This is a genomic window from Micromonospora antibiotica (assembly GCF_017599305.1).
Classification (GTDB): Bacteria; Actinomycetota; Actinomycetes; order Mycobacteriales; family Micromonosporaceae; genus Micromonospora; species Micromonospora antibiotica.
In genome coordinates this window covers 228,996-690,368 of the sequence record NZ_JAGFWR010000002.1, presented here as the reverse complement: position 1 = coordinate 690,368, position 461,373 = coordinate 228,996, and the positions used below count along the sequence as shown (strand labels likewise).

The window sequence follows — 461,373 nt, the reverse complement described above, 5'->3', positions numbered from 1 at the left end:
CACCGGGTTGGCCAGTGTCCTGGTCGCGGCGATCGGGCTGGGCGGCTTCGCCCTCTACGGCCTGTTCGCCGGTGGCGGGTCGGCCTGGCGCGACACCGGGGCGGTGGTCGTGGAAAAGGAGTCCGGGGCCCGGTTCGTCTACCGCGACGGCAGGTTGCACCCGGTGCTCAACTACGCGTCGGCGTTGCTGATCGTCGGGGCGGACCGGTCCCGCACGGTGCTGGTGTCACGTCGGTCCATCGAGGGGGTGCCGCGCGGCCTGCCACTGGGCATCGCCGATGCGCCGGATTCACTGCCCGCCCCCGGTCGGCTCTCCACCGCCCCGTGGACGGTGTGTTCGCTGGCGCAGACGGAGGCGGGTCGGGCGACCTCCCGGTCGGCCCTGCTGATCGGCCGGGAGGCGACCGGCGGGCGGCGGCTCACCGAGGAGGCGGTCCTGGTCCGGCACCCGGACGGCGGCCTGCACCTGATCTGGCACCACCGCCGGTACCTGCTGCGCGACACCGCCCGGGTGCTCGCGGCGCTGGCCGCGACCCGGGAGCGCGCGGTTCCGGCCGCCCCGGCGTTGCTCAACGCCCTGCCGGCGGGTGTCGACCTGGCCCCGCCCCCGGTGGCCGGTCTCGGCGAGCCCTCCGCCGAGGTCGCCGGAGCGACGATCGGGGACGTCTACCTGGTCCGCAACTCCGGCGGTGGCCGACAGTACGCGGTCGCCGAGCGGGCCGGCCTGGCCGGCATCACCGAACTCCAGGCCGCCCTGCTGATGGCCCGCACCGGCCAGGACGAACCGGCCCCGGTCAGCCTGGGTCGGTTCGCCGCGCTGCCCAAGCTGCCGGATCTGGTGCCCGCCGGCCCGACCGCGCCGCCTCCCGCCCCGCCGCGCCTGGCCGGCGTGGACGACGGCGCGCTCTGTGTCCGGGTCGGCGTCGACGGCGTGGTCCGCGACATCAGGGTCGGCGCGACCGTGCCGGACCTCTCGGCCGCCCCCCGCACCGCCGACGGCTCGGGCGGGGTGCGCGTGGACCAGGTGCTGGTCGAGCCGGGCCGGGGCGCGGTGGTCGAGTCGGTGGCCGCGCCGGGTGCGGACGGCGGTGCGGTCTCCGTGGTCACCGACCTGGGCCGCCGCTACGTGCTCGCCGACGGTGAGGTGCTCGGGATGCTCGGCTACCAGGGGGTCACCCCGGTCCGGCTCCCCGCCGGCCTGGTCAGCCTGGTCCCCGCCGGCAGCCCCCTCGACCCGGCCGCCGCCCGGGCGGTCGCCGCCCCGTCCTGACCGATTCCGCCCACCCCGGGCGATTCAGTCGGTCGGGCGGCGCAGCAGGCTGACCGCGAAGTCGGCGTCGTCCCGCCAGGGGCGCAGGTCCCAGGTGGCGAAGCGCTGGTCGAGGCGGAGGCCGGCGGCGGCCACGTCGGCGTCGAAGTGGTCGAGCCGGTAACCCCGGTCGAGACCGAAACCGACGAGCACCACCCCGTCGGGGCGCAGGTGGGCGGCGATCCGGGTCAGCACCGTCGGTTCGGTGCCGGCGGCGACGAAGGCCATCACGTTGCCGGCGACCACGGCGGCGTCGAAGGGTTCCCCCTCGCCGGAGCCGGCGAGATCCAACTCGGTGAGGTCGGCGACCAGCCAGCGGGGCCCGGGGTGGTCGGCGCGGGCCGCCTCGATCAGGGCAGGATCGGCGTCGACCCCGACCACCCGGTGCCCCCGCGCGGCGAGGGCGGCACCGACCCGGCCGGTGCCGCAGCCGGCGTCGAGGATCCGCGAACGGGGGGCCACCACCGCGTCGACCAGGCGGGCCTCACCGGCCAGGTCGGCACCCTCGGCGGCGAGCCGCCGGAACCGGTCGATGTACCACTGCGAGTGTTCGGGGCCGGTCTCGGTCGCCCACCGGGTCGGGTTGGTCATGTCGCCACGGTAACCGGCCGGCCGGGTGCCGCGCGGCGGGCACGGACAGCTCGGGTCCCGGCCCCCGACACCGGCGGCCCCGGTCGGAGGCCCGCGGGAGCCGCGCGGCGTCCGCCTGCCGCTGGTCCGTCACCCGCGGGTGACGCGGCTCAGGGCAGCTGGGCCACCGTGACGAACTCGTTGTAGGTGAAGACCTTGCCCATCGACCGGGGGAACGGGAAGGAGTACTGCTTGACCACCGTCATGCCGAGATCGCGGGCCGCCTGCGCCGCCTCGTCGAAGCCGACGAACCGGACATGGGTCGCGTCGCTGGCGTACCCCCGCTCCTGGGGGGTGATGAAGACGGCGGTGCCGCCGGACCGCAGGAACGGCAGGTAGCCGGAGATGACCTCCAGGGCCGCCTCGGCGGGCAGGTGCTCCAGCAGGTGGGCGGCGAGCAGCGCGTCGAACGCGCCGGGCCGGGCGTGCGGGGACTGGTGGAACTCCTCGATCGTGTACGCCTCCAGGCCGGCGGCCCGGGCGTGCGCCACCGACGTCGGGTTGTGGTCCACCCCGACCGCGCCCTCACCGAGGTTGGCCAGGTTGCGACCGAGGCCGCAGCCGACGTCGAGGGTGCGCCCCAGCTCGAGCCGCTGGAGGTTCCACCGGTAGGGCGCCTGCACGTCGAGCACCTGCTTCCAGCGCGCGCCACCGAGACGCTGCAGCCGTTGGGTGTAGTCCTCGCCCTCGGTGCCCGCCGCGGTGTCCTGCTCTGCTCGACTCATCGCCGGCCTCTCTGCCCGTCGCGCAACGTCGCCACCCGGCGCGCGTGCGGAGGCACCCGGCCGGCCGTCGGATGCCCACCCCGACGCGGGCACCCCGACAGATGCTACGGACCTGGGCGGCCATCGTCAGCCCCCGTGAGCGGCGGTTTGGCACCGGGTCTTACCAGGTGACGCTCGGTGTCGTGGGGCCTCACCCTGGGTGTGCGCCGCCCCTGCTCCGGCCGGCGGGTCGGGCGGCGGACGGCGCGAACGGCGTCGGTCGGGCGGGACGTCCGGCCCCTCGACCCTAGGATGGCGTGGGCCGGGCGGTCGTGGAAACCCACCTGACCTGCCGTTAAGGTGTCGTCCACGGTGGAAAATCGCCGGTTTGCAGGGGCTTTTGCCGCAAATTTACTTGCCGGTAGGCGCTTAGGCTGAAACTCCTTTTCGCGCTAGGGGGATGATCGGCCGAATTTCGCCGTCCGATCTTCAGGTGCCGATGGGCCCTTCGGTCCGACTCCGATCGATGATCTTTTCTCGGCCGCATCGAGCCCTATTCTGCTTCCATTGTGAAGTCCTGGGGGGGATCATGATCACAATCGACTGTTCCTGCGCGCCTGCCCACAGTGGAGCCGAGCTGGCCCGCTGACATGCCGCAACCGACGATCATCCAACAGTTCGCCGAGGTCGCGGCCACCCGTCCCGATCAGCCGGCGATCCTCGGCGAGACCCACGAGGTCAGCTACGCCGCCCTGGCCGCCACCGTCGGCGGGCACGCCACCGCGCTCACCACGGCCGGTGTCCGGCCCGGCGACCTGGTCGCCCTGCTCACCGGGCACGGCGTGGCCGCCGTCGCCGCGACCCTCGGCACCCTCGCCGCCGGTGGGGCGTACGTGCCGTTGGACCCCGGGTTCCCGGTCGACCGCCTCCGACGCCTGCTCGACGTCGCCGCCGACGTGCGGGTCGTCGCCTGCACCGCCGAGCACCGCGCGCTGGCCGACACGCTGTGCGCCGCACGCCCCGGCACCGGCGTGCTCGTCCTCGACGACAGCGCGACCGCGCCGCTGCGGCCCACCCCCGTCGACCCCGACAGCCCGGCGTACGTGCTGTTCACCTCGGGCTCCACCGGCACGCCCAAGGCCGTCGCCCAGACCCACCGCAACCTGCGGCACGTCGTCGACAACCAGATCGACACCCTGGCGATCGGCCCGACCGACCGGCTCAGCCTGCTCGCCTCGTTCAGCGTCGACGCGGCCATCCCCGACCTCTACCCGGCGTTGCTCACCGGGGCCGCCCTCGTCCCGGTCGACCTGCGCCGACACGGCCTGGCGTACGCCGTCGAGCGGCTCGCCCGGCACCGGGTGACCGTCTACCACTCCACCCCGACCGTCTACCGGTTCCTGCTCGACACCCTCGGCGACCGGCGGCTGGACACCGTGCGGGTGGTGCTGCTCGGCGGTGAACAGGCCACCCACGCCGACGCCACCCGGGGCCGCGACCGGTTCGCCCCGGACTGTGTCCTGGTCAACGGGTACGGCGCCACCGAGATGACCTTCGCCGCCCGGTACGCACTGCCGCTGGCCACCGCCGCCCCCGCCGCCACCGGCCCGCTGCCGATCGGCACGGCGCTGCCCGGCTACACACTGCGGCTGGCCGACTCCGGCGAGATCGTGGTGCGCAGCCGGCACCTCGCCCCCGGATACCTGGGCCAGTCGAGCGACCGGTTCGGTGTCGACCCCGACGGGATGCCCACGTACGCCACCGGTGACCTGGGGGCCCGGCTGCCCGACGGTGAGCTGGTCTGCCTCGGCCGGCTCGACCGCCAGGTCAAGGTACGCGGGTTCCGGGTCGAGCTGACCGAGGTCGAGGCGGTCCTCGCCGACCAGCCCGGCGTCGCCGCCGTCCGCGCCATCGCCCGGGGCGGCGAACTGCTCGCGTACGCCGTGCCGGCCGAGGGTGGTCTCGACCCGGTGGCCCTGCGCGCCGCCCTCGCCCGGCGGCTGCCGGAACACGCGCTGCCCCGCGCCGTGCTGGTGCTCGACGCGTTCCCACTCACCGTCACCGGCAAGATCGACGAGCGGGCGTTGCCCGACCCGACCCCCGAGGTCCCCGCCGGGCAGGAGCCCACCACCGCCACCGAGCGCACCGTGCACGACATCTGGTGCGCGGTGCTGGGCCGCAGCGCCATCGGGCGGCAGGAGAACTTCTTCGACGCCGGCGGGCAGTCGCTGCTGCTCGGCCAGGTCCAGCAGCGCATCGCCGAGCGGTTCGGGGTGACGCCGCCCATGGTGCGGCTGTTCGCCCACCCGACGATCGCCACGCAGGCCCGCCTCCTCGACGGGGACCACCCGGCCGTCGGTCCGCACCCGCCCGAGGCGGCGGTCCGCACCGCGGCGGCCCCCGCGCCGACCCTGCCCACCCCGGCCACCCCGCCGGTCGCCGCCCGCGAGTACACCGGCGACGAGATCGTGGTGGTGGGGCTCGCCGGCCGGTTCCCCGGCGCACCCGACGCGGCGACCTTCTGGTGGAACGTCTGCGCCGGCGTGGACTCGATGCACGACCACACCGACGCCGAACTGGACGCCCTCGGCATCGGGCCGAGACTGCGCGCCGACCCCCGGCACGTGCGGGCCGGCGGCCGGCTCGACGGGGTCACCGACTTCGACGCCGAGTTCTTCGCCATGGGCGACGAGGAGGCCGCCCGCACCGACCCCCAGCACCGGCTCTTCCTGGAGGCCGCGTGGGAGGCGCTGGAGGACGCCGGGCACGACCCGACCCGCTTCCCCGGCCTGGTGGGCGTCTATGCGGCGACCTCCGCCAACCGCTACTTCCTGTTCCACCTGATGGACAACCCGGCCGTGGTCGGCGACGTCGACCCGGACGACTGGGAGGCCCGGCTGATCGGCCGGCAGGCCACCGACCACCTGCCCGGCCAGGTCGCGTACCGGCTGGGGCTGACCGGGCCGGCGGTGGCGGTGCAGAGCGCCTGCTCCAGTTCGCTGGTCGCGGTCTGCCTCGCCGCCCAGAGCCTCGCCGACTACCAGTGCGACATCGCCCTCGCCGGTGGGGTCAGCGTCACCTGGCCCCGCTACCGGGCCACCCCCGGCGGGCTGGCCTCCCCGGACGGCCGCTGCCGCGCCTTCGACGAGGCCGCCGAGGGGTCCGGCTTCGGCTCCGGCGTCGGGGTGGTCGCGCTGCGCCGGCTCGCCGACGCCCAAGCCGACGGGGACCGCATCTACGCCGTCCTGCCCGGCTGGGCGGTCACCAACGACGGCCCCGACCGGGCCGGCTTCGCGGTGCCCGGCCCCGCCGGGCAGGCCGCCGCCGTCGCCAACGCCCTGGCCGCCGCCGAGGTCGCCCCCGGCGAGGTCCGCTTCATCGAAGCCCACGGCAGCGGTACGCCGCTGGGCGACGCCATCGAGGTCGCCGCCCTGCACGAGGTGTACGGCGGGGCGGCCCCCGCCGAGTCCTGCGCGCTCGGCTCGGTGAAGACCAACATCGGTCACCTCGACGCCGGGGCCGGCATCGCCGGTCTGATCAAGACGGTGCTCGCCGTCCAGCACGCGGTGATCCCGCCGAACCTGCACTTCACCCGACCCCACCCGGAGATCGACCTGGCCGGGGGCCCGTTCTACGTACCGACCAAGGCCCGGGACTGGCCGGATGCGCCGCGCCGGGTGGCCGGGGTCAGCTCGTTCGGCCTCGGCGGCACCAACGCGCACGTGGTGGTGGAACAGCCGCCCCCGGTCGTACCGGCCGAGCCGGCGGCACCCCGGTCCTGGCTGCTGCCGGTGTCGGCGCGTACCCCGCAGGCGCTGCGCGCGGCGTTGACCCGGCTGCGTACCCACCTGGCCGGCACCGGGCCGGAACTGTCCGAGGTGGCCGCCACCCTGGCGCTGGGCCGGCGTTCCTTCGGCCGGCGGGCCGCCGTCGTCGCCGCCGACCTGACCGAGGCGATCGCCGGGCTGGACGAACTGCTCACCACCGGCGTCACCGTGGCCGGTGCGCCCGGCGCACTGCGGGACCTGGCCGCCGGGTGGGTGGCCGGCCGGGACGTCGACTGGGCCGCGCTGCACCCGGAGGGCGTCGTGCGGCGCACCGGGCTGCCCGGCTACCCCTTCCAGCGCCGGCGGCACTGGATCGATCCACCGCAGAGAGGCGCACGGTGAACTGGTTCGTCTCGCCCGGAAGCCGACCCCTGGCACCGGTGCAGTTGTTCTGCCTGCCGTACGCCGGGGGCGGGGCCAGCGCCTTCCGCCGCTGGCCGGCGGAGATCGGCCCCGACGTCGAGGTGCTGGCCGTGCAGCTGCCCGGCCGGGAGAACCGGATCAGCGAGGACGCCGCCTTCACCGTCGCGGAGGTGGCCACCGCCGTCGCCGACCGGGCCGACCGCCCGTACGCGATCTACGGGCACTCGATGGGCGGCCGGCTCGGCTTCGAGGTGGTCCGGGAACTGCGCCGCACCGGCCGTGAGCTGCCGCTGCGCCTCTACGTCGGTGGTGCCCGCGCTCCGCACGTCACCGCCGCGAGTCTCTTCGACGGGCTGTCCCAGGTGGCCGACGACGAACTGCTGCGCCGGCTCGCCGACGGCGGCGGCCTGCCCGCCGGCCTGCTCGACCACCCGGAACTGGTGGAGCTGCTGCTGCCGTTGCTGCGCGCCGACTTCGGTCGGGTCGACAGTTACCGGTACGTCCCCGAGGCGCCGCTGCCGGTGCCGGTGGTGGCGTTCGGCGGCCGGGCCGACCGGGCGGTCAGCCGGGAGCACAGCGCCGGCTGGGCCGGGCACACCGCAGCCGGCTTCACCCTGCACGAACTCGACGGCGGGCACTTCTTCCTGCACGACCGGTTGCCCGACCTGCTCGGTCTGATCCGCGCCGACCTAACCGCCGCCCTCGGCTCCCCGCCGCCCACCACCCCCGGTGCCCCGCGCACCGAGACCGGCACCGACCGGGCCGCCTCGGTCGGTGCCGGCCGCGCCCCGGGGCCCGTCGCGTCGGTACCGGCACCCGGTACGGGTGGGACGGTCGACCACCGGGTGCCGCTGGGCGACACCGGCTGGTCGGTGTGGCGCGACGCGATCCTGCGCAGCACCGGCTTCCCGGCCGACGGCCTCGCCCTGTTCGCCGCCCCGGCCGCCGCCGCGCTCGCCGACGAGCTGCTGGCCACCGGCGGCGGCGTCGAACGCTTCGACAAGGAGTTCGACGAGGCCGTCCGCGCCGCCGGGCAGCGGTTCACCGAACTCGCCGCCGACCCGCTGGTGCGCGAGGCGGTGACCTGGCAGAACCGGGGCGCGCTGGTGGCCTTCGACGGTCTGGTCCGGGGCGGTCCCGACGCGCCGCGCAACGTGCGCCGCCGTGACCGGGAACGGGCCCTGCTCAAGTACTGGCAGCGGTACTGCGGCAAGAACGAGACGGTCGGCTTCTTCGGCCCCAGCTGCTGGGTGACCGTCGACCCGGCGCAGCCGGAGACCGCCCGGCTGCGGGTCGGCCCGGAACTGACCCGGCGACGGTGGGTCCGGTTCGAGTCGTGGGCGCTCGACGAGTACGCCGAGTGCATCGGCACCGAACTCGCCGTCCGGCGCTGGTGGCCGCCGGTGCTGGCCCCGCAGGTCGCGGTGCGCGACCGCACCGTGCTGCGCCCCGGACAACCACCGGTGGCGCTGTCCCCGGTGGAGGCCGCGCTGCTGGCCGCCGTTGACGGCCGCCGCCCCGCCCACGAGCTGGTCGCCGACCCGGCCATCGGGCTGCGCCGGCCCGAGGACGGCTACACCCTGCTCGACCGGCTCGTCGAACGGGAGCTGCTCACCTGGGACGCGGCCCTGCCGGTCAGCCCGGCCGCGGAGGAGGTGCTGCGCGCCCGGATCGACGCCGTCGGCGATCCGGCGGCCCGGTTGGCCGCCCGGTCAGGGCTGGACCGGCTGACCGCCGCCCGCGACGCCGTCGCCGCAGCCGCCGGTGACCCGCACCGCCTGGGCGACGCCCTCGACGCCCTCGACACCACCTTCACCGAGCTGACCGGGCGGTCGCCCCGGCGTCGGGAGGGCCGGATGTACGCCGGCCGCACCCTCTGCCACGAGGACACCGCCCGGGATCTCGACGTCACCCTCGGTGCCCCGTTCCTGGCCGACCTGGCCGCGCCGCTCGACGTGCTGCTGCGGGCCGCCCGCTGGATGGTGGCCGCCCTGGCGCAGGCGTACGACCGGGTGTTCCGTGAGCTGTACGACGAACTGCGCGGCGAGACCGGGGACGCCACCGTCTCCCTGGCCGACCTGTGGTACCTCGCCCAGGGACTGTTCTGGGGCACCGGCGACCGCCCGGTCGACGCGGTCGCCGCCGACTTCGCCGCCCGCTGGGCGGGACTGTTCGGCTTCGCCGGGCTGCCACCGGGTACCCGGGAGGTGCGCCTCGCCGCCGCCGATCTCGCCGACCGCGTCGACGAGGTCTTCCCGGCCGCCCCGGCGCACTGGTCCAAGGCCGTCCTACACAGCCCCGACCTGCAACTCTGCGCGTCCGACGCGGAGGCGTTGGCGCGCGGGGAGTACACCGTCGTGCTCGGCGAACTACACGCCGCGTGGGCGTCCTTCGACTGCGAGGTGTTCATCCCGGCCCACCCCGACCCACAACGGCTGCGGGACGCCCTCACCACGGACCTGGGCGGGCGTCGGCTGCGGCTGCTGTACCCCACCGACTGGCCACGGCGGACCAGCCGGACCGCCGAAGCCCTCGCCGGGCCCAGCGACCGGCAGTTGGCCTTCGCGGCGGCGCCCGGGGCCGACCCGGCCCGGGTGCTGCCCACGGTGGCGCTCACCGTGTCCGAACGGGACGGCCGGCTGGTCGCCACCGCCGCCGACGGCGAGAGCTGGCCGCTGACCGAGGTCTTCGGTGAACTGCTCAGCGCCCACGCGGTGGACGGGTTCAAGCTGGTCGCCGCCGCCCCGTACACCCCCCGGGTCACCATCGACCGGCTGGTGGTGGCCCGGCGGACCTGGCGTACCACGGTGGGGGAGAGCGGTCTGGCCGACGCCGCCGGGGAACGTGACCGGTTCCTCGCGGTGCGGGCCTGGCGACACCGCCTCGACCTGCCCGAGCAGGTCTACGTCAAGCTCGGCAGCGAGACCAAACCCTGCTACGCCGACCTGAGCAGCCCGGCCTTCGCGAACATGTTCTGCGCCATGGTGCGGGCCGCCCGGATGGGCGACGGCCCCGGGGTCTCCCTGACGGTCAGCGAGATGCTGCCCGGCCCGGACGACGCCTGGGTGCCCGACGCGGCCGGCCGCCGGTACCTCAGCGAACTGCGCCTGCACGTGGTCGACGACACCGCCCGGGACGACCGGTGAACCGGCACACCGTCCGCCCGGTGGGGCGTACCGCACCAGCAACCGTACGGGGAGCGACGTGACCGACATCCTGTCCATCAGTGCCGTCACCGGGGAAACACTGCCCTGGCCGGACGGGACGCTGGCCGAGCTGATCGCCGAACGGGCGGCCCGCTGCCCGGACGCGGTGGCGGTGCGCCAGTGGGACGACCGGCTCACCTACCGGGAGCTGGTCGGTCGGGCGGCGGGCCTGGCCGCCGCGCTGCGGGCCCGGGGGGTGGGCCGGCAGACCCGGGTGGGGATCTGCGCCCACCGCCGGCCCGACCTGGTGGTCGACGTGCTGGGCGTGCTGCTCGCCGGGGGCTGCTACGTGCCGTTGGAGCCCGGTGGCCCCCGGCAGCGGCTGCGGGAGATCGCCGCCGACGCCGGGGTGACGCTGGTGGTGGGGGACGCGGCGGCGGTCGAGTTCGCCGGCACCCCCGGCGTCGAGGTGGTCACCGCCACCGGCCCGGCCCCGTCGGCACCCTGCCCGGCGCGGGCCGGCGACCCGGCGTACGTGCTGTTCACCTCGGGTTCCACCGGCCGGCCCAAGGGGGTGCTGACCACCCACCGCAACGTGGTGGAGTTCGTCACCGGCTGCGCCGCGCTCAGCGCCGCCGACGCCGGGGTGCGCAGCCTCGGCATCGCCTCGCTCGGCTTCGACGCGGCCAGCATCGACCTGTTCGTCCCGCTGCTGCTCGGCGGCAGCGTGCAGCTGCTCGGCGTGGACGACCGCTCCGACCCGGACCGGCTGGCCCGGTTCATCGTCGCCCACGACGTGAACTGGGGTTTCATCACCCCGACCGTGCTGTCCATGCTGGACCCGGCCCGGGTGCCCGGCTGGCGGACGGTGCTGTGCGGCGGCGAGGCCGTCCCCGCCGAGCTGGCTGCCCGCTGGGCGCCGGGCCGACTGCTGCTCAACGGCTACGGCCCCACCGAGACCACCGTGCTGGCGGTCAGCGGTGAGCTGACCGCCGCCGACACCGACCCGGTGCCGATCGGGCTGCCCCTGCCCAACCACCGGGCGTACGTGGTGGACGACGCGCTGCGGGCGGTGCCGCCGGGGCAGACCGGTGAGCTGCTGATCGGCGGGCCGGGGCTGGCCGACGGCTACCTCAACCGGCCCGGCCTGACCGCCGACCGGTTCGTCCCCGACCCGTTCTCCGGGCTGCCCGGCGAGCGGCTCTACCGCACCGGCGACCTGGTCCGGCAGGCCGGGGACGGGCGGATCGTCTACCTCGGCCGGGCCGACCGGCAGGTCAAGATCCGGGGCCAGCGCATCGAGTTGGGCGAGGTGGAGGCCGTGCTCGCCGGGGTGCCCGGCGTCGACCGGGTGGCCGTGGAGGCGGTGCCCGGCCCGGCCGGGACCGAACTCGTCGCGTTCCTCACCCCGGCCACCGCGCCCGACGACGACACCGTCCGGGCGTACGCCGGGGGGCGGTTGACCGCCGCGATGCTGCCGGCGCGGCTGCTGCGCCGCGACGACCTGCCGGTCAGCGCCATCACCGGCAAGCTGGACCGGCCGGCGCTGCGGGCGCTGGCCGACGCCGCCCTGACCGTCGTCCCCGCCGACGGGCCGACCGACGAGCCGACCGACCCGGTCGAGCGGGTCGTGCGGCGGGTCTGGACCCGGCTGCTCGGCGCGGCACCCGCCCCGGACACCGACTTCCTCGCCGCCGGTGGCAACTCCGTCGCCGCGATGCGGCTGGTCGCGGCGTTGCGCGCCGAGCTGGGCCGGCACGTCGACACCCGGGACGTGCTGGCCGGGCGCACCCCGGCCGCGTTGGCCGCCCGGCTGAGGGCCGCCGCGCCCGCCGACGCCGACGGGCTGACCACCGGCAACCCGCCGACGTTGTCCCCGCCGCAGCGCCGACTGTGGTTCGTCGACCAGCTCGCCCCCTCCAGCGCCCCCTACAACATCGCGGTCGCGCACCGGTTGCGTGGTCCGCTGGACACGGTGGCGCTCGGGGCGGCGCTGCGGGCCGTGGCCACCCGGCACGACGTGCTGCGCTGGCGCATCCCGCAGAACGCCGGGGTGCCCTACGCGGTGTGCGAGGAACCGACCGACGTGGCGGTGCCGGTGGTCGACCTGACCGGTCGCGCCGACGCCGGGACCGAGCTGGCCGGGATGCTCGCCGCCGGCGCCGCGCACGCCTTCGACCTGGCCACCGGGCCGCCCTGGCAGGTGACCGTCTACCGGCTCGGCCCCGACGAGCACGTGCTGGCGATGACCATGCACCACGCGGTCTTCGACGGCTGGTCCGAGGCGGTCCTCTACGCCGACCTGGCCACCGGGTACGCGCAGGCCGTCGCCGGTGCGTCGCCGGCCCTGCCGCCGCTGTCCGCCTCGTACGCCGACTACGCGGTGTGGCGCGACGCGCGGGACCGCCGGCAGGGCCCCGCCGACCTCACCTGGTGGACGGAGCACCTGCGGGGCGTGCCGACCGTGCTGGACCTGCCCCGCGACCGCCCCCGCCCGGCGGTGCAGACGTACGCCGGGGCGGAGGCGGCGGTGACCCTGACCGCCACCGCCGACCGGGCGGTGCGGGATCTGGCCGAGCGGCGCGGCAGCACCGTCGCGGCGGTGCTGCTGGCCGGCTTCGCCGAGCTGCTGCGCCGGCTCACCGGCGGCGACGACCACGTGGTCGGGGCGATCGTCGCCGACCGCCGGCTGGCCGCCTTCGACGACGTGGTCGGCTTCTTCATCGACACCGTCCCGGTGCGGCTGCGCACCGGCCGGGCCGACGGCCCGGGCGCGACCGGCGGGGTGGGTTTCGGTGAACTGGTCGACCGGTGCGCCGCCGAGCTGCACGAGGCGACCGCCCACCCGGGCGCACCGCTGGAGAAGCTCGTCGAGACCCTCGGGGTGGGGCGGGACACCTCCCGGGCCCCGCTGGTGCAGGTGCTGTTCAACGTGCTCAACTTCGCCCCGCCCTGGCTGGCGCTGACCGGCCTGACCGGCGAGGTGGTCCCGGTGCCCAAGCCCGGCTCCCCGTTCGACGTCACCGTCTACGTGGTGCAGCGCGACGGCCGGTGCGGGGTGGACGTCGTCTACAACCCGGACCTGTTCGACGCCGACCGGATCGACGCGCTCCTGGCCGACCTGGTCGACCTGGTCGGCGCGCTCGCCACCGACCCGCACAGCCCGGCCGACACGGTCGCCGTGGCACTGCCCCGGCCCACCGTACGGGTGGCGGCGCTCGGCGCGATGACGGTGGCCGCCACCGCACCGGCCCCGGTCGCGCCGGTGCCGACCGGTCCGGACGAGCTGACCGAGACCGAGGAGCTGATCGCCGGCATCTGGCGGGAGGTGCTGGACCGCGACCGGGTCGGGGTCGCCGACAACTTCTTCGACATCGGCGGACACTCCCTGGCCCTGGCCGCGGTGCACGCCCGGCTGACCGCCGCGACCGGCCGGTCGATCACCATGCTCGACCTGTTCCGGCACCCCACCGTCCGGGCGCTCGCCGCCAGCCTCGACGGGGCCGCCGACCGACCCGAGCTGGCCCGCGCCGCGCTGCGCGCCGCCGCCCGGCGTGGCCGGACCCGTCGTACCCCACCGCCTCGCCGACCGCACCAGCCGTGACGCCGCATTCCTCCCCACCGCCTGCGGGCGGCACCTTGCGACAAAGGACTACCCCGATGCAGAACGAGATCGACACCGCGCCGCCCTCCGATGACGGCATCGAACCCATCGCCATCGTCGGGCTCGCCGCCCGGCTGCCGGGTGCCGCCGACGTCGGCGAGTTCTGGCGCAACCTGGTCGACGGCGTCGAGTCGGTCACCGAGCTGAGCCGCGACGAGCAGCTCGCCCGGGGCGCGAGCACCGACGAGGTCGACGACCCGGGCTGGGTGAACCGGGCCCCGCTGATCGACGGGTACGACACCTTCGACGCCGGGCTGTTCGGGATGACCAGCCGCGAGGCGGAGGTGACCGACCCGCAGCACCGGCTGTTCCTGGAGAGCTGCTACACCGCGTTGCAGGACGCCGGCTACGACCCGGCCCGCTACCCCGGGGCGGTCGGCGTGTACGCCGGCACCGGCGGCAACACCTACCTGCACCGGTACGTGCTGCGCAACAAGCGGGTCGGCGGCAACCCGCACGGGGCGGTCTCGCTGGCCACCGGCAACTCGCCCAACTACGTGGCGACCAACGTGTCGTACCGGTTGGACCTGCGGGGGCCGAGCCTGACCGTGCACACCGCCTGCTCCACCTCGCTGGTCGCCTTCCACCTGGCCTGCGAGGCGCTGCGCAACCACGAGTGCGACATGGCGTTGGCCGGTGGCGTCAACGTGGAGCTGCCGCACGTCGGCTACCTGGGTATGGACGGTTTCACCTCGCCCGACGGCCGGTGCCGCCCGTTCGACGCCGGGGCCAACGGCACGGTCTGGGGCAGCGGTGTCGGGGTGACCCTGCTCAAGCGGCTCTCCGACGCGATCGCCGACGGCGACGCGATCCGCGCGGTGGTGCTGGGCAACGCCATCAACAACGACGGCGCCGGGAAGGTCGGCTTCACCGCCCCCAGCGTCGACGGGCAGGTCGAGGCGATCGCCCAGGCGGTCGGGATGGCCGGGATCGACCCGCGCACCATCAGCTACGTCGAGGCGCACGGCACCGGCACCGCGCTGGGGGACCCGATCGAGGTGGCCGCGCTGTCGGCGGTGTTCACCCGGGACACCGACGAGCGGGGCTGGTGCGGCATCGGCTCGGTCAAGTCCAACATCGGGCACCTCAGCCAGCCGTCCGGCATCGTCAGCGTGATCAAGACGGTGTTGGCGATGGAACACGGGCTGATCCCGCCGACGATCAACTACGAGACGCCCAACCCGGGCATCGACTTCGCCGACACCCCGTTCTACGTGGCGAACACCCTGACCAAGTGGGACACCGACGGCGGGCCACGGCGGGCCGGGGTCAGCTCGTTCGGCATCGGTGGCACCAACGCGCACGTGGTGCTCGAGGAGGCGCCGGCGGCGTACCGGACGGACCGGCGGGTCCGGCCGGCGCAGCTGCTGCACGTGTCGGCGAAGACGGCGTCGGCCCTGGACACCGCCGTGGCGCGGCTCGCCGACCACCTGGCGGCGACCACCGACGGCGGGCCGGAGCTGCTGGCCGACGTGGCGCACACGCTGCGGGTGGGCCGGCAGGAGTACCCGCACCGGGTGGCCGTGGTCGCCACCGACCTGCCCGAGGCGGTGACCGCGCTGCGTACCCCGCGCCGCCGCCAGTCCGGGGTGGTCGACGGTGCCGCGCCCCGCACCGCGTTCCTCTTCTCCGGGCAGGGTGCCCAGTACGCCGGGATGGGCGCGCAGCTCTACGCCGAGGAGCCGGCCTTCGCCGCCACCGTCGACGAGTGTGCCGCCCTGCTCCACCCGGAGCTGGGCCTGGACGTGCGGGAGCTGATCCTGGGCCGCGACCCGCAGGCGGCGGAGAAGCTCACCGAGACCCGTTACACCCAGCCGGCCCTGTTCGTCGTCGAGTACGCCTTGGCGCTGCTCTGGCAGCGGGCCGGGGTCCGCCCGGCGGCGATGATCGGCCACTCGATCGGCGAGTACGTCGCCGCCACCGTCGCCGGGGTGCTGAGCCTGCCCGACGCGCTGCGGGTGGTCGCCGCCCGGGGTCGGCTGATGCAGTCGATGCCGGCCGGGGCGATGCTGGCCGTCTCGCTCGACGAGGCGCAGGTCGCCGCCCGGCTGCCCGAGGGGCTGGCCATCGCCACCGTCAACGGCCCCGGCACCTGTGTGGTGGCCGGCGAGAGCACCGCCGTCGCCGCGTTCGCCGACAGCCTCGGCGGCAAGAACAAGAGCAAGCAGCTGCGCACCTCGCACGCGTTCCACTCGCCGATGATGGACCCCATCCTGGCGGAGTTCACCGCGTTGATGGCGACGGTGCCGCTGCGCGCGCCGGCCATCCCGTTCCTGTCCAATGTGACGGGCACCTGGATCACCGCCGAGCAGGCCACCGACCCGGCGTACTGGGCGGCGCACCTGCGTCAGCCGGTGCGCTTCGGCGACTGCGTGGCGACCCTGCTCGGGGCGGGCACCTGGGCGCTGCTGGAGTGCGGGCCGGGCCGGCAACTGGCCAACCTGGCCCGGATGCAGGTCGCCAAGGGTTCCCCGCAGCAGCGGGCGTTGACCCCGCTGGGCAGCCTGCCCGGCCCCGGTGAGCCGGCCGGTGACCTGGCCGCCCTGCTCACCAGCGCCGCCGCGCTGTGGTGCGCCGGGGTCGGGGTGCGCCTCGACGCCGACCCGGCCGCCCGGCGGGTGCCGCTGCCGACGTACCCGTTCGAGCGCCGGCGTTACTGGGTCGACCCGGACCCGGTGGTGGCGGTGGCCGACGTGCCGGCGGAGACCGGTCCGCGTGCGCTGCCGCAGTGGTTCGCGGTGCCGGTGTGGCGGCAGGCCGCCGCCGACCCGGCGACCGTGCCGGCGGGCCGCTGCCTGGTGTTCGCCGCCGGTCCGCGCGCCGACGCCCTGGTCGCCGCGTTGCGGACCGCCGGTGACGACCCGGTCGTGGTACGCCCCGGCGCGGCGTTCGCGGCGTCCGACGACGGGTACCGGCTGCGCCCCGGCCACCGCGAGGACCACGACGCGCTGGTCGCGGCGTTGACCGCAGGCGGGGTGCCGGACCGGTTGGTGCACGCCTTCGCCCTGGACGGCCCGCCGGCCGGGCTCGACGCGACGGCCGCCTGGGACGCCCAGCAGCGTGGCTTCTTCGACGCCCTGCACCTGGTGCAGGCGCTCGCCGGGGCGGGGGCGACCGCCGGGGAGCAGCCGCTCACCCTCGACCTGGTCACCGCGGGCGTCGGCGACGTCACCGGTGCCGACCTGGTCCGGCCCGAGCACGCCACCCTCGCCGGTCTGGCCCGGGTGCTGCCGGCCGAACTGCCCGGCCTGGCCGTACGCCTGGTCGACGCCGACCCGGCCGACGCCGGGGTCGAGACGCTCGCCGCCGAACTGCGCCGCCCGGTGGACCCGCAGCGGGCGGAGCTGACGTTGCGCGGCACCCGCCGCTGGGTGACCGGATACGAGCAGGTCACCGTGGCCGCCGAGGGCGAGCCGGGGGCGCTGCGCGACGGCGGCCGGTACCTGGTCACCGGTGGCCTGGGTGGCATCGGCGTCACCCTCGCCGGGGACTTCGCCCGGCGGGCCGGGGTGAAGCTGGTGCTGCTGGCCCGGTCCGGGCTGCCGCCGCGTGAGCGGTGGGACGACCACCTGGCGGTGCACGGCGGCGCGGACCGGGCCGGCCGGGCCATCGCGGCGATCCGCCGGATGGAGGCGGCCGGCGCGACGGTACGGGTGCTCGCCGCCGACGTCACCGACCCGGCCGACCTGCGTCGGGTCCGGGCCACCGTGGAGGCCGAGTTCGGTGGGCTGGACGGCATCGTGCACGCCGCCGGCCTGCCCGGCGGCGGCATGGCCGAGGTGAAGGAGCGGGCCGAGGCGGAGCGGGTGCTCGCCCCTAAGCTCACCGGCACCCTCGCCCTGGCCGAGGTCTTCGGTGACCTGCCGCTGGACTTCGTGGCGCTGTGCTCCTCGATCACCTCGGTGATCGGCGGCTTCGGCCAGGTCGACTACTGCGCGGCGAACGCCTTCCTCGACGCGTTCGCCCGCTCCGGCGTCGGTTTCCGGGCCCCCGTGCTGTCGCAGAACTGGGGTGGCTGGGCGGAGGTCGGCATGGCGGTGGAGACCGCCGCGCCGGCCGCGTTCCGGGCCGCCGGCCGGGACACCGTCACCACGCCGGTGGACCACCCGGTGCTCACCACGAAGGTGGCCGGCCCGGAGTCGACGGTGCTGCACGGGCTGGTCTCCGCCGGCACCCACTGGCTGCTCGACGAGCACCGCATCGGCGGGGTGCCGGTGGTGCCCGGCACCGCCCACCTGGAGTCGGTGCGGGCGGCGGTGGCCGCCGGGGTGCCCACCCCCGCGCCGCAGGCCGTGGTGGAGCTGCGCGACGTGGTGTTCCTGGAGCCGTTCGCGGTGCCCGAGGGCACCGTCGCGCAGTACCGGGTCGAGCTGACCCCGGCCGAGGAGGGCGTCGACTTCGCCGTCCGCAGCCTCGCCGCCGGCCAGCTCCGCACCCATGTGCGCGGGTCGGCGGGCTGGGTCGTCGAGGCCGCCCCGGCGGCCCGGGTGCCGGTGGTCGACGGCCGACGGGTCGACGACGACGCCTCGTTCGGTCGGGGCCGTACCAGCATGCTGACCTTCGGCCCGCGCTGGGCGTCGCTTGCCGAGCACCGCCTCGGCGACGGCGAGGAACTGGCCCGGATCGAGGCCCCGGAGCCGGTCCGGGCCGACCTGCCGGCGTGGGGGCTGCACCCGGCGCTGCTGGACGTGGCCACCGCGTTCGGCCGGGGCCAGGGCGACGGCACCTACCTGCCGCTGTCGTACGGGCGGATCGTGGTGCGCGGGCCGCTGCCGGCGGTGTTCCACAGCCACCTGCGGCACCGGGCCAGCGCCACCGACGAGGTGGTCGCCGCCGACCTGTCGCTGACCGACACCGAGGGCCGGGAACTCGTCGCGATCGGCGACTTCGTGCTGCGCCGCGTCGACCAGGGCGCGGTCACCGGCGGGTTGACCGGCACCGCCGACGCGGGCCCGGTCGAGCCGGCGGCCGGGGCGCTCACCGAGGACATCCGCCCGGTCGACGGCGCGGAGGCGTTCCGGCGCAGCCTCACCGCCGGTCTCGGCGCGCAGGTGGTGATCGCCACCCGCCCGGTCGAGGAGATCCGGCGGCGGGCCTCCCGGGTCACCACGGACAGCCTGGAGCAGGACCCGGAGCCGTCGGCCACCGCTCCGGCGGCGACCGGGGGCGGCTCGGCGGCCCCGCGTACCGAACTGGAGATCACCATCGCCGGGGTGTGGCGGGACGGGCTGGGGGTGGCCGAGGTCGGGGTGGACGACGACTTCTTCGCCCTCGGCGGCAACTCGCTGGTCGCGGTGCAGCTGATCGCCGCGATGCGCAAGGCGACCGGGGTCCGGCTGCCGATGCGCAGCCTCTTCGAGACCCCCACCGTGGCCGGCCTGGCCGAGCGCATCGCCCAGCTGCGGGCCGCCGCCGCCGACGAACCGGCCGCGCCGGCCACCATCCCCGCCATCCCGCGGCTACCCCGCGCCTGACGTCGAGAAACAGGAGACCACGCCATGAGCGACACGATCGCCACGCTGCCGGTGGTCGTCGAGAACGACGGCACACCCCTGACCGAGCTGATCGGCCGACGCCGGGCCGAGCTGCGCGCCGACCTCGTCGCGCACGGCGGGCTGCTGTTCCGCGGCTTCGACGTGGGCGGGGTGGACGGCTTCGACGCGGTGGTGCGGGCGTTCTCCGGCGAGCCGCTGACCTACACCGAGCGGTCCTCGCCCCGGCACGCCATCAAGGGGAAGGTCTACACCTCGACCGACTACCCGCCGGACGAGGAGATCTTCCTGCACAACGAGAACTCCTACCAGGCGCGTTGGCCGCTGACGCTGTTCTTCTACTGCCTGACCGCGCCGCAGACCCTCGGCGCGACCCCGCTGGCCGACGTGCGCCGGGTGTACGCCGAGATCGACCCGGCGGTACGCGAGGAGTTCGTCAGTCGGCGCTGGCTGCTGGTGCGTAACTTCCACGCCGACTTCGGTACCCGCTGGCAGGACGTCTTCGGCACCGACGACCGGGCGCAGGTGCAGGCGTACGCGGCGGCGAACCGGATCGAGCTGGAGTGGGTGGGCAAGGACGGGCTGCGGACCCGGGCGGTACGGGACGTGGTGCACCACCGGCCCGGCTCGGACACCCCGCGGTGGTTCAACCACGCCACCTTCTTCCACCTGAGCACCCTGCCGAAGGACTACCAGGAGGGGCTGCTGGCGATGTTCGGCCCCGAGGGGCTGCCGGCGAACACCTACTACGGCGACGGCGGCGAGATCCCCGCCGACGTGCTGGACCACCTGCGGGCCGCGTACCGGGCGGCCAGCGTCCGCTTCGACTACCAGCGCGACGACGTGCTGGTGGTCGACAACATGACCGCCGCGCACGGGCGGGAGCCGTTCACCGGCCCCCGCAAGATCGCCGTCGCGATGGCCGAACCGCACACCCCCGACACCGTTGGAGCGAACTGATGGCCGACACCCGATTCCTGGTCGTGCGCAACGACGAGGAGCAGTACTCGATCTGGGCGGCCGACCGCGACCTGCCCGCCGGGTGGCACGACGCGGGCTTCGCCGGCAGCCGCGAGGAATGCCTGGCCCACGTCGACGAGGTCTGGACCGACATGCGTCCGCGTTCGGTACGGGAGCAGACGGCATGACCCGCGAGTGGACCTTCCCCGCCTCGTTCGCCCAGGAGCGGGTCTGGATCGCCAACCAGCTCGACCCGGCGTCGCCGGTCTACAACGTCTCGATGCCGTGCCGGTTCCCGGCGGGGCTGGACGTCGACGCGGTGACCGGCGTGTTCGACCAGGTCGTCGCCCGGCACGAGGCGCTGCGGACCTACCTGCGGGTCGACGACGGCAACCTGGTGCAGGTGGTGCGGGAGCACCAGCCGACCCGGCTGCCCACCGACGACCTGCGGGAACTGCCCGAGGAGGAACGCGCGCAACGCTACGCGGCGCTCTGCGTCGAGCTGGCCCGCACGCCGATCCCGCTGGACGCGCCGCCGCTGTGGCGGGCCCGGTTGGTCCGTCTCGGTGAGGCGTGGACGCTGCTGCTGGTGGTGCACCACGCGGTCTTCGACAGCCACTCGGCGGTGCTGTTCGACGCCGAGATCGCCGCGTTCGCGCAGGCCGCGTCGACCGGTGCGCCGGCCGCCGTGCCGGAGCTGCCCATCCAGTACGCCGACTTCGCGGCCTGGCAGCGCGACCAGCTCACCGGCGCGGAACTGGCGCGGCAGCTCGCCTTCTGGACCGGTCACCTGGCCGGGGCACCGGCGGTCACCGGCCTGCCGCTGGACCGGCCCCGCCCGGCACAGCTCGGCTTCGCCGGGGACGAGGTGCGTTTCGACCTGCCCGACGGGCTGCTCGACCGGGTCGGCCGGCTGGCCGGCGGATCGGCGGCCACCCCGTACATGGTGCTGCTGGCGGGTTTCGCGGCGCTGCTGTCGCGGATCTCCGGCGACACCGACGTGGTGGTCGGGGTCTCCACCGCGGGCCGCGACACCGCCGAGTTGACCTCGCTGATCGGCATGTTCGTCAACCCGGTGGCGTTGCGCTGCGACGTGGGCGGTGACCCGTCCTTCGTCGACCTGCTGGGGCGGGTCCGCGACGCGATGGTCGACGCCCTCGACCACGGGCAGACCCCGTTCCAGCGGATCGTCGAGGCGGTCGCCCCGGAGCGGGACCCGTCGGTGCAGCCGGTCTTCCAGACCGCGCTGAACTTCATCCCCGGTTCCGGGCTGGACCTGGTGCAGCTGGGCACCACCAAGGACGACCTGGCCTTCGACATCACCACCGGGGAGAGCCGGCTGGTCTACCGCACCGACCTGTTCGACCGGTCCACCGCCGAGACGGTCGTGGCCCGTTACGTCCGGCTGCTCGACGCGGCGGTCACCGACCCGCAGCAGCCGGTGTCCGCGCTGCCGCTGCTCGCCGACGCGGAACGCGACCTGGTGCTCGGCGACTGGGCGGGGACCGGGGTGGCCGGTGCGTCGTCCACCGTGGTCGACGAGGTGCAGCGGCAGGTGGCGGCCACCCCGGACGCCACCGCGCTGGTCTGCGACGACGTCAGCCTCACCTACGCCCGGCTCAACGCCGCCGCGAACCGGCTGGCCCGGGTGCTGGTGGGCCGGGGCGTCGGCCCGGAGACCCGGGTGGCGCTGGCCCTGCCGCGCGGCCCGCAGTTGCTGGTGGCGATCCTCGCCGTACTCAAGGCCGGGGGCGCGTACGTGCCGGTGGACACCGGTTACCCGGCGGGCCGGATCGGTTACCTGCTCACCGACGCCGCACCCGCGCTGGTGCTGGCCGTGGCGGAGACCGCCCCCCTGGTGCCGGCGGACGCGCTGCTGCTCGACGGGGTGCTCGACGTCGACCCGACCCCCGTCGACGCCGGTGTGGCCGGTGCCGACCCGGCCCGGGGCGAGGCCGACCTCACCGACACCGACCTCACCGACACCGACCGGGTCGCGCCCTTGCGCCCGGAGCACCCCGGTTACGTGCTCTACACCTCCGGTTCGACCGGCCGGCCCAAGGGTGTGGTGGTGGAGCACCGGGCGATCACGGCCTACCTGGCCTGGGCCCGGGACACCTACCCGGGGCTGTCCGGCACCGCGCTGCTGCACTCGCCGGTCTCGTTCGACCTGACGGTGACGGGGCTGCTCGGCCCGCTCACCGCCGGGGGCACCGTCCGGCTGGCCGGGATCGACTCCCCGGCGGCCCGGACGGGTGGGCGGCCGACGTTCCTCAAGGTCACCCCGAGCCACCTGCCGCTGCTGGAGGAGGCGCTGTCGCCCACCACCGACCTGGTGATCGGCGGTGAGGCGCTCACCGGTGAGCAGCTCGCCGACTGGCGGGCCACGCACCCGGACGTGGCGGTGGTCAACGAGTACGGCCCCACCGAGGCGACCGTCGGCTGTGTCGCCGCCCGGCTCGCCCCCGGGCAGCCGGTGCCCGCCGGCCCGGTGTCGATCGGCCGGCCCACCGCCACCAGCCGGGTGTACCTGCTCGACGCCGCGGGGCAGCCGGTCCCGCCGGGGGTGGTCGGTGAGCTGTACGTCGCCGGTGACCAGCTCGCCCGGGGCTACCTGGGCCGGCCCGGCCTGACCGCCGAACGGTTCCTGCCCTGCCCGTACGGCCCGCCGGGGCAGCGGATGTACCGCACCGGTGACCTGGCCCGGTGGCGGGCCGACGGCACCCTCGACTACCTGGGCCGCCGCGACGACCAGGTGAAGGTGCGCGGGATGCGCATCGAGCTGGGCGAGATCGAGGCGGCGATGCGGGAGCACCCGGAGGTCCGGGAGGCGGCGGTGGCCGTGCGCACCGACTCGGGGGAGCCGACCCTGGTCGGTTACCACGTCGGCACCGCCGAGGAGGCGCACCTCGCCGCCGAGCTGGCCCGGGAGTTGCCGGCGCACCTGGTGCCGGCCGCGTTCGTCCGGCTCGACGCGTTGCCGTTGACCCCGAACGGCAAGCTGGACCGGGCGGCGCTGCCCGCCCCGCCGGAGTCCTTGGCCGGCGACGGCTACGTGCCGCCGCGCACCGACGCCGAGACCCTGGTCGCCGAGGTGTACGCCGACATCCTCCAGGTGGAGAAGGTCGGCGCGCTCGACGACTTCTTCGCCCTCGGCGGCAACTCGCTGCGCGGCATGCGGGCGATGGCCCGGATCCGGGCCGAGGTGGACGTCGACCTGCCGATGCGGGCGCTGTTCGGCAGCCCCGTGGTGGCCGACCTGGCCGCCCAGATCGAGGCGCAGATCGCCGCCGAACTGGACGACCTTTCCGAGACCGAGGTCGCCGCGCTGTTGGCGGCGGATAAGGACACTTCCGCATGACGGACCTGAAGGATTCCCGGGACGCCGCCCGGGCGGCACTGATCGCCCAACGGTTACGCCGACGGCAGGCCACCCCCGCCGCCCGCGTCACGCCGCGCCCCGAGGGTGTCGAGGTGCCGCTGTCGTACGCCCAGGAGCGGGTCTGGTTCATGGACCAGCTCGCTCCGGGCGAGGCGGCGTACCACATCGCGGTGCCGTTGCGGGTGCGTGGCCCGCTCGACGTCACGGCGCTGCGCGCCGCCCTCGCCGCGCTGACCGCCCGGCACGAGTCGCTGCGCAGCCGGTTCCCCGCCGACGCCGACGGCAAGCCGACCGTGGTGGTCGCCGACACCGTCGAGGTGCCGTTGACGGTGGTCGACGCCCCCGACGAGCGGGCCGCGCGGGAGCTGGTGGAGGCGGCCTCGCTCGCGCCGTTCGACCTGGCGGCCGGGCCGCTGCTGCGGGCGCTGCTGATCCGACTGGCCGCCGACGACCACGTGCTGTTCCTCAGCAAGCACCACATCGTCGGTGACGGCTGGTCGGTCGACGTGCTGCTGCGCGACCTGATCACCGCCTACCGGGGCGGTGAGCTGCCCACCCTGCCGGTGCAGTACGGCGACTTCGCCGTCTGGGAGGCGCAGGAGCTGGCCGGCCCGGCGGCCCGGTCGCACCTGGACTGGTGGAAGTCCCGGCTGGCCGGGATCACCCCGCTGGAGCTGCCGCTGGACCGGCCCCGCCCGGCCACCCAGACCTACCGGGGCGACTTCGTCGAGTTCCGGCTGACCCCGGCGGAGACCGAGCGGCTGACCACCCTCACCCGGGCGGCCGGCGGCACCCTGTTCATGACGCTGCTCGCCGCCTACCAGGTCTTCCTGGCCCGGCACGCCGGCCAGGAGGACTTCGCGGTCGGCGCGTCGGTGGCCGGCCGGTCCGCCCCGGAGCTGGAGGACCTCGTCGGCATGTTCATCAACATGCTGCCGTTGCGGGCCGAGTTGGGCGGTGACCCGACCTTCTCCGAGCTGCTGGAACGCACCCGGCGCAGCGTGCTCGACGGTTTCGAGCACGCCGAGGTGCCGTTCGCGCGGGTGGTCCACGAGCTGGGCCTGCCCCGCGACGTCAGCCGGTCACCGGTGTTCCAGGCCATGTTCGTGTTGCAGAACTACGAGATGGGCCGGTTCACCGAGGTCTCCGACGCCACCGACGTGACGTTCGACTGGACCCCGATGGAGCTGCGGGCCACCCGGTTCGACTTCGAGCTGCACGCCGTGGAGACCGTCAACGGGCTCTGGGGCAAGCTGGTCTTCAACACCGACCTGTTCGACCGGGCCACCGTGGACCGGATGGCCGACCGCTGGGGCGCCCTGTTGCGCGCGGTGGCGGCCACCCCGGACGTGCCGGTCTCGGCGTTGGACCTGCTCCCCGCCGACGAGCGGGCGTTGCTGGCGTCCTGGAACGACACCACCGCCGGCTTCCCGGCCGCCGAGACGCTGCACGGCCCGATCGAGGCGGCAGCGGCGGCGACCCCGGACGCGGTGGCCGTCACCATCGAGGGTGTCTCGACGACGTACGCGCAGCTCAACGCCGCGGCGAACCGGGTGGCGCACCGGCTGCGGGCGGCCGGCGTCGGCCCGGAGACCCTGGTCGGGGTCTGCGCGGAACGCTCCGTGGAGCTGGTCGCCGGCCTGCTCGGGGTGCTCAAGGCCGGTGGGGCGTACCTGCCGCTGGACCCGGAGTACCCGGCCGACCGGTTGGCCTTCATGCTGACCGACGCCGCCGCGCCGGTGGTGCTGGTGCAGGAGCAGCTGCGCGACGTGCTGCCCACCGTCGAAGCGACGGTGCTGGCCCTGGACGACCCGACCCTCTGGGCCGACCAGCCGCAGACCGACCCGGCCCCGCTGGCCGGCCCGGAACACCTGGCGTACGTGATCTACACGTCGGGGTCGACGGGTCGCCCGAAGGGGGTGCCGAACACCCACCGGGGCATCGTCAACCGGCTCGACTGGATGCAGAAGACCTACCGGCTCGACGCCGACGACGCGGTGTTGCAGAAGACCCCGGCCAGCTTCGACGTGTCGGTGTGGGAGTTCTTCTGGCCGCTGCGGACCGGGGCCCGGCTGGTGCTGGCCAAGCCCGGCGGTCACAAGGACGCCGGTTACCTGCGTGACGTGCTGGTGGCCGAGCGGGTCACCACCGCCCACTTCGTCCCGTCGATGCTGACGGTGTTCCTGGCCGAGGAGGGGGTGGAGGCGGCCACCGCGCTGCGGCGGGTGATCTGCTCCGGTGAGGAGCTGCCGCTGGCCTCGGCGGTCGACTTCACCGCCCGGTTGCCGCACTGCGCACTGCACAACCTGTACGGCCCGACCGAGGCGGCGATCGACGTCAGCGCCTGGCACTGCGACTCGGCGCTGCTGGCCGGGTTGACCGGTGTGCCGATCGGTGGGCCCATCGCCAACCTGCGGCTGCACGTGCTCGACCCGGCCGGTCGGGAGTGCCCGGTCGGGGTGGCCGGTGAGCTGCACATCGGCGGGGTGGGGCTGGCCCGTGGTTACCACCTGCGGCCGGCGCTGACCGCCGAACGTTTCGTGCCGGACCCGTTCTCCGGTGAGCCGGGCGCCCGGCTGTACCGCACCGGTGACCTGGCCCGCTGGGTGCCCGACCCGGCGGGGCCGACGACCGGGGCCGAACCGGCCGGGGTGATCGAGTTCCTGGGCCGCATCGACCACCAGGTCAAGCTGCGCGGTCTGCGCATCGAGCTGGGCGAGATCGAGAGCGCCCTGCGCGAGCAGGCCGGGGTGGCCGAGGCGGCGGTGATCGTCCGCGAGGACAGCCCGGGCGACAAGCGGCTCACCGCCTACCTGGTGGGCGGGGCCGAGCACGCCGCGCTGAAGTCGGCGCTGAAGGAGACGCTGCCGGAGTACATGGTGCCGGCCGCGTTCGTCACCCTGGACGCGTTGCCGCTGACCCCGAACGGCAAGCTCGACCGCAAGGCGTTGCCCGCGCCGGTGGTCACCCGCGAGGCGTCGGTGGCCCTGGTCGAGCCGCGCGACGACACCGAACGGCTGCTCGCCGGGATCTGGTCGGAGGTGCTGGGCGTGCCGACGCTCGGCATCGACGACGACTTCTTCGACCTGGGCGGGCACTCGATGCTCGCCACCCAGGTGGTGGCGAAGATCCGCCGGGCCGAGCACGGCGGCCGGGCGGTCGGCGTGATGGACCTGTTCCAGCAGCGCACCATCCGGGAACTGGCCGCGTTCATGACCGGTGACGCCGAGGCGGCCGGCCCGCGTCGGCTGCTCTACGAGCTGACCAAGCCGATCCCGGCCGGCAGGCGGGTGCTCAGCTACGTCTGCGTCCCGTACGGCGGCGGCAGCGCCATCGTCTACCAGCCGCTGGCCGACGCGTTGCCCGCCGGGCACGCCCTGTGGTCGCTGGCCATCCCCGGCCACGACGTCGGGTTGACCGAGGACGCCCTACCGTTCGACGAGCTGACCAGCCGGGTGGCCGCCGAGATCGTGGAGCGGATCGACGGTCCGTTGGCCCTCTACGGTCACTGCGGGGTGGGCAGCGCCATCGTCGCCGAGGTGGCCCGCAAGGTGGAGGCCGCCGGCCGGGAGCTGGAGGTGGTCTACATCGGGGCGATGTTCCCGTTCGCCCGCCCGAAGGGCGCCTTCGCGGCGTTGCGCAACCGGCTGGAGCAGCTCAGCAGCAACCGGCACTACGCGAGCTGGCTCAAGAGCATGGGGGTGGACACCGACGAGCTGGAGCCGGAGCAGGCCGACCGGATCATCAGCAACATGCGGGCCGACTCCCGCGCGTCGGAGGAGTACTTCACCGGGCTGCTCGACCGGGGCGCGGAGAAGCTGCGTGCGCCGATCGTCTCGGTGGTCGGCTCCGAGGACCCGGTGACCGACTACCACGCCGAGCGGTACGCGGAGTGGCAGTTCCTCAGCGACACCCTCGGTCTGGTGGTGCTCGACCAGGCCGGCCACTTCTTCCTCAAGTACCGGGCCGACGAGCTGGCCGAGATCGTCACCCAGGTGCACCCGGCGGTGCGGGCCGGGGACGTGACGGCGCTCGGCCCGGCGGCCCGGGGTGAGGACGCCGGCTGGGTGGTCGCCGACCACCAGCGTGTCGGCGACGCCGACGGGCCCGCCCCGGCGGTGGTGAAGCCCAGCATGGCCCGGTTCGTCGCGGTCACCGCCGGGCAGCTGGTCTCCACCACCGGTTCGGCGTTGACCGCGTTCGCCCTGCCGATCTGGTTGTTCACCCGGACCGGCTCGGTGGCCGACCTGGGTCTGTTGTGGGCGTTGGCGCTGATCTGCGGGGTGCTGATGCTGCCGGTGGCCGGCGCGCTCACCGACCGGATCAGCCGGCGACGGATCATGATGATCGCCAGCTGCGTCTCCGGCACCATCCAGCTGGTGCTGGCCGCCCTGCTCTGGACCGACAACCTCGCCCTGTGGCACATCTACGGGCTGGTGGCGTTGAGTCAGGTGGCCGGGTCGTTCCAACGGATCGCCTTCCAGTCGGCGGTGCCGCAGCTGGTGCCGAAGCGCTACCTGGGGCACGCGATGGGCATCACCCAGCTCTCCAGCGGTTTCGCGATGCTGCTGATGCCGGTCTTCGCGGCCGGCCTGCTCGCCGCGATCGGCCTCAAGGGCATCCTGCTGATCGACGTGGCGAGCTACCTGGTGGCGGTGCTGACGCTGGCCGTGGTCCGCTTCCCCGACCTGCTCGGCTGGCGGCCCCGGGAGCGGCTGCTGGTGGCGATCGCCAACGGTCTGCGCTACTCGTGGCGGCACAAGGGTTTCCGGCTGATGCTCGGCTACTTCGCGCTGGGCAACGTCTTCCTCGCCCCGGCGCTGGTGCTCACCACCCCGCTGGTGCTGTCGTTCGGCACCGCCACCCAGGTGGCGCAGGTGGCGCTGGCCGAGGCGATCGGCGCGGTGGCCGGCGGGGTGCTGATGTCGCTGTGGGGTGGGCCCCGGCAGCGGCGCATGATCGGGGTGCTGATCGGCAACCTGGGCACCGCCGTCGGGTGCCTGCTGATCGGCCTCGACGCCTCCGTCGTCATGATCGCCTTCGGGGCGTTCTGGCTGGCCATGGCGATGACCACCGCCCAGTCGATCTACGCCACGATCGTGCAGGTCAAGGTGCCGCAGCGGTTCCACGGCCGGGTGTTCAGCCTGAACCAGACGATCTCCTGGTCGACCCTGCCGATCGGTTTCGCGCTGCTCGCCCCGGGCGCGACGGCCCTGTTCGAGCCGATGCTCGCCGACGGCGGCACGCTCGCCGGTTCGGTGGGCGCGGTGATCGGCACCGGTCCGGGTCGGGGCATCGGCTTCGCGTACGTCTGCTTCGGGTTGGCCCTGGTGCTGATCACGCTCGGTGGGTTCGCGATCCGGATGCTGCGCCGCTTCGACATCGAGGTGCCCGACTCGCTTCCCGACGACCTGATCGGGGCGCAGGAGCGGCAGCGGCGGCTCGCCGAGCGGGCGAAGACCCGCCCGGAACCGGCGTCGGTAGCCGGCTGAACACCCGCGCGGGCACGGCGACACCCGTCGTGCCCGCGCGAGCGCGGGACCCCCGACCGCGGCGGGTCCCCGGGGACGGTGCCGCCTCGGGGACGAACGTCGCGGTCGGGCCTGGTCGCCGCCGCCGGATCTCGGCAGCGCCGACGCCGGTCAGAGCCGGTCGACGCCGGTCACCAGGACTCGACCGGGTCGACGAGGTCGGTGTCCGACGGTTCCCGGGGCTCGGCCACCCAGGCGGAGAAGACCGGCAGCCCGTGCCACGGCCCGGGTTCCCCGTCCCGGTGGTCGGTGGCCACCGCCAGCACCGCGTACGGGTGCCCGAACCGCAGCTCGGCGGTCCGCCGGACCCCCTCCGGTGGGAGGCTGGTCAGGGCGAACGCCCCGGTCACGGCGGCGGCCTCGAAGCCGTACCGGCCGTAGTGGGCAACCGTCGCCTGTCGGGCCTCGACGCCCACGTCGATGCCGAGCAGCCCACCCAGCGCCCGCCCCACCGCCGCGAACCCCAACCCGGGGGCGGTCAGGTCGTGTTCGTCGTGCGCCGACCAGCAGGGCAGCACCGCCCGGTGGCGTTCCTCCCGGCCGCCTCTGGCGGCGGTGCGCACCGATTCCTCGCGCAGCGTCCCGAGCGGTCCCACTCCCAGCGGCAGGTCGAACAGCGACCGCCGGCCCGGTTCCCCGTCCACCGCCGCGCCGGCCAGCGCGTAGCCGGCGGCGAGCACGTCGGCCGGGGGGACCGCCGGGTCGGCGAGCACCGAGAGCACCAGCAGCCCGGCCCCGTCGCGTTCCACCGCGCCGGCGGCGTGTACGGCGACGTCACCGGCCGGTCCGGTCGCCGCGATCCAGACCCGGTGCCCGTGTTCCGGGCTGCGCAGCGCCCGGGCCAGCCGCCCGGCCCACCCGCTGTCCGGGGCACCCCGGTCGGCGGACCCCGCCGGCCCGGCCGGCCGGTGCCCGGGGCCGGCGTCGCCCCCCGGCCCGGCCGGCCCGTGCGCCTGGTCGGGGCGGGGTACCGTGCCCGGTCGGCGTTCGTCGCCGGGCAGGTCCGCCGCGCCCGGGCCGAGCATCGCGCCGGGCACCAGGTCGAACGGGGTGGCCCAGGAGATCCGGGTGGCGAGGGCGCCGGCCAGCGCCAGCAGCACCCGGGGGGAGACGGTCAGCGGGAACCGGTCGATCAGCCCCAGGGTGTGCTCGCGGGCCCAGGCGTCCAGGCCCGCCTGGTCGGGCAGCGGCCCGCTGGCGGTGGCCCGGGGCAGTCCGTCGGTCCAGCCGGCGAGCTTCCCGGTGTCCGCGCCGGGGCGGTGCCAGAGCGCGGTGGCCGACGGCACCAGCGGGTGCGGGTGGTCCAACAGGGCGGCGGCCGTCGCCGCGGCGGCCTCCCCGTCGACGCCCAACACCTCGGCCAGCTCGGCCCGGACCGCGCCGGTGGCGGCCGGCGCGGCGAGCGCCAGCAGCAGCCAGGCACCGAGCGGGGAGGCGACGTGGTGCCGGTCGCCGAGTTCGGCGTGCAGCCGGGCGGCGTACCGGGCCAGTGGGGTGTACGGGATCGTCGTCATGCCCCCACTGTGCCCACCGTTCGCGCCCGCGGCACCCCGGTCAGGACCACAGTTCGAACGGTTCGTCGATCTGCTCGCCGGCGAGGAAACCGGTGAGCAGCTCGGGCAGCCGGCCCGGATAGAACCGGGCGGTGCTGGTGACGATCTCGTCGGGCGGCCACCAGCGGAACCCGAAGTAGTCCTCCACCTCGTAGTCGAGCCGGTCGGCGCCGTCGATGTCCGGGGCGGCGGCGTCGAGGCGTACCGTCAGCACCACCTCGTCCTGGACGTGGCGCAACCGGCGGTGGATGAAACTGGCCCGCCGCCGCCAGGTGGGCGGGCCGAGCTGCGCGGCGGCGACGACGAACCCGGTCTCCTCCCGCAGTTCGCGCAGGGCGGTCTCGGGGTACGTCTCGCCGGGGTCGACGCCCCCGCCGGGCAGCTCCCACCAGGTGCCCAGCCGGGGGTGTTCCGGGTCGCGGGTGTGGAACAGCAGGATCAGGCCGTCGAGGTCGCGGACCACCAGCCGGACGGCGGTGCGTTCGATGACCGGCAGGTCCCGGGGCAGTTCGGTCATGGGCCTCCCTCGACGGGGCACCGTCGGGGCGGCGGCGGTGCGACGATGGCGATCATGGCGGAGCTCTTCGGTGAGGTGGCGGGCGACTACGACGAGATCCGGCCGGGCTACCCGGCCGCCCTCGCCGCCACCATCCTCGCCTATCACGGCGGACCACCCACCCGGCTGGTCGAGGTCGGCGCGGGCACCGGCCTGGCCACCTCGCTGCTGCGCGACCTCGCTGCCGCCGCCGCCGGCCCGGCCCGGCCGGCGCCGGGCGTCGTGGGGCCGGGCGTCGTGGGGCCGGGATCGACCGGACCGTCGCGCCCCGGCCCGGTCGGCGCCGGCCGGACCGACGTGGACCGGGCCGCGCCGGGGCGGACCCGGGTGACCTGTGTCGAGCCGGACGCGCGGATGGCGGCGGTGCTGGCCGCCCGGTTCCCCGACGTCGAGGTGGTGGTGGCCCGATTCGAGCAGTGGTCGCCGCCCCCGGCCGGCGTGCCCCTGTTGTCGTGCGCGTTGGCCTGGCACTGGCTCGACCCGGCCACCCGCAACCGGCGGGCCCACGACGCGCTGACCCCCGGCGGCACCCTGGCCGTCTTCGCCCACCGCTACGACTACGTCGACCCGGCCCAGTCGGCGGCGATCCGGGCGGCGTTCGAGTCGGTCGACCCGGTGCCGCACCACGACCAGCCGGAGGACTGGTTCCACGCCGACATCACCGGCAGTGGACTGTTCACCGACGTCCGGTCGACCGCGTTCCGCCGGGCGGTGCCGCTGACCACGGCGCAGTACCAGCGTCTCGTCGGCACCTTCTCGCCGCAGCTGCGCCGCCCACCGCGGCAGCGGGAGCGGGTCCTCACGGCGATCGGTGCCGCCGTCGACGGCTTCGGCGGCACCGTCACCCTCGACCTGCGGACCACCCTGGTGCTGGCCCGGCGGCCGGCCTGACGAAAATTGACCGGACGGTCGTGTCGATCCCGCCCGGTTCCCGTTCGACCAGAGGGTGAGCGGGTCGAACGGCGACCCGACGACGAGGAGCGACGACGATGGCCAAGTACATGCTGATCATGCGGAACACCGACGAGTCCCTGGCGACGATGATGAAGATCCCCTTCGAGGAGATGCTGGAGACGATGGGACGGTTCAACGACGAGTTGATCCGCGCGGGCGTGCTGGTGGCCGCCGAGGGCCTGGAGGACCCGGCGCAGGGCGTGGTGGTCGACTACAGCGGGGAGACCCCGGTCGTCACCGACGGCCCGTACGGCGAGACGAAGGAGCTGTTCGGCGGCTTCTACCTGCTCGACGTGGCGTCGAAGGAGGAGGCCGTCGAGTGGGCCCGGCGGATGCCGGCGGTCAGCGGCAGCAGGTGCGAGGTCCGGCGGGTGCCGGGCATCGACGAGTTCCCGCAGGACAACGAGTTCGTCGTCAGGGAGCGGGCGTGGCGCGAGCGGACCGGCCAGCTCTGAGCACCGTGCCCACCGACGACCCGCCGGGTGCCGAGGCCGCCCGGCGGGCCGTCGAGACGCTCTGGCGCATCGAGTCGGCCCGGATCGTCGGCGCGCTGGCCCGCTACACCGGCGACTTCGCGCTCGCCGAGGACGTCGCCCAGGAGGCGGTGGCGCAGGCGCTGGTCGGTTGGGCGCGCGACGGGGTGCCGGCGAACCCGGTGGGCTGGCTGCTCACCGCCGCCCGGCGGCGGGCGGTCGACGCGTTCCGCCGCCGGGCGGCGCTGGACGACCGGTACGCGGTGCTCGCCGGCCAGCTCGCCGAACCGTCGTCCGGGGACGGGGACCTGCCGTGGGACCCGGACCGGGTCGACGACGACGTCCTCGCGCTGATGTTCGTGGCGTGTCATCCGGTGCTGGCCCCCGAGGCCCGGCTGGCGCTGACGCTACGGGTGGTCGGTGGCCTGTCCAGCGAGGAGATCGCCCGGGCGCTGCTGGTGCCGGTGCCCACCGTGCAGGCGCGGATCACCCGGGCGAAGAAGACGATCGCCGCCGCGCGGGTGCCGTTCGCCCTGCCCGAGCCGCCGCAGCGGCGGGAACGCCTCGGCGGGGTCCTGGGCGTGCTCTATGTGATCTTCACCGAGGGGTCGACGGCGACGGCCGGCGACGAGCTGCTCCGCCCCGACCTGGCGTACGAGGCGATCCGGTTGGCCCGGACGCTCGCCGCGTTGCTGCCCGCCGAGCCGGAGGTGCACGGACTGCTCGCCCTGTGCGAGCTGACCGCCGCCCGGTTCCCGGCCCGGGTCGACGCCGACGGTGCGGCGGTGCTGCTGGCGGACCAGGACCGGCGGCGGTGGGACCGGTCGGCGATCCGGCGGGGGACGGCGGCGCTCGGCCGGGTGGTGGCGCTGGGGCGAGGCCTCGGCCCGTACGGCCTGCAGGCGTCGATCGCCGCCTGCCACGCCGGTGCCCCCTCGGTGGAGCGCACCGACTGGGCCCGGGTGGTGCTGCTCTACGAGGCGCTCGGCCGGGTGGCGCCGTCGCCGGTCGTCGAGCTGAACCGGGCCGTGGCCGTGGCGATGGCCGACGGCCCGCAGCAGGCGTTGTCCCTGGTGGACGAGGTGGCCGCCGGGGGGCGACTGGCCGGGTCCCACCTGTTGCCCAGCGTGCGGGGCGAGCTGCTCGCCCGGCTCGGCCGCAGCGCCGAGGCCCGGGCGGAGCTGGAGTTCGCGGCCCGGTTGTGCCGCAACGTCCGGGAGCGGGCGGTGCTGCTACGCAAGGTCGACGCCCTCGGCGGGTGACCCGGGCGCGACGGCGGTAGGCTGCCCGCCGTGGCAGGTCTGTTGAGGAACGTGGCGACCCGGCTCGGCCGGGTGACCGGCGTGGTCGGCGCGCGGCGGGGCACCCCGGCTGCGATCCCGGCGCAGGTGGCGCGGCGGCGGCAGGTCAGCGCCCTGCAACGGCGGGAGCTGTCGTACGCCCCCGAGCCGGACGGGCAGGCCGACCCGGGGGAGATCGTCTGGACCTGGGTCCCCTACGAGGACGACCCGAAGCAGGGCAAGGACCGTCCGGTGCTGGTGGTCGGCCGGTCCAGCCGCACCCTGTTCGGGTTGATGCTCTCCAGCCAGAGTGAGCGCGACGGTCAGCGGCACTGGCTGGCGTTGGGCCCGGGGGAGTGGGACCGCGACGCCCGGCCCAGCTGGGTCCGCCTGGACCGGGTGCTCACCATGCGGGAGGACGGCATCCGCCGGGAGGGCGCGGTGCTGGACCGGGGCCGTTTCGACCGGGTCGGACAGGCGTTGCGGGCCGGCTACGGCTGGCGTTGAGCCCTGCCGGTGTGGCTGCGGCCGGGCCGTCCCGGCCGGTGGTGGCGTCGCCCGGCGGTGGGTTTCAGCACTCGGCGAGGCGGGCCACGTCGAGCAGTTGCCGGGGTGACTGACGGCTGGTGACACCCTTCGCCCGGTACATGGCGGCGTCGGCCCGGCACAGCGCGTCGGCGAGTTGGGTGGGGCCGGTGACCGGGGCGAGCCCGACCGAGGCGGTGACCCGGACGCTGCACGGGCCCAGCGGGATGGGGGCGGCCAGCGCCTCGCAGAGCCGACGGGTGGCGTGGTCGATCCAGCGCCGGTCGACCGACGGGCTGGCCAGCAGGCCGGCGAACTCGTCGCCGCCGAGCCGCGCGACCAGGTTGTCGCCGGCGAAGGCGGCCAGCCGTTGGGCGACGCTGATCAGCACCTGGTCGCCGGCGGCGTGCCCGTAGCGGTCGTTGACCTGTTTGAAGTCGTTGAGGTCGAGGACGACCGCGATGAGGGGCTGCCCGCCGGCATCGGTGAGCAGCGCGGCGGCCAGCCGGTAGAAGGCCCGCCGGTTGGGCAGCCCGGTGAGCGGGTCGTGACTGGCGGCGTGCCGTTCGGCGGCCAGTTCGGCCTGGAGGTGCTCCAGTTCCGCCTCGGCCGCAAGCGCCCGGCGGCGTAGCTGCCACACCGAGACCAGGGCCCCGGCTGCGGAGACGCCGGACGCGACGGTCAACGGATCCGGCACGGGTCCTCCCTCGCAGTGTCGGCGTACGACCCGGGCGGCGGCCGTCGTGCCGCGCAGGATCGCCGTTTTCCCAGGTGAACGCCCTGGGACTGGTCACTCAAAGTGAACGGATAAGTACCGCGCACGTGCGTTATCATGCTCGCTGTCTGGTGCAGATGCAATAGCAGATGCACGTGCAGCACGGCCGGATCTGATGTCGCACCACCCTCGAACCCCGCACCATCCCCTTGCGACAGTGGGTCCGAACCCCGACAGAAAGACACCCATGCAGCAGCCTCAAAACGGCGTCCCCACCACCGAGTTGCCCCCTCTGAGGTGGGAGAAGAGTCGGCGGAGCAACCCCAGCGGCAACTGTGTCGAGTTGGCCGAACTCCCCGGCGGGGCGGGCATCGCCATGCGTAACTCGCGTCACCCCGAGGGGCCGGCCCTGATCTACACGGTGGACGAGATAGCGGCATTCGTCCTCGGCGCGCGCGACGGCGACTTCGACCATCTGATCGACTGACACCTGGTGGTCCCGCCCACGGGACCGTGTCCGTCCGGAGGATGTTCATCTCACCGACGGTCCATGGCATGCTTACTCGTCGGTCGGGCGGGGGCCCGGGGACCGTGAACGGATGGGCATGCGCGGAGGGGCGGGCACGTGACGATGGTTGCCGCCGAGGGGGGACCGGCCACCGGCCCCACGGTGTTGCGGATGCTGCTCGGCGCGCAGCTGCGCCGGCTGCGGGAGGCCAGCGGTGTCACGCGGGAGGGTGCCGGTTGGGAGATCCGTTCCTCGGAGTCGAAGATCAGCCGGATGGAGCTGGGCCGGGTCGGCTTCAAGGAGCGGGACGTCGCCGACCTGCTCACCCTCTACGGGGTCACCGCCGCCGCCGACCGCGACGCGCTGCTCAAGCTGGCCCGCGACGCCAACAGCCCCGGCTGGTGGCACCGCTACGGCGACGTGCTGCCCACCTGGTTCCAGTCCTACCTGGGCCTGGAGGCCGCCGCCGCGTTGATCCGCAGCTACGAGGTGCAGTTCGTCCCCGGCCTGCTCCAGACCCCGGAGTACGCCCGCGCGGTGGTCCTGCTCGGCCACCGGGGCGCGGCGGTCGAGGAGGTCGACCGCCGGGTGGAGCTGCGTGTCCAGCGGCAGCAGGTGCTGCACCGCCCCGACCCACCGCAGCTCTGGGCGGTGATCGACGAGGCCGCCCTGCGCCGGCCGATCGGCGGCCCGCAGGTGATGCGGGGGCAGCTGACCGCGTTGATCGAGGCGACCCGGTCGCCGCACATCCGGTTGCAGGTCATTCCGTTCGACGCCGGTGGCCACGCGGCGGCCGGCGGGGCGTTCACGATCCTGCGGTTCGGTGACGACGACCTGCCCGACATCGTCTACATCGAGCAGCTGACCAGTGCGCTCTACCTCGACAAGCGGGAAGACCTGGACTACTACGCGGCGGCGATGGAACGCCTCTGCGTCGAGGCCACCCCGCCGGAGCGCACACCGGAGGTCCTCGCCCGACTGCGTGACGAGCTGTACCCGCAGTGACCACCGCACCGGCCCGTCACTGCGGTGGGGCGGCCTCTACGATGATCAGGACCGCAGACAGTGGACGGACGCCATCGACCGGTGGCGCGCAGTCATGGAGGACCCGGTGACCACCGATGCCCCGACGGGCGCCGCCCAGCATCCCAGCGACCGGATCGACACCTCGGTGGCGCATCCGGCCCGCCGCTACAACTACTGGCTCGGTGGCAAGGACAACTTCCAGGCCGACCGCGACTCCGGCGACGCCATGGCCGCGGCCTTCCCGACCATCCGCACCGCCGCCCTGGAGAACCGTCGCTTCCTGCAACGGGCCGTGGCCCACCTGGCCCGTGAGGCGGGCATCCGACAGTTCCTCGACATCGGCACCGGCATCCCGACGGCGAACAACACCCACGAGGTGGCCCAGTCCGTCGCCCCGCAGTCCCGGGTGGTCTACGTCGACAACGACCCGATCGTGCTGGCCCACGCCCGTGCCCTGCTGACCAGCTCGCCCGAGGGCGCGACCGCCTACATCGACGCCGACCTGCGTGAACCCGAGAAGATCCTGCACCACCCCGAGCTGCGGCGCACCCTCGACCTGGGGCAGCCGGTCGCCCTGATGCTGGTGGCCATCCTCCACTTCGTGGGGGAGGCCGAGGACCCGTACGCCGTGGTCCGCCGGTTGCTCGCGGAACTGCCGCCGGGCAGTTACCTGGCCGCCTCGCACGCCACCTACGACCACCTTCCTCCGGACGTCGCCGAGGCCGCCCGGGAGACGACCCGGGCGGGCAACCCGCCGGGCGGGATCAACCTGCGCAGCCGGGACGACTTCGCCAGGTTCTTCGACGGCCTGGAGGTGGTCGAGCCCGGCTTCGTCTCGGTCGCCCGCTGGCGGGCCGAGGCCGAACCACAGCCCCGCCCCACGGTGGACGAGGTGAGCATGTACTGCGCACTCGGCCGCAAGCCCTGACCCGTCCCGTCGACCGGCCGGGCCGACGCCGGAGGGCTCCCCGCACGGGCGACCCGACGCTCCGCCCGCCCCGCGTGGACTCCTCCGCGGCGGGCTGCCTGCGGTCAGGCCGGCTCGACCCGGTCCCCGGCGGTGATCCGACCGCCCCGCACCACCACCGCGTACGCCCCGACGCAGGGCTGCGCCCCCAGGTCGGGCACGGGGACCACCCGGTTGCGTCGGGCCGGCCGCCGCAGCGCCTCCGGATCCCCGGGTAGCTCGCCGTGTGCCAGGGTGGGCACCGCGCACCGGGGGGTCGGCGCGACCACCCGCAGCACCACCTCCGCACCGACGCGCAGCTCCCGACCCACCCAGGAGTTCTCCACGAAACCCGTCGCGTCGGTGCCGACGACCAGGTTGGGCCGGTAGCGCGGGGCCGCCGCCCAGGGCAGGTCGAGTGCGTCCAGGCTGGCCGTGGTGAGCAGGTGCAGCGGTGCGAAGTCGACCAGGCTGCCGGCCGGGGCGACGCCACCCAACGGGTTCCCGGTGACCGGCACGTCGGCGTCGGCTCCCTCGGCCAGCACCGCGTCCGGGTCGGCCCGGTCCAGCAGGGCGTCGGCGGGCACCGTGCCGGTCAGGGTGACCGACCGGCCGAGCAGCCGGGACAGCGCGGTGTCCAGGCCGTCGTCGGGGTGGGCGTAGCGGGTGCCGTCGGGGAGGGTGAGGCGTACCCGGTCGGGGGCGTCGCCGGTCGCGCGGACCCCGAGCAGGGCCGACCACCGGCGGGGCCGCTTCGCGCTGCCGACCCGCCCGGTGTCGCGGTCCAGCACGGCGAGCCGGCGGTCCCCGGCCAGCCCCCGACCGTCCACCATGGCGCTGTGCAGCGGTTCACCCAGCATCGACTTGACCGGATACCGCCATACCTGAGTCAGTCGTCCGCCCACCGGCCCACCGTATACGGTCAGGCGTGACCGGTCCGCGTGGTCGATTCGCCGACCGGCTCGTAACTTTGTCGGATGATCCCACGCTCCCTGGCGCTCAACCCCCGTACGGTCGTGTCCACCGCCGAGCCGTCGTCCGAGGGACCGGTGGGTTTCGTCACCGGCCTGGTGGAGCGGCTCGGCGGCCCCGGCGCGGGGTTGGCGGTGGCGTTGGAGAACCTGTTCCCGCCGATCCCCAGCGAGGTGATCCTGCCGTTGGCCGGCTTCGCCGCCGCCCAGGGGCGGATCAGCCTGGTCTCGGCGATCCTCTGGACCACCCTCGGGTCCGTGGTCGGCGCGTGGGTGCTCTACGGCATCGGCGCGGCGCTGGGGCGCGACCGGATGCGGGCCGTCGCGGCCCGACTGCCGCTGGTGAAGTTGAGCGACGTGGACCGCACCGAGGTGTGGTTCCTCAAGCACGGGGTCAAGGCGGTGTTCTTCGGGCGGATGATCCCGATCTTCCGTAGCCTCATCTCCATCCCGGCGGGGGTGGAACGGATGCCGATCCTGACGTTCCTGCTCTACACCACGCTGGGCAGCCTGATCTGGAACACCACCTTCGTGATGGCCGGCTTCCTGCTCGGTGACAACTGGCATGTCGTCGAGGAGTACGTCGGGTCGTTCCAGAAGGTCGTCATCGTGGTCTGCGTCGCCGCCGCCGGCTGGTTCGTGGTCAACCGGGTCCGCCGGGCCCGCGCCGCCCGCGCCGACGCCCCGGCGGGCGACGTCCCGCCCGGCGACGCGGCCGCCGGGCCGGCGGAGCCCGGCGGGGACACGACCTACCGGGGGACCGTCTACCGGGGTGGCGTCTGGGGACGCGACACCGACTGACCCGGCCCGACCCCGGTGGCGTGCGGTACCGGACGCCACCGGCGGTGATCCGTTGCGGCTGCGCGTCCGTACTGCTGTGCGGGGACCGGGACAGGGGAGGCACGATGGCGGAGCCGGATCAGGAGCACCGTCCGACGGCGGGGCAGCAGCAACCGGTCTTCGAGCCGGTGATCGAGGTGACGGGTGAGCCGGTCGAGGTGACCGACGACGACCGGGCGGACCGGTCGCCGTGGCCCCGGGGGGCGCGGCTGCTGGCCGCCGCGGCGGTGCTGGTGGTCGCGCTCGGCGCGCTCGCGGTGGTGGTGACCATGGCCAACCCGGACCGGCTGGGGATGGTCATCTCCGGTGGCCGCGACGGGGTGCCGCCGGTGGCGGCGACCGCCGAGCCGGGTGGTGCCGGTGCCGCCGAGGCCGCCGCCGGGCGGACCGCGACCGCACCCGTGGGTGAGCTGCGCCGGGCCACCTTCGAGCTGCTGGACGGGGTGACCTCGTTCCGGCTGCGCACCGACGATCTCGGTGCCGACCTGTACCGGATCAGCAGCCCGGCCGACGCCGGCCTGACCCCCCGGCCCGAGGTCTCCGGCGACCGGGTGCAACTGCGGGTGACCCGCCGGGACCGGCCCGGCCGGGGCGTCGTCGACGTGGTCCTCAGCACGCGGGTGACCTGGCGGTTGCGGCTGATCGGCGGGGTCAGCGACCACGTCCTCGACCTCTCCGACGCGCGGCTGTCGGGTTTGGAGCTGATCGGTGGCGCGGCCCGGGTCGACCTGCGGCTGCCCCCGACGACCGGCACCCGCACGGTACGGATGACCGGCGGTGTCAACCAGTTCGTGGTCCGGGCGCCCGACGGGCCCCCGGTGCGGGTCCGGGCGGGCTCCGGCGCCGGCAGCGTCGTCTGGTACGGCGACCGGCGGGACGGGCTGGCCCGGGGGGCGACCGTCGGCTCGCCGAACTGGGACCGGGCACCCGACCGGCTCTACCTCGACCTCGTCGCCGGGGCCAACACGGTCACCGTCGTCGAGGACTGAACCGGCCGGCCCCGCGCCGGGGCGGGCGGGCCGGCATAGAGTCGGACGGTGGACCGTACCGAATCGTTGCCGGCGCAGACCCGACCACCCGGCGTGGCCGACGAGGACCCGGGCAGCGTGCTGCTGCCCGGCCACGACGTGCCCCTGGGTCGCTACACCACGGTGCGCCGGCTGCTGCCGCAGCGGGCCCGGCGGATGGTCGGGGCGTGGTGTTTCGTGGACCACTTCGGCCCCGACGACGTCGCGCAGCGGCCCGGCATGGAGGTGCCGCCGCACCCGCACACCGGCCTGCAGACGGTGACCTGGCTGCTCGACGGTGAGATCGTGCACCGCGACAGCCTCGGCAACGTCCAGCCGATCCGGCCCGGTCAGCTCAACGTGATGACGTCCGGGCACGGCATCGCCCACTCCGAGCGGTCACCGGCCTCCCACCCGCCGTTGATGCACGGTGTGCAGCTGTGGGTGGCGCTGCCGGACCCGGCGCGGGCCGGTGCGGCCGACTTCGCCCACCACGCCGACCTGCCCCGCTGGCGCACCGGCGACTGGGACCACACCCTGCTCGTCGGTGAGCTGGGTGGCGAGCGCTCCCCGGCGGTGGTGCACACGCCGCTGGTCGGTGCGCAGCTCCAGGCACACGGGCCGGCTCCGGCCACGCTGCGCCTGCGACCCGGCTTCGAGTACGCCCTGCTGGCGATGTCCGGCCGGGCCCGGGTCGACGGCCTGTCCCTGGAGCCCGGCGCGCTGCTCCTGCTCGGCGCGGGGCGCGACCGGCTGGAGCTGACCGCCGAACCGGGGAGCCGGCTGATGCTGCTCGGCGGTGAGCCGTTCGACGAGCCGCTCGTCATGTGGTGGAACTTCGTCGGTCGTTCGCACGAGGAGGTGGCTGCCGCCCGGGACGACTGGATGGCCGGCCGGGACCGGTTCGGGCGGGTCGCCGACGACGCGGCCCCGCCGCTGCCCGCACCGGAACTGCCGACTGTCCGGTTGAAGGCCCGGGACCGGCGGGGGGACCTGCACGGTTGACCCGCCGCCCCGGCCGTGTGCTCGCCCACACTATTTCAACAATCAGCCGTACGGGTGATGGCGTGTCATATGCTGATCGTGGCAGCGATGCCCACCCGGTTCGGGTGGCCACCCGGCGGTTGGCCGGTGAACAGGCACGCGTGCGCCCCAGGTCACGGTTCGTGACCCGGGGCGCCCGCCTGTGTGGGGACCCCTCCCGCCTCCCGGCCCCGCCGTCTCGCCGGCCGGGCAGCAGACCACCTTCGCCGCCGGCGGCTCAGATGCTCCGCAGGTGTTGCGCGACCCGCAGGTGACGCCGGCGGTCGCCCCGTTCCGCGCGTCGGGCCGGGTCGCCCTCCGGCGCCGGGTCGAGCGCGGCGCAGCGGGCCACCTCGGCGGTGTCGGCGTAGTCCACCGGCGGCAGCGCGCGCAACGCCCGTACCACCTCCGGTGGTGCGCCCTCCCGCTCGGCCTGGCTCACCACGGCGTCGCGCGCCGCCGGGCAGTCCAGCCGGGCCAGGTACCGCAGGATCTCGGTTCGACTGGCCACCGGTGAGCCTCCTTGCCGCCTCGTGCCGGTCACGATCGGCGGCGGTTACCCGTCCGCCGGCCGGTCACGCGCCCCGAAGCGGAAAAGTGGCACCGTCGCCGGTGGTACGGCCCGGAGCGGGATCCGGCGTCGGAACCGGACCCGGGCGAGGGCGGGGAACCGGGTCGTTTCCGGGTCGCCGTGGCGGGTAACCGACCGGCCTCATGTCGAAGGGAGCCCCGCATGAACTACGACACCTTCGTCGACCAGGTGGCCCGTCGGGTCCGCACCGACCCGGAGCGGGCCGTGGTGTTGGTCCACGCGACCCTGGCCACCCTCGCCGAGCGGTTGACCGGTGGGGAGGTGCTCGACCTCGCCACCCAGTTGCCCGCGCCGCTGCGGCTGGCACTGCGGCCCAGTCCGAGCACCGAGGCGGCCGAGCGGTTCGGTGCGGCCGAGTTCGTCGCCCGGGTGGCGCAGCGGGCCGACCTGGACGAACCGGCCGCCCGGGACGTGGTGCGGGCGGTCTTCGTCACGGTCCGCGAGGCGGTCAGCGGTGGTGAGTTCGACGATCTGGTGACCCGGTTCCCCCGCGACTACCGGGAACTGGTGGAACCGGCGCTCACCCCCGGGGTGGCCGCCCTGCGCCGGGCCTGACCCCACCGGTCGACCCCGGTGCCACCGGGTGGTCGGGCTCCGGCGTGGGCGTGGGCCGACCGCCCCCCGGGCACACACAGCCGTTGACCAGGGCAACGACGCTGTGACGGTGGTGTGCCCTGACTTGGCGAGTCGCTCGGACCTGGCCTAACCTGGACCGCACGAGGGGAGTACTTCCCACGAACCATTCCGGTCAGTACGGCGCGCCCCGGGTGCGCCTCGGGTGGTTGCCCACGGCGAACGTGGGTGAAGGAGACCTCGAACATGGCACGGTGTTCGAGGAGGCTCCATGACCGATCTGTCGTACTTTGCTGCCGGTGGGTTGTCGTCGGTCGGCACGCCCACCCTGTGGGCGGTGACCATCGTCGGCGTGCTCGCCCTGCTGGTCCTCGACTTCCTGGTCACCCGACGCCCGCACGAGGTGTCGATCCGGGAGGCGCTGGGCTGGTCGGCCTTCTACATCGCGTTGCCGTTGGCCTTCGGCGGTTGGGTCTGGTACCGCTTCGGCTCCCAGCAGGGCGTCGAGTACCTGACCGGCTACCTGGTCGAGAAGTCCCTGTCGGTCGACAACCTCTTCGTGTTCATGCTGCTGCTGGCCGCCTTCGCGGTGCCCGCGGTGCTCGCCCAACGGGTGCTGCTCTACGGCATCGCCGGGGCGCTGGTGCTGCGCGCGGTCTTCATCGCCCTCGGCGCGGCGGCGTTGCAGACCCTCGACTTCGCGTTCCTGATCTTCGCCATCATCCTGATCGCCACCGCGGTCAAGCTGCTGCGCGACGCCCTGTCCGGGCACGAGCAGGAAGTCGACATCAACAAGATGCGGTCGGTGCGGCTGCTGCGCCGGTTCATGCCGGTCGTCGAGGAGTACCACGGCACCCGGATGACGATCCGGCAGCAGGGCCGCCGGGCCCTCACCCCGTTCGCCCTGGTGGTGGTCGCGGTGCTCGCCACCGACATCGTCTTCGCGGTCGACTCGGTGCCCGCCGTCTACGGCATCACCGAGGACCCCTACCTGGTCTTCGCCACCAACGCGTTCGCGCTGCTCGGGTTGCGGGCGCTCTACTTCGTCCTGCACGCCGCGCTGAGCCGCCTGGTGCACCTCAGCTACGGACTGGCCATCATCCTGGCCTTCATCGGCGTCAAGCTCGGCCTGCACTGGGCCCACGGGATCTGGTCGGGCGTGCCGGAGATCCCGACCCTGGCCTCGCTCGGCGTCATCATCGGCGTCCTGGCCGTGGTCACCCTCACCAGCCTGCGGGCCACCCGCGACCGGGAGCCCGGCGAGGTCGAGGTCGTCACCGACAAACACTGACGGTACGCGCCCGGCGGCGGCCCGCGACCGGGTCGCCGCCGAAGGCGTGCCGGTCGGCGGGAACCCTCCCGCGCACACCCGCCGGGTGGTACGACTGACGGGTGGGAATCGTGTCACCGGGCTTCCAGGGCCGACGCCGTACGACCGATCCGGCCCTGCCGCCGGGGCAGTACCTGACCGAGGACTTCCCGGTGCTGTCCGCCGGGCCGACCCCCCGGGTCCCGCTGGACCGTTGGGAGTTCGTCCTCGCCACCGAGACCGGCGACGAGTTCCGCTGGTCCTGGGCGGAGCTGATGGCCCTGCCGCAGGAGACCCCCACGGTGGACATCCACTGCGTCACCCGGTGGTCCAAGTTCGGCACCAGCTGGCAGGGCGTCTCGCTGGACGTGCTGCTCGACGGCGTGGACACCGCCGCCGACTACGCCCAGGCCCACTCGTACGGCGGATACACCACCAACCTGCCGCTGGACGACCTGCGTGACGGTCAGGCCTGGGTGGTGCACGGGTACGACGGCGAACCGCTGCCCGCCGAGCATGGTGGCCCGGCCCGGCTGCTGGTGCCGCACCTCTACTTCTGGAAGTCGGCCAAGTGGGTGCGGGGCCTGCGGCTGACCGTGGAGGACGAGCCCGGTTTCTGGGAGACGGCCGGCTACCACGACTACGGCGACCCGTGGCGTGAGCAGCGCTACCAGGGTGACTGAGGTGACCGCAGCCGCCCCGGGTGGCCGGGTCGCCGCCCCGCTGGGCTGGCGGGTGGCCCGGCTGGCGCAGCGCCGGATCGAGACGCCCACCGCGCAGACCCTCGTCCTGTCGGTGCCCGGCTGGCCGGGACACCTGCCGGGGCAGCACGTCGACGTCCGGCTCACCGCCCCCGACGGCTACCAGGCGGCCCGTTCCTATTCGTTGGCCGGCCCGCCCGACGGCGACCGGATCGCGTTGACCGTGCAGCGGGTGCCCGACGGCGAGGTGTCGCCGTACCTGACCGACGCCTGGGCCGAGGGGGACCCGGTGGAGGTGCGTGGCCCGGTCGGCGGCTGGTTCGTCTGGCGGTCCGAGCAGACCGCGCCGGTCCTGCTGGTCGCCGGGGGTTCCGGGGTGGTGCCCCTGATGGCGATGGTGCGGGCCCGCCGGGCCGCCGGCAGCCGGGCGCCGTTCCGGCTGATCTACTCGGTACGCACCCCGGCGGACGTCATCTACGCCGACGAACTACGTACCCGCGCCCGCGACGACTTCGGCCTGGACGTCAGCTACGTCTACACCCGCGAGGCCCCCGACGGGTGGCGGGGCGAGCCGCACCGGATCGGTCTGGCCGACGTGAACACCCACGGCTGGCCGGCGGACCTGGAACCGCTCTGTTACGTCTGCGGCCCGACCGGTTTCGTGGAGACCGTCGCGGACCTGTTGGTGGGGCTGGGCCACCCGACCCGGCGGGTCCGGACCGAACGGTTCGGGCCGACCGGCTGACCGGCGAGGAGAACCGATGACCGAGATGTCCTACCTGGACGGCAACATGCTCGACGGGCCGTTGCGCGAGCTGCTCGCGGTGGACCTGAGCGCGGCGACCGGGCGGTGCGCGTCCTGTGGCATGGTCGGCCCGATGGCCGGACTGCGCGTCTGGGCCCACGCCCCGGGGCTGGTGGGTCGTTGTCCCTCCTGCGCCGAGGTGATGCTGCGGCTGGTCCGGGCCCCCGACCGGGCCTGGCTGGACCTGCGCGGCGCGACCTACCTGCAGGTGCCGATGCCGACCGCCGAACCGTTCCCCCGGCCACTCTGACCAGCCACCTGCCTTCGTCCCCGCCGCCGTCGCGGGGTGCGGCCGGACGGCCCGGACCCGGGTGGTCCGGGCCCGCGGTCGGCACCCGCGGGTTCCGCCGGTCAGTGCGGTGCGGCGGCGACCGACGCCCGGCGGACCAGCGGGCAGGGCATGGCGACGTGCCGGGCCACCCGGCGGCGGGCCCCCTTCGGCCGGTCGAGCAGCTCCACCATCGTCTCGACCGCCCACGCGCCCATCCCGTGATGCGGCAACGCCACGGTGGTCAGCGCGGGGAACAACCCGTCCGCGATGACCTCCTGGTTGTCGGAGCCGACCACCGACAGCTCCTGCGGCACCCGCAGGCCGAGTTCGGCGGCGGCCCGGTAGACGCCCATCGCCATCCGGTCGGTGAAACAGAACAACGCGGTCGGCCGGTCGGCCGCGTCGAGCAGGACGCGGGCGGCCCGGTGCCCGCCGGCGGGGTCGCCGACGTCGGCACGTACCAGCTCCGGCCGGTACGGGACCCCGGCGGCCCACAGCGCCTCGCGGTAGCCGAGCAGCCGGCCCCGCGCGGCGGGAACGTCGTCGACGGTGGTGACGAAACCGATCCGGCGGTGCCCGTGGGCGAGCAGTTCCCGCACCGCCGCGGCGGCGCCACCGCGTTCGTCCGGCACCACCGAGGGGAGCGTGGCGTCGTCGCTGCGGGCGTTGAGCAGCACCACCGGCATCGGGCGCAGCTCGTCGGGGACCCGCACCACCCGGTGGTCCGTGGTCGCGTAGAGCACGCCGTCGACCCGGTGCCGCGACAGCGCCCGGATCTCCCGCCGTTCGGCCTCGAGGTCGCGTCCGGTGGTGAGCAGGAGCACCCACCCGCGTGCCGATGCGGTCTCCTGTGCGCCGAGGATGAGCCGCCCGGCCTGCCCGGTGGCGGCGATGACGTCGCCGAGCAGCCCCAGCGCGTACGACCGTTGCAGCCGTAGCCCCCGGGCCAGCCCGTTCGCCGCGTAACCGAGTTGCCGGGCCACCGCCTCGACCCGTTCCCGGGTCTGTGCGCTGACCCGGGTGCCGGACTTGTTGTTCAACACGTGGGACACGGTGGTCACCGAGACGCCCGCCGCGGCGGCGACGTCCCGGATGCTCGCCTTCGGTCCCATCGGCTCACCTTCGTGCTGCTCGTGGCTCGGCCGCCGGGGCGACGGTCCGACAACGCTAGCCGAACCGGCCGGGAAGCGGAGACGACGTGCGGCACCCGGTCCACGGGTTGGGCGGGGCGGCGACGGCCCCGGCACGTGCCGGCCGGGCGGGTGCTGGCGGTACGGCGGCGTCGCCCGGGTCGATGCCCGCCCGTGCCGTGCACCGGCGGGCATCGACGTCCGACTCAGATGCGGGAGGTGAAGGCGACCAGCACCTGGTACGGCGCGGGTGTGCCGGTGTTGTCGAAACAGATCACGTCCACCGGGGCGTCCACCGCGTACGACCACGGCTGGGTCAGGTTGCAGTAGTTGGGCCCGGTGCCCTGCGCGGTGACCTGGGCGTGCGTCTCCTTCTGGCCGAGCTGCTTGAAGGTGACCAGGTAGCGGCCGGCCGGTGCGAGCGGCGCGATGGTGTTGACGCCCACCCCGAGCTGGGAGTTGTCGTTGGTGGGGCCGCCCGCCGCGCTGGCCAGGTGACCGAAGAACTTCGGCGGGGCCAGCGACCCGATCACCGACCGGCCCCGGTGGTAGGAGAGGGTGAAGTCGGTGTTCACCGGCGCTCCGGCCTGGTCGAAGCAGAACACGTAGACCAGTACGTCGGTGCCGGAGGCGCCCCACCGGGCGACGGTGCACCGGCGCGGACCGGCGTTCGGCTGGATCGCGGTGGCCTGCACGTTGCCGGCCAGCACCCCGGCCAGCCCGACCCCGGGCAGCCGCACCGACCACTGCCCGACCCCCAGCGGGGCCAGCGCGGCGGGGGCCCCGGTGGACACGTACGACTGGACCAGGCCGCTGACCCCGCCCTGGACGTAGGCGTGTGCGGTGCCGGCCGGCAGCACCCCGGAGCTGGCGGTCCACAGCACGGTGAACCGGCTGTCGTCGCGGGTGCCGCCGGGGGCGAAGCACTGCACGTCGACGATCTCGTCGGTGCCCGACTGGAACCAGCGCACCACGGTGCAGTAGTGCCCGGCCCGGTCCACCGGGGTCACGTGCGGCACCCCGCGCGCACCGGCACCGATCTGCGGGAAGCGCACCTGGAACCGGCCCGGGGCGAGCTTGATGCCGGTGGCCCAGGCGGCCGGGAAGGCGGTCTTCCAGGTGCCCCACTGCCGGGTGGTGTCCAGCACGGTCCAGCTGGTGACGGTGGGGTTGTCGACGTAGGCGAAACCCCACCGGTCCGCGGTGGCCGCCGCGGCGGGTGCGGTCGGCGCGAGCCCCACGGCCGCCAGCAGGGCGGCCAGTGCGACGGCGACGACACGGCGAACTCTCATCTGTCCCTCCGATTGGTGGTGGTCGAACAGGAACTCAGCGTGAGCGGAAGGCGCGCCGAAAGCAACGGTGTCGTCTACGCGGTGTGACTACAGTCGGGACCCCGTCACTGATGTATCAGGCGGGCCGGAACGCCCTCGTGCACCGCACGCGTCCTCGCGCGGCGGCGGGAACGATGACTCCGGGTCACCGGCCGCCCCGCTCCGCCCCGCCCCGGCGCGCTCCGCTCCGCTCCGGCGCGACGGTGCCGGGGCGATCCGACACGTTTGTCGTGCTGACCGCCGGGAAGGGAGCGGGCATGACGAAACCTCGTGTGGTGATCGTGGGCGCCGGTTTCGCCGGTTACCACGCGGCGAAGACGTTGCGGCGGTTGGCCGGTGGGCGGGCCGAGGTCGTGCTGCTGAACTCGACCGACTACTTCCTCTATCTGCCGTTGCTGCCCGAGGTGGCCGCCGGGGTGGTCGAGCCGACCCGGATCTCGGTTCCGTTGACCGGCACCCTGCCCGGGGTGCGGGTCGTCGTCGGCGAGGCCGACCGGGTCGACCTGGCCAACCGCTGGGTGGGTTTCGCCAACCCGGAGGGGGAGCGGGGCCAACTGGCCTACGACCGGCTGGTGCTCTGCGTCGGCAGCGTCAACAAGCTGCTGCCCATCCCCGGGGTGACCGAGTACGCCCACGGCTTCCGGGGCCTGCCCGAGGCGGTCTACCTGCACGACCACGTGGTCCGGCAGATCGAGCTGGCCGAGCAGGCGCAGGACCCGGCCGAGCAGCAGGCCCGCGCCACCTTCGTGGTGGTGGGCGCGGGCTACACCGGCACCGAGGTCGCCGCGCACGGGCAGCTCTTCACCGACGCGTTGCACGCGCAACGCCCCCGGTTGACGGTCCGGCCCCGGTGGATGCTGCTGGACGTCGCCCCCCGGGTCCTGCCGGAGCTGGACGAGCGGATGTCGCGCACCGCCGACCGGGTGCTGCGTCGTCGGGGTGTCGACGTCCGGATGGGCACCTCGGTCGCCGAGGCCACCGCCGACGGGGTACACCTCACCGACGGCGAGTACGTCCCGACCTGCACGCTGGCCTGGTGCGTCGGGGTCCGTCCCGACCCGTTCGTGGCCGAGTTGGGGCTGCGGACCGAGAAGGGCCGGTTGGTGGTCGACGAGTACCTCAACGTCCCCGGTTTCCCCGAGGTGTACGCCTGCGGCGACGCCGCCGCCGTGCCGGACCTGACCCGCCCCGGCCAGGTCTGCACGATGACCGCCCAGCACGCGCAGCGGCAGGGCAAGCTCGTGGCGCGCAACATCGCCGCCTCCTACGGCCAGGGCCGGCGTCACCCGTACAAGCACCACGACCTGGGTTGGGTGGTCGACCTCGGTGGGAAGGACGCGGCGGCCAACCCGCTGAAACTGTCGCTGTCCGGGTTGCCCGCCAAGGCGGTCACCCGGGGCTACCATCTGCTGGCGATGCCCGGCAACCGGGCGCGGGTGAGCGCCGACTGGGTGCTCGACGCCGCGCTGACCCGCCCGGCGACGCAGCTCGGCCTGGTCCCGGCCAACGCCGTGCCGTTGGAGAGTTCCTCGCCCGAGGTGCCGGCGCGCACCCGCTGACCGAAGCTGATCGGTCCGGCCGCCGGCTCACCCCCGGCGGCCGGACCGGGCCGCGTCGGACCCGCCGACATCGTCACCCCTGCGGCGGCCGGCGGGCCCGAACTCGCGCACCAGCACCTGGACGACTCCGGCCGCCGGGATGGCCAACAGCGCCCCGACCAGCCCGGCCAACTCGGCCGCGACGAGCACGCTGACCAGCACGGTGAGCGGGTTCAGCCGGACCGCCCGGGACATGATCAGCGGTTGCAGCAGATGGTTCTCCACCTGCTGGTAGACGACGAAGAAGACCAGCACCACCAGCCCGGCGGTGGGGGAGCGCAGGAAGCCGGCCCCGGACGCGACGACCGCCCCGAGCGTCGCGCCGACCAGCGGAACCAGGTCGGCGATCCCCACCAGTAGCGCGATCACCGCCGCGAACGGCACCCCCACCAGCACCAGCACGACATACGTCCCCAGTCCGCAGATCACGCTGATCAGCAGGTTGCCGCTGAGATAGCCGGTGATGACCCGCGAGGTGCCCCGCCCGATCCGCCGCAACCGCACCCCCGTGCCGGCACCGACCGCCCCGAGCATGGTCCGGATGATCCAGGGCGCCTCCAGGACCATGAGGTAGGCCAGCACGACGACGGTGACCAGGCCGGCGAGGGTCCGCAGGACGCCCCGGAACAGTTCCACCGCCGGCTGGCGCAGCTCACCGCCGTACCGCTGGACCTGGTCGCCGTGGCGACGGGCGTAGTCCAGCAGGCCGGTCCGGTCGAGCAGGCCGCCCAGCGGTCCCTGCCCGGCGCGGGCCTGCCGCAGCAGTTCGGGGGCCCGGTCGGCGAACCGGCCCAGCTCGTCCAGCAGCGGCACCAGGATCACCGCGCCCACCGCCGCCAGCAGCCCGAACACGGCCAGGAAGACCAGCAGGGTGGCCGTGGCCCGGTGCCGCACCAGCCGGCGCTCCACCCGGTCCACCAGGGGTTTGAGGGCCGTCGCGAGGAACGCCGCGAGCAGGATCCAGATCAGCACCCGACGGGTGGACCAGAGCAGGCCGAGCCCGATGACGACCGCCAACACCAGACCGATCACGATCAGCGCCCGGCGGGCGGTACGACGATCGTCGGTGGTCCCCATCCGGCGCGGCTACCCCCGGTCGGCGCCCGGAAACCGTTCTGCCGGACTCCGGCGGGCGGTGGCTTCACTCGCCGGGGGTGAGGGGCGCTCACCCGTCCGGGGCAGACCATCGAGGCGACCGGAGGTCTTCCGAGGCACGCGGAAGGGAAGGTCGTCATGAAGAGGATCGTGGAGATTGTTCCGGCTCGTCCCGGCTGGTACTCGCGGTGGCGGATCGGCCCCGAGGCGACCCGGTGCTACCCAGTGAGCCTCTGGGCGCTGGTGGAGGAGGCCGACGGTTCCGGTCGTGAGGTCGTCGGTGTGGACTGCGCCGGGCAGTGGCCGGGAGCGGAGGAGAACGAGTCGGGTGGGGGATTCGTCCGTTACCTGTTCCAGCTGCCCGATTCCGGTCCTCCGGAGGACGTCGAACGACCCTCCCCCGTCGAGGTCCGGTCGACCGGTCCCCGCCGGCAACCCGCCGTCGTGACGCAGGAGCCCGCCGTCGCCGGATGACCGCCGCCCGTACGCCGACGGGGTCGACCGGGCCGCCCGCCGCCGGTCCCGGCACGAACAGGACCGGGGCGCAGCTGACCCGCCCGACCCCCTCCCGGCCCCCGGCCCCTGGTCCCAGGGTCGGGGGCCACCCCGGCAGCCGGGTGGCTCAGCCCACCTCGCGGACGTCGTCGGCGGCACCTGCCGTCGGTCGCTCCACGGCGAGCAGCTCGGTCAGGCCGGTGCGGTCGAGCAACTGCTGGAGCCGGTCACCCACCCCGGTCAGCCGCAGCGGCCCGACGCCGCCCCGGCTGAGCACCAGGAAGGCGCTCAGGCCCGACGAGTCGCACAGGCCGACCCCGCCGAGGTCGACCGTCAGCTCGTGGCAGCCGTCCGCGCGGACCCGGGCCGCCGCGTCGAGCAGCTCCGGAGCGGTGTCGAAGTCGAGGTCACCGGTCAGCCGCAGCCGGGCGTGGCCGGCATCGGGCCGGGTCACCTCGATGGACAACAGCTGCGGGCGCACGCCCTCATGTTCCCAGCAACCCCGGACCGGGAAACGTCGGGGGTTGCTGGGATCCACCCGGGCCGGGCGCGGTCGCCGGGGGTTCAGACGGTGGCGGCGGGTGGCTTCGGTGCGGCGACAGCGGACTGCTCCGGCGCCTGACGGGCCAGTAGCCCGGTGACCCCCGTCATGTCCAGGATGGTCCCCAGGAACCGGGGCGTGGCTCGCAGGCGGATCAGTGTCCCGGCCCGCTGGCCCTCGCGCCAGGCGTGCACGATGACCGACAACCCGGTGCTGTCGATGAAGGTCAGGCCGGCGAAGTCGATGACGATCACCGGAGGCCGGCCCGTGAGCAACCGGTCGATCTCGGCGCGCAACGGCGCGGAGGTGGTGTAGGCCAGCTCACCCCCGACCGAGATGACCGGTGACCGGGGGTCGGACCCGTCGACCGACATGGTCAGTGGGGCAGCTTCGAAAGTCCTGCCAGGGGATGCCACAGCGCGCCTTTCCGCAGGGTCGACGGTCGGGCTGGATCAGCCGGATCGTAACAATCTCCCGGCGGGTCCGCAGGAGCGCGTATCCGGGCCGCCGGGTGCCGTGCGGTGGCGGAACCGGCCGTGCGGCGTAGGCTGAGCGGAACAGATTGGCGCATACGGACGACCTCCGCGGCCCGGCGAACGGTGACAGGCGGACGGTGACAAGGGGAGTGGGGCTCAGCTGGTGGCTGCTGCCGACGTCAGGGGTTTCGACCCGGGCGACGGACGGATCTCCACGCCGAGTGCCGGACGGGCTCCGGCCCGGTCCGTCGGCGCCCCCGCCGTGCTGCCCCCGCTGGCACCGGACGGCACCAGCCCCGAGCCCGCCCGGCCCGAGCCTGCCTGGTCCGAGGTCGTCGAGCACTTCCGTGAGGGCCTGATCATCTGTGACTCCGACGGCGTGGTGAGGCACGTCAGCCCCGTCGCCGCGCGGTTGCTGCCCGAGGTGACGCCCGGTCGTCGCCTGGCCGCCGCCGGGCTCGCCGTGCTGACCGGGGTCACCGACCCCGACGGGTTCGGCCATCACGGCCGGCGGCTGCGGATCCGCCGGGTGGCGCTGTCCGGGTCCCGTAGCTGTCTGTATGTCGAGGACGTCACCGACAGCGTCTCCCGGGCGGACGCGCTGCTCGCCGAGCGGGCCCGGTCCGCCTTCCTCGCCGTCGTGGGGGAGAAGCTCGGTAACCCGCTGCACCCCGACCGGGCCGCCGCCGCCGTCATCCGGCTGACCGTACCCACCCTGGCCGAGGTGGCGGTGCTGGTGCTGGCGCCCCGGTCCGGGCGGGCCCGGTGGTGGCGGGCGACCCGGGCCGACCACGAGTCCCCCACTGTGGACAGCGGCGTGCTGCCCGCCGCCGCACTGCCCCCGGCGATCGCCGAGGGGCTGTCCGGTGTCGAGCCGCATGCCGTGGACTGGCTCGTCGAGCAGGCGGTCGAGGCCGGTTGGCTGCCGGGGCTGACCACGTCGGAGGTGACCGCCCGGGTGGTCTCGCTGCCCGGCCGGGACGCCCCGGCCGGGGTGCTGCTGGTGGCCCGCCGCACCCGCTGGTACGACGAGGCCGACCTGGATCTCGTCCGGGCCTTCGCCGCCCGGGCCGGCGCCGCGCTCACCACCGCGGTCCTCTACCGCAACCAGGCCGAGGTGGCCGACACCCTCCAGGCCAGTCTGGTGCCGGTGGAGCCGCCCGAGGTGCCCGGCGTGCAGTGGGGGACGGCCTACCGGCCGGCGCAGGCGAGCCTGCGCATCGGTGGCGACTTCTACGGCGCGCACCGGCTGGCCGACGGTGGCGCGGTGTTCTTCCTCGGCGACGTCTCGGGCAAGGGGGTGGAGGCCGCGGTCTTCACCGGCCAGTTGCGTCAGTGTCTCCAGGCGCTGCATCGTGTCGAGTCGCACCCCGGCCGGCTGGTGAAGCTGCTCAACGACGCCCTGCTGGAGACCACCCAGGCGCACGGTCAGGGCCGCTTCGCCACCCTGGTGCTCGGCACGGTACGCCCGCACCGCGACGGCGGCCTGTCGCTGACGATGGCCGGTGGCGGGCACCTGCCGCCGCTGGTGCTGCGCAACTCCGGCGAGGTCGAGACGGTGCCGCTGCGCGGCATGCTGATCGGCGTGGTCCCCGACCCCCGCGTCGGTGAGGTCACCGTACGCCTGGCCGTGGGGGAGACCTGTCTGCTCTACAGCGACGGGGTGACCGAGGCCCGGGGCGGTCGACGTGGTGACGAGCAGTTCGGCCAGGACCGGTTGGTCCATGCGGTGACCGCCTGCCACCGGATGCCCGCCCCGGCGCTCGCCGAGCGGGTCGAGCAGGTCACCTGCGACTGGCTGGGGCACGGTGACCACGACGACATCGCGGTGCTGGCCCTGCGGGCGACCGGGCCGGGCGGTCGTCCCCGACGGCACCTGCACTCCGTCCCGGCTGTCCCGGGCACGGCCGAGAGGAACCCCCGACCGTGACCGCCCCGGTCGACCCGGCGCACGCCTTCGCCGACTTCCTCGCCTGTCTGGAGGAGGCGGACGAGTACGGCGCGATCGAGGTCGCCACCGGGTTGCTCGACGCCGGTGTCGCCGCGGAGCGGGTGCTGCTCGACCTGGTCGCACCGGCCCAGGTCGAGGTGGGTGAGCGGTGGGCCCGCAACGAGTGGAGTGTGGCGCAGGAACACGCGGCGACCCACATCAGCGAGCGGGTGGTGGCGGCGATCGCCGGGTACGCCGATCCGCGTCCCACCCGGGGGCGGATCGTGGTGGCCTGCATGGATGGTGAGTGGCACGCCCTGCCGCCCCGGCTGGTCGCGGAGGTGCTGCGACTGCGCGGCTGGCAGGTGACGTTCCTGGGGGCCAGTGTGCCGGCTGCGCACCTGGTGTCCTACCTGCACCGGCACGACGCGCACGCGGTCGCGTTGGCCTGTGCCCTGCCCATGCGGCTGCCGTACGCGCACCGGATGATCGAGGCGTGCCGGCGCTCGGACGTGCCGGTGGTGGTCGGCGGGCGCGGGTTCGGTGTGGACGGCCGGTGGGCCCGGCGGCTCGGGGTCGCCTGGGCGGCGGACGCCCCGGGCGCGGCCGACCTGGTCGCCGACGAGCGGCGGTTGCGTCGGGTGCCACCCGCGGAGCTGTCCCACCTCGCCGACCACGAGTACGCGGGCCTGGTGAAACGGCGTGGTGAGCTGATCGACTCGGCGGTGGCGGACCTGCGGGTCCGGGTGCCGTCGGTCGGGGAGTACACCTCGACGCAGTGGGATGCGACGATCGGTGATCTGGGCTACATCGTGGATTCGCTGGCCGCCGCCGTCTACGTCGACGACCCGGAGCTGTTCACCGACTTCGTGTCCTGGCTGGCGACGATCCTGGCCAGTCGGGGGGTACCGACCGCGGCGGTCGCGTCGACCCTGGGCCACTACGGGCACGCCCTGCGTGACTTCCCCCGGGCGGGACGGTTCGTGGCGCTGGGTGTGGCGGCGACCGTCGCGTCCGGGGTCGTCCGGCACTGACGCGGCGTTGCGGGGCGCCCGGGGAGCGCTGCGTATACTTGCTGCACTGCAAGGGTCTTCCTGCGGTGGAAGCGAGAGGGACGACGTTGACCTTCACCGTCACGCACGACGAGCGCGATGGTGGCGGCGTGTGCCTGCGGCTCGCGGGCGAGTTGGATCTCGGTGCGGCCGGGGCGCTCAACGCCGAGATCGACCGGCTCGTGGCCGACGGCGAGCGGCACCTGCTGCTCGACCTCGGCGCGTTGACCTTCTGTGATTCCACCGGCATCGCGGCCTTCGTGCGCGGTGACAACCTGACGGCCGCCCGGGGCGGGTGGTTGCGGCTGTCCGGGGCGACCGGCCGGGTGGATCGGGTTCTCCAGATCACCGGACTGGCCGAGGTGCTGCGTTACCAGCCGGACACCGCCGACCCGCGGTCGCCGTCCGCCCGGTGATGGGCTAAATTTCCCCGCCAGCGGATGACCGACCGGTTTCCCACCTCGCGGATGACCGCGTTCGGTTCTCCCGCCGACGGGGTACCGAGACCGTCGTCCCCGATCGCCGAGACAGACAGGTTGGACCCATGGACCGAGGCGCCACGAACCCCGTCCGCATCCTGGTGGTCGACGACGACCCGGGTGACGTGCTGATGATCGAGGAAGCCCTGGCGGACTCCGAGATCGCCAAGGTCATCGACGTGGTCGGTGACGGCCAGGAGGCGATGGAGTTCCTGCGTCGGGAGGGCCGGCACGTCGACGCCCGCCGCCCCGACGTGATCCTGCTCGACCTGAACATGCCCCGGATGGACGGGCGTCAGGTGCTCGGCGAGGTCAAGCAGGACGACGACCTGCGGACGATCCCGATCGTGGTGCTGACCACCTCGAACGCGGACACCGACATCGTGGGCAGCTACAGCCTGCAGGCCAACGCCTACGTCACCAAGCCGATCGACCTGGACGACTTCAACGACGTGGTGCGCCGGATCGACGAGTTCTTCGGCCGGGTCGTGGTGCTGCCGAAGCGTTCCTGACCGCACGGTTCGCCCCGGCGCGTCCCCCGCGCCGGGGCCCGGTCGGCCGCCGGCCCCGCAATTGCTGAACATTTTTCCTGAACCGCCCCCGTGTCGGCCGGCTGCCGCCAGGATCGAGCTGGGACAGACGTATCAGCTTCCTGGGGGGCGACACGTGATGAGGTTCTCCGTCGTGCGGTCCGGCTCCGACCGGCAACAGGCCGATTCCTTCCTGGACGAGCTCGGAGTCCGGTTGACCCGACTCGCCGCGCGGGCGGAGGTGATCGGCGGCGCGGGGCGGGACTGGGATCAGATCCGCCAGGAGACCACCCTGCTCCTGGCGATGGTCGACCGGCGGCGGGCCGACGCCGGCCGGGCGGTCCGCCCGGCGGAGCCGGCGGCCGAGCTGCTGGCCCGGGCCCGCGACGAGCTGGACGCCGCCCGGGAGGAGGCCCGGCAACTGCGGGAGCGGGTGTACGCCGAGGCGGTGCAGGCCCGGCGGGAGTTCGAGGCGTCGCTGCACGAACGGCGGCACCGGGCCGCCCGGGCGGATCAGCTCCTGACCGGGGTGGCCGTCGAGACGGTGCCGGTCGACACCCCGACCGCCGCCGCCGGGGGTGTGCCGGCGACCCGGGCGGCCACCGGTGTCGACGAGGTGCCGGCCGACCAGCCGGAGCCGGGGACCTGGGTGGCCTGACCGGGCCGCACCCGCTGCCGGCGACCCGCCCGGGGCCGTCGGGCCTCAGCGGTCGATGCCGCCACCTGCGGCGGTCGTCCGGGGCCGTCGGGCCTCAGCGGTCGGTGCCGCCACCGCTGCGGTGACGGGCCGGGGTCGTCGGGCCTCAGGTCAGCGCCGCCACCACGGTGGTGGCCCGCTGCTCGTGCCGTGCGTAGGCGCGGGGGTAGGCGGAGATCTGCACGGCCTGCGCGGCGGCGGTGACGCTGAGCTCCCGCCAGCCGGGGATCTTGGCCAGTGCCGCATAGAAGGCCCGTGCCGCATAGTCGGGGCGCATCAGCTGGGCGACGGTGCCCCAGCCGCTGCTCGGGCGTTGCTGGAACAGGCCGACCGAGTCGTGGTCGGAACCGCTGCCCTGGTGCGGGTGGTCGTACGACTCGGGCAGCACGTCGCTGGCGAGGTTGTGCAGGTCGCTCTCCTGCATGGCGGTGGCGACGGCGACCACCATGCCGCGTCGGGGCACGCCCAGGTCGACACCGGCGTCGACGATCTTCTTGGCGTTGTCCATCTGGAGCGGGGTGAGGCCGGCGACCGGGCGGGGCCGGCCCGGCTTCGTCGGTGTCGGTGAGGCGCCGCGGGCGGCCGGTGGGTGCGGGCTCGCCGACGCCGGGTCGGCCGGGGGTGAGGCGGCCCGGTCCCGGGCGCGGGAGGCCCGCTGTTCGTCGGCGGCCCGGTTGGCCAGCACCTCCTGCACCGGCCGGGGCCGCTGCCGGTCGACGTGGTGCGTGCCGGCGAACGCGATGAGCCCCAGACAGCAGGTGACGCCGCCGGCGAGGGCGATCCGGGCGGGGACCGAGGCGAACGGGGTGCGTACGCCCCGCCGGGGCGGCTCCGGTGCGCGGTGCCGGCCGATCCTCCGTTCGTCCGAGGTGGCCCCGGTCGAAGGGTCAGCCGCGTGCTGTCGGGTCGGTCGCTGCTCATCGGTGTCGTCGGGGTGCACCCGCCGAGGCTAGAGAGGTTTCGGCCGCGGACCACCGCCGTGCCGGGTGGCCTGCGCCACACCGGGTCACTTTCCGCCCGGATCTTCTCCGCATATCGCCATGGGAGCCGCGTAAGCCTCAGGCCACTTCTGTCGCTTATAGCATTAATTCCTATGCGATAGCGGACAGAATGTCATCGCTGCTGATCGATCAGTGGGCATCGTTCGTCCGGGGGGCGACGGTGTCCGTACCACCGACCGCCGCCTCCACCGGACGAACGATGTGGCTCAGTGCCGGCCGTTGTCGGCCGCGCTCACCGTCAACCGGTGCCGGCTGCTGTCGTCGCTGGAGAACGGCCAGAGCCGGTCGGCGTACGCGACCAGCTCGGCCAACTGGTCGCGGCTCAACCCCACCGACGAGATGCTGGCGTGCACGTCGGCCCGGTACCGGCCGTCGTCGTCGCGTCCCAGCTTCGCCTCGGCGGTCACCTGCACCGTGTGCGCCTCGTCGGTGATCTCCCCGGCCGCCTCGACCGCCGCGTGGTGCAGGCAGGAGGCGAAGGCGGCGGCGAGCAGCTGCTCCGGGGTCAACCCCGTGCAGTGCGGCGCGAGCGGCGACGCCAGCGCGGTGGAGAGCCCACCGTCGTCGGTGCGTACGTGCCCGCCCGTGGCGGTCGCGCTGGCCTCGTGCAGCCAGGAACTCGGATCCGGCATCGCGTTCCTCCCTCACTCGTCGGCCGGATTCCCGGCCACGAACGGGTGAAACGCCGTGCCGCGCGGCCGGCGGAACCGGGATCAGACCGATCCGGTACGCGACCAGTCGTGCAACGCCACCGCCTCGGTCGCCTCCGCCGCCGCCCGCTCGGTCCAGGGCGACATCGACGCCGTCCGGGGCCGGGGCACCGGGGCCAGCATCGGCACGTAGACCCGGGCGTCGACCACCTCCGCCAGCTCCAGCGCCGCCACCAGACTGCTGGGCCGTTGCCGGGGGTCGTCGTCGAGGCAGCGCCGGCACAGGTCCACCACCTCGGGTGGCAACCCCGCGATCGGCGGCAACGGTTCCGCCGTGATCTTCCACCGGGCCCCGACCAGTTGGGTGGCGGTGGTCCCCGCCGCGTACGGCAACCGGCCGGTGAGGCTGTAGTAGAGCAGGACCCCCACGGCGTACATGTCGGCGGCGGGGGTGGCCGGCTGCCTGTCGAACTGCTCCGGGGCCAGGTACGCCGGAGTGCCCACCACCATGCCGTCCGGGCTGCGGTCGGGGGCCCCCGCCGGGGTGGCGATGCCGAAGTCGAGCACCTTCGCCCCCGACGGGGTGAGCATGACGTTGGCCGGTTTGACGTCGCGGTGCACGATGCCGTGGGCGTGCGCCGCGGCGAGCCCGGCGGCCACCTCGGCGCAGACCCGCACGGCGATGCGCCAGTCCAACGGCCCGGCCCGCAGGTGCGCGGCGAGGGTCTCCCCCTCCACCAGCTCCATCACGATGTACGGCATCTCCCGGCCCGGCAGCGTCGTGGAGGTGCCGAAGTCGTGGACGCTGGCGACGTTGGGATGCACCAGCCGGGCGGCGGAGCGGGCCTCGGTCCTGATCCGCTCGACGGAGGTCTCCTCGCCCCGGTGGGCGGGGGACATCAGCTTGACCGCGACCGGCCGGTCCAGCACGACGTCGTGCGCCCGCCAGACCTCCGACATCCCACCCATGCCGATGCGCTGTTCGAGCTGGTACCGCCCGGCGAGCGTCCTCATCGACCCGCTCCTGTCCATGCCGACCGCGTCGCCGGGATGGCGATGGCGCTGCCGAGCCGGTACCCGGCCGCTGCGCAGGGCAAACCGTCCGCCCGCCCCGGTGGACCCCGGAACCGCCAGGTGCCGGCCGATCCGTGCGGCCTGCGTCGGGTGCCCTCCGTCGTGCGGCGTCCGTCGTGTGCCCCCGGCCCGGCCGGGCGTGCGGTAGCTTGCCGGGGTGGCCGGCGTACCGTCGGCCCACCACCGGGAGGGTCGATGGGCGAGGTGACCGTACGCTTCCTCGGTGGGCCGGCACACGACCTGGTCAGGGCGTTGCCAGCCGACCCGGCGGGCGCACCGCCGGTGCGTTGGGTGCTGCGCCACCCGGACACCCCGCCGGCCCCCGGTGGAGGCGGCCCCGACCACCTCTACCAGCGGAACCCGGCGACCGCCGACGGGGTCTGGACGATGTCCTTCGTGCACACCTACCCGCTCGGCGCGGGCCAGTAGCGGCCCACAGAAGCACGATCGGCCCACCCGACCCCGTCCGGCCCGGTACGGTCGAGCGGGGCCGCCGCACGCGCACAGCCGGCACACAGGATGCGCATAGGTCAGGACCAGCAACCGGTCCCACGATGGGGGCATGGTGACCGACGGGCAGACCGTACCGAACCGGATCGAGCTTCGCCGTCCCGACGGCGAGCCCGTCCGGGTGCTGGTGGTCGACGACGAACCCACCCTGACCGACCTGCTCTCGATGGCACTGCGCTACGAGGGCTGGCAGGTGCGCAGCGCGGGCAACGGGATGGCGGCGCTCAGCGCGGCCCGGCAGTTCCAACCCGACGCGGTGGTGCTCGACGTGATGCTGCCCGACCTGGACGGCTTCCAGGTGCTGCGCCGGCTGCGCGAGCAGACCCCGACCGTGCCGGTGCTGTTCCTGACCGCCCGTGACGCGGTTGAGGAACGGATCGCCGGGCTGACCGTCGGTGGCGACGACTACGTCACCAAGCCGTTCAGCCTGGAGGAGGTCATCGCCCGGTTGCGCGCCCTGCTGCGGCGTACCGGCTTCGCGGTGACCGCCCGGGAGGAGGCCGTGCTCACCGTCGGCGACCTCACCCTCGACGAGGACAGCCACGAGGTACGCCGGGGCGACGACCTGATCACCCTGACCGCCACCGAGTTCGAGCTTCTGCGCTACCTGATGCGCAACCCGCGCCGGGTGCTGAGCAAGGCGCAGATCCTCGACCGGGTCTGGAACTACGACTTCGGCGGGCAGGCCAACGTGGTCGAGCTGTACATCTCGTACCTGCGTAAGAAGATCGACGTGGGACGCCGACCGATGATCCACACCCTGCGCGGCGCCGGTTATGTCCTCAAGCCCGCGCCGTGACCCGGTCGGCCGGCTGCATCGCCGGCTGTCCGGTGCGGTCCGGGCACGGTGGCTGGCCGGTTGGTCCCTGCGCCGCCGGCTGGTGCTCACCGTGGTCGCGCTGCTCGCGCTGGTCAGCGTTGGCATCGGCGGGCTGACCACGGTCGCGCTGCGGCACTTCCTGATCAGCCAGGTCGACAGCCAACTCGTCATGGACAACCGCCGCTTCGACAGCCGGCTGCCCTGGGAACGGCCCCAGGACCAGCCGCGTCCCCTCGACCAGATCGCCGGTCGGCAGGGGCAACCCGACCCACCGCCGACGTTCCCGATCGGCTCGGTCGGGCTGCGGGTCACCCCGCAGGGGGAGACGTCGGCCCGCATCCGTAGCAGCTCCGGGGCGACCGAGGCGCTCACCGCCGCCGAGGTCGCCCCGCTGACCCGGCTGCCCACCGACCGCGCACCGCACACCGTCGCGCTCGGCGACCGTGGCGACTACCGGGCGGTGTCCCGACGGCTCCCCGACGGCGACATCCTGATCTTCGCCTATCCGCTGCACATGGCGCAGGAGACGGTGTGGTGGATGGTCGCCGCCCAAGCGGGCGTCGCGGCCGCCGGCCTGCTGGTCGCCGGCAGCCTGGGTGCGCTGATCGTCCGGGCCACGCTGCGCCCGCTGCACCGGGTGGCGGCCACAGCCGGGCGGGTCGCCGAACTGCCCCTGGACCGGGGCGAGGTGGCCCTGTCGGTGCGGGTGCCCGCCGTCGACACCGACCCGCGTACCGAGGTGGGGCAGGTGGGCGCGGCGCTGAACCGGATGCTCGGTCACGTCGCCGCCGCGCTCGCCGCCCGGCAGGCCAGCGAGACCCGGGTACGCCAGTTCGTCGCCGACGCCTCGCACGAACTGCGCACCCCGCTGGCCGCGATCCGGGGCTACGCGGAGGTGGCCCGCCGGGGCCGGGACCAGGTTCCCCCGGACGTCGCCCACGCGCTGCGCCGGGTCGAGTCCGCCAGCACCCGGATGACCAGCCTCGTCGACGACCTGCTGCTGCTGGCCCGGCTCGACTCCGGCCGGCCGCTGGCCACCGGCCCGGTCGACCTGACCGCGCTGGTGGTGGACGCGGTCAGCGACGCCCACGTGGCCGGCCCCGAACACCGGTGGCAGCTCGACCTGCCCGACGAGGCGGTGGAGGTGCCCGGCGACGCCGTCCGGCTGCACCAGGTGGTGGCGAACCTGCTGGCCAACGCCCGGGTGCACACCCCGCCCGGCAGCACCGTCACCACCCGGCTCGCCCCGATGCCCGGCGCGGTGCAGATCAGCGTCACCGACGACGGCCCCGGGGTGCCGGCGGAGCTGCGCGAGGAGGTCTTCGAACGGTTCGCCCGGGGGGACAGCTCGCGGTCCCGGGAACACGGCAGCACCGGCCTCGGCCTGGCCATCGTCGCCGCCGTGGTCGAGGCCCACCACGGCACCGTCGCGTTGGAGAGCCGGCCGGGCCGCACCGTCTTCACCGTACGGCTGCCGGACTCCCCCGCCCCCGCGCCCCCGGCCTCGGACCCGCCGACACCGGCACGTCCCACCGCCCCCGCGCCGCAGGTTTCCGTCGCGCCCGCGCGGTCGGACGGCGACGGGCCCGCGTCCCCGGATTCCACAGCGCACGCATAGCCAGGGCACGGGATCGACCCAACCAGCCCGGCCAGGCTGACCGCATGGACAGAACCGAGAGCCTGCTGACGACGCCGGCCAGCCCGCCGGACGCCGCGACCGTACCGCCGTCGGGCCCGCCCGACGCCGCGACCGAACCGCCGGCCCGGTCGGCGACCGTCCACCCGGACGCGGGCGACGCGCCCCCACCACGGGACCCGCGCTGGGTCAGACCCGCGCTGGCCGTGCTGCTGCTCGGCACCGCCCTGCTCTACCTGTGGGGCCTGGGGGAGTCGGGCTGGGCGAACTCGTTCTACTCGGCGGCCGTGCAGGCCGGTGCGGAGAGCTGGAAGGCGTTCTTCTACGGCTCCTCCGACGCGGCCAACTCGATCACCGTCGACAAGACGCCGGCCTCGCTGTGGCTGATGGCCCTGTCGGTACGGATCTTCGGGCTGAACAGCTGGGCGATCCTGGTGCCGCAGGCGCTGCTCGGCGTCGCCTCGGTCGGCGTCCTGTTCGCCACCGTCCGCCGCTGGTACGGCCCGGCCGCCGGCCTGATCGCCGGGACGGTCCTGGCGCTCACCCCGGTCGCCACCCTGATGTTCCGGTTCAACAACCCGGACGCGCTGCTGGTGCTGCTGCTCGTGCTCGGCGCGTACGCCACGGTGCGGGCGGTGGAGACGGCCAGCACCCGGTGGATCGTGCTGGTCGGGGTGCTGGTCGGCTTCGGCTTCCTCACCAAGATGCTCCAGGCGTTCCTGGTGGTCCCGGTCTTCGCCGGGGTCTACCTGCTGGCCGCGCCGACCGGTTTCTGGCGGCGGATCCGGCAGCTGCTGCTGGCCGGCCTGGGCCTGGTCGTGGCCGCCGGGTGGTGGGTCGCGACGGTGGAGCTGGTCCCGGCCAGCGCCCGGCCCTACATCGGCGGGTCGCAGGGCAACAGCATCCTGGAGCTGACCCTGGGCTACAACGGTCTCGGGCGGATCACCGGTGACGAGGAGGGCAGCGTCGGCGGCGGCGCCCGGATGGGCGGCGGCGGTGGGCCGTTCTCCGGGCAGACCGGCTGGTTGCGGATGTTCGACACCGAGGTCGGCGGCCAGATCTCCTGGCTGTTGCCGGCCGCGTTGATCCTGCTCGTCGCCGGCCTGGTGCTGGCCGGGCGGGCGGCCCGCACCGACCGCCGGCGTGCCGGGCTGCTGCTGTGGGGCGGTTGGCTGCTGGTCACCGGGCTGATCTTCAGCTTCATGTCCGGCATCTTCCACGCGTACTACACGGTGGCCCTGGCCCCGGCGGTCGGCGCGCTGGTCGGCATCGGCACCGTCCTGCTCTGGCGGGAATGCCGGGCCGCCGCCCGATCCGCCACCCCGGTAACCGGTACGGCGACGCCCGCCGCGCCGGTCACCGCGTCGGCTGTCCACCCGGGACCGACGCCGGGGGCCGACCTCGGGCCAGCGCAGCCTGCCGCCGGCCCGGCACAGCCTGCCGCCGGTGTCGTGCCGACTGTCGCCGGTACCGCGTCCGGGGCCGGTGGTCGGCGGTCAGCCCGGTGGCGGGGGGTGTTCGCCACCGTCGTCCTGGCCGGCACCCTCGCGGTGACCGCCTGGTGGTCCTGGACCCTGCTCGGGCGCAGCCCCGACTTCCACCCCTGGCTGCGCCCGGCCGTGCTGGTGGTCGGCCTCGCCGTGGCGGTGCTGATCCTGGCGGCCCGACTGCTGCCCCGGCGGCTGGTGCCGGTGGCGCTGGCCCTCGGCGCGTCGGCCGCGCTGGCCGGCCCGGCGGCGTACGCGGCGCAGACCGCCGGCACCCCGCACACCGGGTCCATCCCGAGCGCCGGCCCGGCCGTGCAGGGCGGCTTCGGCCCGGGGCGTGGCGGACCCGGCGGCCGGATGGGCAACGGTATGGAGTTCCCCGGTGGCGGCTTCCCGGGCGGCAACCGGCCCGGCGGCACCGGCCAGAACGGTCAGCCTCCCGGCTTCCCCGGTGGTACCGCCGACGGCGGCCCGGGCCAGTTCCCCGGTTTCCCCGGCGGCACCGGCCAGAACGGCGGCACTGGGCAGTTCCCCGGCTTCCCCGGTGGCACCGGCCAGAACGGTGGCACGGGGCAGGACGGCGGCACCGGCCGTAACGGTGGCACGGGGCAGGACGGTGGGCGTACCGGGGGTGGCCAGGGGCGCACCGGCGGCGGGATGGGCGGGCTGCTCGACTCCCGCGAGCCGAGTGCCGCGCTGAAGGCGCTGCTGACGGCCGACGCCGACGACTACACCTGGGTCGCGGCGGCCGTCGGCTCCAACAACGCCTCCGGATACCAGCTGGCCACCGGTCGTCCGGTGATGGCGGTCGGCGGCTTCAACGGCAGCGACCCGTCGCCCACCCTGGCCCGGTTCCAGGAGTACGTGGCCGCCGGGAAGATCCACTACTTCGTCGGCGGGGGCGGCTTCCGGGCCAACGGGGGCAGCTCCGCCTCCCAGGAGATCGCCGCCTGGGTCGCCGAGACCTTCACCGCGCAGACCGTGGACGGGGTCACCGTCTACGACCTGACCAGTGCCGGACAGGAGGCACAGGGATGACCACGATCGGCAGCCCCCGACCCGCCGTCGAGACCCGGACCGACACCCCCACCGCCGTGCTCGACGTGGTGGTGCCGGTCTACAACGAGGAGACCGACCTCGGTCCCTGCGTACGCCGGCTGCACGAGCACCTCAGCACGCACTTCCCGTACCCGTTCCGGATCACCGTGGCGGACAACGCCAGTGTCGACGGCACCCTCGCGGTGGCCGAGGCGCTCGCCGCCGACCTCCCGCACGTCGAGGTGCGGCACCTGAGCGCCAAGGGTCGGGGCCGCGCGCTGCGGGCCGCCTGGTCGGCCTCGGACGCCCCGGTGCTGGCCTACATGGACGTGGACCTGTCGACCGACCTGGCCGCGTTGCTGCCGCTGGTCGCCCCGCTCATCTCCGGTCACTCGGACCTGGCCATCGGCACCCGACTGGCGCGGACCTCCCGGGTGGTGCGGGGCGCCAAACGGGAGGTGATCTCCCGGGCCTACAACCTGCTGCTACGGGGTGCCCTCGCGGCCCGGTTCTCCGACGCGCAGTGCGGTTTCAAGGCGATCCGCGCCGACGTGGCCCGGGAGTTGCTGCCGTTGGTGCAGGACACCGGATGGTTCTTCGACACCGAGTTGCTGGTGCTCGCCCAGCGGGCCGGGCTGCGCATCCACGAGGTGCCGGTGGACTGGGTCGACGACCCGGACAGCCGGGTGGACATCGTGGCCACCGCCCTGGCCGACCTGCGCGGCATCGGCCGGCTGGGGCGGGCCCTGCTCACCGGGGCGTTGCCGCTGGCCACCCTGCGCGCCCAGTGGGGCCGGGCACCGCTGGCCGGGCAGCCGGCGCGGGTGCCGGTCGGGCTGCCCGGCCAGTTGGCCCGCTTCGCGCTGGTCGGGGTGGTCAGCACCGTGGCGTACCTGGTGCTGTTCGTGGTGACCCGGGGGGTGCTCGGCGCGCAACCGGCGAACCTGGTGGCGTTGCTGGTGACCGCGGTGGGCAACACCGCGGCGAACCGGCGGCTCACCTTCGGCATCACCGGTCGCCGGTCGGTCGGTCGGCACCACCTCCAGGGCCTGCTCGCCTTCGCCCTCGGACTGGCGTTGACCAGTGGTGCGCTCGCCGCGCTGCACGCCGTCGGCACCCCGGCCCGGCCGGTCGAACTGGCGGTGCTGGTGGCGGCGAACCTGGCCGCCACGGCGCTGCGGTTCCTGCTGCTGCGCCTGGCGATGCACCACCGCCGGCGCTGACCGTCGGGCGGCGACGCGTCGTGGCCGCCGTACCCCGCACGACCGGACCCCGGCACCGGACCGGGCGGCGCGGGGCACGGGCGGATCCGGACCGGGCGGACCTGGTCCGGGTGGCGCGGGGCACGGGCGGATCCGGACCGGGCGGACCTGGTCCGGGTGGCGCGGGGCACGGGCGGATCCGGTCCGCGCGGCACGGCGGGTGCCGGCCGACCGGGTCCGCCGGGCGGCCGTCAGTTCAGCGGTGTGCCCACCCGGGACACCGCCGGCAGCGCGACGGTACCCGCCACCGCCCTCGTCGCGTCGGGGAGGAAGTCGGCGGTGGTCGCCCGGACGACCAGCTCCGGGGCCAGCCGCACCGACGTGGTGCTGCCCGAGTCGAGCAGGGTGAGCAGGGCGTGCAGCGCCTGCGAGCCCATGTCCCGCAGCGGGGTACGGATCGAGGTGAGCGGCACCAGGAGCTGGGCGTCCACGTCGATGTCGTTGTACCCGACCACCGCCACTTCCCGACCGACCCGCAGGCCGTGGTCGCGCAGGGTGCCCATCGCGCCGATCGCGGCGAAGTCGTTGACCGCGAAGACCCCGTCGGGACGACCGGAGCCCAGCAGCCCGGCCATCGCCGAGGCCCCACCGGCGACGTCGAAGGTGGACGGTGCGACCCACCGGGGGTCGACCGGGACGCCCTGGGCCTTCGCCGCGGCGAGGAAGCCCGCGACCCGGTCGGCGGAGGTGCTGGCGTGGCCGGGGCCGGCGATCACCGCCAGCCGCCGGCAGCCCACGTCGATCAGGTGCTCGGCGGCGAGCCGCCCACCGAGGCGGTCCCGGCCGGTCACCGACGGGAAACCCCGGGAGGCCCGGCTGACCAGCACGAACGGCACCCCGTCGGCAGCCAGCCGGGCCAGCATCGGGTCGTTGCGGCGGGCGTCACCGATGATCAGCCCGTCCACCCGTTCCCCGATCAACCGCTGGATGCGCAGTGCCCGCGCCTCGTCGTCGTCCCAGCTGCTGCTGACCACCGCCTGGTAGCCGGCGGCGGCAGCGGCGGCGTCGATGCCCTCGAAGACGGTGGCCAGCACGATGTCGGTGATCCGGGGGACCAGCACGCCGATCACCCCGGTCTTGCCGCTGCGCAGGCTGGCCGCCCAGCGGTCCCGGTGGAACCCGAGCTGCTTGGCGGCCTCCACGATCCGGGTCGCGGTCGCCGGGGCGACCCGCACGTCGTCGCCGCGCAGCACCCGGGAGACCGTGGAGACGTGCACCCCGGTGAGGCTGGCGACATCGCGCAGGGTCACCCGTTTGTTCACTGTGCCTCCCGTGCCGGACCGGTACCCGTACCCGGCAACCTAGCTGAGATGACTGCCCCCGTTCACATCGAAGGTCATGCCGGTGACCGTGGCGCAGGAATCGGAGAGCAGGAACAGCACGATGTCGGCGATCTCCTGTGCCGAGGAGACCCGGCCCAGCGGCATCCGGGCCCGCAGACCCGCCTTCTGCTCGGCGGTGAGCCGGTCGTGCATCGGGGTGGCCACCGGGCCGGGCGCGACGGCGTTGACCCGTACCCCCTGCGGTCCGAAGTCGACGGCCAGGTGCCGCATCAGGCCCAGTACCCCCGCCTTCGCCGCCGCGTACGCCGTGCCCGACAGCCGGGTGCCGCCGTCACGGGCGTTGAGGCTGCTCATCAGCACCAGCGACCCGCCGCCGGCCGCCGCCATCCGGGGCACCACGGCCTGGCTGACGACGAACGCGGCGGTGAGGTTGTTGCGCAGGGTGCGTTCCCACTCGGCGAGGCTGGTCTGCTCGATGCCACCGGAGCTGACCACCCCGGCCAGGTGGGCCACCCGGCGCGGGGTGCCGATCGCGTCGACGAACTCGCCCACCGCGACCGGGTCGGCGGCGTCCACGCCGGTGGAGACGTCCAGCACGTGCACCGTCTCGCCCCGGGCGCGGGCGGCGGCGACCACCGCCGCGCCGATGCCGCTGGCCCCGCCGGTCACCAGCAGGCTCACGACGTACCGCCGAGGATCTCGTCGCGGGCCCGCCGGTAGGCGTCGGAGAGCAGCATCTCCGGCTGGGAGTAGACGACGAAGCGGACGCCCCGGTCGATCCAGCGGCGGGCCTCCTCGGCGGAGTAGGCCAGCATGCCGGCGACCCGGCCGGCGGCGACGACCCGCTCGACGAAGTCGACCGCGTGCTTCTCCACCTCCGGGTGGGTGGGCTGGTAGCCCAGGCCCAGCTTGACCGACAGGTCGGCCCGCCCGAGCATCAGCACGTCGAGGTCGGCGGCGAGGATGTCGTCCAGGTTGGCCAGCCCGGCAGGGGTCTCGACCAGGGCGACGACCGTGGTGTTCTGCCCGGCCCAGGTCAGGTAGCGGTCGAAGTCGCCCCGGGCGGTGCCGTGCCCGGCGGCCCGCGCCGCCGAGCACAGCGTCCGGTCACCGACCGGCGGGTAGTGGGTCAGCCGGGCCGCCTCGACGGCCTGCGCGCCGGTCTCCACCAGCGGCAGCACCACCCCACCGGCACCGCTGTCCAGGGACCAGAGCAGGTCCTTCTCCTCGATCCGGCGCAGCCGGACCAGCGGGGTGGTCCCCGCCGAGCCGGCCGCCCGGACCATCGCCAGCACGCTCTGCTCGTCGGCCGCGGCGTGCTCGGTGTCGACGACCAGGAAGTCGTAGCCGAGGGCGCCGAGGATCTCGCCGATCGCCGGTTCCTGGAGCAGGGTCAGGCTGCCGAGGGCGACGCCACCGTCGCGCAGCACCTCGGCCAGCCGGCTCGGACGGGGATACATCAGGACTCCAGCTTCTGCACGCCGCCGCAGTCGCGGTTGGCCGGCACCTCGCCGACGATCTTCAGGGCGGCGTCGACGACGGAACCGTCGTGCCACTCACCGACCTCCGGCAACTTTTCGATGATCTTGTTGTCGAGCAGCCACTTGCCGTCCTCGGCGGTCACCGTGGCGGTGTCCACCCGACCGTTCGGGTCCATGTACGGCCACTGGTCGGTGCCGTACAGCTTGGTGATCGTCTCCGCCGGCACCTTGGTCCGCTCAGCCACGATCTTGATGACGTCGTCCTTGTTGGCCGGGTCCTGGTAGTAGCGCACGCCCTCCAGCCAGCCGGCCATCCACCGGGCCGCGACCTCGGGCCGCTTGCTGATGAAGTCCTGCGACATGGTGATCAGGCCCTGCTCCTGGTTGGGCGCCACCTCGTTCATCGCCAGCACCCGCTTGGCCTGCCCGTCGGTGATGAGCTGGTACGCCAGCGGCTGCACCACGAAGCCGGCGTCCACCGCACCGCTCTTGAGCGCGTTGGCCGTGTCCGGGTAGCTCAGGGTGACGATCTGCCCCAGGTCGGACTGCTTCAACCCGACCTCACCCAGCGCCCGGTCCAGCCAGTACTCGGTGGTCGAACCCTTGGCCAGGATGGCGACCTTCTTGCCCTTGAGGTCGGCCACGCTCTTCAGGCCGCCGTCGAAGGCCTGGGTACGGGCCAGCAGGAGGTTGTCCGACGCACACCGGTACTGCTGCCGGTCGGCCACCGCCCGCACCCGCAGGCCCTGGTTGACCGCGTTGAACAGCGCGCCACCGGTGCCCGGGATGTTCACGTCCAGCTTGCCCTGACCCTGCACCGCCAGCCGGGAGTAGATGTCGGCGTTGCTGAACTCCACCTCGACCTGGTGCTTGCCGAAGAAGCCCTTCGCGTCGGCCACCATCATCGGCGCCAGCGAGAGGATCTCCAGCGAGTTGACCGTCACCTTGTCGGTGCCGTCGGCGCCCTTCGACTCCGCGTCGTCACCGCAGGCCGCGGTGCCGAGCAGCAGGCTCGCCCCCAACAGCGCGGCGATGACACCTTTTTGCTTGATCGTCGTGATCCGCTTGATTGTCATGATTGGCCCTCCGTCCAGCTGAAGAAGCGCCGCTGCACGCGCAGCGTCACCGTGGTGAGGAAAAAGCCCATCGCCGCGATCACCGCGAGCGTGGCGTACATGTTGTCGATCTGATAGATCTGCCAGTACCGCCAGGTCATCGACCCGACGCCGTCACTGGCGGCGAGGAATTCACCGGCGATGGTGCCCAGCAGGGCCAGCCCCGCGGCCAGCCGGATGCCGGCGAAGATGGACGGCAGGGCGCCCGGCAGGACGATCTTCCAGAGGATCTGCTGCCGGCCGGCGCCCAGGTTGCGGGCCATCAGGATCAGCCGCTCGTCGACCTGGAGCACCCCGGACATCGCGTTCACCACGGCCGGGAAGAACGAGATGATCCCGGCGAGCACCACGATCGGCCGTCCGCCGGTGCCGAAGATGACCAGCAGCAGCGGCAGGATCGCCACCACCGGGATCGGGTACGTGATGGCGATCAGCGGGTCGATCAGCACCCGAACCCACCGCGACCGTCCCATCGCGATGCCCAGCAGCGTCGCCGGGATCACCCCGAGCAGGAAGCCGAGCAGGATGCGCTGGGCGGTGATCCCGACGTTGGGCAGCAGCTCCCCGGAGGAGAAGAGCTCGACCAGGGCCTGCACGCACTCCGACGGGGCCGGGAAGAAGGTCTTGTCGATCAGCCCGGCCATGCTGCCGCCCTGCCACAGCGCCAGCACCACGACCACCGGCACCATGCTGCCCAGCCCGCTGCTGAGCAGCTTGAAGCCGCGACCCGGCGGGCGTTCCGCGCGGGGGTCCACCGCGTAGCGGACCACGGGTTCGTCGGGCGCCCGCTCCCGGGTCGGCACGCTCTGCTCGCTCATCGGTCCCCCTTCGCTTCCGCCCACTCGGCCGCCAGGGTGGCGTCCCGCAACTGCGCCCACAGGTGGCGTTTCAACTCGGTGAACCGCGGGTCCAACTCGACGTCGCGGGTACGCGGCCGGGGGAACGGCACCCGGATCTCCTCGACCACCCGGGTCGGCCGGGGCCCGAGCACGATGATCCGGTCGGCCAGCAGCAGCGCCTCCTCGATGCTGTGCGTGATGAACAGGACCGTCTTGCGGTGCTTCGACCAGACCTGGAGCAGTTCGTCCTGCAACAGGGTCCGGGTCTGGGCGTCCACCGCCGCGAACGGCTCGTCCATCAGCAGGACCTCGGGGTCGCTGGCCAGGGCCCGGGCGATCCCGGCCCGCTGGCGCATCCCGCCGGACAACTCGTGCGGCTTGTTGTCGGCGAACGCCTCGATGCCCATCATCGTCAGGTGCTCCCGGGCCACCTCGCGCCGCCGGGCGGCGGGCACCCCGCGCAGCTCCAGCCCGAAGCCGACGTTGTCGGCGATGGAGCGCCAGGGGATCAGCGCGTAGTCCTGCCAGACGATCGAGGTGAGCGGGCCGGCGGCGGTGCGTTCGCCGACGAAGCGGATCTCCCCGTCGTCCGGCCGGCGCAGCCCGCCGAGCAGGCCGAGCAGCGTCGACTTGCCGCACCCGCTGGGCCCGATCACGCAGACGAACTCCTGCGCCTCGATGGTGGTGCTGAGGCTGCCGACCACCGACAGTCGGCTCCCGTCGGCCCGGGGATAGCCCTTGGCCACGTTGTCGATCTCGATGCGCATGGTCACTGCCCTCCGTGGGCCGGCAGGTCGGAGTAGTTGTGGTGCCACCAGTCGGCGATGTCGCGTCGCCTGGCGAACCAGACCCCGGGCAGGTCCTGCGCCCAGGCGATCAGGTCACGCAGCGCGGAGGCCCGCCCGGCCTGGCCGATCAGCCGGGCGTGCAGCCCGATCGAGATCATCTTGGGGGAGGTCTCGCCCTCCTCCCACAGGTACTCGATGCCCCGCCGGCAGTTCTCGAAGAAGTCCGTCGGGTTGCCGTAGCCGGGGCTGAAGGCGAACCGGCCGTCGTTGTAGGTGTGGGTGTACGGCACCACCAGGTGCCGCTGGTCGGCCACCTGCACCCAGTACGGCAGGTCGTCGTTGTAGGCGTTGGAGTCGTAGCGGAAGCCACCCTCCTCGACCAGCAGCCGCCGCGTGCGGTCCGACGGGGCGTACCGGGAGTACCAGCCGACCGGGCGTTCCCCGGACAGCTCGGTGATCGTCGCCACCGCCTGCCGGATCTCCGCGCGTTCCTCGTCCTCGGTCATCCCCGACGGCTCCCGCCAGCGCAGACCGTGCGAGCAGATCTCGTGCCCGGCGTCGACGAACGCCTTGGTCAGCGGCCGGTTACGGGCCAGCGCCTCGGCACAGCCGTAGACGGTCACCGGGGTCTGCGTGCGGTCGAACAGCCGCAGCAACCGCCACGCCCCGGCCCGGCTGCCGTACTCGTAGACCGACTCCTGGGACAGGTCACGGTGCTCGGCGCTGGTCGGCGTGTACGAGATCTCGCCGACCCACTCGTTGACGCTGTCGCCGTCGAGGAGGCTGTGCTCGGCGCCCTCCTCGTAGTTGAGGCACAGGCTCACCGCCACCCGGGCACCACCGGGCCACTCGACGCGGGGCAGGTCCGCGCCGTAGCCGATGAAGTCCCGCTCGGTGCCGGGTTCGACTCTGATCACCATGACGTCATGTCCTTTCTGCCGGATGGGCCGGGCCCAGCGGGAACCGGCGGCGGGCCGCCGTTCGGATTCGGTGCCCCACCCCGCACCAGCGCGGTGAGGTCTCGCAGTCGGGTCGCCCCGGGGGCCCGGGTCAGCCCGTGCAGCAGCTCGGCCGCCCCCGCCGGCACCCCCGGCGTACGCAGCAGCGCGGCGTCCACGGCGGCCAGCTCGTCGGCCGTCATCGGGTCCTCCCGGTCACCGTGGTGGAACCGGGCCCGCCCGGTCAGCCGGGCCCCGCTGCGGGTGGTCACCTCGACCACCGCCGGTCGGCCCGCCGGATATCCCTGGTCCAGCCCGGGGTCGTGGCGTACGGTCACCCGCTCGGCGAGCCGGGCCGCGCGGGCCCACCGGTCGTCCGCCGGCCCGTCCGGGGCACCCGGGTCGGTGCCGACCAGCCCGCAGGCGACCACCCACGGGATGCTGAACTGGCGGGCCAGCCGGCCGACCGGACGACGCTCGGCGAGCAGGGCCGCGCCCGCGTAGGTGTCCACGGTCACCGTCGCCACCTCGTCGGCCGTCAGGTCCCGGGCCATCGCGCGGGCCACCGTCCACCCGGTCAGGGTGTGCGCGCAGACCCCCACCGGTTTGAAGTAGGCGTCCGGCAGCAGCGGTCGGGATCCCAGCGCGACGTCCACCGGCCGGTCGGTGCCACCGTGGTGGACGGTCCGGGCGAGGTGCGGCAGCGCCGGACCGGTGGCCGGGAACCCGGCGTCGGCGAGCCGGGCGACGGTCAGCCCGTTGGCGGTGCCGAGGGCGGGCAACAGGTAGTGGGCGGCGTGTCCCCGCCGGGTGTCGGCCTCGGGCCCGGCCAGCGCCACGGTCAGCGCCAGGTTCACCGTGTCGGTGACCCCGGCGGTGTCCTGACCGGTGACGATCCCGGCGGCGGCCGCGGCCGCGCCGGTGCCCCACCCGCCGTGCGGGTGCACCCCGGGGCGGGGTGCGCCGAGGAGCAGACCGAGCCGGGCGCCCACCTCCCAGCCGACCGCCAGCGCCCGCAGGAACACCCGCAGGCTGCGGTCGTCGGCTTCGGTGGCGGCCAGCGCTGCGGCGTACGCGTGCAGCCCGGGGTGCCCCCGGGATTCGCGCAGGCCCTCGTCGCACTGGCTGACGGTGATCGCCGCCGCCGTCACCGCCGCCGCCCGTGCCGGCTCGTCCGTCCCGCCCGGGGCGGCCAGCAGCGTGCACCGGCCGTGCGGGTCGCCGGGGGTGTCGAGCCCGGCGGGCAGGTGCCCCCGGGCCGCGACGGCGTTGGCGGTCAGCCGGGCGGCCACCTGCCGGACCAGCACCTGTCCAGCGCCGGTGGCCAGCAGCGTGTCGGCGGCCTCGACCGCACCGGCGACGAGCGTGGCCAGCACGTCGCCGCGGGCATCCCCCCGCCGGTGGTCGGTCACGGTGTGATCACCTGCTTGCCGAGCACCCGCCGGTCGGCGAGCGCCTGGTGGGCCCGGCCGGCGTCGGCCAGCGGGAGGACCGCGTCGACCCGGGGGGTGAGTTGTCCCGCCGCGACCAGGCCCAGCACCCGGGCGATCTCGTCGGGGCGCTGGCTGCGCGACCCGCGCAGCTCGTACTCGTTGCGGAAGGTCTCGATGAGGTCGAGGTGCGGGTGCTCCCCGGCGTGGCCGCCGCCGACGATCAGCCGACCGGTGGGGGCGAGGGTGCCCAGCGCGGCCTCGAAGACGTCGCCCCCGATGTGTTCGACGATCACGTCGAAGCCCGCACCCCCGGTGATCTTCCGGGCCTCGGTGGCCCAGTCGGGGTCGCGGGTGCTCAGCACCGCGTCGGCGCCGAGGGAGGAGACGAAGTCGGCCTTCGCCGGGTCGCCGACCAGGCCGACCACCCGAGCGCCGCCGAGCTTGGCGAGCTGCACCACCGCGTGCCCGAGCCCACCGGCGGCACCCGGGGCGAGGACCCACTCGCCGGGCGCGAGTCGGCCGATGGAGTACAGGGTGCGCCAGGCGGTGCCGAAGGAGATCGGGGTGGAGGCGGCGACCACCGGGTCGAGGTCGCCGATGTCGAGCAGGCCGCGCGCCGGGGCCACCGCGTGCCGGGCGTAGCCGCCCCACCTGGTGATGCCGGGCATGTCGGCGTTCGGGCAGAGGTTGGCCCGGCCGCCCAGGCAACGGGGGCAGGTCCCGCAGGGCGTGTTGGGCAGCACCAGCACGCGGTCGCCCGGGGCCCGGTCGGTGACCCGGGAGCCGAGCTGCTCGACCACGCCGACGACCTCCCGGCCGAGCACGTGTGGCAGCCGCAGCGGCATCCGGGACACCCCGCTGCGCAGGTCGGCGTCGAGGTGGTTGACGGCGACCGCGAGCACCCGCAGCAGGACCTCGTCGGGGCCGGGTTCGGGCAGGTCGACCTCGGTGAGGGTGAGCGTCTCGGGGCCGCCGTACCCGTTCATGGTCACTGCTTCGGTCTTCACGCGTGACGTCCTTCCACCATGGTGCGCAGGGCTGCCGGCACGGCGCCGGGTTCTTCGACGGCCAGGGCGAGGGCCAACGCCACCCGGGCCTGGGTGCCGGTGAGGTCGCCGGCGAAGAGCGCGCCGGCGCGGGCGAGGGTCGCCCCGCCGCCGGCGTAGACCGGGCGGACCCGGCCCGCCCCGGTCCGGCTGGTGATGACCACGGGTACGCCGCGTCGGCCGGCCTCCGCGACGGCCTCGGCGACCGCGGGTGGGGCGTTGCCCGCGCCGAACGCCTCGACCACGATGCCGACGGCACCGGCGTGCAGCGACGCGTTCAGGTGGGTGCCGTCCACACCGGCGACGAGCTTGACCAGGTCCACCCGGGGAAGTGCGGTGGGGACCGGTCGGTCGGCGTAGTGGCTGCCCCGGGCGGCGGTGGAGACGCGGAGCACGCCGTCCGGGTCGACCAGGGCCAGCACCCCGGCCGTTCCGCCGGAGAACGCCGACACCGCCGAGGTGTGCACCTTGCGGCTCTCCACAGCGGCGTAGGCGACCCCGCCCATGACCGTCGCCGCGCCGACCGGCTGCGGGGCGGCGACGACCCGGATCGCGTCGGCGAGGTTGCGTCCGGCGTCGGAGTCGGGCTCGTCGGCGCTGCGTTGCGCGCCGGTCAGCACGACGCGGGCGTCGGGGCCGGTGAGCTGCCCGGTCAGGTAGGCGGCTTCCTCCAGCGTGTCGGTGCCGTGGGTGACGACGACGCCGGAGAACCCGTCGGCGAGCTTGGCCCGGACGGCCCGGACGGTGCCGAGCATGTCGTCCAGGGAGAGCGCGAAGCTCGGCCGGCAGGACAGGTCGAAGCCGTGGATCTCCACGCCGGCCGGGACGGTGACGTTCTTCAGCAGGTCCGTGACGGAGTCGGTCACGGCCAGGCCCTCGTCGGGGTCCCACCGCGACGCGATCGTCCCACCGGTTGCCAGAACCGCGATCCGCACCAGCCACACCCCCTTGCGCAAACGATTGCTCAACTGGGTGATGACAGTTGCACAAACGTTCGCCCTGCACAAGAGCTGCGGGAACGCGGAAGCGAGGAAGTTATGCGATGGCGATCTGCCAGGTGACGGCCCGGTGTCCGGCCTGTTTCGGTGTCCTCCGTCGTCCGGTTCGGGCCGGTGGCCGGTGGCATGGCGCGGTCCCCGGCCGGTGGCGTGGCGCGGTCCCCGGGCCGGTGGCGTGGCAGGCTGGGTCCGTGTACCGGGAACGGCCTGCCGAGATGATCGCCGGCGCGGTGCTCTGGGCGACCGAGAGTCGACCGGACGCCGCGCCGACGCGGGTGCTGCCCGATGGCTGCCTGGACCTGCTCTGGTCGAGCCGGGCGGGCCTGCTGGTCGCCGGGCCGGACCGCACGGCCTACCTGAGCCTGTCCCGGCAGGGGGAGCGGTGGCGTGGTGTCCGGCTACCGCCCGGGCTGGGCCCGGCCGTCTTCGGTGTCCCCGCCGACGAGTTGCGCGACCGTCGGGTGCCCCTCGACGCCCTCTGGGGGCGGACCGCCCTCCGGCTCGCCGACCAACTCGGCGCGTCGCCCACCGCCGCCGACCTGGCCACGGTGGCGGCCGACCGGCTCGCCCGGGTGGGTGGCGCGGACCCGCTGGGCCCCCGGGTGGCCGCCCTGCTCGCCGCCGGCGCCACGGTCACCGCGACCGCCGCCGAGGTCGGCCTCGGCCCGCGCGCCCTGCACCGACGCAGCCAGGCCCTCTTCGGGTACGGCCCGAAGACCCTCGCCCGCATCCTGCGGTTGCGCCGCGCACTCGCCCTGGCAGGTCGCGGGGTCGGCCTGGCCGAGGTGGCTGCCTGTGCCGGCTACGCCGACCAGGCCCACTTCACCCGCGACGCCCGGGACCTGGCCGGAGTCACGCCGACCACCCTGCTCGCCCGGTGACCCCGCCCCGTCGGCAGTGGTGCCCCTTGACCCGCGCTGCCCGTCACCCGGTAGTGCCCGTCGCCAGGGCGTTGCCTGACGCTGCCTGTTGCCCGGTAGTGCCCGTTGCCGGGGTGTGCCTGGTGTTGCCCGTTGACCGTTGCCCGGTAGTGCCCGTTGCCGTTGGTCTGCGCTGCCCGTCATCCGGTGCCTGGGCGGCCGTGGGCGGCTTCGTCGACATCGGCGCGACGATGGACGGGGCTGTCGGTCGTCAGTCACGTCGTGGTCGCCGGGCGCTGGGTGCTGGGCAAGCGTGGCCGGGCGATGGCCCGGAAGTCCGTTGCGGAAGGGCCGCCAGCGGACGCCGGGCCACGGCGGGCATCATCGGGCTGATCGAGACGATTCCGGTGCTCCGGCCGGCGCACTGAGCGCCGGACCGTCGCCCGGTCGTCGCCCGGACCGCTGCCCGGACCGGCGGACAGCCCGGCTGACCATGTGCTGTCCGGGCCCTTTCGAGCTGATGACCCAAACGACTCACCACCCTGCCTCCGCCCTGGTCGTCCGGAATCCTCGTCGGTCACCACCATGCTTTCCGCCCTGGTCGTCCGGAATCCTCGCCAGTTTCTCCAGGACCTTCCACGCCCGCCGGTCGGCGTCGGCGTCGGAGGGGAGGGCTGATGACGCCACCGACCGACGGTTTCGGCTCGGGGATGAGAGGGTGGCGGGCCGGTTCTGTCCTCGTTCTCCCCGCTCCGCCTGCCCGAACCGGCCCGGCAGCGGCGTAGTCGGTGGGCGGGAGGGTCGAGCTGACCGAACCGGCCCGGCCGCGGCGTAGTCGGTGGTCGGGCCGGTCGAGTGAATCGTTGACGTCATCAGCTCGAAAGGACCCGAACAGCACCACGCCTGGTCCCGCTCCCGGCAGGATCCTGCATCCGGGTGGCGTCCCGGGCAGTGTGGCGCGGGGGCGCGGGCTGTGGTGGTGCGGGGGAGTGGCCGTGTGGGCTGTGGTGGTGCGGGGGAGTGGCCGCTCAGGCTGTGGTGGAGCGGGAAAATGGCCGCGCGGGCTGTGGTGGTGCGCGGGAGTGGCCGTGTGGGCTGTGGTGGTGCGGGGGATGTGGCGGGGCAGGCGGTGGCCGCGCGTGGCGGTGGCCCTGTGGGGCGGTGGCCCTGTGGGGCGGTGGCGCGGGCAGTGGTGGCGCGAGCCGGGTCTTCTCGGTTTCGGTTACCACGCCGTCCGGCCGGCAGCAGGTGGGAATGCCGGCAAATCCGTGGCCGCCGTGGTCAGCTCGGGTCGAGCGGGGCGAAGAGGTCGACGCCGTTGCCGTCCGGGTCGTGCAGGACGGCGTACCGCTGGCCCCAGAAGGCGTCCCAGGGGGCGATCTCGCCGTGGAAGCCCGCGTCGGTCAGCGCGGTCCAGTACCGGTCCACCTCGGCCGGGTCGGCGCAGCGGAAGGCGAGGCTGGCGCGCGGGCTGCCGCTGGGTGGCGTCCAGTCGGGGTGGAAGCCGCGCAGCATCGTCACGGTGTCCCAGGCCAGCCGCAGCCCACCCGGCAGGGTGACCTCGACGTGGTCCTCGTGGTCGGCGTCGGCGGGGATGTCGAGCCCGAGCCGGCGGTAGAAGTCCAGGGTGCGGGCCATGTCGTTGACCGCGGTGCCGATGAGGTCGAAGCGGGGCGTCATGGGTCCAGGTTAGGTCGGTGCCCGACCCGGGGTCTTGAACGGAACGGACCGAGGAAACCACGTGCCCCTCGCGCGGGACCGGACGACGGCCGGGACGGACTACCGGCCCGGCCTGATCCATGTGCCCCTCGCGCGGGGACCGGACGACGTACGGTGTCAGGGGAGAAAACCGCCTTTCAGGTTCAAATGCCTCGTAACGGCGTGCCTGTCGGCGGTCCATGACGGCGAGGGAAGGGAGCGGCCGATGATGCACCTGGCCTACCTGGACGCGGGATCCGGCAGTCTGATCGTGCAGGCGGTGGTCGGCGGAACAGCGGGCGCAGCGGTCGCCGCCAAGCTCTACTGGCGGCGGGTGGCGGCCCGCTTCCGTCGCCAGCCCACCGAACCCGTCGAGGCCCGCCCACCCGGCCAACCCGCCGGGCAGGCCGGGGCCACCGCGACCGGGCGGCAACCGGCCGCGACCGGGCGGCACCCCTCCGTACCGGCCGAGGCCACCCGGACCGACCGGCAACCGCGACAGCCCGCCGGCAACTGACGGGCCGGCGCACGGATGACCACCGCCGACCTCGGGATCCGGGCCGAACCCGGCTCCTTCCGCGACCCCGCCAACCGGGTCTTCCACCTGGGCGAACAGGTGCTGCGCGGGCTGGGCCCGCAGGGCACCGCCGACTGGCAGGCCCTCGCGGCCAGCGGGTTCTTCGCCGCGCTGCTCGCCGAGGGCAAGGTCTGCGCCACCTCGGCGGTGGACCCGGCGACGCTGCCGGACACCGGGTGGACCACGGTGCTGCGGCACGAGCGCATCCCGTTCGTCTCGCACCCGTACGAGTGGTCGTTCGGCATGTTGCGCGACGCCGCCCTGCTGCACCTGGAGATCCTGCGTCGGGCGTTGGAGGCGGGGTTCACCGTCAAGGACGGCTCGGCCTACAACCTCCAGTGGCGGGGGGCCACCCCGGTCTTCATCGACATCGGCTCGTTCACGCCGCTGACCGAGGGCGAGCCGTGGGCCGGCTACCGGCAGTTCTGCCAGACCCTGCTCTATCCGCTGCTGCTCCAGGCCCACCTCGGGGTGGACTTCCAGCCCTGGCTGCGGGCCCGGGTCGACGGCATCACCCCCGATCAGCTCCGACCGTTGTTCCGGGGCGTGCGCCGGCTGCTGCCCGGGGTGCCCACGCACGTGCACCTGCACGGCGCGATGCAGGCCCGCAACGCCGACGCGAGCAGCAGCGCCGTCGCCGCCCAGCTGCGCGACGCGGGCTACTCCCGCCAGCTGGCCCTGGCCACCGTACGACGGTTGACGCGGCTGGTCAGTCGGCTGGACCGTCGGGTGGCCGGCAGCCACTGGGTCGACTACCCGCGCACCTGCGGCTACACCACGGCGGACCGGGCGGCCAAGGAGAGCTTCGTCGAGGCGGCGGTGGCGACGTGCGGCACCCCCCGGCTGGCGCTCGACCTGGGCGCCAACGACGGCCGGTACGCCCGGATCGCCGCCCGGCACGCCGCCCAGGTGGTCGCCGTCGAGCAGGACCCGGCCGTGGTCGACACCCTCTACCGGGCGCTGCGTGCCGAGGGTGACCGGCGGATCCTGCCACTGGTGATGGACCTGGCCGACCCGTCACCCGGCGGCGGCTGGCGGGGCGTGGAACGGGCCGGGTTCGCCGCCCGGGCCCACGCCGACGTGGTGCTCGCCCTCGCCGTCGTGCACCACCTGGCGATCGGCCACAACGTGCCGCTGCCCGAGGTGGTCGACCAGCTGGTCGGGTACGTCCGTCCCGGTGGTCGGCTGGTGGTGGAGTTCGTCGATCCGCAGGACCCGATGGCGCGGCGGCTGCTGGCGAACAAGCCGGCCGGGATCTTCCCCGACTACCGGCGCGACGAGTTCACCCGGCTGCTGACCGCCCACTGCCGGATCGAGCGTCGGTGCGAACTGCCCTCCGGCACCCGGACGCTCTACCAGGTGGTGGTGGGTGACTGAGCCGACCCTCACCCGGACCGAGCCCGTCGCGCCGCCCGCGCCGGATGAGCGGAGCGCGCCGTCCACCCGGCGGGTCGAGCTGCGCCGGGCGGCGGAGCTGGTCGCCCTGGTCGGCCTGGTGGTCACCCAGCCGTTGCTCGACGTGCTCGGGCGCAGCCCCGACTTCTTCCTGTTCCACCGGGCCGGCAGCGGGGACGTGCTCGCGCTGGTGGCGTTGGTCGCGGTGGTGCCCGGCCTCGCCGTGGTGCTGCTCGGGGCGGCGACCCGGCTGGCCGGGGCGCGGGTCCGGGCCGGTGCCCACACGGTGCTCGTCGGGCTGCTGCTGGCCGGGCTGGCCGTGCAGGTGGGCCGGCAGGTGACGGCGCTGCGGGGCGTACCGCTGGTGATGGTGGCGGTGCTGGCCGGGGCGGCCGGGGCGGTGGCACACCGGCGCTGGTCGCTGCCCGGCCGGGTGTTGCGGGTGGCCGCCGTCGGGCCGGTCGTCTTCGTCGGGTTGTTCCTGTTCGCCTCGCCCGCCTCGGCGGTGGTGCTGCCCCGCGCGCACGAGGGTGCCGCCGGGGTCGCCGGCCCGGGCTCGCACCCGCCGGTCGTCATGATCGTCCTGGACGAGTTGCCGCTGGTGTCGCTGCTCGGTCCGGACGGACGGATCGACGCGGCCCGCTACCCGAACTTCGCCGAGCTGGCCGGCGGCTCCACCTGGTACCGCAACGCCACCGGCGTCAGCGGGTGGACGCCGTACGCGTTGCCGGCGATGTTGACCGGCCGCTACCCGTCGACCCCGGCGGCCCCGCACTACTCGCAGTACCCGGACAACCTGTTCACCGCCCTCGGCGGCCTGTACGACATCCGGGCCCAGGAGAGCATCACCCGGCTCTGCCCGCCCAGCCGCTGTGACCAGCCGGTCGCCCCCGAACAGGGGCTCGGCGTGCTGGTGCGGGAGAGCGGGGCGTTGCTGGGCCGCATCGCCGCCCCGGTGGACAGCCGGGTCGACCCGCAGGAGTCCTACCGGGAGCAGACCGCCGCCGAGGTGGGACTGGACGCCGCCGAACCGGTCCCGGCCGACCCGAAGTTCCGTTGGGACAGCCTGAACGACAACCAGCCGGCCCGGTTCACCGCTTTCCTGGCCGGGCTGCGCCCGTCCGACCGGCCGACCCTGCACTTCCTGCACCTGCTGATGCCGCACGCCCCGTGGGTGTACCTGCCGTCCGGGGCGCGTTACGACGCACCGGACGACCTGCCCAACGACGGCGCGGGTTGGGCGGAACTGGCCCGGGCCCGGCACCTGGCCCAGTTGCGGTACACCGACCGGCTGGTCGGCGAGACGCTGCGCACGCTGCGCGCCTCCGGCCTGTACGACAGGTCGCTGGTCGTGCTCACCGCCGACCACGGGGTGAGTTTCGCCCCGGACTGGCAGGGCCGGGGGATGGGCGCGATCACGCACGCGCCCGGCGAGGTGGCCTGGGTGCCGCTGTTCGTCAAGGAGCCCGGTCAGCGTGCCGGTCGGGTCGACGACCGCAACTGGGAGCACGTGGACCTGCTGCCCACCATCGCCGACGAGGTGCACGTCCGGGTCCCGTGGCGGCTCGACGGCCGGTCCGCGCAGCAGCCGCCCCGGGAGCGTACCGAGAAGTTCTTCTACGACCAGCCCGGTGAGCGGGTGGTCCTTCCCGGCGGGGTGCCGGCCCGTCCCGCGCCGCCCGTCCCGCATCCGCTGGTCGGCACGACGGTGGGGGAGAAGCCGTCGGGTGGTACCGCCTCGGTGGCGCACCTGGGCGCGTTCGACCACGTCGATGCGGGGGCGGGGGAGCTGCCGGCTCTGGTGTGGGGGACCGTGCCCGGGCAGGTGCCCGACGGCACGCTGCTCGCGGTGGCCGTCAACGGCCGCATCGGCGCGGTCGTGCCGGTGGTGCCCCCGGACCGGGGGGGTCGCCGGTTCGCCGCGTTCCTCCCCGACGACCGGCTGTTCCGGGCCGGGGCGAACCGGTTGGACATCTACCGGGTGGGCAGCGGCGGCGATCTGCGCCGATTGACCCTCTCCTAAGCTTCAGTGCAATTTCCTGGTATTTCGCCGCTTTTCTGCGTCCCGTCACCGGTGTCCGGCTCCGGCCGTACCCCCGGGCCCGTCGGGGTTTCCGCGCCGCCGGGTCGGGAATCGGGTGACGCATACCTCACCGCAGAACCACGGGGGGCGGTATCCCCGCGACCGCGATTACGGTAAAAGCGAAGGCAATTCAACGAAGATTCGCCGGCGAAGCGAGGAACCACATGACGGAAGTCAAGCTCGACCACCCCGGTGGGCAGCTTTCGATGCCGGTGCAGGGCGCGGTCGAGGGCCCTGCGGGCATCGGGGTCAGTAAGTTGCTCAAGGAAACCGGGATGACAACATACGACCCCGGTTTCGTGAACACCGCGTCCTGTTCTTCCGCGATCACCTACATCGACGGTGACGCGGGCATCCTGCGGTACCGCGGCTACCCGATCGATCAGCTGGCCGAGAAGTCCTCCTTCCTGGAGGTCTCCTACCTGCTCATCTACGGTGAGCTGCCGACCCAGCAGCAGCTGGGCGAGTTCAGCGAGCGGATCCGGCGGCACTCCCTGCTGCACGAGGAGATGCGCCGGTTCTTCGACGGCTTCCCCCGGGACGCCCACCCGATGGCCGTGCTGTCCTCGGCGGTCAGCGCCATCTCCACCTTCTACCAGGACAGCCTGGACCCGTTCGACTCCGAGCACGTGGAGATGTCCACGGTCCGGCTGATGGCGAAGGTCCCCACCATCGCCTCGTACGCCTACAAGAAGTCCATCGGTCAGCCGCTGCTGTACCCGGACAACTCCCTGGGCTACGTGGAGAACTTCCTGCGGATGAACTTCGGCGTGCCCGCCGAGCCGTACGAGGTCGACCCGGTGGTGGCGCGGGTGCTGGACATGCTGTTCGTCCTGCACGCCGACCACGAGCAGAACTGCTCGACCTCCACCGTCCGGCTGGTCGGCTCCAGCAACGCCAACCTCTTCGCCTCGGTCTCGGCCGGGGTGAACGCCCTGTTCGGCCCGCTGCACGGCGGGGCGAACCAGGCCGTGCTGGAGATGCTGGAAAAGATCGAGGCCGACGGCGGTGACGTCGCGTCCTTCGTCCGCAAGGTCAAGGACAAGCAGGACGGCGTCAAGCTGATGGGCTTCGGGCACCGGGTCTACAAGAACTACGACCCCCGGGCCGCCATCGTCAAGAAGGCCGCCCAGGACGTGCTCGGCCGGATGGCCAAGCCGGACCCGCTGCTGGACATCGCGATGCAGCTGGAGGAGATCGCGCTCGCCGACGACTTCTTCGTGTCCCGCCGGCTCTACCCGAACGTGGACTTCTACACCGGGTTGATCTACAAGGCGATGGGCTTCCCGACCAAGATGTTCACGGTGCTGTTCGCGCTGGGCCGGCTGCCCGGCTGGATCGCCCAGTGGCGCGAGATGATCAGCGACCCGGAGACCAAGATCGGCCGGCCCCGGCAGATCTACACCGGTGCGCCCGAGCGGGAGTTCACCGCGATCTCGCAGCGCTGACCCCGGTCACGACGAAGGCCGCCGACCCCGCTGCGGGTCGGCGGCCTTCTCGCGTACGGGGACCGGGCATCGGGGCCCGGCAGCCGGCACCGAGCTGCGGTCAGCGCAGGCCGGCGGCGACGAGCAGGTTGCCCGCCGGGATCGGGGCGGTGACCCGGCCGGTGGCCATCCGCTGCTCGGCGCGCTGCGCGGTGAACGCGGCGTCCCCGGCGATCGCCGAGGCGTACGCCGTCGCGGTGCGGGCGGCGATCGCCGACCAGCCGTACTGCTCGTGGACCATGGCGCGGGCCCGGCGGGCGAGCACCCGGGCGCGTTCCCGGTCCGACAGCAGCGCGTGCACGGCCTCGGTGAGGTCGGCCGGGTCCTCCGGGGCGAAGGTCATCCCGGTCACCCCCGGCTCGACGATCTCGGCCAGCCCGCCGGTCTCGGCGACCGCGAGCGGTGCGCCGGCCGCCGCGCCCTCCAGGGCGACCATCCCGAACGGCTCGTAGATGCTGGGCACCGCGAAGCAGTCCGAGGCGGCCATCACGGCCGGCAGGTCGGTGCCGCCGAGGAAACCGGGCATGGCGACCGTGCCGCCCAACCCGAGCCGGCGCACCTCGGCCTCCAGCTCCGCCTTGTACGGCCCGTCGCCGACGATCACCGCGCGCAGGCCGGGGTGCCGCTCGCGCAGCCGGGGCAGGCCGGCGAGCAGGTGCTGGACGCCCTTCTCGTAGACCAGCCGGCCGGCGAAGGTGACCAGCGGCCCGTCCCCGGCGAACCGGGCGCGGGCCGCGGTGACCGCCGAGGTCGGCACCTTCCAGCGGTGCGGCTCGACCCCGTTGGGGACCACGTCGACCCGGGCGGTCGGCACGTCGAACAGCGCGCCCACCTCGTCGCGCATGTACCGGGAGCAGACGATGACCCGACCCGACTCGGCGGCCAGCCACTGCTCGACGCCGTGGATGGTCCGGTTCATCTCCCCCGGCAGCCAGCCCTGGTGCCGGCCGGCCTCGGTGGCGTGGATGGTGGTCACCAGCGGCACGTCCAGGTGGGCGCGCAACGTCATGGCGGTGTGCGCGACCAGCCAGTCGTGGGCGTGGATCACGTCGTACGCGCCGGACTCGGTGGCCCGCAGGGCGGCCCGGGTCAGGGTGTGGTTGAACGCCATCGTCCAGGCCAGCAGCGAGTCGGTGGCCAGCGGGAAGGTGACCGGGTCCTCGGTGGCCCGGACGATCCGCACGCCGTCGGCGTACTCCTCCAGCGCCGCGCCCTCGGTGTGCCGGGTGACGACGGTGACCTCGTGCCCGGCGGCGGCCAGGGCCACCGACAGGGCGTGCACGTGCCGGCCGAGCCCGCCCACCAGCACCGGCGGATACTCCCAGGAGAGCATCAGGATGCGCCGGGTGCGCGGGGGCACGCCGGAGCCGCCGCCCTGCTGGGGGACCTGGGGCCGGAAGGTGGGGGTGGGCCGGCGGGTCCGGTCCACAGCGGTCGCGAGCTGGTCGCTGACCCGCAGGGTGGTCACATCAATCTCCGTCCATGCGCACGCGATCACGCCGGCAGCGGTGACGGCGGGAGGGGGCGGTGGTGGGGGTGGCCGAGGGCCGAGTGGTGACGTGCCCGCGCGGGCGCGTCGCGTCTAGCAAAGGGCATCGGGCGGCTCGGCGCATCTCGAAAGGGCCTATCGTGACGGACGACACCTGACGGTGGGTGATCCCTCGGACGGGTGGAAATCGGGTGCCGTCCGAACGGGTGGATTGGCCGACCCGGCCACGGGGCATCAGTGGCGTGCGCATCGGCCGGTCCCCGACTCGGCAGGTGTGCTCATGATCATGGGCCGAAGGAGCGACATGCAGGTCTGGCCGGGTGAGCGTTATCCCCTGGGCGCCACCTACGACGGGATGGGCACCAACTTCGCGATCTTCTCGGAGGTCGCCGAGAAGATCGAGTTGTGCCTGTTCGACGAGTGGGACACCGGCGCGGAGCGCCGGGTCGAGCTGCGCGAGGTCGACGCGTACGTCTGGCACGCGTACATCCCCGGGATCGAGCCGGGCCAGCGGTACGGCTACCGGGTCCACGGCCCGTACGACCCCGCCAACGGCGTCCGGTGCAACCCGCACAAGCTGCTGCTCGACCCGTACGCCAAGGCGGTCGACGGGGAGGTCAGCTGGGATCCGGCGGTCTACGACTACGAGCTGGGCGGCGACCCGGACCGGATGTCGCAGACCGACTCGGCCCCGTTCATGCCCAAGTCGGTGGTGGTGAACCCGTACTTCGACTGGGGCAACGACCGGCCGCCGCGCACCCCGTACCACCACTCGGTGATCTACGAGGCGCACGTGCGCGGGCTCACCATGCGTCACCCCGGCATCCCGGAGGAGCTGCGCGGCACCTACGCGGCGATCGCCTCCCCGGTGATGATCGACTACTTCCGGCAGCTCGGGGTGACCGCGATCGAGCTGATGCCGGTGCACGAGTTCGTGCACGACCACCGGCTGGCCGACCTCGGCATGCGCAACTACTGGGGTTACAACAGCATCGGTTTCTTCGCCCCGCACCACGGCTACTCCGCGCTGGGCCGCCTCGGCCAGCAGGTGCAGGAGTTCCGGGGCATGGTCAAGGCGCTGCACGCCGCCGGCATCGAGGTCATCCTCGACGTGGTCTACAACCACACCGCCGAGGGCAACCACCTGGGGCCCACGCTGAGCTTCAAGGGCGTCGACGCCCCCAGCTACTACCGGCTGTCCGAAGAGGACCGCCGGTACTTCGTCGACTACACCGGCACCGGCAACAGCCTCAACGTGCGCAGCCCGCACTCCCTCCAGCTGATCATGGATTCGCTGCGGTACTGGGTGACCGAGATGCACGTCGACGGGTTCCGCTTCGACCTCGCCGCCACCCTGGCCCGCGAGTTCTACGAGGTGGACCGGCTGTCCACGTTCTTCGAGGTGGTGCAGCAGGACCCGGTGGTCAGCCAGGTGAAGCTGATCGCCGAGCCGTGGGACGTCGGCCCCGGCGGCTACCAGGTGGGCAACTTCCCACCCCTGTGGACGGAGTGGAACGGCAAGTACCGCGACACGGTGCGGGACTTCTGGCGCGGTGAGCCGGCCACCCTGGCCGAGTTCGCCTCCCGCATCTCCGGCTCGGCCGACCTCTACCAGGACGACGGCCGGCGCCCCTTCCACAGCATCAACTTCGTCACCTGTCACGACGGGTTCACCCTCAACGACCTGGTGTCCTACAACGACAAGCACAACGAGGCCAACGGCGAGGAGAACCGCGACGGCGAGGGCCACAACCGGTCCTGGAACTGCGGCGTCGAGGGGGAGACCGACGACGCCGGCATCACCGCCCTGCGGGCCCGGCAGCGCCGCAACTTCCTGGCCACCCTGATGCTCTCCCAGGGCGTGCCGATGCTCGGCCACGGCGACGAGCTGGGCCGCACCCAGCACGGCAACAACAACGCCTACTGCCAGGACAGCGAGCTGGCCTGGGTGGACTGGGAGCACGCCGACGACGACCTGCTGGCCTTCGTCCGGCGGCTCACCGACTTCCGCAACCGGCACCAGGTGTTCCGCCGCCGCCGGTTCTTCACCGGCCTGCCGGTGGGTGGCCGCAACGCCGAGGCGGGGCTGCCGGACCTGGCCTGGTACACCCCCGACGGCCGGGAGATGACCGGTGAGGACTGGGGCAACGACTTCGGCCGGTCGGTGGCCCTGTTCGTCAACGGCGACGGCATCCCCGAACGCGGCCAGTACGGCCAGCGGCACCGGGACTCCTCGTTCCTGCTCTGCTTCAACGCCCACGACGCGCCGCTGGACTTCACCCTGCCCGGTGCGGAGTTCGGGCAGCGCTGGGAGTTGGTGATCAGCACCGCGGAACCGGATCCGGAGAAGCCCACGGTGGTCGAGGCGGGCGGCGCGGTCTGCGTGCCGGACCGTTCCCTGGTGGTCCTGGAGAGGACGGTCTGACATGCCCGCGCAGCCCGCACCCGACTCGACGGCGACGGTCGGGTCGACGTACCGCATCCAGGTCCGACCCGGGTTCGACCTGGACACCACCGCCGGGCTGGCCGACTGGCTCGCCGACCTGGGCGTCACCCACCTCTACACCGCGCCGCTGCTCACCGCGACCCCCGGCTCCGCGCACGGCTACGACGTGGTCGACCACCGCGCGGTCAACCCGGAGCTGGGCGGGGAGGCCGGCCGGCAGCGGCTGGTCCGGGCATTGCGGGCGGCCGGGCTGGGCCTGGTCGTCGACATCGTGCCCAACCACGCCGGGGTCGCCCAGCCGGCCGCCAACCCGGCCTGGTGGGACGTGCTGCGCCGGGGCCGGGACTCGGCCTACGCCGACTGGTTCGACATCGACTGGGAGCGGGGGCGGCTGCTGCTGCCGGTGCTCGCCGACAGCCCCGACGCCCTCGACGACCTCAAGCTGGTCGACGGGGAACTGCGCTACCACGAGCACCGGTTCCCGGTCGCCGACGGCACCGCCGACGGCAGCCCCCGCGACGTGCACGACCGGCAGCACTACGAGCTGGTCTCCTGGCGGCGCGGTGACGCCGAGCTGACGTACCGCCGGTTCTTCGCCGTGTCCGACCTGGCCGGGCTGCGGGTGGAGGACCCGGCGGTCTTCGACGCCACCCACGCCGAGGTGCTGCGCTGGGTGGCCGCCGGTGAGGTCGACGGCATCCGCGTCGACCACCCCGACGGCCTGCGCGACCCGGCCGGCTACCTGACCCGGTTGCGGGCCGCCGCCCCGCACGCCTGGCTGGTGGTGGAGAAGATCCTGGAGTACGGCGAGGAGCTACCGGACTGGCCGGTCGACGGCACCACCGGCTACGACGCGCTGGCCGCGGTCTGCGGGCTGTTCGTCGACGGGCGGGCCGAGGGCGACTTCACCGCCCTCGACGCCCGGCTCACCGGTCATCACACCTCCTGGCAGGACCTCACCCACGCCACCAAGCTGGAAGCCGCCACCCGGCTGCTCGCCGCCGAGTTGGGCCGGCTCGCCTCCCTCGCCCCCGACCTCGACCGGGACGCCACCCGGGCGGCCCTGGCGGAGTTGGCCGCCTGCTTCCCGGTCTACCGGGGCTACCCGCCGCACGTGGCCCGGCACCTGGCCGCCGCCCGCGCCGAGGCGGGCCGCCGCCGGCCCGATCTCACCGCCACCCTCGACGCGGTGACCGCGCTGCTGCGCCGCCCCGAGCACGAGCTGGCCGCCCGGTTCCCGCAGCTCACCGGTGCGGTGATGGCCAAGGGGGTGGAGGACACCGCCTACTACCGGTGGAGCCGGTTCGTCGCGTTGAACGAGGTGGGTGGCTCGCCGGCCCACTTCGGGGTGCCGCCGGCGGAGTTCCACCGGTTCGCCGCCGCCCGGCAGGTCCGCTGGCCGACCAGCATGACCACGCTGTCCACCCACGACACCAAGCGCGGCGAGGACGTCCGGGCCCGGCTGGCCGTACTCGCCGAGCTGCCGGCCCGTTGGGCGGAGCAGGTGGGCGACTGGATGGCCCGTGCGCCGCTGGCCGATCCGGCCTTCGCCCACCTGCTGTGGCAGACCGCCGTGGGCGCCTGGCCGATCGACCGGGAGCGGCTGCACGCGTACGTGGAGAAGGCCGCCCGGGAGGCGTCGACGTCCACCAGCTGGGCCGACCCCGACCCGACCTTCGAACACGACCTGCACGCCCTGGTCGACCGGCTGTTCGACGACCCGCTGCTGCACGACGAGATCAGCGCGTTCGCCGCCGAGCTGACGCCGGCCGGCTGGTCCAACGCGCTGGGCCAGAAGCTGGTCCAGCTCGCCATGCCGGGGGTGCCCGACACCTACCAGGGCACCGAGTTGTGGGAGAACTCCCTGGTCGACCCGGACAACCGTCGCCCGGTCGACTTCGCCGTACGCCAGGAGATGCTGGCCCGGCTCGACGCCGGCTGGCAACCGGCGGTGGCCGCCGACGGCGCGGCCAAGCTGCTGGTGGTCTCCCGCACGCTGCGGTTGCGCCGTGACCACCCGGAGCTGTTCGCCGGCTACCGGCCGGTGGCCGCGCACGGGCCGGCCGCCGCCCACGTGGTCGCCTTCGACCGGGGTGGCGTGATCGCGGTGGCGACCCGGCTGCCGGTGGGGCTGGCCCGCGACGGCGGCTGGCGTGACACCCGCCTGTCGATGCCCGGCAACAGTGTTACCGACGTGTTCACCGGACGGGTCTACAGTGGTTCTGAGCTGCTCCTTCATGATCTGCTGAGCACCTACCCCGTCGCGCTCCTCGCGCCCACCGCCCTGCTGGCTCCCACCGACCCCGTGGAGGCTGCCGCATGACCGAGTTCACCGTCTGGGCGCCCGACGTCGCCCGGGTCCGGCTGCACCTGCCCGGCGTCGCCGACCACGACATGCGGGCCGGGCCGGACGGCTGGTGGCGGGTCGAGGTGCCCGCCGCCGGCCCCGGCACCGACTACGCGTTCCTGCTCGACGACGACGACACCCCGCTGCCCGACCCACGTTCGGCCTGGCAGCCGACCGGGGTGCACGGGCCGAGCCGACGCTACGACCACGCCGCCTTCGCCTGGACCGACCAGGGCTGGCCCGGCCGGCAACTGCCCGGCAGCATCCTCTACGAGCTGCACGTCGGTACGTTCACCCCGGAGGGCACCTTCGACGCGGCGATCGACCGCCTCGACCACCTGGTCGACCTCGGCGTCGACCTGATCGAGTTGCTGCCGGTGAACGCCTTCAACGGCGAACACAACTGGGGCTACGACGGGGTCTGCTGGTATGCCCCGCACCAGCCCTACGGCGGGCCGGACGGGCTGAAACGCCTGGTCGACGCCGCCCACGCCAGGGGGCTGGGGGTGATCCTCGACGTCGTCTACAACCATTTCGGGCCCTCCGGGGCCTACGCGCCGAGGTTCGCGCCCTACCTGACCGAGCAGGACAACTCCTGGGGCCGCACGGTCAACCTGGACGGCCCGCACTCCGACGGGGTACGCCGCTACATCGTCGACTCGGTGCTGATGTGGCTGCGCGACTACCACGTCGACGGCCTGCGGCTGGATGCCGTGCACGCGATGCCCGACACCCGCGCGGTGCACATCCTGGAGCAGGTGGCGGTCGAGGTGGAGGCGCTCGCCACCCACCTGGGCCGGCCGCTGTCGCTGATCGCCGAATCCGACCTCAACGACCCCCGGCTGATCACCGCCCGGGAGGCGGGCGGCTACGGCCTGCACGCGCAGTGGAACGACGACGCCCACCACGCCCTGCACACCCTGCTCACCGGGGAGCGGCAGGGCTACTACGGCGACTTCGGCTCGCTGGAGTGCCTGACCGACGTGCTGACCGGCGCGTTCTTCCACGCCGGCACCTGGTCCAGCTTCCGCAACCGCAGCCACGGCCGGCCGGTGGACCGGCACGCCACCCCCGGGCACCGGTTCGTGGCGTACCTGCAGAACCACGACCAGATCGGCAACCGGGCCACCGGCGACCGGATCTCCGCCGGCCTGTCGCCCGCGCTGCTGCGGGTCGGGGCGATGCTGCTGCTGACCGCGCCGTTCACCCCGATGCTGTTCATGGGGGAGGAGTGGGCGGCCAGCACGCCGTGGCAGTTCTTCACCAGCCATCCGGAGCCGGAGCTGGCGGCGGCGGTCGCGACCGGCCGGCGGCGGGAGTTCGCCGCGCACGGCTGGCCGCCGGGTGACGTGCCCGACCCGCAGGACCCGCAGACCTTCCTACGCTCCCGCCTGGACTGGGCCGAGCTGGACAAACCCGAACACCGCGAGATGTACGACTTCTACCGGCGGCTGATCGCCCTCCGCAAGAGCCGGCCCGACCTGGCCGACCCCCGCCTGCACCAGGTGGAGGTACGCCACGGCGACGAGTTCCTGGTGGTCCGCCGGGGCGGATGCCTGGTGGTGGCGAACCTCGCCGGTCGCCGCCAGCGGGTCACCCTGCCCGGGGTGGCCCGTCGGGTGCTGCTCACCACGGGGGAGGGCGTCACCGTGATGCGCGACCGGGTGGAGTTGCCGGCGGAGACGGCGGCGATCGTCGCGCTCTGAGCGCAACGCCCGTCGCCGCACGGTCTGCGGCTTTGGTTCGCGCGGTCTGCGGCTTTGGTTCGCGCGGTCCGCGATTGGGCTCGCGCCGGTCCCCGGTTCTCCGCTTGGTCCCCGGTTCTCCGCTCGGTCCGCTTGGTGCGCTCTGTTCCCGGCGCGGGTGCGCCCGGTTCTCGGGCTGACCCGCGCGGTGGGTGGTCACGCTGGGTCACGGTCGCGGCGGGAGCACCATGCGGGTGGAAGGTGTATGCCTGGCTGGCATATTTATGCCTGTGTGGCATAAGCCTGAGTGCACACATGTACTCCCCAGGTCCGACCTCCTGCCCGTCCGCGCGTCGCGATGAGCATTGCGCCTAGGCGGTGTGCTCAGGAGCCTTCGAACAACTTCCCGGTCACGTACGTGCCCTTGCCCTGTCGCCCCTGAAGCTCCCCGGTGATCTGGAGATGCTCGATCGCCCGCCGCACCGTGCCAACCTGAGCAGTCGTACTGCTGGGCAAGTGACGCCGGGGAGGCGGTCCACCGGCACGAACAGGTGATCCGTCGGGAGGGCTGGCGGCTCCTGCCGGCCGAGTACCGGGCCGCCTACCTGGTCGACGCCGCGCGGGCGTACCTCCGGGTCGGCGACCTGTTCGGGGCCGGTCGGGTGCTTGTCGACGCGGACGGCATCGCGCCGGCCGAGGTGCGGTGCCGGCCGGTGGCCCGTACGGTCATCGCCGAGCTGGCCCGGGGGCGGCCGTCGGGGGCCGGCGTCGCGCGACTGGCCACGCTGGTCGGCCTCACCACCCGGTGACCGGGGCTGCCCGCGGTGGTGGCCCGACCGGTCCGACCGGCCGGGCCACCCTCCGGAAACCGGCGGTTACAGGGTGACCTGCCGGCCGCCGAGGGTCACCACGAGCCGCCCGTCGGAGGCGAAGGCCCAACCGATGGCCCCGGTGTACGACGCGCAGCGGGAGCCGTTGCTGCCGTTCCAGAACTGGTTGGAGCTGTCGCTGTTGCCGACGATCTTGTCGTTGGACCCGCTGCCGCTGCGGCACGAGGTGTTGCTCCGGAACACCGAGCTGCCGCCGTCGAACGAGAAGTTGCGCTCGGTGTTGTCGATGCCCAGGTTGTTGGAGATCGACATCGAGCCGAGGTTGCGGTTGTAGGTGAAGCCGTGCTTGCCGTTGCGGTAGGCGATGGTCCGCCGTACGACGTGGTTGACGCCGATGTCCTCGCCGCCCAGCTTGAAGCCGTTGCGGTCACCGTTGCCGTTCTGCGTGCCGTTGCTGAGCGTGCCGTTGTTGTAGGCGAGCGAGTCCTCGATGGTGACCACGCCGATCGGGCCGGTGTCGGTCTTGGTGTAGAGGTCCCACCCGTCGTCGATGTTGTTGTGCGACACCGCGTACCGGAAAATGTTGCCGCTGCCCACGGTGAGCTTGGCGGCGAAGCCGTCGGCGTCCTCCCCGTCGGAGTCGGCGTTGTCGTGCGACTCGGCGCTGAGCACCAGGTTGTTGGCCGGCCACTGGTCGCGGGGGGTGCTGGAGGCGATCCGGGAGAGTTGCAGCCCGCTGTCGCGGTTGAAGCGGGTGACCGTGCGCTCGATGATGTTGTTGCTGCCGCCGACGAAGATCCCGTTGTCGCCGGCCCGCTCGACGACGAGGCCCTGGACGTGCCAGTACGACCCGTTCAGCGCCAGCCCCCGGTTGGCCGGGTCCTCGCTCATCGCCGAGAAGTTCAGCACCGGCTTCTCACCCGGGTAGGCGAACAGTTTCTTGCGGGCGCTGGCGGTGCCGTTGTTGCCCGGTTCGATGGTCACGGTCTGCGCCAGGTTGTACGTCCCGGCGCGGACGTAGATCGTCCCGCCGGCGGTGACCCGGGTGATGGCCGAGGCGAGCGTGGTCGGGTTCGTCTGGGTGCCGGCCGCACCGGCGCTGCCGTTCGGTGCCACGTACAGCGTGCTGCCCGACGGCGGGGGTGTCGTGGGCGGTGGGGTGGTCGGCGGCGGCGTGATCGGCGGGGGTGTCGTGGGTGGGGGTGTGGTGGGCGGGGGTGTCGTCGGGGGCGCGCTGGTGGGGGTGCCGGTGGTGGGGGTGACGCCGCCGGTGCAGGCCACCCCGTTGACCGCGAAGTTCGTCGGGACCGGGTTGCTGCCGGTCCAGGTGCCGTTGAAACCGAACGAGACCGTGCCGTTGGTGGCGACCGCCCCGTTGTAACCGGCGTTCGCGGCGCTGACCGTGCTGCCGCTCTGGCTGAACGTGGCGTTCCACCCCTGGTCGACGCGCTGCCCGGCACCGAACGTCCAGGTGGTCGTCCAGGCGCTGAGCGGGTCGCCCAGGTTGGTGAGGTTGACGCTCGCGGTGAAACCGCCGGACCACTGGGTGGACACCGTGTAGTCGATCCGGCAACCGGCGGCGGCCTGGGCGGCGTTCGCGGTGATCACGACTCCGGTCGCGGTGAGCGTCGTCGCCGCCACTGCGGACATCCACAGTGCCGTCCGACGCTGTCGGTAGATCATGGTCTTCTCCTGGGGGTTGGGGTACGAAGCCCGCCCTGCCCCGGGGCCGCCCCGGGAGGTGGTGGGTCGGCGCGTCAATCGAGGTAAGCGCTTTCCAAGGTACTGAGCATCGTCTATGCCGTCAATCCGCCCGTCCGCCCCGGCACCCCTCCACCCTGGGGAGGAGGCGGCCTCCGACCGGGGGCCGTGACCGGGGCTTCCGGTCGGGCGCGGCCGGGCCGGCGGCCGGCGAGGCTCGACACATGACTGAACTGATGTCCCGGGCGGCCGGCCGGCACCGCCCCCTGATGGTGCTCAGCGTGGCGGCGGCGGTGCTCGCCGTCGTCACCGCCGTCGGTGTGGTCGTCGACGGGCGGGTGCTCACCGGCGTGCCGATCTGGCTCAAGCCGTTCAAGTTCTCGGTGTCCTTCGCGCTCTACGCCGCCACCCTCGCCTGGATGCTGGCGCAACTGCCGCGCCGCAGCCGGCTCGCCGAGTGGTCGGCCAGCGTGGTGGTGGCGACGGCCCTGGTCGAGATGGTGGTGATCGTCGGGCAGGTGCTGCGCGGCACGACCAGCCACTACAACCAGACCACCCCGCTCAACGCCGCGCTCTGGCAGGTGATGGGAATAGCGATCATGGTGTTGTTCGCCGCGCACCTGATCGTCGCGGTGGTGCTGCTGGTACGGCGGCCCACCGACCGGGCCACCACCTGGGCGGTGGCTCTGGGGCTCGGCCTGTCCGCGCTGGGGATGCTGGCGGCGTTCCCGATGGTGGCCCAGGACCGGGCCGGGCCGGACGGGATCGCCGGGGCGCACAGCGTGGGCGTGCCGGACGGCGGGCCGGGCCTGCCGATCGTCGGGTGGAGCACCACCGGGGGCGACCTGCGGATCGGGCACTTCGTGGGGCTGCACGCCATGCAGGCGCTACCGATCCTGGCCTACCTGCTGCGCCGCTACCTGGGTCACTGGCTCGACGAGCGGAGCCGGGTCCGGCTGCTGGTCGTCGCGGGGGCCGGGTACGGCGTACTCACCGTGCTGTTGACCTGGCAGGCGCTGCGCGGGCAGCCGCTGCTGCGGCCGGACCTGGCCACCCTCACCGCGCTCGCCGCCCTGGCCGCGGCGACCACGGTCGCCGCGGTGGCGGTGGTGGCCCGGCGACGTCGCCCGGAACTGGCGCTGGCCGCGTGACCGCCACCTGGTTCACGCTGACCTTCGCGCTGGCCGCACCGTTCTGGGCGCTGATGATCCTGCTACCGGGCTGGTCGTGGACCATCCGGATCATCCGGTCGCCGCTGATCGTCCTGCCGGTCCTGGTGATCTACGCGGTGCTGGTGCTCCCGGCGCTCGGCGCGGTGCTCCCGGTGGTGACCTCACCGACCCTGACCGGGGTACGGGACCTGTTCGGCACCGACGTCGGCGCGGCGGCAGCCTGGGCGCACCTGATCGGGTTCGACCTGTTCGTCGGCCGGTGGGCGTGGCTCGACAGCCGGGACCGCGCCGTGCCGGCGCTGGTCATGGCCCCGGTGCTGGTGGCGACGATCCTGCTGGGACCCCTCGGCCTGGCCGGTTACCTGGTGCTGCGGACCCGCTGGGCCCACCCGAGCGGGGCAGCTGCCGCTCCCACCCCCCGATCCGTAGGCTGACCCCGTGGGTTGGGTCGGGCGACTGTTCGACGCACGGGACACTCTCGTGCGGATGCTGCTGCTCGATCTCAGTGGCCTCGGCTACCTCGTCTTCGGCACGCAGGCCGGTAAGCCGCCCACCGACGCCCAGTGGGCGCTGGCGGTGGTCGCGTTCGCCGTCGCGTTGCTCGCACACCGCCGGCCCCTGGTGAACCTGACAGTGCAGACCGGACTGCTGGTGGTCGCGGTCGTGGCCCTCGACGACACCACCATCAACCAGGTCGGGGCCAGCTGGGCGCTGCTCGAACTGACCATGCGGTCCCGTCGCCCACGTACCGGTTGGCTGGCCGCCGGCGGGCTGGCCGTGGTCACGGCGTTCGGCCCGTCCCCGTCGGGTCACGGGGCCCGGGGCATCGTCGGGACGGTGTTCGGGGTGCTGGTCTACGTCGGGCTGCCGCTGCTGGTCGGCACGGTGGTGCGTACCAACCGCGAACTCGCCCGGCAGGCCGAGGAACGGCTCCGGGCGGAACAGTTGCGACGCGAGTCGGACAACCGGGCGGCACGCGCCGACGAACGCAGCGCCATCGCCCGCGAGCTGCACGACGTGGTCGCGCACCATGTGGCGTCGATGGTGCTGCGTGTCGGTGTCGCCCGGCACGTCCTGACCGACCTCGGCCCCGGGGTGGGCGCGGTCTTCGACGACGTGCACGCGACCGGGACGGCGGCGTTGGCCGACCTGCGGGGGCTGGTCGCGGTGCTGCGTGATCCGGACGGGGCGCACGGGGACGCGGCACTGATCTCGATCGAGCCGGCGGCGTTGCCCACCGCGCTCGGCGCGGCGATCGACCGGGCCCGGCAGGCCGGGGTGACGGTGGAGGCGGAGGTCGATCCGGCGGTGGGCGCACTCGACGCGGTACGCGGGCTGGCGGTGCTCCGGTTGACCCAGGAGGCTCTGACGAACGTGGTGAAGCACGCCGGCACGTCCGCGCGGGCACGGCTGTCGGTGTCGGTCGTCGAGGACGCCGTCCACTGGGAGGTGTCCGACGACGGCCGGGGCTGGGCTCCGGCGGCGGTGCCGCCCGGTGGTGGACACGGTCTCACCGGCATGCGGGAACGCGTGGAGGTCCTCGGTGGGCGGTTGGACGCCGGGCCGGCCGGCACCGGCTGGCGGGTCCGGACCGTGCTGCCTGCCGGTGCGTCCCCCACCGGAGCGTCGCCCGGTGCCGGTGCGTCGCCGGCCGGTGCGGGCGCACGCCGGGCCGGGTGGGCCGGCCCGGCGTCCCCGCCGCCCGGTTCCGCCGGGCCGTACGCGGCGGGTCCGGCGTGATCCGGGTGCTGCTGGTCGACGACCAGCACCTCATCCGTGCGGGCCTGCGCATGCTCTGCGAGGCACAACCCGACATCGAGGTCGTCGGGGAGGCCGACAACGGCCGCGACGCGGTCACCCTGGCCGCCCGGCTCGTCCCCGACGTCGTGGTGATGGACCTGCGGATGCCCGGTGTCGACGGGATCACCGCGACCGGGCGCATCCTCGCCGACCGGCCCGGCACCCGGGTGCTGGTGTTGACGACGTTCGGCGACGACGACCATCTCTATCCCGCCCTGACCGCCGGTGCCTGCGGGTTCCTGCTCAAGGACGCCCCGCCTGCCGATCTGGTCGACGGGATCCGGCGGGCCGCCGCCGGAGCCAGCCCGTTCAGCGAGGAGGTGCTGCAGCGGTTGGTCGGTCGGGCGGTGCGGGCCCGCGTGCAGCCGCGCACACCGGTGACGGGCCTGACCGCCCGCGAGCGGGATGTCCTCGACCTGGTGGCCGAGGGGCTGTCCAACACCGAGATCGCCGACCGGCTGCACATCGGCGTGACCACCGTCAAGACCCACATCACCAGTCTGATGACCAAGACGGACAGCCCGAACCGGGTTCGCCTGGCGCTGTTCGCCCGGGGCGGCTGACCGCGCCCACCCGGGGGCGGCTGACGGGCCCACCCGGGACGGCTGACCGCGCCCACCGGGGGCGGCTGACCGGGCCGCCCGGCTGGGGTGGCTGTCGGTCGGCCCGGCTATCCTGCGCGACGCCGGGGGCGTCCCCGGCGAGGGCTCGGGTGGGAGGTCGGGTGACGGTCGGGGAGTCGTACTCGGTGGCGTTCCAGGTAGCCCTCCGCGCGGTGGTGCAGGAGACCGGCGCGGGCCGGATCGTCGCCCTGCGTGGCCTCGGCGAACTGGTGTCCGGCTGCCCCGGGCTGCGACCCCGGGCGGTCGCGGCTCTCGCCGACGGGCTGCGGGCACCGGTGGGGGCCGACGGGTGGGACGCCGACGCCCGGCGGGAGGCGGGCCGGGTGCTGGCCGCGCTGTTGCGCCCGGCGGCGGAGGCCCCGGCCGGGCCGGCGGACCCGACCGCCGATCCGGAACCGCCGCCCGCCGCCGACCTCGACCTGTGGGGGGCCACCCTGGTGGACCTCGACCTCTCCCGCGCGGTGCTGGGCGCGGCCCGGTTCGCCGACGCCCGGTTCCTCGGGACCACCTCGTTCGCCGACGTCCGGTTCACCGGCGACGCCGACTTCGCCCGCACCGTCTGGTCCGGCCCGGCCCGCTTCACCCGGGCCCGGTTCCTCGGCCACGCCGCATTCGGTCGGGCCCGGTTCCGCGCCGACGCCGACTTCACCGGGGCTCGGTTCGCCGCGTTCGCCTGGTTCGGCCGGGGCGAGGACGAGCTGTGGGAGGACGACCCGGCCTGGGAGACCATCGAGGAGACCTCCCCGGCACCCTGGGACGAGCCGAACGAGGACGACCCGCACTGGCCCGTCGCCGTGCTGATGGGTGACTACCAGGAGTGGAGCGAGGGCGGCGACGGTGCCCGGTTCGTCGGGCCGGTGTCGTTCCGGCAGGCCCGCTTCGCCGGTCCGGCCTGGTTCTTCAAGGCGCGGTTCGGGGCCGCCGCGACGTTCCGACGGGCCCGGTTCGGTGGGCCGGTCCACCTCGACCAACCCAGCGTGGACCTCACCGGCGCGACCTGGGCCGGTACGGCCGACGACGGGCCGGTGTGCTGGCCGCTCGGCTGGACGCCGGCACCGGCCGGGCCGGACGGGGCGCAGGTGGTGCCCGACGACGCCGTCCGCCCGTATTCGGGTCAGCTCGCCGACGCCGACCCGGACGTGCGCCGGGCGGGGCTGGCGGTCCTCGCCGACCTGGGTGACGCCCGGCCGGAGCTGCGGCAGCGGGTGGTGGACGCGGTCTGCGGCTACCTGCGTACCCCGCTGCCGTTCGACCTGGCCGGGCCCCGCACCGACGGGCAGGCCGCCGAGCTGGAGCTGCGGCGCACCGCGCAACGGATGCTCGCGGCGCGGCTGCGTCCGTCGACGCCCGCCCCGGGCGGGCCGCCGCACTGGCCGGGAACGGACCTCATGCTCTGCGGGGCCACCCTGGTCGACCTCGACCTCGGCGGTTGCCACGTCGGCCACGCCGATTTCACCGGCGCCCAGTTCCACGGCGACACCGGGTTCGCGGGGAGCGTCTTCACCGGGGCGACCTTCCGGCTCGGCGGCGGCGACGGGCAGGCGACGTTCCACGGTCCCGTCAGCTTCGCCGGGGCACGCCTCGACCGCCGACGCAGTGTGCGCGAGGTCCTCGGCGCGGTGGTGGGTCACTCCGGGATGGTGGTCGACGAGACGGCGTCTCCCCCGGGGTGAGCGTCACCGCGCGGCGTCCTTGAACCGATCCGGCCCCGGCCGGCGCTACCGCAGGACCCGTACGCCGATGGCGATCGCGCCGATGACCAGCAGGCCGCCCAGGAACTGGAGCCCGGGGGAGTCGTCGGACTCGCCGAGTACGACGCCGGCCAGCCCGACGGCCAGGACCACGACGGCGACGATGGCGGACAGGTACCTCACGGTGTCGGCTCCTCGTCGTCGACGAATTCGAGCAGGTCGCCCGGCTGGCAGTCGAGCACCCGGCAGATCGCCTCCAGCGTGCTGAACCGCACCGCCTTGGCCCGGCCGTTCTTCAGCACGGCCACGTTGGCCGGGGTCAGCCCGACCCGCTCGGCGAACTCGCCGACGCTCATCTTGCGTCTGGCCAGTTGCACGTCGATGCGGACGACGATGGGCATCAGATCACCGCCTCCAGGTCGGTGCGCAGTGCGGTGGCCTGCCGCAGCAGCGCCCGCATCACCACCATCAGCAGCCCGAGCACGGTGACGCCGACCGACAGGAGGAACAGCAGCATCGGCAGCCCGGGGTCGTCGGCGTGGAACCCGACGTAGAGGAAGACACCCACCAGCACCAGCCAGCCGGCGGCGACGGCCCAGACGATGGCGTCCACCCAGGCCAGTGCCGACTCACTGAAGATCCGGTCGTTTCTGACCAGGGTGAGCAGCCGCCAGGTGGCGACGATCACCACCTGCACGCAGAGCACCCAGAACACCGTCACGGCGGTGGCCGGCCAGCGCAGGTAGGCCTGCTCGGGTGCTTCGCGCGCCAGGTGGGCGAACTGGCCGGGCAGCGACATGGTCTGGAACAGCACCAGCACCGCGAACAGGACCACGAGGAAGCCTCTGAGGGCGGTGACCGCCCAACGCGCTGTCGTCATGTATCGACTATCGCTCGGAAGCTATCGAAAGTCAATCGACTCGGCGGGTGGGCGGTGACCCGACACCGTCAGGGGACCGGCCACTCGTGGACCGGCTGGTTGCTGTGCATCAGCTCGACGTAGTGACGGACCACCTCCCGCAGCGCCTCCGGGCGGTCGAGATGGTCGGCGGACTCCAACCGGTGCAACGTCGCCACCTGCCAGCTCGCGCCGTTGCGTCCGGTCAGGCAGCGCTGCTCGATGATGCCGAGCAGCCGGTCACGTTCGGCCGGATCCACCCCCCACCCGTCCAACCCCTGGTGCGCCAACGGCAGCAGCCGGCGCAGCACCAGCTCGGTCGCCGGCAGATAGCCCAGACCCGGCCAGTAGACCTGCGCGTCGATGCCGTGCCGGGCCCCGCTGGTGAAGTTCTCCTCCGCCGCGCTGAACGACATCTGCGACCACAGTGGCCGGTCCGACTCGGCCAGCGCCCGGACCAGCCCGAAGTAGAACGCGCCGTTGGCGATGGTGTCCACCACCGTCGGCCCCGCCGGCAGCACCCGGTTCTCCACCCGCAGGTGCGGGCGGCCCTTCCACACGTCGTACACCGGCCGGTTCCAGCGGTAGATGGTGCCGTTGTGCAACCGCAGCTCGGCCAGCCTCGGCACCCCACCGGCGGCCAGCGTCTGCGCCGGGTCCTCCGGGTCGCAGACCGGCAACAGCGCCGGGAAGTAGCGCACGTTCTCCTCGAACAGGTCGAAGACGCTGTTGATCCAGCGCTCACCGAACCAGACCCGTGGGCGTACCCCCTGGGCCTTGATCTCCTCCGAGCGGGTGTCGGTGGCCTGCTGGAACAGCGGCACCCGGGTCTCCCGCCACAGCTCCCGGCCGAAGAACAGCGGGGAGTTCGCGCCCAGCGCCACCTGGATCCCGGCGACCGCCTGGGCGGCGTTCCAGTAGGCGGCGAAGTCGACCGGGCTGACCTGCAGGTGGAACTGGGTGCTGGTGCAGGCCGCCTCCGGGGTGATGGTGTCGGCGGTGGTCGCCAACCGCTCCACCCCGCTGATCGCGATCCGCAGGTCCTCCCCACGGGCGGCGAAGATCTGCTCGTTGAGCAGCGCGTAGCGCGGATTCGCCGACAACGCCCCGGCGGTCAGGTGCCCCGGCTCCAGGGTCGGCAGGATGCCGATCATCACCATGTGGGCGTCGACCGTGCGGGCCTTCTCCTCGGCGGCGTTCAGGCTGGCCCGCACGTGAGACTCGAACTCGGCCGTGCCGGTGCCGACGAGTCGTCGGGGCGCCACGTTGATCTCCACGTTGAACTGGCCCAGCTCGGTCTGGAAACTGGGATCGGCGACGGCGGCCAGCACGTCGGCGTTGCGCATCGTCGGCCGGGAGTCGTCGTCGACCAGGTTCAGCTCGATCTCCAGGCCGGTCATCGGCCGCTCGACGTCGAACCGGGACTCCCGCAGCATCTCGGCGAAGACGTCCAGACACCGGCGGACCTTCTCCCGGTAGCGGGCCCGGTCCTCCCGGCTGAACGTGCGCGCTCCGACTTCCTCACCCATGGCCACCCGCCCTGTCACCGTTGGTCCTGTCAACCTCGCACGTCCCGGACGGACCGGGAAGACCCGAAGGACCCCCTACGTACCCATCGGGGGCCCGGGTGATCCCCGTCGCCTCCCGGTCGTCACGCGCCGGCCGCCGACGGCGGCTGGCTACCATGACCCGATGCGCGAGAAGGTGACCCGGTTGTTCGTGGCGGCGGCGGTCGCCGAGGCGTGCTCCTGGCTGGCCCTGCTGGTCGGCATGGCGGTCAAGTACGGCCCGCCGGGCAACGAGATCGGCGTCAAGGTCTTCGGGCCGATCCACGGCGCGCTCTTCGTCGCGTACGGCCTCCTGGTGCTCGCCGTCGCCCGGCTGCACCGGTGGTCCCTCGGGGTCACCGTCGTCGCCCTGGTCTGCGCGGTGCCGCCGTTGGCCACCCTGTTCTTCGAGCGCTGGGCCGCCCGCCGGGGCCTGCTGCGGACCACCGGGGAGCAGCGTCCGTTGACCCCCGTCGGCTGACCGCCCGCGTGCGCGCCCGGCGGGGACACCCCGCGACGGGCCGACGCCGGGAGTCGACCGGGCCGGAACCCACCCACGAGGGCCGGGACCCATCCATGCAGGCCGGGACCCACCCACGAGGGCCGGGACCCACCCACGACCGGGCCGCCCGGCCGGGCCCGGCCGTCGGGGCGGGTGACGATCGGACGGGTCGCCGTCAGGTGAGGACCACGGCGGCGGCGACCAGCAGCACCAGCACCGCCCCCAGCACCGCCTGGATCAGCAGCGGCGGGCCCAGGTGGCTCCACACCGTGGCGGTACGCGGGGTGAGCAGCTGACCGGTGGTCAGGTTGACGATCCGTTCGATGCGCGGCGGCAGGTCGACGTCCTGCGGCTGCAGGGTCAGCTGCACCCAGTCGGACGGGTGCACCGCGCTCTGCGGCAGGTGCCCGTGCAACTCCACCTCATAGAGCAGACCCTTGTCGTCGCGCACCCGCAGCGGTGTGACCAGGAATTCCGGACCCTTTTTCAGGTCCTTCCAGGTGCGGCGCGCGCCCCCGCCGGCCCGGGAGAGGGCGGTCCGCACCAGCAGCACCAGCAGACCCGCCACGCTCGCCGCGGTCAGCACCGCCACCAGCACCGGCTGGCCGATCCTGACCTCGCGGGGGTAGCCGTCCATGAATCGGACCACCCGCCCGGTGAGTATCCGCTGGGTGGGGCGTACCACCCGGTTTCGGAGATCGCTGTCCATGTTCACCACCGAGAGTCCCTTTCCGTTCACTGATGGTATCCAGCAAACGGGTCGAACGACGTGAATGAACCGGAGAGTCACGACACGGACGACGGTGGGTGAGGCGCTTCGGCTGGTGGTCGGGCCGAGGTGACATCCCGGGCAGCCCGGGTAAGCGGGCGGCCGAGCCGGAAAGGGGTCGAGCATGCAGCTGTCCTTCCTGCGCCCGCTCTACGACCGTCCCGGGCCGTGGTGCTCGGTCTACCTGGACGCCTCCCGGGACACCCAGGACGCGCGTCCGGCGTTGGACCTACGCTGGCGGGCCCTGGCCGAACAACTCGCCGCCGACGGCGCCGACGAGCCGACCATCGCGGCCCTGGACCGGGTGGTCCGGGGTCACGACCCGATGCCCGGCGACTACGGGCTGGCCGCGTTCGCCAGTCGGGGCCGGGTGGTGGTGTCCGAGTACCTCGCCGCGCCACCACTGCGCGACCTGGCCGCGTACACGCCGCTGCCGCACGTGATGCCCCTGCTGGCGCAACGCGGGGAACAGGTGGCCTGGGTGCGGGTCCTCGCCGACCGCACCGGCGCGGACGCGGTCGCGGTCAGCGCCGGTGGGGTGCCCCGACGGGCCCACGTCAGCGGCCGGCAGACCTATCCGCTGCGCCGGGTGCAACCCGGCGGCTGGTCCCAGTCCCGCTACCAGCGGGCCGCGTTGGAAGCCTGGCACCACAACGCCGGTGACGCCGCCGCGGCCACCGCCGAACTGGCCGACCGGGTCGGCGCGGACGTGGTGGTCGTCGCCGGGGACATCAGGGCCACCGGGATGATCACCGCGCAGCTGCCGGCCCGCTGGCAGGACGTGGTGGTGCGCACCGACGCCGGCTCCCGGGCCGGTGGCGCCGACCCGGCCGCGATGGACGACGTCACCGTGCAGACCATCGCCGAGGTCGCCGACCAGCACGTCACCGCCGCGCTGGACCGGTTCGGCACCCAGGAGGACGTCGGTGCGGGGCTGGCCGCCGTGGTGGCCGCCCTGCAACGCAACCAGGTCGACACGATGCTGCTCGTCGACGACCCGTCGGCCGTCGGTGAGCTGTGGATCGGACCCCGCCCGACCGACATCGCCACCGCCCCCGGCCAGCTCGCCGCCGTGTCCGACCCGCAACGGGTCCGCGCCGACGCGGCACTGGTCCGGGCGTTGGTCGGCACGGACGCGGACCTGACCGTTCTCGGGCCGGACGAGGCCCCCGAACTGGCCGACGGGATCGGTGCGGTGCTGCGCTACGTCGACCCGGCCACGCCGGGACGCGACCATGGCTGACCGTACGGTCGCGCAGCTGGTGGTGGACCGGTTGCGGGCCTGGCGGGTGCCCCGCGCCTTCGGCTGCCCGGGGGACGCGATCGCCCCGGTGATCGAGGCGCTGGACACCGCGGGCGGGGACCCGGAGTTCGTCCCCGCCCGGCACGAGGAGGCCGCCGCCTTCATGGCGACCGGGCACGCCAAGTTCACCGGCGGCATCGGGGTCTGCGTGGCCACCCAGGGCCCCAGCGCGGTGCACCTGCTCAACGGTCTGTACGACGCGAAACTGGACAGCCGGCCGGTGGTGGCGATCCTCGGGGAGGACGTCACCGGACCGCTCGGTGAGGTGCACGAGGAGATCGGGCTGAGCCGGCTCTTCGGCGACGTCTGCCACCAGTTCGTCCGCTACGGCCGTACCCCGGCCCAGGTGCCGGCCCTGCTCGACCAGGCGTTGCGCACGGCCGCGGCGACCCGCAGCCCGACCTGCGTGGTGCTGCCCCGCGCGTTGCAGCTCGCCGTGGTGCCGGACCTGCAACCGGACACGGTGGGGGTGCTCAACGCGACGCCGGGCGAACCGCTGGCCCGGGTGCTGCCCCACCAGGCGGACCTGGACGCCGCCGCGGCGCTGCTCAGCATCGGAGCGCGGGTGGCGATCCTGGTCGGGCAGGGCGCCCGGGGTGCCGCCGGGCAGATCGCGGCGCTGGCCGACCGGTTGGGTGCCGGCGTTGCCAGCTCACTGCCGGGCAAGCCGGTGCTCGACGAGCGGCTGCCGTTCCACACCGGGGTGCTCGGTGCGGTCGGCACCACCGCCGCCGCCCAGCTGATGGGCGGCGCGGACACCCTGCTGCTGGTGGGCACCAACGACCCGTGGACCGACTACCTCCCGATGCCCGGTCAGGCCCGCACCATCCAGATCGACATCGACGGGCGACGGATCGGCAGCCGGTACCCGGTGGACGTGCCGCTGGTCGGCGACGCCACCGAAACCCTGCGCGCGCTGCTGGCCCAGGTCGCCGACCGGCCCAACCGGCAGTGGCGGGCCACCGTCGAGGGCTCCGTCGAGCGGTGGCGCGCGGAGGCCGCCGCCCGCGCCGCCGAAACGGCCGAACCGGTCAACCCGCAGCTGGTGCTGCACGAGCTGTCCACCCGGTTGCCCCGCACCGGGTCGGTCGCCGTGGACGTCGGTTCGGTGCTCTACTGGTACGCCCGCCACCTGGAACTGCCGCCCGGGGTCGACGCGCAGCTCTGCGGCGCACTCGGCTCGCCGGGCTGCGCCGTGCCGTACGCGCTCGCCGCGAAACTGGAGCGCCCGGACGAGCCGGTGATCGCCTTGCTCGGTGACGGCGCGATGCAGCTCAACGGGCTGGCCGAGCTGATCACCGTGGCCCACCGCTGGCAGGGGTGGGCCGATCCCCGGCTGGTGGTGCTGGTGCTCAACGACCGCGACCACCGAGGTCTGGACCACCGCGGGTGGGTGCCGGGCGTGGCCGGGCGGCGGGCCGACGTGCCGTACGCCGGTTGGGCCCGGCTGCTCGGGCTGCACGGTGTCCGGGTGGACCGGCCGGAGCTGGTCGGCGCGGCCTGGGACGAGGCGCTGGCCGCCGACCGGCCGTGCGTGCTGGAGGCGGTGGTGGACCCGGGCGTGCCGTTGCGGGTGCCGGAACCGGCCCTGGCCGACCTGCGGGGCCTGTTCGCCGACGGCGACGCCGTCCGACGCGTCCGGGACCGGATGATGTCGGCCGAGCGGTCGGTCGTCGAGGCCGAGGACCTCGTCTAGCACCGTCGTCGCCGGTGCACCCCCGGGTCGGGGATTGCGCCCGACGGGGCGGGATGCCCCGTTTAGACCCCAGAGGGAGGGGAAGCCGGGCTGCGTGGTGAGTGATCGAGGCGGGGTGGAACCGGCGTCGGTGGTGCCGGCGGGACCGACGGCCCAGGGTGCGGGGCTGGCCGGCGACCGGGTCGTGGCGGTGGGCAGCCCCGCGCGGGTGCTGGTGGCCGCCGCCGCCCGGGCCCTGCGCGGGGTGGACTGCGCCGACCTGGGCCAGCCGAGCCCGCCGTCACGGTTCACCCCCGCGCCGGAGCCGGTACGCCGGGCCGCCGCCGCGCGGGCCGCCGGCCGGGTGGCGCTCACCGCCGCACAGGCCGGCGAGGTGGACGGGGAACGGGTGGCCCGGTGGATCGTCGACCAGTACCCCCGGGATCGGTATCCGGCGCTGGTGCTGGGCTCCCCGCACGCCGCCGCGGTGCACCTGGCCGTGGCGCTGGGGGTGCCCTGGCTGCCCACCGGGTTCGAGATGACCGCGCACTGGACGCGCGGCGCGGTGGACCGGCCCGGTGCCGCCCTGGACCAGGGTGCCGCGTTCGCCGCCCGGGTCCTCGCCGGCAACCCCGACCTGCACGTCCGCCAGGTGCACTGCCCGGCGAGCCGGGGCGCGCTGGCCGGCGTCGCGATCAGCCTGGTGGCCCGGTGGCGGGCGTTGCCGGTGGCGTACGCCCGGTTCCTGGCCGACCGGCTGACGCCCCGGGCGGCGCTGCTGCTGGTCGGTGACGGCCGTCGGTGGCCGGTGTCGGACTCCGGGCAGGGGCACAGCTTCCAGCTCGGCTCCCCGGCCAGCGGGCTGGAACCGGTGGACTTCCACACCGACTCACCCACCCTGCGTCAGGTGCTGCGGGCGGTCGGCGGGACCGGGCAGGGCTGGGAGCCACCGGCGGTCACCGCCGCCCGCGAGCCCGCCGAGCACGGGGTGGAACCGGGCTTCACCCGCACGCTGGACCACTGGGCCCGCAGCCGGGGGCACGAGCTGCGTCAGGTGCAGACGCCGCACCCCGGGGCGCTCAGCGCGGCGACTGCCGACCTGTACCGCCGGTGGCTGCGTCGGGCCGGCAAGACCGGCGACCGGTTGGTGGTCGAGTGCGGCCGGCTGTTCGACCCGTGGCAGGTGGTACGGGCGGGACTGGTGCCGTACTGGTGTGAGAACGCGACCCGACGCAGCGTCGAGGAGGTGGAGTGGTGGCTCGCCGGCAGCGAGCCGTTCAGCTCGGTGGACGTGCTGCCCGAGTCGCCGGGGATGCGCTCACCGGCGCTGGCCGGGCTGCCGCAGTGGCTGGCGGTGGCGGCGTTCGGCCGTCGTCGCCGGGCCCTGGACCGCACCGCCGCCCGCGGTTACCCGGTCGCCTCGGTGGCCACCCGGCGGGCCACCGAGGTGCTGCGCGGTCAGCCGTACGACCTGCCGACGCCGCCGCCGCTGAGCGTGGCCGACGCGTTGGCCGGGCTCCGGGACGCGGGTGCCCCGCTGGGGTTGGCCGTGTCCTGACCGGCCGGCCCGTCCGGCGCCGACACCGCCCGCTCCGGCGGGCGACGGGCAGCCGGTAACCCGGAAAGGGGACGCCCGGGGTGTCCGCGCCGTCGGGCCGGACCGGGCACACCGAAACATCCTCGCGAACCCGGGGCCGCGTGGTTGAGTACCTGGGGAGCGGGAAGACCGCTCGCCGCGACGGTGCGATCACGCCGGGTGGCGACCGGTCATCGCCTCCGCGCGTCCGGCGATCCCGGCGCGGCACGTGACCCCACTTCCGACCCGGTGCGTGGTGCCACCACGCGCACGACCGGCTCGATCCGGGCGGGGGACCTTCCTGAGGGAGGCGCGGATGTTCGGACAGACCACCACGACCACACCACCTCCGACCGAACGGGGTCTGGAGGATCTGGACGCCGCCGCGCTGGCGTACGCCGCGCGGATCGCCGGCCTGCCACCGGAGCGTCGGGGCGAGGCCCGCGAGGACCTGGTCCGGTTCGCCCTGCCGTTCGCCGGCCGGCTGGCCCGCCGCTACCGGGGGCGGGGCGAGCCGTTGGAGGACCTGGAGCAGGTGGCCCGGCTCGGCCTGGTCAACGCCGTCGACCGGTACGACCCCGAGCGGGGTTCGTTCACCGCGTACGCGGCGATCACCATCGTCGGTGAGATCAAGCGGCACTTCCGGGACCGCACCTGGGGGGTGCACGTGCCCCGGCGGTTGCGCGACCTGATCCTGGAGGTCGGGCAGGCCACCTCGGCGCTGACCAGCGAACTGTCCCGGGCGCCGAGCGTGGCCGAGCTGGCGGCCCGGCTGGAGACGCCGGAGGAGGAGATCCTCGCCGCCCTGGAGTCGGCGGCCGGCTACAGCCCCGCCTCGCTCAACGCGCCGGTCGGCGGGGAGAGTTCCGCCGAGTTCGGTGACCTGGTCGGCGAGTCGGACAACGCGTTGGAGTCGGTGGACGACCGGGTGACGGTCAGCGGGCTGCTGCACCGGCTGCCCTGGCGGGAGCGGCGCATCCTGGCGATGCGCTTCTACGGCAACCAGACCCAGGCCGAGATCGCCGCCCGGTTCGGCATCTCCCAGATGCACGTGTCCCGGCTGCTGTCGCGGGCGTTGACCTGGCTGCGTCAGGCGATGCTCGCCGACACCCCGCCGCCCTGGCAGAACGGCACCGCCGAGACGGAGACCGGCCGGAACCGGATCGCGGTCAGACGCACCGCGGAGCGGACGGTGGTCGAGGTCGGGGGAGAGATCGACCGCGACGGCGCGGACCAGTTGCGCCGGATGATGCTGGAGGCGGTCGCCGGGCAGCCCCGCGAGCTGGTGGTGGACCTGGACGGAGCGGGCGGGGTCGACGCCGGTGGCATCGCCGCGCTGGTGGCCGGCCGGGACGCCGCCATCCGGACCGGGGTGCCGCTGCGGCTGACCCGGGCCCAGCCGGCGGTACGACGGTCGCTGGCCGCCGCCGGCCTGCCCGCCACCGTGGACGCCTGACCCGGCTCCGGCCGGCGGGGGAACATCGGGCCGGCACCCCCGAACGGGGTGCCGGCCCGACGACCGTTGCGGGTCAGCGCCGTCCGGGGTCGTCGTCGTCCGTGCTGTGCGGGTGCCGCCACCGTTCGGGGGTGTCGGGGTTCGCACCGCCGGGGCCGTCGTCGTCCGGGGCGTCGGAGTGCGCGAAGCCGGGACGGCGGACGTCCTCCGGTTCGGGCACCTCCACCGGGCGGGCGCCGGACTGCGGGGCGGGTTGGTACTCCACCGCCTCCCGGGCCCCGTGCGCGCCCTCGGCCGCCGGTGACTCGGGTACGTGCCGCTCGTGGTGCAGCTCGTCGTGCAGGTGCTGCGGTGGCCGGGTGGTGCGTTGCGGCAGGTCCCGGCCGAGGTCGGCGACGAGGGGGCCGTACTTGGCGTCGAAGGCGGGCCGCTCGGAGCGGATCCGGGGCATCCGGTCGAAGTTGCGCAACGGGGGCGGGCAGGTGGTGGCCCATTCCAGGGAGTTGCCGAAACCCCACGGGTCGTCCACCGTCACCAGCGCGCCGTAGCGCCAGGACTTCCACACGTTGTAGAGGAAGAACAGGGTGGACGCGCCGAGCACGAACGACCCGACGGTGGAGATCATGTTGAGCGTGGTGAAGCCGTCGTCGGGCAGGTAGTCGGCGTACCGGCGGGGCATCCCCTCGTCGCCCAGCCAGTGCTGCACCAGGAAGGTGGCGTGGAAGCCGATGAACATGGTCCAGAAGTGCAGCTTGCCGAGCCGTTCGTCGAGCAGCCGGCCGGTCATCTTGGGAAACCAGAAGTAGACCCCGCCGAACGCGGCGAACACGATGGTGCCGAACAGCACGTAGTGGAAGTGCGCCACCACGAAGTACGAGTCGGTGACGTGGAAGTCCACCGGCGGGCTGGCCAGCAGCACCCCGGTCAGGCCGCCGAGCAGGAAGGTGACCAGGAACCCGACGGCGAACAGCATCGGCGTCTCGAAGGTGAGCTGCCCCTTCCACATGGTGCCGATCCAGTTGAAGAACTTCACCCCGGTGGGCACCGCGATCAGATAGCTGAGGAAGCTGAAGAACGGCAGCAGCACCTGGCCGGTGGCGAACATGTGGTGCGCCCAGACTGTCATCGACAGCACGGTGATCGCGACGGTGGCCAGCACCAGGCCGGTGTAGCCGAAGATCGGTTTGCGGCTGAAGACCGGGATGATCTCGGTGATGATGCCGAAGAACGGCAACGCCACGATGTAGACCTCGGGGTGGCCGAAGAACCAGAACAGGTGCTGCCACAGCATCGGCCCGCCGGTCGCCGGGTCGTAGACGTGGGCGTCGAGCAGCCGGTCCGCGCCCAGCGCCAGCAGCGCGGCGGCCAGCAGCGGGAAGACCAGGATCACCAGGACGGCGGTGAGCAGCATGTTCCATGTGAAGATCGGCATCCGGAACATGGTCATGCCGGGCGCGCGCAGGGTCAGCGTGGTGGTGATCAGGTTGACCGCGCCCAGGATGGTGCCCAGGCCGGAGACGACCAGGCCGACCACCCACAGGTTCCCCCCGATGCCGGGGGAGTGCGTCGCGTCGCTGAGCGGGTTGTACGCCGTCCAGCCGAAGTCGGCCGCACCACCGGGGGTGAGGTAGCCGCCGACGACCATCGTGCCGCCGAACAGGTACAGCCAGTACGCGAACGCGTTGAGCCGGGGGAAGGCCACGTCCGGTGCGCCGATCTGCAACGGGACGATGTAGTTGCCGAAGGCGAACACCAGTGGGGTGGCGAAGAGCAGCAGCATGATCGTGCCGTGCATGGTGAACGCCTGGTTGTACTGCTCGGGGGAGAGGAACTGCATCCCGGGCCGGGCCAGCTCGGCCCGGATGAGCAGGGCCAGCACGCCGCCGATCAGGAAGAACACGAACGACGTGGCCAGGTAGAGCAGGCCGATCTGCTTGGCGTCGGTGGTGCCGAGCAGCCGCAGCAGCTTGTTCCCGGGCAGCGCCGGGCGGACCGGTCCGGGGAAGCCACCGAACCGGGCCGGGGCGAGGATCGCCGGGCCGCGGTCTCGGGCGGGTTCCGTGGTTACCCGTCTGGGCATGGCTCTCTCACCCCGTCGTGACGACAGAAAGGACGGGCGCGACTACCCGTCCCTCCGCCCATGTAACCAGGCGAGAGAGGGAATTTCGGTCAATTCGCGGGCAGGAGTGCCCAAACCACTTTGCCGTCGGCCAGCGGGGAACTGCCCCAGCGCTGCGCCATGTCCCGGATCAGCAGCAAACCCCGGCCGCCCTCGGCGGTCACGTCCGGGCTGGCCGCGCGCGCCACCGCCCGGCTGCCGTCGGCGACCGCCACCCGCAGGTACGGCTGGTGCAGGGTCAACGTGATCCGCATCGGGGTGTGGGCGTGCCGCACCACGTTGCCGACCAGCTCACTGAGCACCAGCGACGCCGGTTCCACCAGGTGCGGGACGTTCCACCGGGCGCAGGCGTCACCGACCAGCTCACGGGCCCGCCGGCAGGCCCCCGCCACCGGATCCAACCGGACCCGCAACCGGGGTGCGGCCCTCGCCCCGGCCAGCCGGGTCGCCTCGGCGCAGTCCTGCCGTACCGGCACCACCCGGCAGGCGGTGGAGGTGGCCAGCCAGGCGGCGGCGTCCGGCGGGGGGGAGCAGAGCACCACCGGCACGGCCGGCCAGTCCGCGGCCTGCCGGGCGGTGGCGGCGAAGACCGACAGCGCCAACCGGTCGGCGACGGTCACCCCGCCCAGGTCGACCACCAACGCGTCCGGCAGCGTGGCCAGGCAGCGGTCCAGCACGGTGTGTACGGCGCGCATGGTGCCCAGGTCGAGTGCGCCCGCGAGGCGTACGACGGTCACGGGTGACTCGTCGTGGACCTCGCAGGTGATCCGGCTGGCCATCGGCCCCTCGATTCCGCTCGCGGTGCTGGGCAGAACCGCCAGGTACCCGCGGTCCCGGGGAACGAAACCGGGCCCGGACCGAGGACGGTCCGGACCCGGTCGGGTCGGTGGTTCAGGCGGCCTGGAGCTGCGGCTTGCGGGCCCCGGCGCGGACCGTCTCGTAGAGCGTGACGTACCGCTGCGCCATCACCGCCGGGGTGAACCGCTCGGCGGCCTCCCGCCGGCACTCGTCCGGATCGAGCCGGCGTGCCGCCAGCAACAGCTCACCCAGCTCCTCCTCGTCGTCGGTGAGCAGGCCGGTCCGCCCGTGCACGATCAGCTCGGGCAGGCAACCCCGCCCGGTCGCCACCACCGGCGTGCCCAACGCCAGCGACTCCACCACGGCGGTCCCGCCGGGTTCCTCCCAGCGCAGCGGGAACAACGACGCCCGCGCCCCGGCCAGCAGGTCGTCGCGCTCCCGGCCGGCCACCGTGCCCACCCAGCGGACCAGGTCACCGTCGACGTGCGGGGCGACCTGGTCGTAGAAGAACCGCACGTCCGGGTTCTGCCGGGCCTCCTCACCCGCCGCGGCCAGGTCCGCCGGCCGGTGGTACGGCCCGACCGGGCCGGCGAGCACCAGCGGCACCCCGGTGCGCCGGGCCAGCCGGGCGCCCACGTCCTGGCCCTTTCCCGGGTTGATCCGGCCGAGAATGATCGTGTAGTCACCCTTTGCCGGCCGGGGCGCCCGGTCGGCGTGCACGGCCAGCGGGGTGGACAGGTGCACGTGCCCGACCGAGTGCGCCCGCAGTGCCCGGGGTGCGCGGGCCAGTTGGGCGGCGGAGACCCCGTTGACCCGGACCCGCGCCCCGGCGTCGAGGTTGCCGTACAGCTCGGGGTGCTTGGCGAGGTCCCAGTGCAGGGTGTGCAGCACCGGTGGGGCGGCCGGCCCCATCGCCGCGAGGGTGGCCAGCCCGACGGCTTCCACGTGGTCGTGCACCAGGTCGATGTCGTCGCGGCCGTGTACCTGCCGGACCACCCCGGCCAGGTGCGCCTGGGACACCCCGCACACCTGGTTGTAGGGCCGTTGCAACGCCGCGAACTGCCCGTCGTCGTAGACCGAGAACCTCTCGTCCACCGGCAGGGTGCTCGACCCCACCGAGGCCAGCACCACCTTCACCCCGAGCCGACGCAGCTCCGGCACCAGGGTGGCGATGACGTTCTCGATGCCGCCGTAGCCGGGTGGGGGCACGGACAGCCAGGGGCCGGCGTTCATCAACACGGTGAGACTCATGATCGGGGAATCCTCTCGGGACGGTGGGAGTCCCGGGCGGGTGTCGACCCCGCGCGTCGGGTGGCACTGCCGGTGTCGCGTCGGAGGGCCCGCCGTGTCGTCACGCGGCCACCCGCCGCCGCGGCAGCCGGGGCCGCAGCTCGGCCAGGGGTGGACGTTCCTGCACCGAGACGTCGTTGACGACGATCTCCCGGTCGAGATTCGGCAGCGCCTCCGAGCCGCCCCGACGGAACTGGGTCAGCAGCGCTCCCGGGCTGGTGCCCGGGGCGGCCCAGCCGCGCCGCTGCAACCGCGCCCAGGCGGTGTGCATGATCTGCGCGGACATCCGGCCCAGGGCCGCGGTGTCCTGGTGCCGGTGCTTGCGCTCGCCCAGGTCGACCTGGGCCAACGCGTCCAGGCCGACCAGTTCCAGCAGATCGATCAGCATGGCCGTCTCGACCCCGTAACCGGTGACGAACGGCACCCGTTCCAGCACCTCGCGCCGGCCGGCGTACTCGCCCGCCAGGGGCTGCACGAAGCCGGCGAGCTCCGGCCAGAACAGGTTCAGCAGCGGCCGGGCCATCAGCTCCGTCACCCGTCCGCCGCCGTCGGTCTCGACGCTGGTCGTGCCGACCAGGGGCCGGTGGTAGAAGCCCTTCACGAACTCCACCGACGGATCGACCAGCAGCGGACCGATCAGGCCGGTCACGAAGTGCGGCCGGAACTCCCGCAGATCGGCGTCGATGAAGGCGACGACGTCGCCCTCGGCGGCGGCCAGGCCGGCCCAGAGCGCGTCACCCTTGCCGGTCAGCCGGGGCAGCCCCCGGGTCATCTCGTCCTGACCGACCACCTCCGCGCCGGCGGCCCGGGCCACCTGTGCGGTCCGGTCGGTCGACCGGGAGTCGACCACGATCAGCTCGTCGACCAGGGGAACCCGGTCCATCAGGTGTTCCCGGATCGTCGCGACGATCGCCCCGACGGTGGCTTCCTCGTTGCGGGCGGGCAGCACGACGCTGACCCGGTTCTCTCCCTTCGCCCGCATCAGCCGTCGCGTGGGCCAGTCCTGCGCCGACGTCGTTCGATAGGTGGCCCACGCCTCCACGACAGGAGAGACGATCGGTGTTGTATCCCGCACTGGCAAACCCCCAGATCCATGGCGGAAAACCCGGATGTGGTTTTCCCACCCCCGCACAACCGCTAACCGGATAATCCCTAACAGCTTGATCACGTCGGTTCCACCGGCCGGTTCCCGGCAGGTGAACGCTGTGTTGCGCGACGACCCCGGGGTTTCGCCCCGGCCCACCGGGGGGAGTGCTGACGGCGTTGGTCATGACCGCGTCGAGAGGGCCGAAGAATGCGTACGTGCCGGGTGGGGCTGGTCGGGGCCGGCGGGGTGGCGCAACGCCACGCCCGAGTGCTGGGGAGTTTCGCCGACGTGGAGTTGCTCGGCGTCACCGACGTGGCCCGGGACGCGGCGACGGAACTGGCCGCCGCGCACTCCGCGCACGTCTTCGCCGACGTCGACGAACTGCTGGCCGCCGGCCCGGACGCCGTCTACGTCTGCGTGCCCCCGTTCGCGCACGGGCCGGTGGAGGAAGCCGTGATCGCAGCCGGGGTGCCGATGTTCGTGGAGAAACCGGTCGCCGCCGACCTGGACACCGCCGAGCGGATCGCCGCCCTGGTCCAGGAGAAGCAGCTGCTCACCGCCGTCGGACACCACTGGCGTCACCTGCACGTGGTGCAGCAGGCCCGGCAACTGCTCGCCGACCGCCCGGTGCGGATGGTCAACGGAGCCTGGCTGGACAAGGTGCCCCCGGTGGCCTGGTGGGCGGTGCGGGACCGCTCCGGCGGCCCGGTCGTCGAGCAGGCCGCCCACGTGCTGGACCTGATCCGCGTGCTGGCCGGTGAGGCCGTCGAGGTGACCGCGTACGGCGACGGCAGCCCGCCGCCGGTCGACGACGCCGACATCGACTCGGTGACCGCCGCCACGCTGCGCTTCGCCTCCGGGGCGGTGGGCACCCTCGCCGCCGCCTGCGTGCTCGGCTGGAAACACCGCGCCGGCCTGGAGATCCTCGCCGACGGGCTGGCCCTGTCCCTGGCCGAGGACGGCCTGACGATCCGCGACGCCGACGGGGAACGCCACCTGGCGGCCGACCCGGACGATGCCCGGGTCGCCGTCGACCGGGCCTTCGTCGACGCGGTCACCGGCGTCGGCGACGACATCCGGGTGCCGTACGCGGAGGCGCTGCGCACCCAGCGACTGGCGGTCGCGGTCGCGCAGAGCGCCCGCACCGGTCGCCCCGTCACCCTGCCCACCGGCCCGGCCGCCCTGACGTCGGTGGCCGGCGGCGTGCCGGCGACACCCGCGGGGGTGACCGTCGATGCGTGACACGGTGGTGGTGGTCAGCGGACCGGGACGGGTCGAGCTGGCCGAGCAGGAGGCCGGTGAGCTGCGCGACGGCACCATCCGGGTGCGGACCCGCTACAGCGGCATCTCCGCCGGCACCGAGCTGAGCTTCGTCAAGGGCACCAACCCCTACCTCAACGTCACCTTCGACACCGGCCTCGGCCTGTTCCGGCCCGGAACGGCCAGCACCCCGTACCCGGTCACCCGGCTCGGCTACATGCAGGTCGCCGAGGTGGTGCAGAGCCGTACCCCGGCGATCGCCGTCGGCACCGTCGGTGCGATGACCTACGGCCACCGCACCGGGTACGTCGCCGACCCGCTGGCCGAACGGTTCGTGCCGCTGCCCGACGACCTCGATCCGCTGCTCGGCGTCTACGTGGCCCACATGGGCCCGATCTGCGCCAACGGGCTGCTGCACGCCGCCGCCGACCTGTACGGCACCGACGTCCGCTCGCTCGGCGACGGGGTGCGCGGCCGCCGGGTCGCGGTGGTCGGCGGTGGGGTGGTCGCCCTGCTCACCGCCCTGTTCGCCAGGCAGCACGGTGCCGCCTCGGTGGTGGTGGTCGACCCGACGCCGCAGCGCCGCCAGGTCGCCGAGGCGCTCGGCCTGCAGACCCTGGACCCGGACGCCGACGACCCCGCCGTGGTGCTCAAGACCCGGTGGCACCACAGCGCCGGGGACCGGGGCGCCGACGTGGTGTTCCAGTGCCGGGGTCAGGACTGGGCACTGCACCTGGCGCTGCGCCTGCTGCGCCCCCAGGGCACCGTGATCGACCTGGCGTTCTACCAGGGCGGCGCGGACGCCGTCCGGCTCGGTGAGGAGTTCCACCACAACGGGCTGTCGCTGCGCTGCGCACAGATCGGCCGGGTGCCCCGGGGTCTCGCCCCCACCTGGGACCGGGAACGCCTCTCCGCCGAGACGATCGACCTGCTGCGCCGGTACGGCGACCTGATCCGCACCCACCTGATCTCGGCAGTGGTCCCGTTCGCACAGGGACCCGCCCTCCTCACCGACCTGGCCGAACGCCGTCGCCAGGAACTCCAGGTGGTGCTCACCGGCTGACCGGCACCCCACCGGGGACCGGTCGCGTGCGGTGGGCCGGCCACCGCACGCGACCGGTACCGCAGGTCACCGCGCGTCGGCGGTCACCTGCGGCACGGCCCGGGCGAAGTAGTGCGCCCCGGTCTCGTGGTTGTCCAGGTGCTGGTAGAACCCGCGTGTGCTGCGGAACTCGTACGTCGTCACCGCGGCGCGCGGGGCGGTCAGGTCGCCGTCGGCCAGGGCGGCGAGGACCTCCGCGACCGGCATGGGGAAGGTGACCGGGTCACTGGCGTACTCCTCGCCGTCGACCCGCCAGCCGGCCGGCCGGGTGGCGCCCGGTGGCTGGTAGACCGGGCGGCTCCAGCGCTCGAAGCGGTACAGCTCCCGGCCGAACTCGGCCCAGTCGGCCGGGAAGCGACTGACCACGGCGTCGTTCCACCACCGTTCGATCTGCTCGTCGAGCGCCGGCTCGCTGTAGAGCATCCGGTGTCCGGCCGCCACGGCCGGCGACTCGGCGATGATCGGGAAGCTCTCCCGGAACGCCACCACCGCCGGGTGGGCCGACGCCTCGATGAAGTCCCGCAGACTGTTGATCACCTGGCTCTGGGTGAGCCCGCCGAGTAGGCGGGCCGGCCGCCAGAGCCGCCGGAAGTACTGGTTCTCGCCGAGGATGCGGGCCAGGTACATGAAGCGTTGCATGGCGAAGTTCTCGGCCAGGGTCGAGGTGCGGTTGGCCAGCACGTACTCGAAGTCGTCGTGCTGGCCCCGGACGGTCACGAACCCGTGCAGCTGGCGCTGCTCGCTGTAGCCCGTGTTGGGCAGCAGCAGCAACGGGTAGACCGCGATCCGGGGGACCTTCTCGGCGAGGCGGTCGTAGCCGTCGAAGAACGAGGCGGTGGTCTCGCCGGGCGCTCCCCAGATCAACTCGACGAACGCCTCCATCTTCTCCTGGGCCAGCCAGTCGGCGAGCGCCTCCCACTGGTTGAGCTTCATGTTGCGCCGCTGCATGTCGCCCAGCGCCTCGTCGGACAGCGTCTGGAGGGCGAGCGTGAACGAACTCTTGAACCCCCGGTCCCGCAGGGTCCGCACGATACGGTGGAACCGCTCGGACTTGTTCTTGGCCCAGTTGGCCTCCAGCGCCGTCGGGAAGCCGTACCGGGCGTTGGTGCTCAGCAGGTCCTCGGTGAACTCCTCGTCGGCCTCCAACATGCCGAAGTTGGCGTCGCAGAGGAAGACCGTGGGCACCTGGTGGAAGCCGAACAGGTCGAGTTCCTCGGCGAGGCGTTCCCGGGAGAACGAGCGCACCCGCTGCCCGGTCGCCCCGCCCCAGTAGCAGAACGAGCACTTGTACGGGCAGCCCCGGTTGGTCTCCAGCAGCGCGAACTCGTACGGGAACGCTCCGTTGCGGTCGACCAGGGGGATGGCGCCGGTGAGGAACGGCGAGGGGATCACGTCGAGGTTCTCGATCCGTGGCCGGTCCTCCGTGGTGTGGCAGGCCCCGTCCGGGTCCCGGTAGGAGACTCCGGCCACGGTGTCGAGCGCCGGGTCACCGGGGCGGGCGAGGATCGCGGCGGTCAGGTCACGGAAGGTGAGTTCCCCTTCCCCGTTGACCACCACGTCGACCGCGGGGTGTTCGCGGAACACCCGGGGCCCCTGGTGGCTGACGTGGTTGCCGCCGAAGACCACGGTGCCGCCCGGCTTCAGCTGCTTGTAGAGGTCGGCCAGGCAGGCGAAGTTCCGGTAGTTCCACCCAAGCACCGAGAACGCGAGAATGTCCGGCGGCTCACTGGCGAATATCCTTCGGGCCATTTCGGTGATCGACCAGCCACCGCGCAGGTTGTGGATCTGCACGTCGGTCTCGGAACCGAGGTCGGGATCGGCGTCGAGGATCGCCTTGAGATATCCCGCCGCCAGTGGCATGGAATCGATGGGCAGGTCCCATGCGCTTTGTTGCACCAATCCGATCTTGAACATGGTGCGGTGTCTCCGTTCGCGAATAGGAGGGACTAACCGCGTACCGCTTCGATGGCGAACAGTGCTGCGAACAGGAGCAGCAGCGAACCGGAGAGCCAATCGATCCATTGCCGACGCTGCGGGGTCAACCAGCGCCGCAGGGAGGATGCCGCGGAGGTGAGGACGATGAACCACACCCAGGAGGCGCTGACCGTGCCGGCGGCGAACACCGGCCGGTCGTCCGGGGTCTGGGTGGCGATGGCGACGCCGAGCACACCCACCACGTCGAGCACCGAGTGGGGGTTGAGCACCGAGACCGAGGCACACCGGGCCACCACCCGGGTCCAGGGCAGACCACCCGTGGCCAGGGCGTCCGGCCCGCGAGTGCTGGTGCGGAAGCACTGCACCCCGAGGTAGCTCAGGAAGCCGACCCCGACGACGAGCAGCACCGTCTTGAGGCCGGGGACGCTCTGCAGCACCGCCGAGGCGCCGGCGCCGCCCAGGACGATGAGGACGGTGTCGCAGACGCCCGCGGCACCGACCGCCACCCAGGCCCGTGGCATGCCCACGCTGAAGCCCTGGTTGATGAGGAAGATGTTCTGTGGACCGATCGGCGTTATCATGGCCAGCCCGAGCAACAGGCCGGCGAAAAAGATGTCCATACTCCTACCCGTAGCCCCCCGGCGGAATAGTGAGAGTAATGATCGTAGCGGTTCGGGTACGGCGAATCGCCAACCGTCTTCGGCGTGCCGCACCGGGGTTGCTCGACCGCCCGTCGCGGGCATTGGACAGCGGATCCAGCGGAAGTCGGGATGGCATTCTCCTCCCCCTGGGATGCCTGCCCGGGAGCAACAGCAGTCAATGTACCGGGTGTCCGCCAGCACCCGCGCCCCCGACGCCGGATAATTGCGGCACCCGTGGTGGCGACCGGCGTCCGGATCGCGTCGCCCCGGCGGTTGTGCGGTGGCGATGGGGTGAACTGACCTGCAACTACGGAGGGCTATCGGATCTTCGCCCCCCGTCGCCGTGGGCCCGCCGTCCGCCGCCGAATCCGCCGCTCACACGTCCCATAAGGTGGGAATTGTGGATCGGGAGTGCTCCGGCCACCGCGTCCCCGCCCGGCGGGCCGGACCGGCCCCCGGATCGACGCCCGCCAGTCCACCGCGTCGGTCGCCGCCGGTCGACCGGCGGCCACCCGGACCCGCCGGCACCCGCGCTGACCTGCCCGCACGGGTGGGGAACGGGACACCGGGCCCGCGTCGGGCCAACCGGGCAGCCTTTTCCGCGCTGGTTCGCGTACCGTTGCCGCTCATGGGTGTGTCGCAACGGTTGAAGAGCAGGTTCCGCCGGTTCCTCCAGCGCCCCGGGACGACGGTCGACCTGGCTCCGCTGGAGAAGCTGCTGCCGCGGATCGCCGCGCGCGAGGATGACCTGTCGGCGCTCGACGACGACGCGCTGACCGAGGCCGCCGGTGCGGCCACGGAGTACGCCGAGATCTGTGCCGTCGGCCGCGAGGCCGCCCGCCGGGGCCTCGACCAGCGGCCGTACGACGTGCAGCTGCTCGGCGCGATGGCGCTGCTGTCCGGCAAGGTCGCCGAGATGGCCACCGGTGAGGGCAAGACGCTCACCGCCACCATCGCCGCCTACGGGCACGTCCGGCTGGGCAACGGGCCGGTGCACGTACTCACCGTCAACGACTACCTGGCCCGCCGGGACGCCGAGTGGATGACGCCGGTCTACCGGCTGCTCGGATTGAGCGTGGGCTGGGTCAACGAGGCCTCCACCCCGACCGAGCGGCGGGCCGCGTACGGCTGCGACGTCACCTACGTCTCGGTCAGCGAGGCCGGGTTCGACTTCCTGCGCGACCAGCTCGTCACCGACATCGCCGACCGGGTCCAGCCGCCGCTGGCCACCGCGATCATCGACGAGGCCGACTCGATCCTGATCGACGAGGCCCGGGTGCCGATGGTGCTGGCCGGCTCGACCACCGGCGAGCAGGACCCGGTGCACGCCTCCGCCGCACTCGTGCGCGGCCTGCGCAGGGGCCGGCACTACACGGTCGCCGAGGACGGCCGCAGCGTCGCCTTCACCACCGAGGGCCTGGCCGCCGTCGAGGCCAAGCTGGGCGGCATCGACCTGTACGACACCGAGCACGTCGGCCAGCTCTCCGCGGTGAACGTGGCGCTGCACGCGCACGCCCTGCTGCACCGCGACGTCGACTACATCGTCCGTGACGGTTCGGTGGAGCTGATCGACGAGATGCGCGGCCGGGTCGCCCAGCGCCGCCGCTGGCCCGACGGCCTCCAGGCCGCCGTGGAGGCGAAGGAGGGGCTGGACGCCACCGCCGAGGGCGAGGTGCTGGGCACCATCGCCGTGCAGGCGTACATCGCGCGCTACCCCAAGCTGTGCGGCATGACGGCGACCGCGGTGCTGGTCGGCGACCAGCTCCGCGAGTTCTTCGGCCTCGAGGTGGCGGTGATCCCGCCGAACACCCCCTGCGTCCGCGAGGACGAGCCGGACCGGATCTACGCGACCCGGGCGGAGAAGGAGGAGGCGCTGATCGACGAGATCCGGCGCTGCCACGAGGCGGGCCGCCCGGTGCTGGTCGGCACCCTCGACGTCAAGGAGTCCGAGGGGCTCGCCGCCGGCCTGCGCGCCGCCGGGGTGCCGTGCGTGGTGCTCAACGCCAAGAACGACGACGAGGAGGCGGCGATCATCGCCGAGGCCGGCGCGTACGGCGCGGTGACCGTCTCCACCCAGATGGCCGGCCGGGGCGTGGACATCCGGCTCGGCGGCAGCGAGCAGGTCGACCAGGAGCGGGTGGCCGAACTCGGCGGCCTCTACGTGATCGGCAGCGGCCGGCACGACAGCCGTCGGGTCGACGACCAGCTGCGTGGTCGGGCCGGCCGGCAGGGCGACCCGGGCGGTTCGGTCTTCTTCACCAGCCTGGAGGACGACCTGGTCGTGCGGCACGCCGGCGACACCATCCCGGCCTCGCCCCGGATGAACGCCGACGGCCTGGTCACCGACGAGCAGGTCGACTACGCGGTGGAGCACGCCCAGCGGGTCGCCGAGGGCGTCAACCACGAGATCCACCGCAACACCTGGCGCTACAGCGTCGTCATCGAGCAGCAGCGCATCGCCCTGGCCGAGCGCCGGGAGCGGCTGCTCACCTCGGACGTGGCCGCGCTGATGCTGCTCGACCGGATGCCCGACAAGGCCGGCGAGATGGACGAGGACCTGCTGGCCCGGGTGGCCCGCTCCATCGCGCTCTACCACACCGACCGGCTCTGGGCGGAGCACCTGGCCGAGCTGTCCGAGGTCCGCGAGGGCGTGCACCTGCGGGCGCTGGGCCGGCTCGACCCGCTCGACGAGTTCCACCGGGCGGCGGTGCCGGCGTTCACCAACCTCATCCCCGAGATCGAGACGCGGACCCTGGCGACCTTCGAGGAGACCGAGTTCGCCGAGGACTGGGAGCCGGACGCCGCCAAGCTGGTGCGGCCCAGCGCGACCTGGACGTACCTGGTGCACGACAACCCGTTCGGCTCGGAGCTGGACCGGTTGATCGCCTCGGTCGGTCGTCGGCTCGCCGCCGCCCGCTGAGCGGCCCGGGGAACCCCTCCGGCGCGAAACGCGCCGGAGGGGTTCCTTTACGCGGTTTCGATCCGGTTTTGCCAGGGTAGTAGCCCGGGGCCCACGACTCGGGGGAGAGATCATCACGATGACACAGGCAACGACGCCGGTGCCGGGCGGCAGCTGCACGACGGAGCCCGTGGGCCGGTGAACCTGGACATGCGGGAGCTGACCATCGACACGCTCGGGGTACTGGAGACGGCCGCCCTGCTGCGGGAGCTGACCGCGGGGCTGATCGCGGTCGACGACTTCGACGAGGCGCTGACCGAGCTGGTCCGGATCGCCGCGGACGCCGTACCGGGGGTGCTCTGGTGCGGTTTCACCGCGCTGCGGGCCGGTGAGCCCGCCGGGGTGGCCGCGTCGGACCCCCGGCTGGCCGAGCTGGATGACCTGGGGCACGGTGCGGAGTCACCGGCGATGAGCGCCATCCGCCGCCGCGAGATGATCATCGCGACGGATCTGACCGTCGAGGACCGGTGGGCGGCCTGGACCGACCGCGCCCGCCGGCTCGGCGTGCGCGGGGTGATCTCCGCCCCGGTGGACGTGGACGAGCGGGCGGTCGGCTCGATCAACCTGTACGCCGGCCGGGACGGCACGCTGGGCACCCGGCACCAGCTCACCGCGATGCTGCTCGCCGAGCACGCGGGACTGCTGCTGGCCGCCGTACGGGACCGGGCCAGGCGGGCCGAGCGGGACAGCGAACGTGACGGCGCGCTGCTCGGGGAGAACGTCGTCGGCCAGGCCGTCGGGGTGATCATGACCCAGCGGGGCTGCCCGGCGCCGGAGGCCCTCGACGTGCTGCGCAGCGCGGCGTCCTCACTGGACATCCCGCTACGGGAGGTGGCCGAACGGCTGGTCACCACGGTCTCCCGCCCCCGCGAGTCCTGACGACCGGCCGGTTCGGTCGACCCGCTCGCCGGGGCCGACGTAACAGCATCGACGTGTGGCGATGCCGCCATGTCGCCGATGCCGATCCCGGGACCGCGTCGGCCGACGGTGTCGTTTCTCTCCGGACCCGCGAATCACGGCCCGACCGTTTCGTCGCAGCGGCCTGCGGGTAGCACCCTGGACCGGTGAGCTGAACCGATCCCGGGGAGGAAACGATGGAGAGCCGCCTGAGGGTGCAGGGGCATCCCATCCAACCGATGCTCGTGACGTTCCCGTTCGGGCTCTTCGTCAGCGCCACCGTCTTCGACCTCGCGGACGTGGCCGGTGGTCCGGCCTTTCTCGGTGAGGTCGGCTACTGGACGGGGGTCGCCGCGCTGGTGGCCGCCGGGCTCGCCGCTGTGGCCGGCATGATCGACCTGTGGGACGTACGGCCGGGGCCGCACCGTCGCACCATGATCACCTTCAACATGGTCAACGCCGGCATGGCCGCGCTCTTCCTGCTGGCCTGCCTGATCCGGGCGGACGCCCCGCAGCGTGGCGCGACCGGGGTGCTGCTGGTGACCGAGCTGGTGGCGCTGACGGTCGGTGCGGTCGGCGTCGGGCTCGGTGCCCGGCTGATGCGCCAGTTCGATTCCGGCCTCCCGGAGCCGACCGGCTTCGACGCCTTCGACGCACTCCCCGCCGGCTCCACCGTCGAGATCGCCCGCCCCGCCCCCTGACCGAGTCCCCGCCCCGGCAACGCGCCGGGCGGCGATCCGGGTGGGGTCCGGCGCGGACAATCGGGTTGCTGCTCGCGCCGGGGTGCCGCAGGCTGGGCGGATGGTCGGTCGGAGCGGTGCCGAGTTGATCGCCGAGGCGGCGGCGGCCCCCGTCGACGGCTGGGGGTTCGACTGGCTGGACGGCCGGGCCACCGAGGAACGCCCACCGTGGGGTTACGCCCGCCTGTCGGCCGCCCGGATGGCGGCGGCCCGGTCGGCGTTGGACATCGACACCGGTGGTGGTGAGGTGCTCGCCGAGGTGCCGCAGCCGCCCCCGCTGCTGGTCGCCACCGAGGCGTGGCCGCCCAACGTCGCGGTCGCCCGGCGGACGCTGGAACGGCTCGACGGGCGGGTGGTGCAGGTCGACCCCGACGCGGGCCTGCCGTTCCGGGACGCCGCCTTCGACTTGGTGACCAGCCGGCACCCGGTGCACACCCCGTGGGCGGAGATCGCCCGGGTGCTGCGGCCCGGCGGCCACTACCTGTCCCAGCAGATCGGTGCCGGCACCATGCGCGAGCTGAGCGAGGCGGTGCTGGGGCCGCTGCCGCCGCCGGCCACCCGGCACACCGCCCAGGCGGTGGCCGCCGCCCGGGCCGCCGGCCTCGACGTGGTACGCCTCGATCGGGCCGTCCTGCGGGTGGAGTTCCATGACGTCGGTGCCGTGGTCTGGTTCCTGCGTAAGGTGGTCTGGACCGTGCCGGACTTCGACGTCGAGCGGTACCGGCCGCAGTTGGAGCGGCTGCACGCGCGGATCCGGGCCGATGGTGTGTTCGTCGCCCACTCCCGCCGCTTTCTGATCGAGGCCGACAAGCCGGCCGGGTGACCCCGACCACGCCGACCGGTCGGGCGGGAGGTCCACTCCGGGGGGTCGCCGACGCGGTGTCCGCCTGCCAGGACACCGCACCGTCGACCCGGCCGCGTCGACCGGGCCCGGGGACCGCCGCGCCCGTCCCGGCTGGCCGGTGTCCCCGCCGGAGCCGGGTCAGCGGGTGGCGAGCAGGGTGAGCATCTCCGGCAGGTCGAAGAAGCGGGCCGTCTCCACCGCCGACGGGGTGCCGTGCTCCGGGTCGGCTCCGGCGTCGAGCAGGGCACGTACCGTCTCGGCGTCGCGCCGGAACACCGCTGCGGCGAGCGCCGTCTGCCCCCGGTCGTTGACCCGGGTGTGGTCCGCGCCCCGGGCCAGCAGCACCGCCACGGTCTGCGGGTGGGCGTGGTAGGCGGCCAGGATGAGCAGGGTGTCGCCCCTGTCGTTGGTCATGTTCACCGGTAGCCCGGCGTCGACGTGGCCGCCGAGTTCGGTGGCCTCGCCCAGCCGGGCCAGGTCGAACATGCGGTGGGCGAAGGCCAGCGTCTCGGCGTCCAACTCCTCGGTCACCGGTCCAGCCTAGAGGTCCGGGCGCGGGCGGTGGCGTGGTCGCCGGGTGCCCGCTGTCACCCCGTCCGGATGCCGGAGCGGGCCGGCCCGCACCGCCTGTCCCAGCATGCGGTATTACCTACTAAACCTATAGGCTTTACAGCTTAGAGTGGTGCGGGACGTTTCACCACGGGAGTGACCATGACCAGCATCCACACCGCCGACCTGCTCGCCGTCGCGGGCCGGTACACCGACCCCACCACCTGGACGGTGCCGCTGTGCTTCGACCGCGCCGAGCGGTGGTACGCCCGGCTCGCCTCGGCCGACGACCACGAGGTCTGGGCGCTGAGCTGGCTGCCCGGTCAGGGCACCGACCTGCACGATCACGGTGGCTCCTCGGGTGCCTTCCTGGTCGTCGCCGGTGAGTTGACCGAACAGACGGTCTCCGGTGGACGGCTGCGCCCGCACCGGCTCGCTGCCGGGACCGGGCGACGGTTCGGCCCCCGCCACGTGCACGTGGTGACCAACCGGGGCGACCGGCCCGCGGTCAGCGTGCACGTCTACCGGCCCGAACTGCGCCACATGACCCGGTACCACCTCGTCGACGGCCGGCTCCAGGTGGCCGAGGTCGCCCTCGCCGGCGTCTCCTGGTGACGCCCCCCCGCCGCTATCCCCGCCCCTGCCGCTGTCCCCACCCCCACCCCCGCCCCCGCCCCCGCCCCTGCTCCGCCCGCCCGTCGGCTCGCCCATGGAAGGACCGCGACGATGCCGCAGCACCTCACCCTCACCGAGAGTTGTCCGGCCCCGCCACCGGGTTCGCGTGGCATCGACGAGATCCTCGCCGAGGCCCGCACCCGCCTGCGCCGGCTCGACCCCGAGCAGGCGCACCTGGCCCACCGGGGCGGATCACTGATGGTCGACATCCGGCCGGCCGCCCAACGGGCCGCCCACGGCACCGTGCCGGGCGCTCTGGTGATCGAACGCAACGTGCTGGAGTGGCGGCTCGATCCACGCTGCCCGGCCCGGCTACCCGAGGCGGCCGGCTACGACCTGCCGGTGCTGGTGATCTGCCAGGAGGGCTACACCTCGTCGTTGGCCGCCGTCGCGTTGCAGGATCTCGGGCTGCACCGGGCCACCGACGTGGTCGGCGGATTCGTCGCCTGGCGGATCGCCGGACTGCCGACCCTGGGGCCGGCGCCGTCGCCCCGTACCCCCTCCCTCGCGCCGCCGGTGACCGCCGGCCGGACGCCGCACTGACCGTCGCGCCCCACCGGGCGTGGCGGACGCACCGCCACACAGGAGGCTCCCATGTCCCTCGTCACCCTCACCGCGCGTCCGCACCCACCGGGCCGCCCCGACCGGGTGGCGCCGGGCCGGCCCCGGTCCACGCCGTCGGTGACCATCACCCTGGACCTGACCGCCGGGCCGCTGACGCCCCGGCTGGCCCGCCTGGTCGACCTGCTCGGCGAACTGGTCGAGACGGGGGAGGGGGCGGTCCGGCTCAGCGAGCCGACGGCCCCGCGCCTGCTGTCGTCGGTGCCGCCCCCGCGCCCGTGGCCGGCCACGATGGACCCGTCGCCGGCCGGTGACGACCCGCAGACCCTGCGGATCTTCGCCGGCACCCGGGTGGTGCGCCAGGGCGAGCGGGAGATCTCGCTCACCCGCATCGAGTTCGACCTGCTGCTCTTCCTCGCCGAGCACCCGCACCGGGTCTTCACCCGGCTCCAGCTGCTCGGCAGCGTCTGGGGGTACGAGCACGCCGTCGCCCGTACCGTGGACGTGCACGTCCGGCGGCTGCGCGCCAAGTTCGGCGCGGACACCCCGCTGGTGACCACCGTGTACGGAGTGGGTTACCGACTCGCCGACGAGGCGAGGGTCCGGGTGGACCGCTTCCGCTGACCGTCGGACCCATTCGCGACGCACCCGGCTCAGCCGAGCGGGTGCGTCGCGTCGTCGTGGTGGTGCCCTGACGCGCAGGCACCCCCCGTTTTGGGGCACGTCGGCGCTTCTGCTGTAATCATCTGGCTCGTACGCAGAGCGAGGGACCGGCTGCGAACTGTTCGTCAATTGTCACATTCATGCAACGCGGTCGCCCCTTGACCCCCGTCCAGGGGCCGGGAAGCATCGATGCAGCGGCGTCCCGGGCCGTGCGGAGTTACCCGGACCAGCCCAAGGAGGACCATGTCGGTCAGCCCCGCATCGTCGCGCGCCGGATGGCATACGTCCCAACCCTCGGTCCCGGGCCGACCCCCCGGCGGCCAGCGTCGGCCGGCCAACGGCGTGACCCCCGTGCTCACCGTGACCCTGTCGATCCCGCTGGCCAGCGAGGAGTCGCTGACCCCGCCGGCCCGCCGGCTGCTGGAGGCGGCCCGCGAGATGCTGGAGCGCGGCGAGGGCACCATCACCACCACCGGCGTCCCCGCCGAGCGGCGACCCGACCAGGTCCCGGCCGGCCGGTCCCCGGGTCGGTCCCTCGCGACCACCATCCCGATGCTGCACATCCTGGCCTCCTCCCGTTCGGTGCTGCGCGACGGCGAGCCGCTGCCGCTGACCCGGCTGGAATTCGACCTGTTGCTGCACCTGGTGGCCCACCCCCGTCGGGTGTTCACCCGGTTGCAACTGCTCAACGCCGTGTGGGGCTACGAGCATGCCGGGGTACGCACCGTGGACGTGCACGTCCGTCGGCTGCGCGGCAAGGTCGGCATCGACGTCCCGTTGGTGACCACGGTCTACGGGGTGGGCTACCGGCTCGCCGACGACGCCCGGGTCACCGTCGACCGCACCGGCTGAGGGCCCGCAGGGCACCATGGGGGGATGCGTGTCCGTCCGATCTCGCCCGACCGGCTCGTCGCCGAGTTGACCGAACGGCTCCTCACGGTCGCGTCCGTACCGGCCTCCGCCGGATCCGCTGCGCCGGCCCATCTACGGGTCGCGGTCGACGGCCCACCGGCTGCGGCTCCCGAGCGGCTCGCCGCCGCCCTGATCGACCCGCTGCGCGCCGGGGGCCGCCCGGCGGTGCACCTGCGTGCCGGGGACTTCCTCCGGCCCGCCTCGGTCCGCTACGAAACCGGCCGGACCAACCCCGACGCCTACTACGAGAGCTGGACCGACGAGGCCGGCCTGCGTCGGGAGGTGCTCGACCCGGCCGGCCCCGGTGGCACCGGGCGGGTGCTGCCCTCACTGTGGGACGCGGCGGCCGACCGGGCCAGCCGGGCGGCCTACCGGGTCCTGTCCCCGGGTTCGGTGCTGGTGGTCAGTGGGGCGTTCCTGCTCGGTGGGGGACTCCCGTTCGACGTCACCGTGCACCTGGTGCTCTCGCCGGGCGCGCTGGCCCGGCGCACCGAACCGGCACAGCGGTGGACCCTCCCGGCCTTCGCCCGGTATGCCGACGAGGTCGCCCCGGCCTCCTTCGCCGACGTGGTGGTCCGGGTCGACGACCCCCGCCACCCGGCTTGGGTGCAGCGGGACGAGGCGACCGGCTGAGCCCTCCGCGTGGCTCACGGGAGGCGGCGCTCACCGGACCGGGAAACCCGGTGGTTTGCCGGATCGGGAGAGTGGGTAATCGCGGGGCTCATCCGGCACGGATGATCTCAACCGTGCCGTCCGAGTCCGGAGCGCGCCGTTCGGCCGCGCCGGTCCCAGGAAAGGCAGGCAGCGATGCTCGTCCACGACACCGCCGGCACCGCCCGTACCACGGCGGAGGCCGACCAGATCCGGACCTCCCTGCGGGCCCGTTACGACGAGTTGTCCGCGGAGTACGAGCAGGCCGTCGCGCAGAGCCAGGTGCTGCGGCTGGTGGAGGTCGGCGACACCGCCGGCGACGACCAGGCCGACAGCGGCACCAAGACCGCCGAGCGGGACACCGCCCAGTCGCTGCTGCGCACCATCCTCGACCGGCGGGCCCAGTTCGAGCACGCGCTGACCCGGCTGGACGAGGGCACCTACGGCTTCTGCGAGGGCTGCACGGCGCCGATCCCGGTGGAGCGGCTCGAGATCTACCCCTCGGCCACCGCCTGCGTGACCTGCAAGCAGAACCGGGAGCGGCGGGCCGCCTGACCGCAGCCCTCCCGCCACCACGCGCCGATCGCCGTCCAGCACGCGCCGACCGCCGTCCACCACCTGCGGCCGGCCGCTGACCGCGGCCCCGGTGCCGCCACCACCGGCCGGTGACCGACGCCGGTCACCTCCCCGCAGGTCGCCTGGTTTCACCTCGTCGGGGTGAGGACGACTCACCCCGCCACCGGGCAGCATCGAAGGTGCCGGCCGGAACTGGCGGACCGGGGCGATGGCTCCGGGCCGTGCCGGCCGGCAGGGCCGACCGGTCGCGTCGTGCGGCCGGACACCGAGAACGGGCACGGAGGTGACCGAGATGGCGGTGCGGGTGGTGGTGGACCCACGACGGGGCGCGGTGCTGCACGTCGTCGGCTCGGGTGGGGACACCCGTCGACCGGAACGGACCGGCCGGGGCGGCAGTCCGACCCGCCAGGGGCGGGGCCCGTCGGGGCCACCCCGACGTGCCGACGACCGTCGGTGGGACGGCGAGCCGAAGGCCGGGAGGTGACCCGATGGCGGAGCAACTGATGTCGGCGTTCGAGTCGTCGGTGGACAAGACCAACCTGATCCTCAAGGACATCGAGCAGGCGTACGGGTGGCCCCGGGCGCGACGCAACCAGTCGTACGCGGCGCTGCGTACGGTGCTGCACCTGCTGCGCGACCGGATGACCGTGCAGGAGTGCGCGGAGTTCGCCGCCCAGTTGCCGGTCCTGGTGCGGGGCATCTACTTCGACGGGTGGCAGCCGGAGAACGTGCCGGTCAAGCTCAACCGGGACGACTTCCTCTACGAGGTCCGGCAGGGCTTCCCGTACGACGTCGAGGGTGGCCCGCAGCGGGTGGCGCAGGTGGTGCTGGACGCCCTGCGCCGGCACGTCACCCAGGGCGAATGGCAGGACGTGAAGTCCGGCATGCCGAGGGACCTGCAACGGCTGATTCCCTGATCCGGGTCGCACGTCGCCCCCGACCCGGGCCCGGCGATCCGTCCCGCGCGTCGGACCGGGCGTCTACGGTGTGGTTAGAGAAGATCGTGTGGGGGGTACCACCCGCACGACAGACCCCGCCCGTGGCGGGGCGGCACACCCGAGGGAGCACCCATGGCACTGAACGACGACGACATCCAGACCACCAGCGGCGGCGGCCTCGAAGGTCCGGCCGACGGCGGCGCGACCCCGGGTCAGCACGACGGTGGCGCGGACGGCAGCGCGGAGGGCCCGGCCGACGGCGGGGCCACCCCGGGTCAGCACGACGGCGGCGCGGACGGCGGGGCCGAGGGCCCGGCTGACGGCGGCGCGACCCCGGGTCAGCACGACGGTGGCGCGGACGGCAGCGCGGAGGGCCCGGCCGACGGCGGGGCCACCCCGGGTCAGCACGACGGCGGCGCCGACGGCAGCGCCCGCTGACCGGCACCATGACGATCATCGACCCGCCGGGCGGCCACGGCCGCCCGGCGGTCCCGTCTGCGGCGACCCGGGCGTTGGCCCGCTGCGTCAGCGTCGAACCGGCCAAGTTCGCCGCGGCCCACTGGGGCCGCGCGCCACTGCTGTCCCGCGCCGCCGAGCTGCCCAACGCCGCCGGGTTCACCGATCTGCTCAGCCCGGACGACGCCGACGAGCTGCTCAGCCGGCGCGGTCTGCGTACCCCGTTCCTGCGGGTGGCCCGCGACGGCCAGTTGGTGCCGGCGGCGCGGTTCACCGGCGGCGGCGGCGCGGGCGCGGAGATCAGCGACCAGGTCCTCGACGAGCGCATCCTGGAGCTGTACGCCGGTGGTGCGACGCTGGTGCTCCAGGGACTGCACCGGCTCTGGCCGGCCCTGGTCGACTTCGCCCGCGACCTCGGTGCCGCCCTGACGCAGCCGTTGCAGGTCAACGCCTATCTCACCCCACCGGGGAGCCAGGGCTTCGCCACCCACTACGACACCCATGACGTCTTCGTGCTCCAGGTCGACGGCCGTAAGCACTGGCGGATCCACCCGCCCGTGCTGACCGACCCGTTGGAGCGCCAGCCCTGGGGCGGTCGGGCCGACGAGGTGTCCGCCACCGCCGACGGCCCGGCCGCACTGGACGTGGTCCTCGAACCGGGCGACGCGCTCTACCTGCCGCGTGGTTGGCTGCACAGCGCCCAGGCGCAGGAGTCCCGCTCGCTGCACCTGACCGTCGGCATCCGGGCGCTGACCCGGTACGCCCTGGTCGAGGAGCTGCTGGCGCTGGCCGCCGAGGATCCCCGGCTGCGGGCCGGGTTGCCCTTCGGCACCGACGTCGCCGACCCGGACGCCATCGAGCCGGAGCTGACCGAGACCGTCGAGGCGCTGCGCGACTGGCTGCTGCGGGCCGACCCGGCTGCGGTCTCCGCCCGGCTGCGGGACCGGGCCTGGCCGGCCGCCCGGCCGGCCCCGATCCGGCCGCTGGCCCAGGCCGCCGCGCTCGACGGCCTCACCGCCGACAGCCGGATAGCACCCCGGGGCGGCCTGCGCTGGCAGCTCACCGCCGACGCCGACCGGGTGGCGCTGCGGCTGGTCGACCGCACCGTCACCCTGCCCGCCCAGTGTGCGGCGGCGCTGCGTGCTCTGCTCCGGTCCACCGGTCTGCGGGTGGGCGACCTGCCCGGTCTCGACGACGACGCCGACCGGTTGGTGCTGGCCCGTCGATTGCTACGCGAGGCGGTCGCCGTACCGCTGTGAGCGCCGGCCCGGCCGGGGCGGCGAGTGGTCCGACCTGCGCCCCGGGCCGGGCGGTCCGGGGCGTGGTCAGCGGGTCGACACCAGCAGCAGGACCGTGGTCAGCACCCCGGCGGCCAGCACGACCGCCAACGGGCGGGGGCCGAGCAGCGCGTGCCGGCGGTCGGCGAGCCGCTTCGCCGGTGCCAGCCCGGCCACCGGGCCGAGCAGCGTCACCACCAGCGCCAGCACCGGCATCCCGACGGCCAGGTCACCACCGTAGCGCTGGCCGACGGCCCGGGCGCCGGCCCCGAGGGCGTACGCGACGACCGCCCCGGCCACCCCGCAGAGGGCGAGCAGCGGGTTCACCGACCCGGGCAGCTCACCGCGCTGCCCGGTCCGGTCCAGCAGCTCGCGTACGCCATGCAGCAGCGGTACCGGGTCGCCGGTGACGTCCCGGGCCGGCCCCGGCGGGTCGCCGAGGCGGCGGGTGCCCAGCAGGGAACGCAGCTCGGCCCAGAGGTGACCGACCTCGGTGTCGACCCGCTCCAGCATCGACCGGGCGTCGGTGGCCTCCTGCTCGGCGTCCCGCAGCTGGGCGCTCGCCTGGGCCACGGCCCGTTGCGCGGCGGCGCACTGCTGGTCGTGCCAGGCCTGCGCCTCGGCCCGCTGGGCGGCCACCCGGCCGGTCAGTTCGGCGAGCCGGCGCACGTGCGCGGCGTAGGTGTCACTGGCGACCGGTTCGTTCATCGGGACGGACCATAAGGGATGATCACCTGTCCGGTGCGGTGCACCGCCCGGTCGAAGAAGAGCCCACGCCACGGACGCGGGTACCAGTCCGGCCCGCCGGAGCCCGGGTAGAGCGCCGAGCCCAGCTCGCCACCCTGCACGTCCAGGGCCACCCAGGCGCCGATCTGGTCGGTGCGGGCAGCCGGCCCGCCCAGGTCCGCCCGCATCCGGGCCACCCCCCGCCACCAGGCCAGCACGTGGGTACGCCGTTCCGGCCCGTCGTGCAGGATGCGGCGCAGCCGGTCCAGCCCGGTCGCACCGGGCGAGCCGGTCGCCAGCGCCCCCGCCGCCGCGTCGACGGCGAACAGCAGCAGGTAGTGCGGGGTGGACGGGGTGCCGGGGCGGGTCAGCGCGGTCGCCGTCTCGGCCATCAGCTCGGCCACCGTTTCCTCGTCGTACCAGGCGGCGTCGTCGGCGAGGTCCTCGTAGAGGGCACGGGCCGCCGGGTCGGCGTCCGGGTCGAGGCAGGCGATGGAGAACCGGGCGCTGCCGGGGCGGTGCTGCCGGGCCAGCGAGCGGGCGGCGGCGTCGAGCACCGCGCACGCCTCGTCGACCCGGGTGCCCAGGATGGCGAGGTTGCGGCCGGGTGCCCGGGGCAACCGCAGCGCCGCCGAGCGGGACTGCACGTCGATGATCTCCCCGAGGACGGCGACCGGGCCGCGCGGCGGGAGGTCATCCTCCGGCGGGGTGAGCGCCCGGAAGTCGGGGGCCTCGGCGAGCCGGGGGATCGCGTCGCCGTCGAAGAGCCGCGCCGGGGCGGCGTCGGCGGGCCGCATCCGCCACAGCCGGTGCTGCAACTCGCTCCAGGTCTCCCAGTCGCTGGCCGACGGGATGCGGGCCACCTGGTTGCCCTCGGTCATCCCCGACTCGGCGTTGACCACCGCGTGGTGGCGGGGCAGCGCCTGCGCGGCGTCGTTGCGTTCGGCGAGGATACGCAGCGCCTTGGGCAGGGCGATCCGCAGGGTGAACTGGGCGACCAGGGCGGGCCGCCCCCACAGCGCCTCGATGCCCCGGACGTCCTGCGAGGCGAGCACCAGGTGGATGCCCTGCGACCGACCGCGTCGGGCCAGGTCCTCCAGCAGGTCGGCGGCCTCCCGGGCCACCACGTCCCGACCCGCCAGCAGCGCCTGGAACTCGTCGACCACCGCGACGATCCGGGGCCAGTGCCCGGTCGGGTCCACCGCGCGCAGCTCGGCCAGCTTGGTCACCTCGTGTTTCTTGGCCGCGTCGGCGCGTCGGCGCAGCTCCTCGGCGAGGAAACGCAGCAGGGCCAGGCCGAACTCCCGGTCGGTGTTCACGTTGATCCCGACCAGCCGCATGTGCGGCAGCCAGCTCGGGTCACGGCGGCCCTGGGCGAACCGGGCGAAGGACACCCCCTCCTTGAAGTCGAGCAGATAGAACTCCAGCTCGGCGGGGGAGTAGCGGGCGGCCAGCGCACCGATCCAGGCGAAGATGAGGTTGGTCTTGCCGGTGCCGGACGGCCCGCCGATCAGCGCGTGCGGGGGATAGTCGCCGAGGGTCAGCAGCACCGGCCGGCCGTGCGGTCCCTCGCCGATCGGGGCGGTGAGCCCGTGTGCCGAGTCGTCCTTCCACATCTGCTCCGGCGGGGGGAGCAGGTCGGTGAAGGGGGTCGGTGGCGGCCCGGCGTTGAACCGGGTGGCGACCTCCCGGCAGGTCTCGGTGACCAGGGTGGCCGGTGGGGGCGGGTCGAGGCGTACCGGGGGGCCGGGTGGGTCGCCGATGCGGACCCCGCCCGGGCCGGTGACGATCCGGGTGAGGCTCGGGTCGTCCGGCAGGTCGATGCCGCGTGTCACCAGGTGCACCCCGCAGGCCGCGCCGGTGCGCACCACCCGGTCGAGCTGGCCACGTTCGTGCCGGGACAACTCGTCCCCGCCGAGCAGTACCGCCACCCGCCACGGTTCGGGGCGTCGGCCGGTGGCCACGGCCAGGGCGCGCAGCGAGCCGTACTCGCCGGCCAGCACCGTCTCGTTGATCCGGCGGATCTGTTCCACCAGGTCGTCGAGGAGCCGGGCCAGCCCGCCCGGACCGACGAAGGTGAGCAGCCCGGCGGTGCCGAGCGGGGCGAAGCCGGCCAGGCCGCCACCGAGGTGTTCGGGGTCGTAGCCGTAGAGCCGGACCGCGCCCGGCTCGGCCCGGCCGACCCCGCGCAGCAGCAGCGCCGACACCACCGCGTCGGCACCCTCCCGGTCGTCACCGAGCAGCTGCACGTGACCGGCGTCGAGCAGCGGCACCAGCGCCGGGACGGGTTCCGCCCCGGGCACCCGCAGGGTGCCGACGCGCAGCGGGCCGGGGCTCTCGCCGCGTCCCGCCTGGGTGACCCGCCACCCGGACCACGGCATGCCGGCCGCCCCGGGGGCCTCCCGACGGGCGGCCTCGGTCGCCCGGTGGGCCAGTTCGGCGAGCCGGGCGGCGTGTCGTCGGTCGATTTCGACGAGTCGTCGGTCACGTTCCACGCCGACCCGCTCCGGTACGGCGGTGGCGGCCCGCCGGACCCGGGTCAGCCGGTCCCGGGCGGCGGTCAGCTCCATCTCCGCCGAGGCGAGCCGGGTACGGGTGACGCCGAGCGCCTCGGAGAGCATCCCCCGCACCCGCGCCGCGACCTGGGCGCGTAGGTCAGCCACGGGGCCCACCGTCCGCCCACGGACTCCTGCGGCCCGGCGCGGGGAACCCGGTGGGTGGCCCCGCGCCCGGCGGCGGGGCCGGCTCGGGCCGGCGGGGTGGGGCCGGCTCGGGCCGGCGCGGTGGGCGTGACCCGGGGTGCCGCTCGGCGGGTGGACGCGGGCGGGAGCGGTCGGCCTCCGGTGCCCGCTCGGGCGGCTGGGGGGCCGGCTGCCTGTCGCGTTCCTCGCGGGGCAGCTCCCGGCCGAGCCGGGCCAGCAGCACCCCGGTGAGCACACCTGCGGTGACGGCGGGGTCGGCGGCGTGGGGTTGCGCGTCGTCCCCGTCACCCCGGCGTGGTGGGGGCATCCGGCAGACCCGGGTGAGCAGGGTGTGCAGCACCGGTGGGGGCAGGCCGGGCAGCAGGTCGCGGACCCGGCCGTCCAGCTCCCGGCGCAACCGGGGCAGGTCGTCGGCGCGGGGCGGGTGGCCGAGTAGTTCCCCGGCGAGGTCGCGCAGCAGCGGCGGGGCGATCGCGGCCAGGCCGAGGCCGACGTCGGCGTGGGCGGCGCGCAGCTCCCGGTGCAGCCGGTCCCGGTCGCCGGAGCGGATGCCGGCCACCACCCGACGCAGCAGCTCACGCGAGTCGGCGACCCGCTCGTCCGGCTGCTCGGCGGGGCCTTCCCGCCCGCCGGTCAGCTCGGCCACCCGGACCGCCCACCAGCGTTTGACGGTGGGGTCCTCGTCGGCGGCCGGTGCCGGTGCGGCCGGCGGTGCGGTGCTCTCGCCCCGGGGTCCGTCGTGGCGTGGCGCGGGACCGTCGGCGCGGGCCGGGGGCGGGCCGTCGGGGGCCAGCCCGATGGCGGCCAGGTATCCGGAGAGCTGCTCCTGGGCGACCCGCAGGGCGTGCCCGGCCGACTCGGCGTGCTCGGTGGCGGCGGCGAGTTCCGGCACCCCCATCGGGTTGGCCGACTCCTGACGTACCCAGCGCAGCCGCTCGGTGGCCTGGCCGAACTTCTCCAGGGCCAGGGCGAGCTGGGCCAGCGGGAACTCCTCGGCGGCGGCCCGTACCTGGGCTCCGACGTCCTCGACGATGGACACGACGCCCCGCTACAACGACGACACGTAGAGCTGTGCCTGTTCCACCGCGACGAGTGTCGCGGCGAGACATTCCTCCAGCTCCTGGCCGGCCTGGGTGAGGGAGGCCTGGGCCGCCTCGACGGTCTCGTGCCCGCTGCCCTCCAACGCCCCGGCGAGGGTCTGCTGCGCCTCGGAGAGTTTCTCCCCGGCGGCCTGCACGGCGCTCTGCCCGTCACCGATCTGTTGGAGGGCGATGTCGATCGCGGCCTTCAGCTCGGCGACGCTCGCCACGGTGACCTCCTGGGGGCGGGGAGATCTCCATTACAACGTATCCCCGACGGGGAGAGAACATCCGCCCTGTCGGTGTTGCTGCCCGGGTGTCCGGTTACCGCCCTGACGTGCGGGAAAGCCGTCGCGGGGTCCCGCAAGCGAGACGCCTGATCCCGTCGGCGGGACTGGGCGGGGGTGGTCCCGGACCCCGGACCGCCCCGGATCAGGAGGGCAACCAGCGGGGGCCGTACACCTCGGCGCCCAGCTCACCCACCCGGCCGCGCAGCTCCCGGTCGGCGGTGACCACCAGCCGACGCCGGTCCGGCGCGTCCCGGACCAGGTCGACGATGGTGTCGTCGCCCGAGCCGGGGGCCGCGACGGTGCGCACCCCCGCCACTCCCGGCACGTCGCGGGCCGCGCCCTCCACCACCAGCACCACCTCGACGGGCGCGGGCAGCTCCGGGGGTACGCCGGCGTCGGCCACCGGGACCAGCCGGTCGCGCAGCCGGGCCGCCGCGCCGGCCCGGTCGTGCCACCAGCCGTCCGGTCGGGAGCCGACCACGTTCGCACCGTCGACGATCAGCAGCGGGTTGGTGTCCATGCCCCCCACCCTGCCACCTGCGGGCGTTTGTCGGGGCGACCGTCGGGTAGCCACCGGCGATCGTGTCGCGCCTACGTGTCGCCCTCGGCGACCCTGCCGCGCCCGAGGAGCGGAGGACAGACATGATGGGACCCGGTGACTTCGGCTCCGACCCGTGGGACGAGTTCCTGGCCCGGTACTTCGGCCGGGGTGAGGGCGGACGCCGGCCGGCCCATCGGGTCGACATCACCCGGCTGATGACCGCCGACGCCCGGGAGATGCTGGCCGACGCGGCCCGCCGGGCCGCCCAGAAGCACAGCACCGACCTGGACACCGACCACCTGCTCTGGGCGGCGTTGCAGCGTGACCCGCTGCGCGACCTGGTCCGCCGCGCCGGTGCCGACCCGGACACCCTGGTCAACGCGCTCGGTGGCCGCGCCGACGGCGCCCCGGGCGGCGAGGTGCCACCCAACCTCTCCCTCACCCCGGCGGCGAAACGGGCGTTGCTCGACGCCCACCAGCTGTCCCGGGCGATGGGGGCGAACTACATCGGCCCCGAACACATCCTGATGGCGTTGCCGCTCAACCCCGAGTCGCCCGCCGGTCGGATGCTCGCCGCCGGCCGGATCCAGCCCGAGTCGCTCCAGGCGGCCGGCGCCGAACGCGGCCCGATGGCCGGCCCGAAACCCGACCGGGGCACCCCCACCCTCGACCAGTACGGCCAGGACCTCACCGACCTGGCCCGCAACGACCAGATCGACCCGGTGATCGGCCGCGCCGACGAGATCGAACAGGCCGTCGAGATCCTGTCCCGGCGCACCAAGAACAACCCGGTGCTCATCGGTGAGGCCGGCGTCGGCAAGACCGCCATCGTGGAGGGACTGGCCGAGCGGATCTGCGACGGCGACGTGCCACAGACCCTGCTCGGCAAGCGGGTCGTCCAGCTCGACCTGGCCGGCCTGGTCGCCGGCACCCGCTACCGGGGCGACTTCGAGGAGCGGCTCAAGAAGGTGATCGACGAGATCCGGGCCCACCGGGACGAGTTGATCATCTTTCTGGACGAGATCCACACCCTGGTCGGCGCGGGCGGCGCCGGCAGCGAGGGCGGCATGGACGCCTCCAACATGCTCAAGCCGGCCCTGGCCCGCGGCGAGCTGCGGGTGATCGGGGCGACCACGCTCGACGAGTACCGGCGCAGCATCGAGAAGGACGCCGCCCTGGCCCGCCGGTTCCAACCGGTGCTGGTGCCCGAGCCCGACGTCGAGGACACCGTGGCCATCCTGCGCGGCCTGCGGGACCGCTACGAGGCCCACCACCAGGTCCGGTTCACCGACGAGGCGCTGGTCGCCGCCGCCGAACTGTCCGACCGGTACGTCACCGACCGGTTCCTGCCGGACAAGGCGATCGACCTGATCGACCAGGCCGGTGCGCGGGTACGGCTGCGCACCCGGACCCCCGCCTCGGACGTGCGGGAGTTGGAGCAGCAACTGGAGGACGTGCGCCGGGACAAGGAACAAGCCGTCGCCGACGAGCAGTACGAGAAGGCGTCCGCCCTGCGGGACCGCATCGCCGAGGTGGAGGCGCAGATCGGGCGGGCCCGGGGCGACGGCGGGGACAGTCAGGTCCCGTCGGTCGACACCACGGAGATCGCCGAGGTGGTCTCCCGCTCCACCGGCATCCCGATCAGCCAACTCACCGAGGAGGAACGCGACCGGCTGCTGCGCCTGGAGGGGCACCTGCACCAGAAGGTGATCGGCCAGGACGACGCGGTCACCGCGATCGCCGAGGCGGTCCGCCGCTCGCGTACCGGGCTGGCCGACCCGAACCGGCCGATGGGCAGCTTCCTGTTCCTCGGCCCGACCGGCGTCGGCAAGACCGAACTGGCCCGCGCCCTGGCCGAGGCGCTGTTCGGGGAGGCCGACCGGATGGTCCGGGTGGACATGAGCGAGTTCCAGGAACGGCACACCGTGGCCCGGCTGGTCGGTGCGCCCCCCGGCTACGTCGGCTACGAGGAGGCCGGTCAGCTCACCGAGGCGGTACGCCGCCGCCCGTACGCGGTGGTACTGCTCGACGAGATCGAGAAGGCCCACCCGGACGTGTTCAACATCCTGCTCCAGGTGCTCGACGACGGGCGGCTCACCGACAGCCAGGGCCGCACGGTCAACTTCAAGAACACCGTACTGATCATGACGAGCAACCTGGGTTCGGAGCTGATCACCGGTGCCCAGCGTACGGTCGGGTTCGGGGTCGGCGCGCAGGGCGACCAGCAGGAGGCCGACGAGCTGCGGGAGCGGCTGATGCGCCGGCTCCAGGAGAACTTCCGGCCGGAGTTCCTCAACCGGATCGACGAGACGATCATCTTCCAGCGGCTGGAGGCCGAGCAGCTACGCCAGATCACCGGCCTGCTGCTGGAGGAGACCCGGCGTCGGCTGCACGCCCAGGACATCCAGGTCGACGTCACGGCGGCCGGCACCGACTGGCTGGCCGAGCACGGCTACCAGCCGGAGTTCGGGGCCCGCCCGCTGCGCCGGGTGATCCAGCGGGAGGTGGACAACCGGCTGTCCCGGATGCTGCTGGAGAACCAGCTCTCACCAGGGCAGAAGGTCACCGTCGACGCGCGGGACGGGCAGCTCACCTTCGACGTGTCCGCCGGCGACCGCGACTACGCGCCCGCCACCACCTCGCATCCCCGATGACCGGAGGGCGGAGATGACCGAACCCGAGGAGACCGAGGAGTACGCCGAGCAGACCCCACCCATCCTCGCGGCCCCGACGGCGAACCCGGGGCGGGTCCAGGTGCCGCCGGAGGGACTCAAGCAGTGGACCGACGACGGGGACCCGGCACCACCCGGGGCACCGGAAGAGGAGGCGTGATGGCACGCGAACAGCGACTCGACCCCGAGGTGGAGGTGCTCTGGGAGGACTTCCACGCCGAGGTGAACGTCCCCTCCGAGCAGCTGCGGCAGTGGCTGCTGACCCGCGGGTCGGGGGAGGAGGCGTTCGGCCCCGACCCGGATCTCGACCTGCCCGAGCCCGGCCGGCAGATCCTGGCCGTGCTGCGCAAGCGCAAGGTCGACCTCACCCCGGCCGACGTGGCGGTGATGCGGACGGCGGTCGACCGGATCCGGTCGTTGGTGGACGAGAAGCCCGGCGACGTCGACGACGAGTGGCGGTACGCCCTGCTCGACCTGGGCCACGACGTCCTCGTCGAACGCTGACCGGGACCGTCGCCCGCCGACCCGGTTCGGATGCCGACCCGGTTCGGCGGGCGGACCGGTCCGGCGGGGCCGGGCGGCTCCGAAGGCTGGTCGACGATGGCGCGGGCACCCGGGACGCCGTCCCGGGTGCCCGCTCGTCGGTGGGCTACTCGGACCCGAGGCTGGGCAGTTGCAGGCCGGCGGCGTCGGCGGCGTCCTGCCGCTCGGCCCGGGTCTGCTCCTCCCGGGTGAGCAGCGTCGCGTACTCGGTGATGTCGGCCGGGTCGGGCACCTCGGGCAGGCGACGCAGGAACGTCTCGACGTCGCGGGCGGCAGCGGTGTGCGCGGTGGCCGCCCGGCGCAGCAGTTCCCGCTGGTCGGCGGCCGGATAGAGATCGGTCATGCAGGGCTGATACCCGTCGTCACGCCGTTCGCACCCGCCCGGCCGGGCGGGCCGTGCCGGTGTCCCGGGCCCCGAACTCGGGATGCCGCAGCAACCAGGCCAGGTAGTCGGGATGCGCGGCCAACGAATCGGTGTACGCGGCCACCGCGTCCTCCAGCACCGCCTCGGCGACCCGGGCCGCCGGGGATTCGGGGTGCCAGCCGAGCAGCAGCCGCCAGCGCAGCGGGATGCCCGCGAGCCGACGGGTCACCAGCCCGGCGACCGGACGGAAGGTGGCCTGGCACAACGCCACCGCCTCCCCTGCGTCGACCAGGTCCATGCAGCCGCGCACGTCGGTCTCGTACACCTTGCGGGGGGTGAACCCGGCGCGGGCGCACGCGGCGGCGAAGCAGTCGCCGAAGCAGCCGTCGCCCGGGGCGGCCACCCACTGCTCGTGGCGCAGTTCGGCCAGACCGACCTCGTCCTGGCCGGCCGTCGGGTGGCCGGCGGGCAGCAGCACCAGCACCGGGTCGACCGCCACCTCCTGCCAGGTCAGGCCGAACTCCGCCGGTGGGGTGGCATCGCCGCAGATCCCGGTCAGTGCGAAGTCGAGCCGGCCACCGGCGACGAGGGCGGCCAGCTCGTCGGCCGACCACGACGCGTAGGTGGTGATCTGGGCGTGCGGCTGCTCGGCGGCGAGCCGGTGCACCAGCCGGCCCAGGATGGGACTGTTCACCCCGCCGAAGCGGTACCGGCCGAGGGCGTCGTCGGCGCCGGCCAGCCGGGCCGCCTCGTCCTGTAGGCCCTTCATCGCCGGCAGCAGCACCCGGGCCCGGGACAGCACCAACTCTCCCAGGGCGGTCGGCCGGGCCCCCCGGCGGTCCCGTTCGAACAACGGACCGCCCAGCGTCCGCTCGATGCGCTGAAGCTGGGCGGTCAGGGCCGGCTGGGCCAGGCCGAGGGCGGACGCGGCCTTGGTCACGCTGCCCGTCTCGGCGATCGCGCAGACCACCCGCAGGTGGCGCAGCTCCAGATTCATATGGTGACGGTATGGCCACTCGTCGATAGACGGAAGGCCCTGAACGCAACCGGCTGGCCGAGCTGAACGGATCGGAGTCGACCGGTCACCGCCGCGCGCGGCGGGTGAGGTCGCTCAGCTGGGTACGCCGGCCGGTCACCGCGTCGCGGAGCTTGTCCACCACTCCGACGGCCGGCTCGACGATCCGGTTCCACGGCGGGGTGGCCGGGGTGCCCGGATGCGGGCGGGTCGGGGCCGCCTCTTCGGCGATCTCCCACCGGTTGCCCAACCGGATCAGCTCGGCGTCGGTGGCCACCTCGCGCAGCGGGACGATCAGCGCGCCGACCGCGGTGACGTGCCGCCGGATCTGGACCACCACGTCGGCGAGCGTCGGGTCGTCCGGGCCGCGCAAGGCCTTCAGCACGGTGAGCAGCGCCGCGTCCGCCGCGATCTCGCGGTCCACCCGGGCACCGGCGTCGGGCAGCGCGGCACGGGCGCTGGGCAGCAGGTACTGCTCCTCCGCCGACAGGTGCCGCGACACCGTGGCGGTGAGCACCTGGAGCACCTCCCGCCGACGCTCGACCGCCAGGGTGGGGTCGGTGACCTGCTCGACGAGGTCGAGCAGTTGCCGGTGCTCGGTGTCGGCGAGATCGGCCATGCTCCGCCCACCGGGGCGGTAGGCGTCGTCGGCGGCCGGGGGCAGCGGGGGCAGGGGAACGGCGGACATGACGCCCTCCTCGACGGGGCCGGCACGGGTCGCCGGCCGGTGCGACGGGCGAAACGGGGACGCCAGCGCCGGTACCCGTACCCGGTGACCGGCAAACCCCGGCGGCCGGTGCGGGCACCCCGGCCCAGGTCGTCCGGCGCTGCCGTCCGGGCCCGGCGGCGCCGGCCGGCCCGGCCGGCGGGTGGTCCCGGTGCGGTCGGCGGGGCGGGACGTGCCAGAGCCGGCCGGGCCGTTCGCGGCGGGACCGGCGACTGGTAGAAAGAGGCGATGACGAGCGATGCCGCCTCCGCCCCGCCCGATCCCACCGTCGAGGTCGTCGACCTCTGCCGTGACCTGCTGCGCATCGACACCACCAACACCGGTGACAACGCCACCAGTGCGGGGGAGCGCCGGGCCGTCGAGTACGTCGCGGAGAAGCTCGCCGAGGTCGGCGTGGCCGCCGAGATCCACGAGTCCGCGCCGGGCCGGGCCAACCTGGTCGCCCGCATCCCCGGCGTCGACCCGAGCCGGGACGCCCTGCTGGTGCACGGGCACCTGGACGTGGTGCCCGCCGACGCCGACGAGTGGTCGGTGCACCCGTTCTCCGGGGAGATCCGCGACGGCTACCTGTGGGGCCGGGGCGCGATCGACATGAAGGACTTCGACGCGATGGTCCTGGCGGTGGTACGCCACTGGCAGCGCACCGGTGTCCGTCCGCCCCGCGACATCGTGCTGGCCTACACCGCCGACGAGGAGGCGGGCAGCGACTACGGCGCGCACTTCCTCGTCCAGCAGCACCGGGACCTCTTCGACGGCTGCACCGAGGCGGTCGGCGAGGTCGGCGGCTTCTCCTACTCGATCAGCGACGCCCAGCGGCTCTATCTGATCGAGACGGCCGAGAAGGGGCTGGACTGGATGCGGTTGCACGCCAAGGGCCGCCCCGGGCACGGCTCGTTCGTCCACGACGACAACGCGGTCACCGCGCTGGCCGAGGCGGTCGCCCGGATCGGCCGGCACCGCTTCCCGATCACCGTCACCCCGACCGTCCGGGCCTTCCTGGCGGAACTGTCCGACGTGCTCGGCGTCGAGCTGGACCCGGACGACCCGGAGACCGCCATCGCCAAGCTCGGCCCGATCGCCAACATCATCGGGGCGACCATCCGCAGCACCGCCAACCCGACCCGGCTCGCCGCCGGCTACAAGGACAACGTCATCCCCGGCCGGGCCACCGCCACCATTGACTGCCGCAGCCTGCCCGGCCAGTCGGAGCTGCTGGAACGGCAGCTGCGCGAGCTGGTCGGCCCGGACATCGAGATCGAGTACATCCAGCGGCAGCCGGCCCTGGAGACCACCTTCGACGGGGACCTGGTCGAGGCGATGTCGGCCGCCCTGCGCGCCGAGGACCCGGGGGCGCGGCCGGTGCCGTACATGCTCTCCGGTGGCACCGACGCCAAGGCGTTCGCGCAGCTCGGGATGCGCTGCTTCGGTTTCGCCCCGCTGCGGTTGCCGGCGGACCTCAACTTCTCGGCGTTGTTCCACGGCATCGACGAGCGGGTACCGGTGGACGGACTACAGTTCGGCGTGCGGGTGCTCGACCGGTTCCTCCGCAACTGCTGAGCAGCACCGGTGCCGCACCTTCCCCCATTTGTTGAAGGGACTGCCTCATGACCGACCAGCACGGTGAGCTGGACGCCGCCCTGGAGCGCGTGATCGACGCGGCCCGCGCCCACCTGACGGCCGTGCGTGCCGCCCAGGGGCGGATCGACGACGACGACGTGTGGCAGGCGTACGTGGCGTTGAACAACGCCTCCTTCGCCTACGACGAGCAGCTGCTCGACGCGTTCGGCGAGGTCACCCCCTGGGACGTGGAGTCGATCGACCCGGACGAGGCCGACGAGCGCTTCGGCGGCGCGGCCGAGGGCGCCGAGGCTACCGATCCGCACCCCCAGGTCATTTCGGTGCGGCAGCGCCGCGACTACCGGGTGCCCAGCGTCTCGGCGCTGCTGCGGGTCGCCGAGGTGGCCCGCCGGGAGGGCACCCCCGAGGACGACGAGCCGGCGCCGGTCGAGGGGGTCGGCGAGGCGGTGCTGGAGCTGTTGCAGAGCGGCGACGGATCGCTGTCCGCCCTGGACGTGCCGGAGCTGGAGCCGCTGGACGGCGTGGTGATGGTCAGCGAGGTGGGCACCCCGGTCGACCTGGAGTCGTTCGACGACGACGACCCGGTGGGCCCGTTCTCCCCGGCCGCCGACGACCGGCTGGTGGGCCGGCTCGACGAGCACCCGTTCCTCGACGAGGACGACCACGACCACGCCGGGCACCAGCACTAGGTGCCGCGCGTGCCGGCCCGGGCTCACCTGACCCGGGCCGGCACGGTGTCCCTCAGCACCCGCCGCGTCGGTGCCGACGGCCAGCCCTCGGTGCCGGTGGCCACTGCCGGGTGCCGGTGGCCTCTGCCGGTGGCGGTGGCGGTGGTCAGCGTCGTGCCGGTGGTCAGTAGGACAGGCCCGGCTGCGGCTGGTTGACCCGGCGGCGACGCAGCACCACCTTGCGGGTGCCGTCGCGGAACAGTTGCACCCGGGCCAGCTCCCAGCCGGAGAACTCGGCCTGGATGGCCAGCTGCGCCGCAGCGGTCAACCGGTCGACGTTCGGCGGCAACCGCAACGGCGCGTATTCGTAGTCCATGCCATCCATGCTGCCCAGCCCGGCGGCCGGGCGCCACCCCCCGGGCGGTGCGCCGCGCCACCACCGGGGGCGACCCCCCGGTCGGCCCGGCCCCCGTCGACCCGGCCCGCCAGGTCCGCCCGTCGGCCGCCCGGACCGTCAGGTCGCCCTGCTGCGCTCAGCCCCACCCGTCAACCCGACACACAGTCGGTCGCCCCGTGCTGCCAGGAATGGTCGTAGCGGCCGGCGATCCGCTCGATGAACTCCTCGACCGCCCGCTCGTCGAGGGTGTCCAGCCGGTCCAGCCGCTGCCAGCCGGTCAACCCGATGCCGTGACCCAGCGGTGGGTAGGGGGCCACCACCACGTCACGGGGATGCCGGCGGCCGAGCCGCTCCAGCTTCTCGACGTCGCCGGGCGGGACGTCCGGGGCGTACTGCACCAGCACGTGGCCGTGTTCCAGCGCGTGCACCTGGAGTTCCTCCGGCACCGCGTCGCGGTAGATGCCCGGCACCACCACCCGGGGCGAGTGCGGCCCCGACGTCGGCGGGAGCGTCCGGTACGGCTCGTGCGGCGCACCCTCGTACGCGATGTGCCGGTCGCCCTCGAACGGTTGCGCGGTGCCGGGCAACCGGTCGCAGGGCAGCGCCGCCTCCCCGCCGACCAGGTTGATCAACACCCCCACCCCGAGGCTGGACATGGTCGCCACACTGAGCACGGTGACCACCACGCTGACCACCGGGCCGAGCCATCTGCGGTTCACGTGGCCAACCTTCCGGCGCGGTAACGATTACGCACGATCACCCCGAGTGGAAGCAGAATGTTGAGCGAGGCGAAAGCCGCCAGCGCAATTCCCTCCCACCAGTAGGCACTGCCGAACGGTGCGCCGGTCAGCACCCCGGCGGCCCACCCCAGGGTCACTTTCGCCCCCGGTAGCAGAAAATGGATGGCGAACCAGACCATCCAGATTACTCCGGCGACATACAACAATCGGTACCAGCGGGACACCCGCAGATCCCGGGCGTGTGCGTCACGCAGCACGGCGCGTTCGGCGGGGGTCAACCGGCGAATCCATTTCTTGACGCTGAGCCGGGTCACCTCGTGCAGGTTGCGGCAGCCGGTCGCGGTGGCCATCACCAGGTACATGTCGGTGCGCAGATAGGCAAGCGTCTGGAAGGCCAGCTTGACGGCCTGACTGAACACCACCATGGCGAGGAACCGCACCATCCCCGGCGGCAGTTCCAGCCAGCCCCGCGACCAGGCGAACCGTGGGGCGACGGCGGCGAACAGCAGGATCCCGTCGATGGCCATACCGGCGAGGAACGGGCCGTAGCGGCGTTCCGGCGGCAACGCCCAGAGCCCGGTCAGGTCGGTCTCCAGCACCGGGAAGATCCCCCGGCGTTCCAACCGCAGCTGCGACCGTACGCCGACGGCCGCCCCGGCGAACGCGTGCCACGCCTCGTGCACCACCGTGAGCAGGGCCACCGTGACATTGGTGATCAGCAGGCTGAGCACCACGTCGGGAAAGATGAAGGTGTCCTCGTAGGTGGGCAGCAGCGACGGCTCGGCGACGAACATCGCCAGGGTGGCCAGCAACGCGCCGACGTAGATCGTCCAGGCCACCCGGCCGAACAACGGCCGGACCAGCCGGGCCGGGATGCGCGACACCGACCAGGGTCGGGCCGGCGCCGGCGGCGGCCCCTCCTGCACCCGGATGATGCCCGCCTCGACCAGCACCTCGACGAAGTCCAACGCGTCGACCGGTTCACCGGTCTCGCGTTCCACCTCGTCGGCGGCCTCGGCGACGGTCCGGCCGGCGGCGAACAACGCCACCAGCCGCGCCCCCACCTCGGGCACCACCACGAAGTTTCCGCTGGCCAGGTCGCCGACGACGTACTCGTCGTCCTCCTCCTGGCGGACCACCAGGTGGGTCACCGGAGGGTGGCTGTCCAACCCGAGCACGGTCACCGTTCCTCCTGGAACCAGCCGCAGGTGTCGCACTTCACGCCGGGCCGGGGATTGACCACGTAGTGGTAGGTCAGGTCGGTCAGGCTCAGGTGGAACATCCGGCCCCGGGTGGTCGTCGGGATGCCGGCGAGGTGGTAGACGACGTCGAGGGCGGCCAGGTGCCCGGTCAGGTTGGCGGTGGGGGCGATCACCGCGTGCCCGGTGAATCCGAACAGCTCCTCCGGCTCGGTGCCGTGCTCCTCACGCAGCCGGTCGGTGACGCTCGGCAGGCACGCCTCGCAGCAGGTCTGACCGGGCACGAAGAGACCGATCACCGCCATCGGGCCGGCGTACTGGGCGAGCATCCAGGGGGTGCCGGTGGCCAGGGCGGCCCGGTTGGTCCACTCCCGGATGGCGTGCCGGGGCTGGTCGGCGCAGAGCACCAGCAGGTCGCGGTCGCGCATCAACGCCGCCACGTCCGCCGTCGAGTCGACCCGGGCCTCCTCGCCGGTCACCGTGACGTGGGAGTTCATCAGGCGCAGCCGGGCCACCGCGGTGTCCACCTTGGCGGCGCCGATGTCGTCCTCGGTGTAGAGCAGTTGCCGGGTCAGGTTGCCCGTCTCGACCACGTCGAAGTCGACGCAGTGCACCGTGCCCACCCCGGCGGCCACCAGCGAGGCGGCCACCGCCGAACCGGAGCCGCCGAGCCCCAGCACCACCACCCGGCCCGCCTTGAGCCGGGCCTGCACCTCGTAGCGGGAGGTACGCGGGGTGAGATCCACCCAGGCGTGGTAGGTGAACGCCCGGTCGTAGCGGTCGATCTCCGCTGGGCTCAGCTCGGGCGGGGGCGGCGCGGCGGCGTCCTCCACGTACCCGGCGTCGATGATCGTCTCCAGCGCGTCGGTCGCCTCGTCGGCCGTCATCTCCGGGTGCCCGGCGAGCAGCGCCGCGACGATCTCGGCCCGGGTGCGGGTGCCGTCCATCAGACCGAGCAGCGCCCAGAGGCTGCCGTCCTCGTCGTCGATCTCCGCGCCGATCCCCAGCTGCCGACCACCGATGTTGATCAGGGTCGGGCGGAGCCGTACCGGCTTGTGGATGCCCTTGATCCGGGGCCGCTGCATCGGGCGAAGACCTCCTGGAAGATGGCCGGCCGGGGCGCGGCACGCCGCGCCCCGGCCGAAACGGGGTGGGTCAGCCGCAGACGTCGTTGCGGCAGCCCGGCTCGCTGATGATGGCGACGGTGGTCTCGAGCCGCTCGAGCTTGCGCACGACGACCTTGGCGGGCTTGCGCTTGACGTCGGTCTTACGGTCCACGGGTCCTCCAACGAAATGGGAGAAACGGCGCGGCGGGGGTCGCTCGCGCCGCAATCATTAGAGCACCGCCATTGGTTCGCCACAATGTTTTCGGCAGCCGGATCAGGTGGCCCGCGAGGGGGGTAATCCCTTTTCGGGCAGGGCCACCGGAAAACGGACGAAAAAGAGCTGGGCCAAAAGCGCGCCAGGGGCGTCGAAGCCCGCCTATTCGGGCGGAACACACACCAGCGGGTGGATCGAATTATGGGGGTGTGACAGTTGGTAAAGGATGATCGGCGGAATTGACGCGCTCCGGTGCGCTTTTGGGGCGTTCCGCTACCTTGTGCGGGGTCGCCGCCGGGGCGTGCTGCGGCCCGACTGCCACACCGTCGGCCCGCTGCGGGCACGGCAACCGACCGGCCGGGCGGCAGCAGGGTCACCTCCGGCACCGCCTCGCGTGGGCGGGCGAGCACGGGCCGACACCGTCGGGGCACGGCGACGGCCCCACCGGCGTCCGGTAGCGGGCCGGGGTCAGCCTTCTGCGTTCCGGCACCGGGACGGTCCGGGTCAGCGCCCGCTCCGGTACGGGCGGGTCAGCCCTCGCGTTCCGGGTAGCCGGCCGGCACGGCGGACACGTCGTCCAGGGCCGTGGTGATCTCCTCCGGCAGGGTCATCCGTTCCACCTGCAACGCGCCGAGCAGCTGGCCGACCGTGCGGGCACCGAGGATCGGCGCGGTCACCCCCGGCCGGTCCCGGATCCAGGCCAGCGCCACCTCCAGCGGCGACACGCCCAGCCCGCCCGCGGCGATGCTCACCGCCTCGACGATGCTGGAGCAGCGCGGCTCCAGGTAGGTGGCGACGAACGGCTCGAAGTGCGCCGAGGCGGCCCGGGAGTCCGCCGGGCGGCCGTTGCGGTACTTGCCGGTCAGCACCCCCCGCCCCAGCGGCGACCACGGCAGCACGCCCAGGCCCAGCGCGGCGCAGGCCGGCAGCACCTCCCGCTCCACCCCCCGCTCCAGCAGTGAGTACTCCATCTGGGTGGCGACCACCGGGGCCCGCCCCGGCCAGGCGGCCTGCCAGGCGGCGGCGCGCGCGGTCTGCCAGCCGGAGAAGTTCGACACCCCGACGTAGCGGACCCGGCCGGAAGCCACCGCGTGGTCCAACGCGGCGAGGGTCTCCTCCAGCGGGGTGTCCGGGTCGTAGCCGTGCACCTGCCACAGGTCGACGTGGTCGGTGCCGAGCCGGCGCAGCGAGCCGTCCAGCGTCCGCAGCAGGTGCCCCCGGGAGCCGTCGCGCCGTCGGCCGCTGCCCGGCCGCAGACCCGCCTTGGTGGCGATCAGCACGTCCTCGCGGGGGACCAGGGTGCCCAGCAGCGAGCCGAGCACCGACTCGGCGTCCCCGTCGGCGAACACGTCGGCGGTGTCGACCAGGTTGCCGCCCGCGTCGAGGAAACTCTTCAGCTGGGCCGCCGCGTCGTCGGCGTCGGTGTCCCGGCCCCAGGTCATGGTGCCGAGCGCGAGCCGGGAAACCGCCAGCCCGCTTCGGCCGAGCGGTCGCTGTTGCATGGGTGAACCTTATTTCGAACCCGGCGCAACCGATATCCTTGCTCCCGGCATCTCTGCCTGTCGGGTCGCCGATCCGACCGTCACCGCCGCCCCCGGTGTCGCGTTGTGCACCCGATGCGCCGATCCGGTCGCTGGTTGTCGACCCCACCCACCCGCCGTGCCCGTCCGACGTGGGCCGCCCGTCGCCACCCGGCCGACCCGACCGCCCGGCCGACCCGACCGCCCGGCCGTCACCGCCCGTCCCGCACCGGCCGACGTCGGCGTACCCGCGACCGGCTCGGCCCGACCGGCTCGGCCCGCCGGTGTCGGCGGACGCGGTGCCCGGGGGTGAGCCGGTCTCCGGCGGGACCCATGGCATTGCGTAACCTGATGCGACCTGTGGTGCGGGATGGGGAGGATCAGTGCGACTCGGGCTCAGCCTCGGATATCAGACAGCGTGGAGCACGCCGGCGGACCACCTGGCGCTCGCCCAGGAAGCGGACCGCCTCGGCTACTCGGTGGTGTGGGCGGCGGAGGCGTACGGTTCGGACTCCCCGAGCATGCTGGCCTGGATGGCCGGCCAGACCCAGCGGATCGACGTGGGTAGCGCGGTGATGCAGATCCCCGCCCGTACCCCGGCGATGACCGCGATGACCGCGGCGACCATCGACGCCCTCTCCGGCGGCCGGTTCCGGCTCGGCCTGGGCGTCTCCGGCCCGCAGGTCTCCGAGGGCTGGCACGGCGTCCGGTTCGCCAAGCCGCTCGCCCGCACCCGCGAGTACGTCGACATCGTGAAGCTGGCGGTGGCCCGCAAGGAGGTCGCCTACGCCGGTGAGCACTACACGCTGCCGCTACCCGACGGCCCCGGCAAGGCGCTGCGGCTGGGTTTCCACCCGCCACGCGAGCACATCCCGATCTACCTGGCCGCCGTCGGCCCCAAGAACCTGGAACTGGCCGGTGAGATCGCCGACGGCTGGCTGGCGGTCTTCTACGCCCCCGAGTTCGCCGAGGAGCAGCTCGCCTCGGTGCGGGCCGGACGGGCGAAGGCGGGCAGGGAGCTGGCCGGCTTCGACGTGGTGCCGTCGGTGCCGGTGGTGGTCGGCGACGACGTGGCCTCCTGCGCCGAGCTGGTCCGCTGGTACGCCGCCCTCTACGTCGGCGGGATGGGCAGCCGGCAGCAGAACTTCTACAACCAGCTGGCCACCCGGATGGGCTACGGCGACGCCGCCCGGCAGGTCCAGGATCTCTACCTGGCCCGGCAGCAGCGGGACGCGGCGGCGGCGGTGCCGATGGAGTTCATCGACCGCACCTCGCTGCTCGGCCCGAAGGAACGCATCGCCGAGCGGATGCGGGAGTACGCGGCCGCCGGGGTGACCACCCTGTCGGTCACCCTGTTCGTGGCCGACCGGGACAGCGGCGTGCAGACCCTGCGTACCGTCGCCGAGGCCCTCGACCTCTCGGGAGTCGGCGAGTGACCTGGGTCGAGGCCATCGTCCTGGGCATCGTCCAGGGGCTCACCGAGTTTCTTCCGGTGAGTTCGTCGGGGCATCTGCGGATCACCTCGGCGATCTTCTTCGACCGGGACGCGGGCGCGTCCTTCACCGCGGTGACCCAGCTGGGCACCGAGGCGGCCGTGCTCATCTACTTCGCCAAGGACATCTGGCGGATCACCCGGACCTGGCTGGTCGGCATCCGGGACACCTCGGTCCGCTCCAGCCTCGACTACCGGATGGGCTGGTACGTGATCGTCGGCTCGATCCCGATCGGGCTGTTCGGCTTCCTGTTCAAGGACCAGATCCGCACCGCCGGGCGCAACCTGTGGGTGGTCTCCACCACGTTGATCGTCTTCGCCTTCGTGCTGGCCTTCGCCGAGTACTGGGGCCGGCAGACCCGTACCCTGGCGAACTTCCGGATGCGCGACGGCATCGTGATGGGCTTCGCCCAGGCCATGGCGCTGGTCCCCGGGGTGTCCCGCTCCGGCGGCACGCTCACCGCCGGCCTGCTGCTCAACCTGACCCGGGAGGCCGCCGCCCGGTACTCGTTCCTGCTGGCCATCCCGGCGGTGGTGATGTCCGGCATCTTCAGCGTCGGGGACGTCTTCGAGCCGGCCGCGCCGGGCACCTCGGTGCCCTCGGTGGCGCAGATGGTGGTCGCCACGATCATCGCCTTCGGCATCGGCTACGCGGCCATCGCCTGGCTGCTGCGCTATGTGGCGCACCACACCCTCTACGTCTTCGTCCTCTACCGGGTGGCGCTCGGCACCCTGGTACTGGCGCTGCTGCTCACCGGCACGATCAGCGCCACCTGACCCGACGCCGGCCCGACGGACCCGACGGCCCCCGACACCACCAGCCGGTGTCGGGGGCCGTCGCCGTGCCACCTGCCCCTAGGGTGGGGGCGTGGCGACCCTTCTGCTTCTGCGACACGGCCGGACGACCGCGAACGCCGACGGCGGGCTGGCCGGCCGGCAGCCGGTCGAGCTGGACGACACCGGGCGGGCCCAGTCGGCCGCGGTCGGCGAGCGGCTTCGTGGCCTGCCGTTGGCGGCGGTGGTCACCAGTCCGCTGATCCGCTGCCGGCAGACCCTCGACCTGGCGCTCCCGCAGGCCGCGCCGGTGGTCGAGGAGGGGCTGATCGAGTGCGGCTACGGCGCCTGGGAGGGGCAGCCGTTGAAGAAGCTCGCCAAGGAGAAGCTCTGGCCGGTGGTGCAGCAGCATCCCAGCGCGGCCGTCTTCCCCGACGGGGAGTCGATGGCGCAGATGTCCGCGCGCGCGGTCGCCGCGGTGCGGGCGTGGGACGCCCGGGTCACCGCCGAGCACGGTCCGGAGGCGGTCTGGCTGGCGTGCAGTCACGGCGATGTGATCAAGGCCATCGTGGCCGACGCCCTCGGGGTGCACCTGGACCTGTTCCAACGCATCGTCGCCGACCCGGCCTCGGTCACCGCGATCCGCTACACCTCGCTACGGCCGTTCCTGGTCCGGCTCAACGACACCGGCGGTGACCTGGCCGCACTGGTGCCGCCACCGGCCCGGCGGCGGCGTCGGGCGACCCGACCGGCCGACTCCGACGCGGCCGTCGGCGGGGGTGCGGGGACCGCCGGCTGAGCCGGGCCGTCCGACGTCGCACCCGGGTCGCGCCGTTTCGCCCTCGGCTGATTCGGCGTCGGTGCCTTGCGCGACCGTTCCACGCTCCGGATAGGGTCGTGGGTATGACCCACCAGGTGCACGCCTTCGAGCCGCCGGAGCGGTTCGTCGCCGGGACCGTCGGGCCGCCGGGGGAGCGCACGTTCTTCCTCCAGGCCCGCGGTGGCGGTCGGCTGGTCAGCGTCGCGCTGGAGAAGGTGCAGGTCTCCCTGCTCGCCGAAAAGCTGGAGGAGCTCCTCTCCGAGGCGCAGCGCCGGTTCGGTGTCGAGTTGCCGGAGGCGCCCGTGGCCGTCGGTGACAACGACCCGTTGGACAACCCGGTCGACGAGGAGTTCCGGGTCGGCACCCTCGGGTTGGCCTTCGACGTGGACTCCGCCACCGTGGTGATCGAGGCGATCGCCGCCGGTGAGGGGGAGGCCGAGGTCGAGTTGGGCGACGACGACGAGGCCGACGAGGACGACGACGAGGAACCGGACGAGGACCTCGACCGGCTGCGGGTGCGGCTGACCCCCGAGGCGACCCGCGAGTTCATCGAACGGGCCCGCCGGGTGGTCAACGCCGGCCGTCCGCCCTGCCCGCTGTGCGGGCAGCCGCTCGACCCGGCCGGGCACCTCTGCCCCCGGCACAACGGCTACCACCGGTGACCTCGTCGGAGGTGCGGCGTCAGGACGCCGACGCCGCGCTCCGGCTGCTGTGCGACGGTGAACTGGAGCTGGAGGGGCGGCTGGTCGACGCCTCCAACACCACCCTGCGGGCGATCCTGACCCTGGACGGCCGGACCGCCCGCTGCGTCTACAAGCCGGTGCGCGGCGAGCGCCCGCTCTGGGATTTTCCCGACGGTACCCTCGCCGGCCGGGAGGTCTCCGCCTACCTGGTCTCCCGGGCCACCGGCTGGGATCTGGTCCCGCCGACGGTGCTGCGGGACGGGCCGCTGGGGCCGGGGTCGTGCCAGCTGTGGATCGACGAGCCGGACGACGCCGATCCGTTGGTCGGGTTCGTGCCGGCCGAGGCGGTGCCGCCACGCTGGTTCCCGGTGGCCGCCGCCCGCGACGACGACGGTGCGGCGTACGCCCTGGCCCACGCGGACGATCCCCGGTTGGCCCGGCTGGCGGTGCTCGACGCGGTGCTCAACAACGCCGACCGTAAGGGCGGCCACGTGCTGGTGGGTGCCGACGACCGGATCTACGGGGTGGACCACGGGGTCTGCTTCCACGTCGAGGACAAGCTGCGGACCGTTCTGTGGGGGTGGGCGGGCCGCCAGCTCCCGGCGGATGCGGTGCAGGTGCTCGACGCCCTCGCCGGGCAGCTTGCCGGCGAGTTGGGTGAGGAGTTGGCGGAGCACCTGACCCTCGGCGAGGTCGCCGAGGTGGGGGCCCGGGTGGGGCGGTTGCGGGACACCGGTCGTTTCCCGTTGCCGCCGCAGGAGTGGCCGGCGATGCCCTGGCCGCCCATGTGAGCCGTTGTCGTGTTGATCACCCGGGCGACCGTGCCCGGCGGCGGGACGGCTCGTTAGGCTGACGGTCATGGAGTCTTGGGCGGGACACGAGGTGCCACGGCTGCCGGGCGACGGCGGGCCACTGAGCTTGTACGACTCGGCGCGGCGTGGTGTCCACCCGAGCAGCCCTGCCGGCCCGGCCACCATGTACGTCTGTGGCATCACCCCGTACGACGCCACCCACCTGGGGCACGCCGCCACCATGATCACCTTTGATCTGGTGCAGCGGATGTGGCGTGACGCCGGTCTGACCGTCCGGTACGTTCAGAACGTCACCGACATCGACGACCCGCTGCTGGAACGCGCCGAGCGTGACGGGGAGGACTGGAAGGTCCTCGCGATGCGGGAGACCGCGTTGTTCCGCGAGGACATGGAGGCGTTGCGGATCATCCCGCCGGCGCACTACGTCGGCGCGGTCGAGTCGATCCCGGACATCGCCGACCGGGTGCAGGAGTTGCTCAAGGGCGGTGCCGCCTACCGGCTCGACGACGGCACCGGTGACGTCTACTTCGACGTCGCCGCCGCCCCCGCGTTCGGCTACGAGTCGAACCTGACCCGGGAGCAGATGCTGGAGATCTTCCCCGAGCGCGGTGGCGACCCGGAACGGGCCGGCAAACGCGACCCGCTCGACCCGTTGCTGTGGCGCGGCGCCCGCGACGGCGAGCCGTCCTGGCCGGGCGGTGAGCTGGGCCCCGGCCGGCCCGGCTGGCACATCGAGTGCACCGTGATCGCGCTCAACCTGCTCGGTGACCGGCTCGACGTGCAGGGTGGCGGCAACGACCTGATCTTCCCGCACCACGAGTGTTCCGCCGCGCACGCGGAGCGGCTCACCGGCACCGCCCCCTTCGCCGACCACTACGTGCACGCCGGCATGATCGGCCTGGACGGCGAGAAGATGTCGAAGTCCAAGGGCAACCTGGTCTTCGTCTCCCGGCTGCGCGCCGACCAGGTGGATCCGATGGCCGTCCGGCTCGGCCTGATGTCCGGGCACTACCGGACCGACCGGGCCTGGACCGACGACGTGCTGACCGCCGCGCAGGAGCGGCTGGACCGCTGGCGGCGGGCCGCTACCGCGCCGTCCGGACCGTCCGGCGCGGCCTTCCTCGCCGGGGTACGCGAGCGCCTCGGCGCCGACCTGGACACCCCTGGCGCACTCGCCCTGGCCGACGGCTGGGCGGATGCGGCGCTGGCCGGCACCACCGACGACCCGCAGGCCCCCGCCCTCTTCGCCACCACCGTCGACGCCCTCCTCGGCATCCGCCTCTAACCCCGCCCACCCGGACCCCACCCGGACCCCACCCCCACCCGCCCCGACCACGATGGCACGCCCCCCGGCCGGACTCCGCGTGGCCCCGGCCGGCTCGTCGATCATGGAGTTGTGGTGGGGGTTGGGCCCCCTTATGCGACTTATGCGGGGCCCCACAACTCCATGATCGACGTACGGGGACCCGGGGGCCGGTCAGGCGTGGGTGGTTGGTTCGTCGTGCCGGGGGCGGTGTTCACCGGTTGCGGGGTTGCGGGGCGGGTTGGCGCAGCGCGACCCGCGTCTGGGTCTGCACCACGCCGCAGCTCTTCTTGAGCCGACGCAGCAACGCGTCCAGGGCGGCGGTGTCCCGTAGCCGGGCCCGCAGCAGATAGTCGTACGGCCCGGTCATGTGCACCGCGTCGACGATCTGCTCGATCGGGGCGATGGCATCGACGAACGTCTCGTAGTCGGTCCCGGCGTCGAGGCGTACGTCGATGAACACCTCCAACCCGCCGCGGAGCTCCGGCGCGTCGTGGCCGGTGACGACGGTGTACCCGAGGATGACGCCGTCGTCTTCCAGCCGGCGGACCCGGGCGGCGGTGGCGTTCGTGCTCAGGCCGACCCGTCGACCGATCTCACTGAACGAACACCTCGCATTGTCCTGGAGGATGCCGAGAATCTGCTCGTCAAGCCGGTCCACACCGACAATCGTACGTCGGCACCGCTCATTTGTCGGGCGCACCCGTCGGGGTGACCCAGACTCGGCGGATGGTTGATGGAATCGTGTTCCTGGCGGTCGCCGGGTTCGCCGCCGGGCTGGGTGTGGCGATGCCCCTGGGGGCGATCGGGGTGCTGATCGTCCGGGAGGGGATGCTGCGTGGCCACCGCAGTGGCCTGGCCGCCGCTTCCGGCGTCGCCACCGTCGACACCCTCTACTGCCTCGGCGCGCTGCTGACCGGGGCGGCGCTCGCGCCGGTGATCGCCTCGTGGGGCGACGCCCCCCGCTATCTGTCCGGGTTGGTGATCGTCGGGCTGGGCTGCCACCAACTGGTCACCCTGCGCCGCGCCCCGGCACGCCCCGCCGGTGCCGGAGCCGAGCGGAACGTCACCGGCGGAGCCCGGCGGGACGGGACCGGAGCCGAGCGGAACGCCACCGGCGAGGCCTGGCGGAACGGCACCGGTGGAGCCCTGCGGGACCGGACCGGTGCCGGGCGGAACGGCGGCGGTGGGGAGCGTCCGGCCCGGACCGCCGCCGGACCGGTCTACGTCCGCTTCGTGCTCCTCACTGCGGTCAACCCGTTGACCCTGGTGTACTTCTTCGCCCTGGCCGGGACGGTGAACGCCGTGCCGGGCAGTTGGACGGGGCCCGGGGTGTTCGTCGTCGCTGCCGGGCTGGCCTCCCTGCTGTGGCAGACCGGCCTCGCCGCGATCGGCGCGGCCCTGGGCGTCACCGTCCCGGCACGGGTCGCCGACCTGCTCGGGGTGGTCGCCTCCCTGATCGTCGTCGCGCTCGGGGCGGCCGTCGTCGTGGTCACCGCCGTCACCTGAGGCACGGCTGGCCCCGTGCGCCCGGTGCCGTCCCGCGAGCCGCGCCACCCCTGCCCGGCCTGCGGTACTGCCGCCCGGCCCCCGTGCGGTGCTGCCCGGCCGTGCGGGGGCCGGGACGGCGGGCGGTGCTGCCCGACCGTGCGGGGGCCGGGACGGCGGGCGGTGCCCGGTCGGGATCAGCCGAGGACCAGGCCGGGGTCGGGGTCGGGGTCCGGCGCGGGGGCGGGGATCTGGTACTCCTCGGTGAGCGTGGTCATCGGGCCGGGCCAGGTGGCCTGGGCGACCTCGATCGGCTTGCGGTGGGCGTCGTAGGCGACGTGCAGCAGGTGCAGCACGGGCGTGTCGGGGCGGATCTGGAGGGTCTCCGCCTCCTCCCGGCTGGGCTGGCGGGCGCTGATGGTGTCGGCGGCGGTGGTGTACCGCCGGCCGGTCGCCTCCTCGGCCTCCTGGTAGAGCGGTCGACCGAACGCCTCGGCCCGTTCCAGGGAGGTGCCGGCGGTGTCCTTCGGCAGGAACCAGGACGCGCCCACCTCCACCGGGGACTCGTCGGTGCGTACCAGGTGCCGGCGGCAGAGCAGTTCGGTGCCGTCGGGGACCCCGAACGCGTCGGCGACCTCGGGCGGGGCGGGTGCCCGACCGACGGAGACGAGCTGCTGGCGGTACCGGGCGGCGAGGTCGGCGTGGTAGCCCCGGAAGCCGCCGTACCGGCCCCGGGAGAGCCGGTTGAGTCGCCGCCGGGTGCCCCGCACGTACGTACCGGAGCCGGGTTTGGTGATCAGGATGCCCTCGACCCGCAGCTGGTCGATGGCGCGCTGCACGGTCTGCTTCGCGACCCCGAACAGCTCGGCGATGGCCGGGATGGACGGCAGCCGCTCGCCCGGCCCCCAGTCGCCCCGGCGCACCTGGGCCTTGAGCTGCGCGGCGATCTGTCGGTGCGGGAACTCGGCGGTCCCCGGGTTGATCTGCACGCCCGCCTCCTCCTGATAGCTAGGTTCCTAGGATGCCCTAGAGAGCGTGACGACGCCACCCCGGACACGCCGAAAGGCCCCGGACGCCACGACGCCCGGGGCCTTTCGAAGACGACTGCCAGAAACCCGAAAGACGACTACCAGGAATGCGAGGAACGACTACCAGGAGCCGGCGGTGGGGCCGGCGGAACCACCCCGGCGGCGCAGGTACTTCTCGAACTCCTGGGCGATCTCGTCACCGGTCAACGGCGTGATGCCCGCGTCACCGACCCGTTCCTCCAGCTCGCGGACGTACTCACCCAGCTCGGCGTCCTGCTCGGCGGCGCTGCGGACCCGCTGCTCCCACTCGGCGGCCTCCTCGGCCAGGTCGGCCATCGGGACCGGCAGGTCGAGCACCTCCTCCACCCGGTGCAGCAGGGCGAGGGTGGCCTTCGGGCAGGGCGGGTTGTTGGCGTAGTGCGGCACGTGCACCCAGAACGACACCGCGTCGACCTCGGCCCGGGTGCAGGCATCCTGGAGCACCCCGACGATGCCGGTGGGCCCGTCGTAGCGGGTGGGGGTGAGCTGGTAGCGCTGGGCGGCCTGGGCGTCGGAGGCGCTGCCGCTGATCGGCAACGGCCGGGTGTACGGCACGTCGGCCAGCAACGCGCCCAACAGCACCACCCGCTCGACCTCCAGGCTGTGGCAGATCTCCAGCACCTGTTCGCAGAAGGTGCGCCACCGCATGCTCGGCTCGATGCCCCGGATCAGCACCACGTCGCGTTCGGTGCCCTCGGGGCTGGCCACCACGAACTTGGTGGTGGGCCACTCCACCCGGCGGGTCTCGCCGTCGGACATCGTGATCGTCGGCCGACTGACCTGGAAGTCGTAGAACTCCTCCGGGTCGATCTCGGTGATCTGCCGGGCCTGCCAGACCTGCTCCAGGTGTTCCACGGCGGCGGTGGAGGCGTCCGCGGCGTCGTTCCACCCCTCGAAGGCGGCGATCGCCACCGGGGACCGCAGCACCGGCAGCCCGTCGAACTCGGTCACGCCGTCACCTCGCCCCGCTCGTCGCCGACGGTGCCGGGGGTCGACCCGGTCACCCGCCCGCCGTGCACGGTGGCGTCCCTGATGTCCTTCACGTCCGCCAGCCTACGTCCCGGCGCGGCGCGTGGCCCGTCGGCCGCGCCGGTCCGCCGACCCACCCCGCCCCCGAACCGGTACGAACCGACCCGATGAGCGGATGGACACATAGTGGGACGGGGCCGGGCGTCGACAATCGTCGGGATCCTCGCACTAACCTGAACCTGTGCGGACTTCGTTGCGGGATGTGCTGGCCGACCGGATCCTCATCGCCGATGGCGCGATGGGGACGATGCTCCAGGCGGCTGACCTGAGCCTCGACGACTTCGAGGGGCTGGAGGGTTGCAACGAGATCCTCAACGTGACCCGACCCGACGTGGTGCGCGGTGTGCACGAGGAATACCTGGCGGCCGGCGCGGACTGTGTCGAGACGAACACTTTCGGTGCCAACCTCGCCAACCTCGCCGAGTACGACATCCCGGAGCGCATCCGGGAGCTGTCGGAGGCCGGCGCACGGATCGCCCGGGAGGCCGCCGACGCGTACACCACGGCCGAGCGGCCCCGCTTCGTGCTCGGCTCGATCGGCCCCGGCACCAAGCTGCCCACCCTCGGTCACGCCCCCTACGCGACGCTGCGCGACGCCTACCAGGAGAACGCCGCCGGGCTTATCGCCGGCGGGTCGGACGCGTTGATCATCGAGACCTGCCAGGACCTGTTGCAGGTCAAGGCGGCCGTGGTCGGGTCCAAGCGGGCGATGGCCGAGCTGGGCCAGCAGGTGCCGATCATCTGTCACGTCGCGGTGGAGACCACCGGCACGATGCTGGTGGGCAGCGAGATCGGGGCGGCGCTGGCGGCCATCGAGCCGCTCGGGGTGGACCTGATCGGGCTGAACTGCTCGACCGGCCCGGCCGAGATGGGCGAGCACCTGCGCTACCTGTCGCAGCACTCCCGGATCCCGCTGTCGGTGATGCCGAATGCCGGCCTGCCGGTGCTGACCGCCGACGGGGCGTACTTCCCGCTGAGCCCGGTGGAGCTGGCCGACGCCCTGGAGCGGTTCGTCGGCGAGTACGGCGTCGGGCTGATCGGCGGCTGCTGCGGCACCACCCCGGAGCACATCCGGGCGCTGGCCGAGCGGTTGCACGGCGCGACCCCGGCCGCCCGCGAGCCCCGGCACGAGCCGGGTGTCTCGTCGATCTACCACCCGGTGCCGTTCGCCCAGGACGCCTCGGTGCTGATGGTGGGGGAGCGGACCAACGCCAACGGTTCCAAGGCGTTCCGTGAGTCGATGCTCGCCGCCGACTGGCAGGCGTGCGTCGAGGTGGCCCGCAGCCAGGCCCGCGACGGCTCGCACCTGCTGGACCTGTGCGTCGACTACGTCGGCCGCGACGGCACCCAGGACATGCGGGAGCTGGCCGGCCGGTTCGCCACCGCGTCCACCCTGCCGATCATGCTGGACTCCACCGAGCCGCAGGTCATCGAAGCCGGGCTGGAGATGCTCGGTGGGCGCTGCGTGGTCAACTCGGTCAACTTCGAGGACGGCGACGGCCCCGACTCCCGCTACGCCCGGGTGATGCCGGTGATCGCCGAGCACGGCGCGGCCGTGGTGGCGCTGCTCATCGACGAGGAGGGGCAGGCGCGTACCCGGGAGTGGAAGGTCCGGGTCGCGGCCCGGCTGATCGACGACCTGACCGGCCGGTGGGGGATGGACCGGGGGGACATCCTCATCGACGCGCTGACCTTCCCGATCGCCACCGGCCAGGAGGAGACCCGCCGCGACGGCATCGAGACCATCGAGGCGATCCGGGAGATCGCCGCCCGCTACCCGGGGGTCAACTTCACCCTGGGCATCTCCAACGTGTCGTTCGGGCTCAACCCGGCCGCCCGGCAGGTGCTCAACTCGGTGTTCCTGCACGAGTGCGTGCAGGCGGGTCTGACCTCGGCGATCGTGCACGCCAGCAAGATCCTGCCGATGTCCAAGATCCCCGAGGCGCAGCGGGAGGTCGCCCTCGACCTGATCTACGACCGGCGGCGCGAGGGCTACGACCCGGTGCAGCGGTTCATCGAGGCGTTCGAGGGCGTCGACGCCGCCTCGGCGCGGGCCACCCGGGCCGAGGAGTTGGCGGGGCTGCCGCTGGACGAGCGGCTCAAGCGACGGATCATCGACGGCGAGCGCAACGGCCTGGAGGCCGACCTGGACACCGCGATGGCGCAGGGCCGCAGCCCGCTGTCCATCATCAACGACATCCTGCTGGACGGGATGAAGGTCGTCGGTGAGCTGTTCGGTTCCGGGCAGATGCAGTTGCCGTTCGTGCTCCAGTCCGCCGAGGTGATGAAGACGGCGGTGGCCTACCTGGAGCCGCACATGGAGGCGGTCGAGGACGGCGGCAAGGGCCGGATCGTGCTGGCCACCGTGCGCGGCGACGTGCACGACATCGGCAAGAACCTGGTCGACATCATCCTGTCCAACAACGGCTACGAGGTCGTCAACATCGGCATCAAGCAGCCGATCACCGCGATCCTCGACGCCGCCGAGGAGCATCGCGCCGACGCGATCGGGATGTCCGGGCTGCTGGTCAAGAGCACCGTCATCATGAAGGAGAACCTCGCCGAGATGGCCTCGCGCGGGGTGGCCGAGCGGTGGCCGGTGCTGCTGGGCGGGGCGGCGCTGACCCGCGCGTACGTCGAGGACGACCTGCGGGCGATGTTCCCCGGCCAGGTGCACTACGCGCGGGACGCCTTCGAGGGGTTGGCCCTGATGGACCGGGTGATGACCGCCAAGCGCGGTGGCGCACCCGTGATCGACCCGGAGCGGGAGGCCGCGTTGGCGGCCCGGCGGGCCCGCCGGGAGAAGCAGCGCACCATGGTCACCGAGGTGCTGCCGGAGCTGGACGACGCCTCGGTCCGCTCCGACGTGGCGACCGACGTGGCCGTACCCACCCCGCCGTTCTTCGGCACCCGGGTGGTCAAGGGGGTGCCGCTGGCCGACTACGCGTCCCTGCTGGACGAGCGGGCCACCTTCCTCGGCCAGTGGGGGCTGCGCGGGTCGCGGGGCGGCCAGGGCCCGTCGTACGAGGAGTTGGTGGAGACCGAGGGGCGGCCCCGGCTGCGGTACTGGCTGGACCGGCTCATCGCCGACCAGGTGCTGGAGGCGGCCGTGGTGTACGGCTACTTCCCGGCATACTCCGAAGGCAACGACCTGGTGATCCTGGACGAGAACGGCAACAGCGAGCGGGCCCGGTTCTCGTTCCCCCGGCAGCGGCAGGAACGCCGGCTCTGCCTGGCCGACTTCTTCCGCCCGAGGGGTGACGGGCTCGACGTGGTGGCGCTGCAGTTGGTCACCGTCGGCCAGCCGATCAGCGAGTACACCGCGAAGATGTTCGCCGCCAACGAGTACCGCGACTACCTGGAGGTGCACGGGTTGTCCGTGCAGCTCACCGAGGCGCTCGCCGAGTACTGGCATCGGCGTATCCGCTCCGAGCTGACCCTGCCGGGCGGCGGCACGGTCGCCACCGGTGACCCGACCGACCTGGCCGGCCTGCTGCGCAACGACTACCGGGGTTGCCGGTACGCGTTCGGCTACCCGGCCTGCCCCGATCTGGAGGACCGGGCCAAGATCGTGGAGCTGCTCGGGGCGGAGCGGATCGGCGTGCAGCTGTCGGAGGAGTTCCAGCTGGTGCCGGAGCAGGCCACCGACGCGATCGTGGTGCACCACCCGGAGGCCAACTACTTCAACGCCAAGTGACGCCGTCACCCCTCCTGAGCTGCGCGAACACCATTCCAGCGCCCCTCTAGGCCGTCGCCAGGCCGTCGGGGGCCGTGGGGCCGTGCCCGAAGGCGGTGTCGATCGCCCGGCGGGTGCGGTCCTCGCTGGTCGGCAGGAGGTGGGTGTAGACCCGCAGGGTGAAGCCGGGGTCGGCGTGGCCGAGGTACAGCGACAGCGCCTTGATGTTCTCGCCCGCGTCGAGCAGCACCGAGGCGTACGTGTGGCGTAGGACGTGCATGCCGTTCTGCCGGGTGTCCTCGACGCCGGCCGCCCGGATGGCCGGCTTCCACACGTTGGCGTTGAACGACGGTCGGCTGAGCGGGTCGCCGTTGGCGGTGCTGAGGTAGACCGTGACCGTCCGGGGTTCGCCGTCGGGGGTGCCCCACGGCAGGGTCACCGGCACGGGGTCGACCTGGTCGGCGTGCTCGCGTAGCCGTGCCGCGACCGCGTCGGGTAGCGGGACCTCCCGCAACTTGCCGCCCTTGGGCGGGGCGAAGACCAGGGTTCCCCGCACGATCTTGATCTGGCGGTCGACATGGAGCAGTCGCCGCGAGGTGTCGACGTCGTCCGGGCTGACGGCGAAGATCTCGCCCTGCCGGAGTCCGCAACCGGCACCCAGGTCGACGGCGATCCGATAGCGTTCCCGCATCACCGCACGGAACGAGGCGAGGCGCTCCGTCGACCAGGGGACGACCTTGGCCGGGACGTACCGGGGAGCCCGGACCGTCTTGAGTGCGCAGGGGTTGCTGATCACCTTCCGGTCGTCGACGGCCGCGTTGAGGATCATCGACACGTCGTTGAACAGGTTTCGGCGGTAGCTGGCCGCCATGCCCGAGTCCTGGAGCTGCTTGGCCCAGGCCCGGATCGTGTTCGGCTGGACGGCGGCGATGGGGCGGTCACCGAAGACCGGGTAGACGTGCAGGCGGAACTGTCGCTCCAACCGTTCCCGGGTCGACTCGTCGCAGGATGCGGCAGCGAGCCACTCGTCGGCGTACTTGCGGAACGTCACCCGACCGGCGTCCGGGTCGACGTAGGTGCCCTTGAGGATGTCAGCCTGGACCTGGGCGAGAAACGCCGACGCGTCCCGCTTGCGCCTGTCCGGGAACGACTCCGAACGCTCCCGTCCGTCCGGGCCGATGTAGCGCACCCGGTAGCGCATCCCCTTGCCGTGGGTGGCCTTGGGCACCTGGACGTTGCGGTCGTCGACGACGACCGTCTTGTACCAGCGATCCTCGATGTGAGCCATGGTCGGTTCCTCCCCTCAGGCTGCGGTCTGCTGGACGAACCAGGCGCGGACGGCATCCGGGTCGTAGCGCAGATGACGGCCGACACGAGCCGCAGGTGGCCCGGTGCGACGCTTGCGCCAGGTGTAGAGGGTCTGGACGGGAACGCCGAGGTACGCCGAGACGTCCTCGACGGACCAGAGCTTGAGCGGTGACACGGGGGTCATGTCGTCTCCCAGCAGTCGGATGGGTCAGGCGGCAGCCGGCGCGATACCGGCCGGGTTGGTGCTGACTTCGTGGGCGAGTTCTTCCCGCCCGGCGGCTTGTCGCTCCCGGGCCATGGCGGCGGCGGTGTTGGCGAGGAGGGCATCACCGGTGGTGTGCCAGCCGACGCCGGCGAAGGTGAGGGTGCCGACGATCAGGGTCGTGTCGTCGTGCTCGTCGACGAGCTGGCCGCCGGCGGTCGGGTGCGCGTGGTCCTGGTCCTCACGCTGCCGGTGGTGGCGGCGGGTGTCGCGCAGGAGCTGGAAGGTGACCGAGTATCGCCGGGCCTTGGTGAGAAAGTGGCCGCCGAAACCGAGCATGTGCGCCCATCGGCGCAGTCGGGCGTAGGGGTTGGGGTTGGCTGGTCGCGTCGATTTGGTGTCAAGGCCGGCTTGACGGTGGGCGACGCAGACGGGGCAGGCGGCGTATCGGGTGTGGGTGCCGCAGTCGGGGCACTCCCAGCGGTCGACGAAGCCGGGCCGGGGCCGGTGGTCGCGGGGCCGCTGGGACAGCGGGACGGGGGTGCCGGTGGGTCGACCGATGCGCCAGCAGGCGTCGATGAGGCGGGCGGTGTGGTCGCCGTCGGGGTCGGCGTGGTCGCCGATGGTGTCGGCGGTGAGCCTGACGGAGCGGTGCCCGGTTACCTCGGTGCTCTTGGTGGCGTACTTGGCAAGGTAGCCGGCAACCATGCTGTCGGTGACCTCGCCGTGGCCGTTCAGCGTGATGGGGCGGATGTCGAGCTGCTCGCCCCAGGCGATGGGCCAGCCGTCGGGCCGGTCGGGGTGGGTGGGGGTGGCGAACGCGACCTGAGCGGCGGCGTGCCGGAGCGCGTCGACGAGGTCGGCGGTGGTGAAGGCGTCCGGTGGTGGGACGACGGCGGCCGGGTCGTCGGGGTCGGCGCCGTCGAGGCGGACCAGGGCATGGAAGTGGACCGCACCGCGTGCCTGGAACTCGGCGGCCTTGCCGTGGGACAGCCGCACGGGCGGGACGGTGCGGGTGTTGCCGGAGGCGGTGACGACCTGGACGCGGGGGATGCCGCGCCGTCGGGCGAGTTTGGCGAGGTGCCGTTCCGCGGCTTGCTTGGTGCGGTGCCACAGCTCGCCGGAGAACAGGTTCCAGACGGCCTGGTGGTCGTGGTCGTAGCAGTCCAGGCAGAGCGGTTGACCGAGGGTGGCGTCACCGGGTTCGTGCCTGGCCCAGCAGACGGCGGGGCGGCCGTGTGGGCAGCGGCCGGCGGTGGCGTCGGTGGCACGGCGGGCGTGGCAGGGGTCGGGGCGGCAGTCGCAGCGCTTGCGGTTGGCGCAGGTGTGTTTGCGGACGGCCCGGACGTGGACCGGTCCGAACGACGGTGCGGTGAAGGTGGGGAACACCGCCGGGTGCTGGGTGACGGTGTCGGGTACGCCCTTGCCGCCGATGAGGCCGGCGCGCAGGAGTTGGTAGGCGTCGCGTTGGTAGGTGTGGGCGCAGGAGGGGCAGACGGTGGCGCGTCGGTTGCCGCAGGCGGTGTAGATGACCGCGTCGGGCATGGTGTCGGTGTGCCGTTGGTCGAGGACCCGACCGGTGGTGGGGTCGACGGTGTGGAGGCTTCCGGCGAGGCGGATAGGGCGGGTGCAGCCGGCGGCGGCGCGGACGTGTTCGATCCAGCCGAAGTAGTCGGGTCGGGTGGCGCGTTCGAAGGCGGAGCCGGCGGCGGTGTAGTCGTAGATGGGTGGGACGTCGGCGTTCGAGCCCACCCCCCGGGCCAGAGCGCGGGGGGTGAGGTCCAGCGTCGAGGCCATCAGGCCGCGCTCCCGTCGTTGGGGGTGCGGGTGGTGATGGTGCGTTCGGTGACGATGACCCGGCAGGCGCTGCATTGGCGCTTGGTCGGTTCGTGCCGGTGGCAGGGGATGAGGGTGGTCTGTTCACCGCAGCGGACGGTGACCGGTGCCCGGCAGGGTCCGCCGGGGATGACGTCGACGACGGTGCGTCGGATGTCGTACGGGTGCCCGTCGGGGTAGACGGGGCAGGTGTGGGTGACGTGTTCGATGTCGACGATGACGATGGTCATCGGGCACCACCGGTCAGGGTGGTGAGGAGTTGCCCGGCGACGGCCGGGGTGACGTCGAGCCGGTCGGCCAGCTCGTCCGGGGTGATGGGTGCTCCGGTGTTCTGCTCGTGTTGCACGGCGGCGAAGCGGGCCATGGGCAGCAGGTGGGTAGGGACGTCGACCGGCTCCGGTGCCGGCACGGTGGCGGGTTCCAGCGCGACAGGCGCAGCGGTGACGGGCTCCAGCTTGGTGGGCCGGGTGACCGTGATGGGTGCCGGGTCGGTGGTGATGGCGGCCGGCGTTACCGGCTCGGCGGTGACCTGCTCGGTCACCTGGACGTGAATCGGCTCGGCCGGCTCAGCGACCGGCGATGTGTTGTCGGTGGCGGCCGGGGCGGGGGCGAGGACGAGTTTCACCAGGGCCATGAAGGCCAGGGCGGGTACGGCGGACAGGAGCCACCCGGAGAGGCCAGGTTTGGCGACCGCGAGTTGTGCGGCGAGGGAGAGGCCAGCGGCGGCGATGAGCAGGAACAGCGGGTAGCCGATGGAAGCGCCGAGCCGGCGGCGTCGGCGGATGGTGAGGAGGCAGGCGATGGGGACGAGTTCGGAGATGACGGCGTTGGCCCAGCCGAACCATTGCCCGGTGCCGGTGGGGGAGTTGGCGAGGGTCCAGTCCTTGACGTGGGTAAACGAGGCAGCCCCGGCGAAGCCGGCGACGGCGACGAGGATGAGGACCAGGACGACACCCTCCACACGGGTGCCGGCAGCGGGGGTCTTCGCGGACATCAGTGGCCTCCGTGGCAGTCGAGGCAGCAGCCGTAGCGGCGAGGGATGTAGTAGGGCTGCACCAGGCCGCACACCTGACAGGTGCGGCGGGCGCGGAGCGCCTTGGTGACGGCCTCCCGTTGGGCGGGGGTGGCGGTCCGCTTCGGCTTGGCGAGGTCGAGGCGGTAGAGGTAGGCAACGCGCTTACCGCGACGCCAGAGGATCTGACAGACGGGTTCCTGTCCGGCGGGCCGGAGGCCGGCGGCGCGCAGTTGCCGCCGGGTAGCAAGGCCGTCGGGGGCCATCCGGTACGGATAGGTGGGCATGCCGTAGCGGCTGCCGGTCGGGTCGTAGAAGACGGTCATGAGCGGTCTGCCCAACGCTGTTGGGCGGCCTGGCGGGAGATGCCGAGCCGGGAGCCGATCTCGGCCCAGGAGTAGCCGAAAGCCCGCAGGCCGACGACGGCGTCACCGATGGCCCGGTCGAGATCGGCGGACAGCGCGACGAGGTCGCGGAGCGCTTCGACGTCGCCGGTGGCGACGCGGCGGCCGTGGGCGCGGATGATGCGCCGGGTGAAGGCGGCGAACTGGTCGTTCTCGACGACCTCGCGACGCTTCTGCCGGGGGACGGATGGCGTCAAGGACGCCTTGACGGTGCTCACCGGTTCTCACCCCCGGCGGTGTGGAGGCGGTCCCACTCGTCGGCGGCGGCCTCAAGGGCGGTGACGACCTGCTCGGCGGTGCGGGCCGGGTCGTCGTTCCAGGAGTAGGGGGAGGTGTGTTCGTCGAGGAGGTAGCCGTCCTCGTCGATGAAGAACATGGGCGCGGTGGCGTCGAGGTGGTCGACGAACACGTCGAGGGCGGTGACATAGTCGGTGAGGGCATCGCTGTCGAGTTGGACGAACTGCTCGATCCGGCGACCGGCGCAGGCGATGCGGATGGCCCCGGCGGCGCAGGCCGGCGGGGTGAGGATGTCGGTGGTGGAGGCGTAGTAGGTGCCCTGGTGCCAGCCGTGCCGGCGCAGGTAGAGGGCAGCCATCCGGAGCAGGTCAGCAGTGGTGACCATTCCGGTGGTGGGCGGGTTCTGGGTAGCCTTCACGGCAGCCACGTCCTTTCAGAAGGGCTTGGTGGGAGGTCGGCGGAACCGGTCTGCTTTCCAGGGCTTGAGCCGGTTCCGTCGGCCGTTCAGCGGGTGCGTAGCCGCAGGTAGCGGCGGAATCGGGTGGGGTCGTCGGCCAGCGGCACGGGCGCGGAGGCGAAGGCGAGAATCCCGTGATCGGCGGCCAGCTTCAGGAGCGTGGCGAGTTCGGCGGGCGTGCCGACGACGAAGCGGTTGACGTAGCGGGTGGTCGGTCGCGGGGCGCGACGTGCGTGGATGCGCTGGAGCAGGCTCATGCGGCGGTCTCCCAGTCGACTCGGGTTCCGGTGGGTGCGGATAGGCGGGTGGGGCGACGGGTCCAGGTGGCGTAGTCGGCGATGCCGGCGATCTGGGCGTCATCGAGGTAGGCCACCTTGATGCGGCGAGGGGTGCCGCCTTCGGCGATGAGGTAGGCCGCGCCCTGGTTGGTGGGGGCGATATCGGTGGCGGTGTAGCCCTGCTCGGCCCAGCCGTGACCGAGGACGATGTTCGAGCTGTTGGGGGTGGTGCAGCGGAACGCGGCGCGGTAGCCGAACAGGTCCCGCAGGCTGGTGGGGATGATGTCGAAGGACGGCCGCTGAGTCGCGGCGATGACGGGGATACCGGCGGCACGTCCCCGGGCGACCAGGTCGCGGAGCAGGGCGACGAACTCTTCCTGCTCCTGCTTGCTGCCGATGGTGGCGGAGTAAAAGGCGATTTCGTCGACGAGGACGGTGATGACGGAGAGTCCGTCGAGGGCGGTGACCTTGCGACGTCCGTGGGCGCGTAGCCAGGCGTAGCGGTTGTTCATCACCGTTTGCAGGCGTCGCAGGACGTCGAGGGCGGCGGTGATGTCGGGGCCGATGAACGCGTCGGCGCAGTCCTCCCACTGCCCCAGCTCGACGAGCTTGCCGTCCAGCAGGACAAGGCGGGAGTCGACGGAGAGCGCCGCGTGGGCGGCGATGGTGTTGAGGAGGCCGGACTTGCCTCCACCGGGTTCGCCTCCGGCGAGGAGGTTGCGGTAGGCCAGGGTGATGTAGACGTGCTGGCCGAACTCGTCGATGCCGATGAAGATCGGGTCGAACATCGACAGGCCAGGCCCCACCGGAATGCCGGCGGTCGGGGCGGATGCCGTAGCCATGGGTGCCCTCCTTGGGCGTTGGTGGGCGCGGGAAGCCACACGAAGGAGCCCGTAGGGCTCCCCGCGTCCGGGTCGGGTTGGGGTGGGGTCAGAGCCAGTCGGAGAGGTCGTCGGCATCCGACGACGGCGCGGGGGCCGGCTTGCTGCCGTTGGCCGACGTGGCGGTCTGCTTCTTGGGCTGGACGGGCAGGGTGATGGTGGGGGCCTGGACGTCGGGCAGGTCCAGGGCGGTGGGGATGACCGGCGTCGGCCGGTCGGTGGCCGGGGCGTCAGGGTCGATGACGTCGGCCAGGGGAGAGGTGACGGTCGCGGTCAGCACCTCACGGCGCTTGATGTCGAACCGCAGGTACGCGGCGTTACCGTCCGAGGCCCGTTCGACCAGGACGGACGAGGCGTGACAGGTCACGGCGATCTTGTCGAGGCGGCCTTCCAGGTCCGCCAGGGACAGGCCGGGCCGCAGGTAGACCCAGACCCGTTCGCCGACCGGGGTCGGCGTGGCCCACAGGATCAGCGGGAGGGAACCCGACTGGTTGGCGATGATGAACTGCGCGAAGCACACCCGCAGCCGGTGGCGCACGATCAGGCACCACACCCAGGCGACGACCTGACGGCGCAGAGCAGGAACAGCGGCCGGAACGCCGAGGACGACGGCGACGACGGCCAGGGTGACCAGGGTCGAGGTGTGAGTGGCGAGCTGCACCCAGCCGGTGAGCAGCAGCACGGCCAGGACGATTTCGGGGGTCCACCACCACAGCAGCCGCAGTACCGGCCAGATGCGGACCAGGAGCCAGGCCAGCGCGCCACACGGGACGCTGACGGCCGCGCCGATGAACAGCGCGATGATCGGGTGTACGTAGGCAGCGGCCACCACGGCAGCGAGTACGCCGATGATGACCGCAGTGAGGATGAACGCCATGCGAGCGTTCCGGGCCGACGACCGGTGCACCTTGGCCTCGATGACCGTCACGGTTCCGATTGACTTCCGCCCGAACGAGCGGCGAGGGCTAGACTTGGACATGACACGTCCTCCCAAGCGATTGGGCTGGATGGGTTGGAGAGCACGGGGTCGGCAGGTGTAGGAGCCAGTACCGGCCCCGCGCTCGAAATACTCAGGCCGCCGCAGCAGCCGATGGGCTCAGATGCAGGCGATGAGCAGTGCGGACACCCACAGGCAGGCCGCGTGCAGGGACTGATCCGCCAGGTACATGCCGCAGATCGGGGCTTGGCGGTCGGCGAAGTCCGCGCTTCCGGTGTGGATGAGCAGCCACCGCACCGGCCAACGCCGGTCGAGGATGGCGTGGGAGACGGCGGAGAAGCCGACACCGGCAGTGAGCCCGACAACGGTGACGGGCAGGTCGAGCGCGACGATGGCGACGGTCAACATGACCACCACCACGAGGTGATAGGCCACGATGTGGCCCAGCAGGTGACGCCAGCCGTCCCAGCCGGGAGCGGCCTTGTGGGCGGCCTGCTTGTCGGACTGACCGAAGACGTGGTCGGCCACCTGGTGGCCGGCGTAGAAGGTCGCCGCGACAACGGCGAACACGATGGCGGAAACGAGCATGACAACCACTCCCAACAACAATGGGCAGACGGGTTGGATGGCAGGCGGGGTCGGCAGGTGTAGGAGCCAGTACCGACCCCGCGCCATATCGAGAGGGCAACCGCAGGTTGCCGAGGGCCGGGAGAGTAGGAGCCAGAAACGCTCCCGGAACCTTGGGCGGATCAGATCAGCGGACCGTCAGGCCGCTTCGTGCGAAGACACCAGAGGCTCACACAGCACGGTGAGCGAGGAACCTCACTTGGCCGCCGAGGCACCAGCCTTCGGCTTCAGCGAGATGGCACGGAACGCGACGCCGTTACGCCCGTTGGTCGCCCACGGAATGGCCTCCAACTGCTCGACAGCGACGAGCTGTCCCACCGTCACGCCCGGCTTCTCTCCCGCCGTGGTGATGGTGATGATCTCGCCACCGGTCTCGTCGAGCACGAAGACCTGGGTGGACCACATGAGCCGGCCAGTGTTCTTCTCCGACCGCTGGTTGCCGTTCTGGTCGTTCTTCGGCTCCGGGTCCCTCGTCACCTGAACCTGCTTGCTCTGGGTGTCCACGTACAGCTTCACAACAAACCTCCTGTGTCTCGGGCCAGGTAGTGAGCTTGTCCCCGGTGGACTTTCTGCTCTTGGCCTCTGCGGTAAAGACTCCCGGAAAGCGGGGGACAACCCATCCGATGGGCTGGACGACTATGGGACGTCTGGGCTACCTTGTAGTCGTCCTAAAGTCGTCCCTTGAGGAGTGTCCGATGCCGAACGACCGGCTACGCGATGCCATCCTGCGCAACGGCCTGACTCCCGTCGCCGTAGCCGAGAGGATCGGGGTCGACGCGAAGACTGTAGAACGCTGGATCACCCAGAATCGGACGCCGTATCCGCGCCATCGGCACGCCATCGCGGCGATGGTGCGTGAAGACGTCCCGTACCTGTGGCCGGAGGCGGTGACCCCGGAACGGGCATCGAAGATCGGGCAGAGCGAATTGGTCCAGCTCTACTCCCGGCGTTCCTCGGTGCCGAACGACCTGTGGCGACGACTGATCGAACGGGCCGAGCAGCGCATCGACGTACTGGCTTACGCCGGCCTATTCCTCGTGGAGCAGGACCCGATGCTTGTCGACGTCCTGCGTCAAAAGGGCCTTGACGGCGTAACGGTGAACATCCTGCTAGGTGATCCGACCAGTGCCGCGATCGAGCGAAGGAGCGTCGAGGAAGGTGCGCCCGGCGTGATGGCCGCGAAGATCCGCCAGGTCCAGGGGTACTACAAGCGGCTTGACGATGCGCCCGGGGTGAACGTGCTCTACCACGACACGACCCTCTACAACTCGATCTACCGCTTCGATGACGAGATGTTGGTCAACATGCACGTCCTCGGTTTCCCGGCGCCCCACGCGCCCGTCATGCACCTACGCAAGCTCAACGGCGGCGACCTGTTCCGCACCTACTCAGACAGCTTCGACCGGATCTTGGGCGTCTCGAAGCGCCGGCCCGGCGACGAGGTGGCAGCCTAGAGACATGGCGAGAACCGAGCACTACCACGACCCGAACGCGCCGAAGGCCAACAGCATCGTCGTCGCCGTCTCCGTCTTCGTCCTAGACGAGCAGGCCCGGGTGCTGCTCATCCGGCGCACCGACAACGGTCTGTGGTCCCTGCCCGGCGGTGGTCAGGAGATCGGTGAATCGGTCGCCGAGACGGCAGTCCGGGAGACCCGCGAGGAGACCGGCATCAGGGCTGAGGTGACCGGGATGGTCGGTGTCTACTCCGACCCCGGTCACGTCATCGAGTACTCAGACGGCGAGGTACGGCAGCAGTTCTCGCTCTGCTTCCGCGCCGTACCGGTCAGCGGCACCCCGACCCCGAGCGACGAGTCACACGAAGTCCGGTGGGTTGCCCGCGACGAGCTGGCCGCGCTCGACATCCACCCGTCGACCCTGCTCCGCATCACCCACGGCTACGAGGAACGCCCCGAGCCCTACATCGGCTGACGAACACCGCCGGCGAGCCGCTCCTGAGTCCGCCGCACAGCGGCAACCATCTCCGGTTCCGCCCGACCGATGAACCGCGTCACCAGGTGCTCCGGCCCATACCGTGACCGGATTTCCGCCAGCCGCTCCAACACCTCGAAGTCCTGGCCGTCCGGCCCGGTCGTCATGTCCGAGAAGCAAAGCCCGTCGGTCACTGCGGTTTCCTCCCGAGGGAACTCGGCGGCCAGGACCTCACCGAGCCCACGTTCCTCCGCTTCCAGCCAGGCGCAGGAGTGATGAGCTACCAGGGCGGCAATGCGCTCGTTGAACCGCTCACGCCGCAACCAGCGCCCACCGTCGAGGGAGTGAAAGCCGGTATCGACCAGGTCAGGGCTGTAGCCCACATCATGCAGCCACGCCGACGCCACGAGCACCGCGCGATCTTCGGCCGGGACCGCCGCGCTGATCCGGTCCGCCTTGGCGGCCACCGCCTGGACGTGACTCCACCGACGAGGTAACGGCGTCTCCAACAAGTGTCGCGCAACTTCCCGAGCGGTATCGACGAGGTCGGCCATCCCGCCAGGGTACGGAGCGACGCGGTCCCTGCACCATCCCGTGTCCAGTCACCGACGGCCGGGGCGGCCGGCTGCCGGCGATGTGGTTCAAACTTTCTGTACGTCTTCAAGGCGGCCCTGAACGGGCCGCACGCGCCGCCGACTGGGCGCGCGCCCGTCGCTCCGCTGGCGCTCCACGCCGGCCACGCCGAACGCCCGTCGGCTGGCGCGGACGCGGGACACCGGACGGGCCGCCGCCGACAGATAGGACGGTGGGTGTGCTGTTTCGGGGCCGGCAGCCGGCCGCGCCGCGTCCGAGCGACGCGGCGTAGGTGGGGCGCATCGGGGTCCGCGCGGCACGTTCCAAGCATGGGGGCGGCGGCCGCGCGGGGCACGCCGGTTGTCCAGGAGCCGGCTCCGTAGCCGGTCGGGGTCAGATCAACTGCTCACCGGCGAGGGGGTGGGGTGGCCGCCGGTGGCCAGCTCCGACCACGGGAGCCCGGTCCGCGCCGGGCGAGGTCAGGTCAACTGCGCCACGGTGGCGGCGTTCGCCGGGCGCGCGGTCCGTGACACGAAAGCCGACACCGACCCCTGGACGACCCGGCGCGTCCGTACGGCGTCAAGCCGCGCCTGACATGGCGGGCCGGGCGGCGGCCCGCTCCCCAGAGGGCGAGTCGATGGCAAACGGCAGTCGGCTGGCTGCAAGATTCTTGATGTCGCCCGGAAACCTTTCTCCGGCAACGAGCGGAGGGGTAGCAGTCCAGCGTAAGTCGCCGACCGGCTAGAGCTTGCCGGTACCTAAGAGTTTAGGTATCAGCTCCATCAAGCCCGTGCCCGACGCGTGCCCGATGCGCGCAGGGCGTGGCGGGCTCTTGAGATCATGGCCGGGTGATGTCTCAACTGTGGCCGATCCTGCTCGGTGCTGTGCTGGCGATTGGCGGCGGCTACCTCGGCGCTCGCTGGCAGGGCCAGCAGCAGCGGGCCAGTATCCTGCACGAAGCCCGCATCAACCTGTACGTCGATTTGATGTACGACTGCCAGCGCCGTCGGGAGGGCCTTATGTACATGAAGCCAGAGCCGTATGAGACCCCCAAAGACATGTCCACGAAGGTGTACCTTCTTGCCTCAAGCGCGGTGAAAGAAGCTTGGCGGCGGGTGCAGGTCTTGGACATCGAGGCCGAAGCAGCGAAGCGAACCGGCATAAACCAGGCGAGTGACCCGGCGGTGCGGGTTCATCAGCAAAGATTGGCAGCGTTAACAGAACTGGAAGCGAGGATTCATGCTGATGTAGCCGCCTCTTGACTGGGTAACGATCGGGGTGCGTAGAGCGGGATATGGACGGACGGCATCGGACGCTCGTGCCAGCGTATGACGGAGCCGGAGCGGGTAGATGCGACAGCAACAGGGCCGAAGTAGGAGAGCCGAAGACGGTGGGCGACGGATCAGCGCCCGAAGTCAGGGACGTAGACGGACACCGCCGGACGAAGCGCGCAGAGCTTACAAGCGAGCGGTCGACGGGGCTGGTGGGTGACGAACTGGGTGACAACCGGGGTGTACGACGACGGATGTTGATGAACGATGGTGGACTATCTCGCCACGTAGCGCCGTGTATCGGAGCTGATCCAGCGTCCATGATCGTTCTTTCACACCGAAGGCGTCTACTCGCTCCACCCCGGACCCGACGGGCACCGCTCGCAGCCGGTGATGCCGCAAGCGCGCACGTTGGCTGCCGCGTGGATCGAACCCGTTCCGGGGCAGTCGGCCCGGCCGCACTCCGTCGACATGTTCTCGTGGAGGATCACGATGCCGAGGCACGACGGCAAGGACTTGACCCCGAAAGGACGACGAGCCATTTCAACCTCGCATGGGTGACTAACTGAGTGACGATCGGGGCGGACCGGCGCGCACACCGGTGGACGATGACGGACCGAGAGTCCAGGGTGCGACGGGAGTAGGGGCAGGTCGGCCCAGCTTGATCGTTGCCTGGGGGTCAAGGAGTCAGGCCGTCGCCAGGCCGTGGAACGTCGACCATTGATACCCAACGGTGGCGATCGATGCCAAGTGTTTGCGCAGCTCAGGCAGAGAATGGGCACTCTTTGCCCGGTTCGCCTGACGCCAGGGGCCAGTTCAACGCCAAGTGACGCCGTCCCCTCGACGGCACTGAACTGCGCGGACAGCACGGCACCCTCCCTGCTGGGCCTTCGGGGTGGGGCCGTGCTGCGAAGGAATGATGATCACCGGACGGGTGCTGTCCCGGCTCGTTCGTAGCAGTCCGGGAGGAGACCGGTATCGGTGCCGAGGTGACCGGGATGGTGAGCGTCTACTCCGACACCGGCCACGTCGACGAGGACCCGGGCGGTGCTGGCATGATCAGTGGGCCGAGTGTCGCCTGACGGCCCTCAGCTACTGAGGCCCCTTGACGCGGAGGATCGAAGTTGGCGGGCGTGGAGGGGTTCTCGTTACGTGGCGGTATCCGGGTGGTTCCTGGAGTTGGAGGCGGTTTTCGCGCCGAATCTGGCTGGCCGATGGCGAGGCTTCGAGCGGACCCGAACTCCATCACGTTGAGGGAGATCTGGGCCGGAACTCTGATGATCACCGCCGACAATCTGGTTGCGATCCGACGATGGCGAAGCGCCGGGTTGGAGTTCGAGGTTAGTGATTGTGATGAGTTGTGGATCTTTTGGACCCGTGATGTCGACCGATTGATTGACCGCCTTGCGGCGTTCGGATGGACCGCAGAACGGTGACGGCGCTCCCGCCGAGATGGCCCGGAGCGTCCGGGCCTGAGTGGCCAACCGAGTGACGGTCGGTACGCGCATCGCCGGACGACCATGGACGCTGGAAAACCATTTCTGCAGGTCACCGTTCGCATCGAGGCTGGCCCGGCCGGTCGGTAAGGTCCTTCGGGGCATAGCGGTCGCGTTGTAGGTTCAGCGCCTACGTTCAGGCCGAGCGGCCCATGCAGCAGCGGCGGCGCAGAGCATGAGGCAGACGAATAGGCAACTCAGCGCGCCACACAGCAACATGATCCCAGCCCCGATGCCCTCCATGAGCATCAGCGTAGGCGCTCAGCCTTGCGTTCCCACAGCGTGCCCGATGCGTAGAGGTCACGGGTTCGATCCTGGGGAGGTGCGGACAGTGGCACGCTCGCTGAAGGCGAGGATGGCTGCCGCGATAATGGCAGGTACAAAGGATGCAACCAGCCCGATTTTGCCAACCTCAACCCATGTCGGATAAATCTTGGCGAATGCTGCGGGAAGTGCGTCATCAAACTCTGTCGGTTCGTCGGATAGCCATAGTCGCCATCCGGAACCGTAGCAGCAGACAACGCTGAGCAGGCTCGTTATTAAGGTGACCACCCTTGCGGCCTCGTGACCCGTCCTGACCCACAAGGCAACGCCGGCCAATGTCGGTGCGAAGAAGAACGCATACCACAGGGTAATCCGGGCTTCGAAATGGAAGTAGGACGCCTTGAGCGCGATCGAACTGCTGTCTATCGGTGTGCCGGAGCGGTTCGCTGCGTCGTTTACGGCAGCGTTGATGTTCCCTTGGGTGTATATTACGGAAATCGCCGCGAATATTAGCAGGAATGCCTGGAGGGTCAACAGCGCGCTTGCGATATTGACTCCCGGTGAGAGGCGTCGAGGTAGCCGCTCGCCAGTCGAGTTCATGCTGGTTGGAGCCACGAGCCGATGCTATATGGCGATCAACGCCAAGCACCTGGCGGGGTGGCGGGCGGTGGTCGACCAGAATCGCAGGTGGCTGCGGCGTCAGCCTGGCGTCTTTCCAGTGGGCCCTGAATGCACCGCAAAGGAACCTTCCAAATCGACTCGTGCGGGGACGGGTGACCCTATCCCCTGACGCTTCGTGCGTGCTCGACGGTATGACGCTGCATTCCCGGATCGACCGTCGGTATGTTGCGCCGAAGCCGTCCCCCGCTGAATGGCCGAGGCTAGCGGGGGAGCGGCGTTGCGACGTAGACACCCTTGCCCTGCCTGCCGTCGATCAACCCTTCGGCTTTGAGGATGAGCATCGCGGCGCGGATGACGGTGTTGCTCACCTCGTATCGCTCGCACAGGGCTGCGAAGGACGGCAGCTTGTCGCCCGGCTTCAGGTGACCGGAGCTGACCTGCTCGCGGATATCCCGGGCGACCTGTAGGTACGCGGCTTCAGACATGGTGGTGCTCCCAGCTTGGCGGCTGGTGCAAGGAGACCACGTAGCCGCCGGACTTGCAACGCAATGTGTTGTCAGCTGTTGACCCTGCGCACATTGCGTCCTAAGTTGCTGAAGGGATCGCCCAGCTTGGCGGCCGGGTCTCCCGCCGTGGGTACCCGACCTCGAACGGACCGGTCGGGTGCCCACGGCCCCTGGAAGCGTCCCTGGGAGGTGTGGTGAGTCAATCGAACGAGGGGGTGAATGGCATGCCGATGGGGCCGGGCAACCGGAGTCCCGGCCATCGCCGCCCGGCGGCTCGGGGTGTGGGGCCGGGCGGCGACCAGCGGCGCGTCTCGTACGACGGGTATGTCGCCGCGGTGGCGTTGACGCTCGCCCGCCGGCACCGGCCGGCCTGGTCCTGGCGGCGCTGGCGGTGGGTCTGCCGCTGCGGCGCTGACCTGCCCTGCTCCAGCCGGCACCGCATCCCGATCAACCGTGGTCACTGGCCCGATCAGGACGATCCCCGGTGACGAGCCATCAACCGGTCCCGCCGACCTGGACCTGTGGCGGCTGCGGCACCGACTGGCCCTGTGGGCCGGCTCGCCGGCAGCTGCTGGCCGAGTACCGGGACGCCCGGGTGGCCCTCGCGCTGTACCTGGCTGCCCAGCTCGTCGCCGCCGGCCGGGACCTTGCCGTGCTTCCCGCCGGCCAGCTGCACCACCGCTTCCTCGGCTGGACCCGATGAGCATCCTGCGACGCGGAGTACCACTACAGCGACGGTTCGCACCGGTGGGTCCCCGCCGGACCCGGACTACGGCCAGGAGGTGTGGGACGAGGAGGTGCGCCAGCACAAGCACGGCCATCTCAGGAACGAGTACCCGAAGGTACGCCTCCGGCGCCTCGTCTGAGCGTCACCCCGGGGAGGCGGCGCGGTCCCGCGCCGTCAGCTGGTCTCGTCGTACGACCGGCGGGCGGCCTCGATGGCGGGCAGGTGCTGTCCGGCCCAGTCGAGGAGCACGTCGACCGGGTGCCGGAGGGTCTTGCCCAGCGGGGTGATGCGGTACTCGACGGCGACCGGCCGCGACGACAGGACGTGCCGGGCGACGATGCCGTTGCGTTCGAGCCGGCGCAGGGTGGCGCTCAGTGACTTCTGGGACACGGTGGGGATGGCGTGGCGCAGCTCGTTGAACCGGGAGGGCCGTTCGCAGAGCTGGTTGAGCACCTCCAACGACCACTTGTCGAGGACCTGGTCCAGTAGTTCGCGGTGGGGTGGGGCGATCCGGAGGGTTTCCTCCGGCAGGGGTGCGGTTTCCGGCATGACACCTAGTCTCGTTGAAGTTTCCTCGGAGCACCAGGTATCCATGAGATACCAACGAGGGAGGAACTCAGATGGGTGTCCAGCTTTTCTCCGCACCGGGCATGATGCAGCCCGTTCCCTACCACCACGTCGCGGTCGCGTCGGGGTCGCGCCACGTCCACGTGGCCGGTCAGATCAGCCGCGACGAGGCCGGCCGGCCGGTCGCCGTCGGCGACCTGCGGGGTCAGGTCGCCCAGGCGCTACGCAACACGGGGTACGGGCTGGGCGGTGCCGGCGCGGGCTTCGCCGACGTCGTGCGCCTGACGTTCTACGTGACGAACTGGTCGCCGGAGCGGATCGGCGACTTCATGGCCGGGGTGGAGGACGTCGCGGGAGAACTCGGCCTGCCGCAGCCGTTGCCCCCGTCGTCGCTCATCGGCGTCGACTACCTCTTCGAGCCCGACGTTCTCGTCGAGGTCGAGGCGACGGCGATCCTGGACTGACCGTCCCGGCCCGGGCAGACGGGTCGTTCACCATGTCGGCGATCCGGCGGTATCCAGCCGCTGCGATCCCGCCGGATCGCCGACATCGAGTTGGTCATGTGGGCCGGCCCGGGGCGGTGGGGCGGGGCAGGGGAGGATCAGGCGGGCAGGGGGTGCGGGCCGGACCCGCCCGACGGAGGGGGAGACGCGATGACGCAGGGCCGCTCGCCGGGGTCGTACGCTGCCGACGGCCACGATCTGATCCGGGTGCAGGGCGCGCGGGTGAACAACCTGCGTGACGTCGACGTCGAGATCCCGAAGCGCCGGCTGACCGTGTTCACCGGGGTCTCGGGGTCGGGCAAGAGTTCGCTGGCGTTCGGCACGATCGCCGCCGAGTCCCAGCGGTTGATCAACGAGACCTACAGCGCCTTCGTGCAGGGGTTCATGCCGACGTTGGCCCGGCCCGAGGTGGACGTGCTCGACGGGCTGACCACGGCGATCATCGTGGACCAGGAGCGGATGGGGGCGAACGCCCGCTCCACCGTCGGCACCGCCACCGACGCCACCGCCATGCTGCGCATCCTGTTCAGCCGCCTGGGGCAGCCGCACATCGGCCCGCCCAACGCGTACTCGTTCAACGTCCCCTCGGTGCGGGCCAGCGGCGCGATCACGGTCGAGCGGGGCGCCGGCCGGACGAAGACCGAGAAGGCGACCTTCCACCGGCTCGGCGGGATGTGCCCGCGCTGCGAGGGGATGGGCGCGGTCACCGACATCGACCTGTCGGCGCTCTACGACGACGACAGGTCACTCAACGAGGGCGCGCTGACCATCCCCGGTTACAGCATGGACGGCTGGTACGGCCGGATCTTCCGGGGCTGCGGCTACTTCGACCCGGACAAGCCGATCCGCCGGTACACGAAGACCGAGCTGCACGACCTGCTGTACCGGGAGCCCACCAGGATCAAGGTCGACGGCATCAACCTGACGTACGCCGGGCTGATCCCGCAGATCCAGAAGTCGTACCTGGCCAAGGACGTCGACACCCTGCAACCGCACATCCGGGCGTTCGTGCAGCGGGCGGTGACCTTCACGACCTGCCCCGACTGCGCCGGCACCCGCCTCGGCCCGGAGGCCCGGTCGTCGAAGATCGGCGGGAAGAACATCGCCGACGTCTGCGCCATGCAGCTCAGCGACCTCGCCGACTGGCTGCGCGGCCTCGCCGAACCCTCGGTGGCCCCGCTGCTGACCGGGCTGCAACGGCTCCTCGACTCGTTCGCGGAGATCGGCCTGGGCTACCTGTCGCTGGACCGCCCGGCGGGCACCCTGTCCGGTGGGGAGGCGCAGCGGACCAAGATGATCCGCCACCTGGGGTCCTCGCTGACCGACGTCACCTACGTCTTCGACGAGCCCACCGTCGGGCTTCACCCGCACGACATCCAGCGGATGAACGGTCTGCTGCTGCGGTTGCGGGACAAGGGCAACACGGTGCTGGTCGTGGAGCACAAGCCGGAGACCATCGCGATCGCCGACCACGTGGTCGACCTCGGCCCGGGTGCCGGCTCGGCCGGTGGCGAGGTGGTCTTCGCCGGCACCGTCGCCGGGCTGCGCGACAGCGGCACCCTGACCGGGCGGCACCTCGACGACCGGGCCGCCGTGAAGCCGGCGGTGCGCACCCCGTCGGGCGTGCTCCCGGTACGCGGCGCGGACACCCACAACCTGCGCGACGTCGACGTCGACATCCCACTGGGCGTGCTGGTGGTGGTCACCGGGGTGGCCGGGTCGGGCAAGAGTTCCCTGATCCACGGCTCGGTGGCGGGGCGTGACGGGGTGGTCGTGGTCGATCAGGCGGCGATCCGGGGGTCGCGGCGCAGCAACCCGGCGACGTACACCGGTCTGCTCGACCCGGTCCGCAAGGCGTTCGCGAAGGCCAACGGGGTGAAACCGGCGCTGTTCAGCGCCAACTCCGAAGGAGCCTGTCCCGGCTGCAACGGCGCCGGGGTCATCTACACCGACCTGGCGATGATGGCCGGGGTCGCCACGGTCTGCGAGGAGTGCGAGGGTCGCCGCTTCCAGGCCGCCGTGCTGGAGTACCGCCTCGGCGGTCGGGACATCAGCGAGGTGCTCGCGATGTCGGTGACCGAGGCGGCGGAGTTCTTCGGTGCGGGCGAGGCACGTATCCCGGCGGCGAGCGCCATCCTCGGCCGGCTCGTCGACGTGGGGCTCGGCTACCTGCGCCTGGGTCAACCGCTCACCACCCTGTCCGGCGGCGAGCGGCAGCGGCTCAAGCTGGCCACCCGGATGGCCGAGGCCGGCGGGGTGTACGTCCTGGACGAGCCGACCTCCGGGCTGCACCTCGCCGACGTGGCGCAGCTGCTCGGCCTGCTCGACCGGCTGGTCGACGGCGGCACCTCGGTCATCGTCGTGGAGCACCACCAGGCGGTGATGGCGCACGCCGACTGGATCATCGACCTCGGTCCCGGCGCGGGCCACGACGGCGGGCGGGTCGTCTTCGAGGGCACCCCCGCCGACCTGGTCGCCGCCCGCTCCACCCTGACCGGCGAACACCTCGCGGCCTACGTCGCCCGCTGACGCCGCCCTGCCCCCGCCGGGACCACCCCCGGCCGGCTCGCCCTGCCCCCGCCGGGACCACCCCCGGCCGGCTCGCCCTGCGCCCGCCGGGCCGCGCGTGACCGGGGCCTGCCGGGCCGGGTCGCGGGGACGGTCCGGCGGGGCGGGCGGGGCGCGGACCCGACGGTGCCGGGGGCGGCGGGGAGCAGCCGCCTCCGGCACCGGGGGCGTCAGAAGCATCGACGGACCTGGTCGACGCCGCGACGCCGGTGCGGCGGGCTACCGTCCCCTGGTGAGGAAGCCCTCCAGGGCGAGGGTCGCCGCGCCGAGGCTGACCGGGTTGCCGGCGACGGGGGAGCGGACGATCTCGGTGGCGGCGAGCGGGCGACGCAGCGCGTGCTGGGCGACGACGGTGCGGACCTCGTCGCGCAGCCGGTCGCCGAGCCGGTCGGCGACCCAGCTGCTGAGCACGACGACCTCCGGATTGATCAGGTTGACCAGGTCGGCGACGGCGACGCCGAGGTAGCGGGCGGTCTCGGCGACCACCTTGGCGGCGGTGGGATCGTCGGCGGCCAGTGCGGCGGCGAGGGCGTCGAGGGTGGCGGTCTGGTCCTCGGGGTGCAGCAGTGGGCTGGTCGGGGCCAGGTCGCGCAGGGTCTGCATGATGCCGGGCGCACCGACGTACGCCTCCACGCAGCCCCGGCTGCCACACCGGCACAGCCTCCCGTCGAGGACCAGGGTGGTGTGCCCCCACTCGCCGGCGCTGTTGCTGCCACCCCGGTAGAGGGTGCCGCCGAAGGCGAGGCCCGCGCCGACGCCGGTGCCCAGGTTGATCACGGCGACGTCGTCGCGGCCCCGGGCGGCCCCGGCCCACAGCTCGGCGAGCACCGCCGCGCGCAGCGGGTTGTCCAGGTGCAGCGGCAGTGCCAGGCCGTCGGCGAGCAGGTCCCGCAGCGGTACGTCGTGCCAGTCCCAGTTCGGTGCGAACACCGACACGCCGCCCTCCCGGTCGACCTGCCCGGGGACGCTGACGCCGACGCCGAGCACCCGGGCGTCGGTGCCGGCCAGGACGGCGTCGACACCGCTGACGATGTGCCGGACCACCTGGTGGGGGCGGCGTTCCAGCGGGTGCAGCGGCTCCTCGGCCCCGGCCAGCCGGGTCAGCGTGGTGTCGAAGAGGTCGACGTGCACGTACGTCTCGGCGACGTCGACACCGACGAGCAGTCCGCCGTGCGGGTCGGCGGTGACCAGGCCACGGGGCCGGCCGCCACCGGAGTCCTCCCGGCCGGCTTCGGTGAGCAGCCCGAGGGTGGTGAGTTCGCCGACCAGGGTGGCGACGGTGCCGAGGCTGAGGCCGGTGTCGGCGGCAAGGCGTTGCCGGCTGGTGGTGCCGGCGGCGACGACCTGCTGCACGACGGTGAGACGGTTGGCGGAGCGGATGTCGCGGGAGGTCCGGGCCATGGCTTATCGCAACACTTACGAAAACCCTTGGCAATAGTGCAGGATGACAGCTGTCGATTCATAGGGAAGAGGTGCGTCGATGGGACGTCTCCGGTACGCCGCTCTGGCGGCGGTGCTCTGCATGCTCGGTGGCCTGCTGGTCGCCGCACCCGCGCGGGCCAACGCCGCCGGGCCGGTCCCGCACTACCTGATGACCGCGTTCACCAACAGCAGCGAATCCAACATGTACGTCTACGACTCGGCCGACGCCACCCGGTTCACCCTCCAGCGGGCCAACGCCTACACCCCGCCGTCCGGGCTGGTCCGCGACCCCAGCGTCATCCGGCACACCGACGGCTACTACTACCTCGTCTACACCACCGGCTGGACGGGCAACACCATCGGCATCGCCCGCAGTAGCGACTACCTGACCTGGACGTTCCAGCGCAACGTCACCATCTCCGTCGCGCCGGCCAACGGCAGCACCTGGGCCCCGGAGTGGTTCGTCGACAGCGACGGCAGCGTGCACATCGTCGTGTCCGTGTCGCAGACCGGCACGGCCGGGCAGTTCCAGCCGTACCGGATCACCGCGACGAACGCGGCGCTGTCGGCGTGGAGCGCCCCGGCGGCACTCGCCGGCATCGGCACCAACCACATCGACAGCTTCATCGTCAAGGTCGGCAACATCTACCACAACTTCATGAAGAACGAGACCACCAAGTACATCGAGCACGCGACCGCCCCCGCGCTGACCGGCCCGTGGAGCTGGGTCGGCACCGGCAACTGGGCCGGTTGGGGCTCCGGCCTGGAAGGCCCCGCCCTGGTCCGGCTGCCCGACAACCGGTGGCGCATCTACTTCGACCAGTACGGCGCCGGCCGCTACTACTCCGCCGACAGCAGCGACCTGTACGGCTTCACCGGCAAGACCGAACTGGCCGGGCTGTCCGGCACGGTGCGCCACTTCACCGTGCTGCGGGAGAGCGTCGGGGACAACTCCGCCCCGCCCACCAGCAACCGCTCGCTGCGCTCGGCGAACTTCCCCGACCGCTACGTCCGCCACCGCGACAACGTCGCCCGCATCGACGTGCTGGGCAGCGGCAGCCCGCTCGCCGACCGGCAGGACGCCACCTTCCAGATCGTCCCCGGGCTGGCCAACGCGTCCTGCTACTCGTTCCGCGCGGTCAACGGCTCCTACCTGCGGCACTGGGACTTCACGATGCGGCTCGCCGGTAACGACGGCAGCGCCGTCTTCGCCGGGGACGCCACCTTCTGCAGCCGCACCGGGCTGGCCGGGGGCGGCAGCTACTCGTTCGAGTCGTGGAACCACCCCGGCCGCTACCTGCGCCACTACGACTACGTGCTGCGGGTCGACCCGTACGCCGCCGGCAGCACCTTCGCCGGGGACGCCTCGTACACCCTCACCACGCCGCTGGCCTGAGCCCTGGCGCCGGGCCGGCCGGTGGGCGCAGCCACGTCCACCGGCCGGCCCCGGCCGTCAGCGGGTGGCCGGTAGGCCGAACGCCGGGAACAGGGTGTCGTCGAGGAACGAGACGAGCTGGGCGATCCGGCCGTCGCGCACCGTCAGCACCGTGATCGACCACGGCAGGTAGGGGCCGGTGTCGCCCGGGCGCAGATAGTTGGCCACCGCCGGTTGCCCGTTGGCCGCCACCGACACGTGTCGCCAGCTGCCACAACTGCCCAACGGCATGGTCCGGGCGAAGTCCAGCACCGCGTCGCGGCCAGCGTACCAGTGCGGCAGCGGTGGCATCGACCAGGTGACGTCCTCGGTGAGCAGGGCGACCAGGGCGTCGGCGTCGCCGTTCTCCAGGGCGGTGGCGTAGCCGGCGGCGACCTCCCGCAGCCGGGCGTCGCCGAGCGTGCGGAGGGTCCGCTGCTGGCTGCGGGCCGGCACCCGCTCGGCGACGACCCGGCGGGCCCGCGCCAACGCCGAGTTGACCGAACCGGCGGAGGTGCCCATCATGGCGGCGATCTCGGCGGCGGTGAAGCCGAGCACGTCGAACAGCAGCAACGCGGCGCGCTGGTTGCCGGGCAGGTGTTGCAGCGCGGCGACGAACGCCAACTCGACGGCCTCCCGCTGCTCGTAGCGGGCGTCGGGGGCGGCCGGGCCGGCGACCAGGGCGGCGTCGGGATACGGGCCGAGCCACCGGACGTGGTCGGCGGCGACGCTGCCCGGCACGGCGTGTTCGCTGGCCGGCCCCAGGTCGACCGGCAACGCCCGTCGGCCCCGCCCGGTGGACAGGTCCAGGCAGGTGCGGGTGGCCACGGTGTAGAGCCAGGTCCGCAGCGAACTGCGCCCCTCGAACCGGGGCAGCGCCCGCCAGGCCCGCAGCAGCGCCTCCTGCAACGCGTCGTCGGCGTCGTGCGGGGAACCGAGCATCCGGTAACAGTGCGCGTGCAGTTCCGGCCGCAGCGGCGCGACGAGCGTGGTGAACGCGGCGTCGTCCCCGCCCCGGGCCCGGGTCAGCGTCGCCTCATGGTCGTCGGCCGTGATGTCGGCGAGAATCATGCTCACGACCGACGATTCTGCCCCACGCCGGGAGTCTGCACCGTGTAAGAGCCGCACGTCACGACCCGGAGGACCCGATCATGAGCAGTCCCACCACCATCCCGGTGACCACCGCCACCCTGGCCGTCCCCGACGGGACCCTGCACTTCGAGGTACGCGGCCAGGGCCCCCTGGTGGCGCTGGTCGCCGCCCCGATGGACGCCCGGGCGTTCGCCCCGCTGGCCGACCTGCTGGCCGCCGACCACACCGTGCTCACCACCGACCCGCGCGGCATCCGCCGCAGTCGGCTGCACGACCCGGAGCAGGACTCCACGCCCGAACTACGCGCCGACGACCTGGCCCGGCTGCTGGCCCACCTCGACGCCGGTCCGGCGACGGTGCTCGGCTCCAGCGGCGGCGCGGTCACCGTGCTGGCGCTCGCCCACGCCCACCCGCAGGCGGCGCACACCGTGATCGCCCACGAACCGCCGCTGCTGCTCCTACTCGACGACCGGGAGGAACTCCTCGCCCGGGAGGACGACATGGTCGCCACCTACCGGCGCGGGGACCGGCTGGGCGCCTGGCGGAAGTTCCTCGCCAACGCCAACATCACCATGCCGGAGGAGATGATCCAGGGCATGTTCGGCCGCGACCCCGACCCGCAGGACGCCGCCGACGAGCGCTACCAGTACCTGCACACGCTGCAAGGCACGACCCGCTACCAGCCGGACGTCGCCGCGCTGCGCGACGGACCCACCCGGGTGCTGGTCGGCCTCGGCGAGGAGTCGGCCGGGGAGCTGTGCGACCGTAGTTCCCGGGCGTTGGCCGCCGCCCTGGGGGTGCCACCCACGATGTTCCCCGGTGGGCACATCGGCTTCACCGACGACCCCGCGGGCTTCGCCGCCCGGCTGCGCGAGGTGATCGCCTCGTGACGGTGGGGCGTCCGTGGGTCGACGGACGGCCGGGGTGACCCGCGTGCCGTAGGACCGGCCGGGGCGGCGGCGACCGATGCACGACAGTCGCGCGGGCGGTGGGCGTCGCGGTCCTAGAGTGCCGCGCATGAAGCTGATCGTGCGACTCGCCGGCGGGTTCGCCGTCCTCCTGGCGGCGTTGGCGGCGGGGCCGGGGGCGGCCTGCGCCGCGCCGGCCGGCGAGGGTCTCGGGCTGGACCTGCGGACCACCGCCCCGCGGTACGCCCCGGGCGAGGCGATCCGGTTGACGCTCACGGTCACCAACGCCACCGGCGCGGCCTGCGGCCTGGCCACCGTGGCCGACGGCACCGTGCAGGTGACCTCGGTCCGCCGCGACGGTCAGGAACTGGTGCCGGCGCTGGGCCGCAGCTTCTACGGCGACGGCATCGGTGCCGCCGCCACCGCCGGCGCGACGACCGTGGAACCCGGTGCGGGCGTGACCGTGCCGCTGGCCGGCACCCGGATGCACGACGGCACCGACGCCGGTGCCGTCGTGCTGCGGTCGGTGGCGGCGACCCCGGACGGCGGCGGGTTGGACGCCCTCTGGCCGGTCGGGGCACCCGGGGTCTACGAGGTGACGGCGAACTGGACGGCGCTGCCGGTGACCGGTCTCGACACCCCGTGCACGGGCGCGACGGTGCTGCGGACCACCAGCTTCACCGTCGGCGACGACCCGGCCGGCCGGTGGTGGTGGCCCTGGCTGCTCGGCGGGGCGGTGCTGCTGCTGGTCGTCGTGGGCGGGCTGGCCGTCCTGCTCCTGCGGCGTGGTCGCCGTCGCCCGGCGCTCGTCGTGGCGCTGCTGCTCGTCGGCGTCGGGACCGTCGTCGGGGGCACCGGTGGGCCGGCCCGGGCCGACTACCAGGTCGACCCGAGCGCCGGGGTGCCGGTCAGCGGCGTCGACTTCCAGGCGGCGGTCGACGGCTGCCTCCAGGGGTTCGCGGCGGCCGGCGGTGACCCGGCGGGCATCCTGCCCCGGCTCAAGGACACCAAGACCCCCCGGGTGCGGATCATCCCCACCCCCGGCGGATCGGGGTCCTTCGAGACTCCCACCAGCAAGGACGGCAAGGGCTCATCCACGGTGACCTGGAACCCGACCTCGGTCGACCCGTACGGCGACGGGATCGCCCGGGACCCGTGCGCGGCGCTCTACCACGAGCTGAACCACTCCGACGACATCTCCCGCGACGCGGTGCCACAGGGCGACTGCGGTGGCACCGGCATCAAGACCGCCGAGGTCAAGGCGACCCTGGCGGAGAACAGGTACCGGGCGGCCAAGGGTCTGCCGGCGCGCACCGAGTACGACGGCAAGACCCTGCCGAAGAGCCTCGACGAGTGCAGGAAGCCCGCGAAGAAGACCCCACCGCCGAAGGGCCCGGTCAAGCTCTGCGAGGACGAGGGCGACTGCGGCGGCACCAACGGCGACCCGCACCTGGTCACCTTCGACCGGCACTACTACGACTTCCAGGCCGTCGGCGAATTCGTGCTGGTCGGCTCCACCTCGGGTGACCCGCTGGCGGTGCAGGTCCGGCAGACGCCGATGGGCGACTCGCGGACGGTGTCGGTCAACACCGCCGTCGCCGTCCGGATCGGCGCCCACCGGGTCGCCCTCACCCTGGTCGACGGCGACACCGAGGTACGCGTCGACGGTGCCGTCCGCGTCCCGCCGCCAGGGGAGACGGCCCTGCCCGGCGGTGGCACGCTCACCCGCCGGGACTCCGACACCGGTGCCGCCGACGGCTACGACCTGGGTTGGCCCGACGGCTCCGCCGCCGCCGTCGACCAGATCGGCCCCTACGGCTACCGGGTGCTGACGAAGCTGGCGGCGAGCCGGGCCGGGAAGGTACGGGGGCTGCTCGGCGACTTCGACGGCGACCCGACCGACGACGTCGCCGCGCCGTCCGGTGCCGCCCTGCCCCAACCCGTGCCGTTCGCGAAGCTCTACCCGTCGTACGCGGACAGTTGGCGGGTCACCCGGGACAGTTCCCTGTTCAGCTACCCCGACGGCCAGGACACCGGGTCGTTCACCGATCGGGGCTTCCCGGAGCGGGCGGTGACCCTCGACGACCTCGACCCGGCCCGGCGGGCCGCCGCCGAGCAGGTGTGCCGGTGGGCCGGGATCACCGACCCCTGGCAACTCGCCGAGTGCGTCTTCGACGTGGCCGTGACCGGCCGTCCCGAGTTCGCGGTCAGCGGCGTCGGCACCCAGCGGATCGCCCCGCCGGCCGACGCGCCGATCGCCGCGACACCGATCGCCACCGGCGCGCTGACCCCGGGCGGCGACCCGCTGACCTTCCGCGGCCGGGCCGGCGACGCCGTGTTCGTCGACGTCAGCGCGCCCGGCCTGGCGGACCGCTGCTCCCCGTACCGGCTGCTCGACCCGACCGGGACGGAGCTGGCCAGCGGCTGCAACATCGACGGACGCGGCCTCGTCGACCGCACCGAACTCACCCGCGACGGCAACTACACGGTGGTGGTCGACGCCGCCGCCGGGGGCACCGGTCGGGCGGCCGTGCGGGTCTACGCGGCCCGGGACGTCACCGGCACCCTGCGACCGGACGGGCCGGCGGTCCCGGTGACGATCGCCGGGCCGGGCGGCCGGGCCCGGTACCGGTTCACCGGCGTCGCCGGCCAGCGGGTCTTCGTCGAAGTGCCGGAGAGCACCCTGCCGGACCAGTGTTCCCCGTTGGAGCTGCACGATCCCGACGGACAGCGGCTCAGCAGCGGCTGTGTCGTCAACGGCACCGGCGACATCGACGGCACGGTGCTGCCCGCCGACGGCACGTACACCGTGCTGGTGGACCCGGTGGACCGCACCGTCGGCGCGGTGGCGCTGCGGCTGTTCGTCGCCGGGGACCGGTTCGACCCGATCGCGCTCGACGGACCGCCGGTCGTCGCCACCGTCGACCGGCCCGGCGCGGTGCTCGGCTACCGGTTCACCGGCACGGCCGGCACGTCGGTGACCGTGACGGCCACCGACGCCACCCTGCCGGACCAGTGCTCGCCGCTGGAACTGCGCGACCCCGACGGGGTGCCGGTGGGCACCGGCTGCGTGGTCAACGGTGCCGGTGGCATCGACGCGACCGTCCTGCCGGCCACCGGTGTCTACACCGTCGTGGTGGACCCGTCCGGGGCGGCCACCGGCACCGTCACCCTCACCCTGCGGCAGTGACCCGGTGCGGGGCGGGCTGCGCAGTGGTGCGGGGTCAGGTGGTGACCCGTGGGCCGGACCGCTCCGGCCCTGGTGGTGACTCGGGCCCGACGGCTCCGGCCAGGTGGTGACCCTCCGGGCTGGACGGCTCCGGTCGGGGGGCTTGAAATCCTATCGCTTTGATAGGAAAATCGGATCCATGCTTCCCGTCCGGCTGTTCCGGCCGTTCACCTCCCGTCGGGTCGTCGACCTGATGCGGGTCGCCGCGCAACGCTGTCCCGGAATGCCCGACGCGGCCTGACCGGCGTGCCGCCGCCCCGTCCGTCGCCGCCGGGGGGAGAACCGGCTGCCGGTCGCCGTCGAGCAGCTCCCAGTCGAGCAGCCGTCAGTCGAGCAGCTCCCGAGCAACTCCCGGACGAGCGGTGCGCGACCCGGCCGACGTGCGACGGCGGGTCGAGGAGACGCCCGAGGGCACCGGCCGTCCGCCGGGCCGCCGTGACCCCGCCGATGCCCGCGTAGGAGGCACCCAGATGACCGAGCCCGACCATCGTCCCCCGCCGGTCGACGCCGACGCCGACGCCCTGCGTGCGCTGCTGCGCCATCAGGCCAGCACCGTCGTGGTGGTCACCGCGCCCGGCACCCCGGCGGGTCGGCTTCACCGCCACCTCGTTCACCTCGGTGTCGCTGGCCCCGCCGATCGTCTCGTTCTGCCTGGACCTCGGCGCGTCGAGCTGGCCCACGGTGGCCCGGACCCGGCACGTGGCGGTGCACCTGCTCGGCCACCACCAGCAGGAACTGGCCCGCACCTTCGCCACCAGCGGCATCGACCGGTTCGCCGCGCCGACCCGGTGGCAGGCTGGGCCGGAGGGTGCGCCGATCCTCGACGACACCCTGGCCTGGCTGTTGTGCCGGGTGGTCGAGCGGGTGACCGTCGGCGACCACGCGATCGTGCTCGCCGAGCCGGAGCTGATCCAGCACGCCGACGTGGGTACGCCACTGCTCTACCACCGGGGCCGCTACGCCGGCCTGGCCGGTGCGCCGGACGGCGTGCCCCGCCGCCCCGCCGCCTGACGGCCGCCACCCGGAGCGGCCTGCCGGGGGTCGCCGCCGGTCGGCGGGAGTGCCGGGTCGGGTGTCGGGTCAGGTCATCGTGCTGAGCAGCCCGACCTCCGGGCTCAGCGCGCCGTCCTGGCCCAGCGACCGGAAGTCGGCCTCGACGGCGGCCCGCTCCAGCCGGCCCGCCCGCACCGCGTGGTAGCGCACGACCGACCAGAGGAAGACGTCGAGGGTGTCGAAGCGGGTGCCGCCCTCGACGACCTCCTCTTCGTGGAACCAGAGGCCGACCTGCCCGGTGGCGAGGACCACGTGCAGGTTGCCGCCACCGTCGGCGCCGATCGAGTAGACGTCGTCGTCGGTGAGCGTCGGCCGGTAGTCGGCGTCGAGGAGTTGGCAGTCGTTGGCGGCGAAGTCGAAGCCGTAGGACCAGTCGTAGATGTCGAGGAACTGGGGCAGCCGCCCGGACCGCACGCGGCGGTCGAACGCCGCCAACGCCGTGGCGGCCGGGGGCGGGAGGCGGTCGAGCAGCGACGTCACCGGGCGGGTCCCGGCGGGAACGGTGACGGGCGGGCGGTCGGCGAACCATCGGGCGAGATCGGCGTCGAGGTCCCGCTCGACGTAGCCGGTCAGATCGTCAGGGGTGAGGGTCACCGGCGGATGCTAACCGCCGCCCCCGACAGGCCCGCCGCGCCGGTCGACGGCGGGTCCGCCGCGCCGGTCGGCGGTCAGCGGGGACCCGACGGCAGGCGTCGGTTTCGTCCACCGCTGCGGCTTTCACCGAGGTCGGGCTATATTGACACAAGTCACTTACTGCTCTGGAGGTGCCCGACGTGAGAGTCCGTTCGATGGTGGCGGCAGCGGTCGCGGCGGGGCTGGCGGCCACCGGCGTCGGCACCGCCACGCTCGCCGGGGCCGCGCCGGCCGACCCGGCCCCGGCCGCCGCGACCCTGGCCGTCGGCGACTTCGACTTCACCCGCCCCCAGGTGGTCGCCACCGGCCTGACGGTGCCCTGGGGGATGGACTTCCTGCCCGACGGCAGCGCCCTGACCGCGCTGCGCAACTCCGGCCAGGTGGTACGGGTCCGACCCGGTCAGGCCCCGGAACAGGTGGCCCAGATCTCCGGCGTGAACGCCAGCGGCGAGGGCGGCCTGCTCGGCCTCGCGGTCTCCCCGGGGTACGCCCAGGACGGCTACGTCTACGTCTACCTCACCACCACCACCGACAACCGGATCGTCCGGTTCCGGCTCAGCGCCCCGCAGAACCAGGAGCCGGTCCTCACCGGACTGGCCCGCTCCACCATCCACAACGGCGGGCGGATCGCCTTCGGCCCGGACGGGATGCTCTACGCCGGGGTCGGTGACGCGGGGCAGACGGCCAACGCGCAGAACCCGCAGAGCCGCAACGGCAAGATCCTCCGGATGCGTCCGGACGGGTCCGCGCCGTCGGACAACCCGACGGCCGGCTCCCTGGTCTACAGCCTCGGGCACCGCAACGTGCAGGGCCTGACCTGGGACGCGCAGGGGCGGCTCTACGCCGCCGAGTTCGGGCAGAACACCTGGGACGAGGTCAACCTCATCGTGGCCGGCGGCAACTACGGCTGGCCCACGGTCGAGGGGCGGGCCAACGACCCACGGTTCCGGGACCCGCTGCTGGTCTGGACGACCGCCGAGGCGTCCCCGAGTGGCGCGGCGGTCGCCGGCAACCGGCTCTTCGTCGCCGCCCTGCGCGGCACCCGGCTGTGGACCGTGCCGCTCACCGGCACCGGCGGGGTCGGCACCCCGGCCGCCGAGCTGACCGGCGCGTACGGTCGCCTGCGTACCGTGGAGTACGGGCCGGACGGCTGGCTCTGGGTCACCACCAGCAACCGGGACGGGCGTGGCACCCCGGCGTCGACCGACGACCGCATCCTGCGCTTCCCGCCGAAGGACACCACCCCGCCCCCCACCAGCCAGCCACCCACCACCCCACCCCCGACGACGCCTCCGCCGACCACACCCCCGCCCACCACGCCGCCGCCGACCACGCCCCCGCCCACCACGCCGCCGGGCACCCCGCCGCCCGTCTCCTGCCGGGTCGTCTGGCAGCCCAACCAGTGGAACGGCGGGTTCACCGCCGAGGTGTCGATCACCAACCTGGGATTCCCGGTCACCAGTTGGACGTTGACCTGGTCCTTCGCGGCCGACCAGCGGATCACCAACGCCTGGAACGCGCAGGTCACCCAGTCCGGGTCCGCGGTCACCGCGCGTAACGCCGCCTGGAACGGCACCGTGCCGCAGAGCGGCACGGTCAGCTTCGGCGTCCAGGGCACCTCCGGCGCGAGCAACCCACGCCCGGCCGCGTTCCAGTTCAACGGGGGAGTCTGCCTGGTCCAGTGAGCCACGACGGGGCCGGTCCGGGGCACCCCCGGGCCGGCCGCCGTCCGCCGTGCCAGCCGGCCCGTCCGGGTGACACGGTCGCGTCGTCGCCGACACCCCGGCGTCGGTCGAACCGGGGCAATGTGCCGGATTCGCCGACGCCGGCCGTCGTTCCGGTGGAGCCTGCGAGGGACGCTATCGCGCACGGTGCGGCGGAACGGGGTGGTCTTGAACCGAAGGTTCGTCGGGCTGCTGCTGGTGACCAGCCTGGTGCCGATGATCGAGGCCACCGTGCTGGTCGCCCTCGGATTCCGGGCCGCCCAGGGCATCCCCCCGCAGCTCACCGCCCTGTGGCCGTACGACACCTACCACGACCTGCGGTGGCTCTACGTCTACCACCGGTCGTGGTGGGAGTTCGCGCTCTGGCTGACCTACGTGCTGGTCGCCCGGGGCCTGTTCACCACCGGCCTGGTGCTGCTGGCCTGGCCGGCCGGGGTGCCCCGGCCGGCACTGGGCTGGCTGCTGCGCCGCAACGTCGTGCTCGGCGTGCTGGTCGGCGGGTTCGTCGCGCCCTGGGCGGCGATCTCGGTGGCGGCGTCGGTGGTCGCCCTGTCCTGGGTGCTGCTGGCGTCGCTGCTGCCGATGTTCCTGCTCGCGCCGTTCCTGCAACGGGTGGCCGTGGTGGAGCACTGGTGGCGTGGACTGCCGTCGATCTCGCTGGTCGGCTGGTCACTGCTGAACTTCGTGGTACTCACCGTGGCCGGCGCGCTGTGCTGGGTGGTGCCCGGCTGGTGGACGGTGCCCGTGGCCGGGGTGGCGGGGGCGCTCAACGGGGTGCTGTGGAACCGGACCGTACGGGCGGCGCTGCTGCCCTCACGGGTGCGTTGGGCCCGGGTGCCGGTGACCCCGCTGGCGGCGCTACTGGCCGTCGCCGTGCCGCTGGTCATCCCGCCGGTGACCGAGCTGGTCCCGGGAAACGAGCAGTGGATCAGGACGGCGGTGCTGGAACGACCGCTGCCCGCCGCAGTCACCCACGCGGTGATCGTGCTCACCGGCTACGGCTCGGACTACGGCGGTGAGCAGCCGTCCGACCCCCGGGTGCAGCGCTTCTCCTACCGGGGGCTCGACCCCGACGGGAAGCCGCTCGCGTACCGGTCGGCGGACACCACCCGGTCGATGGCGGACAGCGTGGCGCTGCTCACCCGGCAGGTGGAGCTGCTGCACCGGCGCACCGGACGGCGGGTGGCGCTGATCGGGGAGAGCGAGGGGGCGATGGTGGCCCGCACCTATCTCGCCCGGCGACACGACACGACGGTCGACATCCTCGTCATGTTCAGCCCGTTGATCTACGCCGGCCGGGCCTACTACCCGCCCCCGCACCACGACGAGGGCTGGGGGGTGGTCACCGGCTGGCAACTGCGGGCCATCTTCGGGCTCGCCGACGTCGGCGGCGGCCCCGACGAGCCGTTCATCCGGTCGTTGCTCGACGACGCGCCGTTCTACCGCAACCAGTTGATGTGTCCCGTGCCAGGGGTCCGGATGGTCGCCTTCCTGCCCACCGCGACGGCCACCGAGGCGCCACCGGGGGAGTACAGCCGGATTCCGGTCTACCAGATCCCCGGCGTGCACGGTGGCCTGCTGGACCGCAGGCTGCTCCAGGACCGGTTGATCGACTTCCTGACCGGCAAGCCGATCGCCCACACCCGGGCCGAGTACCCGCTGATGCAGAGCTTCGCCGCCGCCTGGCAGGCGCCGCCGCTGCCGATCGCGGCGAACCCGGCCTGGGCGGGCAACCGGCAACCCGACCCGGCGTTCACCGGGAAGGTGTGCCTGCCGGCCCGCTGAGCGCCAGGCCGCCACCGTCACCCCGCGAGCAGTTGGACGACCACCAGCACGGCGACCAGGTCCGGGCCGCGCAGCACCTGCCGGACCAGGTCCACGGGCACCATCGCGAACGGCGTGTTGACCACCGCACCGCCGTACCGCATGGGTGGGCGGGTGCCGGCCCAGAAGGCCGCCGCCACGACCCCGAGCAGCAGCACCGCGTCGAGCGGGACGGGCACCGGCCGCAGGGCGGGCAGGGTGGCCAGATACCAGAGGGTGGCGCCGACGCCCGGCACGACGAGATGCGTCAGCCGCAACAGGGCGTCGTTGCCGCCGAGGGACCGTCGCAGGCCCGGTGCGCGGCTGATCGCGCGGAGCCCGCCGGTGAGCCCGCCCGTCGCCAGGTACGCCAGCACCAGGTGCGCGGGACCCGCGATCGACGGCAGCGCCACCGCGACGGCGTACATGGTCAGCAGCGCCCCGACCCAGCCGACGAGGGCACCCCGGCGGCGCGACAACCGGCGTACCTCCGCCTGGAGCAGCACCCGCAACCGACCACCGGCACGGAAGGGCCGCCCGCGCACCAGGCCGATCCCGCGCCACCGGCGGCTCTCCACCAGCGCGGCGAGCAGCGACGGATCCAGCAGCACGGCGGCGGTGGTGGCGGCGTTGGCGAACTGCGCGCCCGTGGTCAGCGCCGCCCGGTCCACCCCGGGCAGCCGCCGGTGCGCACGGACGGTGGACGCCACCGCGACCGGCAGCAGCACCAGGCCGACGCCGGCGGTGAGCGACACCGGCGGCAGCGGGAGGGACCACCCGGCGGCGTGCCCGAGCACCACCAGCACCGCGATCGTCGCCCCGGCGGCGGACAGACCGACGCCGAGCCGTCCCGCCCAGCGGGGTGTGGGGCGGACGCTCTGGGCGACGACGGCCCACCCGGTCGCGGTGGCCCCGCAGGTGAGGCCGGCCAACGCCGCCCAGCCCAGGTCGACGGGGCGGTCGAGGCCACCGGCGTACGCGGCTGCCACCGCCAGCAGCCCGACACCGATGGTGCCGCCGCCGACCAGGCCACCGAACCGGGGGAGCAGCCACGCCCGGCGGTCCACCGGTGAGCTGACCAGCCAGGTCTGCGCGGCCGGGGTGACCAGCAGCGGCCCGGTCAGCCGCAGGCCCCACCAGGCGAGCCCGGCCCCCGCCGTCACGGCGGCGACGGCGATCCAGTACCTGTCGCCCGGGTCGGTCCGGGTCACCTGCGGGGCCGCCAGGTGGTCGCGGATCGCGGCGACCGCGAACCAGCCGTACAGGGCGACGAACAGGACCACGACGTAGGCGTCGGTGAGCACCTCGCCGAGCGAGCCGGGATGGTGGCGACGGCGGGCCCGTCGCAGCCCGGTCCGCAGCTGCCGGGGCGTGGGCCCGACCACCGGTGGTGGGGAGGTCCTGGTCGACGTCACCTCAGCCGCCGATCTCGATCCGCCGGTCGGCGACCGCGTCGATCAGTTCGGTGTCGTGCGACGCCATCAGCACCGCCGTGCCGGCTGCCTTCTCCCGCAGCAGCCGCTGGGCCAGCCAGGCCCGGCCCCGGACGTCGAGGCGCTGCTCCGGTTCGTCCAGGACGAGCAACCGGCGCGGGCGCACGAAGCAGGAGGCGAGGGCGAGGCGGCGGCGCTGGCCGCTGGACAGGGTCGCCGGAAGCTGGTCGCGGGCCGGTTCGAGACCCAGCTCGGTGAGTACCTCCTCGACCGGGTCGGCGGTGCCGCCGTGGGCGTAGGCGAGCAGTTCGAGGTGTTCGACGACGGACAGGTCGGGAAAGAAGTCGATGTCGTCGAGGGCGGCGGCGACCGCCGCGCGGACCCGGGGGTCGGTCTCGTCGCAGCGTCGGCCGTCGAGCAGGACCTCGCCCTCGTCGGGGCGGTCCGCCCCGACGACGCAGCGCAGCAGGGTGGTCTTGCCGGAGCCGTTGGGCCCGACGACGACGGCGACCTGCCCCGCGTCGAGCTGGAAGCGCACGTCGTCGAGGACGACCAGCGCGCCGAACCGGCGGGTCAGCCCGCGTACGGCAAGTGTGCTCACAACCAGCCACTGTCGCACGCGGGCCGGTGTGGCCGTCGACCCGGTCCCGCCGCAGCGGTCAGCCCTTGACTGCGCCGATCAGCACACCCTTGATGAAGTGCCGCTGGATGAACGGGTAGACCGCGACGATCGGGGCGACGGTGAGCACGACCACCGCCATCTTGATCGCCTCGGTCGGTGGCATGGACACCCCGGTGCTGCCGCCGGAGGTGTGCGGGGCCTGGCCGGCCAGCAGGTAGCTCTGCAACACCCGCTGGATCGGGTACATGTCGTTGCGGTCGATGAACAGCAGCGCGTCGAACCAGACGTTCCAGTAGCTCACCGCGTAGAACAGCCCCACCACGGCGATGACCGCCCGGGACAGCGGCAGCACGATCCGCACCAGGGTACGGAAGTGGCTCGCCCCGTCGACCCGGGCGCTGTCCAGCAGTTCCTGCGGGATGCCCTGGAAGAAGCCGCGCACCACCACCAGGTTGAACACGCTGATCGCCGGCGGCAGGATCAGCGCCCAGATGGTGTCCTTGAGGCCCAGCCCGGTCACCACCAGGTATTTCGGCACCAACGGCGGGTACACCAGGAACGGGACCAGGAAGTAGATCAGCAGCCAGCGGTAGCCCACCGAACGCGGCTGGGACAACCCGTACGCGGCCAGCACGGTCACGGTCAACGCCAGCGCGCTGCCGATGACGGTGACCAGCGTGCTGATCCACAGCGCCCGGGTGACCGCCCCACCGGCGAAGATCGTCTCGTAGGCCGCGGTGTCGATGCCCCGGGGGATGACGACGATGCCGCCGGCCTCGGCGAGGGTCTCCCGGGAGGACAGGCTGGTCACCAGGATCACCCAGAGCGGGAAGAGCACGCTGAGCACGAGCAGACCCAGGAAGGCGGCCTTGAACCCCTGGCCGATCCGGGTCGGTGGCTCCTCCCAGACGGGCCGGCGGTCGCGCCCGGTGCGGGCCCGCAGTGCGACGGTCTCGGTCATTTCGAGTAGATCCCCCGTTCGCCGAGCAGGTGGGCGACCCGGTTGGCGGCCAGGATCAGGCCCAGCCCGATCGCCGCCTTGAACAGGCCGGCCGCCGCGCCGTAGCCGTAGTTCCCGGTGGCGATGGAGAAGTGGTAGACGAAGGTGTCGAGCACCTCGGCGGCCTGCCGGCCCACCGCGTCGCGTTGCAGCAGGAACTGTTCGAAGCCGACCGAGAGCGCGTCGCCCAGCCGCAGGATGAGCAGCAGCACGATCACCGGGCGCAGGCCGGGCAGGGTGATGTGCCACAGCCGCCGCCACCGGCCGGCCCCGTCGGCCGCCGCCGCCTCGTAGAGGCTGGTGTCGATGGTGGACAGTGCGGCGAGGAAGACGATGGTCCCCCAGCCGACGTCCTTCCAGACCGCCTCGGCGGTGACCAGGATGATGAAGGTGTCCGGGTTGGTCATCACGTTCCACGGCTGCATCCCGGCGTCGCGCATGGTCTGCGCCAGCAGGCCGGCGCCGCCGAGCATGGCGACGAAGAAGCTGACCACCAGCACCCAGCTGAAGAAGTGCGGCAGATAGACGACGGTCTGCACGAAGCCGCGCCACCGGCTGGAGAGCAGGTTGTGCAGCATGATCGCCAGGAAGATCGGCACGGGAAAGAAGAAGACCAGCTGGAAGGCGGTGATCGCCAGGGTGTTGCGGAGCGCCTCCCAGAAGGCCGAGTCCTCGAAGAGCAGCTGGAACTGCCCGAAGCCGATCCAGTTGCTGCGCGCGAACGCCTGCAACGGGTTGTCCCCGAGGTAGGGGTTGTAGTCCTGGAAGGCGATGACGTTGCCGAGGATCGGCAGGTAGCTGAAGACGAGCAGGACGAGGAAGCCGGGCGTCACCATGGCCAGCAGTTGCCAGTCCCGGGCCAGCCGGGTACGCAGCGGTACCTGCGGACGACGGGCGGGGCGGCGGCGTCCCGCCCGGGTGGGCCCGTCGGGCCGGGTCCGGTCGGACCCGGCCGCGACGGTGGTGTCGCGAGTGGTCATCGCCCGGCCTTGGGCAGCGACTTGGCGAGCAGTTCCCGCGCTTCCTCGCCCCCGTTGGCCTTCCACTCCTGCACGATGGCGTCGATGTCGGAGAGCGGCCGGCGACCCCGCAGCATGTCGGTGATCTTGTCCTCGGTGGGCACCTGATTGGCCTTGTACGCGGCCGGCATCTCCAGCTTCACCCCGTCCCAGGGGTCCTTCTCCAGGTACTTGACCATGTCGTTGGAGTAGGTCAGGAGGTCCGGCACGTAGTTCGGGGTCTCCGGGTACGGGCCGATGGTCGGGTTGCGACCGCTGATGAAGAAGTACTGGTTGGCGATCTCCTTGAACGCCAGGTCGGTCTTGACCGGCCCGTTCGGCGTGCTGGTGTGGTGCTTGCCCGCCACCCCGTAGTCGCGCAGTTGCGCCTCCTGCGAGCCCAGCGGCGCGGAGCACCAGTTCATGATCCGCAGCAGCTCCTCGACGCGCTCCTTGCCGAGACCCTTTTTGACGAAGGTGAAGGAGATCGGCTCGTCGTCGCCCCAGACCAGCGGGTCGCCGCCGGTGGCCGAGAAGACCGGCACCGGCTGGATGTTCAGCTTGGGGTTGACCTTCTGGTGCTCGGCCTGGGCGCCCTGCCAGAAGCCCACACCGTTGCGGGTGAAGACGATCGCGCCGTTCTTGGCGAACAGCTGGACGTTGTCCGCGCCCTTGCTGGCGACGATCTCGGGGTGGACCAGACCGTCCTTGTAGATCTTGGCCATCACCTCCACGGCCTGCCGGTACTCCGGGGTCTCGTACTTGAACTCCGGGGTGCCGTCGGCCTTCAGCCGCCAGCCCTGCTTGGCGGCGGGCACCTTGTGGTACATCTGGATCATCTCGAAGACGTTGTCGAACGCCCACACCTTCTTGGCCGGGTCGGTGACCTGCTTGGCCACGGCGAGCAGGTCGTCGAGCGACGCCGGCACGGCCAGCCCTCGGGCGTCGAGCAGGTCCTTGCGGGTGAACAACGCCCAGGGGAACGGCCCGTCGGTGGGGTTGGGCACGGCGGCCAGTCGCTCGTTCCACAGCGAGTTGCGCCAGGCCCCGGTCGGGAACGAGGCCAACATCGGGTACGCGTTGGCCGCATCACCCTTGAGGTAGTCGGTGAGGTCCTCGAAGAGCACCTTGATCGCCTCGGAGAAGCGCGGGATCTTCTGCACCTCCCAGCCGGGCACACAGAGCAGCTCCGGGACGTCCCGCGCGCCGAGCATCGCGTTGAGCTTGTCGGCGTAGGTGTTGCCGTCCTGGATGGTGAAGTTGACCGGGGTGCCCAGCTTCGCGTTCACCGCCTGTAGGTAGGCACTCTGCGCCGCACCGGGCGGGGCCGGACCCCAGGCGGGGGTCATCGCGGTGATCTCCTTGCCGCTGGTGCCGGGCCGCTCGGTGATCGCGTCGACCAGCGAGGTCGGGTACTTCGTGTAGCCGTCGGGCACCGGGCGGGTGCCGATGATGTCGGGCTTGATGCTCTGGGCCAGGTCTTTGTGCGTCGGCAGCAGATCGGCGTAGGCGTCCAGGTTCTGCGCGGCGCCGGAGCCGGCCGGCTTCTCGGAGCACCCGGCGAGCAGGGGTCCGCCGCCGGCGACGGCGGCCGTGCCGAGGCCGACCAGGCCGAGGAAGTGTCGGCGCGAGGCAGTCGAGCCGGGTTGCTGGGGTGTCATCGGTCCCCCTTCGAGAAGGGCTGGGTAGCGGGTTCGCAGGTCGGGGTGGAGCAGGTGGAGGTGAAGCTAGTTGGTCTGGATGTTAAACAAACTAATGGACGGCGGGAGATTCCGACAAGAGGCATCGACACCCGCCGTGCCGACCGGCGACCGGCCGCCCGGGCCCGGCGACCGTCGCGCCGGACCGCCCCGGGCACGCCGTGCGGACCCCGTACCCGCTGCGTAGGCTGCCCGGATGAGCGCACCGTCCCGGATCCTGGTCTACGGGGTGTACGGCGCGGGCAAGTCCACCCTCGCGGCGGCGCTGGCCGACCGGTTGCGGTTGCCGTGGCACCCGGTCGACGACCTGCTGTGGCAACCCGGCTGGGTCGAGGTGCCGGTCGCCGAGCAGCGCAACCGCATCACGCAGGTCTGCCGGGGCGACCGGTGGATCCTCGACGGGGCCTACCACGGGTGGCGGGACGTGCCGCTGGCCCGCGCCGACCTGGTCGTCGCCCTGGACTACCCCCGCTGGCGTTCGTTCGGCCGGCTGCTGCGTCGTACCCTGCGCCGGCTGGTGACGGGGGAGGAGATCTGCAACGGCAACCGCGAGTCACTGCGCAGCGTGCTGTCCCGGGACTCGATCCTGGTATGGCACGTCAGCGCCTTCGGCCGGGCGCGGCGACGGATGCGCGCCTGGCAGGCCGACCCCTCGGGACCACCGGTGCTGCTGTTCCGCTCCCCGACCGAGCTGGACCGCTGGCTGGCCACACTGCCCCGACGGTGAGCGGCCGGGACAGGTGAGCGGCCGGGACGCCGCCGCGCCCCGGACCGTCCTCACTTGGGCGCGGGCCCGTTGTCCACGAACCGGAACACCGTGTCCAGGGGAGCGTCGCCGAGCTCCTCCAGGATCAGCCCGCGCTGGTTGGAGTACCGGAGGTACGCGGAGCTGTTGCTGAGGGCGTAGGTCCGCTGGCCGCCGCCCGAGCTGTGCACCACGATCGAGAACAGCTGCCTCGGTTCGTCCGGCGAGCAGGCGGCCGCCACGACGGTGAGCGGCTCCGACCCCGCCGACCGGACCTGCCAGCAGTCCCGGTCACCCTCGGCGTTCGGTTCGGCGGTACGGACCAGATAGGTGCCGGACCCCTGGGGCACGAACACGAACAGGCTGCGCCCCTCGTCGCCGTCGACCTCGCCGAGACTGCCGTCGTCGAGCAGGGACACCACGGACTCCATCGCGGCGGACCGCAGGACGACGTAGCGGCGCTGTCCGAGCCGTAGCGGGTCGGTGGACGCCGAACTCTTCGACCCGCTGGGGGTGGCGCTGGGTGTGCCCCTGGGGGTGGCCCGGGGCGACCCGGACGTCGGATCCCCGGTGGTCGAGGTGTCCGGGGTCGGCCCGGTGGACGGGGTGGCCCCCGGCGTCGGGCCCGACGTCGTACCGCTCGGGCCAGCGGGCAGAGTGGTGCGCCCAGTGCCGGCGAGGTGGACCACGGTGGCACCGGCACCCACCGCCCCCAGCAGGGCGATGCCCAGCGCGGCGGTCGCGATGTGCCGACGCCGACGCCGGCTGTCACCGCGCCGACGGACCTCGGCGACGGTGGCGAGCCGACCGGTCTGTCCGGCCTGTCGGGCCAACCCGCGCAGGGCCTCGTCGAGCATGTCGTCAGGCCCCATGGCTCCTCCCGGCCGTCGTCTGATGTCCGTCATCGCTCAGGTACCTGGCCAGGGCCTGACGGCCCCGGGCCAACCGGGTCTTGACGGTGTTCGGATTCGCCCGGGTCTCCGCGGCGATCTCGGCCACGCTGAGGCCGACCAGATGATGCAGCACGATGGCCCGGCGCTGCTCGGAGGGGATGTGCCGTAACGCGTCGACCAACACCACGTGGTCGACGGAGACCGGTTCCACCTGCTGCCCGGTCGCCTCCCGCCGGTGCGCCGTGACCCGGTTCACCGCCTTGCGCCACGCGCTCACCGCCACCCGGTAGGCGACCTTGCGTACCCACGCCTCCGGGCTGTCGCACTCCCGCACCGTCGCCCACCGGCTCCAGGCCCGGGCGTACGCCTCGGCCACCGCGTCCTCGGCCTCGGTACGGCTGCCGAGCATCGCGTACACCTGCCCCAGCACCCGTTGCGCCGACGAGGCGTAGAAGGCGTCGAACTCCTCGGCGTCACGCATCGATCACGCTCTCCACCCGGCCGGTCGCATCCGATCCCGCCACGCCCAGGACCCACCCTGCCCAGGTCGGATCGGACGGGGCGGCGCACCCGTCCGATCCGACCGGTCTGCCGTCAGCGGGCGGCGGGCGCCGGTCCGTTGTCGTTGAACCGGAAGCTGCTCGTCGGCGGGGCGTCACCCAGCTCCTCGAGGATGAGGCCGGAGCGTGCGGAGTCCCGCAGGAACGCCCCGGCGTTGCTGATCAGGTAGGACGGCGTGGTGCCGGTCGCGGCGAAGATCTCGAACTGCTGGCGGGGATCATCGGCGTTGCACGTGGCGGCCCGAACCTCCAACGGTTTGCTGTTGCCGGGATTATGCACCCGCCAGCAGAGCGGGCCGGCACTGGCCCGGGAGTACGACTTGACGAGGTACTTCTGCCCACCCAGCGGGGTCGGCACGAACAGCTGCCGGCCCTGGTCGTCGTCGACCTCGGCCAGCCGCCCGGAGTCGGTCAGCGACAGGCCGCTCTCGAACGCGCCGACCCGGACGATCGTGTACTGCCGGGTGCCGGTGAACCCGCGTGGGGCCCTGGTCGCCGTCGGCAGCGTGGCCGACAATCCCACCGGTACGCTGTCCGCCACGGCCGTGGTGTCCCGTTGCGCCGGGCCCGCCTGCCCACCGTCGGCCCCGGGCCGGGTGTCCACCGCACAGGCCGCCAGCGCCCCGGTCAGCGCCAGCAACCCGGCACCCGCGAGCCATCGTTTCATCACCATTGTCCGCTCCTCCACCTGTGGACGTGGTCGGCAGGTCCGTCGTCGCACCGGCCCGGTGTCGGCGTCCCGCCCGACTCACCCTTCAGGACGCTCCACACCGTCGCCCGGTTTCAGTCCCACCCCACGATCTTCTCCGGCACCACCGGCTCTTCCGACACCACCGGTGACGGATCCGTGACGTCGGGCCCACCCGTCCGGTCGGTCGGCCGGGCGGGTCGCGGGTACCGTCGTCGGGTGCCCGAGCTGATCGCACCCGCCGTCCAGCTGTACGACGCCTGGCGGGAAGCGCACGCGGAGTGGGGGCCGGGGTGGCACGAGGACGGCTTCGGTGCGGCGGTGTCTTCGAGGGCGTCGGGGACACCCGGCTCGGTCCCACCCGCCGACTACCGTTTCACGCTGCGTGGGTAGGACGGGCAGCCCACGGAGCGACACGCGGTGCGGGTGGCCCATGGGCGGGTGCGCGGCCGACGGGTTTGGGATGCTGTGCCGGTCCGACAAGCGACATCTTCCGACTCGAAGGGACCTTTCCGATGGCAAAGGTCATCTCCACACTCTTCATCTCGGCCGACGGCGTGGCCGAGATCGACCCCGACTGGCACTTCCCGTACTTCGACGACAACATGGGCCGGGCCGTCAACGAGGACTACGACGCCGCCGACGTGCTCCTCCTCGGCCGGGAGACCTACGACAGCTTCGCCGGGGCGTGGCCCGACCGGGAGACGGCGGGCGGCGACGACGCGCCGTTCGCCAAGCAGCTCGGCGACCTGCGCAAGGTGGTCGTCTCCCGGCAGCCCCGGGAGTTCCCCTGGCGCAACTCCGAGCTGCTCGACGGCGATCTCGTCGATGCCGTCGCCGCGCTCAGGAACGACACCGGCATCGGTGGCGTCCTCATCCCCGGGTCGATCTCCGTGGTGCAGCAGCTGCTCGCCGCCGGACTGGTCGACGAGCTGCGGCTGCTGGTGCACCCGGTGGCGGCGCGGAAGGGCCGCAAACTGTTCGACGACGGGGACGCGCCGTACCACCTGCGGGTGGCCACGGCGGAGGTGTTCCCGACCGGGGTGATCCGGGTGGTCTACGCGCCGGTCGAGTCGCCCGCCACGGTCGGCTACGACGGGGCCAAGGAGCAACTGTCGGCGGGAGAATAGCCGCCCGGCCCGCGCGGGCCGTCCCGTCGTCGCGCCACCGGCGTCGCGGGGGTGTCCGGCCGGCGGTCCGCGGCGGCGACCCGGCCGGCGTACCGGCTAGCGGGTTGAGCCGGGCGTGCGCCGATCCAGCTCGGCGGCGGTGACGGCCCCCCGGGCCCGCAACCAGACGACCAGCTCGGTGGCACCGCGCCGGACGGCCGCGTCCAGGGCGGTGCGGTGCTCCCACGGTGCCACCCAGTTGAGCTGGGCGCCCCGCTCCCACAGGTACCCGGCGCAGGACTGCCGGCCGCCGTGGCAGGCACCCCAGAACGCCACGTCGATCTCGTCCGCCGACGGCGGCACGACGTCGGTGCAGGCCCGCTCCACGCGGTCGAGCAGGCCGAGCGTGGCCGCGTCGGTGAGGGTGGTGCGGGCCCCCCGGACGACGAGCCGGTACGCCGCCCGCCACTGGGCGAAGGCCCGCGCGTCGGCGAGCGGCGTACCGCCGGCGATCACGCCCCCGGCAGCCTCGATGTCGGCACCCGCGTCCAGCAGCGCGTCGATGACGTCCACGTCGTTGCAGCTGGCCGCCCAGTGCAGCGGGGTCTCCCGGTGCGGTCCGACGAACCGGGCGTCGACGTCGCCGCCGGCGGCGACCAGGGCGGCCACGGTGGCCGCTCCGTGCGGAAACCGGCCCGGCCAGTCGGTGACGACGTGCAGCAACGTGCGGGACATCGCACTCGCACCGGGGGCCCCGCCGACGTGGTCGACCAGGCGCGCGGTGGCCAGCCCCGGGTGTGCGGTGAGCAGCCGCCGCAGCGTGGTCAGGTCGCCGCTGCGGATCGCCCCGGTCACCGTGGCCGCCAGCGGGTTGTCGACCGCGAGCAGCAGGAGGTCACCCGTCACCTTGGCGACCCTACCCGCCGTCGGGGGAGCACCCGGTCCAACGGTCGGGGGACGTGGTCCAGATCGAGGGCGTGCACCAGTGCGGCGGCGTACCTCGCCTTACGGCCGCTGGTGGTGCCCAGGAACCGGCGTAGCTGCCGCTGCACGGACCGACCGCGCTGGGCGGGCTGGTTCTGGAAGACCCGGAATCTGGGCAGGTCACCCTCGGTGTCGAGGACGTCCTCGACACCGGAGGGACCCAGCGCGCGGATCAGCTCGTCCTCCAGATCGGCGACGCAGACCGGGAAGCCGAGAGCCTCCATCGTGGTCCGGCTCAGGTCGACGCCGAGGCCGACCTGCTCCAGAGCGCGCCGGAACCACCCCTCCTCGGCCTCGTCGCAGAGACCCCGGACGGCCAGGCCGAGACCCGGCGGGCCGAGCAGCCGCAGGAACCGGCCGGCGCTCATCGCGCCCCCCATCGGCAGCACATAGACGCCCTCGTCGGTCAGGTCGCGGTCACGCCGCACGGCCAACGCCTCGACCGCGCTCCGGTCGCTGACCCCCTCGACGAGCACGACCGTGGCCACCCCGGCACCGGCCAGGCGGCGGGCGATCACCGCGGCCCCCGCCGCGTCCGCGCCGCCGGCCGCCCAGGCGCGGACGGCGGCGCGGAAACGGTCGGGCTCTCGCACGGGTGGCAGTCTCGCAACCACCGGCCGGGGCCGCCACCGGGATTCGGCGGCGGTCGGCGGCCCGGCGGCACACCTCGACCGGGCGGTGGACCGGGCACCGGAAAGCGGCCGGGCCGTGGCGGGCGGAGCAGTGGGGGGCGTAGCCCTCGGCCGCGTGGTTCCCGGAACGTGTCCGGGCGACCGGCGACCTGCTGATCACCCGGTCGGCCTGCGCTCCGAACCCGGTCCGACCCGCGGCGCGGTGAACTGGAGCCGCCACCGGGAGCCGTGCCGGCTGAGCCGCACCACCGCCAGCGGGGCGACGTCCAGGCTGGGCAACACGGCCATCGGAAGCTGCAACGCGTGCACGATCGCCACCCGGACCACCATCGGATGGGTCACCGCGGCGATCCGGACACCCGGGGCGAGCTGACCGTCGAGCCAGCCCCCGACCCGGTCGCGCAGTGCGGCGAGGGACTCCCCGCCGTGCGGTGCCACCTCGGGGCTCTCCCACCACTGCCGTAACGCCTCGGGCTCCCGCGCCCCCACGTCCGCCAGGCTCCGCCCGGCCCAGGCGGCGTAGTCGCAGTCCGCCAACGCGGCCTCGACCGTGGGACGCAGCCCGAGGGCGTACGCGGTCTGCGCCGCTGCCGCCGCCGGGCTGGTCAGGCAGAGGTCCACCCGGCCCAGGGGAGTGCGCCGGTCAGGGCCGACGAGGGCGAGAGCGGCCTGCCGGCCGCCCTCGTCCAGGTCGTCGTCACCCGCGCCGAACACCCCGCGCCGCAGGGCGCCGGTGTGCGCGTGGGCGACCAGCCGCAGGCTGGTCGCGCTCACGGGTGAGCCGGTGTGCCCTGACCGATCGCCGGCTCACCGGGGCGGTCGCCTGCGTGCCGCTCGCTTCTCGGCCGTCCGCCGCCCCGACTCATCAGGGCGCTGAACAACAGGCCGATCGCGGTCCAGAGCACCACCTGGGTGCCGAGCGAGGCCAACCGGAAGTTCCACAGCAGGGTCGCCGGGAAGTCGTCCGGAACCTCCTGGAACGACGGCAGGACCACATAGCCGACGACGGCGACCAGGAGGAATCCGCCGACGCCCGCCCCGAACCGTTGCCAGACCGGCGCGTCGGCGCGCACCGACCGGTAGCCGAGGGTGCCCGCCCAGACCGCCACCAGGCCGAGGACCACCAGCGCCAGATAGGCGACGGTGCGCTGGTCGATGGTGTCGGGATCACCGACCGCCGGTGGATTGGCCGGGTACTTCCCGAACGGCACGAGCACCGCGCCGACCAGGGTGCCACCGGCGAGCAGCAGCACCGACCGGCCGTCGTCCGTGCTGCGCAGGCGACGGCGCAGCAGCACGTACGCCGTCGCCAACAGGCCGCCCATCGCGGTCCCGAACAGCCCGGTGGCCAGGAACAGGCCGGCCCGCTGCCCGCCCCGACCGACCAGGTCGTCCGCGTGGTGGTCGTCGGCCACCGGCCCGGTGTGGGTGGCCGACTCCTCGATCGCGATGGCCGCCTCGATGCGCGGCTCACCGACGAGATAGCCGAACGCCCCCGCGAGCAGGCCGGCGACGAGACCGGCGAGCAGACCGCGGAGCAGGACGGTGGCGAACGTGGGTGGACTGTGGGGTGTGGTCAGTGGCACGGGACACCGAGCAGGTGCCGCCCGTCGTGCATGAGTTCGTGCAGGTACATGCCGCTGCGCGAGATCGCGCCCTGATCGAAGGCGACCAGGTAGGTGAGCAGGAGGAGTACGCCGACGACGACCAGGGCCGTCCCCCACACGCGGGCCGACCCGACGGGCTGCACCAGCGACTGGGTGGGAGTGGAACTCGACATGGGACACGAACCTTCCCGGGGATGACGCGTCCCCATCGCAAGGCTGCGGACGACCGAGCGTCCTGGCTCGTGGCACCGTCGTCGACGGAACCGCTCACAGTGGCGCGACCGCGCCGGAATCTCACCGGCTTACCTCGCGACGCCGCAGATAGTAGGTCGACCGTAACGGCGCGACCCCCGACTGGTCAATCGTCACCCTGACGAATGTGAGCCACCCCGGGCGGAAGCCCGACGCCTGTGACGGGTCGACGGTCCCGGCCGGCCGTCGCGCGACAACCGGCCGGGACCGGTCATCGACCGGCGGGTGCGGGTGACGTGGGGGTGGTGGTGCGCCGACGCCGTCGCGAGGTCGCGCCCAGGACGACGTCGACGATGAGGAAGGCCAGGAGGGTGAGCCCGAACAGGGGCAGCGCCCAGCCGATCACCGCCGTCGACGGCACGCCGACGAGCAGGACCCACCGCGGTACGGCCCGCACGCCGCCCCGGGCCGGTGGGGTGCCGACGAGCGCGCGCCGGTCGGTGCGGGTGGGTCGCCGTTGCCACCACATGCGGTAGCCCCACACGATGACGCAGAGCAGCCCGAGCGCCAGCGCGGCGAGCAGGAGCTGGTTGACCGGGCCGAAGAGCACGCCCATGTGGGCCTGGATGCCGAGACCACTGAGCTGGGCCAGCAGCGGCCAGTCGGCGAAGTCGCTGCGGGCGGTGACGGTGGCCGTGGCGGGGTCGACGGCGACCCGGTCCTTCGCGACCGGCCAGGTGTTGTCGACCTGGGTGACCGTCCAGGCCGAGCCCGGCTCCGCAGCCGGGGCGATCTCGACCGGGCCGGCCAGCCCGGCCGTCCGGGCGGCGGTCAGCACCCGGTCGAGGGCGGCCGACTCGACCACCCCGCCCGCCCCGGACGCACCGTGGTGACCACCGCCGTCGGTGTCGGCCGGGTCGCTCGGCGTCGCGGTGAGGGCGGTGGACAGCAGCGGGGCGCGGGCGTCGAGCGAGTCGAGGCCGGCGCCGAAGTTCGCTCCGGCGTACCGGGACCAGGTCAACCCGGTCGCCGAGAGGAACAACAGGCCGACGGTGAGCCAGATCCCGAGGGTGGCATGCCAGCCCCGGGTCCGGCGGACCCCCCGGGCGGCGGACAGGTCCGGCACGAGCAGGTGCCGCACGGTGGCCCGGGAGGCCCGGCGGCGTCGCCACCACAGCACGACCCCTCCCAGCGCGATGATCCACAGCCAACTCGCGGCCAGCTCCGAGTAGTGCCGGCCGACCGCCCCGAGGTGCAGGTTGCGGTGCAGGTCGTCCAGCCAGGTGGTGGCCGGGGTGGACCCGAACCAGGTGGTGAGCTGCCCCTGCACCCGTGCCGTGTACGGGTCGACGTACACGGTGTGCTGCTTCTCCCCGTACTCCGGGGCCGCGAACACCACCCTCGTGGCCTGGTCACCCGTTCCCGGCTGCACCGAGGCGACACTGCCTTCGGGGTGTGCGTTGCGGGCCGCCCCGACCTGGTCGGCCACCGGTAGTGGCCGCTCACCCACCTCGGCCACCGTCGTCCGGTCGCCGTAGAGCACCCCGTCCACCTGCGGCGCGACGGTGTACGCCAACCCGGTCAGCGCGGCGACCACCAGGAACGGCGCGACCAGCACACCCGCGTAGAAGTGCAGCCGCAGCAGCAACGCGCCGAACGGTGAACCACCCCGGGTGGACCGGACGGGCGGGTCGGCGGGTGGGGCGGGTTCCGGCCTCGACGGGCCGGGCAACTCAGTGACAGACATAATCATCCGATCGAGATCGTCGGGAGGTACCGATGGTCGTCCCGTGCCTACGGGCGGATCAGCCCGCGTTCGTGGTGCCGGCGTCGCGCCGGCCCGCCCTCAGCGGCGAGTCGACCGGCGTCGCCACCGCAGCGCGCCCGCCGCCACCGCCAGGGCGGCCACCGCGCCGCCGGCCACGCCCAGGACCGTGCCCCGACCGTCGTCGTCCCCGGCCGGGGCCGCGGCGGTGGCCGGGGCGGCCGACGCGGTGCTGGGGGCGACGGTGGGCGCGGCGGGGTCGGCCACGGTGAACGGGTACGACCCCTGCACCGGGTGCCCGTCGGCGGACACCACCCGGTACGCGACGGTGTACGTCCCGTTGGGCAGGGTGTCCGTCACCTGGACGGTGCTCTTCGTCCCGTCGACCACCGGATCGCCGGTGGGGACGCGTCGTTTCGTCCCGTCGGTGAGCACGATGGTGGTGAAGGCCGGGTCCAGCCGGGCCAGGAACTCGAGCGTGATCTCGGTGGGTGCGCGGGACAGGGTCGCCTCCCGAGCCGGTGAGGCCGAGGTGAGGCTGTTGTGTGCCCAGGCCGGCGTTGCGGCGACGAGAAGCGCCAGCACGGTGGCCAGCAGCGCGGCGGCGAGCCGGCAGGTCGAGGTGATCATGACGCTCTACCGGGCCGGCTCATCCGAGCACCTGCTGACCGATCCAGCCGTCGGGTGGGCAGCCGGGCGGGACGGCGAACACGGCGGAGCCGATCGGGGTGGTCCATTCGTTGAGCAGGTCCCGGTCGGCGAGTCGTCGTTGGATCGGCAGGAACTGGGCGGTGATGTCGGCCTGGTAGGCGGCGAAGATCAGTCCACTGTCGGCGTGCCCCTGCGGGGTGGGTGTGCCGTCGTAGTTGTAGGGCCGGCGCAGGATCTTCAGCCGGTCGTCGGTGACGTGGGCCCGGGTGAGGTGGGAGAAGTCCGGGATGACGGTGAGGCCGTCGTCGCCGGTGGCGGCGAAGTCGGGTTCGTCGTGTTCGGCGGTGCCGGTGAGCGGGGCGCCGGTGTCGAGGCGGCGGCCGATGGCGAGTTCCCGGTCGGTGCGGCCGAGCAGGTCCCAGGTCTCCAGGTTCATGCTGATCCGGCGGACCACGAGGGTGGTGCTGTCCTTGAGCCAGGCCGGGCCGTCGGGCACCCACACGGCGGTGTCCGACGGCGGGCCGGGGCGGGGGTTGGCGGTGCCGTCGAGCTGACCGAATAGGTTGCGTTGGGTGTGGCCGGCCGGCTCGACACCGGGGCTGCGCCGGAAGCCCTGCTGCACCCAACGGACGGTGGCGAAGGGCCGGCTGTCCTTGATCAGCACCCGTTGGGCGTGGGCGACGGTGACCGCGTCGTCGGCGCAGATCTGCACCAGTAGGTCCCCACCGGACCAGGCCGGCTGGAGCCGGTCGACACGGAACGCCGGCAGGTCCACCACGGACGGCGGCCGGCGGTCGTCGACGCCCGCGGCCCGGTAGAGGCCGGGGCCGAAACCGAAGGTCACGGTGAGCCGGGCGGGCAGCAACCCGAGTTCCGCCTCGGTGTCGGCCAGCGCCGGCCGGCCCTGGGTGAGCCGGGCGGCGTCGTCGCTGAGCAGCCGCAGCAACCGGCCCAGCGCCGCCCGGTCGGTGCCCGGCCGCAGGGTGAACGCGACGAACGCACCGTGCGCCTGTGGCTCGGTGGTGACCCCGGCCTGCCGGAGACCGTGGAACGGCTCGACCAGCGCACCGACGGCCGCCACCGGGCTCGGCGCGGCCGCCGCAGGCGGGCCACCGGCCTGGTCACCGGTAGCGGCGGCGACCACCGCCGCGCCGGCCACCGCGCCACCCGCGGCCAACGCCCCACCGGCGAGCAGACCCCGCCGGCTCACCGCCCGGGCGGGCGGGGTCGTGGTCACGACGCCGGACTCGTCGTCGGCTGCCCGCTCATGCTCGGCTGCCCGCTCATGCTCGGCATGGGAGCGCCGTGGCCGGGGGCGTAGCTCTCCTGCGCGCCGGTGAACGGCTTCGCCACGGCGGTGAACTGCTGGGTCCGGCCATCGCCGAAGGTGAGGGTCACGGTGAGGGCGTCACCGGCCTGCACCGGCTGACGCAGGTCCATCAGCATCAGGTGATCACCGCCGGGCTCCAGGACATGGGTGCCCTTCGCCTTGATCACGATGCCACCCTCCTTCTGCCGCATGACCATCTTTCCGTCCTTCATGGTCATCTCGTGCAGCTCCATCGGCGACACCGACGTCGTGGCACCGGTCAGCGTCACGTCGGCGTCGCCGCCGTTGACCAGGGTCGCGAAGGCCGCCGTCATGCCCTTGTCGGCCGCCTTCACCCACGGGTCACGAATGTCGACCACCCCCGTGACCGCGCTCGCCGGGGCCGAAGCGCTCGACTGCGGAGCTGCGGCCGGATCGGCCGGGCCGCAGCCGGCGGTGCCGAGCGCCAGCAGCGCTGCGGCGGTGGTGGCGAGGACGACCGACGGGCGTCGATACGAGCCGAGTGGACGGGTGGGGCGCATGGGTTCTTCCTCCGTTGTGCTGGTGCTCTGTCCCGTTGGTCGGTCACCGGGCCCTGGAGGTTCCGGCCGGTCGGCATCGACGTTTCGTGGCCGGTCAGGCCGCCGACCGGTCGCGGATCCGCGCCGAACCGACGTGCGGCGGCACCAGGCGCAGGGGCGGCGTGGCGGTCGGTACGTCGTGCGCGGCCAGCCGCCACGCGGGACGGTCGCGGTGGTCGCGGCCCGCCGGCCCGTCGGGTCGCAGCCGGGGTCGGGACAGGGCGACCACGATCAGGTAACCGGTGAGCAGGAAACCGTGACTGACCAGCCGGGCCGGCTCCACCCGCCCGGTGACCAGGTCGTTGGCCGAGAGCAGCACCAGTGCCCCGACGAAGGCGCTCAGGGTCGGCAGGAGCCCGCTGGTCGGGGTGCGCCGGGCCGCGACGAACAGGAAACCCGCGCCGACGGCGATGTTCCAGGCGGCGGACTCGTGCCACAGGTGCCCGGAGGTCAGCGTGTCGAGCGCGCCGTGGGCGTGACCGGCAGCCGGGCCCCGCCCGACCTGGGCCAGTCCCAGCACCAGTTGCAGTGCGCCGATGAGGGCCAGCCCGGTGCGCAGGGCGAACACGAGCCGGTCGCGGAGCCGGCGGGGTGCGGGGAGCGCGGCCAGGACGGCGTCGGTGAGATCGGGGCCGGGCACCACCCGACGCCGCTGGCCGTGGGCGGGGGCGGGGCCGGAGAGGGCCAGTCGGGACCGTCTGGTCACCGTCGCGGCCCGGTCACACCAGTCTCGGCAGCCCGTGCATCCGTCCAGGTGGGCGTCGACCGCGATCCGCTCGGCGGGGGTCTCCTCGCCGTCCAGCTGCGCCGACAGGATCTCACGCCACTGCTCACACCCCATGTACCGGTAGTCGGACCGGGGGGCCTGCTGGTTCCCGTGGACCGTGGTCGCGACCCAGGTCAGCGGTCAGCCGGCGGCGCTTCCGGGCCGGCGGCGGATCGAGCGGGGGTTGCCCTCGACCAGCACGACGAGATCCTCCCGGGCCCGGGCGACCCGGGACCGGATGGTGCCGACCGGACAGCCGCACACCTCGGCCGCCTCGGCGTAGGACAGGCCGAGGACCTGGGTGGCGACGAACGCCTCCCGACGGTCGGCGGGCAGGGCCAACAGCAGGTCGTTGAGGACCACCTCGCCGTCGAAGCCGCTGCCCCGGGTGTCCGGGGTGTCGTGCCACTCGGACAACGGCACGGTGCGCGGGCGCGACGTGGCGGCCCGTACGTGGTCGACGGCGGTGCGCCGGGCGATGCCGAGCAGCCAGGTCCGGGCCGACGACCGGGCGGCGAACGACGGCAGCGACCGCATCGCCCGCAGGTACGTCTCCTGGGTGAGGTCGTCGGCCTCGGCCGGACTGATCAGGTGGGCGACGAACCGTCGTACGTGCTGCTGGGTGGCCCGGATGAACCGGGCTGCTGCCTCCCGGTCACCCCGACCCGCGGCCAGCGCCCACGCGGTGACCTCCGCGTCGTCGTCGCTCACCTGCTACCTCCGTGTCCGGTCGCGCACGCCCGCCAACCGTAACGACGGGGTGTAGTAGGTCTCGGGTGAGCGTACGGCATACCCGGCGTCACCCTCGCCCACTGGTACGGACGGGAGCCGGCAACGGATCACCTCGTCCTTACCCGGTGGCGCGGTCCCGCGTCGGGCGGTGCCGTCGCCGCGGCGAGTTTTGATCATCCGGGGTCGGGATTGGGACGTCCTGGCCAAAACTTTTGCCATCTGCGTAAAAAGTTGGTGAACTCTTGATCGAAGTCCACTCTTCGTGAGGATGATCCGATGCGCTGTTCCCCTCCAGCCACCGGGCCCACCGGGCGTGCCCTCGCGGGCCTCCTCGCGTTCGTGCTCGCCTCGGCGGTCGTCCTGCTCCCCACCGCCCGGCCGGCCCAGGCACACGGCACGCTGGCGATGTCCACTCCGGCGGCCGACGCCACGGTGAGCGAGGCGCTGACGGAGGTGGAGCTGTACTTCACCGAGCAGGTCGCCGCCAACGCCTACTTCACCGTCACCGGCCCCGGGGGTGGTCGGGTCGACAACGGCTGGCGGCAGGGCTCACCCCGGCCCCTGGACAAGCCGGTCCGGGAGTACCTGCTGGTCGACGGCAAGTTCGAGCCGAAGGAGTACAGCACGGGTTTCCCGGCGGTGGTGACCCTGGCCCACCTGCCGGCGGCGGGGCAGTACGCGGTGAGCTACCTGTCGGTGGCCTCGGACGGCGAGCCGGTGCGGGGCACCATGAGTTTCCGGTACACCGGGCGGGCGACGGCCGCCCCGCAGGGCTGGCGGCCACCGGTCGACCAGCCGGACCCGGCGTTGTTGGCCGCCGCCGAGCAGCACGCCACCTCCGGCCACACCGGCGGCGCAGCTCCGGGCGGGCCGGCCTCCGCGGTCCCACCGGCCCCCTCGACGGCCGCCACCGCCGCGGCCCCGCCGGCCGCCGCCACCCCCGGCAGCGACGAGAACGACCTCGGGTGGCTGGCCTGGGCCGGCGGCGCGGTGCTGGTCGTGGCGGCGGTCGGCTTCGCGGCCTGGCGGCGTCGCCCGGTCCCGGCTGCCCGGCCCGCCGGCCGCGCCGGTGGCCGGCCCCGCAGCCGGGGGTCGGTCGCCCGGTCCGCCGCCGGGGCCCGCCCGACCCGGTCGACGACGGCGCGCGGTCGCCGGGGGGCGAACCGTCCCGCTGCCCCGCGCGCGGGGGTCACCGAGCCGGTGCCGGCACCCACCGCCACCGAGGTGGCACCCGCCAAGGCCGCCCCCGCCGCCAAGGCCGCCCCCGCCACCAAGGCGGCATCAGGCGCCAAGGCGGCATCAGGCGTCAAGGCGGCAGCAGGCACCAGGGGAGCCGCAGCCAGCACGGTCGCGCCCGCCACCGGGGCGGTACCCATCACGGCCGAGGCGGGACCCGCCGTGGCCGGGACGGCAGCGGAACGGGGCACCCGGCTGGGCAACACCGGCCTCGCGCTGCTCGTCGGAGGGCTGGTGGTCGCACTGCTGGCCGGGTTCGGGCTCGGCCGGCTCGGCTCCGGCACCCGGCCCGCCGACCGCAGCGCGACAGCGCCGCCGGTCACCGGGGCGGCGCTGTCGGCGGGGGACGGGCACCAGCACGGACCCGGCACCGGAGCGCACACCCATCCCGGTGACGGCGCGACACAGGCGCAGGTGACCGGGTTGTCGGTGAACTCCGGCGGCTACACCGTGCAGCCGCAGGCCAGGACCCAACCAGCGGGGGTACGCACGGACTACCGGTTCCGGATCGTCGGTGCCGACGGTCAGCCGGCGACCCGCTTCGCGGTCGTCCACGACAAGCAACTGCACCTGGTCGTGGTGGGCCGCGACCTGAGCGGCTACCAGCACCTGCATCCCACCATGGCGGCGGACGGCACCTGGACGGTCCCGCTGACGCTGGCCCGACCCGGCGGCTACCGCATCTACGCCGACTTCTCGGTGACCGGCGTCGACGGCAAAACGGTGCCGCTGGTGCTGGGCGTCGACCACCAGGTGCCCGGCGCGCACACTCCGGCCCCGCTGCCGCCCGCCGCGCAGCAGTCGACGGCCGGCCCGTTCACGGTGACCATGACCGGTACGCCGACGGTGGGCGTGACGGTGCCGCTGTCCTTCCGGCCCGACGGGGTCGAGCCGTCCCGGCTGGAGCGCTACCTGGGGGCGTACGGGCACCTGGTCGTGGTGCGGGAGGGTGACCTGGGCTACGTGCACGTCCACCCCGAGCCGGAGCTGGTGGACGGGACGGTCCGGTTCTGGCTGACCGCCCCGAGCACCGGCCGGTACCGCGCGTTCTTCGACTTCCAGGTCGACGGTCAGGTGCACACCGCGCAGTACACCCTCGACCTGGGCTGAGCGCCGGCCCCGGCGACCGGTCCCCGGGATTGCCGACCCGGCGGGTGATCCCGGCAGCCGGGCCCACAGGCGTCAGCCGGCCGGGCTGTCCGGCGGGGGTGAACCGGTGGGCCCGGCCGGGGCGAATCGGAGGGCCCGTACCCGGGGTGTCGGTGGCAGCGGCCATGATGGGCCGGTGAAGATCCTGTCCATCCAGTCCTCGGTCGCCTACGGTCACGTCGGCAACTCGGCGGCCGTGTTCCCCCTCCAGCGCCTCGGGCACGAGGTCTGGCCGGTGCTCACCGTGCACTTCTCCAACCACACCGGCTACGGTGCGTGGCGCGGGCCGTTGCTGGCCCCGGCCGACGTGGCGGAGGTGATCGAGGGCATCGCCGACCGTGGGGTGCTCGGCACCGCCGACGCGGTGCTGTCGGGCTACCAGGGCGACCCGGCGATGGGTGCGGTGATCCTCGACGCGGCCGACCGGGTCCGGGCCGCCAACCCGGACGCGGTGTACTGCTGCGACCCGGTGATGGGCGACACCGGCCGCGGGATGTTCGTCCGGCCGGGCATCCCGGAGTATCTGCGCGACGTGGTGGTCCCGCGGGCCGACATCATCACCCCGAACCACTTCGAGTTGGACTTCCTCGCCGGCCGGACGACCACCTCGCTGACCGCCGTGCTGGACGCCGTCGACGTGGTCCGCGCCACCGGCCCCCGCGACGTCCTGGTCACCAGCGTGCTGCACGACGACGTGCCGGCCGGCTCGCTGGAGGTGGTGGCGGTCTCGGACGAGGGTGCCTGGGCGGTGACCACGCCGCTGCTGCCGATCAGTCCTAACGGCGGCGGCGATGTCACCGCCGCGCTCTACCTGGCCCACCTGCGCACCACGGGCTCACCGGCGATCGCCCTGGAACGGACCATCGCCTCGGTCTTCACCGTGCTGGAGCGTACCCTCGCGGCGGGCACCCGGGAGATCCAGCTGGTCGCGGCCCAGGACGCCATCGCCGACCCGCCGACCAGGTTCGTCGCGCGCCGGCTGCGCTGACCCCGGTACGGGCTGCGACCCCGTACCGGCCCCGGCCGGCGCGACGGTCAGGGCGACGTGGAGAACGCCGCGACGAGGCCGAAGCCACCGCAGCAGAGCACCCCCAGCACGGCCAGCGTGACGAGCAGGATGCTGTAGTTCGACCACATGCCGAACTTCGTCACGTCGGTGCCCTGCCCGTCGTGGACCCGGTTGCGCCAGCCGCCGAAGCGGAACGACAACGGGTACACCACCCCCGGCTGGGTGACCAGCGCGGTGGTGATGACGGGGATGCCCATGAAGTCGGTGTAGCGGACGTCGTGCGGCCCGGCCGGGACGGCCACGTACCAGGTGCCCTCGCCCGGGATCGCCACCAACCGGCCGTCGACCTTGAACCGGCTCGTGGAGGGGGCGGGCACCAGGTACGGCCCCCGGTTGACCGAGACGGTCAGCACCGCGTGCCCCGGGGGCGGCGGGATCGGGTGGGGGTAGGCGATCATCGGCGTGACGCCGCCGGGCGCGGCCGGGTACGACGGCTGAGGGGGATACGACACCGCCACATCCTGGCACGGCCCCCGGACCACGTCCGCGCGGGCGGCGTACCACCGGTGGAAGTGGGATGGTCCGGCGGCCCGTCCGTCCGGCGCGCAGGCCGATCGCCCTCCGGTTGAACCGTCGGCACCCCGGTTCGTAGAAGGGGACCGGGACGGGAGGATGTCGGTGGGACCAAGGGTGTGGAGAGCGATGGTGGGGATGCGGCGAGCCTTTGTCACGGTGCTGCTGGTCGGGATCGTGCTGGTCGTTCCGGCGGGGCCGGTACGTGCGGTGCCCGCCGAGACCGGCCGGTACTACGTGGTCGGGCCACCCGTCGACGGTCAGCGGGAGTACCTCTACGCCATCGCGCTGCGTACCCTCGGCAACGGTAACCGGTTCCGGGAGATCGTCGAGCTGAACGCGGGGCGGGCCCAACCGGACGGCGAGACGTTCACCGACGGCGTGGTCCTGCGCCCCGGCTGGCAGCTCGTGTTGCCCCGGGACGCGAAGGGCCAGGGGGTACGGATCGGACGACTGCCGCAGCTCGGCCCGTCCGCCCCGCGTCCGCCGGCTCCGAGCGCCCCGGCCACGACCCCGGCGCGTCCCAGCCCGACCCCACGGGCGACGACGTCCGCTGCGCCCCGGCCCGCCACCACCCCGGCGCAGGCGGGCACCCGGGCGGTCGCCCGACCCCCCGACGGCCCGGCGGCGGCCGGCCCGCTGAGCCCGCTGCTGATCCGGGGTACCGCCGGGCTGCTGGCGGTCTTCTTCGCGGCGGTGGCGGTGATGCTGCTGCGGCGGGGCGGGAGCCGCCGGGTGGTGCTGGAGGACGACGGGCCGTGGCCGCCGCAGCGGCACCACACCCCGACCCCCGCCGAACTCGCCGCCGGCCCGGCGGTCGGCGACGTGGACACCCCACCACCGCCTACCAGTGGGCCGGCCCCGGCTACGGCACCCCGAGCGGCTCCGGTGGCCGCAGCGCCCCGGCCGGCTCCGGTGGCCGTGGCGCCCCGACCGACCCCGCCGCTGCCACCGCCGGTCACCCGGCCGATCCCACCGCCGCCCGTCACCCGGCCGGCCCCGCCATCCCCGGTCGCCGGGCCGCTCCCGCCGGCACCGCCCTTCGCCCCCCAGCCGCCCTCCGCCCCCCAGCCGTCACCGCTCCCACCGGCACCGTCATCCCCGGCCCCGCCGGTACCGTCACCAGCGTCCCCCCCGACCCTGGCGGTCCCGGCACCGTCATCCCCGGCCCCGGCCCCGGCCCCGGCGGTACCGTCACTAGCGTCCCCACCGACCCTGGCGGTCCCGGCACCGTCACCGGCCACCGCGTCACCGACACCGTCGCTGCCGATCCAGCCACCGATCCCGGCGTCACCGGCCCCGGCGTCATCAGCCGTGGCGTCACTGGCCCGGACGTCGCCCCCGCAGCGCCCGGTCCCGGTACCGGCCACGGCTCCGCCGGTGCCATCGGAGCCGACAGTGCAGCGTGCGCCCGGCACCGGCGCTGCGGAGCCCGCAGGGGCCACGCCCCCCGCCGCACCGGCACTCCCGGTTCCGGTGCTCCCGGCGAAGCCGGTCTGGCCGCCCCGGTCACCGCAGTCGGCACCGCCTCGACCGACCCCGGTGGACCTGGCGACGGTCGAGGCGTCGGAGCCGTCGGGTGCGTCGGAGCCATCAGGGCTTCCGGAGCCGTCGGGTGCGCCGGCCCCGGCCCGTCCGGTCACCGGCACGCCGGTCGCCCCGCCTGCCGTACCCGAGCTGCCCCGGCCGACGGTGCCGGGCGGCAACGAGGTCCCCTACCTCAGCACCGAGCTGGAAACCGAACTCGGGCCGATCCAGGTCCGGTTGGTCGGGGTGGCGGCGGGCCGGGGTGCGCCCCCCTACGCCTGGCTCGGCCCGGACGAGGCCGCGCCGCCGGCGACCCTGCCGCTGGTGCTGGGGCACCGGGGACCCTGGCGGCTGCACGTCGACCTGGGCCGGGCACCCGACGTGCTCACCCTCGTCGGCGGGACCGACGACTGCCGAGACACCGCAGCCCTCTTCGCCCGCCGGCTACGGTCCGCCGGGATCGGGGTGGCCACGGTGGGTGGGGTGCTCGGTGCGCAGGCCCCGGAGGGCTGCCGTGCGCTGCCCGGGTTACCGGCGGCCCCCGCTCCCGACGTGAACCCCGCCCCGCCGTACGTGGTGTTCACGCCCGGTCTGGCGGGTGCGGAACTGGCCGGGGCGCGTCGACTCGCCACGGAGAGCGGGGGACGGTGCGTGCCGGTGGTGATCGGGCCGGTGCCCGCCGGCCGGTGGTCGGTTCAGGTGGCGTCGACCGGCGGCGGGTCGACCACCCGGGCCGGTACGGCGGACTGAAGGCCGGCGACGACGGACGGCAGCGGGCCGGGGGTGAGATCCCCGATCCGTTGCCACCCGCCGCCCTGCGCACGGTAGGCGCGCTGTACCACGATCCGGTCGTACGACCGGCTGCCGAGGACCAGCGCCACCCCCGCGTGGTGCAGCCGCGCGACCCTGGTCCGGGCCAGGGGCAACCCGGTCAGCGCGGTGTGGGTGGCGTCGACGTCGACGGTGCGGCCGGCCGGCACCCGGACCTCCACCAGCAACCGGCCCGGCCGGGCCACGGGCCGCTGTTGGTGCAACGGCAACCAGCCCCGGGGCAGCCCCCGTGACCTGGCCGGCAGCAGGGCGTACGCCGTCCGGGTGCCGAATCCGGGCCAGCGGCGGACGTCGTGGGGTAGCCCGGCGACCGAGCGGCTGGTGGGCGCGGGCCGGATCCGCAGTGGTTCGCCGTCGGCGTCCACGGTGGGCAGCAGCCGGCCGTGCCCGTCGGACCGGAACCCGCCCACCAGCCGGACCCGGTCCAGCCGGGCGGCCGGCAGCAGGTAGGTGTCGGGGCTGCCCAGGACGTACTTGAACCGCGCCGGGACGTGGGTACGCAGCACCGCCATGGCGACGGCGCCGCCGGGGCCGATCCGGACCCGCAGCAGGTCGCTGCCGGCCGGGGCCGACCGGGGATCGAGGAAAGCGGCCAGGAACAACTCGACGCTCGGCACACCGTCGGTGACGGCGCGGGCCGGATCACCCTCGGCGAGGACGAACGCCTCGAACGCCTCGGCGTTGACCTGCTGGCCCCGCCGCAACCAGGGTGGACCGTAGTCCGCAGCCCGGCGGTTGTCGGTGACGAGTGCGGGGCGGGGCAGGGCCACGGCCGGCTGCTCCGCCGCGGACCCGACGGTGGTGCCGGCCGGTGCCGGGGCGGGTGCGGTGGCGGGGGTCGAGGTCGAGGGCGCGGGACGGTCCGCCGTCGGGCCCCCGGTGTCGACGCCGTCAGGTTCGCCGGCCCGGTCCGCCGGCGGACGGTCGGACACTGGGGTGGTGTCGACGGTCCCGCCGGTGGCCGACGCCATCACGATCCGCTGCCGGTCCAGCCGGGACACCAGCAGCCCGTCGGGGGTCGCGTCGAGGGTGGCCGGCCCGTCGGCGTACCTCGGTCGGTGGGCCTGCCAGGCGGCGATCGCGCCGGCCGGGTCGAAGGAGCGCAGGTCACGGCGGTCGTCGATCAGCTCGGCCCGACCACCGGGGGGTGGGGTCCAGACGGTGGCACCGGTCGTCTCGGCCAGCTCGACGACCTGGGTGACGAGCCGGGCCTGTTCGTCGGCGTCGGACGGCCAGGTCAGCCAGAGCCGCAGGTCCGCGCCGTAGAGCGGGAGGTCGCCGAGGACCGCGGCGAGCTGCCCGCCGCTGTGCACGTCCTGGGTGCCGCTGTAGTTGCCGACCAGGAAACCCCCGGACCGGGCCGTGACGGCCACGGTGACCACCCCGGTCGACGCGCCCAGCCGGTGCGCGGTGGCCCGTCTGGTGACGAAGTCGGCCCGGGTGGCAAGGGCGAGACCGTCCGGCAGCGGCAGGCCCACCACCCCGGTACGGGGGCGGACCAGACCGTCGTCCACCGCGAACCAGCCGGGCAGCGAGGTGGCGAGATCCGGTGGTTGGAGCACGAGCCAGTCCATCGGCTGGCGGGTCACCCGGTCCAGCGGCACGGCGTCCAGCGGCCCGCCGTCGGTGGTCGACCGGGTTGCCGGGCCGGTCGTGCGCTCCGTGGCGTGCCGGATGTCGGACCCGTCCGGGCTGACCAGCACGTCGTGGCCGAGCAGGCCGGCCACCTCGGTGAACAGTTCGACGTGCCGGGCTCCGTCGTCGGCGAGGATCCGCACGTCCTGTGCCGCGTCCGCGCCGTGCCGGACCAGGGTGGCCACGGCCCGGGCGTCGAGCGGTCGACCGGGGTCGGTGGGCACCACCAGCCGTCCGCCCGGCCCGGGTGCCAACCACAGGTCGAACAGCCCGGCGATGCGGCGGTGTCGGCGGGGGTCGAAACGACGGGTGGCCGGCACCCGGTCGAAGCCGTTGCCGCCCGTCGGCCCTGCCGTACGCCCAAGCCCGTTCACCGCCGCCCCACCTTCGTCTCCACCGGGCCTGACGGCCCGGTCCCCTCGGTCGTCGTCGCCACCGTCGGCGGTGGACCGTCGGCTGCCCACCGGTCATCCGCTCCCATCGGGGGGACGGCCCGAGGAGATCTTCCCGTCATCGTCGGCCGGTACTCTCGGCAGACCTCATGACGAGGATCATGGAAATCTGGTTCAGATTGATTTGAACGAACTCGCCGCTGATCCGCAATAGACGGTGAAGGCCGGTGACGCTCGGCCATGGTGACTGAAGGGGGACACCCAGTGCTGGCGAAGCGCTCGATCCTTGCCCGCCTGCTCGCGGTGGCGATGGCTGGCTGCGTGCTCATGGCGCTGACCGGGCCGGCTGTGGCGAAGGCCACCAACGATCCGCAGCCCTACGTGAAGTTCTACGTGGTCGCGGCGCAGTACCAGGGCCAGCCGGAGAGCCTGACGGCGATCGCACGACGGTTCCTCGGCAGCGGTGAGCGGTCCGCGGAGATCTACCACCTGAACACGGGACGGGTGCAGCCGGACGGGTCCCGGCTGACCGACCCGGGCCGGTTGAAGGCCGGCTGGCAGTTGGTGCTGCCGTGGGACGCGGCCGGTGAGGGGGTGACGTACGGCCAGCTCCCGGCGGGGAAGCGGCCCACCCCGACGGCCCGGCCCTCCGGCGCGGCCGGTCCCACACCCGGCGCCGCCAGCCCGACCCCGCCCCCGACGCCGAGCCCGAGCCGTACGGGCGCCAGCCCCCGCCCCGGGGGTGCCGGCCCGAAGTGCACCGCCACGACGGGGTCGAGCAGCCGTTCGGACTGGGCGCAGCTGCGGATGGCCGCCGACAGCGCCTGGACCCTGACCCGGGGCAACGGGGTCAAGGTGGCGGTGGTCGACAGCGGTGTCGACGCGAGCGTGCAGCAGCTCAGCGGCCGGGTCGCGGTCGGCGCGGACGTCACGGTCGGCAACGGGCGTGGGGACACCGACTGCCTGGGCAGCGGCACCGCGATGGCGGGCATCATCGCCGGTGACAGCAGTGTCGACGGTAGCCCGGTCGGCATCGCCCCGGACGCCACCATCCTGCCCGTGCGGGTGGTACGCGGGTCGGGTGCCGCCCGGGCGGCCGACGCGGCGAACGCCATCGAGGTGGCGGTCAGCGCCGGTGCTTCGGTCGTCGCGGTCGGCTCGCACGTCGACCTCGGTGACCCGGCGGTGGCGTCCTCCGTGGCCACCGCCCTCGACCACGACGTCCTGCTGGTGGCCGGTGCGCCGACCAAGGCGGTGACGCCGCCGTCCCCGGCCGGCCGGTCCGGAGGTGGGGCGCTGCTGTTCACCGGCGGGGTCGGGGCCGGTGACCAGCTCGCCGAGCAGTACGTGGCGGGCGCGGTCGAGGTGGTCGCGCCCGGGGTGGACGTGGCGAGCCTCGGCGTCGGCGGCGGCCGGGCGGTCAGCAACACCGGCACCGAGTTCGCCGTGGCGTTCGTGGCCGGGCAGGCGGCGCTGATCCGGGCGGCCCAGCCCGACCTGACCGCCGCGCAGGTCAAGGAGCGGATCCGCGGCACCGCCGACGCGATCGGCACGGCCCCCGACGCCAAGTACGGCTCCGGCATGATCAACCCGGCCGCCTCGGTGTCGGTGGCGGTGGACGACCGCAACCAGGTGGCCAGCCAGCAGCAGGGCAGCACCGGCGCGGCGCTGGCCGTCATCCTCGGCATCGCGTTGCTCTGCGGCGCCGGCGTTGTCTTCGGGCTGCGCCTGCGTCGCCGCCGGTTCGCCGGCTGAGCCGACACCGGGCGGCCCGACGCCGGTCGGTCGACGTCCGACCGGCCGGGCGGACCAGGTCGGTACGGCGGATGCCCGGTGGCCCACCCCCTGTGGGCGGGCCACCGGGCACCGGTGGTGCCGGCCAGCTAGCGCCGGGTGAAGGTCTGCTTGGGGTTGAACACGCAGATCCAGGACATCATCGGGGCGCCCACCCCGTGGCCGTCGACGTCCAGGCACCGGTCGGTCTCCCGGTTGAACAGGGACGTGCGGTCGTTCTGCTTGATCCACTCCCACTTCTGGGCCGGGTTGCCGCTGCACACGGCGACCTGCACGGGGGTGCCGTCCTTCTTCTCACCCCAGGCCACGTCGAGGCAGAGTCCGTTGGCCCGGACGGTGCCGTCGGATCGGAAGTCCCACCACTGCGACTTCTCCTCCCGACACTTGCTCAGCACGGCGCGTACCCCGTCGCTGGTGCCGGCGGTGACGCACAGCCCGGTCTCCTTGCCCACCAGTTGCTTCGTGCCGGCCGGCCGGGTCGGTGCCGGCGTGGGCTTCTTGCCCGGCGGGCTCGCGGGGGGCGTCGTCGGGGCGGCCGGGCTGCCGCTCGGGGTGGGCGACGGCGTCGGGCTCGGCGTGGGCGACGGACTGGGCGACGGCGACGCCGCCGCCCGGAGCCGGCTGTCGAGGGCGTAGTAGTCGGTGTGTTCCCGTACGGTCCGCAGGAACGCCTGCGTCCCGGCGTCGAGGTCCCCGCCGGACTGCCGGACGGCGGCGGGACCGTTGCGGTACGCGGCCAGCGCCAACAGGGACGGGTCGCCCTCCAGCCCCGACAGTTCCCGGTGCAGCCCGCACAGGGCGGCACCGGCCGCCGGGATCGCCGCCTGCGGGTCCCAGGCCGAGGTGTCGGTCGGGCCGTACGCCTGCCAGACCTCGGGGCGGAACTGTGCGACGCCCCGCTGACCCTCGGGGCCGAGCAGGTTGACGTCGAAGCCGGACAACGCCATCAGCTGCGCGGCGACCAGCGGGGGCGTGACCTCCGGGCAGACCGAGCCGGCCCGGACCACGAGCGCGGTGTAACCGCCGGGCACCGCCTTGGGCTGCTGGACACCGCCCGACGGGCGGGGCTGACCGGAACCGCCGAACGCGGTCAGCTTGCCGTAGTAGGCGGCGTACCCGCTGGCCTGGTCGACGTACTCGACGGCGTCGGCGGGCACCCCCTTGGCGTCACGTACCTCGTCGAGGCCGGTGTGGAACGCGGCCAGGGACAGCCGCCAGGCCTCACCGGGCACGTTCGCCAGCCGGACCTGCCCGTTGAGGTCACACATGAGGTGCGCCAGGGCGAGGATGTTGGCGGCGGGATCGGAGCGTTCCGCACCGGGCCACGGCGCCCACGACTTCCACGCGGCGGCGTCGAGACCGGCGATGCCCTGACCACCGGAGGCGGTCCGGGTGGCCCGGCCGTCCAACCCTGATTCGGCCATCAGCTGACCGGCCAGCCGGGCCGGGGTGAGCGTCGGGCAGGACCGGGCGGCGGCCTGGATGGTCGTCAGGTGTTCCGTGGAGACGGGGCGACCGGTCAGGTCGTCGTCCCGGGCCGAGGCCGCGCCCCAGCCGATGGCGGCCACCACCGTGGACAGTACGGCCAGGCCGGCGACCAGGCCGGCAACGGTCCGACGGGGGATCGACCCCAGTCGGGAGCGTAAGGAGGGGTGATCGGATTTCACGGGGAGGTGTCCCTTCCGGCGTGACGGCATCGCTGTGGTGACGGACGCGCGATGTCCTTGGTTCACCGGGCTCGGATCGGATCGGATGATTTTGGTCCGGTCGACATTGAACCGAGGGGGATACCGGGCCGTCAACGTGGCTACCGCCGGGCCCGGCCGATGTCACACCGGGTGCCGGCGGCGATGGCCGTCGTCGATCGGAGCTGTGATGCTGACTCGCCGCAGGATACTCGGGATGGGACTCGCGGGTGCCGCCGTGGTCGGTGTGCCGCTGGTGGCGGCCCCGTTGATCTCCCGGGCGCGGGCCTCGGGCGGCCTGCCGTTGAACGTGGTGAACAGCACAGGCCGGTTCGCCAACTCGGCGATCCGGATGTACGTCGTCGGCACCCACGCGGAGACCGGCGCGATGGGCTACGTCCGGGAGAGCGGGATCTTCACGCCGGCCGACCCGGCGCACAACGGACCGGACGGCGTCGCCGACATCGGGGTGCCGCTGGCCGGCTCCGGCGTGACCCGGTTCGTCCTGCCGATGATGTCGGGCCGGATCTACTTCGCCATCGACGGTCACCTGAGGTTCACGGTCGTCACCGACGGCAACGGGCGGCCGGCGTTGCAGTACCCGGTCGGCTGGGTGGCGGACGACCCGAGCTTCGGGGTGCTGCACGACTGCTGCGAGTTCACGTACAACGCGAGCGGGATGTTCTGCAACACCACCATGGTGGACATGTTCAGCATTCCGATGTCGATCCGGTTGCACGGCGACGTGGAGCAGGCCACCGGCAAGCTGGTCGACGGCGGCCGGGACGCGATCTTCGCCGAGCTGGCCCGCCAGCCCGGGTTCGAACGGTTGGTGGTCGGCGACGGGTTGCGCGTCATCGCCCCCGGCAAGGGCATCGAGACGGGCCGCTTCGACCCGGGGTACCTCGACGGCTACATCGCCGAGACCTGGGACCGCTACAGCCGCTCCGAGCTGCGCGTCAGAGGTCCGTTGGGCAGCTACCGGGGGCGGGTGGTCGACGGGCGGTTGACCTTCGACGACGGGGCGCGGTCGTTCGACCGGCCCTCGACGTTGAACGTGTTCCACTGCGACGGGGCGCTCGCCGCGCCCAACGACGGGCACTACGGGCCGGTGGCGGCGATCATCGGGGCCGGGTTGAACCGGTCGGTGCTCGACCAGCCCGACCAGCCGACCACCAACCGGGACGCCTACTACCAGCACCCGGTGACCAACCACTACGCCCGGGTGCTGCACCGGCACAGCGCCGACGGCCGGGCGTACGGTTTCCCCTTCGACGACGTGGCCGACGACGCGTCGTACATCCAGGACACCGCACCGCACGAGGTGACTGTCACCCTGACCCCGTTCGGCGCCGGTCCGGGGGAGGCCCCGCCACAGCAGGCCGGCGGCCCGGTGGTCGTCGAGCGGGCACCGGTCGTCGGCGAGCCGGCACCGGTGGTCGTCGAGCCGGCCCCGGTCGTCGTCGCCGGGCAGCGGGGCGTGGGCCAGGAGATCGCGGCGGCGGGCTTCGACCGGCAGCAGGGCGTCCGGACGGAACCGTCCAGCGAGGGCGGCGAGCACCTGGGGTTCCTCGCCCACGGCGACTGGGCCGGCTACCGGGGGGTCGACTTCGGCCGTGAGCCGGCGACGCAGTTCCAGCTGCGGGTGGCCTCCGGTGCCCCGCAGGGGGTGTCGGGTCTGATCGAGGTACGCCTCGACGCCCCGGGCCTGCCACCGGTAGGCAGCATCGCGGTGGCCGGCACCGGTGGTTGGCAGAGCTGGGTCACCGTGCCGGGCAACCTCGCCCCGGTGACCGGTGTGCACGACGTCTACCTGACCTTCGCCAGTGGGCAACCCGAGGAGTTCGTCAACGTCCGCTGGCTGCGTTTCACCCGATGAGCCCGGCCACCCTCCTCGCCCCCGTGGAGCATCCCGACCGGTGCGTCGGGGCCACGGCGTCCACCACCCTGCACCGACGGTTCCGACCGGCCACACGATGGCCTGGTGGACCGTCCGATGAGCACGGTTATGCTCTCTTCCTAGGCGGGCTCGACGTCGAGACGACGGCGCGGCCGTACGGGCACGACCCGTACGTCAGGGGGAGGCGTTCTGTGTCGGCGGTGCCCAACGAAGCGCCCGGGGTGACCGGCGACGCGGCGACCGAACGGGCCTCCCCCGAGGCCCTGATGCGGGCGATCCACGAGCAGTACCGGGGGCCGCTGCTGCGGTTCCTCACCCGGTTGGTCCTCGGTCGGCAGGAACTCGCCGAGGACCTGGTCCAGGAGACGTTCCTACGCACCTGGCGCAACCTGGAGACCCTGGCCGAGGACCCGCGTCGGATCGCGCCGTGGCTCTACACGGTCGCCCGGCACGTGGCCATCGACGCGATGCGCGCCCGGCAGTCCCGCCCGCCCGAGGTGGCCATCCCCGACCTCAACCGGCTCGCCTCGGCCGAGGACGAGATGGACCGGGTGGTCAGCACCCACACGGTCCGGCTGGCGCTGCAACAGATCAAACCGGAGCACCGCGAGGTGCTGGTCGAGATGTACTACAAGGGTTCGTCGGTCGCCGAAGCCGCGCAGCGACTGGGCATCCCGGAGGGTACGGTAAAGTCCAGGACGTACTATGCGGTGCGCGCGCTGCACGCAGCGATCGGCCCGACCGAGTCCTCCTGATGACGCGACGTGTCGATCTCCCGTTCGACCCCCCGGACGCTCACCGTCCCGGGGGTCGTCACACCGTCATCGGTGTCTCCGGGTCGAAAAGGAGGGCGTGATGCGCACCGGCGGCGAACACCCCACCGCTGAGCACTCCGCCCTGGCCCTCTATCTGCTCGGCGCGCTCGACGATACCGACCGGGTCGCCTTCGAGGCCCACCTGGCCGGGTGCGGGGAGTGCCTGTCCGCAGCCGGTGAGATGGGCAGCGTGACCAGCGCCCTCGGCGGGTTGGCCGCCGCCGACTGGGACGACCTGGGTGGCCTGCCGGAGTTCGCGCCACCGGCGGAGTTCCTCCCGCCGGCCGGCCACACACCCGCCCCGGGCCTCGCCCCACCGGCCGGGCCGCCACCGGCTGCCGACCCCGACGTGCCGGCGGCGTCCGCCCCGGTTGTGGTGCCGAGGCAGCCGGTGCCCGACGCTGTGCCCGACCCACCGACCCGCGCCTCCGACCCACCCAGCGCCGCCGACCCAGCGCCCCGCACCACCGACGCACCCCGCGCGGGTGAGCCGGTCGCCACCGTCACCGGTGCGGACCCGGGCGCCGGGGTGACCCCGCCGAGGGCAGCGGATGAACCGGCCGGGACGGCCCGGCGTGGCGCTCGTCGGGGCACCGGTCCGCGTGCCGACGCCGGCAGTCCGGTCCGGAACCGGCCGTCGGGGAGCCGCCCCGGTGGGGACCGACCGGGGTCGGCGTCCGCAACGGGTGGCACCCGGCCGGATTCGGCCCGGCGTCGTCGGATGCTGTTCTGGGGTGGGGTGGCCGCCGCCCTGGTGGCCGTCGTCCTGGCCGGTGGCGTTGCGGCCGTCACCGGGTTCGGTGGCCATAGCGCAGTGGTGCTCACCGCGACCGGCGAGGCCCCGGCCCAGGGGGTGAGCCTGTCGGTGGCGATCACCACCGACGAGGGGCGCGGCTCCACCATCCGGATCACCGCCACCGGGCTGCGTCAGGGCCTGCGGTACCGGCTGTTCGCGGTGACCCGCGACGGCGTCACGCACGTGGTGCGGGACTGGACCGCCTCGACCGGGCCGCAGGAGGTGACCGGCGAGTTGTCGCTGCCGGTCGCCGACCTGGCCTTCGTCACGGTGGGCCTGGTGGACGGCACCGCCGTCGTCACCGCACCGATCTCCCGCTGAGCCGGCCGGTCTCCTCGGGCGGCCGGGGAGACCGGATGCGGCGACGTCGCGGGTGGATCGCAGACGAGACCCCGCCCTCGTCGTCGGGCCACCGTCGGTCAGTACGGGTCGGTGTGCGGGACCTCCTTGGCCCGGTGTGCTCCCGCCTTGCACCCGGCGAACGGCCCGGCCGGGCTACGCAGACTGTTCAGCACCGGTTCCAGATAGTCACGGTGCCAGTTCGCCGGGCCGCACAGCCCGGCGTCGGGCCCGGTGAGTTCCTGCCAGGCGAGCCACAGGCCGTGCAACTGCGCCACCGCCTCGGGGTGCTGCCACCACCGCCCGCACCACGGCGCGGTCGAGGACGCCTCCCGCGCGTAGATCGGCACGAGCAACAGCCGGACCCAGTTGCTGAGCAGCTCCAGCTCCTCGGCGTACTCCTCGTCGCGCAGGTAGAGGATGAACGGCGAGGTCGGCGGCGCGTCGCTCGGCGGTGTGTCGTCGCCGGGGGGCTGTTGCTGCCCGGCGGGGCGTTGGTCCTGCGGGGTCACCGTCATCGGAACTCCTCATCGGTCGGTCAGCGGGTCGGTCGGGGTCAGTCGCCGGTCGGCGACGCGCTGGGGGAGGCGGTCGGCGGGAACGACGGCGGTGGGCCGCCGAGCCCCTGGTACTTCGCGAACAGGGACCGGACCTGCGCCAGGTAGAGCTGCGCCGCGTTGGTCGAGGGCACCCCGCCGGACCGGCGTACCTCGTCGATGCCGACGGCGTACGCGGCGAGCGTCAGGTCGAGCACCTCACCGATCGCCTGGCCGTCGTCGATGAGGGCCTGAGCCTGCCCGGCCAGGGCGCAGACGTGCTTGGCCTGTGCCGCGATCGAGTCCTCCTCGTCGGTCGCGTCGGTGTCGCCGTCGTCGTCGGTGTCCTCGCCGTACCGGGTGAAGACCGCGGGCGGGAGCTGGGAGATGCCCTTCTCCCCGTTCGCGCCGACCTTCGCCGGGTCCCATCCGGAGGCCACCTCGATCTGCGCGGCGATCACCACGGGCCCGATCTGGGTGCAGGCCTTCCCGGCGTCCTCGATGCTGTCCACCAGGCCCTCGGGCACCTGGTCGGGGTCGAGGGTCCCCTTGCCGTCGCCCTGCGCGGCGGCCAACGAGTCGTCGGCGACGCTGACCGGGTCGGCCGACCCACCGCCGCCCCCGAAGAACAGGATCAACGCGACCAGCGGGGCCAGCAGCACGCCCAGCGCGCCGATCACGAAGACGGCGGCCGCGCCGACGACCCCGACCACCGGCGTGGCCAGGCAGCTCAGCCCGGCCGCGACGGCCGCGCCGATCAGGGCCGCGCTGCTGCGGTTGGACCCTTGCGTCGGCTCCGCGCCGTCGTTGTCGGACGTTGCCATGTCGCCTCCCATGCTGCTCACCATCGCGGTGGAAAAAGTTGGTCCCCGGCGTGAACCGGGGGGCGGGAGCCCCCGTAGAGGCGTCCGTCGACTGCCCGGCCCGCCGTGATGACGGGACCGGACCCGGGGTGGTTCAACCGGGACGCCGACGAACTGGAGCGACATTTGGCGAGGAGGTGGGTGCATGGGGTCCGCGACGATGAGCGACCCGGCATCGCGGGTGTCACCGGGGCCGTTGTCCGCCCGGACCGGTCCCGGGCCGGTCGTGTCGCCCCGGCGGTCGCTGTCCGAGGCGGGGCTGGGCTGGATCGCGGCGCACGGTGGTGCCGGCGCGACGACGCTCACCCGGCTCTTCGGCGGCATCGACCTGGGCTGCCGGTGGCCGGACGCGGCGCGGGCGGAGCCGGCCACGGTGATGCTGGTCGGCCGGACCGACGCCGAGGGGATGCGGGCGGTGTCCCGGGCGCTCAACGCCCTGCGGGAGGGACGTCACCCGCCCGGGATGCGGCTGGCCGGCCTGGTGCTGCTGGCCGACGCCCCGGGCCGGTTGCCGCCGGTGCTGGCCCGCCGGATCCGGGTGTTGCGGTCGGTCGCGCCGGTGCACCGGGTGCCGTGGATACCCGCCTGGCGGCTGGGCCAGCAGCCCGCCCGGATGCCCAAGCCCCTGGAACGGCTCCGGGCGGCGACCGGCGTGGCCAGGGACGGGAGTCCGTCATGACCGTCGGGTACGGTGTGGACCGGCTCGCCGGCCACCTCCTGGCGTTCGGCCCGGGGGCGGCGCCCTCCCCGTTGCCGAGCCTCAAACCCCCGCCGCCGTACAACCCGGCGGGTGGTGCGGCCGACGACCTGCTGAACCTGCTCGCCTGGGGGGTCAGCGCGGCCGGTGTCGCCGGGCTGCTCATCCTCGGCATCTCGATGGCCATCCAACTCAACCGGGGCGTTCCCGGGGAGATGAGCGACCACTTCCGTGGGGCGGTGTTCGTCGCGATGGGCTGCGTGCTCGGCGCGACCGCCGGACCACTCGTCATGTTCTTCGGTGACCTCGGACTCTGAGCCGGATCGCCGCCGGCCGGACAGCGCACCCCGCACTGCCGGCCCGTTCCACCCCGTCACCGCCGGAGCGTCGTCGACGCCTCCGGTGATGCCACCTGCCCGAAGGAGCTGTTCCGATGTCGTTCACGAGCCTGTCCCAGTACGCCGCCGCCTACCTGGTCGCCCGCCTCCCGGCCCTTGAGCCGGCGCCGAGCGGTGGCGGGATCAACCCGACCCCCAACGCCCCGGGGCAGCTGACCACCCTGGTGAACAAGCTGCTGGGCCTGATCGCCTGGGCCGGCACCGCCGCCGGGGTGGCCGGGGTGCTGATCACCGGCACGATGATGGCGATCTCGGTGAAGCGGGGCGAGAGTTCCGAGCACATGTCCCGGCTCGGTCTGGTGCTCGGTGGCTGCATCCTGGTCGCCGTCGCGGGCCCGCTGGCGAACTTCTTCCTCGGCGGTGCCGGCACCACCGCAGGCCAGCCGCAGTGACCGGCGGGCGCGGCCGGTCCCCGGCGGACCCGCCGTTCTGGACCGAGCGCGGCTGGATCCTCTCGGTGGCGTTCCTCGCCGGCATGGCGCTGCTGGCGGCGGGGGCCTGGATGTCCGGGTCGGCCCGGGAGACCCCGGCCGACCCGGTGGCCCGTGACGCCGTCGCGCAGGTGGCGCAGTGTCCGCCCCGGACGGTGGTCGCGGCGGGGCCGGCGGTGCCGCCGGACGACGTGGCGTGGCGGACCCTCGACGGTGGGGACCGGGTGCCGGTCTCCGCGACCCAGGGACCGTCGCGTACCGCCGACGGGGTGTTGGGCTGCTTCGCGCACACCCCGATCGGTGCGGTGCTGGCGGCACACGCCGTGCCCACCCAACTGGCCGGGGCCACCTGGCGGACGGTGGCCGACCGGCAGGTGGTGCCGGGACCGGGCCGGGACGTGCTGGTGGCCCGGCTGGGGGCCGCCGCCGGGGTCGTCACCGGTCGTGGCGGTGGCAGCTACGCCGGCTTCGCCCTCGCCCGGTACGCGGCCGACACGGCCCGGGTGCAACTGCTGGTCAAGACCGGTGCCGGCGGCTACGTGGCGACCCTGGTCGAGCTGCGTTGGGACGCCGGGGACTGGAAGGTGGCGCCGTCGCGGGCCGGGGTGGTGCACGCCTCGCTGGGCACGGTCACCGGCAGTGCCGGCTACACACTCTGGAGGAAGTAGATGGGCGGGTGTTCGCCTCCCAACCCCCTGGACATCATCACCGGCTTCTTCTCGTTCCTCGGTGACCCGATCGGCACCCTGGTCCGGATGATCGCCAACCTGATGCTGGCCGCCGCGATCTCCATCTTCGCCGAGTTGAGCGTCTCGGTGCCGACGCTGGGCACCACGACCGAGGGCGGCCCGGACGACGTGCCGAGCCTGATCAGCGACCAGATCGAGTGGGTCGTGACCTATCTCGCGATCGGGTCGGTGCTGTTCGCCGCCGCGCGGATGGCGATGGAACGCAAGGGCACCGCCGGGCGGACCGCGTTGCAGGGCTTCCTGCGGGTCATCCTGGTCGCCGGGGCCGGCTCGTGGGTGGTGGGCCGGGCGGCCAGCCTCTCCGACGGTTTCTCCGACCACCTGCTCAGGTCCGCGGCGATGGAAGTGATCATGGGGGTGCCCTGTGTGGACAACGGCTCCTCCATCGAGTCGTTCCTGCTGCTGGTGCTGGCCTTCCTGCTGCTGATCGCCGCCATCGTGCACGTGCTGATGCTCTACCTGCGGCTGGGCGTGATGACCATCATGCTCGGCACCCTGCCGCTGGCCGCCGCCGCGTCGATGACGAACTGGGGGGCCGGCTGGTGGCGCAAGCACATCGGCTGGACGATCGCCTGGCTGCTCTACAAGCCCGCCGTCGGTCTGATCATGTTCTCCGGGGCGGAGATGCTCGCCGTCGGCAGCCGTACCCAGAACTCCTCGCACATCCGCATCGCCGGCATCGGCGTCCTGCTGCTGTCGGCGGTCGCCCTGCCGGCGCTGCTCAAGATCGTGGTGCCGGCCACGGCGGCGCTGGGCACCGGTGACCCGACCGGGACCGCCGTCTCGGCCGCGGGCGGCATGGTCGCCTCCGGCGCGAAGCGGGTCGCCGGGTCCGCCCTGTCCTCGGGCGGTGGGGGTGGCGGCGCCCCGTCCGGGGCCCGCGGACCGCAGGGTCGCCGGGGTGACACCGGCGGACAGGGCCCAGCCGGCCGTACCGGCGGCACCGGTGGCGGCAGCGCAGCCGCCGCAGGCTCCGCGGCCCGGCTGGCCGGACCGGTCGGGGTCGCGATCGACGGGGCGCAACGGGCGGCCCGGACCGGTCGGAACATGGCGGCCGGCACGGTGTCGGGCGCGGACGGCGACGCCGGCCACAACTGACAGCGCGGACCACCGCCGACCGGACGACCCGGTCGGGCGGCGGTCCGGTGAGACGAGGGAGAGGCAATGACGACCGAAGCCGTCATCGAACCGACGTACGGCAACTGGCGTCGGCCCCGCCGGGCCGGGCTGGGCCCACTCGGCCTGGTCGGCACCGTCGGGGTGTTCGGCGGGCTGGTGCTGGTGCTGCTGGCCTCGCTGGCGTCGCTGCAGGCGGCGTTCGTGGTCGGCGTGCCGCTCGTGGTGGCCCTGCTGCCGATGGCCGTCCGCACCCAGGACGGCCGTAACCTGTACCAGCTCCTGGCGTTGCGGATCGGCTGGTCGCGTCGGGTGTCCCGCCGGGAGCACCTGTACGTCTCGGGGCCGCTCTCGGCCCGACCGGGTGGCCGCTTCCCCCCGCCCGGCCTGCTCAGCGGGGTGCTCGCCCGGGAAGGCCGGGACGCCTACGACCGACCGTTCGGGGTGCTGCACCACAAGAGCCGCAACCTCTACACGATCGTGCTGCGGTGTGAGCCCGACGGCGGTTCGCTGGTCGACCCGGAGCAGGTCGACACGTGGGTGTCGCTGTGGGGCGAGTGGCTGTCCCGGCTCGCCCACGAACCGGGGCTGCGCGGGGCGTCGGTGGTGGTGGAGACCGCCCCGGACCCGGGGACCCGGCTCGCGGCGGAGGTACTGCCCCGGCTGGACGCCGCCGCCCCCGCCGCCGCCCGTGCGGTGCTGGAGGAGGTGGTCGAGGACTACCCGTCGGCGTCGTCGGAGATGAACTCGTACATCACCCTCACCTACGCCCCGGTGGGTGGGCCACGGCGGGATCCGGAGGACGTGGTCACCGACCTGGCCATCCGGGTGCCGAGCCTGCTGACCGGGCTGATCGGTGCCGGTGGGGGTGTCGCCGAGCCGCTGACCGCCGAGCAGATCGCCGAGGTGGTCCGGGTGGCGTACGACCCGGCCTGCGCCGCCGAGGTGCTCAGCGTCCGCGCCGAGCACGGGGAGACCGGGCTGGAGTGGGCCGACTGCGGGCCGGTCGCCGCGGTCGAGTCGGTGGACGCCTACCAGCACGACTCCGGGGTGTCCCGGACCTGGCTGCTCACCCTGGCCCCCCGGGGCACGGTGCGCTCCAGTGTGCTGCGCACCATGCTCGACGCCTCCGCCGGGACCCGCCGTAAGCGGGTGGCGTTGCTCTACCGGCCGATCGACCCGGCGACCTCGGCCCGGATCGTCGAGGCGGACCGGCGGACCGCGCAGTTCATGGCGACCTCCGGGCGGGGCATGGTGCAGGCGCGGGCCGCCGCCGAGGTACGCGCCGCCGAGCAGGCCGCCGCCGAGGAGGCCACCGGGGCGGGGCTGGTGGAGTTCTCGCTGATGCTGACCGTCACCGTCGACGACCGGTCCCAGCTCGACGACGCGTCGGTGCTGGTGCGCAACATGACCGGGGCCACCCGGATCGCGATGCGGCCGGCCCACCGGATGCAGGCGGCGGCGTTCACCTGCACCCTGCCGACCGGAATCCTTCCGTGGGAGCAGACCGTGCTGCCACACGAACTTCAGGAGGCGATGTGACCGGCGCACCGGTACTGCGCACGGGTGGGCTCGGGGCGGGTTGGCCGGTCGGGACCTCGGGGGCGCGGACCGCGCTGGCCGGGGTGGTCGGCGACCCGGACGACGAGGCCCCCGTCGCGCCGAAGAAGACCCGACCGGCCCGGCCCCGCCGTGAGCTACCCCCCTCGGCCCGGGGCTGGGAGGGGCCCGGCGGTGGCCGGGTCGGCTACCTGGACGCGCCCACCATGTGGCGGGCCACCACCGTGCAGGCGTGCGGGCTGTGGCCGTTCTCGGCCGGCTCGGGGGCGCCGATGTCCGGGGTGCCGCTCGGTCAGCACCTGTTCACCGGCGCCACGGTCTGCGGTGATCCGATCTCCTGGTTCACCCGGGCCCGCTACATCTCCAATCCGTCGCTGTTCATGCTGGGCATGCCCGGCCTGGGCAAGTCGACCCTGATCAACCGGATGGCGGTGGGTCTGGCCGCGACCGGGGTGGTGCCGCTGGTGCTCGGCGACCTCAAGCCGGACTACGCCGACACGGTCCGGGCCCTCGGCGGGCAGGTGATCCCGATCGGGCGCGGCGTCGGCGGGATCAACGTGCTGGACCCGGGGGCGATGGGGTTGGCCGCCGAACGCATCGGCGGCCGGGCCGGCCGGGCGCTGGCCGCCGAGACGCACGGTCGGGTGCTGAACATGGTGGCGGCGCTGCTGACCATCGTGCGCGGCCGGGCGCTGGACGACCACGAGCAGTCGGTGCTCTCCGCCTGTCTGCGGCACCTGCGGGAACGCACCCCGCAGGGCCGGGCCCCGCTGCTGCCGGACCTGCTGCGGGTGTTGGAGGAGGGGCCGGACCGGGTCCGGGCGGTGACCCTGGACCGGGGTCAGGAGAGCCGCTACCGGGATGCGGTGGACCCGCTGCACCGCTCGTTGCTGGGCATCCTCGACGGTGCGTTGGGGGACACCTTCGGCTCGTCCACCTCCACCCGGATCGACCCGGACGCCCCCGCCGTGTGCATCGACATCTCCCGGATCGGGGAGTCCGACACCCAGCTCACCGCGGCGGCGATGCTGGCGGCATGGTCCGAGGGCCTGGGCACGGTCGCCGCGTCGCACGCGATGGCCGACGCCGGGCTGGCCCCGCGCCGCTGGTTCTTCACCATCCTCGACGAGTTGTGGCGGCCGCTGCGGGCGGCCTCCGGCATCGTCGACCGGATCGACGCGCTGACCCGGCTCAACCGGTCGCTCGGCCTCGGCGATGCCAAGATCACCCACACCCTCAAGGACGCCGAGGCGTTGGGCTCCGACGCCGACCGGGCCAAGGCGCGCGGTTTCGTGGAACGGGCCGGGATCGTCGCCTGCGCCGGGCTGCCGGCGGCGGAGATGACCGACCTGGGTCGGGTGATCGGCCTGTCCAAACGGGAGATCGAGCTGGTCTCCTCCTGGTCGTCGCCGCCGGGCTGGGCGAGCACCGGCAGCAATGAGGAACCACCGGGGCGGGGCCGGTTCCTGATCAAGGTGGGTGGCCGGCCCGGCATCCCGATCCGGGTGTCCATCACCGACACCGAGCGCCGGCTGCACGACACCAACCAGCGCTGGGTGCAGAACGGGTACGCCGCCCAGCAGGCCGCCGAGCGGGCGGCGGCCCGGCAGGCGGCCTTCGAGGTCGAGGCGGAGCTGGGCAACCTGGCCACCCGGCCGGAGCTGGCCCACCTCGCCGACCAGGTCGCCGCCGGTGAGCGGGGGTGGCACGCGTGAGCCGGATGTCGTCGGGCTCGCCCCGGGGCGCGGACCTGTTCTTCTGGGCGTTCTGCCTGGTGGTCCTCGCCAACGCGGCACTGTTCACGGTCGCCTGGCTGGGCGGCACCCTGGGTGCCGGGGTGACCGGCCACGGCTGGCAGACGCCGCCGTTCACGCTCGGCGCGTACTTCATGGTGATCTCCGGTGCGGCCGGCGCGCTCTGGCCCGGGGCGTCACCGTACGCGCTCTGCTCCGGGATGCTCGTGGTGGCGCTGCTGGTGGTGGTGCCGGCGGTGCTCGTCGGTCGCCGGCTGCTCGACCTGCGCGGGCGCGGCGTCGGGCTGGCCCGGGTGCGTGACCTGGCCCCGCTGACGCCCGCCGGGATCGCGGCCCGGGCCCGGGAGCTGCGTCCCTCGCTGGCCGGGGTACGGCAACTCGCCCCGGACGACACCGGCAACCTGCTCGGTGACCTGTCGCCCAACGGCCCGGAGCTGCGCTCCTCCTTCGAGGACGTGGAGCTGGACCTGATGGCCCCCCGGGCCGGCAAGTCCACCGGCATCGCGGTGCCCCGGGTGCTGCGGGCCCGGGGCGCGGTGCTGCTCACCTCCAACAAGTCCGACGTGTACGCGGTGACCCGGGCCGAGCGGGAACGTGTCGGTACGGTGTGGACCTTCGACCCGCAGGGCATCGCCCACGTTCCCCGCCGGATGTGGTGGGACATCCTCGCCGACTGCGTCACCATCGAGGGGGCCCGCCGGTTGGCCGGGCACTTCGTGGCGTCGGTCAACGACGACACCGCCAAGAAGGACTTCTGGATCTCGGCGGCGCAGAACACCCTGACCGCGCTCTTCCTGGCCGCCGCCCGGGGCCGGGCCCCCGTCGCCGAGCTGCTCGGCTGGCTGGCCGACCCGGCCGACCGTACCCCGATCGACCTGCTCCGCGACGCGGGTATGGCGGCGATGGCCGAGCAGTTGCAGGGCACCGTACGCGGGGCGGTGGAGACCCGCGACGGCATCTACGAGACGGCCCGGCAGTGCGTGGCGTGCCTGCTCGACCCGGAGATCCTCGCCTGGGTCTCCCCGGACCCGTACCTGCCGCAGTTCCGCCCGGACCGGCACGTGCTCGGCCGGGACACCCTCTTCCTGCTGTCCAAGGACGGCGGCGGTTCCGCCGCCGGGGTGATCGCCGGCCTGGCCGACGCGACCCTGCGGGCCGGGGTGGTCGCCGCCGAACGGATGGGTGGCCGGCTCGACCCGCCGATGACGGCGGTGCTGGACGAGGCGGCGAACGTGTGCCGGATCTCCGACCTGCCGGACCTCTACTCCCACCTGGGATCGCGGGGGATCAACGTGGTCACCCTGTTGCAGAGCTACCGGCAGGGGTCCCGGGTCTGGGGTGAGGCCGGGATGGACGCGCTGTGGGGCGCCGCCACCATCAAGCTGCTCGGCGCGGGCCTCGACGACGCCGACTTCGTGGAGAAGGTCTCCAAGCTGGTCGGTCAGCACGACGTCAGCACGGTCAGCGTCTCCCGCAGCCGGGACGGTTCGTCGCGGTCCACCTCGTACCGGCAGGAACACGTGCTGCCGCCGGACCGGATCCGGGCTCTGCCGAAGGGGACCGCGCTGCTGCTCGCCACCGGCATCCGGCCGGCGGTGATCACGCTGCGGCCCTGGTACAAGGAGCCGGACGCGGGGCGGATCTCGGCGCAGGCCCGGCAGGAGGTCGCGGCTATCACCGAGCGGGCCGCCGGCAAGGCCACCGCGACGCCGTGGCAGGCGAACTGGCGAGAAACCCCGGCCGCGGGCTGAACCGGGACGCCGGGCCGGTCGTAATGAGCGTGTCAACCGCTGGTCGAGCATCAAGGAGCCCAGGTGTCCTCACCCCATCAGCCACCACCGGGCGGGAGCGGAAGTCCCACCGGCAGCGAGAGCTACAGCGTCCACTACCCGCCCACCCCGACCGAGTCCGAGCCGCAGGTGGTCTACTCGCCGAGCGTCTACAGCCAGGTCAGCTACACCCCGGGCGTCTACACGCCCAGCAACTACAGCCAGGTCAGTTACACCCCGGGCGCCTACACACCGAGCAACTACAGCCAGGGCGCCCCGAGCACCTCGTCGGTGCAGTCGGGCTACGGCCAGTACACCGCCGACGACTACCGGGCCGAGGTGGGCCAGCCGTACAGCACGTCGACCTCCTCGGGCCGCAGCAGCCCCGGCCCGGGAGACTCGATCAGCGTCGAGTGGAGCGAGAGCGAGACCAGCCGGCACTCCCTGGACAGCCGCAACCGGGTGATGACCTGGGCTCAGCAGGCCAGCAGGTGGGTCTACGAGAACGACGAGAAGATCGTCAACTTCGTGTCGATGGTCGCGTCGCCCGGGGTGCAGGGTGCCGCCGGGCTGCGGGGCAACGCGGTGGCCAACAGCGTGGGCCTGGCCCTGGCCGCCGGCCCCGGCATGTACGTGGTGGGCAAGGAGGTGGTCAACTCGCTGCGCAACGGCCAGCAGGGTGACCTGGTCCGGGCCGCCTACGGCGCGGTGGCCGCCGCCGGCGCCATCACCTGGGGCGTCGGCTACGCGCCGGGCCAGGACACCACGGCCGGCAACTCGGGGGCCATCGTGCACGGGGTGGGCTCCGCGTTCATGGTCACCCGGGGCCCCCGGGAACAGCCGGGGCGTCCCCGGCAGGACACGGAGGCCCGGGGGGACGTAGCCGACACCGCGAGTTCGCACCGCAGGGGCGGGGCCACCTCCCGTAACCACACCTCCCGCACCCACACCTCGCGGACCAGCGGCCGCGACAGCGGCTCGTCGCACGAGCCGGTGAGCCGGCGCAACGGGTCCGATCGCACCCGTGACCAGCACCGGCGGGGCGGCGGTGGCAACAGCGGTGGTGGCGGGGGTGTCGTCCGGTAGGTCTCGCCGGCCGTGACCGTCCAGGTCGGGGTGCCGCCGCGTCCAGGGACGTGGACCGGCGGCACCCCGACGGCGTGGTGGGTGGGCGGGTACACCCCGACCCCCCACCCACCACCCGCACCGGCCGTAACCGGTCGGCCGGTACGTTCCGCCTGCTGCCGGCCCGATCCGCCGGGGCGGGACGGCAGCGGGTCAGTCGGCGGGCAGGGTGAACCGCCAGCGTCGTGCGCGCAGCACGGGCGCGACCCGGTCGACGGCGGCGACGCTCTGGCTGCGGTCCCCGCCACCGTCGTGCAGCAGCACCACCGCGCCGGGGGTGACCCCGTCGAGGAGCCGGCGGACGAGCTCGTCGGTGCCCGGCGGTTCCCAGTCACCGACGGCCAGCCGCCAGCCGAGCGGTCGCATACCCAACGCGGCGGCGACGCCGGGACTCGCCCCCCAGGCCCCGTAGGGCGCACGGAAGTAGCGGATCCGGGCACCCGGTACGGCCCGCCGGATGGCCTCGTTGGTCTCCCGCAGATCCGCCTCGATCCGCTCGGCCGACCAGGTGGTCATGTCGTCGTGGTGCATGCTGTGGTTGCCCAGCCGGTGACCGTCGGCAACGATCCTGCGCACCACCTCGGGGTGGGCCTCGACCTGCCCGCCGCAGAGGAGGAACACGGCCGCGATCCGGTGCCGCCGCAGGACGCCGAGCAGGCGCAGCGTGTCGGTGGGGTTCGGGCCGTCGTCGAAGGTGAGGCTGACCGTCCGTCCGCCGCCCCGGGCCGTGTCGAGGATGTCGGCGCCCACCGGCCGGCCTACCGGCGCGGCTTCGGCGTGGCCCGCATCCGCACGTACGGTGGGCCGGCGTAGATCAGGTCGGCCTTCATCACCTGGTACGCCCGCTTGGGCTGGTAGTTTTCGTCGTAGATGGTGGCCAGGCCCTGCGGCGGGTCGTCGAAGGTGCCGGGCACCCAGGAGTGCCGGTCGGTGAACCCCCAGACGGTGAACGACAGGCAACGCGGCTCGGCCAGGCAGGCCTGCAACAGCACGTGGAAGTTCGCGGCGGACGCCTGGAGCCGTGGGTTGATCTCCTCGGAGTCGCCGGCCTGCACCCCGTCGGTCAACCGGCTGCGCACGTCGACCTCGGTGAACGCGGTGGACAGCCCCAACCCGGCGAAGCGGTGCAGCGCGTCGGCGACCTGGAGGGTGTCGTAGTTGCCGTACTGGGTGCCCAGGTGGCCCTGGCTGCCGACCCCGTCGATCGGCACGCCCCGGGCCAGCAGGCCCTTGACCATGTCGTACACGAACTGGGTCTTGTCGTTGGCCGGGTCGCCGGAGCCGAACGCCTCGATGTTGTAGTCGTTGTAGAACAGCAGGGCGGTCGGGTCGGCGGCGCGGGCCCAGCGGAACGCGTCGGCCACGTAACCCGGGCCGAGGTGCTCGGCCCAGAAACCCTTGTAGTGCAGGGTGGACGGGGTGTCCCAGGGGTCGCTGACGGCCTCGTTGACCACGTCCCACTGCCAGATCTTGCCCCGGTAGCGGCTGGCGACGGTGGTGATGTGCTGGCGCAGGATCGACCGCAACTCGGTGTTGTCGATGGAGCCGTCGGCGACCCCGTCGGTGAGCCACTTGGGCAGTTGGCTGTGCCAGACCAGCACGTGGCCCCGGACCTTCTGGCCGTTGCGTCGGGCGGTGGCGACGAGTTCGTCGGCCGCCGACCAGTCGTAGGTGCCCCGGGTCGGCTCCAGGGACTCCCACTTCATCACGTTCTCGGCGGTGACCGTGGAGAACTCGTCGCGCACGATCTCCCGGTAGCGGGGCTCGGCGGCGTCGTTGAGGGCCGCCATGTCGACCGCGGTGCCGACGTACAGGCCGTGGCGCTGGCCCAGGGCGCGCAGGCTCTGCGCGGTCGGGTCGTACGGCCGCTGTGCGGTGGCCGGTACGGCGTTCAACACGCCGGCGGTCGCGACGGCGACCAACCCGGCAGCCATCCACCGTCTGAGGATCATCTGCGGTCCTTTCCCGAGGCGCGTCGACGGGTCGACGGCGGCGAGGGTGGGGGAGGGGTGCGGCACCGCCACGGCGGGACGTGTGGCGGGCCGCACCGGAGCCAACCGATAGTTGTGCATCGATTTCCGGAAGCCGACTGGAACGTTACGAGCGCGAGCCCACCGGGTCAACCATCGAAACTTCCGGAACTCCTGGTCAGGCCGTCGACCGGTCGTCGCAACAGTTTCGAGATCCGGCCCCCCGGTATCCCGGGCACGGCCACGACCGGCCCCACCCGGAGCCGGTCGTGACGGGTGTGGGAGCGGTCAGTGCTCCCGGTAGGTGGCCCGGTCGAAGTCGGCGTGGCCGCCGTCGCCACCGAGGTCCTGGACCCAGAGACCCAGGAACGCCCCGGTGAACCCCCAGGCCGCCGGCTCGCCGTCGATGATCAGGGCGGCGTGCTCGTCGGACAGGATGGTCGCGTCCAGGTCGATCGGTAGCTGCTGCCAGCCCGCGCCCAGGTCGTAGCCGAAGCGCACCACCGGGCCGTCGAACTCCGCCCGCAGACCCACCCGGGTGGCCCCGTCGGTGTCGACGGTCAGCTCCGGATAGGCGGTACGCCGGCCGTTGTCCGAGCTGAGCAGCTCCAGCACCGTCCGACCGTCGTCGGTCCGGGTCAGGTAGAGGTGGTGCCAGTTGAGGGTGTTGTAGTAGGCGGTGATGCCGGCCAGCTGACGGTGGTCGACCGGGTCGAACTCGACCACCGTGTCGAGGGTGCACCGGGTCGCGCCGACCCGCCGGGCCACCAGACTGGGGGCCTGCCGGCCCACCGGGGACTGCCCACCGTGCACCCGCAGGTGCGACGGGCGCGAACGCAGGTCGATCCAGTCCGGGGTGGCCGGTCGACGCAACGTCGACCAGGCCGGGCCCAGCTCGGCGGCGTCGAAGTCGTCGGTGGCGGGCTCGGCCGGCCACGGGTGCGCCGGCAGGTCCGGCGCGGCGACCTCGTCCGCCGGCACGCCGCCGGGGATCCGCGGCCAACCGTCCGTGGGCCACTCGACGCGCTGGATGGCCGTCTCCCGGCCCAACACGCAGCTGCCCAGCGGAGAGTAGGGGCGGCCGACCAGGTGGGCCAGGTACCACCCGCCGTCCGGGGTGCGCACCAGGCTGCCGTGGCCGGCCTTCTGCAACCGCAGCTCGGGCCGGCCGACGGAGGTGAGCAGCGGACCGTCCGGGTCCACCTCGTACGGTCCGAACAGCTCCCGGGACCGGGCCACGGTGACCTGGTGTTCCCAGCTGGTGCCGCCCTCCGCGGTGATCAGCCAGTACCAGCCGTCGTGGCGGTAGAGGTGCGGGCCCTCGGTGACCCCGACCGGGGTGCCGGTGAACAGGATGCGGGGCCGGCCGACGAGGCGGCGCGCGGCCCGGTCGTACTGCTGGATCTCGATGCCGGCGAAGCGGTCCCGGCCGGGCCGCCAGTCGGCGCTCATGGCGAGCAGCCAGCTGGTGCCGTCGTCGTCGTGGAACAGGGCGGCGTCGAAGCCACGCCCGTGCAGCTTCACCGGGTCGGACCAGGGTCCGGTGATGTCGGGCGCGGTGACCAGGAAGTTCTGCGGGTCCCAGTAGCCGCTGGCGAAGCTGGCCACGTCGCTGTAGACGAGGTGGAACAGACCGTCGTGGTAGGTCAGGTCGGGTGCCCAGATCCCGTTGGAGTCGCCGCAACCGCGCAGGTCGAGCAGGCGGCGGTCGGTGACGACCCCGCCCAGTGCCCGCCAGTGCACGAGGTCGCGGGAGTGGTGCAGCCGGACCCCGGGGTACCACTCGAAGGTCGAGGTGGCCAGGTAGTAGTCGTCGCCGACGCGCAGGATCGACGGATCCGGGTGGAACCCGGCGAGGACGGGGTTGCGGATCGACCGGGCAGCGGTCGCCACTTCAGCGGTGTCGGTCGACACGGGCACTCCTCGGGCAGCTCTCGAAACTTTCGGAATCATGGCCATGGTCGGTGAAGCCCTGCACACGCTAGCCGTTTTCGCCGCGATAGGACAGAGGTCTTGACCCGCGCGGAAACAGCTCGTAGCGTGCCCGCCATCGATCGGTAATACCGGCGACGCTCTGAAAGTTCCGGAGATACACGTTTCGAAATCGCCGGCTCGACCGGCACCCGAGCACCTCGTGAGTCCCCCGAAGGGATGGATCATGACCGCCCACCTCTCCCGCAGATCGCTGCTCGGCCTCGTCGGCGCCGGTGCCGGCGCGTACCTGCTCAGCGGCTGCAGCGACGACGCCTCCGACGACCCGGACGCCCCGCAGACGATCAACTGGTGGCACATCCAGAACACCGAGCCGATGCTGCCGGTCTGGGCGGCGGTGGCCCAGGAGTACCAGAGCGCGCACAGCAACGTGAAGATCGAGATCCAGCCGCTGGAGAACGAGGCGTTCAAGGCCAAGCTGACCACCGCCACCCAGGCCGGCTCCCCGCCCGACCTGTTCCAGTCCTGGGGCGGCGGGGTGCTCAAGCAGCAGGTCGACGCGGGTCTGGTCAAGGACCTCACCGAGACCATCGCCCCGTGGAAGGACGGCCTGCTGCCGCTGTCCCTGGAGCCGTACACCGTGGACGGCAAGATCTACGGGGTGCCGTTCGACATCGGGATGGTCGGCTTCTGGTACAACAAGGACCTCTTCGCCCAGGCGCAGATCACCGCGCCGCCGGCCACCTGGGCCGAGCTGCTCGACGTGGTCCGCAAGCTCAAGGCCGCCGGGATCACCCCGGTCGCGCTGGCCGGCAAGGACAAGTGGCCGGCCCACTTCTACTGGGCCTACCTGTCCATGCGCATCGGCGGGCTCGGTGCCCTCCAGCAGGCCGCCAAGGACAAGAACTTCGAGACCCCCGACTTCGTGGCCGCCGGTGAACGGCTCAAGGAACTGGTCGACCTCCAGCCGTTCCAGAAGGGCTTCCTGGGCGCGGAGTACGGCTCCCCGGACGGCCAGGCCGCCACCATGGGCAACGGCCGTGCCGCGCTGGAGTTGATGGGGCAGTGGGCCCCGTCGGTGCAGGCGTCCAGCTCCACCAGCAAGAAGGGGCTCGGCGACAAGCTCGGCTTCTTCCCGTTCCCGGCCGTCGACGGCGGCAAGGGCACGGCCACCGAGGTCTTCGGCGGCGGCAACGGCTTCGCCGTCGGCAAGGACGCCCCGCCGGCCACCCTGGACTTCCTCAAGACCCTGCTCAGCGTCGACGTGCAGCGTCGCAGCACCAAGACCGGCGCGGTGCTGCCGACGGTCAAGGAAGCCACCGACGCCGTCGCCGACCCGAACAACAAGGTCGTCGCGCAGACGCTGGCCGCCGCCACCGGCTTCCAGCTCTACCTCGACCAGGCCTACCCGCCGGCCGTCGGCCAGCAGGTCAACGACAGCGTCGCCGCGCTGGTCGCCGGCAGCAAGTCGCCGGCGCAGATCCTCAAGGACATCACCCAGGTGGCGAAGACCCAGTAGTACCGTCCCACCCCATCGATCACCAGCCGCCGGCGAGAACTGAGTGGAGCAGGCATGACCACGCCATCGATCCTGTCGAATGCGGGACCCGGCGGCCGAGTGACCGAACCGTCGGGGCCGGGGCCGGGCGGCGTACGCCGTACCGGCCGCCGGCCCCGGCCGGGCCGGCGCCGGGCCCTCGCCGTCTTCCTGGCCCCGTCCCTGGTGCTGTTCCTACTGCTGGTGCTGACCCCCATCGTGGTGGCCGGCTACGCCAGCCTCTACAAGTGGAACGGCTTCGGTCTGCCCGAGAACTTCATCGGGCTGGACAACTACACCCGGGCCTTCGGCGACCCGGTGTTCCGGGGCGACCTGTGGCACGGGCTCGTGCTGATCGTGCTCTCCCTGGCGGTCCAGCTGCCGGTCGCGATGGGCCTGGCGATGCTGCTCAACCAGCCGCTACGGGGGCGCGCGATCTACCGGGTGATCTTCTTCGCCCCGTACGTGCTGTCCGAGGTCACCACCGCGGTCCTGTTCAACCTGGTGTTCTCACCCAACCGGGGGTTCGGTGACGCCATCTCCCGGTTCCTGGGGGCCGACGCGGGGGCCGTCTTCGCCGACCCGGACACCGTCCTGTACGCCGTCTTCCTGGTGGTCTCCTGGAAGTACTTCGGCCTCTACATGATCCTCTTCCTGGCGGCCCGGCAGAACATCCCCAAGGAGCTCAACGAGGCGGCGGTCACCGACGGGGCCAGCGCGTGGCAGGCGTTCCGGCTCGTCACCCTGCCGCTGCTCGGCCCGACCATCCGGATCAGCGTGTTCCTGTCGGTCATCGGCACCATCCAGCTCTTCGACATGGTCTGGGTGCTCACCGGCGGTGGGCCGATCCACGCCTCGGAGACCATGGCCGTGACGATGTTCCAGTTCGGCTTCCGCCGCTTCGAGGTCGGCTACGCCAGCGCGATCAGCATCATCATGTTCCTGCTGAGCCTCGTCTTCGCCCTCATCTACCAGCGCGTCGTCCTGCGTCGGGACACCGAGGGCGCCCTCACCGTCCAAGGAGACCAGCGATGACCACCTCGGCGAACCCGGCCCAGCGGGGCCGTCGCCTCCTGTTGCACCTCGTCTGCATCGCCGTCGGCGCGCTCATCGTCGTGCCGGTCTGGTTCGGGGTGATCGGTGGGTTCAAGGACAACGGGCAGCTCTCCACCAACCCGCTCGGCCTGCCCGACCCGTGGGTGCCGGGCAACTACGTCGAGATCTTCACCGCCGGGGTGTTCTGGCGCAACGTGGGCAACAGCGTCCTGATCGCCGTGGCCAGCACGTTCGTCGTGGTCGCGGCGGCGGCGATGGCCGCGTACGTCTTCGCGCGGTTCGCCTTCCGGGGGCGGGAGTTCCTGGTCACCATCTTCGCGATCGGGCTGATGTTCCCCTTCGCGGTGGCGATCCTGCCGCTGTTCATCCTGCTGCGCGGGATGGGGCTGCTGGACAACCCGCTCGGGGTGATCCTGCCCCAGGCCGCCTTCGGCCTGCCGATCACCATCATCATCCTGCGGCAGTTCTTCCGGAGCATTCCCGGCGAGGTCGAGGAGGCGGCGACCCTCGACGGCTGCGGTCCCTTCGGGTTCTTCTGGCGGGTGCTGCTGCCGATGGCCCGGCCCGCCCTTGCCACGGTCTCGGTGTTGGCGCTGGTGAGCAGTTGGAACAACTTCATGCTGCCGCTGGTGGTGTTCACCGACCAGAGTTGGTGGACGCTTCCCCTCGGGGTCCAGGCGTTCCAGGGGCAGTACTCCGACGACACCGCCAAGGTGCTCGCGTACGTCGTGTTGTCGATGATCCCGGCGCTGGGCTTCTATGCCATCGCCGAACGTCAGCTCATCGGTGGGCTCTCCGGCAGCGTCAAGGGGTGACCCCGACCTGCTGCGATAGCCTTCTGCAACCGTAGTTCCCCCGACCGAAAGGGTGACCGTGGGCTCCGAGAACGGCAGGAACGTCACCATCGCGATGATCGCGCGGTTGGCGGGCGTCTCGGTGCCCACGGTCTCCCGGGTGATCAACGGCCGGTCCGACGTCGCCCCGCAGACCCGGGAACGGGTGGAGGAGTTGCTCACCCGGCACGGCTACCGACCCCGCTCGGCGGCCCGCCGTACCCAGTCCGCCCTGATCGACCTGGTCTTCAACGACCTGGACAGCCCCTGGGCCGTGGAGATCATCCGGGGCGTGGAGGACGTCGCGCAGGCCAGCGGCGCCGGGACCGTCGTGTCGGCGATCCACCGGCGGACCTCGTCGGCCAAGCAGTGGCTGGACAACATGCGCACCCGTTCCACCGAGGGGGTCATCTTCGTGACCTCGATGGTGGAGCCGCCGTTGCAGGCGGAGCTGCGCCGGCTGCGGTTGCCGGTGGTCATCGTCGACCCGGCCGGGGTCGCCCCCCAGGAGGCCCCGACGATCGGGGCGACCAACTGGGCGGGCAGCCTGCGCGCCAACCAGTACCTGCTCGGCCTGGGTCACCGGCGGATCGGCTTCATCGCCGGCCCGCCGCAGCTGATGTGCAGCCGGGCCCGGATGGACGGCTACCGGGCCGCGCTCGACGCCGCCGGTCTCGCCGTCGACGACCGGCTGGTCCGGCCGGGCAACTTCTACCACGAGTCCGGTTACACGGCCGGCATGCACCTGCTGGGCCTGCCCGAACCGCCGACCGCGATCTTCGCCTCCAGCGACCAGATGGCCCTCGGGGTCTACGAGGCGGTCCGTAAGCGTGGCCTGCGGGTGCCGGACGACGTCAGCGTGGTGGGCTTCGACGACCTGCCGGAGGTCCGCTGGTGCTCGCCGCCGCTGACCACGATCCGGCAGCCGCTGGCCGAGATGGGCATGCTGGCCGCCCGGACCGTGCTGCGGTTGGCCCGGGGCGAGACGATCGAGAGCCCCCGGGTGGAGCTCGCCACCGATCTGGTCGTGCGGGACAGCGCCGCCGCGCCGCGTATCCGCTGATCCGGGCCGGGTCGGCGGTCGGCCGATCGACGCCGGAGGGTGGCCCGTAGCGGCCGGTCGGCCGGTCCGGGCGGCCCGATCGGACAGCATTGCATCGACAGTCATCGAATGCCAGACTGTTCTGGCGTCGTCACGCTCGGGAGCCAGCGTGACCACTCGTGCGCCGATTCGTCGGACACGCGAGGTGGCCGCGCCACCCCGCGCCGGGCAGTCCGCGACGGTGACCACCGGTCGGTCCTCCGCGCCCGTCGACCGGGCCGTCCGGCATCCGCCCGGCTGTGACAGCCGATGATCGCGCAGCACCTCACCCGCCCACCGCACGGTGGGCGACAGTCCCGGATCCGGCACCTCGGGCCCGTCCCGGCCGTCGGTGCCCCCGCAACCCCTCGGAGGTACGGATGCTCCGCACGCTCGGCGTGGTGCTGGCGACCACGACCCTGACCCTGGCCGGTTGGGCCGGCACACTCACCGGCGCCCAGGCCCAGCCGGCGCTCTCGGCCACCCCCCTGCCCACCCCCACCTACACGTGCCCCCCGGCGCTGCCGGTCTCCGGGCAGTTCATGTCGGCCAGCGCCACGAGCATCACCGTCCGGTACTCGATGCTCATGACCCCGCCGTGCGGCTACAACCCGCCGATGACCCTGGTCCTCTTCGCCAGCCGGGAGGACGCGACGGCCTGGCTGAACCCGGTGGCCTCGGCGGTGTCCGGCCCGGAACGGCAGGGTGAGATCACGGTCACCGGGCTGACCCCGGACAGCGAGTACTGGTACCGGTTCAGCGCCGGGGAGAAGCACGACCCGTACGTCATCAACGGTCCGGTCCGGACGCTGCCGGCCGGGTCCGCGTCGTGCCGGGCGACGATCACCTTCGACAACCGCTGGACCGGTGGGTACGCCGCCACGGTCACCGTGCGCAACACCGCCGAGGAGACGCTCAACGGCTGGCAGGTCACCTGGCGGTGGTTGGGCGACGAGCGCATCTCGGCCCTCTGGAACGGCGTGCTCACCATCTCCGGTCCCGACGTCACGGTGCGCAACGCCTCCTGGAACGGCACGCTGGCCCCGGGTGGCAGCACGACGTTCGGCATGCTCGTCTGGACCAACGCGCCGGGCCCGCTGACGCTGAACTGCGGCCGGTGACCGCCTACGCCGGCCGGCAGGCGACGGCCGGGCCGGCGCGCGGGCGCACCGCACGGGACTGAGGTCCGCACCGGCGGGCCGCCACCCACCGGGGTGGCGGCCCGCCGTCGGCGCGGCCCGCCGCCCGGTGACCCGTCAGCCGGTCAGCGACTGCCTGATCCGCGCGTACTCGGCGGCCATCTCCGGTGTCGCCAGGAAGTCGTCGAGCGCGGCCGAGACCCGGTGGTCGACCTCCTCGACCGAGCGCAGGGCGAGCTCGTGCAGCTCGCCGCGCCGGTGCCCCTCCAGGTACGTGGTCCAGTGTTCGAGGGCCGACAGGGCGATCAGCAGGCCGGGGTCCATGTCGCCGTCGGCGAGGATACCCTCGTCGATGCGGTCGAGGTGGGAACGCAGCTCGCCCGCGTCGGCCGTGGCGATCCGCTCCCGCGCGGCGGCCAGCGCCGCCCACGCGTCCTCGTCGAGGTCGTCCGCGCCGGCCTCGTCGATCAGGTCGGCCGCCAGCAGGCGGGTGACGGTCGCCAGCCCGAAGGCGTGCAGGGCGTCCTCGTCGGCCGCGTCGACCAGCTCCCGGATGGCCGCGTCGCACTCGTCGTATCGCACCGCGCCAGGGTAGTGCCCGGTCGGCGGGCCACCGCCGGTGGCCCGCCGACCGGGACGGAAGCCTTCCGCCCGGCCTACGGCCGCCAGCGGATGCTCGGGTTCACCTGACCGGTCCAGTTGAAGATGGCCATGTTGTCCCACTGGTTGCCGGTGCCGTTGATGTTCGCCGGGTCCCAGCCGTTTCCCGGCACCGCGTACCAGGTCGGCTCCCAGTAGAAGACCCCGACCGCGCCGGCGTTGCGGGCGGTGTCCTGCACCCAGGAGAACTCGGTGGCCTGGCCGCTCCAACTCGCCTGGTGACCCGCGCAGGGTTCGGTGCCGTTGATCGCGTTCGCCTCGTTGTCGGCGTTCGCGGCGGTGAACGGGTACGCCGTCTCGGTGAGCACCACCGGCTTGCCGTACCGGGTGCGGACGTCGGTGATGACGTTGTAGAGGTTGGCCAGCGTGCCGTGCCACATGCAGTAGTAGGACAGGGCGGTCAGGTCCCACTGCACGCCCTTGGCCCGGATGCCGTCGTAGAACCAGCGGGCGTGGTCCATGCTGTCCGCGTTGGCGGTGTGGATGATCACCTGGGTTCCGCCGTTGCACGCCTTGGTGGCCTGGTAGCCGGCCTTGAGCAGCAGGCTGAGGTTGGTGAAGTCGTTGTTGACGACCTTGCCGTCGTTCCAGAGCATGCCGACGTTGATCTCGTTGCCGATCTGCACGCTGTCCGGGGTGGTGCCCTGGTTGCGCAGGCTGGTGCAGACGTCGGAGGTGTAGTTGTAGACGTCGGTCTGGAGCTGGCCGATGCCGTGGTTGGCCCAGGCGGCCGGCTTGTACTGCTTGCCCGGGTCGGCCCAGGTGTCGGAGTAGTGGAAGTCGATCATCAACTTGAGGCCCTTGGCCTTGACCGTCTTCGCGTACGCCAGCACCTTCGCCTTGTTGTTCCAGCCGCTGGCCGGGTTGTTCCACACCCGCAGCCGGACGTAGTTGACGCCGAGGCCCTTGAGGATGTCGAGCGGGTCGCGGGCGGTGCCGCCGGCGTCGTAGTACCGCGCGCCGAGGTCCAGGCTGCGCTGCACGGAGGAGACGTCCGCGCCGAGCATGGTCAAGGTGTTCGCGGCCGACGCCGATGTCGGCGGGCCGAGCAGGGCGGCCGGCAGGGCGACCGCCGCGAGGAACGCGACGGCCCAGGCCCGCAGGCGGGAGCGGTACGGAGTCATCCGGACCTCCTCGGTGGTGGGGTGGTGGTGGGGGACCTGCCGGCGTCGGGGCGGCGACACCAATAGACAGACTTGACTATAGCGGGGTGTGGGGCGGTCGACTCCGTGCCGGCGACGCGAAGCGGGCCACCCGGAAGCCCGGATGGCCCGCCCGCCGTGCCACTGTCAGAGGTTCAGGCTCCAACTGTTGACGTAACCGGTGTCGAGGCTCGCCGCGTCCTGGACCCGCAGCTTCCAGCTGCCGTTCGCCACCTCCGAGGAGAGGTTCACGGTGTACGTCTGGTCGATGTTGTCGGTGCTGCCCCCGGAGCGGCTCTGCAACGTGTAGACGCTGCCGTCCGGGGCGACCAGGCTGACCACCAGGTCACCGATGTAGGTGTGCACGATGTGCACCTCGACCTTGCTCGCGGTCGACGGGGTCGCCGCGCAACCGCTGATCACGATGGTGCTCTCCACCGTCGAGTTGTCGGCGATCGGGACGTCGGTGCCGTTGGTGCCGGAGCAGCCCGGCAGCCCGTTCACCGTCACGTTCAGCGTGGTCGTCCGGGCGACCGAGGGGGCGGTGCCCACCACCGTGATCGGCACCGTGCCGCTACCGGCGGTCGCGGCAGCGGTGACCGTGACGGTGGTCGACCCGCCGGCGGTGACCGACGACGGGCTGAACGACACGCTCACCCCGGCCGGCAGCGGTCCGGTCGAGAAGGTCACCGTCTCGGCGGTACCCCGGATGACCGTGGTGGAGACCGTTGCGGTGCCCGAGGTGCCCGGGTCGAGGGTCAGCGTCGCCGGGGCGACCGCGACGGAGAAGTCGTTGGCGGCGCACGACTCGGTGCCGTTGACGTTCACCGCGGTCCAGGCGGCCATCACCGCCTTGTACTCGGTGCTGCACAGGCCGTACAGGTCGGTGGCGGCCGACAGGGTGTGCAGCCGCGCGGTGTTGGTCGGCTGGGCGGTGTTCACGTAGCGGGTGTTCGACACGAAGTACGCGTCCAGCGCGCGGAACCAGATCTTCTCCGCCTTCTCCCGGCCGATGCCGGTCACCGGCGGGGCCGACCCGCACAGCGGCGAGGTCCCGTACGGGGTCACCCCGGAGCCCTCGGCCAGGTTGAAGAAGAAGTGGTTGGCCACCCCGGAGGAGTAGTGCACGTCGAGGCTGTTGGTGCTGCTCGACCAGCAGCCGTGCGACGACCCGTCCAGCGTCGGGTTGTACATGTAGCGCAGCGGCGCACCGGTGCCCCGGATGTCGATCTTCTCGCCGACCTCGTAGTCACCGGGGTCGACCGGGGTGTTCGCGTAGAACTCCACCATGTTGCCGAAGATGTCGCTGGTGGCCTCGTTGAGGCCGCCGGACTCGCCGGAGTAGGTCAGGCCGCCGGGGACCACGTTCTCGGTGACGCCGTGGGACATCTCGTGGCCGGCGACGTCGAGGGCGACCAGCGGCTTGGCGTTGCCCGCGCCGTCGCCGTAGGTCATCTGCGCGCCGTCCCAGAAGGCGTTGACATAGGCGTTGCCGTAGTGCACCCGGCTCGGCACGCCGGTGCCGTTGCCGAAGATGCCGTTGCGGCCGTGCACCTCGGTGAAGTAGTCGAAGGTCGTCGCCGCGCCGAAGTGGGCGTCGACCGCGGCGGACTGCCGGTTCGAGGCCGCGCCGGTGCCCCACACGTTGTCGGCGTCGGTGAAGGTGGTGCAGGTCGAGGTGCCGTTGTTCATGTCGCAGGTGCGGCCGTTGCCCCGGGTCGGGTCGATCATGCTGTACGTGGCCCCGGACTGCGTGGTGTCGATCGCGACCGGGCCGGCGTAGATGCTGTTGCCGGTGCCGACGACGGACTCGATCTCGTCGTAGGAGCCGATCCGGGCGCCGGTGAGCGCGTCGCTGATCACGTGCAGCTTCGAGGGGGTCTGCCCGTCCGGTGCCCAACCGGTGACCACGGTCTCCCAGGCGAGCCGGCCGGTGCCGCTGCTGGCGTCGACGAACAGCTCCGCCGCGCCGGTGCCGGTGACCTTGCCGGAGAACTCGGCGGTCGCCGCCCTGCGCGCCTTGGCGGCGCTGACCTTCGGGGTGGTGGCGAGGGTCAGCGGAGCGGCCAGGCCGACCGAGCTGCCCGCGTAGTCGCCGTCGGCCTCGGTGCGGATGACGAAGTCGCCGCCGTAGACGCGCAGCCCGTCGTACGTGCGGGTGTAGCGGACCGCGCCCCCGCCCTTGGCGTCCCGCCGGCTGCTGTGCACGGCGTAGCGGTCCTTCGCCGAGGACCTGACGGCTCCGGCGTGATTCTTGAGGGCGGTGTCGGCAGCGGCGACCAGCGCCGGCCCCGGGGTGGATGGTGGGGCTGCGGACACGCTCGTGGTGGTGACCACGAGACCGCTGCCGACCAGCATGGTGACGCCGGCCAGCGCTAGGGCTGATCTCAAACTGACCTCCCCAATCCGAGATGCTCTCGCATCTTTCGATAGCGAGATCATCGTCGGCTGTGGAGAGTCTGGGAAGACAGTTGTCGATGGCTATTCATACCGAGTTGCCCATCCGGGCGATGGTATGACCGACGAGTTGTGTCCGGGGTGTTCCATCCCTGTTACGGACGGAACACCCCGGCAACACCCGCTCGCGCCGTCAGCGCAGGCCGGCGAAGAGGTCGTCCTCCGGCAGGGCCGCCCCGGTGGTGTCGCGGACCCGGACGAAGGTCTCCCGACCCATCAGCTCGACGAACCGGTCCCGGCCCATCCGCAGGAAGAAGATGTTCTCGGTCTGGCTGGCGTGGGCGGCCAGCGCGTCGAACTTCTGCACGCCGTAACTGCTGGTGTCCACCCAGGTGGTGATCTCGTCGTCGGGCAGGCCGAGCTGCGGCCCCGGCGCGTCCCCCGCGTCCGGCTCGGCCCACTCGACGCCCAGCTCCTTCATCACCCGGCCGAACTCCGCGAACGCCGTGTGCGGGATGGTGGTCCAGTAGACCTTCGCCGGGATGTCGGTCATCGCCACGGCGGCCATGGTGATCCGGTGGGCCTGGATGTGGTCGGGGTGACCGTAGAAGCCGTTCTCGTCGTAGGTGACCACCACGTCCGGGCGGTAGCGGCGGATCAGCTCCGCCAGCCGGTCCGCCGCCTCCACCACAGGCGTGGTCCAGAACGCGCCGGGCATGTCGTTGTTCGGCCAGCCCATCATCCCGGAGTCGGCGTAGCCGAGCGTCTCCAGGTGGCTGACCTTCAACGCCGCGCAGCTGGCCTCCAGCTCCTCCTGCCGCATCGCCACCACCGCCGCCGGATCGTGCCCCGGCTCACCCGGCTTGACCCCACCGGGACCGTCGCCGCACCGCCCGTCGGTGCAGGTCACCAGCACCGTGGTGATGCCCTCCGCCGCATACCGGGCCAGCACGCCGCCGGTGCTCGTCGCCTCGTCGTCGGGGTGCGCGTGCACCGCCATCAGGGTCAGACCTCGCTCAGCCATACCCTCACCCTAGGCGTCCCGACCGACGACGGCGGGTACCGGCCCACCGGGGCGACGCGTGCCGGTGCCCCGGCAGATAATGGACGCCATGACCACCACCTGGAACGTCCCGGGTCTGCCGTTCACCCTGTCCCCGTCTCCCGAGGCGGCGTGGACGATCGCCGAGGCGGACGGTGTGGTGAGCGCGTCGGCCGCCCCGCGTACCGACATCTTCATCGACCCGGCGTCGGGCGACCCGCTCCACGCCGAGCCGACGATCACCGCGGCCACCCTGCTCGGTCTGCCCCCGGACGGCGACTTCCAGTTCAGCGCCCGGGTCGGCGTCGACTTCGCGGCGACCTACGACGCCGGGGTGCTGCTGCTCTGGGTCGACGAGCGGCACTGGGGCAAACTCTGCTTCGAGTTCTCTCCCGACGGCGAGCCCATGATCGTCTCGGTGGTCGGCCGGGGGGTCGCCGACGACGCTAACGCCTTCGTCGTCGACGGCCGTACGGTGTGGCTGCGGGTGTCCCGGATCGACCACGCGTTCGCGTACCACGCCTCGGTCGACGGGCGGACCTGGCGGATGGTCCGGTACTTCACCGTCGACGGTGCGGCCACCGCCGCCACGATCGGTTTCGAGGCGCAGTCGCCGATCGGGGACGGCTGCCGGGTCACCTTCGACGACATCCACTTCACCCGCGACCGGCTGGCCGACCTGCGCGACGGCTCCTGACCCGTGCCCCGGTCGTCGCCGCCGACCCGTCGGGTGGGTGCGGGCGTTCGACCCGCACGGCGTCGCCCCGGACGAGTTCGTCGTGGACGCGCCGGCGGGCGGCGGTGACGGCGTGCCCGGCGCGCACGTCGCCGTCGGCGAGCCGCTGGCGCAGCAACCGCAGGGCGGCGGCGCGGTTGAGGCCGAACCGCCGTTCGGAGTCCACCACGACGACGAGGCCAGAGGGCCGGTGGGTCGCCCGTGCCGCCGTGCTGACCTTGTTGCGGTGCTGGCCGCCGGGCCCGCCGGTGCGACAGGCGACGACGTGCACGTCGGCCTCGGTGAACGGCGTGGCCGGGGGGTCCACCGGGCACGGCCTGGCGGTGACGTACCAGTTCTTCCGACCCGTCGCGGGCCGGTACGGGCTGGGGGCCTGCCAGCACAGGGTGCCGGTCCACGAGGCGGCGACCGCCTCCGCGTCGGCCCCGTCGAGCCGGACCAGGACCGACCGGTAGGTGGCGGGCCGGTCACCGGCGACGGTCTCGAACCGGTGGGTGCTCACCCGGTGCCGGGCGGCGTCGGCCGTCAGCCGGTCCAGCAGCCGGGCCACCGCCCAGGCGCACTCCTGCGGGCCCCGCCCGGCCGACAGGAGCAGGTGGACGCTCATCCCCGGCCCCGCTGCCGACGCTCGTCCCGGCGTGCCGGTCGGAGCCCGGGCCCGAGGTCGGGTGTCTTGTAGGTGACCAGTGGGACGGTGCTCGCCACGGGGGTGGCCAGGCCGTGGCCGACCAGATCGGCGATCACCTGCTCGATACGTTTGTAGGCCGTCGGGGCCTCCTCGAAGAGCAGCTGCCGGTCGCCGCACACCACCAGCGAACCGACCGGCGTCCGCCGCAACTCGGCGACCGTGTGCTTCGCCCGGCCCCGACGCAGGGCGTCGGCGCGGGACATCTTGCGACCCGCCCCGTGCGCCACCGAATAATTGGCCGCCGGGCCCGCGTGGCCGGCGACGAGGAACGAGCGGGTGCCCCGGGTACCGGCGACCAGCACGTCGCGGCCGTCACCCGGGGCCGCGCCCTTACGGTGCAGGTAGCTGCCGTCACGGACCTCGACCAGGTTGTGGCACTGGTCCACGATCGGCGCGGTGGGCTCGGCCCCCAGGGCATGGGCGACCCGGGCGGCCAGCAGCCGACGGTTGAGCGCACCCCAGCGGACGGCGTCGTCGTGCCGCGCCAGGTAGCCGGCCGGATCGGGGGCCGGACCCGCGCCGTGGGCCTCGGTGTGCGCCCGCAGGATCCGCTCACCCAGGCCGCGGGATCCGCTGTGGACAATGAGCACGAGGTCACCTGCGGTGAGCCCGAGCCGGCCCGCGTGGTCCGCCGCGAAGACGGTCTCGATCCGGGCCAGCTCGACGAAGTGGTTGCCCCGACCGACCGTGCCGAGGCCCTCGACGTGGCCGGCCGGCGGATCGCCGGCCGCGACGGCCCAGGCCGGATCGTCGGCGTCCCGCCCGGGGTCCAGCGCCCGGTCCAGGTCGGGGAAGCGGGCGGCGAGCCGCTCGGGTACGACGCGCCTGAGGCCGATCGGGAACACGGCGATGCCACACCCGATGTCGGAGCCCACCAGATGCGGGTAGAGCACGGTCGACGCCATCGCGGCGCCGATCGGGGCGCCCTTGCCCGGGTGCAGGTCGGGCATGGCGGCGACGTGGCGCATGCCGTCGAGGGCCGCCACCTGGTGGCACTGCCGGACGGCGTCGGACTCGATCCAGCTCTCGGGGGAGGCGAAGACGGTGACGGTGGCCGTGGTCGACGGCGGCGGGAAATGCTGTGGGGACACGGACGCTCGTTTCGGGTGACGGGAACGGACGGCGCGGCGGCGCGCGATGGCGCGCGGTATCACGGCGGCATGCGGCGCACGCGGTGGCGCGGTGCGGGCGGGATGCGGAGGTGTCCGTCAGTACGTCATGCCCACCAGCCTGGCGCACCGGACCGCTGCGGCCAACGGGTTTTCGGCCGGCCGCTCAGCCGATCGGGATCCCCAGCGGATCGGCGAGCAGCCGCGTGAAGCCGAGTTCCGCCGCGCCGACCAGGGTGGCGTCGTCACCGAGGGCGCAGACCCGCAACTGCGCCCGGGACCGGGAGACCGGCAGCACGTTGGCGGTGATCCGCTCCTGGACGTGCGTCGCCGCGCCCCGGTACACCTCCCGCAGCACACCACCGAAGATCACCATGCCGGGATTGAACAGGTTGATCACGTTGGCCACCCCGATGCCCAACCAGTCGCCGACGGTCCGCAGGGCGTCGCGGGCCGCCGGTTCGCCGCGACCGGCCGCCTCGACCACCTCACGGACCGCGTCGCGACCGATCAGGTCGGCGGGTCGACCGGCCGCGTCGAGCAACGCCCGCTCGCCGACCTCCGCCTCCAGACAGCCGCGCGAACCACACCCGCACGGCCTCCCGTCGTACGGGTTGACGAGCATGTGACCGACCTCGGAGCCGTACCCGCCGTCGCCGCCGAGCAGGTCGCCGCCGACGATGATGCCGCCCCCGACCCCGACGTCGCCGTGCAGGTAGACCAGGTTGCGCACCCCGACGCCCACCCCACGCTGGTGTTCGGCCAGCGCGCCCAGGTGGGCCTCGTTGCCGACCAGGACCGGCAGGCCGAGATCGAGTCGACGCCCTAGCTCCGCGCCGAACGCCTGGTCCACCCAGCCCAGGTCCGGGCCGAACCGCACCATCCCGTCGCCGGGCCGGATCATCCCGCAGTACGACGCGCCGATCCCCACGCAGACCGCCCCCGGTGCCGCTGCCCGGTGCAGGTCACGCCCGAGGTCGGCCAGCACCCCCGCCACGGTGTCCAGGTCGACGCCCGCGCGGGCCCGGGGCGCCTCCCGGCGGTCCTGGATCTGCCCGCCCAGCCCGACCCGGGCGGCCACCAGCCGGTCCACCGCGATGTCGAAGGCGAGCACGAAGACCCGGTCGGACGCGGGCCGGACCATCAGGGACGGCCGGCCGGCCCGGCCGGTCAGCTCGGGGAAACCCTCCCGCACCAGGCCGGCCGCCACCAGTTCGGTGGTGAGCGCCAGGACCGTGCTGCGGTTCACGCCCAGCCCGGCGGCCAGCCCGGCGCGCGACACCGGTCCGCCGAGGTGCACCCGGCGCAGCAGCGCGCCCAGGCTCCGGCGGCGGCTGTCCCCCGGCGACTGCCCGTCCACGGTCGGACTCTTCGGCATCACGAGGCGGCCCTGTCGATCGGCGGCTGACTACCCGTCGAGCGTAGTTGCCGTCGCCGCCGTGCGTCACCTCGCGCGCCCGGCCGGTGACCGTCCCCACCCACCGGTGCGGGCCCCCACGTGTCGTGGAGCCCGCGGGTCAGCCGTCGATCCGGGTGATGTTGCGGATCTTGTTGGCCGCGTCCAGGGCGGCGACCTTGTACGCCTCGGACAGGGTCGGGTAGTTGAAGACCGTGTCGATCAGGTAGTCGACCGTGCCGCCGCACCCCATCACGGTCTGCCCGATGTGGACGATCTCGGTCGCGCCGGTGCCGAACACGTGCACCCCGAGCAACCGGCCGTCCTGCGGGGAGACGAGCAGCTTCAACATGCCGTACGAGTCGCCGACGATCTGACCGCGGGCCAGCTCGCGGTAGCGGGCGATGCCCACCTCGAACGGGGTGGAGCTGTTGGTCAGCTCCTCCTCGGTCTTGCCGACGAAACTGATCTCCGGGATCGTGTAGATGCCGATCGGCTGCAACTCCTGGAGTTCCCGGGCCGGCTCGCCGCAGGCGTGCTGCGCGGCCATCCGGCCCTGCTCCATCGAGGTGGACGCCAACGCCGGGAAGCCGATCACGTCACCCACCGCGTAGATGTGCTCCACGCTGGTGCGGTAGTGCTCGTCGACCGAGATCCGGCCGCGCTTGTCGGCCTCCAGGCCCGCCGCGTCCAGGGCCAGGTCGTCGGTCTGCCCCTGCCGGCCGGCCGAGTACATGACCGTGTCGGCGACGATCTTCTTGCCGCTCTTGAGGATGCACAGCGCGGCGTTCTGGTGCTTTTCCACCGCGGCGACCTCCTCCCCGAAGCGGAAAGTCACCGAAAGGTCACGCAGGTGGTACTTGAGCGACTCGATGATCTCCTCATCGCAGAATTCGAGCATCCGGTCCCGGCGCTCCACCACGGTCACCTTCGTCCCCAGCCCGGCGAACATGGAGGCGTACTCCATGCCGATCACGCCGGCACCGACGACGACCATGCTGCGCGGCACGGCCTGCAGGTTGATCACCCCGTCGGAGTCGACGATCGTCCGGTCGTCGAAGTCGACGCTGTCCGGCCGGGCCGGTCGGGTGCCGGCGGCGATGACGGCCTTGTCGAAGGTGATCCGGGTGTCGTGCCCGGAGCCGCCGTCCACCCAGATCGAGTGCGGGTCGGCGAACCGGCCGGTGCCGGTGATCAGCGCGACCCGGTTGCGGCCCAGTTGGTTGCGGATCACATCGGTCTGCCGCTCGATCACGTGCTGGGTACGGGCGGCCAGGTCGGCGACGGTGATCTCCTCCTTGACCCGGTAGCTGCTGCCGTAGAGGTCGCGCTGGCTCAGGCCGGTCAGATAGAGAACGGCCTCCCGCAGCGTCTTGGAGGGGACGGTGCCGGTGTTGATGCACACCCCACCGATCATGTCGCGGCGGTCCACGATGCCGACCCGCCTACCGAGCTTCGCGGCGGCGATCGCGGCCTTCTGACCGCTGGGCCCGGAGCCCAGCACCAACAGGTCGTAGTCATACACGGCACCTAGCCTTGCAAGCTGCCGCAACTTCCGCCACTCGTGATCGTCGGGCGGGCGCCATCTCGTCCCGGGCAGGGCCCGGGTGCGTACGGCCGAGGGGATCGAGGTGGGGGAGCGGGTGGCCGTACACCTCACCCTCGACCTCTGGCCGGCCCGGCACCGCGGCCCTGACCGGCCCGAACTCCGCGACCGCCCGGCAGAGCACCGGGGGACGGCGCTACGGTGGGCCGGTCGCCCCGGCCACCCGCCGTGGCCGCGTCCCGACGCCGGGCGTGCCGCTGGGCGACGCCGGACGCGACGAAGGGATCAGGTGACGGCAGCGTCATGACCGACTACGGACACGAGTTGCTGTTCGGCGGCTTCCTGACCCCCGACGCCCGGCAGCCGGAGCAGGTCGTCGCCCGGGCCCGGCTCTGCGAACAGGCCGGCCTGGACCTGGTCACCTTCCAGGACCACCCCTACCAGCCGGGATTCCTCGACACCTGGACGCTGATGTCCTACCTGGCGGCGGCGACCAGCCGGATCAGGTTGGCCGGCAACGTGCTCAACCTGCCGCTGCGGCAGCCGGTGGTGCTGGCCCGTAGCGTCGCCAGCCTCGATCTGCTCAGCGGCGGCCGGGTCGAACTCGGCCTCGGCGCGGGTGCGTTCTGGGACGCCATCGAGGCCAACGGTGGCCGACGGCTCGCCCCGGGGCAGGCGGTGGACGCGGTGGACGAGGCGATCCGGATCATCCGCGAGGTCTGGGCCGCCGACCGGCGCGGCGGGGTGCGGGTCGACGGCGAGCACTACCGGGTGGTCGGCGCGAAGCGTGGTCCCGCCCCGGCGCACCCGGTGGGGATCTGGGTCGGGGCGTACAAGCCGAGGTTGTTGCGGCTGGTGGGCCGGGCGGCGGACGGCTGGTTGCCGTCGCTGTCGTACCTGCCGAAGGGGCCGGCGGAGCTGGCCGACCTCAACGCGCTCGTCGACGAGGGTGCGGCGGCGGTCGGGCGTGACCCCGCCGAGGTGCGGCGGTTGCTGAACGTCTCCGGTCGGTTCACCCGCACCGGTGCGGGTTTCCTCGAGGGGCCGCCGCAGCAGTGGGTGCGGGAGCTGGCCGACCTGGTGCTGACGTACGGCACCTCCGGCTTCATCCTCGGCTCGGACGATCCCACCAGCATCCAGCTGTTCGCCCAGGAGGTCGCTCCCGCCGTCCGTGAACTGGTCGCCGCCGAGCGGGCCGGGTCGACCGCGCCCGGGTCATCGGGGTCCGCCGGCGAAGGCGCACCGGCCGGGTCGGCCGAGGACGCGTCGGCCGGGTCGGGTCCTGTGGCGCAGTCCGGGTCGGCCGAGGGCGGGTCGGCGGCGGGCTCCGGCGGGTCGGGCGCCGCGCGGCCACGGGAGGTCGTCCGGGCCGGGGGCACAGCCGGGCTGGCGGTCACCCCCACCCCGGCACCGCAGGTACGGCACAGCGACCACCGGCTCTGGGACGAGTCGACCCGGCCGGTCGCCCCGCCGGCCCCGCCCGGGCACGTCTACTCCCCGCAGGCCCAGGCCGTCGGCGGGCACCTGGTCGACGTCCACGACCACCTGCGCCGGGAGTTGGGCGAGATCCGTGACCTGCTCGATCAGGTCCGCCGGGGGGTGGTCTCCGCCGGGGACGCCCGGGGGGTGCTCAACCGGATGACGATGCGGCAGAACAACTGGACGCTGGGGGCGTACTGTGCCGCGTACTGCACGCTGGTCACCCAGCACCACGGGTTGGAGGACGACGCGATCTTCCCGCACCTGCGGCGGGCCGACCCGGGGCTGGTGCCGGTGATCGACCGGCTGGAGCAGGAACACGTGGTCATCCACGACGTCGTGGAGGGCGTCGACCGGGCGCTGGTCGCGCTGATCGAGGACCCGGAGCGGCTGGCCGAGCTTCAGCGGGCGGTGGACGTGCTCACCGACACCCTGCTGTCGCACCTGTCCTACGAGGAGCAGAACATCGTCGAGCCGTTGGCCCGCTACGGCTTCTTTCCCGGTCAACTCTGATCCGTCCCGGTGCGGCGGCTACGGCTGGGAAGCGGGACCGGGCGGGTGACGGCGTTCGGTTCGTGGTGCCATAATCGTGATGGTGCCCGTGGATGTCACCCGGGCCCGGGGGGCGCCTCCGCACCGCGCGGACGGCGGGGACCGACCCTCCGGAGGCCACAGTGGAATCCCCCTCCCTCGCCGACCTCGTCGACCTCGTCGACGGGCTGCTGCAACTGGGTGCTGCGGCGCTCAGCCTCGCCGCCGCCGTCGTGGTCGCCCGGACCGGCCGCCGGTCGGGCCGACAGCGCGACGACTGAGCCGGCCTCGGCGGGGCCGGTCCGCATCGACAGGGCGACCGCTGCGGCCGTCGGACGGCTCAGAGGAACGCCCCGACGCGCGGGGTGGCGCCGTCCCAGCGGAAGATCGCCGCGTACAGCGCGCGGCGGGCGTTGGCGGGCAGCGAGCCGTCGGCCTGTTGCCGGCACGGGGTGGTGCCGGCGCAGACCCAACCGTGCAGGAAGAGCCGCTGCTCGTCGTCGACCAGGGCCGGGACGAGATCCGCGCCTCCCGGGCCGCAGATCCCGGTGCCGGACGTGGTGAGCAACGAATGCTCGGTCCTGCCGTGGAAGTCCCACCGGTCGGTGGAGGTGAGATAGACGGTGGCGTAGCTGCAGTTGTCGTAGCCGTACCGGGAGGCGAACAGCACGTACGTGGAGCCCCGCTGCCGCAGCACCGGGTTCTCGATGATGCCGGCGTTGCGGACCAGCTCACCACTGGCGTTGCCGACCCAGCGGGTGCCCGTGTCGTCGAGCCGCAGCATCCGGATCGACGACGGGGTCTGCTGCGTCTTGTAGAGCACGAACCGCTTGCCGTCGGCGTCCTCGAACGGGGACGGGTCGATCACGCCGGCGGCGGCGACCGGCCGTCCCGCCACCGCGTCGTCCGCTCCGTGCGCGCCACCCGGGCAGATCAGCGGCGCGACACCCACCGGCGTGTACGTCCCGTCGACGGTGTCGGAGGTCGCGGCCCCGATGCACCGCTGTCCGTTCTTGCCCTTGGCGGGCGCCGAGTAGTAGAGCACCCAGCCGGTGGCGGTACGGACCGCGTCGGGGGCCCATACCGCGCCGTTCTCGGCCCAGTCCGGGACCGATCCGAGGGTCGTGCCGAGGGCGCTCCACGGCCCGGACGCGGTCTCGCCCCGGTAGGCCGGGGCCCGGGTGCCGGTGGCGAACACGACGAAGGTGTCGTTGTGCCGCACCACGCCGGGGTCGGCGATCCCGCCCGAGGGGGCGTACACCGGTTGCGGGGTGGCCGCTGCGGCGGGCGCGGCGGCGGTGCCGGCGACGAGCGTGACCACGACGGCGATCAGCGACGGTCGCCAGGTCGTTCGTGGATGCATGGGGTCTCCCGGTGCGACAGGCGGGTGGAGGACGGCGTCCGGGCCGGTGTCGGGCGGGCCCCTGCGCCACTCCGTCGGCAAGATCGGCAATTCATTCCGGACAATGTTGTTCCGTTGTCCGGGTGGTGAAACTAAGCTACCGTGCCGGAAGAAAGCAAGACAGTATTCTTCATCGCCGGATCGCGTTGCGCCGGTTGTCGGGACTCAGGAGAGGACCACCATGTCACGCGGAAAACTCTGGTCGGCGCGCGGGGCGGGTGCCCTCGTCGGCGCGGCGGTGCTGCTGGTGAGCCTGGTGCCGGCGACCCCCGCCGCCGCGAACTCCACCTTCCAGGCGGCGACCCTGAACATCCTCAACGAGCTGAACCAGGCCGACTTCGTCCACGACCTGGAACTGATCACCGCGAAGGCGGACCTGGTCGGGCTCAACGAGGTCGGCAACCGCAAGGCGTACCTGCAGAACTGGGCGGCGGACAACGGCTGGTGGCTGTACGCGCCCGAGCCGACGCAGGCGGCCAACGAGGCGCTGCTGGCCAAAAAGAGCGTGTTCGACGTGCTCGACAAGGGGTCGAACTTCGTGTGCGACACCAACGGGCCCGGCGAGGTGCCGCCGGCCCGCTACAACAACTGGGTCCGCTACCGGCACAAGGCGACCGGGCGCAGCGTCTACCACCTCAACGCGCACGCCAACGCGAGCATCGAGAACAACGGCCGGCCCGAGGACCTGCCCCGGACCGCCTGCGCCGAGCAGCAGTTCCAGGCCCTGAAGAACCTGGCGGCCGCCAAGAAGGACTCCGGCCAGGTCATCGTCAGCGGTGACCTGAACGTCGACTTCAGCGCCGACCGGGCGTACGGGTACCAGAAGTTCCCCTGGAAAGTGTTCGAGGCCAACGAGCTGCCGAACCTGCGGTCCTGCTACAACCTGTACGGCGAGAAGGGGAACGGGACGCACGGCAACCGGCACATCGACTACATCTACTTCTGGAAGCGCGTCGAGGAACACCGCGAGATGTGGATGACCGACTACAACATCGTCAGCGGCACCAACTCCGACCACAATGGCGTGGTGGCGGCGTTCACCATCTCGTCGTAGCCTCCGGCCCGGCGACCCCCGCCGGGTGCCCACCGGCGCACCGCCGTCGATTCCGACCGTCGACCATTGACACATCTCGTGGTCCACTCCATCGTCGGGGGAACCGTCCCCGCGTCGAAGGGTTCACCTGATGGTCGACACCACGCACACGTACGTCATCGTCGGAGCCGGGCCCGCCGGCCTGCAGCTGAGCTACTACCTTCAGCAGCAGGGTGCCGACTACCTGACGCTCGAGCGCGGCGCCGAGCCCGGTGGCTTCTTCCGGCGGTTCCCGCGCCACCGTCGGCTGATCTCGCTCAACAAGGTGCACACCGACAGCACCGACCCCGAGATCCGGTTGCGGTGGGACTGGAACTCGTTGCTCAACGACGACCCGGAGCTGCTGTTCCCGAAGTTCAGCCAGGAGTACCTGCCGGCGGCGGACGACCTGGTGAGCTATCTCGCCGAGTTCCAACGGGTCCACCAGCTCCGGGTCCGCTACGGCACCACGGTCGAGCAGATCAGCCGCGACGACGAGGGGTTCGTCGTGCGCACCGACCGGGGGGTCGTGCGGGCGCGCTGCCTGATCGTGGCGACCGGCTGGGGGCGGCCGTTCGTGCCGGACATCAAGGGCATCGAGTACGCCACCGGCTACGAGGAGATGGACGTCGACCCCGACCGGTACGCCGGCAAGCGGGTCCTGATCATCGGTAAGGGCAACTCCGCGTTCGAGACCGCCTCGGCGATCCTGGGCAAGGCGTCGATGGTGCACCTGGCCAGCCGGCAGCCGCTGCGGCTGGCCTGGAACACCAAGCACCCCGGTGACGTCCGGGGCCAGTACGGCGCGATCCTCGACAGCTACCAGTTCAAGACGCTGCACTCGGTGCTCGACTGCACCATCGACGAGATCCGGCCGGTCGACGGAAGGTTCCAGGTCGCCATCACCTACACCCACGCCCAGGGGGAGACCGCCGAGCTGGATTACCACGAGGTGCTGCGCTGCACCGGGTTCCGGATGGACACCTCCCTGTTCGACGCCTCCTGTGCCCCGGACATGGTGCGGGACGGTCGGATGCCCGGCCTGCGTCCTGACTGGCAGTCGAGCAACGTCGACGACCTGTACTTCGCCGGCACCATCGCGCAGGCGCGGGACGTGAAGCACGCCTCGTCGCCGTTCATCGACGGGTTCCGGTACAACCTGCGGACCTTCACCCGGCTGCTGCGCGAGCGCTACGACGACGTGCCGGTGCCGGTGGCCACCACGCCGGGGGAGCCGGCGTCGCTGACCAAGGTGATGCTCGACCGGGTCAACTGGAGTTCGGCGCTGTGGACCCAGTTCGAGTACCTCTGCGACGTGTTCGTCCGCGACGACGCCACCGGCGACTTCCGGCACTACGAGGACCTGCCGGAGGACTACGCCGTGCAGCGGTTCGCCGCCGCGTCGCACCTCTACACCCTCGCCCTGCGCTGGGGTCGCGACGACTACGGCGACGTCTTCGCCATCGACCGGCACCCCACGCCGGACCGGGCCCGGGAGAGCGCCTTCATCCACCCGGTGATTCGGCGGTACCGCCACGGGGAGCTGGTGGCCGAGCAGCACCTGTTGGAGGATCTGCTGGCCGAGTGGCGGCGGCCGGACCGGCACGTCGACCCGCTCGTCGAGTTCCTGACCGGGGACCTCACTGGCGGATCATGATCTCGTCGAGCGGCTTGCGGGCCAGGTCGGGGACCCGGGCGTCCGGGGCCGGGTACCCGACCGGCAGCACCAGGTTGGGGCGTTCCTCCGGCGGGCGCTCGCACACCTCGTTGAGGAACCGCATCGGGCTGGGCGTGTGGGTCAGGGTGACCAGGCCCGCGTGGTGCAACGCGGAGATCAGCAGGCCGACCGCGATGCCGACGGACTCCTTGACGTAGTACGGCTTGGGGCTGTGCGGCCCCTGGTGCACCTCGAACACGACGATGACGGCGGGTGCGGTCTCCAGGAACGGCTTCTCCCAGTCGGTGCCGAGCTGGGCGATCGCCCCCAGCCACTCCTGTGGCGCGCGGCGCTGGTAGAAGTCGCGTTCCTCGGCCTCGGCCGCCGCACGTAGCCGGCGCTTGCGGGCCGGGTCGGTCAGCACGACGAACCGCCACGGCTGCACGTTGGCCCCGCTGGGGGCGGTCGACGCGGCCCGGACCGCCGCCTCGATCACCCCCTCGGGTATCGGGTCGGGCGCGAAGTCGCGTACCGAACGGCGGCCGGCCATCCGGTCGGCGAACGCCTCCGCCGCGCGGAGCATGTCCGCCGCCGGCCGGCGTTCGTGTCGGATCGGGACGGTGGGTAGCAGGACCGTGTCGGCCATCTGTCGCCTCCCTGCGATAACCGACCCGCCGGGCACCACGCAGCAAGTTCCACAGTGGACGCCACGCCCGTGGGGCGGCTGCTCCCAGCATTTCCGAGGCGGGCCGGTTCGTCGTTACGCCACCGTGCTGTCTTGCCGATCGGGCACGTCCGGAGCGGTCGCGGCGACCAGGGCGGCGACCACGTCGGTGAGTCGCCCCCCGGCCGCCGCCGCCCGCTGCCGGGTCGCCCCGTCACCGTCGGCGGCCAGCCCGGCCAGCCACCGCCCGACCCGGGGACCGTCACCGGTTTCCGTCAACGCCGGCCGGGCCAGCTCGACCAGCTGCGCGGCGAGCACCCCGGCGGGCAGCAGCCGCCCGGTGCCCACCTCGACGCCGTGGCCACCCATCCCGTCCCGGGCGGCCCGCCAGTACGCCAGCCGCATCAGGTCCGGGTCGGTGCGGGGGCCCTCGTCGCCCCGGTCGACTGCCGCTCCGGCGACCATCGCCAGGGCCCGGACCAGGGCGGCGAACCCGGCGGACTCGGCGGCGGTGATCGGCATGTCGGCCACCCGGACCTCCAGGGTGGGGTGGCGTGCCGACAGCCGCATGTCCCAGAAGATCGTCCCGGAGTCGACCAACGCGCCCGCGTCGAGCAGCAGGTCGATGTGGGCGTCGTACTGCTGCGCGGAGGTCACATACGGCGGCGGGCCGGCCACCGGCCAGCGCTGCCAGGTCAGGCTGCGCCAGCTCGCATAGCCGGTGTCGCGCTCACGCCAGTAGGGCGAGTTGGCGGTCAACGCCAGCAACACCGGCAGGTGCGGGCGCAGGTGGTTGCCGACCAGCACCGCCCGGTCCCGGTCCGGCTGCTCCACGTGTACGTGCACCGCGCAGATCGCCAGGTCGTCGTGCAACCCCCGGTAGGTGGCGTTGCCCCGGTCCTGGCGTGGCCCCTGGGTGATCGGCGGCGGCACGGCCCGGCCGAGCACCGGGGAGCCGGTGGCGATCACCCGCAGCCCGGCCCGGCCCGCCGCCGCCTGCAACGCCGCCCGGGCCTCGACGAGTTGCGCCCCGATGTCCGCCACCGCGTGGCAGGGATCGGTGCGGGTCTCGATCTGCAGCTCGGTGATCTCGCCACCCACCCGACCGCCGAGCGCCGGGCGGGCCAGGTCGACCACCGTGGCGGCCTCCGGCCTGACCTCGCCCCGCTCGGCGTCGACGACGAGGAACTCCTCCTCGACGCCGAGCAGGGGAATGGTCGACCCCGACCACTGTGCCGTAGTCATGCGCGCGTCCGACCCCTCGCCGTCGGTCGCTCGCCGACAGGGAGCAGCCTACGGCCCGTTCGGCCACATCGTCATCAACGCGCCTCCACCGTGGACAACCGGTCGACCAGTCCGGCCAGCAGGGCGGTCCGCTCCGGCATCCGGTCGAGGTGGACGTACTCGTCGCGGGCGTGTGCCCCACCACCCACCGCACCCAGCCCGTCCAGCGTCGGCACCCCCAACGCGGCGGTGAAGTTGCCGTCCGACGCGCCCGCCGCGTGCGCCCCGCCCAGGGCCGACAGGCCCAGTCGACCGGCGACCGACTGGGCGACGGCCAGCAGCGGCCGGGCCAGCTCCGGGGGCATCGGATGGCGGCCGATGCGGCCCTCCACCGCCACCGTCGCCTCGGGCAGGAACGGCACCAACCCGTGGATGGCCCGGTCGACGCGTTCGAGTTCGGCACTGGTCCACGCCCGTACGTCGACCGCCAGGCTGGCCAGCTCCGGCACCGTGTTGGTGGTGGTGCCGGCCGCCAACAGCGTCGGGGTGACCGACGTGCCGGCGCTGTGCCCCGCGCCGAGGGCGCGCAGCGTGAGAATCTGGTGGGCGACCTCGACGGTGGCGTTCACCCCCCGCTGGGGCTCCACCCCGGCATGGGCGGCCCGGCCCCGCACGGTCACCCGGTACACCGAGCCCCCCTTGCGAGCCACCTTCACCTCCCCCTGCGGGGTGGCCGCCTCGCAGACCAGCACCGCGTCCGAGCGCCGCGCCTCGCGTTCGATCAACGGCCGGGACGTGCCGGAGCCGCTCTCCTCGTCGCAGGTGAGCAGCACCCCCACCCGGGAAGTGTCGGCCAGCAGGCCCAGTGCGGTGAACATCTGCACGATGCCGGCCTTCATGTCGCACACCCCGGGACCGGTGGCGACGTCCCCGCGTACGGTGAAGGGCCGGGTCCGGACGGTGCCGGCGGGGAAGACCGTGTCGAAGTGGCCGAGCAGCAGCACCCGTTGCCGGGCGGCCGGCCACAGCAGGTGCGGCAGCCCGTCCACGACGACCCGTTCGGCGGGCCGGCCGAGCACCTCCTCGCCCCAGCCCGCGAGCAGGTCGGCACAGGACTCCAGGCAGGGCAGGTCATCGGGGGGCGACTCGGCGGACACCAGGACGCGCAGCCGGTCCACCATCTCGGGGCGGAGTTTCGTCGCAGCGTCGAGCAGATCGCGCGGATGGTCCATCGAGCCCTCCAGCTTCGAAGACGGTGACGGGCCTGGCCAGGCGACCCATCCACCATCGCAGCGTCGCCCCCGCACGGTCATCCGTTGCCGTGCTCACCGTCCCCGGCGTCGGTCAGCCGCGCCAGCCGGCCGTACAGGTAGCGCTGGCGGGGGAGGTTCGTCGACAGCCGGGCCGCGTGCGCGTACGCCGCCCGGGCCTCGGCGAGGCTGCCGCAGCGTTCCAGCAGGTGGGCGCGGGCGGCGTGCCGGCGGGGGTCGTCGCCGATGCGGGGATCGGCGGCCAGCGCGTCGAGCAGGCGCAGCCCGTCGACGGGACCCCGGGCCATCGCCACCGCCACCGCATGGTTGAGCGCCACCACCGGGTTGTCCGAGATCCGCATCAGCACCTCGTAGAGGGCCACGATCTGCGCCCAGTCGGTCTCGTCGGCACCCGGTGCCTCGTCGTGCACCGCCGCGATCGCCGCCTGGAGCTGGTACGGCCCGACATCCCCACGCGGCAGCACCGCGCTGACCAGGGCCACCCCCTCGGCGATCTGGTCGCCCCGCCAGCGGCGGCGATCCTGCTGCGCCATCGGCACCAGCTCACCGTCCGGGCCGACCCGGGCCGGGCCCCGGGCGTCGGTGAGGAGCATCAACGCCAGCAGCCCGGTCACCTCCGGGTCGTCCGGGAGCAGCCGGTGCAGCAGCCGGGCCAGCCGGATCGCCTCGGTCGACAGGTCCACCCGGCGCAGGTGCGGGCCGGCGGTGCTCGCGTACCCCTCGTTGAAGACCAGGTAGAGCACCTGCCGGACGGCGTCGAGCCGGGCCGGGCGCTCGTCGGCGTCGGGCAGCGCGAACGGCAGCCCGCTGTCGCGGATGCGCTGCTTGGCGCGGGTGATCCGCCGGGTCATGGTGGCCTCGGGCACCAGGAACGCCCGCGCCACCTCGGCGGTGCTCAACCCACCGACGGCGCGCAGGGTCAAGGCGATCTGGGCGGCCGGCGGCAGCGCCGGATGACAGCACAGGAACAACAGGACCAGGCTGTCGTCGAACGGCTCCCGGTGGTCGGCCGCCGGGGCGATCCACCGCTGCGCCCGGCCCTCGTCGTCCTCCCGCCGACGCCGGGCCTGCCCGGCGCGCAGCAGGTCGGTCAGCCGCCGGGCGGCCACCGTGATCAGCCAACCCCGGGGGTGCTCCGGCAGCCCCTCGACCGGCCAGCGGGTCGCGGCGGCCAGCAGCGCCTCCTGGACGGCGTCCTCGGCGGTGTCGAAGTGGCCGTACCGGCGGACGACCGCGCCGAGGACCTGCGGCGCGAGCACGCGCAGCAGGTCCTCGACGGTGGACGGGCCCACGGGAACGGGTCAGCCGTCCAGGTCGTCGATGCCGTCGGCGACCGGCCGCACGTCGACGTACCCGCCCTCGGCGTCCGGGTCGACGAACCGGGCGGCGATCTCGGTCGCCCGGTCGAAGCTGACACAGTCGACGACGGTGAACCCGGCCAGCACCTCCTGCGTCTCCGGGTACGGCCCGTCGGTGACCACGGGCGTGCCCTGCCGCAGCCGCACCCGGCGGGCGTGCACCGGCGCGGTCAACCCCTGCCCGTCGACCAGCTCACCGGATTCGGCCAGCTCCTGGTGCACCGCCGCCATGTGGGCGTGCATCGCGGCGACCTGCTCCGGCGTCATCGGCGGCTGCGCGCCGGGCCGGCCGGCCATCGCGTCGTAGTCGCGCTGCGAGCCGTACAACATGATCATGTATTTCATGTTCTCTCCTCTCGGCCGGCCGTGGCCCGGCCGGACACCGGAGACGTCGGTGCCGCGGGGCCGATCCGGACACCGGTCCCGAGGCTAACCGCCCACCGGGCGGGGGACGCCCGGATGGCGACGGGTTACCTATCGTGGTGCTATGACGACGATGTGGGTCGCGCTCGGGGCGGCGGCGCTGGTGACGGTCGGCTCGGTCGGCTGGGTCGCATGGCGCGACCGGGCCCGCACCGCCGGGGCCGAGGACCGGGCCGCCAGGCTGGACGCCCAGGCCAGACAGCACCGGTACGAGGCGGAGCGACACTTCACCCAGGCCGACACGATCCACCGGGGCCAGGAGCACCACTGACCGTCCCGGCCGGGTCGGTCCGGGCCCCCCATGGTCAACGGGACGTCGGCCGGGCATGATCGTTCCACGGTCGGGGTACCACCGGCCGTAGGACCGGGACGCCTTGGGAGGCACACGGTGACGGCAGGCTCGCGACGCCGCTCGCACGGACCACTGGTCGCCGCGTTGACGGCGCTGGTGGTGGCGGTCGGCTGTGCTGCCGGCGGGGTGGGGGAGAACGCCCCGCAGGCACCCCGGGAACCGGCCCCACGACAGTCGTCGCGCCCGGCGGCACCGGCCTCTCCCGAGGCGGAGACCACCCGCGCCGACGGCACCACCAGCGTGGCCGAGTTCAAGAGCGACATCGACGACGCCGTCGCCATCGCCGAACGCTACTGGGCCGCCCAGTTCCGGACCTCCGGGCAGCAGTTCCGGCCGATCCGCCGGATCCTGCCCTACCAGCGGGAGGGTGAGATCTCCTGCGGCGGCCAGGCGCTGCCCCGCAACAACGCGGTCTACTGCTCCCAGGGCGACTTCATCGCCTACGACGTCAACTGGTCGGTGGCGGCGTTCCGGCAGGTCGGCGACGCGTTCGTGTTCTACCTGCTGGGCCACGAGTACGCCCACGGCATCCAGATCCGGCTCGGCATCCGCGCCAACTTCACCATCCAACAGGAGCTGCAGGCCGACTGCATGGCCGGGGCGTACCTCGGCGACTCGGTACGCGACGGCACCCTCAAGCTCGACGCCGGCGACCTGGACGAGTTCCGTGAGGGGCTGCTCGCCGTCGGCGACGACCCCGACCAGCCGTGGTTCGCCGAGGGGTCGCACGGCACCGCCGAACAGCGCACCGACTGGTTCTTCCGCGGCTACGAACGGTCCCTGGACGCCTGCAACCTCGGCTGAGGACCACGTCACGTCCGGGTGGTACGGCGGCACGCGTCCCGGGCCGGGCTGGCAGGATCGCCCGGAGACCACCCGCGACCGCCAGGAGGATTCCGCTGAGCAGCCCACACCCCGCCGCCGTGCTCTTCGACATGGACGGCACCCTGGTCGACAGCGAAAAGCTCTGGGACGTCGCCCTGCACGAGTTGGCCGCCGTCTACGGCGGCACGCTGACCGGCCCGGCCCGTCGGGCGATGATCGGCACCGCGATGGCCGCGTCGATGCGCATCCTCCACGACGACCTCGGTCAACCCGAGCGGGACCCCCGGGCCAGCGCCGAGTGGATCAACGCGCGGATCCTGGAACTGTTCCGCACCGGGCTGCGTTGGCGGCCGGGCGCGTTGACCCTGCTGCGGGCGGTCCGCGCCGCCGGCATCCCCACCGCCCTGGTCACCTCCAGCGGCCGGCCCCTGGTCGAGGTCGCCCTGGACACCCTCGGCCGGGACAGCTTCGACGCCGTGGTCTGCGGCGACGAGGTCGACTCGGCCAAGCCGCACCCCGAGCCGTACCTGACCGCTGCCCGGCTGCTCGACGTGCCGATCGGCCGGTGCGTGGCGATCGAGGACTCGCCGACCGGGGTGGCCAGCGCGCTCGCCGCCGGCGCGGCGGTGCTGGCCGTACCGGCGGAGGTGCCGGTGCCGCCGACCGACGGCGTACACCAGGTGGAGAGCCTCACCGCCGCTGATCTGGAGCTGCTGGCGGCGCTGCTCGGCGAGCCACCCGGCTGAGCCGCCGTCACCCACGGGGTCGGCCGGCCCGGCCGTGACCGGCGGGGCCGGTGGCGCGGGCCGGTCACGACGAAGGGGTCCCGCCGACCGGCGGAACCCCTTCGCGGCGGACGGGATCAGTCGTGCGCGATCGCGCCCAGCACGTTGATCCGGGCCGCCCGCACCGCCGGCAGCACCGCCGCCACCACGCCGATAATCGCCGCCAGCAGCAGGAACAGCCCCATCTGACCCCACGGCAGGATCAGGTCGGTGATGCCGTCGTCCTTGAGCGCCCGGACCACCGCGGCACCGAGACCGACGCCGACCACGATCCCGAGCAGCGCCCCGAAGACCGAGATCACCACCGCCTCCACGGTGATCATCCGCATGGTCTGCGCCCGGCGCAGCCCGATCGCCCGCAGCAGACCCAACTCGCGGGTCCGCTCCAGCACCGACAGGGCCAGGGTGTTCACGATGCCGAGCACCGCGATCACGATTGCCAGCGCCAACAGGATCTGGATCATCGTGAGCAGGCTGTCCAGCGAGCCGGTCTGCTGCTCGATGAACGCGTCCCGGTCGGCCACCGACACCTCGGGGCTGTCCACGAGTAGCGCCTCCACCTGCGGCTGCACGTCCGCCACCCGGGTGCCCGGGGCCAGCTGGATGAACCCCTGGTTGGGCTTCGGGACGGCGAAGTCCTTCACCGCCTGCGGCGGCAACTGCACCGGGCTGGTCAGCTCGGAACTCTCGTAGATGCCGCTGACCGTGTAGGTGCGCGGCTCACCCCGGGAGGCCTGCACCGTCACCGTCGAACCGACCGAGATGTTGCGGGACCTGGCGGCGTCGGAGCTGAACAGCATCTGGTCCGGGCCGAGCCGGCTGATGTCACCGGCGGTCGTCTTGGCCCCGAAGATCCGCTGCAACGCCGTCACGTCGCTGGACGCGGCCAGCCAGGTGACCTTCCCGTCGACCATGCCCATGTCGCCGTACTCGCCGTCGGCCATCTGCACACCGGGCAGCGCCGCCACCTTCGTCAGCACCGCCGGGTCGAAGCTCGCCGGCCGTGGACCGGTCGTCGACCCCGAGATCACCAGCTCGGCCTTGATGGTGTCCTGGGCCAACGCGCCGATGCTGCCCTTCGCCGAGTCCAGGATCACCGTCACCCCGGTCACCAGGGCGATGCCGACCATCAGCGCCGCCGCCGTGATCGCCGTCCGGCGCGGGTTGCGGCCGGAGTTGAGTCGACCCAGCTTGCCCGGCACCGACCAGGCGAAGATCGCCCCCAGCAGGGAGACCACCGGGCGGCTGATCAACGGAGTCAGCAGCGCCACCCCGATGAAGGCGAACAGCACCCCACCCAGGATGACCGCCAGCGTGTTGTCCCCGGCGTTGCCGCTGAGCCCGAGGAACAGCAGCACCGCGCCGATCCCGGTGATCACCCCACCGGTCACGGTGATCCGGGTCAGCGGCCGGTCCGGGTTGGCCACGTCCTGCATCGCCGCGATCGGCGGGATGCGCGACGCCCGCAGCGCCGGCAGCAGCGCCGCCACCACCGTGATCACCAGACCCACCGCGAAGGAGCCGATCACCGCCGAGGCCGGCACCCCGATGCCGGCCAGCGTCAGCCCTCCGGCCAGGTTGCCGAAGACGTACGCCAGCAGCGCGCCGATGCCGATGCCGGCGCCCAGCCCCAGCACCGAGGCGATCAGGCCGATCGCCACCGCCTCCAGCACCACCGAACCGATGATCTGCCGGCCGCTGGCCCCGATCGCCCGCATCAACGCCAGCTCCCGGGTCCGCTGCGCCACGATGATCGAGAAGGTGTTCAGGATGAGGAACGTGCCCACCAGCAGCGCGACGGCCGCGAAACCGAGCAGGATCTTGTTGAAGAAGGACAGCCCCTCCTTCAGGCTCGCCGAGGCGTCCGCCGACAACTGCGCGCCGGTCTTGACCTCGAAGCCGTCGCCGAGCGTCCGGGCCACGTCGTCGCGCAACGCCGAGTCGCTGACCCCGTCGGCCGCCCGGACCGTGACGTTGGTGAAGACGTCCCACTCACCCAACAGCAACCGCTGCGCCACCGGTGTGGTGAAGGCGACCTCGTTGACCCCGCCGATCGAATCCCGGTCACCGCTGTACCCGAAGATCCCCACCAGGGTGAAGGTCTGCTTCGGCGACAGCGGGGTCAGCACCCCGACCCGGTCGCCGACCTTCACCTTGCCCGCCTGCGCCAGCGCCGCGTTGACGACGATCTCGTCGTCCGCCCGGGGCTCGTGCCCCTCGCGCAGCTTCACCAGGTCGCTCTCGCCCTGCCAGTTCGACCCGAGCTGCGGCGGCCCGAACGAGGTGACCACCTTGCCGTTGCTGCCGATCAGCTGGGCCCCGTCGGTGGCGACCACGCCGGTGGCCTCGGCGACCCCGGCGACCGCGCCGATGCGCTGCACCGTCGCCGCCGGCACCGTGGTCGGCACCTGCTCACCCTGCATCTCGCTGAGCGCCACCTTGGGCTTGCCGGCGACGTTGACGTCGATGCCCTCGTACGCGTCGGCGAAGACCGCGTCGAACGACCGCCCCAGGGTGTCGGTGAGCACGAACGCCCCCGAGACGAACATGACGCCCAGCACCACGGCCAGGCCGGACAACAGCAGGCGCACCTTGCGCGCCAGCAGACTCTTGAGGGTGGCCCGCAACATCAGCCGGCCACCTCGACCGGGGTGTCCAGCTTCTTCATGGTGTCCAGGACCGTGTCGGCGGTCGGCTCGATCAGCTCCGAGACGATCTGCCCGTCGGCCAGGAAGACCACCCGGTCGGCGTACGCGGCGGCGGTCGGGTCGTGGGTGACCATCACGATGGTCTGCCCGTGCTCACGTACCGAGTTGCGCAGGAAGTTGAGCACCTCCGCGCCGGAGCGGGAGTCCAGGTTGCCGGTGGGCTCGTCGGCGAAGATCACCTCGGGGCGGGCGACCAGCGCCCGGGCGCAGGCGACCCGCTGCTGCTGACCCCCGGAGAGCTGCGACGGCCGGTGCCCCAGCCGGTCCCGCAGGCCGACGGTGTCGATGACCGTGTCGTACCAGGCCGGGTCGGGCTTGCGGCCGGCGATCGACATCGGCAGCAGGATGTTCTCCTGGGCGGTGAGCGTGGGCAGCAGGTTGAACTGCTGGAAGATGAAGCCCACCTTGTCCCGGCGCAGCTTCGTCAGGCCAGAGTCACCCAGCCCGGTCACCGTCGTGTCGCCGATCTGCACGGTGCCCTTGCTCACCGAGTCCAACCCGGCCAGGCAGTGCATCAACGTCGACTTGCCGGAGCCCGACGGGCCCATGATCGCGGTGAACCTGCCCCGCTCGAACTCGGCGCTGACCCCGCGGAGCGCGGCGACCTGCGCCTCGCCGGTGCCGTACACCTTCCACACGTCGTTCGCCCGGGCCGCGGCCTGCGAATGCCGGCCTACCGTCGCGGTCACGTCATCTACCTCTTCCGTCTGGCTGTGTGTGCCCCCACCGCCCCCGCTGGTCGGTGGGGTCGATCCCATCCTCGGTGCCGGTCGGTGGAGATCCGTCCGACCACGGGGTGACCCGAGGCGGATTTCCCGCTGCGGGTCGGCCCGGAGCCCGACTCAGGGTTGCCCCTGAGGCGACGACCGGTCACTGTTCGTCGCGCCGCCTGCGGCGGTGCCGACGCCGACGCTAAAACCTGACGCCGTGTCATGGTCAACCGCGCCGCGCCGTCTTTCGTCACGGTAGGTGAGCGGGGCAACGCTGCCGTCCGCCCACCGGCCTCACTGCGGGTACGCCCCGAGGCGGACCCGCCACCACCCGGCTACGCCTTGGGGCGGACCAGCCCCGACTCGTACGCCAGCACCACCGCCTGCACCCGGTCGCGCAGCCGTAGCTTGGTCAGCACGTGCCCGACGTGGGTCTTGATGGTCGTCTCGCTGACCGACAACGCGGCGGCGATCTCCGCATTGGACAGCCCCCGGGCCACCTGGACGAGCACCTCGCGTTCCCGCTCGGTCAACGTGCCCAACGCCTTCGGTGGGCTCGCCGCCGGGTCCGGCAGCACGGTGGCGAACCGGTCCAGCAGCCGCTTGAGGATGCGCGGCGCCACCACCGCCTCCCCGGCGGCCACCGTCCGGATGGCGGTGACCAGGTCGTCGGCCGGCACGTCCTTGGCCAGGAACCCGCTCGCCCCGGCCCGCAACGCCCCCACCACGTACTCGTCGAGGTCGAAGGTGGTGAGGATGAGCACCCGCACCGGCAACCGGGCGTCCACGATCGCCCGGGTCGCGGCCACCCCGTCCATCCGGGGCATCCGGATGTCCATCAGCACCACGTCGGGCAGCAGCCGGCGGGACAACTCCACCGCCTCCTGACCGTCCCCGGCCTCGGCCACGATGTCCAGGTCGTCCTCGGTGCCCAACACCATCCGGAACCCGGTACGCAGCAACGGCTGGTCGTCGGCGAGCAGGATGCGCACCGGCCGCCCCGGCGCGCGGGCAGGCCCCCGCACCTCGTCCGGCACGACGGAAGGGGGGCTGCCGTACGTCTCGCCCATCTGTTCTCCCCGTTCTGCCGCCGTCACGTCGGGACCGCCCCGACCGGTTCCACCGGGATCCGGGCGTACACCCGGAAGCCGCCACCGGGACGTGGCCCGGTGTGCAGGATCCCACCGTAGAGGCCGACCCGTTCCCGCATACCGACCAACCCGTGCCCGATCCGGTCGGGTTCCGGCCCGGGACCCCGCCCGGTGTCGGTGACCACCACCGTCAGGCAGCCGTCCGTCACCCCCAGCCGGACCGTCGCGGTGGCCCGGCCGGCGTGCTTGAGCGCATTGGTCAACGCCTCCTGCACGATCCGGTAGACGGTCAGCGAGATCCCCTCCTCGACCGTCGGCACCGGGTCCGCGACCTCCAGGGTGACCGGCAGCCCCGCCTCGCGTACCTGCTCGGCCAGCGCGGCGATGCCGGCCAGGCCGGGCTGCGGGGTGAGGTCGGCGGCCGGCTCGGCGTCGGTACGCAGCACGTCCAGCAACCGCCGCATCTCCCGCAGCGTGACCCGACTGGTGTCCTCGATCGTGGCGATCGCCTCGTCGGCGGCGGCGAGGTCCCGCCGCAGCACCCGCCGGGCCCCGGTGGCCAGCACCCCCATCACACTGACGTGGTGGGCGACCACGTCGTGCAGCTCCCGGGCGATCCGTCGCCGCTCGTCGGCCACCGCCTGCTCGGCCAGCGACCGTTGGTTCGCCTCGGCCACCCGGGCCCGTTCCCGCAGCGCCCGCAGCGAGGTGCGCCGGGCCCGCACCGCCCGCCCCACCGCGTAGGCGAGCAGCGCGGTGAGCAGGTTGTTGAGCACCAGGTACGCCGGGCCGACGTCGAGCCCGGTGTCCAGTGGGGTGAGCACGTTGAGCGCCGCCACCGGCACCCACAGCAGCACCGTGGCGGCGACCGCCGGGAGCGCCGGCCGGTTGACCGTCATCGTGTAGGTCAGCACCAGGAACGTCAGGCTCTGCGTGGTCGGGGCGTGCCCGAGCACCGCCGGCACGGCCAGGGTGGCCAACGCGGCCCCCACCGCAGGCCACGGGGCGACCCGCCGCAGCGCCACCGGAGCGGCGCACAGCAGGCTCCAGGCCAGCGCGGACGGCAGCTGCCGAGGCCAGAACTCGCGGGGGGTGATCAGGATGAAGGCGACCTCCAGCACTACCAGCGCGACGGCGAAGAGAGCGTCACCGGCCAACGGCCGGCGCACCCACCAGCGCTCGCCCCCCTCGGTCATACCGTGACGCTAGCCGCCCGGCGGGCCGTCCGGTCGTCGCCGACGGTGAACCTCGTCTCCTCCTCGCGGATGAGCCGGTCTCCGACCCGCCGACCGTTTACTCGTCGGCGCCCGGGGTGGCCGGTCGGGACCGGGCGTCGCGCAACGGGTCGGCCGCCCCGGCCCGCTGCGGGAACGGCGGCGGGGTGCCGCCGAAGGTCGGGCAGTGCGCCTGGTGGTTGCACCAGTCGCAGAGCCGACTCGGTCGGGGCCGGAAATCCTGCCGCACGGTGGCCTGCTCGATGGCCTGCCAGAGCGCCACCACGGTGCGCTCGAACCGCAGCAGCTCCTCAGCGTCGGGGGAGTAGTCGCAGACCTCGGCGTCCTTGAGGTAGAGCAGGCGCAGCACGCGGGGCACCACGCCCCGGGTGCGCCACAGCACCAACGCGTAGAACTTCAGCTGGAACAGCGCCCGTGCCTCGAACGCCTCCCTCGGCGCACCGCCGGTCTTGTAGTCGACGACCCGCAGCGCCCCGTCGGGGGCCACGTCGAGCCGGTCGACGTAACCACGGATGAGCAGCTCGTCGTCGACCACCGCGGAGATCAGGCGCTCCCGCTCGGCGGGCTCCAACCGGCGCGGATCCTCCACCGCGAAGTAACCCGCCAACAGCGCCGTCGCCGAGCGGAGGAACTCGGCCGTGCCCGCGTCGTCGCCCGGGTCGAACAGGCCGGCCAGCTCGGGCTGCTCGGTGACCAGCCGGTCCCACTGCGGGACGACCAGGTCACCGGCGGCGTCGGGGGTGCGCCCGCCCGCCGGCAGGTCGAACAACCGCTCCAGCACCGCGTGCACCAGGGTGCCCCGGGCCTGCTCGACGCTGGGTCGCTCGGGCAACCGGTCGATGCTGCGGAACCGGTAGAGCAGCGGGCAGGTCTTGAAGTCGGCGGCCCGTGACGGCGACAGTGAAGCCCGGACCGTGGCGGGCAACGCCGCCGGAGGATGCTGCTGGTCGGTCACCGGTTCCGCCGTCATGCCCCGAAGGTTAGGGCACCGGTGTGACACCACCGCGCTCGCCGCACCGGGCATGATCGAGTCGGCGCGTAGCATCGGGGCGGTGGAGTCCCGTCCCCGCGCACCGCGCCGGCCCCGCCGGGGTGCCGGCCTGACCGTCGGCCGGGTGTTCGGGGTGCCGCTGCACCTCAACCTGTCGATGCTGCTGCTCACCCTGCTGGTGACCGTCACCTATGCCGAGTTCGCCCGGGACCGCCTCGGCCTGTCCCCGCTCGGCGGCTACCTGATCGGTCTCGGCTTCGTGGTGTCGCTGCTCGGTTCCGTCCTGCTGCACGAGCTGGGGCACGCGCTGACCGCCCGCCGCTACGGCATCGGTGTGCGCGGGATCACCCTGGAACTGCTCGGCGGCTACACCGAGATGGACCGGGACGCCCCCAACCCCCGGGTGGAGCTGCTGGTCGCCCTGGCCGGCCCGGCCGTCTCGGCGCTGCTCGGCGGGATCGCCGTGGCCGCCACGCTGGCCGCCCCCGACCACACCCTGGCCCACCAGCTCGCGCTGCAACTGGCGCTGAGCAACGTCATCGTGGCCGTGTTCAACGTGCTGCCCGGCCTGCCCCTGGACGGCGGCCGGGCGCTGCGCGCCGTGCTGTGGCGGCTCACCCGGGACCGGCACCGGGCCACCGAGATCGCCGGCTGGGTCGGGCGGGCCGTCGCGGTGGCCACCGCCGGGCTGGTCGTGCTGCTCACCGTCCAGCGGATCCTGGTGCCGCTGGCGTTGCCGCTGATGCTGCTGGTCGCGATCACCCTCTGGCGGGGCGCCGGCCAGTCGATCCGGTACGCCCGGATCAGCCGCCGGGTGCCGCTGCTCGACCTGGGCCGGCTGGCCCGCCCGGTCCATGCCGTACCCACCGGCACGCCACTGGCCGAGGCGCAGCGTCGGCACGCCGAGCAGGGCCCGCCCCGGTCCGCCCTCCTGATCGTCGACGGCGCGGGCCGGCCCGTCGCCCTGGTCGACCCGGCGGCGGCGGACGCCGTACCGGTGGACCGTCGGCCCTGGTTGGGGGTGGACGCGGTGGCCCGGCCGCTGACCGCGCTGCCGACCCTGCCGCTCGGTCTCGACGGCGAGCGGCTGATGGCGGCCGTCCAGGCCCACCCGGGCGCACGGTACGTGGTGACGGCAGGCGAAGATGTGGTCGGCGTTCTGCACACCGCGGATCTCGCCCAGGTCCTCGAACCCACACGGAAGATGAACAGGTGACCGCAGCACATCCCCCCACCCTCCCGGCCCGCAACGGCACACCGACGCCCACCGCCCCAGCGGAGCTGCCCCCGGTGCACCGGGGACCGTTCCGCCCCGGTGACCGGGTGCAGCTGACCGACCCCAAGGGGAGGATGCACACCGTCACCCTGGAGCCCGGCAAGGAGTTCCACACCCACCGGGGCATCCTGGCGCACGACGCGTTGATCGGGCAGCCCGACGGCAGCGTGGTCAGCACCGCCGGCGGCGGGACGGCGTTCCTGGCGCTGCGTCCCCTGCTGTCGGACTACGTGCTGTCCATGCCGCGCGGCGCCCAGGTGATCTACCCGAAGGACTCGGCACAGATCGTCGCCATGGGCGACGTCTTCCCCGGTGCCAAGGTGCTGGAGGCCGGCGCCGGTTCCGGGGCGCTGAGCTGCTCGCTGCTGCGCGCCGTCGGCACCGGCGGCGAGCTGCACTCCTACGAGGTGCGCGACGACTTCGCCCAGATCGCCCGGCGCAACGTGGAGGCGTTCTTCGGTGCGCCGCACCCGGCCTGGCGGTTGCACGTCGGCGACGTCGCCGACTGCCCGGAGACCGGGTTCGACCGGATCATCCTGGACATGCTCACCCCGTGGGAGACCCTGGACATGGTCGAGCGGGCGCTGCTGCCCGGCGGCGTGTTCATCGGCTACGTGGCGACCACCCCGCAGCTGTCCGAGCTGGTCGAGGCGCTGCGCGAGCGGGGCGGCTGGACCGAGCCGCGGGCCTGGGAGTCGCTGGTGCGCGACTGGCACGCCGAAGGGCTCGCCGTCCGCCCCGACCACCGGATGATCGCGCACACCGCGTTCCTGGTCTCCGCGCGTAAACTCGCTCCGGGTGTCACCGCCCCGCCGCGTCGCCGCAAGCCCAGCAAGGGCGCGGAGGCGTACGCCGAGCGTAAGCAGGCGCTGCGCGAGGCGGCGGCGGCCCGGGAGGCGGCGGCGCAGGCCACCGCAGCCGCGTCGGCCGCCTGCGCCGACGAGGTGGACCGGCCGTGACGGCGGAGCGGAGCAGCTGGGCGTGAACGGGCAGAACCCGACGGCCGGTGCGGGCCGACGGTGCGACCGCAGGGAGTGGGCATGAGTCGGCCGGGGTTCGGCGGCGGTGAACTGCCGGCCGTGTTCCCGGACTGGTCGCCGTACCAGGACCTGGAGTCGGCGGCGCGGGCCTACCTGCGTGACCCGGACATCGCCCTGGAGGCGCTCGGCGGGGTGCTGCGCGGCGCCTCGGTGCTCGGCTTCACCCTGGAACGCTTCGTCAACGAGGTCAACGGGGTGTGGCAGGAGGTCGTCGTCTGCGACGGCAGCCGGCTGGTGCTCTGGCACGGCGAGGACGTGCCGCCGGGGGAGGGTCCCCCCGGGTCGATGACCTCGTCGCTGCGGGTGGTGCCGGTCTCCACCGTCACCGAGGTCGGCTGCCGACGCCGCCTGACCCGGGCCGACAACGGTGAGGTACGGGTCGACAGCATCGACGTCTACCTGCTGCTCACCTCACTGGACGAGGCCCCACCCGGCGACGAGATGGTCGGTGCGCCCCGGCACGACGCGCTGCGTTTCGGCAAGACCCTCGACGACGGCGGTGCCGGTCAGATCGCCCGGTTGGAGGAGTTCGCCCGGCTGGTCGCCTCGGTGGTCGGCCGTCCGCTGCTGTGACACCACCGTCGGGCCGGGACGACGGTCGCCCCGGCCGCTCCGCCGACCGGCCCGCCCCGGCGGGTGGCGGCCGGCCGGGTGGCGGTGCGTTCTGTCGGGAAGTGGTCAGTCGTCCGCGGCCTCGGGGCCGGCCACCTCGACGCCGTCGCTGCCGCGTACCACGTGGATGCAGTCACCCGGGCACTCCTTCGCGGAATCGATCACTTCCAGCCGCAGGTGTTCCGGCACGTCGACCCGGCTGCCGGGGGCCAGCCGCAGCTCACCGTCGGTGCCCTTGACGTACGCCAGGCCGTCGACGTCGAACTCGAAGACCTCCGGCGCGTACTGCACGCAGAGCCCGTCACCCGTGCAGAGATCCTGGTCCACCCAGACCTGCAACTGGTCGGTCGCGACGTCACTCACCCGGCACCCCCCATGTTCTCCCGTCCCACCCCACGACGGTACCCGAACGGCCGGACCTGCCCCTCAGGCGTACCTTGGCGATCAAGGTTCAGTGACGAGGGCGTTGCGTGGGACCGAATCGGCCTCATAGCGGCTAGTGTTAGGGCAGAACGTTCAAGCCCCCCGGGGAGGTGGGACGTGGCACGCAGCGACGACGCGGACTCGCGCGCCGCACGGTGGGAGAAGGAGGCCCACGATCTCTCCACGCAGGTCGCGTTCCTTCAAGAGGAACTCGCTCTGGTGCGGCGCAAGTTGACCGAAAGCCCCCGACACGTCCGGCAGCTCGAAGAGCGGCTGGCGGCCACCCAGGCACAGTTGGCGCGGCTCACCGAGAACAACGACCGGCTCGTGAGCACCCTCAAAGAGGCTCGCGCGCAGATCGTGACGCTCAAGGAGGAGATCGACCGGCTGGCGCAGCCGCCGTCCGGCTACGGTGTCTTCCTCGCGCGACACGACGACGGCACGGTGGACATCTTCACCGGCGGACGCAAGCTCCGAGTAGCCGTCTCACCCTCACTGGACGCCGAGGAATTGCGGCGTGGCCAGGAGGTCCTGCTCAACGACGCGCTCAACATCGTCGACGCGTTCGGCTACGAGCGGGTCGGCGAGGTGGTGATGCTCAAGGAGATCCTCGCGGGTCCCGAGGGCAGCCCGGGCGACCGGGCGCTGGTGGTCTCGCACTCCGACGAGGAGCGCATCGTCCACCTGGCCGACACCCTGATCGGCACCGCGATCAGGGCCGGCGACTCGCTCATGATCGAGCCCCGCTCGGCGTACGCCTACGAGCGGATCCCGAAGAGCGAGGTCGAGGAGTTGGTGCTGGAGGAGGTGCCCGACGTCGACTACACCGACATCGGCGGCCTCCAGTCGCAGATCGAGCAGATCCGCGACGCGGTGGAGCTGCCCTTCCTGCACGCCGATCTGTTCCGCGAGCACCAGCTCCGGCCGCCGAAGGGCATCCTGCTCTACGGTCCGCCGGGCTGTGGCAAGACGCTCATCGCCAAGGCGGTGGCCAACTCGTTGGCCAAAAAGATCGCCGAGCGGCTGGGCAAGGACCGGCACACCAGCTTCTTCCTCAACATCAAGGGTCCGGAGCTGCTCAACAAGTACGTCGGTGAGACCGAGCGGCACATCCGGCTGATCTTCCAGCGGGCCCGGGAAAAGGCCGGGGAGGGCACCCCGGTCATCGTGTTCTTCGACGAGATGGACTCGATCTTCCGGACCCGTGGCTCCGGTGTCTCCTCCGACGTGGAGAACACCATCGTCCCGCAGCTGCTCAGCGAGATCGACGGTGTCGAGGGCCTGGAGAACGTCATCGTGATCGGCGCCTCCAACCGGGAGGACATGATCGATCCGGCCATCCTGCGCCCCGGCCGGCTCGACGTGAAGATCAAGATCGAGCGTCCGGACGCCGAGGCGGCCAAGGACATCTTCTCCAAGTACATCCTCGTCGGCCTGCCCCTGCACGCCGACGACCTGGCCGAGCACGGCGGCGAGCCCCAGGCCACCGTGGCCGCCATGATCGACGCGGTCGTGCTGCGGATGTACTCGGAAACCGAGGAGAACCGCTTCCTCGAGGTGACCTACGCCAACGGTGACAAGGAAGTCCTCTACTTCAAGGACTTCAACTCCGGCGCGATGATCCAGAACATCGTCGACCGGGGAAAGAAGATGGCGATCAAGGAGTTCCTCACCTCGGGGCGCAAGGGGCTGCGGTTGCAGCACCTGCTCGACGCCTGCGTCGACGAGTTCCGGGAGAACGAGGACCTGCCCAACACCACCAACCCGGACGACTGGGCCCGCATCTCCGGCAAGAAGGGCGAGCGGATCGTCTACATCCGCACGCTCGTCTCCGGCGGCAAGGGCACCGAGGCCGGCCGCTCCATCGAAACCGCCAGCAACACCGGCCAGTACCTCTGACCGGCCGACCGGACGGGCCCGCGACGCGACGCGTCGCGGGCCCGCTCGCGTACGTCACCCACTGTTAACCGCACCACCCCGCGTCGGGTGGGTGGAATGCCGGCCGCGTCGCTAGACTTCCCCGACCGCGTAGTCGACTCCGAGGAACCGCGTGCCGCCCGAGCTCACCGTCGCCGATCCGCCGCTGTCCCCGGCGGTGGATCAGACACCCCCCACCGTCGCGCCGCGCCGGCCGGCCCGCCGCTGGCGGTGGATCCCGCTCCTGCTCGCCGCGCTGGTCGCCGCATGGGCCGTACCCCTCGCCGGACACGCCCTGCACCGGGACTGGCTCCTACCCCCGGTCGTGCTGATCGCCACGGCCAGCCTGCTGCGCGGCGGCCGTACCCTGCTCGACCGGCTGATGCTCGCCCTGGGCCTGCTGCTCGGCCTGACCGCCATCGGTGGCCTGGTCTTCCCGGTCTGGCCCTGGGGGATGCGACCGGTGCCGCTCACCGGGACCGCCCTCACCGGGCTCGTCCTCGCCGCCGCCGTGCTACGCCGCCGCCCCCGGCTGCCCCGGCCCGGCTGGGCCGACCTGTTCCCGCTGGCCGGCGCCGCCGCCATGGTGGCCTACCTGCGGCAACCCTGGCAGCGAGCCACCGACCTCGCCGACCGGCTCACCGTCCTCGGCGCGGGCGAGGACAACTGGCGGCACCTGGCGCTGTTCGACGCCATGGGCCGCCTCGACGGCTACACCTTCGTCGACCCGGCCGCCGCCCGGGAGCAGATCACCGCCCAGCTCATCTACTACCCGCAGGGCTGGCACCTGGTCACCGCCCTGCTCGACGGCTTCCTGACCCCCACCGGGCCGCGCGTCGACGCCCTCGTCGCCCACTACTTCGGCTGGACCATCGCCGGCTTCGGACTGTTCACCCTCGTGCTGATCTGGGCGGCCCAACGGCTCGCCGGCCCGATCCACCTGCTGCACCGCACGGTGCTGACCGTGGTCGTCGGCGCGCTGGTGCTCGGCACCCAACTGCCCCGCCTGCTCAACGCCGGCTACCCCACCGAGGTGCTCGGGCTGACCCTGACCGTCCTGATCGCCACCCTGGTCGCCCGGCCCGTCCCCGGCACCCGGGAGCAGGTCGTGCTGCTGTGCGCCCTGCTCGCCGCCGTCGGGTTCACCTACTACCTCTTCCTGCCCGCCGCCGCCGTGCTGGTCCTGTGCTGGGTGCTCACCCACTGGCGGGAGGCACTGCGCCGGTGGTTCACCGTGCTGACCGTCGGCCTGGCCGGCGCCGCTCTCGCCCTGATCGCCCCGCTGCTCGGCGTGCTGCGGGCCGGGCAGACCGAGGCGCTGGTCATCGGCTCGTCCCAGGCCGTCGAGGGCTGGCGGGCGCTGATCTGGCTCGGCGGCATCGTCGGGGTGGCCCTGCTCGTCCAGGTCGCCCGCGCCGATCCGGCCTGGCGGCGCTGGCTGCTGGTCTGCGTCGTCGGCGCGGCCCTGCCGCTGACCATCGCGCAGATCAACACCGACGCCGGGGTGACTCCGGGCTACTACTTCGTCAAGGGCACCCACCTGGCCACCGCGTTGCTCATCGTCGGCACCGCCGGGGTGGTCCGGTTACTGCCGGTGCCCCGGCCCGCCCTGAGTTGGCGGGGGGCCGGCAGCACCACGGCGGGGGTGCTGGCCGCCGCACTCACCATGACGGTCGCGGTGGCGCTCTGCGGGGTCACCGGCTGGCACCGCAGCCTGCTCGTGGTCGACGAGCAGACCTGGGCGCAGCGGTGGGTCCACCAGGACCTCACCCTGCCGTCCAGAGTGGCCTGGGTGTGCGCCGACGCCCAACAGCGCTATCCCGAGGTGCCGGGCACCACCACCCTGGTCATCGACCGGGGGCCGATGCGGTCCTACCTGATCTCGCTGTGCCTGTCGGCCCTGCACGGCACCACGGCGGCCACCGATCCGGGCATCTACAGCCTGCCGTTCCTCGAACCGGACCGCACCGACATCATCGTCCGCCGGGTGGCCGGCCCCGTCCGGTTCATCACCTCCGACCCCAAGGGCGAACGTCGGGTACACCGGATGCTGCGCGACGAGCCCGCCCTGCGGCACCGGCTCAGCTGGGTGCCGTTGACGGTCCCCGAGTGCGACGTGGCCCCCTCCGACGAGCCGCCCCCGCCCACCCTGGAGACCGCCACTCCCGACCCGGCCGAAGCGGCGTGCCCCCTTCCCCGGTGAGGCGGACTACGCTCGACATGACGGCGGACCGGGTGAGGCGAGCGAAGCGGGTAGGTCGATGAGCGTCAGAAGGATCATGGGCACCGAGGTCGAGTACGGGATCTCCGTGCCCGGCCAGGCCGGAGCCAACCCGATGGTCACCTCGTCCCAGGTGGTCAACGCGTACGGCGCGCGCCCGGAACTCAACCGTGGCGGCCGGGCCCGCTGGGACTACGAGGAGGAGTCGCCGCTGCGCGACGCCCGGGGGTTCACCTACTCCGGGGCCGCCTACGACCCGGCGGAGGCGCTCGCCGACGAGGACCTCGGCCTGGCCAACGTGATACTCACCAACGGCGCCCGGCTCTACGTCGACCACGCACACCCGGAATACTCCACCCCCGAGGTGACCAACCCCCTCGACGTGGTGCGGTGGGACAAGGCGGGGGAGCGGGTGATGGCCGAGGCGGCCCGGCGGGCGGCCACCATCCCCGGCACCCAGCCGATCCACCTCTACAAGAACAACACCGACAACAAGGGCGCCAGCTACGGCGCGCACGAGAACTACCTGATGCGGCGGCAGACCCCGTTCGCCGACATCGTGGCGTACCTGACGCCGTTCTTCGTCACCCGGCAGATCGTCTGCGGCGCGGGCCGGGTCGGCATCGGGCAGGACGGCGGCCAGAGCGGCTTCCAGATCTCCCAACGGGCGGACTTCTTCGAGGTCGAGGTGGGGCTGGAGACCACCCTCAAGCGGCCGATCATCAACACCCGCGACGAACCGCACGCCGACGCCGACAAGTACCGCCGGTTGCACGTCATCATCGGCGACGCCAACCTGTCGGAGATCTCCACCTACCTCAAGGTGGGCACCACCGCGCTGATCCTGACCATGATCGAGGAGAAGGCGCTCGGTGCCGACCTGGGCATCGCCGACCCGGTCGCCGAGCTGCGCGCGGTCAGCCACGACCCGTCGCTGACCCACCGGATGCGGTTGCGCGACGGCCGTCGGCTGAGCGCCCTGGACCTGCAGTGGGCCTACTACGAGCGGGTGCGTTCCTTCGTGGAGGAGCGGTACGGCGCGGACGCCGACGCGCAGACCCTGGACGTGCTGGAGCGCTGGGAGCAGGTGCTGGACCGGCTGGGCCGCGACGTGTTCCTCTGCGCCGACGAGCTGGACTGGGTGGCCAAGCTGCGGCTGCTGGAGGGTTACCGGGAGCGGGAGAAGCTGGGCTGGGGCTCGCACAAGCTTCAGCTGGTCGACCTGCAGTATTCCGACGTCCGGCCGGAGAAGGGCCTCTACCACCGGCTGGTGACCCGGGGCTCGATGAAGACCCTGCTGGACGACGAGCAGACCCGCCGGGCGATGACCGAGCCGCCGGAGGACACCCGGGCCTACTTCCGGGGCCGCTGCCTGGCCCAGTACGCCTCCGAGGTGGTGGCGGCGAGCTGGGACTCGGTGATCTTCGACGTGGGTCGGGAGTCGCTGGTGCGGGTGCCGATGATGGAGCCGGAGCGGGGCACCCGCCAGCACGTCGGGGCGCTGTTCGACAGGTGCGACACCGCCAAGGATCTGCTGGAGACGCTGACCGGCGGCTGAGTCGACGCGGTGACGGCGGCCCGTCGTGCGTCGGATGCCGGCGCGCGACGGGCTTTTCGTCGTCTCCGCGAGGTAAGTTCATCGCAGACGATCGTGGAGGAGGCAGCGAGATGGCTTCACAAGAGGGCGGTCAGACCCAGTCGGGCAAGTCGCACCAGGCCGAGGAGATCGACGACGTCACCACCGAGGTCAACCCCGAGGTCGCCGAGCGGCACGCCGAGATCACCGAGGACGTCGACGACCTGCTCGACGAGATCGACTCGGTCCTGGAGGAGAACGCCGAAGAATTTGTGCGTGGCTACGTACAAAAAGGGGGTGAATAGGGCATAGACGGTTAAATCGGACATGCCTGATTCGCTCGACGATCGAGACGGACACCGTCGTTGCCGAGACTGCGGCGAGTGGAAGTTGCTCGATGATTTCTGCGCGAACAGCCGTCGGCCCGATGGCCGGGGCAGCTATTGCAAGCCTTGCTTCAACCTGCGTTCCAAGGTGAGCTATGCCAAGCGGACGAGAGCGAAGCACGGCCGGGAGGTTCGCCAACTACCTGTGGTGCCGGATGGCCACCGTCGCTGCCCGACGTGTGGTGAGACGAAAGCACTCGACGACTTTCCCCGTAACCGGTCGGGGCGCGGCGGCTACGGCCGATACTGCAAGCCCTGCCACAACGAGAAGGGCAAGGAGAGCAAGCTCCGGTTGTACGGCGGCAGTCGCGAGTACCACCTGCGCCGCCGCTACGGGATCGGCGAGAAGGAGTTCCAGGAGCTGCTCGCCGAGCAGGGCGGCGTCTGTGCCGTCTGCGGGGCGGAAGATCCTCAACATGTGGACCACGATCACCGCACCGGATGGGTGCGCGGGATACTCTGCTTCAACTGCAACGGTGGTCTTGGCCAGTTCCGTGACAGTCCCACGAGGCTGGCCAGGGCGATCACGTACCTGAGAGGAACCACGTGGCAGCGGGCTTTGATCCATCCGGGCGTCTACCAGATGTGTTCACCAACGCGGGGACGTCCTCCTTCACCTCGTTCCTGAGTCGGGTGGCCCCCGAGATGCTGCCCGGCCGACGGCCGCTGCCGCCGGGCATGGCCGCCGACCTGGCGCCGCACGCCACCACCATCGTGGCCATCTCGGCCGTCGGTGGTGTGGTGCTGGCCGGCGACCGACGGGCCACCATGGGCAACCTGATCGCGCAGCGCGACATCGAGAAGGTGCACCCCGCCGACGCGTACTCGCTGGTCGGCATCGCCGGCACGGCGGGCATCGGCATCGAGCTGATGCGACTGTTCCAGGTGGAGCTGGAGCACTACGAGAAGATCGAGGGCGCGATGCTCTCCCTCGACGGCAAGGCCAACCGGCTCGCCTCGATGATCCGGGGCAACCTCGGCGCGGCCATGCAGGGGCTGGCGGTCGTGCCGCTCTTCGCCGGCTTCGACCTGGCCGCCCGGGACCCGGCCCGCGCCGGGCGGATCTTCAGCTTCGACGTCACCGGCGGCCCCTACGAGGAGACCGGCTACGACGCGATCGGTTCCGGTTCGCTCTTCGCCAAGTCCGCGCTCAAGAAGCGGTACCGCACCGGCGTGTCGATCGACGACGCGACCCGGCTCGCCGTCGAGGCGCTCTACGACGCCGCCGACGACGACACGGCCACCGGCGGGCCGGACCTGACCCGGCGGATCTACCCGGTGGTGATGACGGCGACCGCCGAGGGCACCCGCCGGCTCACCGAGGCCGAGACGGCCACCATCGCCGAGGCCGTCGTCGCCGGGCGGATGGAGAACCCGGGCGGCTGACGCCGTCCCACCCCCACCAGCCCCAGTCGTCAGCACAGTGCCAGAAGGAGAACCGCCGCCGTGGCCATGCAGTTCTACGCCTCGCCCGAGCAGATCATGCGCGACCGCTCCGAGCTGGCCCGCAAGGGCATCGCCCGGGGGCGCAGCGCGGTGGTCCTGAGTTACACCGGCGGGGTGCTCTTCGTCGCGGAGAACCTCTCCAGCGCCCTGCACAAGGTCAGTGAGATCTACGACCGGATCGGCTTCGCCGCCGTCGGCCGGTACAACGAGTTCGAGAACCTGCGCCGTGCCGGGGTGCGGATGGCCGACCTCAACGGCCTGAGCTACGACCGGCGTGACGTGACCGGCCGGGCCCTGGCCAACGCGTTCGCGCAGACCCTGGGCGCGATCTTCACCGAGCAGTCCAAGCCGTTCGAGGTGGAGATCTGCGTGGCGCAGGTCGGTGCCACGGTCGAGGAGGACGAGCTGTACCGGCTCACCTACGACGGGTCGGTCAACGACGAGCCGGGCCGGATGGCGATGGGCGGTCAGGCCGAGGCGATCACCGGCGTGCTCAAGGCCGAGCACCGCCCCGACCTGTCGCTCAGCGAGGCGGTCAGGGTGGCGATGAAGGCGCTGAGCAGCGTCGGCGGCGAGGGCGGCGCGGCCCGGACGATCGCCCCCAACCAGCTCGAGGTGGCGGTCCTGGACCGTGCCCGGGTGGGGCGTACCTTCCGACGGATCACCGGCGCGGCGCTGACCGCGCTGCTGGAGGGTGACGCGGCGGGTGACGCCGCGCCGGCCGACGGCCAGGCCAAGACCCCGACGGTGCCGACCGAGGAGGCGCACAAGCCCACCACGTCGGCCGGCTCGGCCGACCTGGAGGGCCAGCCCCAGGAGAAGCCGGAAGCGTGACGGCGACACGCGTAGGGGCCGGGGTGCACACCCCGGACCCTACGCGTGGGTGCCATCCGCAGTCCGGGTCGACCCACCCGCCGCCGGTGCCCTGCGGCACGGCGGCGGCGTGACGGTCAGGCCCTGCGCAGCAGCGGCCTGGCCAGGGCCCAGTAGCCAGCGGCGATGACGTTGAAGATGCTCATCCCGGGCGGCGACTCGACGTTCGACGGGTCGACCTTGGCGGTCATCAGCTCGGCGATGACGCCGTCGGGGACCATCCGCTCCTGCTGGAGCTGGCGACGCCGGGCCCGCACCCAGGCCCGGTTGGTCCACAGCCAACCCCAACCGCGCGCCTTCTCCCGGCTCCAGCCGCCGAGCAGCGCGGCCACCAGCATCGCCGCCTCGGTCAGCAGCAGCATCGGCGCGAGCACCACCAGCGTCCGCGTCTCGTACGCGGTGAGCAGCGAGATCAGGCGGTTGCGTTCCAGCAGGTAGTGCTTGAGCTTGTTGCGGGAGAACTCGTAGTGGTGCACCACCACGGCGTCCGGGACGTACTCCTGGCGTAGTCCGCGCTGCCACAACCGCAGGCTGATCTCGGTGTCCTCGTGGTAGGCGAAGTACTCGGCGGCGAAGCCGTCCAGCTCCCGCCAGAGCGCCCGGTTGATCACGAAGCAGCAGCCGCTGATCGACGGGACCGTGGTCCGCCGGGCGTGCGCGCTGGCGGGCTGGCCGTTGCCGCCGGCCCAGGACAGCCCGATGTAGTGCAGCGGGTTGCCGGAGGTGTTGATCAGGTCGGGGTTCTCGGCGAGCCGGATCGAGGCCATCACCGCGCCCACGCCCGGCTCACCGGCCACCGCCACCGTCCGGGCCAGCGCGTCGGGGGCGACGACGGCGTCGGAGTTGACGAAGGCCAGCCACTCACCGGTGGCCTCGGCGGCGCCGACCCGGCAGCCGCCGGAGTAGCCGGTGTTCTCCTCCGGCCGGACCACCCGTACCCCGGCGAAGCCCTTGACCACGTCGATGCCGTCACCGGTGCAGCCGTTGTCGACCACGATCAGCTCGATCTCGACGTCGGTGCTGGCCAGCACGGCGCGGGCGGCGTCGACCAGGTAGGGCTCGGCACCGTAGGCGAGCATCACCGCGGACACCTGGGGGCGGGACATCTACAGACCTCCGGAGACGCCGGTGGCCACCACGTCGTCGAGCGGCCGGCCGGGGGTGGGGGTGGCCGGGCGGGCACCCCGGCGCAGCAGCAGGACGGCCATGGTGGCGGCCACCACGACGGAACCGACGGCGTAGGCCAGTTCGACGCGGAGCGCGACGGGGGCCGGGACGGCCGTGACGGCGAGCAGGGCGGTCACCCCGATCGTCCACGACACGGCCTGGGCGCGGTGCCGGTCGAGGGCGAGCAGCGCCTGCCCGAGCACCATCGCCCACAGGTAGGCGAGGGTGCCGACGGCCAGCCAGGCGAAGTCGCCGTGGCCGAGCACGCCGGGGGCGTCGAAGAGCCGGTGCACCAGCCACGGGCCGAGCGCCACCGCGCCGACCGCCCCGGCGACACCGAGGGCGGTGACCACGCCGAGCGCCCGGCGCAGCAGGCGGTGGAAAGCGGCCACGTCGCCGGTGGTGGCGGTGGTGGCCAGGCCGGGCAGCAGCGACGCCTGCATCGAGCCGAAGACGAACAGCGGGATCCGGACCAGCACCAGGGCGGAGAGCAGCGCACCGGCGGTCGCCACGTCGGCCGGGTCGAGCAGCCGGACGTTGATCACGCCGATGTTGACCACGACCTGGGAGAGCAGGCTGGAGACGGTGAGCAGGCCGAGGCCGCGCAGCAGGGTGCCCCAGGCCACCGGGAGGCCGCCGCCGACGGCCCGCAGCACCGGCGGGAGGGTCACCAGCACCGACAGCAGCGGGGCGACGACCAGCACCGCGCCGTACCAGACCGGGTCCGTGACGCCGCTGACGCCGAGGCCGGCGACCAGCGCGATGCGCACCCCGCCGTCGACGCCGAGCTGGGTGCCGTACCAGGGGAAGAGTTGCAGGCCGGACAGCACACCCCGGGTGGTGTACGCCACGGCCATCGCGACCAGCGCGCCGATCAGCACGGCGACCATCGTGTCGTCGCCGGCGAAGAGCCGGTCGGTGAGCGCCTGGCGGCCGACGAGGGTGGCCACGACCAGCACCGCCAGCACGGCGGCGGCGACGGTGGCTCCCCGGGCCAGCACCGGGCCGGGGGGCAGCCCCTGGCTGCGGCGGGCGGCGACGACCCGGGCCACCTCCTGCTCGACGGGGATGAACACGCCGATGCCGAGGGTGAACACGATCGACCAGAGCACCGACAGTGAGGAGTAGTCGGCGCGGTCGAGGGCGTGTCCGGCGACCGCGAGGTGCACGTAGGAGGCGAGCCCGAGCAGGGCGAGCCCGCCTCCGACGGCGACGGTGCCGGGCGGGACGAGATGGAGCAGCCGCCGCATCACCGGCGGATGAGCGCCAGCGTGAGCACCGCGAAGGCCCGACCCAGGTAGATCATCGCCTTGGCGGGGGAGTGGCTGGGGGTGCCGGCCATCCGTTTGCGCATGGCCACCGGCACCTGACGGATGCGGTAGCCGCGCCGGGCGGTGTGCACCAGGGTCTCCACCGTGTCGCCGAGGTACTCCGCCGGGTACCAGCCGGCGAACATCTCGATGACCCGCCGGTTGGCGGCCCGGAACCCGGACGTGGTGTCGGTCAGCCGGGTCTTGGCCACCCGGGAGAGCACCCCGGACAGCATGACCATCGCCCAGCGGCGGGGCCCGCGCACCGAGTAGTCGCCCTCGCCGGCGAACCGGGCACCGATGACCAGGTCGTTGTCGTCGAGCAGGTCGACCAGCTTGGGCACGTACCGGGGGTCGTGCTGGCCGTCGGCGTCGATCTGGATCGCCACGTCGTAGTCGTTGTCCCGGGCGTAGCGGTAGCCGAGCCGCATCGCCCCGCCCACCCCGAGGTTGTACGGCAGCTTCGCGACCCGGGCCCCGGCGGCGGCGGCCACGGCGGCGGTACGGTCGGTGGAGCCGTCGTCGACCACCAGCACGTCGACGCCGGGCAGTTCGCCCCGGACCTCGCCGACCACGTCGGCGATCGACCCGGACTCGTTGAGCGCCGGGATGATGATCAGGACACGCTTGCCGTTAACCATCGTGGGACACCAGTTCGTCTCGGTTGGCTGCGGTGAGCTGCGCGTCCTGGGCGAGCCGGGCGGCGCGTTCCGCGTCGATCTGCGCGCGGAGCAGGGCGAAGTCCTCGGCCAGGGTGCGGGTCTCCTCCTCCAGCGCGCTGACCTCCCAGCTCAGGTGCACGCAGACCAGCAGCAGGAAGACGATGCCGAGGAACAGCACGAGGCTGACGCCGGAGACCACGCCGAAGAAGCCGGCCACGTTGTCGAGCAGCCGGGGGAACAGCGACAACGGGATGACGATGACCAGCACGCCGAGCCAGAGCATGCCGTACTTCTCGCGGAGCTGCCGGCGGCGCAGCAGCTCGACGATGGTGGCGAGCAGGATCAGGCCGGTCAGACCGGTGACGAGGGTGAGCTTCATGCGACCTTCCACGGGGTGGGTGCAGTCGGGGAGGCGAAGGCGTCGGACAGCGCGTCGTGCCAGTCCGGCAGCGGGGGCAGGCCGGCCTCGGCCCACCGGTCGTGCCCTAGCACACTGTACGCGGGTCGCGCGGCCGGACGCGGAAACCGGTCGCTGGTGGTGGGTCGGACCCGGTCGGGGTCGAGCCCGGCCAGCGTGAAGGCGGCGCGGGCCAGCCCGTACCAGGTGGTCTGGCCGGTGCAGGTGCCGTGGTAGGTCCCGGCGGGGGCCCGGTCGGCCAGGGCCGCGTCGGCGAGTGCGACCAGCCGGGTGGCCAGCGCGTACGACCAGGTGGGTTGGCCGTGCTGGTCGTCGACCACGTCGAGGTGTTCCCGGGTGGCGGCCAGGCCGAGCATGGTGGTGACGAAGTTGCGCCCGTGTGCCCCGTAGAGCCAGGCGGTCCGCACCAGGTAGCCGGTTTCGGGGAGGAATCGGACCACGGCCCGCTCCCCGGCGAGCTTGCTGCGGCCGTACGCGTTGATCGGGTCGGTGGGGGCGTCCTCGGCGTACGGGGTGTCGGCGTCGCCGGCGAAGACGTAGTCGGTGGAGACGTGCAGCAGCCGCGCGCCGTGCCCGGCGCAGGCGCGGGCCAGGTGGGCCACCCCGCCGCCGTTGATCGCGGTGGCCGCCGCCTCGTCCCGTTCCGCGCCGTCGACGTCGGTCCACGCGGCGGCGTTGAACACCACGTCGTGCCCGGCGACCGCGGCCCGGACCGCCTCGGCGTCGGTGATGTCGAGGTCGGTGCGGGTGGCGGCGGTCACCTTGAGGTCGCCGCGGGTGGCCAGCACGGTGAGCAGGTCCCGGCCGAGCATGCCGCCGGCACCGGTGACGAGGACCCGGGTCATGCGGCCGGTGCCGTCTTCAACGGCTCCCACCAGGCCCGGTTGTCCCGGTACCAGGCGACGGTCTGGGCCAGGCCCTCGTCGAGGCCGATGCTCGGGGCGTACCCCAGCTCGGTGTTGATCTTGCTGATGTCGAGCGAGTAGCGGCGGTCGTGGCCCTTACGGTCGGTCACCGGGACGACCCGGTCCCAGCCGGCGTCGCACGCCTCCAGCAGCCGCCCGGTCAGCTCCTTGTTGCTCAGCTCGGTGCCGCCGCCGATGTGGTAGACCTCACCGGCGCGACCGGCGTGCGCCACCATCGCGATGCCCCGGCAGTGGTCGTGCACGTGCAGCCAGTCACGCACGTTGCCGCCGTCGCCGTAGAGCGGCACCGTGCCCCCGTCGAGCAGGTTGGTCACGAACAGCGGGACGACCTTCTCCGGGAACTGGTACGGCCCGTAGTTGTTGGAGCAGCGGGTCACCACCACGTCCATGCCGTGGGTCCGGTGGTAGGCCAGCGCCAGCAGGTCGGACCCGGCCTTCGAGGCCGAGTACGGCGAGTTCGGGGCCAGCGGCCAGGTCTCCGTCCAGGAACCGGAGTCGATCGAGCCGTACACCTCGTCGGTGGAGACGTGCACGAACCGGCCGGTGCCGTGCCGCAGCGCGGCGTCCAGCAGGGTCTGGGTGCCCAGCACGTTGGTGGTGACGAACGGGGCGGCCCCGGCGATCGACCGGTCGACGTGCGACTCGGCGGCGAAGTGCACGATCACGTCCTGGCCGGCGACGACCTCGTCGACCGTCGCCGGGTCGCAGATGTCGCCCCGGACGAACCGCAGCCGGGGGTCCTCGCGCACCGGGGCGAGGTTGTCCAGGTTGCCGGAGTAGGTCAGCTTGTCCAGCACGGTCACCGTCGCGGGTTCGACCGCGGGCACGCCGGACGCGTCACCGCCGGGCACACCCAGCAGCATCCGTACGTACTCCGACCCGATGAATCCGGCTCCGCCGGTGACGAGAATCCTCACGGGGACGGAAGTGTACGCGCATCGGCCCGCCGACCCGGGGACCGTGACCCCGGTGTCCGGTTCGCGCCGGTCCCGGTAGGCTCCCCCGGTGCGTGGAATCCTTCTCGCTGGTGGCACCGGGTCCCGGCTGTGGCCGATCACCCGCGCGGTGTCCAAGCAACTGATGCCGATCTTCGACAAGCCGATGGTCTACTACCCGCTGTCGACGCTGGTGATGTCCGGGGTACGGGAGATCCTGGTGATCACCACCCCGGAGGACCAGGACCAGTTCCAGCGGCTGCTCGGCGACGGCAGCCAGTGGGGGCTGCGGCTGGAGTACGTCGCCCAGGCCCGCCCGGACGGCATCGCGCAGGCGTTCGTGCTCGGCGCGGACTTCATCGGCGACGACTCGGTGGCGCTGGTGCTGGGCGACAACATCTTCCACGGCGTCGGCCTCGGCCGGCAGCTGGCCGACAACGGCGACCTGGTCGGCGGGCGGGTCTTCGCCTACCCGGTCGCCAACCCCGAGGCGTACGGGGTGGTCGACTTCGACGCCGACGGCCGGGTGCTGTCGATCGAGGAGAAGCCGGCCCGGCCGAAGTCCCGCTACGCGGTGCCGGGCCTGTACTTCTACGACAACCGGGTGGTCGAGATCGCCGGCAACCTCACCCCGAGCGCCCGGGGCGAGTTGGAGATCACCGCGGTCAACGAGGCGTACCGGCGGGCCGGTGAGCTGTCGGTGACCGTGCTGGACCGGGGCACCGCCTGGCTGGACACCGGCACCTTCACCTCGATGATGCAGGCCGGCGAGTTCGTCCGGGTGATCGAGGAACGGCAGGGCATGAAGATCGGCTGCGTCGAGGAGGTCTGCTGGCGGGCCGGCCTGCTCGACGACGAGCAGCTGCGCGCCCTGGCCGAGCCGCTGACCAAGAGCGGCTACGGTGACTACCTGCTGGGCCTGCTGGCCGACAAGCACGACGAGGCGGTGCTGCGCGCGGCCCAGTCGGTAACGGAGGGGGTGCGGTGAAGATTCGCCCGCTGAGCATCGAGGGCGCCTGGGAGGTCACCCCGCAGCAGCACGGTGACCCGCGCGGCCTGTTCATGGAGTGGTACCGGTTCGACCAGCTCGCCGAGGCGGTGGGGCACCCGCTGCGGCTGGCCCAGGCCAACCTGTCCATCTCCGGCCGGGGTGTGGTGCGCGGCATCCACTTCGCCGACGTCCCGCCCGGCCAGGCCAAGTACGTCACCTGCGTCCGGGGCGCGGTGCTCGACGTGGTGGTGGACCTGCGCACCGGTTCGCCGACCTTCGGCCGCTGGGAGGGCGTCCGGTTGGACGACACCGACCGGCGGGCGGTCTATCTGGCCGAGGGGCTGGGGCACGGTTTCTGCGCGTTGAGCGACGACGCGACCCTGACCTACCTCTGCTCGACCACCTACAACCCGACCGGGGAACACGCCGTGCACCCGCTCGACCCGGAGTTGGGCATCGAGTGGCCGGCCGAGGTGCCGCAACTGTCCGCCCGCGACGCGGCGGCGCCGACGTTGGCGCAGGTCCGCGCGGCGGGGACGCTGCCGGACTATGCCGCCTGCCGGGCGTTCGTGGCCGGGCTGGGGCCGGACGGAATGTCGTACTCGGACGGGATCTGAGCGACCGAAGCACACTACCTGTGCTGTGACAGTGACGAACCTGCCCTCCGGGCGGCTAGTGTCACATCATGGAGCGGCGAATCTTCGGCCTCGAGACCGAGTACGGCGTCACCTGCACCTATCGCGGGCAGCGGCGGCTGTCCCCCGACGAGGTCGCCCGGTATCTGTTTCGTCGGGTGGTGTCCTGGGGGCGGTCGAGCAACGTGTTCCTGCGCAACGGGGCCCGGCTCTACCTGGACGTCGGGTCGCACCCGGAGTACGCCACTCCGGAGTGCGACTCGGTCACCGACCTGGTCGCCCACGACCGGGCCGGTGAACGGATCCTGGAGGGCCTGCTCGTCGATGCGGAGAAGCGGCTGCACGACGAGGGCATCGCGGGTGAGATCTACCTGTTCAAGAACAACACCGACTCGGCCGGCAACTCGTACGGCTGCCACGAGAACTACCTGGTGTCCCGGCACGGTGAGTTCGGCCGGCTGGCCGACGTGCTCATCCCGTTCCTGGTCACCCGGCAGCTGATCTGCGGGGCGGGCAAGGTGTTGCAGACCCCGCGCGGGGCGGTCTACTGCCTGTCCCAGCGGGCCGAGCACATCTGGGAGGGCGTCTCCTCGGCGACCACCCGCAGCCGGCCGATCATCAACACCCGCGACGAGCCGCACGCCGACGCCGAGCGCTACCGGCGGCTGCACGTCATCGTCGGCGACTCCAACATGAACGAGGTCACCACGCTGCTCAAGGTCGGCTCGGCCGACATCGTGCTGCGGATGATCGAGGCCGGCGTGGTGATGCGTGACCTGTCGCTGGAGAACCCGATCCGGGCCATCCGGGAGGTGTCACACGACATCACCGGCCGGCGCAAGGTGCGGCTCGCCTCCGGCAAGGAGGTCAGCGCGCTGGAGATCCAGCAGGAATACCTGGCGCGGGCCACCGAGTTCGTCGAGCGCCGCGGTGGCGACCAGACCGCCAAGCGGGTGGTGGAGCTGTGGGGCCGGGTGCTCAACGCGGTGGAGGACGGCAACCTCGACCCGGTGGCCCGGGAGATCGACTGGGTGAGCAAGCTCCGGTTGATCGAGCGCTACCAGCGCAAGCACGACCTGCCGCTGTCGCACCCCCGGGTGGCGCAGATGGACCTGGCCTACCACGACCTGCGCCGGGGCCGGGGCCTGTACGGGCTGCTGGAGCGGCGCGGTCAGGTGGACCGGGTGGCCACCGACCCGGAGATCTTCGAGGCCAAGGAGACGCCGCCGCAGACCACCCGGGCCCGGCTGCGCGGCGAGTTCATCAGGCACGCCCAGGAGAAGCGGCGTGACTTCACCGTCGACTGGGTGCACCTGAAGCTCAACGACCAGGCGCAGCGCACCGTGCTCTGCAAGGACCCGTTCCGCGCGTACGACGAGCGGGTCGAACGCCTGATCGCCAGCATGTGACCCGGTGGGGTCGGCGGCCGGCACCGACCGTCGACCCCACCGGTACGCTGGCGGGGCGATGAACACTTCCGAACCCGCCGACCGCGAGAGCGGCGACACCCAGCGGCTCAACTGGATCGATCGTCGCCGGGCGAAGATCCGCGACGAGATCGCCCGCAACCGCCGGGGCGAGTACACGGTGCCGACCTGGGTGCTGACCGTGGCGTTGGTCGTCATCGTGGTGGGTTGGCTCGCGGTGATCTTCCTGGTCGGCTGACCCCTTCCGGTCGGGCCGCCGTCGGCACCGGTCGGTCCGGTCGAGCACTCCGGAAGATGATCGGGGGCCGCGGAGCTGGCACCCTGGTGCGACGGCAGCCCGCCGGGGCGGCCGGCGAGTCAGGGGGTGCCGGTGGCGCACATCGATCTGGGTCTCGACGAGAAGGCGTTCCCGGGGATCACCGGGCCGATGCGGTACCGGCCGGAGACCGCGAAGCCGCTGAACGAGCTGGCCGAGGTGTTGTTGCGCACCCCGCACCCGACGTTGACGCCGGGTGAGCGGGAGCTGATCGCCGCCTACGTCTCGGGGCTCAACGAGTGCCGGTTCTGCTGCGCCTCCCACTCGGCGTTCGCCGCCGCCCAGCTGCCCACCGGGATGACCCTGGTCGACCAGGTGCGGGCCGACCTGGACACCGCGCCGGTCAGCGCGAAGCTGCGCGCCCTGTTGCGGATCGCGGCGGCGGTGCAGGCCGGTGGCCGGCAGGTCACCAGCGAGCTGGTCGAGGCGGCCCGCGCCGAGGGCGGCACCGACCTGGAGATCCACGACACGGTGTTGATCGCCGCCGCGTTCTGCATGTTCAACCGGTACGTCGACGGCCTGGGCACCTTCGCCCCCGAGGGGGAGGGTTACGAGGAGACCGCCGCGCGGATCGTGACGCACGGCTACACGGCGGACTGACGCTGATCCGACAGTGCCCCCGCCGACCGGTCAGTCGGCGGGGGACGGGTGGTGCGGTCCGCCGGCCGAGAGCCCCCGTCCATGCCGATCCAGCAGGTCAGGGACGCTGTACCGCCGCCAGGTCGGTCGCCTTGCCGGCCCGCTGCGGCCGGCCCGGCGCCGGGAAACTGCCGTCGGGTCACCCGCCCGGGCTGTGTCGACAGTCCTCACTGGACCATCGGTCGATCCCCGCACTTGCATCCTCATAGAACACTGGGTCTCCCTACGCACACCGTGCGTGAGGTGCTCCGGGTGGCACGGATCCACCGGCCCCCGGTCACCGCCGCGCGAGTGCTGCTCCGGAACCGGTCGTGGAGGGTGCTGATGATCGAGATCCCCGCCGTCGGTCCGTACCTCGACTTCGACGACTTCACCGTGCAGCTGCCCCAACGGGGGACGCACGGCTACCTGCCGTGCGCGGGACTGCCCACCGCCGAGCTGCGGGACACCGCGGGAGACGGCGCGGGGGTCTGGCTCGCCCGGTCCCGGGCGGGCCACTCGTTGATCATCCCGGACGGGGTGGACGTCGTCCGCAACGGTCGACGGATCATCGGACTCGCCGTCCTGCACCACGGTGACCGGGTGGCCTTCGCCGGTCAGTTGGCGTGGTTCTCCGAGGTCCGTCAGCTGCGACTGCCCACCGGGCACGTGCTGGTCGGGCACCGTTGCCAGCAGTGCCACACCACCTTCACCGTCGATGCGGAGGTGGTGCTCTGCCCCCTGTGCGGTGAGGGCTACTGCGAGGACTGCTGGGAGTACCTGCGTGGCGCGCGGTGCTACTCGCGCGACTGCCACATGGTGCCGGTTCCGGTGCCGGTGGGTCGGGTGGTGACCACATGACCCAGGACCGCTACTCCCGGCTGGCCGACATCGAGTGGTGGGACCAGGACGAGGTACGTGGCGCGCACGCCGTGGTCGCCGGCGCGGGTGCCCTCGGCAACGAGGTGCTGAAGAACCTCCTCCTGCTCGGCTGGGGCACGATCACCGTCGTCGACCTCGACACGGTCGAGGTCGGCAACCTCTCCCGGTCGGTGCTCTACCGACCGTCCGACGTCGGTGCCGCCAAGGTGGACGCCGTCGTACGGGCCGCCGGTGAACTCAACCCGGACTGTCAGGTCGACGTGATCGCCGACGACCTGCGCACGGGTCTCGGGGCCGGGCTGCTCCACCGCGCCGACGTGGTGCTCGGCTGCCTGGACAACGTGGCCGCCCGGGTGGCGCTCGGCCAACTCGCCGGGCAGGCCGGTGTCCTGCTGATCGACGGCGGCCTCACCACCTGGGAGGGCGCGGTGCGCCTCTACCTGCCGCCGGACGGCCCGTGCTACGTCTGCGGGCTGACCGACGAGGACCTGCGGGACCTCGCCCTGCGCCACTCCTGCCTGGCCTACCGGGTCCGTGCCGAGACGGCCCGGGGGGTGCCCACCACCCCGACCGTCGCCTCCACCGTCGGGGCGTCGATGGCGCAGCAGGCGATGCGGTGGCTCAGCCGTGACCGGCACGACATGACCGTGCCGATCGGCCACGAACTGCGCTTCGACCTCGCCTACGACCGGTTCTGGCAGGTCGGCATCCCGGTGAACCCGGACTGCCTGCTGCACCCGACCCCGGCGGTGCCGACCGGGAGCCCCGGCTCGTGGGCCACCGACCGGTGGGTCGACATCCTCGAGCGGTGGCGGACGGCGCGGGCCGACGACGAGGTGGTGCTGCGCCTGCCGCTGACGGTGTTGCGCGGCTGGAGCTGCCTCGGTTGCGGCCGGCAGGACGAGGTCCACCGGGTCCACCCGGGGGACCGCCCGGTCCGGTGCCCGACCTGCGCCGCCGAGGTGGCCCTCGACCTGGTCGACCAGATCGACGGGACGCAGCCGTGGCACCGGCTGTCGCCGCACGAGACGGGTTTCCCCCGCTGGAGCTGGGTCGAGGCGCACGGCAGCGGGGGGACCGTGGTCTTCGAACTGGCCGAACCGGTGGGCTCCGACGGAGGTCGGGGCGGCGCCGGTGGTGCGCCGCCCCGGGTGCCGCCGGACCCGTCGGACGGTGGTCCGCAGGCCCCGACGCCTCGTGGTCCGCAGGACCCGGCGGCGCGTACCGGCAGAGGCAGGAGCTGACATGGCGATGACGCCCCGCGACCGGCGACTGGACACCGAGTACACCGACATGCGGCAGTTGGTCAGGGCCAGCTCGATGGTGACCTTCACCGCGCACGGGCTCCCACCGACCCGGTACGACGTGGTGCTCACCTGCCGTGGCCTGGTGTTCAACCAGGAGGAGCTGGGCCTGTCGTCGCACCACGAGTTCACCCTCACCCTGGGCGGTAGCTTCCCGCTGCTGCCCCCGGAGATCGTGTGGAAGACACCGATCTTCCACCCGAACATCCGGCCGCCCCGGGTCTGCACCGGCGACATCTGGTACCCCGGCATGTCCGTGGCCGAACTCTGCGTCCAGTTGTGCGAGTTGGTCCAGTACAAGTCGTTCAACATCTACGACCCGCTGGACCGCGGGGCGGCCCGGTGGCTCGGGATCAACCTGGAGGCCGACGAACCAGTGGTGCCGATCGATCCGACACCCGTGCGTGACCTGGCCTTCGACCTCGACCTGCGACCGCGGGCGAGCCCGCCGCCGGCCGGTCCCGACCTGCCGTCGACGGAGCCGGGTCAGCCGCCGGCCGGTCCCGACCTGCCGTCGACGGAGCCGGGTCCGGCGTTGGTCGAACCCGGCCTGGCGACGGTCGAGCCGGACTCGACCGGACGGGAAGGGGGCCCGGATGAGCAGGCCTGACGGCAAGGCCATCGCCGCCCTGTTCGCGCAGATCGGCTGGACCTGCGAGGTCGTCGACGAGAACACCGTCGTCACCGGCTACCGCTGCCCGGTGCCCGGCTACCACTACCCGCTGCTGATCGAGGTGAAGTCGACGCCGCACTGGGTCTACCTGCGCGCCCTGCTGCAACGGGAGGTCGGTCTCACCGCCCGGGGACCCGTGCTGCGGCTGGTGTCGGAGTGGAACGTCCACAGCCGACAGGCGAAGTTCCTGCTGGTGCAGGGGTGCGTGCTCATCCAGGCCGAGGTGCCGGCGGTGCAGTGGCATGCGGGGACGTTCCAGGACCTGTTGCAGACGGTGTGCCGCCTCGGCACCTACACCGGCGTGGAGATCGCCCTCATCGCCACGGACCTGACCGTCGGCGCACTGTTCGAGGCGGTCCATCGGCGGGCGGAGGAGACCTCCGCCCACACCCTGCTCGGCCAGCCGGAGCAGGATCTCGACTTCGACATCTCGGTGAACCGCATCCAGGAATGGTCCACACCGGCAGAAGGTGACGCATGACGAATCCGCCGCTCGAATCGATCCCGGTCATCCTGGCCACCACCATGTTGACCGAGAAGTGGGACGTCAGCCTCCCGCTCGACATTCCCGTGCAGGGGATCATCGCCAAGATCGTGGCGAACCCGGCCCTGCCCTTCCCCCAACAGGACCAGACGGGCAACGTGATCCCGTACCGGCTGATGTGGCAGGAACGCAACCGCTTCCTCGGGGTGTCCGAGACCCTGCGGTCGGCGCAGGTGGAGGCCGGCCACACCCTCATCATGACCCGGGAGGCGCGCGCGGGCGACCGGACGGCGGGGGCGGCGACCTGATGGACGTCTCGCCGGACTTCCGCATCGAACCCGTCCGCCGCCCGCTCGCCCAGCACAACCCGGCACCGTCGAGTGAACTGTTGCGGTCCGGCCCCGTGGTCACCCTGCACGTCGACGACACCGTACTCAGCGGCATCCGGCGGCAGTCCGCGCAGCAGGCCGGCACCGAGGTCGGCGGCATCCTGCTGGGCCGTCACTTCGTCAACGGCACCGGTTGGATCGTCACGGTCACCGACCACCTGGCGGTGCCCAGCGACAACGCCAGCGCGGTGCACTTCGAGTTCGACCAGTCGTCGATCCAGGCGATCGCCGCCCGGCTCGCCGACAGCGTCGACGAGTACATCGTCGGCTGGTACCACTCACACGTCGGCGGCAAGCCGTTCATGTCGGGGACCGACCACAAGATGCACCAGGCACACTTCAATGCGCCCTGGTACGTCTCCGCCGTGGTCGGCGCCGGCGAGTGGGGACTCCCGGTGGGCTTCTGGCGGCTCGCCGGCACCGAACTGGAGGCGCTCGACGACTACCTGGTCCGGATGACCGGCCCCGACAGCGCCGCCGAACGACACCAGCGGTTCCTGGAGGAGTGCGTCGACCGGGACGACGACGACCGGCCGAGCCGACCAGGGCCGGCCGAGTTGCTGCCCGCACTGGGCGTGGCCACGGAGTCCCGGCTGGCCACGCTGCTGACCGCGGCGGCCAGCCCCCGTCGCCGGTGGGGCACCGACGCCGGCATCGACCAGTTCCGGCTCCTGGTCGAGGTGGCGCTCACGGCCGGTGCCGACCCCGGCTGCGTCGAGGAGTTGGAGGCGGTCCAGCGGCGGCTGCGACACACCCGTGGTCGCCAGGGACGGCTACGGCTGGCCTCCACCCGGTTCAAGGAACGGATCGCCGTACACCGGGGCGAGTGCTACTCCTACACCCCGGGTGACCTGCTGATGGAGCGCTTCGACATATCCCGGCGGCTGGTCTGGCCGGTCCGGATCGAGTCGCCGCCCGTCTCGGTGCACTACGACCAGGAGGGCATGCTCTGGGTGCTGATGGCCAACCACCACGTCCTGCGGATGGAGACCTCGGCGGCCGAGGACTCGGAGCAGGGGACCCGGTTCCGGTTCCAGTTCGCCCGACTCGCGCTGCCCCCACTGGAGGGGGATCCGCTGGAGGCCGTCGGCGACCCGGAGGCGGTCTGGGTGCGTACCGCCCGGCAGTGGCACCGGCTGCCCCTCGTCCAGGAGGGCGAGCGCACGTCGCTCGGCTCCGGCACGCGGGGGGACCTGCCGTCCGCGCAGTGTCGGCTGCTGCCCCGCTGGAAGGAGTCCGGTGGGTCGACGCCGCTGCTCGGGGCCGTGCAGGACGGCCGGCTCCGGCTCTGGCGACCCGCCGAGGACGACGGGACACCGCTGGTCGACATCGCCCTCGACCCACCCTGGGACCGGTGGCCGGTGCGGGACCTGTCCCTCGGCGGCGACACCCTCTACGCCCTGTTCGACGACGACGGCGGCAACCAGATCGCCGCCTTCGACCTGCGCACGCAACGACTGACCCAGCACATCGTCAGCGTGGCCGGGCAGGAGTCGGTGGCCACCATCTGCACCGACCACCTCGGCCGGTTGCACGGTCGCATCGACCACGTCCTGTGCCGGTTCTGAGCGTGGGGACGACCGGAGGAGGTGCGGGGGAGTTGACCACCGGCCGGCGCGGAAAGGTCGGGGGCAACTGGCCGCGGCTGCTCGACGCGGGTGAGCGGGTGGTCGTGGCCCGCGAGTTCAGTGCGGCGGTCATGCTGGCCGTGGACCCTGCGGTGTTCGTACCGGCCGCCGACCCCGGTGACACCGTCCCGGCCGGATACGGGAAACTGCTGGCCCAACTGCACACCGGCCGGTGCGGCTGGTGGCTGGCGGTGATCCGGGGCTGGGCGGCACTCGGTCTGCCGGGCCTGGCCCACGCGCTGCTCACGCACACCGTTCACCTGGTCGGCACCGGCCTGCGGGCGGACTGGGCCGAGCTGTCCGAGCTGGCGGCGTTGGCCCAGGAGCCGGCACTGCGCCCGTCGGAACCGGTCCCCGTGCCGGCACCGGTGGCACCGCTGGGGGTGGAGGGCCCGGAGCCGAAGCGGGAGCGGCTCGCCGCCCTCTTCGACGGCGAGGACGACCTGCCGTACGGCGAGTCGCCGGCCACCGATCCGGAGGGTGTCGAACGGCGGCTGCTGCGCGATCTGACCGGTCCCTACCTCGCCCGGGGTGACGTCTGGTACGGCCTGGGCGAATACCGGATCATCGTCGAGCAGCTCCTGACCATCGTCGGGGACGAGAGGCTGTCCGGCTGGCTCGAGTCCGAGGTGCGCACGGAACTGGTCTGGTGCGGGCGGGCCCTGCTCCGGCTGGGTGACCCCACCACCGCGTACGCCTGCTTCTACCTGGCCAGCGCCCTCACCGACGAGGCGGCGGTGGGGCCGGGCCCGGACCCGTGGCGCCCGAACCGGGTGGATCCGGTCCTCGCGGCGGCCTGGCGCTACCGCCGGATGCTGGTCGAGGAGCACTCCCGGCTCGGCTCCGACCGGGAGCTGCACCGGGCCTTCGCCCACGGTCTGCGCATCGGCGACTGGATGATGCAGCGGGGTCTGGAGGCCCGGCTACCCGAACTCGTGTCACTGCTCGACGGCCGGGTGTTGCGTCACCGGTTGCCCGTGGCGGCCCGCCAGTTGCGGACGGTCGGTCGGCGCAGCGGGTGGTTCCTGCCGGCCCTGCTCGCCGACGCCGAACTGCTGCGGGAGGTGCCACCGCCCGTCGTCCCGGCGTCGGCACCGACCCGGGTGGCCGTGCCCCCGGCCAGCGGGGACCCGTTCCGCCGACCTGCCCGGTTGACCGGCTACCCGGACGCCCCGCCTGGGGTGCCGCTGCGGGTCGGCCTGGCCGACCGGGGCGGCGTCGCCAGCCTGCGGATCGGCCCGGGCGTCCGCAGCCGGCTGATCGGCACCCCGGTGACCGAAGCCCGGATCGGCGCGTGGGGGGACACGCTGTCCCGGCAGGGCTGGCCGGTGGTGTGGATCCGGGAGACGCCGGTCGGTACGGTCCCCCCGGGCTGGCACCGGCTGCGACCCCAGCTCGACGGCCAGGGGCAGGCGGGTTGGTGGCTGGAGGAACTGGACCGGGCCCCGGCGCTGCGCGACCTGCTGGCGCAGTGTCTGCTGGCCCGGTTGCCGCACTGTGCGGACCCGGCCGCCGACGCGGTGGTCAGGGCCATCGTCTACGCCGTCGGCCTGCTTACCAGGCGCGCCTACGCCAGTGACGACGCCGACGCGTCCCGCACGCACGCCGTGGCGATGGTCTCCGAGCGCGCCGGGCTGACGTTCCACCACACCGGTGACCTGCGCCGCGCCGCCCTCCTGCTCGACCGGGCCCTGGGCGTCGTCAGCATCCTGCGGCGGGCCGTGGCGATGACGTTCCAACGGCCGGACTTCTCCGTCGAGCCGCTCGGCTCGGCCGGCCGGGTCCTGGTCGACCTGCCCACGGACGCCGTAGAAGCCCCCGTGGCGGCGACGTTGCTGCTGGGTTCGATCGTCGACACCGTCGGGGCGATCGGGTCGGTGCCGAAGGCCACCGGTGACCGGGACTGGTCCGACTTCGAGTTGGACGTGGTGCCCCGCCCGGACGAGGCCCGGCTGGAGGAGTTGGCGGCGCTGGTCAGCTCCGCCCGCGAACCCGACCCGCCGCCGGAGCGGTCCGCCCCGGCGGCCGGCGGCACGCCCCCCGACGACGACAATCCCTGGATCCGTACCGGCGTCGTGCCACCCACCGGGGTGACCGGGCCGGTGTGCGTGCTGTTCACCGGTGGCCCGGGGCCGGTGCTGGACCAGCTCCAGCGGCTGTTCGGCACGGCGGAGTTCGCCCCGCACGTCCTGGTGGCCGCGACGGCGGACACCGACCCGCGGGCGATCGGCGACTGCACCGGCTACACCGAGTTGTTCGCCGGTGGACTGACGCCGGCGGCGTACGGGGCGCTGGCGGTCGCCGCCGGTGTCACCGTCGCGGACGCACTGGTCGACGGCATCGGCGCGCACGGCGGCATCCGGGTGACCGCCGGTCGGGGACGGTCCCACGTCTCCCGCTGTGTCGTGTGGCCGGTCAACGGGACGCAGGGAGGTGGCTGATGGAGCCCGAGAAGGTCTGGACGTCGGCTTACCACGAGGGTGTCGACGCACTGGGCCGGGACGACCTCCGGTCGGCCCGGGAACACTTCGCCAAGGCGATCGAGTTGGGCGCGGACCAGTGGGAGCCGTACTACGGTCGGGCCTGGACCCTGCTGCGGGACGGGGACGGGCAGCCCGACCCGGCGGACCTCGCGGTGGCCGAGGCGGACCTGGCCCGTGCCCTCGACGAGTTCGGCGCCGGCTCGGACGCCGCCGCGCTGCTGGGTCACCTGCAGCACCTGCGCGGCGAGCACGAGCGGGCGGTCGGGTCGCTGCTGCGTGCCATCGGGCGCAGCACCCACCAGGAACTGGTGGCGAACAGTCTGACCGACGCGTTGTCACGGCTGCTGGCCGGGTTCGAGCAGCAACCGACGGTCGAGGCGGTGGCGGCGTGCGACCGGCTCGCCGGGCTCCTCGACGCCGCGCCGCTGCCCGGCGGGCTGGGCCGGTACCTGTCCGCCGAGGTGCTGGCCACCCGCGCGTACGTGCACCAGGAGCTGGGCCGGCCGGAGCAGTGCGCGACGGACCTGCGTCGGGTCCGGGCCCTGCAGCCGCGGCACCCCCGGCTGCCCGCGGAGGTGGACGCCGCCGAGCCGGGGTCGGGGTCCCGGCCGGTGACCGGCTCGACCGAACCGACGTTCGCGCAGGTCGGAGGGGCGGACGAGGCGGGTACGTTCACCGGGCGGCTACGTCAGCGGATCTTCGAGACCTACTTCGGGGACCTCGACAGCGAGGGCCTCGCCGACCGGCTGGCCCGCTACCACCAGTCACCCAGCAGGTCCATCCTGTTGTTCGGGCCGTCGGGATGCGGCAAGACCTTCCTCATCCGGGCGTTCAGCGGCGAGTACCGGCGTCGACACGGCCGGCCACTGCCGATCTTCCGGATGCGTCTCAACGACGTGTTGAACCGTTACGTCGGTGACGACGAGAAGCGGGTGTCGGAGATCTTCGACCAGGCGATCGACGCCCAACCGGCGATCCTGTTCGGAGACGAGATCGACTCGATCGGCATGTCCCGGGAGGGCGGTCAGGACTGGCGGGTGCAGCTCACCTCGCACCTGCTCCAGGAGATCGACCGGCTACGTGAGTCACAGGCCGCGGTGATCTTCTTCGGCTGCACGAACCGGCTCTGGGCGATGGACCTGGCACTGCTGCGCCGCTTCGACGAGATGATCCCCGTCGAGCTGCCCGACGAGCAGGTCCGGGCGAAGATCTTCCAGGTGCACCTCGACCAGCTCGACGCCGGGGTGCGTGCCGACGACATCGACGTCGTCGAGTTGGCCCGCAGGTCGCACGGGTTGGCGCCGGGTGACATCCAGAAGGTCGTCTCGGACACCGTCATGGGGGTCATCTCGTCCACCGGCCCGCAGGGGCCGACCGGGCAGCTGACCCGGCAGCAGCTGCTGGCCGCGCTGGAGACGTACCAGCAGCCGATGCACATCCGCGACTGGGTGCGGCAGTCGGTCTCCGCGCTGCGGGAGTTGGGCCACGACGACATGGCGCGCGACGTCGAGCGCACCTACGGCCACTACGTCCAGGGCGGCGTCGCCTCCCTGCTGCCCGGCACCGGCCCGGCCTGGCATCCCGTCTCCGAGCAGGCGTGGTCGGAGGAACCGGTGGTGGACCTGACCCTGCTCCGACACCTACGGAGGTAGCGATGACCGCGCAGGACAGTGTGCGGGAACTGGTCCGGCATCTGCGGCAGTTCCGGGATGACCAGGCGTCGGCGGAGAAGCCCTTCTTCTGGCTCGGCGCCGGCTGCTCGGTGCACGACGGGGTGCCGCTCAACGCGGAGCTGCTCGCCGCCGTGCTGGGTGACGACGTCGACACGTGGGGCAGCCCCCAGTACCGGTTCGACCTGTTCTGTGACGGGCTCGGGCCGGGGGTGGCGCGGGCCGGCCTGTTCCGGCGGTACCTGGAGCGTCCGCTCACCCCGGACTCGCCGTACCGCCAACTGGTCGGGCTGCTCACCCGCGGGTACGCGGACATGGTGGTGACCGTCAACATCGACGATCTGCTGGAGCAGGCGCTCGCCGCCGCCGGGCTGCGCGAACACCACGACTACCGGGTGATCGACGTGCCGCAGTACCGGCCCGAGGCGGCGGTGCTCCAGATCACCGCACCGGGTAGCCCCCGGATCCGGATCATCAAGCTGCACGGCGGGCTGGACCTCGGGCTGAACCTGATGACCAGCCGCGAGATCATCCGGTACGAGGAGCGCATCGAGCAGCTCGTCCGGGACGTCACCAGTCGACCGGCGGTGGTCTGCGGGTACTCCTTCTTCCACCTCAACGTGTTGCAGGCGTTCAGCCGGGACCGTTCCCCCCTCTACTACGCCAACATCGCCTTCCCCGACGCCCCGATGGTGCTGTCGCTGATGGCCCAGCGCAACTACAGCCCGAGGTTCATCGACGGGAAGCTGGGCAGCTTCGCCGGCCTGATGCGGGCCGTCACGGAGCAGTTGACGTGAAGAGGTCCGAGCTGCAGGTGGCCGACCTGGCCCAACGGATGCGGGCGAACCGGGAGAGCAAGGTGTCCTCGGCCCTGGTGATCGGTCTGGACGGTGGGGCGGCGCTGCTCAACCACGCCCGACCGACCCGGTTCGTCGACGCGCTGCGCGGGGACCGGGCGCCGACCAAGAATGACGACCAGAAGATCGGCGACTTCTGGGCTTTCCGCTCCTCGTCGCTGGCCCGGGACGACTTCCTGAAGCGGTACACCACACCGACCGACGCGGCGGACGGCGACCTGACGGCGATCGCCAACCTGGCCGAGCTGATGAACCAGGGCTACTTCAACGCGGTCATGGTGACCGACCCGGCCCGGTATCTCTATGAACACCTCTGTCGACACATGATCGCCGCCGGCTCCATCGTGCCGCGCCACATCGAGGCGGTGGGGCACAAGCCGAGCATGTTCGATCTCCGCCGGCAGGGCAGCGAACGGGCCCGCCCGGTGCTGGTCGACGCGGCGGAGATGCTGATCGCCGGGCTGGAACCGACCCGGCTCGACGAGCACGGCACCCAACTCCGGGACATGCGTGCCGCGCTGGTGGAGTTCCTCGACGACTTCGACGTCGTCTACGGGTGGGGCTGGTGCCGGCTCAACGTCCCGCTCAGCACCCTCTACCGCAAGCTCACGCCGCTGTACCTGCTGGGCCGGTACAGCCTCAAACACTCCTGGGTGGAGGCCGACTTCCACCTGGTGGTCGGTGACGAGAGCGAGGACGACGAGGACGCGACGACCGACATCCTGAACCAGTTGGCGGAGAGCCTCGGCCTGTCCGGGGCCGCCTCGTCCGCCGCTGTGCCGCCGACCGCGTCGCCGTCGGCCGGCTGGACGGTGCTGCGGCCCGAGGCGACCCCTCCGTTGCTCACCGTCGACCAACTGGCCGGGCTGCGGGAGTCGGCGTTCGCCGGGCCGGTCACCCTGATCGGCATCGATGGTGAACGTACCCGCCGACGGACGGCGGAGTGGCTGCTCGCGGGGCTCGACGAGGGTCTGTCCTCCGCCGGCCTGCGCGGCGGGGCGGACCTGACCGCGATCGGCCGGTGGCTCGGCCTGCGGGCCCGGGGCGCGGACACCGTCGTCGTCGGTGAACTGTGTGACCTGTCCTCCCCGGACCCCGGTTTCTGGGTCCGACTGACGGCGGTCATCGAGTGGTGGCGAGAATCGGTCGATCCGAACGGCTCGCACATCGTCCTGTTCTGTCCGCTGGCGGTGACCGACTGGGCGCGGGCGAACTATGGCCGCGGCGACACGGTCCGGGTGGAGGCCCTGCCGGAGCAGATGTTCGTCACGGTCGACGCGGTCGTCGAGTGGATCACGCGGGAGCTGGGTCCGCTGCTGGCCTGGCTCGACGAGGACTGCGTGGCCCGACTGGGCGGGGCGATCATGCAGGTCGACGCCCTGCCGGAGTCCGATCCGGACTGGTTGCACGACGCGCTCGACATCTGGCGGCAGGAGGTGGGCCTGACCATCTCCCGGGTGGCCGCCGCCGGTAGGGCGCCTGCGGACGGTGCACCGGACGCCGACGTGCCGGCGGACGGGTCGACGGGCGGCTTGTCCGTGGAGGAACTCGGCCGTCTCTGGTCGGAGGTGGTACGCCGGCTGGCGGACGCGACGGAGGCGATCCAACCGGTGTTCACCGTGGACCCGGTACCCCGGCACGACGCGGCGACGACGCCCGACCCGCAGGACGGCGCACCGGACTTCCAGATCGACCCACGGCCGCACCCGCCGGACGGAGCGGACCGGTGACGGGACCCCCCGGGGACCAACTGCCCCTGCTCCGGGCGCATCCCCTGCAGGTTCCGCCGGCACGGGCGCTCGACGCGCTCAGGATGACGGTCAACCTGAAGGACGTCGACGTGTCCCTGAACCTGCCCGACGGTCCGCTCACCTCGGCGATGATCAAGGTGGAGGTGCCGGATCTCGATCCGGTCGAGATCTCCTACTCGGTGCAGGCCGGTTTCACCGAGGAACTGGCCCGGATCAGCAAGCAGTACGCGGGTCCCACCTCGCTGGTCGATCCCACCTCGCTGATCGGTCCGGACGAGTCCGCGGCGAGCGACCCGACGTCGGACACCGGGTCCGCCCCGTTCGATTCCGAGTCGGACGACAAGCGCCTGCAGGACATCATCACCGGGCTGTTGCGCTGGCAGCAGGCGTTGGAGGTGGCCGGCGCCCTCAGCGAGTCGGCGGACCTGCAGAGCCTCGGCAAGGCGCACCACGCCCTGGTGGAGAGCCTGCGCGTCAAGTACGTCGACCGGATGGGCAAGCTCCGGACCGAACTGCTCAACCAGCGCGACGCCGTGCCGATCCTGCGCAAGTGGTTGCAGTCGGGCAACGACGCCCTGATCAACCTGGCGATCCGGGTGGCCGGGGAGCCGGCGCTGCGTACGGCGGTGCAGGACGACCTCGCCCGGATCGCCGGGGACGAGGCGATGTCGCCGCAGACCCGTCGACGGGCCCGGGCGTATCTGCGCCGGTGGCGTCGACGGGAGATCGCCGGGACACGCCCCGGGGGAGCCGCCGAGTCGCCGGACTGACCCGGCCGGTGAGCAGCCCAGCCACCCGGCGGAGGCGACCGGCCCCGACGCGGTGCCATCGACGACCGAGACGACAGGAGGGGCGGATGGCCGGGACGGTGCGCAGGATCGGACACGACGTGCGGCGGGGACGCAATCTGGAGGCGTACGCGGTGACCCTGGTCGCCGCGGCGCTCGCCGTCGTCTCCGCCTTCGGTGACCTGGTGCCGGTGGAGGTGCTGTGGAGCGTCCTGCTCGCCGGCATCGCGCTGCTGGTGTACCGGATCACCGTCCCCGACGAGCGGGCGGGCACGTTGGACGCCTTCCTCGACGACCGGGTGGCGTTCGACGCCCGGCCGTTCCCGGACCGGCTGCGTACCGCCCAGGAGGTGTGGGTCTATGCGCCGTCGGCGGTCAACATCCTGTCGCCGGCCCACTGCGACGCACTGCGCACGTCGGTGCTCGCCCGGCCCGGTGGGGTCGTCCGGGTGGTGCTGCTGGATCCGGCGTCACCGGCGGTGGAGCAGGCCGTACGGCAGCTCGACGACGCGGTCGACTTCGCGTTGCAGCGGCTCCGGCCGTCCATCACCACCACCCGTGGCCGGTTGGCCGCGATGGCCGGTTGGCCGGTCCCCGGCGTCGTCGAGCATCGGGTGCTCGACTTCAACCCCGGGTTCAGCCTGGTGGCGATCGACCCGCAGAGCCGGCACGGCCGGGTGATCGTGGAGCTGCACGGTTTCCACAACGAGTCCACCTCGGGCCGGATGCACCTGGAGTTCCACCGGCGCGACAGCGACCGCTGGTACGCCTACTGGATCGACCAGTTCCGCCACATCTGGGCGGCGGCCCGACCGGTCGACGCCGACGGCCGGCCCGGGGACCAGCCGGGCGACTGAACGGGCCCGGGCACGACGCCCACCGCCTGTCCGGGCACCGGACCCGCGCCGCCCGCCCTCCCGGATCCGCCGCCGACTCCAGCCGACCGGGGTCGCCGCGCCGGCCCGGTGCCGCCGCGTCGACCGGGGTGGGGCCGCGTCGACCGGGGTGGGGCCGCGTCGACCGGGGTGGGGCCGCGTCGACCGGGGTGCCGCCGCACCGGCCGGGGTTGCGGGCGGGCGGGTCAGCGCGCCGGACGGGTCAGCTGGCCGGCGTGTCGGCCAGCGCGGCGGCGTGCCGGCCGGCGGCGGCCGCCGCCAGGAAGTAGGCGTGGTCGGCGTCCAGCCCACGACCCATCGTGGACAGCCGCACCGGCAGGGCGCGCAGCGCGGCGTCCAGACCGTCGGTGTCGACCCGGACCACCCGGTGCCGGTCGGCCAGCGGGGCCAACGCGGCATCCACCCGGGCCGCCAGCTCCACCGGCAGGCCGTCCGGCACCACCAGCTCCGCCGGGGCCAGCGCCACCCGGCCGTACGCGGTGAGGCTGTGGTGCGACACCCCCTGGTGCCGGGGGCGGGCGTCGGCGTCGGAGATCCGCAGCGAACCGACCGGCCGACCGCCCAGCACGGCCACCGCGTTGACCGCCTCGCCGACGGCGACGCCGGAGAACCCCCACCGGGTGCCGGTGCCCAGGTTGCCGGGCCCCTGCGCGACGATCGCCACGTCGGCGCGGAGCACGTGCCGGGCGGCCAGCAGGCCGGTGTGCAGCGTGGCCGCCTCCAGGTCCCCGCCGAACGCCTGCCCGACGCTGACCGTGCCGACCAGTGCGTCGCGCAGCCCGTCGAGGGTGCGGGAGAACCAGGCCGGCAGGGCGCCACCGTCGGTGAGCAGGTAGGCCACCCGGGCCTGCGGGGCGTCGGCGTGGATGCCGGCGAGGATGGCCGGCAGGGCGGAGTGCAGGTCGGCCGTGACCACCGGCATCCCGTCCAGGCTGTCGACGGTGGCGAGCAGCGAGTGGTGCGGCGACGCCTCCTCGTCGACCCCCAGCATGATCGGCTGCAACGGGGTGTACCGGGCCTTGACCAGGTGACCGGCGTCGCGGGTGTCCCCGGCCTGCGGCGGGTCGGCGGGCAGCCGGTCGGGCAGGGCGACCACCAGGGCGTACCCGCCGGTGCCGAGGCCCATCAGCAGCGCACCGGCGTTGAGCAGCACCCGGTCGCCGGGGACCGGGTCACCGACCAGCTCCGGGTAGGCCAGCGCACGCAGGGTGGTCCCGTCGGGCAGGGCGACGTCGAGTTCCACCGCACCGGCCCACCGCCGTCGTACCGCCGTGACCGTCCCGGACCGCCATCGCACCATGCCCGGCACGGTATCGCCGGCCGGCCGGGTGACCGCGTGCGGGTCCGCCGCCGCCCGGTCCGGCCCGCCCGCGGTGCAGGTCGGCCCGGACCCACCTCGGCCCGCCGGCAGGCCCAGTCACGCCGGTCACGCCGGTCGCCCCGGTCGGGCCGGTCACGGCGGTTACGGCGGTCGGGCCGGTTACGCCGGTCGGTCGGGCCGCCCGGGGGCGTCGCCGGCGTCGGTCGCCGGGTCGGGTCCGCCCCGGGTGACCCGGGCATCGGTCACCGGGCCCTGCTCGTCCTGGGTACGCCGGGCGCGGCGACCGGCGACGCCGGGCAGCGACCGGGTGGGGTCGAGGAAGACGTACCCGATCTCCGGATAGCGGGCGGTGAGCCGTCGCTCGGCCTCGTCGGCGTCGGCCTCGATGTCGCCCCCGGTCGCCTCGTCCCGGAAGTCGACCTTGGCGGCCACCAGGATGTCCGCCGGGCCGAGCTGCATGGTCAGCAGGGTGTCGATCCGGTCCACCGTCGGCAGGCTGGCCAGCTCCCGTTCGATCTCCCGGTGCAGCCGTTCGGGCACCGCCCGACCGACCAGCAGCGAGAGGTTGCTGCGGGCGAGGACGGTGGCGACGACGAGTAGCAGCAGGCCGATCAGGATCGAGGCGAGACCGTCCCACAGCTCGTCACCGGTCCACTCGGACAGGCCCACCCCGACGCCCGCGATGAGCAGCCCGACCAGGGCGGCGCTGTCCTCCAGGAACACCGCCTTGACGGTGGTGTCGGCGGTCAGCCGCAGGAACCGGCGGGGGGTGGTCCGCCACCGGCGGGACTCGCTGCGCACCTGGCGTACCGCGCGGGTCAGCGACACCGACTCGATGACGAAGGAGACCGCCAGCACCACGTACGAGATCAGGTAGTCGCCGCTGTGTTCGTGGACCAGGATGGTCGTCACGCCGTGGGTGATGGCGAAGCCGGCCCCCGCGACGAAGGTGAACAACGCGGCGAGGAACGCCCAGACGTAGCTCTCCTTGCCGTACCCGAACGGGTGCCGGACGTCGGCGGGCCGGGCGCCCCGGCGCAACGCCAGGTAGAGCAGCACCTCGGTGGTGGTGTCGGCGAGCGAGTGGGCGGCCTCGGAGAGCATCGCCGCCGAGCCGGAGACGACCCCGGCGACCAGTTTCGCCACCGCGATGGCGAGGTTGGCCACCCCCGCCACCACGACCGTGCCGACGCTCTCGGTCTTGACTTCACCTTCCGACATGCGGTCACCGTAAGTCTGTTGTCCCGGCTCCGCCCGGAGAGCCGGCCGGGTTCTGCCCCCGGTGATCAAGAGCGTTACGTCAAATTGATCTCTACGGATGACGCAAACCTCTTGATCACCGCAGAAGGGTGGGGTCGTGGCGGGGGATGGGGGGTTGGGTGGGGGCGGGGGTCCGGCGTGGGTGCACGGGTTTCGCGGGTGGGCTGCTAGCGTTCACCCCGTGTCGCGGAGTCGTACCGAACGCCTGGTCAACCTGGTGATCTGTCTGCTGTCCACCAGGCGGTTCCTGACCGCCGCGCAGATCGCCGCGACCGTTCCCGGCTACGAACACGATCCGGACGACGCCCGGGAGCACGAGGCGTTCCAGCGTAAGTTCGAACGGGACAAGGCGGAACTGCGCGAGCTGGGGGTGCCGCTGGAGACCGGGACGGCCAGCGTGTTCGACGCCGAGCCCGGTTACCGGATCGCCCACCGTGAGTACGCCCTGCCCGACATCCCGCTCGAACCGGACGAGGCCGCCGCGGTGGGCATCGCCGCCCGGTTGTGGCAGCACGCCGGGCTGGCCGCCGCCGCCTCGTCCGGGCTGGCCAAGCTGCGCGCGGCCGGCGTCGACGTCGACCCGCAGGCCACCCTGGGCCTGGAGCCGATGGTCACCGTCGACCCGTCGTTCGCCCCGCTCACCGCCGCCGCCCGGGACCGCCGCGAGGTCACCTTCGACTACCGGGTGCCGGACCGGGACGCGCCGACCCGACGCCGGTTGCAGCCGTGGGGCGTGGTCTGCTGGCGGGGCCGCTGGTACGTCGTCGGCCATGACCGGGACCGGGCGGCGACCCGCTGCTTCCGGCTGTCCCGGGTGGTGGGCGCGGTCCGGGCCACCGGTGCGCCGGGCGGCTACGAGCCACCCGCCGGCCTCGACCTGATCTCGCACGTCGCCACCTGGTCCGGGCCGGTCGAGCGGACCGGCCGGGCCACCGTGCTGGCCGCGCCCGGGCGGGCCGCCGGGCTGCGCCGGTGGGCGGTGCAGAGCGTGCCCGGCCCCGACGGCGACCACCTGGTGCTGCCCTACGCCGATCCGGAGTCGCTGGCCGGGCAGCTCGTCGGCTACGGCCCGGACGTCCGGGTCGTGGACCCTCCCGAGGTACGCGACGCGGTGATCCAACGACTCAAGGAGATCGCGGCCCGGCACGACGAGCTGGCCGTGGCCGGGGGTTCCCGATGACCCGCCCCGCCGCGCGTACCTCCGCCGACCGGCTGGCCCGGTTGCTGAACCTGGTGCCCTACCTGCTGGCCCGACCGGGCATCGAGATCGCCGAGGCCGCCGGTGACCTGGGCGTCAGCGAGCGGCAGCTCCGCGAGGACCTGGAGCTGCTCTGGGTGTGCGGGCTGCCCGGTTACGGCCCGGGTGACCTGATCGACATGGCCTTCGACGGCGACCGGGTGACCATCACCTACGACGCCGGCATCGACCGGCCGCTGCGGCTCACCCCGGACGAGGCGTTGGCCCTGGTGGTGGCGCTGCGGATGCTCGCCGAGACGCCCGGGGTGGCCAACCGGGAGGCCGTCGAGCGGGCCCTCGCCAAGATCGAGAATGCGGCCGGTGACCTGGTCGGCGCCCCGGTGGCCGTCCGACTCCCCGGCGAGAGCCAGCGGGTGCAGGAGCTGCGGGCGGCAGTGGAGCGGCACCGGGCGCTGCGGATCACCTACTACACCGCAGCCCGGGACGAGAGCACCGAGCGCGTCATCGACCCGCTGCGGATGCTGATGGTCGACGGTCGGGCCTACGTCGAGGCGTGGTGCCGCCGCGCCGAGGCGGTCCGGTTGTTCCGGGCCGACCGGATCGACGCGGTCGTCGAGCTGGACGAGCCCGCCGTGGTGCCGCCGCAGGCCCGCCCGCACGACCTGCGCCAGGGGGTGTTCCAGCCGTCCCCGGACCTGCCGCTGATCACCCTGCGCATCGGCCGGGGCGAGCGGTGGATCACCGAGTACTACCCGTGTGAGCGGGTCGAGGTCGACGGTGACCGGTGGGTGGTGTCGCTGCGGGTGACCGATCTCGGCTGGGCACGCCGCTTCGTGCTCGGATTGGGTCCCGACGTCACCGTCCTCGCCCCGGTCGAGCTGGCTGCCCAGGTCCGTGCCCAGGCCACCGCCGCCCTGGAGGCGTACGCCACCCCGGTGCTCTCGGCCGGCCCGGTGGGTCCGCCGACCGACCGGTAGGCTGGCCGCCGTGGTGAAGTGGATCGTTCTCGTGGTGCTGCTGTTCGCGCTGGTCGTGTTGGCCCTGGCGGTCCGTCCGGTGCTGGTGCGGCTGCCCCGGTTGCGTCGCGCGGCGGTGGCGTTGCAGCGTCGCCAGGCCGACGCGGAGGCGCTGCGGCACAGCGCCGAGGCGCTCCAGGAACGGGTCGAGGCGCTCCAGCGGCAGGGCGAGACGACCCAGCAGCGGCTGGAACTGATCAAGGCCAAGCGCGGCGACTGATCGACGGCCGGGCGCGGGAACTGATCGACATCCGGCGCGGGAACTGATCGACACTGGTCGGTGAACCGCGCGTCCGCCGCCCACCCGGCGTCCGATTCACGCAGCTCTGCACCCGTACAGGTGGTTGACGGGACACTCAGCGGTGGTCAAGACTTCACCGGCCGGGCCGCATCAGCGGTGGCCCGGCGGGTGGCAGCAGCCCGTCTCGCACGTACGATGGGCAGCGACCCCACCCTTCGACACAGAGCGACTGGAGCTTCCCATGGGTGCCCTCAAGCCGTGGCACATCGCCGTACTCGTGGTTGTGCTGATCCTGCTCTTCGGCGCGAAGCGGCTTCCCGACGCGGCCCGCTCGCTCGGCCGTTCGTTGCGGATCATCAAGGCGGAGACCAAGAGCCTGGCCGACGACGACCGCGACCTGGCCGAGAAGGCCGACGCGCAGGCCGGCTACCAGCCGCTGCCGCCCCAGCAGCAGCCCGTGCAGCAGCAGCCGTACGCGCCGCAGCCCCAGCAGCAGTACGCCCAGCCGCAGTACGCCCCGCAGCAGGCTCCGCAGCAGCCGGTCGCCCCGCCGGTCGACCCGGTGCAGCGCGTCCGCGACAACTGACCGAAGGGCCCCACCACCGTGGCCTTCGCGCTCCGTAAACGCGGCCCCAGCACCTTCGAACGGGCCTCCGACGGTTCCATGACCCTGATGGAGCATGTTCGCGAGCTGCGGAACCGGCTGTTCCGCGCCTCGCTGGCGATCCTGGTCGGCTTCGGCTTCGGCATCTGGCTGGCGACGCCGGTCCGGGTGCTGCTCTCGAAGCCGTACTGCGACCTGCCTCAGGCGAGGGACCCGGATACCGGGCTGTGTAAGTTCGTCCAGCTCGGCGTCGCCGATGTCTTCCTGCTCAATCTGAAGATCGGCCTCTGGGTCGGGTTGATCATCGCGGCACCGGTCTGGCTCTACCAACTCTGGGCGTTCATCGCGCCGGGTCTGCACCGGCACGAGCGGCGGTACGCGTACATCTTCACGACGCTCGCCGCGCCGTTGTTCGCGGCCGGCGCGGTGTTGGCCTTCTTCGTCACCACCAAGGGCCTGGAGTTCCTGCTCGACATCTCCGGTGGCGACATCTCCACCACCCTGGAGGTCACCCGCTACATCTCGTTCGTCACCAACCTGATCCTGTTGTTCGGGGTGGCGTTCGAGTTCCCGCTGGTGGTGCTGATGCTCAACTTCGTCGGGTTGGCCAGCGCCCGCAAGTTGCTGAGCTGGTGGCGGGTTGCGGTCTTCGTGTTCTTCGCCTTCTCCGCCGTGGTAACGCCCACCCCCGACCCGTTCGGCATGACCGCGTTGGCGATCTGCCTCTGCGCGCTCTACTTCGCCGCGGTCGGGGTGGCCTTCATCAACGACCGGCGCAAGGGGCGGCGTAAGGAGTCCTACGCGGGGCTGAGCGACGACGAGGTGTCGCCGTTGGAGTTGGACGACGACCCGGTGGTGGCCACGCCGGAACTGGAGTTGTCCGAGCCGGTGCACGCCTCCGAGCCGGTGGCCCCGCCCAAACCGATCGACCGCCGCTACGACGACATGACCTGAGCGTCAGGTCATCCGCACCACCCGACGCCGCTCCCGCCCTGCCGGGAGCGGCGTCGCCCGTCCGGCCCCGGCGGGCTCAGAGCACCTGGGACAGGAAGCGGCGCAGCCGGGGGTGCTGCGGCGTCTCGAAGACCGCCTCCGGTGCGCCGGCCTCCAGCACCACCCCGTGGTCCATGAACGCGACGGTGTCGGCGACCGAGCGGGCGAAGCCCATCTCGTGGGTGACCACCACCATCGTCATGCCCCCGGCGGACAGCTCGGCCATCACCCCGAGCACCCCCTTGACCAGCTCCGGGTCGAGCGCCGAGGTGGCCTCGTCGAAGAGCATCACCTCAGGTTGCAGGGCCAGCGCCCGGGCGATGGCGACCCGCTGCTGCTGACCGCCGGAGAGGTGGGCGGGTCGGGAGTCGGCCTTGCCGGCGAGGCCGACCAGCGCCAACTGGGTCCGGGCCAGCGCGACCGCCTCGTCCTCGGGCAGCTTCTTGAGCCGGCGCAACGCCAGGGTGATGTTGCGCAGCACGGTCATGTGCGGAAACAGGTTGAACTGCTGGAATACCATGCCGATCCGCTGCCGCAGGGCGTCCGGGTCGTCGCGCAGCACGCTGCGCCCGTCGAGCAGGACGTCACCGGCGTCCGGCTCGATCAGCCGGTTGACGGTGCGCAGCAGGGTGGACTTGCCGGAACCGGACGGCCCGATGACGCAGGCCGTCGCGCCCCGGGCGACGTCCAGGTCGACGCCGCGCAGCACCCGGTTGGCCCCGAAGGCCAGGTGCACGTCGCGGACGGCGAGGCTGACCGAGGTGGTGGTCGCGGTGCCGGCGGTCATCGGGGGTCCTCCCGGGGGGTACGCGGTTGCGGTAGGGCGGTCTCGCCGGCCAGGGCCAGCCCGCCGTCGTCGTCGGGGTCGACGGTGACCGTCCGGCCCCGGCGCAACCGGCGGTCGATGGCGTTGACGGCGTGCGTCAGCGGCACGGTCAGCAGCAGGTAGCACAGGCCGGCCAGCAGCAGCGCCGACTGGTTGCCGGTGTTGGCCGCGTAGTCCTGCCCGATCCGGAACAACTCCCGCTGGCTGGCCAGCAGGCCGAGGAAGTAGACCAGGCTGGAGTCCTTGATCAGCGCGATCAGCTGGTTGACCCAGGCCGGCAGCACCCGGCGTACCCCCTGCGGGACGATGACCAGGCGCATCGCCTCACCCCAGGAGAAGCCCAGCGCGCGGGCCCCCTCCAGCTGCGCCGCCTCCACGCTCTGGATGCCGGAGCGGAAGATCTCCCCGATGTACGCGGCGGCGATCAGCGACAGCGCCAGGATGCCCAGCGGGTAGGGGTTGGGACCCCACACCTGCATGCCGAGCGGGGCCAGGCCGACGCCGATCAGCAGGATGGTGGCGGCGGCCGGTAGGCCCCGGAACACGTCGGTGTAGACCCGGGCCGGCCAGCGCAACCACCGGGTACGGGAGAGGCCCGCCACGGCCAGCGCCATGCCGAGCACCGAGCCGAGCAGGGCGGCGGAGACCGCCAGGATCAGCGTGTTGGGCAGCCCGACGGTCAGCATCTCGGGCAGCGCCTCGCGCATGGAGTCCCCGTCGAAGAAGGTCTCCCACAGGGTGCTCAACGGATCCATCGGTTTCTCCTACCGCCCCGCTCGCTGGTCTGGTCGTACCGTCAGGAGGTGGCCGACGCCGACGGCGTCGCCGCGCCGGGGGCGGCGACGGTGCCGCTGCCGGGGGTGAAGCCGGCGGGGATCGGCCGGCCCGGGTAGTACTGCTGCTGGAGCCGGGTCCAGGTGCCGTCGGCGATGACCTCGTCGAGGCCCTTGTTCAGCGCCTCGCGCAGCGCGTCGTTGCCCTTGGCGAAGGCGTACGCGGTGGGGGTCGGGCTCAACTCCGTGGCCGCCACCGTGATCTTGCCGTTGCTGTCGGCGGCCGACTTCTCGCCGATCTCGGCGGGGGCGATCCAGGCGTCGGCGGTGCCGGCCTTGAGCTGGTTGACCGCCCCGTTGTAGTCGGGCACCCGCACCGGGTCGAGCTTGCGCGAGGTGGCGTAGTCGTCCTGCACGGTGCCCTGCACGACCACCACCCGCTTGCCGGCGAGCTGGTCGAAGCCGGTCAGCGGGGAGCCGGCGGGCACGTCGAGGCCGAAGTAGCCGAAGTCGTAGCCGTTGCCGAAGTCGACGGTCTTCTTCCGGGCCTCGGTGATGGTGATCGAGGAGCTGCCGATGTCGAACTTGCGGTTGTTGACCTGGGAGAGCAGTGCCGAGAAGTCGGTGCCGACGAACTCGACCTTCAGCCCCACCTTGCCGGCGGCCGCGACGAGCAGGTCGTTGTCGAAGCCGGTGAAGGTGCCGTCCTTGAGGTAGACGTTCGGTGGGGCGTCGGTGAGCGTGCCGGCGCGCAGCACCCCCGGCTGGAGCAGGCCGTACGGGTTGTCGGCCGGGTCGGCGGAGTCGCCGCCGCAGGCGGTCAGCGCGGTGGCGGCGAGCAGGGCGGCGACGCCGAGCGCGGCGGCCCTGGTGAGGGCGGGCCGGGGCCGCCGGGTCGTGGGCAGGGCAGGGAGGAAGCGCACGGGTGTCTCCAGAGTTGATCGGGCGACGGCGGGCGCGCGTCGCCGACGGGGTGCCCGCCGGGCACGCCGCTGAGGTGGTACGGGAAGAGGGGGTCGACTACCGGGGGCGACAGGAGTCGCTGTGGACCCGCATCAGGTCGACGTGTCGCCGTCTGACCAGCCGGACGCCGCTGCTCCGGACGCCGGCCCGGGACACGGGGGCGACGCCGTCGGTGGGCGGGGCGGGTGTGGACATGGGTTCTCCCGGGGTCGGAGTTGACCTGGGGAAACCAGGCCACGCTTGCACCGGTGGTCTACCGGTGCCTGGTCCTCACCCGGAGCACCCCACCGTGGCGGAGGGTTGCCGGCCAGCGAGCCGGGGCTTGACGCTGGCGCTCATGACCTGCCCGAAGGCTAGCAGCCGGGACCGGGCGATCGTCCACCCGTTATGACGGCCCTCACGTCCGCTCCTTACCGCCGGGCGGGACGGGTGAGACGGGTGGGTCGCGCGGTGCCGGTGGGCGCGCGGTGGGGCAGGTCGGCGTCGTACCGGACCCGGGCCGCCTGCACCTCGGCGAGGTGGGTGGTGGCCCAGGACTCCAGTCCGGAGACCAGGTCGAGCAGGCTGCGGCCCAGGTCGGTGAGGGCGTAGTCGACCCGGGGCGGGACGCTGGCGTGCACCGTCCGGGTGACCAGGCCGTCGCGCTCCAGCCCGCGAAGGGTCTGGGTGAGCATCTTCTGGCTGATCCCGTCGATGTGTTCGGCCAGCTCGCCGTAGCGCCGGTCGCCGTCGGCGAGGGTCAGCACGACCAGCACGCTCCACCGGTCGCCGATCCGGTCGATGACCTGCCGGCTGCCGCAGTTGCGCTGGAACGGGTCGGGTCGCATCTGCTTACTCTCCATCAGTGCGTCACAAACTTCAAGGTGCCTACTCTCCGATGGGAAGTATCGCCAAGCAGCTGGGTGTTTGCCAGTACGACTGAAGTAGCCACCCGAAGGAGAACGCCATGTCCATCGTCGTCACCGGAGCCACCGGCCACCTGGGTCGCCTGATCGTCGAATCCCTGCTGCGCCGGGGCGTACCCGCCGGGAAGATCGTGGCGCTGGGGCGGGACACCGGCCGGCTCACCGCCCTCGCCGACCGGGGGGTCGAGGTCCGGTCGGCCGACTACACCGACCCCGACTCGCTCCGCGCCGCCTTCGCCGACGCCGAGAAGCTGATGTTCGTCTCCGGCAGCGAGGTCGGCCAGCGGCTGCCCCAGCACCACAACGTCATCGACGCCGCCCGCGAGGCCGGTGTCGGCCTGGTCGTCTACACCAGCATCGCCCACGCCGACACCTCCGACCTGCTGCTGGCCGCCGAGCACCGGGCCACCGAGGATGAGTTGCGCGCCTCCGGCCTGCCGTACGTGCTGCTGCGCAACAGCTGGTACCTGGAGAACTACACCGGCCAACTCGACGGCTACCTGGCCCACGGGGTCGCCGGTTCCGCGGGTGACGGCCGGGTCAGCGCCGCCACCCGCGCCGACTACGCCGAGGCCGCCGCCGAGGTGCTCACCACCGAGGGACACACCGGTCAGGTCTACGAGCTGGGCGGTGAGGCGTTCACCATGACCGAACTGGCCGCCGAGGTGTCCCGCCAGAGTGGACACGACGTCCGCTACACCGACCTGCCGGTGCCGGCGTACACCGACCTGCTCGTCTCCGCCGGGCTGCCCGAGCCGTACGCCGCCACCCTGGCCGACGCCGACCGGGGCATCGCCCAGGGTGCGCTGTACGTGCCCGTGGACGACCTGGAGAAGCTGCTCGGCCGCCGGCCCACCAGCCTCACCGAGGCGCTCCGCGCCGCCCGCTGACCCGACCCGCCCGCCCCGGGGTGTCGCCGGGGCGGGCGGCGCGGGGATAACCGGTGGAACGTCGCCCCGCCCCACCCGACAATGCTCGCCATGGATCACCAGATGCTGGTGCGGGTCAGCAAGCGGATGTCGCTCGCCCTGCGCCACCAGCCCGCCCGCTTCGGCCTCACCCCCGACCCGGGCGGCTGGGTGTCCGTGGTCGACCTGCTGGCGGCCCTGCGGATCGACCGGGCCGACCTCGACGTGGTGGTCACGGGCAACGACAAGCAGCGCTTCGCGGTGACCCGGGACGCCGACGGGACCGAACGGATCCGGGCCAGCCAGGGCCACTCGTACCCGGTGGACCTGGGGCTGACCGCCGAACCGCCGCCGCCGCGGCTCTTCCACGGCACCGGGGCCGCCGCGCTCAGCTCGATCCGGGCCACCGGACTGCACCGGGGCGGCCGGCACCACGTACACCTGTCGTCGGACGTGGCGACGGCCCGGCGGGTCGGGGCCCGCCGGGGTGGCGCGGTGGTGGTGCTGACCGTCGACGCGGCGGCGATGGCCCGCGACGGGCACACCTTCTACCGCAGCGCCAACGGCGTGTGGCTCACCGACGCGGTGCCACCGGCCTACCTGGGGTGACCCGGTCACCTCCGCGACGGCTGCCGCGCCGCCGGGCGGTACGCGCCGACGGCGGGTATGGTGCGGTTGTCGTGCCCCGGCGGACGGCCAGGGTGTCGACCTGCCGCCGGGGGCGACGCGCAGCCGGAGGCGAGCCGTTGACGCCGTTCCGCGTCCCCGCCCCAGCAGGGAAGGAGCCGCGCGATGACACCACTCTCCCTGGACCCGCACGACGCGTTGGCCGAACTCGGCCGGATCCGACTCGACGAGGTCGGCGTGGACGAGGTGTTGCAGCTGATCGCCGACTTGGCGGGGCGCAGCCTACGGGGGGCCCACGAGGTCTCGGTGACCCTGCTGCGCGGCGCTGTGCCGCACAGCATCGCCGTCACCGGCGACGTCGCGCTGCTGCTCGACGAGTGGCAGTACCGGCAGGCCCACGGGCCGTGCCTGGACGCCGCCGTCACCGGCGACACCCTCGTCGTGGCCGACACCGCCACCGAGGAACGGTGGCCGGCCTGGGCGGCCCGGGCCGCCGACGCGGGTGTCGGCAGCACGCTCGCCGTCGGCCTGCCGATCCAGGAGGCGGTGGTCGGCGCCCTCAACCTCTACGGGACGACCCCCCGCGCGTTCGACGCCGACACGGTCGAGCTGGCCCGGACCTTCGCCGCGTACGCCGCGGTGGCCCTGGCCAACGCCCACCTCTACTCCAGCGCCACCACCCTGGCCGAACAGATGCGGGCGGCGATGGAGAGCAGGGCGGTCATCGAGCAGGCCAAGGGCATCATCATGGGTCAACGCCGGTGCACGGCCGACGAGGCCTTCGGCATTCTCGCCAAGCTCTCCCAGGACACCAACCGCAGGCTGCGCGACGTCGCCGCCGCACTGGTCGGCAGGGCCACCGCCGGCAGCCGCTGAACCGGCGTGGCTCAGCGGTCGGCGGCGGTGGGTTGACCGGGCACCGGCCGGACGACCTGCTGCACCAGGGCCTCCGCCACGTCGCGCAGCTTGCGGTTGGAATTCTGGGAGACCCGGGCCAGCATCGCGAACGCCTCGTCGGCCGTGCACCGGCGTTGACCCATGATGATGCCCTTGGCCTGCTCGATGACCGCCCGGTTGCGCATCGCCTCCTGCATCTGCCCGGCCAGGGTGGCGGTGCTGTCGTACAGGTGGGCGTTGGCCAGGGCCACCGCGGCGTGTCCGGCGAGCGCCCGGGCCGGCTCGGCCACCCTGCTGAAGGCGTCCGGTCGGGTGGCGTAGAGGTTGAGGGCGCCGACCACCGCCTCCTGGATCGGCAGACCGATCGACATCGCCGAGGACACCCCCGACGCGTGGGCCCGGGTGGCCCACTCCGGCCAGCGCTGCTCCCGGGTCATGTCGGTGACGATCAGCACGGTGCCGGTGGTGGCCGCGTCCAGGCACGGGCCGCGACCCTGTTCGTACTGCCACTGGTCGAGTTGGCGGGCGAGGCCACCGGTGTGGGCGGCGGTCTTCGCCTCGGTGCCGTGCACCAGGGTCACCGAGGTCTCCGTCGTACCCGGGATGCTGTCCCGGGCCACCTCGGTGATCCGGGTCAGGACGGCGTCGAGGCCCATCTCGTCGTGGCGGATGGACCCCAACCGGAGGATGGCCTCGGTGAGGTCGAGCGGGGACTGTGGCATGGCGTCTGACGTCCTTGCGAACCGGCGCGAACCTGCCGGTCGAGCCGGCGGCGCGTGACGATCGGCCCGTGCCGGCGGCCGCAGGTGCGGCTCCGCCGGGACGAACCGGGGATCGCGCCACTGCTTGACGCTCGCCTGCGACGTCCTGGGGGACGTCGAATGCGGACCATCACTGTAGCGGGTCGGTCGGCGACGACAGGCGACGGACACCACCACGACGTCGATTTCCCGGGTGGTGTCCGGGGCGGACCCCGGGGGATGATGGCGTCCGACGACGACAGGGGAGCGGACGCGATGACGCTGGAGATGCCGCGTGGTGGCCGGGTGCTGTTCATCGGCGACAGCATCACCGATGCCGGGCGCGACCGTGCCGACGAGGCCGACCTGGGGACGGGCTGGGCGATGATGGCCGCCGCCTGGTTCACCGCCCGGCATCCGGGCCACCGGGTGACCTTCCGCAACCGGGGCGTCGGCGGTGACCGGGTACGCGACCTGCGGTCCCGCTGGGCGGACGACTGCCTGGCGTTGGCCCCGCAGGTGGTGTCGGTGCTGATCGGGATTAACGACACCTGGCGGCGGTACAGCAGCGGCGAGGTGACCACCGTCGAGGAGTTCTCCACCGACTACCGGCACCTGCTCGCCAGCACCCGGCAGGCGCTGCCCGACGTCCGGCTGGTGCTGATGGAACCCTTCCTCATCCCGGTCGATGACCTCCAGCGGCGCTGGCGTGACGACCTGGACCCGAAGGTCGACGCGGTGCGCAAGCTGGCCGCCGAGTTCGACGCGACGCTGGTCGCGGTGGAGGCGGTGTTCCACCGCGCCGAGGTCGACGACCGGGTGTGGACCGACGACGGGGTGCACCTGACCCCGTCCGGTCACGCGGTGCTGGCCCAGCAGTGGCTGGCGGCGGTCACCCCGGCCACCTGAGCCCGGCTGGTCGGGCCCTGGGCGTTGCCAGGGCCCGGGGTGATCCTCTACGGTCGGTCCAGCGGTTGGCGGTGCGGTCCTTCCCAACCACCACCGCCGAGCGGCCCTGTGGCGGGCCGGGGCCGGTGGGGCCCCGGGAGGACCTGCCCGGTGCCGGCGGCGGTCCCGTGTGTCGCCCCGCCCCCTCGCCGGTCTGCGCCCTTTGTCGCGTTCGGAGTCGGTACGGTGGGAAACACGCCGAGCCGCCCGGGAGATCCCGTGTTCCTCACGCCCCACGAGCAGGACCGCCTGCTCGTCCACGTCGCTGCGGACGTCGCCCGACGACGACGCGAGCGCGGACTGCGCCTCAACTATCCCGAGGCTGTCGCCATGATCACCGCGTTCCTCCTCGAGGGCGCCCGGGACGGCCGGACGGTCACCGACCTCATGGCCGCCGGCCGGACCGTGCTCACCCGCGACGACGTGCTCGACGGAATCCCCGAGATGCTGGGGGAGGTGCAGGTGGAGGCGACGTTCCCGGACGGCACCAAGTTGGTGACGGTGCACCACCCGATCCCGTGATCCCCGGGGAGATCCTGCCCGGCGACGGGCCGGTCGAGATCAACGCGGGTCGCCCGTTGACCACCCTGCTGGTGGTCAACACCGCCGACCGGCCGATCCAGGTCGGCTCGCACTACCACTTCGCCGAGACCAACCCGGGCCTGCGCTTCGACCGCGCCGCCGCGTACGGGCAGCGGCTCGCCGTGCCGGCGGGGACGTCGGTGCGGTTCGAGCCGGGCGTCAGCCGCACCGTCGACCTGGTGCCGCTGGGCGGGGCCCGGGTCGTGCCGGGGCTGCGCGGCGAGGTCGCCGGCCCCCTCGACCCGGGGCCGGATGCCGACGGGTCCGGCCCGCGCGACGCGGAGGCGGGACGATGAGCGCGGTGGACCGGCGACGCTACGCCGACCTGTACGGCCCGACCACCGGCGACCGCATCCGGCTGGCCGACACCGACCTGCTGATCGAGGTGGAGGTCGACCACTGCGTCGGCGGCGACGAGGCGGTGTTCGGCGGCGGCAAGGTGATCCGCGAGTCGATGGGCCAGTCCCGGGCCACCCGGGCCGAGGGCGCCCTGGACACGGTGATCACCGGCGCGGTGGTGCTGGACCACTGGGGGGTGGTGAAGGCCGACGTCGGGCTGCGCGACGGGCGGATCGTGGCGTTGGGGCGGGCGGGCAACCCGGACACCATGCCCGGGGTGCACCCGGACCTGGTGATCGGCCCGTCGACCGAGGTGATCGCCGGCAACGGGCGCATCCTCACCGCCGGGGCGGTGGACACCCACGTGCACTTCATCTGCCCGCAGCTCGTCACCGAGGCGCTCACCTCGGGCATCACCACCCTGGTCGGCGGGGGCACCGGCCCGGCCGAGGGCACCCGGGCCACCACGGTCACCCCGAACGCCTGGCACCTGGCCCGGATGCACGAGGCGCTGGACACCTTCCCGGTGAACGTGCTGCTGCTGGGCAAGGGCAACACGGTCTCCACCGAGGCGCTGTGGGAGCAGTTGCGGGCCGGGGCGGGTGGGTTCAAGCTGCACGAGGACTGGGGGACCACCCCGGCGGCGATCGACGCCTGCCTGCGGGTGGCCGACGCGTCCGGGGTGCAGGTGTCCATCCACACCGACACCCTCAACGAGGCCGGGTTCGTGGCGGACACGCTGCGCGCCATCGCCGGCCGGGCGATCCACTCGTACCACACCGAGGGGGCGGGGGGTGGGCACGCGCCGGACATCATCACGGTGGCCGGGGAGCCGAACGTGCTGCCGTCGTCGACGAACCCGACCCGGCCGTACACCCGCAACACCCTCGCCGAGCACCTCGACATGCTGATGGTCTGCCACCACCTCAACCCGTCGGTGCCGGAGGACCTGGCGTTCGCCGAGAGCCGGATCCGGCCGTCCACGATGGCCGCCGAGGACCTGCTGCACGACCTCGGGGCGATCTCCATCATCGGCTCCGACTCGCAGGCGATGGGCCGGGTCGGCGAGGTGATCACCCGGACCTGGCAGAGCGCGCACGTGATGAAGCGGCGGGTGGGCGCGCTGCCCGGTGACGGCCCGGCCGACAACCACCGGGCTCGCCGCTACGTAGCGAAATACACCATCTGCGCGGCGATGGCCAACGGGCTGGAACGGGAGATCGGCTCGGTGGAACCGGGCAAGCTCGCCGACCTGGTGCTCTGGGACCCGGCGTTCTTCGGGGTCCGGCCACACCTGGTGATCAAGGGCGGGATGATCGCGTACGCGCAGATGGGCGACGCGAACGCGTCCATCCCCACCCCACAGCCGATGCTGCCGAGGCCCATGTTCGGCGCGTACGGCGTGGTGCCGGCCGCGACCAGCGTGGCGTTCGTCGCACCGGCCGCGCTGGAGGCGGGCCTGCGGCTGGACGTGCGCCGCCCGCTGGTCCCGGTGGCCGACGTGCGCTCACGGGGCAAGGCCGACCTGCCCGAGAACGGCGCGTTGCCGCGCATCGAGGTCGACCCGGACACCTTCACCGTCCGCATCGACGGGGTGGCGGTCGACCCGGAACCGGTCACCGAACTGCCCATGGCCCAGCGGTACCACCTGTTCTGATGACCCCGTCGAGCATGGTGCTGCTGCTGGCCGACGGCAGGTTCCCCGCCGGGGCGCACGCCCACTCCGGCGGGCTGGAGGCGGCGGTGGCGGCCGGGCTGGTCACCGACCCGGCCACCCTGGCCGGGTTCCTGCGCGGCCGGTTGGCCACCGGCGGGCTGGTCGCCGCCGCGTTCGCGGTGGCGGCGCACCGGGCCGCCGCAGCCACCGACCGGCGGGCGACGCTGGCCCGGCTGGACGCCGAACTGGACGCCCGTACCGCCGCCCCGGCGCTGCGGACCGTCTCCCGCCGGCAGGGTCGGGCGCTGCTGCGGGCCGGTCGGGAGATCTGGCCCGACGGCGGGTTCGACGCGCTGCCCGCCGGTGTGCCGGGGCCGCACCAGCCGCTGGTGCTCGGTCTGGTCGCCGCCGCCGCCGGCCTGGACCCGGTGGCGGTGGCGACCGTCGCCGCGTACGGGTCGGTGACCGGCCCGGCCAGCGCGGGGGTACGGCTGCTCGGGCTCGACCCGTACCGGGTGCACGCGGTGCTGGCGGCGCTGGCCGTCGACTGCGACGCCACGGCGGCCCGTGCGGTCGCCACCGCCGACGATCCGCCCGAGTGGCTGCCGGCCCCGGCCGCTCCGCTCACCGACATCCACGCCGAAGTCCACACCACCTGGGAGGTGCGTCTCTTTGCGTCCTGAAACCGTATCGCCGACCCCGCACGCGTCGATCCCGCACGACGAGACCGTGCCGCACACCCACCCCGAGCCGGGGGTCGACCCGCACGCCCCGCTGCCGCCCACCGCCCGCCCGCTGCGGGTCGGCATCGGCGGACCGGTCGGGTCGGGCAAGACCGCGCTGGTCGCGGCGCTGTGCCGGGCCTTCGCCGACGAGCTGCGCCTGGGCGTGGTCACCAACGACATCTACACCACCGAGGACGCCGACTTCCTGCGCCGGGCCGGGGTGCTCGACCCGGAGCGGATCCGGGCGGTGGAGACCGGTTGCTGCCCGCACACCGCGATCCGTGACGACATCGGCGCGAACCTCGACGCGATCGACGAGCTGGTCGACGGGGTCGGACCGCTGGACCTGGTGCTGGTGGAGAGCGGTGGGGACAACCTCACCGCCACGTTCAGCCGGGGGCTGGTCGACCGGCAGATCTTCGTGGTCGACGTCGCCGGGGGCGACAAGGTGCCCCGCAAGGGTGGGCCCGGGGTGACCGCCGCCGACCTGCTGGTCATCAACAAGACCGACCTGGCCCCGCTGGTCCGGGCCGACCTGTCGGTGATGGACCGCGACGCCCGCGCCCGGCGGGGGGACCTGCCGACGGTGTTCCTGTCCATCGTGGGCGATCCGCTGGCCACCGGGGTGGCCGACTGGGTCCGTCACGAGCTGGCCCACCACCGCGGCCGGCTGGCCGTCGCCTGATGCGCGCGGTCGCCCGGGTGGTGGCGGTGGCCGACCGTCACGGCCGCACGGTGCTGCGCGAGCTGCGGGGCGAGTCACCGCTGCTGCTGCGCCAGGCCGCCACCGAGGAGGGCGTCCCCACGGTGTACGTCGTCGGCGGCGCGGCCGGTCCGCTGGCCGGTGACGACCTGCGGTTGAGCGTCGAGGTGGGGCCGGGGGCGGCGGTGCGGGTGCGTACCGTCGCCGCCTCGGTGGCCCTGCCCGGCCGGCCGGGGGCGGTCTCCCGGATGCGGGTCGACGCGGTGGTGCACGACGGCGGCACCCTGCACTGGCTGCCGGAGCAGTTGGTCGCGGCGGCCGGCTGCGATCACGTCGCCGGGTCCCGGGTGACCCTCGCCGAGGGGGCCCGGTTGCTCTGGCGCGAGGAACTCGTCTGCGGCCGGTACGGCGAACCCGCCGGCAACGTCGTGGTGGCCACCTCGGTCGACCACGCCGGGCGGCCGCTGCTGCGCCAGTCCCTGGCGGTCGGCCCGGCCGCACCCGGTTGGGCCGGGCCGGCGGTGCTGGGCGGGGCGACGGCGACCGGTTCGCTGCTGGTGGTCGGTCCCGCCGCCGCGTCGGGACCGGCCACCGTGGACGGCGGCGGTCAGCTCCGGGGTCGGGTGCTGCCCACCGGCCCCGGGGCGTCCGCCGCCTGGCTGCCGCTGGCCGGTGGTCCGGCGGCCCTGCTCACCGCCACCGCCCCCGACGCCCACACCCTGCGTACCCTGCTCGACCCGGCCGGCGTGGCGGCGATCGACCCGCCCACCCCGGCGACGGCCACCGGTCCGACTCCGGCCGCCCCGACCGTCAGCGCGGCTGCTACCGCGCCCGCTGCCGCTGCCGGGCCCAGGGCGCTGCCGGGGGCGGGGGGCAGCGTTCCGGACGCGGCGGGGGAGACGGGGTGGGTGACGGCTGCCGGTCGCCGCTGACGGCCGGCCTGGTGCCGGTGACAGCCGGCCGGAGGGACAGCCAGCCCGTGTGGTTGCCGGGGGAGTCGGCCTGCGCCGGCAGTCGGTCAGCTGGCCCGGTGTGGTTGCCGGTCAGCTGGCTGGTGCGGCGGTCGGTCAGCTGGCCTGCGCCGGCCGTCGGTCAGCTGGCTCGTGCGGCCGTCGGACAGCTGACCTGCGCCGGCCGCCGGTCAGCTGGATTGTGGGGCTGCCGGTCAGTCGGACTGTGGGGCTGCCGGTCAGTCGGTCCGCACCGGCAGTCGGTCGGTCCGCTGTGGTTGCCGGTCAGCCGGCGCGGACCGGCTGCCGGCGGGGGTCGAGCCGGGCGACGAGGTCGACGAGCTGGCCGGTCAGCGTCGCGTCGTCGATGATCCCGGCCAGCTCGGCCCGGACGAGGGCATCGATGCGTTCGTGTTCGCGCCGGCCCCGGGGCGTCAGGTAGGCCCGGATGCGTCGCCGGTCGAACGGGTCGATCCGGCGGTGTACCAGGTTCCGGTCGACGAGCTGATCGACGATCTTCGTCAGGGTGCCCGGCGGCAACGACTCCTCGGTGGAGACTTCGCTCATCGGGTGACCCTGCCCGTCGGCGAGTCGGCAGAGTACCCGCCACGCCTCGACGGTGAGCCCCTCGGCGGTGAGCACCACACCGACCCGACGGGCGAGCAGCCGTTCGGCGCGGGTGAGCGCGCGCATCAGGTCGACGGGCGTGGTGGGATCGTCGGCCATGTCTCTCCCCGTTCGGTGGCTTGCCATGTTACCGAAGCATCCCGGTTTTCGGTCGGGTCTGGTGGCCCGCCAGGGTTGCCGGCGATCATGTCAGCATGTCCGTGCCGGTGCCCGGCTCCCCCGGCCTGCCGGAGCCGTTGTCCCGCCCGGGCGGCACGGCCGGTGCGGCCCCCTGGCTGACCGTCGACCGGTCGGTGGTCAGTGTCGCGCTGGTCTTCCCGATGCGCGGCCCGGCCGGCATGTTCGGCCCCACCTGTGAGCTGTGCGCCCAGTTGGCGGTGGAGGAGGTCAACCGGGCCGGCGGGGTGCTCGGTCGGGAGCTGCGGCTGGTGCCGGTCGACGGCGGTGCGCCACCGGCCGAGGTCGCCGCTGAGGTGGAGGCGCTGGTGTCGACCGGTGCGGTGCAGGGGGTGACCGGTTGGCACATCTCGTCGGTCCGGCAGGCGGTGGCGCCGAGGATCGCGCACCGGGTGCCCTACGTCTACACCGCCCTGTACGAGGGCGGGGAGCGTACCGAGGGGGTCTTCCTGACCAGCGAGACACCCGACGCCCAGCTCCGGCCGGCGATGCGGCTGCTCGCCCGGGAGCAGGGCGTACGCCGCTGGTACGTGGTGGGCAACGACTACGTCTGGCCACGCCGGACCGCGCAGGCCGCCCAGCGCTACGCCCGCGACGACGGGGCGCGGGTGTGCGGGCGGGCCTTCCTGCCGTTGGGCACCGAGGACTTCGGGCCGGTGCTGCGGGCGGTCGAGCGGGCCGAGGCCGACGCGGTGCTGATGCTGCTCGTCGGTGCCGACGCCGTCCGGTTCAACCGGGCCTTCGGCCGGTCCGCACTGGACCAGCGGTGCCTGCGGTTGAGCACCCTGATGGACGAGAACATGCTGATGGCCAGCGGTGTCGGCGGCACCCGCCGGTTGTTCAGCACCGCCGGGTTCTTCGCCGGCCTGGTCACCCGGGAGAACCTCGACTTCCACGGCGCGTTCGCCCGCCGGTTCGGGGTGGACGCCCCGCCGCTGGGCAGCCTGGGGGAGTCCTGCTACGAGGGCGTGATGCTGCTCGCCGCCCTGATCACCCGGGCCCGCACCCTGGACGTACGGGCGATCGGCGCGGCGGCGGACGCCGTCACCTACCACGGCCCCCGGGGTGAGCTGCACCTGCGCCACCGCCACGTCCGCCAACGCATCTACCTCGCCGAGGCCGACGGCCTCGACTTCACCGTCCTCTCCCAACTCTGACCCCCACCCCACCCCCCCACCCCGGCCTCACCCACCCCCCCACCTCGGCCTCACCCACCCCCAGACCCCGGTGATCAAGAGGTTTGCGTCAACTTGAAGATCGAACTTGACGCAAACCTCTTGATCACCAGCCCCAGCCGGCCGACCCGGGGCACGGTGACCGGGTCGGTCACGTGATCAAGAGGTTTGTGTCATCCGTCGGCCGTTTGGTGACGCAAACCTCTTGATCACCGGGGAGATGCGGGGCGGGGCGGCGTGGGGGAGGGGGGAGGGCGTGGGGTGGGGTGGGGTGGTGGTTGACAGGGGGGTGGGTGGGGGCTCTAGGATGCTTCCTGCGTGAAGTAATCGCCATTCCTGCCATTGTGGGGCGTGCGGCCGGGTTTTTTGGTCGGGTGCCTGCGCCGGTGGTGGCGGACGCTATTTCGCGGATTCTGTTGAGGTCATCGTCGGTTTGCGGCGGTGGCCTTTTCTTATGCGCCGAGATCGATTGGTGAAACAGCCAATTAAGGGCTGGGAAACGTGGCGGCAATCAATTGGGCAGAGGCTCTTGCTGCCCGAAGTCCACTGCGGACCGCCACGGTGACGTCCCACCCGTCGCCCGGCGGTACCGCCGACGACCACCGCTACCGCACCGATTGCCGAGTTGGACCAATGTCTGCCGACCAGTGCTGGTCGACACGGAAAATCGTCCGGCGAAATTCGCTCCGCGCAGGGAGAATGAATGTCACAGTTCCGGGGCCGCCGCATCCTGGCGGGCGCCATGACCCTGATCGCCGCCGCCGCACTCACCGGTTGTGGCAGCAAGACCTCCGACGAGAAGTCGACCGCCGGTGTCAGTGCCGACGTCTCCGGCGACTCCGTCAAGGTCGGGCTGCTCAACTCGCTCTCCGGCACGATGGCCATCAGCGAGGTCACCGTGCGGGACTCCATCATGCTGGCCGTCGAGGAGATCAACGCCGCCGGTGGCGTGCTGGGCAAGAAGATCGTCCCGGTCGGTGAGGACGGCGCCTCCGACTGGCCCACCTTCGCCGAGAAGGCCGAGAAGCTGATCTCCCAGGACCGGGTCGCCGCCGTCTTCGGCTGCTGGACGTCGGCCAGTCGCAAGGCGGTCAAGCCGGTCTTCGAGAAGAACAAGGCGCTGCTGTTCTACCCGGTGCAGTACGAGGGGCTGGAGCAGTCGCCGTACATCTTCTACACCGGGGCCACCACCAACCAGCAGATCGTGCCCGGCCTGGACTACCTCAAGGCGCAGGGCAAGAAGTCGGTCTACCTGGTCGGCAGCGACTACGTCTTCCCGCGTACCGCCAACAAGATCATTAAGGCGTACGCGGCGGCGAACGGGATGACCGTGCTCGGCGAGGACTACGCCCCGCTCGGTTCTACCGAGTTCGGCACCATCGTCAACAAGGTCCGCTCCGCCAAGGCCGACGCGGTGTTCAACACCCTCAACGGCGACAGCAACGTGGCGTTCTTCAAGGAGTACACCTCCGCCGGGCTGACCGCCGCGAGCATGCCCGTGGTGTCGGTGTCGATCGCCGAGGAAGAGGTCAAGGGGATCGGCACCCAGTACCTCAAGGACCAGCTGACCGCCTGGAACTACTACCAGACCACCCCCGGCGCGGCCAACCAGAAGTTCGTCGCCGCCTACAAGGCCAAGTACGGCGCGGACAAGCCGACCAGCGACCCGATGGAGGCCGCCTACGTCGCGGTGTACCTGTGGAAGGCGATGGTCGACAAGGCCGGCACGTTCGAGGTGGAGAAGGTCCGGGCCGCTTCCGGTGGCATCACCTACGACGCCCCGGAGGGCCTGGTCACCGTGGACGGCCCCACCCAGCACATCGCCAAGACCGCCCGGATCGGCAAGGTCGGCGCCGACGGGCTGATCGCCGAGGTGTGGAACTCGGGCAAGCCGATCACGCCCGACCCGTACCTGAAGAGCTACCCCTGGGCGAGCGGCCTGAGCTGACCGATCCCGGCCCGGGCGGGAGGCACCCCCGCCCGGGCCGACCCACCACTTCGGAGCGCGAACGTGACAGTCCTCTTCGGTCAGCTCTTCACCGGCATCAGCATCGGCGCGGTGCTGCTGCTCATCGCCCTCGGCCTGGCGCTGACCTTCGGCCAGATGAACGTGATCAACATGGCGCACGGTGAGTTCATCATGGCCGGCGCCTACACCACCTACGTCCTGCAGCAGACCGTGACGGCCGCCGGCTGGTCGCTGCTGGTGGCGCTGCCGGTCGCCTTCGCGGTGGCCGGCACCATGGGCGTGCTGCTGGAGGTGCTGCTGATCCGCCGCCTCTACGCCCGCCCGCTGGACACCCTGCTGGTCACCTGGGGCGTCTCGCTGATGCTCCAGCAACTGGCCCGCGACGTCTTCGGCAGCCCCAACGTGCAGACCCGCGCCCCGGCGCTGCTCACCGGCAACATCTCCCTGCCCGGCGGGCTCACCGTCGCCAACAACCGGCTGTTCATCCTGGCCCTCGCGCTGGCCGCCGTGCTGGCGCTGACCCTGGCACTGCGGCTCACCCCGCTCGGGCGGCGCATCCGCGCGGTGGTGCAGAACCGCGACCTCGCCGCCGTCTCCGGCATCCCCACCGCCCGGGTCGACCGGACGACCTTCTTCATCGGATCCGGGCTGGCCGGCGTCGCCGGGGTCGCGCTGACCCTGCTCGGGCCGATCGGCCCCACGATGGGTACCAACCTGATCATCGACGCCTTCCTGGTCGTCGTGGTCGGCGGCATCGGCCAGCTCAAGGGCAGCGTGATCGTCGCCTTTGCGCTGGGCGTGCTCCAGGCCACCGGCGAGTACCTCACCACCCTCAGCGTCGCCAAGGTGATCGTCTTCGTGGCGATCGTGGCGTTCCTCCAGTGGCGGCCCCAGGGGCTGTTCACCCTGCGTACCAGGAGCCTCGCATGACCGCCGCGCCGCTGGTCGGCACCGATCCGGCCGCCGTGACCGGGAGCCCGCCCGGTGGCCGGCGGGGCCGCCGGTTCGACGGCCCGGCCCGCACCGCCGCCGGGTTCGCCCTCGGGGCGGCGCTGCTGTTCGCCGTCGCCCCGCTGACCCTGTCGGACTTCCGGCTGTCGCTGCTGGCCAAGTACCTGTGCGTGGCGATGGTCGCGGTCGGCATCGGCATCGCCTGGGGTCGGGGCGGCATGCTCACCCTCGGCCAGGGGGTGTTCTTCGGCCTCGGCGGCTACGCGATGGCGATGCACCTCAAGCTCGCCGACGCCGGCCCCGGCGAACTGCCCGACTTCATGCAGCTCTACGGCCAACTCGACGAGTTGCCGTTGTGGTGGCGGCCGTTCGCCAGCCCGTGGATCGCCCTGCCGGCCACCGTGCTGCTGCCGATGGCTGTCGCGTTCGGCCTCGGCTCGCTGGTCTTCCGCCGCCGGGTCCGCGGCGCCTACTTCGCCATCCTCAGCCAGGCCCTCGCCGCCGCGATGGTGATCCTGCTGGTCGGCCAGCAGGGCACCACCGGCGGCACCAACGGCCTCACCGACATCCAGGGCTTCTTCGGGTACGACCTGGACGACCCGGTCAACCAGCGGATGGTCTACTTCATCATCGCCGCCAGCCTGCTCGCGCTGCTGGCCCTGGCCCGGCAACTGATCCGCAGCCGCTACGGCGAGTTGCTGGTGGCCGTCCGCGACGGTGAGGAACGGGTCCGTTTCCTCGGCTACGACCCGGCCGGCGTCAAGCTCGTCGGCTACGTGATCGCCGCCGGGATGGCCGGGCTGGCCGGGGCGCTGTTCGTCCCGGCGGTCGGGATCATCTCACCCGCCCTGATCGGGATCGTCCCGTCCATCGAGTTCGTCATCGGTGTCGCGGTCGGCGGCCGGGCCACCCTGCTCGGTCCGGTGCTCGGCGCGGTGGCGGTGGCCTGGGCGCGTACGGCCCTGTCGGAACGGTTCCCGGGCACCTGGACGTACCTGCAGGGCCTGCTGTTCGTGCTGGTGGTGGCGTTCCTGCCGGGCGGCCTGGCGTCGCTGTGGGTGCTGGCCCGGCAGCGCCGGTCGGACCCGGCCGGCGCGCGGTGGTGGCGGCGGGCCCGGCCGGTGGACCGGGCCGAGAACCGGACGGAGGTGTCGGCGGCATGACCGGCCCGCAACTCGACGGCCTGTGCGTACGCGGCCTGCGGGTCACCTTCGACGGCTTCACCGCCGTCGACGGGATCGACCTCGACGTGCCGCCCGGCGACATCCGCTTTCTGATCGGCCCGAACGGGGCGGGTAAGACCACAGTGGTCGACGCCGTGACCGGGCTGGTCCGGGCCACCGGCTCGGCCCGCTTCGGCGACCGGGAACTGCTCGGTCGCGACGTGCACCGCATCGCCCGGCTCGGCATCGGCCGCACCTTCCAGACCGCCTCGGTCTTCGAGGAACTGACCGTGGTGCAGAACCTCGACATCGCCGCCGGTGCCACCCGGAACTGGTGGACGTTGGCCCGACGACGCAACCGGATCCCCGACGAGGTGGCCGCCGCGCTGGAGACGATCGGGCTGACCGACCGGGGTGACCAGCTGGCCGGCGCGTTGGCGCACGGGCAGAAGCAGTGGTTGGAGATCGGCATGCTGTTGGTCTCCGACGCCCGGCTGCTGCTGCTCGACGAACCCGTCGCCGGGATGAGCCACGAGGAACGCGACGCCACCGGCGCCCTGCTGGAGACGGTCAGCCGGGACCGCACCGTGGTGGTCATCGAACACGACATGGACTTCCTGCGGCGCTTCGCCCGCAGCGTGACCGTGCTGCACGCCGGGAAGGTGCTCAGCGAGGGCACCGTCGCCCAGGTCCAGGCGGACCCCCGGGTGCAGGAGGTCTACCTCGGCGTCGACACCGCACCGGAGGCGTGATGTTGGATCTGCGTGGCGTACACGCCGGCTACGGCCGCAGTGAGGTGCTGCACGGGGTGGACGTGGCCGTCCCCGCCGACGGGGTGGCCGCCGTGCTCGGCCACAACGGCGCGGGCAAGAGCACCCTGCTGCGGGTCGCCGTCGGGCTGCTGCGCCCCCGCGCCGGCACGGTCACCCTCGACGGGGAGGACGTCACCCGGCTCGCCCCGCACCAGCGGGTCGCCCGGGGCCTGGCGTACGTGCCGCAGGGCCAGCAGTGCTTCCCGCACCTGACGGCGGCGGAGAACCTGCGGCTGGTGGCCGACGGCCGGCGCGACGGGGCCGCCGCCACCGCCGAGGCGCTGGACCTGTTCCCGGCGCTGCGCCCACTGCTGCGGCGGCGGGCCGGCCTGCTCTCCGGCGGCCAGCGGCAGCAGTTGGCCATCGCCCGCGCGCTGGTCACCCGGCCCCGGCTGCTGCTGCTCGACGAACCCACGGAGGGCATCCAGCCCTCGGTGGTCGCCGAGATCCAGGACCGGATCGTCGAGCTGGCCACCGGGGCCGGCATCCGGGTGCTGCTGGTGGAGCAGCACCTCGGCTTCGCGTTGCGGGTGGCGACCCGGCACTACGTGCTGGAGTCCGGCCGGGTCACCGCCACCGGCGACGGTGGCCGGGACGCCGAACGGTCGGTCCGCCAGGCGCTCGCTGTCTGACCGTGTTGGATCGATGACCGAAAGTGATCGAACATGTAACATTGGCGTGCGTAGATGGCATGGAGGTGCTTCAACCGCCCGTGACGCAGGGGAGTGACTGTGCGGAATCTGCCGGCCCGGATCCTGGGCGTCGTGACCGCGATCTCGCTCGGTGTGGTCGGCGGCCCGTCGCCGACCCCGGACCGGCCGGCCGGCGCGTCGGCCACCGCCGCCCCGGCGGCGGACCCGGCCGACGAACTGACCGGCGACATCGTCTTCTCCACGCCGAGCGGCACCTTCCGGGACGCACTCGCGGTCTCGTTGCGGACGACGGTGACCGACGCCGAGATCCGCTACACGACCGACGGGGCGCTGCCCGGGACGGACTCCCCCCGGTACGACGGCACCCCGGTGGCCATCTCCGCCACCACCCAGCTACGGGCCGCGGCGTTCGTCGACGGGGTGGCGACCGGCGACCCGGGCACCGCCCTCTACGTCGAGCGGGCCGTGGACGTCAGCCTCGACCTGCCGATCCTGCTGATCGACGGGTACGGCCAGGGTGCGCCGGGACGGGAGTTCGTCGATGCGGCAGCCCTGCTCTTCGCGCCGACCGGGGGACACGCGTCGCTCTCGACGCCACCCACCCTCGCCACCCGGATCGGTTACCACCTGCGCGGCACGTCGAGTTCCCTGTTCGACAAGGCGCCCTACCGGGTCGAGTTCCGGGACAACGAGGACGACGACGTCGACCATCCGGTGCTCGGCATGCCGGCCGAATCCGACTGGGTGCTGCGGGGGCCCTACACCGACAAGGCGTTGATCCGGGAGGCGTTCACCTTTGACCTGGCCCGCGAGATGGGGTTCGCGGCCCCCCGGTACGCCTTCGTCGAGTTCTACCACAACGTCGCGGACCGGCCGGTGAACGCCGAGGACTACCAGGGCGTCTACCTGATCGTCGAGACCATCAAGAACTCGAAGAACCGGCTCGACCTGAAGGACCTCGACCCCGACGACGTCACCCTGCCGGCCATCTCCGGCGGGTACATCTTCAAGTTCGAGTGGCTGACGGCCGAGGAGCCGACCCTGGAGTGCCAGGGACGGCCCGCGACCTGCTGGCACTACCTGGAGGTGGTCGACCCCTCGCCCCTGCAACCGGAACAGCAGGCCTGGCTCACCGGGCACCTCCAACAGTTCAACGACCTGATGCAGTCCCGCGACTTCGCCGATCCGACCACGGGCTATCCCGCCTGGATCGACGTGGGATCGTTCGTCGACTCGTTCATCGTCAACGAGCTGACCCGCAACTTCGACGCGTACGCCCGCAGCTCGTACTTCCACAAGGACCGCGGCGGCAAGATCACCGCCGGGCCGCTGTGGGACCTCGACCTCACCTACGGCATCGGTGGCGGGGACAACCTGGAGACCACCGGTTGGCAGTACGCGCAGCCCCGCTGGCCGAAGCCCAACAACTGGATCAACCGGCTGGTCACGGACCCCGGGTTCATGGCGCTGGTCCGGGCCCGCTGGGCCGCTCTCCGCCAGGGTCCGCTCTCCGCCGCCGGGCTCGACGCGCGCCTCGCCGCTCTCACCGCGCCGCTGGCCAACGCCGCCGACCGCAACTTCCAGCGGTGGCCGAACCTGACCACCGAGAAGATCGGCCCCATCGTCACCCCGACCGCCGACACGTGGCAGGGGCAGCTCGACTACCTGCGGGACTGGCTGGACCGGCGGATGGCGTGGCTGGACTCCGCCGTCTAGGCCAGCCGGATGTCGTCACCGTCGACGGTCACCGCCCGGGGCGGCAGCGGGCTACCGGCCGGGCCGCTGCGCACCGCGCCGTCGGCGATGCCGAAGACGCTGTTGTGGCAGCCGCAGACGATGGTGCCGTCCTTGACGGAGGTGACCGTGCAGCCCTGGTGGGTGCAGGTCGCCGAGAACGCCTTGATGGTGCCGGCGGCGGGTTGGGTCACCACCACCCCCTCGGCCTTGAAGATCTTGCCGCCGCCGACCGGGATGTCCGCCACCGCGGCCAGCGCCGCCGGGGCGGGCGGCTGCTCGCCACCTCCTGCGGGGGAACCGCTCGCCCCCGCGGACGGCCCGGCCGCGCCCGGTGAGGCGCCGGCCGGGTTGCCACCCGCAGGAGCCCCGGCGGAACCGCTGGCCGCCGGAGCGGCGGCCGGTGCCGTCGACTCACCGTACGTCTGGCAGCCGGTGAGCAGGGCGGTCACGCCCACCCCACCGGCACCGGCCAGCACGGCCCGCCGGGACGCACAGCCCGCCCCACGTTCGTCGCACATCTGCCCGTCGTTCCTCTCGTGTGTCACACGCCCACCCTGTCCACGGGCCGCCGCCGCGGCACGTGCCCGCCCCGCGTATCGGCTACCCGCCCGCGTCAGCCACCCGGCCCGCGTATCGGCTACCGGCCCGCGTCACGTGCCCACCCCGAAGGTGGTGAAGTACCACAGCGACGAGGTCACCCAGATTCCCATCAGGACGGTGAAGAGCAACCCACCGACGACCGGCAGGACCCAGCCGGCCAACCCCCGCTTGGGCAGGGCCAGCATCTTCATGGTGAAGATGCCGAAGAAGAGGCAGCCGAGCAGCGAGTGCAGCAGGGTCCGCAGGTCGTAGTCGGCGAAGCCCAACGCGTAGAGGCAGTGCACCGCCACCGGCACGGTCAGCAGGAACGCCACCCGGCCGCTCCACCGGTGCAGCCCACCCGCCCAGGAGGGCGAGAAGCTACCGAGCCGGCCCCACATCGACAGCGCGGTGACCAGCTGCACCACGGCGAAGAAGGCCGCCCCGGTGCCCAACCAGACCTTGACCGCCTGGGGGCTGGAGAAGCCGGCTACGTTCACCGCGATCCCGGTGGGCTGGTGCACCTTGGCGTACGCCCCGATGGCCACCGTGACCGCCGCCCCGACCAGCAGCGGTACGACCACCGAGGCGGGTGGTCCGCCGGAGGCGGTGGACGGCGTACCGGTCGGGTCGGGCGGGATCCCGACGGACGGGGGGTCGGACAGGACCCGGACGGACAGCCCGTCGTCGACGTCGCGTCCCACGTCGGTCTCGAACCTGCGGCGGGCGGTCATCACTCACCGACGCCCGGGTCGGCCGTCACCGGGGCCGCGGTGACGGTCCGGCCGTCGAGGATGGTGGTGCCGAACGCGGGGTCCAGCGGCGGGGCCGACACCGCAGTGCCGTCGCGGGTCACCACCCCGATCTGGCTGCCGTCGGGCAGCATGATCCAGCCGCCGTCGACACCGGAACGGCGCTGCTGCGAGGTGGCCCGGTAGAGCACCGGGTCGGGCTTGCTGGTCTGCTTGGCGGTGAACTTCCACCGGCGCTGACCCACCACCATCTCGCCGGAGGCGACGCCGTCGCCGAAGGAGCCGGTGAGCACCTCGCCCTTCTTGCCGGTCAACTTCATCCGGCCGTCGGCGGCGGTGCCCTTGAGCCACACCTCCAGTTTCTTGCCGTCGCAGACGTACGCCACCGCCTTACCGTCGGTGACGGTGATCGCGATGGTGGCGCCGCCGTCGAGCCGCCCGGTCCAGTTGGAGTCGGCCTTGGCCGCCGGTGGTGTGCTCGGCGGTGGCGTCTGCGGCGGGGCGGGCTGGCCCCGCTGCTCCGACGGCTCCGCCGGGGTGGCGTCCGGTGCCGGCTCCGCTGGTGCGGCGGGCGACTCGACGGCGGCCTCGGGCGAGGCCGCCGCGTTCGCGGCCGGCCCGGCGTCGACCGTACGCGGCGCCGCCTGGGCGCTCATCGCGAACAGGACGGCGGCCATGCCCGTCCCGGTCAGCAGGGTGAGCAACGGGGTCATGCGCTTCATGAGCAGCTCCCTTCACCGGGATGTACGAAGTCCGGGCCCCGGTCGTTCAATGTCGCGGCGAGAAGCTGTGCCCGAAAGTGGGCCGGTGGCCGGTCGGTGACCTTCGGTGACCGTCCGGGGTGGCCGTTAGGGTGTCGGCATGGCTGCCGCGTTTCCGCCCCGCTGCGGGACCGGGTGACCGGTGCCGCCCGTGGCCACACCCCTGTCGCCGGTTCCCACCCCACGGGGTGCCCCCGATCCCGGTCCGACCCACCTGTCCGGCCTGCCCAGGTGGTGCGCCCGCATCGCCCGGTCGCGTCCGTTCGAGGCGGCGATCGTGGTGCTCATCATGGCCAACGCGGCGGTCCTCGGGGTGGAGACCTATCCGGATCTCGGTGCGGCCCGACCCGCGCTGCACTGGCTGGAGCTGAGCTTCCGGGTCGCCTTCGTCGCCGAGATCGCCATCCGGGTGCTGGCGTACGGGCGTCGGCCGCAGGACTTCCTCCGGCACGGATGGAACGTGTTCGACCTGGTGGTGATCGCGGCGATCTTCCTGCCCGGCCTGCACGGCGACTCGGCGCTGCTGCGCGTCGTCCGGGTGGCCCGGGTGCTGCGCCTGGTGCGTTTCTCGCCCGGACTGCGCACCATCGTGGCCGCGCTGTGGCGCAGCCTGCCCGGCGTCGGCGGCTTCCTCGCGCTGGCCATGGTGACCCTCTACGTCTACGGCATGGCCGGCTGGCTGATCTTCGGCCGGGCGTACCCGGAGCAGTACGGCGACATCGGCCGGTCCCTGCTGACCCTGTTCGTGCTGCTCTCCCTGGAGACCCTGCCGGATCTCGTCGAGCAGGGCATGGCGCTGTCCCCGTGGACCCTCCTCTACTACGTCAGCTACGTGATCATCACGGTCAATCTGCTGCTGAACATCCTGATCGCGGTCATCGTCAACTCGATGGAGGAGGCCCGCCGGCTGGAGATGACCGAAGGGCTGGCGCCCGGCTACGACGCCGACGGCGACGGCGTGCCCGACGAGGTCGACCGGATCGCCCTGACCCAGCGCCTGGACGACCTGCGGGCGGTGATCGCCGAGCTGGAACGTGAGCTGCGCATCGACCGGGACGACCCGGCGAGCCGGCACCGGTCGGCCGAACGCTCCGACGCCCGTTGACGACGGGCGTCGGCATCCGCCGCCGACATGTCACCCGGACCGTCGGCATCCGCCGTCGACATGTCGCACGGCCCGTCGGCCGCTGACCGGCCGGTGCCGGTCGGTGGGCCCGTGACCGTCGCCCCCGAGCGGAGCCGAGGGTCCGTCGGCACCCCCTCCGACGTCCAGGTTTCCCGAATGGTGGGACGGTGGAGGTGGGCGGTCGCGCCCCGATCATGATAGGGATGAAGGGGCGCGCGGCCGTTACCGGCCGGACGCCCCTTCGATGTTGGGCGAAGGAGGTCGGTGTGCGGTTCGAACGTACGGTCATTCACGGGGTCGGACTCTGCCAGCGCTTCGCCACCGCACACGGCCAGTGGGCCAGCGTCATCTCCCACCCCGGCGGGCGGCGCGACATCGTGATCTACCACCCCGACGACACCGACACCGCGGTCGGCACGCTGGTGCTCGACCAGTCCGAGGCGCAGGCCGTCGCCGGGGTGCTCAACCAGGCGGTCACCGTCGACCACCTCGCCGAGCTGGAACGCCAGCTCCCCGGCGTCACCGTCGTGCGAATACCCGTCGCCGTGGGCGGCGCCGGCGACGGAAAACGTTGGCGGGACACCGCGTCGTCCGGACTGCCGCTGTCGCTGCTGGCGGTGGTCCGCGCCGGCCGGGTCGTCCCGACCCCCGGCGACGACTACGTCCTGCTCGCCGGCGACGAGGTCGTCGTCGCGGGCGCGGAGGCGGCCACCACGGCCGCCGTGGACGTGTTCGCCGGTCACTGACCGGGTACCACCACCGACCGACCAACCACTGGTGACGCCACCGCCGCGGTGGCCGTGCGACCCGGGGACGCCCGTCCCCGCGCCGCCGGTTCCGCACCGCCCCGATCGGGTCGGTGGCCGCCGACACTGATCTTTGAGGAGGGTATGTGCTGGTCCTGGTGGCGGTCCACGCACTGGCAGCCGTGGTCGCCCCGGGGCTGGTACGCCGCTTCGGCCGCCGGGCGCTCTACGCCGTCGCGCTCGCCCCGGCCGCCACGCTGGTCTGGGCGCTGACCCGCACCGGTGGGGTCCGGGCCGGCGAGCCGGTGGTGGAGACCTGGCCGTGGGTGCCCCGGATCGGCCTGGAACTCGCCCTGCGGATGGGCACCCTGTCCTGGCTGATGGTGGTGCTCGTCGGCGGGGTCGGCGCGCTGGTGCTGGCGTACAGCGCCAGGTACTTCCGATCCGACGACCCCGGGCTGGGCCGATTCGCTGCGGTCTTCGTCGCCTTCGCCGGCTCCATGCTCGGCCTGGTGGTCTCCGACGATCTGCTGCTGCTCTACGTCTTCTGGGAACTGACCACCGTCTTCTCGTACCTGCTGATCGGCTACGACCCGGCCAAGCGGGCCAGCCGGCGGGCCGCCATGCAGGCGTTGCTGGTCACCACCCTGGGCGGGCTCGCCATGCTGGCCGGGTTCGTGATGCTCGGCCAGCACGCCGGCAGCTACCGCTGGTCGGTCGTCGCCACCGACCTGCCCGGGGGCGGCTACCTGGTCACCGCGCTGATGCTGATCCTGCTCGGTGCGCTCAGCAAGTCGGCGATCGTCCCGTTCAGCTTCTGGCTGCCCGGGGCGATGGCCGCGCCCACCCCGGTCAGCGCCTACCTGCACGCCGCCGCGATGGTCAAGGCCGGGGTGTTCCTGGTCGCGCTGCTCGGCCCGGCCGTCGCCGACGTCACCGCCTGGCGGGTGGTGCTGCTCGTCACCGGCCTGGCCACCCTCTTCCTCGGCGCCTGGGTGGCGCTGCGCCAGACCGACCTGAAACTCCTCCTCGCCTACGGCACGGTCAGCCAGCTCGGGCTGCTGATGGTGGTCCTGGGTGCCGGCACCCGCGACGCCGCGCTGGCCGGCGCGGCGATGGTGTTGGCCCACGCCCTGTTCAAGGCCACCCTCTTCCTCGTCGTCGGGATCGTCGACCACACCACCGGCACCCGTGACCTGCGCGAACTCAGTGGCCTCGGCCGGCGCGCGCCGGTGCTGGCCGGGGTCGCCGTGCTGGCCGCCGCCTCGATGGCCGGGCTGCCGCCGATGGCCGGCTTCGTCGCCAAGGAGGCCGCCTTCGAGGCGTTCCAGCACGGGGGTACGGCCGACCTGCTGGTGCTGGCCGGGGTGGTGGCCGGGTCGGCGCTGACCGTGGCGTACACGCTGCGGTTCCTGTGGGGCGCGTTCGCCGGCAAGCCCGGGGTCGCGCCGACCGAGCCGCACCCGGCGGGCCGGTCGTTCCTCGCCGCCCCGGCGCTGCTCGCCGTGGCCGGGCTGGCCGTCGGCGTCGCCGCCCCGGCCCTCGACGGGCTGCTCGCCCCGTACGCCGACGGGTTCGCCTCCGCCGAGCCGGGTTACCACCTGGCGCTGTGGCACGGCCTGACCCCGGCGCTCGGGTTGTCCGCCCTGGCGGTGGCGGTCGGCGGCGGGCTGTTCCTGCTGCTGCACGGGGGACGGCTGCGGGCGACCCGGTGGACCCCGGTCGACGGCGCGGCCGGCTACGAGCGGTTGGTCGCCGGGGTGGACCGGCTCGCGGTGGAGCTGACCGGCGCCACCCAGCGGGGCTCGCTGCCGTTCTACCTCGGGATCATCCTGGTGGTGCTGGTCGTGCTGCCCGGCGGGGCGCTGCTCACCGGCGGGCCCTGGCCCCGGGAGTTCCGCGCCTGGGACACCCCGTTGCAGGCCGTCGTCGCCGCCCTGGTGATCGTCGCCGCCGTGATGGCCGCCCGCGCGCTGCGCCGGCTCACCGCGATGATCCTGGTCGGCGTCGCCGGCTACGGCACCGCCCTGATGTTCGTCCTGCACGGCGCACCGGACCTGGCGCTGACCCAGTTCCTGGTGGAGACCGTCACCATCGTCATGTTCGTGCTGGTGCTGCGCCGGCTGCCGGTGAAGTTCTCGGCCCGGCCGATCCGCCGCAGCCGGCGCGGCCGGATCGCCCTCGGGGTCGCCGTCGGCGCGGTCGTGTCCGGGATGGCCTGGGTCGCGTCGAGCGGCCGACTGGCCACCCCGATCTCCGAGCGGTTCCCCGACGAGGCGGTCTCCTACGGCGGCGGCAAGAACGTGGTCAACGTGACCCTGGTCGACATCCGGGCCTGGGACACCATGGGCGAGATCGCCGTACTGGTGGTGGCTGCCACCGGGGTGGCCAGCCTGATCTTCCGCCGTTCCCGGGACCTGGACCGGCGCAGCGCCGTCCCCGGCCCCCGACCGGCGACCACCGGGGGGCCGCGCTGGCTGACCGCCGGCTTCGAGGCGCACCGGCACTCGGTGATCCTCCAGGTGGTCACCCGGCTGCTGTTCCACGCCATCGTGCTGTTCTCGGTCTACCTGCTCTTCTCCGGCCACAACGCCCCCGGTGGCGGGTTCGCCGCCGGGCTGGTCGCCGGACTGGCCCTGGCCGTGCGCTACCTGGCCGGCGGCCGGCGGGAACTCAACGCCGCCGCCCCGGTCGACGCCGGCGCGGTGCTCGGCGCGGGACTCTTCCTCGCCGTCGGCACCGGGGTGGTGGCGATGCCGCTGGGTGGGGAGTTCCTGCAGAGCGCGGTGCTCGACCTGCACCTGCCCCTGCTGGGCAAGGTCCACTTCGTCTCGTCGGTCTTCTTCGACGTCGGCGTCTACCTGATCGTGGTCGGCCTGGTGCTGGACATCCTGCGCAGCCTCGGCGCCGAGATGGACCGCCAGCAGGAGGACGCCCACGACGACGTACGGGACAAGGAGCTGGTGTGACCCCCAACCTCACCTACATCGTGGTGGTCGGCGTGCTCTTCGCCGCCGGGGTGACCCTGCTGCTGGAACGCAGCCTGACCCGGGTGCTGATGGGCGTCATCCTGCTCGGCAACGGCGCCAACCTGCTGCTGCTCACCGGCGGCCGGGCCGGTGGCCCGCCGATCGTCGGCACCACCGACGGGGCGGAGATGAGCGACCCGCTACCCCAGGCGATGGTGCTCACCGCCATCGTCATCACCCTCGGCATGACCGCGTTCCTGCTGGCGCTGTCATACCGCAGCTGGCACCTCAACGGCCACGACGAGGTGCAGGACGACGTGGAGGACCGCCGGATCATGGACCTGGCCGACCGGGACGAGGGGCCGGGCACCGACGACGCCGACCAGCCCGACTCCGACGACCAGCTCGACGGCGACGGGCGGCCCGATCCGGACAGCCGGCGGCCCTCGGCGGCGTCGCTGGCGGCGGCGGCCGGCGGGCGGGGGAGGGAAGCGTGAACTACCTCGTCCCGCTGCCGGTGGTGATGCCACTGCTCGGCGCGGCCCTGACCCTGCTGTTGGCCAGCCGCCCCCGTGCGCAGCGGTGGGTCAGCCTCACCGTGCTCACCGCGACCGTGGCGGTGGCCGCCACCCTGCTGGTCCGCTCCTCGATCGACGGACCACTCGTCGTCGAGGTCGGCGGCTGGGTGGCGCCGCTGGGCATCGTGCTCGTCGCCGACCAGCTCGCCGCGCTGATGCTGGTGGTGTCCGCCGCCGTGACCCTCTGCGTGCTGGTGTACTCCATCGGGCAGGGCATGGCCGACGGGCACGAGGACACCCCGCTGTCGGTCTACCACCCCACCTACCTGGTGCTGACCGCCGGAGTGTGCAACGCGTTCCTCTCCGGTGACCTGTTCAACCTCTATGTCGGTTTCGAGATCCTGCTGGTCGCCAGCTACGTGCTGCTCACCCTGGGCAGCACCGAGACCCGCATCCGGGCCGGCACCACGTACGTCGTGGTCAGCCTGCTGTCGTCGCTGATCTTCCTGGTGGCGATCGGGCTGGTCTACTCGGCCACCGGCACCCTCAACCTGGCCCAGCTCGTCGACCGGCTCGACGCGCTCCCCGACGACCTGCGGTTGGTGCTGCAGGGCATGCTGCTGCTCGCCTTCGGCATCAAGGCGGCGGTCTTCCCGCTGTCGGCGTGGCTGCCCGACAGCTATCCCACCGCGCCCGCGCCGGTCACCGCCGTCTTCGCCGGCCTGCTCACCAAGGTCGGCGTGTACGCCATCATCCGCACCGAGACGCTGCTGTTCCCCGGTGGCCGGACCGCCGACCTGCTGCTGGTGGTGGCGGCGTTGACGATGCTGGTCGGCATCCTGGGCGCGGTCGCCCAGTCCGACATCAAACGACTGCTGTCGTTCACCCTGATCAGCCACATCGGGTACATGTTGTTCGGGGTGGGCCTCAGCTCGTCGCTCGGGTTGGCCGCCGCGATCTTCTACGTGGTGCACCACATCACCATCCAGACCACCCTCTTCCTCGCCGCCGGGCTGGTCGAACGCCGGGGCGGCAGCACCGCGCTGGACCGCCTCGGCGGGCTGGCCCGGTTGTCGCCGCTGCTCGCCGTGCTGTTCTTCGTGCCCGCGCTGAACCTGGCCGGGATTCCACCGTTCTCCGGTTTCCTCGGCAAGCTCGGCCTGGTCCAGGCCGGGGTGGACGACGGCGGCGTGCTGGCCTGGGTGCTGGTCGCCGGTGGGCTGCTGACCAGCCTGCTCACCCTCTACGCCATCGCCCGCGTGTGGAACCTGGCGTTCTGGCGTCGCCCGCACCCGGAGATGCCCGAACCGCAGGACAGCGTGCACACCGTGCGTACCGACGGGGTGGAGCAGCCCTACCGGGGGCCGGACCGCGACGCCCACCCGGGCGCGATGCTGCCCCGCCTGATGATCGCGCCGACGGTCGCCCTGGTGGTGCTGGGGCTGGGGCTGACCGTGGTGGCCGGGCCACTGTTCGACCTCAGCTCCGACGCCGCGGACGACCTGCTGCGGCGCACCCCGTACGTCGAGGCCGTCTACCCCGGGGGTACCCCGTGAGCCACGATCCGCCGCCGCAGCGGCCTGAGGACCTGTCGCCCGGTGCGCTGCCGTCGCCGCGCGCCGGGGAGCCGTCGCCGCCGGAGCATCCGGAGGATCTGCCGTTGACCCCGGCGGCCCGCCGCCGCAACCAGGCCGTCGCGATGATCGTGCTGGTCACCGTCTGGGTGCTGTTGTGGGGGACGCTGAGCTGGGCCAACGTGCTCGGTGGGCTGGTGGTGGGGCTGGTGGTGCTGACCGTCTTCCCGCTGCCCCCGGTGACCTTCGCCGGGAGGGTGCACCCGGTGCCGCTGCTGCGGTTCGCCCTGCGCTTCCTGCGGGACCTGGTGGTGGCCAGCGTCCAGATCGCGGTGCTGGCGCTGCGGTTCGGGCACCCCCCGTTGGGCGCGATCATCGCGGTGCCGCTGCGGGTCCGCTCCGACCTCAACCTCACCCTGACCGCCGAGGCGCTGTCCCTGGTGCCCGGCAGCCTCATCGTCGAGGTTGACCGGGACGCCGGCATCCTCTACGTCCACGTCCTCGGGGTGCGCGACCGCGCCGAGGTCGAACGCTTCCGCGACGGCGTGCTGGAGTTGGAGGCCCGGTTGATCGCGGCGATCGGTTCGGCGCAGGAGCAACGGCTGATCCGGGAGCACACACCGTCCACCCTGGAAGGAAGTTCGAGATGACCGCTGTCGCCGTGATCGTCACCGTGCTGCTGGCGGTGGCCGGTGCGCTCACCCTCACCCGGATCGTCCGGGGGCCGTCGGTGCTCGACCGGGCGGTCGCCACCGACGTGCTGCTGGCCATCGTGGTGGCCGCCGTGGCGACCGAGGCCGCCTACAGCCGGGACGCGACCGCGCTGCCGATCCTGGTGGTGCTGGCCATCCTCGGATTCGTCGGGTCGGTCAGCGTCGCCCGCTTCGCCACCCGCCGGGACGACCGGTGAGCGTCGACGCGGTGCTGGACGTGGTGGCCGCGGTCTGCCTGCTGGGCGGCGCGCTGCTCAGTCTCGCCGCCGGGGTCGCCCTGGTCCGCTTCCCCGACCTGCTGTCGCGGATGCACGCCGCGGCCAAGCCACAGGTGCTCGGCCTGCTGCTGGTGCTGCTCGGCTGCGCGCTGCGGCTGCGGACCGGGGTGGACGTCACCACGCTGGTGCTGGTCGGCGCGTTCCAGTTGGCCACCGCGCCGGTCGCCGCCCACATGATCGGCCGGGCCGGCTACCCGCACGACCGGATCCGCACCGATCTCCTGATCACCGACGAACTCGCCGCCCACCTCGACCGCCTGCACGCCGACCGCCGGCCCTGACCGGGGTGTTCCCCGGCCTTCGGGCCCCGGCCGCCGGGTCGTCGCGGCCGGGTCGTCGCTGCCCTGACCGGGGTGTCCCCGGGCCGGTCAGGGGGCCTCGACGACCTCCCGGCCGAGCGGCCAGAACGCCGCCGGGACGAGCTTGAAGTTGGCGATGCCGAACGGGATGCCGATGATCGTGACGCAGAGCGCGATCCCGGCGAGCAGGTGCGACAGTGCCAGCCACCAGCCGGCGAGCAGCACCCACAGCACGTTCGCCAGCCCGGACGGGACGCCGGCCCCGGGCTTGGTGACCAGGGTCCGCCCGAACGGCCACAGCGAGTACGACGCCAACCGCAGCGACGCCACCCCGAACGGGATCGTGATGATGAGCACGAAGCAGACCACCGCCGCGACGAAGTAGCCGAGGGCCAGCACGATTCCGCCACCGAGGATGAGCCACAACAGGTTCAGGATGAAGCGAATCATTACTCCATAGTGACGGGTGCGTGCCACCGCGTCACCGTTCCATGATCTTATGTTCCCATGATCACTCCCACTCCTCTCATGCATCTCGTCGCCGGTGTCTGGGGCTTCAAGACCCTCGCCGTCGGGGTCGAGTTCGGGCTGTTCACCAAGCTGGCCGGCGGCCGGACCGTCACCGTGGCCGAGGCCGCCGCCGAGTTCGGGCTCGACGAACGCCCCGCCGACCTGCTGCTGTCGGCCAGCGCGTCGCTGGGGCTGCTGGAGCGGGCCGGTGACGGCTACCGCAACTCCGCGCTGGCCGAGCAGTTCCTGGTCGAGGGGCGGCCCTACTACTTCGGTGCCCAGGTGCGCTACTCCGACCTGCGCACCTACCTGCCCTGGCACCGGGTGGGCGAGGCGCTACGCGGTAACCGGCCGCTCACCTGGGACCCGCAGCAGCAGGACTCCCTGTTCGACACCACCGACCAGGAGCTGGTGGCCCAGTTCTGGGACGCCATGTTCGCCACCTCCCGGTTCACCGCCCGCGCCCTGGCCGACGCGTACGACTTCGGCGCGCACCGCCGGCTGCTCGACGTCGGCGGCGGCGCGGGGGCGTTCCCGATCGAGTTCTGCCTGCGTCTGCCGCACCTGCGGGCGACGATCCTGGACCTGCCGCACGTGTGCGTGCGGGCCGGGGAGCGGATCGCGGAGGCGGGCCTGACCGACCGGATCAGCGCCGTCCCCGGGGACTTCCTCGCCGACCCGGCCCTGCCGGACGGGCACGACGTGATCCTGCTCAGCATGATCCTGCACGACTGGGACGAGCCGACCAACCGGGCGCTGCTGGCCCGGTGTTTCGCCGCGCTGCCCCCCGGCGGGGTGGTCGTCATCTCTGAGCTGCTGCTCAACGACGAGCGCACCGGCCCGCCGGAGGCCGCCCTGATGGGCATGAACATGCTCGTCGAGACCGAGGGCGGCAAGAACTACTCCGGTGCGGAGTACCGGGCCTGGCTGACCGACGCCGGCTTCGTCGATGTGCGTACGGTGCCGTTCGAGGCCCCCGGCGCGAACGGCGCGGTGCTGGCCCGCCGCCCCTGACCGGCCCGGCCGGCGGGCCACCACGGCCCGCCGGCCCGCCCGCTCACCCCGGCTTGTACGCGGTGACCAGCTCCCACCCGCCGGGCAGCACCGCCACCCGGGTGAAGCCGACCTCGGCGAGCAGCCCGGTGTAGAACTCGACCTCCCGCAGCCGGCTGACGCAGCTGTCCACACCGATCAGGAAGTAGCTCCAGAAGAACTGCACGGCCAGCCGGTCCGGCGTGCGGAACTCCTCGGCGATCAGCAGCAGCCCACCGGGCTCCAGCGCCGCGTACGCCTGCTCGACCAGGCGGCGGGCGACGTCGTTGGGCCAGTCGTGCAGCACCCGGACGAACGCCATCGCGTCGTAGCCGGTCGGCAGCGGCCCGGCCAGGAAGTCGCCGCCGACGAAGCCCAGCCGGTCGGGGTGCCCCCGGTCGGCCCGGGTGGCCGCCACCAGCGGTGCCACCGCCGGCAGGTTGAACACGTCGACCCGCAGGGCGGGGGCGGTGTCGAGGACGTGCGCGGCGAGGGTGCCGTCACCACCGCCGACGTCCAGCAGGCGTCGCCGGTCCGACCAGAGCCGGTCGGCGTGCCGGCGCAGCGTCTCGATCACCGGGCCGAGCCCGGCGGCCATGCTGCGTTCGAAGTCGGCGGTCTGCGCGTCGGTCTTCGGCGGCCAGGCGAAGTCGTCGTCGGTCATGCCGACCTCGCCGCGCAGGCTCTCGGCGAGCCGGCCGTGCAGCAGCCGCCACGGGTAGCGGTCCCGGTCCCGTTCGATCGCGTCCGGGCCGACCACCGCCAGCACGGCGTCGCGCAACCCGGGCACCGCCCGGTAGCTGGCTGCGGCGATGTCGTCGCCGGGTTCGTGGCGGGTGACGCAGCCGAGGCTCTCCAGGCAGTCGAGGAACTTGTATAGCCGCAGCGGGCGCACCCCGAACCGGTCGGCCAGCGCGTCGAGGCGTACCGGGCCGGGTTCCAGCGCGTCGAGCAGGCCGAGGGCCAGCGCGGTCTCCAGCACGTCGACGGCCTTGGGGCCGTTGACGAGCAGGCTCATCAGCGCCCGGGGGGACAGGGTGACGCTCACCGGTCCAGCTCCTCGGCGAGCGCGTCCATGAACGCGTCGACCTCGTCGAGGGTGTTGTAGACGTGCGGTCCGACCCGCACCCAGCCCCGCCAGGTGCAGATCATGTTGCGTGCGGCCAGCCGCCGCTTGACCGCCTCGCCGTCGGGGACGTCCAGGCAGACCACCCCACCCCGGCGCTGCGGGTCGGTGGGGCTGACCACCGCGATGCCGGCCGCCGCCGCCCGGTCCAGGACCCGCTGGGTCAGCGCCAGCGAGTGCGCCCGGATCGCCCCGATCCCGACGCCCGCGAGCAGGTCCAGGCCGACCTGGGAGATCAGCGAGGTCAACGGGTACGGCGTGCCGCCGGCGAAGCGTTGCGCCCCCGCCGCCCACCCGCTCGACACCCGGAAGGTCAACGCCCGATCGCCGGCCTGCCACCCGGTCGCCGCCGGCTCCAGCCGCTCGGCCAGGTCGGGGCGGACGTAGAGGAAGGCGGTGCCGGCCCCGCACAGCCACTTGTGCGCACCGCCGAGGACGACGTCGACGCCGAGCGCGGTCACGTCCAGCGGGACCGCCCCGACGGTCTGGAAGGCGTCCACCACCACCAGGGCGCCGACGGCGTGGGCGCGGGCGACCAGCCGGGCCAGGTCGATGGTGGCCCCCGAGGAGAAACTCGCATGGGGTACGCAGACCAGCAGCGTCCGCTCGTCGATGCGGGCTTCGAGGGCGTCCTCGTCGAACCGGGGGCCGCCGGTGCCGACCACGTCGAGCCGCGCGCCGTAGCGGCGGAACGCGTTGCCGATGAACGGCACCGTCGGGTATTCCAGGTCGGTGGTGACGATCCGGTCGCGCGGCGGGCGGTAGTCGAAGCAGGACAGCACCCGGACCAGCAGCGTGCTCAGGTTGGCGTCGGTGACCACGCTGCCCGGCGGTGCGCCGAGCAGCGCGGCGACCGAGTCGGCGTACCGGTCGAGGCCGACGTGCCAGCCCTGCCACACGTCGTCGCGCCAGTCGCGCAGGGTGGCCCAGTAGTCGGCGAGCACCCGTTCGACGCCCCGGGGCGATGCGCCGGTGGAGTTGTTGCCCAGGTAGACGCAGGTTTCCAGCAGCGGGAACTCGGCGCGCAGGGTGGTGTGCGCGGCGGTGTCCAGGCAGCCTGCCGGGAGGGTGTCGGGTCCGCTCACTCGGAGCAGCCTCCAATCGGGTCGACCCGGGTGGTGCCCGGGTCTGCGGATACGGTGGTGAAGACCGGATCGGCGCGGACGGCCGCCAGGTAGGGGGTGCCCTCGGTGTAACCGGTGCCGGAACGGCTGCCGAGCATCCGGGTCGCCAGCCGGTGATGGGTGCGTCGCCAGGTCAGCACGGCCTCGGCGAAGGCCGCCATCCGCTGGCGTACCAGCGCCTGGTCGGGGCCCCGCAGCAGCCCGTCGTGGACCGCCGCCCGGTAGGCCTGGTCGATCGACGGCTGGCCGGACCGCACCAGGTCACGCACCTCCGGCACCGACCGGTACGCGGTGGAGTCCAACCGGTCCGGCGTCGGCGGACGGCACAGCGACTCCATCAGTTTGTAGGAGCGGGACTGGATCGCGCTGGCCCCCTCGGTGTAATCGCGGAACGTCCGGAACGCCGCCGGTTGCATGGTGGCCAGCAGCGAGAAGAGCGGACCTGCGTCGCTGATCAGCTCCCGGGCGTACGCCAGCGAGGCGGCGGCCCGGTGGGGACGACCGGTGGCCAGCGCGGTGATCGTGTCCCGCAACTCCTCGGCCACCCCGGCGAACACACACTCGTACGCCTGTAGGACCCGGATGAACAGGTATTCGTCGTGGGAGACGTAGACCGGCAACATGCTCAGCCGCAGGACCCGCTCCCGGGCGGGATCACGGCCGGCGACGGCGAGCCGGTGCAGCGCCGTCGCCGCCGCCACCGGGTCCCGGGTCGCTGTCACCGGGTCCGGGTCGGTGACCGCCCCGACACGGCCGAGCCGGGTCAGCGCGGAGATCCCGGCCCGCACCCCGAGTCGGTACCGTTTGGCCACCACCGTCGGCTCCGGCCGCTGCTCGGGGAGCAGATCGGTGGCGTCGGTCGCGGCGGCCAACTCGAACGCGAGGGCGTCGGCGACGAGGTCGACCAGCAGCCGGTCGCGTTCCCGTCGCCCGCCGGCCTGCCCGGCCCGCGTCGCCTGCTGGCTCTGCCCGGCCCGCGTCATCGGCCCGGTCTGGTCGGTCGACGGGGCCGGCCCGGCCGGGCGGATGTCCGTGGGCCCGGCGGCGGGCAGGGGGAGCAGGGGCAGGGCCAGGTAGCTGCGGTAGTCGTACCGGTCGTCCCACTTGTCGAGCGCCACGTCGAGGAAGGTGGACAACTGGCGGGCGGGGGGCGTCCGGGTGCCCACCCGGGGGCGGACCTGATCCAGCAGGGCCAGCAGTTCCTTTTTGACGAAGTGTTTGCCGACGCGTTGAAATTCGGTGACAACCGCATCGTAGGGAAATCTCTCGGGATCGGCCGTACCGGACGACCAGCTGGTCAGCTCAAGCACGATCCGCACCTCGGGTGGGGGTATGTCAAGGGGGCGCCGACGATTCTTCGAGTGGCGCTGGTCGTCATGCTTCTGCGGAGCGGGAATGGGCCGACACCGGTGTGTCGGTGTTCGGCCGGGCCGGTCGCAGCTCGGGGAAGAACCGGTGCTCGACGAGCTTGGCGAGCATCGTGGCCGGGCTGGCCGGGCTGCCGTCGGCGGGGTGCCCACCGACGGTCAGGGCGACCTGGTAGTGACGTGCCCGCCACCGGGAGACCTGTTCGTCCCATCCGGCCATCGCCTCGGCGAGCCGACGTGTCGGGTCGGTCGGCGGCAGGGTATGCAGCGTCGCGCCCCGGTCGGCGAGCTGCCCGGCGAAGGCCCGGCCGAGTTGCCGGCTCACCGCCGCGACCTGACGCCAGCCGGGTGACTCGGCACCGGATCCGTTGCCCAGCGCCGGTTGCATCGTCTGAAAGTCGATCGGTGCCAGATGGTCGAACATCGCCAACTGGTCGGTGACCAGTCGCACCGCGAGCGTCGCACGGGCCAGCAGCTCCGCCGCCGCTGCCGGGTCCGCGGCCTCGGTCCGCGCCACGGCGGCGCTCAGCTCGGCTCCGGCCAGCTTCAGCCACAACTCGGTGGACTGGTGTACGACCTGGAAGAGCAACTCGTCGCGGTGCAGCACCTCCTCCGGGCGGCGTTGCAGATCGAGCAGTTCACCGGTGCGCATGTAGCGGGCGTAGTCCGTAGGACCGTCGCCGGGCAGCACGGGTGACTGGTCACGTTTCACGAATGTCCCTCCGGTAAATGCCGGCGCGGCACGGATGTCGGCGCTCAACGGCGCAATTATCCAACGAAGAACGGCAATGTGTCACCCCCTCTCGAAGTGGAGGGTGGTCGGCCTCGGGGGAGGAAACGCACTTTTTCTCACAGCATGTGAGCGCTAACATGAATAATTCCTTTCGTCAATGCCGAACGGTGCCTGACGTGTCACATCCGCCCGGCCCGGGCGAGGTCCGGGGTGGGTGACCCGTTCCGCGGTCGCCCGACGGGGGCCTGCGTGGGCGGGGCGGTCAGGCCGGGAATTCGGGCGTACTCGGAGTGTTCGATTGCTTACTGTGCGGATGCGTGGTTGGGTCGTCCTTGCCTATCGGCTGCGGCGGTCGGCAACGGCGGTCGGCGGGTGGCGGTGGCGGTTCGTGAGTCGACGGTTCGTTGGGTCGACGGCTCGGTCCTGGAAGGAGTGCCATGGCGACGGTGTCGACCTCCGCCTCGCGTCTGATCGACGGCTTCGGTGAGGTGACCATCCGGCCGGTGCGGCCCGACCGGGACGTCGAGGTGATCCACGACTGGGTCACCCGGGAGCGGTCCCGGTTCTGGGGCATGCGGGACGCCGACCGCGAGCGGGTGCACGAGATATACGCGTACCTCGACTCGTTGAGCACCCATCACGCGTACCTGGTCCACCGGGACGGCCGCCCGGTCGCCCTGTTCCAGACCTACGAACCGGCCGCCGACCCGGTCGGGCGGTGCTACGAGGTGCGCCCCGGTGACTTCGGTGTCCACCTGCTCATCGGCCCCCCGGACGGCGGTACGGAGCCCGGCTTCACCGGTGTGCTCCTCGACGCGTTCCTCGCGTTCGTGCTGGCCGATCCGACCCGGCTGCGGATCGTGGCCGAGCCGGACGCCCGCAACACCCGGGCCGTCGACCGGCTGGCCCGCGCCGGCTTCGTACCCGGCCCGCAGATCGACCTGCCGGACAAGCGCGCCCAACTGATGTTCCTCGACCGGGTCGCGCCGGGTCACTGACCGCCGCCCGCCGGTCGGGTGCGCCGACGGTGCCCGCTGGTCGTACTCGCTGGTCGTGCCTGCCGATGGTGCCGCAGGGTCGGGGGCGCCCCGTGGTCCTGACCGGGTCGCCATGTCGAGACCTGCGTGGTCCTGGCCGCGACGTGGCGTGGCCGCGACGGCGGTTCACCCGAACGGGGACGGGGTGGGCCACCTCGCCATTCATCTTCTTGGTTAGGTTAGCCTCACCTACGTGCTTAGTGATCGAGTTCGCCCGGCGGGGGAGCCCCACCACGCCACCGGCACCGCGACCCTGCCCGTGGCCCCCTGGCGGCTGTTCGACGTTCAGGTACGCGCGGCGCGTCGACTCAGCCCGTCCTTCCTGCGGGTCACCTTCACCGGCCCGGACCTCGACCGGTTCGCCGACAACGGCTACGACCAGCGGATCAAGCTGGTGCTGCCGCTGCCCGGCCGGCCCGGCGTCCACCTGCCCGGCGGTGCCGACTGGTACTCCCACTGGCGGGCGCTGCCCGAGGACGAGCGCTGCCCGATCCGCACCTACACCGTCCGGGCGGTCCGGCCGTACCTGGCCGAGGTCGACATCGACCTCGTGCTGCACGGCGACAGCGGTCCGGCCGGTCGGTGGGCGTTGCGGGCCCGCCCCGGCGACGAGGCCGGCCTCCTCGGACCCGACGCCGGCCACCACGGTGACCACGGCGGCATCGAGTTCCGCCCACCGGACGCCGGTCAGTTGCTGCTGGCGGGTGACGAGACCGCCGTACCGGCGATCAGCGCCATCCTGGAGCGGCTGCCCCTCGACGCCCGGGGCCGGGTGCTGCTGGAGGTGCCGGAGCGGGCCGACGTGCTGCCGCTCGTCGCCCCGCCCGGGGTCACGGTCGACTGGCTGCCCCGCGACGGCGGCGACCACGGCAGTCGGCTGCTACCCGCCGTCGCCGCCGCAGCGCACCACCTGCTCTCCGACGTCGGCGCACACCCCACCGGGGGGCCGACCGTCGACGTCGACGTCGATACCGACCAGGCTGTGCTCTGGGAGGTGCCGACCCCGACCGCGCCGGTGCCGGTCTACGCCTGGCTGGCGGGGGAGGCCGGCGTCATCCGCGCATTGCGCCGGCACCTCGTCGCCGACCGGGGCATGGACCGGCGCGCGGTCGCCTTCATGGGGTACTGGCGGCACGGCCGGACGGACCCGGCTTGACCGTGACCAGCGGTTGTGACCCGCGTTACCTCTCGGTGGAGCGGGAATCAGAACAGCGGATCAGGATTTGAAGCCAGGTGTGACCTTCGCACCCGTTACCGTCCGGCCGCACCCCGACCGGGCGGAGCCTTCCCGATGACCGACGTCGTCCACGACCAGTCGCCGAAGGTCGCGTCGACGCCGGGGGACCTGATGACCCGCCGGCAGCGCGTGCGACTCGTTCTCGTCCTCGGCTCGCTGATCGCCATCGGCCCGCTGACCATCGACATGTACCTGCCGGCGCTGCCGGCCATCGCCACCTACTTCGCGACCACCTCGGCGGCCGTCCAGTTGACCCTCACCGGCACGCTCGCCGGGTTGGCCCTCGGTCAACTGCTGATCGGGCCGCTCTCCGACGCGGTCGGCCGCCGCCGCCCGCTGATCGTCGGGCTCGCGGTGCACGTCGTGGCCTCGGCGCTCTGCGTCGTCGCCCCCAACATCGCCGTCCTCGGCGCGCTGCGGGTGGTGCAGGGCCTCGGGGTCGCCGCCGCCACGGTGGTCGCCATGGCGGTACTGCGTGATCTGTTCGACGGCACCGCCTTCGCCACCCTGCTCTCCCGGCTGCTGCTGGTGATGGGCGCGGCGCCGATCCTCGCCCCGACCCTCGGCGGCGGAGTGCTGCGCTGGACCGACTGGCGGGGTGTCTTCGTGACGCTTGCCGTCTTCGGCGTGCTGCTCGCCGTGCTCGCCGTGATCGGCCTGCCCGAGACCCTGCCGGCCGCCCGTCGTCAGCGGGGCGGCGTGTGGACGACCGTCGGCCTGTACGGCTCGCTGCTGCGCGACCGCACCTTCGTGGGGCTCGTCCTGGTCGCCGGCCTGGCCATGGCGGCGCTGTTCGCGTACGTGGCCGGCTCGTCCTTCGTCCTCCAGGAGGGGTACGGGCTCGACGAGCAGCAGTTCGCGTTGGCCTTCGGAGCGGGCGCGGTGGGGCTGATCGGGGCGGCCCAGTACAACGTACGGCTGCTGCGTCGCTTCTCCCCGCAGCGCATCCTGGTCACCTCGTTGAGCGTCGGCACGCTGGCCGGGCTGGCGCTGCTGGCCTTCGCCGCGACCGGATTCGGCGGGCTGCCCGCCCTGCTGGTGACGTTATGGGTGGTGCTGGCGACGGCCGGCCTGGCGATGCCGAACGCCCCGGCGCTGGCGCTGTCCCGCCACGGCGAGGCGGCCGGCACCGCGTCGGCCCTGCTCGGTGCCGTGCAGTTCGGCGTCGGTGCGGTGGCCGCGCCGATGGTGGGGGTGCTGGGCAACGGTGCGGTGGCGATGGCGCTGGTGGTGGCGGGTGGGATGGTGGCGGCGCTGGCGGTGCTGTTCCTGGTGGTCCGCCCGTCCAGGCTCGCCGACCTGGAACCGCCCGCGGCAGTGGTCGTGGTGCACTGACGGGACCGGCCGGACACGTCGACTCGGGTTACTCCGGCCGCAAACGGGGTGAACAGCGGCGGGAGAGGGTGAGGCCCGTGACCGGCGCGGTCGCCCGCACCGGCGGCGTGGGCACCGGCCCGCACGAGGCGAACAGGGCGGGCCCGAGGGCCCGCCCTGCCGTTTGTTGGCGACTACCAGAGGATTTGAACCCCTAGACCACATCTGCAATCCGCAACCGTGCTAAGTGGCAGTCACCATGAGCGTAGTCCCGCCCGCCGGGCCGACGCAGTCGTGCTTGTGACAGCTCAACTGACGTTGCCCGAGCTGCGCGCACCCCCGGCCACCTGGATGGAACCGTTCGACGAGACGTTGTCGGTGACCGACCACAGCCGCTTCGCCGGCGCCCCCGACCAGGACGGGTTGCACAGGATCGCCGGCTCGCAGTTCTGCACCAGGTTGTCGCGGATCGCCATGATCGGACCCCCGGCGGCGAAGGCCCAGATGCCGACGCCCGCCCCGGCGGCCACCGAGATCCGGTTGTCGGAGACGAACACGTGCCGGATGCTGCCGATCTTGATGCCCCGGATGGTGCCCGAACCACGCCACCACGCCTGGTAGAGGTGGATGTCGTTGCCGGTCACCCGAATGGTGCGGCCCTGGATCGGCGGTCCCTTGTGGTAGGAGACCCCGATGTGGATCCCCTCGGCGACCTGGTCGATGCGGCAGTCGGAGACCTCGACGTCGCCGACCGCCGTACCGCCGCCGATCACCACCGCGCAGGCCCCGACGGAGACCTCCGCCGCAGCGGTCAGGTCCCGCCGGTAACCACCGGCGTACTTCTCGCCGAAGGCCGGCTCCAGCAGGATCCGGTCGGCGACGCTGCGCAGGTGCTTCGCCGCCGCCGACGGGGTCTGCACCGGGCGCGACGGCGGCGACGCGGCCACCGCCGCCTCCCAGGCGCCCTGGCTCAACGCCGAATCGAAGCGCAGGCTCGCCCCCGGCGCCGGCAGTGCCACCTCCCGGCGGTCGCGGGCGATGTCGTCGGCCTCCCGCACGTCGATCCCCTCACCGACCAGGTAATCGCGCAGCGTCTTGCGGCCCTCGTCGGTGTCGAAGATCCGCCCGGCGTTCTGCCCGAGCCGCCCCTTGAGCGAGGTGAGCTGCCGCTTGTACGAGGGCAGCTGGGCCGGGTCCTCGGTGGCCAGGTCCGCCAGCCGCAGCACGTACGCCTCGGCGGCCCCGGCGGTGCGCTGGTCCTCGGCGGTGGGCGGGCGCAGGGTGGTCAGGGTCTTCCACTCGCTCTGCGGGACCATCGAGTTCATCCGTACGCCCCACCGGCCGACCCGGACCACGGTGTTCCACTCGCCCGTCTCCAACCGGTCGTCGCGGTCCAGGGCGAGCCTCCCCACCAACTGGGTGGCGAGCTGGCTGCGGAACTTCTGGTCCTTGACCAGCTCGGCCAGGGTCAGCGAGGCCGGCCGGGGTGGGCAGGAGAACCGGCACCGGGTGATCACCGCGTGGTCCGGGTTCACCAGCAACACACCCTGCTGGCCGTGGCCGATGAGGAAGTCCGAGTCGAGCACCCGGACCTTCCCGGGGGCCGCGCCCTGGTCGTTGCGGACGGTCAGGCAGGTGCTCTGCGGTGACGCGCCGGCCACCCCGGTGAGCTGGCAGTGCTCGATCGTCACCTCGGCGCAGTTGAGCGCCGACACCGGGCCGAGCCGCCCCTCGGCGGCAGCCGGGCCGGGAGTCTCCACCGCCAGGTGCGACACCGACACGGTGCCGCAGTTGACGAACATCAGCGCGAACTCCTGACCCTGCACCCGGATCCGACTGGCCGGCCCGCTGCCCAGCACCCGGATGTTGGCCCGGCCGGTGAAGGTGACCGGCACGGTGCTGGTGTAGAGGCCGGGGGCGAAGCAGATCAGCACGTCCCCGGCAGGCAGCGTGGTGAGCGCCTGCACCCAGTCGATGCCCGGCCGGATGGTGATGGTCGCCCACCCACCGGTGGCGGACGCGGCGAGCTGGTTGATGGCGGCCTGGACGGTGGTCGCCCCGGCCAGCGACGGCCGCCCGGTCGGGTCGTACGACACCCGGTCGGCGCGCGACAGCGCGGCGGTGAAGGTCAACGGCAGGTGGGCCGGCTGCCCGGCCTCGTCGAGGAGTTGGGCGGTGACCTCCTGGGTGGCGGCGGCCGAGTCGAGTTGCCAGGCGCAGCGGGCCCGGCCGTCGGCACCGGTCTCCACGGTGACGGTGGTGGCGGTGACCGCCCCGGCGGTGAGCCGGCCAGCCCCGCCGGTGACGGTGAACCGGACCCGGGCCTTGGCGACCGGCTGACCGCCCATCGCCACCCCGGTGACCAGGTCGTGCCCGAGCGGCACCAGGGTCGCCGGGCTGCCCGGCACCGGCACCGCCTCCTGGCCGTCCCCGCCGAGCAGGCTCAGCGTGGCCTGCCCGGTCAACGGGGCGAACACCGGCCGGCAGTCGCGTAGCACGCTCCACTGGCTGCCGTCCCAGCTCACGATGCCGATCCGGCCGTGCGCCCGACGCGGCCCGTGCGGGGTCTGCGCCACCGGCGTGGTGCCGACCCGGGGCCACTGGACGTCGTGCAGCGCCGAGCGGGCCGGAAACGACCACCAGTCGCCGGTGCGGAAGCTGCCCGCCGCCGAGAACCGGATCTTGATGCCGAGTTCCAGGTCCACCTCGACGCCGCCGGCCGGCACGGTGCCCCGGCCGTCCCAGCGGCGGACCCGGGGCCGCGACGGGAAGTCCGCCCGGTCGAGGCTGCCGGTGGCGGTGCCCGGCCGGATCACGATCCGGTCCCCCTCCACCCGGTCGACCTGCACCAACGTGCCCGGCAGGCCGTTCTGCTCCCGGCCGTCGTCGGTCAGCTCCACCCAGGAGCCGTTGGTGAAGCCGGCACTGCCGTCGCGGCCGGGGACCTTCACCGTCAGCACGTCGACATCGATGCTCTCCCAGGTCGCCACCGTGGCAGCGTTGTCCCGGGACCAGACGAAACCGGCCACCCCGGGCGCCCCACCGGTCAGGATCTCCACCCGGTAGAACTGGTTGTCCAGCCCGGTGTACGGCGACCCGGTCGGGATCACGCAGTCACCCCCGGAACTGCCCGTCGGGTCGGCACGGACCGCGAGGGTGCCGGTGGAGGCGGCGGTCAGCTCCGCCCAGCCGGGTGGGGTGTCCGCGCAGCCGACCGGGGTGTTGGGCGGCCCGGCCTGCAACAACCGCACCTGCCACACGGTCCGCAGCCGGGTGGTGGTGTCCGGCCCGCCGAGGGCGACCTCCCGCAGCGCCGGGTCCTCGATCGCCGTCACGTGCTGCGACCACCCCTGCAACCAGGCGGCGTACACCCCCGGCGGCACCGGGGTGCCACCGGCCAGCCAGGAGCCGTCGAGCTTACGGACGAACGGGCCGGCCGCCGGCAGGTCCGGCTGGGCGAACACGGACACCGGGGTGTCGTTCTCGCAGAGCACCCCGTCGAGGTAGTAGCGGCCGGCCGACAGCTTCAGGTCGGCCCCGCCGGTCAACCCGAACGCCCCGCCGACCAGCGGCGCACCGGCCGCGCCGACCACGTCGGTCAGCGCGGTGGCCCGCAGGTGCGCCTGGATGTCCTGCTGTTCGTTCCAGTCCGCGTCCAGGTCGACCCGGCCCTGCTGCTTGCGGACGCTCGTCGCGTGCCGCCGTTGGTCGAACGTGACGCGGCTGATGTCGCCCTTCATGGTGTGGTACCTCCGGTCGGCAGGACGGGCAGGGCAGCGGCCACCCGCCCCAGCGGCAGGTACTCCGCCAGCGCGAGGGTGAGGTTGTGCAGGCGTTGCGGGGTCAGGGCACGCCGGAACGCCCCCAGCTCCGCCCCGGACTCCGCCCCCGTACGCAACTCGGTGGCGGCGGTGTCGGCGAGCCGGCCGTAGGTGGCGTCGCCGTAGCGGGTGCTCGCCCAGGCCGGCCCGACCCGGGTGGCCACGTCCGGGTCGTCGGGTTGAGCCTGCTGGGCCAGGTCCGGTTGGCAGCGGTAGCGGCGCGGGGTGACCGAGCCGGGCCGCAGGTAGCTGAAGCGGACGTACCCCTGTTGCCGGCGGGCCACCGTCACCTGCTGGTCGAACAGGCAGTCGGTGGCGGTCAGCACCCGCGCCGTGGTGGTGCCCAGCACCGTCACCCCGGCCAGTTCCGCCGCCGCGTCCCCGGCGGCCACCGGGCCGTGCACCAGCGTGTCCGTCATGGTCAACGGGCCGTCGGTGGTGGTCAGCGCACCCGTCACGCAGCGGTGCACCACCACCCGGGTCCGGTCGTTGCCGGCGGTGACGGTGAGCCCGGTCGCCGCCGGGCCGACGGTGCAGTGCCGCAACTCCACCAGGCCCAGGCCCGGTCCGCCGTCACCGGGCGCGGCGACGGTCACCGCCCCGGCGACCAGCAGCCCGTCGGCGACCAGCTCACCCGGGCGGTCCCCGACACCGACGCCGGTGACGGCCAGCGTGCCCAGCAGGCAGGGACGCACCCCGACCGGGTCGAGGTCGGTCTGCCGCCGGGGCCGGTCCGGCGGCCGGGGCCACTGCGCGGCCAGCACACTCAACCGGCTGCCCTGCCCCACCCGCACCGACAGGTTCTCCCGGTAACGGTGGCTGTCCAGCACCACGATCCGGCCGGTGCTGCCCGGGTGCGTGGCCTGGAAGTCGTGCCAGGCGGTCACCGCCTCACCCAGCGAGGCGACGACCTCCCCGGCCCGTGGCGGTTCGGTCACGCTCACCGCGAGTTGCCAGTCCACCGGCCCGTCCGCCGCCCCCAGGTCACCCCGGCGGGGGTACGGCCCGGCGCCGACGTCGGCGCTGAACGCGTACCACCAGGAGACCGCGAGGCGGTGCACGGGCCGACCGGCGGCGACGGTGATCCGGCCGCGCACCGGGTCGACCCGCACCACACTGCCGGTCGGCAGCTCCCAGCCGGCCAGGTCGCAGATCCGTAGCAGGTCCAGCGGGACCGGCCGCAGCTCGTCGGCCGGGGTGGGCTGGATCCACACCACGAACGACGGGTCGTCGTCGCGGAACCAGCGCCGCTGCTCGGGTGGGGGCGGGGTGCCGCCGGCGAGCGCCGCCAACTCGTCGCGCAACGGCCGGCGGCGCAGCGGACCGGGCACGTTCGCCTCGTCGGCCCGGTGGTCGATGTCCGGCTCGGTCACCGTCGGCCCGGTCAGCTGCCGGCCCACCCCCACCGGGTCGATCCACCACCGGCCGTCCGCCGGCACCACGGCCGGTGCGGCGGTGGCCCGGTCCAGCCGGTACGACGGCAGCGGCCACACGTACAGGCCGATGTGCCCGATGTTGGGGCGGCCCTGACCGGCGTCCATCGCCCGTACGTCCACCGTCCGGCAGACCGTCTCGAAGGGCCCACCGACCAGCTCCAACGGCGCGGCGGCCCGGATCGACGCGGTGGCCGGCGCGTCGCGGACGTGGTTGACGTGCTGGGTCGCCACCAGCCGTTCGAAGAACTCGACGACGGCGGCGCTCCAGCCGGTGTTGGCCCGGGTCAGCTCCTCCAACGCGGCGGCGGTGCCCTTGCGTCGGCGGAACCGGATGGTGTCGGCGACCCGGGCCCGGTCGGACAGGCCGGTGCCGTCGGCCAGCGGATGCAACTGACCCGCCCCCACCAGCTCACCCAGGTAGGGCACCACCCACTCGGCGCAGGTCTCCACGAACCAGTCGTCGGTGAGTTGGTCCACGTCGGCACCCAACGCGACGGCCTGCTCGGCCATCACCTCCACCAGCGCGTGCAGCACCCCGCCGGCCGCCTCGTCCTGGCTGCGCAGCGCGGCCGGCAGCAGGCCCCAGATCTCCTCGGCCCTCACGATGCCTCCAGCAGGGTGACGTCACCGGCGTCGACGGTGAGCAGATCGGCGGGCAGCAGCACGTCACCGACCCGACGGGCCGGCGCGGCGGTGATCACGTCGAGGCGGGCCGGTGGCTGCCCGGCGTCGTACAGCAGCTCCAGCACCACCGCCGTGACGCCGGGCACCCGGTGCAGCAGCGCCTGCACCTCGCTGGCGCGTACCGGCTGGGCGTAGTCGCGGGCGTCGAAGCTCAACCCGGCGACCAGCGACGCGCGGGCGGCGGTCGAGACCGCCGCGAACCGGTGCCCGGCGGCCAGCAACAGCCGGGCGGTCACCGCCACCCGACGCCGGTGGTGGCCGAGGATCCGCACCGGCACGGTCGCCTGGCGGGCGGCGTCCAGGGCCCGCAGCAGGTCGGCGCGCACCGCCGCGTCCGGCGGGATCTCCGCCCCGTCCGGGCCGGCGACGGTGAGCAGGACCAGCTGCCGGGCGTCGTCCCAGACCAGGTCCGCGCGGGCCTTGCCGATCCCGGCGAAGGCGCGGGCGAAGTCGGCGTGGTCGTCCAGCGAGACGACCCGGCCCAGGGTGCGTACCGCCAGCGGCGCGTTGCGACGGGCCCGGTCCACCCCCTCCGGGTCGTCGGCCCCCGCGGCGGGCACCGGGTTGCCGACCTCCATCAGGCCCAGCGGCCGGGACAGCGGGATCGTCAACCGGCCGGGTGCCAGATCGGCCAGCCGCCCGACGCCGCTGCGGTAGGTGGCCACCACGTTGTCCTGCCCGGTGGGCAGCCGGGCCCCGGTCAGGCCGTCGCCGAAGGTGACCGTGACGGTGCCGTCGTCGGCCCGGCGCACGGTGTAGACCCGGGCGGAGGGGGCCTGCCCGAGCAGCGCCGGAACCTCCTGCCAGCGCACCCCGTCCACCCAGACCGCCAGGGTGGTGCGGGAGCCGCTCGCGGTCGCGGCGGGCACATAGGTCAGCGGCACGTGCCGCAGGCTGAACCGCTGGAACGCCCGCCGTGCGTCGCCGCCCCCGAGCACCTCCGCCCGGCTCTCCCCGTGGGTCGCCGCCGTCACGTTGCCCAGCACCCGGACGCTGTCGCGCCGGTAACGCCGCGTCACGTTGGCCGTCAGGTCCACCGTGGTCTCGTTCCGCACCCGCAGCACGGTCACCACCTCGCCGACCGGCCCGCCGTCCGGGTCGACACCGGTGAGCACCAGCGGGCGGCCCGGCTCCAGCCCCGGCGTCGGCCGGGCCAGCTCCAGGGTCGCCGTCGCCGTCAGCGGGGCGGTCAGCGGTGCGGCGGCCGGCGGCAGCAACCGACTGTCGCCGAGCACGGTGGTGGTGCGCCGGGAGAACATGTTCGAGTCGCCGCCGGCCACGGTGACCCGGGTGGTGCGGGCGGCGATGCCGAAGTCGGCCACCGGCACCTCCGCCACCGCGTCGACCCGGCGCAGCTGCGGCACCCCGGCGGTCTCCAGGACCAGCCACGACCCGGCCACGATCGACGGGTACGACTGGTCCAGGTGCAGCGTCCGCTCCTGGCTGCCCAGCGGGGCGTCCACCCAGCTGTCCTTGCGGGTGGCGTACGCGCCCGGCAGCACCTGGTTGGTGCCCGGGTTCAACTCACCGACCCGCAGCGCCACCGGCAGCGCCGACCACGGCTGCGCCTGGTGCCCGAAGAGCGCGGCCCGCTGCGCCAGCAGGTGCACCTGCACGTCCCGTCCCGGCTGACGCAGGTCCGTGCCGAGCGGCTGGGCGGTCACCGCCGCGTCCAACCCGACCACCGTGTACGCCGGCACCACCGCACCGCCGTCCAGCGCGGTGGCCGCCGCCGGCAGCACCGCGGTGGCCGCGCGCACCCGACGGACGTCGAACCAGTCGGGGCCGAGCACCAGCAGCGCACCCCCCGGGGTAAGCACGGTGTCGGTGCCGGCCAGGTACAGGGTGGCGTCGCCCGGGCGGGGCGCGCGGGGCGCGGTGACCCGCAACCCCACCGCGTTGAGTTCCGGCCGGGCCAGCAGCGGCGTCACCGTCTCGAAGACCTGCGGCAGCTCGCCGGGGCCGGGCACGCTCTGCGCCTGACTGCCCGCCGGGATCGGCACCCCGTCCGGGGCACCGGGGGTGGCGGTGACGGTGAACGACAGCCACGTCGTCGCGGCCACGCCGGGGCGCAGCTCGTAGCCGATCGCGCGGGCCAGCATCAGCACCGAACCGCGTTCGGTGGCGGTGCCGAGGAAACCCTCGTTGGCGATCCGCTCCTGGTAGAAGGCGAGCACGTCCAGGGTCGTCGCCCAGGCGTGCAGCAGCGCCACCGCCGGGTCGTCGACCTCCCGGGTGGTCAGCCCGGCCAGCTCCGGCCGCCCACCGAGCCGGGCCACCAGGTCGGCGGCGAAGTCGGCCTGCCGGCCCAGCCGGTAGGCGATGCCACTGCGGCCGGGCGGGTTGGGCCCCCGGCCCACTCGTGAGGTCACAGTCCACCCACCAGGTCGAGGTGCAGGATGCCGTGCTCCGGCACGCTGGGATCGTTGTCGAGGCGGATCACCTCGGTGTCGCCGGCCCGCAGCACCCGGGCGGCCAGTTCGCCGCCGGCCACCACGCCCACCGGGTGCAGCTCGGTCACCCGGACGTCGGTGACCCCGGGGACACCGACCGCGGCGGCCAGCAGTTGGCTGACGTAGAGCGGGGTGCCGAAGCTGAACCGGTCGGGGTGGAAGAAGCCCCGCACCCCACCGGGCAGGTCGCGGGCGGAGAAGAGGTCCAGCAGGGCCCGGCGTACGTCGGACCGGAACGCGCCCGGGGTGACGCACACCCACAGCCGTAGCTCCACCGGCAGGTCGACCGGGTCGCGCAGTTGCAGGTCGTACCCGGCGACGCGGAACCGGTCGAGCCGCCCGGCCAGCCGTCGGGCCAGCGCCGGCTCGTCGGTGAGCCGCTGCCCGCCGGCCAGGTCGAGGGTGAGGAAGACCGTCCACCACGACCCCGTCCAGCGGACCCGGGCGGTGGCGTTGGCCACCTCGGGTAGCCGCAGGGCCGCCGCCACCCAGTCGGCGGTGGTGACCGCCCGTTCCTGGGTGGCGAAGGCGACCGGGGCGTGCTGCCGGGCGTGCTCGATGTCCTCCGGATCGGTGCCACCGACGGCGGGCAGCGGGTTGGTCGCGGCGAGCAGCCCGACCCGGTCGGTGACCAGGGTGGTCAGCGCGTCGTGGCCGAGGTTGCCGGCCGCCCCGCCGCCGCGCCACCAGGTGACCTGGAAGACCGTGCCGGCCGGTGGTCGCCGCCCCGACACGTCGTCGCCGAACCGCAGGCTCACCCGGCCGTCGCGTTCGCGTTCCGGGACGAAACCCTGGTCGAAGCGGTCGGCGTTGAGCAGGTCCCGGCGGGGCCGCCAACTGCCCTCGATGGTTTCCAACCGGATCAGCGGCACCGCGGCACGCGGGTCCTGGTCGAGGGCCTGACTGGCCGGGGTGTCGGTCGGGAACGGCACCGCCGAGGCGACCGGCTCGCCGGTCAGCACCGGCCGCCACCGGTGTTCGGCGGCGGCCGGGAGCTGCCCGGACACCGCGCTGGCGTGCTGGACGGCGACCAGGTTGGCCCGGGCCACCGCACAGGTCACCAGCTGGCCGGTGCCCGTGCCGGCGACGGAGGCGGTGACGGTCAGCGGGAAGGCCAACCGGTCGGCGGCGCTCCACTCGACCTCCAGCACGGCCACCCCGGTGACCGGGTCGGTGGTGGGGTTCGCCGACACCAGCCGGACCACCTGCCGGTGGGTGGGGTCGGCGTCGGCGCGTCTGCCGGTCTGCGGGGAGAGCACCTCCTCCAGCAGCAGCAGGTCACCGGCGGCCAGGCCGGTGGCCGGCAGGTCGACCAGGGTGGCCCGGGTCGCACCGACGGGCAGCCCGCAGTCCCGGCCGCCCCACACGTACAGGGCGATCTCGTTGCGGGCGGCCCGGGGGACGAGCGGGGTCAGCGTCTCGAAGCCGGTCGCGCCGTCGGCCAGTAGCGCCGCCGCGTCGGTGGGCCGTACCGCCGGGGTGGCCCGGTCGGCGGCCAGCACCGGGGTCCCGGCGGGCACACCCCGGCTCTCCACGTCCGACCCGGCGGCCACCCGCACACTGAGCCAGGCGCGGGCCGCGCAACCGTCGTGCACCGCGTAGTCCAGCAGCCGGGCGTGCCGGCGCACGGAGATTCGGCTGCGGGCGGTGCCCAGGTACGCCTCGGTGCCGGCGGCGTCCTGCCGGTAGGACAACCGGTCGGCGACGTGCGCCAGCGCCTCCACCACCGTGATCAGCGGGTCGGCCGGGTGCCGTTCGGCCCCACCGGGCAGGGCGGCGAGCCGGTCGAGCATCAGCCGCCGGAACCCGGCGTAGTCCTTGGCCAGGTAGTCGGCCGGCGCGGTGGTCGGCGGCGGCGTCACGGTGGGGGCGGCCGGTGCCGGGTCCAGGTCGCTGGGACAGTTGGCCTTGAAGGAGAAGGTCTGCACCGACAGCACCGGGTCGAACCCGGGCGGCACCCGGTCGTCCACCGCCGAGCGCACCAACCGCAGGGTGTACGGGGAGAAGTCACCGGCCCGGTCCACCCGGACGGTCAACTCCGCGCCGTTGGCGGCGACGCTGAGCACCCGCACACCGGTGATCCGGACCCCGCCGTCGACCAGTACGTTCCCCACCGCCAGCGCGGCCCCGGCGGGCACCCCGCCGGTCTGGCCGGGCAACGGGTGCAGGAAACCGACGTGCAGCAGCCGCTGGTCGGTGGCGTCCACCTCGACCCAGTCGATGCCGTTGAAGGCGCTGCCCGGCCGGCCCACCTCGGCCCGCCGCTCGTCGTCGTCGCAGCGCACGCTCATCCCGCACCCCTTTCCACCGACACCTGCGCCGGCCGGCCGGTGGCCCGCAGCCGGTACCCGACGTGCACCCGCACCGCCGCCTCGGCCAGGTCGACCCGGACGTCGTCGACCTCGATCAGCTCACCGAGCCAGCGCTGCAACGCGCTGCGGGCCTGCAACTCGGCGGTGCCCACCACCGCGTCGTCGACCGGGGCGAACAGCAACTGGCCGAGACCCGCACCGAAGTCCGGCCGGTTGACCCGTTCGCCGGGGGCGGTGAACAGCACCGCCTCCACCAGGTCGGCGACGTGCCGCTCCGGGCCGGCCAGGCCGGAGCGGCCCCGGTTGTCCGGTCGCCACGGAAACGCCGGGTAGGTCATGACGCCACCGCCCGGACCTGGACGCCGGCCACCGTCGGCGGCCCCTGCGGAATGCCCTCCGCGCTGACCCCGAGCCCGGCGCTGGTGGCGAGCACCGGCGGCTGCCCGTTGACCAGCACCCGGGCCGCCGGGGTGGTCCACCGGAGCTGGACGCAGGGCTGCGGTTTGGTGCCCGCGCCCACCGGCACCTGGAACGGGCACCCGGTGACCGGGTACGCGTCGGTGGCGGTGACCACCGGCAGGCCGCCGACCAGCACCCGCGCGTTGCCGGTCTGCGGGGTGACCGGGCCGGTGTGCGGGCAGGTGAGCACGGCACCGACGTGCAGCAGCGGGCCGGGCATCAGGTCACCGTCAACGCGGTCTGGTTGACCGCGACGGTCGGCCCGACCAGGGTGATCGAGGCACCCTTGCCGTTGGAGATGATGATCCCGGTGTCGTTGATCGAGATCATCGCCCCGGTCAGCGTCTTGAGCAGGATGCCGCCGGTCGGGCCGGGAGCGTCGGAGATCATCAGGGTGGCCTGGCCGGGGGTCTGCAACACGATCGGCGGGGTGGGCGGCGGGGCCGACGACACCAGCGCCGGGATCTCCGCCTTGGAGCCGTACCAGCAGCCCGTCCAGATCGGATGGTCGGCGTCGCCCTGCTCGAACTCCACCCACACCCCGGTGCCCGGCAACGGCACGGCGAACATGCCGGCCTGGATGCCGGCCAGCGGGAAACAGGGCATCGCCCAGCTCGACGGGGGGAGCGTGACGTCCGGAACGGTCACCTGGATGCGGCCCTGCTGCAACGGATCGAGGTGGTTGACCACCGTGCCGCGATACTTGCCGTAGTACCTCGTCGTCATGGCTGTGCCCTTCCCGAGGTGGAGACCTGGGCGTTGCGGCCCAGGGTGAACCGCTGCTTGACCTCGCCCGCCTTGACCGTGGTGGTCACGCTGCGCACCACGTACTCACCGTCGTAGGCGCGACCCGCCCCGCGCACCCCGACCAGCCGCCGGCAGCGCAGCAGCCGGCCGTAGCGCAGCACGTCCAACGAGCCGGACCCGGTGATCACGTTCGCCGACTGGGCGGCCCGGGCCAGGCCCCGGGCGAGGGTCTGGACGACGTCCATCCGGGCGGTGGCGTCGTCGGTGCCGCCCGGGTTCGACCGCCCGATGTTCATCCGCCGGTACGACAACGGAATCGGGATCTTGCGGCCCAGCGGCGGGTTGAGCGGGCTGACGTCCGGCACCGGCAGCGGAATCGGCACCCGTACCTGCTCCGGGAACGCGGTGAGCAGGTAGACGGTCTTCTGCACCCCGTCGAAGGAGAACGACAACGACTCCACGTTGGCGCCCGCGTCGGCGTTGACCGTCAACGCCGGCTGCGGCTGACCGGCCCGCACCTCCGGCCCCCAGTAGGCGGTGTTCATCCCCGGGGTCGGCCCCGGCTCCACATAGAACGTGTAGCCCACCTCGTCGGCGAGCTGCGACACGTACGCGAAGGTGGTGCCGCGTACCGCCGGGATCCGCTGCACCGGGTTCGGCGCGAACACCAGCACGCTGGGCACCACCATCGGCACCACCCCGTACGCGGCGAACGGGGCGAGCAGGGTCAGCACCCGGGCCTCCGCCGGCATCGGCATCGGCAGGTCCGACAGGTCGATCAGGTCCATCATCTGGCTCACGTCCACCCCGGTGAGGGTGAGCGTCGACGCGCCCGCGTCGTTGCTGCGGGCCACGTCGTGCCGGGTCACCACCCCGTCGGAGAGCACCTGCGGCCGGCCGTCGACGTGCAGCACCAGCAGCAGCCGGGTCGGCGGGTCGAGGCTGCCGTCGGCGAGCATCCGCTCCACCAGCGACCCCCGGCCCAGCGCCAGGCGCAGCTGAAAGCCCGAGCGCTGCCCGGCGTTCTGGGTGACCTGCGCCTCCTGCACCGCCGCCACCAGCTCCATCGGGGCCGGCCGGAAGGTCAACGGCCCGGTCAGCACCTGCAACCGCACCCCGCTAGGCATCGAGGCCCCCCGGGAACCCCTCGGGCAGGGCGACCCGGACCACCTGGCCCGGCTGCTCCAGCTCCGCCGGGTCGAAGACGCCGTTGGCGTCGCAGAGCTGCCAGAACGCGGTGGGGTCGCCGACGGTCCGACCGGCCAGCAGGTCCACCCGGTCCCCGTCGGCGACCGGTTCCCAGCCGGCGGTGGCGAGCCGGTCCGCGGGCGGCACGAACCGGCGACGCAGGTGCACGACCTCCCGACCGGTGTCCGGGTCGACGGTGACGGTGGTGCCCACGGTGGCGTACCGGCTGTCGGGGGGGACCGCCCCGGGTGCCGGCGTGTCGACGCCACCCGCGCCGGTCGCGGCGAAGAGGGTCTGCGCGACCCGGCTCTGCGCGGCCACCAGGGCCGGATCGGTGTCCGTCGGGTCGCTCATGGCAGCCGGTCGATGCCGAGGTCGGCCAGCCGCCCGCCGCGCGCCCGGCCGGCGAGCTGTTCGAGCTGCTGGTGGGCGGCCATGGCCAGGCCACCGGCCCGGCCGTCGGTGCCCACGTCGTTGACGGTCAACACCCGCAGACCCAGTCGGATCTTGGCGCGGATCGGATTCAGCATCGGGTCGAACGCCTCCTCGGTGATGGTCAGCTCGGTGATCCGTACCGGCCAGAGCCGGCGTCGTCCGAAGGCCAGCAGCACCAGCGGCGCCGGCGGCGGCACCACCTCCAGGGTGCCGGCGGCCAACAGCGCCGCGGCGTCCTGCACCGCGGCCAGGCTGGGATAGGCCAGCGACTCCAGGGCGGCCAGCTGGGCGGTCAACCCCAGCTCCACCGCCTCGGGGTCGGTGAGCTGGTCGGCGGCGTCGAGGTCGGCCTCCAGGGTGAGCGTCTGCACCGGCGGGCCGGTGATCCGCAACGCCTCGCCCCGCGCCCCGCCCTCGGCCCCGGCCGTCTTGAGCTGGAAGCCCCGGGTCAACGAGTCCGGGTTGTACTGCAGGGTGATCACCCGCCGGCTGCGCCCGCTATCCGGGTCGAGCACGACCAGGCCGGCGCGCAGCAACCGGGGGCTGAGGGGACTGGTCACGGGGTGCCTCCAGAGGTGGGACGCCGCCAGCGGATCCGCTCCGCCACGGCCCGGGTGATCCGGCCCTGCATCAGCAGCGGGTCCAACCCGCTGAAGTCGACGGTGCAGTCGGTCAGGTCGGTGATCCGGATCTGCCCGGTCGACAGGCCGAGCCCGTCGAAGAGCAGGTTCACCCGGGCCACCGTGGCGCTCTGCAACGACACCGGCCGCAGCCGACCCGGCAGGCCGCCCCCACCGGCGGCCCGGCGTACCCCACCGCCGACGGCGAGGTGCACCAGCGCGTCGGGGGCCAGCACGATCTCGTTGCTACCGCCCAGCGGCAGGGTGATCTCCCGGGGGTTGTTGATCGACAGGTCCACGTCGACGTTGCCGATCGCCAACCTGCCGGGCGGACCGGTCGACGGTTCGTCGCTCTGCACGTCGGCGATGGTGTGCAGCAGGTCGTCACGGGAGGCGGCGGTCGGCCGCAGCAGCCGGTTGAGGCGTACCAGGTGCTCGGTGCGGGCCTGGCTGACCTCGCCGGTGTCGAGTTGCCACCGTAGGAGGTCGATGTCGTTGTCCGGCGGGGGAGCGCCCTCCGCCCCGAAGCTGGGCAGGTGCACCCGGTAGACCAGGTCGTCGCCCTCGACGATGAACCGGCCCGGGGTCCACCACGGCAGCGCGCCGGTGAGCCGGCGGTAGTCGACCGCCCCGTCACGCAACGCCAGCCGCACCTCCCAGCTGCGCTCACCCCACAGGAACCCGTCGTGGGTGACGTCGAAGTCGATGTGCCCGTTGAGGCTGTCCAGCACCTCACCGATGCGGTAGGCGTCCAACACCCGCACCAGGGCGTCCCATTTCCCGGCCAGGGCGGCCCGGCGCTGCGCGCTGGTGGTCCGGGCGGGCGGGGCCGGGATCGGGGAGCCGCCGCCGAGCATGGTGGCCAGGTCCAGCACGAACCGGGCGTTGCGGATGTCCAACGACGGCAGCTCGCCCGACCCGCTGGTCAGGTCGTGGGTGAGGTCGCCGAGCAGCCCCTGCTCGACGAAGATGTACAACCCGAGCCCGCTGTCGGTGAAACTCAGCCCGGTCACCTCACCACCGCGTACGGCGATCCGCCGGCCGGGGGCCGCCGTGCCGTCCGGCCCGGCCGGGTCCTGCTCGTAGCCGATCGAGGTGAACCGTAGCCCGTACTCGGGGCGGCCGGTCGGTGCGCCGAGGAACAGCAGTTGCCGGCGCGGGTCGGCGGTGACCTGGGCGCTGATCGCGGTCAGCGTGGGCTGCGCCAGGTTGAGCCGCAGCCCACCGTGGTCGAGGAAGTCGACGCTGAGCCCACCGGCGGTGAAGTCGGCCGTGCCGCCGGACAGGAACGTGCCGATGTCGAAGCCGACCCGGGCCGCCTCGATGGCCCCGATCCGCAGGCCGCCGAGGATCCGCATCCCTTCCGCAGTGCGGGTCGCCTCCACCAGGAAGCCGTCCTGCCCGGCCGCCGGCACCAGCCGCAGCTCCCCGAGCACCGCCTCGATGTCCGAGCTGAGCCGGATGGTGACGCCGTCGTGCAGATCCACCAGCAGCCCGCTGGCCCGGGTCTGCTGCACCACCAGCTCCCGCAGCAGCAACCGGCGGAACCGGCCGCCCGGCGTGCCCGCCGGCCACAGGTCGACCCGGGCCCGCGCGCTGATGCCGAGCAGGGTGATCGCCCCCGCGCCCGACGGGATCCGCAGGCCGAGCGCCGCACCCTGCCAGTTCAGCGCGTCCACCGAGATGGTGGCCAGGCTCAGCCCCGGCTGCCCGTCCGGGCCGATCTCGATGTGGTCCGGGCCGACGCTGACCACGCCGGTGTCCAGCCCCTGGATGCTGACGTGCTGGTCGTGTTCGCCCGGCCGGGGACCGACGCCGAGCTGAGCCTCACCGCCGACCACCCGGGCCTGGATCCGGCCGCCCCGACCGAAGGCGAGGGTGAGCTGGGCGGCCCACAACGCGCCGTCGACGTGCAGCGCGGCGTCGATCCGGCCGGCGATCTCCACCCGGGTCGCCCCGGTGGTGAGCCGTCCGGCGGTCACCCCCGCCGCCGCCGACCAGCGCAGGCCGCGCAGGTCCACGTCGAGGATCTCCAGCGGCGGCCGGTCCGGCTCCCCGGCCGGGAGCGGTTCGGGTCGGCCGAGGCCGACGTCGAGCACCCCGTCGCGGTAGCGCAGGTCCCGCCCGGTGATCCGGGCGATGTGCAGCCGCTCCAGGTGCAGCGCGGCGGTGGCCGGGACGACCCGACCGGCGGCGTCGCGCTGCTCCGGCGTGCTGTCCCAGCGACCGCTGGCGGTCAGCCCGTCCAGCACGGTCGCCCCCCGGGAGACGATGCGCCCGTCGCCGGCCCGCCAGTCGATCGCGCCCAGCTCGATGCGGGCCGGGCCGACGTCCTCGAAGCGCAGCCCGCCGGCCCGCTCGGTGACCAGCCGGCCGCCGAGCCCCGCCCGGCGTACGGTGACCGCGCCGTCCGGGGTCCGCAGGGTCGTGTCGGTGAGGGTGAGCCCGTCGAGCTGGATGCGTTGGCTGTCGGTGGGGTCGCTGAGGATCCGGCCGGTCACCGGGTCGACCTGGTGCGGCCCGGCCCGGATCAGGTCCACGGTCACCGTGGCGGCGTTCGGGCGGGTCGCCCGGCCACCCACGGTGCCGGTGATCGTGGTCGGGCCGCCATGCACCGCGCGGGACACCACGGCGAACCGGAGCCGGTCGAGCTGACCGACGGTCAACCGCCCGGAGTAGGTCAGCTCCTCGCCGGTGAGGTCCACGTCGAGGTCCCGCAGCCGCACCCCGATCAGCGCGCCGGAGACCACCTCGACGCTCATCCCCGGCGCCGGGTCGGTGACGTCCATGCCGATCCGGTCGGCGTCGATCCGGTCGATGACCAGGTTGCGGACCAGCGCGCCACGGACCTGCCGGCCGGTGGCGGTTACGCCGGTGCGGACCCGCACGTCGAGGCTCATCCGACCGATCCGGGTGCTGCCCCGGGAGTAGACGCTGCGACCGGGGGAGTCCAACGCCAACCCGGTCAGCTCGGTCTGCTCCACCACCAGGTCGGGCAGGCGCAGGTCGTCGCCGTCGGGCAGCACCCGGCCGTGGATCGCCTCGCCGGGTGTGCCGTCGGCGCGGGCCGGTGCGGTGAACGCGATCCGCTGCGCCTGCACGCCCGGCCCGGAGACCCCGGTCACCGCCAGTTCACCCACCCCGAACCCGACGGCGGTCCGGCCGACCGGCAACCCCGCGGCGGCGGCCGGGCCGGCCAGCTCGGCGGGGAGCGCACCACCGCCGACGGTGTCGAGGTCGGCGCGTACCCGCAGCCGGGACGCCGCCAACCGCTCCACGCTGGTGGCCCCGGCCCGGACGTCGGTGGCGGTCAGCTCGGCCAGCCGCACCTGCACCCCGAGGGTGGCCGGGTCCAGGGTGACGTCGAGCCCGCCGACGGTCAGCCCGCCGGCGGTGATGCCGAAGTACCGGCGGGCCCGTTCCCGCAGCAGCTGAAGCTCCTGCTCCTGGGCCCGGGTGCGGTGTCGCGGCAGGGGGCGGCCGGCCGGGTCGACCGGTTCGGCGGCCAGCGACTCCAACTCCCGCAACCGGTCCAGGTCGGTCAGCCAGCGGGTCAGCTCCGCCCGCCGGTCCGCCCAGCGTGGCTCGGCGGGCAGCGCGGCGAGTTGGGCGGCGACGTCGGCCCGGGTGGGCAGGTCCCCGGCGGTGATCCGCAGCGCCGGTGCGCCGGCCGGGCCGGGCAGCAGCCGTACCCCGGCGAGGGTGGCCGACCCGGTGCTGCCCCGGGCCGTCGTCGCCGCGTCGACCGGGACCCGGTCGCGGCGGAACCTGGTGATCAGCTCGTCGTCGGGCAGGTACTCGCCGATGCGCGACGGCAGGGACGCCTCGGCGTGGATCGGGTCGACCTCCACCCCGGCGGCCTCGACCCGGCCGGTCAGCCCGGTGACCCGGATGCCGCCGATGTCGATCGCGCCGCCGACGGACTGGCGCAACTGGTCGGAGAGTTCCACCAGCCGGCGGCGTTCGGCCTCGGACAGCGACTCGGCGTGCCAGCGGTGCCGGGCCTCCAACCGGTCCAGTTCCCGCTCGGCCGGCTCCAGCGTGGTGAGCTGGCTGTCGACGGCGCGCAGCCGCTCCTCCAGGTTGGCACGTTGCGCCCCGGTGGCGGTCTCGCGGCGCAGCCGCAGCGACTCCTGCTCGGCACGCAACCGGGCCGGCAGGCTGGTGGCCACCCCGATCAGCGTGCGACCCACCTCGATCCGGCCGACCTGTTGCAGGCCGGCGAAGGAGAGCCCCTCGGCGGTGGCGCTGGAGAAGCTGACCCGCAGCGAGTGCATCATCTCCACCGCGTCGGTGACCCGTTCGCCGACCCCACGGGGCGGGCGGAACACCCCGTCGGTGAGCAGCCCGATCGTCGCGTTGGCCAGCGGGGTGAAGATCTCCCCGGCGGTCAGCGAGGTGAACTGCTGGGCCAGGAACGGCGCTCCGGCCGTGTACGGGGCCAGCAACGCGTCGCTGATCTTGGACAGGAACGGCAGCCCACCGTAGAACGAGATGACGTTGTGCAGCAGGTGGATCAGCGGGTCAATGACGGGGATGCCGACCCAGCCGTGCCGGCCCGGCTCGGTCACGTTCTCCTGCCCGGTCGCCCCGGCCCGGAACGCCAGCGTGGACAGCCCGAACCGGGTCAGGCCGAGCATCCCGCCGGGCAGCCCGTCGCTGGCGTACACCACGTCGGAGACGCTCAACGCGCCCATCCCGGCCTGCGCGCCGACCGGCCGCTCGTAGCCCCGGTCGGAGAACGAGGCGACGATGTCCAGGTCGGTCAGGGTGACCCGGCCGGTCCGCAGCGAACTGCCGGTGAAGGTGCGGTTGACCCCGTCGAGTTCCAACCGGGGCAGCCGGACCCGCAGCACCCCCTGCCGGGCGTCCACCGACAGCGACAGCCGGTTGGTGCGTTCCCGGTCGGTGTCGCGCAGCCGGGCACCACCCAGGTCGCCGCTGATCCACTGGGCGTCGTGCAGGTCGAACTCGTCGACGGTGACCTCGTCGGTGAACAGGCTCAACCCGGTGCGGCTGAGAAACAGCAGCTTCAGCCCCACCGCGACCAGCCGGGCCAGGTCACCCACCACGGTCGGCAGGCCGTCGGTGCGCAACGACTCCGGGTCGAACGAGGGCCGGCGGGTCGCGTGGTAGAGCCGCAGCTCCGCCACCAGGGTCGCCAGGTCGGGCAGCAGGTCCGCGCGCACCTCCCGGGAGCGCAGGAACACCCACCGCCGGTCGTCCAGCGCGTACGCCTGGATGATCAACGACCGCAGCTCGGTGACCCGCCCGGCCCGCCAGAGCCGGTCGTCGCGCAACCGGTCGCGCAGCTGGTCGCGGGCCTCCACACGGCGCGGACCGGAGATCGCGGTGACGGCGAGGGAGGCGCGCATCTGCGGGGTCATCCCGGACTGCATCCGGGCCCACCGGTCCGGATCGTCGGCGGCCAGCCGGGTCTGGTCGGCCACCGGCAGGCTGCGCACCAGCTGGAAGGCCAGCCACGCCTCCCGGGGGTTCACCGCCCAGTCGGTCAGCCCGATCGCCAGCAGGCCACGGACCTGCCGTTCCAGATGCGCCGGGTCGCGCAGGGCCAGCAGGTCGAGCAACTCGGCCCGCCACATCTCGTGGGTCAGGTACGCATCCGGTAGGGCGGCGAGGATGCGGTCCAGGTCGCGCAGCGCGTCTAGCCGGTGCACGGCGGCCCGCAACGCCTCCCGGCCCCGGGCATCCGGCCCGGCGGTCGCCCCGGTCGGCCGGTCGTAGCCGATCAACCGGCGGACCAGCTCGACGGCCTTCACCCCGTCCAGGCCGTCCTGCACGATCCGGTGGATGTCGGCGACGAGCCGCTCGGCGTCGACCTGCCCGCCGCTGCGCCGGCGGCGGTCCCACGGCTCGGCGAGGGCGCCCACGCCGGTGTAGCCGCCACCGAGCACATCCTCGGCCGGGATGTTCTCCTCCAACCGGTCGAACCAGCTGCCCTGGTCCAGCCGCCGCCACCGGTCCTGCGCGGCCAGCGGGAGACTACGCAGCAGCAGGTACGCGAAGCGGGCCTCATGGTCGCGGATCGCCCAGTCGAACACCCCGTACGACAGCAGTCCCTCCACCCGGGACAGGTTGCGGTGCTCCGGGCGGGCGGCGAGCACGACCAGCAGCCGGGGGCCGAGCGGCGCGTCGACCCGCTTCTCCTCCCACGGCAACTGGTCGAGCAGGGTGTCGAGGTGGCCGCCGTCGTCGAGCTGGCGGACCGCGTACCGCAGCCTCGGACCCGGCTCGGGCGGCCCGGCGGCGGCCGACGCGGCGGTGGCCGGGGCACCGGCGGTGGGTGCGGCGGGGGCCAGGTCGGCGAGCTGGCGCAGCGCCTCGTCGGCCCGACGGTCGCCGATCGACCGTTGCACCCGCCGCAGCAGGGCGGCCAGATCGGTGTCCCGGTCGAGGCGGGCGTCGTCGGCCGACGCCCCACCCAGGATGGTGACCTGCTCGCGCAGGGCGTCGGCGTCGTTGCCCGACGGGGGCCGCTCGGCCAGCAACGCCCGGAACTGCGCCTTGCGGTCACCGCCCAGCAGCTCCCGCAACACACTGGTCCGCAGGGCCCGCAGCACGTTCAGCGCGGTGCGCCGCTGCACCGGGTCGAGCCCCTCGGCGCTCAACCCGTGCACGTTGTCGGCTTCCAGCACCCGCAGCAGGTAGGGGGTCTGCCCGCCGAGGGCGGCCAGCGCGGCACGCGGGTACGCCCGGTGGTGGTCGTCGTCGAGGTTGCCGGCCAGGTCGGTGCGCCGGGGCGCGGGCAGGCTGTGCACCAGGCTGCGGGCGACCACGAACGGCAGGGTGTCCAGGATCCGCAGGCAGCCCCGCACGTCGTCGCCGGAGACCCAGAGGCCGTCGAGCAGGTCGATCATGCGGGCCCGTTCCGCCCGGTACCGGCGCTCCACCAGCGCGCCCAGCTCCGCCTCCAACGGGCCGGTCCCGGCCTCGTCGGCCGGCACCCGGTCGGGGGCCGGCGGGCTGGCCGGGCGCGGCGGGGTGGCGACCGCACCGGTGTCGGCGGCGACCGCACCTGCCGGCAACCGGGCCACCGGCGTCCACAGTGCCCGCCCGGCCGAGGCGGCGTCGGCCAACGCCCGCGCCTCGCCCTCCGGGTCGGTCGCCCGCTGCCCCGGGTACGCCGTGCCGGCTGTCGCCTGCGCCAGGTGCCCCAACTCATGCACCAGCAGGGCCCGCCCGGCCGCCCGGGACGGGTCGAAGCCCGGGGCCAGGTGCACCGCGCCGTCGGCGAGCAGCCCGCGCGCGCCGTGGTTGGCGGCCCGTCGACCCGCCGCACCGAGGTGCACCCGTACGGCGTCCGGCCGCAGCCCCAACGCCGGGGCGTACCGGTCGACCAGTTCACGGGTCAGCGTGGCGAGGGCGTCGTCGCGGCCCGGTGCGGGTTGCGTCGGCGGTGGGGCAGCCCGGTGGGCGGCAGTCTCCCGGGCGGCTCCCGCGCCGGTGGCCGGGTCGGGGCTGGTCATCGGCCCACCCCCGGCAGCCGCAGCCGGGCCCAGATCGTCTCGGCCAGCGCGGTCGGCAGGTCGTCGCCGGCGGATGGGGCGCTGGCCGGTGCGCCGGCCGACGGCAGGCCACGATCGGCGACCAGCCGGCTCAACCGGGTGCCCACCTCGGCTGCGAGGGTGGCGTCGACCGGCCCGTCGACGCCGGTGAGGACCAACCGGCGGATGTCGACCTCGATGGTCGTGACCTCGATGTTCATGACCACAACCCGGGGTCGGCGGGCCGGTCGTGTTTGGCGTACTCGGCGGCGACCGCGTCGAGCACGTGCCGCATCCCGACCGGGTCACCCTCCCCGGCGGCGACCAGCGCGGCCCGCAGCGCCACGGTGTGGATGTCCCCACCGGTGAGGTCCAGCGCGGCGAGGCGGGGCAGGTCCAGATCGGCGGTGGCGACCCCGGTCGGGAAGGCCCGCCGCCACAGGCCGGCCCGCTCGGCGGGACCGGGGTGTCCGAACGGGACCACCACCCGCAGCCGACGCAGGAACGCCGGATCGATGGCGGTGCGCATGTTGGTGGTCAGCACCGCCACGCCCCGGTACTGCTCCATCCGTTGCAGCAGGTACGACACCTCGATGTTGGCGTACCGGTCGTGGCTGTCGCGTACCTCGGACCGGCGGCCGAACAGGGCGTCGGCCTCGTCGAAGAGCAGCACGGTGCCGCCCCGCTCGGCGGCGTCGAAGATCCGCCGCAGCTGCTTCTCGGTCTCACCGATCCACTTGCTCACCACGGTCGCCAGGTCGACCCGGTGCAGGTCCAGCCCGAGTGCGCCAGCCACCACCTCGGCGGCGAGGGTCTTGCCGGTGCCGCTGGGCCCGGCGAACAGCGCGGCCACCCCGAGACCCCGGCCGGTCCGACCGGCGAAGCCCTGCTCCGCCAGGAGGGCGCGGCCGGCCGCCGCGGCGGTCAACTGACGTAGCTGGGTCAGGGCGGGGGCGGGAAGCACCAGGTCGTCCCACCCGGCCCGTACGTCGATCCGTTCGGCCAACCCGTCCAGGTCCCGCCGGACCCGCTCACGGACCAGCCCCCGCGCCACCGCCATCGGGTCGACGGTCGGACCGGGGGCGGCGGAGTCGAGGATCTCCCGGTGTCCCAGGTCGAACTCCCGGGCCAGGACGGCGGCGGCTGCCTCGGCGTGACCGGGCAGCGACTCCCGCCACAGCGCCCGCTGCTCGGCCCGGGACGGCCGGTCCACCGTCGGCCCGGGGGCCACCCCGTCGAGGGCGACGGCGCGGGGGACGCTGACCACCACGTCACCGACGAGCCGGGCCAGCAACTGCGCCACGGCGGCGCTCACCTCGGGTGGCTCGTCGCCGGTCAGGTCGACGACCAGCACCGGATCGGCGAGCACCACCTCCCGGTTCCACAGCCGGGCGAACGCGTCCCGGTCGGTCACCGCGCGGGGCAGGTCGGCTGCGGCCACCCGGTGCCCGGCCCGGCCCACCGTCGCGCACGCCGCCGCCAGCACGTCGACCCGGTCGGCGGGGTCGGGCCCGCAGACCCGCAGCGGGCGACGGCCGCCCTGCCAGGCGGCGCAGAGCTGCTGCGCGGCCCGGCGACGGCTGGCCGGCAGGACGGCCGGCGGCGGGGGCAACGACACCAGGTAGGGCCGCAACCGTTCGTCGAGCCGTCCGACGCCGCGCAGCTCGTGCAGGACCCGCTCGTCGACCCGCAGCGGGGCGTGCGGCAGTGGCCCCTCACCCAACTCCACCAGCCGCGCCGCGCGCAGCGGACGGTCGGCGGCGAGGGCGTCCCAGTGCCCGCCGGGCAGGGCGTCCAGGCACCAGGCGAAGGTCGGCGGTCGGTCGAGCAGACCCAACTCCCCGGCGACCGAGGCGACCAGCACGTCCCGTTCGAAGGCGGTCAGCCCGAACCCGGTGGCGATCCGGTGCGGGGTCGACCCGTCGGCCGGGCCGTCCGGGGCCGGTTCGCCCTTGAGGAGCAGGTGGATCCGCTCCACCTCGGCGGCCAGCCCACCGTCGTGCCCGGAGGCCGGCGGTGGGCCGGGCCAGCGGGCGGCCGGGCGTGGGGCGGGCATCACAGCACCACGGCGGGGCCGTCGTACCGGCCGGTCGGGTCGGCGTGCAGCGGACTGTCCACCCCGTCCACCCGCAACCGGGCCAGGTAGGTGCCGGCGGGCAGGTCCTGGAAGGCGAAGCTGATCCGCCCGGTGTGCTGCCCACCGGACGGCACCCCGTTGTCGGCCGGCGCGCCGAGCACCGTGCCACCCGCCCCGGTCAGCCCGAGGGTGACCTGCTGGCCGGCCTCGACCTCCGGCACGACGTCGACGGTGACCGTGCCGGTACGCAGCACCACCCCGTCGACCGTCCGGCTGGACCCGACCACCACGTCGCCGGGGGCGACGGTGATCGTCGGCTGGTAGCTGACCGGTACCGCGTCGGAGCTGATCGCCGGCCGGGGCGTGGGTGGGTCACCCAACGCCACCGAGTGGGTGACGACCAGGCCACGGACCCCGGCCGCGACGGGCCGGTCGAAGGCGGACATCGGCAGCCGCAACTCACCGGCCGAGGCGGTGGCCGGGCTGGCCGAGGCCGTCCCGATCCGCACCCGGACGTCCGGCCCGGCCAGGTTACGGCCGGTCACCACCAGCGTCGCACCAGCCGTGACGGGGGTGCCGGTCGGCCCGTCGGCGCGGACCAGGTCCACCTCGGGGCCGTCGACGTCGACGGTGCCGGCGGTGACCGCGCGGACCGGCAGGGGCTCCCGGGCACCACGCAGCGGGTCGATCAGCACCACCGACACGTCGAAGAAGACACTGCTGCGGTACGGCGCGCTGAACGCCGACCAGAGCCGGAAGCTCTCCTCCCCGCCGGGGCTGTTGGTGACGCTGACCCGGAGCAGTTCGACCTGCTCGGCGAGGCGGGAGTCGGCCACCGCGGCGGGCAGCGTCGGGTCGGGCGGGTCGGGGGCGAGTGACCGGCGGATCGTCGCCCGGGTCAGCACCGGCGTCTCGTGCAGCATCGCCAGCAGGTGGCCGAGCAGGATCTCCCCGGTCAACGGGTCGTGGCCGTAGACGCTGGCCACGTAGTGCAGGTCGACGCCGAGCGGCGGCGCGGCGACGTCGTCCCCGCCGGTGCTGCGCGGCGGCGGGCCGAGGTTGGCCCAGGTCGGGTTCCGGGTCACCCGGCTGAGGAACAGGTTGACCTGGTTGCCCTCCTGGTTGCCGACGGTCACCCGGTCCGGTGGGCCCGCCGAGACGGAGACCCCGCCGACCGCCGACGAGGCGCCGGTGGCCCGCAGGTAGGCCATCAGCTGCCCGCGCAGCACGGCGGTGACGGCGGCCAGGGCGTACCCGGTGCTCATCGCGGCACCCCCGCCCCGCGCAGGTACGACTCCAACTCCGGTGCCGGCCCCGGGGCGACGGCCGGGGCGGCGGCGGTGGCCGGTGTGGTGGCCGCCGGTGCGGTCGCGGGCCGCCGGTTGCCGGCGAGGCGTACCTCGATCCGGTCGATGTGCACGTGCACGGTGACCGGCTCCGGGCTCCGGGCGGTGGCCCGGGTGACCGGGGGGCGGTGCCCGGGGGTGGCGGGCGGTGCGGGAGGCGGCACGGTGCCGGCGCGCACCGGCGCGACGGCCGGGGGCGGGACGACGGGGTGCGGGGCGGGGGTGTGGGCCGGCGGCCGGTCCGGGTGGTCCCGGCGGGATGGCTGCGGGGACCGCTGCGCGGCGGTGGGGGTGGCCGGCGGCGGGGGCGGCGTGGCCCGGCCCGTCGGCACGCCGACAGGCGGGACGGAGCCGGAACCGGTCGCCGGAGCGGGCAGGGGTGCGGGTGCTGGTGGGCGGGTCGCCGCCGCCGGGTTCGGCCCGGCCACCTGGCGTTGCCGCCCTGCGGCGTTGCTGCCCTGCGGTGGCACCGGGTGCGGCGGTTCGGGGGTCGGCATCCGGGCGGCCGGTGAGGCGGGTGTCCCCACCGGGCCGGGCGGTGCCACCGCGACGTGGGGGCGGGGCGTCGGCGGCGGGTCCGGCACCGGTGGGGTGACCGGCCGGCTGGCCGGCGGGGGTGCGGTCAACTCCTGCTCGTCGGCCAGGAACCCGCCCACCTGCGGGGTGTCCGGTTCGAAACGCCCGTGGCCGCGCGGGCGCAGCCGGGGGGCGGTACCGACGGCCAGCGCCGCCAGCGCGGCCAGGTAGCCGGTCACGGGACCCGCTCCAGGTACGCGGCCCGCCGGTGCGGGCCCAGCCCCAGCACCTGCGCCTCCGACCAGCCGTAGGCCCGGGCGAGTCGGTGCACCTCGTCGAGCAGCCGGCGGACCCGGGTGTCGGCGGCCTGCCACGCCCAGGCCGGCACGTCCAGCAGTGCCTCGGTGCTGCCGCCACAGCCGGGACAGGTCAGCGTGACCGCGACGACGCCGAGCGGGTCGCGTTCGGCCATCGCCTCGGACACCGCCGGCAGCGCGGCGGACGGGTCGGCCAGCGGCGGGGTGGCGTCGAGCAGGCAGGCGTCGAACAACCACCGTTCGGCCGCCGCCGCGTCGCCGGCCCGGGCCGCCCCGGCCAGGTCGGCGGTGGTGGGCAGCCGCAGGCTCAGCAGGTGCCCCCGCCAGGTGAGGGTGAACGGCCCGGCGGCCCGGTCCGCGTCGGTGCGGTCCGGTGCGGCGGCCAGCAGGTCGGCGACGCTGAGGGCCACCTCCAGGTGCTCCGGGCAGGCCCGGCAGTCCACCGTGGCCGCCACCCGGCCGCCCGTCCAGTCACCGGCGGCGGCCAGCAGCAGCGCCGTCACCTCGCCCACCGGCAGCCGGTCGGCGTCGGCCCGGCCGAGCAGCAGCAACCCCCGGACCGGCGCGGGCCGACCGAGCGCGCTGTCCCAGGCGTCGACCAGCGCCACCTCGGTCAGCGGCGGCCCCCCGGTCACGACCCGAGCCGGGGTTCGGCCGGTTCGGGCACCGCCTCGTCGCGTTCCCAGCCCTCGTTCTCCAGTTTGATGTGCTCGATCGCCACCGCGTTGGCGTTGGCGTCCAGCTCCGGCAGCGCCTGGTATTCCGAGACCCAGCAGCGGAACAGCCGGTACGACTGGGCGACCTGGCCGGCCTCGTTGAGCAGCTCGATGGTGATGTCCCGGCGGAAGTCGGCCAGAGACACCTCCGAGCCGAGCCCGGCGTGCAGCGCCCAGATCCGTCCGGCCCACTGGGCGAACTCGGCGTCGTGGGTCAGCCCCCGCTCCAGGGTGACCGCCTCGAACTCGGTACGCCCCGGCGACTTGTGGCTGGTCGAGGCGTTGCCGCCGTCGCGGTGCTTGACCACCTCGGTGGTCCGTTTCAGCGCGCTGACCTTGCTGACCCCGGCCACGTAGCGGCCGTCCCACTTCACCCGGAACTTGAAGTTCTTGTACGGGTCGAAGCGCGTCGGGTTGACCGCGAACTGCACCATGACTCACACCTCTCAGGACGGGCTCTGGCCGGCGAGCTGCTGGATCCGCACGATCACGAACTCGGCGGGTTTGAGCGGGGCGAACCCGACGACCACGTTGACCACGCCGCGGTCCCGATCGTCGCTGGTGGTGGTCTCCGCATCGCACCGCACCAGGTACGCCTCGCGCGGGGTGCGCCCGGCGAACGCGCCCTTGCGGAACAGGTCCTGCATGAACGACGTCAGGTTCAGCCGCAGCTGGGACCACAACGGCTCGTCGTTGGGCTCGAAGACGGCCCACTGGGTGCCCCGGAAGACGCTCTCCTCGATATAGAGCGCGAGCCGTCGGACCGGGGTGTACTTCCACTGGCTGGCCAGTACGTCCGCGCCGGCGGTGGTGCGGGCACCCCAGTTGACGGTGCCGGTCACCGGGAAGGTGCGCAGGCAGTTGAGCCCCAACGGGTTGAGCACACCGTTCTCGGCGTCGGTCAGCGGATAGACCAGGCTGGTCACCCCCCGCAGCTGTGCCTCGGTGCCGGCCGGTGCCTTCCACACGCCCCGTTCGGTGTCCTGGCGGGCGTACAGGCCGGCGAGGGTGCCGCCGGGGGCGACGGTGCGGGGTCGGAAGCCGTCGGTGGGGTCGGGGATGCGCAGCCGGGGGAAGTGGGCCACCGCGTTGGGGCCCTTGACCCCGAGTTGGTTGATCCAGTCCAGGGCGCGGTCCGGGTCGTCCACTCCCGGCGGCGGGTCGACCAGCAGGACCGCCCGCCGCCGTTCGCAGACGTCGTAGGCGGCCGACCAGACCGCCTCCGGGTCCAGCCCGCTGTCGACGACGCCGGGGTCGCCGTGCTTGGCGCGGGTGGCGTCGGGGATGCAGAGCAGGTTGAACAGGTCGGTCTTGAGCAGCGCGTAGATGCCGGTGTAGGCGGCCTCGCTGCCGATCAGCGCGCCGGTGCCGGGCAGGGTGGTGCCGTCGGAACCGGTGACCAGGTCGCCCTGCCCGAGCCGCTTGACGCCGAGCGGGCTGATCCGGCCCACGTTGGTGGCAGCACCTGACAGGCCCAGCAGGGCCGCGCCGTCGGCCACGTCGCCGGCGGGGGTGACCCCCGCGACGGTGAAGGCGGCGTCCACGGCCGCCGGGGCGACCAACGCGTCCACGTCGCCGAGGACGCGCAGCCCACCGGCGGCGGTGGGTACCACCCGGACCCGCAGGCCGGCCGCGCCGTCGGCGGCACCGAGCGCCGTGTTGACCTTCCGTTGCAGCAGCGCGGCCACCCCGGCCGGGGAGGACGGCAGCCGTTCGCCCTTGGTCAGCGCGGTGACGGTCACCGGGGCGACCGCCGGCACGGTCTTGGCGGGGTCGTTCGGGTCCGGTTTGGTGGGCCGGTCGGGTTGCACGGTGAGCCGGTAGTTCTTGGCGGCGTCCACGGTGGGCGTGCCGAGCGCCGCGCCGACCGTGCCGCTGGGCACCGGTCGTCCCGCCCCGGCGGCCCCGGCCCGCGCCCGGACCAGCGCCGAACCCCGGTCCGGGTCGTTGAGCAGGGCCACCGCGTACGCGGCGCTGGTCGGGTCGGCGGACAGACCGGTGAACCGTTCGGTGTCGCCGGTGGCGGTGTAGGTGACGGTCAGGTTGAACGACGTGGCGTCGGCGGCCCCGTCGTGGTCGACGTCGACGAGGAGTCCGCTGCCCCACGCACCGGTGCTCGTCGCGTCCAGCAGCAGCGCGGACTTCGCCCCGGCGCCGACCTTGTCCAGCAGGGTCACCGAGGCGGCCCGGGCGTCGGCGCGGGGCACCCGCACGACCAGGGCGGCGGCCCCGCCGTTGCGGAAGAACTGCTGCACGGCCAGGCTGAGTTCGGAGTCCCGGTCGGCCCCGCCGAACCGGCGTTCGAACTCGCCGAAGGTGTTCACCCGGACGGCCCGGTGCTCCGGTCCGGTCCGGACGTATCCCACGAAGGCGGTCACCCCGGTCGCCACGCCGATGACGGGGCGGACGGAACTCGCGACTTCCTCGATGTACACGCCGGGATAGCTCGGAGTGACGGGCATGACTACCTCGTCTCGCAGTGGCGGGTCGGCTGTTGTCACCCTCCGCTCATGCCGTACCCACCTCTAGCGGGCACCCGACTACGCCGCGTCAGCTACCCGACACCCGGTGCCGTCACCGGTTCACGCAGACGAGTCGTCGGTGCGCCGGCCTCCGGTCCCCTCCGGCACGTGGCCCGCCGGTCCCGCCGGTCACCGGTAGAGCTGAAAGTTGTCGAATTCGAAGACGCCGGTGCTCGTCGCGATGACGCCGCTCTGCCCGTCGGTCAGCTCCTCCGCCGACACCGTCTTGACCCGGGTGTCGTCGAGGTAGAGGTCGAGCCGGTCGCCGTGGCCGACGATCCCGATCCGGTTCCAGCCGCCGGGCCGGATCCGGTCCGAGGCCTCGGTGAACCGGTAGGACAGTCCGCCATCGCCGCTCGGCCGACGGACGGCGAACGAGTAGGTGCCGTCGGGCGAGACCAGGAAGGCGTAGTACGCCCGGGGTTGCCCGGTGGCCCGGTAGAGCAGGCCCGCCGAGCTTGCCGGGGTGCCGTGCTCGGGAATCCGGACGTCGACGGTGACCGGTCGGTCGGCGGCGTCGAGCGCCGTGCCGGTGCGGTGGTCCCGGACGCTGACCCAGTGGTAGCGCACGGCGTTGCGGTCGGCCCGGTTGGTGAGCCGGAACAGGCCGTTGCCGGTGTCCACCTGGGTGGTCCAGGCGTCGTCCGGATCGCGGTCGCCGTCGGGGTCGGTCCAACTCGCGTAGTACCGGTCGGCTTCCTGCGGGTCGGCCAGCGGCGAGTTGAACGACTCGGAGAAGGCCGACTCGGCGAAAGGCGAGGACGGGGGCCGGTGCGGGATCAACGTCACGACACCGCCCACCACCCCCACCGCCCCGGCGAGGACGGCGACGACGGTCGGAATGGACCGGACCAGTCGTTGTCGGCGCGTCGGTCGGGCGTCGGCCGGCGGCTCGTCCGCGCTGCTGCCAGGGGGACCGGAGTTGCCGTCCCGGTCGTCGGGGTGGGCGGGTTCGGCGTCGACTGCCCGTTGCTGTTGCGCGCTGCGCTCCTGGTCGGCGGGGTGCTCCTGGTCGGCGGGGCGGTCCTGCGTGCGACGCGCCGGGTCGACGGCGGCGTCTTCGGTGTGGTCAGACGCTGACATGGAGTAATCATGTCAGGCCTACGCATCCGTTCACCCCGGGCGACCGTCGGCTACTCGACACCGGCTGTCGGGAGTGGATGAGCACTCGGCGAGATGACCGACGGGCCGGCCGCTGCCAGGATGCAGTGAAAGACGTCTATCCCGTGGGGCAGGGTGGTGGGTCATGGGTTCCGGGTTGTCGCTCGCCCTCTTTCCGGTCGCTCTCGGCATCGTCATGCTGGGCATCGGTCTCAGCCTGACCGTCGAGGACTTCCGCCTGGTGGCCCGCCAGCCCCGGGTGGTGCTGATCTGCCTGGGTTGCCAGATGCTGGTCCTGCCGGCGATCTGCCTGGGCCTGGTGGCCGCCTTCGGTCTGCGCCCGGAGCTGGCGGTGGGGATGATGCTGCTCGCCGCCTCGCCGGGCGGCAGCACCGCCGGTCTCTACAGCCACCTGTTCCGGGGCAACGTCGCGCTCAACGTGTCGTTGACCGCGATCAACTCGGTGCTGGCCCTGTTCACCCTCCCGTTGATCGTCAACCTGTCGGTGGCCGGTTTCGTCGGTGCGGACAGTACGATCGGCCTCCAGTTCGGCAAGGTGGTGCAGGTCTTCGCGCTGGTCCTGATCCCGATCGCCATCGGGATGTTGCTGCGGCGTCGGTTCACCGCCTTCGCCCTGCGGATGGAACGTCCGGTGAAGATCATTTCCGTGCTCGTCCTGGCGGTGATCATCGTGGGGGCGGTGGCCGGCATCAAGGACGACGTGCTGGCCACCCTCGGGGAGCTCATCGGGGTCGTGGTGCTGTTCAACCTGACCAGCCTCGCCGTCGGCTACCTCGCGCCCCGGCTGCTGCGGGCCGGGCACCGGGACTCGGTCGCCTCCTCCTTCGAGATCGGCCTGCACAACGCCACCCTGGCCATCACCATCGGGATGAGTCCGACCCTGCTCGACAACGCCACGATGGCCATGCCGTCGGTGGTCTACGGCAGCCTCATGTTCTTCACCGCCGCCGCCTTCGGGCTCGTCGTCACCCGTCGCTCCGCCGCCCCCTCGTCCACCGTCGCCGGGCAGACGGCCCGACGGACCCTGCGCTGACCCGTCCCACCGGCCGGGGGCCGTGGAGCAGGATGGGTGCGTGCAGATCGAACCGGTCGTCCCCGCACCCGTCCAGACGTTCCCCCGTACGCTGCTGCGCCAGCGGTGGGCGGACCTGACCTTCCTGCACTGGGCGGTCGCCCCGGAACTCGTCGCGCCGCTGCTGCCGGCCGGTACCCGTCCGGACACCGTCGACGGAACCACCCACGTCGGACTGATCGGCTTCCGGATGGTCGGCCTCGGTTTCGGCCGGGGGCCCGCCGTGCCGTACCTGGGGACCTTCTGGGAGACCAACGTCCGGCTCTACTCGGTGGACCAGGCCGGTCGGCGGGCCGTGGTGTTCCGGTCCCTCGACGCGTCCCGGCTGATCCCGGTGCTGGTCGCCCGGATCACCCTGGGGTTGCCGTACCTGTGGTCGGCGATGCGCCTGGACCACGACGGTGACCTGCGCAGCTACCGGTGTCGTCGGCGCTGGCCAGGGCCGGCCGGGACGACCAGCCGGATGGTGGTCCGGGTGGGTGCGCCGATCCACCGGCCGACCCCGCTGGAGCACTTCCTCACCGCCCGGTGGGGCCTGCACACCCGGGCGTACGGGCGCACCCTGCACCTGCCGAACTGGCATCCGCAGTGGCCGTTGCACCGGGCCGAGCTGCTGCACCTGGACGACGAACTGATCACCGCCGCCGGACTGCCGGCGCCGACCGGACCGCCGGTCAGCGTGCTGTACTCACCCGGCGTGCCGGTCCGGTTCGGTCCACCGGTCGTCCTGCGCCGGCCCCGGTGACCCGGCGGACGCCCACCGGATCGGGCGGACGCAGCGGAGCACCGGTTGACCCTGACACGGTGTCAGGGTCGACACTGCGTCGGGGAGGTGGTCCGGATGACCAGATCGGAAGTGGACCCGACGCGGGCGCTGCGGGGGTTGGCGAGTGGTGACCCGTCGGTGCGGCTGCGGGCCGCGCTGGCGGTCGGCACCACCCCCGACCCGGCTTTCGTCGACCCGCTCGTCGCCCGCTGCGGGACCGAACCGGACTTCTCCGTCCGCGAGATGCTGACCTGGGCGCTCACCCGTCACCCGCCGGAGGCGACCGTCCCCCGGCTCGTCGCCGCCCTGGGGTCGACCCGGGCGCAGGCCCGCAGTCAGGCGTTGCACACACTGTCCAAGATCGGGGACCGACGGGCCTGGCCGGCGATCACCCGGGCCCTGCTGACCGACCCCGACGACGAGGTGGCACGCAGCGCCTGGCGGGCGGCGGTCGCGCTGGTGCCCGACGACGCGGAGTCCGGCCTGGCCGAGGTGCTGGCCACCCAGCTCGGGCGGGGCGACCGGGCGACGTGGCTGAGCCTCAGCCGGGCGTTGTCCGCGCTCGGCGAGGTCGTCCCGCCGGTCCTGCAGGCCGCCGGGGCGCATCCGGATCCCCGGGTACGCGCGCACGCGGTCGCCACGCAGCGGCTGTTGCGCGACCCGGACGCCGGATTCGAGTTCTCCCTCGGGGAGGCGACGCGCATCGTGGCGCTCGGCGGGACCGGCGGGCCGGGGTAGGCGGTGCTGATCGGTGACGTGTCGCGACGCTGCGGGGTCAGCGCCCGGATGCTCAGGCACTACGAGTCGCTCGGACTACTACGACCGACCGGTCGTAGTGGCGTCGGTTACCGCGAGTACTCCGGCGCGGACCTTCGCCGGATCTTCCACATCGAGAGCCTGCGCTCGCTGGGGTTGTCGCTGCGGGCGGTGGGACGGGCGCTCGACGACCCCGCCTTCACCCCTGCGGAACTCGTCGACGACCTCATCCGGCAGACCCGGGCGCGCATCACCGCGGAGCGGGAGCTGCTCACCCGCCTCCGGCGGATCGACGCCGCCGGGCCCGCCGACTGGCAGGACGTCCTGCAGGTGGTCGCGCTCCTGCGCGACCTGGGCTCACCGCGCGCGGAGCAGCGTCAACGCGCGGCGCTGGCCTCGGCCGGTGAGGTACCGGTGCCGGTGGAGGCACTGGTCACGGCGGTGCTGGACGAGTCCGACCCGAACGTCGCCGGGGCGCTGCGTTGGGCGCTCGCGCACCTGGGCGTCGACGGGTTGCCCCTGCTGGCGGAGGGGCTCGACGCACCCGAGGCCGGGGTGCGGGAACGTGCCGTCCGGGCCATCGTCGAGATCCCGGGTGGGGACGCCACCACGTTGCTCCGCGACGCCCTGCGCCACCCGGACCCCGTGGTCGGCAGGTACGCGGCGCTGGCGCTCGGCGTCCGTGGCGAGCCCGACGCCGTGCCGACGCTCGTCGACATGGTCGTCGCCGAGGTGAACGACGTCGACGCCGCCGACGCGCTGAGCGCGCTGGCGACCGATCCCGCCACGGCGGAGCGGATCGCCGCGCGCCTGATCGGCCTGCTCACCCGGGCAGATCTCGGGGCGTCGGCACGGCGTCGGCTGACCCAGGCGCTCGCGGACATCCCGGGGGACACGGCGTCCCGGGCCCTGGCCGGGCTGACCGGGGACGACGACCGGGTCGTCGCGCTCACCGCTAGCTACGTGCTCACCCTCCGCGCCGCCGCCGACGGCCGCTGAGCGCCGGTCGGCGGAGAGGCGACGGCCGGCCCCTCCCCTGCCCCGTGGCCGGGGAGGGGCCGGCCCGCGTCCCGTGCGCCGGTCACCGGGCGCGGCGGTGCCGGGCGAGCAGCGTCCCGGCGCAGAGCACCGCCAGCAGGCCGCAGGCGGAGCCGGCCCACTGGTTGTCCAACACGGTCGTCAGCGCCGCGTTGGCGGCGAGGCTGACGACCAGCACCAGCCACAGCAGCGGGCGGAGCAGGTCGGCTTCCGGCTTGGTCGGGGCGTCGGCGATGCGGTACGGATCGGTCATGGCTGCCTCCTCGGGCGGCGGGTGTTCGACCAGGTTGACGCTAGGCGTGGCGGTGGGTCGGGCACGATCCCGCCAGCGCGACCGGCGGCGGTACAGCAGGCGCTACTTTCCGCGCCGACGGTGCCGGGCCGCCCGCCCGGTGGCCTATGTTGGCGCGGGAGGTCTTCCGATGACACACCTGCGGGACCGGGCTCGTGCCTCGGTCGACGCCCTCGAACACCTCGTCGGCGGGTTGGCCACCGCACTGTTGGCGTTGGCTGCGCTGCTGTGGGTGTTGCTCGTCGCGACGGCCTGCCTGGTCTGGGTGGGGCTGCCGGCGGCACCCGGCGCGCTGCGGGCGGTACGCGCGGTGGCCGACCGCGAGCGTGCCCGGCTGTCCCGCTGGGGCACGCAGCTCCCCGCCCCGGGCCCGGTGCCGGCCGAGCTGCGGGTGGCGGTGCGCGACCCGTTCGTCCGGCGGGAACTCGGCTGGGTCGCGCTGCACGCGGTCACCGGCCTGGCCAGCGGGCTGCTCGGCCTCGCTCTGCCGCTCTACGCCGTGCAGGACCTCACGTTCCCGCTGTGGTACCGGCTGCTGCCGCCCGGGGCGGGGGCGCCGGGGATCGTCTGGTGGCGCATCGACGGGCCGGCCGAGGCACTCCTGGTCGGGTTGCTCGGGTTGGGCTGGCTGGTCGCCGTGGTCGCGCTCGGTCCGCCGTTGGCCCGCCTCCAGGCCCGGCCGGGACGGTGGTTGCTGCCTCCGCCGCCGGGCATCGACCTGTCGTTGCGGGTCGCCGAGCTGACCGCCACCCGGGCTGCGGCGCTGGACGCCCACGCGGTGGAACTGCGTCGCATCGAACGTGCCCTGCACGACGGCACCCAGAACCGGCTGGTCGCGGTCAACGTGCTGCTGGGGGCGGCCCGCCGGGCGGTACGGCGGGACCCGGACCGGGCCGACGAGATCCTCGGGCGGGCGCAGGACGCGGCGGAACAGGCGCTCGGCGAGTTGCGTACCGTGGTGCGGGGCATCCTGCCGCCCGTGCTGGACGACCGGGGCCTCGCCGGTGCCCTGGCCGGGCTGGCCGGCAGTTGCGCGGTGCCCTGCCGGCTCACGGTCGACGTGCCGGTACGCTGCGCCGTCTCGGTGGAGGCCACCGCCTACTTCGTGGTGGCCGAGGCGTTGACCAACGTGGTCCGGCACAGCGGCGCGGGCCGGGTCGACGTGACCGTACGCCGCGAGCAGGGCCGGTTGTCGGTGACCGTCGAGGACGACGGGCGCGGCGACGTCGACGAGACGCGCGGCTCGGGGCTGACCGGCATCCGTCGGAGGGTCGGGGCGTACGACGGCCGGATGACCCTGACCAGCACCAAGGGTGGGCCGACGAGACTGGAGGTGGAGTTGCCGTGCGGATCGTGATCGCCGAGGACGACCCGCTGCTGCGGGAGGGGTTGGCGCTGCTGCTGCGGGCGGAGGACCTGGACGTGGTCGCCACCGCGGGCAACCCGGGTGAGTTCCTGGCCGCGGTCGACGCGTACGCGCCGGACGTGGCGATCGTGGACGTGCGGATGCCGCCGACGCACACCAACGAGGGCATCGTGGCCGCGGTGGAGGCCCGTCGCCGGCAGCCCGGCCTCGCGGTGCTGGTCCTTTCGGCGTACGTGGAGCAGGCGTTCGCCACCGACCTGTTCTCGGTCGGCGCGGTCGGGCTCGGCTACCTGTTGAAGGAGCGGGTGGGTCGGGTCGAGGAGTTCCTCGCCGCGCTGCACCGGGTCGCCGACGGCGGCAGTGTGATCGACCCGGAGGTGGTGGGGCAGTTTCTGGCCCGCCACCGCAGGCCGGACGCGGCACTGGGAGAGCTGTCGCCGCGTGAGCGCGAGGTGCTGGGGCTGATGGCCGAGGGGCTCGGCAACACGGCGATCGCCGAGCGGTTGTACGTCACCGAAGGCGCGGTGCACAAACACATCCGCAGCATCTTCGCCAAGCTCCAGCTGCCCCCCGACGACCGGGCCGACCGCCGGGTCACCGCGGTGCTGCGCTACCTCGACGGCGGTCGACGGTAGCGTCGGCGGTCCCCGGCCTGGCACTGCTGCGTTGGTCGGGGTCACCCGCCGGCAGATCCGCCGGATGGTCCACGTCGAGGGCATCGTCTGCTTCGTAGGGCCGCCGAACCGGCGGTGGATGACCCCCGCCGAAACGCGGGTGTCCGCCGCACCGACCGCTCTGACAGCGAGACCCCGGGGGTGGGGACGCCGGGAGGGCCCGGGACGGAGCCTGATCAACGCTCGGTTTCCGGCGTCGTTCCGTGTCGGGAAGCTACGGACAGGCATTGTCGGGGGTAGCACCTAGGCTGGTCGGATGATCGACCGCCGTCAGGTGATGCAGTTCCGGGTCGGGGCGCAGCAGCTCGACCGCATCGAGGGCACCCCGGCGGACACCGCCGTACTCGACCTCGGGGTGCAGGACACCGGCCCGGACGGCGGCCGGTGGGCCCTGGCGCTGCGCGGTGTCGAGGTGACGGCACCGGTCGCGGACGACCTGATCCTGCTCTGGACCGTGCGCGGCGCGCCGCACCTCTACCGTCGCGCCGACGTGGCCGAGGTGGCGGGGGCGGTCGCGCCGTACTCCGACGCGGACGCGGGCAAACGCATCTACGACGCGGCCCGGCCGCTGAAAGCCGCCGGCATCGGCAACCTGGCCGCCCTCGACGAGGTGGCGGCACGGATGCGGGCGGTGGTCACCACCCCGACGGTCAAGGGCGACGTCTCCGGGCGGTTGGCCGAGCTGCTGCCCGAGCCCTACCAGCGGTTCTGCCGTCCCTGCGCCGCCACCCACCTCTACGAGATGCCGTTCCGGCTGGCGGCCGTGCGGGCCGGGCTGGAGCTGCGCCCCGGCACCTCGCCACCGGTCCTGCACCGCATCCCCGGGTTCACCCGCCCCGCCCCGCCCGGCGACCGGTTCGACCTGGTCCGCGCCTACCTGCGGCTGCTCGGCCCGGCCACCCCCAAGCAGGTCGCCGACTACCTCGACGCCCCGGTCAGGGAGGTGCGGGCCCGCTGGCCGCAGGACGTGGTCGAGGTACGGGTCGACGGGGAGGCCCGTTCGCTGCTCGCCGCCGACGAGCCGGCGCTCGCCGGTGCCGCCGACACCACGGCCGTGCGCCTGCTCGCCCCGTTCGACCTGTTCCTGCAGGCGCGGGACCGGTCGACCCTGGTGCCGGACGCGGCCCACGCCAAGCAGTTGTGGCCGGTGCTGGGCCGCCCCGGGGCCGTCCTGGCCGGCGGTGAGATCGTCGGCACCTGGCGGCCCCGTAAGGCCGGCCGGGCGCTGACGCTCGCCGTCCAGCCGTGGCGGAAGTTGTCCGCCGCCGTCCACGACGACATCGTCGCGCAGGCGCAACGCCTCGCCGCCCACCGGGGCCTCGCCCGGGTCGACGTCGACGTCGACCCGGGCGGAGTTTGACACCGGCCCACGGCGTCGGGGGAGGATGCGGCGTGCGGGTCCCGCTCTCCACGCCACCGGCCATCCCGGCCGGGGCCCTCGCCGCCGGTGCGCAGCCGACCCTCGCCGCGCCGGGGGGTCTGGTCCTGCGTCCCTGGGAGCCGTCCGACGCCCCGGTGTTCCTGGCCGCCTACCGGGATCCGGAGATCCGGCACTGGCACACCCGTCATCCGGCCTCCGAGAGCCAGGTCCGTGAGTGGTTCGAGGGCTATCACCGGGCCTGGGCAGGGGAGACCGGTGCCAGTTGGGCGGTGACCCGCGACGGCGTCGAGGTGCTCGGCCGGATCGCCCTGACCGGCATGGATCTCGATGACGGCGTCGCCGGGTGCGCGTACTGGGTGCTTCCCGCCGCCCGCCGGGCAGGGGTGGCCTCCCGGGCGTTGACGGCACTGGGCAGGTGGGCGCTGGACGGGGCGGGCTTCCACCGGCTGCACCTGGACCACTCGACCCGCAACCTCGCCTCCTGCCGGACCGCGCTGCGCGCCGGATTCCGGCTGGAGGGCACCAAACGCAGCGACGCCGTGCACGCCGACGGCCGGCACGACATGCACCTGCACGCCCGCATCCGGGGCGATCGACCAGCCGGCTGACCCCGGCACCCGGTGGGCGACCGACCCACCCGGCGGCCCGTCCGGTCCTGCCCGGCGCGTGCCGCGCGGTCCACTGGGGAGCATCTACACCGCCGGCCTGTGTCGCCGCGTCGACTTTACGGATGATGTCTGTCGACAGGGGACCCGTCATAGCGTGTGCTTCTCCGGGACAGCCCGGCGTGGCCCACGAACGCCACGCCATCAGGCCCGTTCCTCTTACCTGGTGAAGTGAGGCCCACTCGATGACGGTTCCACCCCCCGATCCCGCTGGTCGCGGCCGCCGCCGACTGGCCGGGCTGTGCGCCGCGGTGCTGGTCGCCACCGTGCTACCGCTGACCGGTGGCACCGCGGCGGTCGCCGCGCCGGCCGACCCCGGCCCCTGGCGGCAGCTGCCGAGCGAGCCGTCGGCCAACGCCCGCGACGGGCGTACCCCCGACATCCGCGCCGAGCGGTTCACCGCGTACGCCCTGGACCGGGCCGCCTTGGCCGACACCCTGGCCGACGTGCCGGCCGAGCGGGCCGGTACGGCCCGACGGTCGCAGTCGGCGCTGACCGTCGCGTTGCCCACCCCCACCGGGGGCTTCCAGCGGTTCAGCCTGGTCGACTCGCCGGTGATGGAGCCGGGGCTCGCCGCCCGGCATCCCGAGATCAGCACGTACGTCGGCCGGGGCCTGGACGACCCGACGGCGACCATCCGCGCCGACCTGACCCCGCTGGGCTTCCACGCCTCGGTCCGGTCGACCGGCGGCAGCTGGTACCTCGACCCGTACTACCACGGCGACCAGAGCGTCTACGCCAGCTACTACGCCCGCGACCTGCTCGACACCGACCCGGCCATGGTGGAGCGGGAGGACGTCGCCGCGGCGGCCGGGGCGCTGTCGCCGGAGGTGACCGCGGACGAGCCGGCAGGTCCGCCGGTCACCCTGCGCACCTACCGGCTGGCCCTGGTCACCGACCCGTCGTACGCCACCTTCTTCGGCGCGGAGAACGTCACCGCGGCGAAGGTGACCCTGATCAACCGGGTCACCCAGATCTACGAGGACGAGACGGCGATCCGGTTGGTGCTGGTCAACGACACCGACAAGACCAACCTGAACACCGCAGCCCTGGCCACCGAGGCGAACGGGCCCTGTGGCACGGCGGCCTGCTACACCCCGACGCAGATCTCGTCGTGCACCAGTTCGCTGCTCAACCGCAACCGGATCGTGCTCGGCCAGCTCGTCGGCGCGGGCAACTACGACGTCGGGCACATCGGCCTCGGCCTGCCCGGTGGCGGTGTCGCCGGCCTCGGCGTGGTCGGCCTGGACGGCAAGGCGCGCGGCTGCACGGGCCTGCCCACCCCGGTCGGTGACTTCTACGCCGTCGACTACGTGGCGCACGAGATCGGCCACCAGTTCGCCGGCAACCACACCTTCAACGGCACCCAGTACAACTGCTCCGGCGGCAACCGCAGCGCCGCCAACTCCTACGAGCCGGGCAGCGGTTCGTCGATCATGGCGTACGCGGGCATCTGCCAGCAGGACAACCTCCAGCCGCACAGCGACCCGTACTGGTCGCAGCGCAGCTACACCGAGATCAGCACGTTCGTCTCCGGCACCCGCCCGGCGCTCAACGAGGTGCAGACCGTCTCGCTGTCCGGTTTCGACACCGACGGCGACGCGTTGCGCATCAGCTACGCGGGGCAGTCGTCGGTGCCGGTGGTGCGCGGCGGCAACTACACCGCGGCCGGGATCAAGGCGGCCATCGAGGCGATCGCCGGCTGGCCGGCCGGGGCCACCGTCAGCGTGACGGCCTTCGGCGGGCTCGGCGCGCCGAACGACACCGGCTTCCAGGTCACCTTCAACGGTGGGTCGCTGGCCGGGGTCGACGTGTCGGCGCTCGAACTGACGGGCGTCGTGGGCGCGTCCGGCTTCGTCGGCGAGACCGCCCGGGGCGGCGCGGCCGGCAACAACGGCTTCCAGACCGCGCAGACCGGCAACCGGGCCCCCGTGGTCACCGTGCCGGCGGCGGCGTACACCATCCCGGCGCGGACCCCGTTCGCCCTGACCGGTGGCGCCACCGACGCCGACGGGGACACCGTCAGCTACCTGTGGGAGCAGAACGACCGGGGTGGCAGCACCGGCACCGCGCTGGTCAACAACACCAAGACCAACGGGCCGCTGTTCCGCCAGTTCGGCGAGGCGGCGGCGGTCAGCCCGACCGACACCCTGGAGTACCACTCGCCGGGCGAGAACGCGGTGACCACCGATCCGACCCGGCACTTCCCCGACCTGACCCAGATCGCGGCGAACAACACCAACGCCGCCACCGGGGCCTGCCCGGCCGCGCCGGCCCCACCCGCCACCGGCGGGGCGAGCAACGTGCCCGCCGCGACGGTGGACTGCTACTCGGAGTTCCTGCCCACCGCCGACTGGGTCGGCGTGACCAACGACCGGACCCTGCACTTCCGGCTCACCGGCCGGGACCACCACCCCGGTGGCGGCGGCATCGGCAGCGCCGACGTGGCGTTGACCCTCGCCCCGGCGGCCGGCCCGTTCCTGGTCACCTCGCAGGCCACGCCGGCGGCCCACCTGGGCGGCGGCACCATGCCCGTCACCTGGGACGTGGCCGGCACGGACACCGCGCCGGTCAACGTGGGCGAGGTGAAGATCTCGCTGTCCACCGACGGCGGGGCGACCTTCCCGCACGTGCTGGCGGAGAGCGTGCCGAACACCGGGTCCGCGACGGTGACCCTGCCGAACGTGGACACCGCCCGGGGCCGGCTGAAGATCGAGGCGGTCGGCAACGTCTTCTTCGACCTCAGCGACGCCGACCTCACCATCACCCAGGTCCGCGCGGCCACGGTCACCTACGTCGGTGACGCCCTGGCCGCCCCGGTGGACGACGCCGACTCGACCGGTGTGCTGCTGCGGGCCACCGTCCGGGGTGGCGGCGGTGACGTCCGCAACGCCACGGTGGCCTTCACCGAGGGCGACGAGACCCTCTGCACGGCGGTCGCGACGCCGTTCGGCGCGGCGGCGGACGACGGCTCGGCCAGTTGCCGCGCCGTGCTGCCGCACGGCGCGCACCCGGTCACCGCCACGGTGTCGGGGGCGTACACCGGCAGCGCGACGGCCACCGTCACGGTGGCCGGCGGATACGGCCGGTCGGTCGCCGGCTCGGGCTACCTGAAGGGCGGGGCCACCGCCGGTGGTTACCCGCTCGACGACGACCGGCGCATCGAGGTGACCCTGGACGGCCGGATCAACAACGGCAAGAAGCTGGTCGGCAGCGCGAAGGTCGGCTACAAGTCGGGCGGCAAGCGGTACAAGTTCCAGAGCACCGCGCTGGAGTCGTTCGGTGTCGCGGTGGCCGGGGAACCGGTCGCCGACCTGCGCTACCAGGTCACCCTGTACGACATCTCCACCGCGCAGGACCCGGTGGCGGTGGCGACCGGGCTGACCATGCGGGTGACCGCCACCGACCGGGGCGAGCCGGGCCGCCGCGACGGGATCGGCATCACCGTCTGGGACGGTGACCGGTTGCTCTTCTCCTCGGACTGGACCGGCGCATCCACCCGGGAGATCACCCTGACCGCCTCCGGTGGCAACCTCACCATCGGCTGACCAGGCGCACCGCGACACCCGGCGTCCTTCCCCGCCCACCCGGCGGGGGAGGACGCCGGTGTTCGTCCGGGCGGTGGGTGGGGCGCGTCGGGCACCCGGCACGATGAGGGGGTGACCGCCCCCGCCCGCGCACCGCTCGCCACCCTGGACGCGGTCCTCGAACGGCTGACCTACGTCAACGAGGAGACCGGCTACACCGTCGCCCGGGTCGCCACCGACCGGGGCTCCGACCTGCTGACCGTGGTCGGCGCGTTGCTGGGTGCGCAGCCCGGGGAGAGCCTGCGGCTGTCGGGACGCTGGTCGTCGCACCCGAAGTACGGCCGGCAGTTCGAGGTCGACTCGTACACCACCGTGCTGCCGGCGACCGTCCAGGGCATCCAGCGTTACCTGGGTTCCGGCCTGGTCAAGGGGATCGGGCCGGTGTTCGCCGAGCGGATCGTGGCGCACTTCGGCCTGGACACCCTGCGGATCATCGAGGAGGAGCCGGCCCGGCTGGTCGAGGTCGCCGGCCTGGGGCCGAAACGCACCGCGAAGATCACCGCCGCGTGGGAGGAGCAGAAGGCCATCAAGGAGGTGATGGTCTTCCTCCAGGGCGTCGGGGTGTCCACGTCGCTGGCGGTACGCATCTTCAAGCAGTACGGCGACGCGTCGATCGAGGTGGTGACGAAGGAGCCGTACCGGCTGGCGGCCGACGTGTGGGGCATCGGCTTCAAGACCGCCGACACCATCGCCCAGGCGGTGGGTATCCCGCACGACAGCCCGCAGCGGGTGATGGCGGGCCTGCGGTTCACCCTGTCCGAGGCCACCGACTCGGGCCACTGCTACCTGCCCGCCCCGGCGCTCGTCGCCGACGCCACGACGATCCTCGACGTCCCCGGTGAACTCGTCACCCGCTGCCTGGACGACCTGATCGCCGAGGAGGGCGTGGTCCGGGAGCTGCTGCCCGGCGACGACGGCGAGCCGGTGCCGGCGGTCTACCTGGTGCCGTTCCACCGCGCCGAGCAGTCGCTGGCCACCTCGTTGCTGCGGCTGCTGCACGACCGGGCCGACCGGCTGCCCCACTTCACCGACGTCGACTGGCCCCGGGCGCTGACCTGGCTGCGGGCGGTCACCGGCAACGACCTCGCCCCCGAACAGGAGCACGCCGTCCGGCTGGCGCTCACCTCGAAGGTCGCGGTGCTCACCGGCGGGCCGGGCTGCGGCAAGAGCTTCACCGTGCGGTCCATCGTCGCGCTGGCCGCCGCGAAGAAGGCCCGGATCACCCTGGTCGCGCCGACCGGGCGGGCCGCGAAGCGGTTGTCGGAGCTGACCGGGCACCCCGCCGCCACCGTGCACCGGCTGCTGCAGTTGCGTCCCGGCGGGGAGGCCGTGCACGACCGGGACAACCCGCTCGACGTCGACCTGCTGGTCGTCGACGAGGCGTCCATGCTCGACCTGATCCTGGCCAACAAGCTCGTCAAGGCGGTGCCGCCGGGGGCGCACCTGCTCCTGGTCGGCGACGTCGACCAGTTGCCCAGCGTCGGTGCCGGGGAGGTGCTGCGCGACCTGCTCACCGCGTCGGCGGTCCCCCGGGTGCGGCTGACCCGGGTGTTCCGCCAGGCCGCCCAGTCGGGTGTGATCACCAACGCGCACCGGATCAACGCCGGTCGGCCACCCCTGCTCGACGGGCTGCCGGACTTCTTCCTGTTCGCCTGCGACGACACCGAGGCCACCGCCGCGTTGACCGTCGACGTCGCCTGCACCCGGATCCCCACCCGGTTCGGTCTCGACCCGCGCCGCGACGTGCAGGTCCTCGCCCCCATGCACCGGGGACCGGCCGGTGCCGCCGCCCTCAACACCCTGCTGCAGCAGCGGCTCACCCCGCACCGCGAGGGGCAACCGGAGCGGCGGATGGGCGGGCGGGTCTTCCGTGTCGGCGACAAGGTCACCCAGATCCGCAACAACTACGACAAGGGCCAGTCGGGCGTCTTCAACGGCACCCTCGGCATCGTCACCGCGATCACCCCCGAGGAACAGACCCTCACCGTACGCACCGACGAGGACGAGAACCTCGACTACGAGTTCGACGAGCTTGACGAGTTGGCCCACGCGTACGCGATGACCATCCACCGCTCGCAGGGCTCGGAGTATCCCGCCGTGGTGGTGCCCCTGACCACCAGCGCCTGGATGATGCTGCAACGCAACCTGCTCTACACCGCCGTCACCCGGGCCCGGCAACTCGTCGTCCTGGTCGGTTCCCGTCGTGCGCTGGCCGCCGCCGTGCGTACGGTCGGCGCGGGCCGCCGCCACACCGCGCTGGACCACCGCCTCGGCGGGCCGACCGGGCAGCGGGGGTGACCCGCCCTCCGGTCCCTCGGCGCGGGCACGGTGACCCGCCCGCCGGTCACCGTGCGGGACGGTGACGGGCGGGCGGGACCGGTCAGGCGGCGGGTACCGGGGTCAGCGGTAGCCGGCGGCGGTGATGTTGGCCTGTACCGCGTTCTCGGTGGCGTCCGACGGGTAGCCGGCGACCATCGCGCCCTCGTAGAACGTGCCGGCGCTGAGGTTCGCGCCACCGTCGGGCTTGCAGCAGTCGCCGCCGCTGCCCAGGATGATCGCGCCCTGCTTCTTCATCGGGCTGTAGCCGGGCGGCAGCGACCCGTCGTAGAGGGTGTAGAGGCTGCCGGACTGGGCGTCGCTGCCCTTGATGGCGAAGCGCGAGGTGCCGTTGTTCTTCAGGGTGGCGGTGACGAACTTGCTGGTGAAGGCCCGCTGGTTCGGGTTCCAGGAGCTGCTGCCGCCGGGGAACAGGCCCCACTCCAGGTCGGCCTGCACCCACGGGCCGGAGCCGGAGCAGCCGCCGAACCAGCACTGCTTGCTGAAGTTGATCGCGTCCATCGCCCCGGCGGCGTCGGCCTTGCGGGTGGTCTCGCTGTTGCCGTAGTCGAAGCAGCAGCCGTTGTTGACGTGGGTGCCGCTGGTGACCATGTACATGCCCTCGGGCGCGGCACCGGTCGGCACCCCGGTCAGGTGACCGTCGCGCCAGTAGCTGTTGCCCGGGTTGATGTAGAGCGAGTACGCCTTGGCACCGCCCACCGTCAGCGACTCCGAGGTCGCGACCGCCGGCCGGCTCTGCGGCGACCCGGGAACCACGCTGGAGCCCTGGTACCACAGGTCGTTGCCGCGACCGGACTGGTCGAACACGACGGTCACCACGCAGGTGGTGCCGGTGCAGAAGGAGTCCTGCGTGGCGGCGTTGGCGGTGCCGCCGGTGCCGGTCAGCCCGATGTTGCGGGTGGTGTTGTCCGAGGAGCGGCGTACCTGGTAGAGGTTGCCGGTGTACGCGGCGTAGAGCGCCCGGGTGGTGCTGTGCGCGGCCACGCAGGGGGTGCCACCGGCGGCGTAGATGTCACACGGCAGGGCGCCTGCGGGCGGGGGAGTGGTCGGCGGCGGCGTGGTCGGCGGGGTGGTGGTGGGCGGGGTGGTCGGCGAGGTCCACTGCTGGTTGGCCTGACCGTTGCAGGTCCACAGCAGGATCTTGGTGCCGTTGGCGGTGCCGTTGCCGTTCGCGTCCAGGCACAGGCCGGACTGCACGCCGACGATGGTGCCGTTGGCGTTGACGTTCCACTGCTGGTTGGTCTGACCGTTGCAGTCCCAGATGATCGCCGCCGTGCCGGCGGTGGTGCCCCGGCCGGAGGCGTCCAGGCACTTGTTGCCGTACACCGTGAGCTGGCGGCTGGTCGTCCAGGTCCAGGTCTGTCCGGCACCACCCTGGCAGTCCCACAGCTGGGTCTGGGTGCCGTTGGTGGTGCTGGCGTTGGGGACCTCGAGGCAGCGCCCGGAGGCGGTGCCGACGATCCGGGTGCTCTGCCCCGGCTCGATGGCGGCCAGCGCGGGCGCGGCGGCGGCCTCGGCGACCGGCGAGGTGACGCCGGGCACGGCCCCGGCGACGACGAGGACGCCGGCCAGCGCACCGACCAGCATGGTCAGCCGGTGTCGGCGGCGGTGGGGGAGGGGATCGCGGACCGGTCCTGATCCGCTCGGGGACGGGGTACGCACGAGGCGGCTCCTTGGTTCGTCGGCGGCGCGGCCCTGGCGGACCCGCCCTCGGGTGGTGGTGGCGAATCGGTTCGGGACCCCCTCAGGATCACCAAAAGAACGATAGAAATCAATTCGTTGGATCGTCTGTGGTGGGGTGGGGTCGACGTCCGCGCGACCGGGTGCCGGTCGACCGGCACCCGACCGTCGCTCCTACCGGCCCCAGAGCCGCCAGGTCTGGTTGAGCGGGCTGCTCTGGCCCACCGGCTTGCAGGTCCACTGCAGGATCCGCGCCTGGGCGGCGGTGGAGACCCCGTTGACGTCGACGCACTTGTTGCTGTGCCGGGCGACGAGCTGGTAGTCGTGGGGGTCGTTGCCCCCGTAGGTCACCCGGCGCAGGGTGAACTGCTGGCTGGTGCCGTTCTGGCAGGTCCACTGCTGCACGGCCGCGCCGTCGGCGGTGGACGCCCCGCTGACGTCCAGGCACTTGCCGCTCTGCTGGTTGACCACGGTGTACGTGTCGGCCACCCCGGCGACCGGGCGGAAGTTCCACAGCTGCTGGTCGCCGCCCTCGCAGGGGAACTGCTGCTGGGGGTTGCCGTCGGCGGTGCCCAGGCCGGTGTTGTCCAGGCACTGCTGGGAGTGCTGGGCCACCGCGACCGAGGTGAAGCCGGTCTCCGTGGGCGGCAGCACGGTGACGGTGTACGTGTCGTTCTGGTTGCCGTACGGCAGGGTCACCGAGGCGGCGTTGTTGGTCAGCGTGAGTACGGTGTTCGACACCGTGACCGGCCCCTGCACCGCGCCGCCGTTGTTGTAGGGGATGCGTTGGGTGAGCACCCGCACCTGGTTGTTCTGCACGATGCCGCTGGTGGCGTCCAGCCGTTGCAGGTTGACGGTCAGGTTGCCGGTGGTCCGGCCGCCGCCGACCAGTACCCTCGCCGCCCCGGGCGTCCGGGTGGCGAAGGCGTCGTAGGACTGGCTGGGGGTCACCGCGACGATCTGTCCGGTCTGCGCGGCGTAGTAGCGGTAGACCCACCACTCGCCCTTGGGCTGGTGCTGGCCGGCGGCGTTGCGGACCAGCAGGTTGCCCAGATCGTTGTGCAGGTTGCCGGCGCTGGCCCAGTTCGCCCGCAGGCCGTCCGCGCGGGCCCGCTCCAGCCTGGCGACGTACCAGGCCCCGTCCGCCGGGTTCTGCTCGTTGGACGCGCCGTACTCGTTGATCTGGTAGGGCCGTGGGTGGGCGATGCCGCGCGCGTCGAGGGTGGCGTTGGCGGCGGCGACGTTGGCGACCGGGTCGCCGGGCAGCGAGTGCCAGCTGACGATGTCCGGCACCGTGTTGGTGGAGCGGACGAAGTCGAGGTACTGGTTCCAGAAGGCGTGGTTGGTCGACGGCACGCAGGCGCAGCTCGGCCCGACGATGAGCTGGGTGGGGAACTCGGCCCGCAGCCGCTGGTAGGTGCGTCGCCACAGTTCGAGGTACTGGGAGATCGGGCGGTTCCAGAAGATGGTGATGTTGGGTTCGTTCCAGATGTCCCACTGCACGGTCAGCCCGGCCGCCCGGACGTCGCCGATGAGCCGGGTCAGGAAGTTGTCGTAGTCGGTCCAGTTGCCGTTGTCACCGGGGAATCGGGAGATCCCCGCGCCGTCGGCGCCCCACAGGTCGTGCGGCAGGATGATGAACTGACCGCCCAGGGCGGCGGTCCGGCGGGCCTGGGCGAGGGTGGAGTTCCACCGGCGGTCGTAGTTGCCGCCGACCCAACCGCTGCCGGGCAACTGCGCGCCACCGGCCCGCATGTACTGGAACTTGACGTCGCGGTAGAAGTGGTCGGCCGGGCCGCTGGCGTTCTCGGTCATGCCGTAGATCCAGCCGGAGGCGCGGTAGGCCGGCGTGCCGTCGGTGGCAGAGAAGTTGACGCTGATCGATTCATCGGCGGCCTGGGCCGGGGTGGTGGCGACAGTGCTGGCAGCGACGGCGAGTAGGCCGACGGCGATCCGGGTGGCGATCATGCGGACTCGTCCGGGCCGGCTGCGGGACGGGGTGTTCACGGCGACTCCTTGGTGGGGCGCGGGGACGCTCTCCGGAGGGCTTCGCTAGCGAATCGATTCGCAGGGATCGTAGGACGAGACTGTGAAGGATGTCAATGAAATGACAGGGCGATGAAGTCGGTGTTTCCGCCGATGATCCTGTTTCTGGGCAACCCCTCTTGACCGGGTCGCATCGACGGCTCTATCTTCGTGCGAACCGAAGTGTCGAATCGATTCGCCTCATGATCGGGCCGCGCCCCACCCGCGCGGTGGTCACCGCGCCCACCCGCCACCTCCTGACGTCCCACCAGAATTGAGGCAGCAGATGACAGCAACCAGCCGTCGGCGGTGCCTGGCCGCCGCCGTCGCCACCCTCGTCGCATTGGCCGGCGGTGCCTGCTCGTCCGCCGACGAACCCTCGGGCGGCGGCAGTTACCTGGTCTGGGACCCGTACCCCCAGTTCGCCGACGACTCCGCCTGGGTCGCGCTGCTCAGGAAGTGCGGCGAGGGGGCCGGGGTGACGGTGGAGCGGACCGGTTACGACACCACCGACCTGACCAACAAGGCCCTGCTCGCCGCCCAGCAGGGCAACTCGCCGGACGTGCTGATCGTGGACAACCCGGTGATCTCGACCCTGGCCGAGGCCGGCGCGCTCACCACCACCGACGAGAACAAGCTGGACGTGACGACCATGGCGGCGAACCTGCTCGCCGCCGGCCAGCGCGAGGGCCGGACCTACGGGGTGCCGATCGGGGCCAACACCCTCGCCCTCTACTACCACAAGGAGGTGCTGGCCGCCGCGGGCGTCGACCCCGCCACCATCACCGACTGGGCCGCGCTGAACAGCGCGTTGACCAAGGTGAAGGCCAAGGGCAAGAAGGGCATCACCTTCTCCGCGATCGGCACCGAGGAGGGCAGCTTCCAGTTCCTGCCCTGGTTCTGGGGGGCCGGCGCCCAACTGACCGCGCTGGACTCGCCGCCGGCGGTCTCCGCGCTCACGCTGTGGGCCGACTGGCTCAGGCAGGGTCACGCCCCCAACTCCGTCATCAACAACACCCAGACCACGAGCTGGCAGGAGTTCGCCACCGGCGACTACGCCTTCGCCGAGAACGGCACCTGGCAGCTGGCCAACGCGGAGAAGCTCGGCTTCGGGTACGGCATCATCGCGATCCCGGCCCGCGCGGGTGGCCCGGCGCCGGCACCCACGGGCGGTGAGTTCGTCTCCGTGCCGGTGCAGCGCGACACCGGCAGGTACGCGACGTCGCGGCAGCTCGTCACCTGTCTGACCAGCGCCGACAACCTCCTCGCCACCGACACCACACTGTCCTACGTCGCGCCCGTCACCGCCGTGCAGGACCGGCAGGTGGCAGCCGATCCGAAGCTCACGGTCTGGGTGGAGGCGGTCCGGGCCGCCAAGGGCCGCACCGGTGACAACCTCGGCACGAGGTATCCGAAGATCTCCGAATCCCTGTGGACCGGGGTGCAGTCGGCGCTCAGCGGGGCGAAGACACCGCAGGAGGCGCTGGCCGCCGCGCAGCGTACCGCCGGATAGTCGGGTCGCGCCGACATCGTGACCGCCACGGGACCCACCGCCTCGCCCCCGACCACCTCGACAGCTGCCGCCACCGCCGGGCGGGGCCGTCGGGGGATGGCCGCCACCGTCCCACCTGGGTACCGCGTGTCCCGGGCGGGACGGTGGTCGGCCTGGGCCTTCCTCGCCCCGGTGACCGGTTACCTGGTCATCTGCTACGCGTACCCGCTCTACCGCAATGTGGAGCTGAGCCTGCGGGAGTACACCGTCCGGTCGTTCGTCCAGGGCGGGGCGCCCTTCGCCGGCCTGGACAACTACCGCACGGCGCTGGCCGATCCGACCTTCGGGCCGGCGCTGACCCACACCCTGGTCTTCACCGTGGCCTCGCTGGTGCTCCAGTTCACCATCGGGATGGCGCTGGCCCTCTTCTTCCATCAGCACTTCCCGCTGTCCCGGACGCTGCGGGCGGTGATCCTGGTGCCCTGGCTGCTGCCGTTGATCGTCTCGGCGTCCACCTGGTCGTGGCTGCTCAACAGCGACGCGGGCCTGGTCAACGCGGCGCTCGGGGTGGTGGGGGTGGACCCGGTCCACTGGCTCACCTCGCCCCGCTGGTCGCTCGTCTCGGTGATCATCGCGAACGTCTGGATCGGTGTCCCGTTCAACCTGGTGGTGCTGCACAGCGGCCTCCAGGCGATCCCGGCCGAGCTGTACGAGGCGTCGGCCCTCGACGGGGCGACCGGCTGGCAACGGTTCCGGTCGATCACCTTCCCGCTGCTGCGCCCCGTCTCCGCGATCACCCTGCTGCTGGGCCTGATCTACACGCTGAAGGTCTTCGACCTCATCTGGATCATGACCAGGGGTGGCCCGGCCGACTCCTCCACCACCCTGGCCACCTGGTCCTACCGGCTCGGCTTCGGTAACCTGCTGCCCCGGTTCGGCCCCGGCGCGGCCGTCGGCAACCTGCTCATCGTGCTGGCCCTGCTCGCCGGGCTCGGCTACCTGCGGCGGCAACGGAGGCAGCAGTCGTGACCACCACCACCGCCCCGACGCGCCGCACCTGGTGGAAGACCGGCATCGGCCTGGTGCTGACCGGGCTGATGCTCTTCCCCGTCTACTGGATGATCAACGTGTCGTTCACCAGGGACCGGGACATGCGGGCCAGCCCACCGCACCTGTTCCCCGTCGACGGCACCGTCGAGGGCTACCGCGCGGTGTTCGACCAGCAACTGCCGTACCTCGGCACCAGCTTCCTGGTCGGACTCGGGACAGTGGCGCTGACCGTGGCGCTGTCCGCCCCCGCCGGCTACGCGTTGGCGAAGCTCCGGCCGCCGGGCGGCCGGGCGCTCAGCTTCCTGCTGCTGACCGCGCAGATGATCCCGGGCATCATCATGGCGATGGGCTTCTACGCCAGTTACCTCGAACTCGGCATCCTCAACACCTTGCCGGGCCTGATCCTGGCCGACTCGACCCTGGCGGTGCCGTTCGGCGTGCTGATCTTCACGGCCTTCATGTCCGGTGTCCCCGACGAGTTGCTCCAGGCCGCCGTGGTCGACGGCGCCGGTCGGCTGCGTACCTTCTGGTCGGTCGTGTTGCCGTTGAGCCGCAACGCGGTCGTCACGGTGTCGCTGTTCGCGTTCCTCTGGGCCTGGTCGGACTTCGTCTTCGCCTCGACGCTGGCCGGCGGTGGCGGGCACCAGCCGATCACCCTGGGTATCTACCGCTACATCGGCAACAACAACCAACAGTGGAACGCCATCATGGCCACCGCCGTCGTCGCCTCGGTCCCCGCCGCCGTGCTGCTGGTCCTGGCCCAGCGGTACGTCTCGACCGGGATCACCGCCGGCGCGGTCAAGGACTGACCACCCGAAGCACAGAAGGGCGTCACCAGCCATGACCGTCGCACCGTCCGGTCCGGAGTTCTCCATCCAGGACATCCCGTTCAGCTACCGCGGCTCGTGGCTCAACATCTCCCCGGTGGTGGCCGAGAAGACGTACGCCGACGATCTGCACCTGGTCTCCCACCAGACCGGGCTGCACCCGGTGCTCCGCCTCGCCCCGACCGCCGCCAGCACGGTCGTGGCCACGCCCACCCTGCTCACCTGGCGCAGCGGCACGGGCCTGGTCGAGGCCGGCTACGAGGGGCCGGACACCCTACGGCTGCGGGGCCGAGGGCTCGGACTGCGGATCGCCGCCGCAGCCGGGACCCTCACCCCGTTCAGCGGCACCTACCTCTACCGCGACCCGGTCGACGGGTCGGCTGTGTTCACCTCGTACGAGACGGGCCGCCGCTACCGGGTCACCGTGTTGTCCGGCCCGCCGGGCGGGCTCGGGGGAGCGGAGGCACTCGGCACCGCCGACCGCTGGCTGCACCTGCCCGCCGACCAGCCCTGGGAGATCGCGATCGAGGAGTACCGCACGGCCCGCCGCCCCTATGTCCGGTCCGGCACGTTCGACCAGCTGTGCCGCGACCGCGGCGTCGAGTTCGCCGCGTTCGTCGACGCGGTCGCGCCCTGGCGCGGTGTCGACACCCCCGCCGCCGAGCTGGCCGCGTACGTGCTGTGGTCGGCCACCGTCGAGCCGGCGGGTTTCGTCACCCGGCCGGCCGTGCTGATGTCCAAGCACTGGATGGACAAGGTGTGGAGCTGGGACCACTGCTTCAACGCGATCGCCCTGGCGTCCGGCGAGCCGGAGCTTGCCTGGCACCAGTTCCAGCTGCCCTTCGACCATCAGGACGCCGCCGGTGCCCTGCCGGACTCGGTCACCCACTCGGAGGTGCTGCACAACTACGTCAAGCCACCCGTGCACGGGTGGGCCCTGCGGCAGCTGCGCCGCCGGCTGCCCACGCCGCCGGACCGGGCGGAACTGGCCCGGACGTACGACCGGTTGGGTCGGTGGACCCGGTTCTGGCTGGACGCCCGCCGCGCCCCCGGCCACGACCTGCCGCACTACCAGCACGGTAACGACAGTGGCTGGGACAACGCCACCACCTTCGACCACGACCGGGTGCTGGAGACCGCCGACCTCGCCGCCTTCCTGGTCAGCCAACTGCGCTGCCTGGCCGACCTCGCCACCGAGCTGGGTGAGCCCGCCGACCGGTGGTCCGCCGAGGCCGACCGGGTACGCGCCGCCCTGCTGCGGGACCTGTGGGACGGCGAGCGTTTCACCGCCCGCAGCCCGCACACCGGTCGGCGACGGGCCAGCCGCAGCCTGCTCGACCTGTTGCCCGTCACCCTCGGCGACGACCTCCCCGAGCCGGTCACCCGGGTGCTGGCCCGGCGGGTCGAGGCCCACCTGACCACCCATGGGCTGGCCACCGAACCGACGGACTCGGCCCACTACCTCGCCGACGGCTACTGGCGTGGCCCGATCTGGGCCCCCTCCACGGTGCTGGTGGAGGACGGCCTGCGCCGGGCCGGGCACACCGTGCTCGCCGACGAGATCAGCCGGCGATTCCTGGTGCTGTGCGAGAAGTCCGGCTTCGCGGAGAACTTCGACGCCGAGACCGGCGCGGGGCTGCGCGACCGCGCGTACACCTGGACGGCCAGCAGCTACCTCATCCTCGCCGCCGCCCAGCAGGGGCGCACCGGGTCACCGGTGGGGCCGACCCGGTGAACGTCGTGCCGCCGCCCACCCGGTGGTGGCACGTCGCCGTCCCGGGCCGGGGCGGGTCAGCGGGTCCGGGCCGGGCCGGTGCTCTCGCGCAACGAGATGGGCGGCGCGTAGAGCCGGTGGCGGGGGGTGCCGCCGGGTGTGGCGATCAGCTCCAGCAGCAGCGACACCGCCTCGGCGCCCATGTCCCGGGTCGGCACGTCGGCGGCGGTCAACGGGGGGCGGAAATCCTCCGCCCAGTGCTGGGCGGCCACGCCGGTGACGGAGAAGTCACCCGGCACCGACAGGCCGGCGGCGTGCAATGCGCGCTGCATCCCGGGCAGTGCCGCCTCGTTGATGGTGGCCACCGCCGTGACCTGCGGATGCGTCGCCAGCAGCTGCGTCATGCCCGCCTCGCCCGAGGCGGTGTCGTCGCCGCAGCAGACGTCGATGCCGGTCAGGCCCCGCTCGGCGGTGGCCGCCCGGAAGCCGGCCAGGGCACGGTGGCTCGGGCCGTAACCCGCCGCGACCAGTTCGGCGGAGCGGTTCACCAGAGCCACCTGCCGGTGCCCCAGGTCGGCCAGGTGGTGCACGCAACGGGAGATCAGGGCCGCGTAGTCGACGTCGATCCAGCTCATCCCGTGCGGCTCGGCCGTCCGACCGATCGTCACGAACGGCACACCGGCCGTCGCCAGCCGGGTCACCCGGTCGTCGGTCAGCCGGATCTCCATCAGCACCACCCCGTCCACCCGCCGCCCGGTGACGATCCGCTCGAACGACCGGTCGTGGTCGCCGCCGGACGGGGACAGCAGCACGTCCAGGTCGTGTCGGGCCGCCGCCTCGACGACGCTGGCGACGAAGCCCAGCTGCATGTCGGTCAGACGCTGGTTGGCCGGGGGGATCACCAGCCCGAGGGTGCGGGTGCGTCCCTCCTTCAACGCGCGGGCGCTGGCGTTCGGCCGGTAGCCCAGCTCGTCGATGACCGCCTGGATCCGTTGCCGGGTCGTCGCCGACACGGCCCGCTTCCCGCTCAACACATAGGACACGGTGCTGCGGGACACTCCGGCCCGCCGGGCGATCTCCCCGATGTTCATGCCCGCCCTCAAGCCGAATTCCGCCACCGACGCGGGAATGCGCCGTGTTTGCCGTGGAGCATAACCGCCCCGCAATTCCCCATCGGGGCAGGAACAGTTCCGCCGCCGTCCGCCGGGGGGAATCCGCCGATGTCCGGCGGTGCGTGGTGGGCAGGGCGGGGCGGACAGGGATCGCAGGGTGGCGCAATATATCGATAGGGGTTAATGTTAAAGATCTGACGTCTTATGTCAGGAGTGGGCGCGGCTGACGGATCGGTCCCGCAACCCCGTCGTTCGGACACGAGGCACAGCCGCGCCAGAGGCAGCCACCACCGCACCCGTACCGTTCCGGAGAGGATTCGATGAATGTGTTGAGAAGGTCCAGTCGTATGACGATCGCCGTGGCGACGATGGCGACCCTGGCCGTCGTCAGCGGCGGCTCCGTGCTGGCGGACGCGCCGGGCGCGCGGGCCGCGACCACCGGCCCGTGTGACATCTACGCCGCGGGCGGTACGCCGTGCGTGGCCGCGCACAGCACCACCCGCGCCCTGTACGGTGCGTACAACGGGCCGTTGTACCAGGTGCGCCGGACGTCGGACAACACCACCCGGGACGTCGGCGTGCTGAGCGTGGGTGGTGTCGTCAACGCCGCGACCCAGGACTCCTTCTGCGCGAACACGAGCTGCGTGATCACGATCATCTACGACCAGTCGGGCCGCAACAACCGCCTCACCCAGGCGCCCGGCGGCTACTGGCCCGGCCCCGCGCCGGGCGGCTGGGACAACCTGGCCGACGCGAAGGCCGCACCGGTCACGATCGGCGGCCAGAAGGCGTACGGCGTCTACGTCTCGCCCGGCACCGGCTACCGCAACAACAACACCAACGGTGTCGCCACCGGCGACCAGCCCGAGGGCATCTACGCCGTCGTCGACGGCACGCACTACAACCAGTGGTGCTGTTTCGACTACGGCAATGCGCAGACCGACGGTCAGGCCGACTCGCCGGCCATCATGGAGACGGTCTACTTCGGTGCCAACAAGCAGTGGGGATACGGTGCCGGCGCCGGCCCGTGGGTCATGGCCGATCTGGAGTGGGGACTGTTCTCCGGGGTGAACGCGGGGTACAACAACATCGCGTCCATCAACCACCGTTTCGTGACGGCCATGGTCAAAGGTGAGCCGAACCACTGGGCGATCCGCGGTGGCAACGCCCAGTCGGGGGGCCTGACGACCTATTTCGACGGGCGGCGTCCCAACGGATACCACCCGATGAAGAAGGAGGGTGCGATTCTGCTCGGCATCGGCGGCGACAACAGCGTCTCCGGCCGGGGCACCTTCTTCGAGGGCGTGCTGACCTCGGGTTACCCGTCGCCGGCCACCGAGGACGCGGTGCAGGCGAACATCGCCGCGGCGGGATACGCGCCGGCCGGTGGCGGCACCCCCACGCAGAGCGTCCAACTCGTGGGCACCCAGTCCGGTCGCTGCGTCGACGTGCCGAACGGCAGCACCACCAACGGCACGCAGGTCCAGTTGTGGGACTGTACGGGTGGCAGCGCGCAGCGCTTCACCCGGACGGCGGGCCGGCAACTCCAGGTGTCGGGCGGCAAGTGTCTCGACGCCTCCGGGCAGGGCACCGGCAACGGCACCCAGGTGATCATCTGGGACTGTCACGACGGGGCCAACCAGCAGTGGAACGTCAATGCCGACGGCACCATCACCGGTGTGCAGTCGGGTCGCTGCCTGGACGCCAGCAACGCGGCCACGGCCAACGGCACCAAACTCGTTCTCTGGGCCTGCAACGGGCAACAGAACCAGCAGTGGAGCCTGCGTAGCTGACCGCCACGTCGTAACCGGCCGGTCGGCCGCCTCGTGTCCTGCGCGGGGCGGCCCGACCGGCCGGTCGTGTCGCGCTGCCCGGCCCGGTCTGCGTCGTCGTCTTGTCCTGCCTGTCGTTCCGCGGGTCACCCGGGGTTCCTGCAGCAGCAGATCGAAGGCCACGGTCCGAACTGGAACCAGGTGTCGTTGCGGCTCAACGACGTCGACACCCGCCACGGCTGCGTCGACATCCACGGCAGCGCAGACGCGTACGCCCGGGCGTGCAACTACGGCGGCTACCAGACCTGACGGTTGAACGGTGGGTGATCCGACCATGCGCTACGTCACTCGTCGATGCCTGGAATCTCGGGCGGCGATCTGTGAGGGTGTGCTCGGTGAAGCCGATACCGAGCGTACCCGAACCACCGACGCTGGGTGCCGTCCTGCGTGGGTGCCGCCTGGCGGCGGGCCTGTCGATCGAGGCGCTCGCCGAGCGCTGCGAAGTCAGTGCCCGGGCGATCAGCGACATCGAACGCGACCGGGTCCGTCGCCCGCAACGGCGCACCCTGACCGTCCTGTTCGACGTTCTCGCCGTGCCGCACGACGAGCGTCGTCGTCTGGTCGAGGCCACCTCCGTGCGGCCGGCCGGCGCGGAACTGCCCGATCCGCCCCGCTACTTCAGCGGCCGGGCAGCGGAGTTGCGGACCCTGGGCGACATCGCCCGTCGCCCGTCAGGTGACCGGCAGCAGGCCACCGTGCTCGTCGTCACCGGACCGGCCGGGGTGGGCAAGACCAGCCTCGTCCTGCGGGCCTCGGCCGACCTGGCCACGGACTTCCCCGACGGCCGGTTCTTCGTCGACCTGCGCGGCATGGACGACGTCCCGACCACCCCGGGCGAGGCGCTGCACCGGTTGCTGCGGGCGCTCGGCGTGCCGGAACAGCGGATCCCCGCCGGGCTCGACGGGCGGGCGACGGCGTACCGCTCGGCGTTGTGCGAGCGCCGGGCCCTGGTGGTGTGGGACAACGCCGCCGACGAGGCGCAGGTCCGGCCGTTGCTGCCCGGGGCCGGACGCAGTCTCGTGCTGTTCACCAGCCGGCGGCGACTCAGCGGTCTCGACACCGCACAGTGGCTGTCGCTGGAGCCACTGCCGGCCGAGGACTCCACCGCGATGCTGCGGGCCATCGCCCGGCCGGTAGCCGTCGATCCGGCCGAACTCACCGAGCTGGCCCGGCACTGCGGTCACATGCCCCTGGCGTTGCGCGTCACCGGGCAACGCCTGTCGGCCGAGCCGGGGCTGTCCGTCGCGGAGCTGAACCGTCGGTTCACCGGCGAGCAGGCCCGCCTGCGGGTCATCGACGCCGACACCGCCGGCATCCACACCGCGCTGAGCCTGTCGTACCGGCGGCTCGGGGACGACCTGCGGCGGACCTTTCGGCGGTTGTCGCTGATGCCGGGTCCGGACTTCGGCCCGGACCCGGTCGCCGTGGTCACCGACGGCTCCGACGCCGACGCCGAGCAACGGCTGGAAGCCCTGGTGGAGAGCGGTCTGGTGGCTGCCGTGCCGGCGGACCGCTACGGGCTGCACGACCTGGTACGTGACTTCGCCGTCGACCGGCTGACGGCCGAGGAGCCGGACTCGGCCGGCCCGTTGCGGACGTCCTCGCTGCGCTGGTGGCTGGCGCGGACCACGGCGGCGGGGCGGCACTTCGAGCCGGACGGACCGCCGTCGCTGGCGGAGTTCGGGGATCGCGAGGCGGCGACGGCGTGGCTCGACGCCGAACGGGGCAACTGGTTCGCGGCGTTGCGGTCGGCCGCCGCCGAGGGGCTGCACGAGCAGGTGGTCGACACCGTCGACGCGCTGCACTGGTTCTCCGACAGCCGGGTGCACCTCGACCTGTGGCCGGAGGTCTTCCGGTTGTCCGCCGAGTCCGCCGCCCGGCTGGACGACCCCCGCATCGAGGCGGTCCACCTCAACTACCTGTCCTGGGCGCAGGCGATCTGCCAGCGTGAGTACGCCGCCAGCGTGGCCACCGCCACCCGGGCGCTGGACCGGGCGGTCCGTGCGGGCGACCCGGCCCAGCAGGGCTGGGCGCTGCTCTACGCCGCCAGCGGCCACACCGGGTTGGGCGAGCACGCGGCGGCGCTGCGGCAGCGGCAGCGGGCCTGGGTGCTGCTGCGACGGGCCGCCGATCCGGAGGGCCTGCCGCAGGCGATGGCCTCGCTCGGCTCATCGCTGCTGGCCCTCGGCAGACCCGTCGAGGCGCTGCGGGTGCACCGGCGGACGCGATGCCTGCTCCGCGATCCGCGCTACCCCATCGCGGCTTTCGCCCGAGCCGCCACCGACGCGTTGAACTGCCGCCGGATCGCCGACGATCTCGCCGTCCTCGGCCGGTGGCCGGACCGGGTCACCGCCCTGCGGGAGGCGGTCGCGCTGTTGCGGGTCAGCGCGATGCCGGCGTTCGAGGCCCTGGTGTCGGTGGAACTGGTCGAGGCGCTGCGCCGCACGGGGGAGACCCGGGACGCCCCGGCGTACCTGCGGCGGGCGATCGAACTGGCCGAGGACTGTGACGATCCGGACCTGGCCGCCCGGGCCGCGACGCTGCTGGCCGAGCTCTCCCGCGACGGCGTGGACCCGGGGTGAGGGTCAGGTGCCGGTGGCGACGCGGGCGAAGGCGCGTACCAGCGGGTGGGGCTCGTAGCGGTGCTCCCGGCCGGCCGTGACCCAGCCCCGTTCGGCCAGGTCGAGAAAGCCCGCCTCGGCGGGGACCGGACCGGCTGGCCGGGTCAGCAGCCGGACGGCCCGGCGGGCCCGGGCCGGCAGCCCCGCGTACGTGCGCTCGAACGCGTCGCGCACCGACAGGTCACCGGCGACCAGCGCGTCCAGGACCCGCTCCGGCCTGGCCAGCCGGTCGATCAGCCACTGCGCGCTCCACTGCGGCCGGGTCAGCAGCCGGTTCGCGGTCACCCGCAGGGCAAGGGGCAGTCCGCCGCAGCCGGCGGCGAGCGCTGCGACCGCGGGTGCGGGCGCGGTGCCGTCCACCATCGTGTCGAGGGCGGCCCGGGCGTCGGCCGCCGGCAGGGGCGGCACCAGCCACCGGTCGGTCACCGGGAGGTCCGCCAGCGGGTGCCGGCCGGTGATCAGGGTGACGCCGAGGGCGTCGGGCGGCAGCAACGGCCCGACCTGGCGGTCGTCGCGCACGTCGTCCAGTACGACCAGGATCCGCCGGCTGCGCAGCAGGTCCCGGTATGCCCCGATGACCACCGGGTCGGGCCCGTGCGTGGACACGTCGGACGGTGGCAGCAACCGGCGGGCGATCGTCGCGGCGGTGGCGTCCGCAACCGGCCCGAGGAACCGCACCCCGTCGGGGAACCGCCCGGCGAGGTCGGTGGCGGCCTGCACCGCCAACGCCGTCTTGCCCGCCCCGGGCAGGCCGATCAGCTGCACCGCGTGGCGGTGTTCCAGCCGGGTGGCCAGCCAGGTGAGGTCGTCGTGGCGGCCGGTGAAGTGGGCGGTCACCCCGGGCAGACCGGTGAGCCCGGCGACCTGTCCGGCGGCCGGGCGCAGCTGGCCGGCATCCACCCCGTCCAGGCCCAGGGCCGCGCCGAGCGCCTGCAGGGTGCCGTGGTGCGGGCGGCGGATCCGGTGCCGTTCGATCCCGCCGATCGTCCGGGCGCTCACCCCGGAGCGGGCGGCGAGTTCGTCGATGGTCAGTCCGGCGGCCATCCGCAGTGACCTGAGCCGGTGGAGCTGTTCCTGCGTGTTGTCCCGCACCCCGTACCCCCGCCAGGACGACTGCTGTCCGGTCCAGTAGACGTCGCCTGGGCGGCACGTGGGGTGAGGTCATCGTCACACCGCGTTCCGGGGCTGGTGGGATGCGCGGTGGTGGCCGTCCGCCGTCCCGGCCTGCGGGAGGCGGGACGGCGGACGGGGCCGGTCAGGAGGTGCCGACCCGCTGCCACTGCTGGTTGGCGGCGCTGCCGCAGGCGTACTGGATCACCCGCGCGCCGTCGGCGGTGGAGTAGCCGGTGACGTCCAGGCACCTGCCGCTGTGCCGGGCGACGAGCTGGGTGTAGCCGGAGCCCGCGTCGCGCAGCTGCCACTGCTGGTCGGTGCGCCCCGACTGGCAGCCGAACTGCTGCACCGGTGCGTTGTCGGCGGTGGAGCCGCCGGCCACGGTGAGGCACTTGTCGCTGTGCCGGGCGACGATCTGCACGTACCCCGAGCCCGCGTCGCGCAGCTGCCACTGCTGGTTGGTGCCGTTGTTGCAGGCGTACTGGGCCACGGCGGCGGCGTCGGCGGTGGACCGGTCGAGCACGTCCAGGCACTTGCCGCTGTGCCGGGCGCGCAGCGTGTCGAAGGTGTAGCCGCCGTTGACCCCGGAGACCACGCCGGTGGCGGTGTCGATGGTCAGCTGCGGATACCAGCTCATGGTCAACGAGGTGGCGGTGGGGAAGTTCAGCGGCAGCCAGACGTAGCGGGACTGGTTGACCGGGCCGCCCGTGGCGCCGGCCCACCGGTCGCCGAGGTAGAGGTACGAGGTGGCGGCGCTGCCCTGCACCGGCAGCACGTACGCCGACTGGGAGTCGTAGGTGGTGCCGTCGGCGAAGTTCGTCGGGTTGGTCCAGGTGCCGCCGACGCTGCTGGCGGTGGCGTACCGGGCCTGGTTGGGCGACCAGCCGGTGGCGCCCGAGGTGACCAGGAAGTAGACCCCGTTGCGTTTGAACATCGCCGGGGCCTCCCGGTAGTTGTCCGGCCACAGCGTCCGCACCAGCGACGCGACCCCGGTGTAGTCGGCGGTGAGGCGGTAGATGTTCAGGTCCGCGTTGTTGCGGGTGGCGGAGATCAGGTACGCGGTGCCGTCGTCGTCGCGGAACACCGTCTGGTCCCGGGAGTCGTGGCCGAGCGGCCGGAAGCTGCCCAGGTAGCGGTAGTTGCCGTCGACCGTGCTGGAGGTGGCCACCGCGACCCGGGCCTGGTTGTAGTCGACGCCGTTCTCCCAGTGCATCCAGAGCACGTACTGGCCGGTGCCGGCGTTGTAGATCACCTTGGGGCGTTCGATGTTGGCCGTCGCCAGCTCACCGGCGGAGGATTGGGTGAGCACGTTGTTGCGGAACTCCCAGGTGCGCAGGTCGGTGGAGCGGTAGACCGACACGTACCGGAAGGTGTTGTTGGCGTTGCGGTTCTCGCCGAACCAGTAGTAGTAGTCGCCCACCTTGATCATGCCGCCGCCGTGGGCGTGCACGCCGGCGCCGCTGGTGTCGGTGAACTGGGTGCCGTTGGCCACGGTGACGGGTGCGGCCCGCGCGGCCGGGGTGGTGAGGGTGAGCGGGGCGAGCAGGACCGCGCAGGCGGCGAGGGTGAGGGCGGTGACGATCCGGCGGAGGGTGGTGGGGTGGGGCGCGGCAGGCATGGCCGCCTCCTCTTGCGGTGGGCGCGAGGTGCCGCGGGGACGCGCGGGACCTTTTCTCGACCCTCACGATATGCGGTGGAACCGATCTATGTACATGTATCGATTTTGTTTGCGGCCGGGCGTTCGCGGGTGTGGGTGGGGCCGGTGGTCGGCCCGTTCGTGGTGGTCGCGGTTGTCGGGGTCGATTCGCCGCCGCCCCGCACGTGTCCGATTGGCGGCAGGAGGGTGGATTGGCGGACCGTCGACCGTTCGCCTGAGAGAAACAGCAGGTCAAAGCTATGTTAACCAGCAAGTTACTGACTGGTAGGTCATTGACGGTCAACGTGAGGCGGCTCTAGCGTTCCCTCCATTCGAACGGCGTACGGTCCACCCGAACGGTCTTCGGTCCGGTGGTGGTACGTCCAGACGGGAGGCCCGAGCATGGCCGACGGGACGGTGCACACCCTCTTCACGCCAGTCCGCCTCGCCTCCGTCCCGCTGCGCAACCGGGTCTTCGTCCCGGGCCACACCACCAACTTCGGCCTGCACAACGAGCCCACCCCCCGACTCGCCGCTTACCACGCCGAGCGGGCGGCCGGCGGCGTCGGCCTGATCGTCACCGAGGCCATCCGGGTGCACCCGACAAGCGCCGGACGCAGCATCAGCCTGGGCAGCTTCACCGACGCCGGCATCCCCGCCTACCGGGCGGTCACCGAGGCCGTGCACCGGCACGGCACGCGCATCTTCGCCCAGCTCATGCACGCCGGCCGGCAGGCCAACGGCGACGCCACCCGCACCGCAGCCTGGTCGTCCTCCCCGGTGGCCTGGGCCACCGGCGCGCACGTCCCGCACGCCATGGGTCGCCACGACATCGCCGTGGTGGTCGCCGCGTTCGCCGCCGCCGCCGGGCGGATGCGGCGGGCCGATTTCGACGGCCTGGAACTGCACGCCGGCCACGGGCACCTGCTCCAACAGTTCCTGTCGCCGCACACCAACCGGCGCACCGACGCCTACGGCGGCAGCCTGGACCACCGGCTGCGGCTCACCCGCGAGGTGCTGACCGCCGTGCTGGCCGCCACCGACCTGCCGGTCGGGTTGCGGGTCAGCGCCGACGAGTTCCTTCCCGGCGGCCTGGATCCCGACGCGATGGTGGAGATCGTCGCCCGGCTGCGCGAGGAGTTCCCGCTGGCCTACGTCCACGTGAGCCACTCCGCCTACCACGGCAGCTACACCCTGGCCACCCAGATGGCCGACATGAGCTTCGGGCACGCGCCGTTCCGACACCACGCGGCCACCTTCAAGCGGGCCTTCCCGGACCTGCCCGTGCTGGCGGTCTGCCGGCTCGACAGCCTGCCCGAGGCGGCCGAACTGGTCGCGGCGGGGGAGGCGGACCTGGTCGGTCTGGCCCGCCCGCACATCGCCGACCCGCACCTGGTCCGCAAGGCGGCCCAGGGCCGACACCACGAGACCCGGGCCTGCCTGGCCTGCAACCAGGGCTGCATCGCCCGGGTCGAGGCCAGCCTGCCGATCACCTGTGTGGTCAACCCCGAGGTCGGCGCGGAGCGGGAGTGGGCGGCGGCCTGGCGACGCCCGCAGCGGCCGGCACCACCGCGCCGGGTGCTCGTCGTCGGCGGTGGTCCGGCCGGCCTGGCCGCGGCCACCGCCGCGCGACGGGCCGGCCACCGGGTCACCCTGGCCGAGGCGGGTGACGCGCTCGGCGGCCAGGTCACCCTCGCCGCCCGGGTACCCGGCCGGGAACGGCTCGGCCTGCTCACCCGGGACCTCGCCGCCGAGGCGTACGCCACCGGGGTCGAGGTGCTGCTCGGCAGGCGGATCACCGCCGCGCAGGTGCGGGCCGGCGCCTACCACGACGTAGTGCTGGCCACCGGGTCCCGCCCCCGCCCCCGGCCGCTGCCGGGCGGGCCGCCGATGCTCGACCTCTGGCAGGCGGTCGCCGCCCTCGACGCACCCGTCACCGGCAGCTACGTGGTGATCGACGAGGACGGGGGCTGGGCCGCCGCCTCCGTCGCCGAGGCCCTGGCCCGAGGGGGCGGCCGGGTGCACCTGGTCTCCCCGACCGCCAGCATCGCCGCCCGGATCACCACCTACTCACGACTGGCCCTGTTCAGCCGCCTCGCTGACCTGGGCGTCGTGGCCCATCCACTGCGGACCGTCCGCGCCGCAGGTCCGACTACGGTGGCCCTGACCGGGCCGCTCACCGGCCCCGAACTCGAGATTCACGACGTCACCGCGGTCGTCGACGCCGGCCCGTCGGTCGCCGACGACTCCCTCTACCGCCAGCTCGACGCGTCGCCCGACGGACCCCGGGTCCATCTCGTCGGCGACGCCAACGCCCCCCGCACCACCCTGGAAGCGGTCTACGAGGGCCGGTTCGCCGGCGCCTTCCTCGGCCGCCACGACACCCCCGCCGCCGTCCAGGTGGCGCTCGCCTACTGATCCGGCGGCGGCGACCCCGGTCGCAGCCGCCCCGAGCACCCCTCCCGATCCGGCGCCGCCCGCGAGGAGCCGGACGCGACAAAAGGAGATCAGCCATGTTCGACGTCGAGGACCGCCTGACCCTGGACGAACGATCCGCCGTGGACTTCGTCCTCGGCCTGCGCAAGCGCTGGGCCGACACCGTGTACCCAGCACTCACCAGGGAGTACGCCGCCACCGGTGCACCGGCCACCAGCATCGACGAGGCCGGCCGGACGCTGCGTGAACTGCCGCTCTACCCGTGGTTCAGCCACCTGGAGCGGGTGCAGCAGAAGATGCTGTGGAAGGCGGCCGGCGACGCCGTACTGGACCGGCGTGCGGAGCTGACCCGGCAACTGACCGCCGTTGCGGCACCGCCGGCCGGCTCGCTCACCCTCGACCCTGACCTGGCCCTGCCGGACTGGTACACCGACTACGACATCCATATCCAGCCGGGCGGGTTCTGCTCCGACGACATGTCGGCCTACGTCTACGAGTTCGGCGCGCGGATCGTCATGCTGCGCGACAACGACGGCTACAAGTTCCACCAGCTGTTCACCCGGACCGCACTGCCCGACCTGCCCGCCGCGACCCGGGTCGTCGACATCGGCTGCGGCTTCGGCAAGAGCACCCGGCCGCTGGTGGCCCGCTACCCGACCGCCCAGGTCATCGGACTCGACCTGGCCGCCCCCGGACTGCGCCTGGCGCACGCCGAGGCGGAGGCCGCCGACCTGGCCATCGACTACCGGCAGGCCGACGGCCGGGCCACCGACCTCGCCGACGCCTCCTGCGACGTGGTCACCGGCACGATGGTGCTGCACGAGATGCCGGCCGCGGCCATCCGGGAGACGATCGAGGAGGCCGCCCGCCTGCTCAAGCCGGGCGGCGCGCTGCGTTTCCTGGAGTTCCAACTCACCGGTGACCCGCTGCGCGACGCCACCGTCTACGAGCACGCCGAGCGGAACAACGAGCCGTTCTTCCACGCCCTGTTCGGCTCCGACCTGCTCGCGATCTGCGCCGAGGCCGGCCTCACCGACGCCGGTTGGACGCCGTTCGACGAACGCCGCAACGGCATGCAGCCCGAGGGCTGGGGCGACCGGTCCGAGTGGCACTTCCCCTGGGCCGTGCTGTCCGCGACCAAGCCGGAGGCGTGATGAGCACCGAGTTCGACTACTTCGGCGACCCCCGGCTCGGCAAGCTGCTCGACCTGGTGCTGCAACTGTCCACCGAGCTGCACGTCAGCCGGCAGCGGCTGCGGGTGCTGGAGCAGCTGCTGGTCCGCCGGGACGTGCTCGGTGCCGGTGACGTCGACGGCTTCACCGCCGACGACGCCGAACAGCTCGCCCTGGCCCGCGACCGCGACCAGTTGCTGCACCGGCTGATGCGCATCCTCACCGAGCAGGGCCCCGCGGAGCACCCGCTGCGCGACCAGTGGGAGGCGGCGCTGAACGGCAGGGCCGGCTGATGGACGGCGGGCGACCGCCCGGGGACCTCCCCGACGGCACCCTCGCCGACGAACCGGCCCGGCTGGTCGACCACTACCTGCAACTGTGCGAGGACCGCGAGCTGGACCGGGCCGGTCGCCTGCTCGCACCGGAGGTCCGGATCGTCTTTCCCGGCGGCCGGGTCTACCGCAACCTCGACGAACTGGTGGCCGGCGCGACCGGCACCTACCGGTGGGTGCGCAAGCACCGCGACCGCTACCTGGTGGGCACCGACGGCGACGCCGTCTCGGTGGTCTCCCTGGGCCGGCTGTACGGGCAGTGGCCCGACGGCGCCGGCTTCGACGACATCCGTTACGCCGACGTGTTCGTGCTGCGCGACGGGCTGATCGTCGAGCAGCACGTCTACAACGACCTCGCCGACACCGTGGCGCGGCGGGACCCGTCCCGCTGATCCACCGACCCGGGTCCCCGCCTCCCGCCCGCCGTGGCGGCGTCGGTCCGACCCACCCACACCAGCACCGATCCGTCCCGGCCGCCGCTGCTGTGCGCGGCTGACCAGCCCTTTCCCTGAACGAGGACGAGGTATCGACATGAAGCACAAGTGGGGTTTGCTGCCGGCGGCGCTGGTCGCCGCGGTGACGCTGGCCGGATGCGGGGGCTCCGGTGACGAGTCGGGCACCGAGGCGGGGGCACCGGCGAAGTTGACCTTCGCCATCGCCTCGGCGGTGATCGGCCCGAAGGAGGAGGTCGCCGTGTACGCGGTGGCCAAGGAGCTGGGCTACTTCGACGAGGAGAAGCTGACCGTCGAGACGATCAACACGGACGGCTCGGTCGCTGCGCTCCAGGCGGTCGCCTCGGGAAGTGGTGACCTCACCGCCGCCGACACCGGCTCCATCCTCGGCGCGGTACAGAAGAACGTCCCGGTCAAGGCCATCGGCGGCCTGGTGCAGAACTGGCCCTGGGTGATGGCGGTCAAGCCGGACAGCACCCTCACCGGCGGCGCCGACCTGAAGGGCAAGAAGATCGGGGTGATCAGCCTGGCGTCCGGCTCCGCCCCGTACGCCCGGGCCTACGTCGCGGCGGCCGGCCTCGACCCGGCCAAGGACGTCGAGCTGCTGCCCGTCGGGGTCGGCGCGCAGGCCGCCGCCGCGCTCAAGGACGGCAAGGTCGACGTGCTGGCGCTCTATACCCAGGCGTACGCGGTGATCGAGAACTCCGGCACCACGCTGAAGTACCTCGACAACCCCGACGCCTTCGACGGCATCCGGTCGCTGAGCTTCGCCGTCGGCGCCCGCAAGCTCGACGACAACAAGGACGTCTACACCCGGTTCCTGCGGGCGGCGTACAAGGCGATGCTCTTCTCCGCGAAGAACCCGGAGGCCGCCATGCGGATCGGCTACAAGGTGTTCCCGCAGATCCTCGCCGGTAAGGACGCGGCGGCGCAGCTGCCCGCCGACACCAGGAGCCTCACCGCCTGGCTGAAGACCGCCACCCCGGCGTCCGGCAGCCCGGATCAGTTCGGCGACTGGGGTGCGATCAGCGACCAGGAGTGGACCAAGACCCAGGCGTACACCAAGGAGGCCGGCCAGATCACCGGTGACGTCTCCCTCGGCGACGTGTGGGAACCGGGTCTGCTCTCCGGCGCGAACCAGTTCGACAAGGCCGCGGTGCTCGACAAGGCCGCCAACTACCCCGCGCAGTAGCGCGCGGCGGACGCGGAAGGGAACGCGATGGCCATCAAGGCGATGGGTCGCCGGGAGCAGCAGCCGGCCACGGTGTCGGAGGACTCCTGGATCGAGGTGGCCGGCCTGGACAAGCAGTACCAGCCCCGCCGGTCGGCACCCACCCAGGCACTCAGCGACATCAACCTGACCGTCCGGCGCGGCGAGTTCATCTCGGTCGTCGGTCCGTCGGGTTGCGGCAAGACCACCCTGCTCAAGATCCTGGCCGGGTTGAGCCCGAAGACCGGCGGCACGGTACGGATCGCCGGCACCGAGGTGGTCAGACCCCTCCGTGAGGTCGGGATGGTGTTCCAGGCGCCCACCCTGCTGCCCTGGCGCACCATCTTCGACAACGTCATGGTGCCGGCGGAGATCCAGAAGTTGGATCCCGCCCGGCATCGGCAACGCGCCCAGGAACTGCTGGAGATGGTGGGCCTGACCGGGTTCGAGCGGAAGTACCCGCACGAACTCAGCGGCGGCATGCAGCAGCGGGCCGGCATCTGCCGGGCGCTGGTGCACGACCCGGCCGTACTGCTGATGGACGAGCCGTTCGGCGCGCTCGACGCGATGACCCGCGAGTACATGAACGTCGAGCTGCTGCGCATCTGGCGGGAGAGCAACCAGACGGTGGTGCTGGTGACGCACTCGATCCCCGAGGCGGTCTTCCTCTCCGACCGGGTCGTCGTGCTCAGTTCCCGCCCGGGGCGCATCGCCGAGGTGCTGCCCATCGACCTGGACCGCCCGCGCGACCTGGGCGTCATGTCCTCCGACCGGGCCGGGGTCTACGTGGACCGGATCCGCCGCCACTTCCACGCCGCCGGCGTGATTGACTGACGAGGTGCCGCCATGGCAACGACAGATGTGCGCGACAAGCCGTCCCCCGGCGCACCGCCGGGCCCGCAGCCGGCCCGGCGGCGGTTCGACCTGCGGGACCGTCCCCAGTTGTGGCTCGTCCCGACGGTCTTCGTCGTGGTCGTGCTCGCCTGGGAGTACGGCACCCAACTGCTCGACGTCGACGAGTACGTGCTGCCCCGCCCCTCCCAGATCGCCGAGGCGCTGCACCGGCAGCTCACCGACGACCAGTTCTGGGGGCACTTCTGGGTGACCACCCAGGAGTCGCTGCTCGGCTTCGCCATCGGCGTCGGCGCGGCGGTCCTGCTCGGCACCTTCATCTCCCAGATCAGGGTCGTCGAGGCCACCCTGATGCCGTACATCGTGGCGTTCCAGACCGTGCCGAAGGTCGCCCTCGCCCCGCTGTTCGTGCTCTGGTTCGGTTTCGGCTTGACCAGCAAGGTGGTGATGGCGGCGGTCATCTCGTTCTTCCCGATGCTGGTCAACGTCATCGAGGGGCTGCGGGCCGCCGACGCCGACCGGATCCAGATGCTCACCGTGTTCGGCGCGAGCCGGTCGCAGATCTTCCGGATGGTCCGGCTGCCCAGCGCGCTGCCGTTCATCTTCGCCGGCCTCGACATCGGCATCGTCTTCGCCATCCTCGGCGCGGTCGTCGGTGAGTTCATCGGCGCCAAGGAGGGGCTGGGCTACCTGTTGTTGCAGACCAACTACAACTTCGACATCGCCGGCATGTTCGCCGTGCTGGTGGTGCTGTCGCTGATGGGGCTGGTCGCGCACTTCGTCATCCGGCTGCTGCAACGACGGCTCGCGTTCTGGGCCGAGGACACCAAGGTGATCGGGGCATGAGCACCCCGACGGACGACCCGAACCGGTTCGACGGCCGGGTGGCGCTGGTCACCGGGGCGGCCCGGGGCATCGGCGCGACGATCGCCGCCACCCTGGCCGCCCGGGGGGCCACCGTGGCGTACGCCGACGTCGCCGACACCTGGGACACCCCCACCCCCGACGGGCCGCACAGCCGGCACCGGGTGGACGTCCGGTCGGGCCGGTCCTGCGTCGACCTGGTGGCCGACGTCCTCGACCGGCACGGCCGGCTGGACCTGCTCGTCAACAACGCCGGGGTGGTCCGGCGGGGGCCGGCCGCGACGATGAGCGAGCAGGACTTCAGCACCGTGCTCGACGTGAACCTCACCGGCACGTTCCGGGTCTGCCAGGCCGCCTACCCGGCGCTGCGTGCCACCCACGGGTCGGTGGTGAACATCGGCTCCACCAACGGCCACATCGCGGTGCTCGACACCGTCGGCTACTGCGTCAGCAAGGCCGGCGTGCTGCACCTGACCCGGGTGCTGGCCCTGGAGTGGGCGCCCGACCGGATCCGGGTCAACGCGGTCGGCCCCACCATCGTGCCCACCGACATGACCGCCGACGTACGCGGCGACGCCGGCTATCTCGCCGACAAGCTGGCGACCATCCCGCTGGGCCGGATGGCGGAGCCCGCCGACGTCGCCAACGCGGTCGCCTACCTGCTCAGTGACGCCGCCGTCATGGTCACCGGCCAGACGCTCTTCGTCGACGGCGGCGTCACCATCCACTGACGGTCGGCAGCCCCACCGCCGACCGGACCACCCCGTGGGAGGAACCCCTCATGGCACACCCCGACACCGCAGCCGCCCTCGCGGCGGTGGACGCCCACTTCGACGAGTTCGTGGCCGAACTCCAGCAGCTCTGCCGGATCCGCAGCCGTCGGCAGGAGCCGGACCAGATGGTCGCCACGGCGGAGTTCATCGCCGACTCGGTACGCCGCTGGGGCGGCCACGCCGACCTCGTCGACTGGGAGCACTCCTACCCGTACGTGCTGGCCGAGATGCCCGGCGACGGGGAGCGGGCGCTGCTGCACTTCACCCACTACGACGTCGAGGTGGAGCCGGCCGGTGACGACGCCGACTGGATCAGCCCGCCGTACGCCGCCGAGATCCACGACGGCCGGCTGTACGCCCGGGGGGTGGCCGACGACAAGGGCGCGCTAATGTCCCGCATCCACGCGGTGGCCGCCTGGCGGCTGGCCGGCCTGCCCGCCCCGGTCACCAGCCGGTTCATCTTCGAGGGCAAGAAGTGGCTGCACAGCCCGGGCCTCGGCTCGTTCGTCGACGCCCACGCCGACCGGCTGGCCAGCGACGGCGCGCTGTGGGAGAACTCCTGGGTGGACGGTCAGGACCGCCCGCTGCTCAAACTGGCCGAGAAGGGCGTGCTCTACCTGCGGCTCACCGCCCGCACCCTGCCCCGCGACCTGACCAGCCAGAACACCGCGCTACTGCCGGCGGCCACCGCCCGGCTGGCCGCCGCCCTGGCCCGGTTGCAACGCCCCGACGGCACGGTCACCGTCCCCGGCTTCGCCGACGACGTCCGCCCGCTGACCGACCGGGAGCGGGAACTGCTCGCCGAGGTGGAGTTCGACGGGGACTACCTGCGCCGCCGGGCCGGGGTCACCAGCTTCGCCGGTGGCCTCGACGACCGGCAGGCGGCGGTGGCGATCCGTACCGTCCCCACGCTCACGGTGGCCGGGATCTCCGGCGGTGACATGCGTGACGACGTCACCCTGGGCATCCCGTCGACCGCCACGGCGAAGGTGGAGATCCGGCTGGTCCCCGGTCAGGACCCACAGCGGGTGCTGACCGCGGTCTGCGACCACCTGGAGGCGACCGGTTTCGGGGATCTGGACGTCGAGGTGATGGCGACCAGCCGGCCGAACATGACCGACCACCGGGACCCGTTCGTCGCCCTGGTGGCCGACGCGGCTCGGCGGGTCTACCGGACCGAACCGGTGATCGAGCCGTACACCCAGTGGATCGGCAACCAGGGCACCCTGGCCGGTCGGCCCATCGTCGGCGTCGGGGTGTCCCGGGCCGACTCCGGCGTGGACGGGCCGAACGAGAACATCCGGCTCGACGACTACCGGGCCGGCATCAAGCACGTCATCGAGGTCATGGCCGCCCTGGCGGTGACCCGGTGAGCCGGGTCCGTGGCGCGGCCCGTCGGGGCTACGTCGACCTGCCCTGGGGTCAGGTCCACTACCGCGAGGCCGGCCCGCCCGCCCGGCCGACCCTGCTGATCGTGCACCAGTCGCCGCTGTCGTCGGCCACCTACGACGCGGTGCTCGCCCCGCTGGCCGCGCGCGGCCTGCACGTCGTCGCCGTGGACACCCCCGGCTTCGGGATGTCCGACCCGCCACCGCACCGGTGGACGATCCCCGGGTACGCGACCGCGCTGTGGCAGACCGCCGACGCCCTCGGCCTAGACCGGGTGCACCTGCTCGGGCAGCACACCGGCGCGACCATCGGTGCCGAGGCGGCATTGCAGGCCCCGCACCGGGTAGGTCGGCTGATCCTGCAGGGCCTGCCGCTCTACGACCCGGCCGAGCGGGCCGAGAAGAAGACCGGCTACGCCCCCGGTTACCGGCCGGATCGCGACGGGTCACACCTGCGGGTGATCTGGGAACGGGTGTACGGCCTCTATCCCCGGCTCACGCCCGACGAGGCGGACCGGCAGGTCGCCGAGTACCTGATGACCGGGCCGGACTACGCCACCGCCTACCGGGCGGTCTTCGACCACACCCTCGACACCGCCGCCCTGGCGACGGTGCCCACCGTGCTCCTGCACGGGGCCGACGACCTGGTCGACCGGATGACCCCGGTGGTGCGCGCCGCCCTGCCGCACGCGCCGCTGGTCACCATCCCCGGTGGCACCGACTTCGTCGCCGACGAGCAGCCCGAGGCGTTCGCCGACGCGGTCGCCGGGCAGCTCGACGTCGAGGTGGCGACCCCGTGACCGACCGGCGGCCCGGGTGCACCTACACCCCGTGGGTCGGCCCTTCGACGGGGGTCCGGGTCGATGGCCGGCGCTGACCGGGCGACCGTCGTGGCCGCCCGGCCACCGGCGGCACCCGGACGCCTGGGTGAGCCCGCCGCCACGGCTGTCGGTCTGGGCGCGGTCTACCTGCTGTGGGGCTCCACCTACCTCGGCAACCGGATCACCCTGGAGAGCCTGTCGCCGATGGTGTCCACCGCCGGCCGGTTCCTGGCCGCCGGGGTGCTGGTGTGCACGGTGGTGGCGGTCCGGCGTGGGCCGGGCCGGCTGCGGCTGCCCCGGGCCCAGTGGCCGGGGGTCGCCGCCGGGGGAGTCCTGATGGTCGGCGCGGGCAGTGCCCTGCTCGCCGTCGGTCAGCAGTACGTCGCCTCCGGACTGGCCTCCCTGCTGGTCGCCGCCATGCCGCTGTGGGTGCTGCTGATCCGGCTCGGCTCCGGTCAACGCCCCCGACCGGCGGCGGTGGCCGGGGTCCTGGGTGGACTGGCCGGGCTGGCGTTGCTGCTGGTCGCCGCCCCCGGCCAGGGGTTGCACCTGGCGGGTATGGCGACGATCGTGGCGTCGACCGTGGTGTGGGCGCTCGGCTCCACGCTGACCCAGCGGCTGGCCGTGCCGGCCGACCACCTGGTCGGCACCGGGTGGCAGATGCTGGTCGGGGGTGCCTGCGTGGCGGTCGCCGGCCTGTTCGCCGGCGAGTGGCACGACCTGCGCCCCGCCGAGGTGACCACCCGGTCCTGGCTGGCCTGGCTGTACCTGATGCTGGTCTGCACCGTCGTCGGCTTCACCGTCTACACCTGGCTGCTGCGCCGTGCCCCGCTGCAACTGGTCGCCACGTACGCCTATGTGAACCCGGTGATCGCGGTCCTGCTCGGCATGGTGGTGCTCGACGAACGGCTGACCGGCCGGCAGGTGCTCGCCGGCGTCGTCGTGCTCGCCTCGGTGGCGCTCGTGGTGGCGGTGGAACGACATCGACAGTTGCGAGGATTGCCGCCGGGCACCCCCGTGACGCCACCGTGAGCGGCGGTCCGTGCCCACCCCGCGTACGCCGACAGTGAGGACTGACATGACCACCACCCCCGTCATCGCCCGGGACGACAGACCGGTCCGCTCCGGTCTCGGGCGGGCGCTCGACGTCATCAACATCATCGCCGGCCGGGCGCCGGAGACCCTCGGCGTGTCGACCATCGCCCGGGAGCTGGGGCTGCCGAAGGCGGTCGCGTACCGCATCCTCAAGGAGCTGGTGGCCGACGACTTCCTCAGCTTCAACGAGGAGACGAAGCGCTACCGGCTGGGCACCGGGGCGCTCGCGGTGGGCCTGGCGGCGCTGCGGGCGCTGGACGTGCCGGAGATCGCCCGGCGGTACCTGGTCCGGCTGGTCCGGGGCACCGGGGAGACCGCCACCCTGTCGGTGCGGCAGGGCTGGATCAGGGTCTACATCGACCAGGTGCTCTCCCCGCACGAGGTGCGCATGTCGGTCTCCCTCGGCACCAGCCACCCGCTGCACTCGGGGTCGTCGTCGAAGGCGATCCTGGCCGCGCTGCCGGCGGTCGAGTTGGACGAGTACCTCGGGCAGCCGCTGGACCGGGTCACCCCGTCGACGATCACCGACCCGGACCTGCTGCGCGCCGAACTCGCCCGGATCCGCCGGCAGGGGTACGCGGTGAGCCTGGGCGAGCGGCAGAACGGGGCCGGCAGTGTCGCCGCCGCCGTCCGGTACGGCACCGGTCAGGTCTTCGGCTCCATCTCGCTGTGCGGGCCGCAGGACCGGTTCACCCCGCAGGTCTGCGCCGCGCACGGTGCGCTCGTGGCCGCCGCCGCCGGTGAGATCTCCGGCGAACTCGGCTTCCGGCCGCCGATGCCGCGCTCCGGCGGGGGAGAGGGGACGTCATGACGACGACCGACGACCGACCCGACCCGACCCGGTCCGCCGCCGACCGGCCCGGTGCCGCACCACCCGGTGACGGGCCGCTGACCGGCCTGCGGGTGCTGGACGTGTCGACGATCCTGGCGGGTCCGCTGTGCTGCCAGATCCTCGGTGACTTCGGTGCCGAGGTGATCAAGATCGAGCATCCGACCGCCGGTGACAGCATGCGCGGGCACGGCAAGTCCCGCGACGGCCATCCGCTGTGGTGGAAGGAGATCTCCCGCAACAAGCGCACCGTCGGGCTGAGCCTGTCCGCTCCGGAGGGTGCCGCCCTGCTGCTGCGGCTGGCCGCCCGCGCGGACGTGCTGGTGGAGAACTTCCGCCCCGGCACGTTGGAACGCTGGGGGGTCGGCCCGCAGGAGCTGCACCGGGTCAACCCGGGCCTGGTGATCGCCCGGATCACCGGGTTCGGGCAGACCGGTCCGTACGCCGGGCGGGCCGGTTTCGGCACCCTCGCCGAGGCGATGAGCGGCTTCGCCCACCTCACCGGTGCCGCCGACGGCCCACCCTCACTGCCGGCGTTCGGGCTGGCCGACAGCATCTGCGGGATCGCCGCCTCCTCGGCGGTGATGATGGCGCTGTGGCACCGGGACCGCACCAGCGGTGCGGGGCAGGTGATCGACATGAGCCTGCTGGAGCCCATCATGACCGCCGTCGGCCCCGGCCCCACCGTCTACGACCAGCTCGGGATCGTCGAGCAGCGCAACGGCAACCGGTCGGTCAACAACGCGCCCCGCAACACGTACCGCACCAGTGACGGCGCGTGGGTGGCCGTGTCGACAAGCGCCCAGGCGATCGCCGAACGGGTGCTGCGGCTGGTCGGGCACCCCGAGGTGATCGACGAACCGTGGTTCCGTACCGGCGCCGGCCGGGCCGGGCACGCCGACGAACTCGACGCCTACGTCGGCGGGTGGATCGCCGCGCGGACCCGCGCCCAGGTCACCCGGGCGTTCACCGAGGCTGGCGCGGCCGTCGCCCCGGTCTACGACGCCCGGGACATCGTCGAGGACCCGCACGTCCGGGCCACCGACATGGTGACCACCGTGGACGATCCCGACCTCGGGCCGATGCGGATGCACAACGTGATGTGGCGGATGTCCGGCACCCCGGGACGGGTCCGCTTCACCGGCCGCGCCCTCGGCGCGGACACCGACTCCCTGCTGGTCGACGAGTGTGGCTGCGACCCGGCCGAACTCGCCGACCTCCGAGCCCGCCACATCGTCGCCTGACGGTGTGGCCGTAACCCGCTGAAACGTGAGGAACCGTGACGACCACCGCCCGACACGCCGACCGGCTGCTCGACGCCGTCCGCGCCGGCGTAGCGATCTACGACCTCGGCCGGCAGCTCTCGATCGGCATGCCGCAGTCGCCGAACCATCCGCCGTTCTGGCTCAGCATGCCCCGCCGCCACGGTGACATGGTCCGCGCCGACGGTGGGTCCGCCGCCAACGACCTGCTGGTGATGGGGACCCACGTCGGCACCCACGTCGACGCGCTGGCCCACGTCTCCCACGACGGCCGGCTGCACGGCGGCGCGGACGCCGCCGCCGCCCAGGCCGGTGGGCGGTTCACCGAGTTGGGTGTGCACACGGTCGCGCCGATGGTGCGCCGGGGTGTCCTGCTCGACGTCCCCGCCGCGCTCGACCTGCCGGACTGCCCGCCCGGCTACGAGATCACCCCGGCCGACCTCGACGCCGCCGTACGCCGCCAGGGAACCCCGGTGCAGGCGGGCGACGTGGTGCTGATCCGCAGCGGCTGGGGTCGGCACTTCGACGACGAGGACCCCGGCCGGTACGTCGGCCGGGAGTCGGGTGTGCCGGGCATCAGCACGGCGGGCGCGCAGTGGCTGGCCGCCGCGGGGGTGCACGCCGCCGGTGCGGACACCATCGCCTTCGAGTGCCTGCGTCCCGGCCAGGGACACAGCGCCCTGCCGGCACACCGGGTGCTGCTGGTCGAGCACGGCATCTATCTGATCGAGACGATGGCGCTGGAGGAGATCGCCCGCGACGGGGTCCACGAGTTCACCTTCCTGATGGCCCCGCTCGCCCTGTACGGCGCCACCGGCTCCCCGGTCCGGCCGCTGGCGGTGGTCGGTCGTGCCTGAGTCGACCCTCGGACGGCAACTCGCCGTCTTCGCCGCCGAGACCCCCGCCACCGCCCTCCCCGCCGAGGTGGTCGACAGCGTCCGCAACCGGGTGCTCGACGTCGTCGGCCTCTGCGTGGCCGCGGTCGACCTGCCGACCAGCCGGGCCGCCCTGGAGCATGTCCGGGAGCAGGGTGGCCTGGGCCGGGCGACGGCGATCGGACTGCCCACCCCGGTGCCGGCCCCGCTGGCCGCCTTCGCCAACGGGGTGCTGGCGCACTCCCTCGACTACGACGACACCCACCTGCCGTCGGTGCTGCACCCGAGCGCGTCGGTGGTGCCCGCCGCGCTCGCCGCCGCCGAACTCACCGGTGCCTCCGGCGCGGAGACGGTCGCCGCGATCGCCGTCGGCCTGGAGGTCTGCGTCCGGCTCGGGATGGCCGGTTACGACCGGGCCGCCGGCAACTCGGTCTTCTTCGAACACGGTCAGCACGCCACCTCGATCTGCGGCACCCTCGGTGGCGCGGTGGCCGCCGCCCGGCTGTTCGGGCTGGACGGCGACCGGACCCTCGACGCGCTCGGGGTGGCCGCCTCGATGGCCGCCGGCCTGATCGAGGCCAACCGCACCGGCGGCACGGTCAAGCGGATCCACTGCGGGTGGGCGGCCCACTCGGCGGTCACCGCCGCCAGCCTGGCCCGGCACGGAATCACCGGCCCACCGACGGTGCTGGAGGGGCGCTTCGGCTTCTTCGAGGCGTTCCTGCGCGGCGAGTACGACCCGGCGGAGATTGTCCGTGGGTTGGGCGTCGACTGGGCGGTGCCGGACATCTTCTTCAAGCCGTACCCAGCGAACCACTTCACCCACGCGGCCATCGACGCCGCCCTGGCCCTGCGGGCGCGGGGGGTGACCCCGCAGGACGTGGCGCAGGCGACCCTCGGGGTGCCCACCCCGGTGATCCGCACGATCGGTCAGCCCATCGACCGCAAGCGTCGTCCCGCCACCGGCTACGAGGCGCAGTTCAGCGGCCCGTACGCGGTGGCTGCGGGGCTGCACGGCGGTGGCGTGCTGGGCGTCGGCCCGGACGACTTCACCGACGCCCTCGCGGTCGAGGAGTCCCGCCGGGCGGTGATGGACCGGGTGGAGGTGGTGCCCGACGCGCGCTGCGACCGGATCTTCCCGTACCAGTTCCCGGCCGTCCTGCGGGTGGTCACCCACGACGGGCGGGAGTGGACCGAGGAGGTGCTGACCAACCGGGGCGGACCGCAACGCCCCCTGTCCCGCGCGGAGCTGGCGGTGAAGTTCCGGCACAACGTCGCCGGCCGACTGCCCGAGGAGGTCGCCGCGTCGGTCGAACAGGAGATCGGCCGGTTGGACCGGGCCCCGGACGTCCGGCGGCTGACCGGGCTGCTCGCGGCGGCCGTACCGGCAGCGGCCACCGCGGTGGCCACCCACGACACACCCCGAGGAGTGAAAGCATGAGTACCTACGACCTGCTGCTGCGCGACGTCCGGGTGGTCCGGCACGACCGGCCCGACGCCGAACCCGTGGACGTGGCGATCACCGACGGCCGGATCAGCCGGGTCGCCCCGGGGATCGAGGCACGGGAAGCCGCCACGGTGCTCGACGGCCAGGGAAGGCTGGCCTTTCCCGGCGTCATCGACGCCCACCAGCACTGGGGCATCTACAATCCGCTGGGGGAGGACACCGCCTCGGAGAGCCGGGCATCGGCCCAGGGCGGCGTGACAACGGCGCTGACGTACATGCGCACCGGGCAGTACTACCTCAACCGTGGTGGCCGGTACGCGGACTTCTTCCCGGAGGTGCTGGCCGCCTGCGAGGGCCGGTCGCACATCGACTACGGCTTCCATCTCGCCCCGATGATGCGCGAGCACATCGGGGAGATCCCGGAGTTGGTCGAGCGGTTCGGGGTGACCTCCTTCAAGATCTTCATGTTCTACGGCGGGCACGGCCTGCACGGTCGCTCGGCCGACCAGAACTCCTTCCTGATGATCCCCGACGACGAGCGGTACGACTACGCGCACTTCGAGTTCGTGATGCGCGGCGTGCAGGCCGCCCGGGAACGCTTCCCCGACCTGGCGGCGCAGATCTCGCTGTCGTTGCACTGCGAGACCGCCGAGATCATGAGCGCCTACACCCGGCAGGTGGAGCAGGAGGGCCGGCTGACCGGGCTGGAGGCGTACCACGCCTCCCGGCCGCCGCACTCCGAGGGGCTGGCGGTCTCGATCGCCTCGTACCTGGCCCACGAGACCGGGCTGCCGAACGTCAACCTGCTGCACCTGTCCTCGGCCAAGGCGCTCGACGCCGCGCTGCGGATGGCCGAGGCGTTCCCGCACATCGACTTCCGCCGGGAGGTCACCATCGGGCACCTGCTGGCCGACATCACCACCGCGCACGGCCTCGGCGGCAAGGTGAACCCGCCGCTGCGTCCCCGCGAGGACGTGGAGGCGCTCTGGGCGCACCTGCTCGCCGGTCGGGTCGACTGGGTGGTCAGCGACCACGCCTGCTGCAAGGACGAGGTCAAGTTCGGCCAGCCGCGCGACGACATCTTCCTGGCCAAGTCGGGCTTCGGTGGGGCCGAGTACCTGCTGCCGGGTCTGGTGACCGAGGGCCGGCGGCGCGGCCTGCCGCTGTCCCGGGTGGCGGCGCTGACCTCGTGGAACCCGGCCCGACGGTTCGGCCTGGCCGGCAAGGGCGCGATCGCCGAGGGGTACGACGCCGACCTGTGCCTGGTCGATCCGGACAGCGCCTGGACGGTCCGCGCCGAGGACTCCGAGTCCACCCAGGAGTACACCCCGTTCGAGGGGTTCGACCTGACCGCCCGGGTCACCGACACCTTCGTGCGGGGCGCGCACGTCCTGGTCGACGGCAAGGTAACCGGTGACCCGCAGGGCCGCTACGTGGCCCGGACCGCGCGGTAGGGGGCGTGGTGCGGCCCGTCGCGCGCAGCTACCTGTACGTCCCGGGTGACCGGGCGGACCTCATCGGCAAGGCCCCGGGTCGGGGGGCGGACGCCCTCGTGCTGGACCTGGAGGACGCCGTCACCCCGGCCCACAAAGAACAGGCCCGCCGCACGGTGGCCGACGCGCTCGCCGACGTGACCGACCCCGGGCAGCGGTGGGTCCGGATCAACAGCGACCAGGTCGAGGCGGACGTGGCGGTGCTGTCGGCGGCGGCGGCCGGCGTGTGGGTGCCCAAAGCGGAGCCGGAGCTGCTGCACGAGGTGGACCGGGCGCTCGGCGCGGCGGAACGTCGACTCGGGCTGGCCGAGCGCACCTTCGGTGTGGTGGCCCTGGTCGAGACCGCCCGTGGCGTGCTGACCGTCGCGCAGGTCGCGGCCGCGCCCCGGGTGCTGCGGCTGGGGCTCGGCGAGGCGGACCTGGCCGGGGAACTGGGCCTGCAACCGGGGCCGGACCGGGCCGAGTTCGCGCCGATCCGGTCGCAGGTGGTGGTGGCCTCGGCGGCGGTGGGGATCGTCGCGCCGGTCGGCCCGGTGGAAACGGCGCTGCGTGATCCGCAGCTGCTGGAACGCACCACCGGCATCCTGCTGCGGCAGGGGTTCCGGGCCCGCACCGCCATCCACCCGGGTCAGCTCGCGACGATCAATGCGGCGTTCACCCCGACGGCGGCAGAGGTGGCCGCCGCCAGAGCGGTGCTCGACGCGTGGGAACGGGCCGGTCGGGAGGGTTCAGGGGTGGCCACCGACGCGGCCGGCCGGCTGCTCGACCGGGCCGTGGTCCGGACCGCCACCGAGGTGGTGAGCCGTGGCGAACGGTCGGCCGGGCGGCCGGCGGGTGCCGATCACCGAGATGGCGAGCAATGATCTACGTCACATTGTGAACCCTTCTCGCAGTGGCTGGCACGGAAGGCACGTTCCGGGCCGAATCCCTTTTCCGTGCCCTACATTCGGCGCCCAGCGCTCCCGTTTCGGTGGCGGCGTTCCCGCCGACGAAACACCACCGGACACACACCGTTACCTCGTCTCACCCCGCGTGGTCGACCGGGGTTGATTGCCACCCGACAACGAGCGCCTCGGTTTGTGCCGCTCACTACCCTGACCGATGATCCAGTGCCTGGGTACCGTCGACAGCGATAAGGGCTTCAGATGAGCAACAGTCACCCTCCGTACGGAGAACAGCCGGATCCGAACGTCACCCCGTGGAGCGGGCCACCGGCCCCGCCCGCCGGTTACCCGGCGTACGGCCAGCCGGGCCAGGCCCCGCAGTACGGGCAGGCCCCGCAGTACGGGCAGGCCCCGCAGTTCGGTGTTCCCGTGCCGCCGCAGAAGTCGAACCGGGGCCTGGTCATCGGCCTCATCGTCGGCGCGGTGGTCCTCATCCTCGCGCTCTGCGGCGCCGGGATCGGGCTCGCCCTGGTCGGTGACGACGAGGCCGACCCGACGCCGGACCCGGTCGCGACCACCGCTCCCGGGCCCGGGACCGGCAGCGGCACGGACACCCCGCCGACCGCGCAGCCGTCCGAGTCGTCGCCGGAGCAGCCGAACAACAACAACAACAACAACGCGGTGACTGCGCGCTACTCCAGCGACCTGTCGTCGGTCTGCGACGGCAGCCCGATCCTCAACGCCGCCACCTACAGCGGCCCGACCACCGCCAAGGCGTACGTCTTCTCGAACAACCCGGAGCGGCCGACGTTCTGGTCGTCGAAGCTGGTCGGCTCCGACAAGCGGTACTACGCCAAGTCGGCCGACTTCACCACCGTGTCGGTGGTCGGCTGCATGTCGATGGTCCCGGGCAGCGAGGGCGCGCCCAAGAAGTGCGACTACAAGGCGAGCGACGGCAAGAACGTCAGCGTCTCCTACATCTCCTCGCGCTACCAGCTGACCTTCTTCGCCGCGAAGACGGCCGAGAAGATCGGCGACGGCGGGGTCGTCAACGCCCCGGCCACCCGGTGCCCGAGCTTCATCTCGTACAACAAGACGACGATGAAGGCGTACGCGGCCCCGGACAGCGGCACCATCGAGGCCGCCCTGGACAAGTTCCTGTCCTGACCGGCTCCTGACGGCGGTGCCGGGGGCGGGGGGATTCCCCCCGCCCCCGGCCTTCCGTCTCCCGCCGGATCAGGTGTTGACCGGCCGGCGGGCGACCAGCAGCACGTGCGTCACCGGCCAGTCCAGCGGGCTGCCGTCCAGCGCGGACAGCTCGGCGGTCGGCGCGAGCCGGTGGGTGACGATCCAGTCGTTGCGGTACGGGCCGCTGGCGGGGTCGACCTCGAAGCCCACGTCGGCCAGCAGCGCCTTCCAGTCGGCCCACTCCAGCCCGCAGAACTCCTCCTGCGTCTCGGACAGCCAGTTGTCGGTGTAGTCCTTGCGGGTGAGGAAGTCCATCGCCGAGCCGAGCGGCAGCTCGACCACCGCCCCGGTACCGTCGTCGACCGGGCGGAACCCGAACGGGAACCGGTAGTCGACGGCGAACTGGTCCAACCGGGCCCGCGTCGACAGCCCGGCGAGCCGCTCGGCCACCTGGTCGGCCGGCAGCGCCGCGAGGTCGGGGTGGGGCCGGGCCGGGTTCGCCCCGTCGGTCGTCGACAGCCGCAGCCGTACCGTCCGGTCCCGGCCGTCCGGTCCGCACACGTCACTGTTGATCCACACCCCGCCGGGCACCGTGTGGTCGTAGATGGCCTGCACGAACCGGCGCAGCGACGCCATCTGATCGCCGTACGACCAGATCTCGTGGGTCAGCGCGAAGGTCATCGTGGTGTCCACCGAGCGGGGCGCGAACACCGCCCCGCCGAGCACGTTGCGGCGGTAGAAGAACACGTTCGGGTTGGCGAAGAAGCCCTGTGCCTTCTTGTGCACGCACTCCTCGTAGAGGTGCCGGGCCACCTCGACCCCGATCAGGTCGCTCTCGCGCAGCGTCGGCTCCCGGTCGGCCAGCTCCAGCACCGCGCCCGCGCCGCAGCCGACGTCGACGATCCGGCCGGGCCGCACGTGCTCGCGCACCGCCGCCCACTTGCGCTGCGCCGCATCGGCGAACGCCTCGGCGTACGTGCGGTAGTCGCGGGTGGCGGTCAACCCGCCCTCGTCCCCGACCACCGGATCGTTGACCACCGAGCGGACCAGGTCGTCGAGCCGGTAGCGGGCGTAGACGTCGAGGGTCGCCGGGTGGGCCAGCTCCCGCCACGACGGGTCGTCGGCGGCCAGCCCCAGCAGCACGTCCCAGGGCCGGGCGGGGGTCGGGTCGACGTCGGCCTCCACCCCGGCGATCGGGAACCCCAGCCCGGCGTACATGGCGGCGACCTGCGGGGTCGAGCAGGCGACCACGGTGTTCTCCGGGGTCAGCTCCAGGCCGGCGGTCGCCGCGACGTTCTTCAGGGTCACCTCGGCGAACCGGTCGGTCTCGGCGGTGTCGAAGACCGGCACCACCACCGACCGCAGCCCGGCCAGCACGCTGAACCGCTCGATCGCCGCCTCCCGCCGGTGGTAGGGGACCGGGTTGCGGCGGGTGTTCTCGTGGTTGGCCGAGGTGACCGCCCAGACCACGGTGGCCTCGTCGTCGGTGACCCGGCCGGCGGTGCCGGTCGGCCCGGCGTCGGCACCGGCGTGGTCGCCGTCGGCAGCGTCGGGGCGACCACCGGTGGCGAGCCGGTGCAGATAGTCGGCCTGGAACCGGGTCAGCAGGTGATGTCGGCCGGGAAACAGCAGGTAGCGGGGCATGCACCGTTCCTAGCCGACGTCGGATCACCGGCTCCGCGCGGGGTGCCCGGGGGCGAGTGGCCGGCCCGGGCACCCGCGCGGATTGCCCGGGGCGGGTGGCCGGCCCGCCACCGGACCGGATCGCCCGGGATGCCCGGGCGGGTGGGGGCGACGCCGCACGGCGTCGCCCCCACCCTGACGGGTGCTAACCCACCACGGAACGCAGCGGGACCTGTTCGGCCCGCAGGGTGCGGACCAGGTCACCCAGGAACGGGTGCTCGTCGACCTGCAGACCCGCCGGGTTGGGGATCACCAGGTACGCCGAGCCGCCCGCCACGGTGACCCGCGCGGTGTCGGTGTACCGCTGCACGACCGCCTCGGCGCGGGCCAGGTCACCGGCGGCCACCTGGAGGGTGAACGGCCGCCACTGTCCGCCCAGGTTCTCCGCCACCGGTGCCGCCGCCGCGGCGGCGCGGGCCGGGTCGACCGGCACCGGCGACGCGGTCCGGGCCGCCGGGCCGCCACCCGGGTAGAGCAGCGCGTTGGCCACCAGGTGCAGGCCACTCTCGTTGTACGCCCGGAACAGCGGGTTGAACGCGAACAGCACCGCCCGACCGGCGCCGGTCGGCTCGTCCACCACCGCCACGGTGCCCTTGAGCGCGTCACCCTGCACGGTGTAGCCGTTGGCCCAGAAGGTGTCCCCGCTGGGGTAACGCAGCACGTTGCGGCCGGTGCTGCTCGGGGTGAGGATCGGGTCGTTGTTGTTGAACTCGAAGTCCTCCGCCGGCCGGCCCAGCCCGACCGGGCTGTCCGGGTCCACGTCGACCCGCAGGTGCGAGCCGATCACCGTGTAGCCGGTCGGCTTCGGCTTCTCGGTGGTGGAGGTGAGACCGGCGGCGCGGGCCATCCGGGTGCCCTCGTTGCGCAGGCCCAGGTAGGTGTGGCCCTGGGCGATCCAGGCGCGCAGGTTGGCCTGCCCGGTCGCGGTCAGCCCACCTGTCGCGTTGCTGCCGTCCGGCACCAGCAGCACCGTGCGGCCGGTGAAGGCGGGGGTGTTGTCGTTGATGTCGGCGGTGGTGACCGGGGTGAGGTCCAGGCCCCACCGCTTGCCCAGCACGTACCGGGCCTCGCCGTGCGAGCCGGAGGTGGTGGAGATACCGGTGCCCTGGAACAGGCCGACGTCCGGCCGGCTGATCGGGGTGCCGACGGCCGCCGTGGTGTACGGGGTGAGCGTGACGCCCAGCTTCTTGGCCGTGGTGTTCAGCTCCGGCGTCAACGCGCCGGCCGGCATCCCCACCTCGCCGCTGTCCAGGTCCCGGACCAGCTGCACGTCCTGACCCAGCAGGGTGAAGGTGAACTCGGCCGCGGCGGCGGAGTCCAGCGCGTAGGTGTAGGAGCCCTTCAACGGCGGCGCGGCGAGGATCTTGCCGCCACCGGTGTTCTGGATCTTGTCGATCAGCTCCGCGTTGGGCTTGACGTCCGCGCCGGTGTAGACGGCGTTGAGACCCATCAGCAGCGGGTTGCTCCACGACGACACGTCATAGAAGTACGGGAACGGCGTGTACGGGTCCTCACCCATGATCGCCTGGATCCAGTGCTTCTGCGGCTGGTTCATCGGGATCCAGTACGACCCGACCGGCACGGTCAGGTTGGTCGCCGAACGGCCACCGAAGAGCTTCGCGGTGGGCAGCTTGACGGCCTTCTTCACCTGGTAGACCTCGACGTCCATCCGGCGCAGCCGCTCGACGAGCTGGCGGGCGTCGGCGAGCTGCCGGTCGGGCAGCAGGAAGTACGACCGGACGGTCTGCGCCGGCACCGGGAACTGCACGGTGTTGGTCGGCTGGACCACCTCGTTGGGCTCCAACGTGCCGGCCCGGCCCTGGGCGAGGGCGTCCTTCCAGATCTTGAACCAGCCGGTGAGCACCTCGACCTTGTGTGCCGCCGCCCAGCCCAGCGTCGACCACTGGGTGTGGAACTGCTGCTGCACCCGGTCGGCCACCGCCGACGAGCTGCCCTTCTCGAAGGTCATGCCGGCGGCCCCGAAGCCGGCGGCCGGCACCGTGTCGCCGTACCCCATGAAGAACAGGTCGTAGGTGGAGTAGTTGAAATAGCACTCCGTGGTCACCGTGGCGTCACATGCGCCGTTGTAGCCGAAGCCGGCCTTGTTGGCCTCGCCGATCCGGTTGATCCAGTCGACCGCCTCGCCGGAGATCTCGTGGTGGATCGGGTCGGCGTTGGGTGGGAAGAAGTACTGCCGGCCGCCCATCTCGTGCGCGTCGATGAAGACCTGCGGCGGGTACTTCCGCATCAGTTCGAGCTTGCCGTCGGTCTCCTGCTGGGTGCGGGCGAACCAGTCCCGGTTCATGTCGAAGCCGTACTCGTTCTGCCGGCGGCTGGCGTCGCGGCCGTCCGGGTTCTGCGTCGGCACGATGATGGTGACCAGGTTGTCGTTGCGCTGCTGGACCTCGCAGGACAGGCCGGCGGCCAGCTCGTACAGGGTCTTGAGGGCGGCGTCGGTGCCGCTCTTCTCGCCGCCGTGCACGTTGGCCGTCACCCAGACGATGGCCGGCGCCGCCTCGGCGATCTCACCGGCCTGCTGCTGGCCGAGCACCCGGGGGTCGCGCAGCGAGCGGACGTCCTCGGCGATGCCCTTGAGTACGGCCGGCCGCACGTTGCGCTCGTTGGACACGATCGCGTACGGCAGCGGCTGGCCGAGCACACTGGTGCCCATCACGCCGGTGACGACCCGCTTCGACGCGGTGTCCACGGCGGTGAGGTAACCCCGCACCTCCTCGTTGGTGACCACCCGTTCCTGGCCGGTGCCGAGCGGGAAGCCGAGGAAGCTCTCCGGGCTGGGCACCGAGGCCAGCCGGTCGGTGGGATCGGTACTGCAGGTCGTCGGGGGTGCCGCCGCGGCGGGCGGGCCGACCAGCAGGGCGGTGATGCCGGCCAGCAGGACGATGGCGGCGGCGCTGGCCAACCGCTGGCGGGAAAGCGATGCGGAGCGGATTATCGGCGTTCGCATGAGGCGTTTCGTTTCCCTTCCCGGGAAATGAACCAAGGGTGCCCGGAGCGTATGACCTGCGCTTTCGGGTGGTCAAGATTCACAACCGGGGGCCGGTACGCGATTCGCCAATTGCCCCACACCCGCTCGAACACGGGCGTTTGATGGCGACTCGGCGTCCACCCTGGACTCTCGTCCGCCCGGGAAGATCCGCGCCGTACGCCGGATCATATTCACCGTCGTCGACCGGGTGTGGGCGGTCCCGGCCCGCCGTCGGCGGGCCGGGACCGGGCGGTCAGCGCACCCGGACGAACACCGGGTTGGAGTAGAACCACAGGTCGCTCCACGGGCTCTCCAGCCCGTCGGCGAGCGGCTCGGCCTCGTCGGTGCTGGTGCCGCGTACCCGCAGGTAGCTGTCGGTCCCGACGTCGCGCAGGGTGTGCCGGATGACGTACTGCGCGCCCTGCTGCTGCCAGTCGCGCGGGCCGAACCGGGCCACCACGGCGGTGGTCGGGTTGGTGTCGGCGTCCCGGTCGACGCTCGGACCGGTGACCTGCCCGACGATCAGGTCCACCCGCCGGACCTGCGGGCGGTCCCCGTTGCCGTTCGTCCCGGCCGGCGGCCGGAACCGGATCACGACGTCCACGTCGGTACGGTTGCGCCGGCTGACGGTGATGGTCTCGCCCGCCCCGGCCGAGTGCCCCTGGCTGCTGGCGGTGACGTCGAGCCGGTTGATCAGGTCGCCGGTGGTGACGAAGATCCGCCCGTGCCGCAGGCCGTCCATGATGTCGTGGTACTCCTGCCGGGCCAGCACGTAGGTCTTGCTGTACTCACCCGGCCAGAAGTCGGTGCCGCCCCGGGTCCAGTGCACGTGCGAGTCGGAGGTCGCGGTGATCCACCAGTGCCGCCCCTCCCCGAGCAGCGCGTCCCACAGCCCACCGACCCGGGCGGTCGCCTGGTCGTAGCCGCCGTAGGTGGGGTGGTTGCCGTAGCCGCCGCGCGCGCTGCCGTTGAGCGGGCCCGCCTGGTGGCCCGGGGCACCCTCGAAGCCGACGTACACGTCCGGGGCCGCGTCGTTGCCGTTGCGGAACTCGTGCGGCAGGTCCTGGCCGTAGACCCCGAGCCCGGTCGCCGAACGGGAGGTGTGGTGGGCGATCACCAGTGGCTTGTGCGGCATGTTCCGCGCCACCTTGAGGAACTCCACCATCTTGGCCTCGGTGTCCCGGCCCGGGTCGGCCGGGAACGGGTCCCGCTTGGCGAACCGGCTCTCCAGCTCGAAGAGCTGCTTCGCCTCGTCGGCGTGCCGCGGGATCATCAGGGTGTGGTGGTCCATCGCCGGGGCGTCGAACTCCATCCCCCAGAACTGCAACACCTCGGGCACCAGGCGACGCGACCGCAGCAGATCGGGGTACGCCTGCTCCAGGTTCACCTTGGAGTGTGTCGGCCCGCCGTGGTCGGTGCACATCGCCCAGGTCAGCCCGAAGTTCTTCGCCATGATCGCGTTGGTGACGATCGGGTAGACCGCGTCGGCGCCCTTGCGGAACGTCGGCGGGTTCGTCGAGGTGTCGAAGTCCCCGCTGTACTCGGAGTGGATGTGGTGGTCGCCGGCCCGCCAGACCCGGTTGTCGGGCCGGCCCGGGTCGGCCTGCGCCTGATCCTGCCGGTCCGGGTCGGCGTGGGCCGCCTCGACCCCCACGAACGGGCCGGCGGCGGCGAGCGTCGCGCCGAAGCCCGCGTATTTCACCAGTTGGCGGCGTGACAGCTGACCGCCTGTGGCGTCCTCGGAATCCCTGTGCTGCACTGCGGAGCCCTCCACATGATCCGGATGTCGACCGTGTCGGTGACGAAGCCTCCGAGAGGAGGATGAACGGCCGCTGCACGGCACGCGGGGCAGGGGTGAACGACGGCCGGCCAGGCCCGCCGCGCGTCCGGACCGGTTGGTGGCCGGGTCGCCAGGTGCCCCGGCCCCGGCTGCCGTCCCGGGTCGCCTCCCACGGGTGGGATATCTATTCAAATGCATTTCCCGCTTATCGATGAGAAGGAGATCTCATTGACCACTTGCTATGCCGCAACTAGTATTCGGTGCGCAGACGGTCAACGGGGAGCGGTCGCGGTATCCACATCGAATGCTATTCCGGTGTCGCGCGGCCGATTCGTCAAGCTCCTGGCGAAGGCATTCCGGAGCAATTCCCCGCCACCTATTACACGACCGATCCCGAGAAACGCCGGGCGGGTCGTGGTGTCGCGTGCGTGGGGGTCACCGGGAGGTGGCATCGACTCCCGGCACGCACCGGTCAGGACCGACCACGCCGAGAGGAACCCACTCCATGCGCGCTGACCCGATCCGCCGCCGCCCCCCGGGCACGGCACTGCCCCTGCTCGCCGCGGTGGCCGCGATCGTCCTGCTCCTCGCGGGGACCCCGAGCCACCTCGCCGGTGTCCACCTCGCCGCCGCGGTGGACATCACCGACACCCCCGGCACCATCACCGACCAGTGGGGGACCACCGGACTCGAGGGCATCGACAAGATCGTCGACAACACGCCCTACCGCAAGTACTTCACCTACAGCGGCGCCGGCTGGATCCAGTTCGAGGCGACCACGGCCGCCGTGGTGACCAGCTACGCCGTCACCTCCGCCAACGACTGGCCCGACCGTAACCCACGCAGCTGGGTCTTCGAGGCCTCCACCACCGGCAGCAGCTGGACACCGCTGGACACCCAGAGCAACCAGACGTTCATCACCGGCTTCCACCGCAACACCTACTCGTTCGGCAACACCAACGCCTACCGGTACTACCGGCTGCGGGTCACCGCCACCAACGGGTCGGTCAACATGCAGATCGGCGAGTGGCAGATCTACGGGACCACCACCGCCACCACCCCGGCGCCGGCCGCGCCGACCGGACTGGTCGCCACCGCCGCCACCGACCAGATCCAGCTCACCTGGACCGACAACACCCGGTGGGAGACGGCCTACCGGCTGGAACGCTCGACCAACGGCAGCACCTGGAGCACCGCGTACGTGCTGCCGGCCAGCACCACCAAGTACCACAACCTGAAACTGCCGGCGGGCACCCACTACTACTACCGGCTGCGGGCCGAGGGGGTGGCCGGCAACTCCAGCTACGCCACCGCCGACACCACCACCCTCAGCGCCACCCCGGCCACCACCTGGACCGAGACCTGGCACGCCCCCAACGAGACGCTCACCCGCTACTACTACGACGCCAACGTGGCCATCTACCGCGATCCGGGTCTGGCCTCGACCGACCTGACCTGGGTGAAGGACTACGCCAAACAGATCTGGGAGTACGTCCAGGCCAACTACGGCAACCTGAGCGGCCAGCGGCTGTACGAGGTGCTGCACGACGACGCGGGATCGGGCGGGTTCGCGCTGAGCCAGTTCGACCCCAACACGGCATTCCGCGACGTCAACGACATGAGCGGCGGCGGCTGGGGAAACACCGACCTCAACGAGGACGTCGTCTCCCACGAGATGAACCACACCGTCGAGTTCACCGCGTTCGGCGTGAACGGCTCACCCGCGTACGGCATCTGGGGTGACAGCAAGTGGGCCGAGATATTCCAGTACGACTGCTACGTCGGCACCGGGCGGACCACCGACGCCACCCGCTGGAAGAACGCCAAGCTGCTCACCTCCGACAATTTCCCGGTCGCCAACACCTACTGGTTCCGGGACTGGTTCTACCCGATCTACCAGAACTACGGTGGCAAGGTCGTGCTCAACAAGTTCTTCCAGTTGCTCTCCCAGCATTTTCACCAGTTCGACGGGGTCTACGCGCGGGACCTCAACTGGGGGGAGTTCGTGCACTTCTGGAGCGGCGCGGCCGGCGTGAACCTCAAACCCCTGGCCACCACCGCGTTCGGCGGTTGGCCCACCGACTGGCAGGCGCAGTTCGTCCAGGCGCAGGCCGACTACCCGGGCGTGACCTACACCCCGTGACCCGGCCGGGCGCTGGTGCCGCCACCTCAGCTGCGGTGGCGGCACCACCCCCGGTGCACCCGCGCGCACCCGGCGGGCCGGCCGGTCGTCAGCCGCCGAGCAGCACCGACACCGCCTCCACGGTGGCCGGATGGGCGAGCAGCAGCGTCGTCGCCGCCGACTCCGCCGTGGCGTCGACCGGCTGCGACCACTCGCCGTCGCAGCCGAGCAGCCCGGCGACCGCGTCCACCGCCGCCGGATGCCCGGCGAGCAGGGTGTGCACCTGCCCCACCGGCCCGGCCCGACGTGCCGTCCCCGTGGCCGCGGGTGCGGGCGTCGAGGTCAACCAGGGCGGCACCCAGGTGTCCAACTCCGGCAGGGTCCCCGGGAAGGTGCGCGCGGCCTCCCGGACCAGCACCGGCACCAGCTCCGGACCGTGCTCCCGCAGCGTGGTGATCAGGGTGGGCAGCCAGGGCAGCAGGACCGGATCGGGCAACCGGGCGAACGCGGTGGACATCGTCTCCACCACGAACGGCGCGAGCCCCGGCACCGGCTCCAACGCGTGCACGAAACCGGACAGGTACCTCGGGAACGCCGGCACCACCAGCGGGTTGTCCAACAGTTGCCGGCAGCGCTCCCGCAGCTCGGCCAGCGGCAACAGGCCGAGCTGGTGCCGGGCCGCCCAGAGCAGGGCGACCTTGGCCGGGCTCTCCGGATGCGACTGGGCCACCGCGAGTTCCAGCTGGGACCGGTCGCAGCCCAGGGAGAGCGCCAGACTCTCCATGCTGAACAGGAAGCCCAGCATCGCCCCGACCTGCCGGACCCCGGTCTCCTCGTCGACGAACGCGGTCGGCAACAGGGTGCAGTAGTGCGCGTACCCGGTCGTCACGAACGCCTCGCACCAGGCCGGCAGGTCGGGTGCGGTGGCCCGGTGGTGGGCCAGCAACCGGCGGATGCGCCGCAGCACGTCCGGGGCGTCGTCCACCGTGCGCTCGGTGGACAGCAGCTCCACCGCGCGGGTGCCCAACTCGTCGACCAGCCGGGGACTGTCCAACAACCGGATGGCGTCCTCCACGGCCGCGAGCGCGCCCGCAGCGGTCGCGTCGGGGCCCCGGACCGCCCGCCGCAGGCGCTGCTCCAGCACCTGCTCGACGGTCACCCCCTCGTAGCCCAGCTCGATCAGCGCCCGCTGGTGGCGGCCCAGCGACAGGTCCCAGCTCTCCTGGATCGACCGGTGCCCCAACCGGCGCTCACCCATGATCGGGCGGACGGCGTCGGCGGGGAGCAGGTGCCGCAGCATCCACAGCAGATCCGAGCAGCCGGAAAGCGCCGGGGTGGCGTGCAGGTCCAGCAGGGCCCGCTGGACGGTGCGCTTCTCCAGGTCCAGGCCGAGGGGTTGCAGCCGGTCGAGCACGTCGCGGGCCAGCGGTGGCAGGGCGTCGTAACCGACCTGTCCGATCCGGTCCCCGCCGAGCAGGATCTCGCACAACCGCCGCACGTCCCGCCGACCCGGCACGACGTCCTTCTCGATGCAGGTCACCGCCGCGTCGGCGAAATCGTACGGGGTGGGTCGGGCCCGGTTACGCAACCCGGCCAGCAGGATCGAGGTCTCGAACACCGCGATCGCGTCGGCCGTGCTGGCCAGGTACCCGTTGCGGCGGGCCAACCGGACGATGTCCACGCACCACCCGCGCAGCTCCGCCTCGTCCAGCCCGTCGAGCGCCGGTGGCGCGGCGAGGAAGCCGGTGAGCCGGTCGGCGACCGGACCGGCCGGCGTGGCGACCGGCGGGGTGGCCTTACGTTTGCCCCGGCCGCCCTTGACGCCCCGCTGACCGTCGAGCCGGTACGGGGCCAGGCCCGACCGGCCGACCGCCCGCGTCCAGTTGGCGGCGGCGATCGACACCGACCCCGGTGCCAGCCCGAACTGCGCCTCGATGGCCGAGTGGCTCGACGGGATCAACCCGTACCGCCAGCGGGTGCCGGTGCGGGGGGTGATCGGGAAGTCCGGGGCGGGGGAGTCCAGGCCGAACTGCTCGACCCGGCTGGCGGCGTGGAACGCGCCGCACACGTAGAGACAGTCCGCCGGGTCGGCCCCGGACGCGGCGAGGTGCTCCCGCATCCGGGTCCACATGTAGCGCTCCCGGTCCTCGTCCCGGTCGGTACGGTCCGACCCGGCCGGCCGCAGCCGGCGGAACAGGCTGCCGATCAGCACCATCACCTGCCGGTAGGTGTCGTGGTCGGCGTCGGCGAGGGGACGCTCGACGTACTGGTCCCACCACTCCGACCAGTGCCGCACCTTGCCGTGGTGCAGCAGGTACGCCTCCAGCTCGGCGAACCGGGGCCGCAGGTCGCCGATCTCCACGCCGACCGCGTCGCCGTGCAGGGCCGCCTGCTCCCCGGCCTCGCCGCCGGCCGCCTCCGGTGCGGTGTCGGCCGGCGCGTCGGTGGCCGCCGGGGCGTCGCCGCGCGGTGACCACTGGAAGACGTGGTCGGTGGAGCGGTCCACCAGCACCAGTTCCACCCCGGGTGTCTCCAACGCGTACGCGATCGCCTGGTACTCGGCGGACGCCTCGGTGACCGGGGCGACGACGCTCAGCGGCCCCCACTCGGCGGGGAAGCCGTCCAGCTCGGAGGCGAACGCCTGCACCGCCACCGGCAGCCGACAGTTGCGCAGCTCGCCCAGGAGCGGCTGGAGATCCTCGCACAGCTCCAGGTAGATCACCTTGGGCTGTTTGTGCCGCAGCCGACGTACCATCGCCAGCGCCGAGGCCGGCGAGTGGTGACAGACCGGGAAGATCTCCAACCGCTCGCCCAGCGCCCGGTCGACGTCGTCGACGATGCCGGCGAGGATGCCGGCCAGCGCGTCGGCGGAACCGGCGAACGTGGCCGCCGCGTCGGTGAGCTGCTCCCGCAACGCCCCGAACGGCCCGGCGGTCACCCCGCCGGTACCGGCGACGGCGGTCGCGGGCGGCGCGGCGGTGCCGGCGTCGGCGGTGGTCACGACAGCGAGGCGATCGCCTGGCGACCGCCGTCGAGGAAGCCGGCCCAGCCCTCGCCGTCCTTCTTGGCCCGGGGCTCCACCACACCGTGCAGGTACTTGTTGAGGATCGCCAGGTCCTCCGGGCTGCGTCGGGCCAACGACCCCACCAGCGAGGAGGCCAGCGTCTCCACCCGCAGGGACCGGTCGCCGAAGAACTGGCTGTGCAGGATGGCGTCCTCCAGCACGCCGATCTGCTCGGCGGTGGACAACGCCGACTCCAGCTTCTCGTCGTCGCTGGTCGCCGCGGCGGCGGCGGCCCGCAGGTCGGCGAAGCTCTGCAGCAGGATGTCCAGCAGGGTGGGCGGCACGTCCAGTTCGATGCGGTGCCGGCGCAGCAGCTCCTCGGTGCGGAACCGGACGATCTCCGCCTCGCTGCGCTTGTTGGTGACCACCGGGATGCGGACGAAGTTGAACCGGCGCTTCAACGCCGACGACAGGTCGTTGACGCCCCGGTCCCGGCTGTTCGCGGTGGCGATGATCGAGAAACCGGGCTGGGCGAAGACGATGTTGTCGTCGTTCAGCTCGGGGATGGAGACGTACTTCTCCGACAGGATGGAGATCAACGCGTCCTGCACGTCGCTGGTGGAGCGGGTCAGCTCCTCGAAGCGGCCCACCACACCCTGCTCCATCGCCGTCATGATCGGCGACGGGATCATCGACTCCCGGGACTGCCCCTTGGCGATGACCATCGAGACGTTCCACGAGTACTTGATGTGGTCCTCGGTGGTGCCGGCGGTGCCCTGCACCACCAGCGTCGAGTTGCGGCAGATCGCGGCGGACAGCAGCTCGGCAAGCCAGCTCTTGCCGGTGCCGGGGTCGCCGATGAGCAGCAGGCCCCGGTCCGACGCCAGGGTCACGATGCTGCGTTCGACGAAGCTGCGGTCACCGAACCACTTCTGCGGGATCTCCCGCTCCAGACCGTCGGCCCGTTCCGAGCCGAGGACGAACAGCCGCACCATGCGCGGGCTCAACCGCCACGAGAACGGCTTCGGGCCGGTGTCGACCGACTCCAGGTAGTCGAGTTCGTCGGCGTACTTGACCTCGGCGGGGGCACGCAACATCTCGGACATGAGGGGTGATTCTCCTAGGTGAGGAAGCTCTTGAGCTCGAAGACGAGTTTGCGGATGTGACCGGAGAGCACCGGGGTGCCCAGGTCCTTGAGGCGCTGCCGGAACCACGGGTTGACGCTCTGCTGGCCGGAGCTGCTGACCGAGCCGACCGGGATGAACCGCACCCCGGAACGGTGCACCGCCTCGATGCCGTCGAACAGCGGCTGGGAGCGGTCGAACTCGTAGAAGTCCGAGATCCACACCATGACCGTGTTGCGCGGCTCGACGATCTTCGGGCGGGCCATCGCCATCGCCACCGGCCCGTCGTTGCCGCCGCCGAGTTTGGTACGCAGCAGCACCTCGAACGGGTCGTGCACCCACGGGGTCAGGTCCAGCGCCCGGGTGTCGTACGCGATCAGGTGCACGTCCACCTTGGGCAGCCCGGCGAAGATCGAGGCCAGGATGGTGCAGTTGACCATCGAGTCGACCATCGACCCGGACTGGTCCACCACCACGATCAGCCGCGACGGGGTGGTCTTGCGGGCGGTCTGCCGGTAATAGAGCCGGTCCACGTAGAGGCGCTCGTCCTCCGGGCTCCAGTTGGTGAGGTTCTGCCAGATGGTGCGGTCGAGGTCGAGGTTGCGGTAGACCCGCTTCGGCGGCACCGACCGGTCGATCGTGCCGACGCTGGTCTGCTCGACCTGGGTACGCAGCACCTCGGCGACCTCGTCGACGTACCGCCGGATCAGCGACTTGGCGTTGGCCAGCGCCACCCCGGACAGGTTGGACTTGTCCCGCAGCAGTTGCTCGATCAGCGACATGCTGGGGGTGAGCTGGGCGGCCAGCTTCGGGTCGGCCAGCACCTCCCGCAGGTGCATCCGGCGGACCAGGTCGCCCTCCAGCCCGGCGAGGGTGCCGCCCAGTCCGGTGCCGCCCTGCCGACGCAGTTCCCCCGGCGGGCAGCCGAGCGCCTGCTCGAACCAGCCGGCGTCGGCCTGCCACCGGGCCAACTGGCCGGCGCTGACCGGCCCGGACCCGGTGCCGAAGACGTTGAGCAGCAGCTTCGACACCAGCGCCGCCCGGCGTACCTCGGCCTCGCCGGGCCGGTGCGGGCCGCCGTCGCCGGCCGCCGGGTGACCGCCGTCGGTCGTGGCGTCCCCCTCGGCGGTGACACCGGCCGCCTCCGTCGTCGCCCCGTCGGGCTCCGTCGCCCCGTCGGCCGGCGGGCCCTCGCCGTCGCCACCGGTGGCACGGCCGTCGGCGTCGTCGGCGCTCGCGGCGGGCTCGGCAACGAGCAGGCCGCGCAGTTCGTCGGCGAGCACGGGGAAGCGCTGCAGGACGGTGTCCACCGACACTGTCGGGTCCAGCAGCGCGGCGGGCAGACCGAGGTCGTCGACCACGGCCACGCTCGCCGACTCCAGCGTGGGCTGCTCGTCGGGGTCGAAGAGCCGACCCAGCAGCCGCCAGTAGAGCACCTGCCGACGGTTGGCGGCGGCGAGGTCGCCCGGCTGTACGGCGTCACCCGCCGGCACGGTGTCGCCAATCGCTGTGGGCTCGGTCATCGGCGCAGCAACCGTCCCGCGCGTTCGCGCAGTACGGCCACGGCGTCGCCCGCCCGGGACTCGGCCTTGGCCACCTTGGGATCGGTCACCCCGTCGGCCCAGTCACCGTTGTGCGCCTCGACCGGCCGGCGTTTGACGGTGGCCTGCACCGCCAGCGGCTGTAGCAGCCACCGGCCGTCGTCCCAGCGGATCAGGCCCAGGCAGGTCGACGACGCGGCGACCAGTGCGGGAGTGAGCGGCCCGCCGGCCGGCAGCCGGTCGAGGGCGACCGCGAGGCGGTGCCCGTCGAGGTCGATCGCTGCTGCGTCGTCGTGCACGGTGTAGCCCTCCAGCAGCACCGGTTCGGCGATCGCCACCGGGTGCCGGTCCAGCGGCGGGAGCGCCGTCGCCGTCGCCGTGCCCAGCAGGACCCGGGCGGTGGCGAACGGGTCGGCGGGCTCGCCCACCTGCGCCTGCCCGTCGACCCAGTGCAGGTCGCCGTCCTGCGCCGGCAGGTCGGTGACGGTCAGCGCCCGGCGCTGCGCGATCGCGGTGAGCAGCGCCGGGTACGCCGACAGCAGCCGCCACACCGCCGGCCCACCGATCGTGGCGACCTTGGCCGCGCCCACCGTCACCCGGACCAGCCGGGGCGGCGTGCCGTCGGCTGGTTCGAGGATCGCGTGCAGTTGCACCTGGACGGCGGTCTCGTGCTCGTGGACGTCGACCCCGAGCGGCAGGAGCCGACCGGTGACCCGTTCGATGGCGGGCACCGGGGCGGGCCCGTCCTGGGCGAGCAGCACGGCCCGGGACCACAGGTCCGCCCAGCGGCGTACCGGCACCTGCGCCATGGTCGCCACCGGCAGCCCGGCCCGCAGCTCGGCGGCGAACCCGTCGAGCAGCACCGCCAGCCGGCGCGACTGCGGTTCGGCCAGCGCCGCCTCGACAGGC

Annotated in this window: 402 protein-coding genes, 2 pseudogenes and 2 riboswitches (2 of these 406 running past the window's edge); of the genes and pseudogenes, 226 read left to right on the top strand and 178 right to left on the bottom strand. The window is 73.1% G+C overall.

What is annotated here, in order from left to right; genetic code table 11:
- On the top strand, nt 1-1,270 hold the 3' portion of the coding sequence (gene eccB, locus JQN83_RS07980) for a type VII secretion protein EccB (protein ID WP_208566386.1). The gene continues 116 nt to the left of window position 1, outside the view; the window shows 1,270 of its 1,386 coding nt (coding positions 117-1,386); its start codon lies beyond the left edge, outside the window; it ends in the stop codon at nt 1,268-1,270.
- A gap of 24 nt (nt 1,271-1,294) precedes the next feature.
- Here the strand turns inward: eccB and JQN83_RS07975 are convergent, their stop codons facing one another.
- Together JQN83_RS07975 and JQN83_RS07970 are read right to left on the bottom strand one after the other, a co-directional pair.
- Nucleotides 1,295-1,900, bottom strand: a complete 606-nt coding sequence (locus JQN83_RS07975) for a class I SAM-dependent methyltransferase (protein WP_208566385.1) — start codon at nt 1,898-1,900, stop codon at nt 1,295-1,297.
- 149 nt (nt 1,901-2,049) lie between these two features.
- Nucleotides 2,050-2,664 (bottom strand): methyltransferase domain-containing protein, encoded by a 615-nt coding sequence (locus JQN83_RS07970; protein ID WP_091239114.1) that lies wholly within the window; start codon nt 2,662-2,664, stop codon nt 2,050-2,052.
- 629 nt (nt 2,665-3,293) lie between these two features.
- Between JQN83_RS07970 and JQN83_RS07965 the strand changes: the two genes are divergently transcribed.
- The 8 genes from JQN83_RS07965 to JQN83_RS07930 are packed head-to-tail and all read left to right on the top strand — an operon-like array spanning nt 3,294 to nt 28,969.
- A complete protein-coding gene (locus tag JQN83_RS07965; protein ID WP_208566384.1) occupies nt 3,294-6,812 on the top strand; it encodes an AMP-binding protein in 3,519 nt (1,172 codons plus the stop codon).
- A complete protein-coding gene (locus JQN83_RS07960; RefSeq protein WP_208566383.1) occupies nt 6,809-9,979 on the top strand; it encodes a thioesterase domain-containing protein in 3,171 nt (1,056 codons plus the stop codon). The genes JQN83_RS07965 and JQN83_RS07960 overlap by 4 nt, the downstream gene beginning before the upstream one ends.
- Before the next feature lie 58 nt (nt 9,980-10,037).
- Nucleotides 10,038-13,583 carry a non-ribosomal peptide synthetase gene (locus JQN83_RS07955; RefSeq protein ID WP_208566382.1) on the top strand — a complete coding sequence of 1,182 codons (3,546 nt, stop codon included), beginning with the start codon at nt 10,038-10,040 and terminating at the stop codon, nt 13,581-13,583.
- Between the two features lie 56 nt (nt 13,584-13,639).
- Complete coding sequence (locus tag JQN83_RS07950) at nt 13,640-19,117, top strand: type I polyketide synthase (RefSeq protein ID WP_208566381.1); 5,478 nt, start codon at nt 13,640-13,642, stop codon at nt 19,115-19,117.
- Between the two features lie 24 nt (nt 19,118-19,141).
- Nucleotides 19,142-20,095 carry a TauD/TfdA family dioxygenase gene (locus JQN83_RS07945; RefSeq protein ID WP_208566380.1) on the top strand — a complete coding sequence of 318 codons (954 nt, stop codon included), beginning with the start codon at nt 19,142-19,144 and terminating at the stop codon, nt 20,093-20,095.
- Nucleotides 20,095-20,283 (top strand): MbtH family protein, encoded by a 189-nt coding sequence (locus tag JQN83_RS07940; RefSeq protein ID WP_208566379.1) that lies wholly within the window; start codon nt 20,095-20,097, stop codon nt 20,281-20,283. Before JQN83_RS07945 ends, JQN83_RS07940 begins: the two co-directional genes overlap by 1 nt.
- Complete coding sequence (locus JQN83_RS07935; RefSeq protein WP_208566378.1) at nt 20,280-23,456, top strand: non-ribosomal peptide synthetase; 3,177 nt, start codon at nt 20,280-20,282, stop codon at nt 23,454-23,456. The genes JQN83_RS07940 and JQN83_RS07935 overlap by 4 nt, the downstream gene beginning before the upstream one ends.
- Complete coding sequence (locus JQN83_RS07930; protein WP_208566377.1) at nt 23,453-28,969, top strand: non-ribosomal peptide synthetase/MFS transporter; 5,517 nt, start codon at nt 23,453-23,455, stop codon at nt 28,967-28,969. Before JQN83_RS07935 ends, JQN83_RS07930 begins: the two co-directional genes overlap by 4 nt.
- A gap of 170 nt (nt 28,970-29,139) precedes the next feature.
- On the opposite strand, the gene JQN83_RS07925 is transcribed toward JQN83_RS07930, so the two are convergent.
- Both JQN83_RS07925 and JQN83_RS07920 read right to left on the bottom strand, forming a co-directional pair.
- Nucleotides 29,140-30,522: a hypothetical protein gene (locus JQN83_RS07925; protein WP_208566376.1), complete on the bottom strand. Its 1,383-nt coding sequence runs from the start codon at nt 30,520-30,522 to the stop codon at nt 29,140-29,142.
- Between the two features lie 40 nt (nt 30,523-30,562).
- Nucleotides 30,563-31,078: an NUDIX hydrolase gene (locus JQN83_RS07920; RefSeq protein WP_208566375.1), complete on the bottom strand. Its 516-nt coding sequence runs from the start codon at nt 31,076-31,078 to the stop codon at nt 30,563-30,565.
- A gap of 54 nt (nt 31,079-31,132) precedes the next feature.
- Here JQN83_RS07920 and JQN83_RS07915 point away from each other — a divergent pair, with 54 nt between their 5' ends.
- The 4 genes from JQN83_RS07915 (at nt 31,133) to JQN83_RS07900 (ending at nt 34,331) form a co-directional block, all read left to right on the top strand.
- A complete protein-coding gene (locus JQN83_RS07915; RefSeq protein WP_208566374.1) occupies nt 31,133-32,008 on the top strand; it encodes a class I SAM-dependent methyltransferase in 876 nt (291 codons plus the stop codon).
- A gap of 98 nt (nt 32,009-32,106) precedes the next feature.
- Nucleotides 32,107-32,526, top strand: a complete 420-nt coding sequence (locus JQN83_RS07910; RefSeq protein ID WP_208566373.1) for a YciI family protein — start codon at nt 32,107-32,109, stop codon at nt 32,524-32,526.
- Nucleotides 32,499-33,806 (top strand): RNA polymerase sigma factor, encoded by a 1,308-nt coding sequence (locus JQN83_RS07905; protein ID WP_372443985.1) that lies wholly within the window; start codon nt 32,499-32,501, stop codon nt 33,804-33,806. The genes JQN83_RS07910 and JQN83_RS07905 overlap by 28 nt, the downstream gene beginning before the upstream one ends.
- Nucleotides 33,807-33,836: 30 nt before the next feature.
- Nucleotides 33,837-34,331 carry a type II toxin-antitoxin system PemK/MazF family toxin gene (locus tag JQN83_RS07900; protein ID WP_208566372.1) on the top strand — a complete coding sequence of 165 codons (495 nt, stop codon included), beginning with the start codon at nt 33,837-33,839 and terminating at the stop codon, nt 34,329-34,331.
- Between the two features lie 64 nt (nt 34,332-34,395).
- Here JQN83_RS07900 and JQN83_RS07895 read toward each other — a convergent pair whose 3' ends face one another.
- Nucleotides 34,396-35,046, bottom strand: a complete 651-nt coding sequence (locus JQN83_RS07895) for a GGDEF domain-containing protein (RefSeq protein WP_208566371.1) — start codon at nt 35,044-35,046, stop codon at nt 34,396-34,398.
- A gap of 265 nt (nt 35,047-35,311) precedes the next feature.
- Between JQN83_RS07895 and JQN83_RS07890 the strand changes: the two genes are divergently transcribed.
- From JQN83_RS07890 to JQN83_RS07880, 3 genes are all read left to right on the top strand, one after another.
- The gene (locus JQN83_RS07890; protein ID WP_208566370.1) at nt 35,312-35,551 is read left to right on the top strand and encodes a DUF397 domain-containing protein; all 240 of its coding nucleotides are present in this window, start codon (nt 35,312-35,314) and stop codon (nt 35,549-35,551) included.
- A 144-nt stretch (nt 35,552-35,695) separates the two neighbouring features.
- The gene (locus JQN83_RS07885; RefSeq protein WP_372443988.1) at nt 35,696-36,577 is read left to right on the top strand and encodes a Sco1979 family transcriptional regulator; all 882 of its coding nucleotides are present in this window, start codon (nt 35,696-35,698) and stop codon (nt 36,575-36,577) included.
- A gap of 94 nt (nt 36,578-36,671) precedes the next feature.
- Complete coding sequence (locus JQN83_RS07880) at nt 36,672-37,526, top strand: SAM-dependent methyltransferase (RefSeq protein ID WP_208566368.1); 855 nt, start codon at nt 36,672-36,674, stop codon at nt 37,524-37,526.
- 104 nt (nt 37,527-37,630) lie between these two features.
- Here the strand turns inward: JQN83_RS07880 and JQN83_RS07875 are convergent, their stop codons facing one another.
- On the bottom strand, nt 37,631-38,449 hold the full coding sequence (locus JQN83_RS07875) for an MOSC domain-containing protein (protein ID WP_307799083.1): 819 nt from the start codon (nt 38,447-38,449) through the stop codon (nt 37,631-37,633).
- 72 nt (nt 38,450-38,521) lie between these two features.
- Between JQN83_RS07875 and JQN83_RS07870 the strand changes: the two genes are divergently transcribed.
- The 3 genes from JQN83_RS07870 to JQN83_RS07860 all read left to right on the top strand — a co-directional run bounded on the left by JQN83_RS07870 (nt 38,522) and on the right by JQN83_RS07860 (nt 41,367).
- Nucleotides 38,522-39,316, top strand: coding sequence for a DedA family protein (locus tag JQN83_RS07870; RefSeq protein ID WP_208566367.1), 795 nt, complete (start codon nt 38,522-38,524; stop codon nt 39,314-39,316).
- A gap of 104 nt (nt 39,317-39,420) precedes the next feature.
- On the top strand, nt 39,421-40,344 hold the full coding sequence (locus tag JQN83_RS07865) for a cell wall-active antibiotics response protein (RefSeq protein WP_244251864.1): 924 nt from the start codon (nt 39,421-39,423) through the stop codon (nt 40,342-40,344).
- A gap of 48 nt (nt 40,345-40,392) precedes the next feature.
- Entirely contained in the window at nt 40,393-41,367 is a 975-nt protein-coding gene (locus JQN83_RS07860) for a pirin family protein (protein ID WP_208566366.1), read from the top strand.
- Nucleotides 41,368-41,623: 256 nt separating this feature from the next.
- On the opposite strand, the gene JQN83_RS07855 is transcribed toward JQN83_RS07860, so the two are convergent.
- Entirely contained in the window at nt 41,624-41,896 is a 273-nt protein-coding gene (locus tag JQN83_RS07855) for a DUF2795 domain-containing protein (protein WP_208566365.1), read from the bottom strand.
- A gap of 222 nt (nt 41,897-42,118) precedes the next feature.
- On the opposite strand from JQN83_RS07855, the gene JQN83_RS07850 reads away from it, so the two are divergent.
- From JQN83_RS07850 to JQN83_RS07830, 5 genes are all read left to right on the top strand, one after another.
- Nucleotides 42,119-42,532 carry a DUF2267 domain-containing protein gene (locus JQN83_RS07850; RefSeq protein ID WP_208566364.1) on the top strand — a complete coding sequence of 138 codons (414 nt, stop codon included), beginning with the start codon at nt 42,119-42,121 and terminating at the stop codon, nt 42,530-42,532.
- A 289-nt stretch (nt 42,533-42,821) separates the two neighbouring features.
- A complete protein-coding gene (locus tag JQN83_RS07845) occupies nt 42,822-43,841 on the top strand; it encodes a TerC family protein (protein WP_208566363.1) in 1,020 nt (339 codons plus the stop codon).
- A gap of 110 nt (nt 43,842-43,951) precedes the next feature.
- Nucleotides 43,952-44,542, top strand: a complete 591-nt coding sequence (locus JQN83_RS07840; RefSeq protein ID WP_208566488.1) for a sulfite oxidase-like oxidoreductase — start codon at nt 43,952-43,954, stop codon at nt 44,540-44,542.
- Nucleotide 44,543: 1 nt separating this feature from the next.
- Nucleotides 44,544-45,305 carry a ferredoxin reductase gene (locus JQN83_RS07835; RefSeq protein WP_208566362.1) on the top strand — a complete coding sequence of 254 codons (762 nt, stop codon included), beginning with the start codon at nt 44,544-44,546 and terminating at the stop codon, nt 45,303-45,305.
- Nucleotides 45,306-45,321: 16 nt separating this feature from the next.
- Complete coding sequence (locus JQN83_RS07830) at nt 45,322-45,615, top strand: DUF6510 family protein (protein ID WP_208566361.1); 294 nt, start codon at nt 45,322-45,324, stop codon at nt 45,613-45,615.
- A 101-nt stretch (nt 45,616-45,716) separates the two neighbouring features.
- On the opposite strand, the gene JQN83_RS07825 is transcribed toward JQN83_RS07830, so the two are convergent.
- Nucleotides 45,717-46,748, bottom strand: coding sequence for a LacI family DNA-binding transcriptional regulator (locus JQN83_RS07825; RefSeq protein WP_208566360.1), 1,032 nt, complete (start codon nt 46,746-46,748; stop codon nt 45,717-45,719).
- A 224-nt stretch (nt 46,749-46,972) separates the two neighbouring features.
- The gene (locus JQN83_RS07820; protein ID WP_208566359.1) at nt 46,973-48,058 is read right to left on the bottom strand and encodes a hypothetical protein; all 1,086 of its coding nucleotides are present in this window, start codon (nt 48,056-48,058) and stop codon (nt 46,973-46,975) included.
- Nucleotides 48,059-48,354: 296 nt separating this feature from the next.
- Between JQN83_RS07820 and JQN83_RS07815 the strand changes: the two genes are divergently transcribed.
- Entirely contained in the window at nt 48,355-49,656 is a 1,302-nt protein-coding gene (locus JQN83_RS07815; RefSeq protein WP_208566358.1) for an NAD(P)/FAD-dependent oxidoreductase, read from the top strand.
- A 27-nt stretch (nt 49,657-49,683) separates the two neighbouring features.
- On the opposite strand, the gene JQN83_RS07810 is transcribed toward JQN83_RS07815, so the two are convergent.
- Nucleotides 49,684-50,772, bottom strand: coding sequence for an AI-2E family transporter (locus tag JQN83_RS07810; protein ID WP_208566357.1), 1,089 nt, complete (start codon nt 50,770-50,772; stop codon nt 49,684-49,686).
- Between the two features lie 156 nt (nt 50,773-50,928).
- Here JQN83_RS07810 and JQN83_RS07805 point away from each other — a divergent pair, with 156 nt between their 5' ends.
- Complete coding sequence (locus JQN83_RS07805) at nt 50,929-51,264, top strand: hypothetical protein (RefSeq protein ID WP_208566356.1); 336 nt, start codon at nt 50,929-50,931, stop codon at nt 51,262-51,264.
- Nucleotides 51,265-51,412: 148 nt separating this feature from the next.
- Here the strand turns inward: JQN83_RS07805 and JQN83_RS07800 are convergent, their stop codons facing one another.
- Both JQN83_RS07800 and JQN83_RS07795 read right to left on the bottom strand, forming a co-directional pair.
- Nucleotides 51,413-51,766: an STAS domain-containing protein gene (locus JQN83_RS07800; protein WP_208566355.1), complete on the bottom strand. Its 354-nt coding sequence runs from the start codon at nt 51,764-51,766 to the stop codon at nt 51,413-51,415.
- Between the two features lie 83 nt (nt 51,767-51,849).
- Nucleotides 51,850-52,200: an STAS domain-containing protein gene (locus tag JQN83_RS07795; protein WP_208566354.1), complete on the bottom strand. Its 351-nt coding sequence runs from the start codon at nt 52,198-52,200 to the stop codon at nt 51,850-51,852.
- 265 nt (nt 52,201-52,465) lie between these two features.
- Here JQN83_RS07795 and JQN83_RS07790 point away from each other — a divergent pair, with 265 nt between their 5' ends.
- The 5 genes from JQN83_RS07790 to JQN83_RS07770 all read left to right on the top strand — a co-directional run bounded on the left by JQN83_RS07790 (nt 52,466) and on the right by JQN83_RS07770 (nt 56,951).
- A complete protein-coding gene (locus JQN83_RS07790) occupies nt 52,466-54,232 on the top strand; it encodes a PP2C family protein-serine/threonine phosphatase (RefSeq protein WP_208566353.1) in 1,767 nt (588 codons plus the stop codon).
- Complete coding sequence (locus JQN83_RS07785) at nt 54,229-55,266, top strand: cobalamin B12-binding domain-containing protein (protein ID WP_208566352.1); 1,038 nt, start codon at nt 54,229-54,231, stop codon at nt 55,264-55,266. The genes JQN83_RS07790 and JQN83_RS07785 overlap by 4 nt, the downstream gene beginning before the upstream one ends.
- A gap of 86 nt (nt 55,267-55,352) precedes the next feature.
- Nucleotides 55,353-55,700: an STAS domain-containing protein gene (locus tag JQN83_RS07780; protein ID WP_208566351.1), complete on the top strand. Its 348-nt coding sequence runs from the start codon at nt 55,353-55,355 to the stop codon at nt 55,698-55,700.
- A 128-nt stretch (nt 55,701-55,828) separates the two neighbouring features.
- Nucleotides 55,829-56,275: a response regulator gene (locus tag JQN83_RS07775; protein WP_208566350.1), complete on the top strand. Its 447-nt coding sequence runs from the start codon at nt 55,829-55,831 to the stop codon at nt 56,273-56,275.
- A gap of 157 nt (nt 56,276-56,432) precedes the next feature.
- Complete coding sequence (locus tag JQN83_RS07770) at nt 56,433-56,951, top strand: ATPase (RefSeq protein ID WP_208566349.1); 519 nt, start codon at nt 56,433-56,435, stop codon at nt 56,949-56,951.
- A 145-nt stretch (nt 56,952-57,096) separates the two neighbouring features.
- Here the strand turns inward: JQN83_RS07770 and JQN83_RS07765 are convergent, their stop codons facing one another.
- From JQN83_RS07765 to JQN83_RS07755, 3 genes are all read right to left on the bottom strand, one after another.
- Complete coding sequence (locus JQN83_RS07765; protein ID WP_208566348.1) at nt 57,097-57,930, bottom strand: hypothetical protein; 834 nt, start codon at nt 57,928-57,930, stop codon at nt 57,097-57,099.
- A 267-nt stretch (nt 57,931-58,197) separates the two neighbouring features.
- Entirely contained in the window at nt 58,198-58,623 is a 426-nt protein-coding gene (locus JQN83_RS07760; RefSeq protein ID WP_208566347.1) for an OsmC family protein, read from the bottom strand.
- A gap of 81 nt (nt 58,624-58,704) precedes the next feature.
- Nucleotides 58,705-59,655: a serine/threonine-protein kinase gene (locus JQN83_RS07755; protein ID WP_208566346.1), complete on the bottom strand. Its 951-nt coding sequence runs from the start codon at nt 59,653-59,655 to the stop codon at nt 58,705-58,707.
- 255 nt (nt 59,656-59,910) lie between these two features.
- Here JQN83_RS07755 and JQN83_RS07750 point away from each other — a divergent pair, with 255 nt between their 5' ends.
- The 5 genes from JQN83_RS07750 to JQN83_RS07730 all read left to right on the top strand — a co-directional run bounded on the left by JQN83_RS07750 (nt 59,911) and on the right by JQN83_RS07730 (nt 66,429).
- Nucleotides 59,911-60,144 carry a DUF8847 domain-containing protein gene (locus JQN83_RS07750; protein WP_208566345.1) on the top strand — a complete coding sequence of 78 codons (234 nt, stop codon included), beginning with the start codon at nt 59,911-59,913 and terminating at the stop codon, nt 60,142-60,144.
- A 133-nt stretch (nt 60,145-60,277) separates the two neighbouring features.
- Nucleotides 60,278-61,024, top strand: a complete 747-nt coding sequence (locus JQN83_RS07745) for a response regulator transcription factor (protein WP_208566344.1) — start codon at nt 60,278-60,280, stop codon at nt 61,022-61,024.
- Entirely contained in the window at nt 61,002-62,663 is a 1,662-nt protein-coding gene (locus JQN83_RS07740; RefSeq protein ID WP_208566343.1) for a sensor histidine kinase, read from the top strand. Before JQN83_RS07745 ends, JQN83_RS07740 begins: the two co-directional genes overlap by 23 nt.
- A gap of 44 nt (nt 62,664-62,707) precedes the next feature.
- Complete coding sequence (locus JQN83_RS07735; RefSeq protein WP_208566342.1) at nt 62,708-65,206, top strand: ArnT family glycosyltransferase; 2,499 nt, start codon at nt 62,708-62,710, stop codon at nt 65,204-65,206.
- Nucleotides 65,203-66,429 carry a bifunctional glycosyltransferase family 2/GtrA family protein gene (locus tag JQN83_RS07730; protein WP_208566341.1) on the top strand — a complete coding sequence of 409 codons (1,227 nt, stop codon included), beginning with the start codon at nt 65,203-65,205 and terminating at the stop codon, nt 66,427-66,429. Before JQN83_RS07735 ends, JQN83_RS07730 begins: the two co-directional genes overlap by 4 nt.
- Before the next feature lie 230 nt (nt 66,430-66,659).
- Here the strand turns inward: JQN83_RS07730 and JQN83_RS07725 are convergent, their stop codons facing one another.
- From JQN83_RS07725 to JQN83_RS33705, 10 genes are read right to left on the bottom strand one after another with little or no spacing between them, the layout of a single operon-like run.
- Complete coding sequence (locus JQN83_RS07725) at nt 66,660-67,730, bottom strand: LacI family DNA-binding transcriptional regulator (protein ID WP_208566340.1); 1,071 nt, start codon at nt 67,728-67,730, stop codon at nt 66,660-66,662.
- Between the two features lie 39 nt (nt 67,731-67,769).
- The gene (locus JQN83_RS07720) at nt 67,770-68,432 is read right to left on the bottom strand and encodes an SDR family NAD(P)-dependent oxidoreductase (protein ID WP_208566339.1); all 663 of its coding nucleotides are present in this window, start codon (nt 68,430-68,432) and stop codon (nt 67,770-67,772) included.
- Nucleotides 68,429-69,211: an HpcH/HpaI aldolase family protein gene (locus JQN83_RS07715; protein ID WP_208566338.1), complete on the bottom strand. Its 783-nt coding sequence runs from the start codon at nt 69,209-69,211 to the stop codon at nt 68,429-68,431. Before JQN83_RS07715 ends, JQN83_RS07720 begins: the two co-directional genes overlap by 4 nt.
- A complete protein-coding gene (locus tag JQN83_RS07710; protein ID WP_208566337.1) occupies nt 69,211-70,308 on the bottom strand; it encodes an ABC transporter substrate-binding protein in 1,098 nt (365 codons plus the stop codon). Before JQN83_RS07710 ends, JQN83_RS07715 begins: the two co-directional genes overlap by 1 nt.
- Nucleotides 70,305-71,165 (bottom strand): ABC transporter permease, encoded by an 861-nt coding sequence (locus tag JQN83_RS07705; protein ID WP_208566336.1) that lies wholly within the window; start codon nt 71,163-71,165, stop codon nt 70,305-70,307. Before JQN83_RS07705 ends, JQN83_RS07710 begins: the two co-directional genes overlap by 4 nt.
- Nucleotides 71,162-71,953 (bottom strand): ABC transporter ATP-binding protein, encoded by a 792-nt coding sequence (locus JQN83_RS07700; RefSeq protein WP_232377477.1) that lies wholly within the window; start codon nt 71,951-71,953, stop codon nt 71,162-71,164. Before JQN83_RS07700 ends, JQN83_RS07705 begins: the two co-directional genes overlap by 4 nt.
- 2 nt (nt 71,954-71,955) lie before the next feature.
- Nucleotides 71,956-72,894, bottom strand: coding sequence for a polysaccharide deacetylase family protein (locus JQN83_RS07695; protein ID WP_208566335.1), 939 nt, complete (start codon nt 72,892-72,894; stop codon nt 71,956-71,958).
- Nucleotides 72,888-74,324 (bottom strand): MmgE/PrpD family protein, encoded by a 1,437-nt coding sequence (locus tag JQN83_RS07690; protein WP_208566334.1) that lies wholly within the window; start codon nt 74,322-74,324, stop codon nt 72,888-72,890. Before JQN83_RS07690 ends, JQN83_RS07695 begins: the two co-directional genes overlap by 7 nt.
- Complete coding sequence (locus JQN83_RS07685; RefSeq protein ID WP_208566333.1) at nt 74,321-75,352, bottom strand: quinone oxidoreductase family protein; 1,032 nt, start codon at nt 75,350-75,352, stop codon at nt 74,321-74,323. The genes JQN83_RS07690 and JQN83_RS07685 overlap by 4 nt, the downstream gene beginning before the upstream one ends.
- Nucleotides 75,349-76,359 carry an asparaginase gene (locus JQN83_RS33705; protein WP_208566332.1) on the bottom strand — a complete coding sequence of 337 codons (1,011 nt, stop codon included), beginning with the start codon at nt 76,357-76,359 and terminating at the stop codon, nt 75,349-75,351. The genes JQN83_RS07685 and JQN83_RS33705 overlap by 4 nt, the downstream gene beginning before the upstream one ends.
- A gap of 221 nt (nt 76,360-76,580) precedes the next feature.
- Here JQN83_RS33705 and JQN83_RS07675 point away from each other — a divergent pair, with 221 nt between their 5' ends.
- Nucleotides 76,581-77,270, top strand: coding sequence for a helix-turn-helix domain-containing protein (locus tag JQN83_RS07675; protein WP_307799078.1), 690 nt, complete (start codon nt 76,581-76,583; stop codon nt 77,268-77,270).
- 1,260 nt (nt 77,271-78,530) lie between these two features.
- Here JQN83_RS07675 and JQN83_RS07670 read toward each other — a convergent pair.
- Nucleotides 78,531-78,929: a VOC family protein gene (locus JQN83_RS07670; protein WP_208566331.1), complete on the bottom strand. Its 399-nt coding sequence runs from the start codon at nt 78,927-78,929 to the stop codon at nt 78,531-78,533.
- Nucleotides 78,930-79,173: 244 nt separating this feature from the next.
- Between JQN83_RS07670 and JQN83_RS07665 the strand changes: the two genes are divergently transcribed.
- From JQN83_RS07665 to JQN83_RS07650, 4 genes are all read left to right on the top strand, one after another.
- Nucleotides 79,174-79,464, top strand: coding sequence for a hypothetical protein (locus tag JQN83_RS07665; RefSeq protein ID WP_208566493.1), 291 nt, complete (start codon nt 79,174-79,176; stop codon nt 79,462-79,464).
- A gap of 15 nt (nt 79,465-79,479) precedes the next feature.
- Nucleotides 79,480-80,901 carry a class I SAM-dependent methyltransferase gene (locus JQN83_RS07660; protein ID WP_208566330.1) on the top strand — a complete coding sequence of 474 codons (1,422 nt, stop codon included), beginning with the start codon at nt 79,480-79,482 and terminating at the stop codon, nt 80,899-80,901.
- Nucleotides 80,894-82,942, top strand: coding sequence for a sulfatase-like hydrolase/transferase (locus JQN83_RS07655; protein WP_208566329.1), 2,049 nt, complete (start codon nt 80,894-80,896; stop codon nt 82,940-82,942). The genes JQN83_RS07660 and JQN83_RS07655 overlap by 8 nt, the downstream gene beginning before the upstream one ends.
- A gap of 224 nt (nt 82,943-83,166) precedes the next feature.
- Nucleotides 83,167-84,450 (top strand): citrate synthase, encoded by a 1,284-nt coding sequence (locus JQN83_RS07650; protein WP_208566328.1) that lies wholly within the window; start codon nt 83,167-83,169, stop codon nt 84,448-84,450.
- A gap of 100 nt (nt 84,451-84,550) precedes the next feature.
- Here JQN83_RS07650 and JQN83_RS07645 read toward each other — a convergent pair whose 3' ends face one another.
- A complete protein-coding gene (locus tag JQN83_RS07645) occupies nt 84,551-85,957 on the bottom strand; it encodes a glycosyltransferase family 4 protein (protein ID WP_208566327.1) in 1,407 nt (468 codons plus the stop codon).
- 325 nt (nt 85,958-86,282) lie between these two features.
- On the opposite strand from JQN83_RS07645, the gene glgX reads away from it, so the two are divergent.
- The 4 genes from glgX (at nt 86,283) to JQN83_RS07625 (ending at nt 93,265) form a co-directional block, all read left to right on the top strand.
- The gene (gene glgX / locus JQN83_RS07640; protein ID WP_208566326.1) at nt 86,283-88,403 is read left to right on the top strand and encodes a glycogen debranching protein GlgX; all 2,121 of its coding nucleotides are present in this window, start codon (nt 86,283-86,285) and stop codon (nt 88,401-88,403) included.
- A gap of 1 nt (nt 88,404) precedes the next feature.
- The gene (treY, locus tag JQN83_RS07635; RefSeq protein WP_208566325.1) at nt 88,405-90,747 is read left to right on the top strand and encodes a malto-oligosyltrehalose synthase; all 2,343 of its coding nucleotides are present in this window, start codon (nt 88,405-88,407) and stop codon (nt 90,745-90,747) included.
- The gene (gene treZ / locus JQN83_RS07630; RefSeq protein WP_208566324.1) at nt 90,744-92,477 is read left to right on the top strand and encodes a malto-oligosyltrehalose trehalohydrolase; all 1,734 of its coding nucleotides are present in this window, start codon (nt 90,744-90,746) and stop codon (nt 92,475-92,477) included. The genes treY and treZ overlap by 4 nt, the downstream gene beginning before the upstream one ends.
- Before the next feature lie 530 nt (nt 92,478-93,007).
- Nucleotides 93,008-93,265 carry a hypothetical protein gene (locus JQN83_RS07625; protein WP_244251863.1) on the top strand — a complete coding sequence of 86 codons (258 nt, stop codon included), beginning with the start codon at nt 93,008-93,010 and terminating at the stop codon, nt 93,263-93,265.
- A gap of 66 nt (nt 93,266-93,331) precedes the next feature.
- Here the strand turns inward: JQN83_RS07625 and JQN83_RS07620 are convergent, their stop codons facing one another.
- Complete coding sequence (locus JQN83_RS07620; RefSeq protein ID WP_208566323.1) at nt 93,332-94,969, bottom strand: cellulose-binding domain-containing protein; 1,638 nt, start codon at nt 94,967-94,969, stop codon at nt 93,332-93,334.
- Between the two features lie 242 nt (nt 94,970-95,211).
- On the opposite strand from JQN83_RS07620, the gene JQN83_RS07615 reads away from it, so the two are divergent.
- From JQN83_RS07615 to JQN83_RS07595, 5 genes are all read left to right on the top strand, one after another.
- On the top strand, nt 95,212-96,138 hold the full coding sequence (locus JQN83_RS07615; protein ID WP_208566322.1) for a hypothetical protein: 927 nt from the start codon (nt 95,212-95,214) through the stop codon (nt 96,136-96,138).
- Nucleotides 96,135-96,593, top strand: coding sequence for an ABA4-like family protein (locus JQN83_RS07610; protein ID WP_208566321.1), 459 nt, complete (start codon nt 96,135-96,137; stop codon nt 96,591-96,593). Before JQN83_RS07615 ends, JQN83_RS07610 begins: the two co-directional genes overlap by 4 nt.
- A gap of 52 nt (nt 96,594-96,645) precedes the next feature.
- Entirely contained in the window at nt 96,646-97,899 is a 1,254-nt protein-coding gene (locus JQN83_RS07605; protein WP_244251862.1) for a sensor histidine kinase, read from the top strand.
- Nucleotides 97,896-98,522 carry a response regulator transcription factor gene (locus JQN83_RS07600; protein ID WP_208566319.1) on the top strand — a complete coding sequence of 209 codons (627 nt, stop codon included), beginning with the start codon at nt 97,896-97,898 and terminating at the stop codon, nt 98,520-98,522. Before JQN83_RS07605 ends, JQN83_RS07600 begins: the two co-directional genes overlap by 4 nt.
- Nucleotides 98,523-98,683: 161 nt before the next feature.
- Nucleotides 98,684-100,255: a pentapeptide repeat-containing protein gene (locus JQN83_RS07595; protein WP_208566318.1), complete on the top strand. Its 1,572-nt coding sequence runs from the start codon at nt 98,684-98,686 to the stop codon at nt 100,253-100,255.
- A gap of 45 nt (nt 100,256-100,300) precedes the next feature.
- Here the strand turns inward: JQN83_RS07595 and JQN83_RS07590 are convergent, their stop codons facing one another.
- From JQN83_RS07590 to JQN83_RS07575, 4 genes are all read right to left on the bottom strand, one after another.
- Nucleotides 100,301-100,456 carry a hypothetical protein gene (locus JQN83_RS07590; protein WP_208566317.1) on the bottom strand — a complete coding sequence of 52 codons (156 nt, stop codon included), beginning with the start codon at nt 100,454-100,456 and terminating at the stop codon, nt 100,301-100,303.
- Nucleotides 100,453-100,674: a helix-turn-helix domain-containing protein gene (locus tag JQN83_RS07585; RefSeq protein WP_208566316.1), complete on the bottom strand. Its 222-nt coding sequence runs from the start codon at nt 100,672-100,674 to the stop codon at nt 100,453-100,455. The genes JQN83_RS07590 and JQN83_RS07585 overlap by 4 nt, the downstream gene beginning before the upstream one ends.
- Complete coding sequence (locus tag JQN83_RS07580) at nt 100,674-101,153, bottom strand: DUF2975 domain-containing protein (RefSeq protein WP_208566315.1); 480 nt, start codon at nt 101,151-101,153, stop codon at nt 100,674-100,676. Before JQN83_RS07580 ends, JQN83_RS07585 begins: the two co-directional genes overlap by 1 nt.
- Before the next feature lie 68 nt (nt 101,154-101,221).
- Nucleotides 101,222-102,700, bottom strand: a complete 1,479-nt coding sequence (locus JQN83_RS07575) for a glutamate-cysteine ligase family protein (protein WP_208566314.1) — start codon at nt 102,698-102,700, stop codon at nt 101,222-101,224.
- A gap of 163 nt (nt 102,701-102,863) precedes the next feature.
- Here JQN83_RS07575 and JQN83_RS07570 point away from each other — a divergent pair, with 163 nt between their 5' ends.
- Entirely contained in the window at nt 102,864-103,199 is a 336-nt protein-coding gene (locus tag JQN83_RS07570) for a DUF3817 domain-containing protein (RefSeq protein ID WP_208566313.1), read from the top strand.
- 196 nt (nt 103,200-103,395) lie between these two features.
- Here JQN83_RS07570 and JQN83_RS07565 read toward each other — a convergent pair whose 3' ends face one another.
- Nucleotides 103,396-103,938 carry a hypothetical protein gene (locus tag JQN83_RS07565; protein ID WP_208566486.1) on the bottom strand — a complete coding sequence of 181 codons (543 nt, stop codon included), beginning with the start codon at nt 103,936-103,938 and terminating at the stop codon, nt 103,396-103,398.
- A gap of 175 nt (nt 103,939-104,113) precedes the next feature.
- On the opposite strand from JQN83_RS07565, the gene JQN83_RS07560 reads away from it, so the two are divergent.
- The 4 genes from JQN83_RS07560 to JQN83_RS07545 all read left to right on the top strand — a co-directional run bounded on the left by JQN83_RS07560 (nt 104,114) and on the right by JQN83_RS07545 (nt 109,999).
- Entirely contained in the window at nt 104,114-105,232 is a 1,119-nt protein-coding gene (locus JQN83_RS07560) for a baeRF2 domain-containing protein (protein ID WP_208566312.1), read from the top strand.
- A complete protein-coding gene (locus JQN83_RS07555; protein ID WP_208566311.1) occupies nt 105,225-106,988 on the top strand; it encodes a thiamine pyrophosphate-binding protein in 1,764 nt (587 codons plus the stop codon). The genes JQN83_RS07560 and JQN83_RS07555 overlap by 8 nt, the downstream gene beginning before the upstream one ends.
- Before the next feature lie 133 nt (nt 106,989-107,121).
- Complete coding sequence (locus JQN83_RS07550; RefSeq protein WP_208566485.1) at nt 107,122-108,525, top strand: hypothetical protein; 1,404 nt, start codon at nt 107,122-107,124, stop codon at nt 108,523-108,525.
- A 334-nt stretch (nt 108,526-108,859) separates the two neighbouring features.
- Entirely contained in the window at nt 108,860-109,999 is a 1,140-nt protein-coding gene (locus JQN83_RS07545) for a SigB/SigF/SigG family RNA polymerase sigma factor (RefSeq protein ID WP_208566310.1), read from the top strand.
- A 73-nt stretch (nt 110,000-110,072) separates the two neighbouring features.
- Here JQN83_RS07545 and ctaD read toward each other — a convergent pair whose 3' ends face one another.
- The 4 genes from ctaD to JQN83_RS07525 form a co-directional block, all read right to left on the bottom strand.
- Nucleotides 110,073-112,079 carry an aa3-type cytochrome oxidase subunit I gene (gene ctaD, locus JQN83_RS07540; protein ID WP_208566309.1) on the bottom strand — a complete coding sequence of 669 codons (2,007 nt, stop codon included), beginning with the start codon at nt 112,077-112,079 and terminating at the stop codon, nt 110,073-110,075.
- 89 nt (nt 112,080-112,168) lie between these two features.
- Nucleotides 112,169-112,897, bottom strand: a complete 729-nt coding sequence (locus JQN83_RS07535; protein ID WP_208566308.1) for an ATP-binding protein — start codon at nt 112,895-112,897, stop codon at nt 112,169-112,171.
- A gap of 112 nt (nt 112,898-113,009) precedes the next feature.
- Nucleotides 113,010-114,167 (bottom strand): glycosyltransferase, encoded by a 1,158-nt coding sequence (locus JQN83_RS07530; protein ID WP_208566307.1) that lies wholly within the window; start codon nt 114,165-114,167, stop codon nt 113,010-113,012.
- 100 nt (nt 114,168-114,267) lie between these two features.
- A complete protein-coding gene (locus tag JQN83_RS07525; RefSeq protein ID WP_307799087.1) occupies nt 114,268-115,248 on the bottom strand; it encodes a glucosyl-3-phosphoglycerate synthase in 981 nt (326 codons plus the stop codon).
- A 252-nt stretch (nt 115,249-115,500) separates the two neighbouring features.
- Here JQN83_RS07525 and JQN83_RS07520 point away from each other — a divergent pair, with 252 nt between their 5' ends.
- Entirely contained in the window at nt 115,501-116,535 is a 1,035-nt protein-coding gene (locus tag JQN83_RS07520) for a Gfo/Idh/MocA family protein (protein WP_208566305.1), read from the top strand.
- Complete coding sequence (locus tag JQN83_RS07515) at nt 116,528-117,616, top strand: zinc-binding dehydrogenase (RefSeq protein WP_208566304.1); 1,089 nt, start codon at nt 116,528-116,530, stop codon at nt 117,614-117,616. Before JQN83_RS07520 ends, JQN83_RS07515 begins: the two co-directional genes overlap by 8 nt.
- A 66-nt stretch (nt 117,617-117,682) precedes the next feature.
- On the opposite strand, the gene JQN83_RS07510 is transcribed toward JQN83_RS07515, so the two are convergent.
- Nucleotides 117,683-119,569 (bottom strand): KedN5 family methylcobalamin-dependent radical SAM C-methyltransferase, encoded by a 1,887-nt coding sequence (locus JQN83_RS07510; RefSeq protein ID WP_208566303.1) that lies wholly within the window; start codon nt 119,567-119,569, stop codon nt 117,683-117,685.
- 32 nt (nt 119,570-119,601) lie between these two features.
- Nucleotides 119,602-120,210, bottom strand: a complete 609-nt coding sequence (locus JQN83_RS07505) for a LysE/ArgO family amino acid transporter (RefSeq protein ID WP_208566302.1) — start codon at nt 120,208-120,210, stop codon at nt 119,602-119,604.
- Nucleotides 120,211-120,859: 649 nt separating this feature from the next.
- Between JQN83_RS07505 and secA2 the strand changes: the two genes are divergently transcribed.
- The 4 genes from secA2 (at nt 120,860) to JQN83_RS07485 (ending at nt 125,650) form a co-directional block, all read left to right on the top strand.
- Nucleotides 120,860-123,151, top strand: a complete 2,292-nt coding sequence (secA2, locus tag JQN83_RS07500) for an accessory Sec system translocase SecA2 (RefSeq protein WP_208566301.1) — start codon at nt 120,860-120,862, stop codon at nt 123,149-123,151.
- A 177-nt stretch (nt 123,152-123,328) separates the two neighbouring features.
- Nucleotides 123,329-124,069, top strand: coding sequence for a GAF and ANTAR domain-containing protein (locus JQN83_RS07495; RefSeq protein WP_208566300.1), 741 nt, complete (start codon nt 123,329-123,331; stop codon nt 124,067-124,069).
- A gap of 215 nt (nt 124,070-124,284) precedes the next feature.
- Complete coding sequence (locus JQN83_RS07490) at nt 124,285-124,788, top strand: DUF2231 domain-containing protein (RefSeq protein ID WP_208566299.1); 504 nt, start codon at nt 124,285-124,287, stop codon at nt 124,786-124,788.
- Between the two features lie 100 nt (nt 124,789-124,888).
- Nucleotides 124,889-125,650, top strand: a complete 762-nt coding sequence (locus JQN83_RS07485) for a class I SAM-dependent methyltransferase (RefSeq protein WP_208566298.1) — start codon at nt 124,889-124,891, stop codon at nt 125,648-125,650.
- 159 nt (nt 125,651-125,809) lie between these two features.
- Here JQN83_RS07485 and JQN83_RS07480 read toward each other — a convergent pair whose 3' ends face one another.
- Nucleotides 125,810-126,202: an ankyrin repeat domain-containing protein gene (locus tag JQN83_RS07480; protein WP_208566297.1), complete on the bottom strand. Its 393-nt coding sequence runs from the start codon at nt 126,200-126,202 to the stop codon at nt 125,810-125,812.
- A gap of 180 nt (nt 126,203-126,382) precedes the next feature.
- On the opposite strand from JQN83_RS07480, the gene JQN83_RS07475 reads away from it, so the two are divergent.
- From JQN83_RS07475 to JQN83_RS07430, 10 genes are all read left to right on the top strand, one after another.
- Nucleotides 126,383-126,835, top strand: a complete 453-nt coding sequence (locus JQN83_RS07475) for a cysteine dioxygenase (RefSeq protein ID WP_208566296.1) — start codon at nt 126,383-126,385, stop codon at nt 126,833-126,835.
- A 111-nt stretch (nt 126,836-126,946) separates the two neighbouring features.
- A complete protein-coding gene (locus tag JQN83_RS07470) occupies nt 126,947-127,438 on the top strand; it encodes a rhodanese-like domain-containing protein (RefSeq protein ID WP_208566295.1) in 492 nt (163 codons plus the stop codon).
- Nucleotides 127,439-127,489: 51 nt separating this feature from the next.
- Nucleotides 127,490-128,080, top strand: coding sequence for a winged helix-turn-helix domain-containing protein (locus JQN83_RS07465; protein ID WP_208566294.1), 591 nt, complete (start codon nt 127,490-127,492; stop codon nt 128,078-128,080).
- Nucleotides 128,081-128,362: 282 nt separating this feature from the next.
- Nucleotides 128,363-128,971, top strand: coding sequence for a winged helix-turn-helix domain-containing protein (locus tag JQN83_RS07460; RefSeq protein WP_208566293.1), 609 nt, complete (start codon nt 128,363-128,365; stop codon nt 128,969-128,971).
- A gap of 24 nt (nt 128,972-128,995) precedes the next feature.
- Nucleotides 128,996-129,664: a nucleoside/nucleotide kinase family protein gene (locus JQN83_RS07455; RefSeq protein ID WP_208566292.1), complete on the top strand. Its 669-nt coding sequence runs from the start codon at nt 128,996-128,998 to the stop codon at nt 129,662-129,664.
- A gap of 174 nt (nt 129,665-129,838) precedes the next feature.
- Nucleotides 129,839-130,237: a TraR/DksA family transcriptional regulator gene (locus JQN83_RS07450; protein ID WP_208566291.1), complete on the top strand. Its 399-nt coding sequence runs from the start codon at nt 129,839-129,841 to the stop codon at nt 130,235-130,237.
- A gap of 313 nt (nt 130,238-130,550) precedes the next feature.
- Nucleotides 130,551-130,742, top strand: coding sequence for a hypothetical protein (locus tag JQN83_RS07445; RefSeq protein WP_208566290.1), 192 nt, complete (start codon nt 130,551-130,553; stop codon nt 130,740-130,742).
- Between the two features lie 4 nt (nt 130,743-130,746).
- Nucleotides 130,747-131,175: a DUF2267 domain-containing protein gene (locus tag JQN83_RS07440; protein ID WP_208566289.1), complete on the top strand. Its 429-nt coding sequence runs from the start codon at nt 130,747-130,749 to the stop codon at nt 131,173-131,175.
- Between the two features lie 153 nt (nt 131,176-131,328).
- Nucleotides 131,329-131,634 carry a hypothetical protein gene (locus JQN83_RS07435; RefSeq protein ID WP_208566288.1) on the top strand — a complete coding sequence of 102 codons (306 nt, stop codon included), beginning with the start codon at nt 131,329-131,331 and terminating at the stop codon, nt 131,632-131,634.
- An 8-nt stretch (nt 131,635-131,642) separates the two neighbouring features.
- Nucleotides 131,643-132,911 (top strand): cupin domain-containing protein, encoded by a 1,269-nt coding sequence (locus tag JQN83_RS07430; protein WP_208566287.1) that lies wholly within the window; start codon nt 131,643-131,645, stop codon nt 132,909-132,911.
- Between the two features lie 66 nt (nt 132,912-132,977).
- On the opposite strand, the gene JQN83_RS07425 is transcribed toward JQN83_RS07430, so the two are convergent.
- From JQN83_RS07425 to JQN83_RS07405, 5 genes are all read right to left on the bottom strand, one after another.
- Nucleotides 132,978-133,637 carry a hypothetical protein gene (locus JQN83_RS07425; protein WP_208566286.1) on the bottom strand — a complete coding sequence of 220 codons (660 nt, stop codon included), beginning with the start codon at nt 133,635-133,637 and terminating at the stop codon, nt 132,978-132,980.
- Nucleotides 133,634-136,318: an FtsK/SpoIIIE domain-containing protein gene (locus tag JQN83_RS07420; RefSeq protein ID WP_208566285.1), complete on the bottom strand. Its 2,685-nt coding sequence runs from the start codon at nt 136,316-136,318 to the stop codon at nt 133,634-133,636. Before JQN83_RS07420 ends, JQN83_RS07425 begins: the two co-directional genes overlap by 4 nt.
- Complete coding sequence (locus JQN83_RS07415; protein ID WP_307799074.1) at nt 136,311-137,396, bottom strand: hypothetical protein; 1,086 nt, start codon at nt 137,394-137,396, stop codon at nt 136,311-136,313. Before JQN83_RS07415 ends, JQN83_RS07420 begins: the two co-directional genes overlap by 8 nt.
- 9 nt (nt 137,397-137,405) lie before the next feature.
- Complete coding sequence (locus JQN83_RS07410) at nt 137,406-137,666, bottom strand: hypothetical protein (protein WP_208566284.1); 261 nt, start codon at nt 137,664-137,666, stop codon at nt 137,406-137,408.
- Nucleotides 137,667-137,868: 202 nt separating this feature from the next.
- Entirely contained in the window at nt 137,869-138,246 is a 378-nt protein-coding gene (locus JQN83_RS07405) for a hypothetical protein (RefSeq protein ID WP_208566283.1), read from the bottom strand.
- Between the two features lie 122 nt (nt 138,247-138,368).
- Between JQN83_RS07405 and JQN83_RS07400 the strand changes: the two genes are divergently transcribed.
- From JQN83_RS07400 to JQN83_RS07390, 3 genes are read left to right on the top strand one after another with little or no spacing between them, the layout of a single operon-like run.
- Entirely contained in the window at nt 138,369-140,921 is a 2,553-nt protein-coding gene (locus JQN83_RS07400) for an ATP-dependent Clp protease ATP-binding subunit (protein ID WP_208566282.1), read from the top strand.
- Nucleotides 140,922-140,934: 13 nt separating this feature from the next.
- Entirely contained in the window at nt 140,935-141,099 is a 165-nt protein-coding gene (locus JQN83_RS07395; protein ID WP_208566281.1) for a hypothetical protein, read from the top strand.
- Complete coding sequence (locus JQN83_RS07390) at nt 141,099-141,443, top strand: DUF3140 domain-containing protein (protein WP_208566280.1); 345 nt, start codon at nt 141,099-141,101, stop codon at nt 141,441-141,443. The genes JQN83_RS07395 and JQN83_RS07390 overlap by 1 nt, the downstream gene beginning before the upstream one ends.
- A gap of 145 nt (nt 141,444-141,588) precedes the next feature.
- On the opposite strand, the gene JQN83_RS07385 is transcribed toward JQN83_RS07390, so the two are convergent.
- The 3 genes from JQN83_RS07385 to JQN83_RS07375 all read right to left on the bottom strand — a co-directional run bounded on the left by JQN83_RS07385 (nt 141,589) and on the right by JQN83_RS07375 (nt 143,549).
- On the bottom strand, nt 141,589-141,825 hold the full coding sequence (locus tag JQN83_RS07385; protein ID WP_208566279.1) for a hypothetical protein: 237 nt from the start codon (nt 141,823-141,825) through the stop codon (nt 141,589-141,591).
- A gap of 19 nt (nt 141,826-141,844) precedes the next feature.
- The gene (locus JQN83_RS07380; protein WP_208566278.1) at nt 141,845-142,843 is read right to left on the bottom strand and encodes a LysR family transcriptional regulator; all 999 of its coding nucleotides are present in this window, start codon (nt 142,841-142,843) and stop codon (nt 141,845-141,847) included.
- 85 nt (nt 142,844-142,928) lie between these two features.
- On the bottom strand, nt 142,929-143,549 hold the full coding sequence (locus tag JQN83_RS07375) for a hemerythrin domain-containing protein (RefSeq protein ID WP_208566277.1): 621 nt from the start codon (nt 143,547-143,549) through the stop codon (nt 142,929-142,931).
- 267 nt (nt 143,550-143,816) lie between these two features.
- On the opposite strand from JQN83_RS07375, the gene JQN83_RS07370 reads away from it, so the two are divergent.
- Entirely contained in the window at nt 143,817-145,145 is a 1,329-nt protein-coding gene (locus JQN83_RS07370) for a M20/M25/M40 family metallo-hydrolase (protein WP_208566276.1), read from the top strand.
- A 47-nt stretch (nt 145,146-145,192) separates the two neighbouring features.
- Nucleotides 145,193-145,855 (top strand): hypothetical protein, encoded by a 663-nt coding sequence (locus tag JQN83_RS07365; protein ID WP_208566275.1) that lies wholly within the window; start codon nt 145,193-145,195, stop codon nt 145,853-145,855.
- A 163-nt stretch (nt 145,856-146,018) separates the two neighbouring features.
- Here JQN83_RS07365 and JQN83_RS07360 read toward each other — a convergent pair whose 3' ends face one another.
- From JQN83_RS07360 to JQN83_RS07340, 6 genes are all read right to left on the bottom strand, one after another.
- A complete protein-coding gene (locus JQN83_RS07360; RefSeq protein WP_088646215.1) occupies nt 146,019-146,210 on the bottom strand; it encodes a DUF5703 family protein in 192 nt (63 codons plus the stop codon).
- Between the two features lie 170 nt (nt 146,211-146,380).
- Entirely contained in the window at nt 146,381-146,950 is a 570-nt protein-coding gene (locus JQN83_RS07355; RefSeq protein WP_208566274.1) for a thioredoxin-like domain-containing protein, read from the bottom strand.
- Nucleotides 146,947-148,155, bottom strand: coding sequence for a PqqD family protein (locus tag JQN83_RS07350; RefSeq protein ID WP_208566273.1), 1,209 nt, complete (start codon nt 148,153-148,155; stop codon nt 146,947-146,949). Before JQN83_RS07350 ends, JQN83_RS07355 begins: the two co-directional genes overlap by 4 nt.
- Nucleotides 148,152-149,255 carry a HesA/MoeB/ThiF family protein gene (locus JQN83_RS07345; RefSeq protein ID WP_208566272.1) on the bottom strand — a complete coding sequence of 368 codons (1,104 nt, stop codon included), beginning with the start codon at nt 149,253-149,255 and terminating at the stop codon, nt 148,152-148,154. Before JQN83_RS07345 ends, JQN83_RS07350 begins: the two co-directional genes overlap by 4 nt.
- A gap of 70 nt (nt 149,256-149,325) precedes the next feature.
- Nucleotides 149,326-149,448 (bottom strand): hypothetical protein, encoded by a 123-nt coding sequence (locus JQN83_RS33700; protein WP_255470009.1) that lies wholly within the window; start codon nt 149,446-149,448, stop codon nt 149,326-149,328.
- Nucleotides 149,449-150,020: 572 nt separating this feature from the next.
- Nucleotides 150,021-150,992 (bottom strand): aldo/keto reductase, encoded by a 972-nt coding sequence (locus JQN83_RS07340; RefSeq protein ID WP_208566271.1) that lies wholly within the window; start codon nt 150,990-150,992, stop codon nt 150,021-150,023.
- Nucleotides 150,993-151,393: 401 nt separating this feature from the next.
- On the opposite strand from JQN83_RS07340, the gene JQN83_RS07335 reads away from it, so the two are divergent.
- The 6 genes from JQN83_RS07335 to mshC all read left to right on the top strand — a co-directional run bounded on the left by JQN83_RS07335 (nt 151,394) and on the right by mshC (nt 156,876).
- Nucleotides 151,394-152,446 (top strand): LLM class F420-dependent oxidoreductase, encoded by a 1,053-nt coding sequence (locus JQN83_RS07335; protein ID WP_208566270.1) that lies wholly within the window; start codon nt 151,394-151,396, stop codon nt 152,444-152,446.
- Nucleotides 152,443-153,279: an undecaprenyl-diphosphate phosphatase gene (locus tag JQN83_RS07330; protein ID WP_208566269.1), complete on the top strand. Its 837-nt coding sequence runs from the start codon at nt 152,443-152,445 to the stop codon at nt 153,277-153,279. Before JQN83_RS07335 ends, JQN83_RS07330 begins: the two co-directional genes overlap by 4 nt.
- A 91-nt stretch (nt 153,280-153,370) precedes the next feature.
- Complete coding sequence (locus JQN83_RS07325; RefSeq protein WP_208566268.1) at nt 153,371-154,075, top strand: histidine phosphatase family protein; 705 nt, start codon at nt 153,371-153,373, stop codon at nt 154,073-154,075.
- A gap of 104 nt (nt 154,076-154,179) precedes the next feature.
- Entirely contained in the window at nt 154,180-154,758 is a 579-nt protein-coding gene (locus JQN83_RS07320; RefSeq protein ID WP_208566267.1) for a DUF3090 domain-containing protein, read from the top strand.
- Nucleotides 154,755-155,570, top strand: a complete 816-nt coding sequence (locus JQN83_RS07315; RefSeq protein ID WP_208566266.1) for an SCO1664 family protein — start codon at nt 154,755-154,757, stop codon at nt 155,568-155,570. Before JQN83_RS07320 ends, JQN83_RS07315 begins: the two co-directional genes overlap by 4 nt.
- Nucleotides 155,571-155,637: 67 nt before the next feature.
- Nucleotides 155,638-156,876, top strand: coding sequence for a cysteine--1-D-myo-inosityl 2-amino-2-deoxy-alpha-D-glucopyranoside ligase (gene mshC, locus JQN83_RS07310; protein WP_208566265.1), 1,239 nt, complete (start codon nt 155,638-155,640; stop codon nt 156,874-156,876).
- A 232-nt stretch (nt 156,877-157,108) separates the two neighbouring features.
- On the opposite strand, the gene JQN83_RS34065 is transcribed toward mshC, so the two are convergent.
- Nucleotides 157,109-157,555: an Lrp/AsnC family transcriptional regulator gene (locus tag JQN83_RS34065; RefSeq protein ID WP_208566264.1), complete on the bottom strand. Its 447-nt coding sequence runs from the start codon at nt 157,553-157,555 to the stop codon at nt 157,109-157,111.
- A gap of 68 nt (nt 157,556-157,623) precedes the next feature.
- On the opposite strand from JQN83_RS34065, the gene JQN83_RS07300 reads away from it, so the two are divergent.
- Entirely contained in the window at nt 157,624-158,403 is a 780-nt protein-coding gene (locus JQN83_RS07300) for a LysE family transporter (RefSeq protein WP_208566263.1), read from the top strand.
- A 176-nt stretch (nt 158,404-158,579) separates the two neighbouring features.
- Here JQN83_RS07300 and JQN83_RS07295 read toward each other — a convergent pair whose 3' ends face one another.
- Both JQN83_RS07295 and JQN83_RS07290 read right to left on the bottom strand, forming a co-directional pair.
- Complete coding sequence (locus tag JQN83_RS07295; protein ID WP_208566262.1) at nt 158,580-159,371, bottom strand: GntR family transcriptional regulator; 792 nt, start codon at nt 159,369-159,371, stop codon at nt 158,580-158,582.
- 159 nt (nt 159,372-159,530) lie between these two features.
- Nucleotides 159,531-160,400: a PAC2 family protein gene (locus JQN83_RS07290; RefSeq protein ID WP_208566261.1), complete on the bottom strand. Its 870-nt coding sequence runs from the start codon at nt 160,398-160,400 to the stop codon at nt 159,531-159,533.
- Between the two features lie 271 nt (nt 160,401-160,671).
- Here JQN83_RS07290 and metH point away from each other — a divergent pair, with 271 nt between their 5' ends.
- A complete protein-coding gene (metH, locus tag JQN83_RS07285; RefSeq protein ID WP_279632687.1) occupies nt 160,672-164,175 on the top strand; it encodes a methionine synthase in 3,504 nt (1,167 codons plus the stop codon).
- Between the two features lie 46 nt (nt 164,176-164,221).
- On the opposite strand, the gene JQN83_RS07280 is transcribed toward metH, so the two are convergent.
- The 13 genes from JQN83_RS07280 to JQN83_RS07220 form a co-directional block, all read right to left on the bottom strand.
- Nucleotides 164,222-165,442 carry a tyrosine-type recombinase/integrase gene (locus JQN83_RS07280; RefSeq protein ID WP_208566259.1) on the bottom strand — a complete coding sequence of 407 codons (1,221 nt, stop codon included), beginning with the start codon at nt 165,440-165,442 and terminating at the stop codon, nt 164,222-164,224.
- 15 nt (nt 165,443-165,457) lie between these two features.
- Nucleotides 165,458-165,646 carry a helix-turn-helix domain-containing protein gene (locus JQN83_RS07275; RefSeq protein ID WP_208566258.1) on the bottom strand — a complete coding sequence of 63 codons (189 nt, stop codon included), beginning with the start codon at nt 165,644-165,646 and terminating at the stop codon, nt 165,458-165,460.
- A 24-nt stretch (nt 165,647-165,670) separates the two neighbouring features.
- Nucleotides 165,671-167,461: a replication initiator gene (locus JQN83_RS07270; protein WP_208566257.1), complete on the bottom strand. Its 1,791-nt coding sequence runs from the start codon at nt 167,459-167,461 to the stop codon at nt 165,671-165,673.
- Nucleotides 167,461-167,730, bottom strand: a complete 270-nt coding sequence (locus JQN83_RS07265) for a hypothetical protein (protein WP_208566256.1) — start codon at nt 167,728-167,730, stop codon at nt 167,461-167,463. The genes JQN83_RS07270 and JQN83_RS07265 overlap by 1 nt, the downstream gene beginning before the upstream one ends.
- Nucleotides 167,727-168,494, bottom strand: coding sequence for a hypothetical protein (locus JQN83_RS07260; protein WP_208566255.1), 768 nt, complete (start codon nt 168,492-168,494; stop codon nt 167,727-167,729). Before JQN83_RS07260 ends, JQN83_RS07265 begins: the two co-directional genes overlap by 4 nt.
- Complete coding sequence (locus JQN83_RS07255) at nt 168,494-168,838, bottom strand: RRQRL motif-containing zinc-binding protein (protein ID WP_208566254.1); 345 nt, start codon at nt 168,836-168,838, stop codon at nt 168,494-168,496. The genes JQN83_RS07260 and JQN83_RS07255 overlap by 1 nt, the downstream gene beginning before the upstream one ends.
- Nucleotides 168,835-169,134 (bottom strand): hypothetical protein, encoded by a 300-nt coding sequence (locus JQN83_RS07250; RefSeq protein WP_208566253.1) that lies wholly within the window; start codon nt 169,132-169,134, stop codon nt 168,835-168,837. Before JQN83_RS07250 ends, JQN83_RS07255 begins: the two co-directional genes overlap by 4 nt.
- Nucleotides 169,131-169,571 carry a DUF6197 family protein gene (locus tag JQN83_RS07245; RefSeq protein WP_208566252.1) on the bottom strand — a complete coding sequence of 147 codons (441 nt, stop codon included), beginning with the start codon at nt 169,569-169,571 and terminating at the stop codon, nt 169,131-169,133. Before JQN83_RS07245 ends, JQN83_RS07250 begins: the two co-directional genes overlap by 4 nt.
- 86 nt (nt 169,572-169,657) lie before the next feature.
- Nucleotides 169,658-169,867, bottom strand: coding sequence for a hypothetical protein (locus tag JQN83_RS07240; RefSeq protein WP_208566251.1), 210 nt, complete (start codon nt 169,865-169,867; stop codon nt 169,658-169,660).
- Nucleotides 169,864-170,730: an FtsK/SpoIIIE domain-containing protein gene (locus JQN83_RS07235; RefSeq protein ID WP_208566250.1), complete on the bottom strand. Its 867-nt coding sequence runs from the start codon at nt 170,728-170,730 to the stop codon at nt 169,864-169,866. The genes JQN83_RS07240 and JQN83_RS07235 overlap by 4 nt, the downstream gene beginning before the upstream one ends.
- Before the next feature lie 88 nt (nt 170,731-170,818).
- Nucleotides 170,819-171,748, bottom strand: coding sequence for a hypothetical protein (locus JQN83_RS07230; RefSeq protein ID WP_208566249.1), 930 nt, complete (start codon nt 171,746-171,748; stop codon nt 170,819-170,821).
- 117 nt (nt 171,749-171,865) lie between these two features.
- Nucleotides 171,866-172,294 carry a DUF3307 domain-containing protein gene (locus JQN83_RS07225; RefSeq protein ID WP_208566248.1) on the bottom strand — a complete coding sequence of 143 codons (429 nt, stop codon included), beginning with the start codon at nt 172,292-172,294 and terminating at the stop codon, nt 171,866-171,868.
- A gap of 234 nt (nt 172,295-172,528) precedes the next feature.
- Nucleotides 172,529-172,849, bottom strand: coding sequence for a hypothetical protein (locus JQN83_RS07220; RefSeq protein WP_088643449.1), 321 nt, complete (start codon nt 172,847-172,849; stop codon nt 172,529-172,531).
- Nucleotides 172,850-173,028: 179 nt separating this feature from the next.
- Between JQN83_RS07220 and JQN83_RS07215 the strand changes: the two genes are divergently transcribed.
- Together JQN83_RS07215 and JQN83_RS07210 are read left to right on the top strand one after the other, a co-directional pair.
- On the top strand, nt 173,029-173,787 hold the full coding sequence (locus JQN83_RS07215; RefSeq protein WP_208566247.1) for an XRE family transcriptional regulator: 759 nt from the start codon (nt 173,029-173,031) through the stop codon (nt 173,785-173,787).
- 4 nt (nt 173,788-173,791) lie between these two features.
- Nucleotides 173,792-174,262: an NUDIX domain-containing protein gene (locus JQN83_RS07210; protein ID WP_208566246.1), complete on the top strand. Its 471-nt coding sequence runs from the start codon at nt 173,792-173,794 to the stop codon at nt 174,260-174,262.
- Here JQN83_RS07210 and JQN83_RS07205 read toward each other — a convergent pair.
- A complete protein-coding gene (locus JQN83_RS07205; protein ID WP_208566245.1) occupies nt 174,250-174,816 on the bottom strand; it encodes an HD domain-containing protein in 567 nt (188 codons plus the stop codon). The two genes, JQN83_RS07210 and JQN83_RS07205, sit on opposite strands and share 13 nt — an antisense overlap.
- Nucleotides 174,817-175,683: 867 nt before the next feature.
- Between JQN83_RS07205 and JQN83_RS07200 the strand changes: the two genes are divergently transcribed.
- A complete protein-coding gene (locus JQN83_RS07200; RefSeq protein ID WP_208566244.1) occupies nt 175,684-176,097 on the top strand; it encodes a hypothetical protein in 414 nt (137 codons plus the stop codon).
- A 1,133-nt stretch (nt 176,098-177,230) separates the two neighbouring features.
- Nucleotides 177,231-177,542: a hypothetical protein gene (locus tag JQN83_RS07195; RefSeq protein ID WP_208566243.1), complete on the top strand. Its 312-nt coding sequence runs from the start codon at nt 177,231-177,233 to the stop codon at nt 177,540-177,542.
- Between the two features lie 360 nt (nt 177,543-177,902).
- Here the strand turns inward: JQN83_RS07195 and JQN83_RS07190 are convergent, their stop codons facing one another.
- Both JQN83_RS07190 and JQN83_RS07185 read right to left on the bottom strand, forming a co-directional pair.
- A complete protein-coding gene (locus tag JQN83_RS07190) occupies nt 177,903-178,481 on the bottom strand; it encodes a hypothetical protein (protein ID WP_208566242.1) in 579 nt (192 codons plus the stop codon).
- A 266-nt stretch (nt 178,482-178,747) separates the two neighbouring features.
- Nucleotides 178,748-178,972 carry a winged helix-turn-helix domain-containing protein gene (locus JQN83_RS07185; protein WP_208566241.1) on the bottom strand — a complete coding sequence of 75 codons (225 nt, stop codon included), beginning with the start codon at nt 178,970-178,972 and terminating at the stop codon, nt 178,748-178,750.
- Nucleotides 178,973-179,477: 505 nt separating this feature from the next.
- On the opposite strand from JQN83_RS07185, the gene JQN83_RS07180 reads away from it, so the two are divergent.
- On the top strand, nt 179,478-179,696 hold the full coding sequence (locus JQN83_RS07180; protein ID WP_208566240.1) for a flavin reductase: 219 nt from the start codon (nt 179,478-179,480) through the stop codon (nt 179,694-179,696).
- Nucleotides 179,697-179,894: 198 nt separating this feature from the next.
- On the opposite strand, the gene JQN83_RS07175 is transcribed toward JQN83_RS07180, so the two are convergent.
- On the bottom strand, nt 179,895-180,269 hold the full coding sequence (locus tag JQN83_RS07175; protein WP_208566239.1) for a winged helix-turn-helix transcriptional regulator: 375 nt from the start codon (nt 180,267-180,269) through the stop codon (nt 179,895-179,897).
- A 71-nt stretch (nt 180,270-180,340) separates the two neighbouring features.
- On the opposite strand from JQN83_RS07175, the gene JQN83_RS07170 reads away from it, so the two are divergent.
- Nucleotides 180,341-180,751 carry a RidA family protein gene (locus tag JQN83_RS07170; RefSeq protein WP_208566238.1) on the top strand — a complete coding sequence of 137 codons (411 nt, stop codon included), beginning with the start codon at nt 180,341-180,343 and terminating at the stop codon, nt 180,749-180,751.
- 189 nt (nt 180,752-180,940) lie between these two features.
- Complete coding sequence (locus JQN83_RS07165; RefSeq protein ID WP_208566237.1) at nt 180,941-183,319, top strand: ATP-binding cassette domain-containing protein; 2,379 nt, start codon at nt 180,941-180,943, stop codon at nt 183,317-183,319.
- Between the two features lie 258 nt (nt 183,320-183,577).
- Here the strand turns inward: JQN83_RS07165 and JQN83_RS07160 are convergent, their stop codons facing one another.
- Nucleotides 183,578-184,759 (bottom strand): ROK family protein, encoded by a 1,182-nt coding sequence (locus JQN83_RS07160; RefSeq protein WP_208566236.1) that lies wholly within the window; start codon nt 184,757-184,759, stop codon nt 183,578-183,580.
- 79 nt (nt 184,760-184,838) lie between these two features.
- On the opposite strand from JQN83_RS07160, the gene JQN83_RS33690 reads away from it, so the two are divergent.
- Nucleotides 184,839-186,176 carry a glycoside hydrolase family 43 protein gene (locus JQN83_RS33690; RefSeq protein ID WP_208566235.1) on the top strand — a complete coding sequence of 446 codons (1,338 nt, stop codon included), beginning with the start codon at nt 184,839-184,841 and terminating at the stop codon, nt 186,174-186,176.
- Between the two features lie 57 nt (nt 186,177-186,233).
- Here the strand turns inward: JQN83_RS33690 and JQN83_RS07150 are convergent, their stop codons facing one another.
- Nucleotides 186,234-187,265, bottom strand: coding sequence for a sigma-70 family RNA polymerase sigma factor (locus JQN83_RS07150; RefSeq protein ID WP_208566484.1), 1,032 nt, complete (start codon nt 187,263-187,265; stop codon nt 186,234-186,236).
- Between the two features lie 80 nt (nt 187,266-187,345).
- On the opposite strand from JQN83_RS07150, the gene JQN83_RS07145 reads away from it, so the two are divergent.
- The 3 genes and pseudogenes from JQN83_RS07145 (at nt 187,346) to JQN83_RS07135 (ending at nt 192,434) form a co-directional block, all read left to right on the top strand.
- Nucleotides 187,346-188,176 (top strand): alpha/beta fold hydrolase, encoded by an 831-nt coding sequence (locus JQN83_RS07145; protein ID WP_208566234.1) that lies wholly within the window; start codon nt 187,346-187,348, stop codon nt 188,174-188,176.
- Between the two features lie 127 nt (nt 188,177-188,303).
- Nucleotides 188,304-191,384, top strand: coding sequence for a VWD domain-containing protein (locus JQN83_RS07140; protein WP_208566233.1), 3,081 nt, complete (start codon nt 188,304-188,306; stop codon nt 191,382-191,384).
- A gap of 509 nt (nt 191,385-191,893) precedes the next feature.
- Nucleotides 191,894-192,434 (top strand): annotated as a pseudogene (locus JQN83_RS07135) (flavin reductase family protein).
- 69 nt (nt 192,435-192,503) lie between these two features.
- Here the strand turns inward: JQN83_RS07135 and JQN83_RS07130 are convergent.
- Nucleotides 192,504-193,070: a hypothetical protein gene (locus JQN83_RS07130; protein WP_208566232.1), complete on the bottom strand. Its 567-nt coding sequence runs from the start codon at nt 193,068-193,070 to the stop codon at nt 192,504-192,506.
- A gap of 194 nt (nt 193,071-193,264) precedes the next feature.
- Here JQN83_RS07130 and JQN83_RS07125 point away from each other — a divergent pair.
- The 3 genes and pseudogenes from JQN83_RS07125 to JQN83_RS07120 all read left to right on the top strand — a co-directional run.
- A pseudogene (locus JQN83_RS07125) lies at nt 193,265-194,332 on the top strand (PQQ-dependent sugar dehydrogenase); the annotation flags it as partial.
- Entirely contained in the window at nt 194,324-194,794 is a 471-nt protein-coding gene (locus JQN83_RS32840; protein WP_307799085.1) for a cellulose binding domain-containing protein, read from the top strand. The pseudogene JQN83_RS07125 and the gene JQN83_RS32840, both read left to right, overlap by 9 nt.
- A gap of 120 nt (nt 194,795-194,914) precedes the next feature.
- Complete coding sequence (locus JQN83_RS07120; protein WP_208566231.1) at nt 194,915-196,618, top strand: hypothetical protein; 1,704 nt, start codon at nt 194,915-194,917, stop codon at nt 196,616-196,618.
- 17 nt (nt 196,619-196,635) lie between these two features.
- Here JQN83_RS07120 and JQN83_RS07115 read toward each other — a convergent pair whose 3' ends face one another.
- The 5 genes from JQN83_RS07115 to JQN83_RS07095 are packed head-to-tail and all read right to left on the bottom strand — an operon-like array spanning nt 196,636 to nt 202,350.
- On the bottom strand, nt 196,636-198,051 hold the full coding sequence (locus JQN83_RS07115; protein WP_208566230.1) for a DUF6297 family protein: 1,416 nt from the start codon (nt 198,049-198,051) through the stop codon (nt 196,636-196,638).
- Between the two features lies 1 nt (nt 198,052).
- Nucleotides 198,053-198,670: a heme ABC exporter ATP-binding protein CcmA gene (gene ccmA, locus JQN83_RS07110; RefSeq protein WP_307799071.1), complete on the bottom strand. Its 618-nt coding sequence runs from the start codon at nt 198,668-198,670 to the stop codon at nt 198,053-198,055.
- Between the two features lie 58 nt (nt 198,671-198,728).
- On the bottom strand, nt 198,729-199,652 hold the full coding sequence (locus JQN83_RS07105; protein WP_208566229.1) for a carbohydrate ABC transporter permease: 924 nt from the start codon (nt 199,650-199,652) through the stop codon (nt 198,729-198,731).
- On the bottom strand, nt 199,649-200,671 hold the full coding sequence (locus JQN83_RS07100) for an ABC transporter permease (RefSeq protein WP_208566228.1): 1,023 nt from the start codon (nt 200,669-200,671) through the stop codon (nt 199,649-199,651). The genes JQN83_RS07105 and JQN83_RS07100 overlap by 4 nt, the downstream gene beginning before the upstream one ends.
- On the bottom strand, nt 200,668-202,350 hold the full coding sequence (locus JQN83_RS07095) for an extracellular solute-binding protein (protein ID WP_208566227.1): 1,683 nt from the start codon (nt 202,348-202,350) through the stop codon (nt 200,668-200,670). Before JQN83_RS07095 ends, JQN83_RS07100 begins: the two co-directional genes overlap by 4 nt.
- Before the next feature lie 235 nt (nt 202,351-202,585).
- On the opposite strand from JQN83_RS07095, the gene JQN83_RS07090 reads away from it, so the two are divergent.
- Nucleotides 202,586-203,116: a P-loop NTPase family protein gene (locus JQN83_RS07090; protein ID WP_208566226.1), complete on the top strand. Its 531-nt coding sequence runs from the start codon at nt 202,586-202,588 to the stop codon at nt 203,114-203,116.
- A gap of 50 nt (nt 203,117-203,166) precedes the next feature.
- Here JQN83_RS07090 and JQN83_RS07085 read toward each other — a convergent pair whose 3' ends face one another.
- The 3 genes from JQN83_RS07085 to JQN83_RS07075 all read right to left on the bottom strand — a co-directional run bounded on the left by JQN83_RS07085 (nt 203,167) and on the right by JQN83_RS07075 (nt 205,260).
- Nucleotides 203,167-204,006 carry a hypothetical protein gene (locus JQN83_RS07085; protein ID WP_208566225.1) on the bottom strand — a complete coding sequence of 280 codons (840 nt, stop codon included), beginning with the start codon at nt 204,004-204,006 and terminating at the stop codon, nt 203,167-203,169.
- On the bottom strand, nt 203,996-204,508 hold the full coding sequence (locus tag JQN83_RS07080) for an RNA polymerase sigma factor (protein WP_208566224.1): 513 nt from the start codon (nt 204,506-204,508) through the stop codon (nt 203,996-203,998). The genes JQN83_RS07085 and JQN83_RS07080 overlap by 11 nt, the downstream gene beginning before the upstream one ends.
- 113 nt (nt 204,509-204,621) lie before the next feature.
- A complete protein-coding gene (locus JQN83_RS07075; RefSeq protein ID WP_208566223.1) occupies nt 204,622-205,260 on the bottom strand; it encodes a hypothetical protein in 639 nt (212 codons plus the stop codon).
- Between the two features lie 234 nt (nt 205,261-205,494).
- Here JQN83_RS07075 and JQN83_RS07070 point away from each other — a divergent pair, with 234 nt between their 5' ends.
- Both JQN83_RS07070 and JQN83_RS07065 read left to right on the top strand, forming a co-directional pair.
- A complete protein-coding gene (locus tag JQN83_RS07070; protein ID WP_208566222.1) occupies nt 205,495-205,668 on the top strand; it encodes a hypothetical protein in 174 nt (57 codons plus the stop codon).
- A gap of 122 nt (nt 205,669-205,790) precedes the next feature.
- Nucleotides 205,791-206,405 (top strand): dihydrofolate reductase family protein, encoded by a 615-nt coding sequence (locus JQN83_RS07065; protein WP_208566221.1) that lies wholly within the window; start codon nt 205,791-205,793, stop codon nt 206,403-206,405.
- 96 nt (nt 206,406-206,501) lie between these two features.
- On the opposite strand, the gene JQN83_RS07060 is transcribed toward JQN83_RS07065, so the two are convergent.
- The 11 genes from JQN83_RS07060 to JQN83_RS07010 all read right to left on the bottom strand — a co-directional run bounded on the left by JQN83_RS07060 (nt 206,502) and on the right by JQN83_RS07010 (nt 215,582).
- Nucleotides 206,502-207,290: an ankyrin repeat domain-containing protein gene (locus JQN83_RS07060; protein WP_208566220.1), complete on the bottom strand. Its 789-nt coding sequence runs from the start codon at nt 207,288-207,290 to the stop codon at nt 206,502-206,504.
- A complete protein-coding gene (locus JQN83_RS07055) occupies nt 207,287-207,961 on the bottom strand; it encodes a TOPRIM nucleotidyl transferase/hydrolase domain-containing protein (protein WP_307799070.1) in 675 nt (224 codons plus the stop codon). Before JQN83_RS07055 ends, JQN83_RS07060 begins: the two co-directional genes overlap by 4 nt.
- A 195-nt stretch (nt 207,962-208,156) precedes the next feature.
- Nucleotides 208,157-208,774: a histidine phosphatase family protein gene (locus JQN83_RS07050; RefSeq protein ID WP_208566218.1), complete on the bottom strand. Its 618-nt coding sequence runs from the start codon at nt 208,772-208,774 to the stop codon at nt 208,157-208,159.
- Nucleotides 208,771-209,586, bottom strand: a complete 816-nt coding sequence (locus JQN83_RS07045) for a CbtA family protein (protein WP_208566217.1) — start codon at nt 209,584-209,586, stop codon at nt 208,771-208,773. The genes JQN83_RS07050 and JQN83_RS07045 overlap by 4 nt, the downstream gene beginning before the upstream one ends.
- Nucleotides 209,577-209,780, bottom strand: coding sequence for a CbtB domain-containing protein (locus JQN83_RS07040; protein WP_208566216.1), 204 nt, complete (start codon nt 209,778-209,780; stop codon nt 209,577-209,579). Before JQN83_RS07040 ends, JQN83_RS07045 begins: the two co-directional genes overlap by 10 nt.
- Before the next feature lie 60 nt (nt 209,781-209,840).
- Nucleotides 209,841-209,909: riboswitch (cobalamin riboswitch) on the bottom strand.
- Between the two features lie 161 nt (nt 209,910-210,070).
- Nucleotides 210,071-211,546 (bottom strand): PepSY-associated TM helix domain-containing protein, encoded by a 1,476-nt coding sequence (locus tag JQN83_RS07035; protein ID WP_208566215.1) that lies wholly within the window; start codon nt 211,544-211,546, stop codon nt 210,071-210,073.
- A gap of 99 nt (nt 211,547-211,645) precedes the next feature.
- On the bottom strand, nt 211,646-212,194 hold the full coding sequence (locus JQN83_RS07030) for a copper resistance CopC family protein (RefSeq protein ID WP_208566214.1): 549 nt from the start codon (nt 212,192-212,194) through the stop codon (nt 211,646-211,648).
- 19 nt (nt 212,195-212,213) lie between these two features.
- Nucleotides 212,214-213,425: a Dyp-type peroxidase gene (locus JQN83_RS07025; protein WP_208566481.1), complete on the bottom strand. Its 1,212-nt coding sequence runs from the start codon at nt 213,423-213,425 to the stop codon at nt 212,214-212,216.
- 23 nt (nt 213,426-213,448) lie between these two features.
- Nucleotides 213,449-214,066 carry a copper chaperone PCu(A)C gene (locus JQN83_RS07020; protein WP_208566213.1) on the bottom strand — a complete coding sequence of 206 codons (618 nt, stop codon included), beginning with the start codon at nt 214,064-214,066 and terminating at the stop codon, nt 213,449-213,451.
- Nucleotides 214,067-214,160: 94 nt separating this feature from the next.
- The gene (locus JQN83_RS07015) at nt 214,161-214,946 is read right to left on the bottom strand and encodes a zf-HC2 domain-containing protein (protein WP_208566212.1); all 786 of its coding nucleotides are present in this window, start codon (nt 214,944-214,946) and stop codon (nt 214,161-214,163) included.
- Between the two features lie 66 nt (nt 214,947-215,012).
- Nucleotides 215,013-215,582, bottom strand: coding sequence for a sigma-70 family RNA polymerase sigma factor (locus tag JQN83_RS07010; RefSeq protein WP_208566211.1), 570 nt, complete (start codon nt 215,580-215,582; stop codon nt 215,013-215,015).
- A 297-nt stretch (nt 215,583-215,879) separates the two neighbouring features.
- On the opposite strand from JQN83_RS07010, the gene JQN83_RS07005 reads away from it, so the two are divergent.
- Entirely contained in the window at nt 215,880-217,949 is a 2,070-nt protein-coding gene (locus tag JQN83_RS07005) for a copper resistance CopC family protein (RefSeq protein WP_208566210.1), read from the top strand.
- A 175-nt stretch (nt 217,950-218,124) separates the two neighbouring features.
- On the top strand, nt 218,125-218,976 hold the full coding sequence (pdxY, locus tag JQN83_RS07000; RefSeq protein ID WP_208566209.1) for a pyridoxal kinase PdxY: 852 nt from the start codon (nt 218,125-218,127) through the stop codon (nt 218,974-218,976).
- A gap of 47 nt (nt 218,977-219,023) precedes the next feature.
- On the opposite strand, the gene JQN83_RS06995 is transcribed toward pdxY, so the two are convergent.
- Entirely contained in the window at nt 219,024-219,509 is a 486-nt protein-coding gene (locus JQN83_RS06995; RefSeq protein WP_208566208.1) for a hypothetical protein, read from the bottom strand.
- 199 nt (nt 219,510-219,708) lie between these two features.
- On the opposite strand from JQN83_RS06995, the gene JQN83_RS33685 reads away from it, so the two are divergent.
- Nucleotides 219,709-221,847: a hypothetical protein gene (locus JQN83_RS33685; protein WP_208566207.1), complete on the top strand. Its 2,139-nt coding sequence runs from the start codon at nt 219,709-219,711 to the stop codon at nt 221,845-221,847.
- On the opposite strand, the gene JQN83_RS06985 is transcribed toward JQN83_RS33685, so the two are convergent.
- Nucleotides 221,793-223,937, bottom strand: coding sequence for a hypothetical protein (locus JQN83_RS06985; RefSeq protein ID WP_244251856.1), 2,145 nt, complete (start codon nt 223,935-223,937; stop codon nt 221,793-221,795). The genes JQN83_RS33685 and JQN83_RS06985 overlap by 55 nt on opposite strands.
- Before the next feature lie 282 nt (nt 223,938-224,219).
- Here JQN83_RS06985 and JQN83_RS06980 point away from each other — a divergent pair, with 282 nt between their 5' ends.
- Nucleotides 224,220-225,710, top strand: a complete 1,491-nt coding sequence (locus tag JQN83_RS06980) for a S8 family serine peptidase (protein ID WP_208566206.1) — start codon at nt 224,220-224,222, stop codon at nt 225,708-225,710.
- A gap of 128 nt (nt 225,711-225,838) precedes the next feature.
- Here JQN83_RS06980 and JQN83_RS06975 read toward each other — a convergent pair whose 3' ends face one another.
- The gene (locus tag JQN83_RS06975; RefSeq protein WP_307799069.1) at nt 225,839-227,416 is read right to left on the bottom strand and encodes a ricin-type beta-trefoil lectin domain protein; all 1,578 of its coding nucleotides are present in this window, start codon (nt 227,414-227,416) and stop codon (nt 225,839-225,841) included.
- A 235-nt stretch (nt 227,417-227,651) separates the two neighbouring features.
- On the opposite strand from JQN83_RS06975, the gene JQN83_RS32820 reads away from it, so the two are divergent.
- From JQN83_RS32820 to JQN83_RS33680, 3 genes are all read left to right on the top strand, one after another.
- Entirely contained in the window at nt 227,652-229,313 is a 1,662-nt protein-coding gene (locus tag JQN83_RS32820; protein WP_244251855.1) for a beta-1,3-glucanase family protein, read from the top strand.
- 221 nt (nt 229,314-229,534) lie between these two features.
- Nucleotides 229,535-230,089, top strand: coding sequence for a sigma-70 family RNA polymerase sigma factor (locus JQN83_RS06965; protein WP_208566204.1), 555 nt, complete (start codon nt 229,535-229,537; stop codon nt 230,087-230,089).
- Between the two features lie 100 nt (nt 230,090-230,189).
- Complete coding sequence (locus JQN83_RS33680; RefSeq protein WP_208566203.1) at nt 230,190-231,266, top strand: zf-HC2 domain-containing protein; 1,077 nt, start codon at nt 230,190-230,192, stop codon at nt 231,264-231,266.
- Between the two features lie 98 nt (nt 231,267-231,364).
- On the opposite strand, the gene JQN83_RS06955 is transcribed toward JQN83_RS33680, so the two are convergent.
- Both JQN83_RS06955 and JQN83_RS06950 read right to left on the bottom strand, forming a co-directional pair.
- Nucleotides 231,365-231,802, bottom strand: coding sequence for a DUF4913 domain-containing protein (locus tag JQN83_RS06955; protein WP_208566202.1), 438 nt, complete (start codon nt 231,800-231,802; stop codon nt 231,365-231,367).
- Between the two features lie 38 nt (nt 231,803-231,840).
- Entirely contained in the window at nt 231,841-232,644 is an 804-nt protein-coding gene (locus JQN83_RS06950; RefSeq protein ID WP_208566201.1) for a transglycosylase SLT domain-containing protein, read from the bottom strand.
- A 184-nt stretch (nt 232,645-232,828) separates the two neighbouring features.
- Here JQN83_RS06950 and JQN83_RS06945 point away from each other — a divergent pair, with 184 nt between their 5' ends.
- The 9 genes from JQN83_RS06945 (at nt 232,829) to JQN83_RS06905 (ending at nt 242,243) form a co-directional block, all read left to right on the top strand.
- Entirely contained in the window at nt 232,829-233,362 is a 534-nt protein-coding gene (locus JQN83_RS06945; RefSeq protein WP_244251854.1) for a hypothetical protein, read from the top strand.
- Nucleotides 233,359-233,697 (top strand): hypothetical protein, encoded by a 339-nt coding sequence (locus tag JQN83_RS06940; RefSeq protein ID WP_208566200.1) that lies wholly within the window; start codon nt 233,359-233,361, stop codon nt 233,695-233,697. The genes JQN83_RS06945 and JQN83_RS06940 overlap by 4 nt, the downstream gene beginning before the upstream one ends.
- A 116-nt stretch (nt 233,698-233,813) precedes the next feature.
- A complete protein-coding gene (locus tag JQN83_RS06935; RefSeq protein WP_208566199.1) occupies nt 233,814-234,170 on the top strand; it encodes a hypothetical protein in 357 nt (118 codons plus the stop codon).
- A complete protein-coding gene (locus tag JQN83_RS06930) occupies nt 234,167-234,877 on the top strand; it encodes a DUF8175 domain-containg protein (protein WP_208566198.1) in 711 nt (236 codons plus the stop codon). Before JQN83_RS06935 ends, JQN83_RS06930 begins: the two co-directional genes overlap by 4 nt.
- A complete protein-coding gene (locus tag JQN83_RS06925; protein ID WP_208566197.1) occupies nt 234,878-236,056 on the top strand; it encodes a hypothetical protein in 1,179 nt (392 codons plus the stop codon). It abuts the gene before it with no gap.
- A gap of 66 nt (nt 236,057-236,122) precedes the next feature.
- Nucleotides 236,123-237,616, top strand: coding sequence for an SCO6880 family protein (locus JQN83_RS06920; protein ID WP_208566196.1), 1,494 nt, complete (start codon nt 236,123-236,125; stop codon nt 237,614-237,616).
- Nucleotides 237,613-239,349, top strand: coding sequence for a putative type IV secretion/conjugal transfer ATPase (locus tag JQN83_RS06915; RefSeq protein ID WP_307799067.1), 1,737 nt, complete (start codon nt 237,613-237,615; stop codon nt 239,347-239,349). Before JQN83_RS06920 ends, JQN83_RS06915 begins: the two co-directional genes overlap by 4 nt.
- Before the next feature lie 5 nt (nt 239,350-239,354).
- Nucleotides 239,355-241,139, top strand: coding sequence for a type IV secretory system conjugative DNA transfer family protein (locus tag JQN83_RS06910; protein ID WP_208566477.1), 1,785 nt, complete (start codon nt 239,355-239,357; stop codon nt 241,137-241,139).
- 63 nt (nt 241,140-241,202) lie between these two features.
- Nucleotides 241,203-242,243, top strand: a complete 1,041-nt coding sequence (locus JQN83_RS06905; RefSeq protein WP_208566195.1) for a hypothetical protein — start codon at nt 241,203-241,205, stop codon at nt 242,241-242,243.
- Nucleotides 242,244-242,435: 192 nt separating this feature from the next.
- On the opposite strand, the gene JQN83_RS06900 is transcribed toward JQN83_RS06905, so the two are convergent.
- From JQN83_RS06900 to JQN83_RS06890, 3 genes are all read right to left on the bottom strand, one after another.
- Nucleotides 242,436-243,032, bottom strand: coding sequence for a polysaccharide deacetylase family protein (locus tag JQN83_RS06900; protein ID WP_208566194.1), 597 nt, complete (start codon nt 243,030-243,032; stop codon nt 242,436-242,438).
- An 8-nt stretch (nt 243,033-243,040) separates the two neighbouring features.
- Nucleotides 243,041-244,234: an endo-1,4-beta-xylanase gene (locus JQN83_RS06895; protein WP_208566193.1), complete on the bottom strand. Its 1,194-nt coding sequence runs from the start codon at nt 244,232-244,234 to the stop codon at nt 243,041-243,043.
- Between the two features lie 306 nt (nt 244,235-244,540).
- A complete protein-coding gene (locus JQN83_RS06890) occupies nt 244,541-246,166 on the bottom strand; it encodes a glycoside hydrolase family 43 protein (RefSeq protein ID WP_208566192.1) in 1,626 nt (541 codons plus the stop codon).
- A 244-nt stretch (nt 246,167-246,410) separates the two neighbouring features.
- On the opposite strand from JQN83_RS06890, the gene JQN83_RS06885 reads away from it, so the two are divergent.
- From JQN83_RS06885 to JQN83_RS06865, 5 genes are all read left to right on the top strand, one after another.
- On the top strand, nt 246,411-247,703 hold the full coding sequence (locus JQN83_RS06885) for an extracellular solute-binding protein (protein WP_208566191.1): 1,293 nt from the start codon (nt 246,411-246,413) through the stop codon (nt 247,701-247,703).
- Nucleotides 247,704-247,757: 54 nt separating this feature from the next.
- Nucleotides 247,758-248,756, top strand: coding sequence for a carbohydrate ABC transporter permease (locus JQN83_RS06880; protein ID WP_208566190.1), 999 nt, complete (start codon nt 247,758-247,760; stop codon nt 248,754-248,756).
- Complete coding sequence (locus JQN83_RS06875) at nt 248,753-249,592, top strand: carbohydrate ABC transporter permease (protein WP_208566189.1); 840 nt, start codon at nt 248,753-248,755, stop codon at nt 249,590-249,592. Before JQN83_RS06880 ends, JQN83_RS06875 begins: the two co-directional genes overlap by 4 nt.
- A 94-nt stretch (nt 249,593-249,686) precedes the next feature.
- A complete protein-coding gene (locus tag JQN83_RS06870; RefSeq protein WP_244251979.1) occupies nt 249,687-250,673 on the top strand; it encodes a LacI family DNA-binding transcriptional regulator in 987 nt (328 codons plus the stop codon).
- Nucleotides 250,674-251,071: 398 nt separating this feature from the next.
- Nucleotides 251,072-251,812, top strand: coding sequence for a cellulose binding domain-containing protein (locus tag JQN83_RS06865; RefSeq protein WP_208566187.1), 741 nt, complete (start codon nt 251,072-251,074; stop codon nt 251,810-251,812).
- A 135-nt stretch (nt 251,813-251,947) separates the two neighbouring features.
- Here the strand turns inward: JQN83_RS06865 and JQN83_RS06860 are convergent, their stop codons facing one another.
- The 4 genes from JQN83_RS06860 to JQN83_RS06845 all read right to left on the bottom strand — a co-directional run bounded on the left by JQN83_RS06860 (nt 251,948) and on the right by JQN83_RS06845 (nt 257,053).
- Nucleotides 251,948-252,412: a hypothetical protein gene (locus tag JQN83_RS06860; protein WP_208566186.1), complete on the bottom strand. Its 465-nt coding sequence runs from the start codon at nt 252,410-252,412 to the stop codon at nt 251,948-251,950.
- A gap of 74 nt (nt 252,413-252,486) precedes the next feature.
- Nucleotides 252,487-253,614, bottom strand: a complete 1,128-nt coding sequence (locus JQN83_RS06855) for a glycoside hydrolase family 53 protein (protein ID WP_208566185.1) — start codon at nt 253,612-253,614, stop codon at nt 252,487-252,489.
- Between the two features lie 165 nt (nt 253,615-253,779).
- On the bottom strand, nt 253,780-256,023 hold the full coding sequence (locus tag JQN83_RS06850; protein ID WP_208566184.1) for a M4 family metallopeptidase: 2,244 nt from the start codon (nt 256,021-256,023) through the stop codon (nt 253,780-253,782).
- 199 nt (nt 256,024-256,222) lie between these two features.
- Complete coding sequence (locus JQN83_RS06845; protein ID WP_208566183.1) at nt 256,223-257,053, bottom strand: PIG-L family deacetylase; 831 nt, start codon at nt 257,051-257,053, stop codon at nt 256,223-256,225.
- Between the two features lie 88 nt (nt 257,054-257,141).
- Here JQN83_RS06845 and JQN83_RS06840 point away from each other — a divergent pair, with 88 nt between their 5' ends.
- Nucleotides 257,142-257,768 carry a DUF1349 domain-containing protein gene (locus JQN83_RS06840; protein WP_208566182.1) on the top strand — a complete coding sequence of 209 codons (627 nt, stop codon included), beginning with the start codon at nt 257,142-257,144 and terminating at the stop codon, nt 257,766-257,768.
- Here JQN83_RS06840 and prfH read toward each other — a convergent pair.
- From prfH to sthA, 4 genes are all read right to left on the bottom strand, one after another.
- Entirely contained in the window at nt 257,728-258,414 is a 687-nt protein-coding gene (gene prfH, locus JQN83_RS06835; protein ID WP_208566181.1) for a peptide chain release factor H, read from the bottom strand. The two genes, JQN83_RS06840 and prfH, sit on opposite strands and share 41 nt — an antisense overlap.
- A complete protein-coding gene (locus tag JQN83_RS06830; RefSeq protein WP_208566180.1) occupies nt 258,411-259,586 on the bottom strand; it encodes an RNA ligase RtcB family protein in 1,176 nt (391 codons plus the stop codon). The genes prfH and JQN83_RS06830 overlap by 4 nt, the downstream gene beginning before the upstream one ends.
- 184 nt (nt 259,587-259,770) lie before the next feature.
- Nucleotides 259,771-260,982, bottom strand: coding sequence for an ROK family protein (locus JQN83_RS06825; RefSeq protein WP_208566179.1), 1,212 nt, complete (start codon nt 260,980-260,982; stop codon nt 259,771-259,773).
- 139 nt (nt 260,983-261,121) lie between these two features.
- Nucleotides 261,122-262,525 (bottom strand): Si-specific NAD(P)(+) transhydrogenase, encoded by a 1,404-nt coding sequence (gene sthA, locus JQN83_RS06820; RefSeq protein ID WP_208566178.1) that lies wholly within the window; start codon nt 262,523-262,525, stop codon nt 261,122-261,124.
- Nucleotides 262,526-262,849: 324 nt separating this feature from the next.
- On the opposite strand from sthA, the gene JQN83_RS06815 reads away from it, so the two are divergent.
- Nucleotides 262,850-264,538: an LLM class flavin-dependent oxidoreductase gene (locus tag JQN83_RS06815; RefSeq protein WP_208566177.1), complete on the top strand. Its 1,689-nt coding sequence runs from the start codon at nt 262,850-262,852 to the stop codon at nt 264,536-264,538.
- 161 nt (nt 264,539-264,699) lie between these two features.
- Nucleotides 264,700-264,837: a hypothetical protein gene (locus JQN83_RS06810; protein WP_208566176.1), complete on the top strand. Its 138-nt coding sequence runs from the start codon at nt 264,700-264,702 to the stop codon at nt 264,835-264,837.
- A 59-nt stretch (nt 264,838-264,896) separates the two neighbouring features.
- Here JQN83_RS06810 and JQN83_RS06805 read toward each other — a convergent pair whose 3' ends face one another.
- Entirely contained in the window at nt 264,897-265,919 is a 1,023-nt protein-coding gene (locus JQN83_RS06805; protein WP_208566175.1) for a glycoside hydrolase family 43 protein, read from the bottom strand.
- A gap of 220 nt (nt 265,920-266,139) precedes the next feature.
- Between JQN83_RS06805 and JQN83_RS06800 the strand changes: the two genes are divergently transcribed.
- Both JQN83_RS06800 and JQN83_RS06795 read left to right on the top strand, forming a co-directional pair.
- Nucleotides 266,140-267,012 (top strand): endonuclease/exonuclease/phosphatase family protein, encoded by an 873-nt coding sequence (locus JQN83_RS06800; RefSeq protein ID WP_208566174.1) that lies wholly within the window; start codon nt 266,140-266,142, stop codon nt 267,010-267,012.
- A gap of 130 nt (nt 267,013-267,142) precedes the next feature.
- A complete protein-coding gene (locus tag JQN83_RS06795) occupies nt 267,143-268,687 on the top strand; it encodes an NAD(P)-binding domain-containing protein (RefSeq protein WP_208566173.1) in 1,545 nt (514 codons plus the stop codon).
- On the opposite strand, the gene JQN83_RS06790 is transcribed toward JQN83_RS06795, so the two are convergent.
- From JQN83_RS06790 to JQN83_RS06770, 5 genes are all read right to left on the bottom strand, one after another.
- Nucleotides 268,671-269,333, bottom strand: a complete 663-nt coding sequence (locus tag JQN83_RS06790; protein WP_208566172.1) for a nitroreductase family protein — start codon at nt 269,331-269,333, stop codon at nt 268,671-268,673. The genes JQN83_RS06795 and JQN83_RS06790 overlap by 17 nt on opposite strands.
- A gap of 114 nt (nt 269,334-269,447) precedes the next feature.
- Nucleotides 269,448-270,596, bottom strand: coding sequence for a carboxylate-amine ligase (locus JQN83_RS06785; RefSeq protein WP_208566171.1), 1,149 nt, complete (start codon nt 270,594-270,596; stop codon nt 269,448-269,450).
- 74 nt (nt 270,597-270,670) lie between these two features.
- A complete protein-coding gene (locus JQN83_RS06780) occupies nt 270,671-271,807 on the bottom strand; it encodes a M20 family metallopeptidase (protein WP_208566170.1) in 1,137 nt (378 codons plus the stop codon).
- A gap of 77 nt (nt 271,808-271,884) precedes the next feature.
- Nucleotides 271,885-273,138 carry an RNA polymerase sigma factor gene (locus tag JQN83_RS06775; RefSeq protein ID WP_208566169.1) on the bottom strand — a complete coding sequence of 418 codons (1,254 nt, stop codon included), beginning with the start codon at nt 273,136-273,138 and terminating at the stop codon, nt 271,885-271,887.
- 9 nt (nt 273,139-273,147) lie between these two features.
- Entirely contained in the window at nt 273,148-273,549 is a 402-nt protein-coding gene (locus JQN83_RS06770) for a YciI family protein (RefSeq protein ID WP_208566168.1), read from the bottom strand.
- A gap of 142 nt (nt 273,550-273,691) precedes the next feature.
- Between JQN83_RS06770 and JQN83_RS06765 the strand changes: the two genes are divergently transcribed.
- The 3 genes from JQN83_RS06765 (at nt 273,692) to JQN83_RS06755 (ending at nt 275,550) form a co-directional block, all read left to right on the top strand.
- Nucleotides 273,692-273,898: a hypothetical protein gene (locus JQN83_RS06765; protein ID WP_208566167.1), complete on the top strand. Its 207-nt coding sequence runs from the start codon at nt 273,692-273,694 to the stop codon at nt 273,896-273,898.
- 117 nt (nt 273,899-274,015) lie between these two features.
- Nucleotides 274,016-274,783, top strand: a complete 768-nt coding sequence (locus JQN83_RS06760; protein WP_307799064.1) for a neutral zinc metallopeptidase — start codon at nt 274,016-274,018, stop codon at nt 274,781-274,783.
- 119 nt (nt 274,784-274,902) lie between these two features.
- Nucleotides 274,903-275,550 carry an HAD family hydrolase gene (locus tag JQN83_RS06755; RefSeq protein WP_208566165.1) on the top strand — a complete coding sequence of 216 codons (648 nt, stop codon included), beginning with the start codon at nt 274,903-274,905 and terminating at the stop codon, nt 275,548-275,550.
- Nucleotides 275,551-275,666: 116 nt separating this feature from the next.
- Here the strand turns inward: JQN83_RS06755 and JQN83_RS06750 are convergent, their stop codons facing one another.
- From JQN83_RS06750 to JQN83_RS06730, 5 genes are all read right to left on the bottom strand, one after another.
- Nucleotides 275,667-278,219 (bottom strand): ABC transporter permease, encoded by a 2,553-nt coding sequence (locus JQN83_RS06750; protein ID WP_208566164.1) that lies wholly within the window; start codon nt 278,217-278,219, stop codon nt 275,667-275,669.
- The gene (locus tag JQN83_RS06745) at nt 278,219-278,986 is read right to left on the bottom strand and encodes an ABC transporter ATP-binding protein (RefSeq protein WP_091239666.1); all 768 of its coding nucleotides are present in this window, start codon (nt 278,984-278,986) and stop codon (nt 278,219-278,221) included. The genes JQN83_RS06750 and JQN83_RS06745 overlap by 1 nt, the downstream gene beginning before the upstream one ends.
- Nucleotides 278,987-279,342: 356 nt before the next feature.
- A complete protein-coding gene (locus JQN83_RS06740) occupies nt 279,343-280,077 on the bottom strand; it encodes a response regulator (protein ID WP_279632669.1) in 735 nt (244 codons plus the stop codon).
- 23 nt (nt 280,078-280,100) lie between these two features.
- Nucleotides 280,101-281,294: a sensor histidine kinase gene (locus tag JQN83_RS06735; protein WP_208566163.1), complete on the bottom strand. Its 1,194-nt coding sequence runs from the start codon at nt 281,292-281,294 to the stop codon at nt 280,101-280,103.
- 97 nt (nt 281,295-281,391) lie between these two features.
- Nucleotides 281,392-282,303, bottom strand: a complete 912-nt coding sequence (locus tag JQN83_RS06730) for a RecB family exonuclease (RefSeq protein WP_208566162.1) — start codon at nt 282,301-282,303, stop codon at nt 281,392-281,394.
- Nucleotides 282,304-282,385: 82 nt separating this feature from the next.
- Between JQN83_RS06730 and JQN83_RS06725 the strand changes: the two genes are divergently transcribed.
- The 3 genes from JQN83_RS06725 (at nt 282,386) to JQN83_RS06715 (ending at nt 285,213) form a co-directional block, all read left to right on the top strand.
- Nucleotides 282,386-283,540 carry a site-2 protease family protein gene (locus JQN83_RS06725; RefSeq protein ID WP_307799061.1) on the top strand — a complete coding sequence of 385 codons (1,155 nt, stop codon included), beginning with the start codon at nt 282,386-282,388 and terminating at the stop codon, nt 283,538-283,540.
- Nucleotides 283,541-283,605: 65 nt separating this feature from the next.
- Entirely contained in the window at nt 283,606-284,559 is a 954-nt protein-coding gene (locus tag JQN83_RS06720; RefSeq protein ID WP_208566475.1) for a tRNA (adenine-N1)-methyltransferase, read from the top strand.
- An 81-nt stretch (nt 284,560-284,640) separates the two neighbouring features.
- Complete coding sequence (locus tag JQN83_RS06715; protein WP_091239677.1) at nt 284,641-285,213, top strand: hypothetical protein; 573 nt, start codon at nt 284,641-284,643, stop codon at nt 285,211-285,213.
- A 105-nt stretch (nt 285,214-285,318) separates the two neighbouring features.
- Here JQN83_RS06715 and JQN83_RS06710 read toward each other — a convergent pair whose 3' ends face one another.
- Complete coding sequence (locus JQN83_RS06710) at nt 285,319-285,615, bottom strand: ferredoxin (protein WP_208566160.1); 297 nt, start codon at nt 285,613-285,615, stop codon at nt 285,319-285,321.
- A 177-nt stretch (nt 285,616-285,792) separates the two neighbouring features.
- On the opposite strand from JQN83_RS06710, the gene arc reads away from it, so the two are divergent.
- The 7 genes from arc to prcA all read left to right on the top strand — a co-directional run bounded on the left by arc (nt 285,793) and on the right by prcA (nt 294,055).
- Nucleotides 285,793-287,574 (top strand): proteasome ATPase, encoded by a 1,782-nt coding sequence (gene arc, locus JQN83_RS06705; RefSeq protein WP_208566159.1) that lies wholly within the window; start codon nt 285,793-285,795, stop codon nt 287,572-287,574.
- Between the two features lie 151 nt (nt 287,575-287,725).
- Nucleotides 287,726-289,795 (top strand): hypothetical protein, encoded by a 2,070-nt coding sequence (locus JQN83_RS06700; RefSeq protein ID WP_208566158.1) that lies wholly within the window; start codon nt 287,726-287,728, stop codon nt 289,793-289,795.
- Between the two features lie 58 nt (nt 289,796-289,853).
- Complete coding sequence (dop, locus tag JQN83_RS06695) at nt 289,854-291,371, top strand: depupylase/deamidase Dop (RefSeq protein WP_372443982.1); 1,518 nt, start codon at nt 289,854-289,856, stop codon at nt 291,369-291,371.
- 110 nt (nt 291,372-291,481) lie between these two features.
- The gene (locus tag JQN83_RS06690; RefSeq protein ID WP_204924405.1) at nt 291,482-291,694 is read left to right on the top strand and encodes a ubiquitin-like protein Pup; all 213 of its coding nucleotides are present in this window, start codon (nt 291,482-291,484) and stop codon (nt 291,692-291,694) included.
- A gap of 22 nt (nt 291,695-291,716) precedes the next feature.
- Nucleotides 291,717-292,403 (top strand): endonuclease VII domain-containing protein, encoded by a 687-nt coding sequence (locus JQN83_RS06685; RefSeq protein WP_208566157.1) that lies wholly within the window; start codon nt 291,717-291,719, stop codon nt 292,401-292,403.
- Nucleotides 292,322-293,161 (top strand): proteasome subunit beta, encoded by an 840-nt coding sequence (prcB, locus tag JQN83_RS06680; RefSeq protein ID WP_208566156.1) that lies wholly within the window; start codon nt 292,322-292,324, stop codon nt 293,159-293,161. The genes JQN83_RS06685 and prcB overlap by 82 nt, the downstream gene beginning before the upstream one ends.
- Before the next feature lie 60 nt (nt 293,162-293,221).
- Nucleotides 293,222-294,055 (top strand): proteasome subunit alpha, encoded by an 834-nt coding sequence (gene prcA / locus JQN83_RS06675; protein WP_208566155.1) that lies wholly within the window; start codon nt 293,222-293,224, stop codon nt 294,053-294,055.
- A gap of 116 nt (nt 294,056-294,171) precedes the next feature.
- On the opposite strand, the gene JQN83_RS06670 is transcribed toward prcA, so the two are convergent.
- Genes JQN83_RS06670 through rfbB form a run of 6 tightly spaced genes read right to left on the bottom strand, consistent with a single transcriptional unit; the run spans nt 294,172 to nt 299,494 of the window.
- Nucleotides 294,172-295,200: a glycosyltransferase family 2 protein gene (locus JQN83_RS06670; RefSeq protein WP_208566154.1), complete on the bottom strand. Its 1,029-nt coding sequence runs from the start codon at nt 295,198-295,200 to the stop codon at nt 294,172-294,174.
- The gene (locus JQN83_RS06665; RefSeq protein ID WP_244251852.1) at nt 295,201-296,511 is read right to left on the bottom strand and encodes a polysaccharide biosynthesis protein; all 1,311 of its coding nucleotides are present in this window, start codon (nt 296,509-296,511) and stop codon (nt 295,201-295,203) included.
- Nucleotides 296,511-297,212, bottom strand: coding sequence for a glycosyltransferase family 2 protein (locus tag JQN83_RS06660; protein ID WP_145920205.1), 702 nt, complete (start codon nt 297,210-297,212; stop codon nt 296,511-296,513). Before JQN83_RS06660 ends, JQN83_RS06665 begins: the two co-directional genes overlap by 1 nt.
- Entirely contained in the window at nt 297,205-297,612 is a 408-nt protein-coding gene (locus JQN83_RS06655; protein ID WP_244251851.1) for a DUF2304 domain-containing protein, read from the bottom strand. Before JQN83_RS06655 ends, JQN83_RS06660 begins: the two co-directional genes overlap by 8 nt.
- Nucleotides 297,609-298,496 carry a dTDP-4-dehydrorhamnose reductase gene (gene rfbD / locus JQN83_RS06650; RefSeq protein ID WP_208566152.1) on the bottom strand — a complete coding sequence of 296 codons (888 nt, stop codon included), beginning with the start codon at nt 298,494-298,496 and terminating at the stop codon, nt 297,609-297,611. The genes JQN83_RS06655 and rfbD overlap by 4 nt, the downstream gene beginning before the upstream one ends.
- The gene (gene rfbB, locus JQN83_RS06645) at nt 298,493-299,494 is read right to left on the bottom strand and encodes a dTDP-glucose 4,6-dehydratase (protein WP_208566151.1); all 1,002 of its coding nucleotides are present in this window, start codon (nt 299,492-299,494) and stop codon (nt 298,493-298,495) included. Before rfbB ends, rfbD begins: the two co-directional genes overlap by 4 nt.
- An 88-nt stretch (nt 299,495-299,582) precedes the next feature.
- On the opposite strand from rfbB, the gene rfbA reads away from it, so the two are divergent.
- The 17 genes from rfbA to JQN83_RS06560 all read left to right on the top strand — a co-directional run bounded on the left by rfbA (nt 299,583) and on the right by JQN83_RS06560 (nt 317,265).
- Entirely contained in the window at nt 299,583-300,500 is a 918-nt protein-coding gene (gene rfbA, locus JQN83_RS06640) for a glucose-1-phosphate thymidylyltransferase RfbA (RefSeq protein WP_208566150.1), read from the top strand.
- Nucleotides 300,497-301,120: a dTDP-4-dehydrorhamnose 3,5-epimerase gene (rfbC, locus tag JQN83_RS06635; protein ID WP_208566149.1), complete on the top strand. Its 624-nt coding sequence runs from the start codon at nt 300,497-300,499 to the stop codon at nt 301,118-301,120. Before rfbA ends, rfbC begins: the two co-directional genes overlap by 4 nt.
- A 68-nt stretch (nt 301,121-301,188) precedes the next feature.
- A complete protein-coding gene (gene pafA / locus JQN83_RS06630) occupies nt 301,189-302,547 on the top strand; it encodes a Pup--protein ligase (RefSeq protein WP_208566148.1) in 1,359 nt (452 codons plus the stop codon).
- Between the two features lie 58 nt (nt 302,548-302,605).
- Nucleotides 302,606-302,803 carry a hypothetical protein gene (locus tag JQN83_RS06625; protein ID WP_208566147.1) on the top strand — a complete coding sequence of 66 codons (198 nt, stop codon included), beginning with the start codon at nt 302,606-302,608 and terminating at the stop codon, nt 302,801-302,803.
- Between the two features lie 132 nt (nt 302,804-302,935).
- Nucleotides 302,936-303,481: a carboxymuconolactone decarboxylase family protein gene (locus tag JQN83_RS06620; RefSeq protein WP_208566146.1), complete on the top strand. Its 546-nt coding sequence runs from the start codon at nt 302,936-302,938 to the stop codon at nt 303,479-303,481.
- A 363-nt stretch (nt 303,482-303,844) separates the two neighbouring features.
- Entirely contained in the window at nt 303,845-304,360 is a 516-nt protein-coding gene (locus tag JQN83_RS06615; RefSeq protein ID WP_208566145.1) for a hypothetical protein, read from the top strand.
- A complete protein-coding gene (locus JQN83_RS06610; protein WP_208566144.1) occupies nt 304,357-305,625 on the top strand; it encodes a ThiF family adenylyltransferase in 1,269 nt (422 codons plus the stop codon). The genes JQN83_RS06615 and JQN83_RS06610 overlap by 4 nt, the downstream gene beginning before the upstream one ends.
- A gap of 1 nt (nt 305,626) precedes the next feature.
- Complete coding sequence (locus tag JQN83_RS06605; RefSeq protein WP_208566143.1) at nt 305,627-306,295, top strand: ubiquitin-conjugating enzyme E2; 669 nt, start codon at nt 305,627-305,629, stop codon at nt 306,293-306,295.
- Nucleotides 306,282-306,839: a hypothetical protein gene (locus JQN83_RS06600; RefSeq protein WP_208566142.1), complete on the top strand. Its 558-nt coding sequence runs from the start codon at nt 306,282-306,284 to the stop codon at nt 306,837-306,839. The genes JQN83_RS06605 and JQN83_RS06600 overlap by 14 nt, the downstream gene beginning before the upstream one ends.
- Entirely contained in the window at nt 306,836-307,150 is a 315-nt protein-coding gene (locus tag JQN83_RS06595) for a hypothetical protein (protein ID WP_208566141.1), read from the top strand. Before JQN83_RS06600 ends, JQN83_RS06595 begins: the two co-directional genes overlap by 4 nt.
- Nucleotides 307,150-308,799, top strand: a complete 1,650-nt coding sequence (locus tag JQN83_RS06590; protein WP_208566140.1) for a M67 family metallopeptidase — start codon at nt 307,150-307,152, stop codon at nt 308,797-308,799. Before JQN83_RS06595 ends, JQN83_RS06590 begins: the two co-directional genes overlap by 1 nt.
- 32 nt (nt 308,800-308,831) lie before the next feature.
- Nucleotides 308,832-311,300, top strand: coding sequence for a hypothetical protein (locus JQN83_RS06585; protein WP_208566139.1), 2,469 nt, complete (start codon nt 308,832-308,834; stop codon nt 311,298-311,300).
- Nucleotides 311,300-312,994 carry an AAA family ATPase gene (locus tag JQN83_RS06580; RefSeq protein ID WP_208566138.1) on the top strand — a complete coding sequence of 565 codons (1,695 nt, stop codon included), beginning with the start codon at nt 311,300-311,302 and terminating at the stop codon, nt 312,992-312,994. The genes JQN83_RS06585 and JQN83_RS06580 overlap by 1 nt, the downstream gene beginning before the upstream one ends.
- Nucleotides 312,995-312,996: 2 nt before the next feature.
- Nucleotides 312,997-313,809 carry an SIR2 family protein gene (locus JQN83_RS06575; protein WP_208566137.1) on the top strand — a complete coding sequence of 271 codons (813 nt, stop codon included), beginning with the start codon at nt 312,997-312,999 and terminating at the stop codon, nt 313,807-313,809.
- Entirely contained in the window at nt 313,806-315,599 is a 1,794-nt protein-coding gene (locus JQN83_RS06570; RefSeq protein WP_208566136.1) for a hypothetical protein, read from the top strand. Before JQN83_RS06575 ends, JQN83_RS06570 begins: the two co-directional genes overlap by 4 nt.
- On the top strand, nt 315,596-316,390 hold the full coding sequence (locus JQN83_RS06565) for a hypothetical protein (RefSeq protein ID WP_208566135.1): 795 nt from the start codon (nt 315,596-315,598) through the stop codon (nt 316,388-316,390). The genes JQN83_RS06570 and JQN83_RS06565 overlap by 4 nt, the downstream gene beginning before the upstream one ends.
- An 86-nt stretch (nt 316,391-316,476) precedes the next feature.
- Nucleotides 316,477-317,265 carry a hypothetical protein gene (locus JQN83_RS06560; RefSeq protein ID WP_208566134.1) on the top strand — a complete coding sequence of 263 codons (789 nt, stop codon included), beginning with the start codon at nt 316,477-316,479 and terminating at the stop codon, nt 317,263-317,265.
- A 241-nt stretch (nt 317,266-317,506) separates the two neighbouring features.
- Here the strand turns inward: JQN83_RS06560 and JQN83_RS06555 are convergent, their stop codons facing one another.
- A complete protein-coding gene (locus JQN83_RS06555; RefSeq protein WP_208566133.1) occupies nt 317,507-318,604 on the bottom strand; it encodes a DUF3866 family protein in 1,098 nt (365 codons plus the stop codon).
- A 180-nt stretch (nt 318,605-318,784) separates the two neighbouring features.
- Nucleotides 318,785-319,846 (bottom strand): cation diffusion facilitator family transporter, encoded by a 1,062-nt coding sequence (locus JQN83_RS06550; RefSeq protein WP_208566132.1) that lies wholly within the window; start codon nt 319,844-319,846, stop codon nt 318,785-318,787.
- A 220-nt stretch (nt 319,847-320,066) separates the two neighbouring features.
- Between JQN83_RS06550 and JQN83_RS06545 the strand changes: the two genes are divergently transcribed.
- The 5 genes from JQN83_RS06545 to tatC all read left to right on the top strand — a co-directional run bounded on the left by JQN83_RS06545 (nt 320,067) and on the right by tatC (nt 323,898).
- A complete protein-coding gene (locus tag JQN83_RS06545) occupies nt 320,067-321,065 on the top strand; it encodes a helix-turn-helix transcriptional regulator (protein WP_208566131.1) in 999 nt (332 codons plus the stop codon).
- A complete protein-coding gene (locus tag JQN83_RS06540) occupies nt 321,062-322,060 on the top strand; it encodes a helix-turn-helix transcriptional regulator (protein WP_208566130.1) in 999 nt (332 codons plus the stop codon). The genes JQN83_RS06545 and JQN83_RS06540 overlap by 4 nt, the downstream gene beginning before the upstream one ends.
- A 10-nt stretch (nt 322,061-322,070) precedes the next feature.
- A complete protein-coding gene (locus JQN83_RS06535) occupies nt 322,071-322,319 on the top strand; it encodes a hypothetical protein (protein WP_208566129.1) in 249 nt (82 codons plus the stop codon).
- A gap of 262 nt (nt 322,320-322,581) precedes the next feature.
- Nucleotides 322,582-322,926, top strand: a complete 345-nt coding sequence (gene tatA, locus JQN83_RS06530) for a Sec-independent protein translocase subunit TatA (RefSeq protein WP_208566128.1) — start codon at nt 322,582-322,584, stop codon at nt 322,924-322,926.
- An 18-nt stretch (nt 322,927-322,944) separates the two neighbouring features.
- A complete protein-coding gene (tatC, locus tag JQN83_RS06525) occupies nt 322,945-323,898 on the top strand; it encodes a twin-arginine translocase subunit TatC (protein ID WP_208566127.1) in 954 nt (317 codons plus the stop codon).
- Nucleotides 323,899-323,974: 76 nt separating this feature from the next.
- On the opposite strand, the gene JQN83_RS06520 is transcribed toward tatC, so the two are convergent.
- The 4 genes from JQN83_RS06520 to JQN83_RS06505 form a co-directional block, all read right to left on the bottom strand.
- Nucleotides 323,975-324,724, bottom strand: coding sequence for an amino acid ABC transporter ATP-binding protein (locus JQN83_RS06520; RefSeq protein WP_208566126.1), 750 nt, complete (start codon nt 324,722-324,724; stop codon nt 323,975-323,977).
- Entirely contained in the window at nt 324,721-325,518 is a 798-nt protein-coding gene (locus JQN83_RS06515) for an amino acid ABC transporter permease (protein ID WP_208566125.1), read from the bottom strand. The genes JQN83_RS06520 and JQN83_RS06515 overlap by 4 nt, the downstream gene beginning before the upstream one ends.
- Before the next feature lie 41 nt (nt 325,519-325,559).
- Complete coding sequence (locus tag JQN83_RS06510; RefSeq protein ID WP_307799058.1) at nt 325,560-326,459, bottom strand: ABC transporter substrate-binding protein; 900 nt, start codon at nt 326,457-326,459, stop codon at nt 325,560-325,562.
- Nucleotides 326,460-326,730: 271 nt separating this feature from the next.
- Nucleotides 326,731-326,842: riboswitch (SAM riboswitch) on the bottom strand.
- Between the two features lie 67 nt (nt 326,843-326,909).
- Nucleotides 326,910-327,326 (bottom strand): winged helix-turn-helix transcriptional regulator, encoded by a 417-nt coding sequence (locus JQN83_RS06505; protein WP_307799057.1) that lies wholly within the window; start codon nt 327,324-327,326, stop codon nt 326,910-326,912.
- Nucleotides 327,327-327,445: 119 nt separating this feature from the next.
- On the opposite strand from JQN83_RS06505, the gene JQN83_RS06500 reads away from it, so the two are divergent.
- From JQN83_RS06500 to JQN83_RS06490, 3 genes are all read left to right on the top strand, one after another.
- Nucleotides 327,446-328,294 carry an SDR family oxidoreductase gene (locus JQN83_RS06500; protein ID WP_208566123.1) on the top strand — a complete coding sequence of 283 codons (849 nt, stop codon included), beginning with the start codon at nt 327,446-327,448 and terminating at the stop codon, nt 328,292-328,294.
- A 90-nt stretch (nt 328,295-328,384) separates the two neighbouring features.
- Nucleotides 328,385-328,921 carry an RNA 2'-phosphotransferase gene (locus JQN83_RS06495; protein ID WP_208566122.1) on the top strand — a complete coding sequence of 179 codons (537 nt, stop codon included), beginning with the start codon at nt 328,385-328,387 and terminating at the stop codon, nt 328,919-328,921.
- Between the two features lie 183 nt (nt 328,922-329,104).
- Nucleotides 329,105-329,815 (top strand): GAF and ANTAR domain-containing protein, encoded by a 711-nt coding sequence (locus JQN83_RS06490; protein WP_208566121.1) that lies wholly within the window; start codon nt 329,105-329,107, stop codon nt 329,813-329,815.
- Between the two features lie 11 nt (nt 329,816-329,826).
- On the opposite strand, the gene JQN83_RS06485 is transcribed toward JQN83_RS06490, so the two are convergent.
- A complete protein-coding gene (locus JQN83_RS06485; protein WP_208566120.1) occupies nt 329,827-330,558 on the bottom strand; it encodes a GAF and ANTAR domain-containing protein in 732 nt (243 codons plus the stop codon).
- Between the two features lie 294 nt (nt 330,559-330,852).
- On the opposite strand from JQN83_RS06485, the gene JQN83_RS06480 reads away from it, so the two are divergent.
- The 7 genes from JQN83_RS06480 to JQN83_RS06450 all read left to right on the top strand — a co-directional run bounded on the left by JQN83_RS06480 (nt 330,853) and on the right by JQN83_RS06450 (nt 336,462).
- Nucleotides 330,853-331,485, top strand: a complete 633-nt coding sequence (locus tag JQN83_RS06480; protein WP_208566119.1) for an SGNH/GDSL hydrolase family protein — start codon at nt 330,853-330,855, stop codon at nt 331,483-331,485.
- A 258-nt stretch (nt 331,486-331,743) separates the two neighbouring features.
- The gene (locus JQN83_RS06475; RefSeq protein WP_208566118.1) at nt 331,744-332,046 is read left to right on the top strand and encodes an urease subunit gamma; all 303 of its coding nucleotides are present in this window, start codon (nt 331,744-331,746) and stop codon (nt 332,044-332,046) included.
- On the top strand, nt 332,043-332,402 hold the full coding sequence (locus JQN83_RS06470) for an urease subunit beta (RefSeq protein WP_208566117.1): 360 nt from the start codon (nt 332,043-332,045) through the stop codon (nt 332,400-332,402). The genes JQN83_RS06475 and JQN83_RS06470 overlap by 4 nt, the downstream gene beginning before the upstream one ends.
- Nucleotides 332,399-334,102, top strand: a complete 1,704-nt coding sequence (locus tag JQN83_RS06465) for an urease subunit alpha (RefSeq protein WP_208566116.1) — start codon at nt 332,399-332,401, stop codon at nt 334,100-334,102. The genes JQN83_RS06470 and JQN83_RS06465 overlap by 4 nt, the downstream gene beginning before the upstream one ends.
- On the top strand, nt 334,102-334,785 hold the full coding sequence (locus JQN83_RS06460; protein WP_208566115.1) for an urease accessory protein UreF: 684 nt from the start codon (nt 334,102-334,104) through the stop codon (nt 334,783-334,785). Before JQN83_RS06465 ends, JQN83_RS06460 begins: the two co-directional genes overlap by 1 nt.
- Entirely contained in the window at nt 334,775-335,512 is a 738-nt protein-coding gene (gene ureG, locus JQN83_RS06455; protein WP_208566114.1) for an urease accessory protein UreG, read from the top strand. Before JQN83_RS06460 ends, ureG begins: the two co-directional genes overlap by 11 nt.
- Nucleotides 335,512-336,462: an urease accessory protein UreD gene (locus JQN83_RS06450; RefSeq protein WP_208566113.1), complete on the top strand. Its 951-nt coding sequence runs from the start codon at nt 335,512-335,514 to the stop codon at nt 336,460-336,462. Before ureG ends, JQN83_RS06450 begins: the two co-directional genes overlap by 1 nt.
- A 303-nt stretch (nt 336,463-336,765) precedes the next feature.
- Here the strand turns inward: JQN83_RS06450 and JQN83_RS06445 are convergent, their stop codons facing one another.
- Entirely contained in the window at nt 336,766-337,206 is a 441-nt protein-coding gene (locus JQN83_RS06445; RefSeq protein ID WP_208566112.1) for a MarR family winged helix-turn-helix transcriptional regulator, read from the bottom strand.
- Between the two features lie 95 nt (nt 337,207-337,301).
- On the opposite strand from JQN83_RS06445, the gene JQN83_RS06440 reads away from it, so the two are divergent.
- The 7 genes from JQN83_RS06440 to JQN83_RS06410 all read left to right on the top strand — a co-directional run bounded on the left by JQN83_RS06440 (nt 337,302) and on the right by JQN83_RS06410 (nt 345,723).
- Nucleotides 337,302-338,441, top strand: a complete 1,140-nt coding sequence (locus JQN83_RS06440; RefSeq protein WP_208566111.1) for a substrate-binding domain-containing protein — start codon at nt 337,302-337,304, stop codon at nt 338,439-338,441.
- A 721-nt stretch (nt 338,442-339,162) separates the two neighbouring features.
- The gene (urtA, locus tag JQN83_RS06435) at nt 339,163-340,407 is read left to right on the top strand and encodes an urea ABC transporter substrate-binding protein (protein WP_208566110.1); all 1,245 of its coding nucleotides are present in this window, start codon (nt 339,163-339,165) and stop codon (nt 340,405-340,407) included.
- A gap of 63 nt (nt 340,408-340,470) precedes the next feature.
- Complete coding sequence (gene urtB / locus JQN83_RS06430) at nt 340,471-341,358, top strand: urea ABC transporter permease subunit UrtB (RefSeq protein ID WP_208566109.1); 888 nt, start codon at nt 340,471-340,473, stop codon at nt 341,356-341,358.
- Nucleotides 341,355-342,542, top strand: coding sequence for an urea ABC transporter permease subunit UrtC (urtC, locus tag JQN83_RS06425; RefSeq protein ID WP_208566108.1), 1,188 nt, complete (start codon nt 341,355-341,357; stop codon nt 342,540-342,542). The genes urtB and urtC overlap by 4 nt, the downstream gene beginning before the upstream one ends.
- A complete protein-coding gene (gene urtD / locus JQN83_RS06420; protein ID WP_208566107.1) occupies nt 342,539-343,294 on the top strand; it encodes an urea ABC transporter ATP-binding protein UrtD in 756 nt (251 codons plus the stop codon). Before urtC ends, urtD begins: the two co-directional genes overlap by 4 nt.
- The gene (gene urtE, locus JQN83_RS06415) at nt 343,294-343,986 is read left to right on the top strand and encodes an urea ABC transporter ATP-binding subunit UrtE (protein ID WP_208566106.1); all 693 of its coding nucleotides are present in this window, start codon (nt 343,294-343,296) and stop codon (nt 343,984-343,986) included. The genes urtD and urtE overlap by 1 nt, the downstream gene beginning before the upstream one ends.
- Before the next feature lie 99 nt (nt 343,987-344,085).
- Nucleotides 344,086-345,723 (top strand): CotH kinase family protein, encoded by a 1,638-nt coding sequence (locus tag JQN83_RS06410; protein ID WP_307799056.1) that lies wholly within the window; start codon nt 344,086-344,088, stop codon nt 345,721-345,723.
- Here JQN83_RS06410 and JQN83_RS06405 read toward each other — a convergent pair.
- The 3 genes from JQN83_RS06405 to JQN83_RS06395 form a co-directional block, all read right to left on the bottom strand.
- Entirely contained in the window at nt 345,720-346,289 is a 570-nt protein-coding gene (locus JQN83_RS06405) for a Rieske (2Fe-2S) protein (RefSeq protein ID WP_308290718.1), read from the bottom strand. The two genes, JQN83_RS06410 and JQN83_RS06405, sit on opposite strands and share 4 nt — an antisense overlap.
- A 105-nt stretch (nt 346,290-346,394) precedes the next feature.
- A complete protein-coding gene (locus JQN83_RS06400; protein ID WP_219461659.1) occupies nt 346,395-347,057 on the bottom strand; it encodes a DUF6529 family protein in 663 nt (220 codons plus the stop codon).
- Entirely contained in the window at nt 347,057-347,797 is a 741-nt protein-coding gene (locus JQN83_RS06395; RefSeq protein ID WP_208566104.1) for a hypothetical protein, read from the bottom strand. The genes JQN83_RS06400 and JQN83_RS06395 overlap by 1 nt, the downstream gene beginning before the upstream one ends.
- Before the next feature lie 190 nt (nt 347,798-347,987).
- Here JQN83_RS06395 and JQN83_RS06390 point away from each other — a divergent pair, with 190 nt between their 5' ends.
- From JQN83_RS06390 to mnhG, 8 genes are all read left to right on the top strand, one after another.
- Nucleotides 347,988-348,941, top strand: coding sequence for an ion transporter (locus JQN83_RS06390; protein WP_307799055.1), 954 nt, complete (start codon nt 347,988-347,990; stop codon nt 348,939-348,941).
- Between the two features lie 287 nt (nt 348,942-349,228).
- Nucleotides 349,229-349,708: a cation:proton antiporter regulatory subunit gene (locus JQN83_RS06385; RefSeq protein ID WP_208566103.1), complete on the top strand. Its 480-nt coding sequence runs from the start codon at nt 349,229-349,231 to the stop codon at nt 349,706-349,708.
- A 146-nt stretch (nt 349,709-349,854) separates the two neighbouring features.
- A complete protein-coding gene (locus JQN83_RS06380; protein WP_208566102.1) occupies nt 349,855-352,677 on the top strand; it encodes a Na+/H+ antiporter subunit A in 2,823 nt (940 codons plus the stop codon).
- Entirely contained in the window at nt 352,674-353,174 is a 501-nt protein-coding gene (locus tag JQN83_RS06375; RefSeq protein WP_208566101.1) for a Na(+)/H(+) antiporter subunit C, read from the top strand. The genes JQN83_RS06380 and JQN83_RS06375 overlap by 4 nt, the downstream gene beginning before the upstream one ends.
- Nucleotides 353,171-354,751, top strand: coding sequence for a Na+/H+ antiporter subunit D (locus tag JQN83_RS06370; RefSeq protein WP_067303875.1), 1,581 nt, complete (start codon nt 353,171-353,173; stop codon nt 354,749-354,751). The genes JQN83_RS06375 and JQN83_RS06370 overlap by 4 nt, the downstream gene beginning before the upstream one ends.
- On the top strand, nt 354,748-355,419 hold the full coding sequence (locus tag JQN83_RS06365) for a Na+/H+ antiporter subunit E (RefSeq protein WP_307799054.1): 672 nt from the start codon (nt 354,748-354,750) through the stop codon (nt 355,417-355,419). Before JQN83_RS06370 ends, JQN83_RS06365 begins: the two co-directional genes overlap by 4 nt.
- Nucleotides 355,416-355,679, top strand: coding sequence for a monovalent cation/H+ antiporter complex subunit F (locus tag JQN83_RS06360; protein ID WP_088645903.1), 264 nt, complete (start codon nt 355,416-355,418; stop codon nt 355,677-355,679). Before JQN83_RS06365 ends, JQN83_RS06360 begins: the two co-directional genes overlap by 4 nt.
- Entirely contained in the window at nt 355,676-356,041 is a 366-nt protein-coding gene (gene mnhG, locus JQN83_RS06355; RefSeq protein WP_208566100.1) for a monovalent cation/H(+) antiporter subunit G, read from the top strand. The genes JQN83_RS06360 and mnhG overlap by 4 nt, the downstream gene beginning before the upstream one ends.
- Nucleotides 356,042-356,128: 87 nt before the next feature.
- Here mnhG and JQN83_RS06350 read toward each other — a convergent pair whose 3' ends face one another.
- Nucleotides 356,129-356,509, bottom strand: a complete 381-nt coding sequence (locus tag JQN83_RS06350) for a YccF domain-containing protein (protein WP_204924355.1) — start codon at nt 356,507-356,509, stop codon at nt 356,129-356,131.
- A 57-nt stretch (nt 356,510-356,566) separates the two neighbouring features.
- On the opposite strand from JQN83_RS06350, the gene JQN83_RS06345 reads away from it, so the two are divergent.
- Nucleotides 356,567-357,583, top strand: a complete 1,017-nt coding sequence (locus JQN83_RS06345) for a methyltransferase (protein WP_208566099.1) — start codon at nt 356,567-356,569, stop codon at nt 357,581-357,583.
- A gap of 43 nt (nt 357,584-357,626) precedes the next feature.
- On the opposite strand, the gene JQN83_RS06340 is transcribed toward JQN83_RS06345, so the two are convergent.
- The 4 genes from JQN83_RS06340 to JQN83_RS06325 are packed head-to-tail and all read right to left on the bottom strand — an operon-like array spanning nt 357,627 to nt 361,930.
- The gene (locus JQN83_RS06340) at nt 357,627-358,649 is read right to left on the bottom strand and encodes a methyltransferase (protein WP_208566098.1); all 1,023 of its coding nucleotides are present in this window, start codon (nt 358,647-358,649) and stop codon (nt 357,627-357,629) included.
- Nucleotides 358,646-359,812 carry an aminotransferase class V-fold PLP-dependent enzyme gene (locus JQN83_RS06335; protein ID WP_307799053.1) on the bottom strand — a complete coding sequence of 389 codons (1,167 nt, stop codon included), beginning with the start codon at nt 359,810-359,812 and terminating at the stop codon, nt 358,646-358,648. The genes JQN83_RS06340 and JQN83_RS06335 overlap by 4 nt, the downstream gene beginning before the upstream one ends.
- A complete protein-coding gene (locus tag JQN83_RS06330) occupies nt 359,809-361,170 on the bottom strand; it encodes a tryptophan 2,3-dioxygenase family protein (RefSeq protein ID WP_208566097.1) in 1,362 nt (453 codons plus the stop codon). Before JQN83_RS06330 ends, JQN83_RS06335 begins: the two co-directional genes overlap by 4 nt.
- A gap of 55 nt (nt 361,171-361,225) precedes the next feature.
- Entirely contained in the window at nt 361,226-361,930 is a 705-nt protein-coding gene (locus tag JQN83_RS06325; RefSeq protein ID WP_208566096.1) for a tryptophan 2,3-dioxygenase family protein, read from the bottom strand.
- Between the two features lie 458 nt (nt 361,931-362,388).
- On the opposite strand from JQN83_RS06325, the gene JQN83_RS06320 reads away from it, so the two are divergent.
- The 3 genes from JQN83_RS06320 to JQN83_RS06310 all read left to right on the top strand — a co-directional run bounded on the left by JQN83_RS06320 (nt 362,389) and on the right by JQN83_RS06310 (nt 365,560).
- On the top strand, nt 362,389-362,949 hold the full coding sequence (locus tag JQN83_RS06320; protein ID WP_208566095.1) for a GNAT family N-acetyltransferase: 561 nt from the start codon (nt 362,389-362,391) through the stop codon (nt 362,947-362,949).
- A 232-nt stretch (nt 362,950-363,181) separates the two neighbouring features.
- A complete protein-coding gene (locus tag JQN83_RS06315) occupies nt 363,182-364,144 on the top strand; it encodes a siderophore-interacting protein (protein WP_208566094.1) in 963 nt (320 codons plus the stop codon).
- 135 nt (nt 364,145-364,279) lie between these two features.
- Nucleotides 364,280-365,560 carry a multidrug effflux MFS transporter gene (locus JQN83_RS06310; protein ID WP_244251849.1) on the top strand — a complete coding sequence of 427 codons (1,281 nt, stop codon included), beginning with the start codon at nt 364,280-364,282 and terminating at the stop codon, nt 365,558-365,560.
- 287 nt (nt 365,561-365,847) lie between these two features.
- Here the strand turns inward: JQN83_RS06310 and JQN83_RS06305 are convergent, their stop codons facing one another.
- The 19 genes from JQN83_RS06305 to JQN83_RS06215 all read right to left on the bottom strand — a co-directional run bounded on the left by JQN83_RS06305 (nt 365,848) and on the right by JQN83_RS06215 (nt 395,776).
- Nucleotides 365,848-369,279 carry a DUF6519 domain-containing protein gene (locus JQN83_RS06305; protein ID WP_208566093.1) on the bottom strand — a complete coding sequence of 1,144 codons (3,432 nt, stop codon included), beginning with the start codon at nt 369,277-369,279 and terminating at the stop codon, nt 365,848-365,850.
- On the bottom strand, nt 369,276-371,399 hold the full coding sequence (locus JQN83_RS06300; protein ID WP_208566092.1) for a phage tail protein: 2,124 nt from the start codon (nt 371,397-371,399) through the stop codon (nt 369,276-369,278). The genes JQN83_RS06305 and JQN83_RS06300 overlap by 4 nt, the downstream gene beginning before the upstream one ends.
- The gene (locus JQN83_RS06295) at nt 371,396-373,852 is read right to left on the bottom strand and encodes a baseplate J/gp47 family protein (RefSeq protein WP_208566091.1); all 2,457 of its coding nucleotides are present in this window, start codon (nt 373,850-373,852) and stop codon (nt 371,396-371,398) included. The genes JQN83_RS06300 and JQN83_RS06295 overlap by 4 nt, the downstream gene beginning before the upstream one ends.
- Entirely contained in the window at nt 373,849-376,224 is a 2,376-nt protein-coding gene (locus tag JQN83_RS06290; protein ID WP_208566090.1) for a putative baseplate assembly protein, read from the bottom strand. Before JQN83_RS06290 ends, JQN83_RS06295 begins: the two co-directional genes overlap by 4 nt.
- Nucleotides 376,221-376,583: a GPW/gp25 family protein gene (locus JQN83_RS06285; RefSeq protein WP_088645888.1), complete on the bottom strand. Its 363-nt coding sequence runs from the start codon at nt 376,581-376,583 to the stop codon at nt 376,221-376,223. The genes JQN83_RS06290 and JQN83_RS06285 overlap by 4 nt, the downstream gene beginning before the upstream one ends.
- Complete coding sequence (locus JQN83_RS06280) at nt 376,580-376,924, bottom strand: hypothetical protein (RefSeq protein ID WP_208566089.1); 345 nt, start codon at nt 376,922-376,924, stop codon at nt 376,580-376,582. The genes JQN83_RS06285 and JQN83_RS06280 overlap by 4 nt, the downstream gene beginning before the upstream one ends.
- On the bottom strand, nt 376,924-377,430 hold the full coding sequence (locus tag JQN83_RS06275) for a phage baseplate assembly protein V (protein ID WP_067303923.1): 507 nt from the start codon (nt 377,428-377,430) through the stop codon (nt 376,924-376,926). Before JQN83_RS06275 ends, JQN83_RS06280 begins: the two co-directional genes overlap by 1 nt.
- Nucleotides 377,427-378,578, bottom strand: coding sequence for a hypothetical protein (locus JQN83_RS06270; protein WP_208566088.1), 1,152 nt, complete (start codon nt 378,576-378,578; stop codon nt 377,427-377,429). Before JQN83_RS06270 ends, JQN83_RS06275 begins: the two co-directional genes overlap by 4 nt.
- Nucleotides 378,571-378,993, bottom strand: coding sequence for a hypothetical protein (locus tag JQN83_RS06265; RefSeq protein WP_208566087.1), 423 nt, complete (start codon nt 378,991-378,993; stop codon nt 378,571-378,573). Before JQN83_RS06265 ends, JQN83_RS06270 begins: the two co-directional genes overlap by 8 nt.
- Nucleotides 378,990-379,634, bottom strand: coding sequence for a hypothetical protein (locus tag JQN83_RS06260; protein ID WP_208566086.1), 645 nt, complete (start codon nt 379,632-379,634; stop codon nt 378,990-378,992). The genes JQN83_RS06265 and JQN83_RS06260 overlap by 4 nt, the downstream gene beginning before the upstream one ends.
- Nucleotides 379,631-387,181: an eCIS core domain-containing protein gene (locus tag JQN83_RS06255; protein ID WP_208566085.1), complete on the bottom strand. Its 7,551-nt coding sequence runs from the start codon at nt 387,179-387,181 to the stop codon at nt 379,631-379,633. The genes JQN83_RS06260 and JQN83_RS06255 overlap by 4 nt, the downstream gene beginning before the upstream one ends.
- On the bottom strand, nt 387,178-387,420 hold the full coding sequence (locus JQN83_RS06250) for a hypothetical protein (RefSeq protein WP_208566084.1): 243 nt from the start codon (nt 387,418-387,420) through the stop codon (nt 387,178-387,180). Before JQN83_RS06250 ends, JQN83_RS06255 begins: the two co-directional genes overlap by 4 nt.
- On the bottom strand, nt 387,417-389,255 hold the full coding sequence (locus JQN83_RS06245; protein ID WP_208566083.1) for an ATP-binding protein: 1,839 nt from the start codon (nt 389,253-389,255) through the stop codon (nt 387,417-387,419). Before JQN83_RS06245 ends, JQN83_RS06250 begins: the two co-directional genes overlap by 4 nt.
- A complete protein-coding gene (locus tag JQN83_RS06240; protein ID WP_208566082.1) occupies nt 389,255-390,541 on the bottom strand; it encodes a Pvc16 family protein in 1,287 nt (428 codons plus the stop codon). Before JQN83_RS06240 ends, JQN83_RS06245 begins: the two co-directional genes overlap by 1 nt.
- Nucleotides 390,538-391,377 (bottom strand): hypothetical protein, encoded by an 840-nt coding sequence (locus JQN83_RS06235; RefSeq protein ID WP_208566081.1) that lies wholly within the window; start codon nt 391,375-391,377, stop codon nt 390,538-390,540. The genes JQN83_RS06240 and JQN83_RS06235 overlap by 4 nt, the downstream gene beginning before the upstream one ends.
- Nucleotides 391,374-392,090, bottom strand: a complete 717-nt coding sequence (locus JQN83_RS06230; RefSeq protein WP_208566080.1) for a hypothetical protein — start codon at nt 392,088-392,090, stop codon at nt 391,374-391,376. The genes JQN83_RS06235 and JQN83_RS06230 overlap by 4 nt, the downstream gene beginning before the upstream one ends.
- Nucleotides 392,087-392,605, bottom strand: coding sequence for a phage tail protein (locus JQN83_RS06225; protein WP_208566079.1), 519 nt, complete (start codon nt 392,603-392,605; stop codon nt 392,087-392,089). Before JQN83_RS06225 ends, JQN83_RS06230 begins: the two co-directional genes overlap by 4 nt.
- 12 nt (nt 392,606-392,617) lie before the next feature.
- Entirely contained in the window at nt 392,618-394,633 is a 2,016-nt protein-coding gene (locus JQN83_RS06220) for a phage tail sheath family protein (protein ID WP_208566078.1), read from the bottom strand.
- A gap of 189 nt (nt 394,634-394,822) precedes the next feature.
- On the bottom strand, nt 394,823-395,776 hold the full coding sequence (locus JQN83_RS06215) for a hypothetical protein (protein WP_208566077.1): 954 nt from the start codon (nt 395,774-395,776) through the stop codon (nt 394,823-394,825).
- Nucleotides 395,777-395,939: 163 nt separating this feature from the next.
- On the opposite strand from JQN83_RS06215, the gene JQN83_RS06210 reads away from it, so the two are divergent.
- The 4 genes from JQN83_RS06210 to JQN83_RS06195 all read left to right on the top strand — a co-directional run bounded on the left by JQN83_RS06210 (nt 395,940) and on the right by JQN83_RS06195 (nt 399,408).
- Nucleotides 395,940-396,848, top strand: coding sequence for a bile acid:sodium symporter family protein (locus JQN83_RS06210; protein ID WP_208566076.1), 909 nt, complete (start codon nt 395,940-395,942; stop codon nt 396,846-396,848).
- Nucleotides 396,849-396,888: 40 nt separating this feature from the next.
- Nucleotides 396,889-397,632 (top strand): YqjF family protein, encoded by a 744-nt coding sequence (locus tag JQN83_RS06205; protein ID WP_208566075.1) that lies wholly within the window; start codon nt 396,889-396,891, stop codon nt 397,630-397,632.
- Nucleotides 397,633-397,728: 96 nt separating this feature from the next.
- Entirely contained in the window at nt 397,729-398,391 is a 663-nt protein-coding gene (locus tag JQN83_RS06200; protein WP_208566074.1) for a HEAT repeat domain-containing protein, read from the top strand.
- A 3-nt stretch (nt 398,392-398,394) separates the two neighbouring features.
- Nucleotides 398,395-399,408 carry a HEAT repeat domain-containing protein gene (locus JQN83_RS06195; RefSeq protein ID WP_208566073.1) on the top strand — a complete coding sequence of 338 codons (1,014 nt, stop codon included), beginning with the start codon at nt 398,395-398,397 and terminating at the stop codon, nt 399,406-399,408.
- Nucleotides 399,409-399,490: 82 nt separating this feature from the next.
- Here JQN83_RS06195 and JQN83_RS06190 read toward each other — a convergent pair whose 3' ends face one another.
- Nucleotides 399,491-399,700 (bottom strand): hypothetical protein, encoded by a 210-nt coding sequence (locus tag JQN83_RS06190; protein WP_208566072.1) that lies wholly within the window; start codon nt 399,698-399,700, stop codon nt 399,491-399,493.
- 169 nt (nt 399,701-399,869) lie between these two features.
- Between JQN83_RS06190 and JQN83_RS06185 the strand changes: the two genes are divergently transcribed.
- The 6 genes from JQN83_RS06185 (at nt 399,870) to recD2 (ending at nt 409,710) form a co-directional block, all read left to right on the top strand.
- The gene (locus JQN83_RS06185; protein ID WP_208566071.1) at nt 399,870-401,096 is read left to right on the top strand and encodes a sensor histidine kinase; all 1,227 of its coding nucleotides are present in this window, start codon (nt 399,870-399,872) and stop codon (nt 401,094-401,096) included.
- A complete protein-coding gene (locus JQN83_RS06180; protein WP_208566070.1) occupies nt 401,084-401,740 on the top strand; it encodes a response regulator in 657 nt (218 codons plus the stop codon). Before JQN83_RS06185 ends, JQN83_RS06180 begins: the two co-directional genes overlap by 13 nt.
- Before the next feature lie 295 nt (nt 401,741-402,035).
- Nucleotides 402,036-403,139: a winged helix DNA-binding domain-containing protein gene (locus JQN83_RS06175; RefSeq protein ID WP_208566069.1), complete on the top strand. Its 1,104-nt coding sequence runs from the start codon at nt 402,036-402,038 to the stop codon at nt 403,137-403,139.
- Nucleotides 403,140-403,171: 32 nt separating this feature from the next.
- Nucleotides 403,172-403,768, top strand: coding sequence for a GNAT family N-acetyltransferase (locus JQN83_RS06170; protein WP_208566068.1), 597 nt, complete (start codon nt 403,172-403,174; stop codon nt 403,766-403,768).
- 242 nt (nt 403,769-404,010) lie between these two features.
- On the top strand, nt 404,011-407,373 hold the full coding sequence (locus JQN83_RS06165; protein ID WP_244251848.1) for a reprolysin-like metallopeptidase: 3,363 nt from the start codon (nt 404,011-404,013) through the stop codon (nt 407,371-407,373).
- A gap of 111 nt (nt 407,374-407,484) precedes the next feature.
- Nucleotides 407,485-409,710, top strand: coding sequence for an SF1B family DNA helicase RecD2 (gene recD2 / locus JQN83_RS06160; protein ID WP_208566067.1), 2,226 nt, complete (start codon nt 407,485-407,487; stop codon nt 409,708-409,710).
- A gap of 102 nt (nt 409,711-409,812) precedes the next feature.
- Here recD2 and JQN83_RS06155 read toward each other — a convergent pair whose 3' ends face one another.
- Both JQN83_RS06155 and JQN83_RS06150 read right to left on the bottom strand, forming a co-directional pair.
- Nucleotides 409,813-411,411 carry an arabinofuranosidase catalytic domain-containing protein gene (locus JQN83_RS06155; RefSeq protein ID WP_208566066.1) on the bottom strand — a complete coding sequence of 533 codons (1,599 nt, stop codon included), beginning with the start codon at nt 411,409-411,411 and terminating at the stop codon, nt 409,813-409,815.
- Between the two features lie 192 nt (nt 411,412-411,603).
- Nucleotides 411,604-413,436 (bottom strand): RICIN domain-containing protein, encoded by a 1,833-nt coding sequence (locus JQN83_RS06150; RefSeq protein WP_208566065.1) that lies wholly within the window; start codon nt 413,434-413,436, stop codon nt 411,604-411,606.
- 304 nt (nt 413,437-413,740) lie between these two features.
- Here JQN83_RS06150 and JQN83_RS06145 point away from each other — a divergent pair, with 304 nt between their 5' ends.
- From JQN83_RS06145 to JQN83_RS06130, 4 genes are all read left to right on the top strand, one after another.
- Entirely contained in the window at nt 413,741-414,967 is a 1,227-nt protein-coding gene (locus JQN83_RS06145; protein ID WP_208566064.1) for a sugar ABC transporter substrate-binding protein, read from the top strand.
- A 96-nt stretch (nt 414,968-415,063) separates the two neighbouring features.
- Nucleotides 415,064-415,975 (top strand): carbohydrate ABC transporter permease, encoded by a 912-nt coding sequence (locus tag JQN83_RS06140; RefSeq protein ID WP_208566465.1) that lies wholly within the window; start codon nt 415,064-415,066, stop codon nt 415,973-415,975.
- A 68-nt stretch (nt 415,976-416,043) separates the two neighbouring features.
- A complete protein-coding gene (locus JQN83_RS06135; RefSeq protein ID WP_208566464.1) occupies nt 416,044-416,805 on the top strand; it encodes a carbohydrate ABC transporter permease in 762 nt (253 codons plus the stop codon).
- Between the two features lie 31 nt (nt 416,806-416,836).
- Nucleotides 416,837-418,558 carry an amylo-alpha-1,6-glucosidase gene (locus JQN83_RS06130; protein WP_208566063.1) on the top strand — a complete coding sequence of 574 codons (1,722 nt, stop codon included), beginning with the start codon at nt 416,837-416,839 and terminating at the stop codon, nt 418,556-418,558.
- Nucleotides 418,559-418,614: 56 nt separating this feature from the next.
- On the opposite strand, the gene JQN83_RS06125 is transcribed toward JQN83_RS06130, so the two are convergent.
- The gene (locus JQN83_RS06125; protein ID WP_208566062.1) at nt 418,615-419,628 is read right to left on the bottom strand and encodes a LacI family DNA-binding transcriptional regulator; all 1,014 of its coding nucleotides are present in this window, start codon (nt 419,626-419,628) and stop codon (nt 418,615-418,617) included.
- 368 nt (nt 419,629-419,996) lie between these two features.
- Between JQN83_RS06125 and JQN83_RS06120 the strand changes: the two genes are divergently transcribed.
- Together JQN83_RS06120 and JQN83_RS06115 are read left to right on the top strand one after the other, a co-directional pair.
- A complete protein-coding gene (locus JQN83_RS06120; RefSeq protein WP_244251847.1) occupies nt 419,997-421,442 on the top strand; it encodes an arabinofuranosidase catalytic domain-containing protein in 1,446 nt (481 codons plus the stop codon).
- Nucleotides 421,443-421,816: 374 nt separating this feature from the next.
- Nucleotides 421,817-424,063 carry an ATP-binding protein gene (locus JQN83_RS06115; RefSeq protein WP_208566060.1) on the top strand — a complete coding sequence of 749 codons (2,247 nt, stop codon included), beginning with the start codon at nt 421,817-421,819 and terminating at the stop codon, nt 424,061-424,063.
- A 3-nt stretch (nt 424,064-424,066) separates the two neighbouring features.
- Here JQN83_RS06115 and JQN83_RS06110 read toward each other — a convergent pair whose 3' ends face one another.
- A complete protein-coding gene (locus JQN83_RS06110; RefSeq protein WP_307799051.1) occupies nt 424,067-425,194 on the bottom strand; it encodes a helix-turn-helix domain-containing protein in 1,128 nt (375 codons plus the stop codon).
- A gap of 163 nt (nt 425,195-425,357) precedes the next feature.
- Nucleotides 425,358-426,833 carry an RICIN domain-containing protein gene (locus JQN83_RS06105; protein ID WP_208566058.1) on the bottom strand — a complete coding sequence of 492 codons (1,476 nt, stop codon included), beginning with the start codon at nt 426,831-426,833 and terminating at the stop codon, nt 425,358-425,360.
- 420 nt (nt 426,834-427,253) lie between these two features.
- On the opposite strand from JQN83_RS06105, the gene JQN83_RS06100 reads away from it, so the two are divergent.
- The 18 genes from JQN83_RS06100 to JQN83_RS06015 all read left to right on the top strand — a co-directional run bounded on the left by JQN83_RS06100 (nt 427,254) and on the right by JQN83_RS06015 (nt 446,203).
- Complete coding sequence (locus tag JQN83_RS06100) at nt 427,254-429,269, top strand: oxidoreductase (protein WP_208566057.1); 2,016 nt, start codon at nt 427,254-427,256, stop codon at nt 429,267-429,269.
- Between the two features lie 95 nt (nt 429,270-429,364).
- On the top strand, nt 429,365-430,441 hold the full coding sequence (locus JQN83_RS06095; RefSeq protein ID WP_208566056.1) for a class I SAM-dependent methyltransferase: 1,077 nt from the start codon (nt 429,365-429,367) through the stop codon (nt 430,439-430,441).
- Nucleotides 430,441-430,752, top strand: a complete 312-nt coding sequence (locus JQN83_RS06090; RefSeq protein ID WP_208566055.1) for a hypothetical protein — start codon at nt 430,441-430,443, stop codon at nt 430,750-430,752. The genes JQN83_RS06095 and JQN83_RS06090 overlap by 1 nt, the downstream gene beginning before the upstream one ends.
- Complete coding sequence (locus tag JQN83_RS06085; protein ID WP_208566054.1) at nt 430,752-431,183, top strand: nuclear transport factor 2 family protein; 432 nt, start codon at nt 430,752-430,754, stop codon at nt 431,181-431,183. Before JQN83_RS06090 ends, JQN83_RS06085 begins: the two co-directional genes overlap by 1 nt.
- A 139-nt stretch (nt 431,184-431,322) precedes the next feature.
- Nucleotides 431,323-432,435 (top strand): ABC transporter substrate-binding protein, encoded by a 1,113-nt coding sequence (locus JQN83_RS06080; protein WP_208566053.1) that lies wholly within the window; start codon nt 431,323-431,325, stop codon nt 432,433-432,435.
- A 27-nt stretch (nt 432,436-432,462) separates the two neighbouring features.
- A complete protein-coding gene (locus tag JQN83_RS06075) occupies nt 432,463-433,287 on the top strand; it encodes an ABC transporter ATP-binding protein (RefSeq protein WP_208566052.1) in 825 nt (274 codons plus the stop codon).
- Between the two features lie 12 nt (nt 433,288-433,299).
- The gene (locus tag JQN83_RS06070; protein WP_208566051.1) at nt 433,300-434,151 is read left to right on the top strand and encodes an ABC transporter permease; all 852 of its coding nucleotides are present in this window, start codon (nt 433,300-433,302) and stop codon (nt 434,149-434,151) included.
- Nucleotides 434,148-434,900: an SDR family NAD(P)-dependent oxidoreductase gene (locus JQN83_RS06065; protein WP_208566050.1), complete on the top strand. Its 753-nt coding sequence runs from the start codon at nt 434,148-434,150 to the stop codon at nt 434,898-434,900. Before JQN83_RS06070 ends, JQN83_RS06065 begins: the two co-directional genes overlap by 4 nt.
- A gap of 50 nt (nt 434,901-434,950) precedes the next feature.
- Nucleotides 434,951-436,315 (top strand): M20/M25/M40 family metallo-hydrolase, encoded by a 1,365-nt coding sequence (locus tag JQN83_RS06060; protein WP_208566049.1) that lies wholly within the window; start codon nt 434,951-434,953, stop codon nt 436,313-436,315.
- Entirely contained in the window at nt 436,312-437,130 is an 819-nt protein-coding gene (locus JQN83_RS06055; protein WP_208566048.1) for an alpha/beta fold hydrolase, read from the top strand. The genes JQN83_RS06060 and JQN83_RS06055 overlap by 4 nt, the downstream gene beginning before the upstream one ends.
- Nucleotides 437,131-437,193: 63 nt before the next feature.
- Nucleotides 437,194-438,183, top strand: a complete 990-nt coding sequence (locus JQN83_RS06050; protein ID WP_208566047.1) for an EamA family transporter — start codon at nt 437,194-437,196, stop codon at nt 438,181-438,183.
- A 46-nt stretch (nt 438,184-438,229) separates the two neighbouring features.
- A complete protein-coding gene (locus JQN83_RS06045; RefSeq protein WP_208566046.1) occupies nt 438,230-439,057 on the top strand; it encodes an IclR family transcriptional regulator in 828 nt (275 codons plus the stop codon).
- Nucleotides 439,054-440,319, top strand: coding sequence for a CaiB/BaiF CoA transferase family protein (locus tag JQN83_RS06040; RefSeq protein WP_208566045.1), 1,266 nt, complete (start codon nt 439,054-439,056; stop codon nt 440,317-440,319). The genes JQN83_RS06045 and JQN83_RS06040 overlap by 4 nt, the downstream gene beginning before the upstream one ends.
- A 35-nt stretch (nt 440,320-440,354) precedes the next feature.
- Nucleotides 440,355-441,194, top strand: coding sequence for a cyclase family protein (locus JQN83_RS06035; RefSeq protein ID WP_208566044.1), 840 nt, complete (start codon nt 440,355-440,357; stop codon nt 441,192-441,194).
- Nucleotides 441,187-442,653: an MmgE/PrpD family protein gene (locus JQN83_RS34060; protein ID WP_208566043.1), complete on the top strand. Its 1,467-nt coding sequence runs from the start codon at nt 441,187-441,189 to the stop codon at nt 442,651-442,653. The genes JQN83_RS06035 and JQN83_RS34060 overlap by 8 nt, the downstream gene beginning before the upstream one ends.
- Nucleotides 442,650-444,113, top strand: coding sequence for a dihydroorotase (locus JQN83_RS06025; protein WP_208566042.1), 1,464 nt, complete (start codon nt 442,650-442,652; stop codon nt 444,111-444,113). The genes JQN83_RS34060 and JQN83_RS06025 overlap by 4 nt, the downstream gene beginning before the upstream one ends.
- Nucleotides 444,114-444,118: 5 nt before the next feature.
- A complete protein-coding gene (locus JQN83_RS06020; RefSeq protein ID WP_307799050.1) occupies nt 444,119-445,015 on the top strand; it encodes an HpcH/HpaI aldolase/citrate lyase family protein in 897 nt (298 codons plus the stop codon).
- A gap of 282 nt (nt 445,016-445,297) precedes the next feature.
- Entirely contained in the window at nt 445,298-446,203 is a 906-nt protein-coding gene (locus tag JQN83_RS06015) for a hypothetical protein (protein WP_208566041.1), read from the top strand.
- 69 nt (nt 446,204-446,272) lie between these two features.
- On the opposite strand, the gene JQN83_RS06010 is transcribed toward JQN83_RS06015, so the two are convergent.
- The 3 genes from JQN83_RS06010 to JQN83_RS06000 form a co-directional block, all read right to left on the bottom strand.
- Nucleotides 446,273-447,868: a class I SAM-dependent methyltransferase gene (locus JQN83_RS06010; protein ID WP_208566040.1), complete on the bottom strand. Its 1,596-nt coding sequence runs from the start codon at nt 447,866-447,868 to the stop codon at nt 446,273-446,275.
- 184 nt (nt 447,869-448,052) lie between these two features.
- Nucleotides 448,053-450,872 (bottom strand): M14 family zinc carboxypeptidase, encoded by a 2,820-nt coding sequence (locus tag JQN83_RS06005; RefSeq protein WP_208566039.1) that lies wholly within the window; start codon nt 450,870-450,872, stop codon nt 448,053-448,055.
- 274 nt (nt 450,873-451,146) lie between these two features.
- Nucleotides 451,147-452,652 carry a CehA/McbA family metallohydrolase domain-containing protein gene (locus JQN83_RS06000; protein ID WP_208566038.1) on the bottom strand — a complete coding sequence of 502 codons (1,506 nt, stop codon included), beginning with the start codon at nt 452,650-452,652 and terminating at the stop codon, nt 451,147-451,149.
- A gap of 526 nt (nt 452,653-453,178) precedes the next feature.
- Here JQN83_RS06000 and JQN83_RS05995 point away from each other — a divergent pair.
- Nucleotides 453,179-454,816, top strand: a complete 1,638-nt coding sequence (locus tag JQN83_RS05995; protein ID WP_208566037.1) for a fibronectin type III domain-containing protein — start codon at nt 453,179-453,181, stop codon at nt 454,814-454,816.
- A gap of 88 nt (nt 454,817-454,904) precedes the next feature.
- On the opposite strand, the gene JQN83_RS05990 is transcribed toward JQN83_RS05995, so the two are convergent.
- The 4 genes in view from JQN83_RS05990 to JQN83_RS05975 are tightly spaced (at most 59 nt apart) and all read right to left on the bottom strand, a layout consistent with a single transcriptional unit that may run on beyond the window.
- A complete protein-coding gene (locus tag JQN83_RS05990; RefSeq protein WP_208566462.1) occupies nt 454,905-457,733 on the bottom strand; it encodes a DUF5682 family protein in 2,829 nt (942 codons plus the stop codon).
- A gap of 59 nt (nt 457,734-457,792) precedes the next feature.
- Nucleotides 457,793-458,905 carry an ATP-binding protein gene (locus JQN83_RS05985; protein WP_208566036.1) on the bottom strand — a complete coding sequence of 371 codons (1,113 nt, stop codon included), beginning with the start codon at nt 458,903-458,905 and terminating at the stop codon, nt 457,793-457,795.
- 14 nt (nt 458,906-458,919) lie between these two features.
- Nucleotides 458,920-460,446: a VWA domain-containing protein gene (locus JQN83_RS05980; RefSeq protein ID WP_244251846.1), complete on the bottom strand. Its 1,527-nt coding sequence runs from the start codon at nt 460,444-460,446 to the stop codon at nt 458,920-458,922.
- A protein-coding gene (locus JQN83_RS05975) for a hypothetical protein (RefSeq protein WP_208566035.1) crosses the window boundary here: on the bottom strand, nt 460,443-461,373 show its 3' portion. Its footprint extends 458 nt past the window's final position; the window shows 931 of its 1,389 coding nt (coding positions 459-1,389); the start codon falls outside the window, past its right edge; its stop codon occupies nt 460,443-460,445. Before JQN83_RS05975 ends, JQN83_RS05980 begins: the two co-directional genes overlap by 4 nt.

Excerpts from the sequence above, each read along its gene's own strand:
- JQN83_RS06865 (WP_208566187.1), top strand. The coding sequence starts at position 251,072 with ATGCTCCGCACGCTCGGCGTGGTGCTGGCGACCACGACCCTGACCCTG.
- JQN83_RS07915 (WP_208566374.1), top strand. The coding sequence starts at position 31,133 with ATGGCGGAGCTCTTCGGTGAGGTGGCGGGCGACTACGACGAGATCCGG.
- JQN83_RS06825 (WP_208566179.1), bottom strand. The coding sequence starts at position 260,982 with ATGCCGAAGAGTCCGACCGTGGACGGGCAGTCGCCGGGGGACAGCCGC.
- JQN83_RS06080 (WP_208566053.1), top strand. The coding sequence starts at position 431,323 with ATGAAGCACAAGTGGGGTTTGCTGCCGGCGGCGCTGGTCGCCGCGGTG.
- JQN83_RS07080 (WP_208566224.1), bottom strand. The coding sequence starts at position 204,508 with ATGCGTGACGCCGAGGAGTTCGACGCCTTCTACGCCTCGTCGGCGCAA.
- JQN83_RS06025 (WP_208566042.1), top strand. The coding sequence starts at position 442,650 with ATGAGTACCTACGACCTGCTGCTGCGCGACGTCCGGGTGGTCCGGCAC.
- JQN83_RS07280 (WP_208566259.1), bottom strand. The coding sequence starts at position 165,442 with ATGGCTCACATCGAGGATCGCTGGTACAAGACGGTCGTCGTCGACGAC.
- JQN83_RS06955 (WP_208566202.1), bottom strand. The coding sequence starts at position 231,802 with ATGACGGTGACCCCGCAGGACCAACGCCCCGCCGGGCAGCAACAGCCC.
- JQN83_RS06265 (WP_208566087.1), bottom strand. The coding sequence starts at position 378,993 with ATGAGCGACCCGACGGACACCGATCCGGCCCTGGTGGCCGCGCAGAGC.
- JQN83_RS06790 (WP_208566172.1), bottom strand. The coding sequence starts at position 269,333 with ATGGCCGACACGGTCCTGCTACCCACCGTCCCGATCCGACACGAACGC.
- JQN83_RS06065 (WP_208566050.1), top strand. The coding sequence starts at position 434,148 with ATGAGCACCCCGACGGACGACCCGAACCGGTTCGACGGCCGGGTGGCG.
- JQN83_RS07340 (WP_208566271.1), bottom strand. The coding sequence starts at position 150,992 with ATGCAACAGCGACCGCTCGGCCGAAGCGGGCTGGCGGTTTCCCGGCTC.
- JQN83_RS06135 (WP_208566464.1), top strand. The coding sequence starts at position 416,044 with ATGCTCTTCCCCGTCTACTGGATGATCAACGTGTCGTTCACCAGGGAC.
- JQN83_RS06950 (WP_208566201.1), bottom strand. The coding sequence starts at position 232,644 with ATGGCAACGTCCGACAACGACGGCGCGGAGCCGACGCAAGGGTCCAAC.
- JQN83_RS06910 (WP_208566477.1), top strand. The coding sequence starts at position 239,355 with ATGTCGTCGGGCTCGCCCCGGGGCGCGGACCTGTTCTTCTGGGCGTTC.
- JQN83_RS06615 (WP_208566145.1), top strand. The coding sequence starts at position 303,845 with ATGATCGAGATCCCCGCCGTCGGTCCGTACCTCGACTTCGACGACTTC.
- JQN83_RS07545 (WP_208566310.1), top strand. The coding sequence starts at position 108,860 with ATGTTCGGACAGACCACCACGACCACACCACCTCCGACCGAACGGGGT.
- JQN83_RS33690 (WP_208566235.1), top strand. The coding sequence starts at position 184,839 with ATGGGACGTCTCCGGTACGCCGCTCTGGCGGCGGTGCTCTGCATGCTC.
- JQN83_RS07440 (WP_208566289.1), top strand. The coding sequence starts at position 130,747 with ATGGCGGAGCAACTGATGTCGGCGTTCGAGTCGTCGGTGGACAAGACC.
- JQN83_RS07435 (WP_208566288.1), top strand. The coding sequence starts at position 131,329 with ATGGCACTGAACGACGACGACATCCAGACCACCAGCGGCGGCGGCCTC.
- JQN83_RS07885 (WP_372443988.1), top strand. The coding sequence starts at position 35,696 with ATGGTTGCCGCCGAGGGGGGACCGGCCACCGGCCCCACGGTGTTGCGG.
- mshC (WP_208566265.1), top strand. The coding sequence starts at position 155,638 with ATGGAGTCTTGGGCGGGACACGAGGTGCCACGGCTGCCGGGCGACGGC.
- JQN83_RS06220 (WP_208566078.1), bottom strand. The coding sequence starts at position 394,633 with ATGCCCGTCACTCCGAGCTATCCCGGCGTGTACATCGAGGAAGTCGCG.
- JQN83_RS06215 (WP_208566077.1), bottom strand. The coding sequence starts at position 395,776 with ATGTCAGCGTCTGACCACACCGAAGACGCCGCCGTCGACCCGGCGCGT.
- JQN83_RS07145 (WP_208566234.1), top strand. The coding sequence starts at position 187,346 with ATGAGCAGTCCCACCACCATCCCGGTGACCACCGCCACCCTGGCCGTC.
- prfH (WP_208566181.1), bottom strand. The coding sequence starts at position 258,414 with ATGAGCGTCCACCTGCTCCTGTCGGCCGGGCGGGGCCCGCAGGAGTGC.
- JQN83_RS06590 (WP_208566140.1), top strand. The coding sequence starts at position 307,150 with ATGGACGTCTCGCCGGACTTCCGCATCGAACCCGTCCGCCGCCCGCTC.
- JQN83_RS07850 (WP_208566364.1), top strand. The coding sequence starts at position 42,119 with ATGAACTACGACACCTTCGTCGACCAGGTGGCCCGTCGGGTCCGCACC.
- JQN83_RS06360 (WP_088645903.1), top strand. The coding sequence starts at position 355,416 with ATGACCGCTGTCGCCGTGATCGTCACCGTGCTGCTGGCGGTGGCCGGT.
- JQN83_RS06605 (WP_208566143.1), top strand. The coding sequence starts at position 305,627 with ATGGCGATGACGCCCCGCGACCGGCGACTGGACACCGAGTACACCGAC.
- JQN83_RS06225 (WP_208566079.1), bottom strand. The coding sequence starts at position 392,605 with ATGGTGCAGTTCGCGGTCAACCCGACGCGCTTCGACCCGTACAAGAAC.
- JQN83_RS06130 (WP_208566063.1), top strand. The coding sequence starts at position 416,837 with ATGACCGTCGCACCGTCCGGTCCGGAGTTCTCCATCCAGGACATCCCG.
- JQN83_RS07090 (WP_208566226.1), top strand. The coding sequence starts at position 202,586 with ATGAGCGCACCGTCCCGGATCCTGGTCTACGGGGTGTACGGCGCGGGC.
- JQN83_RS06870 (WP_244251979.1), top strand. The coding sequence starts at position 249,687 with ATGATCGCGCGGTTGGCGGGCGTCTCGGTGCCCACGGTCTCCCGGGTG.
- JQN83_RS07535 (WP_208566308.1), bottom strand. The coding sequence starts at position 112,897 with ATGGCCAGCCGGATCACCTGCGAGGTCCACGACGAGTCACCCGTGACC.
- JQN83_RS06610 (WP_208566144.1), top strand. The coding sequence starts at position 304,357 with ATGACCCAGGACCGCTACTCCCGGCTGGCCGACATCGAGTGGTGGGAC.
- JQN83_RS07425 (WP_208566286.1), bottom strand. The coding sequence starts at position 133,637 with ATGAACGAACCGGTCGCCAGTGACACCTACGCCGCGCACGTGCGCCGG.
- JQN83_RS06305 (WP_208566093.1), bottom strand. The coding sequence starts at position 369,279 with ATGAAGGGCGACATCAGCCGCGTCACGTTCGACCAACGGCGGCACGCG.
- tatA (WP_208566128.1), top strand. The coding sequence starts at position 322,582 with ATGGGTGCCCTCAAGCCGTGGCACATCGCCGTACTCGTGGTTGTGCTG.
- JQN83_RS06540 (WP_208566130.1), top strand. The coding sequence starts at position 321,062 with ATGACCCGCCCCGCCGCGCGTACCTCCGCCGACCGGCTGGCCCGGTTG.
- JQN83_RS07040 (WP_208566216.1), bottom strand. The coding sequence starts at position 209,780 with ATGTCGAGTTCCACTCCCACCCAGTCGCTGGTGCAGCCCGTCGGGTCG.
- JQN83_RS07385 (WP_208566279.1), bottom strand. The coding sequence starts at position 141,825 with ATGACCGATCTCTATCCGGCCGCCGACCAGCGGGAACTGCTGCGCCGG.
- JQN83_RS06050 (WP_208566047.1), top strand. The coding sequence starts at position 437,194 with ATGGCCGGCGCTGACCGGGCGACCGTCGTGGCCGCCCGGCCACCGGCG.
- JQN83_RS07775 (WP_208566350.1), top strand. The coding sequence starts at position 55,829 with ATGGACCGAGGCGCCACGAACCCCGTCCGCATCCTGGTGGTCGACGAC.
- urtD (WP_208566107.1), top strand. The coding sequence starts at position 342,539 with ATGACCGGCCCGCAACTCGACGGCCTGTGCGTACGCGGCCTGCGGGTC.
- JQN83_RS07865 (WP_244251864.1), top strand. The coding sequence starts at position 39,421 with ATGGCGGAGCCGGATCAGGAGCACCGTCCGACGGCGGGGCAGCAGCAA.
- JQN83_RS07215 (WP_208566247.1), top strand. The coding sequence starts at position 173,029 with ATGCCGAACGACCGGCTACGCGATGCCATCCTGCGCAACGGCCTGACT.
- JQN83_RS06690 (WP_204924405.1), top strand. The coding sequence starts at position 291,482 with ATGGCTTCACAAGAGGGCGGTCAGACCCAGTCGGGCAAGTCGCACCAG.
- JQN83_RS07240 (WP_208566251.1), bottom strand. The coding sequence starts at position 169,867 with ATGAGCCTGCTCCAGCGCATCCACGCACGTCGCGCCCCGCGACCGACC.
- JQN83_RS07665 (WP_208566493.1), top strand. The coding sequence starts at position 79,174 with ATGATGCACCTGGCCTACCTGGACGCGGGATCCGGCAGTCTGATCGTG.
- JQN83_RS06805 (WP_208566175.1), bottom strand. The coding sequence starts at position 265,919 with ATGCATCCACGAACGACCTGGCGACCGTCGCTGATCGCCGTCGTGGTC.
- JQN83_RS07075 (WP_208566223.1), bottom strand. The coding sequence starts at position 205,260 with ATGGTGATGAAACGATGGCTCGCGGGTGCCGGGTTGCTGGCGCTGACC.
- JQN83_RS06480 (WP_208566119.1), top strand. The coding sequence starts at position 330,853 with ATGACGCTGGAGATGCCGCGTGGTGGCCGGGTGCTGTTCATCGGCGAC.
- JQN83_RS06045 (WP_208566046.1), top strand. The coding sequence starts at position 438,230 with ATGACCACCACCCCCGTCATCGCCCGGGACGACAGACCGGTCCGCTCC.
- JQN83_RS07380 (WP_208566278.1), bottom strand. The coding sequence starts at position 142,843 with ATGAATCTGGAGCTGCGCCACCTGCGGGTGGTCTGCGCGATCGCCGAG.
- JQN83_RS06100 (WP_208566057.1), top strand. The coding sequence starts at position 427,254 with ATGGCCGACGGGACGGTGCACACCCTCTTCACGCCAGTCCGCCTCGCC.
- JQN83_RS07235 (WP_208566250.1), bottom strand. The coding sequence starts at position 170,730 with ATGGCTACGGCATCCGCCCCGACCGCCGGCATTCCGGTGGGGCCTGGC.
- JQN83_RS06665 (WP_244251852.1), bottom strand. The coding sequence starts at position 296,511 with ATGCGGCGGCTGCTCCATCTCGTCCCGCCCGGCACCGTCGCCGTCGGA.
- JQN83_RS06275 (WP_067303923.1), bottom strand. The coding sequence starts at position 377,430 with ATGACGACGAGGTACTACGGCAAGTATCGCGGCACGGTGGTCAACCAC.
- JQN83_RS07390 (WP_208566280.1), top strand. The coding sequence starts at position 141,099 with ATGGCACGCGAACAGCGACTCGACCCCGAGGTGGAGGTGCTCTGGGAG.
- JQN83_RS06520 (WP_208566126.1), bottom strand. The coding sequence starts at position 324,724 with ATGACCGCCGGCACCGCGACCACCACCTCGGTCAGCCTCGCCGTCCGC.
- JQN83_RS07520 (WP_208566305.1), top strand. The coding sequence starts at position 115,501 with ATGCGTACGTGCCGGGTGGGGCTGGTCGGGGCCGGCGGGGTGGCGCAA.
- JQN83_RS07925 (WP_208566376.1), bottom strand. The coding sequence starts at position 30,522 with ATGACGACGATCCCGTACACCCCACTGGCCCGGTACGCCGCCCGGCTG.
- JQN83_RS07570 (WP_208566313.1), top strand. The coding sequence starts at position 102,864 with ATGCGCGAGAAGGTGACCCGGTTGTTCGTGGCGGCGGCGGTCGCCGAG.
- JQN83_RS07710 (WP_208566337.1), bottom strand. The coding sequence starts at position 70,308 with ATGACAATCAAGCGGATCACGACGATCAAGCAAAAAGGTGTCATCGCC.
- JQN83_RS07945 (WP_208566380.1), top strand. The coding sequence starts at position 19,142 with ATGAGCGACACGATCGCCACGCTGCCGGTGGTCGTCGAGAACGACGGC.
- JQN83_RS06735 (WP_208566163.1), bottom strand. The coding sequence starts at position 281,294 with ATGACCGAGGGGGGCGAGCGCTGGTGGGTGCGCCGGCCGTTGGCCGGT.
- JQN83_RS07445 (WP_208566290.1), top strand. The coding sequence starts at position 130,551 with ATGGCGGTGCGGGTGGTGGTGGACCCACGACGGGGCGCGGTGCTGCAC.
- JQN83_RS06740 (WP_279632669.1), bottom strand. The coding sequence starts at position 280,077 with ATGGGCGAGACGTACGGCAGCCCCCCTTCCGTCGTGCCGGACGAGGTG.
- JQN83_RS07770 (WP_208566349.1), top strand. The coding sequence starts at position 56,433 with ATGAGGTTCTCCGTCGTGCGGTCCGGCTCCGACCGGCAACAGGCCGAT.
- JQN83_RS07120 (WP_208566231.1), top strand. The coding sequence starts at position 194,915 with ATGTGCCGGATTCGCCGACGCCGGCCGTCGTTCCGGTGGAGCCTGCGA.
- JQN83_RS06885 (WP_208566191.1), top strand. The coding sequence starts at position 246,411 with ATGACCGCCCACCTCTCCCGCAGATCGCTGCTCGGCCTCGTCGGCGCC.
- JQN83_RS06920 (WP_208566196.1), top strand. The coding sequence starts at position 236,123 with ATGACGACCGAAGCCGTCATCGAACCGACGTACGGCAACTGGCGTCGG.
- JQN83_RS06625 (WP_208566147.1), top strand. The coding sequence starts at position 302,606 with ATGAACACTTCCGAACCCGCCGACCGCGAGAGCGGCGACACCCAGCGG.
- JQN83_RS07870 (WP_208566367.1), top strand. The coding sequence starts at position 38,522 with ATGATCCCACGCTCCCTGGCGCTCAACCCCCGTACGGTCGTGTCCACC.
- JQN83_RS07510 (WP_208566303.1), bottom strand. The coding sequence starts at position 119,569 with ATGTTCAAGATCGGATTGGTGCAACAAAGCGCATGGGACCTGCCCATC.
- JQN83_RS06575 (WP_208566137.1), top strand. The coding sequence starts at position 312,997 with ATGACCGCGCAGGACAGTGTGCGGGAACTGGTCCGGCATCTGCGGCAG.
- JQN83_RS07745 (WP_208566344.1), top strand. The coding sequence starts at position 60,278 with ATGGTGACCGACGGGCAGACCGTACCGAACCGGATCGAGCTTCGCCGT.
- JQN83_RS06310 (WP_244251849.1), top strand. The coding sequence starts at position 364,280 with ATGACCGACGTCGTCCACGACCAGTCGCCGAAGGTCGCGTCGACGCCG.
- JQN83_RS06785 (WP_208566171.1), bottom strand. The coding sequence starts at position 270,596 with ATGACTACGGCACAGTGGTCGGGGTCGACCATTCCCCTGCTCGGCGTC.
- JQN83_RS07935 (WP_208566378.1), top strand. The coding sequence starts at position 20,280 with ATGACCCGCGAGTGGACCTTCCCCGCCTCGTTCGCCCAGGAGCGGGTC.
- JQN83_RS07820 (WP_208566359.1), bottom strand. The coding sequence starts at position 48,058 with ATGAGAGTTCGCCGTGTCGTCGCCGTCGCACTGGCCGCCCTGCTGGCG.
- JQN83_RS07015 (WP_208566212.1), bottom strand. The coding sequence starts at position 214,946 with ATGGGGTGTGAGCAGTGGCGTGAGATCCTGTCGGCGCAGCTGGACGGC.
- JQN83_RS07970 (WP_091239114.1), bottom strand. The coding sequence starts at position 2,664 with ATGAGTCGAGCAGAGCAGGACACCGCGGCGGGCACCGAGGGCGAGGAC.
- JQN83_RS06800 (WP_208566174.1), top strand. The coding sequence starts at position 266,140 with ATGTCACGCGGAAAACTCTGGTCGGCGCGCGGGGCGGGTGCCCTCGTC.
- JQN83_RS06040 (WP_208566045.1), top strand. The coding sequence starts at position 439,054 with ATGACGACGACCGACGACCGACCCGACCCGACCCGGTCCGCCGCCGAC.
- JQN83_RS06085 (WP_208566054.1), top strand. The coding sequence starts at position 430,752 with ATGGACGGCGGGCGACCGCCCGGGGACCTCCCCGACGGCACCCTCGCC.
- JQN83_RS07210 (WP_208566246.1), top strand. The coding sequence starts at position 173,792 with ATGGCGAGAACCGAGCACTACCACGACCCGAACGCGCCGAAGGCCAAC.
- JQN83_RS07825 (WP_208566360.1), bottom strand. The coding sequence starts at position 46,748 with ATGGGACCGAAGGCGAGCATCCGGGACGTCGCCGCCGCGGCGGGCGTC.
- JQN83_RS06815 (WP_208566177.1), top strand. The coding sequence starts at position 262,850 with ATGACCGACTACGGACACGAGTTGCTGTTCGGCGGCTTCCTGACCCCC.
- JQN83_RS07260 (WP_208566255.1), bottom strand. The coding sequence starts at position 168,494 with ATGTCCGCGAAGACCCCCGCTGCCGGCACCCGTGTGGAGGGTGTCGTC.
- JQN83_RS07065 (WP_208566221.1), top strand. The coding sequence starts at position 205,791 with ATGGCAAAGGTCATCTCCACACTCTTCATCTCGGCCGACGGCGTGGCC.
- JQN83_RS07620 (WP_208566323.1), bottom strand. The coding sequence starts at position 94,969 with ATGATCTACCGACAGCGTCGGACGGCACTGTGGATGTCCGCAGTGGCG.
- JQN83_RS07585 (WP_208566316.1), bottom strand. The coding sequence starts at position 100,674 with ATGCCCATCGTCGTCCGCATCGACGTGCAACTGGCCAGACGCAAGATG.
- JQN83_RS07660 (WP_208566330.1), top strand. The coding sequence starts at position 79,480 with ATGACCACCGCCGACCTCGGGATCCGGGCCGAACCCGGCTCCTTCCGC.
- JQN83_RS07485 (WP_208566298.1), top strand. The coding sequence starts at position 124,889 with ATGGTCGGTCGGAGCGGTGCCGAGTTGATCGCCGAGGCGGCGGCGGCC.
- JQN83_RS06010 (WP_208566040.1), bottom strand. The coding sequence starts at position 447,868 with ATGCCCCGCTACCTGCTGTTTCCCGGCCGACATCACCTGCTGACCCGG.
- JQN83_RS07940 (WP_208566379.1), top strand. The coding sequence starts at position 20,095 with ATGGCCGACACCCGATTCCTGGTCGTGCGCAACGACGAGGAGCAGTAC.
- JQN83_RS07735 (WP_208566342.1), top strand. The coding sequence starts at position 62,708 with ATGGACAGAACCGAGAGCCTGCTGACGACGCCGGCCAGCCCGCCGGAC.
- JQN83_RS07450 (WP_208566291.1), top strand. The coding sequence starts at position 129,839 with ATGCTCGTCCACGACACCGCCGGCACCGCCCGTACCACGGCGGAGGCC.
- JQN83_RS07105 (WP_208566229.1), bottom strand. The coding sequence starts at position 199,652 with ATGACCGAGACCGTCGCACTGCGGGCCCGCACCGGGCGCGACCGCCGG.
- JQN83_RS07475 (WP_208566296.1), top strand. The coding sequence starts at position 126,383 with ATGACCAGCATCCACACCGCCGACCTGCTCGCCGTCGCGGGCCGGTAC.
- JQN83_RS07345 (WP_208566272.1), bottom strand. The coding sequence starts at position 149,255 with ATGCAGCGGCCCCGGATCAAGGGCATCCACAAGCCGGTACGGCTCCGC.
- JQN83_RS06185 (WP_208566071.1), top strand. The coding sequence starts at position 399,870 with ATGACACACCTGCGGGACCGGGCTCGTGCCTCGGTCGACGCCCTCGAA.
- JQN83_RS06935 (WP_208566199.1), top strand. The coding sequence starts at position 233,814 with ATGTCGTTCACGAGCCTGTCCCAGTACGCCGCCGCCTACCTGGTCGCC.
- JQN83_RS07705 (WP_208566336.1), bottom strand. The coding sequence starts at position 71,165 with ATGAGCGAGCAGAGCGTGCCGACCCGGGAGCGGGCGCCCGACGAACCC.
- JQN83_RS06245 (WP_208566083.1), bottom strand. The coding sequence starts at position 389,255 with ATGCCCGCCCCACGCCCGGCCGCCCGCTGGCCCGGCCCACCGCCGGCC.
- JQN83_RS05985 (WP_208566036.1), bottom strand. The coding sequence starts at position 458,905 with ATGTCCGAGATGTTGCGTGCCCCCGCCGAGGTCAAGTACGCCGACGAA.
- JQN83_RS07140 (WP_208566233.1), top strand. The coding sequence starts at position 188,304 with ATGAAGCTGATCGTGCGACTCGCCGGCGGGTTCGCCGTCCTCCTGGCG.
- JQN83_RS05995 (WP_208566037.1), top strand. The coding sequence starts at position 453,179 with ATGCGCGCTGACCCGATCCGCCGCCGCCCCCCGGGCACGGCACTGCCC.
- JQN83_RS06730 (WP_208566162.1), bottom strand. The coding sequence starts at position 282,303 with ATGACGGCGGAACCGGTGACCGACCAGCAGCATCCTCCGGCGGCGTTG.
- JQN83_RS07740 (WP_208566343.1), top strand. The coding sequence starts at position 61,002 with ATGTCCTCAAGCCCGCGCCGTGACCCGGTCGGCCGGCTGCATCGCCGG.
- JQN83_RS07160 (WP_208566236.1), bottom strand. The coding sequence starts at position 184,759 with ATGGCCCGGACCTCCCGCGACATCCGCTCCGCCAACCGTCTCACCGTC.
- JQN83_RS06750 (WP_208566164.1), bottom strand. The coding sequence starts at position 278,219 with ATGTTGCGGGCCACCCTCAAGAGTCTGCTGGCGCGCAAGGTGCGCCTG.
- JQN83_RS06095 (WP_208566056.1), top strand. The coding sequence starts at position 429,365 with ATGTTCGACGTCGAGGACCGCCTGACCCTGGACGAACGATCCGCCGTG.
- JQN83_RS06240 (WP_208566082.1), bottom strand. The coding sequence starts at position 390,541 with ATGAGCACCGGGTACGCCCTGGCCGCCGTCACCGCCGTGCTGCGCGGG.
- JQN83_RS06765 (WP_208566167.1), top strand. The coding sequence starts at position 273,692 with ATGACGACGATGTGGGTCGCGCTCGGGGCGGCGGCGCTGGTGACGGTC.
- JQN83_RS07930 (WP_208566377.1), top strand. The coding sequence starts at position 23,453 with ATGACGGACCTGAAGGATTCCCGGGACGCCGCCCGGGCGGCACTGATC.
- JQN83_RS07265 (WP_208566256.1), bottom strand. The coding sequence starts at position 167,730 with ATGACCATCGTCATCGTCGACATCGAACACGTCACCCACACCTGCCCC.
- urtC (WP_208566108.1), top strand. The coding sequence starts at position 341,355 with ATGACCGCCGCGCCGCTGGTCGGCACCGATCCGGCCGCCGTGACCGGG.
- JQN83_RS07560 (WP_208566312.1), top strand. The coding sequence starts at position 104,114 with ATGCAGCTGTCCTTCCTGCGCCCGCTCTACGACCGTCCCGGGCCGTGG.
- JQN83_RS06125 (WP_208566062.1), bottom strand. The coding sequence starts at position 419,628 with ATGAACATCGGGGAGATCGCCCGGCGGGCCGGAGTGTCCCGCAGCACC.
- JQN83_RS06200 (WP_208566074.1), top strand. The coding sequence starts at position 397,729 with ATGACCAGATCGGAAGTGGACCCGACGCGGGCGCTGCGGGGGTTGGCG.
- JQN83_RS07670 (WP_208566331.1), bottom strand. The coding sequence starts at position 78,929 with ATGACGCCCCGCTTCGACCTCATCGGCACCGCGGTCAACGACATGGCC.
- urtE (WP_208566106.1), top strand. The coding sequence starts at position 343,294 with ATGTTGGATCTGCGTGGCGTACACGCCGGCTACGGCCGCAGTGAGGTG.
- JQN83_RS07965 (WP_208566384.1), top strand. The coding sequence starts at position 3,294 with ATGCCGCAACCGACGATCATCCAACAGTTCGCCGAGGTCGCGGCCACC.
- JQN83_RS06250 (WP_208566084.1), bottom strand. The coding sequence starts at position 387,420 with ATGAACATCGAGGTCACGACCATCGAGGTCGACATCCGCCGGTTGGTC.
- JQN83_RS07320 (WP_208566267.1), top strand. The coding sequence starts at position 154,180 with ATGACCCACCAGGTGCACGCCTTCGAGCCGCCGGAGCGGTTCGTCGCC.
- JQN83_RS32820 (WP_244251855.1), top strand. The coding sequence starts at position 227,652 with ATGGGACTCGCGGGTGCCGCCGTGGTCGGTGTGCCGCTGGTGGCGGCC.
- JQN83_RS07430 (WP_208566287.1), top strand. The coding sequence starts at position 131,643 with ATGACGATCATCGACCCGCCGGGCGGCCACGGCCGCCCGGCGGTCCCG.
- JQN83_RS07815 (WP_208566358.1), top strand. The coding sequence starts at position 48,355 with ATGACGAAACCTCGTGTGGTGATCGTGGGCGCCGGTTTCGCCGGTTAC.
- JQN83_RS06945 (WP_244251854.1), top strand. The coding sequence starts at position 232,829 with ATGGGGTCCGCGACGATGAGCGACCCGGCATCGCGGGTGTCACCGGGG.
- JQN83_RS06655 (WP_244251851.1), bottom strand. The coding sequence starts at position 297,612 with ATGAAGCTCACCCTCGTCACCGGTCTGACCGGCCTGATCCTGCTCGCC.
- JQN83_RS07910 (WP_208566373.1), top strand. The coding sequence starts at position 32,107 with ATGGCCAAGTACATGCTGATCATGCGGAACACCGACGAGTCCCTGGCG.
- JQN83_RS07650 (WP_208566328.1), top strand. The coding sequence starts at position 83,167 with ATGACGGAAGTCAAGCTCGACCACCCCGGTGGGCAGCTTTCGATGCCG.
- JQN83_RS06320 (WP_208566095.1), top strand. The coding sequence starts at position 362,389 with ATGGCGACGGTGTCGACCTCCGCCTCGCGTCTGATCGACGGCTTCGGT.
- JQN83_RS07405 (WP_208566283.1), bottom strand. The coding sequence starts at position 138,246 with ATGGACACCAACCCGCTGCTGATCGTCGACGGTGCGAACGTGGTCGGC.
- JQN83_RS07365 (WP_208566275.1), top strand. The coding sequence starts at position 145,193 with ATGACCGACCAGCACGGTGAGCTGGACGCCGCCCTGGAGCGCGTGATC.
- ctaD (WP_208566309.1), bottom strand. The coding sequence starts at position 112,079 with ATGCCCAGACGGGTAACCACGGAACCCGCCCGAGACCGCGGCCCGGCG.
- JQN83_RS07395 (WP_208566281.1), top strand. The coding sequence starts at position 140,935 with ATGACCGAACCCGAGGAGACCGAGGAGTACGCCGAGCAGACCCCACCC.
- JQN83_RS07150 (WP_208566484.1), bottom strand. The coding sequence starts at position 187,265 with ATGATTCTCGCCGACATCACGGCCGACGACCATGAGGCGACGCTGACC.
- dop (WP_372443982.1), top strand. The coding sequence starts at position 289,854 with ATGAGCGTCAGAAGGATCATGGGCACCGAGGTCGAGTACGGGATCTCC.
- JQN83_RS07715 (WP_208566338.1), bottom strand. The coding sequence starts at position 69,211 with ATGTATCCCCGTCCGAGCCGGCTGGCCGAGGTGCTGCGCGACGGTGGC.
- JQN83_RS07360 (WP_088646215.1), bottom strand. The coding sequence starts at position 146,210 with ATGGACTACGAATACGCGCCGTTGCGGTTGCCGCCGAACGTCGACCGG.
- JQN83_RS06270 (WP_208566088.1), bottom strand. The coding sequence starts at position 378,578 with ATGCCTAGCGGGGTGCGGTTGCAGGTGCTGACCGGGCCGTTGACCTTC.
- JQN83_RS06350 (WP_204924355.1), bottom strand. The coding sequence starts at position 356,509 with ATGATTCGCTTCATCCTGAACCTGTTGTGGCTCATCCTCGGTGGCGGA.
- JQN83_RS06075 (WP_208566052.1), top strand. The coding sequence starts at position 432,463 with ATGGCCATCAAGGCGATGGGTCGCCGGGAGCAGCAGCCGGCCACGGTG.
- rfbD (WP_208566152.1), bottom strand. The coding sequence starts at position 298,496 with ATGACCCGGGTCCTCGTCACCGGTGCCGGCGGCATGCTCGGCCGGGAC.
- JQN83_RS06450 (WP_208566113.1), top strand. The coding sequence starts at position 335,512 with ATGCGCGCGGTCGCCCGGGTGGTGGCGGTGGCCGACCGTCACGGCCGC.
- JQN83_RS06895 (WP_208566193.1), bottom strand. The coding sequence starts at position 244,234 with ATGATCCTCAGACGGTGGATGGCTGCCGGGTTGGTCGCCGTCGCGACC.
- JQN83_RS06140 (WP_208566465.1), top strand. The coding sequence starts at position 415,064 with ATGGCCGCCACCGTCCCACCTGGGTACCGCGTGTCCCGGGCGGGACGG.
- JQN83_RS07225 (WP_208566248.1), bottom strand. The coding sequence starts at position 172,294 with ATGCTCGTTTCCGCCATCGTGTTCGCCGTTGTCGCGGCGACCTTCTAC.
- treZ (WP_208566324.1), top strand. The coding sequence starts at position 90,744 with ATGACCGAGTTCACCGTCTGGGCGCCCGACGTCGCCCGGGTCCGGCTG.
- JQN83_RS07880 (WP_208566368.1), top strand. The coding sequence starts at position 36,672 with ATGGAGGACCCGGTGACCACCGATGCCCCGACGGGCGCCGCCCAGCAT.
- JQN83_RS33685 (WP_208566207.1), top strand. The coding sequence starts at position 219,709 with ATGCGGCGAGCCTTTGTCACGGTGCTGCTGGTCGGGATCGTGCTGGTC.
- JQN83_RS06840 (WP_208566182.1), top strand. The coding sequence starts at position 257,142 with ATGACCACCACCTGGAACGTCCCGGGTCTGCCGTTCACCCTGTCCCCG.
- JQN83_RS07530 (WP_208566307.1), bottom strand. The coding sequence starts at position 114,167 with ATGAGTCTCACCGTGTTGATGAACGCCGGCCCCTGGCTGTCCGTGCCC.
- JQN83_RS06595 (WP_208566141.1), top strand. The coding sequence starts at position 306,836 with ATGACGAATCCGCCGCTCGAATCGATCCCGGTCATCCTGGCCACCACC.
- JQN83_RS06210 (WP_208566076.1), top strand. The coding sequence starts at position 395,940 with ATGGGTTCCGGGTTGTCGCTCGCCCTCTTTCCGGTCGCTCTCGGCATC.
- JQN83_RS07185 (WP_208566241.1), bottom strand. The coding sequence starts at position 178,972 with ATGTCTGAAGCCGCGTACCTACAGGTCGCCCGGGATATCCGCGAGCAG.
- JQN83_RS06795 (WP_208566173.1), top strand. The coding sequence starts at position 267,143 with ATGGTCGACACCACGCACACGTACGTCATCGTCGGAGCCGGGCCCGCC.
- JQN83_RS06580 (WP_208566138.1), top strand. The coding sequence starts at position 311,300 with ATGGAGCCCGAGAAGGTCTGGACGTCGGCTTACCACGAGGGTGTCGAC.
- JQN83_RS07170 (WP_208566238.1), top strand. The coding sequence starts at position 180,341 with ATGGGTGTCCAGCTTTTCTCCGCACCGGGCATGATGCAGCCCGTTCCC.
- JQN83_RS06460 (WP_208566115.1), top strand. The coding sequence starts at position 334,102 with ATGACCCCGTCGAGCATGGTGCTGCTGCTGGCCGACGGCAGGTTCCCC.
- JQN83_RS07020 (WP_208566213.1), bottom strand. The coding sequence starts at position 214,066 with ATGCGCCCCACCCGTCCACTCGGCTCGTATCGACGCCCGTCGGTCGTC.
- treY (WP_208566325.1), top strand. The coding sequence starts at position 88,405 with ATGCCCGCGCAGCCCGCACCCGACTCGACGGCGACGGTCGGGTCGACG.
- JQN83_RS06345 (WP_208566099.1), top strand. The coding sequence starts at position 356,567 with ATGATCACTCCCACTCCTCTCATGCATCTCGTCGCCGGTGTCTGGGGC.
- JQN83_RS06490 (WP_208566121.1), top strand. The coding sequence starts at position 329,105 with ATGACACCACTCTCCCTGGACCCGCACGACGCGTTGGCCGAACTCGGC.
- JQN83_RS06560 (WP_208566134.1), top strand. The coding sequence starts at position 316,477 with ATGGCCGGGACGGTGCGCAGGATCGGACACGACGTGCGGCGGGGACGC.
- JQN83_RS07605 (WP_244251862.1), top strand. The coding sequence starts at position 96,646 with ATGCTGCTGCTCGATCTCAGTGGCCTCGGCTACCTCGTCTTCGGCACG.
- JQN83_RS06290 (WP_208566090.1), bottom strand. The coding sequence starts at position 376,224 with ATGAGCGTGCGCTGCGACGACGACGAGCGGCGGGCCGAGGTGGGCCGG.
- JQN83_RS07920 (WP_208566375.1), bottom strand. The coding sequence starts at position 31,078 with ATGACCGAACTGCCCCGGGACCTGCCGGTCATCGAACGCACCGCCGTC.
- JQN83_RS07375 (WP_208566277.1), bottom strand. The coding sequence starts at position 143,549 with ATGTCCGCCGTTCCCCTGCCCCCGCTGCCCCCGGCCGCCGACGACGCC.
- JQN83_RS06845 (WP_208566183.1), bottom strand. The coding sequence starts at position 257,053 with ATGGCTGAGCGAGGTCTGACCCTGATGGCGGTGCACGCGCACCCCGAC.
- JQN83_RS06395 (WP_208566104.1), bottom strand. The coding sequence starts at position 347,797 with ATGAAGCGCATGACCCCGTTGCTCACCCTGCTGACCGGGACGGGCATG.
- JQN83_RS07460 (WP_208566293.1), top strand. The coding sequence starts at position 128,363 with ATGTCGGTCAGCCCCGCATCGTCGCGCGCCGGATGGCATACGTCCCAA.
- JQN83_RS06120 (WP_244251847.1), top strand. The coding sequence starts at position 419,997 with ATGACGATCGCCGTGGCGACGATGGCGACCCTGGCCGTCGTCAGCGGC.
- JQN83_RS06280 (WP_208566089.1), bottom strand. The coding sequence starts at position 376,924 with ATGCCCGGCCCGCTGCTGCACGTCGGTGCCGTGCTCACCTGCCCGCAC.
- JQN83_RS07555 (WP_208566311.1), top strand. The coding sequence starts at position 105,225 with ATGGCTGACCGTACGGTCGCGCAGCTGGTGGTGGACCGGTTGCGGGCC.
- JQN83_RS07005 (WP_208566210.1), top strand. The coding sequence starts at position 215,880 with ATGCGCTGTTCCCCTCCAGCCACCGGGCCCACCGGGCGTGCCCTCGCG.
- JQN83_RS06440 (WP_208566111.1), top strand. The coding sequence starts at position 337,302 with ATGTCCGTGCCGGTGCCCGGCTCCCCCGGCCTGCCGGAGCCGTTGTCC.
- JQN83_RS07085 (WP_208566225.1), bottom strand. The coding sequence starts at position 204,006 with ATGGGGCCTGACGACATGCTCGACGAGGCCCTGCGCGGGTTGGCCCGA.
- JQN83_RS07270 (WP_208566257.1), bottom strand. The coding sequence starts at position 167,461 with ATGGCCTCGACGCTGGACCTCACCCCCCGCGCTCTGGCCCGGGGGGTG.
- JQN83_RS07615 (WP_208566322.1), top strand. The coding sequence starts at position 95,212 with ATGACTGAACTGATGTCCCGGGCGGCCGGCCGGCACCGCCCCCTGATG.
- JQN83_RS07695 (WP_208566335.1), bottom strand. The coding sequence starts at position 72,894 with ATGGTGATCAGAGTCGAACCCGGCACCGAGCGGGACTTCATCGGCTAC.
- JQN83_RS07205 (WP_208566245.1), bottom strand. The coding sequence starts at position 174,816 with ATGGCCGACCTCGTCGATACCGCTCGGGAAGTTGCGCGACACTTGTTG.
- JQN83_RS06400 (WP_219461659.1), bottom strand. The coding sequence starts at position 347,057 with ATGACCGCCCGCCGCAGGTTCGAGACCGACGTGGGACGCGACGTCGAC.
- JQN83_RS07035 (WP_208566215.1), bottom strand. The coding sequence starts at position 211,546 with ATGTCTGTCACTGAGTTGCCCGGCCCGTCGAGGCCGGAACCCGCCCCA.
- JQN83_RS07175 (WP_208566239.1), bottom strand. The coding sequence starts at position 180,269 with ATGCCGGAAACCGCACCCCTGCCGGAGGAAACCCTCCGGATCGCCCCA.
- JQN83_RS06105 (WP_208566058.1), bottom strand. The coding sequence starts at position 426,833 with ATGCCTGCCGCGCCCCACCCCACCACCCTCCGCCGGATCGTCACCGCC.
- JQN83_RS06175 (WP_208566069.1), top strand. The coding sequence starts at position 402,036 with ATGATCGACCGCCGTCAGGTGATGCAGTTCCGGGTCGGGGCGCAGCAG.
- JQN83_RS07465 (WP_208566294.1), top strand. The coding sequence starts at position 127,490 with ATGTCCCTCGTCACCCTCACCGCGCGTCCGCACCCACCGGGCCGCCCC.
- JQN83_RS07400 (WP_208566282.1), top strand. The coding sequence starts at position 138,369 with ATGATGGGACCCGGTGACTTCGGCTCCGACCCGTGGGACGAGTTCCTG.
- JQN83_RS07575 (WP_208566314.1), bottom strand. The coding sequence starts at position 102,700 with ATGGGTGAGGAAGTCGGAGCGCGCACGTTCAGCCGGGAGGACCGGGCC.
- JQN83_RS06485 (WP_208566120.1), bottom strand. The coding sequence starts at position 330,558 with ATGCCACAGTCCCCGCTCGACCTCACCGAGGCCATCCTCCGGTTGGGG.
- JQN83_RS06005 (WP_208566039.1), bottom strand. The coding sequence starts at position 450,872 with ATGCGAACGCCGATAATCCGCTCCGCATCGCTTTCCCGCCAGCGGTTG.
- JQN83_RS07760 (WP_208566347.1), bottom strand. The coding sequence starts at position 58,623 with ATGCCGGATCCGAGTTCCTGGCTGCACGAGGCCAGCGCGACCGCCACG.
- JQN83_RS06685 (WP_208566157.1), top strand. The coding sequence starts at position 291,717 with ATGCCTGATTCGCTCGACGATCGAGACGGACACCGTCGTTGCCGAGAC.
- JQN83_RS06505 (WP_307799057.1), bottom strand. The coding sequence starts at position 327,326 with ATGCGACCCGACCCGTTCCAGCGCAACTGCGGCAGCCGGCAGGTCATC.
- JQN83_RS06670 (WP_208566154.1), bottom strand. The coding sequence starts at position 295,200 with ATGTCCCGCCCCCAGGTGTCCGCGGTGATGCTCGCCTACGGTGCCGAG.
- JQN83_RS07100 (WP_208566228.1), bottom strand. The coding sequence starts at position 200,671 with ATGACCACTCGCGACACCACCGTCGCGGCCGGGTCCGACCGGACCCGG.
- JQN83_RS07275 (WP_208566258.1), bottom strand. The coding sequence starts at position 165,646 with ATGACCCCCGTGTCACCGCTCAAGCTCTGGTCCGTCGAGGACGTCTCG.
- JQN83_RS06255 (WP_208566085.1), bottom strand. The coding sequence starts at position 387,181 with ATGACCAGCCCCGACCCGGCCACCGGCGCGGGAGCCGCCCGGGAGACT.
- JQN83_RS07030 (WP_208566214.1), bottom strand. The coding sequence starts at position 212,194 with ATGATCACCTCGACCTGCCGGCTCGCCGCCGCGCTGCTGGCCACCGTG.
- JQN83_RS07300 (WP_208566263.1), top strand. The coding sequence starts at position 157,624 with ATGGTTGATGGAATCGTGTTCCTGGCGGTCGCCGGGTTCGCCGCCGGG.
- JQN83_RS06600 (WP_208566142.1), top strand. The coding sequence starts at position 306,282 with ATGAGCAGGCCTGACGGCAAGGCCATCGCCGCCCTGTTCGCGCAGATC.
- JQN83_RS07370 (WP_208566276.1), top strand. The coding sequence starts at position 143,817 with ATGACGAGCGATGCCGCCTCCGCCCCGCCCGATCCCACCGTCGAGGTC.
- JQN83_RS06770 (WP_208566168.1), bottom strand. The coding sequence starts at position 273,549 with ATGAAATACATGATCATGTTGTACGGCTCGCAGCGCGACTACGACGCG.
- JQN83_RS07805 (WP_208566356.1), top strand. The coding sequence starts at position 50,929 with ATGAAGAGGATCGTGGAGATTGTTCCGGCTCGTCCCGGCTGGTACTCG.
- JQN83_RS06855 (WP_208566185.1), bottom strand. The coding sequence starts at position 253,614 with ATGACTCCGTACCGCTCCCGCCTGCGGGCCTGGGCCGTCGCGTTCCTC.
- JQN83_RS07810 (WP_208566357.1), bottom strand. The coding sequence starts at position 50,772 with ATGGGGACCACCGACGATCGTCGTACCGCCCGCCGGGCGCTGATCGTG.
- JQN83_RS07580 (WP_208566315.1), bottom strand. The coding sequence starts at position 101,153 with ATGACGACAGCGCGTTGGGCGGTCACCGCCCTCAGAGGCTTCCTCGTG.
- JQN83_RS06070 (WP_208566051.1), top strand. The coding sequence starts at position 433,300 with ATGGCAACGACAGATGTGCGCGACAAGCCGTCCCCCGGCGCACCGCCG.
- JQN83_RS06780 (WP_208566170.1), bottom strand. The coding sequence starts at position 271,807 with ATGGACCATCCGCGCGATCTGCTCGACGCTGCGACGAAACTCCGCCCC.
- urtA (WP_208566110.1), top strand. The coding sequence starts at position 339,163 with ATGTCACAGTTCCGGGGCCGCCGCATCCTGGCGGGCGCCATGACCCTG.
- JQN83_RS06495 (WP_208566122.1), top strand. The coding sequence starts at position 328,385 with ATGGATCACCAGATGCTGGTGCGGGTCAGCAAGCGGATGTCGCTCGCC.
- JQN83_RS07845 (WP_208566363.1), top strand. The coding sequence starts at position 42,822 with ATGACCGATCTGTCGTACTTTGCTGCCGGTGGGTTGTCGTCGGTCGGC.
- glgX (WP_208566326.1), top strand. The coding sequence starts at position 86,283 with ATGCAGGTCTGGCCGGGTGAGCGTTATCCCCTGGGCGCCACCTACGAC.
- JQN83_RS33680 (WP_208566203.1), top strand. The coding sequence starts at position 230,190 with ATGCGCACCGGCGGCGAACACCCCACCGCTGAGCACTCCGCCCTGGCC.
- JQN83_RS06925 (WP_208566197.1), top strand. The coding sequence starts at position 234,878 with ATGGGCGGGTGTTCGCCTCCCAACCCCCTGGACATCATCACCGGCTTC.
- JQN83_RS07830 (WP_208566361.1), top strand. The coding sequence starts at position 45,322 with ATGACCGAGATGTCCTACCTGGACGGCAACATGCTCGACGGGCCGTTG.
- JQN83_RS07975 (WP_208566385.1), bottom strand. The coding sequence starts at position 1,900 with ATGACCAACCCGACCCGGTGGGCGACCGAGACCGGCCCCGAACACTCG.
- JQN83_RS07730 (WP_208566341.1), top strand. The coding sequence starts at position 65,203 with ATGACCACGATCGGCAGCCCCCGACCCGCCGTCGAGACCCGGACCGAC.
- JQN83_RS06145 (WP_208566064.1), top strand. The coding sequence starts at position 413,741 with ATGACAGCAACCAGCCGTCGGCGGTGCCTGGCCGCCGCCGTCGCCACC.
- JQN83_RS06465 (WP_208566116.1), top strand. The coding sequence starts at position 332,399 with ATGAGCGCGGTGGACCGGCGACGCTACGCCGACCTGTACGGCCCGACC.
- JQN83_RS06715 (WP_091239677.1), top strand. The coding sequence starts at position 284,641 with ATGAGTCGGCCGGGGTTCGGCGGCGGTGAACTGCCGGCCGTGTTCCCG.
- JQN83_RS06940 (WP_208566200.1), top strand. The coding sequence starts at position 233,359 with ATGACCGTCGGGTACGGTGTGGACCGGCTCGCCGGCCACCTCCTGGCG.
- JQN83_RS07230 (WP_208566249.1), bottom strand. The coding sequence starts at position 171,748 with ATGTCCAAGTCTAGCCCTCGCCGCTCGTTCGGGCGGAAGTCAATCGGA.
- JQN83_RS07890 (WP_208566370.1), top strand. The coding sequence starts at position 35,312 with ATGCAGCAGCCTCAAAACGGCGTCCCCACCACCGAGTTGCCCCCTCTG.
- JQN83_RS06550 (WP_208566132.1), bottom strand. The coding sequence starts at position 319,846 with ATGTCGGAAGGTGAAGTCAAGACCGAGAGCGTCGGCACGGTCGTGGTG.
- JQN83_RS07505 (WP_208566302.1), bottom strand. The coding sequence starts at position 120,210 with ATGGACATCTTTTTCGCCGGCCTGTTGCTCGGGCTGGCCATGATAACG.
- JQN83_RS07755 (WP_208566346.1), bottom strand. The coding sequence starts at position 59,655 with ATGAGGACGCTCGCCGGGCGGTACCAGCTCGAACAGCGCATCGGCATG.
- JQN83_RS07255 (WP_208566254.1), bottom strand. The coding sequence starts at position 168,838 with ATGACCGTCTTCTACGACCCGACCGGCAGCCGCTACGGCATGCCCACC.
- JQN83_RS06015 (WP_208566041.1), top strand. The coding sequence starts at position 445,298 with ATGAGCAACAGTCACCCTCCGTACGGAGAACAGCCGGATCCGAACGTC.
- JQN83_RS06660 (WP_145920205.1), bottom strand. The coding sequence starts at position 297,212 with ATGGTTAACGGCAAGCGTGTCCTGATCATCATCCCGGCGCTCAACGAG.
- JQN83_RS07470 (WP_208566295.1), top strand. The coding sequence starts at position 126,947 with ATGCCGCAGCACCTCACCCTCACCGAGAGTTGTCCGGCCCCGCCACCG.
- JQN83_RS07490 (WP_208566299.1), top strand. The coding sequence starts at position 124,285 with ATGGAGAGCCGCCTGAGGGTGCAGGGGCATCCCATCCAACCGATGCTC.
- JQN83_RS06500 (WP_208566123.1), top strand. The coding sequence starts at position 327,446 with ATGTCCATCGTCGTCACCGGAGCCACCGGCCACCTGGGTCGCCTGATC.
- JQN83_RS07515 (WP_208566304.1), top strand. The coding sequence starts at position 116,528 with ATGCGTGACACGGTGGTGGTGGTCAGCGGACCGGGACGGGTCGAGCTG.
- pafA (WP_208566148.1), top strand. The coding sequence starts at position 301,189 with ATGGAGCGGCGAATCTTCGGCCTCGAGACCGAGTACGGCGTCACCTGC.
- JQN83_RS07795 (WP_208566354.1), bottom strand. The coding sequence starts at position 52,200 with ATGTCGGTCGACGGGTCCGACCCCCGGTCACCGGTCATCTCGGTCGGG.
- JQN83_RS06090 (WP_208566055.1), top strand. The coding sequence starts at position 430,441 with ATGAGCACCGAGTTCGACTACTTCGGCGACCCCCGGCTCGGCAAGCTG.
- JQN83_RS07700 (WP_232377477.1), bottom strand. The coding sequence starts at position 71,953 with ATGCGCATCGAGATCGACAACGTGGCCAAGGGCTATCCCCGGGCCGAC.
- JQN83_RS07165 (WP_208566237.1), top strand. The coding sequence starts at position 180,941 with ATGACGCAGGGCCGCTCGCCGGGGTCGTACGCTGCCGACGGCCACGAT.
- JQN83_RS07750 (WP_208566345.1), top strand. The coding sequence starts at position 59,911 with ATGGGCGAGGTGACCGTACGCTTCCTCGGTGGGCCGGCACACGACCTG.
- JQN83_RS06555 (WP_208566133.1), bottom strand. The coding sequence starts at position 318,604 with ATGGTGCGATGGCGGTCCGGGACGGTCACGGCGGTACGACGGCGGTGG.
- JQN83_RS06285 (WP_088645888.1), bottom strand. The coding sequence starts at position 376,583 with ATGACCTACCCGGCGTTTCCGTGGCGACCGGACAACCGGGGCCGCTCC.
- JQN83_RS07455 (WP_208566292.1), top strand. The coding sequence starts at position 128,996 with ATGCGTGTCCGTCCGATCTCGCCCGACCGGCTCGTCGCCGAGTTGACC.
- JQN83_RS07095 (WP_208566227.1), bottom strand. The coding sequence starts at position 202,350 with ATGACACCCCAGCAACCCGGCTCGACTGCCTCGCGCCGACACTTCCTC.
- secA2 (WP_208566301.1), top strand. The coding sequence starts at position 120,860 with ATGGGTGTGTCGCAACGGTTGAAGAGCAGGTTCCGCCGGTTCCTCCAG.
- JQN83_RS06875 (WP_208566189.1), top strand. The coding sequence starts at position 248,753 with ATGACCACCTCGGCGAACCCGGCCCAGCGGGGCCGTCGCCTCCTGTTG.
- JQN83_RS06880 (WP_208566190.1), top strand. The coding sequence starts at position 247,758 with ATGACCACGCCATCGATCCTGTCGAATGCGGGACCCGGCGGCCGAGTG.
- JQN83_RS06190 (WP_208566072.1), bottom strand. The coding sequence starts at position 399,700 with ATGACCGATCCGTACCGCATCGCCGACGCCCCGACCAAGCCGGAAGCC.
- JQN83_RS06445 (WP_208566112.1), bottom strand. The coding sequence starts at position 337,206 with ATGGCCGACGATCCCACCACGCCCGTCGACCTGATGCGCGCGCTCACC.
- JQN83_RS07950 (WP_208566381.1), top strand. The coding sequence starts at position 13,640 with ATGCAGAACGAGATCGACACCGCGCCGCCCTCCGATGACGGCATCGAA.
- JQN83_RS06060 (WP_208566049.1), top strand. The coding sequence starts at position 434,951 with ATGGCACACCCCGACACCGCAGCCGCCCTCGCGGCGGTGGACGCCCAC.
- JQN83_RS06515 (WP_208566125.1), bottom strand. The coding sequence starts at position 325,518 with ATGGATCCGTTGAGCACCCTGTGGGAGACCTTCTTCGACGGGGACTCC.
- JQN83_RS06165 (WP_244251848.1), top strand. The coding sequence starts at position 404,011 with ATGACGGTTCCACCCCCCGATCCCGCTGGTCGCGGCCGCCGCCGACTG.
- JQN83_RS05980 (WP_244251846.1), bottom strand. The coding sequence starts at position 460,446 with ATGACCGAGCCCACAGCGATTGGCGACACCGTGCCGGCGGGTGACGCC.